We start from the raw sequence: 448,868 nt of genomic DNA on the forward strand, positions 1-448,868 counted from the left end.
CTTCGCCGCGGGGGACCTCTCCCGACCGACCGGTGCGGCGCCCACCACGGACCGGCCGCCGACGCACCAGGGGTTCGCGACGGTCGGCGACCGGTTCTTCTTCTACACGGGCGCGTCCAGCGACACGGTCGGCGGGGACCCCGCGCTGATCACGGAGTGGAGCTGGACCACCGGCGCCGTGGTCGGTGCGCCGATCGACGCCTCGGCCCTCCTGCGGCAGGCGGACGGCGGCTACCCGGGCGGCCGCATGGAGCCCGAGGGCGCCACGGTCGTCGTCGACCCGAGCGGCGCCGCCTTCCTGGTCGTCGGCTTCACCACCGGCGGCGGCCCGGACGCGACGGCGCCGCGGACCTACCCGACCTTCCGGTACCCGGTCCCCGCCGCCTGATCGCGGGGCGGAGCCGCGCCGGGGCACGACTCGCCGGAATACTGCTGGACACCGCGAGTTGTATGCGATTGCATGGATTCGGGCACGCTGCCCACCAGGAGGAGTTGGTTCGGATGCAGTTCGGAGTGTTCTCGGTCGGCGACGTGACGCGGAACCCGGTGACGGGGGAGACGCCGAGCGAGGCCGAGCGGATCAAGGCCGTCATGGCCATCGCGCGCAAGACGGAGGAGGTCGGTCTCGACGTCTTCGCGTTCGGCGAGCACCACAACCCGCCCTTCATGTCCTCGTCGCCCACGACGCTGCTCGCGGCCGTCGCGGCGCAGACCGAGCGCCTCCTCGTCTCGACCTCGACGACGCTGATCACCACGAACGACCCGGTGCGCCTCGCCGAGGAGTACGCGATGCTGCAGCACGTCTCCGGCGGCCGCATGGACCTGATGCTCGGCCGCGGCAACACGGCACCGGTCTACCCGTGGTTCGGGCAGGACATCCGCCAGGGCCTGCCCCTCGCGCTCGAGCACTACAACCTGCTCCACCGCCTGTGGCGGGAGGACGTCGTGGACTGGCAGGGCCGCTACCGCACCCCGCTGCAGGGCTTCACCTCCACCCCGCGCCCGCTCGACGACGTGCCCCCGTTCGTCTGGCACGGCTCGATCCGCACGCCCGAGATCGCAGAGCAGGCCGCGTACTACGGCGACGGCTTCTTCGCGAACCACATCTTCTGGCCGTCGGAGCACAGCAAGCGCCTCATCGACTTCTACCGGACGCGCTTCGAGCACCACGGCCACGGCACCCGCGACCAGGCGATCGTCGGCCTCGGCGGCCAGGCCTTCATCGCGAAGACGTCCCAGCAGGCCCACGACCGGTTCCGCCCGTACTTCGACGAGGCGCCCGTGTACGGCAACGGCCCGCGCATGGAGGACTTCGCGCGGCAGACGCCGCTGTCGGTCGGCAGCCCGCAGGAGGTCATCGACAAGACGCTGACCTTCCGCGAGACGTTCGGCGACTACCAGCGCCAGCTGTTCCTCATCGACCACGCCGGCCTGCCGCTCGAGATCGTGCTGGAGCAGCTCGAGCTGCTCGGCGGCGAGGTCGTGCCGGTGCTGCGCCGCGAGCTCGACGCCCTGCGCCCGGCCCACGTGCCCGACGCACCCACCCACGCCTCCCTCGTGCGGGCGAAGTACGGCGACGCCGAGCCCCGGCAGCCGCGGCCGAACGCCAACCGCGGCGACAACGTGACCGGCGGCTCGCCCTACCAGGACACCGAGACGACCGAGGCCGCCTGAGCATGGCGCCCGCCGCCGACGGCCGCGACATCCGGCTCGCCAACGAGTCCTGGGAGGCGCTGCTCTCCGCCCAGGTCTCGGTGATGCGGGGCTTCGCGGCCGAGCGGATGTGGGACGAGCTGACGCTCAACGAGTACGACGTGCTCTACGCGCTGAAGAAGGCGGGCTGCGCCCTGCGGCAGAGCGAGCTGACGAAGCAGGTCCTGCTGAGCCAGCCCGCCCTGTCCCGCCTCGTCGAGCGCCTGGAGCAGCGCGGCCTCGTGCGGCGCAGCAGCGACGAGCGCGACCGGCGCGGCGTGCTCGTCGAGCTCACGGATGCGGGCGCCTCCGCCCAGCAGCGGATCGGCGCCCGGCACGCCCGCAGCGTCGAGGAGCGCATGCGCTCCCTCACCCCCGAGCAGCAGCGTCAGCTGCGCGACCTCTGCGCCCTCCTGCTCACCGACTGACCACCGCGTCTTCACGGAGTTCTGGCCGGCCGGAGGCTCGCCAGAACTCCGGAAGAACGAAAGAAGAAGGAACCCCATGAAGCTCGTCGTCGTCTCCGGCGGCACCAGCGACCCGTCGTCGACGCGGATGCTGGCCGACCGCATCACCGCCCGCGTGCTCGAGCGCGCCACCGGGGCCGGGGTCGAGGTGACCGCCTCGGTGATCGAGCTGCGGCCCCTCGCCGCCGAGCTCGCGTCCGCGCAGGTCACCGGCTTCGCCCCGCCCGCCGTCGCCGCAGCGATCGCGACGCTGGCGGAGGCGGACGGCCTGATCGTCGCCACCCCCGTCTACAAGGCCGGCGTCAGCGGGCTCGTGAAGTCGTTCTTCGACGTCGTCGACCAGGACCTGCTGATCGCGGTGCCGACCGTGCTCGCCGCGACCGCGGGCACCTCGCGGCACGCGCTCGTCGCCGACGAGCAGCTGCGCTCCCTGTTCGCCTACCTGCGCGCGCTGACGACGCCGACGAGCGTGTTCGCCGCGCAGGAGGACTGGGGCGGCACGGGCCTCGCCGACCGCGTCGACCGCGCCGCGCACGAGCTGGTCGTGCTGCTCGAGGCGGGCGTGAGGTCCGCCATGCGCGACGCCGGCACGCACTACAACCGCGTGTTCGGCAGCGCCGCGCAGGGGGAGGAGGCGATCGAGTTCGACAGCGACCTCATGCGCCTCGCCACCGGCGGCTCGGCCGAGGGCGCGGTCCGCCCGATCCGCCCGGTCTGAGCGCGCGCCGAGCGGGCGCATCCCCCTCCGGGCGCCCCGTGCTCCTCTAGGTTCGAGGCATGCCCGAAGCCCTGCTGCGTCAGCGCGACACCGCGTCCGACCCCGATCGGGCGACGGCGGCGCTGCGGGCGGTGCTCGGCAACGGCACCGTGGCGGTCGAGTCCGGCGCGCTCGACTACGACCAGGTGTCCGCCGTCGACGACGGCGTCAGCGTCACCCGGATCCGCAGCGCCGGCACCGCGGTGCGCCTGAGCACGGGCGCCTCGCCCGAGCTCGTGGTCGTGGCGGTCCGCGAGGGCCGGGCCGAGCTGCGGCACGACGCCGAGCGGGTCCTGCTCGAGGCGGGCGACCTGGGGCTCATCCCGAACGGCCGGTCCCTCGAGCTGCGCTGGGACCGGGTCGTGCTCGACCTGTTCTCCATCGGCTCGAGCTCGATCCAGCGGCTGCTCGGCGTCGACGGCCGGCCCGTGCACCTCGCGGCGCCGCGCCTCACCCCGCGCTCCAAGGACCTCGCGGTGCTCTGGGACCGCGTCGCCCGGGTGCTGGCCGGCACGGTGCTGGAGGCGCCGGACCTGTACCAGCGGGACCTCGTCCGCGACCAGATGATCGACACCCTCGCCGCGACGACGATCGAGGCGTTCGAGCTCTCGGAGGCGGAGGAGGCGGACGTCGACCACGACGACGAGGCGCTGCGCCGCGCCGAGTCCCTCATGCGCCGGCGGCTCGGCGAGCCGCTCAGCATCCCCGACGTCGCGCACGCGTCGGGCGTCTCCCTGCGCGGGCTGCAGCTGCTCTACCAGCGCCGCCTCGGCACGACCCCGCTGCTGCACCTCCGCAGCATCCGGCTGGCCGCCGCGCGTGCGGCGCTGGCGCAGGGGCAGTCGGGCGAGACGGTCAGCGCGGTCGCCCGGCGCTTCGGCTACACGAACGTCGGCCGGTTCGGCGCGCACTACCGCGCGGCCTACGACGAGGCGCCCTCCGCGACGCTGCAGCGCGCCCGGTCCTGATCGGGCCGCGTCCGTCCTGCGCAGCGCCGCAGACGATTCGCGCAGTCCTCTCCCGCTCCGCCGCACGGCTCGGGAGGATGACCGCGTCCGCCGACCGAAGGAGCGCCTCGCCGCGATGCCCGCCGAGCACCGAGCCGCATCGCCCGAGCCGCGGCTGCCGCCCGCCATCACGCAGCGGTACCGGCTCGGCGAGGTGATCGGGCGCGGCGGCACGTCGACCGTGTACGCCGCCACGGACACGCTGCTCGGCCGCGAGGTCGCGGTGAAGGTGTTCGCGGCGAAGGCGGTGTCGGAGGCCGAGCTGCGGGTGCAGCAGGCGGAGGCGCGGCTGGTCGCACGCCTGAACCACCACGCGCTCGTGACCCTGCTCGACGCGGGCGTCGACACGAGCCGGCCGGAGGCGCCGCAGATCTACCTCGTGATGGAGCGCACGCCGGGCGTCGACCTGAAGCGGCGGCTGCTGCAGGGCCCGCTGCCCGCGAAGCAGGTCGCGTACCTCGGCTTCGACCTCGCCGAGGGGCTGCACCACGTGCACGAGCACGGGTACCTGCACCGCGACGTCAAGCCGGCGAACGTCCTGCTCGACGACCGCGGCGCCGACACCCGCCTGCGCGGCAAGCTCACCGACTTCGGCATCTCCAGCATCATCGGCTCGGAGCAGGGCGAGTTCACGACCGGCACCGCCGCCTACCTCGGCCCCGAGCAGGTGGAGGGGGACGACGCGGTGCCCGCCACCGACGTCTACTCGCTCGGCCTCGTGCTGCTCGAGGCGGTCACCGGCCGGGTCGAGTACACCGGCTCGGTGATCGAGGCGGCCACCGCCCGCCTCGAGCGCGACCCGGTCGTGCCGCCGACCGTGCCCGAGGCGATCGCCGTGGTGCTGCGCGGCATGCTCGCGCGGCGTCCGGACGACCGGCTGACGCTGCCGGAGGTGTCGGTCGGGCTGCAGAACGCGCTGATCGCCGAGCTGATCCGCGAGCGCTCGCTCGACCCCGCGCTGCTCGCGCCCGACGAGGCGGTCCGCGCGACGGCGGTGCACCGCTTCGACGTGCTGGGCGACGCCCCCGACGAGGCGTTCCACCGAGTGACCTACCTCGCGGCCCGCCTGCTGCGGGTACCGGTCGCCTTCGTCTCCATGGTCGACGCCGATCGCAAGGTCATCCGCTCCGCCCGCGGGCTCGACGGGGCGCTGCAGGAGGTCGCGCGCAACGAGGCGCTCTGCGCGATCCCGGTCGCCACGGGCCGCGCCGTGTCGGTGCCGGACGTGCGGGCGGACGCGCGCATCGCGGGCAACCCGATCCTGCTGCACGACGAGGCGCTGACCTCCTACGCCGCCGCGCCCCTCGTCACCTACGACGGCCTCGCCATCGGCGCGCTCGGCGTCTTCGACCGCGTGCGCCGCGACTTCGACGCGGACGAGCTGCGCGACCTCGCCGAGCTGGCCGCCGTGATCATGCGGGAGCTCGAGCTGCGCCTCGCCGCGCGCCGGGCCCTCATCGCGCGCTGACCGCGGAAGTCCGCGGCGCCGCCGGCGGTTGCACCGAGGAGGAGGCGGCGATGGCGCAGGGACGGGCAGCACGCATGGTCGCCGCACGGGAGCGGGACGGCGATACCTGCGTCTGGTGCGGCACCGCGTTCGACGAGCGCACCCGAGCGACGCGGGAGCACGTGATCCCGCGGGTCAAGGGCGGCCCGTCGTGGCTCGAGAACGAGGTCGCGGCCTGCCGGCGGTGCAACGGCGAACGCGGGCACCGGGCGCTCGTGGAGTGGCTCGACGAGTGCGAGCGGCGGGGCTGGCAGCCCGACGTGCCGCGGCTCGAGCGCGTGCTCGTCGCCCTGCAGCGGGCCATCGCCGAGCGCGGCGGGCAGCGCCGGGCGCGGCCCCAGCTCGACGCGCAGCTGCGTCGCCTGCGCAAGCGCACGCCCCAGCACGTCTGACGCGGCGGGGTGAGCGCGCACCCTCCGACACCGCCCCCGACTTCCTGGGGAGCACCTCCCGAACACCTGTTCCCGGGGCGCGCCGAGGTCGATACTGGCGCTGCGGCGGTCGCGGGGACCGCGGCACGAGTGGGGCCGACCGGGACCCACCGGACGAAGGCGGACACCGTGGGGATCGACGTCGGGGAGCGGCGGGCGGCGGGCCCGACCGAGGTCGCCTCCGGGCGCTACGTCCTCGGCCGCGAGATCGGCCGCGGCGGCACGGCCCGCGTCTTCCTCGCCCGCGACCGCCTGCTCCGCCGCGAGGTCGCGGTCAAGGTGTTCCGCGCCCGGGCGGAGGACCCGGAGGAGCTGCGGGTCCAGGAGGCGGAGACGAAGCTCATCGCCTCGCTGAACCACGCGGCGCTGACGACGCTGCACGACGCCGGCATCGACGTCACCGACCCCGAGCGGCCGCAGGTCTACCTGGTGATGGAGCACGTGCGCGGCGGCGACCTGCGCGAGCGGCTGCGGCGCGGGCCCCTCTGCCCGCTGCAGGTGGCGTGGCTCGGGACCGACCTCGGCGGCGGGCTGGCGTACCTGCACCAGGCGGGCTTCGCCCACCGCGACATCAAGCCGGCCAACGTGCTGCTCGACGCGGCCGACGCCGGGGAGGAGCGCATCCGCGGCAAGCTCGCCGACTTCGGGATCTCCTCCCTCATCGGCAGCGTCCGGGCCGGCGACGCCCTCACCGGCACGGCCGCCTACCTCAGCCCGGAGCAGGCGGAGGGGGAGGACGCGGGTCCCGAGTCGGACGTGTACTCGCTGGGGCTCGTGCTGCTGGAGGCGCTGACGGGCGCCGTCGCCTTCCCGGGCGACGTGACCGCCTCCGCCATGGCCAGGCTCGACCGCGACCCCGTGGTCCCGGCGTCCGTGCCCGAGGGGCTCGCGACGATCCTGCGCGGCATGACCGCGCGCGACCGCCGGGCGCGGATGCCGCTGGACGAGGCCGTGCCGGCGTTCCTCGACTGGATCGTCGACGACCGGGTGCGCCGGCGGGAGGACCAGGGGCAGGGGTCCGAGTCGGCGCGCATCGCCGCCGCCCGCCGCTACGACGTGCTCGACACCGCGCCCGAGGACGCGTTCGACGAGGTCACCGAGCTCGTGCGCCGCACCCTGCACGTGCCCGTCGCGATCGTCGCCGTGGTCGACGAGGAGCGCGCCTACTTCAAGTCGCGGCGGGGCGTGGGCCTTCCCCAGCTGCCGCGCGCGGTGACGAGCGAGTTCGCGGAGTCGGAGGGGCTCGGCACCTGGAACATCCCCGACGTGCTCGCCGTGCCGAGCCTCCGCAGCCATCCGTTCGTCGCGGGGGAGCCGCACGTGCGGTCGGCGCTCGCCGCGCCGCTGCTCACGCACGACGGGCACTCCATCGGCCGGATCCTGGCGTGCGACACGGCGCCGCGCACCTTCGACGCGGAGGACGTCGCGACCCTGGAGGGGTTCTCGCGGATCGTCATGCGGGAGCTGGAGCTGCGGCTCGCGAGCCGACGGGCCCTGTTCCGGAGCTGAGCAGCGCGACGGCGACGAGCTCGTCGACGAGGCCCGGCAGGTCGAGTCCGCCGGCGGCGCACATCCGCGGGAAGCCGGACTGCGGAGTCATGCCCGGCATGGTGTTCACCTCGTTCAGCACGAAGCCGTCGTCCGTCACGAAGAAGTCGAACCGCGCCAGACCGCCGCAGCCGAGCGCGCGGAACAGGCGCACCGCCGCCTCCCGCAGCGCGGCCAGCACCGGCTCGTCGACCGCGGCGGGGAAGCGCACGACCGCGGTGCCGTCGTACTTGCGGGAGGTGTCGAACACCTCGCCCTCCGCGACGCCGTACTCGACGGGCGGCGGCACGGTCAGGGAGCCGTCGCGCCGCTCGACCACCGCGAGCTGCACCTCCCGGCCGCGCACGTAGGACTCGACGAGCACCGTGCCGCCGGCGGTGCGGGCGAGCGCGACCGCGGGCGCCAGGTCGGCCGGGTCGCGCACCACGGAGACGCCGAAGCTCGACCCGGCGGTCGTCGGCTTCACGACGACCGGCGTCGGCACCTGCGGCACCGGGTCGCCCGGCAGCAGGAGCACGCCGTCGGCGACCCCGATGCCGAGTGCGGCGGCGACCGCCTTCGTCGCGTGCTTGTCCATGGCGATCGCGCCGCCGAGGGCGGGGCACCCGACGACGGGCAGCGCTGCCAGGTCGGCGAGCGATGCGATCGCGCCGTCCTCGCCCGGGGCGCCGTGCAGCACGGGGAAGACGACGTCGCAGCCCGCGAGCAGGCCGACGCCCGCGGCGAGGGAGGCGGCGGGCGTGCGCCCGAGCGGGCCGCCGCCGTCCGCCCAGACGCCGTCCCGGCCGATCGTCATCGCGACCGGGTCGTGCCCGGCGGCGGTGAGGGCGTCCGCGACCGCGGCGGCGCTGCGCAGCGAGACGTCGTGCTCGGGGCTGGTGCCGCCGCCGAGCACCGCGACGCGGCTCATCGCACGCCGTCCAGCACGCGGGCCACGCGGGCGCCGATGCCGGTGACGACGTCGTGCTCGATCGTGCCGGCCCAGCGCGCCCAGTCGGCGGCGGTCGGCTCGCCGCCGGCGCCGGTGCCGAACACCACCGCGGTCGTGCCGAGGCGGACCCCCTCCGGTCCCGCATCGACGACGGTCTGATCCATGGAGACCCGGCCGAGCACGCGGCAGCGGCGGCCGTCGAGCTGCACCCCGGCCTCGGGCTCGATGCGACGGGGCAGGCCGTCGGCGTAGCCGAGCGGCAGCAGCGCGAGCACGGTGTCGCGCTCGGTGCGGGCGGTGTGGCCGTACCCGACGGGCGTGCCGGCCGGCACGACCCGCGTCAGCACCACGGGAGCGGTGAGCGTCAGCGCGGGCCGCAGCCCGGGGCCGATGCCGACCAGTCCGGCGCCGATGCGGACCAGGTCGAAGGCGGCGTCCGGCAGCCGCAGGGCCGCCTCCGTCGCGGCGAGGTGGCGGACGGCGGGTCGCAGCCCGGCCGCCTCGACCGCCGCGACGGCGCTGCGGAACGCGACGACGCCCGCCGCGTTGCTCGCGTCCGCGGGCTCGTCCGCCCGGGCCAGGTGCCCCATCACCCCGACCACCTCGACGAGACCGAGCCGCTCGGCGTCCGCGGCGGCGGTGATCAGCGCGCTGCGGTCCGGGGCGCCGTCGCGGGCCATTCCGGTGTCGACGTGCAGGTGCACGCGGGCGCGCGCGCCGCAGCGCCCCGCCGCCTCGGCGACGGCCTGCAGGTGGGCGACGGACGCGATCGCGACGTCGATGCGCAGCCGCAGCGCCGCCTCCCACGCCGCGTCGACCGGCAGCAGCCAGCAGAGCAGCGGTGCCGCGATGCCTGCCCGGCGCAGGGCGACGGCCTCGTCGAGCGTCGCGGTGCCGATCCAGGTCGCGCCGGCGGCGAGGGCGGCGCGCGCGGCGGCTTCAGCGCCGGCGCCGAAGCCGTCCGCCTTCACGACCGCCATCACGGCCGCGCCGCTCACCGCGGCGGCGCGGCGCACGTTCGCGGCGATCGCGGTCGAGTCCACGTGCAGCGCGGGCCCCGCGACGGTCGCGGGTGCGGCGGCGGCCCTCGGCAGCGCGCTCATCGGCCGGCCTGCGCGAGCACCGGCGCCTCGATCGGGCCGTAGACCGCCGATCCCGCGCGCACGGACCACGCCCAGTACCGGTCGCCGTGGCTCCAGTGCCACCACTCTGTCGGGTAGTTCACGAAGCCGGCGCCCGTCATCGCGAGCGTGAGCAGCCGGCGCTCCTCCCGCGCCTCGACGCCGATCGCCGCGTCCATGAAGCAGGCGCCGCGGCTCGCCTCCGGCGTCGCGTCGATCGGGGTGCCGAGGTCGACGGGGCGGCCGAGCCGGTCGACGAGCGTCACGTCCACCGCGGCGCCCGCGACGTGCGGCGCGACCTCGATGGGGGAGACGAAGCGGCTGGTCAGCCGGCGCTGCTCCTCGGGCAGCGCGAACGGGTGGGCGGCCTCGACCTCGGCGGCGTAGCGCCGCCAGATCGCCAGCTGGTCCTCGGGGCGCCGGTGCCCCTCCACGACCCGCAGCCTGCGGCCGGGCGGCAGCAGCAGCTGCGCGACCGCGAGCCGCGCGGCGACGCCGGAGCGCACGAGGGGGCGGTCGCCGTCGGGGCCGGCGGTGTCGGCGGGCACGGGGACGAGGGCCTCCCCCGAGTCGACGACGGGGAGGGCGGCGATCACGGGATCGGCGAGCAGCACGGTCATGGTGCGAGCCTGGCGCGCACCGCCCTGCCGCCGGATCGGTCGCGGGAGCCGTCGCGCTCCTCCCCGCGGTGGATCCGGTCCTCCTCCGACCGGCTGACCCGGTTCCGGGGAATGCCGCTCGCAGCGGCCCGGTTGCGGCTCGACGACATCCTGAGCGGAAGGCGGAGGACATGGCGCGCATCGCGGTGCTGGGCGGCACGGGGTACACCGGAGGACACGTCGTGCGGGAGGCCGCGTCGCGCGGTCACCACGTCACGGCCTACAGCCGGAACGCGCCCGAGGCGCCGATCGAGGGCGTGCACTACCTGCAGGGCTCGATGACCGAGGAGGGCGCGATCGCGGGCGCCGTCGCCGGTCAGGACGTCGTCGTGGAGGCGCTCGCGCCGCGCGGCGAGCTCGCCGGCCGCCTCGAGGGCCTCGTGCTCGACGCCGCGCGCCTCGCCGCCGAGCAGGGCGCACGACTCGTCGTCGTCGGCGGGTGGAGCGGGCTGCGCCCCGCCGAGGGCGAGCCCCGCTTCAGCGAGGGCGACGTGCCGGAGGCGTTCAAGGCCGAGGTCGAGGAGATGGTCCGCGTGCTCGAGGCGCTCGAGCAGCACGCGCCCGAGGGCCTGGACTGGCTGTTCGTCAGCCCCGCGCAGGTCTTCGGCTCCTACGCGCCCGGCGAGGCGCTCGGCCGCTACCGCATCAGCGGCCCGGTCGCCCTCTTCGACGAGCAGGGCGCGTCCGCGGTCTCGGGCGCCGACTTCGCGCTCGCGATCGTTGACGAGATCGAGCGCCACGAGCGCACGGGGCACATCGGCGTCGCCTACTGAGGCGCTGGCGGGGCGCTCCGCTGCTGCTTCGACGGTGCGCACCGTCGGATCAGCAGCGGACGGCCCCGCCAGCGTCCTGCGGCGTCAGCGCAGGGTGCGGCGGGAGGTGATCTGCCCGGTGTCGAAGCCGAGCAGGTGCAGCCCGCCGTGGAAGCGCGCGTGCTCGATCTTGATGCAGCGGTCCATCACGACCGTGAGGCCCTTCGACTCGCCGTAGTAGGCGGCCTCCTCGTTCCAGATGCCGAGCTGCACCCAGACCGTCTTCGCGCCGACGGCGAGTGCGTCGTCCATCACCTCGGGCACGTCGCTGCCGCGCCGGAACACGTCGACGACGTCCGGCACCTCCGGCAGCGAGGCGAGGTCCGGGTAGACGGGGTGGCCCAGGATCTCCGTCGCCCGCGGGTTCACGAAGTACACGCGGTACGGGCTCGAGGACAGCAGGTAGGTCGACACGAAGTAGCTCGACCGCGCCGGGTTGGGGCTCGCGCCGACGATCGCGACGCTCTTCGCGTTCCGCAGGATGCGCAGCCGCGCCTTCGCGTCCGGCCCCTGCCACGTGCGGTTCCTCCGCAGCAGCTTCGCGAGCGGGCTGGAGGCGGGCAGGTCGCAGGTCATGCCGTTCGCGAGCGTCGCCGTCACGGTGTCCCGCGTCGGCGGCGCGCTCGGCGTCTCGACGTGGGCCAGCACGGCCCCGTCCTCGGCGGCCGCTGCGGTCAGAGTGGAATCGGCCATGGCGCCAGTCTGCTCCTCCTACCCTGGCGGGATGGACCGTCCCGTCGCCCTCGTCACCGGCGCCTCCCGCGGCATCGGCCGCGCCGTCGCCCTCGAGCTGGGCCGCACGCACCACGTGCTCGTCGGCGGCCGCACCGCGGAGGCGGTGGCGCCGGTGGTCGCCGCGCTGCCGTCCGCGGAGCCGTTCGTCGCCGACCTCGCGGCCGACCCGGTGCCCGCGCTGCCGGCGCGCCTCGACGTGCTCGTGCACTCCGCGGGCGTCGAGGACGGCGGCCGCGTCGCCGACACGGAGCGGGCGGTGTGGGAGCGGGTGTTCGCGGTCAACCTGTTCGCGGTCGCGGAGCTGACCCGGGCCGCGCTGCCCGCCCTCCGTGCCGCCGAGGGCCTCGTCGTGCCGATCAACAGCGGCGCGGGCTTCACGAGCGCGCCCGGCGGGGGCGTGTACGCCGCGTCGAAGTTCGCGCTGCGCGCCTTCGCGGACGCGCTGCGGGAGGAGGAGCGGGGCAGCGGGGTGCGGGTCAGCACGATCCACCCGGGCCGCACCGACTCCGACATGCAGCGCGAGAAGGTGCGGCGCGAGGGCCTCGAGTACGACGAGCGCTACGTGCTCGACCCCGACTCGGTCGCCGCGGCCGTGCGGCTCGCGGTCGACCTGCCGAAGGGCGGCACCGTCGAGTCGCTCTCGATCCGCCCCACCCGCATCCGCTGATCGCTGATCTCGCGGATCCGCGAGACCGCCGGGCGCTCGTCCAGCAGCCGGACGGTCGATGCCCAGCGAGCGGGGTCAGGCTCGGTTCATGAGCGACGCCAAGGACCAGCAGGACACCGCCCCCGACCCGGAGCAGCTGCCCGACGGCAGCGGCCCGCGCGACGACACCGCCAGCGGCGGCGACGACGACCAGTTCGAGGGCTGACCCCGCGCGTCAGCCGCTGAAGCGAGCCCGCGCCTCGGCGAGCCGGGGCAGGCGGGCGTCCGAGCCCTCGGGGTCGAACGGCTCGCCGGCCGGTTCGCCGTCGGGCGTCGCCGCGTCGTCCTCGCCCTCCGGGTCCGGCAGGCCGCGCTCGTCGACCGCCTCGACGGCCGCCGAGGCCAGGGCCCCGTTCTCGAGCGGCTCGTCCGCGGTGAGCAGGTCCGCCAGGTCCTCGGGATCCGCCAGCACGGCGTCGACGGCCGCGGAGCCCTTCCCGATCAACCAGGCGCGGAAGGCCCGGAAGCCGTCGTCGCTCATCCCTCCCGAGACGACGTAGCCCGCCTCCCGCACCGACCAGCGGTCGAGCAGCGCCAGCTCCGCCGTGAAGCGCCTCGCGAAGCCGAGCAGCTCGTCGTCGTCGAGGCCCTCCAGCGCGGTGCGCAGGTCGTCGGCGTCGGCGCTCGGGGCGTCGTCCTCCACGCCCTCGCGGGCCGTGTCGAGGATCTCGTAGAAGCGGGTGCGGTCCATCGTCAGCTCCCTCCGGGTTCGCGGCGCATGGGCACGTGGGGGATGCCGTCCTCGTGGAAGCGCTCGCCGTCGATCGTGAAGCCGAACCGGGCGTACCAGTCGGCCAGGTGCTCCTGGGCGTCGAGGACCATCGGCGCCCCGGGCGCGAGCTGCGCGCAGCGCTCGACGGCGAGGCGCATCAGCGCGGAGGCGACACCGCGGCCGCGCGCCGACGCCGCGGTCGCGACCCGGCCGATCCGCATCGCGTCCGGGTCGCGCAGCACCCGAGCGGTGGCGAGCACGGTGCCGTCCTCCTCCGCCCACAGCAGCTCGGCGCCCGGCTCGACGTCCCGGCCGTCGACGTCGGGGTAGGCCGCCTCCTGCTCCACGACGAACACGGCCACGCGCAGCTCGAGCAGCCGGTAGAGCACGACCGGGTCGAGGTCCGCGGCGGCGGACCGGTGGTAGCCGATCGTCACGGGCGCAGCGCTCCCACCACGTCGAGCACGGCCGTCGGGCCGCTCTCGTCCGCCGCGTGCGCGGCGGCGCGCAGCAGCACCGCGTCGCAGCCGGGTACCCAGCCCTCCGGGGTCCAGCGCTGCAGCGGCCGGAGGGAGACCGGCACGGCCACCTCGCGCTGCTCGCCGGCCGCGAGCGCGACGCTCGCCCAGCCGAGCAGGCAGCGGGCGGGCAGCGCGCCGTCGCCACCCTGCGGGTCGCCGTAGACCTGCACCACCGTGCGGCCGTCGCGGTCGCCCGTGTTCGCGACCTGCACGGTCACCTCCGCGGTCTCGCCGTCGACGCGCCCGATCGCGAGGTCACGGAAGACGGAGGAGGAGTAGGAGAGGCCGAAGCCGAGCGGGAACGCCGCCGGCACGCCCAGTCGGTCGAGCAGGCGCTGCCCGAACCAGCGGTCGTACGTGACGGCGGTCGCCGTCGCGTCGAAGGCGGGCAGGTGCTCCTCGCTCGTCGGCACGGAGAAGGGGAGGCGACCGGACGCGTCGACGGCGCCGAGCAGCACGTCGGCGAGGGCGTGCCCGCCCTCGCTGCCCGCGTACCAGGCGAGCAGCACGGCGGGCACGTCGTGGCGCCACTCCTCGGTGATCACGGCGCCGGCGGCCACGATCACCACGACGGTGCGCGGGTTCGCGGCGACCACGGCGCGGATCAGCTCGACCTGCGCGGCGGGCAGGCGCAGGCGCGTGCGGTCGCCGCCGGCGCTGCCGCCGCTGATGCCGCCCTCGGTGGAGCCGCCGGCGAGGAAGTCCTCGGCCCACGCGTCGCCGTCCGTCGGCGGGTAGGTGGCGACCAGGTCGGGCGCGAGGAAGGCGCCGGCGTCGATGAACTCGCCCTCGTCGGCCGCCGTGTAGCCGACGACGACGACCGCCGCGTCCGCCTCCGCGGCCACCCGCGCGGCCTCCTGCGGATCGTCGCCCGCGCTGACGACGCGGTCCGCGCCGAGCGTGTCGCGCAGCCCCTCGAGCGGCGTCACCACCGCCGGCGTGCGGACGTCGGAGGAGCCGTTGTCGCCCGTGTTCGGCTGCGCGGCGAGCGCGCCGACCACCGCGAGGCGGGTGAGCCCGCGGTCGAGCGGCAGCACCGGCCGCCCCTCGACGGGCTCGTTCGCGAGCAGGACCATCGAGCGGGCGGCGGCCTCGCGGGCGAGCGCGCGGTGCGCGTCGGAGAACACGACGCCGGCGCCGGGCTCGTCCGCGACCTGCCGCGCGGCGAAGCGCAGCTGCACCGCGAGGATGCGCACCGCCGCCGCCTCCACGTCCTGCCGCAGCTCGGGCCGCTCCTCGAGCGCGGCGGGCAGGGCGAGCGCGCGCTGCTCCGCGAACGGCTCCTCGACGTCGAGGCCCGCGACGAGCGAGGCGACCGCGTCGCGGAGGCCCCAGATGAAGTCGGACACCGCGATGCCGCGGAAGCCCCACTCCTCCCGCAGGATCCCGGTGATCAGGCGCCGGTTCTGGCCCGCCCACTCGCCGTTGACCGAGTTGTAGGCGGTCATCACGGCGTCCGCGCCCTCGCCGACGACGCGGCGGAAGTGCGGCAGGTAGACCTCGTGCAGCACGTCCTCGTCCACGGTGACGTCGACGGTGAAGCGGGCGTTCTCCATCGAGTTCAACGCGTAGTGCTTCACCGTGGTCATCGCGTTCGGGGCGACGCCGCGGTGCAGCGCGGCGCCGAAGTCGCCGAGCAGCAGCGGGTCCTCGCCGTAGGTCTCCTGGATGCGGCCCCACGCGGGGTGCCGCGGCAGGTTGATGCAGATGCCGCCGAAGAAGTTGCCGCCGAGCGCGCGCAGCTCGAGCCCGATCGCGGTGCCGACCTGCTCCTCCAGGGCCGGGTCCCAGGTCGCGCCGCGGGCCATCGCGACGGGGAACGCGGTGGCGTTGCCGAGCACCACGCCGCGGGGGCCGTCGCCGAAGCGCAGCCCCGGGACGCCGAGGCGCGGCACCGCGCCGTGCACGTAGGGCGTGTGGTTGTAGCCCTCGGTGACCATCGTGCGCATGCCGCGCCAGAAGGGCTCGTCGCCGTCGAGCAGGCTGAGCCGCTCCTCGGCGGTCAGCAGCTCGACCAGGGCCCGCGCCTCCTGCGCGGCGTCGCCGCCGTCGCGCACCCGGGCGACGGCCTCGTCGAACGCGCTCATCGGAGGGTCTCGCGGAGGTGACAGCGGCGGCACATGGGTTGAAGTGTGCCCGAGCCCTGCTCCATCTTCACGGAGTTCCGGCACGGCTCCGCCGCGGCCGGAAATCCGTGAAGATGAAGCATGAGCACCGGCACGTCGTTCGAGGGGGCCGTCGCGGTCGTGACCGGGGCCGCGCGCGGCATCGGGCGCGCGATCGCCCTGGAGCTCGCCGCGGCGGGTGCCGACATCGGCGTCGGGCTCCGCGACGTCGAGCGCGACAGCGGCGTCGTCGCCGAGATCGAGGCGCTCGGCCGCCGTGCCGTCGCGCTGCCGATGGACGTGACGGACCTGGCGCGGTCGCGCGCCGCGATCGACCGCGCGGTCGACGAGCTGGGGCGCCTCGACGTGCTCGTGAACAACGCGGGCGGCAGCATCGTCGCCGACGCGCTCGACGTGACGGAGGAGGACTTCGAGGCCGTCTGGGGCCTGAACACCCGCAGCACGTTCTTCCTGTCGCAGCACGCCGCGAAGCACTGGCGCGACTCGGGCAGCGGCGGCGCGATCGTGAACGTCGCCTCGCAGGCCGGTCTCGTCGCGCTGCCGGGGGAGTCCTCCTACTGCACCGCCAAAGCGGCCGTGATCCACCTCACGAAGTGCCTGGCGGTCGAGTGGGGCGGGCTCGGCATCCGCGTCAACGCGGTCGCGCCCACTTTCGTCGAGACCGACGGCACCGAGCCCGCGCTGAGCGACCCGGCGTTCCGCGCCGACACCGTCGAACGCATCGCCGCACTGCACCGCATCGGCACGCCGTCGGAGGTCTCCGGCGCGGTCGCGTTCCTCGCCTCCCCGGCCGCCTCGCTGATCACCGGGCACACGATGGTGATCGACGGGGGCTGGACGGTCCGCTGACCGCCCGGCCCCCGTCGGCCGTCAACCGAGGTGCGGCGTCAGCAGCGCCTTGGTGGACTCGCCGAGGCGGTCGGCGGCGTTCAGCTGGTGCCAGTGCGGGTAGCGCAGCGGCTCGAGCGACACCGCGTCGAGCCGGGCGAGCTCGTCCGCGCTCAGCTCGAGGTCCGCGGCCGCGAGGTTGTCCGCGAGCTGCTCCTCCGTGCGCGCACCGACGATCAGCGAGGTGACCGCGGGCTTCGCCAACGTGTACGCGAGGGCGACGCGGGCGGCGGAGACGCCGTGGCCCTCGCCGATCTCGACCAGCGCGTCGATCGTGTCGTACAGCCGGTCCTCGTCGTGGACGGGCGGCTCGGTCCAGCCCTCGAAGCGGCGGGTGCCCTCGGGCGCATCCTGTCCGCGGCGGTACTTGCCGGACAGCAGGCCGCCCGCGATCGGGCTCCAGACGAGGATGCCGAGGCCCTGGTCGATGGAGACGGGCACGAGCTCGTTCTCCGCGTCGCGCGCCTGCAGCGAGTAGTAGATCTGCTGGCTGACGAACTTCTCGGTGTGGTGCTTGTCGGCGGTCCAGAGCGCCTTCATCAGCTGCCAGCCGGTGTAGTTGGAGGCGCCGATGTAGCGGACCTTGCCCGAGCGCACGAGGTCGTCGAGCGCCTTCATCGTCTCCTCGAGCGGCGTCTGCCCGTCCCACTCGTGCACCTGGTACAGATCGATGTGGTCCGTCTTCAGGCGGCGGAGGCTCGCCTCGGCGCCCTCGATGATGTGGTGCCGCGAGAGGCCGGCGTCGTTCGGGCCGTCGCCCATGCCGCCGCGCACCTTCGTCGCGATCAGCACGTCGTCGCGGTTCTTCCCGAGGGCCTCGCCGAGGATCTCCTCCGACAGGCCGTTCGAGTAGACGTCGGCGGTGTCGATCAGGTTCACGCCCGCCTCGCGGGCCAGGTCGATCTGGCGGCGGGCGCCGTCGACGTCGAGGTTCCCGATGGGGCTGGCCCATCCGGTGCCGCCGAATCCCATGGTGCCGAGGGTGATGGTGGAGACGCGGAGACCGGAGCTCCCGAGCTGGCGATACTGCATGGGCCGAGCGTAGGCAGGGCCGCTCCGCGCCTCCTGCGACAACCTTGCTCACGCTTCGTGCCGCCGCCGCGCCTCCGCGGCGGCACGAAGCGTGAGCAGAGACCGCCGTCAAGCGGCGACGGGCGCCTCGATCACCACGAGGTCGGGGCGCGGCACGGAGGGGCCGAGCACCCGGTCCACGGGCCCGGTCATCACGGTGCGGGCGGCGGAGGCGAACCCGCGCAGACCGTGCGCCCAGACCTGCGCGGGCCGGCGGCCGCACAGCCGCAGCGCCTCCCGGTGCCCGACCGCCAGCACGGAGGCGGCGCCGACCGCGACCGGCGCCCACGCGAGCGCGATGCCGATGCGTGCGGCGAGCGGGCGCGGGCGCAGGTCGCGGTGCAGCCGGTCGATCTGGAACCGGACGTGCTCGCGCTCGTCCGCCACGATCCTCCGGCCCACCCCGGCGAGCACGGGGTCCGGCCCGTTCGCGGCGAGGGCCTCGAACCAGTCGAGCGCGACGGTCTCCGCGACGAGGAAGAGGGCGATCTCGGTGTCGAGCCCGAGCGACCGGCGCAGCAGCGTGAACACCCGGTCGGACCAGTGATCGGCGAGGGAGGGGGCGCCCAGGTGGCGCAGGCCGCGGCCGAACAGCGCGGAGTGCGCCTGCTCCTCCTCGACGAGCAGGCGCACCGCCTCCACGTAGTCGGGGTCGCCGGTGCGCTCGGCGAGGCCGAGCAGGTGGGTGCCGTCGCCGCTCTCGCCGAGCTCGAAGCGCTGGAAGGAGTGCGCCATCGCCCGGCGCACCGGTTCGGGCAGCCCGCACGGGGCGTCCCAGTCGACGGTGGCCTCGATGCGCTCGCGGCGCAGGCGGTTGCGGGCGAAGTAGTCGGCCCAGGCGGCGAAGGGGGAGGGGGAAGCGGTCATCCTTCGACGCTAGGAAGCGCCCGCACCGCCGTCCTCGGCCGCAGGGAGCGGTGCCCTCCGCCGGAGGTCGGAGATTCAGCGCGCAGCGCCGAGGACGAGCGCGATCACCTGCGCGCGGCTCGTCACCTCCAGCTTCGCGAGGATCGCGGTCACGTACGACTTCACGGTCGCCGGGCTGAGGAAGAGCGCCGCGGCGATCTCGGGGTTCGACGACCCCGCGGCGACGCGGGCGAGCACGTCCGCCTCCCGCGCGGTGAGCGCCGGGAAGCGGGACCGCAGGTCGTCGGCCGGCGGCGGGGGAGGCGCGAAGCCCGCGACGAGGCGGGCGCCCACCTCCGGGTCGAAGACGGCCTGACCGGCGGCGGCCGCGCGGATCGCGGCGAGCAGCTCCTGCCGCCCGGCGTCCTTCGTCAGGTAGCCGATGGCGCCGGCGCGCAGGGCCGCGGCGATGGAGGCGTCGTCCGCGAACGTCGTGAGGACGAGCACGCGCGTCGCCGGGCGCTCGGCGAGGATCCGCACCGTCGCACCGGCGCCGTCGAGCACCGGCATCCGGAGGTCCATCAGCACCACGTCGGGCGCGAGGTCCGCGGCGAGGCGGACCGCCTCCGCGCCGTCGGCGGCCTGGCCGACCACCGCCACGTCGTCGCTGAGGTCGAGCACGGTGACGAGCCCGTCGCGCACGATCGCCTGGTCGTCGGCGACGAGCACGCGGATCACGGCAGCACCGCCGTCGCCTCGACGACGAACGAGTCGCCGCGGACGCCGGCGCTCGCCGCCGAGCCGTCGCCGAGCGCCGCGAAGCGCTCCTGCATCCCGAGCAGACCGTGACCGCCGCCCGTCGACGGCGCGGGGACCGCGGGCAGCGCGGTCGCCAGCCGCAGGGTCAGCGCGCCCTCGGAGCGCTCCACCCGCACCCGCACGGGCGCCCCGGGCGCGTGTCGACGCGCGTTGGTCAGCGCCTCCTGCAGCGACCGGGCGAGCGCCTGCCGGTGCGGCCCGTCGACCCCGGCGAGGGTCGGCTCGCCCATCAGGTCGACCGCGCCGCCGAGCGCTCGGTGCGCGGCGAGCAGGTCCGCGAGGGCGCTGTCCGGCACGTCCGCGGGCGAGTCCTCCGCGTCGCGCAGCGCGGCGACCGCGCGGCGCGCCTCCGCGAGCCCGTCCGCGGCCAGCCCCCGGGCCGCTCCGACGCGCACCGCGGCCTCCTCCGCCCGGCCGCGTTCGAGCAGCGCCTCGATCGCGTCGAGCTGCAGCACGAGCCCGCCGAGCGAGTGCGCGAGGACGTCGTGGATGTCGCGGGCGACCGCCGCCCGGTCCTCCAGCAACCGGTTCCGGGCCGCGTCCTGCTCGGCGGCACGCGCCGCGTCCCGCAGCGCATCCTGCTGCTGCGCCGCGCGCACCCGGTAGCGGCGGCTGACGCCCAGCGCGACGCCGAACGCGAGGCCGCCGAGGTCGATGAGGATCGCCGTCGGGCTCAGCCGTGCGACGACCGCGACGAGCAGCAGCACCGCGGCGCTGCCGGCGCAGAGCGCGACGATGCGGTCGAGCCGCTGCCGGGGGTCCGAGAGCAGCACCGTCGCGGGCGCGATCATCCCCGCCACCAGCACGGTGACGCCGAGCCCGGTGCCGACGGAGGCCGCGGCGGCGCACACCGCGATCAGCGCCCCGCGCAGACGCCCCGCCCGCAGCACCGTGTAGCCCGCCCAGGCGAGCAGGGCCACGACGGTGAGCGTCAGCGTGCCCGGGTTCCGCGTCGCCTGCGGCGTCTGCAGCGCCCCGAACCCGATCACCGCGATGATCAGGAGCACGACCCAGTTCCGGCTGCCCGTCGGATCGGCCGCGGCGAACGGCACGCCCCAGGAGGGACGTGACGTTCCCGTGCGCGCGTTCACAGGGTCGATCATGCCGACAGCAGCGCCGCCTGCGGCGCGCGGGACCGGGCGATCAGCGCGGCGGTGCCGCGGGTCGCGGCGAGCAGCAGGAGGAGGACCCCCGAGGTCGTGGCGACGTGCGCGCCCAGCGCCGGGCCCGTCGTGGAGATCACGACGCGCACGGCGATGAGCGCCAGCCAGAGCCCGGCGCCGAGCCAGCCCGTGCGCGTCTGCCAGGCGCCGATCCTGGCGGGCGAGGGCCGGAAGACGGTGAGCCGGCCCATCCCGGCGCCGACCGCGAGCGCCACGGCCAGCTCCGCCGCGAGCAGCACGAGGTCCGCCGGGGCGGGCGGCCCGGTCTGCACGGCGGTCGCCACCTCCACGAGCCCGAGCACCCCGAGCGCGACGGGCAGCCGCAGCGCGCGGGCGGCCTCGAAGCGCGTCCAGCGCAGCTGCCGCCGGATCAGCAGGGCGACGACCGCGAGTGCGAGCGCGGCGATCCCGAGCATCGGCATGGTCATGGGGTTCCCTCCTCCGCCCCGCCGCATCCGTGGCGGGGTGCTCCCAGCCTCCTCAGCGGGCGGGCCGGCGCCCACCACCCGTGGGTGGGGACGCGGGTGGTGATCGGTCGCACCCGGTGGGTACCGTCGGGCCGTGGCCGACGACGACACCCGACCCGCGATGGCGCCGGACTACCCGGTCGAGACGGAGCGGCTGCTGCTGCGCCCGATCGATCCCGTCGGCGACATCGATGCGATGCACGCGTACCGGTCGCGGGAGGACGTCTGCCGGTACATCCCGCCGGTCCCGGTCACCCGCGAGCAGCTCGCGGCCACGTACGCGGACCCCGAGCGCTCCCGCTCGGTGCTCACCGAGGCTGGCCAGATCCTGGCGCTCGCGATCGTGCTGCGGGAGACGGGCCGGTTCGTCGGCGACATCATCCTGATCTGGTCGAAGGACCACCCCTCGAACGGCGAGGTGGGCTACATCGTGGATCCCGAGCACCAGGGCCGCGGCTATGCGACGGAGGCGGTCCGCGCGGTCCTGGCGCTCGCCTTCGACGGCTTCGGCCTGCACCGCGTCGTCGGCCGGATCGACGCCCGCAACCCGGCGTCCGGCCGCGTGCTGACGAAGGCGGGCATGCGCCAGGAGGCGGTCCTCGTCGAGAACGAGTGGTTCAAGGGCGAGTGGGGCACCGAGGTCGACTTCGCGATCCTCGAGCGGGAGTGGCGGGCGCAGCGCGCCTGAGTGTCAAGCATGCTTGACATGGCGGGCGGTGTCCGCCAGGCTCGAGTCATGACAAGCAACCTTGACACGCGTGCCGCCAGCGCCGGTGACCGCCGCCGGACCAGGGCGTACCTGGCCGAGTTCGTCCCCGGCATCGTCGCCTACGTCCTGCTGCTGTCCGCAGCCCTCCTCTGGGGCGGCTTCGACGGCACGAGCCCGACGCGCTTCGCCTGGGCGCTGCTCCCGGTGCTGCCGATGATCTGGATCGCGATCGCCGTCCTCCGGCACCTCCACCGACTCGACGAGTACCAGCGCACCAGGACGCTCACCGGGCTCGGTGCGGGCTTCGCGGTCGCGATGCTCGCCTCGATCGCGCTCGGCATCCTGCAGAGCGCGGGCTTCGAGCTCGAGGGGTCGGGCTTCTGGATCTACGGGATCGGCATGGCGACGTGGGGCGTCAGCGCCGCCGTCGCGGGTCGTCGGTGAGGAACGACCTCCGGCGGCGCCGCGAGGAGCGGTCGTGGACGCAGGCGCACCTCGCCGACCTGCTCGACGTCTCCCGGCAGACGGTGAACGCGCTCGAGACGGGGCGGTACGACCCCAGCCTGCCGCTCGCGTTCCGCATCGCCGCGCTGTTCGAGGCGCCGATCGAGGCGATCTTCGAGCCGGACGGCGCGGACGTCGACGCTCGCCGCTGAACGCCGAAGGGCCCGCGCCTCGACGAGGTGCGGGCCCTTCGTTCCTTCGCCTAGTGCGTGACGACCGGCGCCGCCTCGTCCTGACCCTGCGCGGGACGGCCCTGCGGCGCGAGCCGACCCCACCGGAGCAGGAGGAACGCGATGACCGCGATGGCGACAAAGACGCCCGAGGAGGTCAGGAACGCCGTGTGGTAGCTGTCGAGCTGCGCGAGCGCCTGCGCCGAGCGGGAGTTCCCGTTCGTGCTCAGGTAGCGCGTGACGGTGTCGGCCGCGAGCGTCGAGAGCACCGCGGTGCCGATCGAGCCGCCGATCTGCTGCGACGTGTTCACCATCGCCGAGCCGACGCCGGCGTCGCGCGGGTCGATGCCCGCGGTCGCCGTGTTGAACGAGGCGGCGAACACGTTGCCCATGCCCAGGCCGAGCACGATCAGGCCCGGCGCGATCGTGGTCCAGTAGTTGCTGTCCAGTCCGATGCGGCTGAGCAGCAGCAGGCCGGCTGCGCCGAACAGGGCGCCCACGACGATCAGCGGCTTCGGGCCGAAGCGGGGCAGCAGGTTCGGCGCGATCAGCGTCGAGGTCAGCGCGATCGTGACGGGCATCGGCAGGAAGCCGATGCCGGTCTGCAGCGGTGTGTAGCCGCGCAGGGTCTGCAGGTAGTAGGCGAGGAACAGGAAGACGCCGAACAGCGCCGCGCCCGTCAGCGCGACCGTCAGGTACGCGCCGCCGCGCTGGCGGTCGAGCACGACGCGGAGCGGGAGGAGGGGGTGCGCGACGCGGGACTCGAGGATCACGAACGCGATCAGCAGCACGACGCCGAGCGCGAGCGACACGATGGTCTGCGCCTCGCCCCAGCCGTTCGTCTCGGCGGAGGAGAAGCCGTAGACGATGCCCACGAGGCCGAGCGACACGATGACGGTGCCCGGCAGGTCGAGCTTCGGGCGGGTGCCGGTCGGGCCCTGCTTGCCGAAGAACGTGAACGCGCCGATGATCGCGACGATCGCGAAGAACAGGTTCACGTAGAGGCACCAGCGCCACGACGCGTATTCGGTGAGCACGCCGCCCAGCAGCAGGCCGACCGCGCCGCCCGATCCGGCGACCGCGCCGAAGACGCCGAACGCCTTGCCGCGCTCCTTGCCGTCCGTGAACGTGGTGCTGAGCAGCGACAGGGCGGCGGGGGCGAGCAGGGCGCCGAACGCGCCCTGGATGGCGCGGGCGGCGACGAGCTCGCCGAAGTTCTGCGCCGCGCCGCCGAACGCGGAGGCGGCGGCGAAGCCGACCAGACCGGCGATGTAGGTGACCTTGCGGCCGAACAGGTCGGAGAGCCGGCCGCCGAGCAGCAGCAGCCCGCCGAAGGCGAGCGAGTAGGCCGTCACGACCCACTGGCGCTGGTCGGAGTCGAAGTCGAGCGCCTTCTGCGCGGTCGGCAGCGCGATGTTCACGATCGTCGCGTCGAGCACGACCATCAGCTGCGAGAGCGCCAGCACGGCGAGCACCCACCAGCGGTGCTCGTGCTTCGCGCCCTGGCGCTTCGCGGCCGTGGCGGCCGGAGGTGAGTCGAGAGTCGTGTCCGCCATGCGGAGCTCCTTCGATCGGTCGGAGGGGTTCGCGCGGCGCTGCACAGAACGAGGAGGACGCTTCCGCGTCCCACAGCAGAAGCGTGGCAGGCGTTCAGCTATTCCGCCGCGATTCGGAGGCGATCGGATGTCGGAGGGGGGTCGTACTGTCGTAGACGTGTTCGAAGGTCTGATCGACGAGGCGCGGGTCGACGCGGATTCCGCGCTGCCGCCGGTCCCCGCGGACCTGCTCGTCGAACCCGACCTGACCGACGAGGACGACCGCGACCACCAGACGTGGCTGTGGCGCATGAGCCCCGCCGAGCGGTTCGAGGCGCAGTTCGGCTCGCCCGCCGAGCCGGATGCGATCGAGGTCGTCGGGAACCCGACCGAGGAGACGGCCGCGTTCGCCCAGGAGGTCGCGGTGCAGGCCGACCGGATGCGGACGATCGCGGAGGCGCACCGCGTGGCCGCGCTGCTGACCGCGTACGAGGTGTCGATGGTCGACCTCGCGCAGCGGTTCGGCTCGGGCTTCGGTGTGCGGACCGGGCTCGGTGCGCAGGCCTTCTTCCGCTCCTTCGGGCTCCAGACCCGTCAGCACCCGAACCGTGTCGCGCACGAGGTCGACACCGGCCTGCTGCTGCGCGACGAGCTGCCGGCGACGTGGTCGGCGTTCCAGCACGGGCAGGCGTCGTGGACGCGGGTGCAGACGGCGGCACGCGAGGCGGACGGCCTCGATCGCGAGCAGCGGGCGGCGTACGACGAGCGGGCAGCAGTCCTCGTGGTCTCGTCGACCCGGCTGAAGGACGACCTCCGGAAGGTGCGGGAGCGCCTGCAGGACGGGACCGCCGCCCGTCGCGCCCGCACCACGCACGAGCGGCGCCGCACCTCGCTGGAGCCGACGAGCGACAGCGGCGCCGCGTTCGTCGCGGACGGCCTCGCCGCCGACTGGGTCCCGGTGCACGACGCCCTGCAGTGCGCCGCGATCGCCGCGCACGTGTCGAGGGCGAGACCCGCGGCGTCGCGCAGCTGCGGCACGACATCGCGCTCGACCTCCTGCGGGTGGGCCTCCGCCTCCCTGCCGAGCAGCACGAGGGCGTGCTCGTGCCGTGTCGCAGGGCCGTCGACGTCACGCTCGTCCTGACCGTGCCCGCACTCGCGTGGCTCGGCCGGACGAGCGAGCAGGCGAAGCTCGGCGGCTACGGCCCGATCGATCTCGAGACCGCGAAGGCCCTCGCGGCTGAGGCGACGTCGTTCAACCGGGTCCTGACCGATCCCTGCTCCGGCGTCCGGGTCGCGATGGACCGCGCGGTGTACTCGCCGCCCGCCGATCTGGCGCGCTGGGTGCGGATCCGCGACGGCCGGTCCCGATTCCCGGGCTCCAGGACGCCGGCGCATCTGGCTGACATCGACCACGCGCGGGAGTGGCAGCAAGGCGGCCCGACGGACGCGGACAACCTCGTCACCCTCGACCGGCCGAGTCACAACCTGAAGTCGGCCGGCCTGTTCGAGGAGGCCCTGCTCGACTCGGGCGCCGTCGGCTGGCTCGACGCGTGGCGGCACCGGTTCGAGGACCCGCCGAACGACCCCCTCGACCCGGTACCACCCGGGCTGCTCGCCGGGAGGGCGCCCGACGAGCCCTGCCCCTTCTAGCGGGCCGCTTCCTTCGCCGCCTTGCGCGCCTTCGGACCGAAGGCGAGGCCGCCCATGTCCTCGAGGCTGACGCCCTTCGTCTCCGGCACGAGGAAGAAGACGAACAGCAGCGAGATCAGCGCGAACGCGGCGTAGAGGCCGTAGGTGAAGACCAGCGACAGCTCCGCGAGCGGCGGGAAGGTCAGCGTGACCGCGAAGTTTGCGATCCACTGGGCCGCAGCCGCGACGCCGAGCGCCTTCGCGCGGATGCGGTTCGGGAACATCTCGCCGAGCAGGACCCAGACGAGCGGCCCCCACGTGGCGCCGAACGAGATCACGAACAGGTTGGCGCCGACCAGGGCGACGATGCCCCACGGGTTCGGCAGGCTGACCGCGCCGCCCGAGCCGGTCTGCGCCTGGCTGAACGAGATCGCCACCGCGGCGAGGGCGATGACCATGCCGGCGGAACCCGCGAGCAGCATCGGGCGGCGGCCGACCTTGTCGACGATCGCGATCGCGACGAAGGTGACGGCCACGTTGATGACCGCGGAGATCACGGAGATCGCGAACGAGTCCTTGAAGCCGACCGCGTTCCAGAGCGTCGTCGAGTAGTAGAAGATCACGTTGATCCCGACGAACTGCTGCAGCACCGACAGCACGATGCCCGCCCACACGACGGGCTGCAGGCCGAGGACCGGGCCGCGCAGGTCCGCCTTCTTCGCGTTCTCCGCGTCCTCCTTGATGGTGTCCTGGATGCTGCGGACCTCGTCGTCGATGTCCTCGGGCGACGTCGTCTGCTGCAGCACCGCGCGGGCGCCGCGCTCGTCGCGCTTCGCGAGCAGATGACGGGGCGACTCGGGCAGGCGCAGCGCGATGACGCCGTAGAGCACGGACGGCACGACGCCGACGAGGAACATCCAGCGCCACGCCTCGAAGCCGAAGAGCAGCTTCTGCGAGGCGCCGTCGGTGCCGTTGAAGCCGGCGAAGAGCGCGTCGGAGAGCAGCGCCGCGAAGATGCCGAGCGTGATCGCGAGCTGCTGCAGCGAGCCGAGGCGGCCGCGCACGTTCGCCGGCACGACCTCCGCGATGTAGGTGGGGGAGACGACGGAGGCGACGCCGATGCCGAGGCCGCCGATCACGCGCCAGAACATGAAGTCGCCGACGCCGAAGGCGAGGCCGGCGCCGATGGAGCTGACGAGGAAGAGGACGGCGCCGATCAGCATCGTGCGCGTGCGGCCGACGCGGTCGGCCACGCGGCCCGCGAGGTAGGCGCCGAGCGCGCAGCCGAGCAGCGCGATCGCGACGGCGAAGCCCTGCAGCGTCGGGTTGAGCTTGAACTGCTTGCCGATCGCGTCGACCGCACCGTTCACGACGGAGGAGTCGAAACCGAAGAGGAAGCCGCCGAGTGCTCCGGCCACCGCCAGGCCGGTCACCTTGCGCTTCAGCTGCTTCAGGCCCGGCGCTTCCCGCCGGTTCTCGCGCTGCTGGGTCCCACTCATCGACTCGTCCTGACCGCGCGGCGTCAGCGGATGAACTCGGTCGTGCCGCGGCCGTGCGACTGGGTTCCGCCCGCGATCTTCTCGGATTCCGACCGAAAACCGGCTGAGTGACCGCGTCGCGGAATGGTCCGCCTACGCGATGGTCGTCCTGCCGGTGGCCGCGTCGAGGGCCTGGTCGAGGTCCGCGATGATGTCCTCCACGTCCTCGATGCCGACGCTGATGCGCACGAGCCCGGCGCGCACGCCGGCGTCCTCGAGCTGCTGGTCCGACAGCTGCGCGTGGGTCGTCGACGCGGGGTGGATCACCAGCGTCTTCGCGTCGCCGATGTTCGCGACGTGGCTGGCGAGGTCGACCGACTCGATGAACGTGCGGCCGGCGTCGCGCCCGCCCTTCACGCCGAAGCCGAAGACGCTGCCCGGGCCCTTGGGCAGGTACTTCTTCGCGCGCTCGTGGTGCGGGTGGTCCGGCAGCCCGGCCCAGGTCACGAACTCGACGCGGTCGTCGCCCTGCAGCCACTCGGCGACCGTGCGGGCGTTCGCGACGTGCGCCTCCATGCGGAACGGCAGCGTCTCCACGCCGAGCGAGAGCAGGAAGGCGGAGTGGGGCGAGAGCACCGGGCCCATGTCGCGCAGCTGCTCGGCGCGGAGGCGGGTGAGGAATGCGTACTCGCCGAAGTTGCCGTGCCACTGCAGGCCGCCGTAGGAGGGGATCGACTCCTCGAAGAGCGGGAAGCGGTCGCCGGACCAGTCGAACCGGCCCGACTCGCTGACGACGCCGCCGAGCGTGGTGCCGTGGCCGCCGAGGAACTTCGTCGCGGAGTGGGTGACGATGTCGGCGCCCCACTCCATCGGGCGCGACAGGTACGGCGTCGCCACGGTGGCGTCGATCATCAGCGGCACGCCCTGCGCGTGGGCGACCTCCGCCAGGCCCTCGATGTCGGCGACCGTGCCGGAGGGGTTCGCGACGCTCTCCGCGAAGACGACCTTGGTGCGGTCCGTGATCGCCGCGGCGTAGGCCTCCGGGTCGCTCGACTGCACGAACGTCGTCTCGACGCCGAAGCGCCGCAGGGTGATGTCGAGCTGGGTCAGCGAGCCGCCGTAGAGGTTCGCGGAGGCGACGACGTGATCGCCCTGCCCGACCAGGCTCGCGAAGGCGATGTACTGCGCACCGAGCCCGGAGGCCGCGGCGACCGAGCCGAGGGCGCCCTCGAGGCTCGCGATGCGCTCCTCGAACGCGGCGACCGTCGGGTTCGCGAGGCGGCTGTAGATGTTGCCGTACTTCTGCAGCGCGAAGCGGGCGGCGGCGTCGTCGGTGTCGTCGAAGACGAACGCGCTGGTCTGGTAGATCGGCATGGCGCGGGCGCCGGTCGCCTCGTCGGGGATGTTCCCGGCGTGGATCGCCCTGGTGCGGAACCCGTACTCGCGGTCAGCCATGCGGGGAACGCTAGTCGGGCTCGCCGGGGTGCCCGTCACCGGAGCACCCCGGCGGAGGCGTCAGCTGCCGATCTTGCCGTCGGCCGCCTGCTGCGCCTTGTCGATCTGGTCCGAGTGGCCGCCGCCGGTCGCGCTGTCGACCTTGTCGGCGGCCTTGTCGAGCACGCCGTCGCTCGCCTTCTCGCCCTTGTCCGAGTGCAGGAAGTCGTTGGCCTTGTCTCCGATGCCGCTCATGCGGTGCTCCGATCCTCCGCGCCCGACGGCGCGGTCGGCGGCAGTCTGTCGGGCGCGGGTGGACGAGTTCTGGCCGTCGCCCGACGATGTGCTCCGAACGGCGCGGCGCCGCGCTTGACCCCGCCGTGCCGCTGCCCCTTGGATCGGACGACACCGCACGGATCGACCGGAGGCACGACATGGCGACGACCGACGAGCTGCTCGCAGCCAACCTGCACGGGGTGTTCGGCGAGCGGGACGCGGTCGAGCGGCGCGCCGCCGCAGCCGCGATCTACACCGACGACGTCCGCTTCGTCGACCCGGAGGAGACGGTGGTGGGCCCGGACGCGGTGGTGGCGAAGGCGGCGGCGCTGCTCGACGGCGCGCCCGGCTTCGTCTTCGCCGACGAGGGGCCGACCTACCTCGCGGGGGACCGCGCGGCGCTGGCGTGGACCTTCGGCCCGGAGGGCGCCGCCCCCGTCGCGCGCGGCGTCGACGTGCTCACCTTCCGCGACGGCCGCATCAGCGAGGTGCTGACGCTGCTCGCCTGAGCGCGCAGCGGCGGGCGCCGGTCAGGCGCTCCGCGCCGCCCGCGCGGGCTCGGTGCTCGCCCAGAGGTTCGGCGCCTCCAGCGGCGCGCCGGTGGACGCCGCTGCGATCCACGCCTCCGTGCTCGTGACGGACGCGAAGCCGGAGGCGAGCACGAGCAGGGTGCGCTCGTGCAGGTCGCGGGCGCTGATCGTGCCGCTCGGCGTCGTCAGCGGCAGCGTGCCGGTCGCATCGGCGAGCAGCTCGACGCCGAGCCCGAGGTCCGCCGCGTCGCGCGCCGTCGACTCGTCGCAGTGCTGCGTCATGAAGCCGGCGATGGTCACGGTGTCGACGCCGTGCGCCTCCAGCCAGGCGGCGAGGTGCGTGCCGGCGAAGCACGACACCGCCTCCTTGACGAGCAGCAGGTCGTGCGCCGCGGTGGCGACCGTGTCGTGCAGCTCGGCGCCGCGCGACCCCGCGGCGAAGACGGGGGAGTCGGCGGCGTCGACGTGGCGCACGAGCACCACCGGCACGTCCGCGGCGTGCGCCGCCTCCACCGCCGCGACGATGTTCGGCAGGCTCTCCTGCAGTGGCGGGTGCGCGATCGGCAGGGCGCCGTCGACGTACTCGCGCTGCACGTCGATCATTAGCAGGGCGCGCTTCGGTGCGTCGGTCATGGGGCGACGGTAGCCGTCAGTCGATGCTCAGCAGCACCCGGCCGTGCACCGCTCCGCCGTCGACCGCGTCCTGCGCCTCCGCGATCCGCTCGAGGGGGAGCACGGCGCCGACGTGCGACGACAGCGCACCGGCCGCCGCGGCGGTCGTGAGGTCGGCCGCCGCCTGCGCCTTCGCCTCGGGCGGGAAGTCGTCGCTGCCGAGCAGGCGGATGGTCGTGTTCGAGAAGAGCATCGGCCAGAACGGGAAGGTCGGCCGGTCGCTGTGCGTCGCGAACGCGGCGATGGTGCCGAGGTTGCGGAGCACGGCCGCGTCGAGGTCCGCGTTGGCGTCGAACGCCACCTCGACGATGCGGTCGACGCCGTCCGGGGCGAGGCGGCCGATGGCGGCGGCCGGGTCGTCGTCGAGCGCGACGAGATGGGCGACGCCGGGCAGCGGCGCGGCGGTGGCGGGCGCGGTGCGGAGGGTGCCGATCACGGTCGCGCCGCCCCAGGTCGCGAGCTGCGCGGCGAGGGAGGAGACGCCGCCGCGCACGCCGTGCACGAGCACCGTCGAGCCCGCGACCGGGCCGTCGCCGAAGACGGCGCGGTGCGCGGTGACGCCCGGGATGCCGAGCGAGGCGCCGAGGTCGTCGGAGACCGCGTCGGGCAGGTCCACGGCCAGCGCCTCCGGCACGACCGTGTACTCCGCGGCGGTGCCGAACTGCCGGTACGACTGCGCGCCGTGCACCCACACCCGCCGCCCGACGCGTGCGCCGTCGGCGCCCGGACCGACGGCGTCGATGACGCCCGCCCCGTCGCTGTGCGGCACCACGCGCGGGTAGGGCATGCCGGTGAAGGCGGCCGCGCGCTTCTTGGTGTCGCCCGGGTTGATGCCCGAGCGGGTGAGCCGCACCCGGACCTCGCCGGCGCCCGGCTCCGGCGTCGGCAGCTCGCCGACCTGGAGCACGGAGGAGGGGCCCTGCCGGTCGTACCAGGCTGCGCGCACGAGGGCTCCGATCCGCGGCGCGGCGCCGCTCCCATCCACCCTGCCACGGCGGCCCGACGGCGGGATCGCCGCCCCAGAAGGGGGCGCCGACCAGGGCCGGCGTCCACTGCTGGTAGCCTCGTCACCGCGTCCGACATGGACGTGGGCGTCGAAGCGCACCCGACCTCCCGCAGCCCCTGCGGTCGAGACGGTGTCGCACGCGGCGCGTTCAGGTGCAGAGTCCGCACCGCCGCCGCGGCCAGAACGCCGCATCGAATCAGAGAGATCCCCTGTGTCCGCACATACTTTCGCCGATCTCGGCGTGCCCTCCTCCCTGCTGCCCGCGCTCACGAGCGCCGGGATCACGGAGCCGTTCCCGATCCAGACCGCCACGCTGCCCGACAGCCTCGCCGGGCGCGACGTGCTCGGCCGCGGTCGCACCGGCAGCGGCAAGACGCTCGCCTTCGCGCTGCCGCTGGTCTCGCGCCTCCAGGGCGGCCAGCGCCGCTCCGGCCGCCCGCGCGGCCTGGTGCTCGCACCGACCCGCGAGCTCGCCACGCAGATCGCGGCCGTCGTCTCGCCGCTCGCCGCGGCCGCCGGCATGACCGTCACCACCGTCTTCGGCGGCGTCTCGCAGAACCCGCAGGTCACCGCGCTGAAGAACGGCGTCGACATCCTGGTCGCCTGCCCCGGCCGCCTCGAGGACCTGCTGAAGCAGGGCGCCCTGTCGCTCGGGCAGGTCGAGATCACGGTGCTCGACGAGGCGGACCACATGGCCGACATGGGCTTCCTGCCCGGTGTCACGCGGCTGCTCGCCGCGACGCCCGCCGGCGGTCAGCGCCTGCTGTTCTCCGCGACGCTCGACAACGGCGTGGACAAGCTGGTCAAGCGCTTCCTCTCGAACCCGGTCACGCACTCGGTCGACGACGGCAGCTCCGCCGTCGAGACGATGTCCCACGCGGTGCTCGAGGTGAAAGACGCCGACGGCAAGCGCGAGGTCATGGAGGCGCTCGCCTCCGGCATGGACCGCCGCATCCTGTTCGTGCGGACCAAGCACGTCGCCAAGCGCCTGGCCAAGCAGCTGACCGCGGCGGGCATCCCCGCGGCGGACCTGCAGGGCAACCTGTCGCAGAACGCCCGCGAGCGGAACCTCGCGATGTTCTCCTCCGGTGAGATCCGCGTGCTCGTCGCGACCGACGTCGCGGCCCGCGGCGTGCACGTCGACGACATCGCGCTCGTCATCCACGTCGACCCGCCGACCGAGCACAAGGCGTACCTGCACCGCTCCGGCCGCACGGCCCGCGCGGGCGCCGTCGGCACGGTCGTCACGCTCGTGCTGCCGGAGCAGCGCCGCGACGTCGCCCAGCTGCTGCGCGCCGCGGGCATCAGCGCCGCGCCGGAGCAGGTCACGGCGGAGTCGCCGAAGGTCAAGGAGCTGATCGGCGAGGTCGCCCCGCACGTGACGCCCGCGCCGGTCGCGCCGCCCCAGGTGCAGCGCCCCCGTGCGGACCGTCCGGCCGGCGGCGACCGCCGCGGCGACGCCGCACCGGGACGTCGCATCCCGCGCGGGGGCGAGTCCGGCGGTGCGGCCGCCGGCGGTCGTCGCAGCGGCGGCGGGCAGGGCGGCGAGGCCCGCCGCTCCGCTCCGGCGGCGGAGGGCCGCGGCGCCGGCGGGCGTCGTGGCGGCGCCTCCGGCGGCGGTGCCGGCGCGCGTCGCGGCGGTGGTGCGGGCGGCGGCAGCGCCCCCGTGCGCTTCTCCACGTCCAGCGGCTCGACCGCGGGATCCGCGTGGACCCAGTTCAGCTCGGCGCAGGACAAGGCGCCCGCCGAGCGCCGCGGCAGCCGCCGTGCCGGTCGCGAGGGCGGCCGGCCCGACGGTCACCGCTGATGCGACGGGTCGCCGCCGCTCAGGCGGTGGCGACCCAGTAGCGGCGCTTGCCGGCGCGGGTGTCCTCGTACGCTCCGCCGGCCCGCTCGATGACGGTGCGGGAGCCGACGTTGTCCTCGTCGCAGGTGACGAGCACCCGGTCGATCCCGAGGTCCCGCGCGATCGGCAGCGCGGCGCGCAGGGCCGCGCTCGCGTGCCCGCGTCGTCGGGCGGAGGGTCGCACGCTGTAGCCGATGTGCCCGCCCTCCTCGAGCAGCCACGGCGTGAGCCGGTGCCGGATCTGCAGGAAGCCGACGAACTCGCCCTCGTGGATCATCCACAGCGCGGTCGCCGGCACGCGGTCCTCGGCCCGCGGCGTCTCCTCCAGGGCGTCGGCTCGCAGCCGCTCGACCATCGCCGCGAAGGCGTCGGCGTGCGTGAGGGACGCCGCGTCGTCGAGCAGGTCCGAGCCGCCGTCCTTGTGCTGGTCGCCGAACTCGGCGAGCCCGACGATGAAGGACGCGTGGTAGCGGATGTCCGGTCGGACGAGGTCGGTCATGGTCCCCAGTGTGGTCGTCGGGGTGCGCCAGGAATAGCGAGCCCGTCGCCGGGTTGCTGGTGACATGGCAACCATCTACACGGCGGAGGCGCTCTCCACGGGCGCCGGCCGCAACGGGCACGTCCGCACCTCCGAGGGCATCCTCGACCTCGACATGGCCGCACCGAAGGAGATGGGCGGGTCCGGCCTCGGCGCGAACCCCGAGCTGCTGTTCGCCGCCGGCTACGCCGCGTGCTTCCACTCCGCGCTGCAGGGCGTCGCCCGCGCCGAGAAGATCGCGCTCGGCGACTCCTCCGTCGGCTCCCGCGTCGGCATCGGCCAGAACGACGACGGCTCCTTCGGCCTCACGGTGCACCTGGAGGTCGTGATCCCCGACCTGTCGCACGACGAGGCGCAGCGCCTCGCCGACGAGGCGCACCGCGTCTGCCCCTACTCCAACGCCACCCGCGGCAACATCGAGGTCACGGTCTCCGTCAGCGACGACTGACCCGCGCCCCCAAGCGCATCAGCAGGAGTTCCCGAGCACGTCAGCAGGAACATCGCGCATCAGCAGGAGGAGACGGGCCGAATCCTCCTGCTGATGTCGTTCCTTCCTGCTGACGTACTCGCGGCCGCCTCCGTCGTCAGCGGCCGGCGAGGTAGGCGTCCGCCGCCCGCCTGCCGCTGACGAGGGCGCCCTCGCTCGACGGGGTGTCCCGGTGGTCGCCGGCGACGTAGAGCCCCTCGGCGAGCCGGACCGGCTTGCGGAGGGGACTGCCGCCCGGCAGCGCGGGCAGCGCCTCCGGCACCCGGGTGACCGCGACCTCCTGCCAGCCGGCGGTGCCGACGCCCCAGATCCGTGCGAGCGTCGAGCGCAGCAGCCGGTCCGGGATCGGCTCCGGGGCGAGCACCGAGGACGCGATCAGCGCGCGGCCGTCGGCGGAGTAGTCGGGCGACGCGTTCGACATGACGACGCTGTTCGCGACCGGGCCGCCCTCCGTGTCGAGCGCGATGACCGGCAGCCGGGTCGGCGGCGCGGGCACCGCGTGCCACACGGTCGTGACGCTGTGCATCACCGGGGTCGGCAGGCCGAGCAGCCGCGACGCGGTGACCGGGTCGGCCGCGACGACGACCGCCTCCGCGGCACGCGTGCCGCTGCCGGCCACGTCGACCTCGCCCGGACGCACCGCCTCGACGCGGGCGCCGTACTCGATCGTGCCCACCGGCAGCCGGTCCGCGAGCAGCGCCGGCAGCGCGCCGACGCCGGTCGCGGGCACGCCGGTGCGGCCGAGCGCGAAGCTGCGCAGCACGAACTCGGCGAAGCGGCTCGAGGTGGTCAGGTCCCGCTCGAGCAGCACGCCCTGCAGGAACGGCCGCAGGAAGTGGTCTACCGGGGCGCCGCGGACGCCCCACCGGGCCAGCGCCTCCCGCAGCTCGCGGTCGCGGGCGCGGGGGAGGCGCGACGTCGGCACCGCGGTCGCCCCGGCGAGGAAGGCGCCGAGTAGCGCCCGCTGCACGGCCGTGCCGAGGGGCGCGGACACGACGCCGAGGGCGCCGCGCGGCACCTGCCGCGGGTCCGCGACCAGGTGCAGGCCCGACGCGTCGCGCAGCAGGGCGCCGCGCACGAGCTCGCGCAGGTCGAGCTGCGCGCGCACGCCCAGCCGCCGCAGCTCGGGGTACGCGGTGTTCACCACCTGGAAGCCGCGGTCCACCGTGAAGCCGTCGACGCGGTCCGAGCGCACCCGGCCGCCCGGTGCGTCGGACGCCTCCAGCACCCGCACGCCGCGTCCCGCCGCGGTGAGCCGCAGCGCCGCCGCCAGGCCCGCGAGGCCGGCGCCGACGATCAGGACGTCCGCCTCCTGCGCCCTCACGGGGTGATGACGAGGCGCGAGACCCGGTCGCCGCGCAGCGTGAACTCGAGGTCGCTCGTGCCGTTGAAGCCCTCGCCGGACACCATCACGGTCACGACGAACTGCTGGTCGCCGAGGCCCGGCTTCACGCCGAGCAGGTCGAAGTGCGACCGCCGCCCGATGTTGTCCGACTCGTTCCATGCGGCGACGCCCTCGCGGCCCGCGAACTCCTTGCCCCAGTCGGAGAGGAGGGCGTCCTCGGTGAAGACGGCGACGAAGGCGTCCGAGTCGCCCGCGTTCGTGGTGTCGACGAACGCCTGCACGGCGATCGGCACGTCGCTGGAGAGGCTCATGCTCATGCCGCCATGGTCCCGGCCCCAGGTGGACGTCCGCTCCGTCCCGGGTCACTCGACGCCGAGGGCCTCCACCGGCGCCACGCGGGTGGCGCGTCGGGAGGGCAGCACGGAGGCGAGCAGCGTGAGCAGCACGCCGCCCGCGACCACGACGGCGACCAGCGGCCAGGGCACGCCGAGGAACAGCAGGCCTGGCACGCCGCGGGCGGCGCCGACCAGCGAGTGGGCGCCGGCCCAGCCGTACACCGTGCCGAGCAGCAGCCCGAGCGCCACGGCGGTGAGCACGAGCTGCCCGCTCTCGGCGAGCACCATGCGCCGCAGCTGCCGGGTGGTGAAGCCCAGCGCCCGCAGCAGCCCGAGCTCGCGGGTGCGCTGCAGCACGCCGAGCGACAGCGAGTTCACGAGGCCGACGCCGGCGATCACGGCGCTGAAGCCGATGAGCACGGAGAACACCGCGGTGACGGTCGTCAGCATCGTCTCGATGCCCGCGTAGTACACGGGGTCGGCGCCGGCGGCGACCTCGATCATGTCGCCGAAGGTGCGCGTCGCGACGCCGAACGTCGTGATCAGGGTCACCGAGACGAGCAGCCCGAGCGTGGAGCGGGTGCTGCGCTGCGGGTACCGCACCGCGTTCTCCGCGGCGAGGCGGGAGGTGGGCGCCGCGCCCATCAGCAGCCCCGCGAGGCGCAGGGCGCGCGGGATCACGAGGTGGGCGCCGAGCACGACGCCGGTGAAGGACACGACGCCGCCCGTGAAGGCGACGAAGAGCCCGGAGAAGCTCGACGAGCCGAGCGCGACGCCGCCGGCGAGCAGGGCGCCGCCCGCGACCACGAGGGCCGCGGCCGCGCCGTTCCGCACCCGGTTCGACCGGGACTCCTCCTCGCTCTCCTCCTCGGCGCCGCCGAGGGCCTGCATCGGCGTGACCGACAGCACCCGGCGCGAGCCGATCACGGCGGCCAGCCAGGTCGTGAGGGCGACGGCGACGGCCGGCAGCAGCGCCTGCGGATTCGCGTAGGAGTACGGAACCGCGTCGAGCAGGCCGACCTCGCGCGCCGTCGCGGCGATGCCGGCGACGGCGGCGCTGCCGACGACGAGGCCGACGCCGCTGCCGACCGCGCCGACCAGCAGGCCCTCGCGGGCGACGGCGCCGCGCTCGGCCCGCGCGGTCGAGCCGAGCAGCCGGCGCAGGGCGATCGCCCGCACCCGGCCCGCGACGATGACCGAGAAGGTGTTCACGGTGACGATCGCGCCGGAGTAGACCGCGACCGCGATGAGGACGACGGACGTGATCCGCAGCAGCTCGGCGACGGTGTCGCTGTCGCCGGTGACCGCGTCGGCGCGCAGCGCCGCGTCGAGCAGGCCGGTGCCCTGCACCAGGGCGACGCCGAACGCGGAGGAGAGCGCGGCGACCAGGACGCCGGGCGCGTGCTCCCGCGCTCGGCTCTCGTGCTGCGGCGCGCTCACGCGGCGACCTCGAGCTCCAGCATGAAGCGGGCGATGCGGGCGGCGTCCATGCGCCCCTCCTCGGCGACCAGGCGGCCGTCCGCGAGGAACACGACGCGGTCCGCGTAGCTCGCGGCGACGGGGTCGTGCGTCACCATCGCGATCGCCTGCCCGTGGCCCGACGCGGCCGCGGCGAGCAGCGCCAGCACCTCTCGGCCCGTGCGGGAGTCGAGGTTGCCGGTCGGTTCGTCGGCGACGATCAGCTGCGGGCGGGATGCGAGGGCGCGCGCGATGGCGACGCGCTGCTGCTGGCCGCCCGACAGCTCGCGCGGTCGGTGGCCGAGGCGGTCGGCGAGCCCCAGCTCCTCCAGCAGCGCGCCGATGGCGGCCCGCTCCTCCCGGTCCGGCTTCGCCCCGCGCAGCTCGAACGGCAGCAGCACGTTGCCGATCACGTCGAGCGTCGGCACCAGGTTGAACGCCTGGAACACGAAGCCGATGCGCTCGCGGCGCAGCAGGGTCAGCGCGGTGTCGTCGAGCGAGCCGATCTCGCGCTCGCCGAGCCAGACCTCGCCCGCGGTGGGGGTGTCGAGGCCGGCGAGCAGGTGCATCAGCGTCGACTTGCCGCTGCCGGACGGCCCCATGATCGCGACGAACTCGCCGCGGCCGATCGACAGGTCGACGCCGCGCAGCGCGTGCACGGCCGCGTCGCCGGTGCCGTAGCGCTTGGCGACCCGGTGCACCCGCGCCACCGGCGCGAAGGCGGTCCTGGGCTGGACGGAGGGGGTTGTGCTCATGCCTCCGACGGTATGGAGCAGGGGGCGCCGCGCGGATCGGGCCGTCGGGGGAGCGCGGTCATCCCGGAGGGGGAACCCGGCTTCGTCCTCCCGGCGGGGTGTCGCCGCGGGTCAGCGGTCGACGAGGCCGTTCTCGTAGGCGAAGACGACGAGCTGCACCCGGTCGCGGAGGCCGAGCTTCGTGAGCACGTTGCTGATGTGGGTCTTCACCGTCGCCTCCGAGACGAACTCGGTGCGCGCGATCTCGGAGTTCGACAGGCCCTTCGCCGCGTGCGCGAACACGTCCCGCTCGCGGCCGGTCAGCGACGTGAACTCGGGCGGCACCGGGCGGCGCTCCGCGGGCTCGAACCGCTCGAGCAGGGCCCGGGTGGCGGAGGCGGCGACCACCGCGGTGCCCGCGTGCACCGTGCGGATCGCGGCGATGAGGAAGTCGGGGTCGGCGTCCTTCAGCACGAAGCCGCTCGCGCCCGCGCGGATCGCGGAGGCGGCGTCCGCGTCGAGGTCGAAGGTGGTCAGCACGATGATCCGCGGTCCGGTCTCGCCGCGCGCCGTCGCGGTCTCGAGGATCCGCTTCGTCGCCGCGACGCCGTCGAGCACCGGCATGCGCACGTCCATCAGCACGACGTCCGGGCGCTCGCGCTCGACGAGGGCGATCGCCTCCTCGCCGTTCCCCGCCTCGCCGACGACCTCGAGGTCCGGCTGCGACCGGACGATCATCGAGACGCCGCGGCGGAACATCGCCTGATCGTCGACCAGGGCCACCCGGATCGTGCTCATCGTGCTCCCGACGGGGTCTGCGCCGACGCCACGACGGGGATCGCGGCGGTGGCGGCGGTGGGCAGGAACGCCCGGACCCGGAAGCGGTCGCCGTCGGGTCCGGCGCGCAGGTCGCCCTGCACGGCTCCGGCGCGCTCGCGCATCCCGATGAGGCCGTGGCCGGCGGGGGAGGGGCGCGGCGGCCGGCCCGGGTCGAGCGCGTTCACCACCTCCACGTCGAGGCCGTGCGGCGTGCGGGTGAGCACGACGGAGGCGGGACGGGCGAGGTCGCCGTGCCGCAGCGCGTTCGTCAACGACTCCTGCACGATCCGGTACGCGGCGAGCTGCGCCGAGGTGCCGAGCAGGTCGAGGCCGTCGTCCCGCGTCAGCTCGACCCGCAGGCCCGAGCCGCGGAACTGGCCGACGAGCACGTCGAGGTCCGCGAGCCCCGGCTGCACGCTCGTGGTGCCCTCGTAGCGCAGCTGCTGCAGCAGCACCCGCACGTCGGCGAGCGCCGCGCGCGACACCGCGCCGATGGTCTCGAGGGCCTCGTCGACCGACTCGGGGTCGGTGCGCCGCAGCAGCCGGGCGCCGTCCGACTGGGCGATCACGACGGCGAGGGAGTGGGCGACGACGTCGTGCATGTCCCGCGCGATGCGGGTGCGCTCCTGCTCGGCGGCGACCTGCTGGCCGGCCTCGTCCGCCTCCTCGCGGTTGCGGCGGGAGCGCCGCGCGGTCGCGACGAGCAGCCCGAGGGTCCAGGCGAGCAGCAGCGTCGCGGCGGTGAGCGCCCCGGCCTGGGCGAAGTCGGTCGCTGCGGCGGGCAGCGAACCGAGGTCGCCCTGCACCGCGTCCGTGAACCGGTACCGGGCGAGGTAGACGCCGGCGATCGCCGCACCGACCAGGGACGACGTGAAGGCGGACCAGCGGACCGCGCGCGTGCCGTACGCGGCGCAGGCGTAGACGATCGCCGGGATCGCGGCCTCCTGCAGGCCGGGGTCGCCGAGGGTGAGCATCTGCACGACCGCGCCCGCCCACGCGCCGAGCAGCGCGAGCCCCGGAGCCCAGCGGCGGACCACGAGCGCGGCGGCGAGCAGGGCGATGACCGCCCAGGAGCCGGGGATCGTCGTGTAGCCGCGCAGCGCCAGCAGCCCGAAGACGAGCGCGTAGACGAGCGCGATCGCGACGTCGGCGATCTTCTGCGTCTGGGTGAGCGGACGGAACACGCGGAAAGGCTAGGGGCGCCGGGTGCGCCGGGCCGGGCGGCGGGCGCGATCTCCTCCTTGCGGATGAGCGGGCTCCCGCGCACGGAGGGGGTTCGAGGGCGGGGATGCCAGGATCCCCGTCGTGACCCTCCGCATGCTGCCCCTGCCCGACGGGCGCCTCCTCGAGACCTGGATCAGCGGACCCGAGGACGGGCTGCCCCTGGTGTTCCACCACGGCACCCCCGGCTCCGCCCGCCCCGCTCGCGCGCTCGAGCGGGCCGTGCACGCCCGCGGCCTCCGCTTCGTGGGCCTGTCCCGCCCCGGCTACGCCGCGTCGACCCGGCAGCCGGGCCGCACGGTCGTCGACGTGGTGGCCGACACGGCCGAGGTGCTCGAGGCGCTGCGCGTCGACGAGTGCCTCGTCGCCGGCTGGTCCGGCGGCGGTCCGCACGCGCTCGCCTGCGCCGCCCGCCTCCCGCAGGCCCGTGCCGCGCTCGTCATCGCCGGCGTCGGCCCGTTCGACTCGCTCGACCTCGACTTCCTCGCCGGCATGGGCCAGGACAACGTCGACGAGTTCGGCCGCGCCGCGGTCGGCGAGCACGACCTGCGCGTGTGGCTCGAGCGGCAGCGGCCCGAGCTGCTGCAGACCACGGCCGCCGGGGTCATCGAGTCGATGGCGACGCTGCTGCCGCCGGTCGACCGTGCGGTCCTCACCGACGAGTTCGGCGAGGACATGGCGGCGTCGTTCGGCGAGGCGCTGCGCGTCTCCGTCGACGGCTGGCTCGACGACGACCTCGCGTTCGTCCTCAACTGGGGCTTCGGCCTGCAGGAGATCGCGAAGCCGGTGCTCCTCTGGCAGGGGGAGGAGGACCTGATGGTGCCGTTCGCGCACGGGCAGTTCCTCGCCCGCCACATCCCCGGCGTCGTGCCGCACCTGCTGCCCGGCGAGGGCCACCTGTCCATCACGCTCGGCGCGATCGACACGATGCTCGACGAGCTGGTCGCCGCCCGCTGACGAGACAGGGGCGCGCCCGGGTCGCCCCGGACGCGCCCCTGATCGGTCAGCGCCTGATCGATCAGCGCGAGGCGGGCGCCTCGACGCTGCCGTAGGTCACGGTGTCGACGTAGATCGTCTCGACGTCGGTGCCCTCGATGACCTCGGCGACGCGGTCGCGCCAGTCGGGCCGCACCAGGGCGGCGAGCGCGTCGAGCACGTGCTCCGGGTCGCCCTCGAACTCGAAGACCGTGACGGTCTGTCGCTCCTCGACCGTGGAGTGCGAGATCGAGACGCGCGCCGGGTAGTCCTCGCGGGACACGCCCTCGGGCATCCAGGCGTCGATGTACTGGTCGTCGCTCACGCCGTCCTTCAGCGTTCGGACGTACACGGCTCGCAGCATTCGCAGTTCCTCCTCGTAGCGGGACCCCGATCGTCCCGGGTCCGCCTGGACGCCCGCCCGGCGGGCGGGGGCGCAGCGGTGGGCGTCAGGCGTGGCGGATGCAGCGGTCGGTGGTCGGGCGGGCCTCGAGCCGGGCGGGCGCGATCGGCTCGCCGCAGATCGCGCAGGACCCGTAGGTGCCGGCGGCGACCCGGACGAGCGCCGCGTCGATCTCGGGCAGGCGCGCACGCAGCGCGGCACGGAGCGCGTCGGCCTGCGCGCGCTCGAACCCGATCGTCGCGCCCTCCGGGTCGTGCTCGTCGTCGGTGTTCGCGTCCGCCCGCGCCGCGGTGATCGCGTCGATCCGCTCGCCCGCGGCGGCGAGCTCCGCCTCCGTCTCCCGCCGCAGCGCGAGCAGGCGGGCCTCAGCGGGCGCGGCGGACATGCCCCACCGCCCAGTCGGGCGCGTCCGACTCCCGGACCCGGCCGTCCTCGTCGAACACCAGGAAGCGGTCGAAGCCGCGCGCGAACCAGCGGTCGTGGGTCACGGCGACGACCGCGCCCTCGAAGCGCCGCAGCGCCTGCTCCAGCGCCTCCGCGGACTCGAAGTCGAGGTTGTCGGTCGGCTCGTCGAGCAGCAGCATCGTCGCCCCCTCCAGCTCGAGCAGCAGGATCTGGAACCGCGCCTGCTGGCCGCCGGACAGGCTCTCGAACCGCTGCTCGGCGCTCTTCACCAGGCCGTAGCGGCCGAGCACCGAGGAGGCGCCGCCGCGGTCGAGGCCCGTGCGGTCCTCCGACCCGGCGTCGAGTATCTCGAGCAGGGTGCGGCCCGTGAACTCCGGGTGCTGGTGCGTCTGGTTGAAGTAGCCCGTGCGCACGCGGTTGCCGAGCCGCACGTCGCCCGTGTGCGCGACCGGGTCGCCGACCCCCTCCCCGCCCACCCTGTTCTCGTCGGTCTGCCGCAGCAGGCGGAGGAAATGGCTCTTGCCCGAGCCGTTGCTGCCGAGCACCGCGACGCGGTCGCCGAACCACACCTCGGTGGAGAACGGGCGCATCAGCCCGGTCAGCTCGAGGCGCTCGCAGACGATCGCCCGCTTCGCGGTGCGGCCGCCGAGCAGGCGCATCGACACCTGCTCCGGCACCGGCGCGGCCTCCGGCAGCCCCTCCGCCTGGAACCGCGCGAGGCGGGTGCGCGCCGCTTGGAGGCGCGACGCCATGTCGGAGTTGTAGGCGGCCTTCGTCTTGTACAGCTGGACGAGGTCCTTGAGCTTCTGCTCCTCCTCGAGCCAGCGGCGGCGCACCTCGTCGAGCCGGTCGTTGCGGTCGATGCGCGCCTGCCGGTACGTGTCGAGCGTCCCGCCGTGCAGCCACAGCGTCGCGCCGGCCGCGCCGCGCTCGAGCGTCGCGATGGCGGAGGCGCAGCGCGCGATCACCTCGCGGTCGTGCGTGACGAGCAGCACGGTCTTCGGCGACTCGCGGACGATGCGCTCGAGCCACTGCTTGCCGGGCACGTCGAGGTAGTTGTCGGGTTCGTCGAGCAGCAGCACGTCGTCCGGGCCGCTGAACAGGCTCTCGAGCACGAGCCGCTTCTGCTCGCCGCCGGAGAGGGTGCCGGCGCGGCGGTACCGCACCTGGTCGAACGGCACGTGCAGCGCCTCGAGCGTCGCGGAGTCCCAGCGGACCTCCTCGTCGTAGCCGCCCGCGTCGCCCCAGTCGGCCAGCGCCCGGGCGTACGCCATCTGCGCGCGCTCGCTGTCGTCGAGCATGGCGCGCTCCTCCGCCGCGTCCAGCGCCGCGGCCGCCGCCCGGATCGCGGGAGGGCTCGTCGTGAGCAGCAGGTCGCGGATCGTCGTCCCGTCGCGCACGCTGCCGACGAACTGGCGCATCACGCCCAGGCGGCCGGAGAGGCCGCGTGAGCCCGACTGCACGGGGATGCGACCGTCGAGCAGGCCGAGCAGCGTCGTCTTGCCGATGCCGTTCGGCCCGACCAGCGCCACCTTCGCGCCGTCGCCGATGCGCAGCGAGACGTCGTTCAGCAGCGGCCGGCCGTCGTCGAGGGCGTGGTCGACGTGTGCGAGCTCGAGGTGCGCCACGGGGAGCCTCCGGGGGAGCGGCGCGGTGGCCGGCTGCGCGAGCAGCCGACCAGGGTGCCGCACCCGGACGCGTCCTGCAAGCCGGGGCTACCAGGCGTAGTCCTCCGGCGCAGGCCTGTGGCCCGGGAAGATGGCGTCGAGGCGGGCGAGGGCGTCGGCGTCGAGCCGCACGTCGAGGGCGCGCAGCCCCGCGTCGAGCTGCTCGCGGGTGCGCGGGCCGATGATCGGCGCGGTCACGGCCGGCTGGTGCAGCAGCCAGGCGAGCGCGACGTCGCCCGGCTCCTGGCCGAGCTCGTCGGCGAAGTCCTCGTACTGCTCGATCTGCTCGCGGTGCGCCTCCAGCGTCTCCTTCGCGCGGCCGGAGGTGCGGCGGCTCGAGTCGCGCTCCTTCTTCAGCACCCCGCCGAGCAGGCCGCCCTGCAGCGGCGACCAGGGGATGATCCCGATGCCGTTGTGCTGCGCGGCCGGGATCACCTCGAGCTCGATGGTGCGGGCGATGAGGTTGTACAGCGACTGCTCGCTGACGAGGCCCGTGTAGCCGCGCTTCCGCGCCTCCTCCTGCGCCGTCGCGAGGTGCCACCCGGCGAAGTTGCTGCTGCCCGCGTACAGGATCTTGCCCTGGGCGACGGCGACCTCCATGGCCTGCCAGATCTCGTCCCAGGGCGTGCCCCGGTCGACGTGGTGGAACTGGTACAGGTCGATGTAGTCGGTCTGCAGCCGCTGCAGGCTGGCGTCGAGCGCCCGCCGGATGTTCAGCGCGGACAGCTTGCCCTCGTTCGGCCAGTCGCCCATGTCACCGTAGAGCTTGGTGGCGAGCACGGTCTTCTCGCGGCGCCCGCCGCCCTGCGCGAACCAGCGGCCGAGGATCTTCTCGGTGCCGCCGGGACCGGTCTTCCCGCCGTAGCGGTTGGCGGTGTCGAAGAAGTTGATGCCGGCGTCGTGGGCGGCGTCCATGATCCCGAAGCTGTCGGACTCCTCGGCCTCCATCCCGAAGTTCATGGTGCCGAGGCAGAGGCGGGAGACGGACAGGCCGGAGCGGCCGAGGTGCGTGTACTGCATGGGTGCGGTCTGCATGCCGCCAGCGTGCGCCCGTGCGCGTGCACGACCGCTGAGACCCTCGTTCTGGGGGTCGTGCGCCTCCCGAGTGCACGCTCCGTCGCACCATAACTTCACGGAAGAGCGCGTCCCCCGACTCGCGCGCTCGGTCGAGGAGACCCGTGTTCCACAGCTCTGCTCAGGCGACCTGCCGCCTGAACGCCCGCCGCCGCCTCGCGCTCGGAGGGCTCGTCATGACCGGCGCACTCGCCGCAGGCATGCTCGGCTCCGCTCCCGCCTTCGCCGATGGTGCGACGGTCGAGGTGCACAACGTCGTCGATCTCAAAGCCGCGCTCGCCGGATCCGCCACCTCGATCACGCTCGAGGACGGCTTCGACACCGACCCCGACCCCTCGGGCTCCGCCGCTTCGACGACCGTCGACGTCTCGAAGACGCTGGACCTGAACGGCGCAAGCCAGGTGAACCTCGACCAGCTCACTGTGAACGCTGGGATCGAGCTCGACATCGTCGACTCGACCTCCGTCGACGGCTCGGTCGGCGACGGCTCGGTGCACTTCAACGCGGACTCCTCCGCGACCACCCCGACGTCCGGTGTGCAGCTCGGCCACGGGGCCTCCTTCCACGTCTCAGGCGCGACGGTCTTCTCGACGGGTGCGGACGGCGGCGCCGGAATCGGGTCGGACGGAGGCGACGCGTCGTTCGCCGCGGACGGCGGGGCCGTCGTCTGGGCCTACGGCAGCGATCTGGACAGCGACAACGACCACCAGCCCGACGGCGGCGGTGCCGGCATCGGCGGATCGCACGGCGACGCGGGCATCGACGTGACCATCGGGAAGGCCTCGGTGCACGCGTCCGGCGGCGCCGGTGCAGCAGGGATCGGCGGTGGCGACCACGGGAACGGCGGCCGGGTCCACCTCGCATCGGGTGCCGGAGTGACCGCCGAGCAGGGTCCGACCATCCAGCCGGCGTTTATCGGCGCGAGCTCGATCGGTGGCGGCCAGAGCGCTGCGCAGTCCGGTGCGCTGCAGATCGACTCGGACGTGTTCTTCCAGGTGTCCAACGGGAGCCCGCTGCTGCTGCTCCCCGGCGCCGACTTCGTGAACGACGGATCCATCTACCTCGACGGCTCCAACGGCTCGGGCAACGCGATCGACGGCTCGGGCACGATCGAGAACCACGGCAGCATCACCGCCGACGGGGACCCGACGGCCCTGATCGGGCACCGCGTCGCCGTCAAGGGCTACAACTACGACCTCACCGTCGTCCCGAATGGCGGCACCATCGCCGGAGCGACGCACGCGAACCTGCTCTCCGGGTCGGTGTCCGGCCTCGTGCCGTTCTACGGCGGCGTCACCGCGCCGTCCGACGACACCCTCTTCTGGAAGTGGACCACGCAGGCGGACGGCTCGGGCACGATCGTTCCGCAGACCTACTCGTCCACCGACGACCTCACGGCGGTCGGCACCAGCATCGACGGCACGGCGGTCCCGGTGACGCTCTACGCGCAGTACGGGCACGTCCCGGCCGGGACGCAGGACACCCTGCCGGACGCGGTCGTCGGCCGGCCGTACGACCAGCAGCTTCCCGTGTCGGGCGAGGGCATCACCTCCTACACGGTCGCCGGTCCGCAGAGCTCGTCCGACCAGGGCTCCGTGCTCCCTGCCGGGCTGAGCATCGACAGCACCACGGGGCGCATCACGGGTACGCCCACCGCGGCGTTCGACGGCGACGTCACCTTCGACGTGATCGGTGTGGGCGAGAACCTCATCACGTTCCACCTCACCGTCGGCGGCGCTCCCGTCTTCGCGACCGCCGGTCTGCCCGGTGGCACCGCGGGCGAGTACTACGGCACGCAGGTGGCCGTGGGCGGGAACGACGACACCTCCTACTCGATCGTCTCCGGCGCCCTGCCCTCCGGGCTGAGCCTCGGCAGCACCGGGTACATCTCGGGCACGCCGACCGCCGCCGCCTCCGCCTCCTTCACGGTGCGGGCGACGAGCCGCTTCGGCTCCACCGACCGCGCCTTCACGATCGCGATCGGCGCGGCCGCGCCCGTCGCCTCCCGCCCGGTCCTCGGTGCCGCGCCGCGCGCGTCCGTCAAGTTCGGCCACCAGCTGACGCTGGCGGTCGCGGCGGAGAGCGCGTCTCCGCTCACCTTCAAGCTCATCGGCGGCGGCCTGCCCAAGGGCGTCGCGCTGAACGCGAGGACCGGCGTCATCACCGGCGCTCCGACCGAGTCGGGCACCTTCACCGTCCGCGTCCGGGTCGCGAACAAGGACGGCTACGAGGACGCCTTCGTGGTGATCACGGTCTCCAAGCAGGTCGACCTGATCAAGGCGAAGCCGGTCGCTCCCGTCACGGTCGGCGCCGCCGTCGTGCCGGTCAAGGTGTCGGGCTTCCAGAAGGGCGAGCACTGGACGGTCAAGGTCGACGGCAAGGTCGTCAAGCGGGGCACCGTGAAGAAGGCCGGCGCCCTGTCCGTCTCCGTGAAGCTCAAGAAGGCGAGCAAGGACAAGGTCCACACGATCGTCGTCAGCGGCTCCCGCAAGGTGACGGACCCCGCCAAGCGCGCGGCCACCGTGCTGACCGTCACGTCCCTCTCGGCCAAGAAGGCGCTGAAGCTGCACAGCGTGTCCGGCCAGGACGGTCGGAAGTACGTCGCCGTCGAGAAGCTCGCCGCCGGTGAGCACGTCGTCGTCAAGGACGGCGCGAAGACGATCGCCTCCGGTCGCGCGAGCGAGTACGGGATCTTCGTCTTCCCGCAGGCCAAGGCCGGCAAGGGCACCAGCAAGCTGACCGTGCACGGCGCCACCGCCAAGCGCGCGGGCAAGCTGACGGTGAAGAACCCCAAGCACTGACCTCGCATCACCAATGGGCCCGTGGTCCGGCATCCGCCGGGCCGCGGGCCCTCGTCGTCCGCTCGAAACATCGGGCCGGGAGGATGGAGGGGTGACCCGCGATCTCGCACTGCTGCCCAAAGGCCATCTCCACCTGCACTTCGAGGCCTCCATGCGCCCCGCGACGCTGCGCGACATCGCCGCGGAGGCGGACGAGCCGGTGCCGTCGTGGGCGGACTTCGCCGACTTCTCCGACTTCGAGGCCGCGTACGGCGACGTGCTGCACCTGATCCGCCGTCCCGACCAGCTCGAGCGGATCATGGCCGAGCTCGCCGATGACGCGAAGGCCGACGGCGTCGTCTACGTCGAGACCACCCTCGCGCCCGTGCTGCACGCCCACCTGTTCGGCGGTGACACGCAGGCGTCGCTCGACTTCCTCCTCGCCGCCGCGGCGAAGGAGGAGGCGCGCACCGGCGTCGTGATCCGGGCGATGATCGCCTCCGCGCGCACGGGCGCGGTCGAGCAGGCCGTCGCGGACGCGCGGCTCGCCGCGGCCTACGCCGACCGCGGCGTCGTCTCCTTCGGCCTGCACGCCGACGAGCGCGGCTTCCCGGCGGCGCCGTTCGCCGAGGCGTTCGACATCGCCCGGGCCGCGGGGCTGCTGATCACCCCGCACGCCGGCGAGCTGGTCGGCCCCGAGTCGGTGCGGGAGGCCGTCGAGGTGCTGCACGCCGACCGCATCCTGCACGGGGTCCGCGTGATCGAGGACGCGGAGCTGACCGCCGAGGTCGCGCGGCTCGGCGTCTGCCTCGACGTCTGCCCGAGCTCGAACGTCGTGCTGCACGTCGTGCCGGACCTCGAGCACCACCCGCTGCCCGCGCTGCTCGCGGCCGGCGTCACGTGCTCCATCAACGCGGACGACCCGGTGCAGTTCGGCCCGAACGTGCTCGAGGAGTACGAGCTGAGCCGGGAGCGACTCGGCCTCACCGACGAGCAGCTCGCCGGCTGCGCCCGCGCCTCCCTGTCCGCCTCCGGCGCGCCTGACGACGTCAAGGCCCGCGGGCTGGTCGGCATCGACGCCTGGCTCGCCGGCTGATCCTCGTCCCGCAGGCGCAGAACGCCTACGAGACGGAAGATCGAGGCAGGAGGCCGGCGACGGCGGGCACCGCGAAGCAGCGGACGCGGAGCCTGCCGTCGTCGGTCGCCAGCACCAGCGTCGACCTCGGCAGGCGCACGACGCGCACCGACGACACCGAGGCCACGAGCACCTCGACGGTCGTGCCGTCGTGCGCGGTGAGGCGGAGGCGGCGGTCCGTCAGGTGCAGCCGCCCCGCCTCCCAGCCGCGCCCGTCCGTCCGCCAGCGGGCGCGGCGGGAGGTGAGCACGACCTCGTCGGCGCTCATCAGCCGAAGGCGCGGGCCAGGCGGTCGACGATCTCCTCGAGCACCGGCAGCGGCGTCGCGAGGATGAGCCGCACGAAGCCGCGGCCAGCCTCGCCGCACGCGGCGCCGTCGGTCAGCGCGACGCCGGCCCGCTCCCGGATCGCCTCGGCCGGGGCGTCGCCCAGGTCGAGCGCGCGCACGTCGAGCCAGGCGATGTAGCTGCCCTCCGGTGCGCGGTAGCCGACCTGCGGCAGGCGCTCCGCGAGCAGCTCGCCGACCCGGGTGCGGGAGGCGTCGAGGTACTCGAGCACCCCGTCGAGCCAGGGTCCGCCCTCGGTGTACGCCGCGGTGTTCGCAGCCACCCCGAAGCCCGCGGCGCCGTGCGCGACGAGCCCCGCCACCTCCGCGTACCGCTCGGCGTCCGCGTCGTTCGACAGCACCAGCTGCGCGCACTTCAGCCCGGGCAGGTTGAACGCCTTGGAGGCGCTGATCGCCGTGATCGTGTGGGCGGCCGCCGCGTCGCTCACGCTCGCGTACGGCACGTGCCGCTGCCCGGGGAAGACGACGGGCGCGTGGATCTCGTCGGCGAAGACGCGGCCGCCGACCCGGTCGACGACCTCGCTGACCGCGACGAGCTCGTCCCGCGTCAGCACGCGGCCGACCGGGTTCCAGGGGTTGCAGAGCACCAGCACGTCCGCGCCCGCCTCGAACGCCGCCGCGATGCCGGCCAGGTCGAGCTCGTACCGGCCGTCGACCTCCGGCGACGGCACCTCGATGATCTCCCGGCCGTGCCGCTGCGGGATCTGCAGGAACGGCATGTAGGCCGGCGTCGGCACGATCACCGGCTTCGACGGGTCGGAGTAGCGCCGCAGCACCAGGTCGAGACCGGTCAGCACGTCCGCCACCGGCCGCACCTGATCCGGCCGGATCGGCCAGTCGTACCGCTCGGCGCTCCACGCCGCGGTCGCCTCGGCGAGCGCGGTCGACGCCGCGAGCGGGAGGTAGCCGGTGCGTGCCGCGTCGAGCTCCGCGTCGATCGCGGCGCGGACGACGGGCGCGATCCCGAAGTCCATCTCCGCGACGAACGCGCCGATCGCGTCGGGGAAGGCCGTCCACTTGGCGCTGCCCCGCTCGCGCAGCACCGACTCGGCAGGGACTTCGAACGGGAGCGTCATGCGGTCAATCGTGCCGTGCCCGCCGGCTCCCTAGATCCAGGTCGGCGACCACATGTGCAGGTGCCAGAACCAGTACGGCACCGGCAGCCCCGCGCTGATGGGGAAGAAGAAGGCGCTGAGCACCACGGCGGCGACCACGAACACCGCGACCAGGGTGCGGCGCACGCGCAGGCCGTAGGACGCCTCCGCGGCGACGAGCTCGTCCGGCGAGTCGATGCCCTGCGGCTTGACGACCATCAGCCCGATCGTCGCCGCGAGGGCGAGCAGCATGTAGGGCTCGAACGCGATCGAGTAGAAGAAGAACATCGTGCGGTTCGGGTACTGCAGCCAGGGCAGGTAGCCGCCGACGAAGCCCATCAGGATCAGGGCCGCCTGCCACTCCCGCTTCCGCACGAACCGCACCAGCAGGTAGACGGAGGCGGCGATCGCGGCGTACCAGATCAGCGGGTTCGGCAGGTCGGTGATCGCCGACACGCAGCTGCCGTCGCCGCACCGCCCGGCGTTCGCGTCCCACCACATCGAGGTCGGCCGGGCGATCAGCGGCCAGCCCAGCGCGGGCGCCTTGTAGGGGTGCCCGGAGTCGAGGCCGATGTGGAACAGGTAGATCTGGCTCGTCCAGGCCCACAGGTCCTGGATCGGGTCGGGCACCCACGCGAGCAGGCCGGTGAACCGCTGCCCGCCGTCCGCGAGGTAGCGCCGGTCGTACCCGCTGCCGGTCACGAACCAGCCGGTCCAGCCGAGCAGGTAGGCGGCGAGCGCAGGCGGCAGCATGCTGACGGCGATCATCGGCGCCTGCTTCAGCAGCCCCGCCGACCACCAGAACTTCACCCCGGCCCGCCGTCGCAGCAGCAGGTCGGTGCCGACGGCGTAGAGGGCGAAGGCCGCGAGGAAGTACAGGCCCGACCACTTCACAGCGGTGCAGAGGCCGAAGGCGACGCCCGCGCCGATCAGCCACGGTCGCCAGAGGAGCGTCGGGCCCCACTCGCCGATGCCGCGCCTCCGGCGCATCAGCCAGGCGCCGAGCCGCCGCTCGGCGAAGAAGCGGTCCTCGAGCACGCAGGCGAAGCCCGCGAGCGCCAGGAACATCACGATGTTGTCGAGCAGACCGATCCGCGACATCACGATCGCCTGGTTGTCGATCGCGAACAGGCCGCCGGCGAGGGTCGTGACGAGCGGCGTGCGGAACATCCGGTGCGCGACGAGCATCAGCAGGGCCACCGCCAGGATCCCCACGACCGCGACGGACAGCCGCCAGCCGTAGGGGTTCTGCGCGCCGCCGGCGGCGACCTCACCGAGGGCGATGATCCACTTGCCGAGCGGGGGATGCGCGACGTACTGGGCCGTCGAGGAGTAGAAGTCGACGTGCCCCGCCTCGAACGCCCTGTTCACGTCGCCGAAGCCGGCGGGCGCCTGCGCGGCGTCCCAGGAGCCCTCGTACCCGAGGTGCAGGAGGGTCCACGCGTCCTTGACGTAATAGGTCTCGTCGAACACGAGGTGCGGCGGGTAGCCCAGCCCGACGAGGCGTGCGACGGCCGCGATCAGCAGCACCGCGGGCGGCCCGTACCGCAGCCAGGAGGAGATCCGGTCGAAGAGCGGAAGGCGCGCCGCCGTCTCGGCGACGGGAGCGACGGCCTGCGACACGGAGGAAGGATACGGTCGCGCCCGGCTCCCGCAGCGGCGCCGCGACCGGCAGCGGCAGACTCTGGGGGTGCTCGTGCTCGCCGCCACCCCGATCGGCAACCTCGGCGACGCGTCGCGCCGCCTGATGGACGCGCTCGCCGGGGCCGACGTGATCGCCGCGGAGGACACCCGGGTCGCGCAGCGGCTGCTCGCGGGCCTGCACGTGGAGACGCACGCCCGGCTCGTCACGGTGAACGAGCACACCGAGCGGGCGCGCATCGCCGAGCTGCTCGACGCCGCACGGGCGGGGGAGGTGGTCCTCGTCTCGGACGCGGGCATGCCGACCGTGTCCGACCCGGGCTTCGCGCTGGTCCGCGCGGCGATCGACGCGGACGTGCCGGTCACCGCGATCCCCGGCGCCTCCGCGGTGCTCACCGCGCTGGCGCTCGCCGGGCTGCCGACGGACCGGTTCGTGTTCGAGGGGTTCCCGCCGCGGAAGCCGGGGGAGCGGCGGCGCTTCCTCGAGACGCTCGCCGCGGAGCCCCGCACGACCGTCCTGTTCGAGTCCCCGAACCGCACCGCGTCGCTGCTGCAGGCGATGGTGGAGGTGTTCGGTCCGGACCGCCAGGTCGTCGTCGCCCGGGAGCTCACGAAGCTGTTCGAGGAGGTCGTGCGCGGCACCGTCGCCGAGGTCGCGGCGTGGGCCGAGCAGGGCGTGCGGGGCGAGGTGGTGGTCGTGCTCGCGGGCGTGGCGGCGGTGCCCGTCGACGCGGACGACGCGCTCGCCGAGGTGCTCGCCCTGGTGGACGGCGGCGCGCGGTTGAAGGACGCCTCGGCGGAGGTCGCGGGGCGCACCGGGCTGTCCCGGAAGGCGCTCTACGACGCCGCGCTGGCCGCCCGCGCAGGGCGCTGAACGACGGGAAGTCCTCCGACGCCGGTCGGGTTGGTCCCAGCATGCGAGCGGTGCGATTCGACGGGTACGGCGACGAGACGGTCCTCGAGGTCCGGGAGGTGCCGGACCCGGTGCCCGCGAGGTCGTCGTGCGGGTCGTCGCCGCGGGCACGAACCCGGGCGAGGTCGGCATCCGGTCCGGCGCGCTGGCGTCGATGTTCCCGGCCGTGTTCCCGGAGGGGCAGGGCAGCGACCTCGCCGGCGTGGTCGCCGCGGCGGGTCCCGGCGTCAGCGGGGTCGCGGTCGGCGAGCCCGTGATCGGCCTGTCCGACGGCCGGAACGCGCAGGCGGAGCTCGTGCTGCTGCCCGCCTCCCGCGTCGTGCCGAAGCCCGAGGCGCTCGACTGGGACGTCGCCGCCACGCTGTACGTGGCCGGCACCACCGCGCTCGCGCTGCTGCAGACCGTGCCGGTCGCGGCCGGCGACACGGTCGTCGTGGCCGGGGCCGCCGGCGGCGTCGGGGTGTTCCTCACGCAGCTCGCGGTCGGCACCGGCGCACGCGTGCTCGCGGTCGCCGGGGAGGCGAACCACGACTGGCTGCGGCAGCACGGCGCCGAGTCCGTCGCCTACGGGGACGGGCTCGAGGACCGCCTCCGCGCAGCCGCGCCCGACGGCGTCGCCGCCTTCTTCGACCTGTTCGGGAACGGGTACACCGACCTCGCCGTGGCGCTCGGCGCGGCGCCGGAGCGCGTCGCGACGGTCGCCGACTTCGCCGCCGGCGACCGCCTCGGGGTGCAGGTGACGGGCATGGCCGCGCTCGAGGACCCGGCGCAGGGCGTCCGCACGCTCGCGGCGATCGCGTCGGAGGGCGGCTTCGAGGTGCCGATCAAGGGCCGCTTCCCGCTCGAGCAGGTGCAGGACGCGTACCGCGAGGTTTCGCGCCGCAGCGGCCTCGGCAAGGTCGTCCTGCAGGTCTCCGCGCCCTGACGCCCTGCTGTCCGCGGATCAGAGGAGCCGGTCCGCTGCATTCCCTCGTCCGCGAACAGGTCTGGTCGTCACGTGCATCGGCGCGCCCGGTAAAATCCCGTGGTGCCCGCAGACCGGTCGTTCTACATCACCACGCCGATCTTCTACCCCTCCGACGTGCCCCACATCGGTCACGGCTACACCGAGGTCGCCGCGGACGTGCTGTCCCGCTGGCACCGGCAGGCCGGCGACGACACCTGGTCCCTGACCGGCACGGACGAGCACGGGCAGAAGATGCTCCGCACCGCGACGGCGAACGACATGGGGCCGCGCGAGTGGGCGGACAAGCTCGTGCAGGAGTCCTGGATCCCGCTGCTCGAGACGCTCGACATCGCGAACGACGACTTCATCCGCACGACGCAGCCCCGCCACGAGCAGGGCGTGGCCGCCTTCATCCAGAAGCTCTACGACACCGGCTTCATCGAGGCGGGCGACTACGAGGGCTTCTACTGCGTGGGCTGCGAGGAGTACAAGCAGACCTCCGAGCTCGTCACGGGCACCGGGAAGTACGACGGCGAGCTCGTCTGCGCGATCCACTCGATCCCGGTCGAGCTGCTGAAGGAGCGCAACTACTTCTTCCGCATGAGCCGCTTCACCGACCGGCTGCTCGCCCTCTACGAGGAGCGGCCCGACTTCGTGCAGCCCGACAGCGCCCGCAACGAGGTCGTGCAGTTCGTGAAGCAGGGCCTCGACGACCTGTCGATCTCGCGCTCCACGTTCGACTGGGGCGTGCCCGTGCCGTGGGACACCAAGCACGTCGTCTACGTGTGGTTCGACGCGCTGCTGAACTACGTGACCGCCGTCGGGTTCGACGGCGACGAGGCGACCCTGAACCGTCGCTGGCCGGCCACGCACCTGGTCGGCAAGGACATCCTGCGGTTCCACGCGGTGATCTGGCCCGCGATGCTGATGGCCGCGGGGCTGGAGGTGCCCAAGCAGGTCTTCGCGCACGGCTGGCTGCTCGTCGGCGGCGAGAAGATGTCGAAGTCGAAGCTGACCGGCATCGCGCCGAACCAGATCACCGACGTCTTCGGCTCCGACGCCTTCCGCTACTACTTCCTCCGCGCCATCCCCTTCGGGCAGGACGGCTCGTTCTCGTGGGAGGACCTCGCCGCCCGCTACCAGGCCGAGCTCGCGAACGGCTTCGGCAACCTCGCCTCCCGCGTGATCGCGATGCTCACCCGCTACCGCGGCGGCGTCCTGCCGGCGCCGGGCGAGGCGAGCGAGCGCGACCTCGGCATCCGCGAGACCGTGCGGCGCGCGGCGGTGGAGGCGGACCTCGCGATCGAGCGGATGGCGCCGCACGAGGCGGTCGCGGCGATCTGGACGATCGTCGAGGAGCTGAACGGCTACATCACCCTCGAGGAGCCGTGGGCGCTGGCGAAGGACCCGGAGCAGGCGGGGCGCCTCGACTCGGTGCTCGCGACCGCGGCGGAGGGGCTCCGCGCGCTCGCCGTGCTGCTGTCCCCGGTGCTGCCGAAGGCGACGGCGAAGCTCTGGACCGCGCTCGGCGCGGAGCCCGCGCTCGGCCTGCTGCTCGACCAGCGCCTCCGCGCCGCCGGCGACTGGGGGAAGCTGCCCGCCGGCACGACGGTGCAGGCGCTCGAGCCGCTCTTCCCGCGCATCGACCCCGAGGTCCTGAATGCCTGAGGCGCCGGCCCGTGGCTGACCGCAGCTACCCGGCGCTGCCGGAGGCGCTGAAGGTCCCCGTCTACGACGACCACACCCACATCGACCCCTTCTCCGGGCCGGGCTGGTTCGGCGACGACGGAGGCGAACCCCTCGACTGGCGGGAGCAGCTCGACCGCGCCTCCGTCGCCGGGGTGAAGGGCGTCGTGCAGGTCGGCACCGACGTCGAGTCCAGCCGCTGGTCCGCCGGGCACGCGGCGATCGACCCCCGCATGCTCGCCGCCGTCGCGATCCACCCGAACGACGCCGCGGTGCTGGAGGCGGAGGGCGGCCTCGACGACGCGCTCGCCGTGATCGACGAGCTCGCCGCGCAGCCGCGCGTGCGGGCCGTGGGGGAGACCGGCCTCGACTTCTACCGGACGGGGGAGGAGGGGCGCGCCGCTCAGTTCCGATCCTTCGAGGCGCACATCGACATCGCGAAGCGGCACGGCGCCGCGCTGCAGATCCACGACCGCGACGCGCACGTCGAGGTCGTCGACACCCTGCTGCGCGTCGGCGCCCCCGCCCGCACGGTGTTCCACTGCTTCTCCGGCGACGCGGGCCTCGCGCGGCTCGCCTCCGCGAACGGCTGGTACCTCTCCTTCGCCGGCACCGTCACGTTCAAGAACGCGGAGGGCCTGCGCGAGGCCCTGCGCGTCACGCCGCGCGACCGGCTCCTCGTGGAGACGGACGCGCCCTGGCTCGCGCCCGCGCCGGTCCGCGGCCGCCCGAACGCCCCCTACCTCGTGCCCCACACCCTCCGCTTCATGGCGCAGGTGCTGGAGACGGACCCGTCGATGCTCGCCGCGCAGATCGCGAGCAACGCGGAGGCGGTCTACGGCAGCTGGACCGACGACGCCCCCGACCGGCAGGGGCGCTGACCGTGCCGCGCAGGATCGTGATCTCGGCCGTGCTGGCCGTGGTGCTGCTCGCGCTGCAGCTGCTCGCGGGCAACGGCATCGGCGCGGCGCTCGCCAGCGCGGTGATCGGCTTCGTCGTCGCCTTCGTCGTGCTGCTGCTCTCCGACCGCTGGTTCACCCGCCGCGGCCGCTGATCCGCACTTCGCTCACGCTTCTTGCCGCGTGAGTGCCCGTTGCGCGGCACGAAGCGTGAGCGAAGAGGGGCGTGCTCAGGCGGTGATGCGCTCCGGGTGGGCGTAGATCGTGAAGGAGCGGCCCCGGCTGAAGCCCACCAGGGTGATGCCGGCCTCCTCCGCGAGCTCGACCGCGAGGGAGGAGGGCGCGCTCACGGCCGCGAGCACCGGGATGCCCGCCATGCGCGCCTTCTGCACGAGCTCGAACGAGGCGCGGCCCGACACCTGCAGCACGGTGCGGGACAGGGGCAGCCGCCCGTCGGTGAGCGCGCGCCCGACGATCTTGTCGACGGCGTTGTGGCGGCCGACGTCCTCCCGCACGACCTCGGCGACGCCGTCGGCGTCGAACAGGCCCGCCGCGTGCACGCCGCCGGTCGCGTCGAAGAGCCGCTGCTCCGCGCGCAGCCGGTCGGGCAGCCCCGCGATCAGCGCCTCCGGCACCGTGAACCCGACGGGCAGGATCGGGAAGGCGGAGGCGGTGCGCACCGCGTCGATGGAGGCGAGGCCGCACACCCCGCAGGCGCTCGTCGTGTACATCGTGCGGGCGCGCTCCGCGGCCTGGGCCACCCCGCGCCCGGTCACCGTCGCGTCGACGATGTTGAAGGTGGGCTCGCCGTCCATGCCGATGCCGGACACGGTGCGCATGTCGGGCAGGTCGTCGCGCGCAGCCACGACCCCCTCCGACACGAGGAAGCCCGCCACGAGGTCGAAGTCGTCGCCGGGCGTGCGCATCGTCACGCTGAAGCGGGAGCCGTTCACCCGGATCTCGAGCGGCTCCTCGAGCGCCAGCACGTCCTCCCGCACCCGGCGGTGCTCCGCCACGCGCACGTTCTGCACCCGCCGCCGTGCGATCAGCCTCATGCGGCGATGATCGCACCGCCCGTCCGGGAGGCGGGACGTAGCATCGCGACCGGGAGGCGGACATGGGCGACGACACCACCGCGCGAGCGGAGCAGAACATCGGCGACTCGGGGCTTCGCGTGACGAAGCCCCGGACGCATGCGACCGGCTGGCCGGCCATCGGGCACTCGCTGCAGATGGGCGAGGAGCAGATGGGGCCCGTCCGCACGGCGCGCACCCTGATGGCGATCAACCAGGTGAAGGGCTTCGACTGCCCGAGCTGCGCGTGGCCCGACCCGGAGCCGGGGCGCCGCTCGCCCGCCGAGTTCTGCGAGAGCGGCGCGAAGGCGACGGCCGAGGAGGCGACGACGCGGCGCGTGACCCCGGAGTTCTTCGCCGCGCACCCCGTGTCCGAGCTCGAGGACTGGGACGACTACTCCCTCGGCATGCAGGGCCGCCTGACCACGCCCATGCTGCTCGACGCGGGGGACACCCACTACCGGCCCGTGTCCTGGGACCGCGCGTTCGACGTCGTGCAGGAGGAGATCGACCGGCTCTCCTCGCCCGACGAGGCGGTCTTCTACACCTCCGGCCGCACGAGCAACGAGGCCGCGTTCGTCTACCAGCTGCTCGTCCGCTCGCTCGGCACGAACAACCTGCCGGACTGCTCGAACATGTGCCACGAGTCGACGACCCGCGCGCTGACGCAGACAATCGGCATCGGCAAGGCGACCGTCAACATCGACGACATCGAGCACGCCGACCTGATCATCGTCGCCGGGCAGAACCCGGGCACGAACGCGCCCCGCATGCTGACCCGCCTCGAGAACGCGAAGAAGAACGGCGGCCGCATCGTCGCCGTCAACCCGCTGCGGGAGGCGGGGCTGCTGCACTTCGACAACCCGCAGTCGGTGCGCGGCCTCGTGTTCAAGGGCCGGCAGATCGCGGACGAGTTCCTGCAGATCCGGCTCGGCGGCGACCAGGCGCTGTTCCAGGCGCTCGGCAAGGTGCTGATCGAGCTCGACGCGCAGCGCGGCGGCACCGTGCTCGACCACGACTTCATCGACCACTACACCGACGGCTTCGAGGGCTGGAAGGCGCAGGTGCTGTCCGTCGACTGGGCGGAGGTCGAGCGCGCGAGCGGGCTGACGGAGCGGCAGATCCGCACGGTCGGCACGATGATGGCCGACGCGAGGAGCGTGATCATCGCCTGGGCGATGGGGCTCACGCAGCACGCGAACGCGGTCGCGACGATCCGCGACCTCACGAGCCTCCTGCTCGCGACGGGCAACATCGGCCGGCCGGGCGCCGGCCTGCTGCCGGTGCGCGGGCACTCGAACGTGCAGGGCGACCGGACGATGGGGATCTGGGAGCAGATGCCCGCCCCGTTCCACGACCGCCTCGACGCGGAGTTCGGCTTCGCCTCCCCGCGGGAGAAGGGCTTCGACACGGTCGAGGCGCTGAAGGCGATGCACGAGGGCCGCGTGAAGGTGTTCATGGGGATGGGCGGCAACTTCGCGAAGGCGACGCCCGACACCGCGTCGACGGAGGCGGTGATGCGCACGCTGTCGCTGAACGTGCAGGTGTCGACGAAGCTGAACCGGTCGCACGTGGTGCACGCCCGCCGGTCGCTGATCCTGCCGACGATCGCCCGCACCGAGATCGACCTGCAGGCCTCCGGGCCGCAGCGGGTCAGCGTCGAGGACACGGTGAGCGCGGTGCACGGCTCGCACGGCCACCTGCAGCCGGCGTCGCCCGAGCTGCGCAGCGAGGTCGCCATCGTCACCGGCATCGCCGAGCGCGTGCTGGCCGGCCGGCCGAACACCGCGTACGCCGACTGGAAGGCGATGCGCGACGACTACCGGGTGATCCGGAAGCACATCTCGCACGTCGTGCCCGGCTTCGAGGCGTACGAGGAGAAGCTGGACCGGCCGGGCGGCTTCGTGCTGCCGCACGCGGCGCGCGACACCCGCCACTTCACGACGAACACCGAGGGCGGCAAGGACGCGCGGGCGCAGTTCACCGTGAACGCGCTCGAGTACCCGTGCGTGCCGGAGGGGCGCCTGCTGCTGCAGACCATCCGCTCGCACGACCAGTTCAACACCACCGTCTACGGCAAGGACGACCGCTACCGCGGCGTGCACGGCGCCCGCGAGGTCGTGCTGGTGCACCCCGACGACCTCGCCGCGCGGGGCCTCGCGGAGGGCGACCGGGTCGACCTGATCAGCGAGTGGACCGACGGCACCGAGCGCCGCGCCGAGGGCTGGCGGGTCGTCTCCTACAACACGCCCCGCGGCAACGCGGCGGCCTACTACCCCGAGGCGAACGTGCTCATCCCGCTCGGCTCCTCCGCGAAGGAGAGCAACACCCCGGTCGCGAAGGCGATCGTCGTCCGCCTCGAGCCCTCCCGGGTCCCCGTCCCCGCGTAGCGCGCTTTCATCGTCACGGAGTTCGGGCTCTGCCAGAACTCCGTGACGATGAAGACAGGGGTCTCACCAGGGGAGGGGGAGCACCTGCGCGTCGACGCCGGCGGGCACGCCGCCCTGCGGCACGACCGCGAGCACGTCGGAGGCGGCGAGCCCGCGCAGCATGTTCGGGCGGGTGCCCGTGGCGGGCTCCAGCCCCTCCTCGGACCAGCGGCACGGCACGAGCGAGACGCCGCCGTCCCACCCGGGCAGCTCCACCGCGACCGGCGCGGCGACCTCCTCCAGCCGGTTCGCGCCCGTCGCGGCGTCGACGAGCGGAGGCAGGAAGGACACCAGCACGGAGACCGCGGCGAGCGGGTTGCCCGGCAGCCCGAGCAGCGCCCGGCCGTCCGGCAGGCGCACGAGCAGCGCCGGGTGGCCCGGCCGCATCGCGACGCCGTCGAACACCGGCTCGGCGTCGCCGAGGGCCTCCCGCAGCCGGTCGACTCCGCTGCGGCCCGTGCCGCCGACGGTCACGACCACGTCCGCCTCCGCGACCGACGCGATGGCTTCGCGGATCGCCCGCGGGTCGTCGCCGACGCGGACGGGCGGCAGCGCCTCCGCGCCCACGCCGACCGCGGCGAGGGGGAGGAGCGGGTCGAACGCGTCCCGCACGCGACCGGCGGCCGGCAGCCCGGTCGTCACGACCTCGTCGCCGGTGAGCACGAAGGCGACCCTTGGCCGCCGGTGCGCCAGGACGGTGTCGAGGCCTGCGATCGCGAGCACCGCGACGAGCGCCGGGCTCAGGCGCGTCCCCGCTGCGGCGAGCACGGCGCCCTGCGGCGCCTCCTCGCCCGCGCGTCGCACGTGCGCGTGCGGCTGCGGCGGGTGCGCGTCGAGCAGCCCGTCGATCACGGCACCCCGCTCGATCGGCACCACCGCCGCGGCGCCCATGGGCAGCGCGCTGCCGGTCACGACCGCGTGCGCCTGGCCGGGCACGAGCACGTCCTCCTCCGTGATCCGCCACGGCGGCGGTCCGGACACCGCCCAGCCGTCCATGGCGGAGCTGTCGTAGTGCGGCACCGCGCGCGGTGCGACCGCGTCGTCCACGAGCACCGCGCCGACCGCGTCCCGCAGCGGCAGCTCGACCGGTTCGGAGGCGGGCCAGGCGGCGGCGAGGTCGCGCGCCTGGACCCAGGGCAGACCGGCGGCGCTCATCCCCGGATGGCCGTGTCGGCGCGCGCGATCGCGGCGGCCACATCGGCCGCGGAGCCGCCCGCGCGGCCCGCGGCGTAGCCGGCGAGGAACGTCGTCAGCGGTGCGGCCGGTCGCACGACCGAGTGCGCGGCCCTGCCCGCGAGCCCCAGGATCGCGTCGCGGTCCGCGGGCACGTCCTCGAGCCCGAGCGCCTGCGTCAGCGTCGCCCACCACGTCTCGAGCGCGGCTCCCACGTCGTCGGTCATCCCCGCCTCCTCACCCGGCAGGGTCACCCCGGCCCGCCGCGCATCGGCCACGGTATCCACGTCCGCTTCGAGGCCCGGTGGGAGGTGCACGGACGCGACGTCGAGCGCGCCCACGAGCGCGCGCAGCGGCCGGTCGGTCGGGTCGCGGAGCGCCTGGGCGGCCGCCTCGAGCGCGGCGGCTCGGTATCGCGCGAGCAGCCACTGCTTGCGGCCGTCGGCGTCCACCACGACCGCGCCGTCGGTGTCGATCGGGGCGGCGAGCAGCAGCGGCACCGCCTCCGGCAGCCGGGGCAGGTCGACCGCGAGCAGCAGCACCTCGTCGACCGCCGGCAGCGCCCGCAGCCCCGCGACCACCGCGGCGGCGGGCCCGGAGCGCGGCGGGTCCTCCCGCACGATCCGCAGGCCGGGCCGGTCGCGGGGCGGCCCGACGACGACGACCTCCATCCCGGCGAGCGCATCGAGCGCCCGGTCGAGCAGGGTCGCGCCGTCGAGCCGCAGCGCGGCCTTGTCGACGCCGCCGAGCCGGGAGCCGGCGCCGCCGGCCAGCAGCACCGCCCCCGTCGTCATCGGCGGACCGCTACCAGCGCTCGTGGATCGCGGCGCCGAAGAACTCGTCGTAGATCGCGTGCACGCCCGCGTCGAACGCCGGGCTCAGCTGCGGCAGGCGTCCGCTCGCCGCGTTCGACTCGGCCTGCTGCACGTTGCGCGCGCCCGGGATGACCGTCGTGACGCCCGGCTGCTGCGCGGCCCAGGCGAGCGCGGCCTGCGCGGGCGTCGTGCCCTCGGGCGCCTCGTCGGCCACGAGCTCCGAGAAGCGGCGGGCCGCCGCCACGCCCTCGGTGAAGTCGACGCCGGAGAAGGTCTCGCCCTGGTCGAAGGCCTCGCCGTTGCGGTTGTAGCTGCGGTGGTCGTTCGCGGCGAACTCGGTGTGCTCGTCGTACTTGCCGGAGAGCAGGCCGGAGGCGAGGGGCACGCGGGCGAGGATCCCGACGCCCGCGGCCTGCGCGGCGGGCAGCACCTCGTCGAGCGGCTTGAGCCGGAAGGCGTTGAAGATGATCTGCACGCTCGCGACGTGCGGGCGGGCGATCGCGGTGAGTGCCTGCGCGGTCTCCTCGACCGAGACGCCGTAGGCCGCGATGGCGCCCTCCTCGACGAGGGTGTCGAGCGCGTCGTACACCGCGTCGTCCTCGTAGACGGCGGTCGGCGGGCAGTGCAGCTGCACCAGGTCGAGGGTGTCCTGGCCCAGGTTCCTCCGCGACCGGTCCGTCCACTCGCGGAAGTTCGCCAGCACGTAGTTGGACGCGACCTGGTCGACGCGGCGCCCCATCTTCGTCGCGACCGTCACGCCCGAGCCGGGGTTCGCGGCGAGCCAGCCGCCGATGAACGACTCGCTGCGGCCGTCGCCGTAGACGTCGGCGGTGTCGAACAGGGTGACGCCGGCCGCGGCGGAGGCGTCGAGCACCGCGCGCGCGTCCTCCTCCGACACGTCGCCCCAGTCGGCGCCGAGCTGCCAGGTGCCGAGGCCGATGGCGGAGACCGAGCGGCCGGTGCGGCCGAGCGTGCGGGTGGGCATCAGTTCGTCGTCGAGCATGCCTCCATCCTCCCCGCCCCCGGCTGCACGCGGACCTCGGCGCCGCCCGCCTGAACGCCCGTCGAACAGCGCGGGAACGCCCTGGCGGGTCGCCCCGGAGGAGGGGGAGCGTGGTCCGCATGCGACCCCGCGCCCTCCTCGTCCCGCTCGTCGCCCTGCTCGCCTGCGCCGTCGCGGTACCCGCCGCCGCGAGCCAGGAGCGCGCGCATCCGAAGCCGGAGCCGGTCTCGTTCTCCTACCTCGGCGAGACCGAGCTGCCGAACGCGCTGCAGTTCGAGGGCACCACGGTGGGCGGCCTGTCCAGCATCAGCTGGGACGCCCGCACCGGGAAGTACCTGATCATCAGCGACGACCGGTCGCAGATCGACCCGGCCCGCTTCTACACGGCGGCGATCAGCGCCCGCCGCGGCGCGGTGACCCTGCGGCTCGAGGCCACCGCGCCGCTGCGGCAGGCGGACGGCAGCCCCTTCCCGCCCACCTCCGCCGACGGCGCCGTGATCGCGCCCGACCCCGAGGGCATCGCGGTCGACCCGCGGCACCGCCGCTTCGCCTGGTCGAGCGAGGGGGAGCGGGTGCTGTCGCCGCTCACGCTCGGCGACCCGGCGGTCCGCCTCGCCGACGCCTCCGGCCGCACGACGGCGACGCTGCCGATCGCGCCGCAGCTGCACATGAACGCGCAGGAGGTGGGGCCGCGGCGCAACCAGACGCTCGAGGGCCTGTCGTACACGCCGAACGGCGCGCAGCTGTGGGCCGCGATGGAGGACCCGCTGTACCAGGACGGGGAGGACCCGGCCGCGGACCACGGCGCCCGCGTGCGGTTCACCGAGTACGACGCCGCGCATCGCCTGCCCGTCGCCCAGTACGCGTACCCGCTGTCGCCGCTCTTCGAGGCGGGTCCCGCGGGCTCGACGAACGGGGTCAGCGACATCGCGGCGCTCGGCGGCGGCCGCTTCCTCGTGCTCGAGCGCGCCTTCACGACCCGCAACAAGATCCGCGTGTTCGAGGCCGACGCCTCCCGCGCCACCGACGTGCTCGGCCGCGACGCGCTCGCCGCAGCGCCCATGACCGCGATGCGCAAGCGGCTCGTCGTCGACCTCGCCGCCGTGCACGGACTGCCGCGCATCGACAACGTCGAGGGCATCACCGTCGGTCCGCGGCTGCACGACGGGCGCCGCCTGGTCGTGCTCGTGTCCGACGACAACTTCAGCACCGGGCAGGTGACGCAGGTCATCGCGTTCGCCGCGTCGGGACTCTGATCCGGGGAGAGGCCTACCCTGCTCCCCGTGAGCAAGGACGCCTCCCTCCGCGACGCGCTGCGCGTGCCGCACGGTCCCATCAGCCCCGCGGGCTTCGACGCCGCCGCCCGGCCGCTCGCGCCGAAGTCGGCCGTCATGGAGCACGACCTCGCCGCGACGGCCGACCTGCAGGAGCGCCTGTGGCGGAGTCGACCGGCGGCGGTCAGCGCCGGGTGCTGCTCGTGCTGCAGGGCATGGACACCGCGGGCAAGGGCGGTGTCGTCACGCACGCGGTCGGCGTCTTCGGCCCGATCGGCGTCGAGTACACGGCGTTCAAGAAGCCGACGGAGGAGGAGCTCGCGCACGACTTCCTCTGGCGCATCCGCAAGCGCCTGCCCCGCCCGGGCATGATCGGCGTCTTCGACCGCAGCCACTACGAGGACGTGCTCGTGGCGCGCGTGCACGCGCTCGCGCCGAAGGAGGAGATCGACGCCCGGTACGACGTCATCAACGCCTTCGAGCAGGAGCTCGTCGACGGCGGCACCACCGTGCTGAAGGTGTTCCTGCACGTGTCGTACGACAAGCAGCGGGAGCGCCTGCTGCGGCGCCTGGCCCGACCCGACAAGCACTGGAAGTTCAACGCGGGCGACATCGACGAGCGGGCGCGGTGGGACGAGTACCAGGCCGCCTACGCCGCCGTGCTCGAGCGCTGCAGCACCGAGGCCGCCCCCTGGTACGTCGTGCCGGCGGACCACAAGACGTACCGCAACTGGGCCGTCGCGGAGCTGCTGCGGGAGACGCTCGCGGAGCTCGATCCGCAGTACCCGCAGCCCGACCTCGACGTCGAGCAGCTGCGCGCCCGCCTCGCGCCGCCGCACTGACCAGCCGCACCCGTCCGCCGGCCGGGCGTCGGCTCCCGCAGTGCTCGGTCGGTTCCGGCGGTCGTTCCGGGCCTGATCCGCTGCCGGAGCCGACGGAGGCTGCCGGAACCGCCGCGGCGCCGCCCGCCCCCCTCCCGGATCGCGCACCCAGGAGCCCCGACGGGTCGCGACGTAGTTTGTGCGCGACGCCAACGAAGTCGGAAGGACGTGTGTCATGGAGTACCGGTACCTCGGCAACAGCGGGTTCAAGATCTCGGAGATCACCTACGGCAACTGGGTGACGGCCGCGAGCCAGGTGGAGAACGACCGCGCGATCGCGAGCGTGCACGCGGCGCTCGACGCCGGCATCTCGACGTTCGACACCGCGGACGTGTACGCCAACACCGGCGCGGAGACCGTGCTCGGCGAGGCGCTGAAGGGCACCCGCCGCCAGTCGATCGAGATCTTCACCAAGGTCTTCGGCCCGACCGGCCCCAAGGGCCACAACGACGTCGGGCTGTCGCGCAAGCACATCCTCGAGTCGATCGACGGCTCGCTCACGCGGCTCGGCACCGACTACGTCGACCTCTACCAGGCGCACCGCTTCGACCACTTCACGCCGCTCGAGGAGACGTTCCAGGCCTTCGCCGACATCGTCCGCCAGGGCAAGGTGCTGTACATCGGCGTCTCCGAGTGGACCGCCGAGCAGCTCCGCGCGGGTTCCGCGCTCGCGAAGGAGCTCGGCGTGCAGCTGATCTCGAACCAGCCCGAGTACTCGGCGCTGTGGCGGGTCATCGAGGGCGAGGTCGTGCCGACCTCGAAGGAGCTCGGCATCTCGCAGGTCGTCTGGTCGCCGATCGCGCAGGGCGTGCTCACCGGCAAGTACGTGCCCGGTCAGGCGCACCCGGAGGGGAGCCGCGCGACCGACGAGAAGGGCGGCGCGAACTTCATCAAGCGCTGGCTGACCGACGACGTGCTGCAGCGCGTGCAGGACCTGAAGCCGATCGCGCAGGAGCTCGACCTGTCGCTCGCGCAGCTCGCCGTCGCGTGGGTGCTGCAGAACGAGAACGTCGCGACCGCGATCATCGGCGCCTCCCGCCCGGAGCAGGTCACCGAGAACGCGAAGGCCGCCGGCGTGAAGATCCCCGCCGAGCTGCTGGGCCGCATCGACGAGGTGCTGGGCGACGCGATCGAGCGCGACACCTCGATCACGGCCACCCGCTCGCCCGAGCAGCGCGAGGCGTAGGCCGGAGGCGTTTCATCGTCACGGAGTCCTGGCGCCGCCAGGACTCCGTGACGATGAAACGGTCTACTGCAGTGCGGCGAAGACGTTGACGAGGACGCGGTCGGGGTCGCGGAGCAGCAGCGAGCGGTTGCCCCACGGCATGTCCGTCGGAGGCTGCACCACCTCGACGGCGTCGCGCATCCGCTCGTGCACGGCGTCGACCGCCTCCGGCGTCTCCGCCTGGAGCTCGACGAGCACGCCGTCGTGCGACGCGGCGAAGCCCGGCACGGGCACCGTGGCCCGGTGCCCGATCGCCAGGGTGCCGGACGAGCCGCGGAACGCCGCGAAGACGGGCGCCGGCCGCTCCGCCTGCTGCCCCAGCAGGCGTTCGTAGAACGCGACGGACCGGTCGACGTCGTCGGTGATGATGCGGGCGGATGCGAACTGCACGAGGTGCTCCTTCGGGTCGGTGCGGCCGACGGTAGGAGGGATGCCGGGCAGGAGCCGCCCGGTATCGGTGGAACACTGCTCGCATGGCGCGCCCCACCGCTCGCGTGCTCGCGCTGCTCGAGCTGCTGCAAGCGGGCGGTGTCCGCACCGCGGCCGAGCTCGCCGCGCGGCTGGACGTCGACGAGCGCACGGTGCGCCGCGACGTCGAGCACCTGCTCGAGCTCGAGGTGCCGGTCGAGGCCGTGCGCGGGCGGTACGGCGGCTACAGGATCGGCGCGGGCTCCCGGCTGCCGCCGCTGATGCTGACCGACGACGAGGCGGTCGCCGTCGTGCTCGGCCTCGCCGGCGCCGCGCGCACCGGACCCTCCGCCGCGACCCGCACCGCCGCGGAGACCGCCTCCGCGAAGGTCCGCCGCAGCCTGCCCGCGCGGCTCGCGGACCGGGTGCCGGGTCTGCTCGTCGTCCGCACCACCGCGGCCGTGCCGGCACCGCCCGCCTCGGCGTCGACGGAGGCGCTGCTCACGGCGGGCACCGCGGTCCGCGAGGGGCGCCCGCTGCGCATCCGACACCGACGGCGCGACGGGTCCGCCTCCGATCGCACCGTGCTGCCATGGGGCGTCGTCGAGCACGAGGGCCGCTGGTACCTCGTCGGCCTCGACTCCGCGTCCGACGCCGTGCGCACCTTCCGCATGGACCGGCTCGAGCGGGTCGCGGTCGGCGGGGGCCGGTTCACCGCGCCGCCGGACGCCGACCCGGTGCGGGAGGTGCTCGCAGCCCTCGCGAGCACGCCGCGCGACTTCTCGGTGCGGGTGCTGATCCGCGCGCCGGAGGAGCGCATCCGACGGCGCCTGCCCGGGTCGATCGCGATCCTCGAACCCCTGCCTGCAGACGAGGCGGGGGAGGAGGGGTGGATCCGGGTCGTGCTCGAGGCCGCCCGCCTCGACTGGGTCGCGGGGGTGCTGGCGCTGCTCGACGCGCCGTTCCGGATCGAGCAGCCGGAGGCGCTGCGCACCGAGGTGCTCGCGCTCGCCGCGAGGCTGTCGGACCGGGCCTCGGGTCGCGCCTGAGCCCTACACTCGCGCCCGTGCCGAACATCTTCGACGTCGCGAAGGCGGCGGGGGTGTCGCACCAGACGGTCTCCCGCGTCCTGAACGGCGACGCGACGGTGCGGCCCGCGGTGCGGGAGCGGGTCGACGAGGCGATCAAGGCCCTCGACTACCGTCCGAGCGCCGCGGCGCGGGCGCTCGCCCGGCGCCGCACGCGCACGATCGGGCTCGTCGTCGTCGGCATGCCCTTCTACGGCCCGGCCAGCATCGCCAACGGGTTCAACGCCGCCGCGCGCGCGAGCGGCTGGGACGTCGCGATCGCGGCGACCGACGACGGCGCGGATGCGGCGGACCTGCGGAAGGCCGGGCAGACGCTGCTCGCGCAGGACCCGCGTGCCGTGGTCGTCGTCGCGCCCGGGCCCGCGGTCGGCGCGGCGCTCGCCGACATCGCGGGCCGGGTGCCCGTGGTGACGAGCGTCGACGTGGTGCCCGGCGCCTCCGCCGTGACGGTCGACGACGAGCGGGGCGCGGCGCTCGCGGTCGAGCACCTCGCCGCCCTCGGCCATCGCGAGGTGGTGCACGTCGGCGGCCCGGAGGGGTGGACGGAGGCGGACCAGCGCATCGAGGGCTGGCGGTCGACGTCGGAGCGCCTCGGCCTGGTGCTGCCGGAGGTACTGCGCGGCGACTGGGGCTCGGCGTCCGGCTACCGGCTGGGCCGGGCGCTCGCGGAGCAGGGCGCGCCGACGGCGGTGTTCTCGGCCAACGACCAGATGGCGCTGGGCCTGCTGGCGGCGTTCCGCGACGCGGGCGTCCGCGTGCCCGAGGACGTGAGCGTCGTCGGCTTCGACGACATCCCCGAGGCGGCGTTCTTCCCGCCGCCGCTCACCACCCTGCGGCAGGACTTCGGCGCGCTCGGCCGCGGGCTGATGGCGCGGGTCGACGACCTGCTCGCGCAGCGCGAGCCCGCCGACGCGGCGCCGCAGCTGCCCGAGCTCGTCGTCCGCGCCTCCACCGCAGCACCGCGCTCCTGACGTCGCGCGGTCGCTGCGGCGACGCGCGGTCCGCATGCCGACCGCGCGTCGCCGGGAGTACCGCGCGCGGAGCGCTGCTGGTAGGGTGAGCGCTCACTCGTCGATGGAGATGCGATGGCTTTTTCCCCCGAGGTCGAGCACGCGATCGCGACCGTCCGGCAGGACGTCGCCGCGCTGCACGCCGAGCTCGTCCGCTACGAGCTCATCGTCTGGACCGGCGGCAACGTCTCGGGCCGCGTGCCCGGCGCCGACCTGTTCGTGATCAAGCCGTCGGGCGTCGGCTACGACGACCTGGCCCCCGAGAACATGATCCTGTGCGACCTCGACGGGAACGTCGTCGAGGGCACCCCGGGCAGCGAGCGCAGCCCCTCCTCCGACACGGCCGCGCACGCCTACGTGTACCGGCACATGCCGCACATCGGCGGCGTCGTGCACACGCACTCGACCTACGCCTGCGCCTGGGCGGCGCGCGGCGAGGAGATCCCGTGCGTGCTCACCGCCATGGCGGACGAGTTCGGCGGCCCGATCCCGGTCGGCCCGTTCGCGATCATCGGCGACGACTCCATCGGCCGCGGCATCGTCGAGACGCTGTCCGGCCACCGCTCGCGCGCCGTGCTGATGCGCAACCACGGCCCCTTCACGATCGGCAAGGACGCGAAGGACGCCGTGAAGGCGGCCGTCATGGTCGAGGACGTTGCCCGCTCGGTGCACGTCTCCCGCCAGCTGGGCGAGCCCGTGCCGATCCCGCAGGAGGCGATCGACCGCCTCTTCGACCGCTACCAGAACGTCTACGGGCAGTCCACGGACACCCGTCTCGACAGCGACACCGCCCGGAACGCAGGACAGGACTAGGACCATGCCTCAGCTCGACACCACCCTCGACTCGTACCGGGTCCTGTTCCTCACCGGCAGCCAGCACCTGTACGGGCCCGAGACGCTCGCGCAGGTCGCCGACCAGTCGCGCGTGATCGCGGACGAGCTCGCGGGCGGCGTGCCCGTGCGCATCGACTGGCAGCCCGTGCTCACCGACGCGGAGGCGATCCGCCGCGCGATGCTTGACGCGAACAGCGACGACTCGGTGATCGGCGTCATCACCTGGATGCACACCTTCAGCCCCGCGAAGATGTGGATCGGCGGCCTGACCGCGCTGCAGAAGCCGCTGCTCCACCTCCACACGCAGGCGAACGTCGCGCTGCCGTGGTCCGAGATCGACTTCGACTTCATGAACCTGAACCAGGCCGCGCACGGCGACCGCGAGTTCGGCTACATCGAGTCGCGCATGGGCGTGCCCCGCACGACCGTCGTCGGCCACGTGTCCGACCCCGCCGTGCGCGCCCGCGTCGAGGTCTGGCAGCGCGCCGCCGCCGGCCGCACCGCCGCGCGCGCCCTGAAGCTCGCGCGCTTCGGCGACAACATGCGCTTCGTCGCCGTCACCGAGGGCGACAAGACGGAGGCGGAGATCCGCTTCGGCATGCAGGTCAACACCTGGGGCGTCAACGAGCTCGCCGACCGCGTCGCGCAGGTCGCCGACGCGGACGTCGACGCGCTGGTCGCCGAGTACGACCGCCTCTACCAGGTCGTGCCCGAGCTGCAGGAGGGCGGCGAGCGCCGGCAGTCCCTCCGCGACGGCGCCGCGATCGAGCTGGGGCTGCGCTCCTTCCTCGAGGAGGGCGGCTTCGGCGCCTTCACCACGAACTTCGAGGACCTCGGCGCGCTCAAGCAGCTGCCCGGCCTCGCGGTGCAGCGCCTGATGGCCGAGGGCTACGGCTTCGGCGCCGAGGGCGACTGGAAGACCGCGGCGCTCGTCCGCATCGCGAACGTCATGGGCGCGGGCCTGCCGGGCGGCGCGAGCCTGATGGAGGACTACACCTACGACCTCACGCCGGGCAGCGAGCTGATCCTCGGCGCGCACATGCTCGAGGTCAGCCCCTCCCTCACCACCGCGAAGCCCAGCCTCGAGGTGCACCCGCTCGGCATCGGCGGCAAGGAGGACCCGGTGCGCCTGGTCTTCAACGCCGACGCCGGCCCCGCCGTCGTCGTCGCCATGTCGGACATCCGCGACCGGTTCCGCCTCGTCGCGAACGTGGTCGAGGTCGTCACGCCGCCGGAGGCGCTGCCGAAGCTGCCCGTCGGGCGCGCGGTCTGGAAGCCGGAGCCCGACTTCCGCACCTCCGCCACCGCCTGGCTGACCGCCGGCGCCGCGCACCACACGGTGATGACGACCGCGGTCGGCGTCGACGTGTGGGAGGACTTCGCGGCCATGACGGAGACCGAGCTGCTGATCATCGACGCCGACACCACCGTGCGCTCCTTCCAGCGCGAGGTGCAGTGGAACGCGGCGTACCACCGGCTCGCCCGCGGCTTGTGAGCCACTTCGACGAGCTCGTGGAGCGCGTCGCGCAGCACCTCCCGGACGTGCCGCGCCTCGCGATCCTCGACGCCGTCGAGACGGAGTGGGAGCGGCTGCGCGCGAGCGCGGAGCCGTGCCTCGCCCCGTTCGTGCTGCCCGCAGCCGTCTGGCGGCTGCGGGTCGGCGCGGACCTCGCGCTCTGAAGCGGGCGACGACACGATGATCGGATGATCCCCGCGCGGACGCGGGGTGCAGGAAGGAGCGGCGCATGAGCGACGCAGCGCAGGACACCGCGCGGGACTCGATCGTGGGCGGCCGCGCCTCCCTCGGCATCGAGCTCGGGTCGACCCGCATCAAGGCGTGCCTCATCGGCGACGACCCCGCCGTCGTGATCGCCGCGGGCGGCCACGAGTGGGAGAACCGCTTCGTCGATCGCGTGTGGACCTACTCGATGGAGGACGTCGAGACCGGTCTGCAGGCCGCGTTCCGCGAGCTCGCCGAGGACGTGCGGCGCCGCTACGGCGTCGGCATCGAGCGGCTCGGCGCGGTCGGGGTCTCCGCGATGATGCACGGCTACCTGCCGTTCGACGCCGACGGCGGCCTGCTCGTCCCGTTCCGGACCTGGCGCAACACGTCCACCGGTCCCGCGGCGGCGGAGCTGAGCGAGCTGTTCGGCGTGAACATCCCGATGCGCTGGTCCGTCGCACACTTGTACCAGGCGGTCCTCGACGCGGAGCCGCACGTGGCGTCGATCGCCTCCTTCACCACGCTCGCCGGGTACGTGCACCGCCGGCTGACCGGGAAGCACGTGCTCGGGGTCGGCGACGCCTCCGGCATGTTCCCGATCGACAGCGCCACGCACGACTACAACGAGGACCTGCTGCAGCGCTTCGACTCGCTCGTCGCCGACCGGGTGCCCGGGATGCGGCTGCGGGACCTGCTGCCCGAGGCGCTCGACGCCGGCCGCGATGCGGGGCACCTGACGCCCGAGGGCGCCGCGTTCCTCGACCCGACCGGCGCGCTGCAGCACGGCGCGGTGCTCTGCCCGCCCGAGGGCGACGCGGGCACCGGCATGGTCGCGACGAACTCCGTCGCGCCGCGCGAGGGCAACGTCAGCGTCGGCACCTCCGTGTTCGCGATGGTGGTGCTGGAGGGGCCGCTCGGGCAGCAGCACCACGAACTCGACCTCGTCACCACCCCCTCCGGCGACCCCGTCGCGATGGTGCACTGCAACAACGGCGCCAGCGAGCTCGGCGCCTGGGCCGGCCTGTTCAGCCGCTTCGCGGCCGCCTCCGGCTCGTCCGTCGACACGGACGGCGTCTTCGAGGTGCTGTTCCGGGAGGCGCTCGAGGGCGACGGCGACGCGGGCGGCCTGCTCGCCTACAACCTGCTGTCGGGGGAGCCCGTCGTCGGGCTCGACGAGGGGCGCCCGCTCGTCGTCCGCACCCCGGACAGCCGCTTCACGCTCGCGAACTTCATGCGCGCGCAGATCTACGGCGTCTTCGGCACCCTCGCGCTCGGCATGCGGGTGCTCGCCTCCGAGGGCGTGCGGCTCGACCGCATGCTCGCGCACGGCGGCCTGTTCCGGACGCCGGGCGTGGCCGAGCGCTTCCTCGCGGGCGCGCTCGCGGCGCCCGTCGCCGTCGGCGAGACCGCGGCCGAGGGCGGCGCGTGGGGCATCGCGGTGCTCGCGGCCTACACGGCCTCCGGCGCGCCGACGGACCTCAGCACCTACCTCCGCGACGAGGTGTTCGCGGCCGCCGAGTTCCGCGAGGTGCAGCCGGCGGAGGAGGACGTGCGCGCGTTCGCGGCGTACCTCGAGCGCTACTCCGCGGGCCTCGCGGTCGAGCGCGCGGCGGTCGCCTCCCTCTAGCCCCGCCTCCTGCAGAAGTTGCCGCTTCGGACACGTTCTCCCGCCGAAAGCGTGTCTGAAGCGGCAACTTCCGGCCTCAACGGGCGCGGAGGAGGGCACGGCGGACGCGCTCGACCGTCTCGGCGGGCCGGAGGCGCAGGTCGTCGGCCGTGATGCGGACGACGCGCCAGCCCAAGTCGGTCAGCCGCTCGTACCGGACGACGTCCTTGCGCCACTGCGCCCGGTCGGTGCGGTGCTGGTCGCCCTCGACCTCGATCCACACCCGCTGCTCCGGGTAGACGAGGTCGCCCTCCGTCGTGCCCCCGTCGGGCCCGGTCCACAGCTGGTTGATCCGCGGCTCCGGCAGTCCCGCTGCCACGAGCAGGAGGCGGACGCGGGTCTCCTGCGCCGAGCGCGAGCCGACCCGGATCCGGGGCGCGACCCGTGCGAGCCGCCGCGACGAGCGACGGTCCGGGTCCGAGAACGCGGCCTGGATGCGATCGAGCTCGACGGCGCTCGACGTCCGCCGCGGCGGGAGCAGGCTCTCGGCCGCGACCACGAGGTCGTCGTCATCGAGCACGGTCGCGAGCTGGCAGAGGGTCTCGACGGCGTTCGCCGTGCGCATGCCGCGCCGCTCGACGACGAGCCACGGTCGCTCGATCAGGTGGTGGCCGTGCACCCGCGCGTCGCGCGGCGCCCGGTGCGGCTTGATCACGGCGACGTCCAGCTCGAGCCGCTGCTCGAGGGGGAGCGGCAGCCACATCCCGTGGATCAGCGCGGAGGTGGCGTGGCTGAAGAACTCATGCGGCGCCATCCTGGGCAGGTAGCTCGCGCACAGCTCGAGCACCGTCCTGGGCTCGACGACGGTCCGCACCCCTCGGAACGGGCGCTGCAACCGGCTGCTGTGGACGCGCCGACGCCCGACTCCTCCGGCCCGCGCCTCGGCCGTGGTGAACGGGCGATCGAGGAGGGGTTCGAGCGGATCGGCCGACATGACGAGGAGGGTGCCCGCGCACGCGAACCCTCGTGCGCGCGAGCCGTGCCTCCGGGCGAGACGCCCTCGATCGCGCCTTGGGGAGGAGGGAATCGCCTCCTCCGCGTGGACGAGTTGCCGGTTCGGACACGTTCTGCGACGAGAAACGTGTCCGAACCGGCAACTTCGAAGGGGGTCAGTCGCGGAGGATCGCGGCGCCCCTCGGCGGGAGGGTCTCGTCGCCCACCCGCGTCTCCGTCGCGTTCCAGTTCAGGAGGAAGAGGCGGTCGCCGCGGCGCACCGCCTCCACGCCCTCGGGCAGGTCGGGCACCTCGGGCGCGACGCCCGCGGAGTCGAGCACCTCGTCCACCACGGCCGCCAGGTCCTCCGGCGCCGTCGCGACGTACCAGGCGGTGCCGTCTCCGGACGCCTTCCGCGTGATCGCGGGGAGGCCGTCGAGCATCCCGCCGACGAACGTCGAGCGCACCTCCGCGTCGTCGACGCGCACGACCTCGCCCCACTCCTCCGCGGTGCCGGCTGCGAGGCCCGCGATCTCGAGCGTCGGCAGCGCGCCGCCGGAGATCGACGGCTCGGCGGGCGGCGCGAACTCCTCGATGCGGATCCCGAGCACGTCGCGCAGCGCGCCGAGGTACCCGCCGAGGTGCACGTGCAGCTGCTCGTCGAGGATCCCCGTCTGGTACCCGACGACGAGCCGCCCGCCCGATCGGGTGTACGCGGCGAGGCCCTCGAGCGCATCGGTGGACAGCACGTGCGTCGCCGGCGCCACGACGACCGCGTAGCCCGACAGGTCGGTGCCGGGCCGCGCGAAGTCGACCAGGACCCCGCGCCGCCAGAACTCGCGGTACCAGCGCAGCACGACCATCGGGTAGGCGAGGTCGGAGGGGGTCGCCTCCTGCTCGAGCGCCCACCAGCTGTCCCAGTCGAACAGGACCGCGATGTGCGCCTGCTGACGGCTGCCGACGACGTCGGCGAGGCCGCCGAGCTCCTCGCCGAGCGCGACGGTCTCCCGGAAGATCCGGGAGTCCTCGCCGGCGTGCGGGACCATCCCGGAGTGGAACTTCTCCGCACCCGCCTTCGACTGGCGCCACTGGAACTGCATGACCCCGTCGGCGCCGCGCGCGACGGCCTGCAGCGACAGCAGCCGATGCATCCCGTCCGGCTTCGCCGCGTTCCGGCTCCGCCAGTTCACCGCGGACGTCGCCTGCTCCATGAGGATCCACGGCCCGCCCGCCAGTGAGCGGATCAGGTCGCGCGTCGCCGCGGCGATCACCGGTGCCGCCGGGTCCGCGGGGTCCGGGTAGTGGTCGTCGCTGATGAAGTCGAGCGCCTCCGCGTGCCGCCAGTAGTCGAGGCCCTTGAAGAAGCCCATGAAGTTGGTCGTGATCGGCACGCCGGGGGAGACCTCGCGGAGGATCGCCGCCTCCGCCTCGTACACGCCGAGCCAGGCGTCCGAGGAGAACCGATCGAAGTCGAGCAGCTGCGTCGGGTTCCGGAACGTCGGTGCCGCCCGTGGCGGCATGACCTCCTCGAAGGAGGAGTACCCCTGCGACCAGAACTGCGTGCCCCACGCCTCGTTCAGCGTCTCGACCGTGCCGTACTTCGCGGTCAGCCAGGTGCGGAACGCGGCCGCGGACTCGTCGGAGAAGTCGCGCGGCACGTGGCAGGCGAGCTCGTTGTTCACGTGCCACGCCTCGAGCGCCGGGTGGCCGGCGTACCGCTCCGCGAGCGCCCGGACGAGCCGGTCCGCGTACCGCCGGTAGACGGCGGAGGAGGGGGAGTAGTGCTGGCGGGACCCGACGGAGAGCCGCACGCCCTCCTCCGTGACGGGCAGCATCTCGGGGTGCGCGAGCGCCAGCCAGGGCGGCGGCGAGGCGGTCGCCGTCGCGAGGTCGACGCGCACCCCGCCGGCGTGCAGCCGGCCGAGCACGTCGTCGAGCCACTCGAAGTCGAACTCGCCGTCGCGCGGCTCGAGCCGCGCCCACGAGAACACGCCGACCGTGGCGACGGTCACGCCGGCGCGCTGCATCAGGCGCACGTCGTCGTCCCAGACGTCGCGCGGCCACTGCTCGGGGTTGTAGTCCCCGCCGTACCAGATGCGGTCCATGGTCATCCCTTCACGCCGCCGGTCGCGAGACCCGACTGCCAGTACCGCTGGAGGAACAGGAACGCGACGATCAGCGGGAGGATCGACACGAACGAGCCGGTCAGCACGGTGGAGAACAGCACCTGCGCACCGCCGCCCGCGGAGGCCGTTGCCTGCCACTGCGCCAGCCCGACCGTCACGGGGAAGAGCGACGGGGAGTTCAGCATGATGAGCGGCAGGAAGTAGTTGTTCCACGTCGCGACGAGCTGGAAGAGCACCACGGTGACGATGCCGGGTGCCATCAGGCGCACGCCGATCGTCGTGAGGATGCGGAACTCGCCCGCGCCGTCGATCCGAGCGGCCTCGAGGATGCTGTCGTCGACCGAGTCGGCCGCGTAGACGCGCATCAGGTAGACGCCGAAGGGGCTGACCAGCGAGGGCAGGATGATCGCCCACATCGTGTCCGTCAGGTTCGCCGCGGCGAACAGGAGGTAGGTCGGCAGCGCGAGCGCGGTGAGCGGCACCATGATCGAGCCGAGTATCACGCTGAACACCGCGGTCGAGCCGCGGAACCGGTACTTCGCCAGCGCGTAGCCGGTGGCGGTTGCGGTCGCCGCCGCGCCGACCGCGCTGATGACGGCGTAGATCACCGTGTTCAGCATCCACTGCCAGAAGACGCCGCCCTGGAACGTGAAGAGCGAGCCGACGTTGGCGAAGAACTGGAAGCTGTTGCCGAACCACAGGCCGAAGGTCGAGAACAGGTCGCCGTTCTCCTTGGTGGTCGAGATCGCCAGCCACACCAGCGGGGTGAGGAAGTAGACGATCGTGACCCAGACGATGACCGTCAGCAAGTTGCTGCGGCGCTTGCTGCGCTCGACCACCCGCCGCCTGGTCCTCGCGGCGGGCACGGTCCGAGCGGCCTCGGTGACGACAGGCGCGGCGGTCATCGCTCGCGCTCCTTCCGGTTGGTGAGGGTCTGCACGACGAAGGAGACGACCATGATCACGATGCCGAGCAGGAACGCGATGGCGGCCGCGTAGTTGATCTCCTGGCTCTTGAACGCGAGGTTGTAGGCGTAGAGGTTCGGCGTGAAGGAGTTGCCGATCGAGCTCGGCGCGATGGCCCCGAGCAGGTTGGGCTCGTTGAACAGCTGGAACGACCCGATGATCGAGAAGATCACCGTGAGTAGGATCGCCTGCCGGATCGCGGGCAGCTTGACGCTCCAGGCGAGGCGGAACTGGCCGGCGCCGTCGATCTCCGCGGCCTCGTAGAGCTCCGTCGGGACCGACCGCAGGGCGGCGTACAGGATGATCATGTTGTAGCCGATGAACTCCCAGCAGACGATGTTCATCGTGGAGCCGAGCACGTTCTGGGCCGACAGCAGGTTCGGCGCGCTCAGGCCGAGCGCCTCGAAGACCTGGGTGATCAGGCCGAAGTCGGTGCCGTACAGGTAGCCCCACATCAGCGTGGCGACGACACCGGGCACCGCGTACGGCACGAACACGAGCAGCCGCACGATCTTGCTGCCGCGCACCCGGCCGGAGTCGAACGCGAGGGCCAGGAAGATCGAGGCCACGAGCATGATCGGCACCTGGATCAGCAGGAACTGGGCGACGCGGCCGAGGCCGCCCCAGAAGGCCGGGTCCTGGAGCGCCCGCGCGTAGTTGCCGAAGCCGGTGAAGACCTCGCCGCCCACGAGCTGCGAGCTGTAGAGGCTGATGTAGAGCGAGTAGACGAGCGGCACGATGAAGAACGCCGCGAAGATCACCAGGAACGGGATCACGAGGATCCAGGCGGCTCTCGTCTGCGCGGCGCGGATGCGCGCCGGGCGCCGGCGCGCGGCGGCGCGGGCGGGTACTGCGGTCACGGGGATCCTCCGACGGATCGAGGCGCCGGACCGGACCGCTGCAGGTGCGGTCCGGCCCGGCGCCGAGGGGACTACTTGACGGTGAAGCCCTGCTGCTTCGCGTAGGTGACGACCTGGCTCTGCCAGAGCTTGAGTCCGGCGCGCAGGTCGCCGTGGGCGGCCACGGCCTTGCCGAGGGTGTCGGTGAAGCTGGAGTTCACGTAGTCCATGAACGGCAGCCACTGGAAGTCCTTGTCGACGGTGTCGGAGACCCCGGCGAAGAACTTGTTGACCTGCTGGCCGCCGTAGAACTCCGACTTCTGGTCCGTGAACGCCGAGTCCGCGAGCGTGGCCTTCGTCGGCGGGAACAGGAACTGCTCGTTCGCCAGCTTGAGCGCGGACTCCTTGTTCGTGTTGAGGAACTTCGCGAACTCGTACGCGACGAGCTTGTTCTGCGAGGCCTCCATCACGGCGTCGGTGGAACCGCCCCAGTTGCCCGAGACGTTCGCGCCCGCGGACCACTGCGGGATGTTCCCCGCGCGCCACTTGCCGCTCGTGTTCTTCGCGGTGCCCTGCAGGAAGATCGGGCCCCAGGCCGCGACGATCCAGCTCGCGTACTTGCCGCGGGAGAGGCCCTGGTAGAACTCGTCCGTGAAGTCGGCGTCGGTGGAGACGTAGCCCTTCTGGATGAGCGGCTGCCACAGGTCGACGACCTTCTGGGTGTCGGCGGAGTCGAGGTCGATCGACACGGTCTTCTTGCCGTCGAACGAGAAGGGCTTCGCGCCCGCCTGCCAGAAGAAGCCGTACCAGTGGGCGGCGTCGGAGGTCGGCACGTTCGTGATGAACGAGCCGGTCTTCGACTTGATCGTCGCGGCGGCCTTCGAGAAGTCGTCCCAGGTCTCCGGGACGGCGGAGATGCCGGCCTTGTCGAAGATGTCCTTGCGGTAGAGGGTGCCGAGGGGGCCGGTGTCCTGCGGGACGCCCCAGACGCCGCCGTTGTACGCGACCTGCTTCCACACCCAGTCGACGTACTTGCTCTCCTCGGCCGCTGCGCCGTAGGGCGCGAGGTCGGCGAGGCTCTTCGTCTGCGTGAACGACGAGATGTTCTGGTACTCCATCTGCGCCACGTCGGGGATGCCCTTGCCGGCCTTCAGCGCGCTGCGGAGCTTCGGGTAGTGCTGGGCGCCGCCCGTGGTGTTGACGAGCTTGACCGTGATCTTCGGGTACTTCGCGGTGAAGAGGTCGATCTCCTTCTGGATGTCCGGCACCCAGGTCCAGAAGGTGAGGGTCGTGGCCGTGTTCAGGGCCTTGTCGATGTCGGCCTGCGAGGCCTTCTTCGTGCCGCCGCCCGACGTGCTGCCGCCGACGGAGGGGGCGCAGCCGGTGAGGGCGAGCGCGGTCGTGGCGGCGATGCCGCCGAACGTGAGCACTGCTTGGCGTCTCGAGAGCATGGGGTTCTTTCCTCGTCGAAAGGGGTCGGACTACTCGGCCGAGTCGTCCGGGACCTCGAGCACGACGACGTCGCGTCGGCCGAGGGGCATCTCGTCGCCCGCCGCGTGGACCGCGCCGGACACGAGGTCCGTGGCGGCCGCCGGCGCGACGACGGTGGTCGGGGTGGCGGACCAGTTCGCGATGAACACGATCCGGGAGGCGCCGGCGCGGCCGGTGCTGACGGTGACGGCGTCGCCGCCGCGCCAGGCCGCGCGCTGCGGAGCGGGCACGAGCCAGCGGCCGAGGCTGCGGCCGAGCGCGGGGTTCGGCACGGTCGCCACGTAGGTGATCCGCCCGGCGCCGAAGGCCCGGGTGGTGACGGCCGCGTCGGCTCCGAGCTCGGTGGGCGCGAACCGGGCCAGCACCTCGGCGTCGTCGACCTCGAGCAGATCGACCCAGCCGGTGCCGGCGGCGCCCGCCTCCAGCTCGATCCCGGCCTGATCGGGCAGGGCCTCGACGCCCAGCGGCGACTCGAGGTTGCTGTACTCGTCGTAGTGGACCCCGGCGGCGTCGGCGAGCAGCGCCGGCGCGACCGCGAGCCGGGCGCGGGCCAGCTCGTCCCCGTAGCCGGTGCGCACGCCGACGACCAGGTGACCGCCCGCCTCCGCGTAGTCCCGCAGGTGCGTCAGCACCGCGTCGTCCGCGACGTAGACGGCCGGCGCGACGAGCACGGGGTACCGGCGCACGAGCTCCGCGACGTCCGTGGCGACGAACTGCTTCAGGTGCTGCACCCGTACCTGCGCGCCGGACTCGAACAGCCCGCGGTAGAAGGCGTCGAAGATGCGCAGGTACGCGTGCGGGTCCGGCGCGCCGCTCGGCAGCGCGAGCGGACCGTAGGTCTCGAACGACCACTTCGTGTCGGCGGAGTACAGGACGAGCACGTCGGCGTCGGGCTCGTAGGCGTCGAGCGCGGACCCGAGCGCCTTGAGCGTCGCGCCGAGGTCCGCGACCTCGCGGTAGATCCGGCCCGGCCGCTGGCTGTGAGGGAGCACCCCGCCCCAGTAGGTCTCGACGCCGAAGTGCAGCGTGTGCCAGTGCCAGTACTCGACCATGCGGCCGCCGCGGGCGAGCAGCGCGAGGGCGGCCTGCTTGATCTGGCCCGGGTAGGGCGGGTGGTTCTGCCAGGGGCCGCCGATCGACTGCGCGTTCGTCTCGGTCACGAGGTACTGCGTCTGCGCGGACGAGAACGCGCGGTCGCCCCACTGGAACAGCGCCCACACGCCGGTGCTCCACCAGGGCTCCTCGCGCGGCACCTCGAGCCTCGCGTCGAGGCCGTCCTGCATCTTGTAGTACGGGTTGCCGGCGACCACGTCGAGCGAGGCGACGAGCTCGTCGTCCGCGATCTGCGGGCGGCTGTACGAGATGCACGTCGTCACGAACTGGTCGTCGCGGGCGTACTCGCGCACCAGGTCCGCCTGCCACGCGATCAGGTCGGTGGCAAGGGTGGACTGGAAGCGGCGCCACTCGAGCTGGTACTGCGGCATCAGGTTGCCGTCCGGCCGCCACAGGTCGGCCCAGTCGGACAACCGGTGGGACCAGTAGACGAGGCCCCACTCCCGGTTCAGCTCCTCCACGGTGCCGTACCGGACGCGCAGCCAGTCGACGAAGCGCTGGAACGTGTGCTCGTTGTGCGGCAGCAGGTTGCCGGGCTCGTTGTCGACCTGGTAGCCGATCACGGCGGGGTGGTCGGCGTAGCGCTGCACGACCGCGCGCGCGACCCGCTCCGCGTAGAAGCGGTAGGCGGGGTGGCTCTGGTCCATCTCCTGCCGGGCGCCCCAGCCGACCCGCACCCCGGTCGAGGTCTCCGCCGCGATCTCGGGGTGGAGCCGCTGCAGCCACGGCGGGACCGCGTAGGTCGGGGTGCCGAGGATCACGCCGATGCCGCGCGCCCGGGCGCCGTCGAGCACCGGCTGCAGCCAGTCGAGGTCGAACTCGCCCTCGCGCGGCTCCCACGTGGACCACACGCTCTCGCCGACCCGGATGACGGTGAAACCGGCTTCGGCCATGAGGTCGAGGTCCCGGTCCAGGGTGCCCTGTCGCTGGTACTCGGCGTAGTACGCGGCACCGAACAGGACACCGGAGAACCGGGGAGCAGCAGTCATCGTCGACCAATCATCCGTGGATGTTGTCGATAACATCCGGGCGTTGCGAGGACGGTAGCCGGGAAGCGACCCTCGTGCAAGGACCGCTGGAGGCGCTCGGCGAGTCGTTATCCGCTCGTCATCCGGCGCACCGCCGACGCGTCAGAGCGGGCGGGTGGAGCCCCGGGCGACGAAGTACGGCAGCCGACCGCGCCGCGGCGCCTCGATTTCGGGGTCGATCTGGGCGAGGAGCTGCTCGATCAGCACACGACCCTCGCCCTCGAAGTCGACCGACACGGTGGACAGCGGCGGCAGGAGGTAGCGCGACTCGTGGATGTCGTCGTTGCCCGTGACGCTCAGGTCGTCCGGCACCCGGACGCCGTCGGCGATCGCCGAGCTGATCAGGCCGATCGCCATGCTGTCGTTGCCCGAGGCGATGGCCGTCACCGCGCGCTCGGACGGGGTCAGGCCGCGCCACGCCTCCGCGCCGGAGTCGGCCGACCAGTCGCCCTCCCGGGTCCAGACGACCTCGCCGCCGCCCTCCCGCATCCGCTCCGCGAAGCCGCTCATGCGGCCCGACGCGGCGAGCCACGCCCGGGGGCCGCTGACGTAGCCGACCCGGCGGTGACCGAGCTCGAGGAGGTGGTCCGCGGCGATCCCGCCCGCGTACTCGTTCATGGAAGGACCATCCAGCTCGACCGTGAGCCGGGCGTCGACGACCATCGGCGCGGCCGGTGCGTGCTCCCGCAGGTACTCGACCATCCGGTCGGTCTGCGCGGTCGCGAGCAGGCCGGCGACGCGGTGCTCGTTCACGAGGGCGAGCGCGGCCTCGACCGCCTCCACCTCGATGCCGTTGGTGAGGACCACGTCGAGCAGGTAGCCGCGCTCGCGGGCCGCGGCGGTCGCGCCCGCGATGATGCGGGCCGGCCCGGTCTGGTCCACCCGGTCGGCGATCACGCCGATGCGGTTCACGCGGCGCGTCCGCAGCTGGCGCGCGGCGGCGTTCGGCCGGTAGTCGAGCTCGACGAGGGCGGACTCGACCCGCGCCTTCGTCTCGGGCCGGATGCCCTCGAAGCCGGACAGGAACCGGCTCACCGTCTGGTGCGAGACGCCCGCGAGGCGTGCGACGTCGTAGATCGTCGCCGCCTTCACGCGACCATTCCTACCGCGGCGGCCCGAACGCCGGCTCCGGCGCGGCGGCCTGTGCCCCGCACCGGGGTCTGGGACGCGCCGGCGCCCGCCCCTACGCTGCGCGCACCGACGATCTTGGGGGAGATCTTGCGCATCACCCGTTCCATCGCGGTCGCCGTGGCGACCACCGCCGCCATCGGCGCCTTCGCCGTCCTGCCGATGTCCGCGGCCTCCGCGTCCGGCCACGACGACGACGCACCCGTCACGACGACGATCACCGCTCCGGCCGACGACCAGGACGGGGTGGAGGCGGGCGACCAGGACGAGCAGCAGGACCAGGCCGAGCAGGAGGACCAGGACGAGCAGGAGCACCAGGACGAGCAGGAGGCGGACGACGACGGCGTCTCGGACGACGCCGCGGACGCCTCCGTCGCCGAGCTGCACGCCGTGAAGGTCCGCGCCCTCGGACACGACGGGGTCCGCGTGACGTGGGAGCTCGAGCGCGGCGCGGTCGCCCCGACGGGCTTCACCGTCGAGCTGCGCACCGGGCCGAAGGGACGATCAGCGCTCGCGGCCGCGGCCGACGAGCCCGCAGGCGCCCTGCGGCACGACTTCGCGTCGCTCGACCCGGACACGCTGTACTCCGCCGCCGTCACGGCGACGTACCCGGACGGCACCGACTCGACGCGGTCGGGCAACGCGGTCCGCACCGACCGCACCGCCGAGCGGACCGTCGCGGATCGAGCCGCCGGCAGCGCGGAGCAGGCGCAGCACGCCGCGAAGAAGGCGGCCAAGGCGGCTGCCAAGGCGGAGAAGAAGGCCGCGAAGCTCACCGCGCACGCGCAGCGGCACGCCGACAAGGCGGCGCGGAAGGCGGCCGCGCGCGCGGCTCGCGCAGCACGGCACGCCGCGAGGACGGCCGAGCACGCCAGGCACCGCGCGGACAGCGCCGCGAAGCGCGCCGCGAAGGCGGACCGCATCGCCGACGCCGCGGACGCCGCCGAGACCGAGTCGGCCTCCGACGACGACTGATCCGCTGACGACGTCGTCCGGTCCCGGGTCGAGCGACCCGGGACCGGACGGGCGTCAGCGCTCGCGGGCGGCAGCGGCGCGGTAGGCCTCGAGGATCTCCGGCCGGTGGTCCGGCGCGGGAGAGGCCACGTCCGGCACGGGCCACTGCGGCCGCGTGCCGGTGAGCGCCCAGCCGGCCTGCACGGCGGCGCCGAGCGCCACGTACTCGCCGGGCTGCGGCACGACCACGGGCTCGGCGAACACCTGCGCGGCGACGTGCTGCACGGCCGGGTTCTGCGCCGCGCCGCCCACGAAGAGCAGGCGCTCGGCGTGCACGCCCTGGCCCTGCACCGCGGCGAGGCCGTCGGCGAGCGCGCAGAGCAGGCCCTCGACGGCTGCGCGGGCGAGGTTCTCCCGCGTCGTGGATCCCAGCGTCATGCCGCTGAGCGACGCGGTCGCGTCGGGCAGGTTCGGCGTGCGCTCGCCCGCGAAGTACGGCACGAGCACGAGGCCGTCCGCACCGGGAGCGGCGGCCAGCGCGAGCCGGCCCAGCTCGTCGTGGTCGACCCCGAGCAGGCGGGCGGTCACGTCGAGGATGCGCGCCGCGTTCAGCGTCGCGATCAGCGGCAGGAACTCGCCGGACGCGGAGGCGAAGCCCGCGACGGTGCCGGAGGCGTCGTGCGCCGGTGTCGGGCTGACCGCGAACACGGTGCCCGAGGTGCCGATCGAGACGACGACGTCGCCCGCGACGGCGCCGAGGCCGAGCGCGGCGCCGGCGTTGTCGCCCGCGCCGGCGCCGACGAGCACGCCGGCCGGCACGCCCTCGACGCCCTCGATCGTGCGGCCGGCGGCCTCGGACGGGCCGAGGACCCGCGGCAGGACCACGTCGTGCCCGAGCGCGAGCTCGAGCATCCCGCGGTCGTAGCGGTTGCGGACCGGGTCGAAGTAGCCGGTGCCGGACGCGTCGGAGCGGTCCGTCGTCAGCGCCTCGAGCACGGGCCCGGAGGGGGAGACCTCCTCCGGGCCGTACCCGAGCAGACGCCACGTCAGCCAGTCGTGCGGCAGCGCGACGGCCGCCACGAGGGCGGCGTTGTCCGGCTCGGCGTCGCGGAGCCAGCGGAGCTTCGTCGACGTGATCGAGGCGACGGGCACCGTGCCGGTGCCGTTCGCGTGTCGCTCCGCGCCGACCTCCTCGATCAGATCGCGCGCCGCCTGCGCGGAACGGGTGTCGTTCCACAGCAGGGCGTCCCGGACCACGTGGCCCTCGGCGTCGAGCGCGACCATGCCGTGCTGCTGCCCGCCGACCGAGACCGCCTCCACGTCGGCCAGGCCGCCCGCGTCCTCGATCGCGACCAGCAGCGCGCGCCACCAGGCCTCGGGGTCCACCTCCGTGCCGTCCGGGTGCGACGCCCGACCCGAGCGCACGACGGCGCCCGAGTCGAGGTCGCGGACGACCACCTTGCAGCTCTGGGTCGACGAGTCGACCCCGGCGACGAGCGTCATGCCGGCGTTGCCCTCAGGAGCCGTCGATCAGCGGGCGCCGAGCAGGTGCTCGAGCGCGAGCTGCTGCAGGCGCACGAAGCCGAAGCCGCGGCCGTTGAAGTAGGCGTCGGTGTCGAAGTCCTCGAACGCGCCGCGGTCCGCGAGGAGCGCGTCGTACGTCTCGCCCTCGCCGAGCGTCGGGGTGCGCAGCTCGGTGACCTTCGACGCCTGCAGCGCCTCCTGCACCTCGGGGTCGGCGCGGAAGGCCGCGGCGCGCTCCTTGAGCAGCAGGTAGGTGCGCATGTTCGCGGCGGCGGAGTCCCACACGCCGGTCTCGTCCTCGGTGCGGCTCGGCTTGTAGTCGAAGTGGCGCGGGCCGTCGTAGGTCGGGCCGCCGTCGGGGCCGCCGTTCTCCAGCAGGTCGACGAGGGCGAAGGCGTTCTGCAGGTCGCCGTGACCGAAGACGAGGTCCTGGTCGTACTTGATGCCGCGCTGGCCGTTGAGGTCGATGTGGTACAGCTTCCCGGCGTACAGGGCCTGGGCGACGCCGGCGGCGAAGTTCAGTCCGGCCATCTGCTCGTGGCCGACCTCGGGGTTGATGCCGACCAGCTCGGGGCGCTCGAGCGTCTCGATGAAGGCGAGGGCGTGGCCGAGCGTCGGCAGCAGGATGTCGCCGCGGGGCTCGTTCGGCTTCGGCTCGATGGCGAAGCGGATGTCGTAGCCCTTGTCGGTGACGTAGTCGCCGAGCAGGTTGACGGCCTCGCGGTAGCGCTCGAGCGCGGCGCGGATGTCCTTGGCGGAGTCGTACTCGGCGCCCTCGCGGCCGCCCCACATGACGAACGTCTTCGCGCCGAGCTCGGCGGCGAGGTCGATGTTGCGCAGCACCTTGCGGAGCGCGTAGCGGCGGACGGCGCGGTCGTTGGAGGTGAAGCCGCCGTCCTTGAAGACGGGCGCGCTGAAGAGGTTGGTCGTGACCATCGGCACCTCGATGCCGGTGTCGCTCATCGCCTGCTTGAGGCGGTCGATCTCCGTCTGGCGCTCGGCGTCGGTGGAGCCGAAGGCGAACAGGTCGTCGTCGTGGAAGGTCAGGCCGTAGGCGCCCAGCTCGGCGAGCTTCTCGACCACGTGCACCGTGTCGAGGTGCGCGCGGGTCGGGCCGCCGAACGGGTCCGAGCCGTTGTAGTTGACGGTCCAGAGACCGAAGGAGAACTTGTCGTCGCGGGTCGGCTTCTCGGCCATGAGAGGCTCCGTTTCCTCGTTGAAGCGAAAATGTTGCGTCGGACAACATAGTCCGTCGCCGGCGGCTCGGCAAGGTCGGCGCGCTGCTGATCACCTGAGCATGCGCCGACCTCGCCGAGCGGTCAGGCGCGGGCGCCGGAGCGTTCCACGCGGGCGGTGGCGACGCGGCCGTCGGCTGCCGTGACGTCGTGCCGGGGCCCCGTGATCGTCGTCGTGGCGACCGTCTCCTCGCTCGCGCAGGAGGGCCCGACCCACAGCCGGACCTCGCCGGGCTCGACCGAGCGCACCATGCGGCGGTCGCTGAAGGCGAGCAGCGCGGTGGGCACGGCGAAGCGGACGACCGCCTCCTCGCCCGGCTGCAGCGCGACCCGCTCGTACGCGAGCAGCTGCGCGACCGGGCGGGTCACCGTGGCGACGACGTCGTTCGCGTAGAGCTGCACGACGTCCGTGCCGGCGCGGTCGCCGGTGTTGCGCACCCGCACCGACGCCGTGAGCACGTCGCCCGCGGCGACCGCGCCGTCGACCTGCAGGTCGGCGTGCTCGAACGTCGTGTACGCGAGGCCGTGGCCGAACGGCAGCACCGGCGTCGGGTCGACGGCGGTCACCTCCGACGGCCCGCCCAGCACGGGGTGCAGGTACGAGTACGGCTGCGCGCCCGCGGCGCGGGGGAGGGAGACCGGCAGCCGCCCCGAGGGCGCCGTGCGGCCCGAGAGGATGCGGGCGATCGCGGTGCCGCCCTCCTCGCCCGGGAAGAAGGCCTGCACGACCGCGGCCGGTGCGCTCGCACCGGTGATCGCCCAGTCGAGCGCGTAGGGCCGGCCCGTGAGCAGCACGAGCACCGTGGGCGTGCCGGTGGCGACGACGGCCTCCACCAGCTCCCGCTGCACGCCCGGCAGGTCCAGCGACTCCGCGTCGTTGCCCTCGCCGACCGTGCCGCGGCCGAAGAGCCCGGCCTGGTCGCCCGCGACGACGATCGCGACGTCGGAGGCCGCCGCGGCCGCGACGGCCTCGTCGAAGCCCGACCGGTCGTCGCCCTCGACCGCGCAGCCGGCGGCCGCGGCGATGGTCGCGTCGGGCAGCTCGGTGCGCAGCGCCTCGAGGACGGGCGCGATCTCGAAGCCGAGCGGCACGCCCGGATGGTGGGCGAGCACGTGGTTGGCGAAGGAGTAGCAGCCCATCAGCGCCTCGGAGCGGTCGGCGTTGGGGCCGACCACCGCGATGCGGCTGCGCGCGGCGCCGGCGAGCGGCAGCACGCCGGTGTTGCGGAGCAGCACGACGGACTCCTCGGCCAGCTGCAGCGCGACCTCGCGGTGCGCGGGGGAGTCGAGGTCGACCGCCTCCGGCTCCGCGTCGAACGTCTCGTCGAGCAGGCCGAGCGCCTCCTTCTGCGCGAGCACGCGCAGCACCGCGAGGTCCACGACGGCCTCGTCGGCGTCGCCGGCGGCGATGCGCTCGGCGAGCGGCGCGAGGAACGCGTCGCCCGTCGGCAGCTCGACGTCGATGCCCGCGGTCAGCGCGAGCTCCGCGGCCTCGCCGCGATCGGCCGCGACCCGGTGCATCACGGCCAGGAAGGCGACGGCGAAGTAGTCGGAGACGACGACGCCGTCGAAGCCCCACGTCTCGCGCAGCAGCTCGGTGAACAGGCGCCGCGACGCCGCGATCGGCTCGCCGTCGAGCTCCGTGTAGGAGTTCATGACGGAGCGGGCGCCGCCGTCGCGCACCGCCATCTCGAACGGCGGCAGGAACACGTCCTGCAGCTCGCGCCGGCCGAGCGACACGGGCGCGTGGTTGCGCCCTGCGCGGGAGGCGGAGTACCCGACGAAGTGCTTCAGCGTCGCGTGGATGCCGGCCGACTGCAGGCCGCGCACGTAGGCGGTGCCGATCGTGCCGACGACGTACGGGTCCTCGGCGATGCATTCGTCGACCCGGCCCCAGCGCGGGTCGCGGATCACGTCCAGCACCGGCGCGAGGCCCTGGTGGATCCCGAGCTGCCGCATCGAGTCGCCGATCAGGGCGCCCATCCGCTCGACGAGCGCCGGGTCGAACGCGGCGCCCCAGGCGAGGGGCGTCGGGAAGGTCGCCGCCTGCCAGGCGGCGAGCCCGGTCAGGCACTCCTCGTGCACCAGCGCCGGGATCCCGAGGCGGGTCTCCGCCATCAGCCGGCGCTGCTCGTCGCGCAGCCAGCGGGCGCGCTCGAGCGGGTCGACCGGGCGGGTGCCGTAGACGCGCGTCAGCTGCCCGAGCCCGTGCCGGGTCGCCTCGTCGTAGGCGGGGGAGGGCGCCATCTCGCCCTGCATGGGCGCGACCGCCTCCCCGCCCTGGTCCACCCAGAAGCCCACGAGCTGCGCGAGCTTCTCCTCCAGCGTCATCCGCGCGTGCAGCGCGAGCACCCGCTCCGAGAACACGCCCGCGTCCGCGGTCGCCGTGGCGGCGTCGATGGTCATGTCGGTCATCCCTTCACGGCTCCGGTCAGCCCGCCGACGATGCGTCGCTCGAACACGGAGAAGAACACGAGCGCGGGCAGCATCGACAGCGATGTGAACGCGAGCACCCGAGCAGTGTCCACCGAATACTGCGACGAGAACTGCTGCACGCCGAGCGGCAGGGTGAACGTGGCCGGGTTGTTCAGGATGAAGAGGGGCAGCAGGTAGCTGTTCCAGCTGCCGATGAACGCGAGGATCCCGACGGTCACGACGCCGGGGATCGACAGCGGCACGATCATCCGCCAGAAGAACCCGAGTCGGCTGGCGCCGTCGATCTCCGCCGCCTCCTGGATCTCGGCCGGGATGGCGCGGAGGAAGGGCACGAGGATGATCACCGTCGTCGGCAGGCCGAACGCGATCTGCGGCAGGATCACGCCCGCGAGGGTGTTCGCCAGGCCGAGGTTCTTCACCACGATGTAGAGCGGCGTGATCGCGACGGTCACCGGGAACATCAGGCCCGCCGCGAACAGCGCGTACATCGCGCCGCGGAGGCGGAACTCGTAGCGCGCGATCACGAAGCTCACCATCAGCCCGAGCACGACGACGCCGACCGTCGTCACCAGCCCGACGATCAGCGAGTTGCCGACGAGGCGCCAGAACAGCGACCCGGTCAGCACGTCGACGTAGTTGCGCAGCACCCAGGGCGCCGGGAAGCCGGCGGGCGACTCCGTGATCTGCGAGTTCGTGCGGAACCCGCCGATCACGATATACGCGACGGGCGCAAGCATGAGGCCGATCACGACGACCGCGACGACCCAGACGCCGGCGGTCGACCTGGCGCTGAAGCCGGTGGGGCGCCGCTTCCTCGGGCTCCGCAGCGTCGAGGACGGCAGGGCGGTGGTGACGGCCATCAGCGGCCCTTTCCGGTCAGCGCGCCCTCGGTGTCCCGGCGCAGCACGAAGCGCTGGTAGACGAGGGCGACGATCAGGGAGATCAGGAACAGGACGACGGCGACCGCGTTGCCGTAGCCGTAGCTGCCGGCGTTGCGGCCGTTGACCACGAGGTAGGTCGCCATGGTGGAGGTGCCCGCCGTGGACGCGACGTACTGGCCCCAGATGATGTAGACGAGGTCGAACAGCTGCAGCGCGCCGATGACCGACAGGAACGCCCAGATCCGGATCGTCGGACCGAGCAGCGGCAGCGTGATGCGCCGTTGGATCTGCCAGAACGTCGCCCCGTCGATGGACGCGGCTTCGGTCAGCTCCTCCGGGATCCCCTGCAGGCCGGCGAGGAACAGGATCACCGCGAAGCCGATGTACTTCCAGGTGATGATCCCCATCAGCGTCCAGATCGCGATGTCGGGGTTCGACAGCCAGTCGGTGGCGAGCCCGCCGAGGCCGATGCCGCGCAGGGCGTCGTTCAGCGCGCCGCTGGTCTGCAGGATCAGCGACCAGCCGGTGCCGACGACGACCTCGGAGATCACGTACGGCACGAAGATCAGCACGCGGATGACGCTCTGCCCGCGCATGCGCCGGTTGAGCAGCAGCGCGAGCAGGATCGCGATGGGGCCCTGCAGCACGAGCGACAGCACGACGATGATCGCGTTGTGCTTGAGCGCGTCGAGGAAGGTCGGGTCCTGGAGGATCGTCAGGTAGTTCTGCAGCCCGACGAACTGCGTGGGGACGCCGTACCCGGCCCAGCGGAAGAAGCCGTAGTAGGCCGCCGCCACCACGGGCAGGATCACGAAGGCGATGAAGACGAGGAGTGCGGGGCCCGTCAGGACCGCGATCTCGAGCCGGTTGCGCCAGGAGGAGCCCCTGGGGCGACGGCGCGCCGCAGGGGGCGGCGTGACGTGCACGCCGCCCCCTGCGGTCGATCGCGGTCCGGACGAGCGCTGACCCTGGGGGAGCTGCTCGCGGACGGTCATGATCGGTGCGTCAGCCCTTCTTCGCCGCGTCGTTGGTCGTCTTGACGATGCCCGCGGCGTCGCCCTTGCCGGCCAGCAGGTTCACGACGCTGACGTTCAGCGCGTTGCCGACGTTCTGGCCGTAGACCGTGTCGAGCCACTGCGACACGAACGGCGCCGCGTTGTAGGCCTTCACGACGTCCTTCAGGTAGGGCTCGCTGACCGCGGCCTGCGCCTCGGTGTTGACGGGCGGCGAGTTGTAGGCCTTGTAGTAGGCCGTCTGCTGCTCGGTCTTCGCGATGTAGTTCAGGAAGTCGACGCACTGGGGCGGGGCCGCCTGCGAGCAGGAGTACCCGTCGACGCCGCCGAGGATCGAGCCCGGCTTGCCGGAGCCGCCGGAGATCTCCGGGAACGGGAACCAGCCGAGGTCGGGCAGCGGCTTCTCGTCCTTCGTGAGGGAGGCGATCACGCCCGGGTCCCAGGCGCCCATGAGCTCCATCGCGGCCTTGTGGTTCGCGACGAGGCCGGCCGAGCTGCCCGCGCCCTGCTGCGCGGCGGTGGTGAGGAAGCCGTCGTTGAAGGGCTTCGTGTCCTTGAACTGCTGCAGGTCCTGGCCGGCCTTCAGCCAGCAGGGGTCCGAGAAGCTCTTCGACTTCGCCGCGGACTCGAGGGCGCTGGGCGCGCACTCGCGCAGCGCGAAGTTGTAGTACCAGTGCGCGGCGGGCCACGCGTCCTTCGCGCCGAGGGCGACCGGGGCGATGTCCTTCGCCTTCAGCTTCGCGATGTCGGCGTTCAGCTCGTCGAGCGTGCTCGGGGTGCCGTCGATGCCGGCCTCCTTGAACAGGTCCTTCGAGTACCAGATGCCGCTCGGCAGGACCGAGAGGGGCATCGCGTAGACCTTGCCGTCGAGCGACTCGGCGCCGAGCGACGCGGCCGGGATGACCTTCTTCGTCGCTGCGCTGATGCCGTCGGTGATGTCCTTGACCTGGCCGGCCTCGACCATCGCCTGCAGCTTCCCGCCGCCGCGCTGCAGGAAGATGTCCGGCGCGCTGCCGGAGTTCATGGCGGTCTGGAGCTTGCCGTCGAAGTCCTCGTTCTGCACGGTCTGGACGTCGATCTTGACGCCCGGGTTGGCCTTCTCGAAGCCCTTGGCCGCGTCCTTCCAGAACTGCAGACCCGGACCCGTGGTCGAGTTCTGCCAGAGGGTCATCGAGGCGGATCCGTCCGAGGATCCGCCGCCGGAGCCGCTGCAGCCCGTGAGCGCGGCGGCTCCTGCGAGCAGGACCGCCGAGGCGGCGATGAGGCGATGTGGTCTCACTGGTGCACCTGTTCTTCTCTTCATCGAGGGGAGTGCCCGCGCCGATCTGCTGCGATCCGCGTGCGAACGGCATGAACGATCCGTGAACCGCGGAAGGGTGTCAAACGGTTTCGAAAACGGTTGCCATTCGTTACCGTCATCCCGTGCAGGGGCGCGCGACGATCAGTGACGTGGCCGCGGCCGCCGGGGTGTCGGTGGCGACGGTGTCGAAGGCGGTGAACGGCCGCTACGGCGTGGGCAGCGAGACGGCCGCCCGGGTGCTGCGCATCGCGTCCGAGCTCGGCTACGCCTCGAGCCTCGGCGCGAGCAGCATGCGGTCCAGCCGCACGGGTGTCGTCGGGGTGTTCATCGCCGCGTTCGAGCCCTTCTCCTCCGAGGTCCTGAAGGGCATCGGAGTGGCTCTCGGTGACAGCGGGAACGACGTGCTCGCCTACAGCAGCCTGACCGGCAACGAGCACGACGGGTGGGAGCGCCGGTCGCTCTCGCGCCTCGGCGGCACGCTCGACGGCGCGATCCTCGTCGCGCCGACGGTGGTCGACCTGCCCGGCACGATCCCGCTCGTCGCGATCGACCCGCACACCGGCCCCGCCGGGCTGGCGACCGTCGACTCGGACGGCTACGGCGGCGCGCGCCTCGCCATGGAGCGCCTGATCGGGCTCGGCCACCGGCGGATCGGCTTCGTCTCCGGTCGGCACGACCTGCGGTCGGCCCTGCTGCGGGAGGCGGGCTACCGCAGCGCGCTCGAGGAGGCGGGGATCCCGTTCGACGCCGACCTCGTGCGCGCCGGCAACTACGAGCTGAAGCTGAGCCGGGAGGCGGCGAACCAGCTGCTCGACCTCCCCGTCCGGCCCACCGCGATCTTCGCGGCGAACGACCTGTCGGCGCTCGCCGTCGTGCAGGTCGCGCAGTCGCGCGGGCTCGCGGTGCCGCGCGACCTCTCCGTGGTCGGGTTCGACGACGTGCCGGAGGCGGCGCGCGCCGATCCGCCGCTCACGACGGTGCGCCAGCCCATGCAGCAGCTGGGCAACGAGGCCGTCGCCATGCTCACCGCGCTCATGGGGCAGCAGGAGCTGCGCCGCCCGCACGTCACGCTCGCCACCCGGCTGGTCGAGCGGCACACGACGGCCGCGCCCGCGCCGCGCCGGGGCTGACCCTCGCGCGCGCGAATGTTGTGGCTCGCAACATTGGGGCGTGATTGGATGGAGCCATCGGCGGCCGCAGCACGGCCGCGCATCGAAGTGCGAAGGAGCACGCATGCCTCGAGGACCCGTGTCCGTCCAGCTGTACTCGGTCCGTGAGCAGATCGCCGAGGACCTCGAGGGGACGCTCGCGCGCCTCGCCTCCCTCGGCTTCCAGAACGTCGAGCCCTACGGCGCGTTCGTCACGGGATCCGACCAGTACGCCGCGGCGCTCGCCGCCACCGGCCTCGTCGCGCCGTCCGCGCACGCGGGCGTGCTCGGCCTGAGCGACCCGTCGCCGGCCTTCGAGGCCGCTGCGGCGATCGGCGTGCGGACGGTCATCGACCCCGCCCACCGCACGGACGACTGGGAGTCGATCGACGGGATCGCCCGCATCGCCGAGCGCATGAACCGCGCGTCCGAGCAGGCCCTCGAGCACGGCCTGACCTTCGGCTACCACAACCACTGGTGGGAGCTGGAGGCGCGGCCGGGCGGCACCCCCGCGCTGGAGCTGCTCGCGCCCCGCCTCGACGAGCGCATCGTGCTCGAGGTCGACACCTACTGGGTCGAGGTCGGCGGCGTCGACGTGCTCGGCCTGCTCGATCGGCTCGGCGACCGCGTGCGCTTCCTGCACGTGAAGGACGGCCCGAAGACCCGCGACACGAAGGCGCAGCTGCCCGCCGGCGAGGGCGCCATGGACGTCCCCGCCGTGCTCGCCGCGGCTCCCTCCGCGATGCGCGTGCTCGAGTTCGACGACTACGAGGGCGACACGGTCGACGGCCTCGCCGCCTCCCTCGCCTACGTGAACACCGTGGACGCGGAGGCGGGCGAGTGACCGTCGGGGTCGGACTGATCGGCGCGGGCGTCATCAGCGCGCAGTACCTCGCGAACCTCACCACCTTCCCGGACCTCGAGGTCCGGTTCGTGGCGGACATCGACCTCGACCGCGCGAAGGCGCGCGCCGAGGAGTTCGGCGTGCCCGCCTCCGGCACCACGGAGCAGCTGCTCGCGGACGACGGCATCGCGATCGTCGTCAACCTGACGCTGCCCTCCGTGCACGCGGAGGTGGACCTGCAGATCCTCGCCGCCGGCAAGCACGTCTGGAGCGAGAAGCCGATCGCGACGAACGCGGAGGACGCCCGCCGGGTGCTCGACGCCGCGGAGGCCGCCGGCCTGCGCGTCGCCGTCGCGCCCGACACCGTGCTCGGCGCCGGGCTGCAGACCGCGTTCCGCGCGATCGCCGACGGCCGCATCGGCGCGCCGCAGACCGCGACGACGATGGTGCTGAACCCGGGCCCCGAGCGCTGGCACCCGGCGCCGGAGTTCCTGTTCCAGGCCGGTGGCGGCCCGCTGCTCGACCTCGGGCCCTACTACCTGACGACGCTCGTGACCCTGTTCGGCCCGGTCGTCCGCGTCTCCGCGGTCGGCTCGATCGGGCGCCCCGAGCGCGTCATCGAGTCCGGCCCGCGCGCGGGCACGAGCTTCGAGGTCACCGTGCCGACGCACTCCGCGCTGCTGCTCGAGTTCGGGGGCGGCGCATCCGCGCAGGCGACCTTCTCGTTCGAGTCCGCGCTGCCGCGCTCGGGCTTCTTCGAGGTGACCGGCACGACCGGCGCCATCGTGCTGCCCGACCCGAACATGTTCGACGGCGAGTCCGCGCTGTGGACGCTCGAGTCCTGGAAGGGCTACACCGGGCAGGACCGCCCGACTCCCGAGCAGATCGAGCCGGTCGGGCCGACCTCGGGCCGCGGGCTCGGCGTGCTCGACCTCGCCCGCGCGATCGCCGCGGGCGTGCCCGAGCGCGCCTCCGGCGCCCTCGCCGCCCACGTGCTCGACGTGATGCTCGCCGCCGCCGAGGCGTCCGAGCAGGGGGCCGCGGTCGCGGTGACCAGCCGCGTCGCCGCGCCCGAGCCCCTGCCCGCCGACTGGAACCCCTACGAGAGGACCCTCGAATGACCGAGCCCCTGCGAATCGGCGTCGTCGGAGTCGGGGTCATCAGCGCCCAGTACTTCGCGAGCTTCCCGTCCCTGCCGAACCTGCGCCTCGTCGCGGTCGCCGACCTCGACGAGGCCCGCGCCGCGGAGGTGGCGAAGGAGCAGGGCGTCGAGTCCCGCTCCGTCGACGCGCTGCTCGCCTCCGACGACATCGACGCGGTGCTGAACCTCACCATCCCGGCGGTGCACGTCGAGGTGGGCACCCGCATCCTCGAGGCCGGCAAGCACGTGTACGCGGAGAAGCCGCTCGCGCTGAAGCCCGAGGACGCCGCGCCGATGCTCGAGCTCGCCGAGCAGCGCGGGCTCCGCGTCGGCAGCGCGCCGGACACGGTGCTCGGCACCGGGATCCAGACCGCGCGCCGCCTCATCGACGACGGCGCGATCGGGCAGGTGCTGACCGCGGACGCCCACTGGAGCGCGCCGGGTCACGAGCGCTGGCACCCGAACCCGTTCTTCTACTACACGCCGGGCGGCGGCCCGCTGCTCGACATGGGCCCGTACTACCTGACCGCGCTCGTCACGATGCTCGGTCCGGTCGTCCGCGTCTCGGGCGTGAGCATCCGCTCGCCGCGCGAGCGCAGCGTCGCCACCGGCCCGCGCGCGGGGGAGGCCGTGCCCGTCTCGGTCGACACCGGCGTCAGCGGCATCCTCGAGCACGCGAGCGGCGCGGTCTCCCGCGTCTCCTTCTCGTTCGACACGTGGGCGACGCGCATCCCGCTGTTCGAGGTGCACGGCACCGAGGGCTCCATCGCGGTGCCGGACCCCAACCGGTTCGACGACCCGGTGGAGGCGTGGACGACCGCGGACCAGGAGTGGCGCACCGTCGAGCCGAACGCGGGCTACGTCGGCGCCGGACGCGGCTACGGCCTCGCCGACATGGCGCAGGCGATCGCGACGGACCGGCCGCACCGCGCCTCCGGTGCCCTCGCGCAGCACGTGCTCGAGATCATGGACGCGATCCCGCGCAGCTCGACCGAGCACACGGTGATCACGCTCACGACGACGGTCGACCGTCCCGAGGCGGTCCCGGAGGGCGCGACCCCCGACACCTGGTAGGCGCGTCGCATCGTGACGGAGTTCCGGCCGGCCGAAGGCCCGCCAGAACTCCGTGAAGACGAAGACAGAACAGGAGGGCCCGGCCGCTTCGGCGGCCGGGCCCTCCTGCTGTCCCCGGGATCTACAGGGAGACCCAGTTCCCCTTCGAGTCCTCGATCGCGGTGAGCACCTTCTGCACGGCGAGGCCGTCGGCGAACGACGGCTCGGGGTCGCGGCCCTCGACGATCGCGTCCGTGAAGGCCTTCACCTCGTGCGTGAACGTGTGCTCGTAGCCGAGCCCGTGACCCGCCGGCCACCAGGCGCCGACGTACGGGTGCTCCGGCTCGGTGACCTGGATGCGGCGGAAGCCGTTCTCGGCGGCGGGCTGCGTGAAGTCGAAGAACTCCAGCTCGTTCATCCGCTCGAAGTCGAACGCGAGCGAGCCCTTCGACCCGTTCAGCTCGATCCGCATCGCGTTCTTGCGGCCCACCGCGAAGCGGGTCGCCTCGAACGTCGCCAGGGCGCCCTTGTCGGTCCGCGCGACCCAGACGGCCGCGTCGTCGACGGTCACGTCGCCGTGCTCCGTCGACCCCTTGGCGGTCAGGCCGCCGGTCTGCTCGGCGAGCTTCGGCCGCGTCTTCACGAACGTCTCGGTGAGGCCCGAGACGCCGGTCAGCCGGTGGCCCGTCAGGAAGGCCGCGAGGTCGATGATGTGCGCGCCCACGTCGCCGAGCGCGCCCGATCCGGCCGCGTCCTTGTCGAGGCGCCACACGAGCGGGAACTCGGGGTCCGCGATCCAGTCCTGCAGGTAGACCGCGCGGATGTGGCGGATGTCGCCGATCCGCCCCTCCTGCACGAGCTGCCGCGCGTACGCGAGGGCCGGGGTGCGACGGTAGGAGAAGCCGACCATCGACCGGATGCCGCGGCCCCTGGCGGCTTCCGCGGCGGCGACCATGCGCTCGGCGCCCTCGACGGAATTCGCCAGAGGCTTCTCGCAGAGCACGTGCTTGCCGGCCTCCAGCGCGCCGATCGCGATGTCGACGTGGCTGTCGCCCGGCGTGCACACGTCGACGACGTGGATGTCCGGGTCGGCGACCGCGTCGCGCCAGTCGGTCAGCACGTTCGGGATGCCGAACGCGTCGGCGAAGGCCTGCGTGTTCTCGCGGTTCCGCCCGATCACCGTGGTGACCCGGGCCGGTGTGCCGAAGAACTTCGCGGCCTGCGCCCACCCGGCGGTGTGGATGCGCCCCATGAAGGCGTAGCCGGCGACGGCGACGTTCAGCGTCTCGGGCATCACGCACCCGCCTTCGTGCTGAAGGCCGCGTCGAACGCCGCGGCGGGCGGCTGGATCGCGTTGAGCTTCCGGACGATCTCGAGCGCCTCGGGTGCGCCGGCGAGGCGGTCCATGCCCGCGTCCTCCCACTCGACCGAGGTCGGGCCGTCGTAGCCGATCGCGTTGAGCGTGCGGAAGATGCGCTCCCACGGCACCTCGCCGTGCCCGACCGAGACGAAGTCCCAGCCGCGGCGCGGGTCGGCCCAGGGCAGGTGGCTGCCGAGACGGCCGTTGCGGCCGTCGAGGTGCGTCACCGACTCCTTGCAGTGGACGTGGAAGATCTTGTCCGCGAAGTCCTGCAGGAACATCGACGGGTCCAGCTGCTGCCACACGAAGTGCGACGGGTCGAAGTTGAACCCGAACGCCGGGTGGTCGATCGCCTCCATCGCCCGCTTCGCGGTCCAGTAGTCGTACGCGATCTCGGTCGGGTGGATCTCCAGCGCGAACCGGACGCCCTGCTCCTGGAACGCGTCGAGGATCGGGGTCCACCGCGTGACGAAGTCGTCGAAGCCCTTCTTGACGAACGCGTCGGAGGCGGGCGGGAACATCGCCACCGCGTGCCAGATCGACGAGCCGGTGAAGCCGGTGACGGTGTCGACGCCCATCGCCTTCGCGGCCTTCGCGGTCGTGATCATCTCGGCCGCGGCCCGCTGGCGCACGCCCTCGGGGTCGCCGTCGCCCCAGACGCGGTCGGACAGGATGTCGCGGTGCCGCTCGTCGATGGGCGAGTCGCACACTGCCTGCCCGAGCAGGTGGTTCGAGATCGTCCAGGTCTTCAGGCCGTTGCGCTCCAGGATCGCCTTCCGGTCCGCGACGTAGTCGGGGTCCTCGGCGGCTCGCACCACGTCGAGGTGGTCGCCCCAGCTGGCGATCTCGAGGCCGTCGTAGCCCCACTCGCCCGCGAGCCGCGCCACCTCCTCGAACGGCAGGTCGGCCCACTGGCCGGTGAACAGGGTGACGGGTCGCGTCATCGCGCTCCTCCTTCTCGTCTGTCTACAGGGGACGTCGCGGCTCAGGCCTTCGCCGGGCGCGCTGCCCAGAGCAGGCCCTGCTCGATGATCTTCCGGACCGACGGGTCCTGCACGATCTCGAGGCGGTGCCCGGCGGTCGAGACCACGATGTGCCCCTCGCCCCAGTGCCGGGTCCAGACGGCGGGGAACGTGACCGGGCGGTCCCAGGCGTCCCAGTCGCGCTTCGCCTGGGTCGTGGTCGCCAGCACCTCGTTGTACTCGTCGGACAGCACCCAGTACTGCTCGGAGGTGAGGGTGAAGTCGTCGACGCCGGCCGTGACCGGGTGGGTGCGGCCGAGCTCGGTGATCTCGGTCGTGTACTCCTGGTAGTTGTCGGACTGCTCGCCGGACAGCTGCTCGGGCGGGGCGATGTTCGCGTGGTGGGCGAACTGGCCGCCGATCAGCTGCAGGTAGTCGGCGCTGTTCCGGTACGAGTCGGCGATGCCGCCGTGCCAGCCGACCATGCCGGTGCCGGCGCGGACCGCCGCGATGAGACCCGCGAGGGCCTCCTTCGAGATCTCCGACATCGTGACGACCTGCACGATCAGGTCGACGCCCGCCATGCGCTCGGCGTCGGCGTAGACCTCGTTCGACTCCTCGACGACGACGGAGAAGCCGTTGTCCTCGAGGAACCCGACGAAGGAGTCGGTGGTCTCGACGGGCATGTGCCCGTCCCAGCCACCTCGGACGATGAGAGCGGAGCGGGTGCTCATGCGGTCCTTCCTGCGGTGCTCGCCGGCCACGACGACACCAGGTGCTCGGCGACGCGGAGCGCGTTCGCCACGATCGTCAGCGTCGGGTTGACGCTGCCGTTGGTCGGGTGCAGCGACGAGTCGCACACCACGATCCGGGAGGTGCCCCACGGGCGGCCGAACACGTCGGTCGCGCTGGAGGCGGGATCCGTGCCCATCCTCGCCGTGCCGCATGAGTGCTCGCCCGCGGCCGACGCGGTCGCCGTGCCGCGCTGGCGGAACACGTCGCCGGCGCCGGCGGCCAGCAGCCACTCCTCGCCGCGGGCGGCCATGCCGTCCTCGACCTCGACGGAGGCGCGGTGCACGAGCTTGCGGAGCGCGGCGCCCGGACGGCCCCAGCGGTCCTGGACGTCCGCGAGGGTGACGCGGGAGGTGGGCATCGGCACCTCCTGGCCCATGCCGAAGACGCCGAACACGTTCGCGCGGTCGCCGGCCATCCAGTCCTTGTGGCCCTTGCCCCAGGTCGGGACGCCGGGCAGCGGGTTCGACGCCCAGGTCAGGGGCAGCAGCCCCATCAGGTCGACGAGCACGCCGCCGCCCCACGGGATGGAGGCGCCGTGCACGTGGTCGAGCGTCGCGACGGAGTGCCCGGGGCCGATGTACGGCTTCACCGGCTCCGACACGGTGCCGAGCATCGTGACGAAGCGGTGGTCGTGCAGGTGTCGGCCGACGTGGTCGTTGCCGAGCCCGCTGGCGAGCAGGAGGCGCGGGGTCTCGACGGCGCCGGCCGCCACGACGACGACCTCGGCGCGCACGTCGACGCGCACCGGCTCGCCGGACGCGTTCGCCATCAGGGTGACGCCCGCCTCGCCGCGCCCGTCGCGCACCTCGACGACCTCCGCGTCGTAGAGCACGTCGCAGTTGCCGGTCGCCGCGGCGCGGGGGAGGAAGGTGTTGTGGCTGCCGTTCTTCGCGTTCACCGGGCAGGCGTGGCCGACGCACTGCGGGCAGCGCACGCAGGCGGGCCGGTCGTCGTGGGGCACGCTGTTCAGCGCGAGCGGTATGGGGCCCCAGCCCCAGCCGAGCCGGTCCGCCGCGCCGGCGAGCAGCTCGCGGGCGGGCTCCGTGCCGAACGGGGGCATCGGGTACCCCGCGGACCGCGGCGTGCGGGAGGTGAGCGCTCCCTCCTCGCCGGCGACGCCGAGCTCCTGCTCCGCCCGGGAGTAGTACGGCTCCATCGCGTCGTAGTCGACCGGCCAGTCGACGAGGCTCGCGCCGTCGGGGTTGCCGTAGACGGACGCCATGCGGAAGTCGTCGGGCATGAAGCGCCAGGCCATGCCCTGCCAGATGCGGGTGCCGCCGCCCATGCTGTCGGCGTTCAGGCCGTAGAGCCAGGCGTCGTCGGTGCCGTCGAGCACGCGGTCGCCCTCGGGCAGCTGCGCCACCCGGGGGTGGCCGGCGCCCGGGCCGGCGGTCGGGCGGTACACCGCGTTGCGCTTGCCGCGCAGGTGGTCGCCGCGCAGCGCCCGGTCCGGCACGCGCTCCGCGCGCTCGATCACGAGCACGCTGCGGCCCGCCTGCGCGAGCAGCTGGGCGGCGACGCCGCCGCCGGGCCCGCTGCCGACGACGATCGCGTCGTAGTCGCGGCGCAGCCCGCCGACGCCGACGTCGGGCACGAGGTCGGGCTCGACCGGCTCGACCCCCTCCGGCACCGCGCGGAAGCCGACGAGCGCGAGCCCGGCGGGGGAGGCGCCCTCGCGGGCGGCGTAGTAGCCCTCGAACACGATCCGGCGCAGCGCCGCGAACTCGTGGGCGCCCTCCGGGTCGGCGGCGACGGCGGCGAGCAGCTCGTCCTGCCGCTCGGGCGGGAGCTCCGCGAACGCGGTGCCGCCCGCGAGGTCCGCGAGGCGGGCGTCGAGGCGCGCGAGCGCGTCGTCCGCCCAGCCGAGGTCGGGGGAGTCGGCGAAGTAGGCGGCGACGCCGCCGTCCCAGCCGCCGGGACGGGAGTCGGGCGGGATGATGCGGTCGACCGCGGCGCGGATGGTGGGTGACGGCACGGGCATGGCTCCTCCTCGAGCGGGCGTCCATGGAGACGGGGACCCGGGCGCGAACGCCCGGATCCCCGTGTCGGTGCGGCGGGTGCTGCTAGCGGCCCGCCAGCGATCCGCCGATGCCGCCCACGCTGAAGTACTTGTTCAGGAAGACGAACAGCAGGACGGGCGGCAGCATCATGATGACCGCGACGGCCATCACCGCTCCCCAGTCGGCCGCGTTCTGCTGGAAGAACGTGTTGAGGCCGATGGGCAGCGTGTACTTCGTGGAGTCCTGCAGGAACAGCAGGGCGATCAGGTAGTCGTTCCACGCGAGGAGGAACGAGAAGATCGCGGTGGACAGGATGCCCGGCAGGGAGTTGCGGAGCACGATCCGGCGGAACCCGCCGAACACGCTCGCGCCGTCCATCCACGCCGCCTCCTCGAGGGAGATCGGGATGGAGTCGAAGTACGCCGCCATCATCCAGATCGCGACCGACATGGTCGAACCGATGTAGATGATCGCGACGCCCTGCAGGGTGTTGACGAGGCCGAGCGCGGAGAAGGTGATGAACAGCGGGATGACCGCGGTCACGACCGGCAGCGCCTGCACGACGAACAGCACCAGGGAGTAGCCGGACACCAGGCGGTTCCGCAGCCGGGACAGCACGTAGCCGGCCGGGGCCGCGATCGCCACGGAGACGACGACGGTCACGAGCGCGACGAGCAGGCTGTCACCGAGCCAGAGGACGACGTCGGTGGTCTGGAAGACCCGCGTGAAGTTCTCGAACGTGAACCCGGTCTGCGTGCTGCCCTGACCCGGCTGGGTCGAGAGGTAGAACACGGTGATGATCGGGATGATCACGATGAGCGTGACCACGGCGATCAGCAGGAAGCGCCACCACTGGCCCTTCTGCTCCCGCGACTTCGCGGTGGTGCGCTGGACCTGCCCGAGCGTCGCCGAGGTGGCGCCCGGAGCGGCGAGGGTCTGGCTCATTCGACGTCCGCCTTCTGGATCTGCCGGTACAGCACGGTCGAGATGATCACGAGGACCGCGGTCATCATGAACGCCACCGCCGTGGCGGGACCGGTCTGCAGGTTCTGGAACGCGTACTGGTACGCGAGCACGATCAGCGACGTCGTCGCGTTCACGGGACCGCCCTGCGTGAGCAGGAAGATCGTCGGGAAGTCGTTGACGCAGAAGATCGTCATCAGCACCCAGCTGATGTAGGTGGTCCTCGAGATGATCGGCAGCGTGACGCCGCGGAAGGCCTGCCAGCTCGTGGCGCCGTCCATCTTCGCCGCCTCGTAGACGTTGGTGTCCACCGACGCGAGGGCCGACGACATCATCATCATCATGAAGGGGAAGCTGATCCACACCTTGAAGATGCAGACCACGATCTGCGCCAGCACCGGGTCGCCGAGGAAGTTCACGTCGCCGAGCCCGAGCGCCGCGAGGAGCATCGGCGCGGGGCTCTGCGGCGTCGCGACCAGGAAGTTCCAGGACGTCGCGGACACCACCACCGGCACGATCCAGGGCAGCAGGAGCAGCACCTTGAACACGCCGCCGCCGGGGATGCGCGTGCGCAGCAGCAGCGCCAGCAGCAGCCCGATGATCCACGAGCCGAACACGCCGACGACCGTGAAGATCAGCGTGAAGATCGCCGACTGCACGAACTGGTCCGACGTGAGGACGTCGATGTAGTTCTGGAAGCCGACGAACGGCGTCTCCCAGGGCAGCGTCGACGGCGTGCCCTGCTGCAGCGACTGCAGGAAGGAGTAGATGACCGGGAAGAGGTTCAGCAGGATCAGCAGGACCAGCGACGGCAGCGCGAAGAGCACCAGCGTCATGCCCGCGCGGCTGAGCGGCGATCCCCGCTTGCCGGTCCGTGGTCGTGGCCCCTGACCGCCGGGGGCGACCCCGCGGCGGGCCCGATCGATGCGATCGGGAAGGGTGTCTGTCGTCATTAACAGCTCATCTCGCTCGGCGAGCGGCGGGGGCCGTGCTGGCGCACGACCCCCGCCGCCCGATCCGGTTCAGGACAGGGACGCGGCTCAGGCCTCGAGGGCCTTCTGCAGGGTCTCCAGGGCGGCCTTCGCCGTCACCTTGCCGCCGAGGACCGACTGCGCGAAGTTGATCGTCGGCTGCGTGCCGTCGACCTTCGTGACGTTCAGGAACACCGTGTTCTGACCCGGCGCACCCCACGTCTTCGAGATCGGCTGCCACACGTCGAGGATCTTCTTGTTGTCGACGTCGTTCTTGTACGCCTCGTCGGCGATCGACTTGAGCACCGGCAGGCCGATGCCGGTGTTCTTCGTCCAGAGCGTCTTCATGTTCTGGTAGTAGTACGTCAGGAACGCCTCGGAGGCCGCCTGGCTGGGGGTGTTCTTGTACATCATGATGTTGTTCGGGAAGTAGAGCGCGCCCTTCTCGCCGCCGGGACCCGTCAGCGGGTCGCCCACGACCAGGTCCTTCGCGACGTCGGCCTTGACGTTCGGCTTGGCGCCGGCGCCGTCCCAGATGCCGCCGAACTTCTTCGCGCTGACCTGCGCGTAGAAGTTGTCGCTCGTGTACGTCGCCGCACGCGGGTCGGAGTAGCCGTTCTTCACGAGGCCGAGCACCCAGTCGACCGCCTCGATGTTCTTGTCGGTCACGACGTCGGGCTTCTGGTCGCTGTTGAAGAGGCCGCCGCCGTTGTTGATCATGTGCGCCACGATCTGGTGGAAGCCGGTGAAGGCGCCCGCGCCGGAGCGCGTGCCGTAGCCGTAGACGCCGATCTTCTTCAGCTTCTTGCACATCTCCTCGTAGGAGTCCCAGTCGGTCGGCATGTCCGCGCCGGCCTGCTCCAGGAGCGCCTTGTTGTACCAGACGAGGCGCATGTCGAGGTTGTAGGGGACGGCCGCGTAGCCCTTGTCGGACTTCAGCGTGTCGACGACGCCCGGGAGGAAGTCGTCGTAGATGCCGTTCTTCTTCCAGCTGTCGAGCAGGTCGTCCGCGTACGCGATCTTGCCCTGGCTCTCGAACAGGAAGGCCTGCGTGCCGCCGCCGGAGGAGACGGCAGGGCCGTTGTTCGCCGCGACCGCGGTGGAGAACGACTGGATGAAGTTCGCCCACTGGATCTGCTGGTACTGGACGGACCCGAAACCGCTCTTCGGCTTGTACGCCGCGGCGATCCGCTTGTCCTCGGTGAGGAACGCCGGGGGACCCCACGGCATGTTCCAGAACTTCAGGGGCTTGCTCGCGTTGCCGCTGCCGCCGCTGCCGCTCGTCGATCCGCCGGTGCTGCAGGCCGCGAGTGCGCCGACCGCGAGCGCGCTGACGCCTGCGCCGAGCAGCGTGCGCCGCGTGAAGCCGGATCCGGTGGGTAGAGATGCCATCTTCGGTGTCCTCTCCGACGCCGGCTTCTTCGTCCGGTGCGTCGACTGTTCTTCGTTGAACTGCTGTGCTTCGCCTCGAGGTGTGCGGGCACGGCCCTCGTCGGCGGGGTCAGTTTTGTTGCGGTTCCCGACGATGTCAACGAAAACTTCCGCGAGTCCACGTCTCGATCAGGTCACGACGACGCGCGGGAGGACCGTTCAGGCAGGGCGCGCGGTGCTGTCCCGGGGCACGAGGTGCGTGGCGAGCTCCAGGCGCTGCTGCTCCACCGGCTCGCCCGCGGCGAGGCGCAGGACGATGCGCGTCGCCTCCTCCGCCATCCGCCGGATCGGCTGGTGCACGGTGGTGAGGCGGGGCCGCGCCCACATCGCAACCTGGGTGTCGTCGTAGCCGACGACCGACACGTCCTCGGGCACGCGCAGCCCCCGCTCCGCCGCCACCTCGATGATCCCGAGCGCCTGCAGGTCGTTGCCGGCGAACACCGCCGTGGGCCGGTCGTCCGAGGACAGCAGCCGCTCGGCCGCGGCGCGGCCGCCGGTGACCAGGAAGTCGCCCATGTGCACCCAGTCCTCGCGGACGGGGAGCCCGGCGGAGGCCATCGCGGAGCGGTAGCCGTCGAGCCGGGCCCAGGAGCAGAGCATGTGGGCGTGGCCGCCCAGGGCCGCGATCCGCGTGTGGCCGAGCTCGATCAGGTGCCGGGTGGCCGCCAGCCCGCCCGCCCAGTTGGTGGATCCGACCGACGGCGTGCCCGGCGGCAGCTCGCCGGCCGGGTCGATCACCGCGAACGGGATGCTGCGCGAGCTGAGCCGTTCGCGCAGCAGCGGGGCGGGGTCCGTCGACACGAGGAGGACGCCGGCCGGGCGCCGCTGCAGGACCCCGGGCAGCCACCCCGGACCGGGCTCGTGCCGCGCACCGCTGGGGGAGAGGACGACGCTCATCCCCTCCTGGTGCGCGATCTCCTGCACCCCCGCCATGATCTCGGACCCCCACGGGTTCGACAGGTCGGAGAACACGAGCTCGAGCAGCGTCGACCCGCGGGCGACCGTGCCTCGCCGCTGGTACGCGTGCTGGTCGAGCAGGCGCTCCACCCGCTGCCGCGTCGCCGGGGCCACGTCGGTGTGCCCGTTCAGCACCTTCGAGATGGTCGACATCGAGACGCCGGCCTCGGTCGCGAGCATGGCGAGGGTGGTGCGGCCGGGGCGGGCTGCGTCGGTGCGGCTCATGGCTCTCCTCGCCGTGGGCCGGTCGGCTTGACGTCCCGTTCCGGCGCTTCCTAGGGTGAAACACCCCGCGGCTTTCGGTCATTGTGTCGAAACTTTCGGGACGAGTTCAAGGGGGAACGCCCGATCGACACCGGATCGCCGCCCGCGGCGATCCGGGACGCAGCAGGTCGACGAGCCGACCGGGTGCGGATCGGGTGCGGTGCCGCCCGAACGCCGCTCGCTCTCGAGGAGGACAGCATGCGCATCACCGGGTTCGACACGGTCGTGGTCGACTTCTACCGGACCAACCTCGTCTTCGTCGTGCTGCGCACGGACGAGGGCCTCACGGGCGTCGCGGAGGCGACCCTCGAGGGCCAGGAGCACGCGGTGCGGGGCGCCGTCCGGCTGCTCGCCGAGAAGGTCGTCGGGCTCGACCCGACCCGGATCGCGGAGACGGTGTACACGCTGAACCGCGACGCCTACTGGCGCGGCGGGCCGGTGACCACGACGGCGCTGAGCGCCCTCGAGACCGCGATGTGGGACGTGTCGGCCCGTGCGCTCGGCGTGCCGGTCTCGCGGATGCTCGGCGGCCCCGTGCGCGACCGGGTGCGCGCCTACGCGAACGGCTGGTACTCCGGCGCGCGCGAGCCCGAGGACTTCGCGAAGGCGGCCGTCGAGACCGTCGCCCAGGGCTTCCGCGGGCTGAAGTGGGACCCGTTCGAGGCCGCCGACCTCACCGTCGGCACCGCGGACCTGCGCCGCATGCTCGAGCCCGTCGAGGCCGTGCGGGCCGCCGTCGGCGACGACGTCGACCTGTTCATCGAGGGCCACGGCCGCTTCGACGTGCCGACCGCGATCCGCGTCGGGCGCGAGCTGGAGCGGTTCCACCCCGTGTTCTTCGAGGAGCCGACGCCGCCCGACGGCATCGACGCGCTCGTCGAGGTGCGCTCCAAGATCCCGGTGCCCGTCGCCGCGGGGGAGCGCTGGTTCGGCCGGAACGCCTTCGTGCCGGTGCTCGAGCGCCACGCGGTCGACTACGTGCAGCCCGACGTGACGCACGCGGGGGGCATGCTCGAGCTCGCGTTCATCTCGACGCTCGCGGCCGCGCACTACGTCCCGATGGCGCCGCACAACCCGAGCGGCCCGCTCAGCACCGCGGCGACCCTGCAGCTCGCGGCCGCCCTGCCGAACTTCCGGTACCTCGAGATCATGGCGGTCGACGTGCCGTGGCGCGGCGACATCTCGGACGAGGCGCTCGTGCTCACCGACGAGGGCGACGTGATGATCCCCGACCGCCCGGGCCTCGGCGTCGAGCTCGACCTCGACGCGATCGCCGAGCACCCCTACGCCCGGCACCCGATGCGGATCTTCGACGACGCCGTGGCGGACATCCGGCCGGCCGACGCGCGCTCGTACTTCGGGCGCCCCGACGGCGGCGCCCGCGCCTGAACCTCTCATAGGGTCGGCGTCGTGACCACGACGTCCGACCCGGCGTCGCCGCCCGCCACCGGCCGGCGACGCCTGCTCGAGCTCGTCGCCGACCACCTGCTCGCCCACGGCGCGTCCGATCTCAGTCTCAGCGAGCTCGCCCGGGCGGTCGGCTCGAACAACCGGATGCTCCTCTACTACTTCGGCTCGAAGGAGGAGGTGCTGCAGCAGGCGACGCTCGTCGCGTTCGAGCGCTTCCCGATCCTCGAGGGGGCGCTGCGCCGGCTGCGCACGGACGACGGCGCCCTGCGCGACCGCCTCCTGCGGGTCTGGGCCGACATCGCCCACCCCGACAACCGGCCGTTCCTCGCCCTGTTCTTCCAGGCCTTCGGCGTCGCGCTGTACCACCCGGAGCGCAACGCGGAGCTGTTCCAGCGGCTCGGCGGCGAGTGGGTCGCGGAGGTGCAGCAGGCGCTCGAGGCCGAGGCGGTGCCGGCCGATCGCGCGCGGGTCCTCGCGACCCAGCTCGTCACCGCGTGGCGCGGGCTGCAGGTCTCCCTGCTCGCCGGGGCGCCGCGGGACCTGCTGGACGCCTCGTACGCCGATCTGGTCGACCGCCTCCTGCCCGTCGAGAAGTAACCCGGACGAAACACCCGGCCCCTACCGTTGAACCGTTCGGTTCAGCTCTCGCAGGAGGAGGCCCCGTGTCGCCGCTCACCGCTCTCGGCAGGGACGACGGCGCGCTGCGCCGCACGTTCGCGCTGTTCCCGTCCGGCGTCGCCGCCATCGCCGCGGAGGTGGACGGGGCGCCGCGCGTGCTCGTCGCCTCCTCCTTCCAGGTCGGCATCTCGGCCGACCCGCCGCTCGTGCTCTTCGCGGTGCAGCGCACCAGCGAGACCTGGCCGGTGCTCCGCCGCGGCGCGCGCCTCGGCGTCTCCGTGCTCGGCGAGGCGCACGAGGCCGCCTGCCGCCAGCTCGCCTCGAAGGTGGTCGACCGCTTCTCGGGCATCGCCACCGGGCGCACGGACACCGGCGCGATCCTGATCGAGGGCGCGCCCGTGCACCTCGAGTGCAGCATCGAGGGGGAGACGCCCGCGGGCGACCACGAGGTCGTGCTGCTGCGCGTCCACGCGCTCGCGACCGATCCCGCCGCGGAGCCGCTCGTGTTCCACGGCTCGACCTTCCGCCGCCTCAGCCCCGCGCCGGTCGCCGCATGAGCGGGCAGCGGCCGATCCGGATCGGCATGTTCCAGGCCGTCACGACGATGGGGCAGTGGCGGCTGCCCGGCAACACCTCCACCGACTTCCTCGACCTGCAGCACTGGGTGACGATGGCGAAGCGGCTGGATGCGGCAGGCGTCGACTTCCTGTTCCTCGCCGACGACTACGCCTACCCGGTGGTGGACGAGCACGTCGTGCCGCGCGCGATCGAGCGGGCGATCCAGTTCCCCAAGGCGGACCCGGTCGTGCTGCTGTCCGCCCTCGCGCTCGCCACCGAACGCCTCGGGCTCGTCGCGACCGTCTCGACGACGGTCGAGAAGCCGCAGATCGTGGCCCGGCGGTTCGCCACGCTCGACCACCTGACGGGCGGCCGCCTGGGCTGGAACGTCGTCACGGGCGCCGGCCAGAACGCCTCCGCGCTGCTGTTCGACGAGCCGCTGATCCCGCACGACGAGCGCTACGCCCGCGCGGAGGAGCACCTGCGCCTCGCGATGGAGCTGTGGGAGGGCTGCTGGGAGGACGACGCCCTCGTCGAGGACCGCGAGTCGGGCACGTACGCCGACGCGTCGAAGGTGCACGAGATCGACCGGCACGGCCGCTGGCACGGCGCCCGCGGCGTGCTCACGGTGCCGCCGTCCCCGCAGCGGACCCCGCTGCTGTTCCAGGCCGGCGCCTCCTCGAGCGGCCGGGGCTTCGCCGCGGACTACGCGGAGGCCGTCTTCCTCGCGAGCGAGCCCGCAGCGACCGCCGCGCAGATCGCCTCCGTGCGCGACCTGCTGGAGACGAACGGCCGCGGCCGCGACGCCGTCGTGTTCCTCTCCGCGGGCACCTTCGTGGTGGCGCCGACGGAGGAGGAGGCGCTCGCGAAGCGGGCGGCGCAGTCCGGCTTCTGGACGCTCGAGGACGCGGCCGCCGCCTACGCCTTCTTCACCGGCCTCGACCTCATGTCGATGGACCTCGACGGCCCGCTGACGACGACGCGCACGGAGACGGGCCGGACCAACGTCGAGCGGTTCTCCGGCGCGAACGGGGCGCCCGCGCTGACGGTGCGGCAGATCCTCGAGGAGTTCCGCCGAAACTCCGTCATGGGCGCCCCCTTCGTGGGCGACCCGGTGCAGGTCGTGGACCAGGCGGAGGCGTTCCTCGCGGAGACCGGGGCGGACGGGTTCCTCGTGCAGCCCGACCCGACCGGCACGTTCGACGACTTCCTCGACCTGGTGCTGCCCGAGATGCGGCGACGCGGCCTCGTGGCCGAGCCGGAGGCCGCACCGGCCGGGCCCACGCTGCGGGAGCGGATGTTCGGGCACGCGCACCTGCCCGCCTCCCACCCCGGCGCGTCGTTCCGGAGGGCGTCCGTCGAGGCGTGACGTCGGCTCGCCGTCCGGCCCCTCCCGCGACGGCCCGATCCGCCGTCCGTATGCTGACGAGGTGCTGACGACGGACCCGGGCGGGCGCGCCGGCGGGGCCGAGCGGCGACGCAACCTCGCGCTGATGCTGCAGCGCGTGCACCTGTCGCCCGCGACGCGCAGCGAGCTGACCCGGGAGAGCGGGCTCAACCGGTCCACGGTGGGCGCGCTCGTCGCGGACCTCGCGGCGCGCGGGCTCGTGGTCGAGGACGAGCCGGCCGCCGGCGGGCAGGTCGGGCGGCCGAGCCCCGTGGTGCGCGCGGGGGAGCGCCCGGTCGCGATCGCGATCAACCCCGAGATCGACGCGATCACGGTCGCGCTCGTCCGCCTCGGCGGGGAGGTCCTCGCCGTCGAGCGGACGCCGTTCGACGCGGCGCCGTCGGTGGACGAGGCCGTCGCGGCGGGCGCAGCGGCCGCGCGCCGCCTGCTCGCGCGGCAGCCGGACCGGCAGCCGGTCGGCGCCGGCCTCGCGGTGCCGGGCGTCGTCCGCGCCGCCGACGGCGTGGTCCGCCTCGCGCCGCACCTCGGCTGGCGCGACGTGCCGCTCGCGGCGCGCTTCGCCGAGGCGCTCGGCGTGCCCGCCGCCGCCGCGAACGACGCGGCCCTCGGCGCCCGGGCGGAAGGGCTGTTCGGCGCGGGCCGCGGGGTCGCGGATCTCATCTACCTGAACGGCGGCGCGAGCGGCATCGGCGGCGGCATCGTCGCCGGCGGGGTGCCGCTGACGGGCGCGACCGGGCACGCGGGCGAGTTCGGGCACACGATCCTCGCCCCCACCGGCGCGAAGGACACCCTCGGGGTGCCGGGCACGCTGGAGGCCGCGGTGTCGCGCCAGGCCCTGCTGCGCGTCCTGCACCTGGACAGCGCGACGCCGGAGCGCCTCGAGGCCGCGCTCACCGCCTCCGACGACCCGGCCGTCGCCCACGAGGTCGAGCGGCAGGTGAACGCGCTCGCGACCGCCATCGCGAACGCCGTCACCGTGCTCAACCCCGCGCGGGTGATCCTCGGCGGGTCGCTGTCGGCGCTCGCCGCGGTCGCCGGTCCGCGGCTCGAGGCGCTCGTCGCCGACCGGGCGCTGCCCGGCATCGACGAGCGCGTCGAGATCCGGCGCAGCGAGCTCGGCTCCCGCATCCTGCTGATCGGCGCCGCCGAGCTCGCCTTCGGGCCGCTGCTCGCGGACCCGTCCGGCCACCTCCCGCGCTAGCCCCGGAAGGCGGCCGCGAGGGCCGCGGGCAGCAGCCACGGCGCACGACCGCCGGCGAAGCCCGTGAGCAGGCGCCCCGTCGTGGCGGCGGTGCGGGCGGTGACGAACCACGGCGGCCGCGGCGACAGCGCGGGCTCCCCGGCCAGCACGGAGGCGGGGAACGGGCGGAACGGCCCGTGGACCACCGCGCGCTCCGCGCCGTCGATCAGCAGCGCGTTGTGCACGACGCCGATCCCGCTGCCGACGTCCTCCCGCGTGCCGCCCGGGAACGCGCCCCAGGGGGTGGCGGCGAGCAGGAACCCGAGGCCGGTCCACGCGTTGATCGCGATCGTGCCGTACCGCAGCGCGGCGATCGCGCGGCCGAACCCGGCCCCGAGCGATCGGCGCACGTCCGGCCGGATCAGCACGTTCGCGCCGAGCGTGCCGGTCAGCTCGTCGTTCGCCACGCGGACCGCCTCGTCGAGGAACGCCTTGCCGGTGCCCGGCACGTCGACCACGCCGAGCACGGGCGCGAACCACTCGGTCGTGCCCATCGCACCGGCGTCCTCGCCCCCGACGTCGATCAGCAGCCGGCCGCCGTCGGCTCCGAGCCGCTCGGCGGCGGGGTAGGCGGCGAGGGCGGCGGCGCTGCGGTCCGCGCTGCCCGGGTACCAGGCCGGCCGCTGCGGCGCGGCGGCGAGGGCGCGCCGCACCTGCTCGAGGAACGCCTCCCGCTGCGGCCAGTCCGTCGACAGCAGCAGCACCTGCCCGGCGATGCAGTTGTAGCCGCCGTTGTGCAGGCGCATCGTCGCGACGTGCTCGGCCTGGAACGCGAGCTCCGCCGCGGTCCACTCGCCGGGCACCACGATGATCGGCGACGCGCCGCCGAGCTCGCTCGTCACCGGCGTCTCGAGCGCCGGCGTGCCCGCGGCCCGGCGCGCGGCCGCCTCCTCGCCGGTGCCCCACACGAGCGCGTCGTGGCTCACGACGCTGCCGGTGATGTGCACGTGGCGGACGCCGGGCGCGTGCGCGAGGAAGCCGCCGACGTCGGCGCCGCCCTGCACGATGCGCAGCAGGCCGGCCTCGACCAGCGGAGCGAACGCCGCCTCGAAGGGCGCCGCCATGTCGGCGAGCACCGGGTTGAGCTTGAGGATCGCGGCGCGGTTGTGGGCGACGAGGCCGTAGAGCACGTCGAGCGGCGGGATCGCGGTGATGTTGCCGGCGCCGAGCACCAGGCCGACCCCGCCGGACTCGCCGACCCGCAGGGCGCCGAGCCCCGCGGTGAGCATCGCGCGCTGGTCCGTCGTGCCGGGCGGGAACCAGACCTCCGCCCGGAAGCCGTGCAGCAGCAGGCCCTCAGTGGCGTCGAGCGGCAGCACGTCGACCGCCCGCCGTCCGCCGGGCGCCGCGTGGAAGCGGAGGCCCCGCAGCGGGCTGTGCCCGGCCGCGAGGTCGTCGAGCGTGCTCGCCAGGCGCGCGAGGGAGGTCAGCGCCGCGTACGGTCCGGCCAGCCACTCCTCGCCGACCAGCGGGGAGGAGGAATCCAGCCCCTTGATGCGCGCGGCCGTGAGCGCCCAGTCGGCGGCGGCCCGCGAGACGGCGGCGTGCGTGCGGCGCAGCAGGCCCGCGCGGTCCTCGAGGGAGGTGACGGCCCAGCGCTCCGCGCCGGCGTCGAGCTCCGCGATCAGCGCGCCGAGGCGATCCGCGTCGACCTCGTCCCCGACCCGTGCGATCCCGACCGCCATCAGGCTCCCTCCGCCGCGCCGCCGCTCCGTGGCGCTGCCGCAACCGTAACCCCGCGGCGCCTCCGCGGGCCGGGGATCCGCCGCGCGGCCGGCGTCCGGTGCACCTGGGAGCGGGCGGTCACCGGCGTCCGCCAGGATGGGACGCAGAGGAAGAAGAACGAGGAGGTTCGCGTGCGGAACTGGTCTGGCACCTACGAGTACCGGGCGTCGTCGGTGGAGGCGCCGACGAGCGTGGCCGAGGTGCAGCAGCTGGTCGCGCGCTCGCCGCGCATCCGCGCACTCGGCACGCGGCACTCGTTCAACGACGTCGCGGACACCGAGGGCGTGCTCGTCACGACGACGGAGATCCCCGCGGACTTCGCGATCGACGAGGAGCGCCGCGTGCTCACCGTCGGCGCGGGCACGCGCTACGCCGCGGTCGCGACGCACCTCACCGAGCAGGGCTGGGCCCTGCACAACATGGGGTCGCTGCCGCACATCTCCGTCGCCGGCGCCATCTCGACCGGCACCCACGGCTCCGGCGACCTGAACGGCAACCTGTCGACTGCGGTCCGCGGGCTGCAGCTCGTCGGCCCGGACGGCGAGCTGCGCTGGGTCCGCCACGGCGACCCCGACTTCGCCGGCTCCGTCGTCGCGCTCGGCCTGCTCGGCGTCGTCGTGCGGGTCGAGCTCGCGATCGAGCCGACGTACCTGATCCGCCAGGACGTGTACCGCGGCCTCGCCTGGTCGACGCTGCTGTCCAACGTGCCGGCCGTGACCGGCGCGGGCTACAGCGTGAGCATCTTCACGGACTGGGTGACCGACCCGATCCAGCAGGTGTGGGTGAAGCGGCGGCTCGCCTCCGCGGACGAGCCGGTCGCGGACGAGCTGTCCGGGGCCGTGCGCGACGGCAGCAACTCGGCGCTGATCGTCGAGGGCGTCGGCGACAACACCACGCAGCTCGGCGTCGCCGGCGCGTGGTCCGCCACGCTCCCGCACTTCCGCATCGACTCGACCCCGAGCAACGGCGACGAGATCCAGACGGAGTACTTCATCGACCGCGCGGACGCGCCCGCCGCGCTCGCCGCGGTGCGCGAGCTGGGCGCGGACATCGCCCCGCACCTGCTCGTCACCGAGCTGCGGACCATGGCCGCGGACGACCTGTGGATCAGCCCGGCCACCGGCCGCGAGTCGCTCGCGATCCACTTCACGTTCAAGAACGACCAGGCCGCGGTGGAGGCGCTCTGCCCCCGCATCGAGGCCGCGCTCGAGCCGTTCGCCCCGCGCCCGCACTGGGGCAAGGTGAACACGATGCCGAAGGCGGTCGTCGCGTCGCGCTACCCGCGCTTCGCCGACTTCCGCGCGCTCGTCGAGCGCACGGACCCCGACCGCAAGTTCGTCGGCCCCGCGACCGCGGCGCTGCTCGACGCGGCGGTGACGGCGTGACCGGCCGCCCGGTCAGCGGCACGCAGGTCGCGCTGCGCCACGGCGGCTACGCGGCCGAGATCGCCTCCGTCGGCGCCTCCCTGCGCGCGCTGCGCTTCGAGGGCCGCGACCTCGTCGTGCCGTTCCACGAGGACGAGGTGCGCCCGCTGTTCCGGGGCGCCGTGCTCGTGCCCTGGCCGAACCGCGTCGTCGACGGCCACTACGTCTTCGAGGGGCGGGAGCAGCAGCTCGCGCTCACCGAGCCGGACCGCGGGCACGCGCTGCACGGGCTGCTCGGCTGGGCCGACTTCCGCGTGGTGACGCGCACGAGCGAGGCCGTGACGCTGGAGACGGAGGTCGTCGCGCAGTCCGGCTACCCCCACCGGCTCCGGGTCGAGGTCGAGTACCGCCTCACCGACGACGGCCTCGTCACCCGCATCGCGGCGACCAACACCGGAGGGACGCGCGCCCCCTACGGCACCTCGGGCCACCCGTACCTGGTCGGCGGGCCCGGCCGCGTGGACGACTGGACGCTCGAGCTCGCCGCCGGGAAGGTGCTCGAGGTGGACCCCGAGCGGCTGATCCCGCAGGGCCTCGCCGACGTCGCCGGCGGGCCGTTCGACTTCGCCGAGCCCCGCGGCATCGGCGACCTGTTCATCGACCACGCGTTCACCGGCCTCCGCGCCCGCCGCGCGCGGGTGCTCGCCGCCGACGGCTCGGGCGCCGAGCTGCGCTGGGACGAGGGCGCCCCGTGGGTGCAGGTGCACACCGCCGACCGCCCGGAGCCCGAGTACGACCGGGCCGGCCTCGCCGTCGAGCCGATGACGTGCCCGCCCGACGCCTTCAACTCGGGCACCGACCTCGTCGTGCTCGAGCCGGGCGCGTCGCACGCCGTCGCCTGGACCATCGCCGCCGTCTGATCCTCCGCGGAGCCCTCCGCACCGCCCTCCTCCCGAAGGAACCCCTGTGCCCTCCGTCGCGCGCATCCCGACCGCCCTCCCCGCCAAGACCGCGGGGGCCGACGTCGTCGTGCTCGGCGCGGACGGCGCGCCGCTCGCCGATGCGGAGGTGGTCGTCGAGCAGACCTCGCACGCGTTCGGCTTCGGCAACATCGGCTTCGACTTCCTGCCGCTCGTCGGCGGCCCGGCGCCCGAGGGCGTCGAGGACGTGGAGGCGTTCGGCACCGCGTCGTCGCTCGACCTCGAGACGCTGTCCGACGCGTGGCTGGGCCTGTTCAACCAGGTGACGCTGCCGTTCTACTGGGGCCGGTACGAGCCCCGGCGCGGGGAGCCCGACCGGGAGCGGCTGCGCCGCACCGCGCAGTGGTTCGCCGACCGCGGCGTGACGGTGAAGGGGCACCCGCTGCTCTGGCACACGATCACCCCCTCCTGGCTCGCGGGACTGCCCCTCGACGAGGTCGAGCAGCTGCAGCGGGAGCGCAGCCGTGGCCTGACCGCCGAGTTCGCGGGCCTCATCGACGTGTGGGACGCGATCAACGAGGCCGTGATCATGCCGGTCTTCGACAACGGCGCGAACCGCATCACCGACCTCGCCCGCGACCGCGGCCGCATCGCGACCGTGAAGCTCGCGTTCGAGGAGGCGCGGGCCGGCAACCCGTCCGCGACGCTCCTCATCAACGACTTCGACCTCGGCTCCGCGTACGAGTGCCTGATCGAGGGGCTGCTCGAGGCGGGCGTCGCGATCGACGCGATCGGCCTGCAGACCCACATGCACCAGGGCTACCGCGGCGAGGAGTGGACCACCGCGATGCTCGACCGGTTCGCGCGCTACGGCCTGCCGCTGCACATGACCGAGACGACGATCGTGTCGGGGCACCTCATGCCGCCCGAGATCGACGACCTGAACGACTACCGCATCCCCGACTGGCCCTCCACGCCGGAGGGGGAGGCGCGGCAGGCGGACGAGCTGGTGCGCCACTACCGCACGCTGGTCGGCCACCCCTCGGTCCGCGTCATCAACGCCTGGGGCATCACGGACGAGGGCGCCTGGCTCGGCGCGCCCGTCGGCGTGCTGCGCAAGGACGGCAGCCGCAAGCCCTCCTACGACGCGCTGCACGGCCTGATCAAGGGGGAGTGGTGGCTCGCGCCGACGACGGTGCGCACCGACGCCGAGGGCCGGATCCGCGTCGAGGGCTTCGAGGGCGGCTACCGCGCGACCGCGGGCGGCGCCTCCGCCGACTTCGGGCTGACCGGCGGCGACGGCGCGATCACGCTGCGACTGCCGGCCTGAGCCCGGCGCGGGGCGTCGCTACGCTCGGGAACCATGTCGATGAAGGTCCCCGACGGCGAGGCCGCGGGCGCCACCCTGTCCGAGATCGGCGCGCTCGCCGACGTCTCCATCTCGACGGTGTCGAAGGTGCTGAACGGGCGCCCCGGGGTGTCGGACGAGACGCGGGCGCGGATCGAGGCGCTGCTGCAGGAGCAGGGCTACAACCGGCGGCAGACGGCGCAGGGGCCCGCGTCCCTCGTCGAGGTGCTCGTGTGGGAGATCGACAGCACCTGGGCCGTGGAGCTGATCGCCGGCGTCGAGCGCATCGCCCGCGAGCACGGCCTCGGCATGGTCGTGTCGAACACGCAGGACCGGAAGGTGTCCGACTCCCGATGGATGGAGGGGGTCATCGCCCGCCGTCCCGTCGGCGTGCTGCTGGTGGGGGCCGAGCTGCCGGAGGCGCAGCAGCGCCAGCTGCAGTCGCGCCAGGTGCCCGTCGTGGCCATCGACCAGGGCGGCCGCACCGGGCTCGCCGAGCACTCCGTCGGCTCGGCGGACTGGAGCGGCGCCTTCGCGGCCACCCGGCACCTGCTCGACCTCGGCCACCGGCGCATCGCGATCATCACCGGTCCGGACGACATGATCGCGTCGGTCGCGCGGGTGTCCGGCTTCCGGGCCGCGCTCGACGCCGCCGGCGTCGGCCTGCCGGACGAGTACGTGCGGCACGGCGAGTTCCACCGGCAGGACGGCCTCGAGCAGGGCCGGGCCCTGCTCGAGCTGCGCGATCCGCCCACCGCGGTGTTCGCGTCGAACGACCTGCAGGCCCTCGGCGTGTACGAGGCGGCGCGGGCGCTCGACGTGCGCATCCCGGAGCAGCTCTCCGTGGTGGGCTACGACGACCTGAAGGCCGCGGCGTGGGTGGTGCCGGCGCTGACCACGATCCGCGTGCCGCTCGCGGAGATGGCGGAGCAGGCGACCCGCCTCCTCGTGCGGCTCCGCGACGAGCCGGGCTTCGCCGTGTCGCACATCGACCTGGCGACGTCGCTGGTCGTCCGCCACTCCACGGCGCCGGCGCCGACCCCCGCCGACTGAGCCGACCGCTCAGCGGCGCCCGGCGCCGTGCGGCAGGCGCAGCCCCAGGACCGCGAGGTCGTGGTCGCCGCCGGTCTCGAGGCCCGAGATCGCGAGCACGCCGACCTGCGCGCCGTGCACCCGGAGGGGGACCGCTCCCTCGCCGACGGCGAACCGGGTGCGCGCCAGCGCGAACGTCTCGTAGAACTCCGGCCAGGAGTCGACGCGGTAGTGCTCGGCGACCGCCTTCGACGAGCGGTCGAACCGCCGCACGACGTTCGCCTTCCGCTCGGCCCACGCGTCGTTGTCGGCGGTGGCGCCGGGCAGCGCGACGTGGAAGACCCGCTGCTCGCCGAGCGTGATGCTGACGACGACCGGCAGGCGCTCGGCCCGGCAGTGCTCGACCAGCGCGCTGCCGACGCGCCACGCGTCGTCGATGTCGAACCGGTCGAAATCGGGCAGGTCCTCGTCGCTCATGCTGCTCCTCCGTGCTCGTCCGCATAGGCGCGGGACGGGTAGTCGACGTAGGCGAAGGCGCTGCCGTCCGGCGCCCAGCCGTTGACGTTCAACGTGCCCTGGCCGCCGAACAGGGCGACCGCGGTGACCGGCTCGCCGCCCGCGGCGGGGATCAGGCGCAGCTCGACCCACGTGTCGGCCGGATGCGTCACCGTGCCGGGGTCGTAGCTGATGTAGACCGCCCTGGTGCCGCCGGGGTCGAGGTGCGGGAACCAGTTCACCCGGTCGTCGGCGGTCAGCCGCTCGGGCGCGGCACCGGTCGGTCGGCCGCCGTCGAGCGCGATCCGGAAGAGCTGCGCGTGGCCCGGCCGCTCCGCGGCCTCCTCCGAGTTGTAGTGCAGCCAGCGCCCGTCGGGCGAGTACTCCGGCCCGTCGTAGCCGGTGCCGTCGGTGAGGAGGCGGTCGGGTCCTCCGGCGAAGGGGATCGTCGCCAGGTTGCGCCGCCCGCGCGGGTCGCCGCCCTCCGGCTCGACGGCGACGTACGCCAGCGTCCCGCCGTCCGGCGAGATGCCGTGCAGCCAGCAGCCGTACTCGGTGTCCGGGTCGTTCGAGATCCGCGTCGCGGCGCCGCCGTCGATCGGCACGCGGTACAGGTGGCCGGCCGCGCTGAAGACGACCGTCCGCCCGTCGGGCGTCAGCACGTGATCGTTGTTGACGTGCCCGACGCCGTCGGTGTCGATCCGCTGCGGTTCGCCGCCCCCGACCGGCAGCCGGTACAGGTCCCCGCCGCCGTTGACGACGAGCGTGCCGCCGTCGGGCGTCCAGTTCGGCGACTCGAGCAGCCGGTCGGACACGTGCACGATCCGGCCCTCGCCGGTCGCGACGTCGTGGACGACGACCCGGGAGACCTGCCCGGGCTGCAGGTCCTGCCGCCCCGGCGACCGGGACGTTGCGAGTCCCTCGTCCGCTCGTGCCATCGCGCGCTCCTCCGTGGTCGATCAGTCCGCAGCGGCGTCGAGCCACACGGAGGGGGCGGGCAGGAGGGCGGCCGCCCGCTCCCAGAACTCGTCCGGGATCGGTGCGGCGAGCGCCTCGAGCAGCTTCGGCACCCGCTCGGGCCTGGAGAAGCCGACCACGGTCGTGTCGATGCGCGGGTCGCGCACGGACTGCTGCACGGCGGCGTCGGCGAGCACGACGCCGAGCCCGTCCGCCAGGTCGTGGAGCGCCGCGGCCGCCTGCAGCACCGCGGGGCCGGCGGGCCGGAAGCCGTAGAGCGGCCTCGCGGCCCGGGAGGCGAGCAGCCCGCCGCCCAGCACGGCGGCGTTGATCACGCCGAGCCCCTCGGCGCGGGCGCGGTCGATCAGCGGGTCCGCGCCGCGGTCGAGCAGCGTCGCCCTGGAGTGGGTGAGGACGACGTCGAACGCGCCGGTGTCGAGCAGCCGCTCCATCGTCGGCACGTGTCCGGCGGCGAGGCCGATGCGGCCGATCACCCCCTCCTCCTTCAGTGCGAGCAGGACCTCGATCGCACCGCCCGGCCGGTCGAACCCGGCCCCGGGGTGGAACTCCGGGTCGTGCAGGTGCACGAGCGGGAGGTGGTCCATGCCGAGGCGCGCCCGGCTCTCGTCGACGGAGGCGCGGACGCGGGCGCCCGAGTAGTCGCCGTCCTCCGCGTCGACCTTCGTCGCGATCAGCAGCCCGCTGTCGGGCAGGTCCCGCAGCGCCGCTCCGATGCGCTGCTCGCTGCGCCCGTCGGAGTACCCGTTGGCGGTGTCGATCATGCGGATCGGGCTGGTCGCGAGGTCCCGCACCAGCGCGATCGCCCGGTCCTCCGGGGTGTCGTAGCCGAACAGCTCGGGCATCCCGCCGAGCGGTCCGCCGCCCGCCGCGATCGCGGACACGGTCAGGCCCGTCGAGCCGAGGGGGCGGAGCCAGCCCGGGGAGCCGGGCGTGATCGCGGTGGTCGTCATCGGGCCTCGTCTGCGCGTGCCGGTGCGGCGTCGTCGACGCGACCGGGCTCGGGGTCCCGAGCGTACGGGCGCGGTTCCGGACGAAGCAACAGCAGGGTATGAAAGCTTTCGCGCATCGAGCGCCTCACCGGGCGCCGGATCCGCCGCGGACGTGCGGCAGGGAGGCGGGCGCATGGACGTCGACGGCGACGACGAGACGGGGTTCCGGCCGCTGTTCGACGGCCGCACGCTCGACGGCTGGCTTCCCGCGCCGCGCGTGTACGGCTCGGTGCGCCCCGGTGGCCCCATGCTCGCCGCCGTGTCCGACCACCCCCTCCCGGACCCGGCCGAGGCGGCTGCGCACGCCGCGGTCTGGCGCGTGGAGGACGGTGCGATCGTCGGTGAGCAGGACGCGCCCGGCAGCGGGTTCGGCGGCTACCTCGTCAGCGAGGAGGCGTTCGGCGACTTCGAGCTGCGGCTGCAGATGAAGCCGGACTGGCCGGCCGACACGGGGGTGATGGTCCGCCGCCTCCGCGACTCGTGGGAGGGGCTGCAGGTGCTCGTCGACCACCGCCGGTCGGGCTCCATCGGGGGCTTCTACGGGAACGGGCTGGCCGGATTCCACGCCGTGCCGTTCGCGATCGACGCCGGTCTCGACGGCGACGGCCGCCCGGACCGGCTCGTGCAGCAGGACCCGGCCACGAGCGTCGAGCCGATCACGCCGGAGAAGCGGGCGCTGCTCGCGCGCGCCGGCGACGCCGACGCCTTCCTCGCGGCCTGGCGCTTCGGGGACTGGAACGACCTGCGGGTGCGCTGCGTCGGAGCACTGCCGGTGCTGACGACCTGGGTGAACGACGTCCTCGTCGCGGAGCTCGACGTCGCGGCGATCACCTGGCCCGGCTTCGACGCGGAGGCCGTGCTCGACGTCCTGGGGCCGCGCGGCCACATCGCGTTCGAGGTGCACGACAACGACCCGCTGCTCGGGGAGGAGCGGTGGGGCGTCGGCGCGGCGTGCCGGTGGCGGGACGTCCGCCTCCGCGACCTGAGCGGCTGACGCGGCCCGCCGCCGGGCGGGGGGCCGCGTCGGCGTCAGCCGGCCGTCCAGGGCTCCTCGCCGGTGCGGACGACCTCGCCGGTCTCGGCCGCCTGCTCGATGGCGATGCCGACGTGGTGGTCGTGCATCCCGTCGGCGAGCGGGTAGGGCGCCGGGCCCTCCTGCCGCGCCCACGCTCCCGTCCGCGCCAGCAGCTCGGCGGTGCCGATGTCGTCGTCCGAGAGCGCGGCGCCCGCGAACCGGTTGCGGAACACGGGCCGGCCCTCGAACGACAGGTGGGTCAGGTCCAGGCCCTCGTAGTTCATCCCGATCCCGGTGGCGGCGCGCTCGATGCGCGACGTCACCGGCGTGGTCGCGTCGAGCATGCGCACGACCGTCTCGTCGTGGATCTCGCCCGTGGCGCCCCGCACCGTGAGGTGGTCCGGCCGCACCGGGTTCCACCACTGGCCGTCGGTGAAGTCGTAGAGCCCCATCCGGTCGCCGCCGAAGTCGATCGTGGAGAGGATCGTCCGCGCCCGCTTCTGCTCGAGGTCGTGCGTCCAGCCCTGCGGCGTGATCGGGTCCACGAGCGGTGCGGTGAAGGTCCGCGACGCGACCGCCGTCGGCTCCCGTCCGACGTCGAGGAACGCGCGCATCATCGCGACCACGTGGTACAGGTGCGTCGAGCTGATCTGCACGGACCCCGGGGTGCCGATCAGGCCCTCCCGGGTGAGCGCCAGTCGCGCGGCGTGCAGGGGCATGAACGCGTACTGCTCGGCGACCTGCACCAGGCCCGACGCCCCCACGTCCGCCCAGAGCGACCGCATCCCGTCGAGGTCCGGCGCCGGCGGCGTCTCCGCGAGCACCGGGACCCCCGCGGCCACGAGCGTCCGCGTGAGCTCGGGCGTGACGGGCCACGGCACGCTGAGCACCACGAAGTCGGGGCGGTCCGCCGCCAGCAGCGCCTCCACCGTGCCGTGCGTCCTCACCCCGAAGTCCCGGTCGATCCGCTCGGTCGACTCGGATCGCCGGGTGAGCACGCCGGTCGCCTCGAACACCTCGGGCAGGAGGTGGGCGAGGCGGAGGTAGACCGTGGACCGCCATCCCGACCCGATCACCGCGTATCGGCTGCGCGGGGGCCGCTCGAGGCCTCTCGTCCGCACCGACGCCGTCGTCTGCGCGGGGCTGACGACGCGTCGTCCCGCTCCCTGCTGCTCGGTCATGAATCCGCCTCCTGTCGGCCGGGGACCGTCGGCGACCATCGCCGGCGGTCCGGATCGCTGCGCTTCGAGCGCGCTCGCCGCTCGCGGCCGAGTCGTGCCGGCCCGGTGTAGATTCCGTCGACCTCCCGGGCGTGTCGTCCCGGGCGACCAGGGCGGAGCGGACCATGAGCGGGAGCACCGAGGCACCGGCGACGCTGCGCGGACGCTCGTCGGCCGAGACGCGGAGCGCGGTGCTCGACCTCATCCGCTCGAGCGGCGCCATCAGCCGCGTCGACCTCGCGCGGCGTTCCGCGCTGACGGAGGCGACGATCTCGAAGATCGTGAAGGAGCTGCTGTCCGCCGGGCTGATCGTCCAGTCCGGGTACGCGCAGTCCACCGGCGGGAAGCGCCCCGCGCTCCTCCGGCTGAACGGCGGCGGCGCCCACGCCGTCGGGCTGACGCTGGACTTCCACCGCTGCGTGATCGTGCTCTGCGGGGCCGACGGCACCGAGCTCGCGCGCAAGGAGGTGCAGGGCACCGGGGACGACGAGCTCGTCGTGACGGTGGACCGGCTGGCGGCCGAGGTCGACGGCCTGCTCCAGCAGGAGCGCGTCGATCGCGCGTCCATCACCGGGATCGGCGTCGCGACGGCCGGCCGTCGCGGCTCGCCCGTCGGCGGCATCGAGCCGTCGTCCTTCGACGGATGGGAGTCGTACCCCGTCGAGGCCGAGCTCGAGCGCCGGACCGGGTTCCCGGTCGTGCGGGAGAACGACGCCAACTGCGCGGCGCTGGGGGAGTACTGGGCAAGCCAGGAGCCCGGGCGGGACTTCGTCGCGATCTACATGTCCCAGGGCATCGGCTGCGGGATCGTCATCAACGGTGCGATCTACCGGGGCGCCTCCGGCAACGCGGGCGAGATCGGCCACACCACGGTCGACCCCGACGGCCTGCCCTGCTGGTGCGGCTCCCGCGGGTGCCTCGAGACCGTCGCGAGCCCCCGGTCGATCGTCCGGGCGGCGCTCGCGGAGCGCGGGCTGCGGGCCCGGCTCGGCGTCGACGACGGCACGCCGCCCGACCGCGTCTACGGCCGGTTCCTCGGCCTCGTCGCCGACGGCGACGAGCAGGCGGGAGCGATCCTCGGCCGCGCGGCCGAGCACTTCGCGGCAGCGGTCGTGGCGCTCGTCAACACCTTCGACCTCGACCTCGTCGTGCTCGCCGGCGCGGGGTTCGCCGGAGCGGGGGAGGCGTTCCTGACCGCGGCCCGGACCCGCGTCGAGCAGACGGCGTTCATGCGGGAGCTGCACCCGATCACCGTGCGACTGGCCGCGGTGGGCTCGGAGACGGCGGCCCTGGGCGCGGCCTCGGTCGTGCTGCATCGCCACCTGACACCTCATCGGACGGGCTGAGCGAACGACCTCGCGGCACGTTCGACAACGGAACGAAAACACGCGAGAGCTTTCGTTCGCAAGTATTGCTTTGTCGTCGATCGTCCTCGTAGGCTGCCGCCACACAGCCCCGTGGACGTGGCGTGCGTCGCCATCCGTCCACACCTCGACGGACGGAAGACGATGCGGTTTTCTCCCCATTCCAAGTTCAGGACGGTGCTCGCCGCGGCCGGCGTCGCGGTCCTCGCGGCCGGCCTCGTCGGCTGCAGCGGCAGCAGCGGCGGCGGTGACGGCGGGTCCGCCACCAAGGGCACGGTGACGTGGTGGAGCTGGACGCCGGACAACAACGTGGCCGACGCCGAGATCGCGGCGTTCAACGAGAAGTACCCGGACATCAAGGTCAACTACCGCAAGGTCCCGATCGACAACTACGCCGCGCTGCTGCGCCCGGCGCTCGCCTCGAACGACGGCCCGGACGTCTTCTCGGTCAACGCCACCGGCTCCTTCTCGGCCAAGACGTTCGCCGCCTACGCGGTCGACCTGACGCCGGACATCAAGAAGCTGCTCGGCGACGACTGGAAGTCCAAGGTCTTCGACGGCGGCACCCAGGCGTTCACGATCGACGGTCGGCTCGTCGGGGCGCAGTTCGCCAAGGTCGGCGCGGGCCTGATGTGGATCAACAAGTCCACGTTCGACAAGTACAAGCTGCAGCCGCCGAAGACGTACGACGAGTGGGTGTCGGTCTGCAAGACCTTCCGGTCGAAGGGGCTCGGCTGCTTCCGCGAGGGCATGGCCGGCAGCGCCGGCTTCGTCGTCGACACGATGCACTCGATCGTCGACAGCGTCGAGCCCGGCCTCTGGGCCAAGGCGCTCGTCGGCAAGGCGAAGTGGAACTCGCCCGGCTTCGTGAAGTCGTTCGAGATCCTCCGGAAGATGCAGGACGACGGCATCCTCGACAAGGGCTCGACCGGGATCATGCAGTACCCGGACGTCAACAACGCCTTCCTGACCGGCAAGGTCCCGATGGTGCAGATGGGCACCTGGTACGCGCAGTACTCCGTCAAGAAGAACCTCGCCGCCGCCGTGGAGGGCGCGGGCGGGTCCTCGAGCGGCGACTCGGTCGTCGAGCTCCCGATCCCGTTCCCGGACGTGGCCGGCGCGGGCAACCCCTCGACCGTGTTCTCCGACGTCGACGCCGGGCACGCGGTGAACGCGAAGAGCAAGAACCGCAACGCGGCGATCACCTTCGCGCTCTGGATGGGGCACACGACGGAGGGCCAGCAGGCGGTCGTGAACGGCCTCGACTCCGTCGCGACCCTGAAGGGCGTGCAGCCGGACTTCGACAAGATCGAGCTGGTCGCCCCCGACGTGCAGCGGCCCGAGCTGGAGAAGCTCGCGACGTCGCTCGACGGCAAGCTCGACCCGCGGTACGGCACGACGCTCGCGGCGGAGACCAGCCAGGCGATCATCGACGCCAGCCAGGCGATGGTGAGCTCGGACAAGTCCGCGCAGGACGTCGCCGACGGCCTGCAGTCCGTCGCCGACTCGCAGGGCTGACCGGTGTCGGCGACGGCGGGACGCCCCATGCGGGGACGGGCATGACGACGTCGGCGACGACGAACGCCGCCGGCGTGGCGACCGAGAGGTCGTCACGCCGGCGGGGCGGCCTCGCCCGGCCGACGGGGATCCCCTGGATCCTGCCGGCCCTGGTGGTCTCGGTCGGCGTCCTCTACTACTGCATCGGCTACACGGGCTACCTCTCGACCCTCAAGTGGGACGGCGCCTCGCCGCTCCAGCTGCAGGTCGGGCTCGAGAACTACGCGCGCATGTTCCGCGACCCGATCTTCTGGCGGGCGCTCGGGAACACGGCGCTGTTCTACGTCGTGACCTTCGCGGTGCAGGTCGCGCTCGGGATCGTGCTGGCGTGCCTGCTGCACTCGCGGCTGTACCTGAAGACGCTCTACAAGGTCCTGATCTTCGTCCCGGTCGTCCTGGCCCCCGCGACCACGGCGCCGGTGTTCCGGCAGATCTACGCGCCGACCGGCACGCTGAACACCGTCCTCGAGGGCATCGGGCTCGGCGGGCTCGCCCAGCCGTGGTTCTCGAACGGCACCTTCGCGCTGTTCATCATCATCTCGGTGCAGATCTGGCAGTCCACGGGCGTCGTGTTCATCCTGTACTTCGCGGCGATCGGTCAGATCTCGCCGGAGGTCATCGAGGCGGCGCGCATCGACGGCGCAGGCGACATCCGGATCATCACGTCGATCATCTGGCCCTCGGTCCGCGGCACGACGATCGCGATCGCGATCCTGTCCGCGATCGGATCGCTGAAGACCTTCGACATCCCGTTCCTCATCACGAGCGGCGGCCCCACCTACGCGACCGAGTTCCTCGGCACGCGGATCTACCGGATCAGCGTGCAGTACTCCGACGTCGGCCTCGGAGCGGCGTTCTCGATCGTGCTGCTGCTGCTCGCGATCGGCACCGCGGTGCTCATCCAGGTCGGATCGCGCACCCGAGAGGAGAAGGCCGGTGTTTGAGACGCGACGCCTGCGGTCCCGGATCGGGCTGCAGATCCTGCTCACGGTGCTCGTGGTGCCGTTCGTGTTCCCCCTGTACGCCATGGTGCAGGGCTCCCTCGAGGGGCTCGGCTGGGGGAACTACGCGACGGTGCTCTCGCTGCCGGTGCTGCCGAAGTTCTTCATCAACAGCGCGCTCATCTCGGCCGCGGTGATCGTCATCGTGATGTTCTGCACGATGACGGCGGCGTTCGGCTTCTCGAAGCTGCACATCCGGTTCAAGGAGGTGTACTTCTGGCTGCTGCTCATCTGCCTGACGCTGCCGGGCGTCGTGCTGATCGCGCCGCTGTTCGCGACGGTGACCCGGGTCGGCGCCTACAACACGCTCTGGGCGGTGATCATCCCGGTCGCGGCGCTGCAGATCCCGTTCACGACGCTGCTCGCGAGGAACTTCGTCGACGGCATCCCGAGCGAGCTGATCGAGGCGGCGCGCGTCGACGGCGCGAGCATCGTCCGGGTGTTCTGGGACATCCTCCTGCCGCTCAGCCGACCGATCATGGCGGCGGTGCTGGTCCTCGTCTTCATCAACTCGTGGAACGAGTTCCTGCTCGCCCTCCTGTTCCTGCAGACCCCCGACCAGCAGACGATCACCCTGGTGCCGTCGTTCTTCGTCGGCCAGTACAACAACGACCAGACGAAGGTGCTCGCCGCCGCCGTGCTCACGGGCCTGCCGGTCGTCATCGCCTACGTCTTCCTCCAGCGGTTCTTCGAGCGCGGCCTCGCGGCCGGCGCCCTGAAGTAGCGCCGGATCCACCCTCACGGCGGCCGGCGATCCTGCCGGCCGCCCACCTAGATAAGGAACCATCCATGCCGCACGCCCGCGTCGACCTCCACGAGTCGCACCGCCCCCGTCTGGCCGAGTACAGCGAGGCCATCCTGAAGGGGATGGTCCGCGGCCTGCCGATGCCGGCGTTCGACCTCTTCCAGTCGTTCCGCCTCCACCAGCCCGGCGAGCTGTTCTTCAACCGCACGTTCCCCGGCGTGCAGCGCGACGACATCATCTTCATCGAGCTGCTCGCGCAGGTCGGCTTCACCGACGAGCAGAAGCAGTCGGGCATGAGCGCCATCGCCGACGAGATGGAGGCGATCGGCGTGCCCCGCGGCGTGATGATGTTCGACTTCCTCGAGGTCCACGGGGCGTCCTGGTACCCGCTGGCCACCGAGGCCGACGTCGCGGCCGAGGGCTGACGGCGTCCCGCATGGCCGAGTTCCGCACCCTCGCTCCGGGGCAGGTCGCCCGGATCCACGTGCACGACGTCGTCACGGGGGAGGACCAGGTGGTGCACGAGAGCACCGCGGTCCTCTTCGAGGCGCCCAACTGGACGGCGGACGGCGCCTCCCTCCTGATCAACGGGGAGGGCGTGCTCTGGTCGCTCGCTCCCGCGCAGGGCGCGGAGCCCGTCCGCATCGAGCACGAGGCGCTGCCCGAGATCAACAACGACCACGTGCTCGACCCGGACGGCCGGCACGTCTTCCTCTCGGCGATGGACGGCCACATCCACCGCGCGCCGGTCGCGGGCGGTCCGGCCGAGCGGATCACGGAGGACGAGGGCGTCTGGCACTTCCTGCACGGCGTCTCGCCCGACGGCCGCCGGCTGGCCTACGTGCGGATGGCGTCGTTCGAGGAGCCGGGCCGGCTCGCCGTGATCGCGAGCGGGGGCGGGCCCTCGACGCTCGTGGACACGGGGGAGGGACACATCGACGGCCCCGAGTGGTCGCCGGACGGCGCCTGGATCTACTTCAACTCCGAGCGCTGGGCGACCGAGCCCGGCCACGCGCAGCTCGCGCGGGTGCCGGACGGCGGCGGCGAGGTCGAGCGGCTCGTGACGAGCGGGACCGTCGACTGGTTCCCGCACCTCGCGCCCGACGGGCGCACCGCGGTCTACATCGAGTTCCCGGCGGGCACCCTCGGACACCCCGCCGACAAGGCGGTGTCGCTCGTCGTCGTCGACACCGCCGACTGGAGCGCCCCGCGCGAGCGGATCGCGCTCCCGGGCGGTCAGGGGACCGTCAACGTCAACAGCTGGGCCCCGGACTCGCGCCGGTTCGCCTACGTGTCGTACCCGACCGCGGGCTGACGCACCACGAGCGGGACCCGATCGGACGGGTTCCGCTCCCACGATCGACGCCGGGCGCACGCCCGGCCGGAAGGAAACCATGCTGGAACGCGATAGGGCGGCGCTCTCCGTCCTCTACATCGGCGGCACGGGCACCATCAGCGCCTCGTGCGTGCGGCTCTCCGTCGAGAGCGGGATGCACGTCGCGGTGCTGAACCGCGGCAACAACGCCAAGCAGCGCGAGCTGCCCGAGGGCGTCGAGTCCCTGGTCGGCGACGTCACCGACGACGCCTCCCTCACCGCGGCCCTCGAGGGGCGGACGTTCGACGCGATCGTGAACTTCCTGTCCTACGACGCGGACGACGCCGAGCGCGCGGTGCGCCTGATCGGCCCGCACACGCGCCAGTACGTGTACATCTCGTCGGCGTCCGTGTACGGCAAGCCCGTGCTGCAGACGCCGGTGACGGAGTCGACGCCGACGCACAACCGCTTCCTCTCCTACGCGCGTGCCAAGCTGCGCGCGGAGCGGGTGCTGCAGGACGCGTACGCCGAGCAGGGCTTCCCGATGACGATCGTGCGCCCGTCGCACACGTACGACGACGCGAACCCGCCCCTGCCCGGCGACTGGACCGTCGTCGACCGCATCGCGCGCGGCGAGGAGATCCCCGTGCACGGCGACGGCACGTCGCTCTGGACGCTCACGCACGCGGAGGACTTCGCGGTCGGGCTCGTCGGGCTGCTCGGCAACCCGCGCGCGATCGGCGAGACGTTCCACATCACCGGCGACGACGTGCACACCTGGGATCAGATCTACACCGTCATCGCCGACGCGCTGGGCGTGCCGGCGAAGCTCGTGCACGTGCCGAGCGAGCTGTACCCGGTCGTCGCGCCGGACTGGTTCTGGTCGGACCTGCTCGTCGGCGACCTCGCGCACAGCGCCGTGTTCGACAACACGAAGATCAAGCGGTTCGTGCCGTCGTTCGGCCAGCGCCTCACCTTCCACCGCGCGGTGCGGCGGATGCTCGAGTGGCGCGAGGCGCACCCCGGGCAGACGGCGGCCGACCCGACGACGGACGCGGTGCTCTCCCGCATCGTCGCGGCGTACCACGCGGGCCGTGCGGCGTTCGCCGAGCACGCGCCTGCGACCGTGGACGCGTGACCGGCACGCCCTCGCTCGCCCCGCGGCCGCTCGGCGCCACCGGCATCTCGGTGACGCCGATCTGCGTGGGCACGAGCCCGCTCGCCTCCATGGCCCGCCTCTACGGGTACGACGTCGACGAGGACCGGGCGGTCGCGACCGTCGAGGCCGCGTTCGCCGGGCCGCTCGACTTCATCGACACCTCGAACGGGTACGGCGAGCACGGCGAGGCGGAGGTGCGCATCGGCGCCGCCGTCCGTCGTGCGGGCGGGCTGCCGCCCGGGATCGTGCTCGCGACGAAGGTCGATCCCGCTCCGGGCTCGGACGACTTCTCGGGCGACCGCGTGCGCGCGTCGTTCGCGGAGAGCCTGGAGCGCCTCGGCGTCGACCGCGTGCCGCTGCTGCACCTCCACGACCCGGAGCGCATCCCCTTCGAGGAGGGCGTCGCGCCCGGCGGCCCGGTGGAGGCGCTCGTCGCGCTGCGGGAGCAGGGCCTCGTCGACCGGATCGGCGTCGCGGGCGGCCCGGTGCCGCTGCTGCAGCGCTACCTCGACACCGGCGCGTTCGACGTGGTGCTGAGCCACAACCGGTACACGCTGCTCGACCGCTCCGCCGCGGGGCTCTTCGCGCGCGCGGCCGCGGCGGGGCTCGGCGTGATCAACGCGGCGCCCTACGGCGGCGGCATGCTCGCGAAGGGACCGGAGGTGCAGACGAAGTACGCGTACGGGGAGCGCGACGACCGCGTCGCGCGGGCCGCGACGGCGATGGGGGAGGCGTGCGCGCGGCACGGCGTGCCCCTGGCGGCCGCAGCGCTGCAGTTCTCGATGCGCTCGGCGGACGTGCACTCGACCGTCGTCGGCGTCTCGTCGCCCGAGCGGATCGCGCAGACGGTCGAGCTGGCCTCCGTCGCGATCCCGGAGGCGCTGTGGGCGGAGCTCGAGACGCTCGTGCCGCCCGCCGACGGCTGGCTCGACCCGCCCGCCTGATCGCTCCTCCCGCACCATCGGACGAAGGGGTTCGAGTGACCGACACCACGCAGTACGCCGTCTATCCGAGCCTGCGGGGGCGCACCGCGTTCGTCAGCGGCGGCGCCTCCGGGCTCGGCGCGGAGTTCGTCGAGCAGCTCGCCGGCCAGGGGATGGCCGTCGGCTTCGTCGACGTCGACGTCGAGCGCGGGCGGTCGCTCGAGCGGCGCCTCGCCGACGCCGGCGCGGCCGTGCGCTTCCTCCCGTGCGACGTGCGGGACGTGCCGGCGCTGCAGGCCGCGATCGCCGAGGTCGCCGAGGAGCTCGGCACGGTCCGGGTGCTCGTGAACAACGCCGCGAACGACCACCGCGACAAGGTCGCCGACATGGACGAGGCGCTGTGGGACGACCGCATCGCGGTCAACGTGCGGCACCACTTCTTCGCGACGCAGGCGGTGGCGCCCGGCATGCGCGAGGCGGGCGGCGGCTCGGTGATCAACCTCGGCTCCATCAGCGCGCACATCGATCTGATGGACCTGCCCGGCTACATCACCGCGAAGGCCGGGGTGGAGGGCCTGACCCGCACGCTCGCCCGCGAGTACGGGCCGTGGGCCGTGCGGGTGAACTGCATCATCCCGGGCTGGATCATGACGGAGAAGCAGCTCACCGAGTGGGTGACGCCGGAGGCGGAGGCGTCGATCGCGCGCAACCAGTGCCTGCCGCAGAAGCTGTACCCCGACGACGTGGCTCGCATGCTGCTGTGGTTGGCTGCCGACGACTCGCGCTCGTGCACCGCGCAGCGCTGGATCGTGGACGGAGGCTGGATGTGACGAAGGCGACGCAGGTGACCGACGTGGTGACGAACCACGGCGAGGGCCCGTACTGGGACGCGGCGGCCGGGCGGCTGCTGCTCGTCGACATGCTGGCGGGCGCGGTGGTCGAGTTCGAGCCGGGCTCCCGAGCGGTCCGCCACGGCTTCGGCGGCGTCGCCGCGGTGGTCCGTCGCCGCACCGCGGGCGGCTTCGTGCTCGCGGTCGAGCACGGGTTCCGCCTGCTCGACGACGACCTGCAGCCCGTCGGGGACGTGCAGGAGGTCTTCTCCGACCCCTCGATCCGGATGAACGAGGGCGGCTGCGACCCGCAGGGCCGGCTGTACCTCGGCACCATGGCCTACGAGGCGACCGAGGGCGCCGGCACCCTGTACCGGATCGACGCGGACCGCTCGGTGCACGAGGTGCTGCCGGGCGTGACCATCTCGAACGGCCTGCAGTGGCGCGCGGATGGGCAGGCCGTCTTCTACAACGACACCCCGACGCACCGCATCTCGCGGTTCGCGTTCGACGCGGCCTCCGGCACCTTCGGCGACCGCGAGACGGTCGTCGAGATCCCGGAGGAGCAGGGCAACCCGGACGGGCTCGCGATCGATGCCGAGGGCGGGTTGTGGTGCGCGCTCTACGGCGGGCACGCCGTGCACCGCTACGACCAGGACGGCGCGCTGACCGAGGTCGTCGAGCTGCCGGCCCGCGACGTCACCTCCTGCACCTTCGGCGGCCCCGACGGCACCACGCTGTTCATCACCACCTCCCGCGACGGGTGGGGCGACGCCGACGCGGAGCCGCAGGCGGGCGCCGTCTTCGCCCATGAGGCGGGCGTCCGCGGCGCCGAGCAGTACTCCTTCGCCGGCTGACCGGTTCGCCGATCCGCATTTCCTTCGCGGATCCGCAGTTCTCGCCCGACACGCCGGTTGCAGGACGCTACTGCGCGGCGTGTCGCCGAGTTCCTGCGGATCCGCGGAGCCACACCCGGCGGATGGTCTCCACGACCCAGGCGGTCTCCCGCACGGCTTGCGTCTGTGTGAAGCGGAGGGGGTGGGTGCCGAACTGCGCGATGATCGCGTCCTTCTCCCGGTCGCGTTCGACCGCCTCCGGTCCGGAATGCGTGGCCATGCCGTCGACCTCGACCGGCAGCCAGCCCGCGACCAGGCCGTCCGGCCGGTAGGCGCTCGTCACCCGCGCGTTCGGCACGAAGGGGATGCCGGCGTCCTCGCACGCGAGTCGGACCATCGTCTCGCCCGACGTCTCCGAGCGCGGGTCGCTGCGATCCACCGCTGATCGGAGGTGCTCGGGGAGCAGCTCGCGCAGCCGCCGGACGTCCACCTCCGGAAGCAGCGGCGGATGCTGCGCGGTGCAGCGGGCGGAATCGATCGCGGCGACGAGCCAGCGCCACTCCACGCAGGCGGCCATCTGCAGGAGCGCGTCGAGCGGTGAGACGCGCCAACCGACGACGGGGTCCGTGCGCTGCTCCCAGTGCCACCGGACCGCCGGTTCCGACGACGCTCGCGCCCGCCGGGAGGCGTCGGTGGACCGCCGCAGCCGCGTCGTGCCGGGCGCGATGCTGACCTCGAGGTGCTGCTCCGCGTGCTCCGGCACGACGATGCCCCACGACGCGGCGGCCGCCGTGCAACCGAGCGCACCGCCGACCCGGACGGCCCGGATGCCGGGCTCGGGTACCGCGGGGTCGGCGTACCAGCCGATCCGCGGCCGCGCGAGGGCGCCCAGGTGACGCAGGTGGGCGACCTGCATCGGGGTCATCCCCGCCTCGACGAAGCGCTGCAGATGCGCGACGCCCCTGTGCTGGGCGAGAACCCCGCGGGCCGTGCGGACGAGGAGGGTGCGGTCGGTCGTCATGGCCGAGCAGCCTGACGCCGAGGGCACCGCTCCGGCCAGTCCGGTCCTCCTCCTGCGGCCGGGATCGGACTGGGGAGGAGGCGACCTCCGCGGGTCGGGTTCGCCGATCCGCAGAAATCGGTCGACACGCCGCGCGCTGGAGGTCAGAGCGCGGCGTGTCGACCAGGAACTGCGGATCCGCGGACGAAATGCGGATCCGCGAAGCCTCAGGAGGGGTGGACGCCGTCGATGCGCTGGGGGACCGACCAGGGGTTGGCGTCCTGGAGGGGCTCGGGGAGGAGCGCCTCGGGGAGGTCCTGGTAGGCCACCGGGCGCAGGAAGCGCTCGATCGCGGCGGTGCCCACGCTGGTCGTGCCCACCGCGGTGGTCGCCGGGTACGGGCCGCCGTGCTGCTGCGCGTACGTCACCGAGACGCCGGTGGGCCAGCCGCCCCAGAGCACGCGGCCCGCGCGCTCGGAGAGCACCTCGAGCAGCGCCGGCGCGATCTGGTCGCCCTCCTCGCCCTGGATCGTCGCCGTGAGCTGGCCCTCGAGGGTGCGCGCGGCCGCGAGCAGCTCCTCGTCGTCGGTGTACTCGACGACGAGCGCGGCGGGCCCGAACAGCTCGGCGGTCAGCGGGCGCGGGTCCGCGAGGATCTCCGCGGCGCTCGTGCGCAGGAGCGTCGGGGCGGGGTCGCCGGAGGGGTCGGCGGTGCCGGCGAGCACCTCCACGACCTCGTGCGACGCCAGCGCGCTCAGCGCCTCGCCGTAGCCCTCGCGGATGCGGTCGTTCAGCATTGGCGCGCCCGCGACCTCCTTGAGCCGCTCGGCGACGAGGCCGGGGATGGGGGAGTCGGCGGGCACGAACAGCAGCCCCGGCTTGGTGCAGAACTGCCCGACGCCGAGCGCCATCGAGCCCGCGAAACCGGCGGCGACCTCCTCCGCCCGCGCGGCGGCCGCGGCCGTCGTGACGAACGCCGGGTTGACGCTGCCGAGCTCGCCGTAGAACGGGATCGGCGTCTCGCGGCCGCTGGCGAGGTCGAACAGCGCGCGGCCGCCGCGCAGGGAGCCGGTGAACGCGCCCGCCGCGACGCGGGGATCGGTGATGAGCGCGCGGCCCGTCTCCTGCCCCTCGACGAGCGCGAACACGCCCTGCGGCGCGCCCGCGCCCTCGAGCGCCGCGATCAGCACCTCGGCGGTCGCTCGCGACAGCCCGGGGTGCCCGGGGTGCGCGACGAGCACGACCGGGCAGCCGGCCGCGAGCGCGGACGCGGTGTCGCCGCCGGCCACCGAGAACGCGAACGGGAAGTTGCTCGCGGCCCACACCGCGACGGGGCCGAGCGGCAGCTGCATGCGGCGCAGGTCGGGCCGCGGGCCCATGCCCCAGGCCGGGTCCGCGTGGTCGACCGTCGCGTGCAGGTACGCGCCCGCCGCGATCTCGTCCGCGAACAGCCGCAGCTGGAAGGTGGTCCGCTTCAGCTCGCCCGTGAGGCGCGGCCGGGGCAGCCGGCTCTCCTCCTGCGCGAGCGGGATGAGGCGCTCGGCCGCGCCGTCCAGGGCGTCCGCGGCCGCGCGCAGCCAGTCGGCGCGCTCGGCGGGCGAGCGCCCGCGCAGCACCGCGGCGGCGGCGACCGCGTCGTCGAGCACCTGGTCGAGCTCGTCGGGGGTGGTGTCCGTCATCGGGTGCCCTCCTTCGTGCGGCCGCGCAGGTCGGTCCCGACCTCGCGCACCGGGTTCTCCAGCACGCCGACCCCGCCGAGGGAGACGCGCACGACGTCCCCGGCGGCCAGCGTGAACGACTCCGGGGGCACGATGCCCGTGCCGGTCAGCAGCACCGCGCCGGACGGGAACGGCATCGCGGCGAACAGCCACGCGCCGAGGTCCTCAGCCGTGCGGGTGATCGAGGCGGAGGAGGCGGTGCCCGAGAACGCGATCGCGCCGTCGCGCTCGATCTCGAGCCCGATGTCGAACGGTCCCTCGACCGCCCACACGGGCACGATCGCCGGGCCGAGGGCGCACGCGGCCTCGTAGACCTTCGCCTGCGGCAGGTACAGCGGGTTGTCGCCCTCGATCGAGCGGCTGGACATGTCGTTGCCCGGCACGTAGCCGAACAGCTCGCCGCGGCTGGTGAAGACGAGGCCGAGCTCCGGCTCCGGCACGTCCCAGTCGGAGTCGACGCGGATGCCGACCGGCTCGCCCGGACCGACCACGCGGCTCGCGGGCGCCTTGAAGAACAGCTCCGGGCGCTCGGCGACGTACACGCGGTCGTAGATCGACGCCTCGGTCGACTCGGCCATCCGCTCGTCGCGGCTCCGCTCGTAGGTGACGCCGGCGGCCCAGACCTCCTGCACGTCGACCGGAGCGGCCACGTCGAAGGGGTGGTCGACGGGTGTCGCCGCGTCGATGCGGGCGCGGGCCTCGTCGAGCGGCAGTGCGAGCAGGTCGGCCAGACCGCCCTCGATCAGCCGGTCGGCTCCGTCGGTGCGGACCACCCAGCGCCGGCCGCCGCGGGTGACCGCGTGGCGGATGGCGCCCTCCGGGACATCAGTGGGACTCAACTGCGCACTCCGATCCGCTCGTGCCGCACCGCTCGAGCGGCTCCAGCCTGACGCATGGTTCCCGAGCGCGCACTCCGCGCACCGGCTGCCCGGCGCGTCGTGCGAAACCCTGTCGAAACCGTTGACAGTCCATGTGGAAAACGTTTCTCCTTCATGGCAACCGCCGCCGAAGTCGGCCCGGTCACGATGAAGTCGACCACTGCAAGGAGCACGTCATGTCCGTTCCTCCGTCCATCCCACGGCGCCGCGCAGGCGCCGTGGCCGTCACAGCGGCCCTCGCCGTCGCGCTCACCGCCGGTTCCGTGCTGAGCGCCTCCGCCGCCACCGAGGGCACGGGGCGCAGCAGCCTCCGCGCGCTCGCCGCCTCCTCGTCCGGCGTCCGCATCGGCACCGCGATCAACACCGACGAGCTCGGGTCGAACGCGGCCTACGACCGCATCGCGGCGCAGCAGTTCAGCTCGGTCACCCCCGAGAACGTCATGAAGTGGGACGCGATCGAGCCGAAGCGCGGACAGTTCGACTTCACGGCCGCCGACGAGCTCGTGCGCTTCGCGAAGCAGCACCACCAGCTCGTCCGCGGCCACACGCTCGTCTGGTACAACCAGCTGCCCCAGTGGCTGAACGACATCGGCCCGTCGCTGACGAAGAAGCAGACGGAGTCGATCCTCAAGCAGCACATCTTCACGGAGATGCGGCACTTCAAGGGGAAGATCTGGCAGTGGGACGTCGTGAACGAGGCGTTCAACGAGGACGGCACGCTGCGCGACAACCTGTGGCTGCAGAAGATCGGGCCGAGCTACATCGCGAAGGCGTTCACCTGGGCGCACCAGGCGGACCCGAAGGCGCTGCTGTTCTACAACGACTACAACATCGAGTACGACGGGCCGAAGCAGCAGGGCGCGTACGACCTCGTCGAGGGCCTCGTTCGCAAGGGCGTCCCGATCGACGGCGTCGGCTTCCAGACGCACCTCGACACGCAGTACGGCATCCCGGACCTCGAGACGACCATGCGGCGCTTCGCGAAGCTCGGCCTGAAGACGGCCGAGACCGAGGTCGACGTCCGCACGACCCTCCCCGTCACCGCGGTGGAGCAGTCGGCGCAGAACGCGGGCTACGCCCAGACGCTGCAGGCCTGCCTGCTCGTCAAGGCGTGCATCTCGTACACGGTCTGGGGCTTCGGGGACGAGTACTCCTGGATCCCCGGGGTCTTCCCCGGTGAGGGCGCCGCCGACATCTACGACGAGAACCTCGTCGCGAAGCCCGAGTACACGGCGCTGCAGAGCGTCCTCCGGACCGCGAAGGGCGTCCCGCACCGGAGCTGATCCGACGACCGTTCGGAGGGGCTCCCGGTGCCGCACCGGGAGCCCCTCCTCGCGCCGGTCGTCGCGCACGTCAGTGCGACTCGCGGGTGACCTCGGACCCCGAGGCCCCGACCAGGAAGTCGAGGTCCGCGCCCGTGTCCGCGCCCTGCACGTGCTCGATGTAGAGCCGCTCCCAGCCGCGCTTCGCGCTCGCCAGACCGGCGACGAGGGCGGGGGAGGGCGTGCGGCGCGCGAGCTCCTCCTCCGGCACGTCGAGCACGATCGAGCGGTTCGCGACGTCGAGGACGATCTCGTCGCCGTCCTGCACGAGCGCGAGCGTGCCGCCCGCCGCGGCCTCCGGCGCCACGTGCAGCACGACGGTGCCGTACGCGGTGCCGGACATGCGGCCGTCGCTGATCCGCACCATGTCCCGGATCCCCTGCTTCAGGATCTTCTGCGGCAGCGGCAGGTTGGCGACCTCGGGCATGCCCGGGTAGCCCATGGGGCCGCAGCCGCGCAGGATCAGCACCGAGTCCGGCGTCACGTCGAGGTCCGGGTCGTCCACGCGGGCGTGGAAGTCCTCGATCGAGTCGAAGACGATCGCCTTCCCGCGGTGCTGCAGCAGGTGGGCGGACGCGGCCGAGGGCTTGATGATCGCGCCGTTCGGCGCCAGGTTGCCGCGCAGCACCGCGATCCCCGCGCCGGAGGTCTCCTCGCTCGCAGCCGGGATCAGCGGCGCGTCGCGGGGCGCGATGACCTCCGTGTTCCAGATCGCCCTGTCGTCGAGGTAGTCGACGAGCGGCCGGCCCGTGACGGTGATCGGCGCCGGGTCGAGCAGGTCCTTCACCTCGGCGAGCACGGCCAGCAGGCCGCCCGCGTTGTAGAGGTCCTCCATGAGGAACGCGCCGGAGGGCTGCAGGTTCACGAGCAGCGGCACGCGTGCCCCGACCGAGTCGAAGTCGTCGAGCGTCAGCTCGATGCCGAGGCGCCCCGCGATCGCCATCAGGTGGATGACGGCGTTCGTCGATCCGCCGCAGGCGGCGATCGCCGTGATCGCGTTCAGCAGGGAGCCGCGGGTGATCACGTCGCCGATGGTCCGGCCCTGGTGCACCATGTCGACGATCAGCCGGCCGGTCGCCTGCGAGCCCTCGAGGAGGCGGGCGTCGGGCGCCGGCGTGCCCGCGAGCCCGGGGATGGTCATGCCGAGCGCCTCGGCCATGACCGCCATCGTCGATGCCGTGCCCATCGTGTTGCAGTGGCCCTTGCTGCGGATCATGGAGCGGTCGGAGGCGAGGAACGCCTCCTTCGAGAGCGTGCCGGCCCGCACCTCCTCGCTCAGCTGCCAGGTGCCCGTGCCGCAGCCCATCCGCTGGCCGCGGAACATCCCGTTCATCATGGGACCGCCCGGCACGACCACGGCGGGGATGCCCACCGACGCGGCGGCCATGAGCAGCGCGGGGATCGTCTTGTCGCAGCCGCCGAGCAGGACCAGGCCGTCGATCGGGTTGGCGCGGAACATCTCCTCCATCGCCATCGCGGCCATGTTGCGCCACAGCATCGCCGTCGGCTTGACGAGCGTCTCGCCGAGGGAGACCACGGGGAGGTCGAGGCCGATGCCGCCGGCCTCGGCCACGCCGAGCTTCACCGACTGCATGATCTCGTCGAGGTGCATGTTGCAGGGCGTCAGGTCGCTCGCGGTGTTCGCGATGGCGATCTGCGGCCGCTTCCCGTCGAACGCGTCCGCGGGGTAGCCGCGCTGCATCCAGGCGCGGTGGATGTACCCGTCCCGGCCGTCCCCGTCGCCGTACCCGTACCACTCGTCGCTGCGCAGCCGCTGCTCCGAGCCGCCGCCGATGTTCTCCGCCACCATGTGCTCTCCTCCTACGGGATCAGGATGCCGCGGCCCGCGGCGCCCTGCCGCAGCTCCGCGTACGCCTCGTTGACCTCGGCCAGCGGCCGCCTCGTGCCGATCAGCTCGTCGAGCGGCAGCCGCCCGGCGAGGTAGAGCGCGAAGATCCGCGGCAGGTCGATCCGCGGGTTGCTCGAGCCGTACAGCGAGCCGACGATGCGCTTCTGCCGCTGCACGAGCTCGTTGATCGGCACCGGGAACGTCGCGTCGGCGCGGGACAGCCCGATCGCGACCAGCACGCCCTCGGGCGCGAGGCAGGCGACCGCCTGCTGCATGGTCGCCGGGGCGCCGACCGCGTCGATCATCCACGGCACCCCCTCGCCCGTGAGCTCCTGCACCCGGGCGAGGACGTCCTCGTTCCCCGCGTCGATCGCGTGGGTGGCGCCGAAGCGGCGGGCGAGCTCGAGCTTCGCCGGGTCGAGGTCGATCGCGATGATCGGCTCGGCGCCCGCGAGGTGGGCGCCCATCACGGCGGCCAGGCCGACGCCGCCGGCGCCCAGGATCCCGAGCGGCCGGCCGCCGGGGGACTCCACCGCGTTCAGCACGGCCCCGACGCCGGTGATGACGGCGCACGCCGCGATGGCGGCGACCTCGGGCGGCACGCCGTCCGGCACGAGCGCGACGCTCGTCTCCGACACGACGACGCGCTCCGCGAAGCACGAGACGCCCATCAGGTGGTGGATGCGCTCCGACCCGTCGGAGGAGGAGAGGCGGGTGGTGCCGTCGAAGAGGCCGTTCGTCTGCGCGAAGACGCGGCCGTAGCGGCAGAGCACCGGGTTGCCGCGCACGCAGGCGTCGCACTCGCCGCAGCGGGGACGCCAGAGCAGCGCGACTCGGTCGCCCACCGCCACGCGCTCGCCGGCGCCCGGACCGAGCGCCTCCACGATCCCCGCGCCCTCGTGGCCGACGACGATCGGCAGCTTCGCGGGCAGGTCACCCGTCATGTAGTGCAGGTCGCTGTGGCAGACGCCCGCCGCCTCGATGCGCACGAGCACCTCGCCGGGCCCCGGCGCGTCGAGCGCGACGTCCTCGATAGCCAGGGGCTCGCCCGGCGCGCGCAGCACCGCCGCCCTCACGCCCGCACCCCCGCCAGGTGCGCGACGAGGCGGTCGCGGAGCGGCTGCCGGACCTCGCACGCGGCGAGCGCGAAGGAGTCGGCGAGCGCGTCGAGCGCGGCGTCGTCGAGGCCGCGGAACAGGTCGGCGTACTCGTGCGCCATCGGCTGCGCGAGCGTGATGTTGTTCAGCAGCGTCCGCACGAAGTCGACCCTGCCCCACGGGTACGGGTCGAAGTCCGGGAACTCGCGGGCGACCAGGTCCTGCACGGGCTTCGTCACCTCGATCGGGTCGATGCCGTCGCTGCCCCACTGGTCGACGCCGAGACGCCGCTTCTTCGCCACGAACGCGTCGAACCGGCGGCGGTACGGGGTGTCCTCGCGCACCGAGACGAGGCCCTGCCGCCCGATGTCCTTGTACATCCACACGGTCCAGCTCGCCCCGAACTCGTCGTAGAGCGCGAGCTGGTCGTCGAGGATCCGGCGGCGCAGCGCGTCCTCGTCGGCGTCGCCCGTGTAGATCGGGCCGAACTCGCCGACGAGGATCGGGGTGCCGGTGCGGCGGGCGTACTCGGAGCGCTGCAGGAACTTCGCCCGGGCCTCCTCCGTGCTGTAGCTGCTGCTGCGGCCGAGCCCCGCCGGCACGTAGTCGTGCAGCGTGAAGACCGCGTTCTCGAACGGGTCCTCGTCGAAGAAGCCGAACTCGGTCGCGTAGGTGTTGCCGTCGAGGAACACCGTGTGGTCCGGGTCGACGGCGCGGATCGCGGCGACGAGCCGGCGGTAGAAGGGACCGACGACCGCGCGGGACTCGTCGGCGGGCTCGTTCAGCAGGTTGTACCCGGCGACGGCGGCGTTCCCGCGGTAGTGCTCGGCGATCGCCTCCCAGATCCGGACCACGCGGTCCTGGAAGTGCGGGTGCTCCCAGAACAGCGCCCGGTGCGTCTCGTTGTCCGAGTGCCAGTGCTGGTTCTGCGACCCGGGCAGCGCGTGCAGGTCCACGATCGAGTAGACGCCGTGGGCCGCGAGCGCCTCGATCGCGCGGTCGAGGTGGGCGAACGCGTCGGGGCGCAGCTCGAACGGCCGCGAGTCGTCCTCGAAGTGCTTGTAGCCGACCGCGATCCGCACGACCGTGAAGCCCTCGTCCGCGAGGAGGGCCGCGTCCTCCTCCGCGAAGAAGCGGGTGAGGAGGCGGTCGAAGAAGCGGTCCGCGCGGTCGGCGCCGATGCGCTCCGCCACGGTGCGCCGCATCAGCGACTCGTTGCCGGAGTACCCCGTGATGAAGTTCTCCATGTTGAGCCAGCCGCCGAGGCAGACGCCGCGGAGGAGCACTTCGCGGCCGTCGGGGTCGACGAACCGGGACCCGTCCGTGCGGAGCGGCGGCAGTGCGGCGTTCGGCATGTGACTCCTTCGTCACGAAACTTTCCTGGCGGTGACACCCGGTTTCGTCCTCATCAGGCTACCCCGTCGAGCAGGACGCGCCAGGGCGGTGCCCGCCGACCGACCGGGGGAGGATCGGAGGATGCGGCGACGGCGGGACCAGGAGTCGCTGCGGCGGGCCGTCTACCGGCGCGACGCCGCGGGGGAGGACCTCGCCCGGTACGCGGCCGCCGTCGGCCGTCGCCCTCGCCGCCTCCGCCGCGCGCTGGTGCCGGTGCTCGTCGCGGCGCTGGGAGGCGCCGCGCTCGGGATCGGCGTGCTCGTCCGGCCAGCGCCGCCGCCCTACCCCGTCGTCGCCTCGACCCCGGTGCCCGTGCTCGGCGACGACGAGGACCGCCTCGACGCCGCCCGCGACCTGGCCGCGCTGTTCGGGCAGCGGAAGCCGTTCCTCGGCCTGTACCTCGCGCAGCACCGCACCGCGCTCTCCGCCTCCATCCGCAGCGACAGCATCGCCGTCGACGGCACGGGCACCGGACCACTCGTGCTCTCCCTGCGGGGCATCGCGACGCCGGGGCAGGCGACCGGACTGCTGACCGTGCTGCTCACCTGCGACCGGTCGACGCGCTACTCGTGGGTGCTCGGCGGGGCCGGCGCGGCGTCGCGCACGGGCGCCTCGGGCGACGACTGCGGCGGCTCGATCGTCACCGCCACGTTCGTGCCGCGGCCGCACCACGTGCCGACGACGATCCGGGTCGACGTGCCGAAGGGCGTGCGCACGATCGTCGAGGTCGACCTCAGCCGGTACTAGGCCGGATCGTCGCCGGGAACGACGGAAGGGGCCGCCACCGGATGTCCGGCGACGGCCCCTTCACGAGCGGGATCCCTGGGGGATCAGCCCTTCTTGGCGAGCGCCTCGAGGGTCGGGTTGTTGGCGTAGGCCTTGACCGCGTTGTCCTTGGTCACGAGGACCGGGGTCAGCTCGACGGCCGGGACGACCTTCTTGCCGTTGTTGTTCTGCTTCGGGTCGTTCACGACGCCCGTCGGCTTGCTGCCGGCGGCGAGCTCCTTGACGAGCTTCACCGCGGCGTTGGCCTCGAGGTTCGTGTCCTTGTAGATGGTCGAGTACTGCGTGCCGTTCATGATGAGCGGGATCGACGCGGTCTCCGAGTCCTGACCGGTGATGACCGGGTTGGACTTGCCGGCCGCCTTCACCGCGGTGAGGATGCCGCGCGCGAGGGTGTCGTTGGGGGAGAGGACGCCGTCGAGGTCCGTCTTCGAGTAGTACTTCGTCAGCAGGTTCGTCGCGCGGGCCTGCGCGTTGGCGGGCAGCCAGCCCTGCGTGTCGACCTCGGTGAAGCTCTTCTGGCCGGAGACGACCTTCAGGGTGCCGTCGTCGATCTTCGGCTGCAGGACGCTCATGGCGCCGTTGAAGAAGATCTTCGCGTTCGAGTCGTCGGGCGAACCGGCGAACAGCTCGACGTTGTAGGGCGCCTTGCCCTTCGCCTTGAGGCCGTCGAGCAGCGCCTGACCCTGCAGCTCGCCCACGTGGTAGTTGTTGAACGCGACGTAGTAGTCCACGTTCGGCGTGTTCGTGATGAGCCGGTCCCAGGCGATGACCGTGATGCCGGCCTTCTTCGCCGCGGAGACCTGCGAGCCGAGCTGGCTGCCGTCGGCCGCGCCGATGACGATGACCTTGTCGCCCTTGGTCGTCATCGCGGTGATCTGCTGCTGCTGACCGGGCACGGTGTTCGAGGCCGGCGCGTACTGCACGTCCGCCTTGTAGCCGGCCTTGGCGATCGCTTGGGTGAAGTCCTGGCCCGCGAGCACCCAGTTCTGGCTCGTCTTGGCCGGCAGCGCGACGCCGATGGTCGAGCCCTTCGGGATCGTGGCGCCCGCGGCGGAGCCGGAGGCGGCGGGCGCGGTGCTGCGCGCAGAGCAGCCCGTGAGGGCCATGGCTGCAAGCGTCACGGCGGTGGCCCCGACGATGAGCTTCTTCTTCATTGAGTCTGCCTTCTTCATTCTGATCGATGGGACGCTTGGGTCCCGGTCCCGCCCCCGGGGATGCCCGGGGTGCGGAAGCGCTAGGGGAGGGTGACCTTCGGCTGGTCCTGGATGCTCTCGGGCTGCACGGCCGGAGCGCCCGTCTTCGACGGCTCCTTCGGGATGCGCAGGCCGTTTAGCAGGCGGCCGGTCAGCGACGGGCGGCCCTGCGTCTTGGAGTAGACGTCGAAGCCGACCGCGATCAGCAGCACGAGGCCGCGGATGATCTGCTGCTGGCTCGAGCCGGCGCCGATCAGCAGCAGGCCGTTCTGCAGGAAGGCCATGACGAGGCCGCCGATGATCGAGGCGTTCACCGTGCCGATGCCGCCCGCGACCGCCGCGCCGCCGACGAACACGGCGGCGATCGCGTCGAGCTCCCAGCCGGTGCCGTCCTGGGGGCCGGAGGCGTTCGAGTAGGCGACGAAGACCATGCCGGCGATCGCGGCGAGGACCGACATGTTGAACATCACGAAGAAGTTCACGCGGCGGGCCGAGACGCCGGACAGCACGGCCGCGGCGGAGTTGCCGCCGACCGCGTAGATCTGGCGGCCGAGGATGGTGTTGCGGGTCACGAAGCCGTAGACGAGGACCAGCACGCCGAGGATCAGCGCGACGATCGGCACGGACGTGCCGACGGGGCCGGCCGCGAACTCGTAGGTCACGACGGCCGCGACGGCGCCGAAGACGACGATCCGGACGACGCTCGCCCACACGGGCAGGATGTCGGCCTGCATGCGGGCGCGGCGCCGGCGGGCCCGCAGCTCGGTGACGATGATCGCGATGATCGCGAGGAGGCCGATGAGCAGGGTGCCGTTGCTGAAGCCGGTGTTGGGGCCGAAGTCGGGGATGAAGCCGGCGCCGATCTGCTGGTAGCTCTCGCCGACGGGCACGCTGTCCGAGTTGCCGATCAGCTGGTTCAGGCCGCGGAAGATCAGCTGGCCGGCCAGCGTCACGATGAACGCGGGGACCCGGACGAAGGCGACCCAGAAGCCCTGCCAGGCGCCGGCGGCCGCGCCGACGACGAGGCCGAGGACGATCGCGAGCGCGGTCGGGAAGTGCCAGGCGGCCATCGACTGGGCCACGACGATGCCGGTGAAGGCGGCGACCGAGCCGACGGACAGGTCGATGTGGCCGGCGACGATGACCTGCACCATCCCGATCGCGAGGATCAGGATGTAGGAGTACTGCAGGAAGACGTTGATCACGTTGGTCGGCAGGACCGTCGTGCCGCCGTCGAGCGCGGAGAAGATGATCAGGATCGCGGCGAGCGCGATGATCATGCCGAACTGTCCGGCGCCGGACATGTTCGCGTTGCCGAAGAGGCGCTGCAGGGTCTTCATGAGGGGTCAGGCCTTCTTGCTGGTGTTGGCGGTCATGCTGCGCATGAGCGTTTCGGGGTCCGCGTCCTGCACGGCGAGCTCGTTCGTGATCGAGCCCTCGAAGATCGTGTAGATGCGGTCGGAGAGGCCGAGGAGCTCGGGCAGCTCGGAGGAGATGAGGATGATCCCCTTGCCCTGCGCGGCGAGGGCCTGGATGATCCCGTAGATCTCGAACTTCGCCCCGACGTCGATGCCGCGGGTGGGCTCGTCGAGGATCAGCAGGTCGGGGTCGGTGAACATCCACTTCGCCAGCACGACCTTCTGCTGGTTGCCGCCGGAGAGCTTGCCGACCCCCTCCTCGACGCTCGAGGCCTTGGTGCGGAGCTGCTTGCGGTAGCGCTCGGCGACCTCGAACTCCTCCACGCCGTCGACGACGCCCGCCCGCGAGATCTTCGGCAGGTCGGCGGCGACCGTGGAGCGCTTGATCGTGTCGAGCAGGTTCAGGCCGAGCGCCTTGCGGTCCTCGCTGACGTAGCCGAGCCCGTGCTGGATGGCCCGCTTGACCGTGTTGGTCCGGATCTCCTTGCCGTCCTTCAGGACCTGTCCGCCGAGGACCGTGCCGTAGGAGTGGCCGAAGATGCTCATGGCGAGCTCGGTGCGGCCGGCGCCCATGAGGCCCGCGAACCCGACGATCTCGCCGCGGCGCACGAAGAAGTTCTCCGCCTTGCAGACCAGGCGGTCGGGGTCGAGCGGGTGCTGCACCGTCCAGTCGCGGACCTCGAAGAAGGGCTCGCCGATGTGGGGCGTGCGGTCCGGGAACCGGCTCTCGAGGGAGCGGCCGACCATGCCGCGGATGATGCGGTCCTCGTCGACGCCGCCGCCCTTGACGTCGAGCGTCTCGATGGTGCGGCCGTCGCGGATGATCGTGATGGTGTCGGCGACGGCCTCGATCTCGTTCAGCTTGTGGCTGATCATGATCGAGGTCACGCCGCGGGCCTTGAGGCCGACGATCAGGTCGAGCAGGTGCTGCGACTCGGCCTCGTTCAGCGCCGCGGTGGGCTCGTCGAGGATCAGCAGCTTGACGTTCTTGTTCAGCGCCTTGGCGATCTCGACGAGCTGCTGCTTGCCGACGCCCATGGTCTTGATCTGGGTGTCCGGGTCCTCGGTGAGGCCGACGCGGGCGAGGAGGTCCTGCGCCTTCAGCTGCGCGGCCGTCCAGTCGATGACGCCGAACCGCGAGGGCTCGTTGCCGAGGAAGATGTTCTCGGTGATCGACAGCTCGGGGATCAGCGCGAGCTCCTGGTGGATGATCACGATGCCCGCGGCCTCGGACTGCTTGATGTTCGAGAAGCGCACGACCTCGTTCTGGTAGACGATGTCGCCGCTGTAGGTGCCGTACGGGTAGACCCCGGAGAGCACCTTCATCAGCGTCGACTTGCCGGCGCCGTTCTCGCCGCAGATCGCGTGGATCTCGCCCGCGCGCACGGTGAGCGTCACGTCGGAGAGGGCCTTCACGCCCGGGAACTCCTTGGTGATGTCCCGCATCTCGAGGATCGCCGAACCGTTCCGTTCCGCCACGTCGCTTCCCTTCGGCCGCCGAGCCGTGCACTGCCGAACCGGTGGCGGTCGTCGACTCCGGTGTCGGCGATGGCGGGGTCTCCCTCGGCCATCGACGAGTGCGGCGGTGCATCGGTGTGACCGGTCACATCGCCTGGAGGAATGTAGACCCCTCCTGGCCGGGTAGGACGCGTGAGGGGCGATCGGTGTTCCAGTGATACCCGATCGTTACCATCTGCTAATTACCTGATCGCACTGGCGCGCCGGAGCCCCGCTGCGGCTCGACGGTCGCAGCGGGGCTCGGGTGCTCAGAGCGGGGAGGGCGCCTCCGCGCGGCCGTCCCGGGTGATCGAGGCGGTCCCGTCCGCGGCGGCGACGAGCGCTTCGCCCACGGCGAGGCTCCAGCGGCCGGCGGGACCCGACGCCGTCACGCGGTCCCCGGTCGTGACCACGTCGAACGCTGCGCCCGCGACGTGGACGGTGCGACGGGCGGGGCTGCCGGGGAACACGCGGAGCACGAGCCCGTCGAGGTGGTCGGTGTCGGGCCGGTCGTCGCGCTCGCCGAGCGGCAGCACGGCGCCCTCGCGCACGTAGACGGGCAGGGAGTCGAAGCCGTGCCGCTCCCGCCGCCAGGCCGGGCCGGTGACGCGCTCGCCCGTGAGCAGCTGCGTCCAGGTGCCGGCCGGGAGGTACAGCTCAACGTGGCCCTGCTCGGAGAACACGGGCGCGACCAGGACGTCCGGGCCCAGCAGGTACTGCCGGTCGAGCGGGCGCGCGGTCGGGTCCTCCGGGAACGCCAGCACCATCGGCCGCATCACCGGCATGCCGGTCTCCGCCGCCTCCCGGCCCGCGGCGAGGAGGTAGGGGGAGAGCCGGTTCTTCAGCTTCGCGAAGCGCCGGGTGATGCTGACGGCCGAGTCGGGCGCGGACTCGTCGTCGTCGAAGATCCACGGCACGCGGTACGAGTCGGACCCGTGGAACCGGCTGTGGCTCGACAGCAGCCCGAACGGCACCCACCGCTTGAACACGGCGGCGTCGGGCGTGCCCTCGAACCCGCCGATGTCGTGGCTCCAGAACCCGAAGCCGGACAGCGACAGGGAGAGCCCGCCGCGCAGCGTCTCGGCCATCGACGCGAACGTGGAGGTGGAGTCTCCGCCCCAGTGCACCGGGTGCTGCTGCCCGCCGGCGGTCGCCGAGCGGGCGAAGAGCACCGCCTCGCCCGGCCGCTCCTGCTCGAGCACCTCGTGGACGGCCGCGTTGTACCGCTCCGCGTAGAGGTTGTGCATGCGCTTCGGGTCGGAGCCGTCGGCGTAGACCACGTCGAGCGGGATCCGCTCGCCGAAGTCGGTCTTCAGCGAGTCGACGCCCTGGCGCAGCAGCGGGCGCAGGCGGTCCTGGAACCAGGCGACGGCGGCGTCGCTCGTGAAGTCGACGACGCCCATGCCGGCCTGCCAGAGGTCCCACTGCCACACGGAGCCGTCGGGTCGGCGCAGCAGGTGACCGGCCGCGGCGGCCTCGGCGAACAGCGGGGAGCGCTGCGCGATGTACGGGTTGATCCAGAGGGAGACCTTGAGTCCCCGCTCGTGCAGCCGCGCGAGCATCTCGTCCGGGTCGGGGAACACGCGGGCGTCCCAGGCGAAGTCGGACCACTGGAACTCGCGCATCCAGAAGCAGTCGAAGTGGAACACCGACAGCGGCAGGTCGCGGTCGCGCATGCCGTCGAGGAAGGACGTGACGGTCGCCTCGTCGTAGGGGGTGGTGAAGCTCGTCGTGAGCCAGGTGCCGTAGCTCCAGGCCGGCACCTCGACGGGGCGGCCGGTCAGCGCCGTGTAGCGCTCGAGGATCTCGGCGGGCGTCGCGCCCGCGACCACGAAGTACTCGAGGGACTCGCCCTCGACGGAGAACTGGACGCGCTGCACCGCCTCCGATCCGACCTCGAAGGAGACGTGGCCCGGCTCGTTCACGAAGACGCCGTAGCCCGCGTCCGTCAGGTAGAAGGGGACGTTCTTGTAGGCCTGCTCGCTCGAGGTGCCGCCGTCGGCGTTCCAGATCTCGACCGTCTGCCCGTTCTTGACGAGCGGGCCGAAGCGCTCGCCGAGGCCGTAGACGTGCGTGCCGACGCCCAGGTCGAGCTGCTCGTGCACGTAGGCGCCGCCGCGGGGGAGCCCGACCGGCGGCGCGTCCACCTCCGCGTCCGGTGCGAGCCGCAGCCAGGCCTGCGAGCGGTGGCCGCTGCCGGTGAGGACGCGGCCGCCGGAGGAGAAGCGCAGGCTCCAGGGCGCGCCGGGCGTCACGCGGGCCTCGAGGTCGCCGCTCGTCACGACGCCCGCGCCGTCGTCCGCGATGCGCACGGTGCCGCCCTCGGCGGGCGCGGTCGTGAAGCGCAGCGGCTCGCCGCCGCCGGTGTGGTGCTCGATCCGCACCCGGATGACCCCGGGCAGGTGCGGCGCGACCGTCACCGTGAGCACGGGCAGGTTCAGGGTGTCGCCGCGGGTGGTGATCGCCTTCGTCGGCGCCGTCACGACGAGGGCCTCGGGAGTGGCGTCGAGGTCGTACGCCTCCCGGGCGTAGTGCGCCTCCACGCCGGGTCGCATCAGCCAGAAGCCGTTCGTGAAGCGCACGTGCCGCCGCCTTCCGGGCGTCCTCGCCCTGATCCGTCCCTTGCGGGAAGTCAGCATCGCAGAGGCGCGACCCCCATTTGTTGTTACGGCATCGTTATGTGACTGGTCACATGCGGAGCACCCCAACCTGGATACAGTCTGCGAGTTCCTCGACGTCGAGGACGCGGTGGCCCTCGCCCCGCTTGACGAAAGGTAATGAAGCCTTGAAGAGCACGATCATGGGGATGGCGGCCGTCGTCGCCCTCTCGACCCTCGCCCTCGCAGGGTGTTCCGCCGCCGGCCCGGGGAGCTCCGGTGACTCGAGCGGCTCCGGCAAGGCGACCAGCGCCGCCGGCAAGCGCGCCTGCGTCATCCTGCCCGACACCGAGTCGTCGCCCCGCTGGGAGTCCGGCGACCGTCCCGCGCTGAGCAAGGCGCTCGCCAGCGCCGGCTTCTCCGCGGACATCCAGAACGCCCAGAACGACACCGAGAAGTACGCGACCATCGCCGACCAGCAGCTCAGCAAGGGCTGCGGCGTCATGCTGCTCGTCGACCTCAACGGCGCAGGCGCACAGGTCCTGACCAAGGCGAAGAGCCAGGGCATCCCGGTCATCGCCTACGACCGTCCCATCAAGGGCGCGGACTACTACGTCTCCTTCGACAACACCAAGGTCGGCGAGCTCGAGGGCCAGCTGATCGTCGACGGCCTCAAGGCCGAGAAGAAGGACCCGAAGTCGGCGAAGGTCGTCTTCATGGGCGGCGACCCGACCGACGGCAACGCGAAGTTCTTCCACGACGGCGCCGCCGACGTGATGGGCAAGGCGGGCATCAAGCCGGCGTTCGAGCCCAAGGGCACGTGGGACGCCGACAAGTCCGGCACCAACTTCGAGCAGGCCTACACCGCCCTCAAGGGGAACGTGGACGCCGTGTGGGTCGCGAACGACGCGAACGCCGCCAGCGTGATCGCCATCCTCGACAAGAACGGCAAGAAGGTCCCGGTCAGCGGCCAGGACGCCTCCATCGCCGGCCTGCAGAACATCCTCCTCGGCAAGCAGACCGGCACGGTCTACAAGCCCTTCCAGAAGGAGGCCGACCAGGCGGGCAAGCTCGCCGTCGACCTGCTGAACGGCAAGAAGCCCACGGCCCCGACCGAGAGCGACGGCGTGCCGTTCTTCAACGAGACCCCGATCCTCGTCACCGACGCCGACGGCATCAAGCAGGTCATCGCCGACGGCAACGCGAAGGTCGCCGACATCTGCAAGGGCGACGTCCAGGCCGCCTGCGACAAGGCCGGCATCAAGTAGTCCCTGATCGGACCGCGGTCCCCGCATCCTCCTCGAGGGTGCGGGGACCTCGGTCCGTTCGTCATCGCCGGATCGATCCGCCGCCGTGCGCGGCGGACGCGGAAGGAGGGGGCATGGTCGCCCCGATCATCGAGCTCAAGGACATCCGGAAGGGCTTCGGCCCGGTCGAGGTGCTGAAGGGCGTCAACCTCAAGATCTACCCGGGCCAGGTCAGCGCCCTCGTCGGCGACAACGGCGCCGGCAAGTCGACCCTGATCAAGGGCCTCGCCGGCGTGCAGCCCTACGACTCCGGCGAGGTGCTCGTCGACGGCGCCCCGGTCGCCCTGCACTCCCCGAAGGACGCGTCGGGGCACGGCATCGAGGTCGTGTACCAGGACCTCGCGCTGTGCGAGAACCTCGACATCGTCCAGAACATGTTCCTCGGGCGCGAGGATCGCGAGCACGGCATGCTCAGCAACGGCGAGATGGAGAAGAAGGCCTCCGCGACGCTCGGCTCCCTCTCCGTGCGCACGATGAAGTCGGTGCGGCAGAAGGTGTCGTCCCTGTCCGGCGGTCAGCGCCAGACGGTGGCCATCGCCCGCGCCGTGCTCCAGGACGCGCGGGTTGTCATCCTCGACGAGCCGACGGCGGCACTGGGCGTCGCACAGACCGAGCAGGTCCTCAACCTCGTCCGCCGACTGGCGGACGCCGGCGTGGGCGTGCTGATCATCAGCCACAACCTCGTCGACGTGTTCCAGGTCGCCGACCACATCAACGTGCTCTACCTGGGGACGATGGTCGCCCAGGTCGAGACCGCGAAGACGAACAACAACGACGTCATCGGCTACATCACCGGCCTGAAGACGTACGAGCCCGACCTCGAAGGAGCGGCCCGATGACCACGACGAAGGGCGCCGACACGTCGATGGCCGCGGCCGTCGACACCGCCGGGGGAGCGACTCCTCCGGGGATCGCGACGGGCTACGAGGGCGGCATCGGCGACCAGCTGCGCGCCTACGTGTCCCGCGTGCGCAGCGGTGAGATGGGCATGCTGCCGGCCATCGCCGGGCTCATCGTGCTGACCGCCCTGTTCGCGGGGCTGAGCCCCTACTTCCTCACGCGGCTGAACATCGCCAACCTGTTCACCCAGTCGGCCTCCCTCGCGGTGCTCGCGATCGCGCTCGTCTTCGTGATCCTGCTCGGCGAGATCGACCTGTCCGCGGGCGTCACGGCCGGCGTCGGCATGGCGGCGTTCGTGCTGCTGAACAGCCTGGCGAACTGGGACTGGATCCCCGCGCTGCTGGTCGGGCTGCTCGTGGGCCTCGCGATCGGCACGTTCATCGGGTACTTCGTGGCGAAGGTCGGCATCCCGTCCTTCGTCGTGACCCTGGGGCTGTTCCTCGGCCTGCCCGGCCTGCTGCTGGTCATGCTCGGCGACGGGAACACGTACCGCATCCAGGCGCCCGAGGTCCTCGCGATCATGAACAACAACCTGCCCATCTGGGGCGGCTGGGTCATGTGGGTCGTCATCGTGGCGGTCTCGATCGCCACCGCGTTCTACGACCGCAGCCGCCGCCGCAAGGCGCAGGTGCCCGTGCGGCCGATGAGCATGCTCTGGATCCGCGTCGGCCTCGTCGCGCTCGGCGCGCTCGTGTTCGTGCTGCTGCTGAACCAGAACCGCTCCGTGTCGGTCATCCCCGTGGAGGGGGTGCCGATCGTGGTCCCGATCACGCTCGCGATCATCTGGATCGGCACGCAGGTGCTCGACCGCACCCGGTTCGGCCTGCACATCTACGCGGTGGGCGGCAACCCGGAGGCGGCCCGTCGCGCGGGCATCAACGTCGCGGCCATCCGCATCTCGGCGTTCATGATCTGCTCCACGCTCGCCATCGTGTCCGGCCTGTTCACGGCCAGCCGCGTCGGCACCGTCGGCTCGAGCTTCGGCTCGACCATCGTGCTGAACGGCGTCGCCGCGGCGGTCGTCGGCGGCGTCAGCCTCTTCGGCGGCCGCGGCCGGCTGGTGCAGGCGGCGGTCGGCGCGATCCTGATCTCGATGATCACGAACGGCCTCGGCCTGCTCGCCCTGCCGGGCGGCGTGAACCTGCTGATCACCGGCGGCGTGCTGGTGCTCGCGGCCACCGTCGACGCCCTCTCCCGCAAGCGCTCCGGCGCGTCGCTGGCGAGGGTCTGACCCCGCTGCGGCCGTCGGCCGCACGAGGAGGCGTCCGGTCCGCCGGGCGCCTCCTCCTGCGTCCGGAAAGTGAGCGCTCATAACGAGCGGATCACGATCAGGGGACACCTTCCGCATGCACTTGACCTGACCGGCGTCTCCCGGCACGATCCTCCATTGGATGTGACCGTTCACACGGCGCGCGTACGACGACGAAGGAGTCGGCTCATGGCTGATCGGCTCCTCTCGGCGCCCGTACGGGACGCCCGCGACGGCCTTCCCGCCGTATCCGCGGTCGAACGTCGCACCTCTCGAAGTGCACCCGTCGTTCGCGCCCGGGTTCCTCGCACCACAGCGACACGATGACGTCCTCGCAGGACAGAAAAGGAACCACAGTGAAGTTCAAGAAGCTGGCCGTCGGCGTCGCCGCCGTCGGTCTCGCGTTCTCGCTCGCGGCCTGCTCCGGTGGCCGAGGCGCCACCGACGCCGGCGCGTCCGCCACCCCGGGCAGCAACAAGGGCGCCCTCGTCGGCGTGCTCATGCCGAACAAGACCTCGACCCGTTGGATCAAGGACGGCGACGCCGTCAAGTCCGGCCTCGAGAAGCTCGGCTACAAGGTCCAGCTCGACTACGCGAACGACGACATCCCCACCCAGGTCAAGCAGGTGTCGAACGACATCACCAAGGGTGCCAAGGTCCTGATCATCGCGTCGATCGACGGCACCGCGCTGTCCGACCAGCTCGACACGGCCGGCAAGAAGGGCGTCAAGGTCATCGCCTACGACCGCCTGATCAACGGCAACAAGAACGTCGACTACTACACGACCTTCGACAACTACAAGGTCGGCGTGGACCAGGCGACGAGCCTGCTCACGGGCCTCGGCCTCGTCGACGCCGACGGCAAGAAGACCGACGAGAAGGGCCCCTTCAACGTCGAGCTCTTCGCCGGCTCCGCCGACGACAACAACGCGACGTTCTTCTTCAACGGCGCGATGGACACGCTGAAGCCGTACATCGACGACAAGACGATCGACATCAAGAGCGGTCAGACGGCGTTCCAGCAGGTCGCGACCCAGCAGTGGGACGCGAACCGCGCCAAGCAGCGCATGCAGAACATCATCGCGAAGTCCTACTCGAGCGGCACCAAGGTGCAGGGCGTCCTGTCCCCGTACGACGGCATCTCGATCGGCATCATCTCGGCGCTGACGGGCGCCGGCTACGGCGGCTCGGGCACCAAGCTCCCGGTCATCACCGGTCAGGACGCCGAGATCCCCAGCGTCAAGTCGATCATCGCCGGCCAGCAGTACTCGACCATCTACAAGGACACCCGGCAGCTCGCCGACGAGTCCGTGAAGATGGCGGACGACCTGCTGAACGGCAAGAAGCCCGAGGTCAACGACACCAAGAGCTACAACAACAAGGTCAAGGTCGTCCCGTCCTACCTGTTCCAGCCCGTCGTGGTCACCAAGGACAACTACAAGAAGGTCCTGGTCGACAGCGGCTACTACTCGGACGGCGACCTCAAGTAGGTCCGTCCCCCTCTCGACCGACGGAGGACCGCGCCGTGGACACGGCGCGGTCCTTCGTCGGGCAGGACAACGCAAGAGACAGGAGCGGCATGGCCGACACGATCCTCGAGATGCGCGGCATCACGAAGACCTTCCCCGGTGTCAAGGCGCTGCAGGACGTCACCCTGCAGGTCGAGCGCGGCACCGTGCACGCGATCTGCGGCGAGAACGGCGCCGGCAAGTCGACCCTCATGAAGGTGCTGTCCGGGGTCTACCCCGCGGGGACCTTCGACGGGCAGATCCTGCTCGAGGGCTCGCCCGTGGAGTTCCGCTCCATCAACGACTCCGAGGCCGCGGGCGTGGTGATCATCCACCAGGAGCTCGCGCTCAGCCCGTACCTCTCCATCGCGGAGAACATCTACCTCGGCAACGAGCAGGCCCGCGGCGGCTTCATCGACTGGAACCGCACGAACCTCGAGGCCGGCAAGCTGCTGCGCCGCGTGGGGCTCAAGGACAACCCGATCACGAAGATCGTCGACATCGGCGTCGGCAAGCAGCAGCTCGTCGAGATCGCGAAGGCGCTGTCGAAGGAGGTCAAGCTCCTCATCCTCGACGAGCCGACCGCCGCGCTGAACGACGACGACAGCGCCCACCTGCTCGAGTTGATCGCCAACCTCAAGGATGAGGGCATCACCTCGATCATCATCAGCCACAAGCTGAACGAGATCGAGGCGATCGCCGACAAGGTGACGATCATCCGCGACGGCCGCACCATCGAGACGCTCGACCTGCGCGCCGGCGAGGTGACCGAGGAGCGGATCATCAAGGGCATGGTCGGCCGCGACCTCGAGAGCCGCTACCCCGACCACGAGTCGCACGTCGGCGAGGAGCTGCTGCGCATCGAGGGCTGGAACGTGTTCCACCCCATCGACCGCACGCGGCAGATCGTGTTCGACGCGAACCTCAACGTGAAGGCCGGCGAGATCGTCGGCATCGCGGGGCTGATGGGCGCCGGTCGCACCGAGCTCGCCATGAGCGTCTTCGGCCGCTCCTACGGCAGCAACATCTCCGGCCACGTGTACAAGCGCGGCCAGGAGATCAAGGTCGGCACCGTCGCGCAGGCCGTGAAGAACGGCATCGCCTACGCGACCGAGGACCGGAAGCGCTACGGCTTGAACCTGATCGACGACATCAAGCGGAACATCTCCGGCTCCGCGCTCGGCAAGCTCGCGAGCTTCGGCCTGGTGAACGCCAACCAGGAGACCACCGTCGCGAACGGCTACCGGAAGAGCATGAACATCAAGGCGCCCACGGTCGCCGCGATCACCGGCAAGCTCTCCGGCGGCAACCAGCAGAAGGTCGTGCTGTCCAAGTGGATGTACGCCGACCCCGACGTGCTGATCCTGGACGAGCCCACCCGCGGCATCGACGTCGGCGCCAAGTACGAGATCTACACGATCATCAACAAGCTCGCGGACGAGGGGAAGGGCGTCATCGTCATCTCCTCCGAGCTGCCCGAGCTGCTCGGCATCTGCGACCGGATCTACACGCTCAGCGAGGGCCACATCACCGCGGACGTGCCGCGGGCCGAGGCCACGCCCGAGCGACTGATGCAGCACATGACCACCTACCGGGAGACCACGGACGCATGACCAGCACACTCACCCCCGAGCAGCGCGGCGCCGCGCCCGCCCCGGCCAAGCGCAACAACCCGGTCGGGAACGTCCTCGGCTACCTCCGCAGCCAGCTGAGCCAGACCGGCCTCTTCATCGCCCTGATCGTGATCGTGATCTTCTTCCAGATCACCACGGACGGCGTGACGCTGCAGCCGGACAACGTCTCCAACCTGATCAACCAGAACAGCTACATCCTGATCCTCGCGGTCGGCATGGTGATGGTGATCATCGCGGGCCACATCGACCTGTCGGTCGGGTCCGTGGTCGCGTTCACGGGCGCCGTCGCCGGTGTGCTCATCACCCGCATGGGCGTGCCGTGGCCGCTGGCCATCGTGCTCTGCCTGGTGCTCGGCGCGCTCGTCGGCGCCTGGCAGGGCTTCTGGATCGCCTACTTCGGCATCCCCGCCTTCATCGTCACCCTGGCCGGCATGCTCCTGTTCCGCGGTGCGGCGCAGGTCGTGCTCGGCGGCACGCAGATCTCGCCGTTCCCGGACGGCTTCCGCGCGCTCGGCTCCGGCTTCCTGCCGGCGTTCGGCACGACGGGGTACGAACCGCTCACGCTGATCCTCGGCGCGATCGCGGCCGTCGCGATCATCGTCACCGGCCTCCGCGGGCGGAGCGTCCGCAGCAAGTACGACCTCGAGGACGAGCCGCTGTGGTGGTTCATCGTCAAGCTGGCGTTCACGGTCGGGCTCGTGCTGCTCGTCGCGTTCCTGCTCGCGAGCTACAACGGCACCCCGATCGTGCTGCTCATCCTGGGCGCGCTCGTCGTGATCTACACGCTCGTCATGGGCCGCAGCGTCTTCGGCCGCCACATCTACGCGATCGGCGGCAACCTCGCCGCGGCGCAGCTGTCCGGCGTGAAGACGCAGCGCACCACGTTCCTGCTGTTCGTGAACATGGGCGTCATCGCGGCGCTCGGCGGGCTCGTCTTCACGGCCCAGCTGAACCTCGCGAGCCCGGTGAACGGCAACGGGTTCGAGCTCGACGCGATCTCCGCGGTGTTCATCGGCGGCGCCGCGGTCACCGGCGGCATCGGCACCGTGCCCGGCGCCATCGTCGGCGGTCTGATCATCGGCATCCTGAACAACGGCATGTCGATCCTGAACATCGGCATCGACGTGCAGCAGGTCATCAAGGGCCTCGTGCTGCTCGGCGCGGTCGCGTTCGACATCTACAACAAGCGCAGGAGCGGCGGCCGCTAGGTCCGCACCTCCCGCGAACACGAAGGGCCCCGTCCTCGGACGGGGCCCTTCGTCGTGCCCGTGCCGTCCGGCCGGAGGCGGAGCGGGACGGGAGGCTTCAGCGGCGGCGCGGTGGCGCCGTGGTGGCGCGGACCAGCAGCTCGGGGACGAGCGGCGCCGGCGCCTCGCCGTCGCCGAGCAGCGTCGTGATGCAGCGCCGGCCCATCTCGGCGAAGTCCTGGCGCACGGTCGTCAGCGGCGGCCACAGGTGCGCGGCCTCGGGCACGTCGTCGTAGCCCACGATCGACACGTCGCCCGGCACGTCGAGGCCGAGGTCGCGCGCGGCGTGCATCAGGCCGATGGCCATCGCGTCGTTGCTGCAGAAGTAGGCGGTGGTGTCGCGCCAGTGCAGCAGCTCCATGCCGGCGCGGTAGCCGAAGTCCGCGGTCCAGTCGCCCAGCACGGGCACCGCGACGGGCAGGTCCTGGGCGGTGAGCTCCTGCAGGAATCCCTGCATGCGCGCCTCCGCCTCGATCCAGTCGCGGGGTCCCGCGAGGTGCCGGATCGACTCGTGGCCGAGCTCGATCAGGTGCCGGGTCGCCATGCGCGCCCCGGCCATCTCGTCGACGCGGAGGGCCGTCGGGTCGCCCGTCGCGAGCGCCCGCATGGTGATGTACGGCACGCGCGGGGCCAGGTCCGCGATCGTCTCGAAGACGTGCTGCTGCGGCGCGATGACGACCAGGGCCTCGATGTCCTGGTCGATCAGGTTCGCGAGCGCGGCCCGCAGCGACGCCTCGTCGGCCTCGGTGACGGAGGAGGACGTGACGAAGTAGCCGCGCTCGCGCGCCGCCTCCTCGATCGCCTGGATGCTGCGCGAGGGCCCGTAGGTGGCCCTCCGGGACGCGAGCACGCCGATCGTCTTCGACCGGCTGGTGCTGAGCGCGCGCGCGGCGGCGCTCGGCCGGTACTGCAGCTCCGCCATCGCGGCGAGGACCCGGCTGCGCGTCTCGTCGCGGATGCTGACGTGGTTGTTCAGCACGCGCGACACGGTCTGGTGCGAGACCCCGGCGACGCGGGCGACATCGCGGATGGAGGCCGGCCGCGCCGAAGGCGTGAGGGTCGACATCCTGCGCCTCCATCGGTCGCGACGAACGGCTCCCAGGCTATCGCCCGGGCGGCGCTCGATGGTCGTGCGGGCCAATAGCCTGGTCGTCACGGAGGTGCGGATGGAATCGGGACCCGGACTGCTCGGTGCCGCCGACGTCCGCCGGCTGGCGGAGGCGCTCGGCGTCGCGCCGACGAAGTCGCTCGGGCAGAACTTCGTGCACGACGCGAACACGGTGCGGCGCATCGTGCGCATCGCGGGCGTCGCGGCGGGGGAGCAGGTGCTCGAGGTGGGGCCCGGGCTCGGGTCGCTGACGCTCGGGCTGCTCGAGACCGGCGCCGGCGTGACCGCCGTCGAGATCGACGAGCGCCTCGCCGCCGCCCTGCCGGACACCGCCGCGGACCGGCTGCCCGGCGCGGCGGCGCGGCTGACCGTGGTCACCGGCGACGCCGTCCGCGTGGGCGTGCCGGGGGAGCCGCTGCGCCTCGTCGCGAACCTGCCGTACAACGTGGCGGTGCCGATCCTGCTGCGGCTGCTGGCCGACGTGCCGTCGCTCGTCTCCGGCGTCGTGATGGTGCAGGCGGAGGTGGGGGAGCGGCTCGCCGCGGCGCCCGGTTCGAAGATCTACGGCTCGCCGAGCGTGAAGGCGGCCTGGTACGGCGCGTTCTCCCTCGCGGGCACGGTGCCGCGCGGGGTGTTCTGGCCAGTGCCGAACGTCGACTCGGTGCTCGTGCGCTTCGAGCGGGCGGCGCCGCCGGGCGACGAGGCGCTGCGCCGGTCCGTCTTCCGGCTCGTCGACGCCGCGTTCGTGCAGCGCCGCAAGACGCTGCGTCAGTCGCTGGCGCCCGTGCTGGGCGGCGCGCCGTCCGCCTCCGAGGTGCTCGAGCGGGCGGGCGTGGACCCGGCCCTGCGCGGCGAGCGCCTCGACGTCGACCGCTTCGTCGAGATCGCGCGGGCGATCGAGGGCTGACGCGCGGGCTCGGCCCGCTGCTCCGGCTGCTCGGCCCGGGGCTCGTCGTCGGCGTCCACGAGCTCGATGCGCTCGCGGCGGACCTCGCCGGAGACCTGGCGGGTGCCGACGACCTCCTCCTTCACGAGGCGGATGCGCTCGACGGGCACGACCTCGGTGCTGACGACGACGCGCTCCTCGTAGAGCACGACCTCCTGCTCCTCGGTCCCGAGCGTCGCGCCGGCGACCGCAGCGGCGTCGACGATGGGCTCGCGGACGAGGCGGTACTCCTCGCGGCGCACGGGCACGGTCACCGTGCGCTGCTCGGTGACGACCACCTTGCGCAGGCGCACGCGGCTGCGGGGCACCCGCTCGGTCTCGATGCGGAGGCGCTCGGCCGACGCGGTCATCACGCCCGCCTCGTCCTCGTCGGGCTCCTCCGCCTGTGCCTCGGGCTCCTCCGGCTCGGTCGCCGCCGGTTCGAGCACCTCCGTCTCAGCGCTGCCGGACCAGAAGACGCGCAGGCGGGCGCGCTCGGCGTCGGCCAGCACCGCGTCAGGCCGGCGCCGCGGGGCGGACGCGAAGCGGCTGCGATCGACCGCCGCCGCGATCACGTCGTCGTCGAGCACCGCGCCGTCGAGCGGGACCAGCGCCTCCTCCGTGCCGAACAGGTTGCCGCGCACCCCGACCCAGCCGAGCGCGCCGCCGTCCGGGTAGACCTGCCGCACGCGCCCGATGCGCTCGCCGCGGCGGTCGACCACCTCGAGCCCCGCGAGATCGGACGGATCGGCATCGGCTGCGAGCACGGGTGGAACTCCTGATCAGCGCTGGGTCGGCGGGCAGTGCGGAGCGTAGGCCATCGCGGTCGTCGACACCCTGTCGGGAAGTGCAGGGGCGAAGGGTGGATAGGTTGCTCTGCATGGGCGCTGCGGTCCGCTCGGTGCAGGTGCGGGCACCCGGGAAGATCAACGTCTCCATGCGCGTGGGGGCGCCGATGGCGGACGGCTACCACGACGTGGCCACGGCCTACCAGGCGGTGACGCTCTACGAGGAGCTGCACGCCGAGCGCGACACCGAGCTGTCGCTCGAGTTCTCCGGGCCGATCGCGACCGCCGGGCTGCCGGTGGACCGGACCAATCTCGTGCTGCGCGCCGCGCACCTGCTGCAGGCGCGGTCCGGGTACCGCGGCGGCGCGCGCATCCAGGTCGTGAAGCGCGTGCCGATCGCCGGCGGGATGGGCGGCGGCTCCGCGGACGCGGCGGCCGCACTCGTCGGGCTCGACGCCCTGTGGGGCCTCGGCCTCGGTCGGGAGGAGCTGCTCGAGCTGGGCGCGGAGCTCGGCGCCGACGTGCCCTTCGCGCTGACGGGCGGCACCGCGATCGGCACCGGCCGCGGCGACCGGCTCAGCCCGGCGCTCGCGAAGGGGCCGTTCCACTGGGTGATCGCGCTCAGCGAGCCGGGGCTCAGCACCCCGCTCGTCTACGGGGCGCTCGACGAGCACCGCGAGCGGCACGCGGCCGACCTGCCGCCCGTCGGCACCCCGCAGGTCGACGCGGCGGTGCTGCAGGCCCTGCGCTCCGGGGATCCCACGGCCCTGGCGGAGGCGCTCCACAACGACCTGCAGGTCGCGGCCCTGCACCTGCGCCCCGAGCTCGCGGACCTGCTCGAGCTGGGCGAGCGCAACGGCGCGCTCGCCGGCGTGGTGTCCGGCTCCGGCCCCTCCATCGCCTTCCTCGCAGCGGACCTCGACGCGGCGCTGAGCCTGCAGATCGCGCTCTCGGCCGCGCGGCACACGGTGCTGCGCGCGACGGGCCCGGCACCCGGCGCCCGCCTCATCGGCTGACCCGCCGTCGGCGGGCGGTCCCCGGTCTCGCGGGCGTCCGTGCGCGCCCGGGACGTCCGGTGGCCCCCGTCCTGCGGCGGAGACAGCGGAAGGCCCCCCACCTGGCGGTGAGGGGCCTTCCGTGCTGCGTGCCGTGCTGTGAACGGCGGTGCGACTACTTGCCGGTGACGGTGAGCTTCGCGACGCCGACCTTGAGGTCGCCGGTCACCGCGTCGGTGCCGAACGTCTTGTTCAGCAGCGCGGCCGCGTCCTCGGACACGTAGACCGTGGTGCCCTCGAGCACGTAGGCGTCGCCGTCCATCGTGACCGGGTTCAGGGTGCTGCCGTCGAGGCGGAACAGGTTCGCGCCCTTCACGACGGACTTGCCGTTCAGGTAGACGTCACCCGACACGTGGCTGTTGTTGCCCGGGTCGATGACGAAGTCCTTCAGCTCGACCTTCTTGCCGCCCGCGCTGAGCGAGAGGCCGGAGCCGTCGTGGTCGATCTCGCCCTGGACGTACGGGCGCACCTTCGTGGCGGGGTCGTAGTACGTGACGTTGCCGCCCGTGATCGGGAAGGTGAGGACGCCGGCCTTGGAGAGCGTGGCGCTGCCGATGGTGCCGGGCGTGAGCTTCAGCGTGGTGAGCGCCTTCAGGAAGCCGGCGTCGAGCGTGATCGCGGTGGTCTTGCCGCCGATCTCGGTCTTCAGCGCGGGGGTCGGCGCGGCCGACGGGGCCGCGGAGGACGCGGCGGGCGCGGACGAGCCGGCGCCGGACTGGCTGGAGTCGCCGGTGCCGGACTGCGAGCAGCCGGCCAGTGCCGCGACGACGATGCCGGCGCTGAGCAGAGCGGTCAGGGACTTGGTCGGGGTACGCATGATGCGGTGTTTCCTCTCGGGGAGCGCACGGCGTGCGGACGGTCCGCATCCGGTTCGCTCCCGGCTCCTGTGGTGCAGGTGACGAGGGTTCGGGGGAGACGCCGGAAGGGTTTGGTGCTCTCAGCCAGCTTTCAGGCGGGGGGTCGCGAGCCGCCGTCGCGCCCAGGACGCGACGAGCACCAGGGCGAGGGCGACGAGCAGCACGCTGCGGAACGCCCAGAGGTCCCGCTGCAGCGCGAGCACGGACAGGGTGAGCACGACGCCGAACCACTCCCACCGCCCGCTCATCACGATGAAGGGCACGAGCAGGAGGGAGTACCAGCTGTAGCGCGGGCTGAGCAGCACGAGGGCCGCGCCGATCATCGCCGTCTGCGCCGCCCACGGGTCGCGCGGGTCCGTCCGCAGCAGGAGGAGGACGGCGAGTGCGGCGAGCAGCGCGACCGCGACGAGGGTCGACGCCCCGTCGGGCAGCAGCACGGCGAGCAGGGCGGAGCGGCTGCCGTCGTCGTAGCCCTCCTCGTTGAGGTAGCCCGGCAGGTACCCGATGACGGACGGGCCCACGGCGAGCACGTGCGGCACGTACACGAGCGCGACCGTGCCGAGCGCGGTCGCCGCGAGCAGCACCGGGCGCCGGCGGGCGAGCGGCGGCACGACGAGCAGGGGCAGGAACTTCGTGGCGATCGCGAGTCCCAGCACGATCCCGCCGCGCACCGACCGCCCGGACACCAGCAGCACGGTGGCCGCGAGGGCGAGGAACGCGGCGGCCGCGTCGACGTGCGCGTTCGTCACGGCGTCCATCGTCACGAACGGGCACCAGCCGAACGCGGCCGCCCAGCGCGGGTCCCGGCCGACGCGGGGCAGCGTCCGCAGCAGCAGCGCGGTCGTCGCGAGCACGGCGAGCAGGCCCAGCAGCTGCACGGGCAGGTACCCGACCTCCGGCGGCACGGCGATGCGGGCCAGTGCGAAGAGCGCCTCCGCCACCGGCGGGTAGATCGTCGGCACGCGCGGCCGGTTGATGCTCGTGCAGATCTCGCCCGGGGCGCCGACCTGCTCGGTCGGCTCCGCGCGTGGGCCGGGGCAGACGGTGGTGCCGTCGGGGGCGGTGCCCGCGGCGGGGAAGAGCCAGGAGGGGCGGAGGGGGGCGAGCGCCGCGTCGGCGGGCACGTGCGCGTACGGGGAGATCCCGGCGTCCTGCACGATGCCGTCCCAGCTGTAGCGGGCGGAGTCGGTGCTGATCGTCGGCTGCCCGGTCGCGCCCGCGGCGCCGACGAGCAGCGCGCCGGCCAGCACGAGCGCGGGCGCGGCCCGCCGCGGCACCCGCTGCAGCAGGAGCACCGCCGCGGTGAACAGCGTCCAGCAGACGCCCTCCGCCGCCAGGTGGATCGGGATCTGCTTCCCGGTGAGCACCCCGACCCCTGCGACGAGCCAGGTCGTGACCCCAGCGATGGCGAGCAGCAGCACCGCGACGGGGGCGATTCGAGGGATCGCGGCGCGCATCCCGTCATCCTGGCGCTCTGCTCCGAACATCCGGGTATGCAGACGGAGCGCCGCGGAGGAGTCGGGTCCACCCTCCTCCTGGTCCGGTCCGCGCTCGCGTCGCCGGCGCGCCACCCGCGCACCGCGGTCGTGATCGGCCGGCTGCTCGGCCTGGGCTTCCTCGTCTGCTTCGGCACCGGCCTCTTCAGCCACTTCGTGCAGGACCCGCTGCCGGGCATGGCGTTCCCGACCCGCCCGGTCGCGCTGTACCGGATCACGCAGGGCGTCCACGTCGTGGTCGGCACCGCGCTGATCCCGCTGCTGCTCGCGAAGCTCTGGACGGTCTACCCGCTGCTGTTCCAATGGCCGCCGGTGAAGAGCCTCGGCGGGGTGCTCGAGCGCGCGATGATCGCGCTGCTCGTGGCCGCGTCCCTGGTCGAGCTGGCCACCGGCCTCGCGAACACCTACCAGTGGTACCCGTGGCCGTTCCGCTTCCGCGAGACGCACTTCGCGCTCGCCTGGGCGATCGTCGGCGCGCTCGCGATCCACATCGCGGTGAAGCTGCCGGTGATCGTGCGCTGGTGGCGCCGGGGCCGCAGCGTCGACGCCGCCGGCGCGCTGCTGCCCGTGCGGGAGGGGGAGGGGGACCTCCGGCCCGAGCCCACCGCCTCCGGCGTCACCGGCTTCCTCCAGCGCCGCCTCGACGGGGCGCCCGTGCCGCCGCCCGCGCTCAGCCGCCGGTCCGTGCTCGCGGCGACCGGGCTCGCCACCGCCGCGGTCGTCGTGACGACCGCGGGCGAGACGCTGCCCGCGCTCGCGCCGCTGAACGTGCTCGCGCCCCGGCGCCTCCGGTACGGGCCGCAGGGGCTCCCGATCAACCGCACGGCCGCGGAGGCGAAGGTGCAGCGCTCCGCGCTCGACCCCGCCTGGCGCCTGACCGTCCGCGGCCCGGAGCGCAGCGTCGACCTGTCGCTCGCGGACCTGCGCGCGATGGCGCAGACGGACGCCGGCCTGCCCATCGCCTGCGTCGAGGGCTGGAGCACCCAGGCGGCCTGGCGCGGCGTGCCCGTGCGGGACCTCGCGGCCCTGGTGGGCGCGACCGGCCGCGAGCTGCTCGTCCGCAGCTTCGCCCGCGGCGCCTACAGCAGCACGATCCTGCAGCGCGAGTTCGCCGACGACCCGCTGACGCTCGTCGCCCTCGAGCTGAACGGCGAGGTGCTGCACGTCGACCACGGCTACCCCGCGCGACTCATCTCGCCGGCGCGGCCGGGCGTGCTGCAGACGAAGTGGCTGCGCTCGCTGGAGGTCCGGTGACCGCCGTGCGCGTCGCCCGCGTCGCGCTGGTCGCGGTCGGCGTCGTGCTGCTCGGCGTCGCGGCGTTCGCGCTCGCCGCGGGCGTGCCCGTGCGGCAGTGGAGCGGCATCCTGCTCTGGCTCGCCGGGGCCGTGGTCCTGCACGACGCGGTGTTCGCACCGCTCGTGCTGCTCGGCACGCGCCTGCTGCGGCGGATCGGCCGGCGCACGTCGTGGGCCGCGGTCGCCGTGGTGCAGGTCGCGCTCGTCATCGGCGGGGCCCTGACCGCGATCGCCTTCCCCGGCATCCGGTCGCAGCAGCTCGGCGCCCGGAACCCGTCCGTGCTCGTCTTCGACTACGGCCTGCAGCTCGCCCTGGCGTGGATCGCCCTGGGCGTCGTCACCGCGGTCGTCGTGCTCGTCCTCAGCCGTCGCCGCGCCTGACCCCGTTTCGGAGGACCTCCTCTCCTAGAGCGCGGAGCGGGAGGGGCGGCGGAGGCGGACGAACGAGCGGCCGTCGACGGTCCACCGGCGGTCGAGGTCGAACGCGGTCGCGGCGCGCAGCAGCGCGGGCTCGCCGACCTGGGACCACGGGAACGCCTCGCTGACCCCGCCGGCCGCGTCGCGCACGCGGCGCAGGGCCGCCGCGTCGCGGGTCCGGTCCGGGTGGGCCTCGACGACGAGCGCCCCGCCCGGCCGCAGCAGCGCGCGGCAGCGGGCGAGCATCGCGGGCACGTCGCCGCCGATGCCCACGTTGCCGTCGAGCAGCAGCAGCGCCGACCAGGCGCCCTCGAGCGGGAGGCGGTCGAAGACGCTGCGGCGCAGCACGGGCAGGCCGATCGCGCGGCAGGTCGCCACCGCGACGGGGTCGGCGTCGACGCCCCAGGCCTGCAGGCCCGCGTCGAGCGCGGCGCGGACCATGCGGCCCGGGCCGCAGCCGACGTCGAGCAGCGGCCCGGCGAGGTCGTCGAGCGCAGACCGGTCCGCCTCGTCGGCGGGCGCCGTCCAGCGGGCGACGTCGAGGTGCTCGACGGGCACCGCCGGGTCCTCCGACACGAGCGCGAGCGCGGTCGAGGCGCCGCGGAGGGCGGCGGCCCACGGCTCCGCGCCGCCGGCCCCGAACCGGGACGGCGGCGGTGCGAGCAGGCTCACGCCGCGGCCGCGACGTTCGCGGTCAGGCGTGCGAGCAGCGTCGCGAAGCGTGAGGCGGGTGCCGCGGCGGCGGCGACCCGGGCGTCCTCGACGTGGTCGACGTCGGTCAGCTCCGGCAGCGTCCGCACCCGCAGGCCGGCGCCGTGCAGGCGCACCAGCTGCTCGGCGCCGGTCTGCGCGGTCGACATCGGCACGCCGCGGACCAGGTCGCCGCGGTGCGCCATCGGATCGAGGCCGAGCGCCCAGAAGCCGCCGTCGGTCGCGCGCCCGAACCAGGCGTCCGCGCCGTCGTCGTCGAGGACCGACTGCAGCACGGCCGCGTCGAGCTGCGGGGTGTCCATGCCGACGAGCACGGCGCGGTCGTCGACCGCCTCGAAGGCCGTCGCGATGCGCTCGTCGAGCCCGCCCGCGGGCTGGGCGCCGACCTCGAAGCCGGTGCTATCCGGGGCCGTGCCGTCGAACCAGAGCAGGTAGCGGTCCGCACGGACCCGGCGCACCGCCGCCAGCGTGTCCTCGAGGCTCGCGGCGGCCAGGGCGGCCGCCTCCTCGGCGGAGAACGGCGGGGTCAGACGGGTCTTCACCCGGCCGGGGAGGCACTCCTTGGCCAGGACGATCACGGTGCTCATGTCAGGCGTTCGGAGCGTCGTCGCGGTTCGCAGGGTGCTCCGCGTGCTCTTTCAGGATCCGCCGCATGTCGCCGATCGCCGTGAGCGTGCCGCGCACCGTGCCGGTCACCTTGGACCGGCCGACCCGCGGCCGGTAGGGCACGTCGAGCTCGCGGATGCGGAGGCCGGCGCGGGAGGCGTTCAGCAGCATCTCGAGCGGGTAGCCGCTGCGCCGGTCGCGCAGGTCGAGTGCGAGCAGGTCGGCGCGGCGCGCGACCCGCATCGGCCCGAGGTCGTGCAGGCGCACGCCCGTCGCGCGGCGGATGGCGCCCGCGAGCGCCCGGTTCGCGGTGCGCGCGTGCAGCGGCCACGCGGACCGCGGCACCGGGCGCCGCCGCCCGAGCACGAGGTCCGCCTCGCCCGCGAGCACGGGCGCCGCGAGGCGGGGCAGGTCGCCCGGGTCGAGGGAGCCGTCCGCGTCGAGGATCGCGACGAGGTCGGCCTCCGCCGCCTCCACCCCCGCGTGCACCGCGGCGCCGAAGCCGCGGCGCGCCTCGTGCACCACGACCGCGCCGTGCGCCCGCGCGACGTCGGCCGACCCGTCGGTGGAGCCGTTGTCGACGACGATCGCCCGGTAGCCGGCCGGCAGCGCGCCGAGCACGCCGGGCAGCGCCGCGGCCTCGTCGAGGCAGGGCAGGACGACGTCGACGCTCACGGCCTGCCCCGCAGCGGCGCCGCCGCGAAGGCGCGCACGCCCGCCTCGAACGGCACGGGCGCCGGCACGTCGAGCTCGGCGCGGAGGCGCTCGGAGGAGGCGGTGATGTGGCGCACGTCGCCCAGCCGGTAGCCGCCGGTGACGACGGGCTCGGGGCCGCCGCGGGCGGCGGAGAGCGCCGCAGCCAGGTCGCCGATCGTGTGCACGACGCCGCTGCCGACGTTGAAGGCGCGCACCGCGCCCGCGGGTCGCTCGGCGGTCCAGCCGATCGCGGCGAGGTTCGCGGCCGCGACGTCGTCGACGTGCACGAAGTCGCGCCGCTGCCGGCCGTCCTCGAGCACCGTCGGCGCCTCGCCCCGCTCGAGCTGGGAGCGGAACAGCGCGGCGACGCCGGCGTACGGGGTGTCCCGCGGCATGCCCGGCCCGTACACGTTGTGGTACCGCAGCGCGGCGACGCGGCCGCCGGTCTCACGCGCCCAGACCGCCGCGAGCGCCTCCTGCTGCGCCTTCGTCGCGGCGTACACGTTGCGCGGGTCGATCGCCGCGTCCTCCGTGACCAGCCGGGGCTCGAGCGCCTCCCCGGTCTCCGGGTCGATCGGCTCGAATCGGCCGGCCGCGAGGTCCTCGGCGCGGCGCGGCGGCACGGCGACGGGGCCGCGGGAGGAGGCGTAGGCGCCCTCGCCGTAGACCACCATCGACGACGCGAGCACCAGCCGGTCGACGCCCGCGGCGGACATGCCGGCGAGCAGCACGGCCGTGCCGAGGTCGTTCGAGCGCACGTAGTCGGGCGCGTCGGCGAAGTCGACCCCGAGCCCGACCTTCGCGGCCTGATGGCACACGACGTCGACGCCCTCGAGCGCCGCGGCGACCGCCTCCCGGTCCGCGACGTCGCCGACGACGGTCTCGACGCCGTCGGGCGGAGCGGCGTCGGCCGGGTGGACGTCGCCGCGCAGCGAGTCGAGCACCCGTACGGCGACGCCCCGCGCGAGCGCCGCGCGCACGACCGCGCCGCCGATGAAGCCTGCGCCGCCCGTGACGAGCAGCATCTAGCGGGGGTCCCGCGCGAGCACGCCCGCGATCGCGTCCGACGGCACCGCGGTGCTCGGCCGGAACCCGGCCGGGATGCGGTGCGCGATCTCGGTGACGGTGCGGACGAGCACCGGCCGGGCCTGCGCGACGCGGCGGCGCACCAGGTCCTGGCTGACCGCCTCCGCCGGATGGCCGCTCGCGCCCGCGTCGCTGTCGGTGACGAACGAGACGTTCACGACGCCCATGCCGAGCTCGAGCGCGAGCACCGTCTCGGGCATCAGCGTCGTGACCACGAGGTCGCCGCCCTGCGCCGCGTGCCAGCGCGACTCCGCGCGGGTGGAGAAGCGCGGGCCGTCGATCACGACGGCCGTGCCGAAGTCGCGGTAGCGCACGGCCTGCTGGCCGAGCGCCTCGGCCGCCAGCCCGCGCAGCGTCGGGTCGAACGGATCGGCGGGCGCGAGCTCGAAGACGACGTCCTCGTCGTAGAAGGTCAGCGCGCGGCCGGAGGTCGTGTCGATCACCTGGTCGGGCACGACGAACATCCCGGGCGGGAACGAGTCGCGCAGGCCGCCCGCCGCGGTCGTCGTGATCAGCGAGGTGACCCCGAGGGAGGCGAGCGCCCACACGTTCGCGCGGAACGGCACGAGGTGCGGCTGCAGCGCGTCGCCGACGCCGCGGCGGATGACGTAGGCGACCCGCTTGCTGCCGAGGGTGCCGACCCGGACCGCCGTCGAGGTGGGCCCGTAGGGCGTCGGGACGTCGAGCTCCTCCACGTCCTGCAGCTCGAGCTGCTGGCCCACGCCGCCGATGATGCCGATGTCGAGCGGACGCGGAGCTGCCATGGCGCCGATCCTCTCAGCCCGGTGAGGATTTCCCACGGAACCGGCGCGGGGCCCGCCGTCCCTAGGCTTGACCGTCGTGGCACATCTGGTCGGCGCCGAGCGCATCCGTCTCGAGACCCCGACCCGGGTGATCCTCGACGAGCTGTCCCTCGGGCTCGAGTCCGGGGACCGCATCGGCGTCGTCGGTCGCAACGGGGAGGGGAAGTCGACGCTGCTCGGCATCCTCGCCGGCACCCGTGTGCCCGACGACGGGCGCGTGACCCGGCGGGGCGGCGTCACGATGGGCGTGCTCGACCAGGAGGACCGGCTCGGTCCCGGCACGGTGCTCGACGCCGTCGTCGGCCACCGCGAGGAGCACGAGTGGGCGGGCGACCGCCGCGTCCGCGAGGTGCTGTCCGGCCTGCTGCACGGGCTCGACCCGATGGCGGACCTCGAGTCCCTGTCCGGCGGGCAGCGGCGCCGCGTCGCGCTCGCCGCGCTGCTCACCACCGACCACGACGTGCTGCTGCTCGACGAGCCGACCAACCACCTCGACATCGAGGGGGTGCGCTGGCTCGCCGCGCACCTGAACGCGCGGTGGGCGGCCGGTCAGGGCGCGCTCATCACCGTGAGCCACGACCGCTGGTTCCTCGACGCCGTCTGCACGCGGATGTGGGAGGTGCACGACCGCACCGTCGACCAGTTCGAGGGCGGGTACGCGGCCTACGTCCTGCAGCGCGTCGAGCGCGACCGGCAGGCCCGGTCGATGGAGGAGCGGCGGCAGAACCTGCTGCGCAAGGAGCTGGCCTGGCTGCGCCGGGGCGCCCCCGCGCGCACCTCGAAGCCGAAGTTCCGCATCGAGGCCGCGAACGAGCTGATCGAGGACGTGCCGCCGCCCCGGAACAGCGTCGAGCTGCACGGCATGGCCGCCGCGCGTCTCGGCAAGGACGTCGTCGACCTGATCGACGCCTCCGCCGGCTACGACGGCACGCCGATCCTGGAGCACGTCGAGTGGCGCATCGCGCCGGGGGAGCGCACCGGCATCCTCGGGCGCAACGGCGCCGGCAAGTCGACGCTGCTCGCGCTCGTGGACGGCACCCTCGCCCCGTCGGGCGGGAAGGTCAAGACCGGCAAGACCGTGCGGGTGCGGCGGCTGACGCAGCAGCTCGACGAGCTCGCCGACGTGCAGGGCGACCGCGTGCTCGACGTGATCGGCCGGCTGCGCACGAGCTACTCGGTGGGCGACGCCGAGCTCGCGCCGGGCCAGCTGCTCGAGCGCCTCGGCTTCCCCTCCCAGCAGCTGTCCACGCGCGTCGGGGAGCTGTCGGGCGGCTGGAAGCGGCGCCTCCAGCTGCTGCTCGTGCTGCTGGACGCCCCGAACGTGCTGATCCTCGACGAGCCCACGAACGACCTCGACACCGACATGCTCACCGCGATGGAGGACGTGCTCGACACCTTCCCGGGCACGCTCATCGTCGTCAGCCACGACCGGTACCTGATCGAGCGCGTCACCGATCAGCAGTACGCCGTCGCGGGCGGCCGCCTGCGGCACCTGCCGGGCGGCGTCGACGAGTACCTGCGGCTCGAGGACGCGGAGATCGCGGTCGTGCCGGACGCGCCCGTGCGCTCGGCCGGCCTCTCGGGCGCCGAGCGGCGCGACCTCGAGAAGCAGCTGTCCGCGCTGGACCGACGGATGCAGCGGCTGGCCAGTCAGACGCAGGCCGATCACGACGCGCTCGCGACGCACGACCAGAGCGACTACGTGGGCCTCGAGGCGATCGCGGGCCGGATCCGGCAGCGGGAGGCCGAGCGCGAGGACCTCGAGCTCGAGTGGCTCGACGCCGCGGAGCGCCTCGAGCAGTCCTGACCTGTTCGCGGATCCGCACTTCCTCCGCGGATCCGCAGGAACCGGGCGACACGCCGGGTCCGGCTCGACGCTGAACGGCGTGTCGGGCCGGAAATGCGGATCCGCGAACCCGCTGAACCTGCAAAGAACCTGCACAAACGGCTGCGGGCGGGCCGCCTCCGGGACGCTGGGCGTCCCAGCAGAGGAGGCCCCGTGACGAGCACCGAGACCGCACCCCGCTCCGCCGAGGAGCACACCGAGCTGAAGCGGGCCATCGGCCCCAAGCTGCTGCTGCTCTTCATCATCGGCGACATCCTCGGCACCGGCGTCTACGCCCTCACCGGCCAGGTCGCGGGGGAGGTGGGCGGTGCGGCGTGGCTGCCGTTCCTCGTCGCGTTCGTGGTCGCGACGATCACCGCGTTCTCCTACCTGGAGCTCGTGACGAAGTACCCGCAGGCGGCCGGCGCCGCCCTGTACGTGCACAAGGCGTTCGGGATCCACATCGTCACGTTCCTCGTGATGTTCGTGGTGATGTCCTCCGGGATCACGTCCGCCTCCGCCGCCTCCGTCGCGTTCGCGTCGAACTTCGCGGCCGCGTTCGGCATCGAGCCCGGCGTGGGCGTCTCGCTCGGCGTCGCGCTCGTGTTCATGCTGCTGATCCTCGCGGTGAACCTGCGCGGCGTCGCGGAGGGGGTCGGGCTCAACGTCGTGTTCACGCTGATCGAGCTGTCCGGCCTGCTGCTCGTGCTGCTGCTCGGCTCCGTCGCGATCTTCGCCGGGAACGCGGACTTCTCCCGCGTCGTGCTGTTCGAAGGGCCCGAGGACAAGTCGTTCCTGCTCGCGGTGACGACCGCGACGTCGCTCGCCTTCTTCGCGATGGTCGGCTTCGAGGACAGCGTGAACATGGCCGAGGAGACGCACCAGCCGTCGAAGGTCTTCCCGCGCACCCTGCTCACCGGCCTGACGCTCGCGGCGATCATCTACGTGCTCGTGTCCATCGTCGCGGTGGCCGTCGTGCCCGTGGGCGAGCTCGCGAAGAGCGCCACCCCCCTGACGACCGTCGTCGAGCAGGCCGTGCCCGGGTTCCCGATCGCCGCGCTGCTGCCCTTCATCTCGATGTTCGCGGTCGCCAACAGCGCGCTGATCAACATGATGATGGCGAGCCGCCTCATCTACGGCATGGCCCGGCAGGCCGTGCTGCCGCCCGTGCTCGGCCGGGTGCTGCCGCGCCGCCGCACGCCGTACGCGGCGATCGCGTTCACCACGGCGCTCGCCGTCGTGCTGATCACGGTGCTGTCGCTCGGCGCGGACGACCCGATCGTCGGCCTGCTCGGCGGCACCACCTCCCTCCTGCTGCTCAGCGTCTTCGCGGTCGTCAACGTCGTGGTGCTCGTGCTGCGGCGCGACGCCGTCGACCACGAGCACTTCCGCACGCCGACCGCGCTGCCGCTCGTGGGCGTCGTCTCGTGCGTGCTGCTCGTGCTGCCGTGGACGTCGGGCCGCGACGTCGAGCAGTACGGGATCGCCGGCGCGCTGCTCGCCCTCGGGCTGGTGCTCTGGGCGCTCACGGTCGTGCTGAACCGCGCGACGCGCGGGACGCCCCGCCGGGAGCCCGCCGACGTCCGCTGACGGGCGGCGTGGGGCAGACTGTGGGCGCCCGATCCGCCTTGGTGTAACGGCAGCACGACAGCCTTTGGAGCTGTGAGGACTAGGTTCGAATCCTGGAGGCGGAGCAGCGATCCGTCGGCGAGGACTCGAAGGAGTCGTGTGACCCCCAGCCCCCTTTCCAGTCCCGAGCCGTCCGGCGGCAGCGCCTCCGAGGGGGCCGATCGGCCCCTCGCGGTGGTGGTGCTCGCAGCCGGTCAGGGCACCCGGATGCGCTCCAGCCGCCCGAAGGTGCTGCACGAGATCGCCGGGCTGCCGATGCTCGCGCACGTGCTGCTCGCCTCCCGCGCGCTGCAGCCCGCCCGCCTCGCGGTCGTCGTGCGGCACGAGCGCGACGCGGTGGCCTCGGCCGCGCTCGAGACGGCGCCCGAGGCGCTGATCGTCGACCAGGACGAGGTGCCCGGCACCGGCCGCGCGCTCGAGGTCGCGGTGCAGGCGCTCGACGGCTTCGACGGCGACGTGCTCGTCGTGAACGGCGACCTGCCGCACGTCGACGCGGACACGATGCGGGCGCTGCGCCTCGAGCACGCCCTCCGCGGCTCGGCGGCGACCGTGCTCTCCGCGTTCTTCGCGGACCCGAGCGGCGCGGGCCGCATCGTCCGCGACCCGGACGGCGCCTTCCTCCGGATCGTGGAGGAGAAGGACGCGAGCCCCGAGGAGCGGGCGATCCCGGAGGGGAACGGCGGCGTCTACCTGTTCCGCACCGACGGGCTCGCCGAGCGGCTCGCGGGCCTCGGCACCGCGAACGCGCAGGGGGAGCAGTACCTGACCGACCTCGTCGCGGTGACGCGGACGGTCGGCGCCACGGTGCTCGCGGTGCCGGCGGCGGACGAGTCCGTCGTCGCCGGGGTGAACGACCGCGTGCAGCTCGCCGCGGCCGCGCGCCGGATGAACGACGCGATCGTGCGCCGCCACCAGCTCGCCGGCGTCACCGTGATCGACCCGCTGACGACCTGGATCGACGCGACCGTGACGATCGGGGAGGACGCGGAGATCCGCCCGAACACGCAGCTGCTGCGCGCGACCGCGATCGAGGGCGGCGCGGTCGTCGGTCCCGACACGACGCTCGTCGACTGCGAGGTGGGAGCGGGCGCGCGCGTGAACCGCACCGACGGCACCCTCGCCGTGGTGGGCGCGGGCGCCGACGTCGGCCCGTTCGCCTACCTCCGGCCCGGTACGCGCCTCGGCGCGAAGGGCAAGATCGGCACCTTCGTCGAGACGAAGAACGCCGTGATCGGCGACGGCTCGAAGGTGCCGCACCTCTCCTACATCGGCGACACCGAGGTGGGGGAGCGCTCGAACATCGGCGCCAACACGATCACCGCCAACTACGACGGCGTCCACAAGCACCGCACGACCGTGGGGTCCGCCGTGCGCACCGGCTCGCACAACGTGTTCGTCGCCCCGGTTACCATCGGTGACGGCGTCTACACGGGTGCCGGCACGGTCGTCCGCAAGGACGTGCCCGCCGGCGCGCTGGCCGTGAACGTGGCGCCGCAGCGCAACATCGAGGGCTGGGTGGCCTCCCACCGTCCCGGCACCGATGCCGCCACGACCGCGGCCCGTGCGACGGGCGCGCCCGAGGAGACACCGAAGTGACCGGCATCAAGTCCCAGGGCGAGAAGCGCCTCGTCGTCATCAGCGGCCGCTCGCACCCCGAGCTCGCGTCGAAGGTGGCGGACGAGCTGAACACGGGGCTGCTGCCCGTCGACCTCCGCACCTTCGCCTCCGGCGAGATCTACACGCGCATGGAGGAGAGCGTCCGCGGCTCCGACGCGTTCGTGATCCAGTCGTACGGCGGCCCGGTGAACGAGTGGCTCGTCGAGCAGCTCATCATGATCGACACCCTGAAGCGGGCGTCGGCGAAGCGCATCACCGCCGTCGTGCCGTACTACCCGTACTCGCGCCAGGACAAGAAGAGCCGCGGCCGCGACCCGATCTCCGCCCGCCTCGTCGCGGACCTGTTCAAGACCGCGGGCGCCGACCGGATCATCTCCGTCGACCTGCACGCCGCGCAGATCCAGGGCTTCTTCGACGGTCCGCTCGACCAGCTGTTCGCGATGCCCGTGCTGATCGAGCACATCCAGAACACTGTCGACCGCTCGAACCTGATCGTCGTCTCGCCCGACATGGGCCGCGTGCGCGTCGCCGACATCTGGAGCGACACCCTCGACGTGCCGCTCGCGATCATCCACAAGCGCCGCGACCCCGCGGTGCCGAACCAGGTGACCGTGCACGAGATCGTCGGCGACGTGAAGGGCAAGATGTGCCTGCTCGTCGACGACATGATCGACACCGGCGGCACGATCGTGAAGGGCGCGGAGGCGCTGAAGGCGAACGGCGCCACCGGCGTCATCGTCGCGGCGACGCACGCGATCTTCTCCGACCCGGCCGTCGAGCGCCTCGCCTCGCCCGCGATCGACCGCGTGATCGTCACCGACACGCTGCCGCTGCCGCCCGAGAAGCGGTTCGACAAGCTCGAGGTGCTGTCGATGGCGCCGACGATCGCGCAGGCGATCCACGAGGTGTTCGAGGACGGCTCGGTGACCTCGATGTTCAACGGCGCCGCCTGACCCGTGGCCGACCGGCGTCGCGAGCGCACCGTGCTCGTGATGTGGGAGTACACGTGCGCCCACTCGCCGATCTGGTCGCGCAGCGACGACCTCGACGTCGGGCCGATCGACGCCAGGGAGCTCGGCCTGGCCGAGGCGCTGCGCGACGACCTGGCCGACTGGAACGACCGCTGCGAGACCGCTGCGGATCCGGATGACGAGCTGCCGGTCCCGGTGACGGCGCGGGAGTGGCGCGACCTCGGCGCGGAGGCGTTCGCGCTGGCCGCGCGGGTGCAGCGCGGCCTCGGGGACGCCTGGACCGTGTGGTGCCTGGCCGGCGGCGGGGACGGCGGGCTGCGCGACCGCGGGGCGTTCGGGCTCGAGGCGCGGACGTCCGGCGTGCCCGTGCTGCTGCGGACCGGTGGTCCGGTCGCGTGGACGCCGGCCGCCGTCGAGCCCGCGCTCGACCGCTTCGACGCCGCGCTCGTGCGCCGCGAGCGGGCCTGGCGCGGCTCGGGCGACCACCTGCCTCCCGCGGCGCACCGGGCCGACGCGCTCGAGCTGGCGGGCGCGCTGCACGCCGCGCTGACCGCGGGGCGCGTGCTCTGGTTCGGCGGGGAGGACGTGCCCGCCTGACGCGGTCCCTGCGGCGTCGCGCGGTCGGCATGCGGACCGCGCGACGTGTGCGGAGACTCTCGGAAGGTTCCCGGTCGCCGCGCGGAAGACTCCGGACGCATGGTGAACCCGGTGCAGCTCGAGTCGGCCCGCCTCCTCGACACCGCTGCGGAGACCGGCGTGCACGGCACCACCGGGCTCGTCGCCGCGTGGGACGTCGACGCGCTCGCCACGGGTGCGGTCGCGGCCTTCGCGGACGCCGTCGTCGCGCTGCTGCGGGAGGCGGGCGGTGCGCCGAGCGCCGCGGTCGACGCCCCGCTCGTCGGCGCGTGGTTCCGGCAGGCGCTGACGCCGATCGACTGGTCGCCGCCCTCGCCGTGGGACCCGATCGCCGGCGACTATCGCGCGGCGGACGGCTGGATCCGCCTGCACACGAACGCGCCGCATCACCGGGCGGCCGCGCTGCAGGTGCTCGAGGCGGCGCCGGACCGGGAGGCGATCGCCGCCCGCGTCGCGGGGTGGGGAGCGGACGACCTCGAGTCCGCGGTGGTCGCGGCGGGCGGCGCGGCGGCGACGATGCGCTCGCCCGAGGCGTGGCTCGCGCACCCGCAGGGCGCCGCGGCGCAGCGGGAGCCGCTCATCGACCGGCTGCACACGGTGCCGGCCCCGGTCGACCGGCGACCGGATCCCTCCCGCCCGCTCGCCGGGGTGCGCGTGCTGGACCTCACCCGGGTCATCGCGGGCCCGGTCGCGACGCGGGCGCTCGCGGCGCTCGGCGCGACGGTGCTGCGCGTCGACCCGCCCGGCTGGGACGAGCCCGCCGTGGCGCCCGACATGACGCTGGGCAAGCGTCCCGCCCGCCTCGATGCGCGGACCCCGGAGGGGCGTGAGCGGCTCGCCGAGCTGCTGGCGGGCGCCGACGTGCTCGTGCACGGCTACCGCCGGGGCGCGCTCGAGCCCATCGGGCTGGGCGACGCCGAGCGGCAGCGGATCCGACCGGGGCTCGTCGAGGTGGCGCTCACGGCCTACGGCTGGTCCGGCCCGTGGACCGGCCGTCGCGGCTTCGACTCGCTCGTGCAGATGTCCGCGGGGATCGCCGAGCGCGGGATGCGCGTCACCGGCGCCGACCGCCCGGTGCCGCTGCCCGTGCAGGCGCTCGACCACGCGACCGGCTGGCTGATGGCGGCGGCCGCCGTCGCCGGGCTGCGCGACCGGCTGCGCGGCGGCAGCGGATCGACCGCGTTCCTGTCCCTCGCCCGCACCGCGGCGGAGCTGCTCCCGGCGGAGCCCGCGCCGGAGCCCGCGCCGGAGACGGCGCCGGCGGTGCCGCAGGGCGGCGCGATCGACACGCCCTGGGGCGCCGCGGCCCTCCTGCCGTTCCCGCTGCGCGTCGACGGCGTCCACCTGCGCTTCGACGCGGGCCCCGCGCCCCTCGGCAGCGCGGCCCCCTCCTGGCCCGCCTGAGGCTCAGGCGGCGCTCGGCGCCTCGAGGGTCACGTGCTCGCCGACCTCGTAGACGACCGAGGGCGGGCCCACGATGCGGCCGTCGGGCTCCCCGACGACCTCGTCGTCGCGGTCCGCGTAGGGGAAGCGGGCGAGCACCCAGCGCATCGCCTCGAGGCGCGCGCGCTTCTTGTCGTTGCTCTTCACGATCGTCCACGGCGCCTCCGGCGTGCTCGTCGTCGCGAGCATCGCCTCCTTCGCCGCCGTGTACGCGTCCCACTTGTCGAGCGACGCGATGTCCATCGGCGACAGCTTCCACTGCCGCACCGGGTCGACCTGACGGATCGCGAAGCGCGTCAGCTGCTCGCTGCGCGACACCGAGAACCAGAACTTGACGAGATCGATGCCTGAGGCGGTGATCATCCGCTCGAAGCGGGGCGCGTCCTGCAGGAACCGGTCGTACTGCTCGTCCGAGCAGAAGCCCATCACGCGCTCCACATCCGCGCGGTTGTACCAGGACCGGTCGAACAGCACCATCTCGCCCGCGGCCGGCAGGTGCTGCACGTAGCGCTGGAAGTACCACTGGGTGCTCTCGCGCTCGCTCGGCTTCTCGAGCGCGACCACGGACGCGCCGCGCGGGTTGAGGTGCTCGGTGAACCGCTTGATCGTGCCGCCCTTGCCCGCGGCGTCGCGGCCCTCGAACACGATCACCAGGCGGCGGCCCTCGGCCTTCACCCACTTCTGCAGCTTCAGCAGCTCGATCTGCAGCAGCCGCTTCTGCGCCTCGTAGTCGTCCCGGTCCATCCGCTCGTCGTACGGGTAGCCCTCCCGCCACGTGTCGATGGCGCCGCCGTCGCGGTCGACCAGCACGGGGTCGTCGTCGTCCTCGTCGAGGACGCGGAAGCCCAGGAGGTCGGACAGGTCGACGGTGCTGATCACTCCCGGACCGTAGGGAGCGGGGATGAACGTCCGGTGACCCCGGCCGGAGGATCGGCCCGGCACGCGGCCTGGCGCGCCGTCCGAGCCGCCGCATAGCGTGAACGCGCCACCCGCCCGATCGGAAGGACCGCCATGTCCCTGCTCCGCAGCGCCCGTCATCGACCCCGCCGCACCGTCGCGATCGCCCTCGCGACCGCGGCCCTGCTCGCCGGAGGCGGCGCAGCCGTCGGCGCGACCGTCCAACCCGCGATCCGCACCACGACGCCGAAGCACGCCGCCGACGTCACCAACATCGACGTGCTGCGCCAGCAGATCGCGAACTACTACGGCGACCCGCTGAAGACCGGCGTCATCGGCGCGCACTCCAACTACGTGAAGGAGGTGCACCGGGTCGAGCAGCGCGCGACGCAGTACCTGCTGCACGCCCGCCACGCGAAGGGGAAGCAGAAGGCCGTGCTGCTCGACGTCGACGACACCGCGCTGGCCACCTGGAACTACGAGGTCGCGAGCAACTGGGCCTACAACCCCGCCACCAACGGCGAGTACGTGACGGACCAGAGGTTCCCGGCGGTGCCCGGCATGGTGGAGCTCGTCAAGGCCGCGAAGGCGCACGGCTACGCCGTGTTCTTCCTCACCGGCCGCGGTGCCGCGCAGGAGGCCGCGACGCTCGGCAACCTCACCGACGACAACGTGGGCGTCGACGCCGGCTACCCGGAGCCGACGGACCCGAAGGGCGCCGACGACGGGCTCTACACGAAGCCCGCGCTGGCCGACTACCCGTCGTACCTGACGACCGCGTGCGGCGGCGACGCGTGCACGACGATCGAGTACAAGTCCGCGACCCGGAAGCACATCGAGTCGCTCGGGTACGACATCGTCGCCAACTTCGGCGACCAGTACTCCGACCTCAAGGGTGGCTTCGCCGACAAGCGCTTCAAGCTGCCGAACCCGAACTACTACCTGCCCTGAGGATCCTCGCTCACGCTTCGTGCCGCGCGACCGGAGGCGGCGCGGCACGAAGCGTGAGCGAAGTCGCCTGATGTGCCCGGAACCGGGGCTGCCGGAGGCGCCGCCCCAGCAGCAGGATCGTGCGCATGACCGCCGGTCTGCTCGTCCCGCACCGCCGCCGACCCACGATCGGCGCGCTCTACGTCGGTGCCGTCGCGGCGTTCGCCGTGCTGATGCTCGTGCTCGTCGCGGCGGGACTTGTGCAGCCGCTCGCCGTCGCCGTCGTCGCGGTGCCGCTCGGCCCGATCGGGGTCCTGGCCGCGGCGTTCGCGCTGCCCGCGCTGCAGGGGCCGCCGTCGCTCGCGCTCGGCGCGATCGTGCTGGCGGCCGTGCTCGCGGTCGCCGCGGTGAACGTGCTGCTCGCCGCGGCCCTCGCCCGGGTCAGCGCGCGGCGCACCGCCGCGGACCTCGTCCGCTAGCGGGGCACGGACTCCGCTCCGTGCCGACCGCGGTGCGGCCGGCACGGAGCAGCGTCGTCAGGCCGCGGCGGGGGAGCGCAGCAGGGTGAAGGAGGCGTCGCGCACGATCAGCGTCGTGACCTCGCCCGCCACCTGCTGGTCGGGGTCGCTCGACGCCGCCAGCTCCCACTCGCCGTGCGGCGCCTTCGGCACCTGGAACTCGACGCCGTTCTCCGCGGAGTTCAGCAGCAGCGCGAACGCGTCGGCGCCCTCGTGCTCGAACACGAACGCGATGGTGCGGGCGTCGGGGTTGTCCCAGTCCTCGTCCGCGAACGGCGCGCCGTCGGAGCGCGCCAGCACGACCGCGTCGACGACCCCCTCCGCCGGGGCGTAGCGGTACCACTTCGGCCGCAGCGCGGGCTGCTCGCGGCGGAGGCGGATCAGCAGCTGCGTGAACTCGAGCAGGTCGACGTCCACGTTCTTCCAGTCGAACCAGGAGATCTCGTTGTCCTGGCAGTAGGCGTTGTTGTTGCCGCCCTGGGTGCGCCCGATCTCGTCGCCGCCGAGCAGCATCGGCACGCCGGTCGACAGCAGCAGCGTGGCCAGCAGGTTCTTGCGCTGCCGCAGACGCCGCTGGTTCACCGCCTCGTCCTCCGTGGGGCCCTCCGCGCCGCCGTTGAACGACTTGTTGTCGCTCTCGCCGTCGTTGTTGTCCTCGCCGTTGGCATCGTTGTGCTTCGAGTTGTAGGCCGTGAGGTCCGCGAGCGTGAAGCCGTCGTGCGCCGTGACGAAGTTCACGCTGCAGAGCGGAGAGCGGCGGTCCGGCTGGTACACGTCGGGGCTGCCGAGGATGCGCTGGCTCGTGGTGCTGAGCTGGCTGTCGACGCCGCCCCAGAACTCGCGCACGTCGTCGCGGAACTTGCCGTTCCACTCCGACCACTCGGCCGGGAACTCGCCGACCTGGTAGCCCGCGGTGTCCCACGGCTCCGCGATCAGCTTCACCGGCGCGAGCACCGGGTCCTGCAGCGTCAGGTCGAGGAACGCGCTGCGCAGCCCGACCTCCGCGCCCTGACGGGTCAGCGTCGTCGCGAGGTCGAAGCGGAACCCGTCGACGTGCATCTCCTCCACCCAGTAGCGGAGGGAGTCCATGATCAGCCCGAGCGCGGCCGGGTGGGCCGTGTTCAGGCTGTTGCCGGTGCCCGTGGTGTCGAAGTAGGCGTCCTTCTGCTCGTCGACGAGGCGGTAGTACGCCGGGTTGTCGAGCCCCTTGAAGGACAGCGTCGGGCCCATGTGGTTGCCCTCCGCCGTGTGGTTGTAGACGACGTCGAGGATCACCTCGAGGCCGGCCGCGTGCAGCGCCTTCACGAGCGTCTTGAACTCGGCGACCTGCGCGCCCGAGTCGCCCGCGGAGCTGTAGGCGCCGTGCGGGGCGAAGAAGCCGACCGTGTTGTAGCCCCAGTAGTTCGAGAGGCCCTTGTCGAGCAGGGTGTTGTCCTGCACGAACTGGTGGATCGGCAGCAGCTCGACCGAGGTGATGCCCAGGTCGACGAGGTGCTGGATCGCCCGGGGGTGGGCGAGGCCCGCGTACGTGCCCTGCAGCTCCTCCGGCACGCCCGGCAGGCGCTTGGTGAAGCCCTTCACGTGGGTCTCGTAGACGATCGTCTCCTCGAGCGGCACGCGCGGCGCGACGTCGTCGCCCCAGTCGAACGCCCGGTCCACGACGACGCAGCGGGGCATCGCGGAGGCGGAGTCGGTGTCGTCCCGCTCCGTCGGCTCGGTCATGTCGTGGCCGAAGAGCCGCTGGTCCCAGGAGTAGTCGCCGGAGATCGCGAGGGCGTGGGGGTCGAGCAGCAGCTTGTGCACGTTGTGGCGCAGGCCCGCGGCCGGGTCCCACGGACCGTCGACGCGCAGCCCGTAGCGGGTGCCGACGACGACGTCCGGCACGAAGCCGTGCGACACGTAGCCGGTGCGGTCGGGCAGCGCGGTGCGGGTCTCGGTCTCCCCGTCGAACGCGCAGAAGAAGACCTCGGTCGCGCTCTCGGAGTAGACGGCGACGTTCGCGCCGCCCTCCACGAGCGTGACGCCGAGGGGGTAGGGCAGGGACCGGGTGGTCGGCATCCGACACCTTTCGTTGGAAGCGGCGCATCACGGTACTGAGCGGTGCACCGGCATCGGCTGGGCGTCGGTCCGTGCTTCGCCGGGAATCGCCTGTCGGGCGGCCGAGATAGGTTGCAGCCCGGCACGGAGGAGGACGCGATGGAGTTCCGGCATCTGGGCGCTTCGGGGATGAAGGTCTCGGAGATCACCTACGGCAACTGGATCACCCACGGCGGGCAGGTCGAGGACGACGCGGCGACGGCCTGCGTGCGCGCGGCGCTCGACGCGGGGATCACGACCTTCGACACCGCGGACGCCTACGCGAACGGTGCGGCGGAGGAGGTGCTCGGCCGGGCGCTCTCCGGCGTGCGGCGCGCCTCCCTCGAGGTGTTCACGAAGGTGTACTTCCCGACGGGACCCGCGGGGCACAACGACACCGGGCTGTCGCGGAAGCACGTCCTCGAGTCGATCGACGGCTCGCTGACCCGCCTCGGCATGGACTACGTCGATCTGTACCAGGCGCACCGCTACGACCGCTCCACCCCGCTCGAGGAGACCATGCAGGCGTTCGCCGACGTGGTGCGCTCGGGCAAGGCGCTCTACATCGGCGTCTCGGAGTGGACGGCCGAGCAGCTGCGGGAGGGCCAGGCGCTCGCCGCGCAGCTCGGGTTCCGCCTCGTGTCGAACCAGCCGCAGTACTCCGCGCTCTGGCGCGTGATCGAGGGCGAGGTCGTGCCCGCGTCGGCCGAGCTCGGCATCTCGCAGGTCGTCTTCTCGCCGATCGCGCAGGGCGTGCTGACCGGCAAGTACAAGCCGGGGCAGCAGCCGCCCGAGGGCAGCCGCGCCACCGACCAGAAGGGCGGCGGCGCGCAGTTCGTGCAGCGCTTCCTCCGCGACGACCTGCTCGCCCGGGTGCAGCGGCTGCAGCCGATCGCGGCCGAGCTCGACCTGTCGCTCGCGCAGCTCGCGGTCGCCTGGGTGCTGCAGAACGAGAACGTCGCCTCGGCGATCATTGGCGCCTCGCGGCCCGAGCAGGTCGCGGAGAACGTGAAGGCCGCGGGCGTCACGATCCCGCTGCCGCTGATGGAGCGCATCGACGAGGTGCTCGGCGACTCCGTCGAGCGCGACGCGGGCCGCACGGCGGCCAACGCCCCCGCCTCCCGCCTCGCCTGATCGGCGGCGCGGATCCGGATCGCCCGAGCGACGGGTCCGGATCCGCGCCGACCCGACGGATGATGGGGAGGATGCGCCGCCTGCTGCTTCCCCTGACGCTGGTCTCGGCGCTGCTGCTCGCGGGCTGCACCGCCTCCCGACCCGAGCCGCCGAGGCCCACCGAGCCCGCGCTGCGGCTGGCGAGCGGCCGCACCACCGCGGTCGTCGACGCCGCGTCGCCGGCGCAGCGCGCGGTGCAGACGAGCCGCGCGCTCTTCGCCGCGTCACCGGGCGTGGTGCTGGCGCCGGAGGGGGACCCGGACACCCAGCGCGCGGCGGGAAGGACGGCGGAGCGCCTCCACGTGCCGCTGCTGCTCGTCCCCGCCTCCACCGGCAGCCCGGCGCCGAGCACCGGACCCGCCGCCGCCGAGGCGCACCGGCTCGGCGCGCGCTGGAGCGTGGGGCCGGGCCTCCGCATCCCGGGCCTGCGCCCGCGGTCCGCCGCGAGGACCGAGCCGGAGCCCGCACCCCGACCGGACTCGGCGGTGGTCGTCGCGACCGGGGACGACGACGTCGCGGCGCTCGCGACCGCGACGGCCGCCAGGGCGCGCGTCGTGCGGCTGCCGGAGGGGACCGACCTGAACGGCGACGCGAGCGCCGTGCGCGCGCTCTCCGGCGCGAAGGACGCCCGGGCCGTGCTCGTCGGCCGCGCGTTCGCGGGCGGGACGGACCTCGCCTGGTCGGTCGCTGCCGCACGCACGGGCTGGACCTACGCGGGCGGTTCGCAGCGCGCGTTCGACGGCCGCAGCCTGCACGTCGCGCTCTACGGCACCCCGGGAGACCGGGCCCTCGGCGTGCTCGGGCACCAGGGCGAGGCCGCCACCCTCACCCGGGTCCGTGCCCTCGGCGCGCAGTACGCGGCGCTGACCGACCGCACCGTCTCGCCGATGCTGGAGGTCATCGCGACGGTCGCCGCGGGCGGCCCGACCGACGACGGCGACTACTCGGGGGAGGTCGACGCGGCGCGCCTCGAGCCCTACGTCGACGCGGCGCTCGCGGCACACGTGCCGGTGATCCTCGACCTGCAGCCCGGTCGCCAGGACTTCCTGAGCCAGGCGAAGCAGTACGCGTCGCTGCTCGAGAAGCCCGGGGTGGGGCTCGCCCTCGATCCGGAGTGGCGGCTGGGGCCGAAGCAGAAGCCGCTGGTGCAGATCGGCCGGGTGTCGGCCGCCGAGGTGAACCGCACCTCCGCGTGGCTCGCGGGCCTGGTGCGCGCGAAGGGGCTGCCGCCGAAGCCGTTCGTGCTGCACGAGTTCCGGCTGACGATGCTGCAGGACCGGTCGTCGATCGTCGTCGACCGGCCCGAGCTCGACACCCTGATCCACGTCGACGGCCAGGGCGGGCAGCCGGACAAGCAGGCCACCTGGCGCGCGGTCCGGAACGGTGCCCCCCACGTCGCCTGGGGCTGGAAGAACTTCCTCGAGACGGACCACCCGGTGCTGACGCCGAAGCAGACCCTGCAGCAGGTGCACCCGACGCCGGACCTGATCACCTACCAGTAGGCGCCCGGGTCAGAGCGCGCCGGCCGCCGCCCGCAACTCGGTGAGCGCGGCGACCGAGTAGTCGGCCATCGCCTCGGTCGGCGCGTCCGGCTCCGCGGCCCAGCGCACGAAGGCGTCGTGGTGCGCCAGCACGCCCAGCTCGGCGGCGAGGCGGGCGACCACCGGCGGAGTGCCGCGGCGGACGAGGGCCGCCTCCATCGCCGCCGCGAGCCCGACGGACTTCTGCGCGCTCCGCTCGCGCAGCTCGGCGTTGGCGCTGACCACGGCCTCGATGCGGGGCGCGATCTCGCGGCTCATCGGGCCGTAGGCGCCGGCGGCGCGGCGCAGGCCCTCCGCGACCGCGTCGAGCGGGGCCGACCCCTGGGGCGCGGCCTCGATGCCCTCGGCGAGCAGGGCGCTCATCACGGCCTGGCCGGCGACGAGCAGCTCGCGCTTGTCCGGGAAGTGCCGGAAGAACGTGCTGCGGGTGACGCCCGCGCGGTCCGCGATCTGGGCCACCGTCGTCTCGTCGTAGCCCTGCTCGTGGAACAGGTCGACGGCCGCGAGCACCAGGCGCTCGCGCGCGTTCGACTCCCAACGGCTCACCCGCTCATCGTACGGAGCGACCTCGCAGCAGGATCTCCCCAGTGATGGGACTGGCGTCCCGTCACGGTGCTACGGTGATGGGACTTCAGTCCCATCACTTCGCGGAGGTCCCCATGCAGGTCTTTCTCACCGGCGGCACCGGCCTGATCGGTTCGGCGGTCGTCGCCGAGCTGCAGGGCGCCGGGCACACCGCCCTCGTGCTCGCCCGCTCCGACGCCGCGGAGGCGGCCGTCCGCCGGGTCGGCGCGACGCCCCTGCGCGGCTCGCTCGCCGACCTCGACGTCATCCGCTCCGGGGTCGAGGAGGCCGACGGCGCGATCCACCTCGCCTTCGGCAACGACTTCTCGAGCGAGGAGGCCGTCGCGAGGTCGATCGCGGAGGAGACCGCGGCCATCGACGCCATCGGCGAGGTGCTCGACGGCAGCGACCGACCCTTCGCCGTGGTGTCCGGCACCCCGTGGATCCCGGGCCGCGCCTCCACCGAGCAGGACCCGCTGCCGACCGAGGGCATCGTCGGCGGACGCGGCCGCACGGTGACCGCGACGCTGGCGCTCGCCGAGCGCGGCGTGCGCACCTCCGCGATCCGCATGCCTCGGACGGTGCACGCCGACGGCGCCGGCGGGTTCGCCGGACTGCTGACCCAGCTCGCGCGGCAGACGGGCGTCTCGGGCTACCCGGGCGACGGCGCGCAGCGCTGGCCGGCGGTGCACGCGCTCGACGCGGCCTCGCTCTTCCGGCTCGCGCTCGAGCAGGCGCCCGCCGGCACCGCCTGGCACGCGGTCGACGACGAGGGCGACGCGGTGCGCGACATCGCGGCGGTCATCGGACGCAAGCTGGGGCTGCCCGTGCGGTCGCTGCCGGAGGAGGCGTTCGGCCCGCTCGGGCCGGTGTTCGCGATGGACCAGCCCGCCTCCAGCGCCCGCACCCGCGAGGCGCTCGGCTGGCGGCCGACGCACCTGAGCCTGCTCGCGGACCTCGAGGCCAACCTGCAGGCCTGAGCCCCTGCGGTCGCCGCCTGGCGCTCGCAGGGTGCGGCACGTGCTGCGCCGGCTGGTGGACGTCGAGGGCGACCGGCCCGCGTCCTCCGTCCCGCAGGGAGGACCTCCCTGCGGGACGGAGCGCGCGTCAGCCCAGGCCGCCGCCGAAGAAGCCGGCGTTGACGGCGTTGCTCGCGACGCCCTTCGCGAGCAGGTCGCCCTCGCGGTCGGTCGCGTCGTGCGCGTCCTCCACGTCGAAGTCGACGGCGCCGTTCGTCTGGTCGAACGGCTTCTCGTCGCTCGTCAGGTGCACCCACGGCTTCGCCGCGGGTCGGTTCCTCCTGCGCATCGTGCGCTCCTCCGACCCGCGGACGGCACGGGCCTCCCCGGAGTATCCGCCCGTCCGCCCGCCGGAGCCAGCCCCGTGCAGCCGCTCGGCCGCGACCTGCAACGGGTCTGGATGCGCCGCGGCCGGGCGATCGCCCGCGGCGGGTCGCGGTTGTAGCTTCGGCAGATGCGCCGACGGACCCTGCTGCTCGGCGGCGGGCTGGCCGTCGCGCTCGTCGGTGCGGGGGTGCTCGGCTGGCGCGCGATCCCGTACGTGCCGCCCGCAGACGCCGCACCGCGCTCCGCCTCCGTCGTCCGCGAGACCGCGTACGTCGAGCGGTGGTGGCGGCACGCGAACCCCGCCTACGGCACCCTCGGCGGCACCGACTGCGTCGACTTCACCAGCCAGGCCCTGCACGCCCGCGGGTGGGCGATGAGCGCGGACTGGGGCACCTCGACCGTGCTCGGCCGGCGCTCGTCGACGCCCGCCTGGGTCGGCTCGACCGCGATGATGCGCTGGCTCGGCACCCGCCCCGACCTCGCGACCCCGCTCGACGACCGGCACCGCGCGCAGGTGGCCGTCGGCGACGTCGCGCAGTTCGACTGGGACGCGAGCGGCGACCGCGACCACACGGCCGTCGTCACCCGGGTGCAGCATGAGGGCGGACGCGTCGTCGTCGAGGTCGCCGAGCACTCCCCGGCGGGGCTGCACGACTCCGTCGACCGGCTCATCGCCGAGCACGGCGGCCGCGGCGTGATCCACTACTGGCACCTGCGCGCATGACACGAGGAGGCACCATGGTCGCGGTCGGTCTGTGCGAGGACGATCCCCAGGTCCGCAGCGTCGTCGTCGAGGCGCTCGCCGCCGTCGACCTCGACGTGGTCGTCGCCCACCGCGCGGCGGAGGCGGTGCGGGAGTTCACGCCCGACTCCGGGCTGCGCGCCCTCGTGCTCGACATCGGGCTGCCCGACGGCGACGGGCGCGACCTCTGCCAGGCGCTCCGCGCGAGCGGCGTGACGGCGCCCGTGCTCTTCCTCACCGCCCGCGGCGGCGTGCACGAGGTCGTGGCGGGCTTCGGCGCCGGCGGCGACGACTACCTGGTGAAGCCGTTCGCGGTGGCGGAGCTGCAGGCCCGCGTCTCCGCGCTGGTGCGCCGCGCGCCGGTGCAGCCGGCCGAGCCCCGCACCCTGCACCTCGACCCCGAGCGCTACTCGGTGCGGCACGGGGAGGCGGAGGAGCGGCTGACCCCCACCGAGTTCCGGCTGCTCGCGACGCTGCTCGCCCGCCCGGGCGAGGTCGTGCGCCGCCGCGAGCTGATCGGCGCCGCGTGGCCCGTCGGGGCGGTGGTCCAGGCGAACACGCTCGACTCCTACATGCGCCGGCTGCGGCGGCTGCTCGAGCAGGTCGGCGCGGCCGAGCGCCTGCACACGGCGCGCGGCGTCGGCTTCCGGCTGGAATGACGGCGCGACCGCTGCGCTCGAGCGCCTCCGTCCGCCGCCGCCTCACCGCGACGACGGCCCTGATCAGCACCGTCGGCATGCTCGTGCTGATCGTCGTGGTCCTTCTCGTCGCCTGGCGCACCACGGACCACGAGATGGACCAGGTGCTCGCGACGCGCCTCGCGGCGGCGCGCGACGCGGTCGAGGTCGTGTCCGGCCGGCCGCAGGTGGTCGACCCGGACGACCCGACGTTCGAGACCGCCAGCTGGATCGCCGATCCGTCGGGGCGCCTCGTCGCCGGCCCCACCGTGGCGGAGCCGCTGCGGTCCACCGTCCGGCAGCTCGCCGCGCACGGCGGCGGCGTGATGGAGGTGGGCTCCTGGCGCGTCCGCGCGACCTCGCTGGTGCCCGGCTCCCGCGACGGCCGCGCGATCGTCGCGATCGACACCGGCCCCTACCGGTCCGGGCTCGGGCGCCTGATCGCCGCGTCCGTCATCACGGGCGTCGTCGTCGTGACCGGCGTGACGCTGCTCGCCGGCCTGATCGTGCGCCGCGCGCTCGCACCCGTCGCGACGATGACCGCGACGGCGGACGCCTGGTCGCACGAGCGCCCCGACCGCCGGTTCGGGCTCGGGGTGCCGCGGGACGAGATCACCGCGCTCGCCGCGGTGCTCGACGGCCTGCTCGACCGCGTCGACCGGGCGATCCGCGCCGAGCAGCGCCTGACTGCGGAGGTCGCCCACGAGCTGCGGACGCCGCTCACCGTGATGCGCGGGGAGGCGGAGCTCGGCGCCGCGACGCCCCGGCTGCGCAAGGCGGAGCACGACCGCTTCGAGCGCATCGTCGCGGCCGCCGACGACATGGGCGCCGCGATGACGACGCTGCTCGACGCCGCGCGCGGGTCCGGCTCCGCCGCGACGAGCACGGTGGCCGAGGTGCTCGCGCAGCAGGCGGCGCGCGGCGGGCTCGCGGTGCCGGTGCAGGTGGACCGGGTGCCCGAGGGCCTGGTCGCCGCAGCGCCTGCGGAGGTGCTCGGCCGGGCGGTCGCACCCCTGGTCGACAACGCGGCCCGCTACGGCCGCACCGCGGTGCGGCTCTCCGCCGAGCGGCGCGGCGAGCGGGTGCTCGTGACCGTCGAGGACGACGGCGACGGCGTGCCGGTGGAGGTCGGCGACGTGTTCGAGCCGGGGGTGCGCGATCAGCGCAGCGAGGGCGCCGGCCTCGGGCTCGCGCTCGCGCGCCGCCTGGCCCGCTCGGTCGGCGGCGACGCCGTGCTCGTGAGCCGCTCGCCGGCGGTGTTCGGCATCGAGGTGCCGACCGCGCCGGGCACGGGGGCCGCGTGACCGACGCGCGCCGCCCGGCCGCCGGGTGGCACGATCGGCGGATGCCCGGCCGCACCCGACCCGTGACCGTCGACGACGCACGGGCGATCGCCCGGCTGCAGTCCGCGAACCGCGACTTCCTCGCGCCCTGGGACGCGATCCGCCCCGACGCCTTCTACACGGAGGCGGGTCAGCGGGTCGAGCTGCAGCGGGCCGTCGACCGGCGGGCGGAGGGCACCGCCGCCGCGTCGGCGGTGCTCGACGACGAGGGCCGCATCGTGGGCGTGATCCGGCTGAACGGGATCGTGCGCGGCGCCTTCGAGTCCTGCTCGATGGGCTACTGGGTCGACCAGGCGGCGAACGGACGCGGCTACGCGACGGAGGCGGTGGCCGAGATGCTCGCGCTCGCGTTCGGCGAGCTCGGGCTGCACCGCGTGCAGGCGGAGACCCTGCGCCACAACGTCCGGTCGCAGCGGGTGCTCGCCCGCAACGGCTTCGAGCACATCGGCATGGCGCCGCAGTTCCTCCGCATCGCGGGGGAGTGGCAGGACCACGAGCTGTTCCAGGTCCTCGCGGGCTGAGCCTCGAGCCGGCGTCAGGCGGTGCGGACGACCGCGTCGGCCCGCCGCCGCGTGGAGAGGACGAGCGCCGCGTTCGGCAGGTCGACCGCGTCGACCCACGCCTCCGCCTCCTCCGGCGTCCTTCCGAACAGCACGTGCCGCGCGATCAGGCGCTCCCGGCGGACGCGGTGGGGCGCGTCGCAGAACCACACCTCGTCGAGGTGCGCGGCCGCCTCGGTCCACGGGCTCGCGTCGACGAGCAGGTAGTTCCCCTCCGAGACCACCAGGTCGACGCCCGGGTCGACCGCGATGGCGGCGGCGATCGGCTGCTCGAGGTCGCGCTCGAAGCCGGGGGCGTAGACGGGCTCGAGCTCCCGGTCGCGGAGGCGGCCGAGCAGCGTGCGGTAGCCCCAGCCGTCGAACGTGTCGATCGCGCCCTTGCGGTCCTGCCGGCCCAGCCGCTCGAGCGCCGCGTCGGCCAGGTGGAACCCGTCCATCGGCACGTGCGCGGCGCGGAAGCGGCCGTCCGCCTCGACCGCGGCGACGAGCCGTTCCGCCACCGTCGTCTTGCCGGCGCCGGGCGCGCCCGCGATGCCGAGCAGCACGCGGTCGCCGCGGCGCAGCAGCGTCAGGACGCGGTCGAGCGCCTGGTCGAAGTCGAGCACGGCCCCACTCTTCCGGACCTTTCCGGGAGCGGCTCGCAGCCCGGCGTGCCGCGCGCTTCACGGCGGGGTGTCGTGCCGAGTGCCTAGCGTTAGGTGCATGTCGCTTCGCGAGGGCTCGTCCCGCTCGTTCTCCGTCCCCCAGGAGCGCCGTGTCGCCACGGCCCTGCCCGGCCCGAACTCCCTCGCGCTGCAGGCCCGCCGCGTCGCCAGCGTCAGCCGCGGCGCGGGCACGCTCGCCAACATCTACATGGACCACGCGGCCGGCGCGGTGCTCGTCGACGTCGACGGCAACCGGCTGATCGACCTGGGCTCCGGCATCGGCGTCAACACGATCGGCCACGCCCACCCCGACGTCGCCGCCGCGGTCGCGGAGCAGGCGACGAAGCTGATGCACACGCTGTTCACGGTCACGCCGTACGAGAACTACGTGCGGGTGGCGGAGAAGCTGGCGCAGATCACGCCCGGCACGCACGAGAAGCACTCGATCCTCGTGAACTCCGGGGCGGAGGCGGTCGAGAACGCCGCGAAGATCGCCCGCCGCTTCACCGGCCGCCGCGCGATCGTCGTGCTCGACCACGCCTTCCACGGCCGCACGAACATGACGATGGCGATGACCTACCGCCCCTGGCCGGAGCGGGAGGGGATGGGCCCGTTCCCGGGCGAGATCTACTCCGTGCCCGTCAGCTACCCCTTCCGCGACGGCCTGACCGGCGAGGAGGCCGCCGAGCGCACGATCGACTACATCGAGACGCACGTCGGCCCCCGCGACGTCGCGGCGTTCTTCGCCGAGCCGATCCAGGGCGACGGCGGCATCGTCATCCCCGCCCCCGGCTACTTCACCCGCATCGCCGAGTACTGCCGCGACAACGGCATCGTGTTCGTGGCGGACGAGATCCAGGCGGGGATCGCCCGCACCGGCGCGTGGTACTCGATCGAGCACCACGGCGACGTCGTGCCCGACCTGGTCTGCACCGCGAAGGGCATCGCGGGCGGGATGCCGCTCGCCGCGGTCACCGGCCGCGCCGAGATCATGGACGCGGTGCAGCCCGGCGGCATCGGTGGCACCTTCGGCGGCAACCCGGTCTCGACCGCGGCCGCGCTCGCGGTGTTCGACGTGATCGAGCGCGAGGACCTGATCGGCGAGGCGCAGCGGGTCGAGCGCACGCTCGTCTCCCGCATCGGCGGCTGGACCGACAAGTACGACGTGGTCGGCGAGGTGCGCGGCAAGGGTGCGATGTTCGGCGTCGAGCTCGTCGAGCCGGGCACGCGCAAGCCGAACCCGGCGCTGCTGAAGCACGTGCTGAAGCACGCGACCGAGCACGGGGTCGTCCCGCTCGACGCCGGCAGCTGGGACAGCGTGCTGCGCCTCCTGCCGCCCGTCGTGATCTCCGACGCGCTGATCGACGACGCCGCGGGCGTGCTCGAGGAGGCCATCGAGTCGTTCCAGGGCGTCGGCGAGCCGGGCATCACCCCCGCCTCCTGATCCGTCCTCGCGGATCCGGAGATCGTGCGCGGATCCGGATCGATCTGGCGACACGCCGCAGCGGAGGGGCTGCGTGCAGCGTGTCGCCGAGGATCTCCGGATCCGCGCTCAGCCGCGGACGAGCGCGCCCAGGCCCGTGCCGGTGCGGTCGAACAGCTGCAGGGTGTCGCCACGGACGCGGAAGGAAGCGGCGCGGGCGATCGCGGTGATCGCGTTCGGCCGCAGCCGCGGCACGCCCTGGACGATCGGGCAGCCGCGGATCGGCGTGGCCGTGCGCACGACGAGCAGGCGCCCGCCCGGCAGCACGCGGTAGACGCCGCGGCCGCCGAGCGCGCCCGTGGCGCAGGAGGAGGTCGCCTGCCACTGCCCCGCCTCGAAGACGATCGCGCTCGTCGGTGCGCCCGCCACGGTCCACCGGCCCTCAAGGGCCTTCGCCGTCGTGGCGCCGACGCCGGGACCGGGCGTGCCGGACTGCAGCAGCGAGACGGGCGTCGTGGGCGCGGGGGAGGCGGACCCGCCGGCCGCGGTGAGCCGCGCGGTCCGCGACCCGTCCGCGGCGAGCAGCACCCAGCCGTCGCCGTCCCGCTGCACGCGGGCGGTGCGGGTCAGCCACTCGGCGGGCGCCGCGCCGGCGAGCCCCGAGGTGCCGCCGCCGACCAGCACCTGGTCGCCCTGCGCGCTCCACGCGTAGCTCGACGACCCTCCGCCTGCCGTCACGGTGACCGCGGACCCGTCGAAGTGCGCGGTCGTGCCGCTGGTCGCGTCGTCCGCGTCGGACACGCGCCACGTGGTGCCCGCCAGGTCCACGGCCGACGCGGCCGCGGCGGAGGAGGCGGACGGGGCGCCGCCGCCCCCGGTCGAGCCGCCGGAGCAGCCGGTCAGGGCGAGCGCGAGGCAGGCCGCGGTCGCAGGCAGGAGGAGGACGGACGGGATCCGCATGCCCGGCAGTGTCCCGCGGCGCCCCGGTCCTCTCACGGCACGCCGCGCGGTGTCGATCGATACCCCAGGGGGGTACCATCGCCTGCATGCAGGAGGCGCACGTCGGCTACGTCGCGAACAAGGACGAGCTGCTGAAGCGGCTGCGCCGGGCCGAGGGCCAGGTGCGGGGCATCCAGCGGATGGTCGAGGACGACACCTACTGCATCGACGTGCTCACGCAGGTCTCCGCCGCGACGAAGGCGCTGGAGACCGTGGCGCTGGCCCTGCTCGACGACCACCTCGCGCACTGCGTGGCCGAGGCGAGCGCCGAGGGCGGGCCCGTCGCCGAGGAGAAGCTGCGCGAGGCCTCCGCGGCCATCGCGCGGCTCGTGCGCTGAGCACGGCACCGGATCGACCACCACCCCCGATGACACAGGAGCGACGCATGGACGACGTGAACGAGCAGACCATCACCGGCCGCCGCCTCAGCGGGTTCGGCCTCGGCATCACCGACGTCAGCGCGCCGGCCGCGGGCGGCTGCGGCTGCGGCGGCGCGTGCGGCGGGCACGGCGGAGCCCACGGGCACGCGCACGGCGACCAGCACGCGGCGGCGCCGAGCGACGGCGGCCAGGCGTTCGAGGTCGCCGGCATGACCTGCAGCCACTGCGTCTCCAGCGTCACGGAGGAGCTCACGGCGCTCGACGGCGTCGAGGGCGTCGCCGTCGACCTGCGCCCCGGCGCCCTCTCGACGGTCGTCGTCACCGCCTCCCGCCCGCTCGGCGGCGACGAGGTCCGCGCCGCCGTCGAGGAGGCGGGCTACACGCTCGCCTCCTGATGCCGACCGCCTCCGAGGTCCGCCTCGACATCTCCGGGATGACCTGCGCCGCCTGCGCGACGCGGGTGGAGCGCAAGCTCAACCGGGTGCCGGGCGCGACCGCCACCGTGAACTTCGCGACCGAGACGGCGACCGTGCACGGCGCCGTGCGGCTGCCGGAGCTCGTGGCGGCCGTGGAGGCGGCGGGGTACGGCGCGCGCCCGGCGGGCTCCGGTCCCGAGCAGCGCGACGGTCGCCGGCTGCGCCTGCGGCTGATCGTCGCGGTGGTGCTCGCGGTGCCCGTCGTCCTGCTGTCGATGGTGCCGGCGCTGCACGTGCCGGGCTGGCAGTGGATCGCCGCGGTGCTCGCGCTGCCGGTCGTCACCTGGGCCGCGTGGCCGTTCCACCGCGCCGCGCTCGTGAACCTCCGGCACGGCGCGACCACCATGGACACCCTGATCAGCCTCGGGGTGCTGGCGGCGACCGCCTGGTCGGCGGCCGCGCTGCTGACCGCGGGCGGGGACACCTACCTCGAGGTCGGGGTCGTCGTCACGGTATTCGTGCTCGCCGGGCGGCTCGCGGAGGCGGCCGCCCGCCGCCGGGCGGGCGCCGCGCTGCGGGCGCTCATCGCGCTCGGGGCGAAGGACGCGCTGCGCGTCGTCGACGGCCGGGAGGAGCGCGTGCCGGTGGCGGCCCTCGCGGTCGGCGACCGGGTCGTGGTGCGGCCGGGCGACACCGTGCCGAGCGACGGCCGGGTGCTCGACGGCCGATCCGCCCTCGACGCCTCCCTGCTGACGGGCGAGTCGGTGCCGGTGGAGGTGGCGCCGGGCGACCGGGTCACCGGCGGCACCGTCGCGGTCGGCGGCGGCCGGCTGCTCGTGCAGCTGGAGCGGGTCGGCGCCGACACCGAGCTCGCCCGCATCGGGCGGCTCGTCGCCCGGGCGCAGGACGGCAAGGCGGCGGTGCAGCGGCTGGCCGACCGGGTCTCCGCCGTCTTCGTGCCCGTGGTGCTGGGCCTCGCCGTCGTCGCCTTCGCCGGCTGGACCCTCGCCGGCGACCTCGACCGCGGCGTCGCCGCCGCGGTGACGACGCTGATCATCGCGTGCCCCTGCGCGCTCGGCCTGGCGACGCCGACGGCGCTGCTCGTCGGCTCGGGCCGCGGCGCGCAGCTCGGCGTCCTCATCCGCGGTCCCGAGGTGCTGGAGCGCACGCGCCGCGTCGACACGGTCGTGCTCGACAAGACCGGCACGCTCACGACCGGCCGCATGACCGTGCAGGGCGTCGTGCCGCTCGGCGGTGCCGACGCCGACGAGGTGCGCGCCCTGGCCGCCGCGGCGGAGCACGACTCGGAGCACCCGGTCGGCCGGGCGCTCGCCACCGCGGGCGTCGCCCGGGCGGTCGCCGACTTCACCGCCGTCGCCGGCGGCGGCGTGCGGGCGCGCGTGGACGGCGAGACCGTGCGCGTCGGCCGCATCGGCTGGCTCGCGTCGGAGGGCGTCGCCGTGGAGGCGGCCGGGCCCGCGGTCGAGGCGGCGGAGGCGCGCGGCGCGACCGCGGTCGTCGTCGCGCGCGGGGACGCGGCGCTCGGGGTGCTCGAGGTCGCGGACGGACTCCGGGCCGGGTCCGCGGACGCCGTGCGGCGCCTCCGCGCCCTCGGCCTCGAGCCGGTGCTGCTCACCGGCGACAACGCGGGCGCGGCGCACACGATCGCGGAGCAGGCCGGGATCACGACGGTCTTCGCGGGGGAGACGCCCGAGGGCAAGCTCGCCCGCATCCGCGCGCTGCAGCAGGAGGGCCGCGTCGTCGCGATGGTCGGCGACGGGGTGAACGACGCGGCGGCGCTCGCGGCGGCGGACCTCGGCATCGCGATGGGCGGCGGCACCGACGCGGCCGGCGCGGCGGCGGACCTCGTGCTCGTGCGCGACGACCCGGCGCTCGTCGCCACCGCCGTGCGGCTCGCCCGCGGCACGCTGCGGACCATCCGCGGCAACCTGTTCTGGGCCTTCGCGTACAACGCGGCCGCGCTGCCGGTCGCGATGCTGGGCCTGCTGAACCCGATGATCGCGGGCGGCGCGATGGCGGCGTCGTCGGTGCTCGTGGTCGGCAACAGCCTGCGACTCACCCGCTTCCGGGCAGACTGACCACGTGCCCGCCCGCCCCAGGATCCGCCGGTGGGGCTGAGCGCGTCGCTGGCCCTGCTCCGCGTCCACGTGCTCGTGGTCGAGCTGCCCGGCCGGCCCCTGCTGCGCCTGCGCGCCGAGGCCGCGCTCCGCGCCCGCGGCTGGGTCGTCGTGACGGACCCGGAGGACGCGGACCTCGTGCTCGTGTGCGGCGCCCCGCATCCGGAGGTCGCCGCAGCGGTCGACGCGCTCTGGGCCCGCGTGCCGCTGCCGCGCGCCCGGCGCACGGTCCGGGCGGAGGCGGACCTCGCCGACGTGCTCGACAGCGCGGCGCGGGTCATCGGGGACGACGCCCTGCAGCGGGAGGCCGCGGCGGCCGCGGTGGCGGGCGTCCGACCCGTACCCGACGGCCGCTACGGTCCGGTGCGGGCGCACTGGCCCGCAGGGCTGATCATCGACTGCGCGCTCGACGACGGCGGCCGGATCGCGGCGGCGGGGGTGCGGCGCCTGTCCGCCGAGCAGGAGGAGGACCCGGACGGGCTGCGCCCGTTCGTGCTGCCCGTGGCCGACGCCGCACGGCTGCTGCGCCTCGTCGGCTGGCCCGCCCTCGCGCTGCGGCTGGACCGGGTGCTCGACCTCGCGGTCGGCGGCACCGCGCCAGAGCGGCTGCGCGGGCGCCTCCGCTCGGTCGAGCGCACCGTCCGGCGCTCCGAGACGCTGCGCTGGCTGCTGCGGCGCGAGGGGCACGGCGTCGCGGTCGCCCCGCGCCTGCTCGCGCTGCTGCGGGCCGCCGCCGTCGGTGAGGAGCCGCCCCGGCCCGCCGCGCGCCGCCTGCTCGGCCGCGACGCCGCCGCGGTGCCGATCCTGGTCGCCGTCACGGAGGAGGTGCTGCCGCGTGCCTGAGGTCGTCGCAGCGGCGGCGCTCGTCGTGCTCCTGGTGCTCGGCGCGGGCGCGGCGGCCCTGCGGGCGGTGCTCGACGGGCTGCGGGTCGGCGTGCCCGCCTCCGTCTCGGTCGTCGCCCCGCTCGCCGAGTCGGCTCGGCTGCTGCGCGCTCGCCCGGTCGCGGGCCCGGCGCCCCGGCGGCCGGCCGTCGCCGGCACCGCGGTGCTCGCGGCCGCGGCGCTCCGGCTGCTCTCGCTGCCGATCGCCGGCGCGCCGCTGCTCGGCGGCACCCTCGGTCTGCTCTGGCTCGTGGTCGCCGACGGCCTCTGGTGGGCAGGANCTGCTCGCGGCCGCGGCGCTCCGGCTGCTCGCGCTGCCGCTCGCCGGCGCGCCGCTGCTCGGCGGCACCCTCGGTCTGCTCTGGCTCGTGGTCGCCGACGGCCTCTGGTGGGCAGGAGCGGTGCTCCTGGCCGAGCGCGACGACCGCGGCCGCGCCCTGCTGCGCGCCGCCGTGGTCGAGGCGCCGCTGCTGGTGGCGCTCGCGACGGCGGCGGTCGCGGCCGGCAGCCTTCGCGCGGCCGACCTCCTCGCGGCGCAGCAGGCGCTGCCGTTCGCGGTCGAGGCGCCCGTCGCGCTCCTGGTCGCGCTCGTCGTCGGCGGGCTCCTGCTGCCCGCGGCCGTGCCCGTCCGCGGCACGGGTGCCGCGCGCCTCCTGATCGTCTCGGCGCGGGCGGTGCAACCGGTGTCGGCGGCCGCGGTCGCCTCGGTGCTGCTGCTCGGCGTCGGCGGATCGCCCTCGGGCGCGGCACCGGCGGCGCTCGCCTCCGGGGTGCTCGCGGCCGTCGTGGTCGTCGCCGGGCAGCGGCTCCCGGTGCTCCGCCCGCAGCGCCTCCTGGAGCCGGCGGCGGTCGTGCTGCTGCCCCTCGCGCTCCTGCAGCTCGGCGTCGTCGTGGTGCTGACCCTGCTGGGCGGCAGCGCGTGACCGCGGCGACGCCGGCTCGGTAGCGTGCCGGGATGTCCGCCGCCGCGCACCTGACCGGCCTGTTCTCGCTGGAGGGCCGCACCGCGGTGGTCACCGGCGGCAGCTCCGGCATCGGCCGGGCGATCGCCGCGGCGCTGGCGGGGGCGGGCGCCCGCACGGTGCTCGTGGCCCGCGACGCGGACCGCCTCGAGCAGGCCGCGGCGGCGATGCGGGCGGACGGCGGCGACGTCGCCGTGGTGCCGGCCGACCTGGGCGACCGGGAGGCCGTGCGCGCGGCGGCGGAGGCGGTCGTCGCCGTCGCGGGGGAGCCGGACGTCGTGGTCAGCGCGGCCGGGGTGAACCTGCGGCCGCCGATGGCCGAGATCGACGAGGCCGTGTGGGACGCGACGATGCGGCTGAACCTCGACGCGCCGTTCCTCCTCGGGCAGCGGTTCGGGCCGGGCATGGCCGAGCGCGGCTACGGGCGCCTGATCGCCATCAGCTCGCAGCAGGCGCACCGCGCCTTCGTCTCCAGCGGCGCGTACGGCGTCTCGAAGGCCGCCCTCGAGGGGCTCGCCCGCTCGCAGGCGGAGGCGTGGTCGTCCTCGGGCGTGACGAGCAACGTGCTCGTGCCGGGCTTCGTGCTCACGCCGCTGAACGCGCGGCTGCAGCAGGACCCCGAGCGCGTCGCCGCGCTCGCGGCCCGTACGATGGTCGGCCGCAACGGGGTGCCCGACGACTTCGCGACGGCCGCCCTCTTCCTGGCGAGCCCCGCCTCCGGCTACGTCACCGGCCAGTCGATCCACGTGGACGGCGGCTTCTCCGTCCACTGACTTCTTTGCTCACGCTTCGTGCCGCCCGGCGGAGGCCGAGGCGGCACGGAGCGTGAGCAACGCGCTAGGCGGTGGCGGAGCGGGCGAGCACGAAGGGCAGCTCGTCCGCCAGCTCGCGGGCCAGGAAGCCCAGGGGGCCGACCGTCTCCGCGAGCCGGTCGCCGGCGCGCGCGTGCAGGTACGTCGCCCAGCACGTGCCGTCCGCGATGTCCGCCCCGCGCGCGAGCAGCCCGCCGATCGCGCCGGCGAGCACGTCGCCGCTGCCGGAGGTGCCGAGGCCGGGGCCGCCGGCCTGCACCACGCGGATCCGGCCGGACGGCTCGATCACCATGCCGCCGCCGCTCACCACGGCGCCGAAGCGCTCGGCGACCCGCGGGCCGGCCTCGGCGAGGTCGTCGACGTCCTCGCCGAGCAGGAAGGACGCCTCCGTCGCGTTCGGCGTGAGGATCAGGCGGCCCTTGAGCGACTCGCCCAGCTCGGGCGCGTTGCCGAGCGCGCCGAGCGCGTAGGCGTCGAGCAGCACGAGCGTGTGCTCCGGCACGGCGGGCAGCACGCGCTCGAGCAGCGCGCCGGCCTCGTCCGGGTCGTCGAGCCCGGGGCCGATGACCAGGCAGTCGACGTCGAGGTCGTCGGCGACGGCGTCCGCCGCGGCACGCCCCGCGACCGCGCCGCCCGTCGTCTCGGGCAGCCCGATCACGCCCGCCTCCGGAAAGGAGACGGCGAAGGCGCCCGCGACCGACTCGGCGACCGCGACGGTCAGCCGGCCCGCGCCGACGCGCAGCGCCGCGATGCCGGTCAGCGCCGCGGCGCCGGGCGTCTTGCGGGCACCGCCGATGACGAGCACGTCGCCGCGGTCCCGCTTGCCGGAGCCCGGCGCGGGCAGGGGCGCGAGGTCGCCGGGCCCGAACGGTTCAGGGTCGCGTGCCATGGTGCTCGCCTCCGTGGTGCGTGGTCGGGACGTCGCCCCGCAGGTGGCTGACGTCGTTGACCGGCTCGGCGCGCCAGCCGTCCTCGCGCCGCACCATCCGGGTGACGGAGGCGTTCGGCACCGGCTGGGTGCGCGACAGCTCCAGCAGCTCCGCCTCCTGGATGCCCATGAGGATGCCGCGGATGATCAGCGTCGTCGCGTCGTGGGACACGACGAGCACCCGTTCCGCGCCCGAGTCGGCGAGGTCGCGCAGCGCCGAGCGGAGGCGCTGGGAGACGTCCGCCCACGACTCCCCGCCGGGTGGGCGGTGGTAGTACTTGCCGAGGAACCGCCGCCGCGCGGCCTCCTCCGGGTGCAGCTCCTCGACACCGCGCCAGGTGAGCGTGTCGAGGACGCCCAGCTCGCGGTCGCGCAGGCGCTCGTCGACCGTGGTCGGCAGGGTCAGCTGCGCGACCCGCAACGCGTGCTCCGCGGTCGACCGCGCCCGCCGGTACGTCGACACCCAGAGCGCCTGCGGGGCCTCGTCGGCCGTCAGGTCGCCGAGCCGGCGGCCGAGCGCCTCCGCCTGCTCCACGCCGGTCGGCGAGAGCTCGACGTCGGGGTCGCGCGCCGGCACGGCGATCCGCGCGGCGCCCGTGCGCTCGGCCTCGGCGGCCGCGACGTTCGCCTCGCTCTCGCCGTGCCGGACGAGCAGCAGCTCCCTGAGGGCGCTCAGTGGGACGACCCGGCGGACTCGACCTCGCTGCGGTCACCGCTCCAGAGGGTGTGGAAGGTGCCCGGCTTGTCGATGCGCCCGTAGGTGTGCGCGCCGAAGAAGTCGCGCTGCGCCTGGATGAGCGCGGCGGGCAGGCGGTCGGAGGAGAGCGAGTCGTAGTACGACAGCGCGGAGGAGAAGCCCGGCGCGGGCACCCCGGACAGCGCCGCGGTCGACACGACGCGGCGCCAGGCGGCCTCGCCGTCGGCGACGACCTTCGCGAAGTACTCGTCGGCGAGCAGCGTCGGCAGCTCGGGGTTCCGCTCGTACGCCTCCACGATCCGGTTCAGGAACCGCGCGCGGATGATGCAGCCCGCGCGCCAGATCTTCGCGACCGCGCCCTTGTCGATGGTCCAGCCGTACTGCTCGGCCCCGGCGATGATGATGTCGAAGCCCTGCGCGTACGCGACGACCTTGGAGGCGTAGAGCGCTGCGCGCACGTCGTCCTCGAACCCGTCGGCTTCGCCACCGGCTCGGGGCGGCCCTTCTCGAGCGCCTGCACGGCCTCGCGCTGCTTCGGCTTGCTCGAGACGGCGCGGGCGAAGACGGCCTCGCCGATGCCGGACACCGGGATGCCGAGGCCGACCGCGTTCTGCACGGTCCAGACGCCGGTGCCCTTGCTGCCCGCCTGGTCGAGGATCAGGTCGACCAGCGGCTTCCCCGTCTCGGCGTCCTGCTGGCGCAGCACCTCGGCGGTGATCTCGATCAGGTACGACTCGAGGTCGCCCTGGTTCCACTCGTCGAACACGTCGGCCAGCCCGGCGGTGTCATGACCGCCGACGCGGCGGAGCAGGTCGTACGCCTCCGCGATCAGCTGCATGTCGGCGTACTCGATGCCGTTGTGCACCATCTTCACGAAGTGGCCGGCGCCGTCGGTGCCGATGTGGGTGACGCAGGGCTCGCCCTCCGCCTCCGCGGCGATGGACTCCAGGATCGGCTTCAGCCGGTCCCACGCCTCGTCCGAGCCGCCCGGCATGATCGACGGGCCGTTCAGCGCGCCCTCCTCGCCGCCGGAGATGCCGGTGCCGGCGAAGTTGAGGTTCCGCTCGCGGAGGTCGTGCTCGCGGCGGATGGTGTCGTGGAAGTTCGCGTTGCCGCCGTCGACGATGATGTCGCCCGGCTCGAAGCGGTCCGCGAGCTGCTCGATGACGGCGTCGGTGCCCTTGCCCGCCTGGACCATGATGATCGCGACGCGCGGCTTCTTCAGGCTCGCGACGAAGTCGTCGATGTCGTGGCTCGGCACGAACTCGCCCTCGGACCCGTGATCGCGGATCAGCTCGTCCGTCTTCGCGTCCGTGCGGTTGTAGACCGCGGTCGTGTTGCCGTGGTGGGCGAGGTTCCTCGCCAGGTTCGATCCCATGACCGCCATCCCGACGACCCCGATGTCGGCGACCCCGACCGGCTTCTCGCTCACGTGCGTCTCCTTCGCCTCGAACTCTGCGGGAGCGTATCGCCGGGCGGTCCGGTCAGCCTGGGCCCGCCGGTCCCTCCTACCCTCGGCGCATGAGCGAACGACGCCTCCGCGCGGTGGCCGCGGGACCCCTCTCCGACGAGCTCGCGCAGCGGATCCGCGACGCCGAGCCGCGGCTCGACCTGATCGTCGAGCAGGACCTGCTGCCGCCGCAGCAGCACCCCGGCGACCACGCCGGGGACCCCGGGTTCCGCCGGTCGGAGGCGGACGAGCACCGGTACCGCGAGCTGGTCGACTCCGCGCAGGTGCTCTACGGCATCCCGGGGGAGCGGCCGTCGCAGCTCGCGCGCACCCTTCGCGCGAACCCGGCGCTCGAGTGGGTGCAGCTGATGCCCGCGGGCGGCGGCGGGCAGGTGAAGGCCGCGCGGCTCGAGCAGGACGAGCTCGACCGCGTCCGGTTCACCACGACCGCCGGCGTGCACGCGGTGCCGCTGGCGGAGTGGTGCGAGTTCGGGCTGCTCGCCGGCTTCAAGACCCTGCCCCGCCTGCAGGAGCACCAGCGGGCGCACGACTGGGCGGAGTCGCGGTGGATGATGCGCCGTCTCGAGGACAGCCGCGTGCTGATCGTGGGGCTCGGCTCGATCGGGCGCGAGCTCGCGCAGCGCCTCGCGCGGCAGGGCGTGCACGTCGCCGGCACGAGCCGCCGCGACGTGCAGGTGGAGGGGGTGGAGGAGGTGATCCGCCCCGCGGACCTCGTGTCGCGGATCGGCGACTTCGACGGCGTCGTGGTCACGCTGCCGGGGACGGACGAGACGCAGCACCTGGTGAGCGCCGAGGTGCTCGCCGCCGTGAAGCCCGGCGTCAGCGTCGCGAACGTCGGCCGCGGCACCGTCATCGACCAGGACGCGCTCATCGAGCAGCTGCGCTCCGGCCGCATCGGCTTCGCGGCCCTCGACGTCGCCGACCCCGAGCCGCTGCCCGCCGACTCGCCGCTGTGGGACCTGCCGAACGTGCTGATCAGCCCCCACACCGCGGCGCTGAGCGACAAGGAGGACGCCCTGATCGCCGACCTCTTCGCCCGAAACGCGACCCGCTACCTCGACGGCGACGACCTGATCAACCCGGTGAACACCCGCGAGTTCTACTGATCCCGAAGGGTCCGTCGATCCGCAGATCCTCCGTGGATCCGCAGTTCCGGCCCGACGCGCCGCGCGGACCGGTGCGTGCCCCGGCGCGTCGAGGAGGAACTGCGGATCCGCGCACGGCTCCCCGGCGCCTGCCCCGGCCGGACGGCGAGGAGGCCGACCGGCTAGCGTTCGGCGCATGAGCGTGCCTCCGCTGGTGATCATGGGCGTCTCCGGATGCGGGAAGACGACGGTCGGGCAGGGGCTCGCGGAGCGCGTGCCCGACAGCGTGTTCATCGACGCCGACGACCTGCACCCCGCCGCCAACGTCGAGAAGATGCGCTCCGGCGTCCCGCTCACCGACGTCGACCGGGCCCCGTGGCTCGACGCCGTCGGCCGTGCGATGCGGGAAGCGAGCGCGGCCGGCCGCACGCCGATCGTCGCCTGCTCCGCGCTGAAGCGGGCGTACCGCCTCCGGATCCTCGCGGAGGAGCCGGACGCGTTCTTCGTGCTGCTCGACGTCGACCGCGCGGAGCTCGAGCGCCGCATGCGGGAGCGCAAGCACCACTACATGCCGGCGTCGCTGCTCGACTCGCAGCTCGCGACGCTCGAGCGCCTCGCCCCCGACGAGCCCGGCACGACCGTGCCGATCGTCGGGCCCGGCGGCGAGGTCGTCGAGACCGTGCTCGCCCGCGTGGTCGACGCGCGCTGATCGGCGGAGCGGACGTGGCGGGCGCGACCCTCGAGAGCATCGCGTGGACCGGCGACGCGCTGCGGGTCGTCGACCAGCGCCGGGTGCCGGACGAGACCGTGGTGCTCGAGCTGCGCACGATCGAGGGCGTCGTGCAGGCGATCGGCGCGCTCGCGGTGCGGGGCGCGAACGTGCTCGGCACGGCGGGGGCGTTCGGATTCGTGCTCGGCGTCCGCGGCGGGCTGACGCCCGACGATGCGGCGGCGCGGCTCATCGCCGCACGGCCGACCGCGGTGAACCTGCGGGTGGCGGTCGAGCTGGTGCACGCCGCGCTCGTGGGCGGCGAGGACCCGCTCGAGGTGGCGCTCGGGCTGCTGGCGGCGGACCGCGCGGCGTGCCTCGCGATCGGGGAGCACGGCCGGCGGGAGCTCGCGGGCGCCTCCCGTCTGCTCACCCACTGCAACACCGGCGTGCTCGCGACGACGGGTCGCGGCACGGCGCTCGGCATCGTCTACGCGAAGGCGGAGGCGGGGGAGCGCGTCGAGGTGCTCGCGACCGAGACCCGGCCGCTGCGGCAGGGCGCCCGGTTGACGGTCTGGGAGCTGCAGCAGGCCGGCGTGCCGGTCACGCTGCTCGTCGACGCGGCGGCCGCCGCGGCACTGACGACCGGGCGCGTCGACGCCGTCGTGGTCGGCGCGGACCGCATCGCGGCGAACGGCGACACCGCGAACAAGATCGGCACCCTCGCCCTGGCGATCGCCGCATCGCATGCCGGCGTCCCCTTCTACGTCGCCGCGACGTGGAACGCGATCGACCCGGGCGCACCGGACGGCGCGGCGATCCCGATCGAGGAGCGCGGGGCGGAGGAGGTGCTCGGCGGCGGGCCCGGCGCCCCCGCCGCCGACACGACGGTCTGGAACCCCGCCTTCGACGTCACGCCCGCCGCGCTGATCCCCGGCATCGTCACCGAGCGCGGCGTGCTGCACCCGCCGTTCGGCGCCGCGATCGCGGAGCTCGGGCGATGACCGTCCGCGCCGTCTACGCGCTCACGGGCGACGTCGCCGAGGCGCCGGCGCGCGCGGAGGCGCTCGCGGTCGAGCAGAGCCACGAGTTCCCGCCCGATCTCGCCCCCGCGAAGGCCGCCTCCTCCCGCGCCTCCGTGCTCGCGGTGGAGGAGGCGGGGCCGGACCTCGCGCTCGCGACGATCGAGTTCCCCGACGAGCTCGCGGGAGACGAGCTGACCCAGCTGCTGGTCATGGTGTTCGGCAACTGCGCGCTGCTGCCGGGCGTGCGCCTCGTCGACCTCGAGGTGCCGGAGGCGCTCGCGGCGGCGATGGGCGCCGGGCCGGCGCTCGGCGCGGCGGGCGTCCGCCGCGTGCTCGGCGTGCCCGAGCGGCCGATCCTGGCGACGGCGCTGAAGCCGGTCGGCCTGCCGACGGAGGACCTCGCCGCCCTCGGCCGCGCCTTCGCCGAGGGCGGCATCGACCTGATCAAGGACGATCAGGGCCTCGGGAACCAGCGCTGGTCGTCGTACGCGGAGCGCGTGCCGCGCGTCGCCGAGGCGATCGCGGAGGGCAACGCTGCCTCCGGGCGTGCCGCGCGCTACCTGCCGTGCTTCGACGCCCCGCCCGAGCACGTCGAGGAGCGCCTCCGCATCGCCGTCGAATCCGGGGCCGGCGGGCTGCTCGTCGTGCCCGGGGTCGGCGGCCTGCCACTGCTGCGCTGGCTCGCGCGGAACACCCCGGACGACTTCGTGCTGCTCGCGCACCCCGCGCTGCTCGGCGGGCTGACCGTCGCGCCCACCGCGGGCATCGACCCCGACGTGCTCTACGGGCTGCTGCTGCGCCTCGCCGGCGCGGACGCCGCGGTGTTCCCCTCCTACGGCGGGCGCTTCAGCTACACGCCGGAGGAGTGCCGCTCGATCGCGGACGGCTGCGCGCGGCCGTTCGCCGGGCTGCCCGCCTCCCTGCCCGCCCCCGGCGGCGGCATGCGCCTCGACCGCGTGCCCGAGCTGATCGAGTTCTACGGCCGCGACGTCGTGCTGCTCATCGGCGGCGAGCTGCACCGCGACGGCGACCCGCGCGGCACCGCCGAGCGCTTCCGGGCCCTCGTCGAGCCCTGAGCAACTTTGCTCACGCTTCTTGCCGCTCCATCGCCGATCGGGCGGCAAGAAGCGTGAGCAAGGTCCTAGTGCCGGACGAAGGCGGCCACGTCGGGGTCCGCGGTCATCGCCGCGAGCTCGTCGTCGGTCGGCAGGACCGGGCGGTCGCGGTCGAGCGGCACGATGCACTGGAAGCCGAGCGGTTCGTCGCCGGTCGCGCGGAACTGGTGCCAGGCCCAGGCGGGCACGAACACGAGGTCGTGCTGCCGGAGGGGGAGCACGCGGTCCCCGACCAGGCACGCGCCCGAGCCCCGCAGCACCACCACCTGGTGCGTGTGCGCGTGGTGCTCGAGGGTGCTCCAGCCGCCCGGCGCGACCTCGAAGTAGCGCACCTCGACGGCCTGGTCGTCGTCGGCGCCGAACAGCACCCGCCGCGTCACCCCGCGGAACGTCGTGTCGTGCTCCTTGTACGCGAGCTCGGCCACGCCCTCCCAGCGGTAGGGCTCGGGCTGCCCGCGGAGGGCCTCGGTCGCCGTGCGCGCGTCGGTCACCGCAGCATCGTGCCCCTCCCGGCGTCCGCCGTCGACCCGCCTCCGCGGAGCACGACAGCAGGACAGGACGCGTCCTGCAGGACGGATCGTCCCGTTCCGTCCTGCAGACGTCGTCCTGTCCTGCTGCAGTGCTGACGGGGAACGCGTCCGGGCCTTACCCGCGGGGAACGCGTCCCCGCCGCGTCCGGTATGCTCTCCCGCTGGACTTCGGCGAGGGCCGCGACGCGTCTGTCGCGGCCGTGATCGACGCAGGGCGCCCGGCTCGGGCCACTGCGGCACCGCCGACCGTAATCGAGCGGGTCGCCTTGCGGCCCCGTGTGGAGGGACCAGCATGGCTGAGAAGATCGCCGCCGAGGCGCGTACGTCGTTCGGGAAGGGCGCGGCCCGCAAGCTGCGCACCGCCGGCCGCATCCCCGCCGTCATCTACGGGCACGGCACCGACCCGGTGCACATCTCGCTGCCCGCGCACGAGACCGGCCTGATCATCCGCCGCGCCAACGCGGTGTTCGACCTCGACCTGCCGACCGGCCCGCTGATGGCGCTGGTCAAGGACGTGCAGCGCGACCCGGTGCGCCAGATCATCGAGCACCTCGACCTGATCATCGTCCGCACGGGCGAGCAGGTCGAGGTCGACGTGCCCGTGGTCCTCGAGGGCGAGTCCGCCTCCGGCACCATCGCGACGCTCGACTCGCAGACCGTGCTGCTGAAGGTGCTCGCCACGGCGATCCCGCAGCACGTCGTCGTGAGCGTCGAGGGCGCCGAGGAGGGCACCCAGATCACCGCCGCCGACCTGAAGCTGCCCGAGGGCGCCGAGCTGGCCTCCGACCCCGAGCTGCTGATCGTCGGCGTCTCGGTGCCGGCCGCCGAGGGCCTCGAGGACGCCACCGCCGGTGAGGACGCGCCCGCCGAGGGCGACGTCGTCCCCGACGAGTCCTGACCCGCAGGAACACGGACGCCGATGCCTGACGACGCCTGGCTCGTCGTCGGGCTCGGCAACCCCGGCACGCAGTACGCCGGGAACCGCCACAACGTCGGCCGCATGGTGGTCGACGAGCTCGCCTCCCGCTTCGGCGCCCGCTTCTCCCGGCACAAGACGGGGGCGGGCGTCGCGGAGGGGCGGGACCGGCCCGGTGGCACGCGCTTCGTGCTCGCCGCGCCGCAGACGTACATGAACGAGTCCGGCCGCCCCGTGGGCGCGCTCGCGAAGTTCTACTCGCTGCCGCCGGAGCGGCTGATCGTCGTGCACGACGAGCTCGACATCCCGTTCGGCGACCTGCGCCTGAAGACCGGCGGCGGGCACGGCGGCCACAACGGCGTCCGCGACATCGCGGCGGTGCTGGGCACCCCGGAGTTCCCGCGCGTCCGCGTCGGCATCGGCCGCCCGCCGGGCCGGCAGCCCGCCGCTGATTTCGTGCTGAAGGACTTCACGCCGACCGAGCGCAAGGAGCTGCCGCTTCTCGTCGGCGACGCGGCGGATGCGGTGGTCGACCTCGCCGGGCTCGGCCTCGAGCCCGCGCAGCAGCGCTGGAACGCGCCGCGCGACGCCCGCTGAGCCGCGCATCGGCGGCGGCGGCTGATCTCGGCCCCGTCCGGGTCGGTGCGCACGCCTGAGGCGGGTGCTCGACCGAGCCGCGGTTCGGATGCGCAGGGACGTGCTGCTACGCCTGACGCATGACGGAGCAGCGCATCGCGATCGTGACCGGCGGCGGCACCGGGGTCGGTGCGGCGTGCGCCACCGCGCTCGCGGCGGCGGGCTGGACGGTCGCGGTCCTCGGGCGGCGGCGCGAGCCGCTCGACGACGTCGCGGGGCGGGCGGAGGGGATCCACGCGTTCCCGTGCGACGTGACCGACCCCGCCGACGTCGAGCGGGTGTTCGGGCAGGTCGTCGACCGCTTCGGCCGCCTCGACCTGCTGTTCAACAACGCGGGGCGCGGCGGCAGCGCCGTGCCCGTCGACGAGGTCGAGATGGACGAGTGGCGCCGGGTGGTCGACCTCAACGTCACGGGCACCTTCCTCTGCACCCGCGCCGCGTTCGGGATCATGCGGCGCCAGGCCCCTCAGGGCGGCCGGATCGTGAACAACGGGTCGATCTCCGCGCAGGTACCGCGGCCCCGCTCCATCGCCTACACCGCGACGAAGCACGCGGTCACGGGGATCACGCGCTCGACCTCGCTCGACGGCCGGCCGTTCTCGATCGCCGCGGGGCAGATCGACATCGGCAACGCGGCGACGGACATGACGGCCCGCATGGCCGACGGCGTGCTGCAGGCGGACGGCGCGACGAGGCCCGAGCCGACCTTCGACGCGGCGGAGGTGGGCGCCGCGCTCGTCTACATGGCGTCGCTGCCGCTGACCGCGAACGTGCAGTGGCTGACGGTGACCGCGACGACGATGCCCTACATCGGGCGCGGCTGACCGGCGGGGCTCAGCCGAGCGAGATGTGCTTGGCGGCGAAGAACGGCACCGGGTTCACCGCGACCCCGCTCAGGTGCACCTCGAGGTGCAGGTGGCAGCCGGTGGCCGCGCCGGTCTGGCCGACGAGCCCGATCAGCTGCCCCTCCGACACGTGCTGCCCGACGGAGACGAGCATGCGCGACTCGTGGGCGTAGCCGACCGCGACGCCGTCGCCGTGGTCGACGAGGATCCAGTTGCCGTAGGTGCCCCAGTAGGTCGCCGCCTCGACCGTGCCGGACGCGGCGGCGCGGATCGGCGCGCCGCAGGCGGCGACGACGTCCTGGCCGCGGTGGAACAGGTTCACGCCGGGCACGGGCTGCTCGGGGCGAGGGCCGAACGGGTCGCCGAGGTGGCCCTGCACGGGCTTCATCCAGCCGGCGCCGACGGCCTCGACGGGGGAGGCGATGGAGGGGGCCGCGGCGCGGAGCGAACCGGAGACGGAGTCGGCCGAGGCGCTGCCGGTGCCGGCGTCCGCGTCGACCTGCAGGCTCTGCACGCCGTCCGCGGCGACGCCCGCGACGGGCGGCGCGTCGAGCGCCTCGCTCGCGAAGGCGGGCAGGCCCCAGAGCACGCCGAGGCCCAGCACGGCGGCCGCGGCGAACAGTCCGCGGACCGGGCGACGGCGGCGCGGCGGCTCGGGCGGCGGGGCGAGGGGCGCCGGCGTCCGCAGGGTCGGCGCGACGACCGGCGCGAGCTGTGAGAACGGCTGCACCGGCGCGGGACGCGGCGCGCGCTGCGGCGGGGTCGGCGGCGTCACCGGGCGGAGGGCGCCGGGCTGCTGCTGGGGCGCGGCGGGCGGAGCCGTCCGCAGGCGGGACCGCACGGGCGGCTGCCCGGTGGGGCGCTGCGACTCGGGCTGCCGCACGCCGGGGCGGGGGGCGGCGGGGCCGGCGGGCGTCTGGCGGACGACGGGGACGGGCGCGGTGCCGCTCGGGCCCGCCGAGGTCTCGCGGGTCCGGGCGACGGGGTGCTGCCCGGTGGCGGCGGTGCCGCCGGGGCGGGGGCGGCCGGTGCCCTGGCGCGGGTCCTGCTCCGGCACCGCGGGGCGCGGCGCGCGCTGCGGCGTGCGCTCGGGGGCGGACTGCTCCGGTCGGGCCGTGCGCGGGTCCTGGGGGATGCGGGGGCCGCGGAGCCCCTGCAGCGGCTCACGAAGGGTGCGTCGGCGGGGGTCCGGCGCCTGGCCGTCCCTCGTCGGTTCCTCGTCCCAGCGCAGCGCGAGCCCCTCTCCCGGTCGCCGGGCGGCGGCCCGACCGGTCGAAGCTAGGCACCCCCTGAAGTGGGGGCGAGCAGCGACACGCGTGTCGCGAGAACTGCTCGGCGTGTCGTCGGCGTGTCCGGAGCGCCGCGTGATCCGGGCCCACCAACGCGGGCGTCTTCGGACGGGACGGGCGGCCGTTCCCGCCCGTCCCGTCCGGTCGCGCCCGTCAGCCGCGACTACGCAGCGGTGGCCTGCAGCTCGGCGAGGGCGGCGCGGGCCTCGTCGTGGAAGGAGTAGGGGAGCTTCGTCCCGCCGATGTCCCGGTAGTCCGTGCGGCCGGTGCCCGCCCAGAGCACGGCGTCGCCCGGGCCGGTCATCGCGACGGCGGCGCGGATGCCGGCGCCCGGGTCCGGCACCTCGAGCACCTCCGCCCGCCCCGTCGAGCGCGCGCCCTGCAGGAGGGTCCGCCGGATCGCCTCGGGGTCCTCGAACCGCGAGTGGTGGTCGGTGATCACCACGACGTCGGCGGTGCTGCTCGCGACGCGGCCCATGTCGAACCGCTTGGAGGGGTCCCGGTCGCCGTCGGCCCCGAACACCATCACGATCCGCCCGGGCGTCACCGCGCGCAGCGCGGCGAGCGACTTCTCGAACGCGTCCGGGGTGTGCGCGACGTCCAGGTGCACGGCGGGTCCGCAGGCGGAGGAGGGGAGGCGTTCGAGCCGCCCGGGGACCGCCACGTCGAAGCCGTCGTCGCCGAGCGCCTCCTGGATCGCGTCGAGTGCGACGCCGCCCTCGACGAGCATCACCGCGGCCAGTGCGGCGTCCGCCGCGGCGTGGTCGCCGAGCATCCGCACGCGCGTCTCGAGGACCCGGCCGTCCGGCGCCGTCGCCCGGAAGCGGGTGCCGTCGAGCGAGCGCTCGGTGATGGCCACCCGCCAGTCGGCGTCCCCGTGCAGGGCGACCGTCGTCACGGGGATCCGCGCCTCGGCCGCGAGCCGGGCGCCCCAGGGCGAGTCGAGCGACACGACGCCGCGGCGGGCCCGGTCGGGCTCGAACAGCGCGGCCTTCGCGGCGAAGTACGTCGCCATGTCGCCGAAGTCGTCGAGGTGGTCGTGCGAGAGGTTCGTGAAGCCCGCGACGTCGAACCGCACGCCCGCGACCCGCGCCCGCACGAGCGCCTGCGCGCTCACCTCGATCGCGGCCGCGTCGACGCGGCGTTCGCGCATCGCCGCGAGCAGGCCGTGCAGCTCGTCCGCCTCGGGCGTCGTCAGGCGGCTCGGGATGCGCACGCCGTCGACGACCCGCTCGGCGGTCGTGCTGATGCCGGTCCGCCGGCCGAGCCGGCGCAGGAGGTGGTCGAGCAGGGTCACCGTCGTGGTCTTGCCGTTCGTGCCGGTCATGCCGAGCAGCAGGGGCACCGCGTCCTCGGTGCGCAGCAGCCATGCGGCGGCGTCGCCGAGCACGCGGCGCGGGTCGTCCACGACGAGCGTCGGCAGGCCGGCGTCCACCGCGAGCGCGGCGCCGGCCGCATCGGTGAGCAGGGCGACCGCGCCGGCCGCCCGTGCCGCCGCCGCGAAGGCCGCTCCGTGCGTCGCGGCCCCGGGCAGCGCAGCGAACACGTCGCCGGGGCGCACGTCCTGGCTGCGGAGGGTGATGCCCGTCGCCACGGCCGCATCGAGGTCGGCGGCCACCGAGGCGGACAGGTGCTGCGCGAGCCCGCGGAGGTCGCGCGGCGCCGTCCGCTGCGGGCGGAGCGGGCCGTTGTCAGGTGTCATCGATCGCCGACGGTACGACCGGGGACGCTGTCATTCCGGAGTGTCCGCTGAAGAGAGGCTCGGATGACGCTGGGAAGCGGCTGCCCCTCGGCCGACCTTCCCGATTCGGGGGCGCCGCCGTGCAGGCGCTGTCACCGGCGCCCGTAAAATGAGGGGAGTGAGTCTCGCGGGTCTGCCACGTCTGCTGAGCCATGCCGACTCGATGAGCGATGCGCTGGTCGCCGCCTCGCGAGCCGCCGACTTCTCCGCGACCCCCGGGCTGCACGCGCCGCTGATCGCCGCGCTGCTGCAGCGCCGGCGGGAGCACGGCGCCGCCGACGCGCTGCTGGTCGTCACCGCGACCGAGCGCGAGGCGGACGCCCTGCGCGCCTCGTTCGACTGCCTGCTGCCCGACGCCGAGCTGCTCGAGTTCCCCGCGTGGGAGACGCTGCCGCACGAGCGCCTCAGCCCGGGCGTCGAGACGGTCGGGCGGCGTCTGCACGCCATCCGCCGCATGCACCAGTGGCGGCCGGGCGACGCACCGCTGGTGGTCGTCGCGCCGGTCCGGTCCGCGCTGCAGCCGATCGTCGCTGGCCTCGTCTCGGTCGAGCCCGTCGAGCTGCGGCTGCGGCAGCGCGGCGTCGACCTGAACGCGGTCGTCGAGCGCCTGGTCGCCCTCGCGTACAGCCGCGTCGACCTCGTGACCCGCCGCGGCGAGTTCGCCGTGCGCGGCGGCATCCTCGACGTGTTCTCGCCGATCGGCGAGCACCCGGTGCGGGTCGACTTCTTCGGCGACGAGGTCGACGGGCTGCGCGGCTTCTCGGTCGCCGACCAGCGCACGCTCGACGTCGAGATCGACCGCGTCGAGCTCGTGCCGGCGCGGGAGCTGCTGCTCACCGAGTCGGTGCAGCAGCGGGCGCGCGAGCTGCGCCACGAGTTCCCGAACCTCGCGCAGATGCTCGCGAAGATCGCCGAGGGCATCCCGGTGGAGGGGATGGAGTCGCTCGCGCCGGTGCTCGCCGACGGCCTCATCCCCGTGACCGACTACCTGCCGGAGGGCGCCGCCGTCTGCGTGCTGTCCCCGGAGCGGGTCGCGAGCCGCGCGGTCAGCCTCTCCGAGACGAACCGCGAGTTCCTGCACGCCGCGTGGGCCGCGGCGACGGCGGGCGCTCAGGCGCCCATCGACCTCGAGTCCGGCGACTTCCTGACGGTGAACCGGCTGCGCGAGGCGGTGCCGGAGGGCACCTGGTGGACGATCAGCTCGTTCGAGTCGCAGCCCGACGGCGCCGAGTCGGTCGCCGACCTCGACCCCGCCAAGGCGGCGGCGCTGCTCGCCGACTCCGCGGAGTACCTGCGCGTGAAGGGCGGGGCGACGCCGGTCACGCCGGGGCGCCCGGCCGAGCTGCTCGACCACGTCGCCTCCCGGCTCCGCCACGGCTGGTCGACGGTGGTCACCGCGGCGGGCAAGGGGCTCGTCGAGCGCGCCCGCGACGTGCTCGCCGAGCGCGGCGCCGCGGCCCGCATCGTGGAGGAGCTGCCGGCCGAGCTGGAGCCGGGCGTCGCCTACGTGATGATCGGCGACCTCGAGACCGGGTTCGAGCAGCCCGAGGTGTCGCTCGCCGTCGTCAGCGAGCGCGAGTTCTACGGCCGCACCGCGAGCATGGACAACCGCGGGCCGAAGAAGCTCGCCTCCCGCCGCAAGAACGTCGTCGACCCGCTGCAGCTGAAGGCCGGCGACTTCGTCGTGCACCAGACGCACGGCATCGGGAAGTTCGTGGAGCTGACCCGGCGCGAGGTCGCGCCGGTGCAGAAGTCCGGCCCGCGCCGGGCCGGGGAGAAGCCGGCCGAGAAGGTCGTGCGGGAGTTCCTGCTGATCGAGTACGCGCCGAGCAAGCGCGGCTACCCGGGCGACAAGCTCTACGTGCCGACCGACCAGCTCGACCTGCTGACCCGCTACGTCGGCGGCGAGGCACCGCAGCTGTCGAAGATGGGCGGCTCGGACTGGGCCGCGGCGAAGGGCAAGGCGCGCAAGGCCGTCCGCGACATCGCGGTCGAGCTGGTGAAGCTCTACTCCGCCCGCATGGCCTCCCGCGGCCACGCCTTCGGCCCGGACAGCCCGTGGCAGCACGAGCTGGAGGAGGCGTTCCCGTTCGCCGAGACGCCGGACCAGCTCGAGACCATCGACCAGGTCAAGGCCGACATGGAGAAGCCGATCCCGATGGACCGGCTCATCTCCGGCGACGTCGGCTTCGGCAAGACCGAGGTCGCCGTGCGCGCCGCGTTCAAGGCGATCCAGGACGGCAAGCAGGTCGCCATGCTCGTGCCGACGACGCTGCTCGTGCGCCAGCACCTCGAGACCTTCACCGAGCGGTTCGCGGGCTTCCCCGTGAACGTGCGACCCCTCTCCCGCTTCCAGACCGACCGCGAGGTGAAGGAGACGCTGAAGGGTCTCGCCGACGGGACCGTCGACATGGTGATCGGCACCCACGCGATCCTCGCGAAGCAGGTCGAGTACAAGGACGTGGGCCTCGTGATCATCGACGAGGAGCAGCGGTTCGGCGTCGAGCACAAGGACCAGCTGAAGAAGCTCAAGACGAACGTCGACGTGCTCGCGATGAGCGCGACGCCGATCCCGCGCACGCTCGAGATGGCGGTCACCGGCATCCGCGAGATGTCGACGCTCGCGACGCCGCCGGAGGACCGCCACCCGATCCTCACGTTCGTGGGCGCGCGCTCGCAGGGGCAGATCACCGCCGCGATCCGGCGCGAGCTGCTGCGCGAGGGCCAGGTCTTCTACGTGCACAACCGCGTGTCCTCCATCGGCCGCATCGCCGCCGAGATCGCGGAGCTGGTGCCGGAGGCGCGCGTCGCCGTCGCGCACGGCCAGATGGGCGAGCACCAGCTGGAGCAGGTGATGGTCGACTTCTGGGAGCGGAAGTTCGACGTGCTCGTCTCCACCACGATCATCGAGACCGGCCTCGACATCGCGAACGCGAACACCCTGATCGTCGACCGCGCCGACAAGTACGGCCTGTCGCAGCTGCACCAGCTGCGCGGCCGCGTCGGACGCGGCCGGGAGCGCGCCTACGCCTACTTCCTCTACGACTCCGAGAAGCCGCTGTCGGAGACCGCGGTCGACCGGCTCGAGACCATCGCCGCGAACAACGACCTCGGCTCGGGCATGCAGGTCGCGCTGAAGGACCTCGAGATCCGCGGCGCGGGCAACCTGCTCGGCGGCGAGCAGTCCGGGCACATCGCGGGCGTCGGGTTCGACCTGTACCTGCGGATGATCGGGGAGGCGGTCAGCGACTTCCGCGGCGAGGTCGCCGACGGGCAGACCGAGCTGCGGCTCGAGATCCCGGTCGACGCCCGCATCCCCGAGCACTACATCGACAGCGAGCGGCTGCGCCTCGAGGCCTACCAGAAGCTGTCCGCCGCGGCCGGGCCCGCCTCCGCCGAGGGGCGCATCGACCTCGTGCTCGAGGAGCTCGTCGACCGGTACGGCCAGGCGCCGGAGGAGGTGCAGAGCCTCGTGCGCATCTCGAAGCTGCGCCGTCTCGCGCAGCAGGCCGGGCTCTCCGACGTCGTCTCGCTGCCGAAGTTCCTCCGCATCGCCCCGGCCGACCTGCCGGACTCGATGCAGGTGCGCCTGCAGCGCATGTACCCGGGCGCCCGCATCGTGCAGGGCGCGGTGAACGTGCCGTGGCCGCAGACCGCGGGCGAGCCGCTCGCGGACACCGCGCTCATCGAGTGGGTGCAGCAGCTGCTCGGCGCCATCTGGGGCAAGGTCCCGCAGGCCGCCGCCTGACCGGCGCCGATCCGACCCACTCGAAGGAGCACCTCCCATGACCGGACCGGCGATCGACGTCGTCTTCCAGGCCGTGCCGTCCGCCCGCATCGCCTGCATCACCGGCAGAGCGACCGGGTTCGGCTCGGCGCGGATCGGGCCCGTCGTCTCGCCGATGTTCTCGGAGGCCGCCGCGCTGCTCGCGGCCGCCGACGTCGAGTCCGGCCCCGCGATCGCGACCTACGCCGCGGAGGGGTCGGGCGTGCTCGTCACGGTCGGGTTCGAGGTGGAGGCCGCCGTGACGGCGGTGCAGGGCCTCGAGGTGCAGGTGCTGCCCGCCGCCGAGCACGCGGCGGTCGCGACCCATCGCGGTCCCGTGGCCGCCATCGACCGGTCGTGGGCGGCGCTCGCGGACCGGGTCCGGGAGGACGGCTGGGAGATCGCGGGCCCCGCCCGCGAGATCTACCTGACCCCGGACGGCCACCCGCAGGAGGAGTGGGTGACGGAGCTCGTGCAGCCGGTGGTCCCGCGCGCCTGAGCCCGGCTTCCCCGGCGTCGCCGGCCCGCGCTACGGTCCCGGCATGGCTCGACTCCGCGCGCACAACATCGCCGTCTCGCTCGACGGGTTCGGCACGGGGGAGGGGCAGTCGCTCGAGGCGCCCTTCGGTCACGCGGGCCAGCGGCTGATGGGCTGGTTCTTCCCGACGGCCACCTTCCAGGGCATGATCGGCAACGGGTCGGCGGCGGGCGGTGCCGGTACCGGAGGCGTCGACGACGCCTTCGCCTCCGCGTGGTCCCGCGGCATCGGCGCCGAGATCATGGGGCGCAACAAGTTCGCGCCGCTCGACCGGCCGTGGCCCGACCTCGACTGGCAGGGCTGGTGGGGCGACGAGCCGCCGTTCCGCACGCCCGTGATCGTGCTGACGCACACGCCTCGGCCGGACCTCGTCGTCGGCGGGACGACCTTCCTGTTCCGCGACGCGAGCCCGCAGGAGGCGCTCGCGGAGGCGACGGAGCTCGCCGGCGGCCTCGACGTGCGCCTCGGCGGCGGCCCGACGACGGTGCGGGAGTTCCTCGCCGCCGACCTGGTCGACCACCTCCACGTCGTGGTGTCGCCGATCGTGCTCGGCCGCGGCGTCCGCCTGTGGGACGGGCTCGAGGGCCTCGAGGAGCGCTTCGACCTCGAGACGACCGCGTCCCCCTCCGGCGTCGTGCACCACGTCTTCACCCGCCGCACCTGACCTTGCTCACGCTTCGTGCCGCCCATGCGGTCGTCGGGCGGCATGAAGCGTGAGCGAAGTCCGTCCTAACCGGGAGGATGGGCGCGTGGCGCGGCAGGACGACGAACGCATCGGCTTCGGCTCGGCCGTCGGGCTGGGGGCGCTCGTGCTGTCCACCTTCGTCGCCATCACGACCGAGGTGGTGCCGGTCGGCCTGCTGCCGCAGCTGAGCCGCGCGTTCTCGGTGTCGGAGGCGGTGACCGGGCTGCTCGTCACCGTGTACGCGGCGCTCGTGGCGGTGCTCGCGATCCCGCTGACCCGGCTGACCGCCCGGTTGCCGCGCAAGCCGCTGCTGCTCGGCACGATCGTGCTCTACAGCATCGGCAACGCGATGATCGCGCTCGCGCCGGGCTTCGCCGTCGTCTGCCTGGGGCGCGCCGTCGGCGGCGTCGCGCACGCGCTGTTCTTCTCCGTGCTGTCCGCCTACGCGGCGTCGCTCGTGCCGCCCAGGGTGCAGGGCCGCGCGCTCGCGATCGCCGCGTCCGGCGCCTCCCTCGGCTACGTGCTCGGGGTGCCGCTGATCACCTCCATCGGCGCGGCCTTCGACTGGCGGGTCGCGTTCGGCGCGCTGTCCGTCGGCGGGCTGCTCGCGGGCGCCGCGACCGCGATGGCGCTGCCCGCGGTCGGCATCGCCGGCGCGCCGAGCGAGCAGGCGCGCGGTCCGCGCAGCGCGCTCGTGTCGGCGGCGGGGGTGAACGCGCTCGCGTTCTTCGGCCACTACGCGCTCTACACGTACGTGTCGTCCGTGCTGCTGACCGCAGGCGTCGCGGAGGGGGCGATCGGCGCGGCCCTGTTCCTCTTCGGGGCGACCGGCGTGATCGGGCTGTGGCTCGCCGGGCTGGTCATCGACCGGCACCCGCGCGCCGGCTTCATCGGCGCGCTCGTGCTCGCCGCGGTCTGCACGGGCGCCCTCCTGCTGCTGCAGGCGAGCACGGCGGGCACGGTCACCGCCGTGAGCGCGTGGATCGTCGGCTTCGGTGCGATCCCGGTGTTCTGCACGGCCGCGTGCCTCCGGGCCCGCGCGCTGTCGCCCGACCTCTCCTCCGCGGTGAACAACGCCGCGTCGAACGTCGGCATCGGACTGGGCGCGGCCGTCGGCGGCGCGGTCTTCGCGGCGTCCGGGGTGCCGGCCGTCGTCGTGCTCGCGGCGGCCTCGTTCGCGCTGTCCGCGCTGCTGGTGCTCGTGCTGCGCCGGGGCTTCCCGTCGCACGCCGAAGCGGTGGTCTGACCGGGGTCAGTCCGTCAGCACCGAGAAGACGTTGCCCGAGGGATCCGTGAACCAGGCGATGTCGGGGCCGCGGCCGCGCATCGCGCCGTCGTCGTCCTGCGGCATCCCCGGGTAGCGCTGCGGCTGCAGGCCCGCCGCCGCGAGCTCCTGGACCGCCCGTCCGACATCGGCGACGACGAGGTTCAGCACGGTGAAGCCGGCGGGCTCGTGGTCCGCCTTCGGGTACAGGATCACGGTGCCGCCGCCCGGCAGGTGCACGCGGGCGATGTCGCCGTCGTCGACCTGCAGCCCGATCGTCTCCCGCCAGAACCGCACCGCCTCCGGCACGTCCCGCACCGACATCCCGCCGAACGCCCGCTCGATCGCGACCATCGCTCCGCCTCCTGCACCTCGATGTGCGCACCGTACACATGGAGGCGGTGGGCCGGAAGGCGCCGCAGGTGGGAGGCTGAGCCGCATCCGACGGGCCCGCGCTCCGGGCCGCTGCTCCCCGACGAGGAACGACATGACGATCACCGCCGCCGCGTCCGCCACCGACACCGGCGGTGACCCGCCCCTCGTGCCGCACTGGATCGGCGGCGCCGCCGTGGCCGGGTCGAGCACGCGGACCGCGGAGGTGTTCGATCCGGCGCTCGGCGTCGCGACGAAGCGCGTGCCGCTGGCGGATGCGGCCGACGCCGACGCCGCGGTCGCCGCGGCGAAGGCCGCCTACTCGGCCTGGCGCGACCTGTCCCTCGCCCGCCGCCAGGCGATCATGTTCCGCTTCCGCGAGCTGCTGGAGGCGCGCAAGGGCGAGCTCGCGGAGATCATCACCAGCGAGCACGGCAAGGTGCTGTCCGACGCGCTCGGCGAGATCAGCCGCGGCCAGGAGGTCGTGGAGTTCGCGACGGGCCTCGCCCACCACCTCAAGGGCGAGTACTCGGAGCAGGTCTCGAGCGGGGTCGACGTGTACTCGCTGCGCCAGCCGCTCGGCGTCGTCGGGATCATCAGCCCCTTCAACTTCCCGGCGATGGTGCCGATGTGGTTCTTCCCGATCGCCATCGCCGCCGGCAACGCCGTCGTGCTGAAGCCGAGCGAGAAGGACCCGTCGGCCGCCGTCTGGATCGCCCGGCTGCTCCAGGAGGCGGGCCTGCCCGACGGCGTCTTCACCGTGCTGCACGGTGACAAGGCGGCCGTCGACGCGCTGCTGACGCACCCGGACGTGCGCTCGATCTCCTTCGTCGGGTCGACACCGATCGCGCAGTACATCTACGAGACCGCGGCGCAGCACGGCAAGCGGGTGCAGGCGCTCGGCGGCGCGAAGAACCACATGCTCGTGCTGCCCGACGCGGACCTCGACCTCGTCGCCGACTCCGCCGTGAACGCCGGCTTCGGCAGCGCGGGGGAGCGCTGCATGGCGATCTCCGTGGTCGTCGCGGTGGATGGGCCCCTGCCGGCCGGTTCCGGGGCGGCGCGGAGCGACGGCACGGCCGAGCCGGGAGGGACCGTCGCTGACGCACTCATCGCGAAGGTGCGGGAGCGGATGGCCGGCCTGACCGTCGGCGACGGCCGCCGCAGCTGCGACATGGGCCCGCTGGTCACCGAGGCGCATCGGGACGAGGTGGCGTCGTACATCGCGATCGCGGAGGAGGACGGCGCAGAGGTCGTCGTCGACGGGCGCGGCGTCGAGGTCGACGGCGACCCGAACGGGTTCTGGCTCGGACCGACCCTGATCGACCGGGTGCCCACCTCCTCCCGCGTCTACACCGAGGAGATCTTCGGCCCCGTGCTCGCCGTCGTCCGGGTGGCGTCGTACGAGGAGGGCGTGGCCCTCATCAACACGGGCGCGTTCGGCAACGGCACCGCGATCTTCACCAACGACGGCGGCGCCGCACGCCGCTTCCAGCACGAGGTGGAGGTGGGCATGATCGGGATCAACGTGCCGATCCCGGTGCCCGTCGCCACGTTCTCCTTCGGCGGCTGGCGCCAGAGCCTCTTCGGTGACACGAAGGCGCACGGCGCCGAGGGCGTCAGGTTCTTCACGCAGCAGAAGGCCGTCACCGCGCGCTGGCTCGACCCGAGCCACGGGGGCGTCGACCTCGGCTTCCCCCGCACCTGACCGCCGGCCTCGCCTGCGCCCGGCGCCGGGTCAGGCGAGGCGGAGGTGCAGGATCTGGAGGCGGGGCTCGCGCACCGGGGTCATCCGGATCTCGCAGCGGACCCGGCCGCGCTCGCCGGCGACGGTCCAGGCGAGGTGCGCGGGGGAGTCGCTGCGGGCGGCGGCCGCGGTCAGCGGCGGCACGGGCGCGTCCGCCGCGAGCCCGACGCGCTCCCGCAGACGCTCCGCGTGCGCCCGGCGGAGCGCGAACGACTCGTCGAGCGCGACGTTGTCCGCCGCGATCGCGCCCAGCGCCGCATCGTCCCAACCCCGCAGCAGGCCCTCGACGACGTCCCGCGCAGCGGCCGTCTCGGGCCAGAGCGCCGGCTCGGCCTCGGGCTCGACCGCGCTGTCGAGCAGCATCGTGAGCGCCTGCGTCGCGGGCAGGGTCGCGCCGCTGTAGCGCGCGTTCTCGAGCACGACGACGCCGATGCCGCTCGCGGCGTGCCAGCGCATGTGGGCGCCGTACCCGGGGTAGCCGCCCGAGTGGCTGATGATCCGGCCGTGCCGCGGGGCCTCCTCCACGACGAGCCCCAGGCCGTAGTGCACGCGGCCCGCGGGGTCCTCCGGGGTGCGCGGCTCCTGCATCGCCCGGCGCAGCGCGGCGGGCAGGACGTCGTCGGCGGCGCCGTCGCGCAGGGCGCTCGCCAGCCACCCGGCCCACGTCGCCAGCGCGGTGGGCGTCGCGACCACGCCGCCGAGCGCGGAGAACGCGCCCGGCTCCGCCCACGGCTGCCGGGCCCACTCGCCATCGACGCGTGCGAACCCCTCCGCGACCGTCGCGTCGACGGAGCGGTCGAACGCCAGCCCGGTCAGGCCGAGCGGGTCGATGATCCGCTCGCGCACGAGCTGCGGATACGGGCGGCCGCCGACGCGCTCCAGCACGCGCCCGAGGATCGCGTAGGCGAAGCTCGAGTACTCGTAGCGGGTGCCGGGCTCGGACACGAGGCGCACGCCCTCGCCGACCAGCCGGTCGAAGTCGTCGGTCGTCATCGACTCCTGGCGGTCCGCCCACGGGTCGTCGATGGGGATGCCGCCCGACATCGACGCCAGCTCGCCCAGCGTCGGCGCTCGCGAGGCGCCGAGCACCCGCGCGTCGAGCACCTCCGTCAGCGGGGTGTCGAGCGTCAGCGCCCCCTCCGCCACGAAGGTCAGCAGCGTCGCGGCGGTGAAGCTCTTCGTGCAGGAGGCGACGCGGAACGCCGTGCGGGCGTCGGGCAGCGGACCGACCGCCTCGTCCCCGGCGGCGCCGGTCGCGACGACCCCCTCCGGGCCGAACACGGCCCAGGAGGACGCGGGCGCCTTCCCGTCGCGCACCCGGGCGGCGACGAGGTCGTCCAGGGCGGGGGCGGCGAGCTGGAGGCGGTCTGCGCGGTGGGGCACGGCCCGATCCTTCCATCCGTGCGCCCGGTGCTCCGATCGCGCTAGGGCGTCCCGTTGCGCACGACCGCCCAGCCGGAGACGACCCCGGAGGCGGGCAGCAGCCGCACCCGGACGCGGTCCGGCCGCTGCTCGGCGGTGATCCCGAGCCACTGCGTGGAGGGCGGCCCCGAGCAGTCGGCGTCGCCGGACAGGCCCAGTGCGGCGCCGTCGCCCGAGACGAGGCTCCAGCGCATGCGGCTGCCGTCCGTGCCGGCGCACGCGACGTCGACCGCGAGCTGCCCGGCGGTCGGGGTCCTGCCGCTCGGGGTGCGGGAGGCGCCGCCGCCGAAGGTCGAGCGGGTCACCTCCCCGGCCTGCGGGCTCGGCGTCGTCAGCGGGGCGACCGTCGCGGTGCGGCTGATCGTGGGGGAGGCGGTCGCCTCGGGCTGCGCCGCCGCGCAGCCGGCGGTCGACAGCGCCGCCGCGGCGAGCACCGCGGTCAGGGCGAGGGCGCGGAGGATCACCCCGGCATTCTCGGTCGTCGGGCTGGCTGGATATCGTGACCGGTCGTGCCCCTCGTCGTCCGTCCCCTCGAGTCCTTCGACCTGACCGCCGTCCTCGCGCTGAACAACGCCGCCGTGCCGGCCGTGCCGCCGGCGACGAAGGAGGAGCTGGCGCAGCTCGTGGTCGTCGCGGGCCTCGCCGTAGTGGCCGAGGTCGACCCCGGCCGCCCCGTCGGCTTCCTGCTCGCGATGGATCCGGGCGTGGGCTACGAGAGCGAGAACTACCGCTGGTTCAGCGCCCGGAGCGACTCGTTCGTGTACGTCGACCGGATCGTGGTGGCGGAGGGGGAGCGCGGCACCGGCATCGGTCGCGCGCTCCACGCCGCCGCCTTCGACCGCGCCGCGGAGCACGGGAGGGCCGAGGTGACGTGCGAGGTGAACGTGCGACCCGCGAACCCCGAGTCGCTCGCGTTCCACGGGCGGCTCGGCTTCACGAAGCTGGGGGAGCAGGAGACGAAGGGCGGCGCCTATCGCGTCGCCCTGCTCGCCGCGCCCGTGCGGCGGCCCTGAGGAGCGCACCGACGCCGCGCGGTCGGTGCCGCGCCGTGCGGTCTGCTCCACCCCGCGTCGACGCCTCCCGAGCGGGATCCCGGTCCGTGCATCGGGAATGCGGAGGCGGTGCAAAGGCTTGGGACCTCGAGTGAGTGAATCCGCTGCGCCCGCGATCAGCCGTCGAGACGTGGGGCTCCGGAGCGAGCGCGGGCCGATCCTGCTCGCCCTGATGCTGTCCACGGGCCTCATCGCGATCGACTCCACGATCCTGGCGACCGCGGTGCCGTCGATCGTGCACGACCTCGGCGGCTTCGCCAGCTTCCCGTGGCTGTTCTCGGTCTACCTGCTCGCGCAGGCGGTGTCCGTGCCGATCTACGCGAAGCTCATCGACACGGTCGGCCGCAAGCCGCTGCTGCTGTTCGGCATCGCGATGTTCCTGCTGGGCTCGATCCTCTGCGGGTTCGCGCCGTCGATGCTGCTGCTGATCCTCTTCCGCGCGGTGCAGGGCCTCGGCGCCGGCGCGATCATGCCGACCTCGATCACGGTCGCGGGCGACATCTACACCGTCGCCGAGCGGGCGAAGGCGCAGGGGTACCTGGCGAGCGTCTGGGCGATCTCCTCCGTCGTCGGCCCGACCCTCGGCGGCGTGTTCTCGCAGTTCGTCTCGTGGCGCTGGATCTTCTTCGTGAACGTGCCCCTGTGCATCGTGGCCGCGGTGCTGGTGCGCCGCTACGAGGAGTCCGCGCAGCGCACCCGCCGCCGCGTCGACGTGCCCGGCGCGCTGCTGCTCACGGGCGGGCTGACGGCCCTGCTGCTCGGCCTGCTGCAGGGCGGCCAGGCGTGGGCGTGGAACTCCGTGCCCGGCGTCGGGCTGCTCGTGCTCGCCGGCGTGCTGCTCGTCGCGTTCGTGCTCGTCGAGCGCCGCGCGGCCGAGCCGGTCCTGCCGCTATGGGTGTTCTCCCGCCGGCTGCTGCTCACGACGGGTCTGATCAGCGCCGGTGTCGGCGCGCTGATCCTCGGGCTCACCTCCTACGTGCCGAACTTCCTCGAGTCCGCCGCGGGCGCGACGCCGCTCGAGTCCGGCCTGGCGCTCGCGCTGCTGACGATCGGCTGGCCGATCGCCGCCTCGAACGCCGGCCGCCTCTACCTGCGGCTCGGCTTCCGCCCGACCGCGCTGATCGGCTCGACCGTCGCCCTCGTCGGCGCGATCGGCGTGCTGCTCGTCACGCCGCTCGCCTCCATCTGGCTCACCGGCGTCGCCTGCCTCGTGGTCGGCCTGGGGCTCGGCACCGTCGCGACTCCGACGCTGATCGCGGGCCAGTCGAGCGTCGGCTTCGCCGAGCGCGGCGTGGTCACCGGCTCGAACACCTTCCTGCGCTCGGTCGGCTCCGCCGTCGGCGTGGCGGTGTTCGGCGCGGTCGCGAACGGCGTGCTCGGCGGCCGGACGGACGCCGCCTCGGTGAGCAGCGCCTCCACGGGCGTGTTCATCGGCGTCGTCGTGGCGGGCGTGCTGACCCTCGTCGCCGCGGCCTTCATGCCCTCGTTCCGCGCGGAGCACGCGGCCGCACCGGAGGCGCGGGTCGAGCCGGTCGCGCCCGAGGCGGCGTGACCGAGGATGGGGCAGTGACCGACGCCTCCGAGCTGGACCGCCTCGTGGCCGTGATGGCCCGCCTCCGGAGACCGGACGGCTGCCCCTGGGACGCGGAGCAGACGCACGGCTCGCTCGTGCGGTACCTGCTCGAGGAGACCGCCGAGCTCGTCGAGGCGATCGAGACGCACGACGTGCCCGCGATGCGGGAGGAGCTCGGCGACGTGCTCTACCAGGTGCTGTTCCACGCCGACCTCGCCGCCGCGACGCCGGGCGAGGGCTTCGACATCGAGGACGTGGCCCGCGACACCGCGGCGAAGATGGTCGGCCGCCACCCGCACGTGTTCGGCGACGCCGAGGCGGCGGACGCCGACGCGGTCGTCGAGGTGTGGGAGGCGCAGAAGCGGCGCGAGAAGGCCGACCGCACGAGCGTGCTCGACGGCGTGCCGATGGCCATGCCGTCCCTGCTGCTCGCGGAGAAGCTCGTCGGCAGGGCCGAGCGCGCGGGCCTCGAGGTGCGTGCCGGCGTCCCGGTGCCGGACGACGAGGACGCGCTCGGCGACGCCCTGCTCGACACCGTGATCGCCTCGGCGGCGAAGGGACTCGACGCGGAGCGCGCCCTCCGGTCCGCCCTGCGCCGCTTCACGGCGCGCATCCGCGAGGTCGAGGCCCAGCCGGACCCGGAGGCCTAGCCCTCCCGGTCGGCAGCCGCCGCCCGGAGACGTGTCCGAAGCGGCGACCGCCGATCAGGCGATGCGGGTGCCCCGGGCGAGCCGGCGCGCCGGGGTGCGGACCGCGCGCACCGCGGCCAGCAGCGCCAGCACGGCCAGCACCAGGTGGATCGCGAGCCCCACGGTCCACGTGGGCACGGTGCTCGCCAGCACCGACTCCGGGCGGCGCTGGTCGTCGGTGTCGCGGCTCGGGTCGCAGTCGCTGTGGTAGCTGGTGCGCGCGATCGGCACCTGCACGCCGCGCTCCGCGACCTTCAGCGCGGCGAACGCGTCGACCGGGGAGCCCGTGCGGTCGAAGCGGCCGGGCACCGCGTCCGCGAGCACGACGTAGGGGTTCGCGGCGAGGATCGGCCAGAGCCGGTCGTAGCTCGGCACGTCGTACGTCTGGACCACGGGCGGGTCGCAGACGGGGCGCACGAGCTTCCCGTCCGCGTCGAAGGCCCCCTCCGAGTAGAAGACGGAGGTGTTCGTCACCTTGACCGGTGCGACGAGGCCGCCGAGCCCGAACGCCACGAGCGTGCCCAGCGAGAGCGCCGCGACGACGAGGTAGGTGGTCACCACCGAGAAGATCGGTCGCGAGATCACGGCGGAGAAGCCGACGCCGAGCGCGGCGATCACCCCGAGCTCGAGCACGGTGACGGCGAGGGCGGTGAGCAGCACCGCCGGGTCCGCCCCGCCGAACGCGGCGGCGATCAGGAGGAACGGCAGCGCGACGACGAGGAAGGCGAGCGCGGCGGTCCACGCCGCGAGGAACTTGCCGAGCACGAGCTGCCAGCCGCGGATCAGCGTCACCTGCGTCGTGGCGAGGGTGCCCGCGTCCCGGTCGCCGTTGATCGCGCCGCCCGACAGCGCCGGGGTGACGAGGGTGCCGAGCAGCAGCACGAAGAAGACGACGGCCGACACGGTCTGCGGTCCGCCGTCGCGGCCGAAGATGCCCGCGGTCGCGAGCAGCAGCAGCGTGACCGACAGCAGCAGCACCGCGGCGACGCCGAGCAGCACGTACCAGGCGGTGCTGCGGACGCGCTGCCGCAGCTCGAGGTCGACGACCGTGCCGACGGCGAGGACGGAGGACCTCATGCGCGGGACTCCTTGCTGAGCTCGAGGAAGGTGCGTTCCAGCTCGCCCGACGCGGGCGCGAAGGCGACGACGCGCACGCCGGCACCGATGAGCCGCGCGAGCAGGTCCGCCGCCTCCGCCTCGTCGCGCACGGGCACGAGGCGGCCGAGGTGGTCCTCGTCGAGGTCGGCGCGCCCCGCGAGCGCGGCGTCGAGGGCCGCCGGGTCCTCCGCCCGCACCCGCCACGTCCGCGGGCCCTCCCGCAGCGCCTCCAGCCGGTCCGGGTCGACGGTCGCGCCCTGCTGCACGTAGACGGCGTCGTCCGCCATCTCCTCCAGCTCGGCCAGCACGTGGCTCGAGACCAGCACGGTGCGCCCCTCGGCGGCGAGGGAGCGCACCAGCAGCCGCAGGTCGACCCGCGCCTCCGGGTCGAGGCCGCTCGCCGGCTCGTCGAGCAGCAGCACCGACGGGTCGTGCACGAGGGCGCGGGCGAGGCTCATCCGCTGCTTCTGGCCGCGCGAGAGCACGCGGGTCGGCCGGTCGGCGAGGTCGCCCAGGCCGACGAGCGCGATCAGCTCGTCCGCCCGGGCGGCGGCGCGCGGCTTCGGGAGTCCGTACAGGCGGCCCGTCAGCTCGAGCGTGGTCCGCGTGGTCAGCGACGCCCACGACCCGAGCACGTCCGGCATCCAGCCGATGATCGCGCGCGCGGCGACGGGGTCGCGGACGGGGTCGATCCCGCCGATGCGGATCGTGCCGGCGTCGGGCGCCAGCAGCGTCGCGAGCATCAGCAGCAGCGTCGTCTTGCCCGAGCCGTTGGGGCCGATCAGCCCGGTGACGCGGCCGGGGGAGGCGGAGAAGCGCATGTCCCGCACGGCGTGCGTCGATCCGAAGGACCGCCGCACCCCCTCGACGACGATGCCTGCAGGGTCCATGGGGGGACGGTAGCGACGGCGCGCGATCCGCCGCTTCCGTCTGCAGGGGGAACCCCGGGTCCCACTTCGGGGCGGGCGTCCCGTCGCGCGGTCCCCGTGGCGTCACGCGGTCCGCATGCCCACCGCGCGACGCCGCAGCGACCGCGCGACGTCGGGGGATGTGGGCGGAGCGAGGCGGGGCTGCGGCGCCTGGGAGGATTGCTGCCGTGGCAGCACCCGTGAACCCGCCGCGCGGCATGCGTGATCTCCTCCCGGCCGAGAAGGCGAAGCGCGAGCACGCGCTGTCGGTGATCCGCGCCGTGTACCGCAGCCACGGCTTCGACGAGATCGAGGCGCCCGCGCTCGAGGACTACGACCGCCTGCACGCCGGCCTCGGCGGCGACAACGAGAAGCTGTCGTTCAGCGTGCTGAAGCGCGGGCTCGGCCCGGAGCAGTGGCGGGAGGCGCAGGACGCGGCGGCGCTCGCCGACCTCGGCCTCCGCTACGACCTGACCGTGCCGCTCGCGCGCTTCTACGCGTCGAACCAGGCGGCGCTGCCCGCGGTGTTCCGGTCCGTGCAGATCGGGCCGGTCTGGCGCGCGGAGCGCCCGCAGAAGGGGCGGTACCGCCAGTTCATCCAGTGCGACATCGACGTGCTGGGGGAGCCGGGCGCGATCGCGGAGCTCGAACTGATCGGTGCGACCGCCGCCGCGCTCGACGCGCTCGGGATCGAGGGCACCTCGGTCCGCATCAACGACCGCCGGGTGCTGACCCGCCTGCTGACCACCTGGGGCGTCGCCGACGGTGCCGGCTCGCAGGCGCTCATCACGATCGACAAGCTCGACAAGATCGGCGTCGCGGGCGTCGTCACCGAGCTCGGCGAGCAGGGCGTCGACACCGCCGGTCTGCCCGAGGCGTTCGCGGAGCTCGCGACCGCCGGCTGGGACCTCGCGGTCGACCCGCCCGCCTGGCTCGACGTCGAGGCGTACGCGGACCTGCTCGCGCTGAAGGACGCGCTGCCCGGGGTCGAGCTCGTCTTCGACCCGACGCTCGTGCGCGGCATGGGCTACTACACGGGCACGATCTTCGAGATCGCGCACCCCTCCTCCACCTCGTCGCTCGGCGGCGGCGGGCGCTACGACGGGATGATCGGCCGCTTCCTCGGCCGCGACGTGCCCGCGGTGGGCTTCTCGATCGGGTTCGAGCGCATCGTCGACCTGCTACCGGACCGGCGGGCGGGCGCCTCCGCGACCGCGCTGCTGCACGACGCCGACGTGCCCGTCGCGGCGCTGCTGGCGGCGAAGCGGCAGGTGCAGGAGGACGGCGGTCGCGTCCGCCTCGAGCGCGCCCGCAAGAACCGCAAGGCGCAGCTCGACGCGCTGACCGCCGACGGCTTCACCCGCTTCGCGCTCGTGACCGCCGACGGCCTCGGCGACCTCCGCCCCCTCGGCTGACCCCTTTTCGTCTTTACGGAGATCTGGCGCAGCCAGATCTCCGTAAAGACGAAAGAACCGGATCAGCGGAGGAGGCGGGCCGGGGCGGAGCGCCGCCAGGAGGCGTCGAGCAGCTCCGCGATCTCGGCCCAGTCGGTGTCGGGGCCGTCGACGTCGAGGCCGAGCCAGCCGCGCGGGCCGAGGTAGGCGGGCACGAAGAAGCGCGGGTCCTGCAGCCGCGCGGGCCGCTCGTCGTCGTCGACGTGCACCACGACGGCGTGCGGGTGCATCACCTTGTCCGGGCCGCGCGTGCCGCTGCCGTAGACCGCGAACGCCGTCCGGCCGGGGATGGAGAACCACGGGCGGCCGTGGCTGATCCGCTCCTCCGCCTCCGCCTCCGGCAGCGCGAGCGCGAGGCCGCGGACCCGCTCGAGCAGCGGGTCGTCGGCGTCGAACATGATCGGGTGCGCCATGCGAGCGAGTGTGGCCGCCCGCGGCGCCCCTGACCAGACGCCTCCTGTTCGCACCGGGCGTCGAAAGGAGTGCTGCACGGCCTGAGTAGTCTTTCCGCATGGCTGCTATCGACACCATCGACGCCCGCGAGATCCTCGATTCCCGGGGCAACCCGACCGTCGAGGTCGAGGTCCTGCTCGAGGACGGCGTGGTCGCCCGCGCCGCCGTCCCCTCCGGCGCCTCCACCGGTGCCTTCGAGGCGTACGAGCTGCGCGACGGCGACAAGAAGCGCTACGGCGGCAAGGGCGTCGAGAAGGCCGTCGCGGCCGTCATCGACGAGCTCGGCCCGGCCGTGGAGGGCATCGACGCCGCCGATCAGCGCATCGTCGACGCGACCCTGATCGCGACCGACGGCTCCGACAACAAGTCGAACCTCGGCGCGAACGCGATCCTCGGCGTCAGCCTCGCCGTCGCGAAGGCCGCCGCCGCCTCCGCCGAGCTGCCGCTCTTCCGCTACATCGGCGGCCCCAACGCCCACGTGCTGCCCGTGCCGATGATGAACGTCATCAACGGCGGCTCGCACGCCGAGTCGAACGTCGACATCCAGGAGTTCATGATCCTGCCGGTCGGCGCGGAGTCGTTCCGGGACGCCCTCCGCTGGGGCACCGAGACGTACCACGTGCTCAAGGGCCTCATGAGCAAGCAGGGCCTCTCGACCGGCCTCGGCGACGAGGGCGGCTTCGCCCCGAACCTCCCGAGCAACCGCGCCGCGCTGGACCTGCTGATGGAGGCCATCCAGGCCGCCGGCTTCACGCCGGGCAAGGACATCGCGCTCGCGCTCGACGTCGCCTCCACCGAGTTCTTCGAGGGCGGCTCGTACACGTTCGAGGGCAGGAAGACGTCGGCCGCCGAGATGTCGGCCTACTACGCGGACCTCGTCGCGAACTACCCGCTGGTCTCCATCGAGGACCCGCTGGCGGAGGACGACTGGGAGGGCTGGGCGACGCTGACCGAGGAGATCGGCGGCAAGGTCCAGATCGTCGGCGACGACCTCTTCGTCACCAACCCGGAGCGGCTCGCGAAGGGCCTCTCGCTGAAGGCCGCGAACTCGATCCTGGTGAAGGTGAACCAGATCGGCACGCTCACCGAGACGCTCGACGCCGTCGCGCTCGCGCAGCGCAACGGCTACACGGCGATCCTGTCGCACCGCTCCGGCGAGACCGAGGACACGACCATCGCGGACCTCGCCGTCGCCACCGACGCCGGCCTGATCAAGACCGGCGCCCCGGCCCGCAGCGAGCGCGTCGCGAAGTACAACCAGCTGCTCCGCATCGAGGAGGAGCTGGGCGAGGCCGCCGTGTACCCGGGTCTCGCGGCCTTCCCGCGCTTCAGCGCCTGACCCGCGGATCGCATCACCCCGGCACGCCGGGCCGAGACCACCTCGGCCCGGCGTGCCGCTGCGTTCCCGCGGTGACCAGGATCAGGCGGGCTCGACCGCGAAGTCCGACTCCTGGAACGCCGTGACCGTCGGCAGCCAGCGCCGCGCCACGAACTCGCGGTGCAGCGGGTGGTCGTCGTACGCCTCGTACGCGGCGCGGTCGGCGAACTCCATCGACAGCGCGAGGGGCAGCTCGGCGCCCTCGTCGAGCACGCGGAGCACCTGGAACCCCTGCACCTCCGGGATCGCGGTGAGCGCCCGCGCTTCGGCCAGGAACGCCTGCTCGCCGCTCGACCCCGCCTCGAAGGGCAGGGTGAACGCGACGGTGTGACGGATGGCGGTCATGCGCACCACCTTCGCGGATCCGCAGTTCTTCCGCGACACGCGGGGCACAGGGCTCCCGGATCCGGCGTGTCGGCCCTTTTCTGCGGATCGGCGGACGATATGCGGATCCGCGCGCATGAGGCGCGCCCGCGGGGCCCGCTTCCCGGGCCGAATACACTCGCTGCTTCGGCGAGGGGTGGGCCCCGCCGGATGGACGCAGAGGGACGGACGATGAGCGGAGCCGCGGAGGACCTGCGACCGCCCGCGACGCGGGTGCGCATCCCCGGCGCGGCCATCGCAGCGCTGGTACTCCTCGTGCTCGGGGTGCTCTCGCTCGCGCCCGCGGTGAGCACCTACCTCGGGCAGCAGCGCGAGATCGCCGACGTCCAGGCGCGCATCGCGACCCAGAAGGCCGACCTGCAGCGCCTCGACGAGCAGCGCGCCCGCTGGGACGACCCCGCCTACGTGCGGGCGCAGGCGGGCAGCCGCCTCTTCTACGTGACGCCGGGCACCACGGCCTACCGCGTGATCCACGCGAAGGCCGGTACGTCCGGCGTCCCGACGCCCGCGACCACCGCGCAGCCCGACCGCACCCCCTGGACCGCGGCGCTGCTGCAGTCGCTCGTCGCCGCGGGCACGACCACCGAGCCCGCCCGATGACGCCCGCGACCGAGGCCGACCTCGCCGTCGTCTCCGCGCAGCTGGGCCGCCCCGTCCGCGACGTCCTCGGCATCGCGGCGCGCACGCTCGACGGCACCCCGGCCGTGGTCTCGACCGCGCCGCGGCTCGCGGACGGCACCCCGTTCCCGACCTTCTACTACCTGACCCACCCGGCGCTCGTCGCAGCGGTGTCCCGCCTCGAGGCGGACGGCCGCATGCGGGAGTGGTCCGCGCTCGTCGAGCAGCCGGACGGCGTGTGGGCCGAGCAGTACGCGGCGGCGCACACGGCCTACCTGGCGGACCGGGAGGCGGCGGGCGAGGTGCCCGAGATCGCGGGCTTCAGCGCGGGCGGCATGCCCTTGCGCGTGAAGTGCCTCCACGCCCTCGCCGGCCACGCGCTCGCCGCGGGCCCGGGCGTGAACCCGATCGGCGACCTCGCGCTCAGCGAGGCCGCTGAGGCGGAGGCGCCTGTGCGCGCGGCCATCGGTCGCTGGCCCGCCCCGGCAGCCCGGTAGCATCGCTCCCTGGCAATCCGACCACCTCGAAGGCCGACCGCCTCGATGGCCGGCCCTCTCGAAAGGAACTGACCGACTCGTGCCTCGCATCCTCATCGTCGGCGGCGGCTACGCCGGCTTCTACACCGCGTGGAAGCTGGAGAAGTGGCTCTCCGCCAAGGACGCCGAGATCGTCGTCGTCGACCCGCTGTCGTACCTGACGTACCAGCCGTTCCTGCCCGAGGTCGTGGGCGGCGCCGTCGAGGCCCGCCACGCGGTCGTCGACCAGCGCAAGCACCTCAAGCGCGCCCGCGTCATCACGGCGAAGGTCACGGGCATCGACCACGCCTCGAAGACCGTCGACATCACGCCCGAGGTCGGCGAGCCCTGGAAGATGACGTACGACCAGATCGTCGTCACCGCCGGCTCCGTCTCCCGCACCTTCCCGATCCCGGGGGTCGCCGACGAGGCGATCGGCCTGAAGACGATCGAGGAGGCCGTCGCGATCCGCGACCGCATCGTCCGCAACTTCGAGCTCGCGGCGAACCTGCCCGCCGGCCCGGCGCGCGACCGCCTGCTCACCTTCGTGGTGGTCGGCGGCGGCTTCGCCGGCATCGAGGTCTTCGGCGAGATGCGCTCGCTCGCGTCGGCGCTGCTGGCCCGCTACCCGCAGCTGACCTTCGAGGACACGCACTTCCACCTGATCGAGGCCATGGGCCGGATCATGCCCGAGGTGTCGCTGCCCACCTCCCAGTGGGTGCTGAAGAACTACGCCGAGCGCGGCGCGAACGTGCACCTCGACACCCAGCTGAAGGACGCGACGGGCGGCGTGATCCAGCTGTCGACCGGCGAGAGCTTCGAGTCGGACGTCATCGTGTGGACGGCGGGCGTCATGGCGTCCCCGATGCTGCGCAACACTGACCTGCCGACGGAGGAGCGCGGTCGCCTCCGCGTGAAGGCGGACCTGCGGGTCGTCACCGCCGAGGGCGAGATCGTGCCCGACGCCTGGGGCGCCGGCGACGTCTCCGCCGTGCCCGACCTCACGGGCAAGGGCGTCGGCGGCATGTGCGTGCCGAACGCGCAGCACGCGGTGCGCCAGGGCAAGCTGCTCGCGAAGAACATCGCCGCCAGCCTGCGCGGCGAGGGCGTCAAGGAGTACCGCCACGACAGCCTCGGCGCCGTCGCGGGCCTCGGCCTCTACGAGGGCGCGTTCCAGTCCGGCAGGATCGCGGTCAAGGGCTTCCCGGCGTGGGTCATGCACCGCGGCTACCACGGCCTCGCGATCCCGACGTGGGAGCGCAAGATCCGCGTCGTCGGCAACTGGGTCCTCAACTTCGTGCTCGGCCGCGACATGGTCCAGCTGATCGCCCGCGAGCAGCCGCGGGTCGCGTTCGAGACGTTCGCGTCCCGGCCCAAGCCGCCGGCCGCGGTCGTCCCGGACGCCGACCCGGCCGCGCCGAAGCGCGCGCCCCGGGCCCGGAAGAAGCCGGACGTCGAGCCGGAGCTGCCGGGCGCGAAGGGCGTCGAGGCGCCGGTGTACGCGAACCCGGCACCCGAGCCGGAACCGGCGAAGAACTAGCCCAGCCACATCCACGAGCGGCGTCGCTCTCCTCCACGGGGGGAGCGGCGCCGTTCGGCGTTCGGAGAGGACGACCCGAGGGCTCGGACCTGCGCGAACCACGCGCGCACGGGATCCGGGACCCGCACGGCCCCACCATGCAGACCGTCACCATCGACCACACCTCGCTGCTCATCGGCGACCGCATCGCGGGGGAGGTGCTGCGCTACGCCGCCCACCTGGACGCGACCCGCAGCGTCGACGACGTGACGATCCGCGCCATCGACCCCGACGGTCGGGAGGTGTCCTTCCTGCTGCCGCTCGGCGGCTGGGTGCCGCTCGTCGCGGAGCACTCCGATTCGACGCTGCCCGAGCCGCTGAACGAGGACGCGCTCGAGTACATCGAGGACCGCATGGCCGATTTCGCGCAGTACGCCGAGGTGCGGCCCGCCGAGCCGCAGCCCGCGGAGTAGCCGGCCGTCACCGAGCCGGTGGGCGCAGCACCGCCCCCCACACGACGTGGGAGTCGTTCCCGACGTCCTGGGTCGACGACCCCACCAGCGGCCGGGGGCGCAGCGCGATGCGGCTGACGCCGACCCGTGCCGACCCGATTCCGGTTCGACGGCTCGCGCGCGCCCGCGCTCGACCGGGCGTGGATCGAGGTGCTCGTCCGGTCCGCGGAGCGCCCGCGCGGCCTCGTCGTCATCGACGTCGGGGAGCCCCTGCCCTCAGGGACGGACGATCTCCGCCTCCGAGTCGTCCGGCAGCGGCTGCTCGGGCCTGCTGCGCACCCGCTGCAGGCTCTCCGCCGGCGACTCCCCGAACGCGTTGCGGTAGTGGGTCGAGAAGCGGCCGCCGTTCGAGTAGCCGAAGCGCCGGGCGATGTCCGCGACGGTGGTGCCGGCGTTCGCCTCGTCGATCAGCGCCTGCCGCGCCGCCTCCAGCCGCAGCATGCGCAGGTGCAGCAGCGGTGAGACGCCGAGCTGCCGCTGGAAGATCAGCTGGAGCCCGCGGACGGAGACGCCCGCCGCCTCCGCGACCTCCGGGATCGACACGGGGTCGGCGAGGTGCGCGCGGAGCTCCGCGAGCGCGCGACGCACCACCGCGCCGTCGCGGTCCGTGGCGTCCTCCGAGCGGTTCGTCAGCTCGAACGCCTCCACGATGACCGCTGTCAGGGTGTCGATCGTCTGCACGCGCACCAGGTCGCGGGCGTAGACCTCGGGCACGCCGAACACGGCGGAGGTGAGCAGGTGCCCGACCCGACGCAGATACTCCGCGAGCTCCGGGGACCGGGGTGTGATCCGCGGCGCATGCAGCTGGACGGCGTGCTTCGACACCCCGAGCAGGCGGGCGAGCGGCGCCGGCGGCAGGCTGAACAGCTCGAGATCGGCGCCGGACGTCTGCAGCTGCGCTCTCGCGTCGATCGGGACGAGCCCCAGGCCGCCTGCGGTCAGCGTCGTCTCGTGCTCGCCGTTCTGCAGCACCGCGGATCCGGTGCGGACGTGGACCACCACGAGCTCCGTCGACCTCCCGATGACGAGCCGCACGGCGTCGCCCCGCACCTCCACCCGCGACACGGAGATGCCGTCGTCGACGAGCGAGGTCTGCTTCCACGACAGGGCGTCACCGCGCATCGAGACCTCGGCCGAGCCGAGGACCGCACGGGCGGCCAGGGTCGCCGCGCTCGCGTCGGCGGCGGCGTAGGTGAAGCGGAGCAGGGCATCGACCACCCCCGGACCCTAGGGGGTGCTGCGCGAGAGTGCGCGGAAGGGGGAGGACGCCGGTCGGCGTCCTCCCCCTCACTGCGATCCGCGGGTCAGCGCCGCTCGGTGCCCGGCGTGGTGTCGCCGTCGGTCTCGATCTCCTCGTGGCGCACGTCCTCCGAGACCCGGCGGTTCTCGGTGACCTGCTCCGTGTCGAGGCGCACGCGCTCGACCGGCACGGTCTCCTTCTCGACGACGGGGCGCTCCTCGGTCAGGACGACCTCGTGCTCCTCGTCCGACAGGTCCGGGCCGCTCAGCGCGTCGCCGCGGTTCGCGTCGGTGATCGGCTCGCGCTGGAGGCGGACCTCCTCGTGCGAGACGGGGACGTCCACGGTCTGGCGCTCGGTGACGACGTGCTTGCGGAGGCGGACGCGGCCCGCCTCCTGGCGCTGGGTGCCGACGTTGAGGCGCTCCTCCGAGCGGGTCATCGCGTCGTCGGTCGTGGGACCGGAGGTGTCGTGACCGACCGTGGAGCGGTCCGTGTCGGTGCGGTCCGTGTCGGTGCGCTCGGTGCCGGTGAAGCCCGCGCCGCGGGTGCCGTCCGTGTCCGAGTAGCCGTCGCGGCGGTCCGTGTCGACGTCCGTGCCGAGGCCGGCGGTCGTGGTGCCGACGCCGGAGGCGGTGCCGCCGGAGCGGCCGTCGTAGTAGTCGAACAGGCTCTCCTGCTCGTCGTCGGACAGTGCGCCGTCGTCGTCGATGTTCGGCGCGCCCTTGATGGTGTCCTTGTCGTACTGCAGCGTGACGGTGTCACCGCGCAGGTCCGCGCCCTGCAGCGGGACGAAGGACTGCTTCGTGCCGAAGAGGCCGGTGTGCACGGTCACGAACAGCGGCTGGCGGCCGTCGTCGGAGACGTAGACCTGTCCGACCTTGCCGAGCTTGTCGCCGTCGCGGTCCACCGCGGTGGCGCTGTACAGGGTGTCGATGTCGTTGATGTCGACCATGCGAGATCTCCTCTTGTCGTACTGCTTCGGGCGACCGCACGGGGCGTCCGCCCGGCCTCGCCTGCACGCCGGGACGGCGGCAGGAGGGCTGGTCTGCTCGTCGACCGCTGTCCTGCGGCCGACGTCTGCATTCGTCCAGCGCCGCCGGAGCGCCCGCTAAACGCTCAATGAGTACGCGCTGGAGGTGCGCAAACGGTCCACGTCGTCTGGGCGTCACCCGCGCGCTCGCCGTCAGTAGGGAGGACGCGCACGGATCCGACACCCGCTCCTCAGTACGGTCACGGCCATGACAGATACGCACGACTCCGCAACGCCGGAGCGCCCCACGGCGGTCGCCGCCGGCGGCGACGCCCGGCTCTCCTCCCCGAGGACGGACCCGGGCGTCGAGCACGACCGCATGCTCCAGCGCGAGAAGGAGCAGTTCTCGGGCATGAAGCTCGGGGTCGGCTTCTTCGGCTGGCTCACCGCGACCGGGCTCACCGTGCTGCTGACCGCCCTCATCACCGGCATCACCGCGCTCACGGGCGTGCAGAACCAGGCCACCGGCGCCACCCTGAACGCGCTCGGCATCGGCGGCGGGATCGCGCTGCTCGTCGTGCTGCTCGTCTCCTACTTCGCCGGCGGCTACGTCGCCGGACGCATGGCCCGGTTCAGCGGCGTGAAGCAGGGCGTCGCCGTGTGGCTGTGGGCGATCATCATCGCCGTCGTGCTCGGCATCGTCGGTGCGATCGCGGGCTCGGCCAGCGGGGTCGCGAACCAGCTCGGCAGCGTCGCGCAGCTGCCGTTCTCAGGCTCGCAGATGACGCTCGCCGGCATCCTCAGCGCCCTCGCAGTGCTCGTGATCACCCTCATCGGCGCGATCCTCGGCGGCCTCGCCGGCATGCGCTACCACCGCAAGGTCGACCGTGCGGGGCTCGCCGCCGCCTAGTCCGCACCGAGCGTCAGCGCGGCGTCCGACCCCTCTCGGGCCGGGCGCCGCTGCACGTGGTCAGCGCGTCGCGGTCGCCTCCGCCACCCACCGCCGCCAGCGGTCCCAGGGGTCGGCACCGCCGGCCAGGACGTCGATGTGCCGCCGCAGGCGATCGCTCAGGTCGAACCACTCGCTCGTGCCCCCGCGCTCCTCCGCGAACTCCGCGTGCCGCCGCTGCTCGAGCCGGCGGTCGCCGCGCTCGAAGGCGAGCACCTCCTCGTGCCGGATCGCCGTGAACCGCTGCCGGGGGTTCCCGCTGGTGCCGATCTTCACGCGGTCGCGGAAGCGCACGTAGTAGACGACGTCGACGCGGGGCCGGGCGAGCTCGCCGTCGGGGTGCTCGCCGAGCGGCCACTCGCAGATCGCGCAGACCCAGCCGGCGGGCAGGCGGACGCCGAGCCGGGCGCCACAGAGCACACAGGGGGAGGGGAGCAGATCGGTGACGCCCTGCCCGGCGGCGTGCACCTCCGCCGCCAGCGCCAGGTGCGCGGCGCAGAGCGGCAGCACGTCCGGGCGCTCCGCGAGGGCGGTGCAGCCCGGGACGACGCAGGCGACGGGATCGGCGGAGGCGGGCATGAGCGGTCCGATGGTCGCTGGGGCCACCGACGCCGACGCCGCGGGTACGCAGACGCCCTCCGGTCGTCCGACCGTGCTGTCAGGATCCTGCGGTGCTGCTGCCCGCCGGTATCGCCCTGCTCGCCGCCGTCGCCGCGACGATCGCGGCCCTCGCCGAGGTGCTCGCGGCATCCCGTGCCCGCCGCCCGCTGCGCGGGCCGCACCTCGCCGCAGCGGCGACCGTCGCCGTCTTCGCGCTCGCGACGACCGCGCTGCTCGGCGTCTCCGCCACCGCATCGCCGGGCCGCCCCGCCCGGTACACGACGGCACCGCAGCCGGCCCTGCAGCCCGAGGCGCTGCTCGTGGTCGCCGGCGCGGTCGCGCTCGTCGGCGGGCTGATCCGAGCCGACCGCACCGCGCGGACCGCCGAGCGCGCCGGCGGCGAGGTCGCCCAGGCCGTGCGGGCGACGAACGTGGTCCTCGTGCTCGCGGGCGTCGGGCTCGTCGTGCTCGGCGTCGTCGCGCTCGCCGTCTGAGGTTCAGCGGGCGGGGCGGATCGTGAGGCGGGGGAGCAGCAGGCCGACCACCGGTCCGATGGCGAGCGCGAACACGATCGTGCCGATGCCGACGGAGCCGCCGAGCAGCCACCCCACCAGCAGCGCGGACAGCTCGATCGCGGCGCGGGCGAGGAACAGGGGGACGCCCCGGGCGGCGAGCCCGGTCATGATCCCGTCCCGCGCGCCGGGACCCCAGCCGGCGCCGATGTAGAGGCCGCTGCCGACGCCGGAGCCGACCACCGCGACGACGAGGTAGGCGACCTGCCAGCCGGGACCCGGAGGATCCGGCAGCACGACCAGCGCGGTGTCGATGACGACGCCGACGAGCAGCGCGTTGGCGAGGGTGCCGATGCCGAGCCGCTGCCGCAGCGGGATCCAGGCGAGCAGCAGCAGCAGGGAGGTGACGATGGTGACCGTGCCGATGCTCGCGCCCGTGCGGCGCGACCAGCCCTGCGCGAAGACGTCCCACGGGTCGAGCCCGAGGCCCGCCTTGATCAGCAGCGCGAGCGACGCGCCGAAGACCAGCAGCCCGGCCAGGAGGCGGACCGTGCGCTCCACGGGCCGGTCGCGCAGCGGACCCGTGCGCACCGCCCGTCCGCCCACGGCCTCATCCTGCCTCCGGACGCCCTGGAACTCCTCGAGAACCTTCTCCGCCTCGGCGTGTGACATCCGGCCCCGGTCCGGACATTCCGAGGTGTGACGGTGCTCCAGAGCGACGAGGACGACTGGTCGCGCGCCCGTGCGGCCGACGATCGCGCGTTCGGGAACCTCTTCGAGCGGCATCACCCGCGGGTGTTCCGCCACGCGCTGCGGCTCGTCGTGCTGCCGGCCGAGGCCGACGAGGTGATGGCCTCCGCGTTCCTCGAGCTGTGGCGGCGCCGGAACGACGTCCGCCTCGTCGACGGGTCCGTGCTGCCGTGGCTGCTCGTCACGGCCACGCACCTCAGTCGCAACCGCGTCCGCGGGATGGTCCGCTACCAGCGGGTGCTGTCGCGGCTGCCGCGGGAGGAGGCGGAGGACGCCGCGGACACCGCGACCGACTCCCTCGAACGCCTCGAGCTGCGGCGGCAGATCAGCGCCGCGCTGCGGCAGGTGTCCGCGATCGACGCGGCCCTCGTCACCCTCACCGTCCTCGACGGGCTCTCCACCGCCGAAGCGGGCGCCGCCGTCGGCCTCGCGCCCGGCGCCGCCCGGATGCGCCTCTCCCGGGCGCGCGGCCGGCTGCGCGCCCTGCTCGACGACGCCCACGAACCCGCCAGCCAGCCCCGACTCGTCAAGGGACCCGCCTCATGAGCCGCACCACCCCCGACCCCGTCTTCGCGGCGGCCGCCCGAGCCGAGCTGGAGCGGCGGGTGCGCGCGGCCCGTCCCGACGCGGGCGCGGTCGCCCTCTCGCTGCCGTTCCGCCCGCGGAAGACGTGGCGCACGGAGTTCGCCGCGATCGCCGGGGTGCTCGTCCTCGTCGCCGGTGCGGCCGCCGGGGTGCAGGCCCTGCGTCCCGCGCTCACGGGCGATCAGGCGCCCGCCGTCGTCGACACGCAGACCGCGGCCCCGCGCCCGTCCCTCGTGCCGACCGGCACCCCGACGCCTCCGCCCACCACCTCGGCGCCGCCGACCTCCGCACCTCCCGCGCCGACGACGAGGACGACCACGGCCCCGCCGACCGCGCCCCCGCCGACGAGCGCGCCTCCGGTCGCCCCCACCGAGTCCGCGACCACGCCTCCGACGCCTGCTTCGAGCAGCGGCCTGATCGGCGCGACCGGCGCACGGCAGCGGTCGGACGCCGAGCTGCGCGCGTGGGGCGCCTCCCTCGGCAACGGTGACATCTGGATCGAGCAGCTCGTGCTCGACACCCACTGCATGGCGGAGCACGGCTTCATCTACGACGCGCAGTTCGAGTACTCGGCGAGCCTCGCCGCCCAGCGCGCAGGGATGACGGACGCCCAGTACGCCGCGTACCAGGTGGCGATGGACGGTCCGCCGAGGAGCGGCCCGTACGACTGGCGCACCGCGGGCTGCCACGGGCTCTCCGTCCACGTGACCGGTCAGGACCACGCCAACTAGGACAGGCGCTTGACCTCAAGCGCTTGAACCCTGCTGTCATGGCCGCATGACGATGACCATCCAGGACGTGTCGCAGCGGAGCGGGCTCAGCGGCCCGACGCTGCGGTACTACGAGGAGGTCGGGCTGATCGGCCCGATCTCCCGCGACGAGCAGAGCGGGCACCGCCGCTACGGCGAGCAGGACCTCGATGCGCTGCAGGCGCTCGCGTGCCTCCGCGCCATGGGCGTCGGGATCGAGGACATGCGCACCTACCAGGCGAACCGGGCGCTCGGCAGGGCGGCGGCGGGCGAGCAGCGGGACCTGCTGCAGCGGCACGCCGTCCGCGTGCAGGAGGAGATCGAGACGCTCGCGGTGCACCTCGACTACCTGCGCGCGAAGGCCGCGCTGTGGGACGCGCGCGACCGGCAGGACGCCGCCGCCGAGGCGGCGGCGCAGCGGGGCGTGGACGCGGTCGTGCCGAAGCTCTGGGCGTCGATCCGATGAGCGCCGTGCTGGTCACGGGCGCGTCCGGCTACCTCGCCACGCATCTGATCGCGGACCTGCTGCGGTCGGGCAGCGAGGTGCGCGGCACCGTCCGGTCGCTCGACAGCGAGGCGGAGGTGCGCGCGGCCGTGCGCCGCGGCGGGGCCGACGACGCCGGGCTGGAGCTGGTGGTCGCGAGCCTCACCGAGGACGACGGGTGGGCGCGCGCCGCCGTCGGCGTCGAGGAGGTCCACCACGTGGCGTCGCCGATGATCCAGACGACGGACCCCGACGAGGTCGTGGTGCCCGCGCGCGACGGCACGCTGCGGGTGCTCCGCGCCGCGCGCGACGCCGGTGCGCGGCGGGTGGTCCTCACCTCCTCCTTCGCCGCGGTCGGCTACTCGCCGAAGCCGGTGCGCGACTACGACGAGCGGGACTGGACCGACCCGTCGACGCCCGGGCTGCCCGCCTACCCGCTGTCGAAGGCGGTCGCCGAGCGCGCCGCGTGGGACTTCATCGAGCAGGAGGGCGGCGGCACCGAGCTCGTCGCGCTCAACCCGACCTGGATCGCCGGGCCGACCCTGACGACCGCCGCCCGGTCGTCGTTGCAGCTGTTCATCGCGATGCTCGACGGCACCATGACCGCCGTGCCCCGGCAGCGCTTCGGCATCGCCGACGTGCGGGACGTCGCCGCGCTGCACGTCGCGGCGATGGCCGTGCCGGAGGCGGCCGGCAAGCGCTACCTGGCGCTCGCCGACGGGCCCACGACGACGTTCCTCGGCGTCGCGCAGGTGCTCCGGGAGCGCCTGGGCGCGCTCGCGGCGCGGGTGCCCGTGCAGGAGGCGCCCGGCGACGAGCCGGCGCCGCTCGTGATCCACAACGACCGGGCGAAGCGCGAGCTCGGCTTCCGCCCGCGGCCCGCGGCGGAGACGATCGTCGAGACGGCGGAGCGCCTCCGCGACCTCGGCATGCTCGCCCCGCAGGGCTGACCCTCCAGCGGCGACTCCACCTGCTGCGGACGGCTCCACCCGCTGCAGCAGGTGGAGCCGTCCGCTGGAAGTGGAGGAGCGGGGACGCGGTCAGCGCGACGCGCGGTCGCGATGGAGTCGGATCAGGAGCCGCGCCGCGATCAGGGCTGCAGCGGTGACGCCGAGCCAGACGGCCACGCCGGCGCTGCCGGGCGTGAGCGGCCACCCGAGCACGTTCCAGGCCCGGGTCCCGCCGGTCGAGGAGATCGCGCCGGTCCACGGCGCGAGGAGCACCGAGGTCAGCAGCGCCGTGCCCAGGAGCACGACCGCGTCGGCACGTCCGCGGTGCTCAGTGCTGCGGGCCACCGGACCCGAAGCCCCCGGTCCCGCTGCGCACGGCCTGCTGGTGCGCCTGCAGCGCCGGGTCCTCCCGCGGCGACGACGAGCGGAGGCCCCAGCGCCGGTGGACCAGCACCTCGATCAGCACGCCGACGGCGAAGACGACGACGACCATGGCGCCGCCGCCGATGGCGAGGCTCAGGAGATCCATCCGCACTGACTACTCCTGACGCGGAGGGGCGGCAAGACCCCGTCCGTGATCGAAGGGGAAGCGGTCAGTCCCAGCCGCCGTCGTCGCCCGAGCCGCCGTCATCGTTCCGGTACACCGCGTCGTGCGCGCTGACGCTCGCGGGGCGGCGCCGGAGGCCGGCGACGAATGCGGCGAGACGGCCGCGGACGGGCGTCACGACGGGCGCCGCGATCGGCGACGGTGCCGGAGCGGTGCTCGTGAAGGGGAGGCGGAGGGGCGCGCCGTGTCCCGCTGCGACAGGCGACTGCCTGCGGGGCGCGAAGGTCGTCATGGCGCGAGCATAGATTTCTGTGCGGGCACTGAGCCGCGCCTCGCCGGGCCGCGGCGAATTGGTTCGACCTGTGATCGAGGGTCCAGGATCCGCAGCGGATCCGGGTCCGTCGTGCGCGATCGGAATCCGCTCCGGCATGCGACGCAGGAGGCCGTGCGCGCATCGCCGACCTGCATCCCGCGGGATCAGAGGGATCGCCCCGGGTTCCCGGGGCATGTACCTGCAACGAGGGTCAACGCGATGTGCCACGCCGAGACATTGGCGCGTCTTCGGTCCCGATGGCGTGCAGCATGTCCCGACCACACGCCGGCGGCGGGCGCTCGAACACCGGCCCGCCGCGCATGAACAGGAGGTAGGTGGCCCATGAAGGTCTCCGTCGTCGTCCCCGTGTACAACACGGGACAAGCGGTCGAGGGGTTGATCGACTCCCTGCGCGCGCAGACCCTGTCCACCGACGAGTGGGAGGCGGTCTTCGTCGACGACGGCTCCTCCGACGACACCGCGGACGTCGTCGAGGGCCTCATCGCCGACGACGCCAACATGCGGCTGCTGCGCGAGGCCCCCTCCGGCTGGCCCGGCAGACCCCGCAACGTCGGGATGGACGCCGCCTCCGGCGAGTACGTCTTCTTCAGCGACGACGACGACACGCTCGGCCCGGAGGCGCTGGAGCGCCTGACCTCCTTCGCGATCGAGCACGGCTCCGACGTCGTCGTGCCGCGGACCGTCGGCAAGAACCGCGGCGTCCCGTCGATCACGCACACGGTGGTCGACGCGCAGGCCGACCCGGGCCTGATCATGTCGTCGCTCGCGCCGCAGAAGCTGTTCCGCCGCGCATTCCTGCAGGAGCACGGCATCCGCTTCGTCGAGGGCCACTTCCGCCTCGAGGACCACCTCTTCGTCACCACGGCCTACCTGCGGGCGGAGCGCGTGAGCGTCTACGCCGACTACCCCTGCTACTACCTCACCTTCCAGCCGGGCCGTCCGCACATCTCGCAGCAGCAGCCCGACTGGCACGGCTACTTCGGCAGCGTCCGCGCCTGCCTCGACCGCGTCGACGAGGAGGCGCGCGATCCGCACCTCCGCCGCCTGATGCGCGGCCGCTGGCTGCGCGCCGAGGCGCTGTCCCGGCTGCGCGGCGACGGCTACAAGAAGCTCGGCACCCCGGAGCTCGTGCACGAGGTGCGGCAGCTGCTGCTCGACCGGTACGACGACGCGGACCTCGCCGACCTCAAGCCCGTCGACCGCATGCTCGCCTGCCTCCTGCTCGACGGCAGGGACGAGGACGTCGCGGCGCTCGCCGCGTGGGAGTCGTCGGTCCTCGTGACGAGCGAGGCGACCGCGGCCTCGATCGACGCCGACGGCACGATCCGCATCGACCTCCGGTCCGCCCTGACCATCGACGGCGAGCTGCCCGAGGCCGCCGCCGGCAGCCGTCCCTACCCGACGGCGGAGGAGCTGCTCGAGCAGGTCTCCGCGTACGCGCACGTGGGCGTCGAGCTGCAGCACGGCGGCTCCCGGGTCCGCCGGCCGATGCACGTCACGCACGAGGACGGCGGCGTCGCGCACGCCGTGCTGAAGCCGGGCGACGAGCGGCTCGCGAACGGCAAGTGGACGCTGATCGCCCTCGCCGGCGAGCACCGCACCCGCCGCCGCCGTCCCGCCGACGCGGCGCCGGACCTGCACGTCGAGCCGGGCGCGCGCCGGATCGAGGAGACCACGTTCGGCTTCCTCGACACCGGCCGCCTCGTGCTGCGGGTCGCGAAGTACAAGGCGCCGGTGCCGGTGCCGGTGCCCCTGCGCACACGCCTCAAGCGACGCGTGCGGCGGCTGCTGCCGGCCGACTTCCACGTGCCGCACCTGCTCCGCTCCGCGAGCTGACGCGCCCGACGGCTCCCGTCCGCAGGAACGGGAGCCGTCGTCATGTGCGGGCGGGGTGCTTGGTCCGCGGGCGTCGCGGCGGGATGCTGAGCGGGTGCAGCACGTCGTGCCCGACGGCCGGTGGAACCACAACATCCACTACCACCGGCTGATCCTGGCTGCGGTGCCGCCGGGGGCGCGCACGGCGCTCGACGTCGGCACCGGCGACGGGCTGCTCGCCCGCGATCTGCGGCGGGTCGTGCCGCGCGTGACGGGCATCGACGTGGACGGCGCGGTGCTCGAGCGGGCGCGGCAGGAGGACGACGGCGTCGACTGGATCGAGGGCGACGTGCGCACGCACCCGTTCCCTCTCGACTCCTTCGACGTGGTGGCGTCGGTCGCGACGCTGCACCACCTGCCCGATCTCGAGGCGACGTTCCAGCGGCTCGCGGACCTGACGGCGCCGGGCGGCGTGCTGGCGGTCGTGGGGCTGGCGCGCAGCTCGACGCCGCTCGACCGCGTCGCGGACCTGGCCGGCGCGGTCGAGCACCGGGTGCTGGCCCGGCGTCGGCAGGTGTGGAAGCACACGGCGCCGACCGTCTGGCCGCCGCCGCACACGTACGCGCAGGTGCGGCGCGCGGCTGCCCGGGTCCTGCCCGCGATGCGCTGGCGGCGCCTGCCGCTGTGGCGCTACGCGATCGTGTGGACGAAGCCGCGGCCGGTGCGGGTGGAGTCCCCGGCCGAGGCGCTGCTGCGCCTCGCGAAGCTCGTGCCGCGGGTCGTCCCGGACGCCTGAGGCCGGCTGCGATCGGGGGCACCCGCTGCCGCACGGCAGGTCGGGTGCCCCGAGGAGGAGCCGGAGCGCCTACTTCTTCTTGCTCTTCTTCTTCTTCTTGTCCTTCTTCTTCTTCTTGTCCTTCTTCTTGTCCTTCGCCATCGAGTCCTCCCTCCATCGGCGGTCAGGGCTCCGAACGGGAGCGCGCCGTCGACCATAGTCAACGTCTCCTTGACGAGCAAGGCAACCGGCCGTTGACGGGATCGCTCGCGCGGGTAGCCTGTTGCCGTGGCCGAGGGTCCCGAGCTCAAGCGCTTCGAGCGCGCCGTCGACGTGCTCGCGGCCGTGCCCGATCCGCTGCGGCGGCTGGACGCGATGCGGACCGCGCGCGAGCGGATGGAGGCGCTGGAGGCCGCCGCCGTGCGTGAGGCGCGCGCGGCGGGCGCCACCTGGAAGGCGATCGGCGCGCTCTACGGGCTCAGCAAGCAGGGCGCGCAGCAGCGCTTCCGCGGCGCCGTGCCGGCGGATGCCGAGGCGGACGGGCGAGCGGGCTGACCGGTCCGCTCATCGACGTCGACGGACCGCGGTGCAGGATCGACGCATGATCACCGCGGAGTACACGATCCCCGGGCTGCACCTGGTCGACCACGAGGTGGCGGTGCCCCTCGACTGGTCGGCGCCGGACGCGAGCCCGACCATCACGGTCTTCGCCCGCGAGATGGTCGCCGCCCACCGGCAGCGCGAGGACCTGCCGCTCGTGGTGTTCCTGCAGGGCGGCCCGGGCGGGAGGTCGCCGCGCCCGCTCGACGCCTCCGGCTGGCTCGGCGTGCTGCTGCAGCGCCACCGGGTCGTGCTGCTCGACCAGCGCGGCACCGGCCGCAGCACGCCGGTCGACGCGAGGCGCATGGCGTCGTTCGGGTCCGCGGAGGAGGGCGCGTCCTACCTCGCCTGCTTCCGCGCGGACTCGATCGTGCGCGACGCCGAGCACCTGCGGAAGACGGTCTTCGGCGGGCGGCGGTGGACGACGTTCGGGCAGAGCTACGGCGGGTGGATCACGCTCGAGTACCTGTCCGCGGCGCCGGAGGGCCTGGCCGCCTCGATGATCACGGGCGGGCTGCCGTCGCTGCGACCCGACGCCGCCGACCTGTACCGCCGCACCTACCCGCGGGCGCTGTCGAAGAACCGGCGGTACGAGCAGCGGTACCCGGGCGACACCGCGGTGATCGCGCGCATCGCGGACCTGCTGGCGGCCGAGGACGTGCGCCTGCCCGACGGCGACCGGCTGACCGTGCGCCGCCTGCAGTTCCTCGGCGGCGCCCGCTTCGGCATGCAGCACGGCTTCGAGGAGCTGCACTGGCTGCTCGACACCGCCTTCGGCAGCGACGGCCGGCTCTCCGACGCCTTCCTCGGCTCCGCGCTCGCCGCCACCTCGTTCGAGGAGAACCCGCTCTGGGCGGCGCTGCAGGAGGCCGCGGAGTACACCGACGACACCTCCGGCGCGACGCGGTGGGCAGTGCAGACGGAGCACGAGCGGCACCCGGAGTTCGCCGAGGACGCCCGTCCGCTGCGCTTCACGGGCGAGATGTTCTACCCGTGGATGTTCGAGGAGATCCGCCTGCTGCGGCCGTTCGGCCCGGCCGTGGACGTGCTGCAGCAGCGCACCGACTGGCCGGCGCGGTACGACCGCGCCCGCCTCGCGGCGAACGAGGTCCCGGTCGTCGCCGCGGTCTACTTCGACGACCTCTACGTCGACGCGGACCTGCAGCTGCAGACCGCGCGCGAGATCGCGAACCTCACCACCTGGGTGACCGACGAGTGGGAGCACGACGGCATTGGCGCGAGCGGCGGCGAGGTCGTGCGCCACCTCCAGCGGATGCTGGACGACCGGGGCGGCCCGCTGGTCTGAGCGGCTCAGGAGCCGGAGGGCGTCTCCGGCTCCTCCGGCTCGGTGACGAAGCCGATCAGCTTGTGCGTGCCGTCGCAGTACGGCTTGATGGTCGACTTGCCGCAGCGGCACAGCGCCACGGTCTTCCGACGCCGGGGGAGCGGCGCGCCCTCGGGCGTCAGGATCTCGACGTTCCCGCGGACGAGCAGGGGCCCGTTCGGGTACGCGACGATCAGCGGCGGCTCCTCGCGCTCAGGCACGGGGCGCCTCGTCGTCCGCCGGCGCGGGCGTGCGCAGGGAGGACTCGCCGGCCTCCCAGCGCTCGAGCATGTGCAGGCCCGGCAGGCCGTCGATGACCAGGCACGCGCCCGCGCCGAAGAGCAGGTCGTCGAGCAGCTGCGGCTCGGCCTCGATCAGCCCGCCAGCGAGGTCGCGCGCGGCGATCTGCTCGTGCACGGCGTCCGCCTCGACGTGCTCGTCGAAGTAGTAGGTCGTCGTCTCGTCGAAGCCGAGCCGGCGGAACCCGTTGCCGTACTGGCGGCTCGGGATCGCCGAGGTCATCTCGAACGCGGCGAGGTGACCGACGAGCGCGCCGCGCAGCCGCCGGTTCAGCCCGAACAGGGAGCTCATGTTGAGCGCCGTGAGCGTCACCGCAGGCACCGCGTCGATGTAGGTGCCGTACGCGTCGTCCAGCCCGAGCGAGCGCATGGTGCCCGCGTAGATCGCCGAGTGGATCCGGCCGGCGCGGCCCCCGCCGTACTCGTCGGACTGGATCTCGACGAGCGCGGCCTTCGCCCGGCCGCTGAGCCGCGGGATGCCCCAGGAGTGCGGGTCCGCCTCCTTCAGCGTGTAGATCGAGCGCTGGATCAGGAACTCGCGGGCCTGCTCGAGCGTGGCCCTGCGCGCGAGGTAGCGGGAGAGGCTCGGGCCGGAGTCGGCCGCGGTGAGGGCGAAGAGCGCGTCCGCGACGCCGGTCATCGTCGGCTCCGGGCGCTCGGTCGGCGGCACCGCGGCGCGGAGGGCGGCCTCGAACGGCCCCTCGATGCGGATGCGCGCCGCGTTCAGCTCCGGCGCCCACTCGAGGTCCTCGCGGGCCTCCGCGAAGCCGCCGTAGTGCAGCTCGTTCAGGCAGAACAGCGCGAGCTGCAGGTCCTCGTCGACGAGCAGGTCCGCGGAGGCGTCGACCGCTGCGGCGATCGCGTCCTGCAGGCCGGAGGTGTCGTCCGGGTCGCGGAGGACCTTCAGGACTGCGGCGCTCGCCGGGCCGCGGCTGACGGGGAACTGCATCGGACGCTGCTGCACGGCGGCGTCGTCGAGCACGATGGCTGGCACCGCAGCACTGTAGATCTCGTGTTCGACAGCGGAACGACCGCTCAGGCGACGGGGGTGCGCAGCCCGGCGAGCAGCAGGCGCACCATGCGCTCCGCGTGCGCCGCGCCCCGGGCGGTCGGGCCACCGCCGTGGCAGAGGTTCGCGACGGCGCCGAGGAACTCCTCCGCCTCCACGTCCTGCGCGATCGCCCCGTCCGCACGGGCGGTGTCGAGCAGGCGCTCGAGGGTCGGAGCGAGCCGCGTCGAGAAGTACACCGCGAGGGGCTCGTACGCCGGGTCGCCCGAGTGCAGCGCCGCGGCCAGGCCGCGCTTCGTCGCCACGAACTCCGTGTACCGGAGGATCCAGCGGTCGAGCGCCTCGCCGGGCGGGAACGCGGCCTCGAGCTCCTCCGCAGCCGCGACGCAGGCGTCCATCTCCCGGCGGAACACCGCGGAGATGAGGTCGGAGCGGAGGGGGAAGTGCCGGTAGAGCGTGCCCACCCCCACGCCGGCGCGCTCGGCGATCGCTCGCACGGGCGCATCGACGCCGGCGACCGCGAACTCCGCCTTCGCGGCCTCGAGCAGGGCGTCGAGGTTCTGCCGCGCATCGGCCCGCCGCGGGCGGGGCGCGACCTGCTCGGGCGCGTCCGGAGTCGAAGGCATGGATTCCTCGCTTGCAGTCGGAACAGTGTTCCGCTTAGAGTGGTGAGTACGGAACGATGTTCCGCATCAGTCATGATAGGTCACCTCCGCCGCTGCGGCGCAGGTGGCGAGCGAGGAGTTCTCACATGCAGCACCGCACCCTCGGCCGCACCGGCATCAAGGTCACCCCCTACGCGCTCGGCGCGATGATGCTCGGCGCGATGGGCAACCCCGACCGCGAGCAGGGCGTCGCGATCGTGCACCGCGCGCTCGACGCCGGCATCAACTTCATCGACACCGCCGACCGCTACGGCGACTCCGAGGAGGTCGTCGGAGAGGCGCTCAAGGGGCGCCGCGACCAGGTCGTGCTGGCGACGAAGTTCTGGGGTCCCGTCGACGACGACCTGAACCACCGCGGCGCCTCACGCCGCTGGATCGTGCAGGCGGTGGAGCGCTCCCTCCGCGCGCTGCAGACCGACTGGATCGACCTGTACCAGCTGCACCGGCCGGACCCGGACACGGACGTCGACGAGACGCTCTCCGCGCTGACCGACCTGGTCCGCCAGGGCAAGGTCCGCGCGATCGGCACCTCGTCCATGCGCGGGTCGGAGATCGTCGAGGCGCAGTGGGTGTCCGAACGCCGCGGCTTCGAGCGGTTCCGCACCGAGCAGCCGAACTACTCGATCCTCGACCGGGAGATCGAGCGCGAGATCCTGCCCGTCGCGCAGCGCTACGGGATGGGGACGCTCGTCTACAGCCCGCTCGCCGGCGGCACCCTCACCGGGCGGTACCGGGCGGGGCAGGAGAACGGCGAGTTCCGTTCCGTGCGCACGGGCATGCGGCACTTCCGGGACGAGCGCCGGCTGGCCGCGGTCGAGCAGCTGGTCGCGCTGAGCGAGGAGGCGGGCATCCCGCTCACCCATCTCGCGATGGCGTTCGTGATCGCCCACCCGGGCGTGACCTCCGCGATCGCGGGGCCGCGCACGATGGAGCAGCTCGAGGACACGCTCGCCGGGATGGACGTGACCCTGTCGGACGAGGTGCTCGACCGCATCGACGCGATCGTGCCGCCGGGGGAGAGCATCGGCGCGATGGACATGGTCTACCGCGGCCCCGAGGTCGGCGACCCGGGCCTGCGGCGTCGTCCGGCCGCGCAGCGCTCCGCGGCCTGACCGCGTCGGCGGTCGCGCCGTTCGAGCGGTGCGGCCGCCTCAGCTCACGGCGCCCTCGTGGACCCCGCCGGCGAACACGAGGACGCCGGCGTCCTGCGCCTCCGCGACCGCCGCCGGCGCCGAAGCGCCGACCGCCGCGAGCTCCGCCTCCGCTACCTGCATCGCCGCGCCGGGGAACGGGATCAGGTACGTCGTCACGCGTCGATGGTGCCCCTCGATCCCTCCGGCGGTCGAGGGCCCTCGGTCGGGTGCCGCGGCGATCGGGGGGTCGTGCGCGCCGCCGCCTCCCGCCGCCACTACCCTCCGCCGGTGAGCGAACGCGGCCTGCCCTCGACCCGGGCACCGCTGTGGGGGCGCTTCGCACCGCTGTCGCCGAGGCGCTGGCAGGTCCTGCTCGTCGTGGTGCTCGTCGGGGCGCTCGGCTCGATCGTGCGGCTGCACATGCTGTTCGACCCCGATCCGCTCTTCTACGGGGTCTACGACGACGGGGTGCACTTCAGCGCCGCGGTGAACCTGGTGCACGGCAACCTGCCCTACCGCGACGTGCTGTTCCTGCAGCCGCCGGGGCTCCTGCTCGCCGTCGCCCCCTTCGCGCTGCTCGCGAACTGGATCGGCGACGCGAACGCCTTCATCGACGCCCGCGTCGTGTTCGCCCTGATCGGCGGCCTGAACGGCGCGCTCATCGCACTCGTGCTGCGGCGCTTCGGACTCTCCGCGATGGTCGTCGGCGGATTCCTCTACGCGGTGTCGTTCGCGGCCGCGTACGACGAGCGGACGGTCACGCTGGAGGTGATCGGCGCCACCGGGGTGCTCTCCTCCCTCCTGCTGCTCGACGTCGCGGACCGGCACCCGGCGCGGCGGTGGATCGTGCTCGCGGGCGTCGCCGCGGGCGTCTCGATCGACTTCAAGATCTGGTACCTGGTGCCCGCCGTGGTGCTGGCCGTCGTCGCCCGGCGCCGCGTCGGCTGGTTCGTGCTCGGTGCCGCGGCGGCGGTCGTCGCGGTCTACCTGCCGTTCTTCGCCGCGGCGCCCGCCAAGATGTGGCGCGACGTGGTGCGGGCGCAGCTCGGCCGGCCGCTGTCGACCGGCAACCCGACGAACGTCCGGCTGAGCTCGATGCTCGGCATCGCGCCCGACGACTCGACGGGCGACGTCTTCGCGCTGCTCGGGCCGACGGTGCTCACGGTCGTGCTGGTGCTCGTCGGGGTGCTCGCGCTCGCCGCGCTGACCGTGCGGGGCGGTCGCCGCTACGTGGTGCTGATGCTCGCCTGCGGGCTGCTGCTCGTGTACTCGCCGTCGTACTTCCAGCACTACGCCCAGTACGCGGCGGGGCCGCTCGCGCTCGTCGGCGGCGTGGGCGCGGTGCAGCTCGGGGAGCGCGTCCGCCGCTACCGGCGCCCGATCCTCGTGCTGTCGGTCGCCGCCGCGCTGCTGCTGCAGCTGTCGGTGAGTCTCCGCGAGGTCGTGGACATCGCGAACCAGAAGGTCGTCTCGGTCGCGGCGATGCGCGCCGCCTCCGCCCGCATCCCCGGCTGCATCGTCACCGACGACCCGACCTTCCTGATCCTGATGGACCGCCTGACGCCCGAGATCCGGAACGGCTGCGTCGTGCGGTCGGACCCGAGCGGCTACGGGTACGTGCTCGTGCCGGCCGGGGGGAAGCAGGTGTTCCGGCCGGACAACCCGAGGTGGCAGCGCAGCGCAATGGCGTACCTGCGCCGGGCGGACGCCTACGTGCTGACGCGCGGGAAGGTGTTCGGGCTCACCCCGTCCAACGAGGCGGAGGTGCGGCGCGACCGCGTGCTCGAGGAGGTCGGCCGCTTCAGCTTCCGCACCGGTCGATGAGCCCGGAGGACGTGCGGCCGTCTCCGGTCCGCTCGCGGCGTGCGTGCAGGGTCTCCTCAGCGGTCTTCGAGACGATGCCGGGATGACTGCCCCGGCCGATCTCGCCCGCGGTCAGGTCAGGACCGAGCGCCGCGTCCGCGACCCGTTCCTGGACAACGCGAAGTTCCTGCTGATCGTGCTGGTCGTCGTCGGGCACAACTGGGTGCCCGCGCTCGACGACTCCCGCGCCGTGAAGGCCGCGTACATGGTCGTGTACTCCTTCCACGTGCCGGCGTTCGTGCTGCTGTGCGGCTACTTCTCCCGCGGGTTCGAGGGGCGGCGCGACCAGTGGCGCAAGCTCGTGACCACGGTCCTCGTGCCGTACCTGGTCTTCCAGACCGCCTACGCGGCGGTCACCTCGTGGGTCGCCGACGAGCCCTTCTCGCTGCACCTCTCCGGGCCGATCTACGTCTGCTGGTTCCTGCTCGCGCTGTTCTTCTGGCGCGCGAGCGCGCCGCTGCTGAAGAGCCTCCCGCACCCGATCCTGATCTCGATCGCCGTGTCCCTCGTCACCGGCGTCACCATCACGGACACGGGGTTCGCGCTGTCACGGACGCTGCAGCTGCTGCCGTGGTTCGCGATCGGCCTGTTCCTGGAGCAGCGCCACTTCGCGCTGCTGCGGCAGGGCTGGGTGCGCGTCGCCGCCGTGCCCGTCGTGGTGGCCGCTGCACTGACGGCCTACGCCCTCGCGCCGTCCTTCGACGTGCGGTGGTTCGACCGGGAGTGGAGCGCCGACGCGCTCGGCGTGAGCCCCGTCGTCGACGTCGTCTTCGCGCTCGGCCTCCACGTCGTCACCGCGGTGATGATCGTGGCGGCGCTCGCCCTCGTGCCCCGCAGCCGGAGCCTGCTGACGGCGCTCGGCGCCTTCACGATGTACCCGTTCCTGCTGCACGGCCTCGTGGTCCGCACCCTGCAGCACTTCGGGGTGCACTCGTTCCTCATCGACCAGGGCGCGCTCGGCATCGCCGCCATCACGGCGGGCGCGATCGTGCTGCCGTTCCTGCTCGCCACCCCGTGGGTGCGGACGGCGACGCGGTGGGCCGTCGAGCCGGCGTCGATCCGCCTCCGCCGGCGATCGCAGGCGGTCTCGCAGGAGGCGGCTCGGGACGGCGCCGCGCAGCCCGCCGAGCAGGACCGCGAGCGGGTCGCGGTCGGTGCGTCCGGACGGCGCTGAGGCCTCTCCGCCGCTACTTCGCCGGGAGGCGGAGGACCTGACCCGGGAAGATCTGGCCGGGGTGCGCGATGTGCGCCGCGTTGGCGTCCGCGAGCGCCCGCCAGCCGCCGGCGACGTGGTGCCGCGCGGCGATGCCCTGCAGGGTGTCCCCGCTGCGCACCGTGTACTTCGCACCGTGCGCAGCCGGCGCCGCAGCGTGCCGGCCGACCTTGTGCGCCGCGTGTCGCGGTGCGGAGCGGTGCTCGGCCTTCTCGGCCGACTTCTTCGGCGAGTCCTCCTCGTGCGAACGGTGCTTGGCCGCGGGCTTCGCCTCGTGGTGCGACTCGTGCTCCGCGTCGTGGTGCGCCTTCGGCTTCGGGTCGTGCTTCGCCTCGTGGTGCGCCTTCGGCTTCGCGTCGTGCTTCGACGCGTGGTGCACGGCGGGCGCCTTCGGCACGTGATGCCCGTGCAGGCCGAGGCGCGCGGAGCAGCCCGCCCATGCGGCCCAGCCCTGGCTCTTCACCACGCGCTCGCCGATCGTGATCTGCTGGGCCCGGGTGGCGGAGGCGGCGGACCCGCGGCCGCCGTGCGCGCGCCAGGTGGAGGCGCTGAACTGCAGCCCGCCGTAGTAGCCGTTGCCGGTGTTGATCGACCAGTTGCCGCCGCTCTCGCAGCGGGCGATCGCGTCCCAGGGGCTCTGCGGCGCGGCGTCCGCCGGGGCGGCCGACAGGCCCAGCCCGGTCAGCGTCAGGGCCGCGACGGCGAGCCCTCCGGACACCGCGCGCGGCAGTGCGATGCGCTTCGTCATCGTGACCTCCCCAGGATCCGATCCGGCCGCGGTGCGGCATCGGCACGCGCGGTCGTCGACCACGAACCGGTACGGATCGTCGTCAGCGGGCGAGCATAGGAATCCGCCGCCCGCCGGCGCGGCGCCACGCGGGCGTCGGCGACGGCGTCCCCCGCACTGGGGGTGCTCGGCTCGACGCGGAGGCGGGCGCGCTTAGGCTCGATGCCCTTGGAGTCGGGCCCCCGTCGACCTCGCGGGCCCGGATCTCCGCCGCGGCTCAGCGACGAACCGTCCGAACGTCATGAAGAGGCGGTGGTGCCCGTGGTCCGCATGCTGCGCGTCCCCGAGGACGACGAGGCGCCCGTCGGCCGCATCCGCGACGCGCTGGCACGAGCGGGTCGGGGCGAGCGGCTCGACGCGTCGACCGCGACCGCCCTGCTGGCCGCGCGCGGCGAGGAGCTCGAGGCGCTGCTGGTCCTGGCGTCCGCGGCGCGGGACGCGGGCGCCGCGGCGCGGGGCGGCGACACCGGCCGTGTCATCACCTACTCGCGCAAGGTCTTCATCCCGCTGACGACGCTCTGCCGCGACCGCTGCCACTACTGCACCTTCGTCGACACCCCGCACGGGCTCGCCCGCCGGGGGGAGTCGCTGTACCTGGAGCCCGAGCAGGTGCTCGCGATCGCGCGGGAGGGCGCGGCCGCCGGGTGCAAGGAGGCGCTGTTCACGCTCGGCGACCGGCCGGAGGCGCGCTGGTCCGCCGCGGCCGACTGGCTCGCCGAGCGCGGCTTCGCCTCCACCCTCGAGTACCTCGGCGCGATGGCGCGCCTCGTGCTCGAGGAGACCGGGCTGCTGCCCCATCTGAACCCGGGCGTGCTCACCTGGGCCGAGTTCCAGCGCCTCCGGCCGCTCGCGCCGTCGATGGGGATGATGCTCGAGACGACGTCGGTGCCGCTCTGGTCCGAGCGGGGCGGTGCGCACTTCGGCTCGCCCGACAAGGACCCGGCGCTGCGGCTGCAGGTGCTGGAGGACGCGGGGCGCAGCCGCGTGCCCTTCACCACCGGGGTGCTGCTCGGCATCGGCGAGACCCTGCGCGACCGCGCGGAGTCGCTCGTCGCGATCCGCGCCAGCCACGAGCGGTGGGGGCAGGTGCAGGAGACGATCGTCCAGAACTTCCGGGCGAAGTCGCGCACCGCGATGCAGGGCGAGCCCGACCTGGCCGCCGACCGCTACTTCGCCGCCGTCGCCACCGCCCGTCTCGTGCTCGGACCGGAGGCGCACCTGCAGGCCCCGCCGAACCTCACGGACCCGGAGGAGCTGGGCACCCTGCTCCGCGCCGGCATCGACGACTGGGGCGGCGTCAGCCCGGTCACGCCCGACCACGTGAACCCCGAGCGGCCCTGGCCGCACCTCGACGACCTGGCGCGCCTGACCGCCGAGCACGGGTTCCTCCTGCGCGAGCGGCTGACCGCGCACCCGCGCTGGCTCGGGGAGGAGTGGATCGACCCGTCCCTGCGCGATGCGGTCGACCGCTTCGACGACGGCTCCGGGCTCGCCCTCGTCGGCGCGGAGCGTTCCGTGCCCGCGGCTCCGCGCGCGCCCGCCGGGCTGAGCGCGCTCGTCGGCAGGGCGGCGGACGATCCCGACCGCCTGTCGGACGCGGACTGGGCGGTGCTGCTGGAGGCGGACGGCGCCGACCTCGACGAGCTCGCCGCGGCCGCCGACGCCCAGCGGGCGGCCGTGCTCGGCGACGTGATGACGTTCGTCGCGAACCGGAACCTCGACGGCGCGCAGTGGGATCCGCGCCGTGAGCGCGGCGGGCTCGACGCGGACGACGTGGCGCTGCTGGCCGCCGAGGCCTGGGCCGCCGGTGCGACGGAGGTGTGCGTGCAGGGCCCGCTGCACCCCGACCTCGACGGCGACGACCACGTCGCCCTGCTCGCGGCGCTGCGGAGCGGCGCCCCGGGCGTGCACGTCCACGGCTTCCGGCCCGCCGAGATCCTCGACGGCGCGCGCCGCTCCGGGCTCGCCCCGGAGGCGTTCCTCGCGCGGCTGCGCGACGCCGGCCTCGGCAGCGTGCCCGGCACCGCCGCCCGCATCCTCGACGACCGGATCCGCGCCGCGCTCTCCGGCGGCACCGACGTGCCCGCGGCCGAGTGGGTGCGGCTCGTCGGCGCCGCGCACCGGGCGGGCCTCACCTCGACGGCGACGATGGTCCACGGCCACCTCGAGACGTCGCGCGACGTCGTCGCGCACCTGCGCGCGCTCGCCGCGATCCAGGACGACACCGGCGGCTTCACGGAGCTGATCGCGATGCCCTTCGTGCTCGCCGACTCGCCCGTCGGGCTGCCCGCCGGCGCTCGACCGGGCCCGACCCTCCGCGAGACCCGCGCGGTCCACGCCGTGAGCCGGCTGCTGCTCGCCGGCCGCATCGACCACGTGCAGGCGGCCTGGCCCAAGCTCGGCCTCGGGGGAGCGGCGACCGTGCTCGCCGGCGGGGCGGACGACCTGGGCGGCCTGCTGCTGCCCGGCGCCGCGCACCCCGACGCGGGCGCGGAGGCGGGGCGGTCGATCACCGTCGCCGACGTGGACGCGCTCGCCGCCCGGCTGGGGCGCCGCGTCGTGCAGCGCACCACCGCCTACGGCCTCGCCGACCCGGAGCGGGTCGCCGCGGTCCGCCGACCGCGGCCGGCTCCGCTGCCCGCCGCCGACGCCGCGGCGCGGGCGCTGCTGCCGATGCGCGTGGCATGACCGAGCACGTCGGCGTCGCGATCGTCGGAGCCGGCATCGCGGGCCTCGGGCTGCTGCTGCGCCTGGCCGAGGCCGGCCGGCGCGACGCGGTGGTGCTCGAGCGCGGCGACGGCGTCGGCGGCACCTGGCGCGACAACACCTACCCCGGCGTCGCGTGCGACATCCCGGCGCACCTGTACTCCTTCTCGTTCGCGCCCCGTGCCGGGTGGAGCCGCCGCTACGCGCCCGGCGCCGAGATCCGCGCCTACCTGGAGCGGTGCGCCCGCCCGGTGCAGGACCGCATCCGCCTCCGCACCGCGGTGGTCGGGGCGGCGTGGGAGGCGGACGCCGGCGTCTGGCGCATCACGACGGACCGCGGGGTGCTGACCGCGGACGCGCTCGTGCTCGCCGTCGGGCGCCTCGTCGAGCCCGCGATGCCCGACCTGCCCGGCCTCGAGGCGTTCCCCGGTCCCGTGCGGCACACCGCGCGGTGGGAGCCGGGCCTCGACGTCGCAGGCGAGGCCGTCGGGATCGTCGGCACCGGCGCCTCCGCGGTGCAGCTCGCGCCCCGGCTCGTCGAGGCCGGAGCCCGGGTCACCGTGTTCCAGCGCACCGCGCCGTGGATCGTGCCGCGGGAGGACGTCGCCTACGACGAGGCGACCCGGACCCGCTTCGCCGCGGACGACGCGGCCCGCGCCGCGCACCGGGCCGCGCTCTTCGCCGAGCAGGAGGCCGGCTTCGACGCCCGACGCCTCGGCACGCCCGCGCTCGATGCCGCCCGCGCCCGCGCCCGCGCGCACCTGGAGGAGCAGGTGCCCGATCCCGCGCTGCGGGCCGTGCTGACGCCGGACACCGAGATGGGCTGCAAGCGGATCCTGCTGAGCGACGAGTACTACCCGGCCGTCGCCGCGGGCGGGATCCGCGTCGTCCCCTCCGCGCTCGCCGCGCTCGACGGTGGGACCGCCGTGGCGGCCTCCGGCGAGCGCGTCGACCTGGACGCCCTCGTGCTCGCGACCGGCTTCGTCACCGACCGCCCGCCGATCGCCTCGACGATCACCGGCACGGACGGTGCGCTCGCGGCGGCCTGGGCCGAGGGCATGCGCGCCTTCGCCTCCGTCGCCGTGCCCGGCTTCCCGAACCTCTTCGTGCTCGACGGCCCGAACGCGGCGCTCGGCCACAACTCCGCGGTGCACATGATCGAGACGCAGATCGCCTACGTGCTCGGGGCGCTCGACCACGTGGCGGGCGGCGCGGTGCTCGACGTGGACCCGGCTGCGGAGCAGGCGTACGCGGACGAGGTCCAGGCGCGCGCCGCGGACACCGTGTGGCTGACCTGCGACAGCTGGTACCGCCACGGCGCCTCCGGCCGCCTCGCCCTCCTGTGGCCCGGCACCGCCACCGCGTTCCGCGAGCGCAACGGACGCTTCGATCCCGAGCCGTACCGGGTGCTCGCCCGCCGCTGAGCGCTACCGCGTGAGCGCCGCGAGCTCGCTGCGGGTCGCCGTGCCCGTCTTGCGCAGCAGGTTCGAGACGTGGAACTTCACCGTGTTGTCGCTCACGCCGAGCTGCGCCGCGATGTCGCGGTTCCGCGCGCCCGACGCGACGAGGTGCAGCACCTCCCGCTCCCGCGTCGACAGGGTCACGTGGTCCTCGAGCTGGTCGGGCGCGGGAGGCGGGTCGAGCGGCAGGCGGATGTCGAGGGAGGAGCCCCAGCCCGGCGTCGACGCGACCGCGAGCGTGCCGTCGAGCGCCGTCACCTGCTCGGCGATCGGGCGCAGGGAGTCGTCGTGCTGGTTCAGCTCGCCCGGCCCGTCGTCGCGGATGCCGACGAGCAGGTTGAGCCCGTCGCAGTCCCACTGCACCCGCACCCGCCGGCTCGTGCCCGTCTCGACCAGCGCGAGCACCGCGGTCCGCACGATGGCCCGCGCCGCGTGCGCGACCTCGCCGGGCAGGGCGCGGCCGGTCGCCGGCGGCTCCACGAACTGCACGTCCAGCCCGCCGAAGCGGGCGAGCGGGTTGAGGTCCGACCGCAGGCGCGCGAACGCGCCGACGACCGGTTCGAGCATCGTGCTGCGCTCGTCGTCGGTGACCGTGCGCAGCCGGATCAGCGCGGTGGTCGCCGCGTCGATCGCCATGCGGCGGGCGGCCGCGTCGTCCAGGTGCGTGCTGCGCAGGATGGCGAGCACCGACTCGAGGGTCACCGCGTGCCGGTCCGCCTGCTCCGCCATGGTCCGCGCGTGCTCCAGCACGAGACGGCGCGAGGCCGCGGAGGGGAGTGCTGCAGCGGTCTCCATGGAGGCGGACCCTACCCGCCTATGTCCGCCTACCCGTCCGGGTAGGGAGAACCGGCCGTCGGGGGAGGAGACGCGGCCCGGGCGGGGCGCGCAGGCTGGAGGCATGCCTGCCGAGAACCACGACGTCGCCGACGCGCTCGCCGCGATCGGCACGGAGGTCGCGACCGTCGTCGCCGCGCTCGTGCGCTCGGACGCCGACGGCTTCGCCCGCGTCGCGGAGCTGGTCGCCGCAGCCCCGCGCGTGTTCGTGCTGGGCGCCGGCCGGTCCGGGCTCGCGCTGCGGATGACGGCGATGCGCCTGATGCACCTCGGACTCGACGTGCACGTGGTCGGCGAGGTGACGACGCCCGCGATCGAGCGCGGCGACCTCCTGGTGACCGCGAGCGGATCCGGCACGACGGGCGTCATCGTCCGCGCCGCCGAGACCGCCGCGAGCGTCGGGGCGGACGTCGTGCTCGTCACGACCGCGGCCGACTCCGACCTCGCCTCCACCGCGACCGTCGCGCTCGTCGTGCCGGCCGCGGCGAAGCTCGACCGCTCCGGCACCGCCTCGGCGCAGTACGCCGGGAGCCTCTTCGAGCAGTCCGTCGTCCTCATCGGCGACGCGCTGTTCCACGCCCTCTGGCAGCGCTCCGGGCAGAGCGCCGACGACCTGTGGCCCCGTCACGCGAACCTCGAGTGACGAGCCACGACCTCCACACCACCGAAGAAGAAGGAACTCGAATGCAGCTGCAGTTCGCCATGGACACCCTGACCACCGAGAAGGCGCTGGAGCTCGCCGCGGCGGCCGCCCCGCACGTCGACATCCTCGAGCTGGGCACCCCGCTGATCAAGGCCGAGGGCCTGTCCGCCGTGACCGCGATCAAGCAGGCGCACCCCGACAAGATCGTGTTCGCCGACCTGAAGACGATGGACGCGGGCGAGCTGGAGGCGGACACCGCCTTCTCCGCCGGCGCCGACCTGGTGACCGTGCTCGGCCTCGCCGGCGACAGCACCATCGCCGGTGCGGTCAAGGCCGCGAAGAAGCACGGCAAGGGCATCGTCGCCGACCTGATCGGCGTGCCGGACAAGGCCGAGCGGGCCAAGGAGGTCACGGCCCTCGGCGTCGAGTTCGTCGAGATGCACGCGGGCCTCGACGAGCAGGCGGAGGAGGGCTTCACCTTCGGCACGCTGCTGCAGGACGGCGAGTCCGCAGGCGTGCCGTTCTCGGTCGCGGGCGGCGTCAGCACCGCCACCATCAAGTCCGTCCAGGACGCGGGCGCCCGCGTCGCCGTCGCCGGCGGCGCGATCTACGGCGCGCCCGACGTGGGCGCGGCCGCTGCTGCGCTGCGGGCCGCCATCGTCTGATCCGGGGAGCGCCGGACTCCGCCCTGGTGAGGACGGAGTCCGGCGTCCGGTCTCGGCGACGGGAAGTACGCCCTTGGGATCGTCGCCCCGAGCCGGTCGGGTTCCTCGCACGGTCGCGTGACCAGGGCCCTCGCTCAATTCAGCGCGTCGCGCTGTCGTCGGAAGCGGTCGATCAGACTCCGACGGCGCTGTGCTCCGCCGTGCCACCGGCTGCGACCGCAGCGATGATCTCGCCGAGCAGCTGCTCGGCGTCGGTCTTGAGCCGGGTGAAGGTCTGCTTCTGCTCCGCCTTCGACTGCTGCTCGCCCAATCGGAGGGCGTGCTCGATGCCGTTCGCGCGAGCGATCCAAGCCTGCGTGTCCTCGACCAGGAAGTCGGCGTCCTCCGCGTGCAGGTCGTGCGCCTCGCTCCGAATGATGACGAGCTTCTCGCGGATCTGAGCCGCCTCGCTCCGATCCTTCTTCACCGCATCGGCCCGCTGCGAGATCTTGGCGATCCGCTCCTGCACCTGCGCCGGCAGGTCCGGGTTCTTCTGCAGGAAACCAGCGAACGCCATGCCTGCGGAGACGGCTTGAGGGCCGTGCTTGGCGATCAGCTTGGCGACCTGCGGGCCGTGCTTGGCGGCGAGCTTCACTGCGTGAACGGCGGCGTGCGACATGGTTCTCCCTCTTCTTCTCCGGCCCGGATGAGCCGGTCTGCGACGAGTGCGCGCGCGTCGAGAGAACCGGGTCCCCGCTTGCGGCGGGCTAAGCTTCCGGGTTCGTTGAGGTGGACCCCGTGCGCCACGCCCGAGCTGCGCGATCCACCGAGCAGCGGGTACTCGCGTGCTGCCGGAATCGTGGCGACCCGATCGGGCGGGGGCCACACGCCCACACCTGAGCCTGCGGAACCTTCTTCAGCCTCGGCCGGTGCACTCCGCGCCGGAGCGCACTGCACGCATTTGACCCCTCTTCTGGGGGACAGGCGACCGGCTCGGCCTCCGCTGCGGCGGAGCGTCGGCATGAGACCTTCGGCGAGCGTGCCCACCCCTCCCCGTTCGGGTCCGCCGAAGGATCCCCGTGCCCGGAACCCCCAGAGCCGCCCGCCGACGCCGTTCGGCGTCGCTCGCCGCAGCCGCCGTCGGCGTCGTCGCGCTGCTCTGCGGCGCGCTCGTCCTGCCCGCGAGCGCGGCGAACATGCGCTCGGATCTGCTCGACGAGACCTTCACCGGCGCGACGACCGCGAAGCCGCAGTGGGCGCTGCCGTCCACGGGCGGCAGGAACGACGCCTGCCTGACCGCGGGCACCAGCACCGCGACCGCGCCCATCAAGGGATGCGCGCTCAGTACGGCCGACGCCGCCGGGCAGGGCGTGCTGCGGCTCACCGGCTCGGGCACCTACCTCGCGGGCAGCGTCTTCAGCACCGCCGGGGTGCCGCTCGCGCAGGGGCTCGACATCACGTTCGACAGCTACCAGTACAACGGGTCGGGGGCGGACGGCATCTCCTTCGTGCTCGCGGCGACCGACCCGACCGCGCCCGCCGCACCGGCGACGGGCGGCGCGGTCGGGGAAGGCCTCGGCTACGCGACCGCGAACGGCGTGCGCGGGGTCGCCAACGGCTACCTCGGGCTCGGCGTCGACGTGTACGGCAACTTCGCGCAGACCGGCTCGAACACGGCGAACGGCTGCGGACAGAACTCGACGCCCCCGCGCACGCCCAACGCGATCACGGTCCGCGGGCCGGGCGACGGCACCTCCGGCTACTGCGTGCTCGGCTCGCCGCTCGTCGTGTCCGGGAAGCTCGACAAGCAGGGCGCGACCGCCCGACCGGCGCCGGTGCCCGTGGAGGTCGCGATCAACCCCTCCTCGAGCCCCGCGACCACCCGCGGCGGGCAGCAGGTGCCGGCGCGCAGCTGGTTCATCTCCGTGACCCCGTACAGCAACGGGACCACCGGGGACACCGCGCTCGCGGCCGTGCAGACCAGGACGGGACCGCTGCCGTCCGCGGCGGGCAGCGCTCCGGCGGCCTGGCTCGACTCGACGGGGGTGCCGTACGTCGCGACCTTCGGCTGGGCCGGCTCGACCGGCGGCTCGACCGAGACGCACGAGATCGCCGGCTACCGTGCCACCTCGCTCACCGGGCCGGTCCCGGTCTACTCGCTGACGGCGACGGACGACCAGCAGGGCCAGCTCGCGCTCGGGGCGTCCGGGAGCGTCGTGGTCACCCCGCACCTCGGGGCGGACGACGGTCAGGAGCCGGCGGGCGTGCCCGTCACGGTCCGCACCGCCTTCTCCTCCGGCATCACCCCGCCGACGGGCTCGTTCACCGCGAACGGCTACGCCTGCACCACCTCCGGTGCGACCGCGACGTGCACGATCACGCCCGCCGCAGCGGTTCCGCCGGGCGGGGACCTGCCCGCCGTGGTGATCCCCGTCACCGGTGCGACCGCGGGACCGGCCACGGTGACCGCGACCGTCTCCAGCCGGGACGGCAGGCCGGCGAGCGCCACCACTGCGCTGACGGTCACGCGGATGACCGCGCAGTCGTACGACATCGGCTACGGCACCGACGAGACGCTGTCCGTCGCCGGGATCTCCGGTGCGGCCACCGGCACCGTCGCCTTCACGGACGCGGCCGGCCCGCTGTGCACGGCGACGCTGCCCGCTCGGTCCTGCGTCGCCGCACGCCCATCGGCGGGCGCGCACGCGGTGACGGCGACGTGGCAGCCCGCCTCGGGTCCTGCGATCACGGCGACCACCTCGTTCCAGGTCGCCCGCGCGACCGCCACGGGCCTCGCGATGACCGCGGCGCCGGGCTCGACGCCGTGGGGGACCGGCGCGCTGCTGACCGGCACGGGCTTCGACCCGACCGCGACCGGCACGATCGCCTTCCAGACCTCGGCTGGTGCAGCGCTCTGCACCGCGACCCTGCCCGCGACCTCGTGCACCGCCTCCTCGACCGTCGACGTCGGCGCGGTGGCCGTGGAGGGGCGGTACTCCGGCGACGCGAACCACGACGCCGCGCTCCTGCGCGCCTCCTACACGGTGGTGCAGCGGACCGCGGCGATCACCGCGTCCGCCAGCAGCGCGAGCACGGCTTTCGGCACGCCGGTCGTGCTGTCGGTCGGCGGGCTCCCGCTGCGCGGCGCGACTGCCGCCACCGGCACCGTGACCTACCGCTCGGGCGACGGGGCGCTGCTCTGCACCGCGACCCTGCCCGCCACCGACTGCACCACGCCCGCGTCGCTGACGATCGGCGCCCGAACGGTCGTCGCGACGTACTCCGGCGACGCGCACGACACCGCCGCGCAGTCCGCACCGATTCCGCTGGCCGTCACTCGGCTGCCCGTGACCCTCGCCGCCGGCCCGGACGGCGCGTCCGTCGCGCACGGCGCCCGCATCGCCCTCACCGCGACCGGGCTGCCCGTCGGCGCCACCGGCACGGTCTCGTTCACCGACCAGCGCGGCCGCGCGCTCTGCGGCTTCGACGTGGCCCAGGCCTCCTCGTGCGCCGCGCCCGCCGACCTCGAGGTCGGCACCGAGACGATCGTCGCGGCCTACTCGGGCGGCGGCCTCCTCGCGCCCGCGACCTCCGCGTCGTTCGCGGTACGGGTCGTGCAGGGCGCGGCGCCGGCGCTCGCCGCGCACGTCGCGGCTGCTCGCATCCCCTCCGGCACCGCGCAGGTGCTGTCGGTCAGCGGCCTGCCCGCGGACGCGACCGGAGGCGTCGCCTTCGCCGACGCGCGCGGACCGCTGTGCTCGGTGCCCGACGTCACCGCGGCCGCCTCCTGCACCACGGCCCGCGACCTGACGGTCGGGCAGCGCGCGGTGACCGCGACCTACTCCGGTGACGCCTCCTACCCCTCCGCGACGGCCACGACGGCCTTCCAGGTCGTCAAGGCGCCCACCGCGGTCACCGCCTCCGCGCCGGGCGGCACCAGCGCCTTCGGCACCGCGCGACAGCTCGTCGCCGGCGGGCTGCCCGCGGACGCGACCGGCACCGTGCGCTTCGTCGACCAGCACGGCGACCTGCTCTGCACGGTGCGGCTCGAGGACGGGCGCGCCTGCATGACCGCGCGCGCCCTGCCCGCCGACGCGTACCGCCTCGCCGCGACCTACTCCGGCGACGACCGCTACCTCGACTCGTCGGACTCGGCGGCGTTCACGATCGCTGCCGCCGACACGGCGATCACGGCGGGCGCGCTCGCCACCACGGTCTCGACGGGCGTCAAGCCGGTCCTCACCGTCGCCGGGCTCGACCTGCGCGGCGACGACGCGGCCACCGGCACGGTCGCGTTCCGTCTGCGGTCCGGCGCCCTGCTCTGCACCGTCGTGCTGCCCGACACCGCCTGCACCTCGACCGCCGCGCTGCCGGCGGGCTCGGCGGACGTCGTGGCGCGCTACTCCGGCGACGCGAACCACGGCGCCTCGACCGGCGCGGTGCGGCTGACGGTGCTGCGGGACGCCGTGACGCTGTCCGTGCGCGCGGCCGTCGCCGCCGTCGAGCCCGGCGCGACCGTGGTGCTCACGGTCGCCGGGCTGCCGGACGCGGCCACCGGCACCGTGCGGATCCGACGCGAGGACGACGCCGTCTGCACGATCACGCTGCCCGGCGACCGGTGCGCCGTCGCGCACGTGCGCTGGCCGCTGGGCACCGCGAAGCTCACGGCGCAGTACTCCGGCGACGACGCGCACCTGACCGCCTCGGCCCGCACGACCGTCCGGGTGCAGCAGCCCGCACGGGAGGCGCAGACCGTCACGGCCACCACGGGCGCGGACGGCCGGCTCACCGTGTCGGTGCAGGCCCCGGTCGGCGCCGCCGGTTCGATCCAGGTGCTGGAGCGCCCCGCGCACGGCAGCGTGACGCTCCAGCAGGGCGCGTTCCGGTACCGGGCGGACGGCTCCGCGACGCAGGCCGACCGCTTCACCTATCGCCTGGTCCGGCCGGACGGCTCGTCGAAGATCGTCACCGTCACGATCCGCGGCGGCCGGCTCGCCGAGACCGGCAGCGCCGTCGTCGGTCCTCTGGGCGTGGGCGGTGCGCTGCTCGGCGCCGGGGTGCTGCTGCTCGTGCTGCTGGCGGCGACGCGCAGGAGGCGGGGCGCGCGGTCGTGAGCGCCGCGCCGCTGCCTCAGGAGGCGCCGACGAGGCAGCGCCCGGCGACCGCGTCCGCGACCGCGCTGCGGTACGCGGTGCCCGGACCGTACTGGCCGACGACGCATCGCGCTCCCTCGCGGACCGCGAACTGCACCGACGGCACGTCGAGGTCGACCGCGGTCCGGTCCGGCGTCGTCTCGACCCCCTCGAAGCCCGCCTGGCGCAGCGCGGCGGCGAAGGCGCGACCCGTCGGGTGCGCGTCCGCCGCCATCACGGCGCGCGCGACCTCGTCGAACCGCGTCTGCGCGCTCGGCGGACGGGAGGCGATCGGCGGGGTCGCGGTCGGGGTCGCCCTCGGCGCCGGTTCGGCGCTGCAGCCGGTCAGCAGCACGGCGAGTGCGGCGACGGCGCAGCCGACCAGGACTCCACGGTGCATCGACGACGATCCTGCGGCTGCATCGCGCCTGCACGCCCGTGGCGCGCGGAGACCCGGCCGGTGAGGCGCCTGGTGCGGGCCGTCGCTGCGCTGCTCGTCCTCAGCGGCGCCGTCGTGCTCGGGGTGCAGGGCTGGCAGCTGCTCGTGGTGACGCCCAGGGCGGCGGACGCGCAGGCCGAGGCCGCCCGTGCGGTGTCGGCCGACTGGTCGCGGCGCGCGCCGACCCCCTCCGCCGCGCCCACCATCCCCGTGCGCGCCGAACCGACCACCGACGGCGCGACGATCGCGGTCATCCGGGTGCCCCGCTTCGGGCGGGACTGGAGCCGCGTGGTCCGGCAGGGCGTCGACGAGGCCGAGGTGCTGAACAGCGTCACCGCCGGGGTCGGGCACTACGTGCACACCGCCATGCCGGGCGCCGTCGGCAACTTCGCGATCGCCGGCCACGACACGGGGTGGGGGAACGCCTTCCTCCACGTCGCGGACCTGCGAGTCGGGGACCGCATCGTCGTGCAGACCGCCGACGGCTGGTACACCTACCGCTTCCGCAACCTGCAGTGGGTGCTGCCCACCGCCACGCAGGTGCTCGAGCCCGTGCCCGGCCGACCCGGCGTCCGGGCCGCCCAGCGGCTGATCACGCTCACGACGTGCGATCCGCCGTACGACGCGAAGGAGCGGCTGATCGCCTACGGGCTGCTGCAGGCGTTCCGGCCGACCGCGGACGGGCCGCCGCCCGGGCTGTGACGCGGTACCCCCGCAGGGACTCGAACTCGCATTCTGGGCCCGCATTGCTGGTGTCGCCACTCGGAATCCGCATAAGTACGGGGTTCTTCGATCACCGGACCCGGTTCAGGATCACCTAATTACGGGCGATGTGTGCAGTTTTTGTGCAGTTCTCCGCACCGACTCCGACCATCAGCGGGCCCGCCTGCGATAGGCCACTGCCTCGCGGTGGCGCAGGCGACCGCCGCGCTCGACGCTTCCTGCCTGACCGGTACTGACAGGCGCCTTAGCTGCCAGTGCGCTCGAGCGGCGGCAGCCCTCGCAACCCTGCTGGACGTCGAGTGTCATACGCGCCAGGCCCGCCTATTGGAATGTTCGAGCTATGGCTGGATAGAAATACGCAAGCGCCCCAGCCTCAGCAAGTGTTCTTTCAGCGGCAACTCGGAAGCTTCTAGCGATGGAGTCGGGAAATCCATCAGTAAGGCGGAGCACTTCTCTACAGAGTTCAATCCTCAAATCTTGCGACACAACTTCTGGCAACGCCGCAGATTCATCGGTGTATGGGAATTCCTCCCCTGAGAGCAAGATGCACTCAAGTCCATCGCGGTACATTGCTACAGCCTCCTGCGCGGAAACCGCCTGACGATCCACTTCGCGAACACGACGATTTGTTGACCATATCACGGCCGAGATGCACAAAATCAGGCCAGACCGTCCCAGACGTCGCTCCGCCTCGATATCTTGGCGGGCCTCAGCAACGAGAAGTTTCCAGTCGTGCCCGTTCATTACCGCCGTGAATGCTGCAGCATCAATCCACGCGAACTCAACGTCTTGAAGGAAGGCTGGCTGCTCGGCTGACAGGCGAAGCCGAAGCAACTTGTCGAATGTCTTCGCGGAAGGCGTAACCGCAAGCACGCACAAAGCCCACAGAACCGTTTCCACGCGGCTCGCGGTATCTATGCTATCCGTGCCAAGGCCGTCGATAATAGCTTCCGCAAGCGGAAGCGAGTACTCGGTCAAAGTCAGTTCTGGTTCGAACTGAAAGTCGCCGTTCAAAGAGTCAAAGTAGGCCGCCGCTCGGGCAACCGGAATCAAACTCGAATGCTCCGGATTGGCGGGCTTCCAGCCCAGTTGCTCCTCTAAAACGGGCCCGAATGCTAAGATATCTCGGAGATGTTGAGGCCCACTCCGCATCTTGGCTGCAATGGATCTCCACATCGGCGCCGGGTCGCCACCGCTGCTAAACATACGAAATTCGACGGCGATCCCGACTCGGGGCGGCAAATCCTCCAGATCCCGCGCAGCCAACTCGTCTAGAACTTCGTCGTTCAACCGGAGCAACTCGTCGGCACTTACTAGGCTTGGCGCCTCTCGAAAATGATTGACGACCGCATCCGCGAGCTCTCTGGCAATCTTTGGGTCCTTCTTGCGGAGCCATGGGTGCGCGATGATGTGGCCCGTCTCTCGAGCGTCTTCCAGCGCTAACGGCCACCACTTGAGAGGATCAGTTCGCAGCCGCGCAACCCACGCCACCTCCGCGCAACGCCTGTCACTCAGGGTCAGGATATTCGCGTCTACCAACGCGTCAATCTGATGTTCACTGAATGACATGCGCCACGGGTTGCGGGAGACAGCTTCGGTAATTCGAGCTCTGTCGGAGGCGCTAGACGGACATTCGAGGGCAAGGCGAAGGGCGATGGCGCTGTCGAATGCGAATGCGTTGTGCCAATCCCCCCGAGCGACCAAGAGGTCCACTAAACGCTGACGTCGGCCGATGCACGCGCAGTGCCGTGAGACCCACATGAGGGTACTTAAAATTGCCTCGTCTGGCGTATCCCGCATAGCGACTTCACGGTGCAGAGCATCAATTAACTGATGAAGAGGCGGGGAGTCGCTTAGTAACTGCAACGTCTGATTGATGGCATTTCCCCAGGCGGCGGGGTGAAGTACTGCTTCCAGGAAGGCTTGCCACCAATCACCGTCGTGTGCTGAGAGCTTTTGTGCCAGTCTTCGCGCCACGAAGTGCTCGTGAATCACGCGGTGTATCCAGCGAACCCGTTGGAATCTGGGGGATATAGGCGAACTCGTCAGTCCGTATGGAACCAGGAGGCCACTCTGGTATGTGCGGTACGGAGCCTCCGCTGAGGAATTGGCCTCCTCCAAGTCGCTCAGAACTGCGGTGTCGCTCCACAGGAGTTGCGCTCCGCCGCGCGGAACCCTTGCCATCGTCCACGCCACGTCAGTCGCCATTCGCACGGATGTCGCGACCGCGGCGTCGTCGTTCACCCATTGCTCAGGGGGGTGCCACTTGCGACGGAGGAAGTGGTCAACGAAGCGCTCGAAGATGCCAGCCTCGCCCGAGGGTATGTCTCCGTGGTGGGAGACGAAACAAACGAAGCCGAGCGTAAGCGGGTTGCTAATGACGTCGGAGAGCGCATCGTTGCTAGTGGCGCCCTCGTATCGGGCTTGCGCTTTTGCATTGTTAGTCAGGTCGAACCAATTGTTCGCGACCCGGCCCGTCGCCTCTGTGGTCAAGGGCAGAAGGATGGCGTGCGTCGCTTCGTCCCAGGGAGTGCTATACCCTGAGATTCTTGATGTCAGTAAAACGCGATACTGGCAGTCAACCAGGATTCGCACGAGGCTTTTGACAGCAGACAACCCAGCCGCGCTTGGGATCTCGTCAAGGCCGTCAAGCACAATTAGAGCCGCTTCTTTGGTGATTGTTCGGTCGAGCCGGTCTGGCGAACTTTTGAAGAGCGGCTTTGGCGGAACTTCTATTTGTACGGTGCGAGTCATGGCCACCGACACCGCAGCAATAGCTTCGAACTCGTCAGCGGGTGCGACAGTTGACTCAAGCACGGAAGCGAGGTCATCCAGTCGGGCGAATGCGGCGAGTCTTCCCGATTTGAGAACTTCGGCAGCCAGATCTCTCGCGAGGGTGCTCTTCCCGGACCCAGGATTCCCGAGAAGAACCGTGAATGGTGAGTCGTTGACAATCTCGGTGAGTTTGATGGCACGACCGTAGGGCCGAGCGGTAGAGTAGAGGCGCGTAGTGTCGAAAGCGTCGGGTTCGCGTTCTATTATGGTCGTAATATCCCGCTCGTCTATTCGGGTCACCCGCAGGTCCTCGGCCAGGAGGCGGTTGGAAAAGCCGGCCGGATAGTACTCCGGAGGTACGTTAAGCATGACTGTTGCTCGCTTTACCACGTCCGACCATTTCCGGTCCAAGTGCTGGTGATCGCTGAAAGTTGCAGAGTTAAGTGCGTCTAGTGCGCTTACGGCTTCTTCGGCCAACGCCTCCGCCCGGTCCGCGAACTGAAGTTGTCGAACGGCAGCGCTCTCAAGGAACCATCGCGCCCGGGGAACCAAGTTCTCGACGACCGAAACTGAGCACTGCAAGAGCGCCTTCACCCTGGCAACTGCCTGCTCCTCCTCGCGGAACGAGTCAATCAAAGCCTGGCCTCCGGAGTCGAGGCATCTCCTCATGCCTTCTCCGGGGTGGGCAACTGATTGTAAGAGCGCGTCTCGGGTATCAAAGGCGCGGCGGAGGACCCCCCCAACCTCTTCGCCAGCAATCGTCCACTCTGCTCTACTTCCGCCGAGTTCGCGTTTGACGTCTTGGTCCTCGCCCATGGCTTCAGCCACGTTTACGGCGACCAGCATCAGTCCGTCGCGGCCCTTCAGGAGTCGCCTCGCCCAACCTTGTTCCTCGGTTAATGCGTTCGCGAACTCCTCCGCGCCGAACGCTCGCCGCAGAGCTGAGGCAGCCCCAGGAGCAAGCTTCAGGCTGAGGGAGACTAGGTCCAGCATGCGGAAACTCTGTCAGACGGCCTGGGGCAAAGTTCGTAGATCTGGAGGCTCGAGGTTGCGCCCGGGGAGTGTGCGATGCCGGTGCCGGGCCTACTCGTTGTAGATGCCCATATTGTTCCTTCGCCTCGACTGAGCTACAGCCTTGATCGAGGCCTCACGGCCACCAGTGGCTCGCAGAGCGGGTGGAGCGCCGCATCCAGGACGGCCAGAGGCCATCGACGAGCGAGATGTACCTGCGCTGTGTCGAACGGGGCCGGCAGCCTGCTCGCGGGCACCTCCGCCTGAGCGAGCTGCGCCATCCCACGTCGATCGGTTCCTGCATGAGCAGGTACCTGCTGGACGCGGTGTGGTGCCTGTCCGGTCCGCGCCCGCCGCGCTCGCCAGTGCGCTCAGTTCCGCGCATCGCCTCGACCTCGTCGATGTGAACCCGCATCGAACATCGCGCTTCCGCCGGAGCGACCGCAGCGCCGCCAGGTGTGGGAACCGGCCTAGGCAGGTCACTTCCTCGACATCGCCAGCGCTGACCGGCTCGGGCCGCTATTCGAGACCGCCGTCTTCACTGATGTGCGACGGGGGAGCTCCTCGGGCTCCAGTGGGGGGATCTCCATCTCGATCTCGATCTCGATCTCGATCTCGATCTCGATCTCGATCTCGACGGCGGCGAGCTCGTCGTCCGCCGGCACCGGGTCGACGCCAGCGGGCATGCAGCCGAGGGCGAAGCGAAGACGGCCGCTGGGCAGAACCGGCGCGTCGGACTCGGGGCGGTAGCCGTCGCTGCCTTCCAGAGCTGGCGCGAGACTCGGGAGCGCGACCGGCAAGCGTGACAGAACCAATGGCGTGGCAGCGATTGGGTCTTCACCCGCAAGGACGGCACGCCGGTCCTACCGCAGTTCGTGACGAGGCGCTTCGAGCGGCTGGTCCAGCGAGCGGTGCTGCCGGTGATGACCTTCCAGGGACTCCGGCAGCAGCACGCATCGCTCCTGATCGCGCAGGGCATCGACCTGGCAGTGGTGTCCGAGCGGCTGGGCCACCCATCGATCGCGACCACGAACCTGTACACGCTGGTGTGGTCTCGGCGTGTGCGAGCGTTCAAGGGGACAGCTGGAGGGGTTCGGCCTCTCCGAGAGCCGTCTAACGGCCTGAACTGCCAGGCTCTTCTCGTGTCGCACGAGCTTCGCCTCCGCCTCATGTCCGACGACGATTGGGACGAGCGTCGCCCCATCGCGCCCATCCCACTGGTCGTGGTTGCGACCGACGAAAGCACCACGCTCGGCGGGGCCATTGATGCGGTTCTCGGGAAGCACGACCCGGACGCTCGTACGTTCCTGTACTGGAAGGACCGGCAGGCCGGTGGACCGACGTGCCTGATGCGCTTCGCGCCACTGGAAGGTGCCCGCGACGAGCTGGGCCAGTTCCACAACCGCCTCGAGCTTTGGGCGGTACGCATCGATGGCTCGCTCTACCGCGCGAGCGTTCGCTACCCAGGTCAGACCCGCATAGCAGACCTTGGACGGGCTGCCGGCGCGGGATATATCGATCGCGATCCATACGAAATTGTGCTCTCGTATCACCCTGGCGGGTACGGCGGCGGCGAGATCGTGCCGGACTTTGTCGCGTTCCTCGAGTCTGTCGGCATAAACGTGGTCTACAACGCAATTTCCACGGCGCTTCTCGCTGCGGCAAGCGTAGGTGGCCGGCGGCTGCTTCGGTGGCGGCGGCGGCGTCAGAGTGATGCGGCCGCAATCGTCAATATGAAGGCATGGGAGGAGTCAGATATCGCGCAGCCGGAAGTGCTGCGCTCATGGCTCGAGGTGAAGCCGACCTGGTCAGTCGAAGAAGTTGCTACGCGCCTGCAGTGCACGGGACCGGCTTCCGAACGGCTGCTCCTCGCCGTCGGTTACGAACGTATAGCAGGATCGGCCGACTGGGCTCGCTCCACTTCTTCCGCGGCTACACGTCGGCGGAAGCGATGGTTGAGGATGGAGCGCACACCAGGGCACCGTCAGCCGTAAGTGAAAGGAGAGACCTTGGCTCGGCCACGATCCGGGCGGGCCCTACAAGGATGCTCTGGCGGGACAGAGGAGTGGTTGGCATAACGGGTCCACGGAATTGGTGCGGACAGCGGTCCCTGGTCAGGCACCCATCGCTGCGCCGAGGAGCAGGATGCGCGGCGGAGCACTTCCCGTCGCATCCGCGCTAGTTCGTAGGACTACCCCGCGATCAATGTTTTCTCGTCTGGAGCGAGCGCCTCGAGAGTGCCCGACTCGAGGGCGGCGAGCTGGCGCTTAAGGGAGGCTTCAATAGCGCTCAACACCTCGACCCAATGTTCCTCCCAATCTTGTGGGGGAGTAGCGTCCGCACGCCCTCGAAGCCATCCTTGGGCGTTCGTCTTGTAGTTGTCCTTCAGACGGAACGGTTCCAGCTTATTTCCTGCATCTACGGAGTAGTCCTCAAACCAAGACGGATGCTCAGCGTAAAGATCGATGATCCACTGATCAGGGAAGAGTCCTTCAATGGCGAAGCCTGAGCGGATCGAGACGAACTCTCGATTGGGCTGGAACTGAATCGCTTTCTGCGAGAGGTATTGCTGCAATGCCTTTCTTGATTTATGGCCCGCGGCGTCTCCGTCGAACACGGCCACCGCGGCGCGCTCCACGTGGATGAATTCATACACCGCCTTCAAGAAGCCCTCGAGCTGGGATACGCCGCCATAGTCCTGAATGAGCGCGGCCCGCACTAGCGGGTAGTTTGCTCCGCCCGAATCGATGGCGTCCATCACCCAGCGAATCATCGCGACGTCGGACGGTCCCTCCATAAACACGTTCGTGGCGCCGAGGTTGTAATAGTCTGAGAACTCGATCCCCAGCGACTGCCGAATGCGGTGAGTGGCTGCGCGATGATTGGGGAAGGTGTTCACTACAGTCCGACCACCGTCGAGATCAATCCCCTGAACGATTTGCACGTCTGGCGGAACAAACCCGAGTGAATGGGTTGTCAGGAGGACGGTCGACTTGCTCGCAAGGTTGGCTAGGAGCCGTTGGCAGGCTTTAGTGAGTTCTGGATGCAGGTACGACTCGGGCTCTTCGATCAACCAGATGGCGCTGATTCCTTGGGCTCGCTCCTGTTCGGCGATCCAAACGAACGAGGCGAAGAGCGCGGTTGACTGAATGCCCTGACCTTTTTCTGTTAGCGGTGTGAGTTCAGGGTCGGCCACCATCAAGTCAAAGCCGGTCAGCATGCTGGAAGGGCTGTCATTTCCCAGCCCAAACGTTGCCTGTATGGACTGAAGTCCGACTTCTGTGAGCTCCTTATTGAGGCTGTCGGACACGGCCTTGAGTTCCGTCCGAACTGCATCGAGATGTGGCTCGATCGCCCGATAGGCCGCTTCCGTGAGAAATGGCTGGAGCAGGTCGTTGTACAGGTTGCCGATACTTTTGGCGGAGGGAACGTAGTGACACCGAAAGCGGTGCAGGACGATTTCGACCAGTTGCTTCTGCTTACGACTGAAGTTGGGGGCGTTCTCGGCGGGTATCTTCTGATTGCCGAAGACGCGGTATACCGGCGTGTCGTTGACGCCAGTGAAGTAGAGATTGATGGTCATTCGGTCGGCGTCGCGTTCAATTCCAACAATGGCGTGGAGTTCGTCGAGCAGACCTAGTGCTTCAACGTCTGCGTCATCGCCCCGATCAAGCGTGACGGTTGCGGTGAGGCTCGTCCGCTGGCTGCCTGCGCTGAACGTCAAGTCGACTGCCCGGCGGTAGCCCGCAAGGTTGTCGTAGCCCGTGAAAAAGAGCAGAACCGACCGAAGCAGATTTGTCTTCCCGCTGTTGTTAGGTCCAACAAGTGTGGTACCTGAGGTCAGTTTTAGTGTCTGTTCCGCGCCGATCGTGCGGTAGTTCCTTACGCGAAGCTCTGTCAGTTCCACTTGTGCTGGGACTCCTTCGTTGCCGAGCCGATACTGCCGCAGATGCGCCTCGTGCTGAGGAAGCGCGCCTGAGGGTGAGTCGTCACCTGCAGTAGCAAGGTCTCGGTACCACTGTCGGTGGCAGTGTTTGCAGAGCGGACGCGGCTTGCTGGACCCCTCGCCGGGCCCCTCGTTGAACGCGAGGGGTGCGACGAGGGGTTTCGGGCGTCTTGCCCTGTCCTGGCCTGCCACCTCCGCTGACGCGGCTCCTGAACCACCCTCACTCAGCAGAAAAGCGTTGCTGACTGAGGATGGTTCAGGAGTACAGGTGGCAGGCCAGGACAGGGCAAGACGAAGAGCGGGGATTTTGGGGTAAGGAGATCTGGAGGAGGCGGGAAGTGAGGTGGGTGCGAGGAGATGGTGCGGGAAGCAGAAGGCATGGAGGGTAGGCGGATGCGACTGCGAGAGGGGCAACCGGATATGGATGGTGGCAGCGAGGTCGGTGCGTTGAAGGCGTGGTGCGGGAGCAGTTCGGGTAGGGCGGTGTGCGTGTGAGCGGTCCGGAGTGCTAGCTGACTGGAGCCGGGTTCGCGCGACAACCGCCGTCTGCGATGTTCTCCACAGGCCGAGTCCGACGCGCTTGTGACTCCTGATCACAGACGACTCGCGTCGTCGCTTCTCTCCCGCAACAGTCGGATGGATGGGCAGCATCGAGCGGTACTCGAGCGATGGCGGTCGCCGGTATCGGGTGCGCTACCGCGATCCAGAGCGGCGCTCGAAGGCGAAGGCCGGATTCCTGACGCGACGTGAGGCGGAGGCGTTCCTCAACGCTGTCAGCACCTCGGTCGCGCACGGGGCCTACATCGATCCCACCGATGCCAGGGCGGCCGTCGGTGACCTCGGACCCGAGTGGCTGGCCGCGCAGACCCACCTCAAGCCGAGTTCGTACGCCACGCTCGAGACCGCGTGGCGCGTCTACGTCGCGCCTCGATGGGGAGGGACCGAGGTTGGCCGGATCCGGCATAGCGACGTGCAGGCGTGGGTCGCGCAGCTGATCAAGGGAACGGCGCCGAGCATCCACCCGCAGCACCCGCTCGGTGCAACCAGCGTCATCCGCGCCTACGGCGTCCTTGCCTCGATCCTCGACACGGCGGTCCGGGACCGACGGCTGAGCGCCAACCCGGCCCGGGGAGTGCATCTCCCGCGCAAGCACGGCAAGCGACACGCGTACCTGAGTCACCAGCAGGTCGAGATGCTTGCCCGATACGCGAACGACAAGGGGACGCTCGTCCGGTTCCTCGCCTACACCGGTCTGCGCTGGGGCGAAGCCGTCGCCCTGCACGTCCGCGACGTCGACTTCGGTCGGCGTCGGGTCTCGGTCGTCGAGAACGCGGTGCGGGTGGGCGGTCGCATCATCGTCGGCACGCCGAAGTCACATCACGCCCGTCGTGTTCCGATTCCGCCCTTCCTTGCCGCTGAGCTCGCCGAGCGGTGCCGAGGCAAGTCGTCGAGTGCGCTCGTCTTCGGCGATGGCATCCACCACCTGAATCAGCCCACCGTCAAAGGCGGCTGGTGGGTGCAGGCGATCGCTCGGGCGCAGGCGGCGGATCCGGGGTTCCCGACGCCGACGATCCACGACCTCCGGCATACCGCCGCGAGCCTTGCGGTCAGCGCCGGCGCCAATGTGAAGGCGGTGCAGCGGATGCTCGGTCACGCCTCCGCGTCGATGACCCTGGACGTCTACGCGGACCTCTTCGATGAGGACATAGAGGCCGTTTCGGTGGCCCTCGATCGCGCTCGTTCTGCTGAAGTTGTGCAGTTTTCGTGCAGTTCTCGCCCGCAGGCGACGGCCGGAGAGACCCGAGATCCGCGTCGTTCCGAGGAAGTAGGGCCCTGAGGACGGGTGCCCCCGCAGGGACTCGAACCCTGACTGAAGCGATTTTAAGTCGCCTGCCTCTGCCGATTGGGCTACGGGGGCGTGCGCGTGGACTCTACCGATGTGTCGGTTCCCGGGGCGGTCGTCGACGCGGTCGCCACGCCATGATCCTGAAACGATTCCGCTGATCAGCTGTTTGTTGAGCGTGAGGCGCTGTCGGTGCCCCGTGATGTGATCAAGGTATGGGAGCCGCAGCAGACCTGGTCGCTTCGATCGCCGCCGCCCGAGCGGTCACGCCTCGGTTCGCGTCCGGTTCCGATGACGAGGTGCTCGCCGACACCGCCGGTGTCGAGGAGCTCGGCCGGCTCGTGGACGCGATGCGGATCGATGCGGCGGCGCAGCTCGAGCGGCGGTCGCGGAAGCGCCTCGGGGAGGACTCGCTCGCGTTCCGCAGCGGCGCCCGCGACGGCGACGAGCTCGTGCAGCAGGTGTGCCGCATCGACTCGCGGGAGGCGAAGCGCCGCGTCGCGCTCGGGACCGCGCTCGCCCCCTCCGTCGCGCTGAACGGGGATCTGCTGCCCGGGCGCCACCCGGTGCTCGCCGACGCGGTGCGGAGCGGCGCCGTCGGAGTCGAGGCCGCCCGGGTCGTCGTGAACGCCGCGAAGGCCATCGGCAGGCGGGTGGCTGCGGAGGACCTCGATGTGATGGTCGAGGCGCTCACCGACACCGCGACGGTGAGCGACGTCGAGACCCTGCACGACGTCGCCGCGGCCTGGGCGCTCGCGCTCGACCCCGACGGGGCCGACCCGGACCGGCCCGAGCAGCACCTGCAGCGCGCGCTCCGCATCGGACGCACGACCGCGGACGGGATGACCCGGGCGACCGTCGTCCTGACGCCGGAGCACCTCGCGATGCTCAAGGAGCTGCTGCAGTCGCGTCGCCGCGGCCTCCAGCTCGTCCGCACGGAACCGGCATCGGACGACGACCCTGAGACGACCGGAGCGGAGTGGCGGGAGGAGGAGGGCCCGGGCGGCGGCCGGCCTCGGTCGCGCGCCCAGCAGGACTACGACACGCTCCTCGAGGCGCTGGAGGCGGGCGTCAAGGCCGACCAGGCCGACGTCGCGTCCGAGGTGATCCACGAGACCGTCGTCACCATCACGGCGGCCGAGCTCGAGGCCCGTCGCGGGCAGGCGTTCCCCGTCGGCGTCCTCGCCGGCATCCCGATCCCGGTCGTCGAGCGGCGGGTCTGCACCGGCGGCATCCGCCTCCTGGTGACCGACGAGGGAGGGGAGCCCCTCCACCTCGGTCGCAGCCGCCGGCTGTTCAGCCCCGCGCAGCGCAAGGCGCTCGCCGTCGGTGCGGGCGGCCGGTGCCAGCACCCCGGGTGCCGCACGCCCTCGCCCTACCTCGAGGCCCACCACGCGGCGTGGTTCGCCCGCGACGACGGCCCGACCGACGTGCGCAACGGCATCATGCTCTGCTCGTACCACCACCATCTCGTCCACGCCGTGCGCAGCCCGGTGCGGATCGTGCGGCACGAGGGCGACCTCTTCGTCGTTCCGGTGCACTGGACCGGTCCGCCCGCGGAACGGCATCGGCGGCAGCGCGGGGTGCTGCACGACGCGCGGATCACCCGCCTGCGCCGGTGGGCGGTCGTGCGCCCGACGCCGTGGCGCGCGACCGGGACCTGACCCGGCGCTCGACGCGGATCCTCATCGGTGTCGATCCGCAGCGCAGTCCTGCCGACCGCCGAAGCGCCTGCCCCCGCCGCATCCACGGAACCCGTGCTGCCGCCCGGGCACAGGCGGCCCCGCCTAGCCTGCCCAGGTGGCTCCCAGACCGCTCTCCGCGCCGCCGACCGTCCGCCTCGCCGATGTCGATCCAGCCCTGCTGGCCGACGTGGCGGAGGAGGCGCGGACCGCGATCGAGGACCTGCCCGAGGCGCTCCGCGTCGCCCGCGCGCTCGGCGGGCGAGCCCCGCTGCCCGGCGGCGGGAGCACCGCCGGGTACCTGTCGGTGCTCGCCACCGTCGCAGCCGTCGACCTGACGGTCGCGAGGGTGGTGGAGCCGCACCTCGACGCGCTCGCCATCCTGGACCAGGCCGGTCTGCAGCCCGGCCACGGCGCGTACGGCGTGTACGCCGCCGAGCGGCCGGGGCTCGACCCGGTCTCGGTGGAGCAGGACGGCGACCGCGTCCGCCTCACCGGCACGAAGCCCTGGTGCTCGCTCGCCGGCGCGCTGGACCGGGCGCTCCTCACCGCCGGGGAGGGGGAGGCGCGACGCCTCTACGACCTCGACCTGCACGACCCGGGCGCCGCCGCGCTCCGCGGCACCTGGGTGTCGCGAGGGCTCGCGGCGGTCGACAGCGGCGACCTGCGACTCGACGGCGTCAGCGCGTCACCGGTCGGCGGGCCCGGCTGGTACCTGCGCCGCCCGGGCTTCGCCTGGGGCGGCATCGGCGTTGCGGCCTGCTGGTTCGGCGGCGCGGTCGCCCTCGCCGCGGCGCTGAGCCGGGCGAGCGAGCGGCGGCCTCCCGACCAGCTCGCCCTCGCGGCCATCGGGGAGGCGGACCGCCTGCTGTGGTCCGCGAGGAGCGTGCTCGAGGGCGCGGCCGACCGGATCGACCAGGGACGGGCTGTCGGCGCGGACGGTGCGCTGCTCGCCGCGCGGGTCCGCGGCGTCGTGGCCGACGCCGCGGAGCGCGTGCTCGTGCTGGTCGGCCATGCGCTCGGCCCCGCGCCGCTGGCCTTCGACGAGGACCACGCGCGGCGCGTCGCCGACCTGACCGTCTACCTCCGCCAGCACCACGCCGCTCGCGACGACGCCGCCGCAGGGCGCGCGGTGCTCGCGGAAGGGGGAGCCGCGTGAGCTTCGACGCCGCGGAGCCCGGCACCTCCGAGCAGGCCTGGCGGGCGTACCGGAGCGCGCTGCCGCCGCTCGACACCGGCCCGCTGCGGCGGCTCGTCGTCGTCGCGGCGCACCCGGACGACGAGACCCTGATGGCCGGCGGGCTCATCGCGATGACGGCCGCCCGGCGTGTGCCCGTCGCGGTCGTCGTCGCGTCGAACGGGGAGGCGTCGCATCCCGGCTCCACGTCCTGGACGCCGGAACGGCTCGCCCGCGCCCGCGAGGAGGAGGTCGTCGCAGCCGTCCGGCGGCTCGCCCCCGAGGCTCGAACGGTGCTGCTGCGCCTGCCCGACGGCGCGCTCGCCGCCCACGCCGAGCAGCTGGCGGCGGCGCTCGAAGCCGAGGTGCGGCCGGGCGACACGGTCGTCAGCACGTGGGAGGGAGACGGCCATCCCGACCACGCGGCCGTGGCGCGCGCGGCCGCGGACGTCGCGGCGATCCGGCGCTCCGCTCACCTGCAGGCGCCGATCTGGGCGTGGCACTGGGGCGAGCCGTCCGGTGCCGAGCTGCCGACGGCCGTGCGCCTCGACCTCGACGCCGCTGCGCTCGCCGCGAAGCGGGAGGCGATCGACCTCCACGCCACCCAGATCGCCGCGCTCTCGGCCGCGCCCGGCGACGCCGCGCTGCTGCAGCCCGGTGTCCTCGCCCACTTCCGCAGCGGCAGCGAGGTGTACCTCCCGACGCCCGTCTCCGCGCAGCCCGTCGACTTCGACGCGATGTACGCGGTGTCGGACGACCCGTGGGGCTTCACGGACCGCTGGTACGAGCAGCGGAAGCGCGCGCTGCTGCTCGCGACGCTGCCGCGGCCGCGGTTCGGCCGCGTGCTCGAGATCGGCTGCTCCTCCGGCGTCCTGACCGCCGAGCTCGCGGACCGCGCCGACGAGGTGGTGGCGACCGACGTCGCCGACCGCGCGATCGCGCAGGCGCGCGACCGCCTCCGCGAGCGGCCCCACGCGGTGGTCGAGCAGCGGCGGCTGCCTGAGGAGTGGGACGACGGCTGGGACGCGGCGCCCTTCGACCTGGTCGTGCTGTCCGAGGTCGGCTTCTACCTCGCCGGCGACGCGCTCGACCGCCTCGTCGACCGGTGCCGGGCCGCGCTGGCGCCCGGCGGCGTCTTCGTCGCGTGCCACTGGCGCCCGCACGTGCTCGGCCTCGATCGGGGAGGGGACGAGGTGCACCGCGTGATCCGCGAGCGGCTCGGTGCGCGCCGCCTCGTCGAGCACGTGGAGGACGACTTCCTGCTCGACGTGCTCCAGGTCGAGCCGGCCGCGAGCGTGGCCACCGCGACCGGTCTGCGATGACGCGGATCGACCGCGTGGTCGTGGCGATCCCGGCTCGCGACGAGGAGCAGCGCCTGCCGGCGGCGCTCGCCGCCGTGCGGGCGGCGGTGGGACGATGCGCGGTGCCGGTCGTGGTCGTCGTCGCGGCGGATGCCTGCACCGACCGGACGGCCGAGCTCGCCGCCGGCGAGGGAGCGCTCGTGGTGCGCTCCTCCGCCGGCCGGGTCGGCGGGGCGCGCGCCGCCGCGGTCCGCGCGGCCCTCACGACGGACGGCCCCGCCGCGGCGCGCACCTGGATCGCGAGCACGGACGCCGACTCGGTGGTGCCGGCGGACTGGCTCGCCGTCCACCTGGAGCACGCCGAGCGCGGCACGGACCTGCTCCGCGGCGCCGTGCGGCCGGACCCGGCGGGGCTGACGCCCGCCCAGCTGCGGCGCTGGCTCGCGCTGCACCCGCCGACCGAGCGCCACGCGCACGTGCACGGCGCGAACCTGGGGGTGACCGCGGAGGCGTATCTCGCCGCGGGCGGGTTCCCGGACGTCGCCGTGCAGGAGGACGTGCTGCTCGTGCGCGCGGTGCTCGCGCGGGGCGGGCGCGTGGACAGCACCGCGAGCGCGCCGGTCGTCACGTCGGCCCGCCCGCGCTCGCGGACCGAGGGCGGGTTCGCCACCTACCTGCGCACCCGCGTCCTCCCGGCTCCGGCGGCGACCTGACCGCGACCCGGCATCGACCGTGAAGGTCCCAGGAGGGGGAGGGCGGCCCCGCGGGTCGCCCTAGGCTTCCGCCCATGGGAACCGCGGTGTGGATCTCGATCGCCGTCGTCGTGCTGCTGATCGTCCTGCTCGCCCTCTACCTGTGGGTGACGTACAACTCGCTCGTCACCCTGCGCGTGCGGGTGGACGAGGCGTGGAGCGACATCACCGTGCAGCTGCGGCGGCGGGCCGACCTGATCCCGAACCTCATCGAGACGGTGCGGGGCTACGCCACGCACGAGAAGACCGTGTTCGAGTCGGTCACGAGCGCGCGCGCCGAGTCGCTGTCCGCCTCCACCCCGGCGGAGGCGACCGCCGCCGAGAACCACATGCAGCAGGCGCTGAAGTCGGTCTTCGCGGTGGCGGAGGCGTATCCGCAGCTGCAGGCGAGCCCGAACTTCCTGCAGCTGCAGGGCGACCTCGTCGACACCGAGGACAAGATCCAGGCGTCGCGCCGCTTCTACAACGGCGGCGTCCGCGAGTTCAACACGAAGATCCAGGTCTTCCCGAACACCGTCTTCGCCCGCCGGCTCGGCTTCGACGGCCGGGAGTTCTTCGAGGCGGCGGACATCGCCGCGATCGCGCAGCCGCCCCGCATCCAGTTCTGAGCAACGAGAGAGGGCCGCTTCCCCGACGGGGAAGCGGCCCTCTCCGCTGCGACGGGGGTGTCAGCCGTTGTTGGCGGACAGCTCGTGGCTGATCGCGTTCGGGCCGTCGTACTCGCGGTCCGGGATGTTGCCCAGCGCGTCGAGGATCGCCTGGTCGGCGCCCGAGTCCTTGGCGGTCGAGAGGATCGTGTCCTTCGAGACGGGGTAGTCCATCCCCTTCAGGTGCTTCTGGACCTCGATGGGGTTCGGCATGTCGGCCATGGTGGTTCCTTCCTCCTGCACCGCGGTCTCGCGGCGTCTCGTGCGGTCGGCGGTCAGCCGACCGGGTCGTGCTCGAACACGGCGTGCACGGCGTCCACGCTGCGGTCGGGGATCGTGGTGGGCGACTCGAGGTGCACCGCACCGGAGGGGAGCACGCCGGCGCCGCCGAACCGCTCCATCACCCGCCACTGCGCCACGACGTCCTCGCCGCCCACGTTCGGGCCGAGGTCGCGCCAGAAGTCGAAGCCGCCGGTGGCGAGCAGCGCGGAGCGGCGGTAGAGCACGCAGCCCGCCGTCCACGCGACGCGGTACGGCAGCCACCCGGCGTCGGGCAGGTCCGTGCGGGCGGCGATGTGCGTGAGGTTCGCGGCGTTGTGCAGCGTCCAGCGCTCGGTGCCGGGGGAGTCGGGGCGCAGCCGCTCGGGCTCCACCTCCTCCTCCCACGCGGCGAACGGCGCCTCCTCGTGCGGGCGCTCGTCGCCGATGTACGACAGGCCCTGCTGGGCCGCGCCGACCACGCCGCAGCCCAGGTCCTCGATCGCCCGGTGCAGCGTCGCCAACAGGCCGGGCTCGGGCCAGACGTCGTCGTCGAGGAAGAGCACGTACGGCGCCGTCGCCTGCTCGAGCAGGAACGCGCGGTGCTCGGCGATGCCGAGGCGGGGGAGGTGCCGCAGCACCCGCACCTCGCGCTCCTGCGCCTCGAGCACCCGGATCATGGCCTGCACGGCCGGCGCGTCCGCCATCGCGTGGTCGTCCGACTGGTCGCTGATCGTGACGCGGAAGGCCGGATCGTCCTGCGCGGCGAGGCCGGCGAGCACGACCGCGAGCTCCGCGATGCGCCCGGAGGTGGGCAGCAGCACGTCGACCGCGGGCGCGGGGAACGCGGGCGGCTTCGCCCAGTCGCGGGCGGTGCGGCGGCTAGGCATCCGCGACCCCGGCGGCCTTCGCGCGGGCGATGAGCCCGCTCGTGGAGTGGGGGCTGACGTAGTCGAGGATGCGGACCTCGCCGCCGTGCGCCTCCACGACCGGCGTCTCCACCAGCATCTCGGGCAGGTAGTCGCCGCCCTTCGCGTAGACGTGCGGCTCGATCGTCTCGATCAGGGAGACGGGGGTGTCCGTCGAGAAGACGGTGACGTAGTCGACGCAGGACAGCTCGGCGAGCAGCCCGGCGCGGTCGGCGGCCGGGTTGAGCGGGCGGCCCGGCCCCTTGAGGCGCGTGGTCGACTCGTCGTCGTTCACCGCGACGACGAGCACGTCCCCGAGGGCGCGCGCCTGCTTCAGGTAGGCGGTGTGGCCGCGGTGCAGCACGTCGAAGCAGCCGTTCGTGAACACGATCCGCTTGCCCGCGGCCCGCTCGGTGGCGAGCACGGCGACCAGCGCCGGCTCGTCGAGCATGCGGGCGCCCTCGCTGAGGGAGGCGGTCAGGTCCGCGATCGTGCAGACGCCGGTGCCCGGGGTGCGGACGACGACGTCGGCGGCGAGCTGCCCGAAGCGGGCGGCGCCGTGCAGGTCGACGCCCGCGGCGAGGGCGAGCGTCAGGCCCGCGGCGAAGGTGTCGCCCGCCCCGTTCGCGTTGGCGTCGGGCGCCGGCTTCGCGAGCGTCCGGGTCGGGGCGCCCGGGCCGTGCACCACGGTGCCGTCGCGGTCCAGGGTGACGATGACGCCGGTCGCGCCGGTGCGGCGGCGCAGCTCGTCGCCCGCCTCCTGCGCGGCGCGGATGCGGTCGGACCCGAGCGCGCGGCCGAGCAGCAGCTCGGTCTCCGCGGCGTTCGGGGTGATCGCGTCGGGACGCAGCGGCGCCCACGCGAGGATGTCGTGCGCGTCGACGACGAGCGGTGCGGTGCGCTCGACGGTGCCGAGCGCGTCGCGCACCGCGGCGCCGGCCGCGCCCATGCCGTAGTCGCAGACCAGGATCGCGGCGCAGCCGTCGACCGCCCAGGGCAGCCGGGCCGCGACGGCGGCGGCCGCCTCCGCGTCGAGCTCCTGGCCGTCGTCGAAGCGCAGCAGCACCTGGCCGGCGGCGGACACGCGCGTCTTCACGGTGGTGGGCACGTCGCCGAGCCGCACGACCCCGGCGGTGTCGATGCCGGCCGCATCGAGCAGCGCGAGCAGCGTCGTGCCCGCCTCGTCCGCGCCGACCGCACCGATCAGGCGCACCTCGGCGCCGAGCGCCGCGAGGTTCATCGCCGTGTTCGCGGCGCCGCCCGGCACGTCCTCGCGGGCGCTCACCTGCACGACCGGCGCGGGCGCCTCCCGGCTGATCCGCTCCGCGCGACCGGCGATCCACGAGTCGAGCAGCAGGTCGCCCACGACGAGCACGGGCCCGCCGCGGAAGGCGAGCACACGGTCGACGAGCGCGTCGTGCGAGGCGGTCACGCGCGGCCGCCCGGCAGACCGAAGTGCACGACCGTGGTGGTGGTCATCTCGTCGAGCAGCTCGGGCCCGTAGCCGAATCCCGCGCCGCTCGCGCCGCGGGGCTGCGCGCTGCCGCCCGGGGCGCCGCCGAACACCGCGTTCACCTTGACGGTGCCGACGGGCAGCAGGGCCGCCGCGCGGTGCGCGTGCGTCATGTCCGGGGTCAGCACGGTCGCGGCGAGGCCGTAGCGGTCCGCGGCGGCGAGCCGCAGCCCCTCCTCGAAGTCGTCGACGATCACGACGGGTGCGACCGGGCCGAACGTCTCCTCCGTCAGCACCTCGGCGCCCTCGGGCACGCCGCTGAGCACGGTGCAGGGGTAGTGGCTGCCCGGGCCCTCCGGCACGGCGCCGCCGGTCAGCAGCTCGGCGCCCGCGGCGACCGCGCCGTCGACCTGCGCGGCGACGGCGGCGCGCATGCGCTCGTCGACGAGGGGCTGGCCCGACCGCTGCGTCCAGGCGTCCGCCTCCGCGACGAGGGCGGAGAGGAACGGCTGCGCGACGTCGCGGTGCACGTAGATGCGCTCGACCGAGGTGCAGATCTGGCCCGCGTTGGCGAAGGCGCCCAGCGCGGCCTGGCCCGCGGCCCACACGGGGTCGACGCCCGCGTCGACGACGAGGGGGTCGTTGCCGCCGTTCTCGCGGATCACGTGCACGTCGTTCTGCGCGCCGACCAGGGCGAGCTTGCGGCCCGTCGCGGTCGAGCCGACGTGGGCGATGACGGCGAGGTCGGGGGAGGCGGCGAGCGCGGCCCCCGTGACGCCGTCGCCCGTGACGTGCACGAGCACGCCCTCGGGCAGCGCGCCGGCGAGGATCTCGTCGAGCAGCGCACCGGTGTGCGGGCAGCGCTCGCTCGGCTTGTGCACGACGGTGTCGCCGGAGACGATCGCGGCGCCGAGCAGGCCCGCGGCCACGGCCACCGGGTCGTTCCACGGGGTGAGTGCGAGGACCACGCCGCGCGGCTGCGGGGTCGCGACGTCGACCGCGTCCCAGGCGCCGTTGAGCCGACGGCCGCGGTGCACGGGCCCGAGCTCCGCGTACTGCAGCAGCGTGTTCACGGCCGCCTCGACCCCGCCCGCGGCGTCGCCGGCGGACTTGCCGGTCTCGCGGGTGTTCATCGCGGCGACCTCGTCGGCGCGGGCGGCGAGCGCCTGCGCGGCGGCGCGGAGGCGCAGCCCCCGCTCGGCGGGCGGCGTCGCGGCCCAGGCCGGGAAGGCCGCGAGCGCGCGGGCCACGGCCTCGGCCGCCTCCGCGTCGGTCGCGACCGCCACCGTGCCGACGGCTTCGCCGCTCGACGGGTCGGTGATCTCGAGGGTGCGGGCGTCGACGGCGGAGAGCATGCGGAGTGGGAATCCCTTCGAGGCGATGTCGCCGTGGGTACCCGACGCCCGATCAAAGTACCCGGCGCGCCCCCGGGGGCTCCTGAGTGTCAGCCGAGAGCCAGGCGAACGCCGTCGGGCAGGATCGCCGGGTGCCCGCGCCCGCCGTCGCCCCGCTCGCGCCCCGCTTCGACGGCGTGGAGCGCATCGCGGTGCTGCGCGGCGGAGCCCTCGGCGACCTCGTGTTCGCGCTGCCGGCCCTCGCCGCGCTGCGGGCGGCCTACCCGGGCGCGGAGACGGTGCTGCTCGGCACCCGCACCGCATCGACGCTGCTCGCGGGCCGCGGCCTCGTGGACGAGGTCGTGCAGCTGCCCGGCTGGCCCGGCGTCCACGGCGACGCGCGCGACGAGGCGGGGGTCGCGGCCTTCACCGCGGCGATGCGCGACCGCCGGCTCGACCTCGCCGTGCAGGCGCACGGCGGCGGTCGCAACGCGAACCCGTTCGTGCTCGGGCTCGGCGCCCGGCACACGGTCGGCACCGCGACCCCGGACGCGGCGCGGCTCGAGCGATGGATCCACTACGACTTCTTCCAGCACGAGGTGCTCCGCTGGCTCGAGGTCGCCGGGCTGGCGGGCGCCGCGCCCGCGACGCTCGAGCCGGAGCTGCCCGTGCTCGACGCGGAGCGGGAGGCCGCGGACCGGCTGCTCGGCACCGGACCGACCCTCGTGATCCACCCGGGCGCCACCGATCCCCGCCGGCACTGGCCGGTCGAGCGGTTCGGCGAGGTCGCGGCCGCCGCGGTGCGGGAGGGGATCCGCGTCGCGGTGATCGGCGACGCGAGCGAGGCGGGCATCGTCGACCGCGTGGTCGCGTCCGCGCAGGAGCGGCTCACCCTGGCCGAGCGCGGGGCGGTCGTGTCGCTCGCCGGAGGGCTGGACCTGTCCGGACTCGTCGGCGTGCTCGCGCAGGCCGCCGTCGTGCTGGCCAACGACAGCGGCCCGCGTCACCTCGCGCAGGCCGTGGGCGCGAAGACCGTCGGGATCTTCATCTTCGGCAACACGATCAACGCGATGCCGTTCGGTCGCGGGCGGCACCGCATCCGGCTCGGCCGCATCACGCGGTGCCCGGTGTGCGGCGTCGACGCCACCCAGATCGGCTGGAACGCGGAACGCTGCCAGCACGACCCGTCCTACGTCGCCGACGTGCCGGTCGCCGACGTCCTCGAGGACGTGCGGGCGCTGCTCGCCGGCTGATCGGCGGGGCCTCCGCGCCCTGTGCCTCCTCCGCGCGCCGGGTGCGAGCGGGCTGGGAGACGGCGCGGATCGCGGGCGCTCGGCCCGATCGTGCGGGACGCTGAGGCGTGCCGTCCTTCGTGCTGCCGATCGTCCTGCTGCTCATGATCCTGCTGATCGGCATCGCGATCGGCTACTTCGCCGTCCGGCAGCGCAACCGCCAGCAGCGCACGGGCGAGGAGTCGCGGGTCCGCCGCGAGCGGCGGGGCGACCAGCGGCCCTGACCCGCTAGCGCCGGGTCGCGAGGAGCTCGTGCGCCGCCGCCACGAGCGCCGCGTTGTCCGGCGCCCGTGAGCCGTCGGGCAGCACGAGCACGTCCTCCAGGCCGATGCGGACGTCGCAGCCGCGCCGCGCGGCGTCCTCGAGCGCGATCCAGGCGGTGTCGTCCTCGCCGTGCTGCAGGCGCGGTGCGAGCACGCCCGCGCGGTCGAGCACGGCGTGGATCTCCGCTGCCGCCGCCTCGACGTCGCCGACGGCCACGTCCTGCAGCTCGACGAGCACCCGCTCGACGCGGTCCGCGATGCCGCTGCGCAGCAGCAGCTCCGCATCATCGACCGTCCAGACGCCGGCCTCCACGCGGATCCCGAGGCCCATCAGCGCCCGCATGGTGTCGATCGCCGACGGCTCCGACAGGTTCACGCTCGCCGCGTCGGGGCCCGTCCAGCGCGACAGCAGCGCGACCCGGCGCCGCTGCTCGCCCTCGATCCAGGCGCCCGTGGTCACGCTGACCGGCCAGCGGCTGACGTCGTGGACGGCGTTCGCGGCCGCGTCTACCCATTCGGCGTCGAGCCGTTCGACTCCGGAGGGATCGCGCGGGTGGACGTGGAAGCCGTGGGCGCCGGCCGCACCGCAGGCGATCGCGTCGGCCTGCAGCTCCGACGGGGTCAGCGGCACCGCCTCGTGCTCGTCCCGGTTCCGACGTCCGTTCAGCGCAGCCTGCAGAAGCACCGTCGCAGGGTACGTACGGGGACTCCGATCCGGGTGGGCGCGACCCGGGGAAGCCACCATGGAATTCCCTGAGCGTCCCGTGCGCTGCACGTCCCGGAAGAAGGAGATGCCCACGTGGACCTCGTGCACTGGCTGTTCGACGCGCAGATCGTCATCGGCGCGCAGCACCTGCTGTGGCGGGAGGTGCTCGGCAACGTGTTCGGGCTGCTGAGCGCCCTGGGCGGCATGCGGCGCAAGGTGTGGGCGTGGCCGGTCGGCATCGCGGGCAACGCGCTGCTCTTCACCGTGTTCCTCGGCGCCGTCTTCGGCACGCCGAACCCGGTGAACCTGCTCGGTCAGGCCGGGCGGCAGGTGATGTTCATCCTCGTCAGCGTCTACGGCTGGTACCGCTGGACCCGCAGGGACGGCGCGGCGGCGACCACCATCACGCCGCACTGGGCGAGCGGGCGGGAGCGGCTGCTGCTCGTCGTCGCGCTGGTCGGCGGCACCGCGGCCCTGACGCCGCTGTTCACCGCGCTCGGCTCCTACGCCCCGCAGTGGAGCGACGCGTGGATCTTCATGGGCTCGCTGCTCGCCACCTACGGGATGGCGAAGGGCTGGGTCGAGTTCTGGCTCATCTGGGTCGCCGTCGACGTCGTCGGCGTGCCCCTGCTCTTCTCGGCCGGGTACTACGCCTCCGGCCTCATGTACGTCGTCTACGGCGCCTTCACGCTCTGGGGCTTCTTCGTCTGGCGCGGCCAGCGCGTGCGCCCCTCCTCGGCGGTCGTCGTCGAGGGCTGACGCGGAGGGCCCGGTGCGACCGCACCGGGCCCGCCGTCATCGGACGAGGCGGCTCACGGCCAGCTCGGCTCCTCCTCGTGCATGACCGAGATCTCGCGCACCTCGGAGCCGCGGGGGCTCGAGAGCGCGAAGACGACCGCGGCGGCGACGTTGGCCGGGTCGTTCAGGTTGGCGTCCTCGCCCGGCGCGTACTGCGCGGTGCGGCCGTCGAAGAAGCGCGTCTTCATGCCGGCGGGGATCAGCGTCGTGACGCCGATCTGGCCGCGCGTCTCGGCGGCCAGCGCCCGGGCGAAGCCGATGACGCCGAACTTGGAGGCGGAGTAGGCGGTCGCGTCGGAGACGGCGCGCACGCCGAGGGACGACGAGACGGTGACGACGCGGCCGTGCGTCTCGTAGAGCGCCGGCAGAGCGGCGCGCACGACGGCGGCGGTGCCGAGCAGGTTCACCGCGATGACCCGCTCCCAGACGTCGCCGGGGATCTCGTCGAGGCGGCCGGGCTTGTCGATGCCGGCGGCGGTGACGACGGCGTCGAGGCCGCCCTGCTCCTCGACGATGCGGGCCACGAGGGCCTCCACGCCGCGGGTGTCGGTGACGTCGCCCTGGTAGGCGGTGTGGGCGCTGCCCTCGACCGCGAGGTCGAGCACGATCGGCGTGCCGCCCGCGGCGGCCACGGCGTCGGCGACGGCCAGCCCGAGTCCGGACGCGCCTCCCGTGATCAGGGTGCGGCCGAGCGGGGTCGGCGAGGTGGTGGCGGTGGGCATGGTGATCCTTTTCGTCGGTCGGGACCCGATGTGCGGACGCTGCCGGCCACCGGGATCCCGAGCGGTGGACGGCGGAGGATCAGGAGACGCGCTGGATCGCGGCGGCGAGCTTCGTCGTCGAGCGGCCGGGGAAGAACGGCACGGTGACCGCGCGCCCGCCCCACTCGGTGATGACGGAGGCCTCGGGCAGGCTCCCGGCGTTGTAGTCGCCGCCCTTCACCCAGATGTCCGGCCGGATGCGGCGGATCGCGTCGACCGGGGTGTCCTCGCCGAACACGACGACGCCGTCGACGACCTGCAGCGCGCTGAGCAGGTCGACGCGGTCCTCCGCGGTCATCAGGGGCCGCTCGGGCCCCTTCAGGCGGCGCACGGAGTCGTCGGAGTTCAGCAGCACGATCAGGCAGTCGCCGAGCGCGCGGGCCGCGGCGAGCGTCTTCGCGTGACCGGCGTGGATCAGGTCGAAGCAGCCGGCGGTGGCGACGACCGTGCCGCCGGCCGCGCGCACCCGCTCGACGACCGCGAGGGCATCGTGGTCGGGGCCGGGCAGGGCGGCGACGGGCGCGGAGACGAGCGTCGCGACGCCGCCGTCGGCGAGGAAGCCGGCCGTGGTGGCGACCGCCGTCTGCACGGCCTCGCTGTGCGTGGAGCCCGAGCCGAGCGCGACCGCGAGCGCGGACGCGAACCGGTCGCCGGCGCCGTTCACGTCGGGGTCGGTGACGACGGAGGCGGCGGCGACGAGCGGCAGACCGCGGGCGGAGGTTCGCAGCAGCGCGCCGTGCGAGCCCATCGTGATCACGACCGCGGCGGAGCCCCAGGCCTCGAGCAGGCGCAGCGCGGCCTCGTCGGCGAACGGCACGCCGGAGCCCTCGACGCCGGAGAACCCGCGGGCCTCGCCGAGGTTCGGGGTCACGACGGCGCCGGGCACGGGCCGGGCGCCGCGGGGGTGCGGATCCCAGACGACGGGCACGTCGGCGGCGGCGGCCTCGATCGCCGCGCGCAGGGCGGCGTCCTCGAGCAGGCCGCGGCCGTAGTCGGCGACGACGATCAGGTCGGCGCCGCGGACGGCGTCGAGCATCGCCGCCGTCACCTCGGGCGCCTCCGCGGGCGCGGACCCCTCGTCGATGCGCACGATCGGCTGCTCGCGGCTGCGGATGCGCGTCTTCACGACCGTGGGGGAGGGGGACCGGCCGGCGACGAGCGTCACGCCGTCGAGCAGGCCCGGCAGGTCGCCCGCCCGGGCGTCGTCCGACAGCGCCGTGACGAGCGTCACGTCGTGGCCGTCGCGGTGCAGCAGCGTCGCGACGAGGCCGGCGCCGCCGGCGCGCTTCGTCTCGGAGACGACGTCGAGCACGGGCACGGGGGCGTACGGGGTGAGTCGCTCGACCTCGCCCTCCACGTCGACGTCGAGCAGCAGGTCGCCGACGACGACCGCGCGAAGGCGCGCGCCGCTCATCGGGTGGCCCCGAGCCGCTCGAGCACGATCGCGTCGAACACGCGGCACAGCGCGTGGACGGCGACGAGCTGCGCCTCCTGCACGTTCGCGCCGGTGCCGGGCAGCGTGATCGCGTCGTCCGCCGCCTCGGTCAGCGGGTTCGGGCCGGGGCCCGTCATCGCCCACACCGTGGCGCCGGCCGCGCGGCCCGCCTCCGCGGCGCGGACCACGTTGCCGCTCGTGCCGCTGATGGACAGCAGCACGAGCACGTCGCCGGGCCGCGCGTGCGCGGTGACCTGGCGGGCGAAGACCTCGTCGAAGCCGTAGTCGTTGCCGATGGCGGTGAGCGCGGAGGTGTCCCCGTGCAGGCAGATCGCGCTGAACGCGCGGCGGTCCCCGTCGAAGCGGCCCACGAACTCGGCCGTCAGGTGCTGCGCCTCCGCGGCCGAGCCGCCGTTGCCGGCGGCGAGCAGGCGCCCGCCGTCGAGCAGCCGGTCGGCGAGGGTCCCGCCCCAGGCCGCGAGGCGGCCCGACTCGGCGCGCAGCGCCTCGATCGACGCCTCCAGGGCCGCGATGTGGCGATCGGCGACGCGCTCGGCGTCGACCTTCTCGTCGATGGCGGTCATCGTTCTCCCGTTCTCAGGGCGGCGGTGCTCCGCGCCGCCAGGCGTCCGTAGACGCGTGCGGTCTCGGTGGCGATTCTGCGCCACGTGTAGCGGGTGGTCGCGCGGCGTCGGCCGGCGTCCCCGTAGCGCTGCCGGCGTTCCGGGTCCTGCAGCAGGTCGGCGAGCACCTCGGCGAGGGTCTCGGGGTCGCGCGGCGGCACGTGCATGCCGGTGCCGTCGTCCACGACGGTGTCGATGAGCCCGCCGACGCGCGTCGCGACGACGGGACGGCCGCAGGCCATCGCCTCGAGCGGCACGATGCCGAAGGGCTCGTACCAGGGCGCGCAGATCACGACGTCGGCGCTGCGGTACCAGGCGGGCAGGTCGTCGTGGCCGATCGCGCCGGCGAGCACGACCCGGTCCTGCAGGCCCTCGGCCTCGATGACACGGCGCAGGCGCTCGGTCTCGGGCTCGGCCTCGAGGTGGCCCGCGTCGCCGGCGCCGCCGACGATCACGAGCTCCGCGTCGACGCCGGCGCGCACGAGCAGGCCCAGCGCCTCGATCGCGTTGCCGACGCCCTTGCGCGGCACGAGGCGGCTGACGGTCAGCAGGCGGTAGCGCTCGCCCCGCGGCACGGCGGGGCCGTTCGGCGTGAAGTGCGCGGTGTCGACGCCGCAGGGCACGACGGAGATGCGGGAGGAGGGCACGCCGAGCGCCTTCAGCTCGAACGCCTCGTCCGAGCAGGTCGCGACGACGACGTCCGCCCGGCGGGCGACGCCCGGCTCGAGGAAGGAGCGCTCGGCGGGGGAGGTGTCGCGGGCGCCCTGCTGGCGCCGCTTGACGACGCCGAGGGCGTGGAAGGTCTGGAGCACGGGCAGGTGGCCGCCGAGCTCGAGGTCGACCCGCTCGGCCGCATCGAGCGCGGCGAGGCCGGACATCCAGAAGTGGCCGTGCACCACGTCGGGGCGCTCCGCGGTCCAGGTGGCGGCGAGCGTGTCGGCGAACTCGCCCATCAGCGGCAGCAGCTCGTCCTTCGGCACGTGCGCCGCGGGACCCGCGGTCACCGGCACGACGACGACGCCCGGGGCGAACGGCACCTGCTCGGGCAGGTCGGGGTCGTCGCGTCGCGTGTAGACGACGACGTCGTGCCCCTGCGCTCCGAGCGCGGTCGCCAGCGCCGCGACGTGGACGTTCTGCCCCCCCGCGTCGACACCCCCGAGGGTGGCCAGCGGACTGGCGTGTTCGGATACCAGTGCGATTCTCATCAGGGACCTTCTCCCAGATTCCGTTGGTCGGCTGCAATCCCCATTTCGGTCCCTCTCAGGATCCGGGGGTTCTGCCGACGGCCTCGCCGAGGGTCTCGTCCCAGTCGTCGAGGAAGCGACGGAGACCGTACCGCTCCAGTGCGACCTCCCGAGCGATCAGGCCACGGCGCCGCGCCTCGTCGGGGTCGGCGAGCAGGCGCGCGGCCTCCCGGACCAGCTCGCCGACGTCGGCGGAGATCGCACCGGCCTCGGCCGGCACCGCGCGCGGCGCCTCCGTCGCGGCGAGGGCCAGCACGGGCATCCCGAGCTGCATCGCCTCGATCAGGGACAGCCCGAGCGAGGTCCAGCGGTGCGGATGGAGGTAGGCGCGGCGCTCGGCGAGCGCGGCGTGCATGCCGGGCGGCCGGACGTCGCCCGCGCCGACGATGACCGGCGAGCCCTCGAACGCGCCGTCGAGCAGGTCGGTGCCCATGCCGAACACGTCGACCGGCGCGACCGCGGCGAAGCGGGGCAGCAGGTCGGTGCCGGTCACGCGCCAGCGGCGCACCGGCTCGTTGATCACGGCGCCGAAGCGCTCGAGCGCGCCGGAGTAGTGCAGGCCGGGATCGCGCACGCCGTGCTCGATCACGCGGGCGCGGGTGCGGCCGACGTCCCAGAGCAGCGCGTTGGTGTGCGTGACGTGCACGAGGTCGAGGTCCGAGCGGTCCGCCATCGGGTGCACCGAGGTCGGCACGTCGCCCTTGGGGGTGTTGTGCTCGAGGTAGACGGCCGCCAGGTCGTGCCCGATGCGGCGGCCGGTCAGCCGCTCCGCCTCGGCCAGCTCGTCGGGCCGCTGCAGGACGACGACGTCGACCTCCTCCGCGCGGACGTCCTCGGGCGCGACCTCGCGGGCGGGCCAGTCCCGGCCGCCGAGGCCGAGGCCCCAGCCGTCGCGCGCGGGCGTCGTGGGGAAGAGGTAGTCGTGGCCGCCCTGGACGAACGCGTCCGTCCAGCCGCCGTGCACGTGCCACAGCAGCACCTTCATGCGAGCGCTCCTGTCAGTCGGTCGGCGATGAGCCGCTCGGCGGCGTCCGCGACGGTCTCCGGGATCACGGAGGCGAGGCACGGGTGCCCGGCGACGGGGCAGACGCGGGCGCGCGAGCCGCGGCAGGGCGCCTCCTGGTCGCCGAGCAGCGCGACGGGCACGCCCCACGGCGCCCAGCGCACGGGCGGCACGACCGGGGCGAACAGGCTGACGATCGCGGTGCCGGCGGCCGCGGCGAGGTGCGCGGGGCCGGTGTTGCCGACGACCACGACGTCCGCGTCGCGCAGCACCGCGCCGAGCTCGGCGAGGCCGAGCGCGCCGCCGAGGTCCGTGCCCGCGGTGCCGGCGACGGCGGCCGTGAGCGCGCGCTCGTCGGGTCCGCCGGTGACGAGCACCCGGTGGCCGCGCTCGGCCAGCAGCTCGACGACGCGGGCGCAGTGCGCCGCCGGGTAGGCGCGGGCGGGCACCGCGGCGCCGGGATGCACCACGACGTACGGGCCGTCGCCCGCCGCGTCCGGTCGCGCTGCAGGCAGTGTCACCGCGAGCCGGTCGTCGCCGTCGGGCAGCGCGAAGCCGGCCGCGGCCGCGATGCGCAGGGCCCGGAGGGGTTCGGGAAGGTCCTCGGGGAAGTCCTCGCCGGGGATGAGGCGCGCATCGAGCAGGCCGCCGCCCGCGTCCACCGAGGCACCGGTGATGCGCTGCACGCCCGCGAGCCGCAGCAGCAGCGCGAGGGGCAGGGGGGACTGGTGGAAGGACGTGAGGACGACCGCCTCCTCGATGCCGGTCGTCTCGACCAGGTCCGCCACCTCGGCGACGAGCGCCGCGTCTACCGGGCGGTCGGTGGGGGCGATCCAGGGGGCCGCGAGCACGTGCACCTCCGCGACGCCGGGCAGGAGGCGGGCGGCACCGGCGCCCTGCGGTCCGGCGAGCAGCACGACCTCGGCGCTCGCCGCGACGGCGCGCACGGCCGGTCCGCTGACGAGCACGTCGCCCATGCTGTCGAGGCGGGCGACGAGCACCCGCTTCATCCCGCGTCCCCGGCGAGCGCGATGCGGACGGCCTCCGCGAGGTCGGCGGCGACGGCCGGGGCGTCGGCGACCTCCTCCTGGCGCGTGATCGGCGTCGGCACCAGGACGGCCCGGCCGCCGGCGGCGTGCGCGGCGCCCACGTCCGCGGCGATGTCGCCGATCACGACGGTGCGCGCCGGGTCGACGCCGAGCGCGGCGGCGGCGCGCAGCACCATGCCGGGCGCGGGCTTGCGGCAGTCGCAGCCGTCCTCGGGTCCGTGCGGGCAGATCTGCCAGGTGTCGAACCCGCCGAACAGCTCGTCGACCCGCGCGTTCACGGCGTCGACCTGCTCGCGGGTGACGATGCCCCGGGCGATGCCCGACTGGTTCGAGACCACGCCGATCGGCAGCCCCGCGGCGCGCACCGCGGCGACCGCCTCGAGGGCGCCCGGCATGGGCTGCACGAGGGCGGGATCGCCGTTGTAGGGCACGTCGATCACGAGGGTGCCGTCGCGGTCGAAGAGCACCGCGAGCGGCTGGGCGGGTTCGGGCATCTCGGCATGACTACCGTTCCGCCACCTTCTTCTCCTGCGAAACGGCTGAGTACGCGCCCGAGTGCGACTGGGAGAATCATGCGATGGAGCAGCGATTCGAGGCCGACGGACGGCGCGTCGCGGTCGCGTTCCGGGCGCTCCAGCTCGGCGACCTGCTCGTCGCGGTCCCCGCGCTGAAGGCCCTCCGGCGGGCGCTGCCCGAGCACCGCCTGCTGCTCACGACCTCCGCGTGGCTGGAGCCGGTCGTGCGGCTCGTCGACGCGGTCGACGGCCTCGTGCCGGTCGCGGCCCTGGGCGAGCCGCTGCCCTTCTCGCCGGGGGAGGTCGACGTGGTCGCCAACCTCCACGGCGGCGGTCCGGAGTCCGCGGGCGTGGTCGACGCGGTCGGCGCGCGGCTGGTCGTGCGGCACGCGCTCGCGCCGGGCGAGCCCGGACCGCGCTGGGTGGAGGAGCAGCACGAGCGGGCGCGCTGGGTGCGGCTCACCGGCGCCTTCGGCATGCCCGGCGATCCCGACGACGTCGGCGTCGCGCGACCCGGCGTCGCGTCCCCGGCCCCGGGCGCGGCCGTGGTGCACGTCGGCGCCGCCTTCCCCTCCCGCGAGTGGCCCGCCGACCGCTTCGCGGCGGTCGCCCGCGCGCTCGAGACGGCCGGGCAGCGCGTCGTGTTCAGCGGCAGCGCGGGGGAGCGCGACCGGGCGCTCGAGGTCGCGCAGGGCGCCGGGCTGCCCGAGGACCGCGTGCTCGCCGGCCGGACCGACCTCGCCGGGTTCGCGGCGCTCGTCGCGGAGGCGGCGGTGGTCGTCACGGCCGACACGGGAGCCGGCCACCTCGCCTCCGCGTTCCGCACCCCCTCCGTCGTGCTCTTCGGCCCCGTCGGCCCGGAGCGCTGGGGACCGCCGCCTGGACCGCACATCGCGCTGACGCACGCCGAGGTGCGGGACGGCGACGCGTTCGCGCCCGGTCCGGACCCGGCCATCGCGGCCGTCACGGTCGACGAGGTGCTCGCCGCGGTCGACGCGCTGTTCGCGGATCCGCAGCTCCTGCCCGGCACGCCGCCTCCGGGACGCCGCTGACCGGAGCGTCGGCCGGGATCCGCGGAGCTCAGGCGAGCGCGGCGCCGAGGGCGGGCGCGAGGTCGCCGGCGCCGACCACCTCGATCGCCTCGAGGCCCTGCCAGCGCGCCGCGTCGCGGAGCACGGGCGCGAGGCGGTCCGCGACGTCGGGCGACGACCCGGGCTCGAGCCACGCCGCCTGCACGAGCAGCCGGCCGCCCTGCCGGTCGGACTTGAGGTCCACCCGGCCGACGAGCCGGTCGTCGACGAGGACGGGCAGCACGTAGTAGCCGTGCACCCGCTCCGCCGCGGGCGTGTAGATGGAGATCCGGTAGTGGAACCCGAACATCCGCAACAGCCGGTCGCGCTGCCACACCACCGGGTCGAATGGCGACAGCACCGCCGCGGCGCGCAGCCGGCTCGGCGGCGCCGCGTCGACGTGCCGCCAGGTCCTGAGCGGCTTCCCGTCGGCCCGCTCCCACCCGGGCACGACGACGGGCACGAGCTCGCCCGCGTCCTCCAGCTCCTGCGCGGCGACCGCCGTGTCGTCCGAGCGGAGTCGGTGGTAGTCGGCGAGGTCGGGCAGGGCGGCGACCCCGTGCGCGACGGCGGCGCGGCGCACCAGCTCGCGGATCGCCTCCGCCTTCGGCACCGGCTGCAGCGGGCCGCCGAGCACCTGCTCGGGCAGGCCGTAGCGCCGCTCGAAGCCGCGGCGCCCCGCGCTGACGAGGTCACCGGTCCGGAACAGCACCTCGAGCGTGCGCTTCGTGTCCGACCAGCCCCACCACGGGCCCTGCCGCACGCTCGGCCGCTGCTCGAACTCACTGGCGGCCAGCGGTCCGCGGTCCGCGATCTCCGCCTTCAGGGCGCCGATCAGGTCGCGGCGCTCCACCAGCTCCTCCGCGTGCCGGGCGCGGTGGTGCTCCATGCGGAAGGCGAACAGCCCGAGGTCCGCCTTCGGGAGGAACGTCGCCTCGTGCGCCCAGTACTCGAGGAACGCTCCCGCGGGGTCCAGCACCATCCGGTCGAGCCGCGTGCGGTCGTACGGCCCGAGGCGGGCGAGCAGAGGCAGGTAGTGGCTGCGCTCGAACACGTTGACCGAGTCGATCTGCAGCACTCGGAGGCGGTGCAGCACGGCCTCGATGCGGGCGGCTCCCGCGGTCGGCGGGTGGGAGCGGCCGAAGCCCTGCGCGGCCAGCGCCGTGCGGCGCGCCTCCCGGAGCGACAGCTGCTCGACCACCCCTCGGACGCTACCGCCGTCGACCCCGGAGACGGGCTGCGGCCGGGCGCCCGCCGCTCCCTAGACTCACCGGATGCCCGAGAGCCCATCCGCCGCGCCGGAGGCCGCCGTCGCGGCCGAGTCCGGCGTCGTGGCCCGCACCGTCCCGGACGGCCTGAAGATCGCCGGTGCCTGGTCCTGGCGCCTCATCGGCGTCATCGTGCTCGGGGCGGTGCTGCTCTACCTCGTCGGCCTGCTGCACATCGTCGTCATCCCCGTCGCCATCGCGCTGCTGCTGTCGGGGCTGCTCACGCCGCTGAAGAAGCGACTGATGCGCCTCGGCTGGCCGCGGTGGGCGGCCGTGACCGTGGCGTTCGTCGGCCTGCTCGTCGTCATCGCCGGTCTCGTCACCCTGGTGGTGATCACCTTCCAGGCGGGCCTCCCCGGGTTCGAGGCCCAGCTGGCGAAGTCCTACGCCAAGTTCCTGCAGTTCCTGAAGACGAGCCCCTTCGGCTTCAACGAGCAGGACCTGCAGAACCTCATCAGCAGCGGCACCGCCACGGTGCAGAAGAACTCCGGGAAGATCGCCGCGGGTGCCGTCGCGGGCGCGTCCACCGCGGGCGACATCGGCATCGGCCTCCTGCTCACCCTGTTCAGCACGCTGTTCTTCGTGCTGGACGGACCGGGCATCTGGCGCTGGTGCCTCCGGCTCGCCCCGACGCGGGCCCGGGCCGCGATCGACGGCGCCGCCCACTCGGTGTGGCTGTCCATCGGCGAGTACGTGCGGATCCAGCTCGTCGTCGCGCTGATCGACGCGGTCGGGATCGGGCTCGTCGCGTTCATCCTGCAGCTGAAGTTCGTCGTGCCGATCGCCGTGCTCGTGTTCCTCGGCGCGTTCATCCCCATCGTGGGCGCGGTGTCCGCCGGCGCCCTCGCCGTCGTGGTCGCGCTCGTCTACCCCGGCCTGATCCCGCAGAGCACCCCGACCCAGGCGCTGATCATGCTGGCGGGCCTCATCGCCGTGAACCAGCTCGAGGCGCACGTGCTGCAACCGCTGCTGATGGGCAACGCCGTGCGGCTGCATCCGCTCGCGGTCGTGCTCTCGGTCGCACTGGGCTCGCTGCTCGGCGGCATCGCGGGCGCAGTCTTCGCGGTGCCGTTCGCGGCCGCGCTGAACTCCGCGGTGAAGTTCATCGCCGGCGGCACCTGGAAGGGGCAGCCGCCTCCCGACCTGTCGAAGGTGCCGGAGGACGACGACGCGAAGCCCAGCCGGCGGCGGAACCGCCAGCCGCGGCCGCAGGACGTGAAGACCGTTGCCTGAGCAGCAGGAGGCGACCACGGCCGCGACCCCCGAGGCCCTCGCGACCAGCCCCGAGGCGGCCGCGCTCGTCGACGCGCCCGCCGCGGCGCCCGTGCCGACGCTCGAGCGCATCCGCGACGCGGCCCGCGTGCTGGCGCCGCTCGCGGCCCGCACGCCCATGGAGACGTCGCGCTTCCTCGCCTCCGTCACGGGCGCGCCCGTCCACCTGAAGTGCGAGAACCTGCAGCGCACCGGCTCCTACAAGATCCGCGGCGCCTCGTACCGGCTCTCCCGGCTGTCGCCGGAGGAGCGGGCGCGGGGCGTCGTCGCGGCGTCCGCCGGCAACCACGCGCAGGGCGTCGCGTTCGCCGCGCGGGAGCTGGGCATCGAGGCGACCATCTTCATGCCGATCGGCGTCGCCCTGCCGAAGCTCGAGGCGACGCGCGACTACGGCGCGACCGTCGAGCTCGTCGGCGACGTGGTCGACGAGTCGCTCGCCGCGGCGAAGCGCTGGGCGGAGCAGACCGGCGCGGTCTTCATCCCGCCGTTCGACCACCCCGACGTGATCGCGGGCCAGGCCACCGTCGGGCTCGAGATCCTCGAGGACGTGCCCGACGTGCAGACGATCGTCGTGCCCGTCGGCGGCGGCGGCCTGATCGCCGGGGTCGTCTCGGCCGTGAAGCAGCTCGCGCCGCACGTGCGCGTGATCGGGGTCCAGGCGGAGAACGCGGCGGCGTTCCCCTCCTCCCTCGCCGCGGGGGAGGTGCGCACCGTGCGCACGACGCCGACCATCGCGGACGGCATCGCCGTCGGCACGCCCGGCCGCATCACCTTCGAGATCGTGCGCGACCTGGTCGACGAGGTCGTCACCGTCACCGACGACGAGACCGCGAGCGCGCTGCTCGTGCTGCTCGAGCGGGCGAAGCTCGTCGTCGAGCCGGCGGGCGCCGTCGGCGTCGCGGCCCTGCTGTCGGGCCTCGTGCCCGATCCCGGCCGCACGGTCGCGGTGCTGTCCGGCGGCAACATCGACCCGCTGATGATGGAGCGCGTGATCAGCCGCGGCCTCGTCACCTCCGACCGCTACATGACCCTGCGGATCGGCCTGCCCGACCGCCCGGGTCAGCTCGCGGTGATCTCGGCGATCATCGCGGAGGCGAACGCGAACGTCGTCGAGGTGCTGCACACCCGCCACGGCTCGGACACCCAGATCAGCGAGGTGCAGATCGACATCAGCGTCGAGACCCGCGGCAAGCCTCACCAGGCGGCCGTGCTCGAGCGCCTGGAGCAGGCCGGCTACCAGCCGCGGGTCGTCGCGAGCTGACGTCGCGCCCCCCGGCGGTTCGCCGCGGGCGGTCGCTGCGAGCTATGCCGGGGTCGAAAGGCTCCGGGACGGCGGGGTGCGCCGTGCGTCTCGAGGCCGTCACGTCGGGCCTGCAGGCAGGTGTGGCATCTGCAGGCAGGATCCGCCGGATCCTGCATGCGTCCGCGACGTCGTCCTTCGTCCGCCACGGCCTGGCGCGGCTGCCCCGTCGCGCCCCTGCTCGCGCGACGTGAGGGGCCCGACGTCCGAATCGTCCGCCTCCCGTCCCGGCCTCCCGCGCGGCGCGAAGACGAGCCGCGCTCAACCACCGGCCGCCCGGTCAGCCGCGCAGCACCTGGAGGAGTGGGAGGAGGGCCTCAGCCCTCGTACTCCTCCACCTTGACGATCTTCACCTCGATGGCGCGGCCGTTCGGGGCCGTGTAGCTGACCGTGTCGCCGACCTTCGCGCCGAGGATCGCGGCGCCGAGGGGGCTGCTGTCGCTGTAGACGTCGAGGCCGGAGTCACCGGCCATCTCGCGGCTGCCGAGCAGGAAGCGCATCTCGTTGCCCGCGACGGACGCGGTGACCACGGTGCCCGCGGCGACGACGTCGCTCGCGCCGGTCGGGTGGCCGACCTCGGCGGTGCGCAGCAGCAGCGTGAGCTGGCGGATGCGGGCCTCGATCTTGCCCTGCTCCTCCTTGGCGGCGTGGTAGCCGCCGTTCTCCTTGAGGTCGCCCTCCTCGCGGGCCTGCGCGATGCGTGCGACGACCTCGTCGCGGCGGGGGCCGGACAGCTCCTCGAGCTCGGCGGTCAGGCGGTCGAACGACGCCTGGGTCAGCCAGGTGGTGGCGGTGCTGTCGGACATGGCGGTGTTCCTCGTCTCGTTCGCGGATTCCGCGCGGTGCCCGGGCGACGCTGCAGCCGCTGCCGTCGGCGCCGGGAGGCGGCGACGCGCTCGCGGCAGGGGCACCGGGCGGATCGGATGGGGGAGTCTAGGCATCCCGGCAGGAGTCGATCAAGCCGTTCGACGCCCGTCGGACCGTGCGGATGACGGTCGAGCCGCTGCGGTTCATGCGCCCCTGGGGCTCGACGACGACCTCGACGAGGCCGAGCACGGCGTCGTCCTTGTCGGTCGCCTCGATCGCGCAGACGAGCTTCGTGCCCGGCCTGCCGGTGACGAGCCACTGCACCTCGGTCGTCTGGTCGTCGACCACGGTGATGCCGAGCGTCTGCACGTCGAGCGCGGTGGCGGTGCCCCCGACGCCCGTCCAGACGCCCCAGACGATCGCGGCGACGAGCACGACCCCGGCGACCACGACCGCGCGCACGCGGCCCCGGCGGCGGCGGGAGGGGGTGCGGCCGTAGCGCTCGTCGAGCGTCGTGGTGCGGGTGCTCACGCCTCCTCCTCCCCGGGAGTGAAGTAGATTCGTGCCGTCCACGAGGCTAGTCGAGGAGGCGTCGGTGCTCGGTCTGCTGCTCGCGGTGACCCCGACGCCCTCGCCGACGAGCCCGGTCGACGAGAACGCGGTGACGCCGGGCGTCGTCGGGTTCCTGGCGATCCTGTTCGTGACGCTCGTGACGGTGCTGCTGATCGTCGACATGGTGCGCCGGATCCGCCGCATCCGCTACCGCAACGAGCTCGCGGAGCGCCGTCTGCAGGAGCAGCCGCCGAACTCCTGAGCGCCGCCGTCACGCGACGGGGTGCAGCGCGATCAGCAGCGTCGCCGTCCAGTGGCAGAGGAACGCGAGCACCGTGCAGGTGTGGAAGATCTCGTGGAAGCCGAACCGGCCCGGGAACGGGTTCGGGCGCTTCATCCCGTAGACGATCGCGCCGAGCGTGTAGAGCAGCCCGCCGATCGCGACGAGCACCATCATCGCCGCGTTCGCGGTGAACAGCGGCACGAAGAAGGCGACGGCCGCCCAGCCCAGGCCGAGGTAGATCAGCACGTAGAGCCAGCGCGGCGCGCCGATCCAGAACACGCGGAACGCGATGCCGAGCAGCGCGCCCGCCCACACGACGGCGAGCAGCACCGTGCCCTGCGCACTCGGCAGCGCCAGCAGCGACAGCGGCGTGTAGGTGCCCGCGATCAGCAGGAAGATGTTCGCGTGGTCGACGCGCTTCAGCGCGAGCTTCACGCGCGGCGACCAGTCGACGCGGTGGTACAGCGCGGAGTTGCCGAACAGCAGGATCGACGTCAGCGCGAACACGACGCTCGCCCAGCGCGCCTCCGGCCCGTCCGCCAGCGCCACGAGCACGAGCCCGGCGACCGCCGCGATCGGGGCGGTGACGGCGTGGATCCAGCCGCGCCAGGTGGGCTTCGGCTCGAGGTGCGCGGTGTCCTCCGCCTCCTCCACGAGGGGGAGGTGCGGCGGCTCGGCCTCGGTCGAGCGCGACTGGTCCTCGGTCGCGTCCCGCATGGGGCCGAGGGTAGTCGGGCCGCACAGGCGTACCGTGTCCGCGTGCGGGGAAGAGGGGTTCGGCTGCGGGCTCCGTTCTACTCCGTGTACCAGCGGCGCCTCCGGCACAACCTCGAGCACGCGCCGCTGCCGCAGCACGTCGCGATGATCCTCGACGGCAACCGCCGCTGGGCGCGCCTCGCCGGGCTCGAGTCCGCGGAGCACGGCCACCGCGCCGGGGCCGACAAGCTGCTCGAGTTCGCCGGCTGGGTCGACGGGCTGCACATCCCGCACGTCACCTTCTACCTGCTGTCGACCGACAACCTGCAGGGCCGGCAGGACGAGGAGCTCACCGCGCTCTTCGAGATCATCGGCACCCTCGCGCTCGACCTCTCCACGCGCTGGCGGGTCAAGCACGTCGGCACCACCGAGGGGCTGCCGGAGTCGCTGCTCACCGCCCTGCGGACGGCGGAGGAGCAGGGCGCGGGCCGGTCGGGCCTCCACATCAACCTCGCCGTCGGCTACGGCGGCCGCACCGAGATCGCGCACGCGATGCGCAGCATCGTGGCCGCGCACGCGGCGGCGGGCGGCACGCTCGACGACCTGTCGACGCACCTCGACCCCGCCCTCATCGGCGAGCACCTGTACACGGGCGGGCAGCCCGACCCGGACCTCGTGATCCGCACGTCGGGGGAGCAGCGGCTCTCCGACTTCATGGTGTGGCAGAGCGCGCACAGCGAGTTCTACTTCGTGGAGGCGCTCGGGCCCGACCTGCGCGAGGTCGACTTCCTCCGCGCCCTGCGCTCCTACGCGCAGCGGCAGCGGCGCTACGGGGCCTGAGCGGGCACGTCGGCCTCTCGAGCGCCGCTACGCTCGGTGTTCGCCATGGACGACCTCACCGAGTACCTCGCCGGCTTCGGGGAGGAGCCCGGGTACCTGGACTTCGCCGCGTTCGGGCCGCTGTCGGCGGCCGTGGTCGCCGAGTCCGCCGCGCAGGAGGACCTCGTGCGCCGCGCCCGCTTCGGCGCCCGCGACCGGCTCGCGACGAACGCCGACCGGATGCGCGACGCGGCCGCGGTGCTCACGGGCTTCCGCGCCGACCAGATCGCGTTCCAGCCGAGCACCGGCCAGGGCGTCACCCAGGCCGTCTACGCGCTCGCGGGCGGCGTGCTGTTCTCGCCCGCGGACTACCCCGCCCTGCCGATAGCGGTGGCCCGCGCCTCCGAGGCGCTGCAGGTCGTCACCCCGATCCCCTTCGAGGCCGACGGCGGGCGCATCACGCCCGGCGGCGTGCGCGAGGCGCTCACCGGCACGACCATGGCGGTGCTCGTGAGCGCCGTCGACGCCCGCACGGGCGCGGTCGCCGATCTCGACGGCATCCGGCAGGTGATCGGCGACCGGCTGCTCATCGTCGACGCGGTGCAGGCGCTCGGCGCCGTGGACCTGCCGTGGGACGCGGCCGACGTCGTCGCCTGCGGCGGCCAGAAGTGGCTGCGCGCGGGCTGGGGCACCGGCTTCCTCGCCGTCTCCGACCGCGCGGCGAGCCGCCTCACCCCGGTGCTGTCCGGCGAGGGCGGCACCGGTGCCGGGCCGACGTGGGACGCCGTGCTGCCGGCCGCGGACGGCGCGACGGGCATGCAGATCTCGAACCCCGACCAGGTCGCCGCCGCCCGGCTCGCCGCCGCGATGGAGGACCTCGCGCACGCCGGTCCCGCCGCCGTGGCCGCGGCGATCGCGGCGCGCGTCGCCCAGGTGCTCGCCCTCGCGGACGAGTTCGGCCTGCCGGTCGTCTCGCCGCGCGCGGAGGCGGAACGTGCGGGCATCGTCGTCGTGGAGCCGCTGCCCGAGCGGCTCACGGCGCTGACCGCGGCCCTGTTCAACCACGGCGTCTCGGTGACCATCCGAGACGGGCGCGTGCGGCTGTCCCCGCACGCCGGAACCACGGAGGAGACGATCGGCATGCTCCGCACCGCCCTGTCCGCGTACGCCACCGCAGTGCGACCGGTCCGATGACGATCACCGGTCCGGGCCGCACGCTCTACGTCAGCGACCTCGACGACACGCTCCTCGGTGCCGACGGCACCCTGTCGGACACCGGCCGCGCGACCCTCGCCCGCGTCATCGGCGACGGCGCCGCGTTCACCGTCGCGACCGCGCGCTCGCCGCTGACGACGTTCTCCGCGCTGCAGGGCGTCCCGCTCGCGCTGCCGCTCGTCACCTACGGCGGCGCGACCGCGGTCGACCCCGCCGACCGCAGCCACCTGTGGTGGGAGCACTTCGACGGGCGCGCGCTGCACCCGCTCGTCGGCGCGGCGCTCGCCGCCGGGGCGACCCCGCTCGTGTTCTGGCTCGACGGCGGTGCCGACCGCATCAGCTGGGTGCGCGGCGCGGAGACCAGCGGCGTCGACACCTTCCTCGAGACCCGGCCCGACGACCCGCGGCTCGCCCCGGTCGACGCGTGGGACGAGATCGACCACGACCGCGGCTTCTTCGTCAGCATCCGCGGCGAGTACCCCGTCGTGCGCCGCCTGTCGCGCATGATCCGCGCCATCTCGTGGGGCACGGGCTGCGCGCTCGCGCTCACCGGCTCGCGCGAGAGCGGCGTCGGCGTGCTCGACGTCACCGCGGCCGGCGCCACCAAGGGCACCGGCGTGCGGCGCCTGGCCGACGACCTCGGCTTCACGCGGATCGTCGCGTTCGGCGACGGGGCGAACGACCTGCCGCTCTTCGCGGAGGCCGACGAGGCCTACGCGGTCGCCCACGCGTCCGACGAGGCGAAGGAGGCCGCCACGGCGGTGCTCGACGACCGCGAGGACGCGGTCGTCGCCTTCCTCGCCGAGCACGCGGCGGCCCGCGCGGAGGTCTGACCGGTCCCCTCCGGCGCTCCGGAGGGTCTCCGCGAGCCGCGTCATCGCGACGTCGCACCGGTGTCGTACGGTGTGCGCCATCGGGTACCTCACCCGGTCCGGGACGCGCCGCGGCCCTGACGACAGGAGGCGCGGCGTTCCGGTGGGAACGAGTTCCGCGGGTCCCCTCGGGCCCGCGGGGAGATGAGCACGCGTGTCCACGCTGTCCGCCCGACCGTTCGATCCCCAGAACCAGGCCGAGTCCGCCGCAGCCGTGCCGTCCAGCACGGGCACCCGCACCTTCGTGCTCGACACGTCGGTGCTGCTGTCCGATCCGAAGGCCCCGTTCCGCTTCGCCGAGCACGCCGTCGTGCTCCCGGTCGTCGTCATCTCCGAGCTCGAGCACAAGCGCGACGACCCGGAGATCGGGTACTTCGCCCGCCAGGCCCTGCGCAACCTCGACGAGCTGCGCGTGCAGCACGAGCGCCTCGACTTCCCCGTGCCGGTCGGCGACGGCGGCTCCCTCCGCGTCGAGCTGAACCACTCGAACATGAGCGTGCTGCCGAACGGGCTGCAGCTCGGCGACAACGACTCGCGCATCCTCGCCGTCGCGCAGAACCTCGCGAACGACGGCCTGGCCGTGACGGTGGTGTCGAAGGACCTGCCGATGCGCGTGAAGGCCGCCTCCATCGGCCTGACCGCGGAGGAGTACCGGGCCGAGCTCGCGGTCGACGCGGGGTACACCGGCGTCGCGGAGGTCGCGCTCGACCCCGAGGTGCTCGACGCGCTCTACGACGAGCACACGGTGCGGGCGCCGGAGGTCGAGAACCTGCCCGTCAACACCGGGGTGGTGCTCACCTCCGGTCGCGGCAGCGCCCTCGCCCGCGTCTCCCGGAAGGGCGAGCTGCGGCTCGTGCGCGGCGACCGCGACGTGTTCGGCCTGCACGGCCGCAGCGCCGAGCAGCGGCTGGCCATCGACCTGCTGCTCGACAGCGAGGTGGGCATCGTGTCGCTCGGCGGCCGGGCCGGCACCGGCAAGAGCGCGCTCGCGCTCTGCGCCGCGCTGGAGGCGGTGCTCGAGCGGCAGCAGCACCGCAAGATCATGGTGTTCCGGCCGCTGTACGCGGTCGGCGGGCAGGAGCTCGGCTACCTGCCGGGCGACGCCGCCGAGAAGATGAGCCCCTGGGGCCAGGCGGTGTTCGACACGCTCGGCGCGGTCGTCTCGCAGAACGTCGTCGACGAGGTCGTCGAGCGCGGCGTGCTCGAGGTGCTGCCGCTCACGCACATCCGCGGCCGCAGCCTGCACGACGCCTTCGTGATCGTCGACGAGGCGCAGTCGCTCGAACGCAACGTGCTGCTCACCGTGCTGTCCCGCGTCGGGCAGAACTCGCGGGTGGTGCTCACGCACGACGTCGCGCAGCGGGACAACCTGCGGGTCGGCCGGCACGACGGCGTCGCGAGCGTCATCGAGACGCTGAAGGGCCACCCGCTCTTCGGCCACGTCACCCTGACCCGCTCCGAGCGCAGCGCGATCGCCGCCCTCGTCACCGAGATGCTGGAGTCCAACGAGCTCGCCTGATCCCGCGGATCCGCAGTTCCTCCGCGGATCCGCAGTTCCTGGCCGACACGCCGCGTCCGGAGCCCCCCCGGCGCGGCGTGTCGCCCGGTTTCTGCGGATCCGCCAAGCGGCCCGGCTGTGGAGTACTGCCGACGCCCGATCGGCCGCGTCCGTAGGGTGCCGCCGTGCTCACCGCAGTCCGTCGCATCCCGGCCGCCGAGGTGCTGCCGGTGCTCGGCCTCCTGCTCGTCGGCGCGGCCGCACTCGGTCCGCAGCCGGTCCTGCTCGGGGTCGGGTGGCTCGCGGTCGTGACGCCGCGGCTGGTGGCGGTGGACCTCGCGGAGCACCGCCTGCCCGACGCGATCGTGCTGCCCGGGTACCCGGTGGTGCTCGCCGCGGTCCTGCTGCAGGCCTGGGCGACGGGAGCGCCGCCGGCTGCGCCGGTGCTGGCCGGACTCGGCTGCGGCCTGGTGCTCCTCCTGCTCCACCTCGCGGGAAGAATGGGCTTCGGCGACGTGAAGCTCGCGCCGCTGCTCGGCGCCCTCGCGGCGGCGGTGCTGCCGGGCGGCGCGGTGCTCTGGCTGGTGCTCGCGTTCCTGCTCGGCGGCGTCGGCGCCGCGGTCGTCCTGATCCGGAGGGGAGCGGGCGCGCGCATGGCCTTCGGCCCGCCCCTGCTGCTCGCCGCCTGGGCGGTCCTGCTGCTCGGGTGATCCGCCGTCACGAGAACGGGGCCCTCCGCTGCTGATCCGGCGGTGCGCACCGGTGGATCAGCAGCGGAGGGCCCCGCCAGCAGGAGGTGTCAGCCCGGACGCGTCATCGACAGGACGTCGAGGGCGGTGTCGAGCTGCTCCTCGGTGACCTCGCCGCGCTCGACGAAGCCGAGGTCGATCACGGCCTGCCGCACGGTCATGCCCTGCGCCACCGAGTGCTTGGCGACCTTCGCCGCCGCCTCGTAGCCGATCGCCCGGTTCAGCTTCGTCACGATCGACGGCGACGACTCCGCGAGCGCCCGCGCCCGCTCCTCGTTCACCGTCAGACCGGCGAGCACCTTGTCCGCGAGGAGGCGCGACACGTTGGCGAGCAGCCGCACCGACTCGAGCAGCGCGGTGCCCATGACCGGGATCGCGACGTTCAGCTCGAAGACGCCGGAGGCGCCCGCCCAGGTGATCGTCGCGTCGTTGCCGATCACGCGCGCGCCGACCATCAGCGTCGCCTCGGGGATGACCGGGTTGACCTTGCCGGGCATGATCGACGAGCCCGGCTGCAGGTCGGGGATGTGCAGCTCGCCGAGACCGGCGTTCGGCCCGGAGCCCATCCAGCGCAGGTCGTTCGAGATCTTCGTGAGGCTGACCGCGAGCACCTTCAGCGCGCCGGACGCCTCGACGAGCGCGTCGCGCGCGCCCTGCGCCTCGAAGTGGTCCTCGGCCTCGACGATCGGCAGACCGGTCGTCTCGGCGAGGATCGCGATCACCTTGGGGGAGAAGCCGGCGGGGGTGTTGATGCCCGTGCCGGTCGCGGTGCCGCCGAGCGGGACCTCCGCGAGGCGGGGGACCATCGCGGCGACGCGGTCGAGCGCGAGGCGGATCTGGCGGGCGTAGCCGCCGAACTCCTGCCCGAACGTCACCGGGGTCGCATCCATCAGGTGGGTGCGGCCGGCCTTGACCAGCTGCGACCAGGCCTGCGCCTTCTCCTCGAGCGCCGCCGCGAGGTGCTCGAGCGACGGCACGAGCAGCGTCTGCACGGCCTCGGTCGCCGCGACGTGCACGGACGTGGGGAACACGTCGTTCGACGACTGGGAGGCGTTCACCTCGTCGTTCGGGTGCACGGTCCGGCCGAGGCGCTGCGAGGCGAGGGAGCCGAGCACCTCGTTCATGTTCATGTTCGAGGACGTGCCGCTGCCCGTCTGGTACACGTCGATCGGGAACTGGTCGAGGTGCTGCCCGGCGATCACGTCGTCCGCGGCGCCCGTGATCGCGTCGACGACGTCGGCCGGCAGCACGCCCAGCTCGCCGTTCACGATCGCGGCGGCGCGCTTGATGCGCGCGAGCGCGACGATCTGCGCGTCCTCGAGACGCGACCCCGAGATCGGGAAGTTCTCGACCGCGCGCTGCGTCTGCGCGGCCCAGAGCGCGTCGCGCGGCACCCGCACCTCGCCCATCGTGTCGTGCTCGATGCGCCACTGCGCGTCGTTGGGCTGCTCGTCGGGACGGGCGTCGTCGGACGTCATCTGGCTCCTTCGCCGGGTGGTGTGGTCGTGCAGCGGGTCGATCAGGCGGCGTCGGCGCCGGCCGTGGCGCCGACGGCGAAGCGCCGTTCGACGCGGCCCTCCGCGAGGCGGTACTGGGCGCCGATCACGTCGACGCTACCGTCCGCGACCGCTGCGGAGAGCAGGTCGGAGGCGCCCAGCAGCGACGCGACGGTCGACTGCAGGTGCGCCTCGCCGACGGCGGGCGCGCCGCCCTCGGCCGCCGCGCGGACCGCGGGGCGGATGGCCTGGATGTGCGCGGCGATCAGCGGAGGCAGCGGCGGCGCGTCGGGCGCGGCGGCGTCGATCGCGGCCTGCACGGCGCCGCAGCTGTCGTGCGCGAGCACGACCACCAGCGGCACGCCGAGCACCGAGACGGCGTACTCGACGGACGCGATCGCGGAGGCGGAGGCGACCTGTCCGGCGTTCCGGATCACGAAGAGGTCGCCGAGCCCCTGGTCGAACAGCACCTCGGCGGCGACGCGGGAGTCGCTGCAGCCGAGCACGGCCGCGACGGGGCGCTGCCCCTCCGCGAGCTCGCTGCGCCGGTGCGCGTCCTGCCGCGGGTGCTGCGGCGCGTCGGCGAGGAAGCGGTCGTTGCCCTGGGCGAGACGGTCCCAGGCCTCGTCGGCGGGTCGTTCGGTGCTCACGGCAGGGTCCCCTTCCCCTTCAGGCCGCTGGGCGGCGTCGGTCGCGACGGCGGCGGCGAGCCCCCGGATCTGCTCCGGCGACGCGGTGCCGTACACGGCGACCACCGCCTTCCCGATCCTGGTCGAGAGGCCGTAGGCGACGTTGCCGGCGTCGGAGCCGAGGTCGCGCCGGTCGTACACGCGCCACGGCAGCGAGCCGATGGTCGTGGTGCCGGTCGGCTGCGCGCCCTCGAGCACGGTCTCGAGCAGCCCGGTCGTGCCCGGCACCCCCTCGGTCAGCCCGGCGTACTCGGTGCCGCCGATGACGTAGCCGACGTACCAGGAGGCCGTGTCGCCGGAGCCGCGCAGCTGGGCCGCGTTCGCCTTCCAGCTCGACGGCACCTTCGGCGCGAGGAGGGGCTGGCCGGCGGTGTCGCCGAACTGCTGCACCGCGGAGGCGACGTCGACGTCCCGGGTGGTGGGCGCGACGCCCCGCGGCACGAGCGCCACGATGACGATCACGAGCCCGACGCACGCGGCGAGGGAGGCGATCAGGTTGCGGAAGTTCTGGCGCGACCGGCGGAGCGCGCGGTCGCGGGCCTTGCGGTCGGCGGTCTCCTGCGGGGTCTCAGGACGCCCGAGCTCGGCGACGACGCGCCCCGAGCCGCCGCCCGGTGCCCTGCTCACGACTCGGCGCGGGCGGCGTCGAGCCGTGCCCGCGCGCCGGTGAGCCAGGTCTCGCAGCGGGTGGCGAGCGCTTCACCGCGCTCCCAGAGCGCGAGCGACTGCTCGAGCGTGGCCCCGCCGCGCTCGAGCTCGTCGACGACCGCGACGAGCGCGTCGCGCGCGGCCTCGTAGGAGAGGCCGTCGACGTCGGCGTCGACGGCGGTGGATTCCCCGGCCTCGGTCATGCCAGCGATTCTACGAGCGGGCCCCGACGGGTTCGGCCCGCCCGGCGTCCTCCGCCCGCACCGCCCCGTCGCTGGTCGCGGCGACCGCGCCGTCGACCACCCGCACGGTCAGCGCGGTGCCCGCGGGGGCGTCCTCGACGTGCCGCAGCGCGGTGCCGTCGCCGCCGAGCACGATCGCGTAGCCGCGCTCGAGGGTGCGGAGGGGTGAGAGGGCGCGCAGGTGCCCGCGCGCCTCCGCGAGCCGGCGCTGCTCGTGCTCGACGACCCGGTCGACGAGCTCCGCCGACCGCGCCGCCCAGCGGGTCAGCTCGTCGGCGCGCGACTCGACGATCCACGCGCCGTCGGCGAGCACGCGCCGGGTCCGCAGCGAGGCGACGCGATCCGCCTCCAGCCGCACGGCCTGCGTCACGCGGTTCCGCAGCCGGGCGCGCGCCTGGCTGACCCGGTTCAGCTCCTCCGTCACGTCGGGCACGATGCGCTTCGCGGCGTCCGTCGGCGTGGAGGCGCGGAGGTCGGCGACCTCGTCGAGCAGCGGCCGGTCGTTCTCGTGCCCGATGGCGCTCACGACCGGGGTCGTCGCGGCAGCGACGGCGCGCAGCAGCCGCTCGTCGCTGAACCCGAGCAGGTTCTGGAAGTCGCCGCCGCCGCGCGCGATGACGATCACGTCGACCTCGGGGTCCTCGTCGAGCGCCTTCAGCGCCCCGATCACCTCGGGCACGGTCCGGTCGCCCTGCACGGCCGCGTGCACGACGCGGAAGTCGACGCTCGGCCAGCGCAGCTGCGCGTTGCGCAGCACGTCCTTCTCCGCGTCGGAGTCCTTGCCGGTGATCAGCCCGATGCGGTGGGGGAGGAAGGGCAGGCGCCGCTTGCGCGCGCGGTCGAACAGCCCCTCCGCGGCGAGGGTGCGCCGCAGCAGCTCGAGGCGCTCGAGCAGGTCGCCGAGCCCGACGTGCTTCATCTGGAAGACCTGCATCGACAGCGAGCCGGCCTTCAGCCAGTACTCCGGCTTCACGAGCGCGATCACGCGGTCGCCCTGCTTCAGGTCCGCGGGCAGCCGCGACTTCACGCTCGACCAGATCTGGAACGAGATCGTGACGTCCCGCTCCAGGTCCTTGAGCTTCCCGTAGACGTTGGCGCCGCGGACGCCCCACTGGGTGATCTCGCCCTCGACCCACACCTGGCCGAGCCGGTCGATCCAGCCCTTGAGCTTGTCCCCGAGCACGCCGACCGGCCACGGGGTCTCCGCCGTCCCCACGCCGTCGCTCATGCGCACGCTCCTACAATCGATGCCGTGGTACCCGCGGTCGACATCGGACTTCCCCTGCGTCCGCCGACGCCCGCCACGGTAGCCGACGGCTCCGTCATCGGCTCGGGCCGCGTGCTCCTCGCCGCTCCGCGCGGCTACTGCGCCGGCGTGGACCGCGCCGTGATCGCGGTGGAGAAGGCGCTCGAGCGCTACGGATCGCCCGTCTACGTGCGCAAGCAGATCGTGCACAACGTGCACGTCGTCAAGCGTCTGGAGGAGCAGGGCGCGGTGTTCGTCGACGAGGTCGACGAGGTGCCGCCCGGCGCGCACATCGTCTTCAGCGCGCACGGCGTCTCGCCCGCGGTCGTCCGCGCCGCGGCCGAGCGCGGCCTGCAGGCGATCGACGCGACCTGCCCGCTCGTGACGAAGGTGCACCGCGAGGCCGTGCGCTTCGCCCGCGACGACAAGCAGATCCTCCTGATCGGCCACCACGGCCACGAGGAGGTCGAGGGCACGATGGGGGAGGCGCCCGAGCGCACCATCCTGGTCGGCTCGCCCGAGGAGGCCGACACCGTCGAGGTGTCCGATCCCGAGAACCTCGTCTGGCTCTCCCAGACCACGCTCTCCGTCGACGAGACGATGGAGACCGTCCGCCGCCTGCGCGCGCGGTTCCCGAACCTCGCCGACCCGCCGTCGGACGACATCTGCTACGCCACGCAGAACCGCCAGGTGGCGGTGAAGAAGGTGGCGCCCGACGCGGACGTCGTGCTCGTCGTCGGCAGCGCGAACTCCTCGAACTCCGTCCGTCTCGTCGAGGTGGCGCTCGAGAACGGCGCCGAGCGCGCCTACCGGATCGACGACGCGAGCGAGCTCGATCCGGCCTGGCTGGCGGGTGCCGGCTCCGTCGGCGTCTCGAGCGGCGCGAGCGTGCCCGAGCGGCTCGTGGAGGAGCTGCTGGCGACGCTCGCCGGCCACGGCTTCGGCTCGGTGGAGGAGGTCCGCACCGCGGAGGAGGACCTCGTGTTCTCCCTGCCCCGCGAGCTGCGCCGCACCGCCTCCGGCGCGCAGGACCCCCGGGCCCTCGGCGGCCGCAGCTGAACCGCCCGCGCCGACCGACGCCCGCGTGGGACCCGGTCGCCACGGTCGGCCTGCTGGTGATCGGCCTGCTCGACGTCACCCGCACGGTCGCGACCGCCCGCGACCTGGGCGCGGTGCTCGACGCCGTCTACGCGCAGGCGGGCATGGGCGACTACACGAACGACGCCGCGGCGAGCGCGATCGGCGTCGCGGTGATCGCGGTGAACGTCGTCGGCCTCGTGCTCGCCATCGCGCTCGCCGTCCCGCGGCTGCGCGCCCACCGCACGGCCTTCTGGGTGCCGCTCACCGTGGGCCTCGGCTGCGTCGTGCTGACGACCGCGCTGGTGCTGGGCGCCGCCGTGTCCGACCCGGCCTTCGCGGCGCACCTCGCGGAGGGCTGACCTCCGCGGTTCCGGAGATCCTCCGTGGATCCGGACCACACCGGCGACACGCCGTTCCCGAGGGGGTGAGCGCCGCGTGTCGCGTGATCGATCCGGATCCGCGAGGGGTCGTCAGCTCTGCGACCTGCCCGCGCTGCCCAGCTGCCGCGTCGCCTCCGCGACGCGGGCCGCCATCGCGGTCTCGGCGGTCTTGCCCCAGGCGCGCGGGTCGTAGATCTTCTTGTTGCCGACCTCGCCGTCGACCTTCAGCACGCCGTCGTAGTTCGAGAACATCGTGCCCGCGATCGAGCGCGTGAACGCGTACTGGGTGTCGGTGTCGAGGTTCATCTTCACGACGCCGTTGCCGACCGCTTCCGCGATCTCGGCGTCCGTGGAGCCGGAGCCGCCGTGGAAGACGAGCTCGAGCGGCTTCGGGCCGTGGCCGTACCTCTCGGCGAGGCCCGCCTGGATCTCGCCGAGCAGCTCGGGGCGCAGCTTCACGTTGCCCGGCTTGTAGACGCCGTGCACGTTGCCGAAGGTCAGCGCCGCGATGTAGCGGCCGTTCTCGCCGAGACCGAGCGCCTCGACGACCTTCTCGACGTCGCCGAGGGTCGTGTAGAGCGCGTCGTTGGTGCCCTCGTGCTGGACGCCGTCCTCCTCGCCGCCGACGACGCCGATCTCGACCTCGAGGATCGCGTTGATCGCCTTCATGCGGGGCAGCAGGTCCGCGGCGATCTCGATGTTCTCGTCGAGCGGCACGGCCGAGCCGTCCCACATGTGCGACTGGAAGATCGGCTCGCCGCCGGCCTTGATCTGCTCCTCGCTCGCGGCGATGAGCGGCAGCACGAATCCCTCGAGCGCCGGCTTCGGGCAGTGGTCGGTGTGCAGGGCGACGGTGATCGGGTAGTTCTTCGCGACCTCGGTCGCGAAGCGCGCCATCGCGAGCGCGCCGGCCGCGCGGTTCTTCACGGTGTGACCGGCGAAGTAGTCCGCGCCGCCCGTCGTGACCTGGATGATGCCGTCGCTGCCGGCCTCCGTGAGGCCCTGCAGCACGGCGTTGATCGTCTGCGACGAGGAGACGTTCACGGCCGGGTAGGCGAAGCCGCCGGTCTTCGCGCGGTCGAGCATCTCGGCGTACTGGTCCGGGGTTGCGACGGGCATCGGCTGCTCCTTCTCGATGGGGCGGCGGGACGCCGCGGCGAGCCGGCGCTCACTCTACTGACGGTGCCCGTTCGGCCTTCCCGAGTAGGTTCCCAGGGTCCTGTGACCCGCGGAAGGAGCCTGCGAATGGCCGAGACGAACCTGGTGGCCCGACCGGATCGCAACCTGGCGATGGAGCTCGTGCGCGCGACGGAGGCGGCCGCGATCCGCGCGGTGCCGTTCATCGGCAAGGGCGACAAGCTCGCCGCCGACGGCGCCGCGGTCGACGCCATGCGCGCGTTCCTCGGCACCGTCGAGTTCGACGGCGTCGTCGTGATCGGCGAGGGCGAGAAGGACCGCGCGCCGATGCTCTTCAACGGCGAGCACGTCGGCACCGGCCGCGGACCGCAGGCGGACATCGCGGTCGACCCGATCGACGGCACCTCGATGACCGCGCAGGGGCGGCAGAACGCGCTGTCGATGATCGCGGTGTCCGACCGCGGCACGATGCTCGACGCCTCCAGCGTCTTCTACATGGACAAGCTCGTCGCGGACCACCACGGCATCGGCGTGATCTCGATGGAGCAGACGGTCGCGGAGAACATCCGCGAGCTCGCGAAGGCGAAGGGCAAGCCGGTCGGCGACATGGTCGTCGCGGTGCTCGACCGCCCGCGGCACGAGCCCCTGATCGAGGAGATCCGCGCGGCGGGCGCCGGCACCCGGATCCTGCTCGACGGCGACGTGGCCGGCGGCATCAACGCCGCCCGGTACGAGACCCGCATCGACCTCTGCATCGGCGTCGGCGGCAGCCCGGAGGCGGTCGTCACGGCCTGCGCGATCAAGGCGCTGGGCGGCTTCATCGAGGCGAAGCTCGCGCCGCACGACGACGCCGAGCGGCAACGCGGCATCGCGGCGGGCCTCGACATGGACCGGATCTACGACGCCGAGGGGCTCGTCAGGGGCGGCAACACCATGTTCATCGCGACCGGCGTCACCGACGGCGGCCTCGTCGAGGGCGTGCGCCGCAAGGGTCCGATCATCCGGACCGAGTCGATCCTGCTGCGCAGCCGCTCCGGCACCCTGCGCCGCATCACCTCCGACCACCTCGCCGAGCGCTGGCTCTAGCGGGTCGAGCCGCTCCCGTCCTCCGACCCGGAGGGGATCAGGCGGCGTCCTCGGCGGCGGTCAGCTCCGGGGCGGTGAAGGGTCGGGGGACCGCGTCGACCGGTGCGGCCTCGCCGAGGATCTTCGACTCGTCCATGCGGTTGATCTGCCGGCCCGTGACGAGCACGCGCGTCTCGAGCGTCGCCGCGAACTCGTTGTAGGTCGTCACCGTGCGCTCGAGCGCGCCGCGGAGCTTCTCCGCCCGCTGCGCGAGCAGCGACAGCCGGTCGTACAGCGTCCGGCTCAAGGTGAACAGCCGATGGGCGTCCTCGGTCAGCTCCTGCTGCGTCCACGTGTAGGCGACCGTCTTCAGGACCGCCCACAGGTTGACCGGCGACGCCAGCGCCACCCGCTTCGAGAAGGAGTAGTCGAGCAGCGACGGGTCCGCGGCCAGGGCGGCGGACAGCAGCGACTCGCTGGGCAGGAACGCGACGACGAACTCGGGGGAGTGGAAGTCGGTCCAGTAGCCCTTCGCGGCGAGGGCGTCGATGTGCCCCCGCACCGCCTTCACATGCTCCTTCAGCAGCGCGTCGCGGCGCGCGCCCTCCGCACCGACGGAGGTCGCCGGGATCTCGTTCGCCTCGATGAACGCGGCGAGGGGCACCTTCGCGTCCACGGCGATGCACTTGCCCTCGGGCAGGCGGACGACCAGGTCGGGGCGGCGCACGCCGTCCTCCGTGCGCGTGCTGACCTGCAGGTCGAAGTCGACGCGGTTCGTCAGGCCGGCGCTCTCGACGAGGCGGCGCAGCTGCGTCTCGCCCCACGCGCCCCGCATGCCGTTGTGGCGCAGGGCGGCCGCCAGCGACTCCGCCGTGGAGCGCACCTGCTCGCTCGACGCCCGGGTCGCGAGCAGCTGCTGCTCGATGGCGCCGTACTGCGCCGCGCGCTGGTGCTCGAGGTCGAGCACCTTGCCCTGGACGGTGCGCAGCGTCTCCTGCACGGGCGCCAGCGCGGCGAGCACCCGCGACTCCTCCTGCTCGCGCCGTCGGCGCTCCTCCGCCTCGGCCGTGCGGCTCGTGCGCTCCTGCTGCGCGCGGCGCTCGGTCGCGGCGAGCTCGCGCTGCAGCCCGTCGATCGTGGCCTCGTAGGCGGCGAGCTCGGTGCGGAGGTCCGCGGCGACCGCGTCCCCGTCGGCGCGGGCCCGGAGCAGCTCCGCCTCGTGCCGGCCCGCGGTGATCGCGGGGTGCTCGGCGCCGACCGCGGCGCGTCGGCCGGCGAGCACGGCCATCAGCAGCGCGCCGAGCAGGACGCCGACGACGAGCGCGGCGAGCGGCAGCAGCAGGTCCATGCGGGGATGGTGGCAGGGGGCTCGGACAGCGTCCGGGGCTACGCGAACGCCATCGGCACGCGGGTCGCGGGCGCCTGCGGCTCGAGCCGGGACAGCCGGTCCCCGACCGCGTCGAGCAGGCCGGGCACGTCCTCGACCTCGTGGCGGCGGGCGGCGTGCACCACGATCGCGGCGCACGCCTCCGCGTCGGCGAGGGCGTCGTGGTGCCGGAAGTCCTCGAACCCGGCCGCCATCGCCGCGACGGGCAGGCGGTAGGAGGTGAGGGCGTAGGTGCGCCGCGCGACGCGGAGGCTGCAGAAGTAGTCGAGCGGCGGCGTCGCGACGCCGGAGGCGAAGCAGGCGGCGCGGACCACGCCCATGTCGAAGCGGGCGTTGTGCGCGACCACGGGGCGGTCGCCGATCGCGGCGAGCAGGTCGGTCATCTGCTCCGCCCAGCCGGCGGCGTCGACGACGTGGTCGGGGGTGATGCCGTGGATGCGGATGTTCCACTCGCTGAACGCGTCGTGCCCGGCGGGCGGCCGGATCAGCCAGCCCATCCGGTCGACCACGCGGCCGTCCTCCACCGTGACGACCCCCACGGAGCAGGCGGACGCGGCGGAGGGGCCCGCCGTCTCGAAGTCGATCGCGGCGAAGTCCAGTGGCACGGACGGGATGCTGGCAGCGCCCTCCGACACCGCCCGCCTCAGTCGCCGACGCGCGCCCAGCGGCCGGTGCGGACGCGGAGGAGGAGGGTCGTGGCGCGCGCCGCCGAGTAGGCGAGCACGAACACCGCCTGCACCGCGGCGACGGCGGCCGGCACCGGGAGGTCGGCGGCGGTGACGAGCGCCAGCAGCGGCAGGACGACCACCAGGTTCGCGAGGCCCGCGAGGGCGAGGTACCTGCCGTCGCCGGCGCCGATGAGCACGCCGTCGAGGGCGAACACGACCGCGCTGAGCGGCAGCGACAGGGCGAGCACGAGCACGGCGCCGGGCACCGCGGCGAGCACGGCGGGATCCGCGGTGAAGACGCGCCCGAGCACGGGTGCGAGCGCTGCGGTGGCGACGCCGAGCACCAGCCCCGCCGCCGCCGCGAGCTCGAGCAGCCGCCGGAGGACCGCCCGAGCCTCCCGGACGTCGGCGGCGCCGAGCGCGTGCCCGATCAGCGCCTGACCGGCGATCGCCAGGGCGTCGAGCCCGAGCCAGAGCACCGCGGCGAGCGACGACACCACCTGGGTCGCCGCGAGGGCGGTCGTCCCGTGCGCGGTCGCGGCGATCACCGTGCCCACGAGCGCGATCCGCAGGCTCAGCGTGCGCAGCAGCAGCCAGCCGCCGGCGCGGGCCGCGCCGAGCACGCCGCCGCGCCCCGGCAGCACGCCGACGCCCTCGCGGCGCGCGTGACGCAGGCAGACCGCGCCGAGCACGGCGGCCATCCCGGTCTGCGCGGCGACCGTGCCCGCGGCGGAGCCGGCGACGCCCAGCGCGGCGCCGTAGATCAGCGCGGCGTTGAGCGCGGCGTTCGCCGCGAAGCCGGCGCCCGCGACGACGAGCGGGGTCCGGACGTCGCGCAGGCCGCGCAGGAAGCCGGTCGCCGCGATGACGACGAGCATGCCCGGCAGGCCCCACACCGCGATGCGCAGGTACTGCAGGGCCGCGCGCTCGACCGCCTCCGTCGCACCGAACAGGTCGACCAGGCCCGGCCCCGCGGCGGCGCCGACCACGGCGAGCAGCACGCCGACGCCGAGCGCGAGCCAGAGCCCGTCGACGCCCGCGCGCATCGCGCCCGCGCGGTCGTCCGCGCCGAGGCGCCGGGCCACCGCGGGCGTCGTCGCGTAGGCGAGCAGCACGAGCAGCCCGACCGCGGTCTGCACGACGGTGCCGGCGACCCCGAGGCCGCCGAGCGCGACCGGCCCGAGGTGCCCCACGAGCGCCGTGTCCGTCGCGACGAACACCGGCTCGGCGAGGAGCGCGCCGAGGCTCGGCAGGGCCAGCCCGGCGATCGCGCGGTCGTGCACGGAGCGGAGCGCGACCACCCTGGAGACCGTAGACGCACCGCCGAGGGCGGACCCGGCGGCGGCTCGGGGCGGGAAGGTCGGCCGGGCGGAACTACGGTTGTCGGCCGTGGCTCTCACCATCGGCATCGTCGGCCTGCCCAACGTCGGCAAGTCGACGCTCTTCAACGCGCTGACCAAGAACACCGTGCTCGCGGCGAACTACCCGTTCGCGACGATCGAGCCGAACGTCGGCGTCGTCGACCTGCCCGACCCCCGGCTGCAGGTGCTCGCGCGGCTCTTCGACTCGAAGAAGGTCGTGCCCGCCGCCGTCTCCTTCGTCGACATCGCCGGCATCGTGAAGGGCGCGTCGGAGGGGGAGGGGCTCGGCAACCAGTTCCTCGCGAACATCCGCGAGGCGGACGCCATCGCCGAGGTCGTGCGGGGCTTCGCCGACCCCGACGTCGTGCACGTCGCCGGCGGTGTGAACCCGGCGAGCGACCTCGAGACGATCGCGACCGAGCTGATCCTCGCCGACCTGCAGACGCTCGAGCGCGCGGAGACGCGGGTGGAGAAGGAGGTCCGCGGGCGGAAGACGCCGCAGGAGGTCCTCGACACGATCCGCGCGGCCCGCGCGGCGCTCGACGGCGGCACGCGCCTCGCCGCCTCCGGCATCGACCTCGCGCCGATCCGGGACCTCGGCCTGCTCACCGCGAAGCCCGTGCTCTACGTCTTCAACGTCGACGAGTCGGTGCTCACCGACGACGCGCGCAAGGCCGAGCTCGCCGCCCTCGTCGCCCCCGCCCCGGCCGTGTTCCTCGACGCGAAGATCGAGAGCGAGCTCATCGACCTCGACCCCGAGGACGCGGCCGAGCTGCTCGCGTCCACGGGCCAGGAGGAGAGCGGGCTCGACCAGCTCGCCCGCATCGGCTTCGACACGCTCGGCCTGCAGACCTACCTGACGGCCGGGCCGGACGAGTCGCGCGCCTGGACCATCCGCCGCGGCGCCCTCGCCCCCGAGGCCGCCGGCGTGATCCACACCGACTTCGAGAAGAAGTTCATCAAGGCGGAGGTGATCGGCTTCGAGGACCTCGTCGACGCCGGGTCGATCGCGGAGGCCCGCAACCGCGGCCGCGCCCGCATCGAGGGCAAGGAGTACGCGATGCAGGACGGCGACGTCGTGGAGTGGCGCCACGGCTGATCCCGCGCGTCGTCCGCCGCGCTGAGCCGGGGCGCCTCGATCGGCGTCAGCAGAGCGGGTCTCGGTGCGGGCCGGCCGAGACCAGGCGCTCACGCGGCCGCGCGCCGGGCGCCGTCGCGCGCCGCCTCCCGGTCCTCCGCGAGCAGCCCGTAGACGGCGAGGTCGTGGCGCTCGTCGCCGACGAGGTGCGCGCTGCGCAGCACCCCCTCGAGGGCGAAGCCGAGCTGCTCCGCCAGCCGGCGGCTGCGCACGTTCGCGGCGGCGATCCGCGCCTCCACCCGGCCCAGCCGGGCGGAGCCGAAGGCGTGGTCGAGCACCGCCTCGCACGCGGCCCGCGCGATCCCGCGGCCCTCCGCGGCGGTCGACACCCAGACCCCGAGGTCGCCGGTGGAGGAGGCCGGGTCGATGGCCAGCTCGACGGCGCCCACCAGCTCGCCGCCGACGCGGATCGCGCAGGGCAGCGACCGGCCCTGCGTGAACTCGTCGAGGCGCCGCCTCGTGTGCTCGAACGTGCGGGGCAGCGTCGGCTCCGCCCGGGCCCACTGCTCCCACCGGCGCAGGTGCGCGAGGTTGTCCACCACGAGCTCGTGCATCTCGACCGTCGTCGACAGCTCCCGCAGCACCAGGTCGACGCCCGGTGCGCAGGGGCGGGCGAAGAACGCGGCCGGGAGCGTCGACGTCATCACCGCGCCAGTGTGCCCAGCACCTCGGCGATCCGTGCACGTCGCGGCCGTGTCGTCCCCGCGCGTGCACTCCCTGCGTATGTCGGGTCGCTCCGCACCGCGAGGTCGGCCGCAGGACGGCCGATCGGCGGCGGGCGCCCAGGCTCGGCCGGAACCTCGGCCCGCAGCGCCGGCCCGCGTTCCCGTGCACAAGGAACCGTGGTTGCCTGATCGCGTGACCGAGATCGCGATGTTCCCGCTCGGCTCGGTGCTGCTGCCGCACATGCCGCTGCCGCTCCGGGTGTTCGAGCCGCGCTACCTGGCGATGCTGGGCGACATCCTCGGCGACGAGCCGAGCGAGTTCGGCGTCACCCTCATCGAGCGGGGCCAGGAGGTGGGCGGCGGCGACGTGCGCACCGACATCGGCACCGTCGCGCAGATCGGCAGCCTCGACACCTCCGGCGAGTCCATCCTGCTCATCGCCCAGGGCGTGCGGACCATCCGCGTCGACCGCTGGCTGGACGACGCGCCCTACCCCCGTGCCGAGGTGACCGACCTGCCCGACCCGGAGTGGTCCGACGACCTCGCGCCCCTGCTCGAGCGCGCCGACCGGCTCGTCCGGCGGCTGCTGAAGCTCGCGGAGGAGGCGGGGGAGGAGCTGCCGTGGCCGCCCGACATCGGCCTCGACGACGACCCGGCCGCCGCGGCGTGGCAGCTCGCCGCGATCGCGCCCTTCGGCCCCCTCGACCAGCTCGACCTGCTGCGCTCGACGTCCATCGAGCGGCTGCTGTCGCGCACGATCGACCTCGCCGGCGAGGCGGAGCCCCTGTACGGATCCTGACGCCGCATCGACGGGATCGCGCGGAGCCGGTGACGGCCGTCGGGGGGCCCATTAGCATGAGGGGCACAACCGAACACACCGGCCGAACGGCCGATGCGGGAGAGCCGGCGGCGCCGGCACCGTAGGAGCAACCGCCCCGGAATCTCTCAGGTCCACGCACCGCATCGGACAGGCCGCTCTGGAGAGCGGAGCCGTGCCCATCGGGCACCGGGCTCCCGCCGACGGGGAAAGGCGCGGCGGCAGCCGCACCGAATCTCTCAGGCCCCATGACAGAGGGGGAGTTCCGCCCGGGCCGACGCCGTCGGTCCGGCGCTCGACCGTCGAGGAGTCCGTGTGTCCGAACCCGCCAGGCCGCCCGCCGACCTCCGCCGCTCGAGCCTGCACGAGGTGCACGAGGCCGCCGGCGCCTCCTTCACCGAGTTCGCCGGCTGGAGCATGCCGCTGCGCTACGCGGGCGACCTCGCCGAGCACCACGCGGTGCGCCGGGCCGCGGGCCTCTTCGACCTGTCGCACATGGCCGAGATCCTCGTGCTCGGCCCCGACGCGGCGGCCGCGCTCGACGCGGCCCTGCTCGGCGAGCTGTCGAGGACGCCCGTCGGCCGCGCGAAGTACACGCTGCTGCTGAACGGCGAGGGCGGCGTCGACGACGACCTCGTCGTCTACCGCACCGGCGAGGACCGCTACCTCGTGGTCGCGAACGCGGCCAACCGCGAGGTCGTCGTGGACCACCTCCGCGACCGCGTCGTCGGCTTCGACGCCGAGGTCCAGGACGAGACCGACGACATCGGGCTCATCGCGATCCAGGGGCCGCGCTCGCAGGAGATCCTGCTCGAGGTGCCCGCCTTCGCCGCGGACGACGACGACCCGACCGAGGCCCGCTTCCGCGAGCTGCTCGGGGCGCTCGGCAACTACCGCTTCCTCCGCGCGAACTGGGACGGCCACCCGGTGCTCGTCGCGCGCACCGGCTACACGGGCGAGGACGGCTTCGAGCTGTACGCCGCCCCCGCGCTGCTGCCGCGGCTGTGGGCCGCGCTGATGGACACCGGCCGCGGCTCGGGCCTCGTGCCGGCCGGCCTCGCCGCGCGGGACACCCTGCGGCTGGAGGCGGGCATGCCGCTCTACGGGCACGAGCTGAGCTCGCTCACCACGCCGCAGCAGGCCGGTCTCGGCCGTCTCGTGCAGCGCGGCAAGGCCGCGGACTACGTCGGCCGCGACGCCGTCGAGTCGTCGGAGGCGGACCGCGCCCGCGTGCTCGTCGGCCTGCGGGCCGAGGGCCGCCGGGCGGCCCGCGAGGGCTACCCGGTGCTCGCGGGCGACCGCGAGGTCGGCGTCGTCACCAGCGGCGCGCTCAGCCCCACGCTCGGCCACCCCGTCGCGATGGCCTACGTCGACCGCGACGCCGTCGACGAGCCCCTCGCCGTCGACGTGCGCGGCACCCGCCTCCCCGTCACCAGCGTCCCGCTGCCCTTCTACTCCCGAAAGGCCTGATCATGGCGAGCGAACAGGAACTGCGGTACACGGCCGACCACGAGTGGGTGGACGCGCAGGGCGACGTCGCGACCGTCGGGATCACCGGCTACGCGGCCGCCCAGCTCGGAGACATCGTCTACGTCGACCTGCCGAAGGTCGGCGACTCGGTCGAGGCCGGCCAGGTCATCGGCGAGCTCGAGTCGACGAAGTCGGTCGGCGAGCTGTTCTGCCCGGTCACGGGCACCGTCACCGAGGTGAACGACGACGTCGCCGCCTCGCCCGAGATCGTCAACAGCGACCCGCTCGGCGCGGGCTGGCTGCTCAAGGTGCAGGTGGCCGAGCTGCCCGACCTGCTGGACAAGGCCGCCTACGACGCGCTGACGGGAGCCGCATGACCGACCTCGCCGTCCGGACAGACACCCGACCTCGGCGCGTTCCGCCGCCGCCACATCGGCACCACCGCCTCCGCCCGCGAGCGGATGCTCGCCGCCGTCGGCGTGGACTCCGCCGACGAGCTGATGGCCCGCGCGGTGCCCGCGTCGATCCGGCAGGAGGAGGACCTTCCGACCTCCCTGCCGCCCGCCGCCACCGAGCGCGAGGCGATCGCCGAGCTGCGGCGCCTCGCGCGCCGCAACACGGTGCGCACCTCGCTGATCGGCCTGGGCTACTCGGGCACGATCACGCCGGCCGTGATCCAGCGCAACGTGCTCGAGAACCCCTCCTGGTACACCGCCTACACGCCGTACCAGCCGGAGATCTCGCAGGGCCGCCTGGAGGCCCTGCTGAACTTCCAGACGATGGTCGCCGACCTCACCGGGCTCACCACGGCGAACGCCTCGATGCTCGACGAGGCGACCGCGGTCGTCGAGGCGATGCTGCTCGCGCGCCGGGCGTCGAAGGCCCGCACCGCCCGATTCGTGGTCGACGCCGACGCCCTCCCGCAGACGAAGGCCGTGCTGGCCGGGCGCGCGGAGGCGGTCGGCATCGAGCTGGTGGAGGCGGACCTCGCCGGCGCCGGGCTGCCCGACGGCGACCTGTTCGGCGTGCTCGTGCAGCACCCGGGCGCCTCCGGCCGCGTCTGGGACCCGACCGACGTGATCGCCGCGGCCAAGGAGCGGGGCGGCCTCGCGGTCGCCGCCGCCGACCTGCTCGCCACCACCCTGCTCGCCGCCCCCGGCGACCTCGGCGCCGACGTCGCCGTGGGCAGCAGCCAGCGCTTCGGCGTGCCGATGGCGATGGGCGGGCCGCACGCCGGCTTCATGGCCGTGCGCGCGGGGCTCGAGCGCCAGCTGCCCGGGCGCCTCGTCGGCGTCTCGAAGGACGCGGACGGCGCCCCGGCCTACCGGCTCAGCCTGCAGGCCCGGGAGCAGCACATCCGCCGCGAGAAGGCGACGAGCAACATCTGCACGGCGCAGGTGCTGCTGGCCGTCATGGCGTCGATGTACGCCGTCTACCACGGGCCCGCCGGGCTGAAGCGGATCGCGGAGCACGTGCACGCGACCGCCTCGCGCGCCGCGAGCCGGCTCCGCGCGGCCGGCGTCGTCGTGCGCGAGCAGCCGTTCTTCGACACCGTGCTCGTCGACGTGCCGGACGCCGCGCAGGCGGTGGAGGCGGCGCGGCACCGGGGCCTCTGGCTGCGCCTGGTGGACGCGGGCACGATCGGGCTGGCGTTCGACGAGACCACCGACGAGGCGGTCGTCGACGTCCTCGTCGACCTGCTCGCGGACGGCTCGGGGGAGCGCCCGACGTTCGTGGCCGGCGGCGCGGCGACGCTGCCGGTGCAGCTGCTCCGCACCTCCGCGTACCTCGAGCACCCCGTGTTCAACACGTTCCATTCCGAGACCGGCATGATGCGGTACCTCAAGTACCTCGCCGACCTCGACTACGCGCTCGACCGCGGGATGATCCCCCTCGGCTCCTGCACGATGAAGCTGAACGCGGCGACCGAGATGGCCGCCGTCACCTGGCCGGAGTTCGCCGACCTGCACCCCTTCGCCCCCGCGGAGGACGTCGCCGGCTCGCTCGAGCTGATCGGGCAGCTGGAGGCGTGGCTCGCCGACCTCACCGGGTACGACGCGGTCAGCCTGCAGCCGAACGCGGGCAGCCAGGGCGAGCTCGCCGGCCTGCTCGCCATCCGCGGCTACCACCGCGCGAACGGCGACGACGCCCGCACCGTCTGCCTCATCCCCTCCTCCGCGCACGGCACCAACGCCGCGTCCGCGGTCCTCGCGGGGCTGAAGGTCGTCGTGGTGGCCTGCGACGAGCTCGGGAACGTCGACCTCGCCGACCTGCGGGCGAAGGTCGCGGCGCACGCCGACGAGCTCGCCGCGCTGATGATCACGTACCCGTCGACGCACGGCGTCTACGAGCACGAGGTGCGGGCGGTCACCGACGCGGTGCACGCCGCGGGCGGCCAGGTGTACATCGACGGCGCGAACCTCAACGCCCTCGTCGGCCGGGCGCGCTTCGGCGACTTCGGCGGCGACGTCAGCCACCTGAACCTGCACAAGACGTTCTGCATCCCGCACGGCGGCGGCGGGCCCGGCGTGGGTCCGGTCGCGGCGAAGGCGCACCTCGCGGCGCACCTGCCGTCGCACCCGTTCGCGCAGGAGGCGCCGGAGGGCGTCCGCGGGCCGGGCCGCTTCGGCGGCACGCCCGTCTCGGCGGCGCCGTTCGGCTCGCCCGGCATCCTGCCGATCTCGTGGGCGTACGTGCGGATGATGGGCGCCGACGGGCTGCGGGAGGCGACCGACGCCGCGGTGCTCGCTGCGAACTACGTCGCCGTGCGGCTGTCCGAGGCGTACCCGGTCCTGTACCGGGGCGACGGCGGCCTCGTCGCGCACGAGTGCATCCTCGACCTGCGGCCGATGACGGAGGAGACCGGCGTGACCGTCGACGACGTGGCGAAGCGCCTCGTCGACTACGGCTTCCACGCCCCGACGATGTCGTTCCCGGTGCCGGGCACGCTCATGGTCGAGCCCACGGAGAGCGAGGACCTCGCGGAGATCGACCGCTTCGTCGACGCGATGCTCGCCATCCGGGCCGAGGCGTCCCGGGTCGGTGCGGGGGAGTGGCCGGCGGACGACAACCCGCTCCGCAACGCGCCGCACACGGCGCGCGCGGTCACGGACACCGTCTGGCCGCACGCGTACTCGCGCGAGACCGCGGCGTACCCGTTCGAGCAGGCGACGTCGGGCGAGGCGCGGCTGCGCGCCGTGCGGGGCAAGTACTGGCCGCCGGTGCGCCGCATCGACCAGGCGTACGGCGACCGCAACCTGGTCTGCGCCTGCCCGCCCCCCGGCGCCTTCGAGTAGCCGCCGCAGCGCCCGATCCGGGCCCTTCCGGCCGTGCCGGGCGTCCACGGGCGCCCGGCACGGCCGTTCCCGCCCGGACACCCGTCAGCTCAGCGCGGTGAGCGTCTTCTCGACGGAGTCCAGAGGCGGGCGGCGCGGAAGCGGCAGGGGAGCGGCTCGAGGTCGACGGCCGCCAGCGCCTCGCCGAGGCGGTCGTCGGGCATCCGCCGCGCGAGCGTCGCGTGCGGCGTCCAGGAGTCGGGCGCCGTCTGCGGGTCGACGACCGCGTCGGGCGCGTGCTGCTGCAGCGCGCGGTGCACGGCGGAGTGCATCGTGAGTAGGGGACGGCTCGGCACGATCTGCCGGGCCAGCACGAAGCGGTGCTTGTGACCGCCGAACAGCACCGGCGAGCCCACGGCGGCGGCGAGGCCCCCGCTCGCCAGCGACCAGCCCTCGAAGACGGCGCGCAGCGCGGTCTCGGCTGCCTCGAAGCCCTGCTCCTCGGCGACCGCGACGGTCACGTGCGGGCGGTTCGACTCGCTCGTGTGGGAGGCGAGGCTCGGCAGCCCGGCATCGGCGAGCGCCGACCACGCGGATCGCAGCGCCGCCTCCGTGTCGTCGTCGAACAGCAGCTCGATGCTCTGGACCACGGGCGTCGACGCTACGCGGCCGGCCCGACAGCGCCTCCGAGCCGCGTGAGCTGCAGCTGCGTCTCCGTCTCGCGGAAGCCGAGCCGCCGGTAGAGGCCGATCGCGGGGCCCTCCCGCTCGGCGACGATCACGAACCGCGCGCTGCCGAAGCGCACGGCCGCGGTGCGCACCCCCTCGGCGATCAGGGCGCTCGCGCAGCCCCGGCGCCGGTGCCCCGCGTCGGTCTGCACGTCCTGGAACCGCGCGGTGCCGTCCCCGGCGTCGGCGACGCCCGCGGTCGCGACGACGACGCCGTCCACCTCCGCGCCGAGCCACACCGCGCGGCCCGCCTCGGTCAGCCGGCGCTTCTCGGCCGTGCGGCGACGGCTGAAGTCCGCCTGCACCGGGTCGACCGCGCCGTCCGGGTCCTCGTCGAGCGAGACGGCGATCGCCGTCTCGGCGGTCCAGTCCGCATCGCCCGCCAGCGGCCGCACGACCGGGCCAGCGACCGCGGGCGCGCGGTCGGCGACCAGGACGGCGTGGCGCTCGACCGTGAAGCCCGACGTGAGCCACGCGCCCTCGTCGACCACGGCGTGCGGGTCGTCGACGCCGATCGTGGTGAAGCCCGCGCCGGGGAACGCGGCCGCGTGCTGCTGGATCCGCGCCCCGGGGTCGCCTGCCTCGGGCACGAGCAGGAAGTTGCCCCAGCGGAACGCCGGGTTGCCGGGCATCCGCACCGCGGTCGCGCCGGGCTCGACGGTCACGACGGCGCCCTGCGCGGCGAGCAGCGCGAGGTCGGTGCGGAAGGCGAGGGACGCGACGGCGCCCGTCACGGCAGCAGACCGGGCGCCAGCTGCTTCAGCAGGTCGTAGCCGACGAAGCTCACGAGGTCGAGCAGGAAGTGGGCGACCACGAGCGGCCCGAGACGGCCCCACCGCCGGTACACGAGCACGAAGACGACGCCCATCACCGCGTTCCCGACGAAGCCGCCGAAGCCCTGGTAGAGGTGGTACGACCCGCGCAGCAGGGCGCTCGTGAGCAGCACGGCCCACGGCCGCCAGCCCTTCGCGTCGAGGCGGTCGACGAGGAACGCCACGACGAGCACCTCCTCCTGCACCGCCGCCCGCAGGGCGGACAGCACGAGCACGGGCACGGCGTACCACTGCGGCCCGATGCCGGAGGTGGCCACGTTGAGGTTGAGGTTCAGCGCGACCGCGCCGAAGTAGAGGGCGAGGCCCGGCACGCCGATGCACACCGCGAGCAGGACCCCGGCGCCCGCGTCGAACCCGGGACGGCGCAGGTCGAGCCCGATGCGGCGGAGCACCGAAGGGCCCATCAGGTAGAGGGCGAGCAGGACGGGGACGAGCGGGAAGGCGATCGCGAGCAGCTGCTCGACCAGGTCGAAGAAGGCGCGATCGCTCTGCTGCGGGTTCAGCGTCTGCGTCTGCCGGTTCAGCGGGCCGCGGGTGAGCGAGTCGGCGAGCGACAGGACGGAGTAGACCGCCGACTGCCCGAGGCTCACGCCGAGCACGAGCAGCAGCTCCGCGCCCGGCCTGCGGACCGGCGTCGGCGCCTGCGACGTCGCGCCGGTCATGCTGGGTTCGGGCTGTGGCGGACCGATGAAGCGGCGTCCAGCGCAACGATCGTGCGTCCCGCCGCGCCGAGGGGCAACGGATGTGGCCGGATGTGCACTGGAACGACTCCGACCATTTCCGACATGTAACGAATTCTTCACCGGTTTTGTAGGGCGACCCTGCGTACGTACGCTACCTCCGTCCCCATCCGGGGGCGCGGCGACGGATGCCGCGGATTCCCTCGGGAGGGTCAAGGCGTGTCACTGAGCGGGCCCACCGAGTTCGAAGCGGTCGCGGCGGACGACGGGCTCGCAGGAGCCGGGCTCCAGGGCGACGGGAACAAGGCGCCCGACGCGACCTCCTCCGACATCGCCGGCCGCTCGCTCTGGGCGATCGCCTGGCGGCGGCTGCGCCGGGACCGGATCGCCCTCGCCGGCGGCGTCGTGATCGTGCTGTTCATCCTGCTCGCGGTGTTCGCGGACCCGATCGCGGCGGTCTACCAGAACATCACCGGTCGGCCGGGCGACACCTTCGCCACCGGCCACAACACCCCGCCGAACCAGGCCACGGACCCGTTGACGGGGCTGCCGGTCGGCCCCTTCAGCGGTGCGAACGGCCAGTTCTGGCTCGGCATCACCCCGCTGTCCGGCCAGGACATCCTGACCAACCTGCTCTACGGCGCGCGGACCTCGCTCGTGATCGCCGGCCTCGCCACCGTGCTGTCGCTGGTGCTCGGCGTCGTCGCCGGCGTGGTGTCCGGCTTCTACCGGGGCTGGATCGACACCGTCCTCTCCCGCGTCATGGACGTGCTGCTGTCCTTCCCGACGCTGCTCTTCTCGCTCGCGCTGGTCTCGGTGTCGAGCATCATCAGCGGCGCGCCGGTCGTCCGGTACACGGTGATCGTGTTCGTCCTCGGGTTCTTCGCGTTCCCCTACATCGGCCGCATCGTCCGCGGCCAGGTGCTCTCGCTGCGCGAGAAGGAGTTCGTGGAGGCGGCGCGGAGCCTCGGCGCCGGCAACGCCCGGATCATGTTCCGCGAGATCGCCCCGAACCTCGTCGGCCCGATCCTCGTCTACACGACGCTCGCCATCCCGAACAACATCCTCGGCGAGGCCGGGCTGTCGTTCCTCGGCGTCGGCGTCATCCCGCCCACGCCGTCGTGGGGGCAGATGCTCTCCGACGCGGGCGGCTACATCCAGGTCGACCCCTTCTACATCTTCCTGCCGGGTCTCGCCATCTTCATCACGGTCCTCGCCTTCAACCTGTTCGGCGACGGCCTCCGCGACGCGCTCGACCCCAAAGCGAGCCGATGACCCACCCCCTCCCCGGCGCCTCCGGCGCCCCTCGATCGTGCGGCCGCAGCGGACCCCGTTCCGCAGCGCACCGCCGGGCCGTCCTGGCCGAACCCACGGGCGGCTGCACCGCCGTCCGACACAGCACACAGAGCGAGAGGACATCTCGATGAGGTTCAAGAGGAAGACGCTGGCGTTCGCCAGCGTCGCCGTCGTGGGAGCCATGCTCCTCGCCGGCTGTTCGTCGAACGCCAAGAGCGGCGGCGGCAGCTCGTCGGCGGCGACGACCGGCTTCAACGCGGCGGTCGACAAGGTCATCAACCCGTCCAGCAAGACGGGCGGCACACTGAAGCTGCTCTCCAGCAGCGACTGCGACAGCTGGGACCCGGCCCGCACCTACTACGGCTGGTGCCTGAACATGCAGCGCGTGTTCAGCCGCACGCTCGTGAACTACTCGAAGGTGAACGGCACCAAGTTCACCCTCGCGCCCGACCTCGCGACGGACCTCGGCTCGCACAACGCCGACTACACCGAGTGGAAGTACACGCTCAAGGACGGCCTGAAGTACGCCGACGGCACGGACATCAAGGCGCAGGACATCAAGTACGCGATCGAGCGCAGCTACGCGACCGACGTGATCACGGGCGGCCCCGGCTTCTACTTCACCGCGATCATCGACGCGCCCTCGTCCTACAAGGGCCCGTACAAGAGCGGCGACCTGCCCAGCTCGGCGATCGAGGTGTCCGGCAACACGATCACCTTCCACCTGAAGAAGGCGTTCGCCGACTTCAACTACCTCCTGGGCCTGCCGACCTCGGCGCCGGTCCCGAAGGCGAAGGACACCGGCGCGAACTACACGAAGGCGCCCGCCGCCTCCGGCCCGTTCCAGATCTCGAGCTACACGCCGACCAAGTCGGTGACCTTCACGCGGAACAAGTACTGGTCCCAGTCGACCGACTCGATCCGCAAGCCGAAGGTGAACGAGATCACGCTGACGATCAACTCGAACAGCGACGACATCGACAACCAGCTCCGCACCGGCGCCGCTGACGCGCGCATGGAGCAGGCGGTCAACCCGACGTTCCAGTCGCAGATCCTCACGCAGCCGAAGCTGAAGGCGAACTCCGACAACCCGGCTGGTCCGACGACGCGCTACACGGCGATCGCCGCCAGCGTCGCGCCGTTCGACAACATCCACTGCCGCAAGGCCGTGTTCTACGCGTGGAACAAGGCCGCGGGCCTCGCGATCGCGGGTGGCGCAGCCGCCGGCAAGATCGCGTACTCCGCGACCCCTCCGGGCATCCTCGGCTACGACCCGTCGTACAACCCCTACCCGAGCGGCAAGGACAACACCGGCGACCTGACCAAGGCCAAGGCCGAGCTGAAGGCGTGCGGCAAGCCGAACGGCTTCGCGACCAAGTACGCCTACTCCACGCCCGACGCCACCAACGGCAAGGCCTTCGCAGCCGTCAAGGCCGCGCTCGGCCGCGTCGGCATCACGGTCTCGGCCGCGACGTCCAGCGCCAGCGACTACTACTCCACGTTCGTCGGCTCGCCGAACAACGTGAAGAACCAGGGTCTCGGCCTGATCGCCGCCGGTTGGGGTGCGGACTTCCCGACGCCGTACGGCATGTTCCAGAACATCGTCAACGGCAACGCGATCCTGCCCCAGGGCAACAGCAACTACGCCTCGATCAACATCCCCGAGGTGAACAAGGTGCTCGACGACACCGGGACGCCCAGCACGCAGCAGTCCGGTGAGGCCCTGAACCACGCGCTCATGGAGGGCGCGCAGTTCCTGCCGACGCGCTACGCCGCGGACCTCTGGTACCGCAACCCCCGCATGACCAACGTGACCTCGAACAACGCGCTCGGCTTCGGCGCGTACGACGTGGTCAACGTCGGCGTCAGCGACGGCAAGTAGCGCTCACGAGCGCTGCCCCGTCCCTCCTCTGAGGAAGGACAAGGAAAGGGTGCCCGGCCGGTCCTCGGACCGGCCGGGCACCCGGCCCGAAACCACATGATCCGCTTCATCGTGAGCCGCCTCGTCGGCATGGTGCTCGTGCTGATCGTCGTCAGCCTGATCACGTTCCTGATCTTCCAGGCCGTGCCCCTGCTGGCGAAGTCGTCGCCGGTGTACTACTACATCGGCAAGGCGCCTGCGACGCCCGAGCTGCTGAAGTCCCTGACCCACCGCTTCGGGTTCGACCAGCCGCTCCCCGTGCAGTACTGGTCCTACCTCGCCGGCTTCTTCGGCAAGAACATCACCGACGGCACGAGCGCCGCCGTCGCGTGCCCGTTCCCGTGCTTCGGCTACTCGTTCCGCCGCAACGAGCTGGTCAGCACGCTGATCGGCCAGGCCGTGCCCGTCACCATCAGCCTCGCCGTCGGCGCCGCGCTGCTGTGGCTCGTCGGCGGCCTGCTCGTCGGCACGCTGTCCGGCCTGAAGCCCGGCTCGTTCATCGACCGCGCCGGCATGACCGGCGCCCTCGCGGCGGTCTCGCTGCCCATCTTCTTCACCGGCCCCGTCGCCCTGCTGCTGTTCGTCTACACGCTGGGGTGGCTGCCGGACAACGACGGCTACGTCAGCATCTTCACGGACCCGGTCGGCTGGTTCACGAGCCTGCTGCTGCCCTGGCTGTGCCTCGCGCTGCTGTTCGCGGCCCTCTACGCGCGGCTCACCCGCTCGAACGTGCTCGAGACGATGAACGAGGACTACATCCGCACCGCACGGGCCAAGGGGCTCGACCGGCGTACGATCGTCGTCAAGCACGGCCTGCGCGCCGCGCTCACACCCATCGTGACCATCTTCGGCATCGACATCGGCGGCCTCATCGGCACGACGATCATCACCGAGTCGGTCTTCAACCTCCGCGGCCTCGGCGCGCTGTCCATCCAGTCGATCCGCGACATGGACCTGCCGGTCATGCTCGGCGTCACCGTCGTGGCTGCCTTCGCGCTCGTCCTGGCCAACTTCATCGTCGACCTCCTCTACGCGGTCATCGACCCGCGTGTGACGGTCTGACCCCCTCGTACCAGGAGATCCCAGTGGTCGACACCTCCACCGCGTACGCCCCGCGCGACGTCCGCGACGAGCAGCCGTTCCTCGTCGTCGACGACCTGCACGTGCACTTCCCGACCGACGACGGACTCGTGAAGAGCGTCGACGGCCTGTCCTTCGCGCTGCGGCGCGGAGAGATCCTCGGCATCGTCGGGGAGTCGGGCTCGGGCAAGAGCGTCACCGCCCAGGCGATCCTCGGGCTGCACAAGGGCTCGAAGGCTCAGGTGACCGGGCGCATCCTGCTCGACGACCAGGACCTGGTCCCGCTGTCCGAGAACGACATGCGGGCGGTCCGGGGCGACGAGGTCTCGATGATCTTCCAGGACCCGCTGTCGAGCCTGCACCCCTTCTACTCGATCGGGAACCAGATCTCCGAGGCCTACCTCGTGCACCACAAGGTGTCGAAGAAGGAGGCGAAGCAGCGCACGATCGCGATGCTGCAGAAGGTCGGGATCCCGAACGCGGCGGGCCGCTACGACGACTACCCGCACCAGTTCTCCGGCGGCATGCGGCAGCGCGCGATGATCGCGATGGCGCTCATCTGCGAGCCGAAGCTGCTGATCGCCGACGAGCCGACCACCGCCCTCGACGTGACCGTGCAGGCGCAGATCCTCGAGCTGATCAAGGAGCTGCGCGACGAGCTGAACTCCGCGGTCATCATCATCACGCACGACCTCGGCGTCGTGGCGGAGACGTGCGACCAGGTCGTCGTGATGTACGGCGGCCAGTGCGTCGAGAAGGGCGCGGTCGACGAGCTCTTCGACCAGCCCGAGATGCCGTACACCTGGGGCCTGCTCGGGTCCATGCCCCGCATGGACCGCGTGCGCCAGGAGCGGCTCACCCCGATCCCCGGCTCGCCGCCGTCGCTGATCAACGTGCCGAAGGGCTGCGTGTTCAACCCGCGCTGCCGGTTCTCCGACCGCGTCGAGGGGGACCGGTGCTTCACCGAGCACCCCGACCTCCTCCCGACCCACGGGACGAAGGAGGGGATCACGCGGCACGAGGTGCGCTGCCACATCGCCCCCGAGGAGCGGCAGCAGATCCTGCTGACCGAGATCCGCCCGTCCCTCTGATCGACGAAGGCCTGCCACGATGACCACCACCGCTCCCCAGCCGGCCGCCTCCGGCACCGCCCGCACCGCCGAGCCGCTGCTCGAGGTCCAGGGCGTCGAGAAGTACTTCCCCGGCCGCAGCGTCGGGCTGCTCGGGCAGAAGGGCAACCCCGTCAAGGCCGTCGACGGCGTCTCGTTCTCGCTGGCGCAGGGCGAGACCCTCGGCCTCGTCGGTGAGTCCGGCTGCGGCAAGTCGACCACCGGCCGCGCGATCTCCAAGCTCATCGAGCCCACCGGCGGCACGGTCCGCTTCGAGGGCCAGGACGTCACGAAGTTCTCGGGGCGGCAGATGCGCCCCCTGCGTCGGCAGATGCAGATGATCTTCCAGGACCCGTACTCGTCGCTGAACCCCCGGCACACGATCGGCACGATCGTCGGTTCGCCGTTCCGCATCCAGGGAGAGAAGCCGAGCGGCGGCGTGAAGCGCACCGTCCAGGGCCTCATGGAGCGCGTGGGCCTGAACCCCGAGCACTACAACCGGTACCCGCACGAGTTCTCCGGCGGCCAGCGGCAGCGCATCGGCATCGCCCGCGCGCTGGCCCTGCAGCCGAAGCTCATCGTCTGCGACGAGCCGGTCTCCGCGCTCGACGTGTCCGTGCAGGCGCAGGTCGTGAACCTGCTCGAGGACCTGCAGAACGAGTTCGGCCTCGCCTACGTCTTCATCGCGCACGACCTCTCCGTCGTGCGCCACATCTCCGACCGGGTCGCGGTGATGTACCTCGGCAAGATCATGGAGATCACCGACCGCGACACGCTGTACGAGGCGCCGATGCACCCGTACACGCACGCGCTGCTGTCCGCCGTGCCGATCCCGGACCCCGCCGTCGAGGCGCGCCGCGAGAAGATCCTGCTGACGGGCGACCTGCCCAGCCCGTCGAGCCCGCCGAGCGGCTGCGTGTTCCACACCCGCTGCCCGAAGTACAAGAACGAGCTCTCCGACTCCGAGCGCGAGCACTGCCGCACCGTCGAGCCGGTGCTCGAGGAGAAGCGGCCGGGCCAGAGCGTCTACTGCCACTTCCCGCAGGTGCGCGCCGACCTGATCGACGGCGAGCCCGGCCCGATCCGCACGACCGGTCCGAAGGCCGCGTGACCACCCACGAGGTCCCGGGGCCCGTCCACCGCATGTGGACGACCCGGCACGAGCCGGTGCTCGAGGTGGCCGACGGCGACGTCGTCACCTTCGACGCCGAGGAGTGCAGCGCCGGCCAGCTCGCCGCGCACGTCAACGGCGCCGAGCCGCCGGCGCTCGACTACGACCTGCTCTACCCGCTCGCCGGGCCGATCACGGTCGCGGGCGCCGAGCCAGGCGACGCCGTCGAGCTCGAGGTCCTCGACTACCGCCCGGGCACCTGGGGGTGGACGAGCGTCCTGCCGCAGTTCGGGCTGCTCGAGGACGACTTCCCCGAGTACCACGTGCACCGCTGGGAGCTGCAGGACGGGTACGCCGACTTCCTCGGCGCCGCCCGCGTGCCCCTCCGCCCGTTCCTCGGCGTGATGGGCGCCACGCCCGACAGCGACGAGCCGCTGTCGCCGTTCCCGCCCGGGCACTTCGGCGGCAACATCGACACGCGCGACCTGGTCGCCGGCACCAGCGTGTTCCTGCCCGTCTCGACGCCGGGCGCCCGGGTGCTGCTCGGCGACCCGCACGCCGCGCAGGGCGACGGGGAGGTGTGCGGCGCGGCCATCGAGGCGAGCCTGTCCGGCGCGATCCGCATCCGCCTCCACAAGGGCCGCACCATCCCCGCGCCGCAGTTCCGCACCCCGGGCCCGCTGCGCACGGGCATCGAGGACCGCGGCTACTTCGCCACGACGGGCGTCGCGCCCGACCTCATGCGGGCGTCGCAGGACGCGGTCCGCGCGATGATCGACCACCTCGTGCGCGAGACCGGGCTGGCTCCGCTCGACGCGTACGTCCTGTGCTCGGTCGCCGTCGATCTGAAGATCACGGAGGTCGTGGACCGGCCGAACTGGGTCGTGGCCGCCTACCTGCCGCAGTCGATCCTCGTCTGAGCCCCTGCCCGGCAGGACCCGAGGTCCTGCGGAACGCCGCGGGACCGGCCGGAACACGGACGGGCCGTACACTGTTGTGTTGATCAGTGCGCCGATGACGGCGCCGCCCGCGTAGCGCGCCCCCTCCTGGCGTGGCGCCCCGCGTCCGGCCGTGTCCGCGGCCACCGACCGAAAGGCCCTGTCACATGGCGCAAGCCACCCGCAACGACCTCCGCAACGTCGCCATCGTCGCGCACGTCGACCACGGCAAGACGACCCTGGTGGACGCGATGCTGAAGCAGACGCACTCCTTCGCCGACCACGCCCACGTGGACGAGCGCGCGATGGACAGCAACGAGCTCGAGCGCGAGAAGGGAATCACGATCCTCGCCAAGAACACGGCGATCTCCTACAGCGGCACCCACGCCACCGAGGGCCCCGTGACGATCAACGTCATCGACACCCCCGGCCACGCCGACTTCGGCGGCGAGGTCGAGCGCGGCCTGTCAATGGTCGACGGCGTCGTGCTGCTCGTCGACGCGTCCGAGGGCCCGCTGCCCCAGACCCGCTTCGTGCTGCGCAAGGCGCTCGAGGCGAAGCTGCCCGTCATCCTGCTCGTCAACAAGACGGACCGCCCCGACGCGCGCATCGACGAGGTCGTCGCGGAGTCGCAGGACCTGCTGCTCGGCCTGGCCAGCGACATGGCCGACGACGTGCCCGACCTCGACCTCGACGCGATCCTCGACGTGCCCGTCGTCTACGCGTCCGGCCGCAACGGCGCCGCGAGCTGGAACAAGCCGGAGAACGGCGAGCTGCCCGACAACGGCGACCTCGAGCCGCTGTTCGACGCGATCCTCAAGCACATCCCGGCGCCGACCTACGACGACGCCCACCCGCTGCAGGCGCACGTGACGAACCTCGACGCCTCTCCGTTCCTCGGCCGCCTCGCGCTGCTCCGCATCTTCAACGGCAGGATGCGCAAGGGCCAGACCGTGGCCTGGGTCAAGAGCGACGGCTCGGTCTCGAACGTGAAGATCACCGAGCTGCTCGCGACGCGCGCGCTCGAGCGCTTCCCGACCGAGTCCGCCTCCGCCGGCGAGATCGTCGCCGTCGCCGGGTTCCCGGACATCACCATCGGCGACACGCTCGCGGACCCGGAGGACGTGCGGCCGCTGCCGGCCATCCACGTCGACGACCCCGCGATCTCGATGCTCATCGGCACGAACACCTCGCCGCTCGCCGGCAAGGGCGGCAAGGGCCACAAGGTCACCGGCCGCCTGGTGAAGGACCGCCTCGACCGCGAGCTCATCGGCAACGTGTCCGTCAAGGTGGTCGACGTCGGCCGCCCCGACGCGTGGGAGGTGCAGGGCCGCGGCGAGCTCGCCCTGGCGATCCTCGTCGAGCAGATGCGCCGCGAGGGCTACGAGCTCACCGTCGGCAAGCCCCAGGTGGTCACGCGGGAGATCGACGGCAAGACGCACGAGCCGTTCGAGCACCTGACGATCGACGCACCGGAGGAGCACCTCGGCTCGATCACGCAGCTGCTCGCCGCGCGCAAGGGCGTCATGACCACGATGTCGAACCACGGCACCGGCTGGGTCCGCCTCGAGTTCCGGGTGCCGTCGCGAGGGCTGATCGGCTTCCGCACCGAGTTCCTCACCATCACCCGCGGCACCGGCATCGCGAACGCGATCTCCGACGGCTACGACCGCTGGGCCGGCACGATCACCACGCGCGTCAACGGCTCGATGGTCGCCGACCGCATGGGCGTCGTCACGCCGTTCGCCCTGCAGAACCTCCAGCAGCGCGGCATCTTCTTCGTGAAGCCGTCGGAGGAGGTCTACGAGGGCATGGTCGTCGGCGAGAACAGCCGCCAGGACGACATGGACGTGAACGTCACCAAGGAGAAGCAGCTCAACAACATCCGCTCCTCCACGGCGGACGAGCTGGAGCGCCTCACCCCCTCGCGCGAGCTGTCGCTCGAGGAGAGCCTCGAGTTCGCCCGCGAGGACGAGTGCGTCGAGGTCACCCCGAACGCGGTCCGCATCCGCAAGGTGCACCTGGACCAGCACTCGCGCGCCCGCGCGGCCACGAAGCTCAAGCGCCAGACCATCGACGCGTAGCCCGCGTCGGACGACAGGAGGGGATCCGGCTGCGGCCGGGTCCCCTCCTGTCGTGTTCACGGATACGGGGATCCGGCACACCGGATCCCCGTATCCGTGAACGGTGTCAGGCGAACAGCTCCTGGCCGATGAACCGGCCGGGCCGGGGCGCCGCGGGCGTGAAGAAGATCCCGGAGCCGATGTGCTGGATGTACTCGTTCAGCCGGTCCGAGCCGCCGAGCCGCGTCTGCAGCGTGATGAAGTGCTGCGGATCGTTCACGTACGCGAGGAAGAGCAGGCCCGCGTCGAGCAGCCCGTACTGGTTGAGCCCGTCCGTGTAGTTGTAGCCGCGGCGGAGGATCTTCACGCCGCCGTTGTTCTCGTGCGCGGCCAGCGCGACGTGGGAGGTCGGCGGGATCACCGCGCTGCCGCCGCGGTGCGCGGCGAAGTCGGGGACGTCGGACTCCCGCTTCCCGGTCAGCGGCGCGCCGACGGCCTTCGTGCGGCCGAACACGTCCTGCTGGTCGCCGATCGGGTCCGCGTCCCAGGTCTCGATGTTCATCTGGATCTTGCGCACGATCTGGTAGCTGCCGCCGCGGGTCCAGGCCTGGTCGTCGCCGACCCACACGAACTCGGAGAACTCCGACTGCTCCTTGATGTTGCGGGTGCCGTCCTTGAAGCCCATCAGGTTGCGCGGCGTCGTCTGGCCCTTGCCGGCGGAGGCGCGGCCGAAGCCGAGCACGGTCCAGCGCGTCTGCGCGACGCCCCGGGCCATCCGGGTGAGGTCGCGGATCGCGTGGTACGCCACCTGCGGGTCGTCCGAGCAGGCCTGCAGGCTGAGGTCGCCGCCCGTGAGGGCCTTCTGCAGCTGGTCGCTCGGCAGGTCGGGCAGCGGCGCGAGGTGCTTCGGCCGCTTGGCCGCGAGCCCGAAGCGGTCGTCGAAGACGCCGGGCCCGAGGCCGACCGTCACGGTGAGGGAGGCGGGGGAGAGGCCGTAGGCCTCCCCGGTGTCCTGGGCGACCGCGCTCGTGCCGTCCGGCTCGACGCTGCCGATCGGCAGCCCCTTCATCAGCTGCGCGATCGCGCCCGACCAGCGGGCGAGCAGCACCTGGAGGTCGGAGGCGAGCGGCGACGTGAGGTCGAACGTCATGTAGACCGTGTGCCGCTGCTGCTCGGTCTCGATCCCGGCCTGGTGGGCCTGACCGTAGAACGGGTGGCTGCGGGTGAGGTCGACGACCTCCGTCTCGTCGCCGGTCGTCCGCGCCGCGGCGCTCGCGTGCCCGCCGGAGACGCCCGTCGCGACGCCGGCGCCCGCGGCGGCACCCGCCGCGAGACCACCGGCGATGCCCACGATGAGGCCGCGCCGGGAGACCGGGGGCCGCGTCCCGTCAGCGGCCTGCTGCTCGTCCGTCATTCAGGCGGTCGCCACCTTCTCGGCGATGCGGGACAACGGCTCCTGCAGGCTCTGCACGACCCGGCTCAGCGACGCGGCGTCCTTGGCCTTCACGGCCGACGTGTACGCCTCGTAGCCGCCCGGCCGCTCCGGGTCCTGGTAGGCCTTCAGCGCCGCGGTGACGTCCTCGAAGCGGGCCGAGACCTGCTTCGTCAGCGCCGGGTCGATGCGCTCCAGACCCGGCTGCAGGTTCGCGAACGCCTGCTGCGCGCCCTCGACGTTCGCGGCGAAGTCGACGAGGTCGAGGTGGCTGTACAGCTCCTCCTCGCCCTTGATCTTCCCGGACTGCACCTCCTCCAGCAGACCCGCGGCGCCGTTCGCGAGGTCCTCCGGCTTGTAGGTCAGCGTCTTCGCGAGCGACTGCAGCTTCTCGACGTTCTTCACGAGCTCCGCGGCGAGCGACTTCGTGCTCGCGGTGATGCGGCCGCGCTGCCACAGGTCGCGCTCGACGGCGTGGAAGCCGTGCCAGCCGACCGCGGGGTCGAGGTTCGAGGCGCGCATGTCGACGAGGTAGTCGAGGTTGCCCCGGTTGTCGGTGGGGTCGGTGCCGGGCAGCACGAAGCCCGCCACGTCCGACTCGACCTTCTCGTAGAAGGGCCGCGCCAGCGCGTACCTCGCCTTCGCCGCCGCGACGTCGCCCGCGTCGACCGCCGTCCGCAGGCCCTTGACGGCGGTGACCATGTCGGCGAGCGTCCCGGCCACGTAGGCGCCGTAGGTCTTCGTGCCGGCGGTGAGCAGCGAGCGGGTGTCGCTGCCGGTCTGCGCGGCGGCCGTGCCGGTCACCGTGAACGGCACGGAGTCCGTGACGGCGCCCGGGCAGACGACCGCGTAGCTTCCCCCGGTCAGCGTGCTGGTAAAGGTCACCGGGGCGAGGCCCGGCGCGAGGTTCTCCTTCTCGCCGACGATGCGCTGGCCCTGGACCAGCTCGACCTCGGTGATGCCGGTCGCGCTGGTGTTCGCCACGCTGAACGTGATCGGGCCGGCCTTCGCGCTCGCGTGCGAGACGCGGCACTCGTCGCCGTCGGCGCCCGAGACGAGCTCGACGGAGACGCGGGAGACGCCCTTCGAGACCGGGGCGACCGTGGAGGCCGCGGTCGCGCTCGACGTGCTCCGCGTGCTCGACGCGGGACCGGTGCCGGCGCACGCGGCGAGCAGGGCCACCACGGTCGGGACGAGCACGACGGCGCCCGCGAGGCGGACGCGGCGGTCACTTGACGGCATAGGGGGTGCTCCTGGGTCGGGGGAGGAGGGCGGCGGCCGGCGACGCGGGCGCCTGCGCGGCGCGCTCGCGGCGGCGGGCCCGCACGAGGGCGAGGAGGACGATCGCGGCGGCGAGCAGCAGGGCGGCGGGCAGCTCGACCGCCCAGAGCAGGTGCTCGGGGCCGGTGGTCGTCGCGGCCGTGACCGCGCGGGCCGTGTCGGCGACCGCCGCGGGGGCCATGCGCCAGGAGGCCGCGCGCGGGGCGCCCGCGCCGGTCACGGTCAGCGTGCGGTCGGTGGTGAGGCCGCCGCCGGTGATCGTCAGCAGCGTCGTGGCCGTGCGCTCGGCGTCGACCAGCGCGCCGCCCGCGGTCCAGGCGGTGGTGGTGGTCGCCGCGCGCCAGGTGGCGCGGAAGGGCCCCGGGTCCTGCGCCGGGTTCAGGCCGGCGGGCAGGCGCCCGCCGCCGGCCGCCGCGACCTCGGCCAGCGTGACCGTCGCGGGGCCGTCGACCGCGGCGGCGCCGGTCGCGACGTGCTGCTGCGCGGCGAGCCCCGCGTGCGACGCGGCCGTGCCGGCGGGGAGGTCCACGCGCTCGAGCTCGCCGTCGCGCTGCACGACGAGGGTCGAGCCGCGGAGGTCGGCGGTCCCGCCGCCGGCGAGCGGGCGGGCACCCGTGGCGACCGCGGGTGCGGCGGGCACGGCCAGCGCGAGCACCGCTGCGGCGGCGACCAGTCCGCCGGCGACGGCGAGCCGCAGGCGGGCCGCGGCCGCCGCGCCCGGGCGGCGCTTCGCGGGCCAGTAGACGAAGAGCGCGACCGGCACGACGTAGGCGAGCCACGCCACGACCTCGATCAGGCGCGGGTCCGAGGGGATGCCGAGCATCCCGGTGATCAGGGCGCCCTGCACCGAGCCGGTCGGGGCGAGCCACGTCAGGTCGACGGTGCGCTGCTGGCCGGCGACGATCCAGCCCGCCTCGTGCGCGGTGCGCACGGCCGTGAGCACGAGCCCAGCGGCGACGAGCACGAGGAAGGCCCCGGTGACGCGGAAGAAGCGGCCGAGGTCGATGCGGACGCCACCGGCGTAGACGCCCCAGCCGATGCCGGCCGCGATGGCGATGCCCAGCACGGCGCCGCCCGCCGCCAGCCCGGCGCTCTGCGCGGCACGGAAGGTCGCGAGCAGGAAGACGCTGGTCTCGAAGCCCTCCTTCAGCACGGCGAGGAACGCCATCGCCGCCAGGGCCCAGGCGCCGCCGTCGTGCAGGGCGGCGACCGCGGAGGACTCGAGCTCGCGCTTCATGCTCCGCGCGTGGCGGTTCATCCAGAGCAGCATCCCGGTCACGAAGACCACGGCGACGGCGCCGATGACCGTCTCCAGCGCCTCCTGCTGGGCCTGCGGCAGCGCGGACTCGAGCAGCCACAGCGCGACGCCGACGGCGACGCTGGCGCCGATCGCGAGCCCCACCCCGAGCCACATCGGGCCGAGGCCGCGGCCGTTGCGGCGGAGGAACGCCGCCACGATGCCCACGATCAGCGCGGCCTCGAGGCCCTCTCGCAGGCCGATCACCAGGGTGGCGAGCACGGGTTCCTTCCGCGGTCGAGAACGGGTGGGCACGCGCCCGCCGAGGAGGAAGGTTAGCCTGCCCTTAGTGACATTGCGAGGGGCGGGCGACGACGATCGGACGGTGCCCGCCGGGAGAAGTCGCCGCGACCTGCTGCTCGGGCTGCTCGGGAGCCTCCTCGCCGGCCTGGTGGTCGGCACCATCGGCACCTTCAAGCACCAGGTCGGCATCTCCGCCGCGACGGGCACCGGGCTGCCGATCGGGCTGGTGCTGTCGCTCGCGATGGTCGTGGTGTTCCTCGTCGCGCTGCGGGTCTCGTTCGCCACGCGCTGGTACGCGGCCGCCGCAGCGGCGGGCGTCGTGGCCGCGGTCGCCCTCCTGTCCCTGCCGGGCGCGAGCGGCGGATCGACCGTGGTGCTGCTGAACATCGCGGGCGTCGTGTGGACGGTGGCGCCCGCCGTGCTGGCGGCCGCGGTCGTCGGATGGCCGCGGATCGCGCGGCGCCCACGAAGCGCACCGGCGCCCGATGGGATACTTGCCGACGACGGAACCCGTCGGGTCGACGCCGAGCAGGACCGGCGACCGGGGTCGAGCGAGCAGAGGACGACCGAGTGACCTATGTGATCGCGCTGCCGTGCGTGGACGTCAAGGACCGCGCGTGCATCGACGAGTGCCCCGTGGACTGCATCTACGAGGGCGACCGGATGCTGTACATCCAGCCCGACGAGTGCGTCGACTGCGGCGCCTGCGAACCGGCGTGCCCGGTCGAGGCGATCTACTACGAGGACGACCTGCCGTCGCAGTGGTCGGACTACTACAAGGCGAACGTCGAGTTCTTCGACGAGGTCGGCTCGCCCGGCGGCGCCGCGAAGGTCGGCGTGATCCACAAGGACCACCCGGTCGTCAGCGCCCTCCCTCCCCAGGGCTGATCGAGGGTCGGCCTCCAGCGGGCCAGTAGGCTGCTGAAGTGACCGACGCCGATCGCGAGACCGCGGCCCAGCAGACAGCGTCTCTGGCCTACCCGGGCGGAACCGTCGAGTTCCCGATCCTGCCTGCGACCGAGGGCGCCTCGAGTCTGGACATCGCCGGGCTGACCCGGAGGACCGGGCTCACGACCCTCGACAACGGGTTCGTGAACACGGCGTCGACGCGGTCGGCGATCACGTTCATCGACGGCGACCAGGGGATCCTGCGGTACCGCGGCTACCCGATCGAGGAGCTCGCGCAGGGGTCGACGTACCTCGAGACGGCCTGGCTGCTGATCCACGGCGAGCTGCCGTCGGCCTCCGAGCTCGAGGAGTTCGACGCGCGCATCCGCCGCCACACCCTCCTCCACGAGGACATGCGGCGCTTCTTCGCGGCGCTGCCGCACACCGCGCACCCGATGACGGTGCTGTCGTCCGGCATCAGCGCGCTGTCCACCTACTACGAGGACAGCCTGTCGGTGCACGACCCCGCCCAGGTCGAGGCGGCGACGATCCGGCTGCTCGCCAAGCTGCCCGTCATCGCGGCGTACGCGCACAAGAAGACGCTCGGCCAGGCGTTCCTCTACCCGGACAACTCGCTGTCGTTCGTCGACAACTTCCTCAAGCTGAACTTCGGCACGAACGCGGAGCCGTACGAGGTGGACCCGGTCCTGTCGAAGGCCCTCGAGCGGCTGCTGATCCTGCACGAGGACCACGAGCAGAACGCCTCCGCCTCCACGGTCCGCCTGGTCGGCTCGACCGAGGCGAACATGTTCGTCTCCGTCGCGGCGGGCATCGCTGCGCTCTCCGGGCCGCTGCACGGCGGCGCCAACGAGGCCGTGCTGACGATGCTCGCGAAGATCCGCGACTCCGGCGAGGGCGTCGAGAAGTTCGTGGAGCGGGTGAAGAAGAAGGAGGAGGGCGTGCGCCTGATGGGCTTCGGCCACCGGGTGTACAAGTCCTACGACCCGCGCGCGAAGCTGGTGAAGGAGAGCGCCGACGAGGTGCTCGACTCCCTGGGCGTCACCGATCCGCTGCTCGACCTCGCCCGCGAGCTGGAGCAGATCGCGCTCGAGGACGACTACTTCATCGAGCGCCGGCTGTACCCGAACGTCGACTTCTACACGGGCGTGCTCTACAAGGCCATGGGCTTCCCGCCGCGCATGTTCACGGTGCTGTTCGCGATCGGCCGCCTCCCCGGCTGGATCGCCCACTGGCGCGAGGCGAACGGCGACCCGACGACGAAGATCGGCCGCCCGCAGCAGCTGTACACGGGCCCGCACGAGCGCCACCTGACCCGCTGACCCGGACGCGACCGCCGACGCGCGGCAGCCGTGCCGTCCCGCGGCACGCATGGGGACCGCGGGACGCCACGGGTACCGCGCCCGGGATCCGGGGCGAGCGGCGGCTAGGAGTGGAGGGCCGGGTTCAGGGCGATGCCCGGGCCCGTGCGGGGCACCGCCTCCACCTCGCCGGTGCGGCTGTTCCGGCGGAAGAGCCAGGCGTCCTGGCCCGACAGGTCGACGGCCTTCACCTCGCGCGGCTCCTGGTCCGGCACGCGCAGCAGCAGCTTCGTGCCGGCGGTGACGTACAGGCCCGCCTCCACGACGCAGTCGTCGCCGATCGCGATGCCGAGCCCGGAGTTCGCGCCGAGCAGGCTGCGCCGGCCGATCGAGACGCGCTGCGTGCCGCCCCCGGACAGGGTGCCCATGATCGAGGCGCCGCCGCCGATGTCCGAGCCGTCGCCGACGACGACGCCCTGGCTGATGCGCCCCTCCACCATCGAGGCGCCGAGCGTGCCCGCGTTGAAGTTCACGAAGCCCGCGTGCATCACGACGGTGCCGGGCGCGAGGTGCGCCCCCAGGCGCACGCGGGCGGCGTCCGCGATGCGCACGCGATCCGGCAGCACGTAGTCGGTGAGGCGGGGGAAGCGGTCGAGCCCGCGCACGTCGAGCCCCGATCGCTTCAGCAGCGGCATCCGCCTCGCGGCGTCGGCGGGCAGCATCGGTCCACGCGCGGTCCACGCGTTGATCGGCAGGTGCGCCATCAGCCCGTCGAGGGAGATCGTGTTCGGTGCGGCGAGCAGGTGCGACAGCAGGTGGAGGCGCAGGTAGGCGTCGAGGGTCGAGGCGACCGGCTCGTCCAGCGCGGACTCCACGGTGACGGCCTCGAGTCGCACGCGCCGCGCCTCGTCGATGTGCTCCTGGTCCTCGAGCGTGCGCGGCGGGTCCGACTCCGGGGCAGCGCCGAGGGCGGGGGAGGGGAACCACGCGTCGAGCACGGTGCCGTCCTTCGCCCGGGTCGCCAGGCCGTGGCCCCATGCCGTGCGCTGCGGATCGCTCATCCGACCAGGCTATCCAGGGCCCCGGCGGCGCTCCGACCCGCTGCCTCGCTACGCTTGCCACCGTGCCCGGCCTGGACCTGACCGCCGATGCAGCGCTGCTCACGCAGGCGATCTGCGACGTCGAGAGCGTCTCCGGGGACGAGCGCCGCATCGCGGACCTCGTCGAGGAGGCCGTGCGCGCGGTGCCGCACCTCGTCGTCCGCCGCTACGGCGACACGGTCGTCGCGCGCACCGAGCTCGGCCGCCCGACCCGCGTCGCGATCGCCGGCCACATCGACACCGTGCCCGTCAACGCGAACCTGCCCACGCGGTTCGTGGAGGAGGACGGCGTCCGGACCCTGGTGGGCCGCGGCACCGTGGACATGAAGGCCGGCGTCGCCGTGCAGCTGAAGCTCGCGGCCGAGATCGCCGAGCCCGTGCCCGACGTGACCTGGATCTGGTACGACCACGAGGAGGTCGGCGAGGACCTGAACGGACTCAACCGGCTGCTGCGCGAGCACCCCGAGGAGCTGCGGGCCGACTTCGCGATCCTCGGCGAGCCCACCGCGGCCGGCATCGAGGGCGGCTGCAACGGCAACCTCCGCGCCGAGATCCGCACCTTCGGCAAGCGGGCGCACTCCGCCCGCGGCTGGGTCGGCGTGAACGCGATCCACCTCGCCGCCCCGATCCTCGACCGCCTCGCCGCCTACGAGCCGCGCACCGTCGAGGTCGACGGCCTCGTGTACCGCGAGGGGCTCAACGCGGTCGGCATCTCCGGCGGCATCGCCGGCAACGTGATCCCCGACGAGTGCATGGTGCACGTCAACCACCGGTTCGCGCCCTCGCGCAGCGCGGAGGAGGCGGTGCAGCACGTCCGCGAGGTGTTCGACGGCTTCGACGTGCGCATCGTCGACCTCGCCGCCGGCGCCCGCCCCGGGCTGGACGTGCCGATCGCCCGCGCCTTCGTCGACGCGGTCGGCGCCGAGCCGCGCGCGAAGTACGGCTGGACCGACGTCGCCCGGTTCTCCGGCCTCGGCGTGCCCGCCGTCAACTACGGGCCCGGCGACCCCCTGCTCGCGCACGCCGACGACGAGCGCGTCCCCGTCGACCAGATCCACGCCGTCGAGGCGGGGCTGCGGGCGTGGCTGACCGGCGCATGACGGTCACGGCGTCCGCACCGACCGAGGCCGCGGCGCCCCTCCGCGCCTCCCGCCTGCCGTGGTGGGCGGTCGCGCTGGCGGTCTTCGCCGCCTCCCGCGTCGTCACGACGCTGCTGTTCCTCTGGGTGCAGGGCCAGGCGACGACGAGCTCGCGCGCCGGCGCCCACCCGAGCCTGCTCGAGCTCGCCAGCGCCTGGGACGGCCAGTGGTACTGGTACATCGCCGAGCGCGGGTATCCGGCCGTGCTGCCGCTGACGAGCAGCGGCTCCGTGGACACGAACCAGTGGGCCTTCCTACCGGTCTACCCGTACCTCGCGAAGGCGCTCGGCCTCGGCCTCGTCGACTGGCGCGTCGCGGCGCTCGCGGTGAGCGTCGCCGCCGGCTTCGGCTCGGCCGTGGTGCTCGGCGCCCTGCTGCTGCCGCGCCTCGGCCGGTCCCGCGCCCTGTTCGCGGTCGCCCTGTACTCGGTCTCGCCCCTCGCGTTCGTCTTCCAGACGACGTACGCGGAGTCGCTCGGGCTGCTCCTGCTGCTCGCCGCGCTGCTGCTGGTCGACCGGCGCCGGTACCTCGCCGCCGTGCCGGTCGCGCTCGTGCTCGCGTTCACCCGGCCGGGCGTGCTCGCCCTGGCGCTCGCCGTCGGGCTGCAGGTGGTCATCCGCTTCGTCCGCGCCCGCCGAGGCGGCCTGCCGCTGCCGGGGCGCGAGCTCGCCTCCAGGCTCGTGCTCGCGGTCGCGGCGGCCGCGGCGGGCTTCGCGTGGAGCGCCGTCGCGGCGATCGCCACGGGTCGGCCCGACGCCTACTTCGCGACGGAGGGGGCCTGGCGTGCGCTCTGGATGCCCGACGCCACCATCACGCTCTTCGAGCCCTGGGCGTTCGCGGCCGAGTTCTGGACGGCGCGATTCGCGGGGGAGGGCGCGGCGACCTGGCTCGCGCCGGTGGTGCTGGTCGTGCTCGTGGGCGGGTTCGCCGCCGCGCTGCTGAGCCCCTGGGCGCGCCGCCTGGGCTCGACGGTGCGCCTCTGGGCGGCCTCCTACGCGCTGTACCTGCTGGCCGTGTTCTTCCCCCAGTCGAGCGTGTTCCGGCTGCTGATGCCGCTCGCGCCGCTCGTGGGAATGGTCGCGCCGCGCTCGGTGCCGGCCCGCGCGGCGGTACTCGCGGGGTCGATCGCGCTGCAGGCGCTCTGGCTGTGGGTCTGCTACGGACCGGTTCAGCAGTTCTGGACCGTGCCCTGATCAGGCACTCGGAGGACCGCGGTTTGGGAGTGGCGGTCCTGGGTGGGATAATGGTGCACGACTTCACCAAAGGAAGGTGTCTCGCATGGCGGCGATGAAACCCCGCACGGGCGACGGGCCCATGGAAGCCGTCAAGGAGGGGCGCCTCATCATCGTGCGCGTCCCGCTCGAGGGCGGTGGCCGGCTCGTGGTCTCCGTGAACGACGCGGAGGCGACCGAGCTGCGCGACGCGCTCTCGGCAGCGATCGGCTGATCGGCCCTCGACGGACGGGCGTCGCCGCGGCGGCGCCCGTCGGTTCTGCCGCGTCCCGGCCTCCGGGCCGGGTGCGCGGTGCCGTCACCCAGAGGTGGCGGCATTCGCCGCGCCCGCGGAGCGGTCAGCGGCGCACGACGTGCAGCAGGCCGTCCCCGACGAGGGAGAGGCCGGCGAGCACCGACGGCTGCTCCCGCACCGACTTCAGCAGCTCCCGATAGGCGACCGTCCCGCGGTCGCGCTTCGCCGGGTTGGGCACGCGGCCCTGCTGCAGCACGTGGGCGACGAGCACCGAGCCGCCGGGGCGCACGAGCGTGAGCGCCATGTCGAACTGCTCCTGCACCGACTGCCAGTCGGTGTCGAGGAACACGAGGTCGTAGGCCTGCTCGTTCATCCGCGGCAGCACGTCCGCTGCGCGGCCGGTGATCAGGCGGGTCCGCCGCGGCGCGTGGCCGGCCGCCTGGAACATCGCACGGGCGACCTGGTGGTGGTCGAGGTCCGGGTCGATCGTCGTGAGCTGCGCCTCCGGCGCGCCCCGCAGCAGCCACAGGCCCGACACGCCGGTGCCCGTGCCGACCTCGATCATCGAGCCGCTCGGTGCGGCGGACGCGGCCAGCGCGAGCGCGGCGCCGATCGCGGGCGAGACGGGCTCGATCCCGAACTGCAGGGCCGCGTCGCGCGCAGCGGCGATCGATTCGTCCTCGGGCACGAATGCGTCGGCGAAGGCCGAGCCGGCGGCGATCTCAGCCATCCCCGCAAGCCTATGGTCACCGGCCGGGCGTTCCCGATCTACTCTGGGCCGATGGACCCCACGAAGCTGTTGTTCATCGCGGTCCTCGCGCTGTTCCTCGTGGGGCCGGAGAAGCTGCCCGACTACGCCCAGCGGCTCGCCCGCTTCGTCCGCGCCGCCCGGCGGATGCTCGACGACGCGAAGGACCGCGTCCGCGAGGAGCTGGGGCCGGACTTCGACGAGGAGGAGTGGCGCAAGCTCGACCCCCGTCAGTACGATCCGCGCCGCATCATCCGCGACGCGCTGCTCGAGCCGCCGGAGCCGCGTCGCTCCGAGCCCGTCGACGACGCGGTGGACGAGCCCGAGCCGCAGCCGGTCGCGCAGCCCGCACGCAAGCGCCCCGAGCTCGCGACCTTCGACGACGAGGCGACCTGATCCGACCCCGCTCGACCGCCGCGGCGCTCAGCTGAGCCCGGCCGCGATGGTGCGGAGGGCGTCGAGCACCGCGCGCACGCTCGGCCGCTCGGCGGACTCCCGCCGCAGCAGGGCCGCGATGCGGCGCGTCGGCGCGAGCTGCGCGAGCGGCCGCAGCACGACGCCCGAACCCGGTCCTGCGGAGGTGAAGCGCGGCAGCACCGCGAGCCCCTCGCCCGCGGCCACCAGCGACTCCGTGACGCGGGTGTCCGAGAACCGCTGCACGATCGTGAGCGGCGCCCCGGCGACCCGCTCGATCTCCTGGAGCAGCCGCTGGTACGGGAAGTCGACGGGCACCCCGATGAACGGCTCGGACACGACGTCGGCGGGTGCGACCTCGGCCCGCTCGGCGAGCGGGTGGCCCTCCGGCAGGGCGACGTCGAGCGGCTCGTCCACGAGGGGGACCGCGATCAGGTGGCGGTCCTTCCACGCCGGCGCCGGGCCGACGGAGTGGGCCAGCACCACGTCGAAGTCGGGCACGATGCCCGCGAAGTCCGCGTGCTGCGGGTCGACGTCCGTGGCGACGACCTCGAGCCCCGGCACGCCGCGGACCGCCCGCAGCAGGCCGGGCAGGAACATCCGGCCCGCGGTCGGGAAGACCGCCAGGTCGACGAGCCCCTCCGGGCTCGCCAGGTAGGTGCGCCAGGTCTCCTCGGCCCGGGCGATCGCGACGACCACGTCGGCCGCGGCCCGCGCGAGCGCGTCGCCGGCCGGCGTGAGCGCCAGCCCGCGGCCGGACCGCTCGGTCAGCGGCGCCCCGACCTCCCGCTCGAGCGTCTTCAGCTGCTGCGAGACGGCGGAGGGGGTGCGGTGCGTGGCCTGCGCCACCGCGGTCACGCTGCCCCGGAGCTTCAGCTCGCGCAGCACCTCGAGGCGGCGGACGTCCATGCGCCGACGGTAGCAGTCCGTGAAGAAGAACTGTAAGCGTCCTGCAGAAGCATTCGATTGATCTACACCGTCACCCGGAGGTTGAATGCTGTCAGGGCGCCGACCGGCGCCTCTCGAACACCTCCGGGAACCCTGTCACCATGTCGCACGACCTGCTCGAATCCGCCGCGCTGTCGCTCCACCTCGAGGTCTCCACGACCTCGGTGCCCGACTCGCCGTTCGACGTCCGCTTCTGACGACCGCGCTCCTCGCCGCACCTCAAGGAACACCTCATGACCGTCCTGCTCGTCGTCCTCGCAGCCCTCGGCGTCTTCGGCGTCGGCGCCACCGCGCACGCGGTGCGCACCGACGGCTACCGCGCCGTCCCCACGCGCCGCTTCTAGAGCGCGACCGGCAGACGCCTCCCGCTCAGACCTCTGCCGAGCCCCGCGATCGCCGCCGCCAGCGCCTCGAGCGCGACGGCGGCGTCGTCGTCTCCGGCGGCGATGACGACGGGCTCACCGGCGTCGCCCGCCCGCCGCAGCGCCGTCGACAGCGGCACGGTCGCGAGCAGCGGCACGTCCAGCCGCGCCGCGACCGAGGCGCCGCCGCCCGAGCCGAACAGGTCGAGCACCGAGCCGTCCGGCATGCGCGCGGGCGACATCGTCTCGACCACGCCGATCAGGCGCTGCCCGAGCTTGCGGGCGACGAGGCCCGAGCGCACGGCGACGTCGGAGGCGGCCGGCTGCGGCGTGGTGACGACCAGCACCTCGGCGTTCGGCAGCAGCTGCCCGAGGGAGATCGCGACGTCGCCGGTGCCCGGCGGGGTGTCGACGAGCAGCACGTCGAGCGCGCCGAAGTGCACGTCGGTGAGGAACTGGTTCAGCGTGCGGTGCAGCATCGGCCCGCGCCAGGCGACGGCGCCGTCGCGCTCGCCCGGCGGCAGGAACATGCCGATCGAGACGGCCTTCACGCCGAGCGCGACCGGCGGCACGATGAGGCCGTCGAGGTCGACCGGGCTCGTCTCCGGCGGGATGCCGAGCAGCCCGGGGATCGAGAAACCGTGCACGTCGGCGTCGAGCACGCCGACCGAGAGGCCGCGGCGGGCGAGGGCGACGGCGAGGTTCGCGGTGACCGTGGACTTGCCGACCCCGCCCTTGCCGCTCGTGACCGCGATCACGCGGGTGAGGGAGTCGGGACCGAACGGGTTCCGGCGCTCGCCGCGCAGGCGGTCCGCGAGCGCGGCGCGGCGCTCGGGCGCCATGACGCCGAGCGAGACCCGCACCTCCTCCACGCCGTCGACGGACTGGGCGGCCGCGCGCACCTCGCGCTCGATGCGGTCGGCCGCGGGGCAGCCGACGACCGTGAGGCTCAGCCGGACGTCGGCGAGGCCGCCGGCCACCTCCACCGAGTCGAGCATGTCGAGCTCGGCGAGCGGGCGGCGGATCTCCGGGTCGCGGACGGCGCCGACCGCCGCCAGCACCGCTTCCGAGGCGGCCGTCACGGGCGCGCGGTCCGGCGGTCGGGCTCGCGGCGCGCCTCGTCCTCGGCGGCCGCCGCCTCGGCCTCGCGCGCGACCTCGCGGCGGTCGAGCTCCTCGAGCAGCGTCTTCAGCTCGGAGCGCACGAAGTCCTGCGACGCCATGTCGCGCACCAGCAGGCGCAGGGCGACGATCTCCCGCGCGAGGTACTCGGTGTCGTCGAGGTTCCGCTCCGCACGCTGACGGTCCTGCTCGACCTGCACGCGGTCGCGGTCGTCCTGCCGGTTCTGCGCGAGCAGGATCAGGGGCGCGGCGTAGGAGGCCTGCAGCGACAGGATCAGCGTCAGCAGGGTGAAGTTCGTCGCCCGCGGATCGAACTGCAGCCCGGTCGGCGTGGCACTGTTCCAGACGAGCCACGCGACCACGAACACGGTCATGCCGATCAGGAACGCGGATGTCCCCATCGCGCGGGCGAACGACTCGGAGAAGCGTCCGAACACGTCGCGGCTCGTGCGGCGCCGGCCGCGGGGGAGACCCTTCGGGGCCTCCAGCGGGTCGACGTCCCGCCGAGCGCGCCTACCGGGCGCGGCCACGGGGGCTCCTCCTCGAGGGCACGCGCTGCGGCACGGTCGTGACCGCGGAGGTGTCGGTGCTCACGCGGGCCGGGGCCGGCTCCGCGTCGTCCTCCGCGTCGCTCGACCGCCAGTCGTCGGGCAGCAGTCGGTCGAGCACGTCGTCGACCGTGACCACGCCGACCAGGCGGTGGTTCTCGTCGACGACCGGCACCTGCACCAGGTTGTAGGAGGCGAGGATGCGGGACACCTCGGCCGCGGACGTGTTCGCCCGCACCGGCTCCGTCTGCGTGTCCAGGATGCTGCCGAGCCGCTCGTGGGGCGGGTAGCGGAGCATGCGCTGGAAGTGCACGATGCCGAGGAAGCGGCCGGTCGGCGGCTCGTACGGCGGCTGCGTGACGCACACGGCGGCGCCCAGCGCCGGCGCGAGCTCGTGGCGGCGGATCAGCGCCAGCCCCTCCGCGACCGTGGCGTCCGCGGACACGATGATCGGGTCGGGCGTCATCATGCCGCCCGCGGTGTCGGGGTCGTAGGCGAGGAGCATGCGGACGTCGTCCGCCTCCTCCGACTCCATCAGGTCGAGCAGCGCCTCGCTGCGCTCGTCGGAGAGCTTGGCGATGAGGTCCGCGGCGTCGTCCGGCTGCATCGTCTCGAGCACGTCGGCGGCGCGGTCGTCGCTGAGCCGGGCGAGGATGCGCACGCCGGAGTCCTCCGGCATCTCCTCGAGCACGTCCGCGAGGCGCTCGTCCGTGAGCTCGTCGGCGACCTCGAGCATGCGCTGCTCGGGCAGGTCGAGCAGCGTGGAGGCGAGGTCGGCCGCGGGCAGGTCCGCGGTCGACTGGATCAGCTGCGCGGCGGACTGGCTGCCGCCGCCCTGCTGCTGCTCGCGGATGTCGGCCCACTTCACGAAGGCGGTCGCGCCGCGGCCGAAGGGCGCGGGCGCGGTGCGGGGGCGGCGCACGAAGACCTGGCCGACCTCCCACTCCGCGGGACCGACCTCCTCGATCGCGACGTCCTCGACGGTCGCCTCGCCGGAGCCGTCCGTCAGCGAGACGCGGCGGCCGAGGATCTCGGCGACGACGCGGACCTCGCTGGCGCGCTGCTCGAAGCGCCGCACGCTGATGAGCCCGGTGGTGATGACCTGGCCGGCGCCGATCGAGACGACGCGGCCGATGGAGAGGAAGACGCGGCGGCGGCCGGGGATCTCGATCACCATGCCGACCACCCGCGGCCGCGCGGCGCGCCGGTACACCACGACGACGTCGCGGACGCGCCCGATGCGGTCGCCCTGGCGATCGAACACCGCGCAGCCGGCCAGCCTGGCCACGAAGATGCGCGTCGTACTCACGGGTCAAGGGTAGGCCGCGGAACCCGGAACCCGGTCGGCGCGCGTGGAACCGGCTCTTGGTGTTCACCAAGCGCACGGAATGGAAGCGTGCACCGGGTGATGGGATGCTCTCAGCATGACCAACACACAGGGTCTGTTCGGCGGGGGGCGCCCGGTCGCCTTCCCGACCCTCCCGACCGGCGACGTGATCGCGACCTACGGCACGTACCAGGAGGCGCAGGCCGCCGTCGACAAGCTGGCGGAGACCGACGGCTTCCCCGTCCAGACCACTGCGATCGTGGGCAACGACATGAAGAGCGTCGAGCGGGTGACCGGGCGGCTGTCCTGGGGCCGCGCGGCCGGTGCGGGCGCCGCGTCCGGCCTCTGGCTCGGTCTGCTCTTCGGGCTCGTGACCACGATCTTCACGCCCGCGAACGCGAACCCGGGCGCCGGGTACCTGATCGGCGCCGTGCTGCTCGGCGCCGCGTTCGGCATGGTGTTCGGGCTCATCTCCTACGCCCTCTCGCGCAACCGCCGCGACTTCAGCAGCGTGATGCAGGTCGTCGCCAGCACCTACTCGCTGGTGGTCGCCCCCGAGGTCGCGAACCGCGCCCGGAACGTGCTCGGCGTCACGCAGGGCACCACCGAGGTCACCACCATCCAGGACGCCGGCCTCGACGAGGGACCGCTGCCGCCCACCGCGGTCTGAACCGCTCCACCACGACGGAAGGGACCCGGCGCCGACGCGCCGGGTCCCTTCCGCCCTGCGAGGGGGTCAGCCCTGGAGGGACGCGATCCACGCCTCGACGGCGTCCGGGGTGCGCGGGATGCCCGCGGACAGGTTCTCGTAGCCGTCGGCCGTGACCACGACGTCGTCCTCGATCCGCACGCCGATGCCGCGGAACTCCTCCGGCACCGTCAGGTCGTCCGGCTGGAAGTACAGGCCCGGCTCGATCGTGAAGACCATGCCCGGCTCCAGCACGCCGTCCATGTACAGCTCGCGGCGGGCGGCCGCGCAGTCGTGCACGTCGAGGCCGAGGTGGTGGCTCGTGCCGTGGACCATGTACCGGCGGTCGGCCCGCTCGACGCCCTCGAGCTGCTCCGCGGGCAGCATCGGCAGGCCCCACTCGCCGACCTTGCGGGCGATGACCTCCATCGCCGCGGCGTGCAGGTCGCGGAACCGGACGCCCGGCTTCACGATCGCGAACGCGGCGTCCGCGGCCTCGAGGACGGCCTCGTAGATCCGGCGCTGCACGGGGGAGAAGGTGCCGGTGACCGGCAGGGTGCGGGTGATGTCCGCGGTGTAGAGGCTCGGCAGCTCCACGCCCGCGTCGATCAGCACCAGGTCGCCCGGCGCGACGGGGCCGTCGTTGCGGGTCCAGTGCAGGATGCAGGCGTGCGGGCCGGAGGCCGCGATCGTGCCGTAGCCGAGGTCGCTGCCCTCCGAGCGGGCGCGGGTGAAGAAAACGCCCTCGATGACGCGCTCGCCGCGCGGGTGCTCGGTGATGCGGGGGAGCGCGGCGATGACGTCGTCGAAGCCCTGCTTCGTGGCCGCGACGGCGGCGCGCATCTCGTCGAGCTCCGCCTCGTCCTTCACGAGCCGCAGCTCGGCCAGCGCGCGGGCGAGGTCCTCGTCGTCGAGCGTCAGGTCGCCGTCGCGGCGCTCGAGGCCCGCGACGTCGGCGGCCGCGAGGCCGAGGGAGGCGCCGACCTCGCCGATCGAGGGGCGGCGGCCGACCCAGAACTCGCCGATCGCCGCGTTCGCGTAGAACTCGTCGGTGTCCCGGCCCGCGGCGGGCTGGAAGTGCAGCGTGGCGTCGTGGCCGTCGTCGGTCGGGTCGAGCACGAGCACCGACCCGGCGACCGCCTCGTCGCCCCAGCCCGTGAGCCAGGCGAACGCGGTGTGGGCGCGGTACGGGTAGTCGGTGTCGTTCGAGCGCACCTTCGGCTCGCCCGCCTCGATCACGAGGCGCTTGCCCGCGAACAGCTCGGACAGGCGCTGCCGGCGGCCCGCGGCGGCCGCGGCGAGCGGCGCGACCGGCGCCGCCTGCTCCGTGCGGTCGGCCCATCCGCTCGCGATGTAGCGCTTGAACGCGTCGCTCTTCGGGATCTCGGTCCGGCCGGAGCCGGTCTCGAGCTCGACGTCCCGCTGCTCGGCGGGCTGCACCTCGGTCTGCTGGTCGGTTGCCATGCCTCCATCCTCCTCCCTGTGCCGACGGGGCGGCGGGGCCGGTGCGCCGCCGCCCGGCCACCTACTGTTCACCTGTGGTTCCTGGACTCACCGCCGACCCGGAGTTCGACTCCGACTCGCTCCGCGTGATCGCGCGCGACGGGTCCGCGGTGGTGCGGCGCACCGACTGGTGGTCGCCGGCGGTGCAGGGCCTGCTGCGGCACCTCGAACGGGTCGGCTTCGCGGAGTCGGTCCGCTTCCTCGGGCTGGACGCCGACGGCAACGAGCGCCTGGGCTACATCGCCGGGGTCAGCGGCATGGAGGCGTGGCGGAACGTGATCCCGGAGGCGGGGCTGCAGGCGTACGCGCGCCTGCTGCGCCGCTACCACGACGCGGTGCGCGACTACGTGCCCGAGCCCGGTGCCGCCTGGATGACCACGGACCGGCCACTGCGACCGGGCGAGGTCGTGTCCCACGGCGACGTCGGCCCCTGGAACACCGTGTGGCGCGGCGACGAGGTCGTCGGCCTGCTCGACTGGGACCAGGCGGCGCCGCGGCCCGCCCTGCACGACGTCGCCTACGCCCTCGAGTACGCCGTGCCGTTCCGCAGCGACGAGGACGCGATGGCGGACATCGGCTTCCCCGCCCCGCCCGACCGCCCGCGGCGGATCCGGGTGTTCGCGGAGGCGTACGGCCTGCCGACCGCGGACGGGCTGGTCGACGCGGTGCTCGCCGAGCAGGAGGAGACGCTGCGCGCGACGGTCGCGGTCGCGGCCCGCGGGCTGCAGCCCCACGCGGACTGGGTCGCGGCCGGCTTCGCGGCCGACCAGCAGCGGCGCATCGACTGGACCCGCCGGAACCGGTCCCTGCTCGAGTAGCGGCCGGCTACTCGCCGAGGTGCGACGCGAGCGCCTCGAACACGCCCGACTGCGCCTCCAGCGACGCGCGCCAGTCGGGCAGCTCGAGCGCGTGATCGGCGCCCTCCACCTCCAGCACGGCGATCTCGCTCTCCTCGAGCGAGCCCGCGCGCCAGTGGGAGTCGCGCGTGCCGCCGACCGCGATCGAGCGGTCGTCCATGCCCTGCAGCGCTGCCAGCACGGCGGGGTCGCCCAGCAGCGGGGTGAGCCAGACGCCGGGCACGTCGTGCTCGGCCGCCCAGGGCGCGGCGAGCGAGCCCAGCGACTTCGTCAGCAGCAGGTCGGGCACGTCGTCGCCCGCGGCGCGCTGCAGCACCCCCTCCACGAACGCCCTCGGGTCCGAGCCGCCCTCCGTCTCCGGGGTCCACGACACGACCGCGAGGCGCCAGCCCGCCGCGGCCAGCAGCCGCGCCGGCCAGTGCAGCATCGGCGCCAGGGCGGGGTACCCGCTGCCGGGCAGCACCACCGCGAACAGGGAGTCCGGCTCGGACGAACCGCGCTGCACGACCTTCACCCCCGAATCCCACCAGGGGGCGGCGCGATGCGCAAAGCGGGCGCTCGGCGAGCGTTCAGCCCGCGGGGCGCAGGCGGGCGAGGACCGGGCGGTGGTCGCTGCCGGCGGCGTCCTCGTCGGACAGCACGCGGAAGCCGGTGAAGCGCCAGTTCGGCGTCGCGAGCACGTGATCGATCGGCGTGCCGATCAGGCCCGGCATGCTCGTCGGCCACGTGCCGACCGCGGCGTTGCCCGTGGCGAGCGCGCCGTCGCGGCAGGCGCGCAGCTGCCCGCCCGAGCGGCCCGGCCCGCTGCTGCGCTGATCCTCCGGCGTCCCCAGCCCGGCGAAGTGGTCGAGGGTCGCGTTGAAGTCGCCCGCCATCAGCACGTTGCGCTCGGAGCAGCGCGCGGCCGCCCAGGCGAGGTCGGCCCGCCAGCCCACGGGATCGAGCGCGTAGGGCGCCAGGGTGTGCACGGCGACGATGCGCGGCGCGTTCTGGCCGGCGGCGGCGTCCACCACCAGGCTCGGCACGTCGTGCGTGTCGCCGATCCCGGTGACGCGGCGGTACTCGCCGAGCGAGGTCGAGACGAGCAGGGAGGTGGACCGGGCGGGGATGCCCTCCTGCTGGGAGGACGAGAAGACCCGGTAGTCGGCGCCGTCGTCGCCGAGCAGCCGCGCGACCTGCCGGGCCCGGTCCTCCGTGGTCTCGGGCAGCGCGACGACGGTCGCGCGGTTCTCCCGCGCGGCCCGGGCGATGACCTGCGCGGGCACGGAGTCGCCGAGCGTGTTCCAGCTGAGCACCGTCACGTCGTAGCGCTGCGCCACCGGCACGTCGGGCGCGCCGACGCCGCGGGTCAGCTGCACGCCGCTCACCGCGACCGCGAACGCGAGCAGGACGAGCGCGAGCGCGCCGAGCAGCCGCTGCGGGCCGTGCAGCACGAGGCCGACCGCGGTGAGCAGGACGGCGAGCACGACGGCCGCGACGACGGCGCCGCCGCGGAACGAGACGGCGAGGGCGAGGAACGGCGCCCGCTGCAGGCCCAGCAGCTCGGGCCAGGCGACGAGCGCGAGCACGGCCGCCACCGCGACGACCAGGAGGGTCGCGAGGATCCGGCGGAACACGGTCGGCAACGCTACGTGCCCGGCGCGCGCGGCCCCGCGCGGCTCGCGGGTCCTTCGGACGCTCCTACGATTGGGTGCGTGGCGGTGCGCGGACGGTTCGACCTGCACACCCACTCGACCGTCTCCGACGGCACGCAGCCGCCGGGCGGCGTCGTCGCGGAGGCCGCGCTCGCCGGACTGGCCGGGCTCGCGCTGACCGATCACGACTCGACCGCCGGCTGGGCGGACGCGATCGCGACGGCGCGGGAGACCGGCGTCGGCCTGGTCCCCGGCATCGAGCTGTCGACCCGCACGGGGTGGCGCAGCGTGCACGTGCTCGGCTACCTGGTCGATCCGCAGGACTCGGGCCTGCTCGCCGAGACGGAGCGCATCCGGATCGCCCGCCGCGATCGCGCCCGGCGCATCGTCGACGCCATCGCGGCGGACTACCCGGTCACGTGGGACGACGTGCTGGCGCAGACCGCGCAGGGCGCCACCGTCGGCCGGCCCCACATCGCGGACGCGCTCGTCGCGCTCGGCATCGAGCCCGACCGCTCCGCCGCCTTCGCCGGCGTGCTGCACCCGCGCCGCGGGTACGTGGAGCCCCACTACGCGCCGACGCCCGCCGCGGGCGTCGCGCTGATCCGGTCCGCGGGCGGCGTGCCGGTGCTCGCGCACCCGGGCGCGACCCGGGCGGACTGGGTGATCCCGGCCGAGGACGTCGCCGAGCTGGTCGAGGCCGGCCTGTTCGGCATCGAGGCCGACCATCCGGAGAACACGCCCGACGGCGGGCGGGTCGCCGCGCGGCTCGCGGCGCGCTTCTCCCTGCCCGTCACGGGCTCGAGCGACTACCACGGCTCGGGCAAGCCGAACCGGATCGGTCAGCGCACCACCGCGCCCGAGGTCGTCGACGCGATCCTCGAGCAGGGCACCGGCACGGTCCCCGTCCTGCCCTGAGCCCGCGAGCCCTGCCGGATCAGTCGATCCCGAGCCACTCCCGCAGGGCGTCGACGCCCTCGAGCTGCACGTGCGGGCGCAGGTCGGTGCCCCGCGCCTCCCACATCTCGCGGGACATGCGGAAGCGCTTCTGCACCGTGACCCTGCCCTCGCGGTCGAGGCGCTCCTCGCCGTTCGGCTCGTAGCCGAGCTTGCGGGTGACGGCGTTCGAGGCGACGTTGTCGGCCCACGCGGAGGTGGTCACCTCCGCCGCGCCGAGGCCCTCGAAGGCGAGCGTGAGGATCGCGATGCGGTTCAGCGTGCCGATGCCCTTGCCCTGCCACGCCTGCCCGAGCCAGGAGCCGCTCTCCGCGGACCGGGTGGTCGGGAAGCGCTCGGCCTCGAGGCTCTGCACGCCGATCAGCGTGTGGTCGAGGCGGGCGGCGAACTCGAGCGACCAGTGCTCCGGCGACATGTCGTGGCGGAGGCGGGACTGGTAGCGGAACACGTTCCGCGCGACCTCCGTCTCGCTGCCGCGCGTCCACGGCGTCGTGAACGGCAGGAAGTTGCCGTGGATGCCGCTCGCGGCGAGCCGGCCGAGGTCGAGCGCGGTGCGGTCGTCGACCGGGGCGAGCTCGATGTCGGACACGATGATGCGGACACCGAGCAGCGGCCAGATGTCGACGTCGGACGGGGTCGGCATGCGGCGATCGTATCGGCCTGACGACACCGGTCCTCCCGCGCCGCGGCGCGCGCCGACGCGGGATCTGGCCCTGCAGCGGGACGACGCCCGCTGCAGGGCCGGGGATCAGGCGGAGGGGGTCGCCGGGCGGGGGCCGCGACGGCGGCGGCGACGCCGCGGGTTGCCCGAGCCGTCGTGCGTGCCGGAGCCCGGGACATGCTCCTCGTGGGCAGAGCCCTCGTGGGCAGAGCCCTCGTTCGCGGTGACCTCGTGCGCGGCGCCGTCCTGACCCTGGTCGCCGGTGCCGTCGGCGGCCGGGCGCTCGCGCGGGGCGCGCTCCGCCTCGCCGCCCTGCACCGGGGCGGACTGCTCGCCCGCGGAGCCGCCGGAGCGGCGGCGCGTGCGGGAGCGGGACCGGCCGGAGCGGGCCTCGCCGTCCTGGGCCGGCTGCGCGGACTCCTTGGGCGCCGCCTCCTGGGCGGGCTTCGACGCGCCGGCGGTGCGAGGCAGCCGGCCCTTCGTGCCGGCGGGGATGCGCAGCTCCTCGTACAGGTGCGGGGAGGAGGAGTAGGTCTCGACCGGCTCCGGCTTGTTGAACTCGAGCGCCTTGTCGATGAGCGCCCACTTGTGCAGGTCGTCCCAGTCGACGAACGTCACGGCGATGCCGGTGCGCCCGGCGCGGCCGGTGCGGCCCGCGCGGTGCAGGTACGCGTCCGCGTCCTCCGGGATCGTGTGGTTGATCACGTGCGTCACGTCGTCGACGTCGATGCCGCGCGCGGCGACGTCGGTGGCGATGAGCACGTCCTTCTTGCCGGCGCGGAACGACTGCATCGCCCGCTCGCGCTGGTCCTGGCCGAGGTCGCCGTGCACGGCGGCGGCGTCGAAGCCGCGGTCCGTGAGCTCCTCCTGCAGGCGCGCGGCGGCGCGCTTCGTGCGCGTGAAGATCACGGTCTTGCCGCGGCCCTCGGCCTGCAGGATGCGGGCGATGACCTCGTCCTTGTCCAGCGAGTGGGCGCGGTAGACGAGGTGCTCGATGTTGGCCTGCGTGAGGCCCTCGTCGGGGTCCGTCGCGCGGATGTGCACCGGGCGGTTCATGAAGCGGCGCGCCAGCGCGACGATCGCGCCGGGCATCGTCGCGGAGAACAGCATCGTGTGGCGGGCCGGCGGGGTCTGCGCGAACAGCTTCTCGATGTCGGGCAGGAACCCGAGGTCGAGCATCTTGTCGGCCTCGTCGAGCACCATCTCGCGCACGTCGGCGAAGGAGATGAGGCGCTGCCCGGCGAGGTCGAGCAGGCGGCCGGGCGTGCCGACGATGATCTGGGCGCCGGCCTTCAGGGCCTCGATCTGGCCCTCGTACGCCTTGCCGCCGTAGATCGCGGCGACGGTGGTGGGCCGGTTGGCGGTCGCCATCACGAGGTCCTCGGCGACCTGCACGCACAGCTCGCGGGTGGGGACGACGACGAGCACCTTCACGCCCGGCTCCGGGTCGTGCCCGAGGCGCTGGATGATCGGGAGGCCGAAGCCGAGGGTCTTGCCGGTGCCGGTCTTGGCCTGGCCGATGATGTCCTGGCCGGAGAGGCCGAGCGGGATGGTCTGGGCCTGGATGGGGAACGGCTCGAGGATGCCGTGACCGGCGAGCGCGTCGACCAGGTCCTGCTCGATGCCGAGTTCTGCGAATGTCAAAAGAGGGATGTGCCTGTCGGTTCGGCGCGCGACTGCGCGGACGTCGGCGCGGATCTCGGAACGGATCGCGCGGGTGCGCCGACATCATTCGTTCCTGACCGGCGCGGTCGGAGCCGCACCACGGCGGACTCCGAGGGGCATCCTACCCCGCTGCCAATATGCTTGGCGGGTGATCCGACTGGGACGACGGCGCCCTGCTGTGCCCCGTCCGCGCCGCGGGGCCGCCCGCAGGGTCGACCGGGTCGCGCTGCCGGACCTTCGGCCCGACACCGACGCGCTGCTCGGCCGGGTCGCCTACCTGAAGCTCGCGCTGTTCGAGTCCGCCTCCGCCGTCGCCGGCCGCGCGACGGACCTGGGCGACCGGGAGGCGATCACCCGGGTGGCCGCGGCCGTGCTCGAGCAGCACACCGAGCTCTCCTCCATGCTGGAGGACCGCGGCATCGCCTCCGCGGCCGCGATGCACCCCTTCACGGCCGACATCGACCGCTACCGGCGCCGCCTCGCGGAGTCCGGCTGGCACGAGTCGGTGCTGACGCTGCACCTCTCCGCGGGGCTGCTCGACGACTTCTTCGCGGGTCTCGCCGCCGGGCTGCCGGGCCCTGCGGGCGGCCGCGTCGCCGAGGTGCTCGAGCGCGACATCGGGCACGACGTGCTCGTGGGCGTGCTGCAGCAGGGGCTCGCCGCGGATAAGCGCCTCGGGTCGCGCCTCGCGCTGTGGGGCAGGCGCATCGTCGGAGACACCCTGCTCGTGGCCCGCTCCGCGCTCGACGACGTGCGCGACGACGCCGGTCTGCCGGCCACCACGGAGGAGCGCCGCATCGAGCCGGTGCTGAACGACCTCATCGCCGCGCACACCCGGCGCATGGACCGCCTCGGCCTCACGGCCTGAACCGATGGTCCGCGATCCGGCGAGCGGATCGCAGCCTGTGCTCCTTCGGAGCGCTGCACGCGCTCCGGCACGGAGCGGGCGCGCGGTCCGCCCGGACCACGAGGAAGGGCCGACCTCCCGTCAGGAGATCGGCCCTTCTCGGGCGGAGCGGTGGTCAGGCCCTCGCGAGCCGCTCGTCGTCGCGGCGCTGCCGCGCGCCGCGGACCAGCACGCCGACGGCGACCGACGAGAGGACCGCGGCGAGCAGCGACGCGAGCCACATGGCCGCACCGCCCTGCTCCACGCGCGCCCAGGTCAGCCCCGTCCAGACGATCGCGCACGCCGCGCCCGCGACCGCCGGCAGCAGCAGCACGCCGGTCAGCGCGCGACGCGGCAGCACCGCGTGCGCGGCGAGGCCGAGCACGAGCGCCACCGTCTCGGCGTAGATCAGCTGCACGTCAGGCGACGAAGCCGACGCGCCGCGTGCGCTCGCTGCCGACCTCGACGTAGGCGAGCGACGCCGTCGGCACGAGGTACAGGCGGCCGTTCTCGTCCGTCAGGGTGAAGTGCGTCGACTGCTTCTCGATCGCGTCGCCGATGGTCTTCTGCACGGCGGCGGGCGACTCCGCGCTCTCGAACGCGAGCTCCCGGCCGGAGTTCTGGATCCCGATGCGCACCTCCACGAGGCCGCCCCCTTTCTCGTGCTCCGCGCGTGGCGGAGTCCTGCGTCGCGGCCGGTCACCGACCGGCCTGCGCCCAGTATCCCAAGACGCCCGCCGTGGACCATGCGCGTCCGCGCTGAGCGGACACGCCCCCTCCGCTGCGGTGTCGGTCCCTCGCCCTACCGTCTGCGCTGTGCCCGGTCTCCCTCCCCTCGACGCCGACCAGCAGGCGGTGCTGGCGCTGCCCGACGGCGCCTCCGCGGTCGTGCTCGGGGCACCGGGCACCGGCCGGACCACGACGGCGGTCGCGCTCGTCGCCGACCGCGTGCGCAGCGGGCGGCTCGAGGCGGACCAGGTGCTGGTGCTCGCACCCCGGCGCACGCAGGCCTCGCGCCTCCGCGACCGCCTGCTGCTCGAGGTCGGCCGGCCCGTGTCCGCCCCGCTGGCCCGCACGGCCGCGTCGCTGGCCTTCGACATCGCCCGCCGGGACGCGGCGGCGGACGGCCGGGACGCCCCGGTGCTGCTCTCGGGCGGCGAGCAGGACCGCGTCATCGGCCAGCTGCTCGCGGAGGGCGGGACCGCGTGGCCGGACCGGCTCGGGGAGGAGGCCCGCGGCACCCGCGCCTTCCGCGGCGAGCTGCGCGAGCTCTTCGCCCGGTGCACCGAGCGCGACGTCGAGTGGCCGGAGCTCGCGGCGCTGGGGGAGCAGCGGGGCCGCGACGAGTGGCGCGCCGCCGCCGACTTCTGGCGGGAGTACCTCGAGGTGCTGCCCGCCCTGCAGCCCGACGCCTTCGACTCCGCCGAGCTCGTGGCCCTCGCCACGGCCGCCGTGCTGCAGGGCCGCCCCGGCGAGACGGCCGGTCGCCTCCGGCTGGTGGTGGTCGACGACATGCAGGACCTCGGCGAGTCCGCGGTGGGGCTGCTCGCCGCGCTCGCCGCCCGCGGCTGCGCGATCGTCGCGTTCGGCGACCCGGACGTCGCCGCGGACACCTTCCGCGGCGGCGAGCCCGACCTGCTCGGCCGGTTCGAGCAGCGGTTCGGCATCGAGGCGCCCGCGCGGATCGTGCTGCGCACGGTGCACCGCCACCCCGAGACGGTCCGGCGGTTCGTCACGAAGGTGACGGAGCGCATCGGCACGGCGCTCGCCGGCCCGCAGCGTCTCGCGACCGCGCGGCCGGGCGGGCTGCCCGTGCTGTCCGTGGAGGCCGACGGCCCCGGCGCCCTCGCCGCGCGCGTCGCGCACCTCCTGCGCGACCGGCACCTGGAGCACGACGTGCCGTTCCGCGAGCAGGCGGTCGTCGTGCGGTCCGGCGCGCTGGTGGAGCCGCTCGCGCGCGCCCTCGAGATCGCCGGGGTCCCCGCGATCACGGCGGGCACCGCCGGCGACGCGGGGGAGCGGGCGCCCCGCGCCCTGCTCGGGGTCGTCGCGGTCGCGCTCGGCCTGCAGCCCCTCACGCCCGAGACGGCGGCCGAGCTGGTCACCGGGCCGTTCTGCGGGCTCGACCGGCTCGCGCTCCGGCGCCTCCGGCTCGCGCTCCGCGTCGAGGAGCTCGGCGGCGGCGGCGCCCGCAGCGCCGGCGAGCTGGTGGTCGACGCGCTCACCGCGCCCGCCCGCCTCGCGACCATCGACAGCCCGCACGTGCGCCGCGCCGCCCGGCTCGCGCAGACGATGCAGGAGGTCCGAGAGCTCGACGCCGCCGGCGCGTCGGCCGAGGACCTGCTCTGGCACGTCTGGGACGCGAGCGGCCTCGCGAGCGTCTGGCGCGAGCGGGCGCTCGGTGCCGGTCTCGTCGCCGCCGAGGCGAACCGGGACCTCGACGACGTCGTGGCCCTGTTCGCCGCCGCGGCGCGCGCCGCCGAACGCGGACCGACCGACCCCGCCGCCGGCTTCCTCGCCGCGCAGCTCGAGGCCGACGTCGCGGACGACTCGCTCGCGCCGCGGGGCCTGCGCGACGGCGTGCTCGTCACCACCCCGGTGGGCGTCGCCGGGCAGGAGTTCGACACCGTCGTGCTCGCCGGCCTGCAGGAGGGCGTCTGGCCGAACCTCCGCCCGCGGGGATCGCTGCTCGCCCTCGGCGAGCTCGTCGCCGAGCTCGACGGGCGGGCCGTGCCGGCGACCGCGGTCGACGAGCGGCGCGGCGTGCTGTCCGACGAGCTGCGGCTGTTCGCGCTCGCCGCCTCCCGCGCGCGGTCGGCGCTGCTGCTCGCCGCGGTCGCGAACGACGACGAGGCGCCGAGCGTGCTGTTCGGGCTCGCGGACGGCCCCGCGCCCGACGCCGCGGCCACCGCCCCCAACGCGCTGCGGCCGCTCGTCGGGCTGCTGCGCCGGACGGCCGTCACCGGCGGGGACCGGGAGCGCGCGGACGCCGCCGCCGCCCTCGCCCGGCTCGCCCGCGCCGACGTGCCCGGCGCGGCGCCCGCCTCCTGGTGGGGGCTCGCGACCGTGACGACCGACCAGCCGCTCGTGCCCGACCCCGAGCAGCCCGTGCGCGTCTCGCCGTCGAAGCTCGAGCGGTTCGAGGAGTCGCCGCTCGACTGGTTCCTCGAGCGGGTCGCGGGCGGGGAGCCGATGCTGGCGGGCGCGATCGGCACGATGCTGCACTGGGTGCTCGAGACGGCGCAGACGCCGGACGAGGCCTCGCTGCTCGCCGCGCTCGAGGGCCGCTGGCGCGAGCTCGACTTCGAGGCGGACTGGATCGAGGGGCGCGAGCGCCGCCTGGCCGACCGGATGATCGTGTCGATCTCCCGCTACCTGCGCGACGCGCAGTCGGCGGGCACCGTGCTGCTCGGCGGGGAGACGAAGTTCGAGTTCCCGGTCGGCCGGGCGCTCGCGACCGGCACCATCGACCGCGTCGAGCGCGATCCCGACGGGCGCGTCCGCGTGGTCGACCTGAAGACCGGGTCGACCCGTCCATCGGGCCCCGAGACGGCCCGCCACGCGCAGCTGGGCGTCTACCAGCTCGCCGTCCAGGCCGGGGTCGTCGAGGGCATCGACACCGAGGCGCAGAGCGGCGGCGCGGCCCTGCTGTTCGTGCGGCAGAAGGGCAAGGAGCCCTACGCGCTGCTCGCTCAGCAGGCGCTCGACGACGAGGCGGCGGCGACCTTCCGCTCCCGGCTGGCCGTCGCGGCCGAGGGCATGGCGGCCGCCGAGTTCCCTGGGCCGGTCGAGCCGCAGGTGCGGTTCGGCTCGAGCCCCTACCGCCCGATGCTGCTGCGGGTGCCGGAGGTGTGCGGTGGTTGACGTGCAGGAGGACCGGACGGCCGATGCGGCGCGGACGGCGGACCCGTCGAGGACCGTCTCCGCGCTGGAGATCGCGGAGCGGCTGCGCAAGCCCGCTCCGACCCCGCAGCAACGCGCCATCATCGAGGCGCCGCTCGGCCCTGCGCTCGTGGTCGCGGGCGCCGGCAGCGGCAAGACCGAGACGATGGCGATGCGGGTGCTCTGGCTGCTCGCGAACCGCCGGGTGCACGCCGCGGAGATCCTCGGGCTCACGTTCACGCGCAAGGCCGCGTCCGAGCTGGCCGAGCGCATCCGGGAACGGCTCGCGATGCTCGCCGCCGCGGGGCTCGCGGAGGACTACGACCCCTTCGACCCGCCCGTCGTCTCCACCTACAACGCGTTCGCGAACGGGCTGTACCGCGACCACGCCGTGCGGATCGGCCGCGACTCCGAGGGCGTCGTGCTCGGTGAGGCGTCCGCCTGGCAGCTCGCCCGGCGCATCGTCGTCGAGTCCGACGACCCCGGCCTGGCCGCGCTCGACCTCGGGGTCGACCGCATCACGCAGCTCGTCCTCGACACCGCCAACGGGCTGGGCGAGCACGCGGCCGACCCGGTCGCGGTCGACGCGATGGCTGCGGCGTACGGCGCGGCGATCGAGGCGCTGCCCTGGGGCGGCCGCAGCGCGTACCAGGGCGACGTCGACGAGGCGCTCGTGCCCGCGCGGACGCTCCCGGTCCTGCTGCGGCTCGCGGAGGCGTTCCGTGCCGCCAAGCGCACGATCGGCGCCGTCCAGTACAGCGACCAGGTGTCGCTGGCCCTCGACATCACGGCCGCCGCGCCCGACGTCGTGCAGCTGCTCCGCAGTCGCCACCGCGTCGTGCTGCTCGACGAGTACCAGGACACCTCCGTCGTGCAGACGCGGCTGCTCGCCCGCCTGTTCGCCGGCGGCGCGGTGATGGCGGTCGGCGATCCGCACCAGTCGATCTACGGCTGGCGCGGGGCCTCCGCGGCGAACCTCGACGGCTTCGCGCGCGACTTCGGCGGCGACGCGGAGGTCGCCGTGCACGCGCTGAGCACCAGCTGGCGCAACGGCACCCGCATCCTGGCCGCGGCGAACGCGATCGCGCGGCCGCTGACCGCCGCGTCCCGGGTGCCCGTCGGCACCCTGGACCCGTCGCCGACCGCCTCCGAGCACGAGGTCGACTCGGTGTTCCCCGAGACCCTCGCGGAGGAGGCGGACGCGGTCGCGGCCTGGTTCGCCCGCGCGCTCGAGGCGGCGTCCCGACCGCCGTCGGCGGCGCTCCTCGTACGCGCCCGCCGCACGCTGCCCGAGTTCCTGGCCGCGTTCCGCCGCGCGGGCGTGCCGTACCACGTGCTCGGCGTCGGCGGGCTGCTGCTCGAGCCCGAGGTGATGGACCTCGTCGCCGCGCTCCGCGTCGTGCACGACGCCCAGGCGGGCCCCGAGCTCGTCCGGCTGCTCGCCGGCGGGCGGTGGCGCATCGGCCCCGCGGACCTCGCGGCGCTGCAGCACCTCGCGCGCTGGCTCGAGCGCCACGACCCGGCGGAGCAGCGGCTCGAGCCAGCCGTCGCGGCCGCCTTCGACCGCTCGCTGGCGGAGGGGGAGAGCGCCTCGATCGTCGACGCCCTCGACTTCCTCGCGCGGCGGGGCGGGCACAGCGCGATCGCCGGGTTCAGCGAGGAGGGCCTCGTCCGGCTGCGCGAGGCGGGCGCGCTGTTCCGCGGCCTGCGCACGCGGTCGGGCGGCGACCTGCCCGGCTTCGTGCGGCTCGTGCTCGAGACGCTCGGCCTCGACATCGAGGTGGCCGCGAACGAGCGCCGGCTCGGGCCCGCGCCGCTCGAGGCGTTCGACGAGGCGCTCGCCGGCTACCTCGCGGTGTCCGAGTCCGCGACGCTCGGCGGCTTCCTCGGCTGGCTGCAGACCGCCGAGCAGAAGGAGGACCTGTCGCCACGCAGCGAGCCGCCCGAGGCCGGCACGGTGCAGGTGCTCACGGTCCACGGCTCCAAGGGCCTCGAGTGGGACCTCGTCGCCGTGCCGCGGCTCGTGGCCGACGAGCTGCCGTCGAAGCCGCAGAGCAGCAAGGGCTGGCTGACCGCGGGCGTGCTCCCGTACGCCTTCCGCGGCGACGCCGACGAGCTGCCGGTGCTCGACTGGCGCGCGCTCGAGGACCGGAAGGCGCTGAAGGTCGCGCTGAAGGACTTCAAGGAGGAGGTCAAGGCGATGCTGCTCGCCGAGGAGCGGCGGCTCGCCTACGTCGCCGTGACCCGCGCCCGGCACCGCCTGCTGCTGTCCGGATCGTTCTGGGGCGGCCAGCGCAGCGCCCGGGCCGCGTCGCCGTTCCTGCTCGACGTCGCCGAGGCGGGCGTGGTGCCGCCGCCCCCCGAGGCGTCGGTGCACGAGGAACGGCCGGAGGGCGCCCCGCCGGAGCAGCTGATCTGGCCCGCCGACCCGTTGTCGAACCGCCGTGCCGCCGTGCAGGCGGCGGCGGAGGCGGTGGCGGGCGCCGAGGGCGACGGCGGACGCTGGGCGCGCTCGGTCGAGGTGCTGCTCGCGGAGCGGGCCCGCCGCGCCGCCGGCGGCCGGACGGTCCTGCCCGACCGCATCCCCGCCTCCCGGTTCAAGGACTTCGTCGACGACCTCGACGCGGTCGTCGACGCGGTCCGGCGGCCGATGCCCGAGCGCCCCTTCCGCGCGACGCGGCTCGGCACCGTGTTCCACGCGTGGGTCGAGCGGCGGGCGGGCGTGCCCGCGACCGCGGAGCTGGTCGACGCGGGCCGGTCCGAGCGGGACGACGCGGTGGAGGCGGACGACGACGTGCCCGGGCTCGACGTGCTGCAGCGGACCTTCGAGGCGAGCGAGTGGGGCGGCCTGGAGCCGCTCGAGGTCGAGACCGAGATCCAGGTGCCGTTCGAGGGCCGGATCCTCGTCTGCAAGATCGACGCGGTCTACCGGCGGAACGGCCGCATCGAGATCGTCGACTGGAAGACGGGCCGGCCGCCGTCGTCGAAGGCCGACGCCGACCTGCGGCAGTTCCAGCTCGCGCTCTACCGCTACGCCTACGCGACGCGCGAGGGCATCGACCCCGAGACGATCGACGCGGCGTTCTACTACGTGGCGCACGACCTGGTCGTGCGCCCGCAGCGGGTCTACTCGCCCGAGGAGCTGCGGGAGGCCTGGGCCGCGAGCGGCGCCCGCGACGCGCTCGCCGCGCGCTGACGGCGGGCGTCGAGCATCCGCTCGACCTCGGTGACCGTCAGGGTCGGACCGCGTTCGCCGGCGAGGGTGCCGGCGGTGCCCTCGAGCACCGACGCGAGCAGCGCCTCCAGCATCTGCGCCGCGTCGGCGGCGATGCCCGCGTCGTCCCGGTCGACGCCGTGCAGCAGCCAGCGGGCGATCTCGAGCTCCGCGTAGAGCAGCGCTCGGCGGGCGATGTCGGGATCCGCGTCCCGGCCGCGCACCATCGCGTAGGTGTCGAGCACGGTGCCGGCCGCACCGGTCGCGGGCAGGCCGAGCACCCAGGCGAGGTCGCGGGCGGGGTCCGCGACCTGCAGCCCGGACCAGCCGAGCACGCCGGTCACGCGGTGGTCCGGGTCCTCCTTGGGGCTCACGAGGAGGCTCTCCGCGGCGAGCCCGCCGTGCACCACGCTCGGGCGGAACCGCCAGAGGGCCGGATCGGCCGCGGCGGCCGACCACCGGTTCACGAGCTCGAGCGGCACCTCGCCGGTCGAGTCCGCGCGGCCGATCAGCTCCTCCACCCCGCGCACGCAGTCGGCGGCGGTCGCGACGGGCAGCCCGGCCTCGGCCACGACGCCGGTCGGCAGCTCGTGGATCGCGGCGATCGCGCGGCCGATGGAGGCGGCGAGCGCGCCGTCGGCGGCGACGAGGGCGGGCTGCAGCCGCACGCCCGGCAGGTAGGTGGTGACGACGGCGTGCGGCGAGGGCAGCACGCCGCGCCCGGCCGGCACGGCGAACGGCAGGCGGGCGCGGACGCCGGGGGTCAGGACGCCCAGGACGGCCACCTCGGCGGTGAGCCGGGCGGCCGACGCGGCGTCGACCGGCGCGCGGACCACCAGGTGGTCGCCGTCGCGGTCGGTGAGCAGCGCCGCGTCGTGCTGGCCCTCGCCGCCGCCCGTGAACGTCCGCGTCACGGCGACGTCCAGGCCGGGAACGGCCAGCGTCGCCAGCGCGGCTAGGGTGAAGCGGTGCCTGGCCATGCCGACCAGGCTAGGTCGGGGGGCCTGCTCCGGCTCCGGCGGCATCGGCGTGTCCGCGCCGGAGGAGAGGTGGCGCCGTCATGCCCGAAGGTTTCAGCGACTCCCTGCCGCTGTCCCGCAGCACGCTCGACCGGGACGCGGTCTCGCGCGACAAGCCCGGCATGCTCGAGGACGCCTGGGCCGATCCGGCGTCCCGCGTCGCCGTGCTCTCGGCCGGTCGGGCGCTGCTGACCGCGGACGGCTCGGGCCTCGCGCTCGTGCAGCCCGGCACGCTCCCGCAGCCCGGCCTGCTCCTCTACCTGGGACGCACCACCGAGGCGGGGGACCCGCCCGCCGGCACCGCCGTGCTCGGCGCGGTCTACGACGAGCCGCCGGTCGAGGGCGAGTGGGCGGACCTGCGGCTCGACGGCGCCCGGTTGACGGCGCGGGACGCGGGCCTCTTCGCCGAGCTGCTCGGCCTCGCCAACTGGCACCGCGTCGCCGGCTTCTCGCCGCGCACGGGGGTGCCGACGAAGCCGGGCCGCGGCGGCTGGGTGCGCCACCCCGAGGGCTTCGACCAGGAGTCGAGCGGCGAGCACGTCTTCCCGCGCACCGACTCGGCCGTGATCATGGGCGTCGTCGACGGCCGGGACCGCCTGCTGCTCGCGCGCAACCAGGCGTGGCCCGAGCGGCGCGTGTCCGTGCTCGCCGGGTTCGTGGAGCCGGGGGAGTCGTTCGAGATGGCCGTGCGCCGCGAGGTGCAGGAGGAGGTCGGCGTGGTGGTCGGCGCCTGCGAGTACCTCGGCTCGCAGCCCTGGCCGTTCCCCGCGAGCGTGATGGTCGGCTTCCTCGCCCGGACGGTGGACGACGGCGACGTCGTGCTGCAGCCCGACGGCGAGGAGATCCGCGAGGCCCGCTGGTGGAGCCGCGAGGACCTGCGGCGGGCGGCGGGCACCGAGCTGCTGCTGCCGGGCCGCACCTCCATCGCCCGCGCGATCATCGAGCACTGGTACGGCGGTCGCCTGGAGGGCGACTGGTGATCGACGCCGGACCGACGGGCCTCGCGGTGCCCGATCCGGAGGCGCTGCTCGACGCGCTCGACGAGCAGCAGCGGGCGGCGGCGGAGGCGCTCACCGGCTCGGTCTGCGTGCTCGCGGGCGCCGGCACGGGCAAGACCCGCACGATCACGCACCGCATCGCCTACGGCGTCGCGTCCGGCGTGTACCCGCCGAAGCGCGTCATGGCGCTGACCTTCACCACCCGAGCGGCCGCCGAGCTGCGCGCGCGGCTCGCGTCGCTCGGCGCGCCCGGCATCGCCGCGCGGACCTTCCACTCGGCCGCGCTGGCGCAGCTCAACCACTTCTGGCCGCAGCTCATGGGCTCGCCGGCCCCCTCCCTGCTGGACAGCAAGGCGCGGCTCGTCGCCCGCGCCGCGGAGGGCCTCCGGATGCGGCTCGGCACGGCCGCGCTGAAGGACGCCGCGGCGGAGATCGAGTACCGCAAGACGGCCGCGATGGGCTACGAGCGCTACGCCGCCGTGGCGCTCGACCGGCCGATGCCCGAGGGCCTCGACGTCGACGCGATGGTGACGCTGCAGGAGCGGTACGAGACGATCAAGGACGAGCAGCGGATGCTCGACTTCGAGGACGTGCTGCTCGCCACGACCGGGATGATCGAGTCCGAGCCCGAGGTCGCGAACGAGGTGCGGGAGCAGTACCGCTTCTTCACCGTCGACGAGTACCAGGACGTCTCGCCCGCCCAGCAGCACCTGCTGGAGGCGTGGCTCGGCGACCACACCGACGTGTGCGTCGTCGGCGACGCGAGCCAGACGATCTACTCCTTCGCGGGTGCGCAGAACGAGTACCTGCTGCGCTTCGGCGAGCGGCCGGGCGCCTCCGTGGTGCGCCTCGAGCACAACTACCGGTCGGTCGACGGCGTCGTGAAGGCGGCGAACGCGCTGATGACCGGGCGCCGCGGCGCGCTCACGCTGACCGCGGTGCGCCGCGCCGCCGATCCCCGCGAGCCGGCGCTCGCCGTGCGCGACTACGCGGACGACGCCGACGAGGCCGCGGGCGTCGCGCAGGCGGTCGCCGCCCAGATCGCGGGCGGCACGCCGCCCGCCGACATCGCCGTGCTGGTGCGGATCAACGCGCAGGCGGCCGTGCTCGAGCAGGCGTTCGCGGCCGCCGGCGTCCCGGTCACGACGGGCCGGGCGACCCGCTACTTCGAGCAGCCGATCGTGCGGAAGGCCGTCGAGCTGCTGCGCGCGGCCGTGCTCGCCCGGCTCGAGGAGCCGCTGGTCAAGTCGGTGAGCGACGCCCTCCGCCAGCTCGGCCACACGCACCACGCGCCGCAGGGGCCGGGGGAGCAGCGCACGCGGTGGGAGCTGCTCGACGCGCTCGGCACCCTCGCCGAGCAGGCGCCCGCGGGCACGACGCTGCCCGCCTTCGTCGCCGAGCTCGCGGAGCGCGCAGCGGCGCAGCACGAGCCGCCGGTCGGTGCGGTCTCGGTGCTCACCCTCCACGCCGCGAAGGGCCTCGAGTGGCCCGTCGTGTTCATGGTCGGCGTCTCGGAGGGGCTGCTGCCGATCTCCTACGCGACGACGCAGGCGGAGGTGGAGGAGGAGCGGCGGCTGCTCTACGTCGGGGTCACGCGGGCGAAGGACCGGCTGCGGCTGTCGTGGGCGCGGTCGGCGGCGCCGAGGCCGGGGGAGCGGCGGCCGTCGCGGTTCCTCGCGGAGCTGGGGCCGTCGGTGCAGGTCCGTCCGCCCGTCGGCACGAGCACCGCTCGTGCCAGGGTCGCGGCTCGCGGCTGACCGTCCCGTCGGGAGCGATGCGCAGGGCGGCGCCCTCGAGTCCGGTCGCGCCGGTGTCCCGCAGCGCGTCGAGCGCGTCGGCGATCGAGGCGCACGCGGTCAGGCGGGTCCGGAGGGACGTCGCGGTCCGCGACGGGCCGCGGCGCAGCAGCTGCGCGGCGATCGCCCGACGGGCCGGGTCCTCGAGCCGGTGCTCCTCCGCGCAGCGGAGGCACGGCGTCCGCCCGGGCACGACGTAGGGGCCGACGACCGCGGCCTGGTCGTCGAACACGACGGCGAGGTGCGGCACGTCCTCGGCGAGGTGCCGCACGGTCGCCGCGGGCGGCACGAGGTGGTGCGCGGCGACGAGCACGACGGTCCGGCCGTCGCCCGAGGGCGGCGCGAACCACGGCGTGAGCAGGGCGGCGAGGTCCTGCGGGCCCTCCACGGCCACCGCGAGCGGCCGCGGCTCGGGCGCCCCGTGCAGCAGCACCGGGTCGAGCCGGGCGAGCAGGGCGTCCAGGTCCTCGATGCCCGCCCGGGAGGCCGTCGTCTCGAGCGCACGCCGGTCGGTCCCGAGCGCGAGGGCGTGGATCACGTGCTCCGCACCGGGCGGCACGTCGTCGAGGCGGGCGAGCGCCGGATCATGGCCGAACTGCAGGCTGTCGGGCGTCCGCCAGAGCGGCGGCGCGGCGGGGTCGATGCGGAGCACGCCGGGATGTTGCCGAACCGCCCGCCCTCGTGCGTCGCGCTCTCCACAAGCCGGCGGCAGGCCGGCGACCGCCGCTTCGCGAGCCCGTTCAGGGCTCGCGAAGCGGCACGGCCTCGGAAGCGCTCGCGCTTCCGAGGCCATCAGACGACGGGCGGGTCGTCCTCGTCGGGCGTGCTCGGGGCGTCGCCGCGGAGCATCGCCTCGATCTCGCGGTCGACGTCGTCCTGCGGCGCCTCGGGCGCGGTGAGCCGGGCGACCAGCGCGGCCGGGTCGTCGATGTCGGCCGCGCTCGGCAGCAGGTCCGGGTGCGACCAGAGCGCGTCGCGGCCGGCGGCGCCGAGCGCGTCGGTGACGGTCCGCCACATGGCGGTGGCCTCGCGCAGCCGGCGCGGCCGCAGCTCCAGGCCGACCAGCGTCGCGAAGGCCTGCTCGCCCGGGCCGCCCGTGGCGCGGCGGCGCCGCACGGTCTCGGCGATCGCGCCCGACTTCGGCAGCCGCGCGGTCGCGTCCGCGGTGACGACGTCGACCCAGCCCTCGACGAGGGCGAGCATCGTCTCGAGCCGCGCGAGCGCCGCCTCCTGCGCCGCGCTCTTCGGCGGGATCAGCTCGCCGGAGGAGAACGCCTCCCGCAGCCGCTCGGTGTCGGTGGGGTCGAAGCCCTCCGCGAACCGCTGCACCTGGTCGATGTCGACGCCGAGGTCGCGGGAGAAGTCGCCGATCGTGCTCGTGAGGCCGAGCCGCAGCCAGCGCGCGTGGCGGAACAGGCGCGCGTGCGCCAGCTCGCGCACCGCGAGGTACAGCGCGATCTGCTGCTGGTCGATGTCGAGGCCCTCGCCGAAGGCGGCGAGGTTCTGCGGCAGCAGCGCGGCCTTGCCGTCGGGCAGGAGGGGGACGCCGACGTCGCCGCCGGACACCACGTCCGCCGCGAGACCGCCGACGACCGCGCCGAGCTGCGCGGCGAAGATCGTGCCGCAGACCTGCTTGAGCATGCGGCCCGCGTCGGGCACCCGCGCCGCGAGCTCACCCGCGATCTCGGGCGGGATCTGGTCGGTGAAGACGCTGGTGAGCGACTCCGCGATGCGCTGGGCGACCGGCTCGGCGAGCTGCACCCAGAACGGCATGGTCGCCCGGATCCACTGCGTGCGGGTCAGGGCGCCGGGCGCCTCCGCGAGCGTGTCGAACACCGTCGACTCGTCGAGCCACAGCCCGGCTACGGAGAACGCCTGCTGCACCTCCGTCAGCTGCTGGTCGGTGGCGGACAGCGAGCCCGCGCCCGCCGCGGCGATCGCCTGGTCCGTGGCGATCGACCAGTCGATGCGCCCGTCCGGGTTCTGCATCGCCTGGCGCAGCTGCGCCATCAGCTGCTCGAGGCCCGCGGCGCCGCCGGGCAGCCCCATCGCCTTCGCGAGCGCCGCGGTGTCGGGGGCGCCGCCGCCCGCCATCATCCGGCGCAGCATCTCCTGCAGGTCCGGTTCGGCCGCGTCGTCGGGCTCATCCGCCATGCGTTTACGCTAGGCGCTCCATGCAGGCTCCACGGTCCCGTTCGCTGGGCGCGCACATCCGACCCGCGATCGGCACGATCCTCGGAGCCGCGGCGGTCGCGCTGGTCCTCGTCGTCGCCCTGCTCCCGTCGCCCTACGCGGTCGAGCAGCCCGGCCCGGTGTTCGACACCCTCGGTTCGAGCGGCAGCGGCAAGGACGAGGCGCCGCTGATCTCGATCGCCGACAAGCGGACGTATCCGACGTCCGGGCGGCTCGACCTGCTGACCGTGTCCGTGCTCGGCTCGGTGACCGGCGGACCGTCCTGGCTCGACCTCGCGGAGGCGTGGCTCGACCCGCACAAGGCGGTCATCCCGCTGGAGGCGGTCTTCCCCAGCGGGCAGACGCAGCAGCAGGCGGAGCGCGAGAGCGCGGACGAGATGACGGGATCGCAGAGCAGCGCGGTCGCCGCCGCGCTCACGCAGCTCGGCTACGACGTGAACGGGCGCGTCACCATCGGCACCGTGCAGCCCGGCTCCGCGGCCGCGGGGTCCCTGCGCAGGGGCGACGTCGTCACCTCCTACGACGGGGAGGCGATCGGCGACTCGTGCTCGCTGCAGAACGCGGTGCTGCAGCACGGCGTCTCCGCCGCGTCCGTCGTGGTGACCCGCGACGGCGCCTCCCGCACCGTCCGCGTGGTGCCGAAGCGCGTGGCCGACGGATCGGGCGGCACCCGGCCGCTGCTCGGCGTCTCCACCTCCGCGAAGATCACGCCCCCCTTCCCGGTGCGGCTGCGCATCGAGGACGTGGGCGGGCCGTCCGCCGGGATGATGTTCGCGCTCGGCATCGTCGACAAGCTCACCCCCGGCGCGATCACCGGCGGCCGCCACGTGGCGGGCACCGGCACGATCTGCGGCGACGGCCAGGTGGGCGCGATCGGCGGCATCGTGCAGAAGATGGCCGCGGCGCGCGCCGCCGGGGCGACGCTGTTCCTCGCGCCGAAGGCGAACTGCGACGAGGTCGTCGGCCACATCCCGAGCGGCCTCGATGTGGTTCCTGTGACCACCCTCTCCGGCGCCATTGAGACGCTCGAACACGTGCGTGATCAGGGGTCCGCGGCGGGCCTGCCGACGTGCGCGGCGACGGTAGGCTCGCCCGGGTGACGACGCCTCCAGCAGCGCCGGCACGACGTCGACGCGCGGCACTCGCGATCACCTTGGGCGTTGTGGTGGTCCTCCTCATCGGGTTCTTCCTGTTCGCAGGGCTCTACACCGACGCCCTCTGGTTCGGCCAGCTCGGCTTCTCGAGCGTGCTGTACACGGAGTGGTTGACGATCGCGAGCCTGTTCGCGGTCGGGTTCCTCGCGATGGCCGTGCCCGTGATCCTGACCATCCAGCTCGCCTATCGGCTGCGGCCGGTGTACGCGAAGCTGACCGCGCAGCTCGACCGCTACCAGCAAGTCATCGAGCCGCTCCGCCGCGTCGTGATGATCGGCGCCCCGATCGTGATCGGCCTGTTCGCCGGCGTCTCCGCCGCCGCGCGCTGGCAGCCGATCCTCCTGCTGCTGCACGGCACCACGGTCGGCAGGAAGGATCCGGTCTTCGGGCTCGACGTCGGCTTCTACCTCTTCACCCTCCCCGCGCTGCACGGCATCGTCGGCTTCGCCTCCGCGGTGCTCGTCGTGTGCACGCTCGCGGCGCTCGCCACGAACTACCTCTACGGCGGCATCCGCATCGTCGGCCGCGACGTGCGGGTCTCCCGCTCCGCGCGCATCCAGGTCGCGGTCACGGTCGCGGTCTTCCTCGTGCTGCAGGCGATCAGCCTCTACCTCGACCAGTTCACGACCCTCTACGAGGGCAGCACGGGCGGCCTCTTCACCGGCGCCGGCTACGCCGACGCGAACGCGGTCATCCCGGGCCGGCTGATCCTCGCGGTCTGCGCGCTGCTCGTCGCCGCGCTCTTCGTGGTCACCGCGATCATCGGCCGCTGGCGGCTGCCGCTCGTCGGCACGGGGCTGCTCGTCGTCGCCTCGATCATCGTGGGCTCCGTCTTCCCCTGGGGGATGTGGAACCTGCAGGTCAAGCCGAACGAGGGCGCGCTCGAGCGGAACTACATCACGAACGCCATCTCGGCCACGCAGGACGCCTACGACGTCAAGGGCGTGCAGCAGATCCCCTACAACGCCAAGACGACGGCGCAGGAGGGGGCGTTGCGCTCCGACGCGCAGACGACCGCGAACATCCGGATCATCGACCCGAGCGTGGTCTCGCCGACCTTCGGGCAGTTCCAGCAGTTCAAGCAGTACTACAAGTTCCCGGCGTACCTCGACGTCGACCGGTACTCGATCGACGGCACCTCGCAGGACGCGGTCGTCGCCGTGCGCGAGCTCAACCAGTCCGGTCTCACCAACCCGTCGGCCTTCAACAACACGTTCGTCTACACGCACGGCTACGGGCTCGTCGCCGCCTACGGCAACCAGCGCACGAGCGACGGCGCCCCGTCCTTCTTCGAGTCGAACATCCCCTCCAAGGGGCCGCTCGACATCCAGACGCCGGGCATCTACTTCGGCGAGAACTCGCCGCCCTTCTCCGTCGTGGGCGCCCCGAAGGGCACCAGGCCGATCGAGCTCGACTACGTCAGCGGCAACGACGCGGACGGCACGCAGCACAACACGACGTACAGCGCGGACGGCGGGCCGAGCATCGGCAACCTGTTCAACCGGGTCGTCTACGCGCTGAAGTTCTCCTCCGACCAGATCCTGCTGTCGAACGCCGTGAACGAGAAGTCGCAGATCCTCTACGACCGCAACCCGCTCACCCGCGTGCAGAAGGTCGCCCCGTACCTGACCCTCGACTCCGACCCGTACCCGTCCGTCGTGAACGGGCGGATCGTCTGGGTCGTCGACGGCTACACGACCTCGACGACGTACCCGTACTCGAGCAGCGAGAGCCTCTCGCAGGCGCTGTCCAACACGGGCTCGAACTCGGCCGCCACGTACGCGACGGACCAGATCAACTACATCCGCAACTCCGTCAAGGCGACGGTCGACGCGTACAGCGGCAAGGTCGTGCTCTACGCGTGGGACGACACCGACCCGGTGCTGAAGGCCTGGCGCAGCGTCTTCCCCTCCACGGTGCGGCCGCTGGCGGAGATCAGCAGCGAGCTGATGAGCCACGTGCGGTACCCGGAGGACATGTTCCGGGTGCAGCGCGCGATCCTCGGCCGCTACCACGTGACCGACCCGACCTCCTGGTACCGCGGGGACGACTCGTGGCGCACGCCGCCGGACCCGTCCTCCGCGACGGACACGGACAACTCGTCGCAGCAGCCGCCGTACTACCTGACGATGCAGCTGCCGGGGCAGGACGATCCGACGTTCTCCCTCTACTCCACCTACATCCCGGGGTCGAACACCTCGGAGTCGCGGGGCGTGCTCACGGGCTACCTCGCGGTCGACGCCGACGCCGGCGGGACGCAGGGGCAGAAGCGCGCGGACTACGGCAAGCTGCGGCTGCTCGTGCTGCCGCGCGACACGGTGGTGTCCGGGCCGACGCAGGTGCAGAACCAGTTCCAGTCCGACCCGACGATCAAGTCGCAGCTCAACCTGCTGAACATCGGCGGCACGGGCGGCTCGAGCGTGGTGCCGGGCAACCTGCTGACGATCCCCGTCGGCGGCGGCCTGCTCTACGTCGAGCCCGTGTACGTGCGCTCGGCGACCGGCTCCACCTACCCGCTGCTGCGGAAGGTGCTCACCTCCTTCGGCACGAAGGTGGCGTTCGAGGACACCCTCGACCAGTCGCTGAACACGCTGTTCGGCGGCGACTCCGGCGCCGACACCCCGGACTCGAGCAACGACGGGGGCAGCTCCGCTGGGTCGGGGACCGACAGCGGCTCCGGGTCGAACGGCGGCTCCACGGGCGGCTCGAGCAGCGGCTCGGCGGACAACGCCGCGCTGCAGAAGGCGCTCGCGGACGCCAAGCAGGCGCTCGCGGACCGGGAGAAGGCCTACTCGAGCAACGACCTCGTCGCCGCGGCGCAGGCCGACCGGAAGCTGCAGTCCGCCATCGAGGCGGCACTCGCGGCGGAGGGCTGATCCACCCGGGCGTCCGACGGCCGCTCTCCGAGGTGCTAGGCTTGCTCATGCATCGCGGGGTGGAGCAGTTCGGTAGCTCGCTGGGCTCATAACCCAGAGGTCGTAGGTTCAAATCCTGCCCCCGCAACCAGCGCTCGCGAGAGCATGAAGGGCCCCGCCGTCAGGCGGGGCCCTTCGTCGTTCCCGGCCTCCTACGATCGGGGCATGGTCCGGATCGCGGTCGCGCAGTTCGCCCCCGGCGCCGACGGGGAGGCGAACCTCGCCGCGGTGCGGCGGCTCGTCGTCGAGGCGGGCCGGCAGGGCGCCGCGCTCGTGGTGCTCCCGGAGTACAGCTCCTTCTTCGAGCACCGGATGGGCCCGCGGTTCGTCGAGCACGCGCAGCCGCTCGACGGGCCGTTCACCGCGGCGGTGTGGGCGGCCGCGGCGGAGGCGGGCCTCGTCGCCGTGTTCGGGCTGGTCGAGACCGGCGACGGCGAGCGGTTCCGCAACGCCGCCGTGGCCGTGTCCGGCGACGGCGTGCTGGCGGTGTACCGCAAGACGCACCTCTACGACGCCTTCGGGGCGCACGAGAGCGAGTGGGTGGAGCCCGGCGCGCTCGAGCCGCCGCAGACCTTCCTCGTCGACGGGCTGCGGGTCGGGCTGCAGACCTGCTACGACCTGCGCTTCCCCGAGGTCACCCGCGTGCTGGCGGACGCGGACGTCGACCTCGTCGCCGTCCCCGCCGACTGGGTGCCGGGCGAGGGCAAGGTGCACCACTGGCGCACGCTGCTCACCGCCCGGGCGATCGAGAACACCGCCTTCGTCGCCGCCGCGGGGCAGGTCCCGCCGGAGGGCGTCGGCACCAGCCTGGTCCTCGACCCGGCGGGCGCCGTGCTCGCCGAACTGGGGGAGGAGCCGGGCCTCGCGCTCGCGGACCTCGACCCGGAGCGCCTCCGCGCGGTGCGCGCCGCGAACCCCTCGCTGGCCCTCCGCCGCTACACGGTCCTCCCGCGCTGAGCCGTCGCGCGTCTGCGCGACGGCAGGACGTGTGCACGAGCCGCGGCGCGTGCACACGTCCAGGCGTCGTGCACCACCGGGGACGCGGCTAGCGGGCGGAGAGGGTCGCGAGGCGGGTCGACGCCTCGGCGAGGACCGCGGGGGACTTGCAGAAGGCGAAGCGGACGAGGGAGCGCATGCGCTCCGCCTGCTCGTCGCGGCAGAACGCGGAGACCGGCACGCCCACGACGCCGGCGAGCTCGGGGAGGCGCCGGCACAGCTCCGCGCCGTCCGGGAAGCCGAGCGCGGCGCCGTCCGCGATGACGAAGTAGCCCGCCTGCGGCACCGAGACGGGCAGCCCGGCGGCGCCGAGTCCCGCCACGAGGGCGTCGCGCCCCGCCTGCAGCCCGCTCGCGATCCGGCCGAACACCTCGTCCGGCAGGTCCAGGCCCGCCGCGATCGCGGGCTGGAACGGCGCCCCGTTGACGTACGTGAGGTACTGCTTCACCGCGAGCGCGGCGGTGACGAGCTCGGCGGGGCCCGTCAGCCAGCCGATCTTCCAGCCGGTGGTGCTGAACGTCTTGCCGCCCGAGGAGATCGTGATCGTGCGGTCCCACGCGCCCGGCAGCGTCGCCACCGGGACGTGGCGGACGCCGTCGAAGAGCAGGTGCTCGTAGACCTCGTCGGCGACGATCAGCGCGTCGTGCTGCTCCGCCGCCTCCACGACCACCCGCAGCAGCGCCTCGTCGAGCACGGTGCCGGTCGGGTTGTGCGGCGTGTTCAGCAGGATCACGCGGGTGCGGTCGGTGATCGCCTCGCGGAGGCGGTCCGCGTCGGGGCGGAAGTCCGGCCAGTCGACGGGCACGGTGCGGTGCGCGCCGCCGGCCAGGGCGATGATCGCCCCGTAGGCGTCGTACGCCGGCTCGAGCGTCACCACCTCGTCGCCCTCGTCCACGAAGGCGAGCAGCACGGCGGCCAGCGCCTCCGTGGCGCCGGCGGTGACGAGCACCTCGGTGTCCGGATCGACCTCGAGCCCGTACCAGCGGCGCTGGTGGCGCGCGATCGCCTCGCGCAGCACCGCGGTGCCGCGGCCCGGCGGGTACTGGTTGATCCCGGCGGCGATCGCGTCCTGCGCGGCGCGCAGCACCTCGGCGGGCCCGTCCGTGTCCGGGAAGCCCTGACCCAGGTTGATCGCGCCCGTCGACGCGGCCAGCGCGCTCATCTCGGCGAAGATGGTGGTGCCCGGCACCCCGTCGGCGGTCAGCAGTCCTGCTCCCGCTGCAGCGCGGCGCCACGGTCCCGGCCTCATCACCGAAGCCAACCTAGAGGTCCTCACGTCGTAGGAGCGCCTCCGAGATTTCATAAGAATCCCTCAGGAGCGCCGCGCACGCTGAGGAGGCTTTGGAAGGAGCACCATGAGCGACAGCACGTCCCGGCCCTTCGAGGACCGACCGGAGCCCGCCGACGACGGCGGACACCTGCGGGAGGAGGCGGCGACCACGCCCGTCGCGCATCAGGCGGCGCCCGAGGAGGGCGCGTCGTTCCGCAAGCGGGACCGCCGCGGCCTGCTCGTCCCGGTCGTCGCGACCGCGGTCGTCGCGGCGCTGATCGGCGGCGGCGTCGGCGCCGGCATCGCCATCGCCACGAACCCCCGCACCAGCGTGACCTCGACGTCCAGCAGCGGGCAGGGCGTGGTCATCAACAACCCGACGTCGGCGACCGCGGTGTCGGCCGTCGCCGCGAAGGCGTCGCCCTCGGTCGTGACGATCTCGGTGTCGGCCTCGAGCGAGTCGGGCACCGGCTCCGGCATCGTGCTCTCGTCGGACGGCTACGTCCTCACGAACAACCACGTCGTCACCCTCGACGGCGACACCTCCGGCGGCACGATCTCGGTGACCACCTCCGACGGGCACATCTACCCGGCGAAGATCGTCGGCACCGACCCGCTGAACGACCTCGCCGTGATCCGGCTGACCGGCGCCTCCGGCCTGCGCGCGGCGACGTTCGCGGACTCGAGCCGGCTGAACGTCGGCGATCAGGTGGTCGCGATCGGCGCCCCGCTCGACCTGCCCAACACCGTCACCACCGGCATCGTCAGCGCGCTGAACCGCAGCATCGCGGTCGCGTCCTCCGCCGTGCCGAAGTCCTCCGACAGCGGCAGCGACCAGAACGGCGGCGGCAGCGGCGGCGGCAGCGACAGCCCGTTCAACTTCTGGAACTTCGGGGACCAGTCCCAGAGCCAGCAGCCGACGCAGACGAACAACATCTACCTGTCGGTGCTGCAGACCGACGCCGCGATCAACCCGGGCAACTCGGGCGGCGCGCTGCTCGACGCCCAGGGGCGCGTCATCGGCGTGAACGTGGCGATCGCGGGCACGAGCTCCAGCTCGAGCACCGGCGAGCAGTCGGGCAACATCGGCGTCGGGTTCTCCATCCCGTCGAACGTCGCCAAGCGCATCGCGGACGAGATCATCGACGGGAAGACGCCCACGCACGGCCAGCTCGGCGTCACCTCGGTCGCCAACGAGAGCGCCACCACCGGCACGGTCGCCGGCGTCAAGGTGTCCGAGGCCACCTCGGGGAGCCCGGCCGCCGCGGCCGGCATCAAGCAGGGCGACATCATCACGAAGGTCGGCGACGTCGCGGTCACGAGCTACACCGACCTGGCCGGCCAGGTGCGGGCGTACGCGGCGGGCAGCAAGGTCGCCGTCACGTACTACCGCGGCGGCGCGGAGCAGCAGACGACGGTCACGCTCGGCCGGGCGAAGGTCTGATCGGCATGGGCGCGGCCTGGGGCATCGCCGTCGTCGGCATGACGGCGGTGCTCCTGGTCGTGTTCATCCGCAGGGTGCGGCTGCTCGGCGAGGGCTCCGGCCGCATGGTCGCCACGGGCGTCGTGATCGGGCTGGCGCTCGTCGGCGTGGGGCTGGTCGCCAACCTGTCCTGAGCGCCGGCCCCTCCGGAGCGCTCGGCGGGGGCTCCCTAGACTTCGTGCTCGGCGACGGTGCCGGGAACGGAAGGCGCACATGCTCTCGCTCGCGCAGCAGGCCGTGGCGGCCAGGAGCCACATCGACCGACGGCTCGCGGAGGCGGGCGCGGGCGTCGACGAGGCGTTCCGCGCGCGGCTCGACGCGCACTTCGAGCGCCTCTTCACCGCCTTCACCGACGTCTACGGCGACCGCGCCGACTGCCTCGAGCAGCTCGCCGCCCTGCTGGTCGTCGCGGCCGGCGCCGCCGCCGAGCGGCCCGGAGATCTGCGGGCCCTCGACGCGACGCGCGAGGCCGACCCCGACTGGTTCCTCAGCAACCGCATGCTGGGCGGCGTCTGCTACGTCGACCGGTACGCGGAGGACCTGGAGGGGGTGCGCGCCCGCATCCCGTACTTCCGCGAGCTCGGCCTCACCTACCTCCACCTCATGCCGCTCTTCCGCGCGCCGGAGGGCGACTCCGACGGCGGCTACGCGGTGTCGAGCTACCGTGAGGTGAGCCCGGCGCTCGGCGACATGGCGCAGCTGCGCGCGCTCGCCGCCGATCTGCGCGAGGCGGGGATCTCGCTGGTGCTCGACTTCGTCTTCAACCACACGAGCGACGAGCACGAGTGGGCCGTCGGCGCGGTGTCGGGCGACGAGCACTTCGCCGACTTCTACCGGATCTTCCCGGACCGCACGATGCCCGACCTCTACGAGGCGTCGACGCGGGAGGTGTTCCCCGACGACCACCCCGGCTCGTTCGTGCCGCTGCCCGACGGACGGTGGATCTGGGCGACCTTCCGCCGGTTCCAGTGGGACCTGAACTACGCGAACCCCGCGGTGTTCACGGCGATGGCGGGGGAGATGCTGTTCCTGGCGAACGTCGGCGTCGAGGTGCTGCGGCTCGACGCCGTCGCGTTCATCTGGAAGCGGCTCGGCACCGACTGCGAGAACCTGCCCGAGGCGCACACCCTGATCCGCGCGTTCAACGCGGTCTGCCGCATCGCGGCGCCCGCGGTGCTCTTCAAGTCCGAGGCGATCGTGCACCCGGACCAGGTCGCGGAGTACATCTCGGAGGAGGAGGCCCGGCTCTCCTACAACCCGCTGCAGATGGCGCTGATCTGGGAGTCCCTCGCGACCCGCGACGCGCAGCTGCTGTCGCAGGCGCTCGAGCGGCGCCACGCGGTGCCCGCGGGGTGCGCGTGGGTCAACTACGTCCGCAGCCACGACGACATCGGGTGGACCTTCGCGGACGAGGACGCGGCGGAGCTCGGCATCGACGGCTTCGACCACCGCCGGTTCCTGAACGCCTTCTACGTCGGCCGCTTCCCGGGCTCATTCGCGCGGGGCGTGCCGTTCCAGGAGAACCCGCGCACGGGCGACGCGCGCGTCAACGGCACGACCGCCTCCCTCGCGGGCGTGGAGGCGGGCGAACCGTACGGCGTGCAGCGGGTGCTGCTCGCGCACTCGATCGCGCTGTCGACCGGCGGCGTGCCCCTGCTCTACCTCGGCGACGAGGTCGGGCAGCTGAACGACTACGCCGCGCTCGCCGACCCCGAGCACGCCGCGGACAGCCGCTGGGTGCACCGGCCGGCCTACCCGGCCGAGCGGTACGCGCAGCGCTCGGACCCCGACACCGACGCCGGGGCGATCTACCGCGGGCTGCGTCGGCTGCTGCAGGTGCGGCGCGAGACGCCCGAGCTCGCCGGCGGCGCGCTCGTCGGCTTCCGCACGCACGACCCGCACGTGCTCGGCTACCAGCGGCCGGGGCCCGACGGCACCGTCCTGGTGCTCGTGAACCTGTCGGAGGAGGAGCGCACGGTGCCCGCGGAGGCGCTCGCGGCGATGACCGGCACCGCGCACGACCTCGTGACCGACGTCGACGTGGAGCTGTGGGCGGACGTGCCGCTCGCGCCGCTGCAGTTCCGCTGGCTGCAGGTCTGACAGTCTCCGTTCCGGAGGACGACACGTCCTCCGGAACGAAGGCCGGGTCAGCCGGCGACGGGCTTCGGCTGGTCGGGCAGGCGGATCTCGTCGGGGAACGTGGAGGGGGCGGGACCGAACGCCTCCCGCGTCGCCTTCACCACGCGCTGGCCCGCGATGCGGTTGCCCGCGCCGCCGATGACCGCGCCGATGCCGAACGGCACCGCGCGGAACACGACGTTGGCGCCCTGCCGGGCCACGAAGCGCCGGATGAAGCTCTTCCGGAGTCGGTCGCCGAGGCCCTTCATCACGGTCGACGGCAGGCGCTTCGTGACCAGCTCGCCCCAGTAGGCGCTGCGCGGCTTGCCGGTGCCGGTGACCTCGCCCGCGAACTGCTGCACGAGGTTCGCGCCCGCCGGGCCGAGCATCAGCGCCATCACCATGGTGCTCGAGCGCTGCGGGTCCGTGGTCGCGACGCCGTGCACCTCCGCGACCGACTGCGCGAACAGCGCGCTCGCCTCGAGGAACCCGACCGTCTCCGCGCCGCTGATGCCGAGCGAGGCGATCGTGCCGACGCCCGGCACGACGGCCGCCGCACCCGTCGCCGCGCCGCCGGCCGTGACCGCGGTCACGTAGCGCTTCTCGAGGGCCTGGATCACCTCGTCGGGCGACGCGGTCGGGTGGTGCCTGCGGATCGACCGGAGGTGGGCGAGCACCGCCGGCCGGTGCACCGAGAGCAGCCGATCGAAGCCCTGCTTCGTCCAGCCGCTGGGGAGGTCGTCCTGCTCGTGCTCGCTCATGGTGGACAGGATCTTAGGAAGCCGCGCCGAACGGCGGCCGGGCGTCCGCCCGGTGCTAGCGTCGCTCGGTCCCGCCGCCGCTGCTCCCGCGGTGCTCCGGGGACCGCGACACCCTGGAAGACGCCGTGACCCTCAACGCAGTGACCATCCCGTACTTCGCGGGGAACCAGAACCTCGTGTTCGTGCCCGCGCTGCTCGCGCTGCTCGCCGCGACCGTGCTGATCTGCCTCCCGATCGTGTTCGCGCCCTCGCTGCGCCGCTCGAAGCGGCGCGCGCCGCTGCTCGTGGTCGCCGGCGTGCTGACCGCGGTCGCGCTCGCGGGCGCCGTGGTGCTCACGGCCTCCGGCGTCCGCACGCTCGCGGACGAGCGGGTGCGGCTGCAGGCCGACCTGCGGGCGGCCTACGACCTCTCCGTCACGAGCGCGGACGCGAACGAGCTGCTCAACGGCGGGAAGCCGCTGAAGCACCTGCCCGAGCAGGCCGCCGCGGCGAAGCTGCCGAACCCGCAGAAGGACAAGACGCTGCGCCTCAAGCCGACCGCGCCGGGCGCGGACACCTACGACCTGTTCATCGGCGGGCAGCCCTGGCCGAGCTGAGCCGCCGGGCGGCCTCGCTCGTCAGGCGTAGTCGGTGGTGTACCGCTCGAACGCCTCGTCGATCGGGCCGTCGTACTGCATCCGGCCCTTGTCGAGGTAGAGCCCGCGGTTGCAGAACCGCTTGAGGTCGCCGTCGCTGTGCGACACGAAGAACATCGTGCGGCCCTCCGCCAGCATCTCCTCGATGCGGGCGTAGCACTTGCGGCGGAAGCCGCGGTCGCCGACCGCCAGCACCTCGTCGACGAGGAGGATCGGCTCGTCGAGCCGGGACACGACGGAGAAGGCGACGCGCACCTTCATCCCGCTCGAGAGGTGCTTGTAGGGCGTGTGGACGAAGTCCTTGATCTCCGCGAACTCGATGATCTCGGCGAACTCGTCGTCGATCTCGTCCTTCGACTTCCCGTGCAGGCCGGCGGCCAGGTACACGTTGTCGTGGACGGAGAGGTCGTCGACGAACCCGCCGGTGATCTCGATGAGCGGTGCGACGCCCTGGCGCACGGTCACGGAGCCCTCGTCGGGGATCAGCACCTCGGCCACCATCTTCAGCAGCGTCGACTTGCCCTGCCCGTTGCGGCCGACGACGCCGATCGACTCGCCCGCGTGCACGTCGAAGCTGACGTCGCGGAAGGCCCAGAACTCGTCGGGCGCCTGCCGCAGCTCCTTGCGGCCCAGCATGTCCTTCAGGGTGCGCTTGCGCTGGCGGTCGCGCTGGAACTGGATGCCGACGCCGTCGACGGAGATCACGGGGGCGGCCATCACAGCTCCTTGAGCACGCGCGGGATGGAGCGACGGAAGACCACCGCGCCGATGGTGAAGATGACGAGCGAGACGATGGTGCCCTCGACGACGTAGACCCAGTCGACGATCTGCGGGAAGAAGCAGCCGCGGTAGAGGTCGAGCAGGCCCGCGACGGGGTTGAGCCCGTAGAGGAAGTGCAGCACCGGGTTGCCGATGTCGAGGTGGTACAGCACGGGCGCCGCGTAGAACAGCACGGGGAGGCCCAGCTTCACGACGCGCTCGAGGTCGCGGTAGAAGACGGAGAGCGGCGCGATGATGAAGTTGCAGCCGACCGTCAGCAGCACCTGCAGCGCGATCGCGACCGGCAGGTAGACGAGGGTCCAGGGGCTCGGCGCCTTCAGGGTGATCAGCGCGAAGAACACGATGATCGACAGGCTGATCAGGAACTCGATGCCCTTGCTCGCGATCTGGCGCAGGATCCAGATGCTGCGGGGGATCTTCACCGACCGGATCAGCTTCGCCTCCTGCCGGAAGGCGCGCGTCGCGTCCGACAGGTTGCCGTTCAGCCAGGTCCAGGGCAGGACCGCGCTGAGCAGGAACAGGATGTAGGGGTCCTCGGAGACCCCGCCCCGGTGGAAGATGAAGCCGAAGACGACCCAGTAGATGAGGCCCATCAGCAGCGGGTCGATGATCGACCAGAGGTAGCCGAGCCGGCTCGTCGTGTACCGGACCTTGAGGTCGCGGGTCGTCAGCAGCCAGAGGGCCTGGCGGTAGCGCGACCAGTACGTCGTGCGCTTCGCCGGGGCGAGAGCGCGAGGCGCGGAGACGGCAGCGGTCACAGGTGGTCCTCGTGGCGGCGGATCGGGTGGGGGAGGGCGGCCGCGGCGCCGATCGTTCATGGTAGATGACGCGCGCCGCACCGCCCGGTGCCACGCGGGGCCGGTCGTGCGGCGATCCGCAGGCGCCCGCGCTGCTCCTGGCGCCCGGACGGCGCATGGCTAGTGTCGAAGGCGTGACGGTGCCGGAGCTCCCCCAGACCGACCCGGGGGCGGAGGCGGCGCCGACCGGGCCGGAGGCCGTGCTCGACATCCGGGGCCTGACCAAGCGCTTCGGCGAGACCGTCGCGGTCGACGCGATCGACCTGGCCGTCGCCGCCGGCTCCTTCTACGGCATCGTCGGCCCGAACGGCGCCGGCAAGACCACGACGCTGTCGATGGTGACCGGGCTGCTGCGGCCCGACGGCGGGCGGGTGCTCGTGCACGGCATCGACGTGTGGGCGGAGCCGGACCGGGCGAAGCGCGCGATCGGCGTGCTGCCCGACGCGCTGCGGCTCTTCGACCGGCTGTCCGGGGCGCAGCTGCTGCACTACTCCGGTGTCCTCCGCGGCCTGGACGCCGCGACCGTCCGACAGCGCACGGCCGACCTCGTCGCCGCGTTCGGGCTGGAGGACGCGACGGGTCGCCTCGTCGCCGACTACTCGGCGGGGATGACGAAGAAGATCGCGCTCGCCGCGGCGATGATCCACTCGCCGCGGCTGCTCGTGCTCGACGAGCCGTTCGAGTCCGTCGACCCGGTGTCCGCCGCCAACATCGTCGACATCCTGCAGCGCTACGTCGCGGCGGGCGGCACCGTCGTGCTGTCCAGCCACGGCATGGACCTCATCCAGCGCGTGTGCGACCACGTCGCCGTCATCGTCGGCGGCAGGGTGCTCGCCGCGGGCACGACCGACGAGGTGCGCGGGGGCGGGACGCTCGAGGAGCGCTTCGTGGCGCTCGCCGGAGGCCGGCGCGCCGCCGCGGGCATGGAGTGGCTGCACTCCTTCACCGAGTGATCGCGGAAGGGACGCGCTCGTGACCGGGTTGCTCGTGCGGCTGAAGCTGCGCCTCCTGCTCAACCAGTTCCGGCGCAGCCCGTGGCAGGTCGTCGGCCTGGTGCTCGCGCTGCTCTACGGCGCCGGCATCACGGTGATGCTGGTCGCGACGCTGGTGGCGCTGCGGTACGCGCCGCTGCAGCTCGCGACCGCCGTGACGGTCGGCGCCGGGTCCCTCGCGGTGCTCGCGTTCCTGGTCGTGCCCGTGTTCGTCGGCGTCGACGACACGCTCGACCCGCGCCGGTTCGCGCTGTTCGGCGTCGAGCGCACCCGCCTGGCGGTCGGCCTCGCCGTCGCGGGCGTCGTCGGCGTGCCCGGCGCCGCCCTGCTGCTCGTCGCCCTCGCCACCGTCGCCACGTGGTCGCGGAACCCGGCCTCGGCGCTCGTCGCCCTGGTGTGCGTCCCGCTGGTGGTGCTCACCTGCGTGCTGCTGTCCCGCATCGGCGCCGCGGCCGCGGGCCTGCTGCTGTCCACGCGGCGGTCGCGGGAGGCGGTCGCCGCCGTCCTCGTGATCGCCGTCTCCCTGCTCGCGCCGCTCGTGGTGCTGGCCACGAACCTGGACCTGGGCAGGCGGGCGCTCGCCGGCATCGGGCGCATCGTCGCCGTGCTCGGCTGGACGCCCCTCGGCGCCGCGTGGGCCGCCCCTGCGAGCATCGCCGCGGGCCGCGCCTCCGGGCTCGCGCAGCTGCTCGTCGCCGTGCTGACCGTCGTCGTGCTCGGCCTGGTCTGGCGCGCCCTGGTGGGCACCGCGCTCGTGTCGACCGGCCGGCAGGCCAAGCCGCAGACGGTCGCGGGCATCGGCTGGTTCGCGCGCCTGCCCGCGACGCCGCGCGGCGCGATCGCCGCGCGCGCGACCACCTACTGGGCCCGCGACGTGCGCTACCGCGTCAGCGCCATCAGCATCCCGGTCACCCCGATCGTGCTCGTCCTGGTGCTCGGCCTCGCCGGCGTGCCGGGCTCGCTGCTCGCGCTGCTGCCCGTGCCGGTGATCGCGCTGTTCCTCGGCTGGGCGACGCACAACGACCTCGCCTACGACCACACCGCCGTCTGGCTGCACGTCGCCGCGGGGGTGCGGGGCGTGGACGACCGGCTCGGCCGCCTCGCGCCCGTGCTCGCGGTCGGGCTGCCCCTGCTCGCCGGCGGCTCCGTCGTCAGCGCCGTGCTCGCAGGGCGCCCGCTGCTCGCGGCGCCGCTGATCGGCGCGTCGTGGTGCCTCCTGCTCGCCGGCGCGGGCCTCGGCGGCGTCAGCTCCGCGCTGATGCCCTACCCGGTGCCGCGGCCGGGCTCCTCCCCGTTCCAGCACCCGAACTCCGCCGGGGGTCTGGCGGCCGTCGTGCAGTCCGTGCTCTTCCTGCTGCAGCTGCTCGCCGCGGCGCCCGCGATCGTGCTCGGGGTGCTGGCGTACTCCGGCGGCGGCAGCGGCACCGCGTGGGCCGCGCTCGCCGTCGGGCTCGTGGTCGGCGTGCTCGTGCTGTGGTGGGGGACCGTGCTCGGCGGGCGGGTGTTCGAGCGCCGCGGACCCGAGCTGCTGGCGGCGGCGCTGCGGGCCTGATCGGCCGATCCGCGCCGTCGACCGGCGCGGCGCGTCCTACCCTTGGAGCATGCTGCGCGCCTCCGTGACCGACCCCGCTGGCGGGACGTCCACCCTCGACCGCGAGCTCGAGGAGCTGCTGAACAACGAGGTCACCGAGGACGGCGACCACGACCGCTTCTCGCACTACGTGCAGAAGGAGAAGATCGTCGAGTCGGCCGTGACCGGCAAGCCGGTGCGCGCGCTCTGCGGCAAGGTCTGGGTGCCCGGGCGCGACCCGGAGAAGTTCCCGATCTGCCCGGACTGCAAGAAGCTCTACGACAAGATGAAGTAGCCCGATCCGCCGATCCGCATTTTCTTCGCGGATCCGCAGAACCTGCGCGACACGCCGGGCCCGGGAGCCCGCAGCACGGCGTGTCGGCCGAGAAGTGCGGATCCGCGAACGGCTACCGGAGGACGGTGGGGATCGCGGTGTCGCCGCCGGACAGGCGCATCGCATCCGGCGGCAGCTCGGCCAGCACGCGGGCGTGGTGCTCGCGCGCGTTCCGCACGCCCTCGACGCCGACGTGCGCGGGGTCCGGGGTGCCCGCCGTGACGAGCGGCACGACGAGCGCCCGCGCGTCGGCGAGTGTCGGCTCGTCGTCCGCGACGACCACGCGCTCCTCCACGGCCACGCCGTCCTCGAGGCGGCGGAAGGCCCACTTGCGGCCGCCGCTGCCGGCCTTCTCGACGGACTTCTTCGCGACCGGCCGCATGGCGCCGTCGTCGTCGGCGCGCTCCACGAGCTTGAAGACGAAGCCCGCGGTCGGGTGGCCGGAGCCGCCGACGAGCCGCGTGCCCGCGCCGTAGGAGTCGACGGAGGAGGCGGCCAGCCCCGCGATCGCGTACTCGTCCAGGTCGTTCGTCACGGTGATCCTCGTGCCGGTCGCCCCGAGCTCGTCGAGCCGCGCCCGCACCGCCTGCACAACGACCGGCAGGTCGCCGGAGTCGATGCGGACGGCGCCGAGCTCGGGGCCGGCGAGGCGCACCGCGGTCTCGACGGCGCTCATCACGTCGTAGGTGTCGACGAGCAGGGTGGTGTCGGCGCCCATCGCCTCGATCTGGGCGCGGAACGCCTCCTCCTCGCTGTCGTGCAGCAGCGTGAAGGCGTGCGCGGCGGTGCCCATCGTCGGCACGCCCCAGCGCCGCCCGGCCTCGAGGTTCGACGTCGCAGCGAAGCCGGCGATCCAGGCGGCGCGGGCGGCGGAGACGGCGGCGCGCTCCTGCGTGCGGCGCGAGCCCATCTCGGCGAGCGGCCGCCCGTGCGCCGCGGAGACCATGCGCGCGGCGGCGGTCGCGATCGCGCTGTCGGCGTTCAGCACGCTGAGGATCAGCGTCTCGAGGATCACCGCCTCCGCGAACGACCCCTCGACGGTGAGCACGGGGGAGTTGGGGAAGTAGAGCTCGCCCTCGCGGTAGCCGCTGATCGAGCCGCTGAAGCGGTAGTCGGCGAGCCAGTCGATCGTGGCGGGGGAGACGACGTGCTCGGCGGCGAGCCACTCGAGCTCCGGCCCGCCGAAGCGGAACCGCGTCACGGCGTCGAGCACGCGACCGGTGCCGGCGAGCACGCCGTAGCGGCGGCCGCCGGAGAGCCGGCGGGAGAAGACCTCGAACACGCTCCGGCGGTGCCCCGTGCCGTCGCGCAGCGCGGCGTCCAGCATCGTGAGCTCGTAGCGGTCCGTCAGCAGTGCGGTGCTCGTCACACCCCGAGCGTAGAGAACCCGTGCGCGCGGGGGCCGAGGGCCCGTGAAGTGGGGACTCGAACCCCGCAGCGCCCGTCCCTAGCCTGGTCCGAAGCCCGGTCACCCACCCGGGTCGCTGCGCGGTCCCCCACCGCGCCGACCGTCTCTCCCCGGAAGGTCCCCCTCCGATGGTCCCCACCCAGGACGTCGTGCTCCTCCACGCCCAGGCGCAGTCCCTGCTGCCGTTCGATCTCCTGCCCGCCGGCGTCGTCGGCGTGGTCCTCGTCTCCTTCGCCGTCGCGCTCGTGACGGTCTCGGTGCGCCGCCGCGACGCCGACTGAGCCCCGCGCCCGGTCCGCGCCGCCCGTCGGCGCGGACGGGCCGCGGAGGCGGAGGTCCTAGGCTGTCCGGCCGTGACGGACGCGCCGATCGGGGTCTTCGACTCGGGTGTGGGCGGTCTGACCGTCGCCCGGGCGATCATCGACCAGCTGCCGAACGAGTCGGTGCTGTACGTCGGCGACACGGCGCACTCGCCGTACGGGCCGAAGCCCCTCGCCGAGGTGCGCGAGTACGCGCTCGCGGTCATGGACGACCTCGTCGCGCAGGGCGTCAAGCTGCTCGTGATCGCCTGCAACACCGCCTCCGCGGCGATGTTCCGCGACGCCCGCGAGCGCTTCACGCACGGGGCCGGCATCCCGGTCGTCGAGGTCGTGCTGCCCGCGGTGCGCACAGCGGCCCGCCGCACCCGCACCAAGCGCATCGGCGTCATCGGCACCGAGGGCACCGTGCGGTCGAACGCCTACGTCGACGCGTTCGTCGCCGATCCCGAGGTGACCGTCGTGCAGGCGGCGTGCCCGCGCTTCGTCGACTTCGTCGAGGCCGGCGTCACGACAGGACCCGAGCTGTTCGCGGTCGCGGAGGAGTACCTCGCGCCGCTGAAAGCCGCCGACGTCGACACCGTGCTGCTCGGCTGCACCCACTACCCCCTGCTGTCCGGCGCGATCCGCTGGGTGATGGGGCCCGACGTCGCGCTCGTGTCCTGCGCCGACGAGACCGCGGCCGACGTGTACCGGCAGCTCGTCGAGCACGACCTGCTGCGCACCGCGGACGCGGCCCCGACCTACCGCTTCGAGGCGACGGGGGAGAGCGAGGCCGCGTTCCTGCGGCTCGCCCGCCGCTTCCTCGGCCCCGAGGTCGCGGCCGTCGACCTCGTGCAGACCGGCGCGATCCCGCTGCCGACCAGCCTTCCGACGACAGGAGACCGCACATGACCGAGCGACGCGACGGACGGACCGCGGAGGACCTGCGGCCGGTGACCATCGAGCGCGGCTGGAGCACCCAGGCGGAGGGCAGCGCCCTCATCTCCTTCGGCAACACGCGCGTGCTCTGCACCGCCTCCTTCACCAACGGCGTGCCGCGCTGGCTGCAGGGCAAGGGCCGCGGCTGGGTCACCGCCGAGTACGCCATGCTGCCGCGCTCCACCAACGACCGCATGGACCGCGAGAGCGTCAAGGGCAAGGTCGGCGGGCGCACCCACGAGATCTCCCGCCTCATCGGCCGCTCGCTGCGCGCGGTCGTCGACACGAAGGCGCTCGGCGAGAACACGCTGGTGCTCGACTGCGACGTGCTGCAGGCCGACGGCGGCACCCGCACCGCCGCGATCACCGGCGCCTACGTCGCGATGCACGACGCGATCGAGTGGGGGAGGGAGAAGCGCTTCATCGGCCAGAAGGCCGTGCCGCTGCTCGACTCCGTCGCCGCCGTGTCCGTCGGCATCATCGACGGCGAGCCCATGCTGGACCTGGCCTACACCGAGGACGTGCGGGCGGAGACGGACATGAACGTCGTCGCGACCGGCCGCGGGCTGTTCGTCGAGGTGCAGGGCACTGCCGAGGGCGCGCCGTTCGACCGCCGCGAGCTCGACCGCCTCCTCGACCTCGCGCTCGCCGGCACGGAGCGGCTCACCGCCCTGCAGCGCTCCGCCCTGGGGCTGGAGGCGTGACCCGCCGGCCGCCGAGGATCGTGCTCGGCACCGGCAACGCGCACAAGGTCGTCGAGCTCTCCGCGATCCTCGGCCCGCTGCTGCCGGGCGTCGAGCTCCTGCGGTCCGAGGGGCCGTCGCCCGTCGAGGACGGCGACACCTTCGAGGCGAACGCCCTGATCAAGGCACGCGCGGCGCACGCGAGCAGCGGGCTGCCGGCGATCGCAGACGACTCCGGGGTCGTCGTCGACGCCCTCGGCGGCGAACCGGGCGTCTTCTCCGCGCGCTACGCCGGCACGGGCAGCGACGCGGACAACCGCGACCTGGTGCTCGAGCGCCTCGGCGACGCCGCGGACCGGTCCGCCCGCTTCGTCTGCGCCGCCGTGTACGTCGACGACGAGATCGAGGTGGTGCGCACCGCGGCGTGGGAGGGCGTGATCCTCGACGCCGCTCGCGGAGCCGGCGGCTTCGGCTACGACCCGGTCTTCGCGCCGCTCGACGCCGACGGTCGCAGCGCCGCGGAGCTGTCGGCCGACGAGAAGAACGCGACCAGCCACCGCGGGCTGGCGTTCCGCGCCCTGGTGGCGGCGCTGCCCGAGGGCTGACGCCTCAGTCGGTGGAGACCGACGACCGGTCCGACGCGGCGTCCCGCTTGGCCGCGCGGTGGTTCTTCCACACGTGGTAGATCGTCGGGATCAGCGTGAGCACGACGGCGCCGAGCAGGATGAACTCGATGTTGTGCTGCACGAACTCCGACACCGGCGGGATGAAGCCGATCAGGTAGCCGAGGAACGTGACGCCGAAGCCCCACGCGAGCGCGCCGATCGCGTTGTACAGGCTGTAGCGCCGGTAGTCCATGCGGCCGACACCGGCGGCGATGGGCGCGAGGGTGCGCACGATCGGCACGAAGCGGGCGAGGATCACCGCGAGGGCGCCGTACTTGTCGAAGAAGCGGTAGGTGCGGGTCACCTGCTCCTTGCTGAAGAAGCCGGAGTCCCGCCGCTCGAAGATCCGGGGACCGGTCTTTTTGCCGATGTAGTAGCCGAGCTCACCGCCGAGGAACGCGGCGACCGCGATGGCCGGGGCGGCGATCCAGATGCTGATGCCGAGGCCCTGCTCGGCGCTGATGCCCGTGATCAGCAGCAGCGTGTCGCCCGGGAACACGAACCCGACGAGCAGGCCGGTCTCCGCGAAGATCACGGCGCAGACGATCACCAGTCCGAGTGGACCGGCCGAGGCGAGGCTCTCGGGGTCCAGGAACGGGAACAGGCCGTTCACCGTCGGCATCCCGACCTCCTTCGATCACCGGAACCAGCGGGTGCGGAAGGAGGGACTCGAACCCTCACGCCGAAGCACAGGAACCTAAATCCTGCGTGTCTGCCAGTTCCACCACTCCCGCCGGAAGCGCCGCTCAGTGTACCCACGGGGTGCGACGCGCAGGCGACCTCCTCGGCTCGGCGGCACGAGGGGCGGAAGCGCTCGGGCCCTGTGGACAACCGCCGACGCCCGGTCCGCGGCCTCGCCACACTGGCGCGCATGACCGATCCGGTGCGGGTGATCGCGGACTCGGTGCGCACGCGCGCCCGCCGGGGCACGCTCGGCGGGCCGCCCGAGCAGGCGGTGCGGGAGGAGCTGCGCAGCTACGCCGAGCACGCCTTCGCCGCGGACGTGCCGCTGATCGGCGACGAGCGGCGCGCGGAGCGGGAGGTCGTCGCGGACCTCGTCGGCTTCGGGCCGCTGCAGCCGCTGCTCGACGACCCGACCGTCGAGGAGGTGTGGATCAACGGCCCGACCAGGGTGTTCGTCGCCAGGAGCGGGGTGAGCGAGCTCACGGCCATCGTACTCGGCGAGCAGGAGGTGAAGGACCTCGTCGAGCGGATGCTCGTCTCGAGCGGCAGGCGGGTGGACCTCGCCTCGCCGTTCGTGGACGCCTCCCTGCCGGACGGGTCCCGCCTCCACGTCGTCGTCCCGGAAGTGACCCGCCGCCACTGGGCGGTGAACATCCGCAAGTTCTCCGACCGGGTCACGACGCTCGACGCGCTCGTCGGGCTCGGGTCGCTGCCGAGCGCGGCGGCCGACTTCCTGGGCGCGGCCATGCTCGCGGGACTGAACGTGCTCGTGTCCGGTGCGACGCAGGCCGGGAAGACGACGATGCTGAACGCCCTGCTGGCGGCCGGTCGTCCCACGGACCGCGTCGTCACCGTGGAGGAGACGTTCGAGCTGCAGAGCCCCGGCCGGGACGCGGTGGCGATGCAGTGCCGGCAGCCGAGCCTCGAGGGCACCGGCGAGGTGACGCTGCGACGGCTCATCAAGGAGGCGCTGCGCATGCGGCCCGACCGCCTGGTGGTCGGCGAGGTGCGGGAGGCGGAGGCGCTCGACCTGCTGATCGCGCTGAACAGCGGCGTGCCCGGCGCCTGCAGCATCCACGCGAACTCCGCGCGGGACGCGCTCGTGAAGCTCTGCACGCTGCCGCTGCTCGCCGGCCGGAACATCGATGCGGGCTTCGTGGTGCCGACGGTCGCCTCCGCGGTCGACCTCGTCGTGCACTGCGAGCTGCAGCGCAGCGGGCGCCGGCGGGTGAAGGAGGTCCTCGCGCCGACCGGTGCGCTCAGCGCGCCTGCTGCGGAGGGCGGCGTGATCGAGGCGACCCGGCTGTTCGCGCTCGACGGCGACGTCCTGCGGGCGACCGGTGGCCTGCCGCCGAAGCAGGAGAAGCTCCTCGCCGCGGGCCTGGACCCGGCTGCGCTGGTGCGGGGCGCCGCGTGATCCCGCTGCTCGGGGCCGCGGGCGGCGCCGGCATCGTCCTGCTCGCCTCGCCCTGGCTCTGGCCGCGGCGGCCGCGGGCCCGCGCCGGCTCGCGGGGCTGGGCGGCGGCCGTCGAGGACCGCCTCGGTCGCGCCGGCCTGCCGCGCACCGCGCCGGGCGTGTTCGTGACGACGTCGCTCGTGCTGGGCGCGGCGGCGGGGGCGGTGGTGCTGGCGGTCACCGGCCTGTCCGCGGTCGCCGCCCTTGCGCTCGCGGTCGGCGCGCTGACGCCGTGGACCGTCGCGGGCTGGCGGGCCCGCGCCCGGCTGCGCGCCGCTCGGGGCCTGTGGCCGGAGGTCGTGGACCACCTGGTCGCGGCCATCCGCGCCGGCATGCCCCTGCCGGACGCGCTCGCCGCCCTGGCCGCGACCGGCCCGCCGCCGCTGCGGCCGGGCTTCCGCCGCTTCGAAGACAGGTGGCGGCGCACCGGCACGGTCGGTCCGGCCCTCGACGACCTGAAGCAGCACTTCGCGGACCCGACGGCCGACCGGCTGATCGAGGTGCTGCGGATGGCGCGCGAGGTCGGCGGCACCGAGCTGCCGTCGGTGCTGCGCGACCTCGCCGCGCACCTGCGGCAGGACCTCGCGCTGCGGGCGGAGGTGGAGGCGCGGCAGAGCTGGGTGACGAACGCGGGCAAGCTCGGGCTCGCCGCGCCCTGGATCGTGCTCGGCCTGCTGACGACGCGACCGGAGGCGGCCCGCGCCTACGCGACGCCGCAGGGGACGCTCCTGCTGCTCGTCGCCGCCGCGGTGACGCTCATCGCCTACCGCGTCATGCTCGCGATCGGCCGGCTGCCCGAGGACCGGCGGTGGTTCCGGTGAGCCCCGAGCTCTGGGCCGCGCTCGCGCTCGGCCTCACCGCGGGCGTCGGGCTCTGGAGCGTCACGACGCGCCTCCCGGCCGTCGGCAGGCCGCGGCTCGCCACCCGGCTCGCGCCGTACCTGCTCGACGTGTCGGCGGAGGCGCGGCGGCTGCAGCGGCCCGCCGTCGTGGACCCGGTGCCGGTGCTCGGCCTGCTGGTCGCGCCCGGGCTCGACCTGTTCCAGCGCGCATTCGGCGGCCTGCTCGGCGGCTCCGGCGGCGCCGCGGTCCGGCTCGCCCGGGCCGGACGCGCCTGGTCCGTCGAGGGGTACCGGCTGCGGCAGCTGCTGTGGGCCGTCGGCGGCGGCGTCCTCGCTGCAGGGCTCGGCGCCCTGGCCGCCGCCAACGGCAGCCCGGCCGCGCTCGCGGCGGCGCCCGTCGTCGGCGTCGTGCTCGGCCCGCTCGTGCGCGACCGCCTCCTGTCGGTCGAGGGCGACCGGCGTGCAGCGCGCATCGAGAGCGAGCTGCCGACGGTGCTCGAGTTCCTGGCGCTGAGCCTCAGCGCGGGGGAGGGGGTGCGCGACGCCCTCCGCCGCGTGGCGCGGGTCGGCTCCGGCACCCTCGCGGACCTGGTCCAGCGCGTCGTCGACGAGTCGGCGGTCGGCGTGCCCCTGCCGACCGCGCTGACGGTGCTCGGGGACGAGCTGCGCATCCCGGCGCTGACGCGGGCGCTGACGCACGTGGTGGGCGCGCTGGAGCGGGGCTCGCCGCTCGCGGAGGTGCTGCGCGTGCAGGCGGCCGACGCGCGGGAGCACGCCCGGCGGCAGCTGCTCGAGGCGGCGGGACGCAAGGAGATCGCGATGATGGTGCCGCTCGTCTTCCTGATCCTCCCGGTCACCGTCGCCTTCGCCGTGTTCCCGGGGCTCCTGGTGCTGCAGACTCAGCTCTGACGCGGGGGACCGGCGACCTGCCGCGAGCCGTCCAGTGCGCACCCGCGGGGCAGGAGCGGATCCGTCGGCCGTGCGGACGAGTCCGACGCCGGCAGGAGGGGCGTCGGCGGCGCAGCCGGGCGTCATCGGACGCCCGGGACGTCCGAAGACGCCCGCGGAGAGGCGCGCAGCCGGCACCCCCGGCGCCTGGGCGCGCTCCGGGTGCGGACCGGGAGTCCGCTCGCCCGCACCCGGGACGGAGGAGGCGCGCCTACGTTCGAAGGATGCCTCTCACCGCGACCGCACTCGTCCCGCTGCTCAGCGCCGCCGGGGTGCAGTCCCAGACGTTCATGCCCTTCGTGCTGATCCTCGCGCCGATCGCGCTGATCCTGCTGCTCCTCTTCGTCGTCGGGCGTCAGCGCCGCCACCGCAAGCCCGGCGACCACGACTGATCCGCACCCCGCTCAGTCGAGCGGCTTGGCCATCGTCGTCGCGGCCACCTCGTAGCCCAGGGAGTCGTACAGCCCGCGCGCCCGCGGGTTGTGGCCGAACACGTTGAGCCCGAGCGCCGACCAGCCGGCCTCCCGCGCGACCTGCTCGGCCGCGAGCATGGCGGCCCGCCCCAGTCCCTCACCGCGCCGGGCCTCTTCGCTCCGCACCTCGTAGACCCACCCGGCGCCGCGGCGCTGCGGGTGCCGTCCGAGCCAGAGCACCCCGACCGGCTCGCCGGCGCCGTCGAGCACCCGCAGCAGGTGCACGCCGTCGCTCGCCGGCCCGTCGGGCAGCAGGTCCTTCGTCTGCTGCTCCGCGCGCAGGTGCGCCTCCTCGAGGGTGGAGCCCGAGGCCTGCGCGAGATCGCCGGCATAGGCCGCGATCTCGTCGACGATCCAGTCGTCGTACTCCTCCGGCGTCATCGGCCGGACTGCAGCGGCATCCGTCATGCCGCCGACCCTAGGGCGGCCGCGGGGCCTGTGGACAACTCGCGACGCCGCAGCCGCGACCGGTCCACACTGACGCGACGCCGCTACCCCGGAGGCCCGCATGACGCTGCACGCTCCCCGCTCCGCCGCTCCGCTGACGGAGGACGACGCCGAACGCGGCGACGTGCCCGGCTGGGTCCTCGTCACGATGATGACGGCGGGGCTCGTCGTCCTGCTCTGGGGCGTCGCCGGGCCCGCGCTCACGGGCCTGTTCAATCAGGCGATCTCGAGCGTCTCCGGCCTGTGAGGCCGTCGGCGGAGCACGGCAGCGCGCCCGCCGAGTTCGTGCTCACCGCCGTGGTGCTGCTCGCGCTCGTGCTCGGCGTGCTGCAGGTCGGCGCCGTGCTCCTCGTCCGCAACACCGCGCTGGCCGCGGTCGCAGAGGGGGCGCGCTGGTCGGCGATCGTCGGGAACTCCGACGCGGACGGCGTCGCCCGGGCGCGGCAGGTGCTCACCGACAGCCTCGGCCCCGCGTACGCCGCAGACGTGCGCGCAGGCCGGACGATGTGGCAGCGGCAGCCCGCCACTGTCGTCACGGCGAGCATCCCGCTGCCGGTCATCGGCCTGTTCGGGCCGCCCGCCGCGATCGAGGTGTCCGGCCATGCCGCGCTCGAACCCGAGCCCTGACGCCGAGCGGGGCAGCGCCGCCGTCGAGGTGCTCGTGCTCGGCGTGCTGCTGCTCGTGCCGCTCGTCTACCTGGTCCTCACCGTCGCGGCGCTGCAGGGCGCCGCCTTCGCCGCAGAGGGCGCCGCGCGGCAGGCGGCCCGCAGCATCGCGATCGCCGCGACGGACGGGGAGGGGCGGCGCGCGGCCGACGCCGCGGCGGAGGTGGCGCTCGCCGACTGGCACGTGGCGCCCGGAGCGACCCGCAGCGAGGTGCGCTGCGCGCCCGACCCCGGCGACTGCGAGACGCCGCGGGGCAGCGTCGACGTGCGGGTCCGGGTGGCGACCGCGCTGCCGCTGCTGCCGCCCGCGCTCGACGTGGACGCTCCCGCTGCGGTGCCGATCGAGGCCCATGCGGTGCAGCGCGTGTCGATGTTCGCAGCGGTGCGATGACGCGGGGGAGCGGGGAGGAGGGCGCGGCCGTCCCCCTGATCGTCGGCCTGTTCGCGATCGCCGCGGGCTTCGTCGTGGTCGCCGCGGGGGCCACGAGCCTCCACCTCGAGCGGCTGCGGCTGCTCACCGTCGCGGACGGGGCGGCGCTCGCCGGCGCCGAGTCGTTCCGCGTCGCGGACGCGTCGGTGCGGGGCGACGAGGTGGTTCCCCGGCTGTCGTCGGACCGGGTGCGCGCGGTCGTCGACGCCTTCGTGAGCGAAGCGGCCGCGGAACAGCTGGAGGGGCTGACCGTGACCGAGGCGGGCACCGCGGACGGGCGCCGCGCGACGGTGGTGCTCCGGGCGACGTGGCGGCCGCCGCTGGTGAGCCCGCTGCTGCCGGACGGCCTGCCGGTGACCGTGACGTCCACGGCGGCAGCCCGCTTCCGCTGACGCGCCTTCGTTTCGGAGGACCGAACGTCCTGCGGAACGCAGGGGGTCAGGTGCGGGGGCGGGGCGTGCGGGGGATGAAGCGGGGGACCCAGCGGGCGAGCAGGCCCGCGCCGAGCAGGCCGACGACACCGATCGCGGCCGACGCGAAGGAGAGGGAGACCGCGGCGGTCAGCGCCGACAGGGCGAGCGGCGCGGCCGCGTTGCCCGCGTCGCCGGTGAAGCGGTAGGCGCCGAGGAACGGGGCGGGGTCGTGCCGCGGCGCGAGGTCGGCGCCGAAGGTCATCAGGATGCCGCTGCCGACGCCGTTCGCGAGCGACATGCCGATCGCGACCGCCACGAACCAGAGGATGCGGCCCGACGACCCGTCGGCCACCGCGTTCCAGACGACGAGCGCCAGCGCGAGGTGCCCGAGCCCGAGCCCGATCATCGACGGCAGCGCGCTCCACAGCCGCCCGAACCGGTCCATGATCTGCCCGCTCGTGAAGAACAGGGCGAGGTCGACCGCCCCCGCGACGCCGACCACCAGTGCGATGCTGCTCTCCTGCATCCCGAGGCTCACGCCCGCCAGCGGCAGGATCACCATCCGGCTCGACCGCAGCCCGCCGATCAGCGCGGCCGCGAACCCCATGCGCGCGAGCACCTGCCGATGCCGTGCGATCGTGCGGAAGAGGCCCTCCCGGTGCACGGCGACCGACTCGCCCTCGGTGGTCTGCGCGGCGGGCGCGGTGCGCATCGCCGAGCGCCGCTCCGCGAGCACGGCGGACGGGTCGGGCAGCACGAGCAGCACGATCGCGACCAGCACGCAGGCGATCGCGTGCACGACGAAGACGGCGCGGGTGCTGCCGGTCAGCCCGATGACGAGCGCCGCGAGGAACGGGCCGACGAAGTACCCGGCGCGGAACATGCCGCCGAGCAGCGAGAGCGCCCGGGCGCGGTGGGAGGCGGGCACGAACGTGGTCATGAACGCCTGCCGCGCCAGGGCGAAGGAGGCGGTCGCGATGCCGATGAGCAGCACGCCGATCCCGAGCACCGCGGGCGCGGTCGCGAGGATGCAGAGCAGCAGGCCGGCGAGCGCCGCGACGGCGGACCCGATCATCGCCGTGCGCTCGCCGACCTTCGCGACGATCCAGCCGCTCGGGATGTCGCCGATCAGCGTGCCGACCATGATCAGCGCCGAGATGAAGCCCGCCAGTGCGAGCGAGCCGCCGAGGCGGGCGGCGTCGACGGGGATCACCGGGATCACAGCGCCCTCACCGATGGAGAAGAGCAGGCCGGGGAGGTAGACCGGCAGGGCGACCGAGCCCAGGCGGAAGCTCGGTGCGGTCGTCATAGGACGTCCACGGTACGCCCGCGGCCGGGCCGCCTCCTGCGGGGAGGCCCGGCCGCACGGGCTCGCCGACTACCATTGGCGGGCCATGCAACTCGACCTCGCCCCGCGCATCGCGGCGCTCCGCTCCACCCTCGGTGACGTCGTCGCGGTCGTCGGCGTCGACTCCCTCCGCGCCAAGATCGTCGACCTGGAGGCCCGCGCGTCGGCGCCCGACCTGTGGGACGACCCGGACGCCGCGCAGAAGGTGACCAGCGAGCTGAGCCACGCCCAGTCGCAGCTCGCCCGCATCACCGCGGTCGAGTCGCGCCTCGACGACCTCGAGGTGCTGATCGAGCTCGTGAACATGGAGGACGACGAGGCGCAGGCCGCCGAGTCCGCCGCCGAGGTCGAGTCGGAGCTGAAGGGCCTGCAGAAGACCGTCGACGAGCTCGAGGTCCAGACCCTGCTGAACGGGGAGTACGACCCGCGCCCCGCGGTCGTCACGATCCGCGCGGGCGCCGGCGGCGTCGACGCGTCCGACTTCGCCGAGATGCTGCTGCGCATGTACCTGCGCTGGGCCGAGCAGCACAAGTACCCGGCGACCGTCATGGACGCCTCCTACGCGGAGGAGGCGGGCATCAAGTCCGCGACGTTCGAGATCGACGCCCCCTACGCGTTCGGCAACCTCTCCGTCGAGGCCGGCACGCACCGCCTCGTGCGGATGAGCCCCTTCAACTCCGCGGGCAAGCGCCAGACGAGCTTCGCCGCGGTCGAGGTCATCCCGCTGCTCGAGGAGAGCGGCGAGATCGAGGTGCCCGAGAACGACATCCGCGTCGACGTCTTCCGCTCGTCGGGACCCGGCGGCCAGAGCGTCAACACCACCGACTCCGCGGTCCGCATCACGCACCTCCCGACCGGGATCGTCGTGTCGATGCAGAACGAGAAGAGCCAGATCCAGAACCGCGCCGCCGCCATGCGGGTGCTCCAGTCCCGGCTGCTGATCCAGCGCCGGGAGGAGGAGGCGGCGAAGAAGAAGGAGCTCGCGGGCAACATCACCGCGAGCTGGGGCGACCAGATCCGCTCCTACGTGCTCGCGCCGTACCAGATGGTCAAGGACCTGCGCACGGAGTACGAGGTCAACAACCCGTCGAGCGTCTTCGACGGCGACCTCGACGGCTTCCTCTCGGCCGGCATCCGCTGGCGGAAGAAGGACCCGACCGACTGAGCGGCGCCCCGCCGGGAAGGCGGGCGGAACATGAACGACAGTGATGGAGTTCGCCTGTCGGACCCGCCGCGAGCGGGATCGGCACCTATCGTGGCTGCGACATGATCCGCTTCGACTCCGTGACCAAGCGCTATCGGGGGGCTCCCCGGCCTGCGCTCGACGACGTGACGCTCGAGATCGGCGCCGGGGAGTTCATCTTCCTCGTGGGCGCCTCCGGCAGCGGCAAATCCAGCCTCCTCCGCCTGATGCTGCGGGAGGAGAAGCCGACGAGCGGCGAGATCCACGTGCTGGGCCAGCGCCTCACGTCGATCTCCACGCGCAAGGTGCCGTACTTCCGCCGCAGCCTCGGCGTCGTCTTCCAGGACTTCCGCCTGCTGCCGAACAAGACGGTCTACGACAACGTCGCCTTCACCCTGCAGGTGATCGGGAAGTCCCGCGGCTTCATCCAGACCACCGTGCCCGACGTGCTCGAGACGGTCGGCCTCGCGGAGAAGTCGTCGAACTTCCCGAACGAGCTGTCCGGCGGTGAGCAGCAGCGCGTCGCCATCGCCCGCGCCGTGGTCAACAAGCCGTCGATCGTGCTCGCGGACGAGCCCACCGGCAACCTCGACCCCCGCACCAGCGAGGGGATCATGCAGGTGCTGGACCGCATCAACCAGCAGGGCACCACGGTCGTGATGGCCACCCACGACGTCACCATCGTCGACCGCGCGCAGAAGCGCGTCGTCGAGCTGGTGCAGGGCAAGATCATCCGCGACGAGCACGAGGCGACGTACGTCACGAGCTCCATCAAGCTGCCGAAGCCGCCGGTCGCCGAGCCGCCCGTGCAGCGGGACGGCCCGGTGCCGCTCTGGGCGCGCCGCGGCCAGCCCGCGTCCGGCACGGGTGCGACGCCGGTCGTGCGCCCTGCGACGGGCGCGCAGCCCGTCGTGCGCCCCGCGACGGGCGCACAGCCGGTCGTCCGGCCCGAGACCGGCGCCGTGCCCGTCGCGCCGGCCGCCGCCGCTGCGCCCACGACCAGCTCGACGCCGATCTGGGTGCGGGCCGAGACGGGCCCCGTCCTGCTGCCCGGCGAGCACGCGCCCTGGCGCGCGGCGCCCGTCGCGCCGCCCGCGGAGGAGGAGCACCCCGACGGGCGCTCCCTGTTCTTCGCCGCCCCCGTGCCGGCGCCCCGCACCGACACCGGCGCGGTCCCGACGGCGCAGACCGATCCCGGTCTCGGCGCCATGCCCGACCTCGACGACTCGGGCGACGGCGATCTGCGCGGTGTCGCCCGGCACCGCGACCAGCTGCCCGACCACCTCGACTTCATCACGGGGCTCGGCCTGCGGGCGCGGAAGGGCGACGACGACGAGGTGGGTCCGTCCTCATGAGACTCGGTCTGGTCCTGGGCGAGGCCGCGAGCGGCCTCCGGCGCAACTTCTCGATGGTCGTCTCCATCGTGCTCGTCACCTTCGTGTCCCTGACCTTCGTCGGCACCGCGGCGCTCATGCAGCTGCAGATCGGCCAGATGAAGAACTTCTGGTACGACAAGGCGCAGGTCGCCGTGTACCTCTGCAACGGCGCCGTGCCGAGCACCAACTGCCAGGACGGCGGCGCGACGAAGGCGCAGATCGAGGCCGTGCGCACGGCGCTCGAGACGGCGCCCGTGAAGAGCTTCGTCAACAACTTCTACTTCGAGAACCACCAGAAGGCGTACGACAACTTCCAGAAGCAGTTCAAGGGCAACCCGGTCGCCGACTACGTGACGCCGGACCTGCTGAACGAGGCCTTCTGGGTGAACCTGAAGAACCCGAACCAGTCCGCCGTCATCGGCGAGGCGATCAGCGGCATGCCGGGCGTCGACGCGGTCACCGACCAGCGGCGCCTGCTCGACCAGATCTTCGCGGTGCTGAACACCGCCTCCATCACCGCCGCCGGCATCGCCGCGCTGATGCTCGTCGCGGCGGCGCTGCTGATCTCGACCACCATCCGCCTCTCCGCCTTCTCGCGCCGGCGGGAGCTCGGCATCATGCGACTGGTGGGCGCCTCGAACCGCTTCATCCAGACGCCCTTCATCCTCGAGGGCGTGCTCGCGTCCCTGATCGGCTCGGTGCTGGCCGCCGCGACGACGGTGGGCATCGTGCAGTTCTTCGTGCAGGGCTACCTGGCGCAGGCGCAGCGCGACATCGCGTTCGTGACCGTGCCGGACGCGCTGATCGTGGTGCCGATCCTGATCGGGGCGGGCGTCGTGCTGGCCGCGGTGTCGGCGAACATCGCGATCTCCCGGTACCTCCGGGTCTAGCGCTCGGTAGACTGATCGGCCGCCCGGATCCGGGCGAGCAGTCGATCGGAGGTGTCTCATGCCCAGAGAGCAGGGGCGCAAGGTCGTGGCCACGAACCGCAAGGCCCGGCACGACTACACGATCGAGGACACCTACGAGGCCGGCATCGTGCTGACCGGCACCGAGGTGAAGTCGCTGCGGCAGGGCCGCGCCTCCCTGGTCGACGGCTACGCCTACATCGACAACGGGCAGGCGTACCTCGACGCGGTGCACATCCCCGAGTACAACCAGGGGACCTGGACCAACCACCCGCCGCGGCGCACCCGCAAGCTGCTGCTGCACAAGCAGCAGATCCTCAAGCTGCACTCGGAGGTGCGCGAGGGCGGGTACACGCTCGTGCCGCTCTCCCTGTACTTCTCGGACGGCAAGGCGAAGGTCGAGCTCGCGCTGGCGAAGGGCAAGCGCGAGTACGACAAGCGGCACGCGCTGCGCGAGCGGCAGGACACCCGCGAGGCGCAGCGCGCCATGCGCACGCGCAACAACCTCGGCGAGTGAGGATCGCGCCGGACGACCCGCTCGCTGCGGACGTCCGCGCCCTGCTCGAGGAGCACCTGGCCGACATGCGGCGCATCTCGCCGCCCGAGAGCGTGCACGCGCTCGACCCCGAGCTGCTCGCGGCCCCGGCGGTGCGGTTCCTCGCGGCCCGCGACGACGACGGGACGCTGCTCGGCTGCGGGGCGCTCACGTCGCTCGGCGGCGGTGACGCGGAGCTGAAGTCGATGCGCACCGCGCCCGCCGCCCGCGGCCGGGGCGTCGCCGCCGCGGTGCTCGTGGAGCTCATCCGGCACGCGCGCGAGCGGGGCGACCGGCGCGTGCTGCTCGAGACCGGCACCGAGCCGTTCTTCGAGGCGGCCGCCCGGCTGTACCTCCGGCACGGCTTCACGCCCTGCGAGCCGTTCGGCGACTACGCGCTCGACCCGCACAGCCGGTACTTCGCCCTCGCGCTCTGAGCCGCGGCGGGAACAACCTGTCGGCGGGGGTCGTTACACTCGACGAGCCCAGGAGCGATCCCGGGCGCACAACTCCACAGCGCGACAGTGGCTCGGTTTCCGCCAGGGGATGATCGGTTTCGACATTGCCTGTTCAACGACGGGAAGCGGGTCGAGGATGCGTGCTTATCTCGTTAACGATGCACGCAAACAATAGGTGCCAGTAAGTCTCGCACCGCGTTCGCTCTCGCTGCTTAAGCCAGAGTGACGCCGTCGGCCCGGGTGTCGTCCTCGACCCGGTAGCCGGCGTCAGCTAGAGGACTTGCTACGGACGTTCCGCCTCGGGGCGCCGTGGGACTTCAACCGGGGCTGGGCCCGTCGATCGCAATCCGTCTGCGGTAAGGATCGGGGCCGAGCAGAACGACACACGCAGACTGCGCCCGGAGAAGACGTGGTTCCTCAGCAGTGGACGGGGGTTCGATTCCCCCCATCTCCACTCCTCCCCGACAGGGGAGCAGGAGCCCGGGCCGCTGTCGCGCTGGTGGAGGAGGATCGGGCCGTGGTCCGCCTGATCGTGCTCTCCGGCCCTCCCGGCATCGGGAAGTCGACGGTCGCGGACGCCGTCGCGGCTCTGCACCCGGCCGTGCGCCTCTCCATCGACGACGTCGAGGAGGCGATGCGCGCCTGCGGGCTCGCCGCCCGGCAGACGGGGGTCGCCGCGTACGAGGTCGTCCGCGCTGCGGCCGAGCAGAACCTGGCGCAGGGGCTCGACGTCGTCGTGGACGCGGTGAACGACTCGGAGCCCGCGCGCGGGACCTGGCGTCGTGCTGCCGCGGCGACCGGCGCCGCGCTGCTCCAGATCGTGCTCGTCATCGACGACGCAGCGACGCACCGCACGCGCCTCGAGGGGCGGACCCGGCCCTTCGTGCACCTCGCCGAACCGGCGTGGGACGCGGTCGTGGTCGCCCGCCCGGACCGCTGGGGCCCGGGCGTCCTCCGCCTGGACGCCGCACATCCCGTGGAGGAGCTGGCGCGGTCGGTGCTGGCTGCGGTGCCGTCCAGCCCGCCTTCACATCCCGCGGCGTAGCGTCACGGCCGTGACCGCCGCGACAGGGCAGCGGGCGGCGGGTCTCGACGAACGCGCCAAGGGGCGAGCGTTCGCGGTGAGCATCGCCGTCGCGGTGCTGACGATCCTCGACCTCTCCAAGGTGAACGTCGGGCTGCCGTCGATCCAGAAGGCCCTGCACACCGGGCCGACGGAGCTGCAGATCATCGTCGCCGGCTACGCGCTCGCGTTCGGCCTCGCGCTCGTGCCCGGCGGCCGCCTCGGCGACGTGCTGTCGCGGAAGACGATGTTCCTGATCGGCCTCGCCGTGTTCACGCTGTTCAGCCTGCTCTGCGCGCTCGCGCCGACGGCCGGCATCCTGCTGGCGGCCCGCTTCCTGCAGGGCGTCGGCGCGGGCCTGCAGATGCCGCAGGTGCTCGGCCTGGCGCAGGAGCTGTACCAGGGGGAGCGCCGGGCGCGGGCCCTCGGCGTCTACGGCGCGAGCGTCGGGCTCGGCACGGCGCTCGGTCCCACGATCGGCGGCGCCCTGATCCTGCTCGGCGGCCCGGTCGACGGCTGGCGGTTCATCTTCTGGATGAACGTGCCGCTCGGTCTGGTCCTGCTCGTGCTCGCCGCCCGGGTGCTCCCCGGGAAGCACGCGACGTCGGAGGGGAAGTCGCTCGACCCCATCGGCGTCGGGCTGCTCGGCCTCACCGTCGTCGCCTTCATGCTGCCGTTCGTGCTCACGACCGGGCAGGGGCACGACGCCCCGGCGCGCTGGTTCTCGCTCGTCGCCGCTGCCGGGCTGCTCGCCGGCTTCCTGGCGTGGGAGCGGCGATACGCCGCGCGCGGCCGCACGCCCGCCGTCGACGTGGGGCTGTTCGGGCGCGCGTCCTACCGCAACGGGCTCATCGTCGCGACGTTCTGGTTCGCCGCGGGTCCGGCGACCTTCCTCCTGAACACCCTGCTGCTGCAGGAGGGGCTCGGGCTCGAGCCGGTCTTCGCCGGCATGGTGACGATCCCGTTCGCCCTCGCCTCCGCGGCCTCCTCCTACGCCGCGGGGCGCCTCGTGAACCGGTACGGCCGCGCGCTCGTCGTGGTCGGCCTGGTCGTGGCAGCGGTCGGCTTCGGGCTGTCGCTGACCGCCGCCGTGCTCGCGCCGCCGGCGCTCGTGCCGTGGCTGATGGCCGCCGGGCTGCTCGTCGCGGGAGCGGGCGGCGGCTCCGTCGTCTCGCCGAACCAGACGCTCACGCTGTCGGAGGTGCCGGTCGCCGAGGGCGGCGTCGCGGGCTCCGTGGCGCAGGTCGGGCAGCGCGTCGGCACCGCGATCGGCGTCGCGGGCGCCTCCGCGGTGTTCTTCACCGTGCTGAACGCGGACGCCGCGGGATCGAAGCTCGGCGACTACCACCTCGCGACGCTGGGCGGCGGCGGGCTCGCGATCCTGATCCTGCTCGTCGCGCTGGGCTTCGCGCTCGCCGACCTCGGCCGCCGCCGCAAGCAGGGCACCTCCTGACCTTTGCTTTGCTCACGCTTCGTGCCGCTCGACGCGTCGTCGGGCGGCACGAAGCGTGAGCGAAGTGAGCTAGGGGTGGAGGACCACCTTGATGCAGCCGTCCTCCTTGTCGCGGAAGATCCGGTACATGTCCGGGGCCTCGTCGAGGCCGACCTCGTGCGTCGTGAGGTCCATCGTGCCGAGCGGATCGGCCGGGTCCTCGACGAGGGGCAGCAGGTCGTCGCGCCAGCGCTGCACGTTGCACTGACCCATGCGGATCGTGACCTGCTTGTCGAACAGGGTCATCAGCGGCGTCGGGTCGGCCGTGCCGACGTAGACGCCGGAGAGGGAGACGGTGCCGCCGCGGCGCACCGCGTCGAAGGCGGTGTGCAGGGCGACGAGCTTGTCCACGCCGACGGTCGTCATCGCCTTCTGCGCGAGCGCGTCCGGCAGCAGGCCGACCGCCTTCTGCGCGAGGCCGACGGCGCCCTGGCCGTGGGACTCCATGCCGACCGCGTCGACGATGCCGTCCGGCCCGCGGCCGTCGGTCGCGTCCTTCAGGCGCGCGACCACGTCGCCGTCGATGTCGAACGCCTCCACGCCCCACTTCTCGGCGAGCGCACGGCGCTCGGGCACCGGGTCGGTGGCGACGACGCGGTAGCCGAGGTGCTTGCCGATGCGGGCCGCGAACTGGCCGACGGGGCCGAGGCCCAGCACGCCGAGCGTGCCGCCCTCCGGCACCTGGGCGTACTGCACGCCCTGCCACGCGGTGGGCAGGATGTCGGACAGGAACAGGTAGCGCAGGTCCGGCAGGTCCGTGCCGATCACGGTCGCGTTGAAGTCGGCGAGCGGCACCCGCATGCGCTCCGCCTGGCCGCCCGGCACCTCGCCGTACAGCTCGGTGTAGCCGTAGAGCGCGGCGCCCGTGCCGTGCTCGTGCTGCTGCGTCGTCTCGCACTGGGTGTGCAGGCCGCGGCGGCACATGAAGCACTCGCCGCACGCGATCACGAACGGGATCACGACGCGGTCGCCCACCTTGACGCGGGTGACGCCGGCGCCGACCTCCTCGACGACGCCCATCGTCTCGTGGCCGAGCACGTCCCCCTTGTTCAGGAACGGGCCGAACAGGTCGTACAGGTGGATGTCGGAGCCGCAGATGGCCGCCGAGGTCACGCGGATCACCGCGTCGGTCGGTCGTTCGATCCGCGGGTCCGGCACCTCCTCGACCGAGACCTTCTCCATGCCCTGCCAAGTCAATGCGCGCATGCCGCCATCCCATCGGTCCGGGCTGGGCGCTTCCCGCGTCGCTCAGGAAGGGAGGGCGCCCGTCGTCTCGAGCGCGAGCAGGCGCACCTTCGTCTCCGGCCCGCCCAGGTAGGCGCCGACCGACCCGTCGGAGCGCGTGACCCGGTGGCAGGGGATCACGAGCGGCAGCGGGTTCGTGGCGCACGCGGTGCCGACGGCGCGCACGGCCTTCGGGGACGACGTCCGTGCGGCCAGCGCCGCGTAGCTCACCCGCTCGCCGTAGGGCACCTGCCGGAGGCGGTCCAGCACCTCCAGTCGGAAGCCGCGGGCGAGCCGGGTGTCGAGCGGCAGCCCGAACGGGTCGTGGGCGCCGGCGAAGTAGGCGTCGAACCAGCGCGCGGCGTCGTCGAGCCGCTTCGGCGTCCGCAGGATCCGCGGCCCGATGCGGTCCGCGAGCGACTGCAGCACCGCCTCCTCGCCCTCCCGCTCGAACGCGACCCGGGCGACGCCCGCCTCCGTCGCGGCGACGAGCAGGCGGCCGACGGGGGAGTCGACGGTCCGGTAGTGGACGTCGGGCGCCGCGTCGCCGACGGCGCGGGCCTCGAGGCGCTCGTGGAGGCGGTCGAGCAGCGCGGGCGGGGTCGGCGGGAGGTCGGGGATCGGGGCTGCGGTGGTCATGCGTCCTCCAGGACGAGCAGGGTGCGGAGCCGGCGGACGCCGTCGGAGGCGGCCTTGCGCGCGGCGGCAGGGGTGGTGCCGGTGACCGCCGCGACCTCGTCGTAGGGCAGCCCGGCGAGGTGGTGGTGCACGACGGCGGCGCGCTGGCCGTCGGGGAGGCGGGCGAGCGCGGCCCAGAGGTCCAGGTCGCGGCCCGCGGGCGGCACGGGGGAGTCGGGCACGCCCTCCTCCGGGATCACGGTGCGCGCCGAGGCCCGCAGCACGTCGAGCGCCTTGCGGTGCGCGATGGTGACGAGCCAGCCGCGGACCCGGTCGCCCTCGAAGCGGTCCCAGGCGCCGAGCGCGGCGACGAACGTCTCGCTCCAGGCGTCCTCCGCGTCGTGCTGCGGCAGCAGGCCGCGGCACACGCGCCAGACGGTCTCGCCGTGCGCGGTGACGACGTGCTCGAAGGGCTCCCTCACATCACGTCAACGCGCGGGCGGGGCGAGATGTGAGGCCAGCACCTCAAGCACCTCGTCGTGCAGCGGCCCGTTCGTGGCGAGCGCGGTGCCGTGCCACGGGCCCGGCCGCCCGTCGAGCGCGGAGAAGCGGCCGCCCGCCTCCGCCACGATCGGTGCCAGCGCGGCGATGTCGTAGACCTTGAGGTCGTGCTCGCCGGCGACGTCGAGCTGGCCCTCGGCCACGAGGACGTAGGACCAGAAGTCGCCGAGGGCGCGGGACCGCCACGACCGCCGGGTGAGGGCGAGCAGCGGCTCGAGCCAGCCCGCCGCGTCCCACCCCTGGATCGCGTTGTAGCTGACGAAGGCGTCGTCGAGGCTGCGGACCCCGGAGGTGGCCAGGCGCTCCGGCTCGCCGTCCGGCAGCGCCGCGGCCCAGGCGCCGTGGTCGATCGCGGCCCACCAGCGGCGGCCGAGCGCGGGCGCGGAGGCGACGCCGACCACCGGCTCGCCGTCCACCGCGAGCGCGATCAGGGTCGCCCAGATCGGCAGGCCGCGCAGGAAGTTCGTCGTGCCGTCGATCGGGTCGACGATCCACTGGCGGCCGGGGGCGCGTTCGCCCCCGTACTCCTCGCCGAGGATCGCGTCGTCCGGGCGCTGATCCGCGAGCACCTCCCGGATCGCGCGCTCGACCGCGGTGTCCCCGTCGGTGACCGGCGTGCGGTCGGGCTTCGTGTCGATGCGCAGGTCGGCGGCGCGGAAGCGGGCGATGCTCTGCGCGTCGGCGGCGTCCGCGAGGCGCAGGGCGAGGGCGAGGTCGTCGGCGAGGTCCGGCACGGCTCCACCGTAGGGCTGCGGCGCCCCCTCCGGCCGACGCTCGGCGCGGCAGGATCGGGGCGTGACCTCGACGAGCGACCTGCTGCGCACCCCCGGCCTGACCGAGTTCCTCGACCCGCCCGTGCCGGAGGGGGAGTCGCCGTACGTCCCGGGCGCCGGCCCGGGGCGCGAGATCCGGATCGTCGAGCCCGACCCGGCCTGGCCCGGGCAGGCGTCGGCGGTCGTCGAGCGCATCCGCACGGTGCTCGGACCGGTCGCCGTCGGCGTCGAGCACGTCGGGTCCACCTCCGTGCCGGGCCTGCCGGCGAAGCCGATCCTCGACATCGACCTGCGGGTGCCGGACCCGGACGACGAGGCGTCGTACGTGCCGCCGCTCGAGGCCGCGGGGTTCGAGCTCGCCGTCCGCGAGCCCTGGTGGTACGGGCACCGCCTCCTGCGCGGCACGGACCCGGCCGTGAACCTGCACGTCTACGGCCCCGACAGCCCGGAGTCGGCCCGGCAGCGCCTGTTCCGCGACTGGCTGCGCACCCACCCGGACGATCGCGACCGCTACGCCGTGGCGAAGCGCGACGCGGCCGCGGCGGCGCTCGCCGCGGGCGAGCACGTGCAGCAGTACAACGCGCGCAAGCAGGCGGTGCTCCGCGACGTCTACGCCCGCCTGTTCGCCGACGCGGGCCTCGCCTGACCGGCCTCCGACATGAAGACGGGCTACTCGCCGTCGGCGCCGGTGACGCGGCCGCCCTGCGCGTCGAGGAGGCGCTGGAGCGACTCGAGGCGGCGGCGGCCGGCGTCGCCGAGCTCGCCGGCGCTGACCCGGTCGACGATCTCCCAGTCGTGCGCGTCGGCGAGCGCGATGCCGTCCGGCGGGTCCTCGACCGGGCGGGATCGGGCCGCGAACGACCGCAGGATGTTGGCCGGGTCGACGTGGCCCAGGCCGAACGAGCGGATGCCCGGGGTGTCGATGACCCAGCCCGCCGCGGGCAGCCCGGCCGCGCGCTCCTCCTCCGTCGCGTAGAGGCGCAGGGCGATGGAGGAGGACGACGTGTGCCGTCCGCGGCCCGTGACCGCGTTCACGACGCCGGTCGCGCGCTGCGCCTCCGGCACGAGCGCGTTCACGAGCGTCGACTTGCCGACGCCGGAGTGGCCCACCGCGACGGTCGTGTGCCCGAGCAGCGCCGCGCGCACCGCGGCGAGGTCGCCGCCGGCCCGGGTCGTGAGGATCGGCAGCTCGATCGGCACGAACTCCGCGATCAGGTCGGCGGGGTCCGCGAGATCCGTCTTCGTGATGAGCAGCACCGGGTCGATCCCGGCGTCGAACGCCGCGACGAGGTAGCGGTCGATCAGGGCGGGCCGGGGCTCCGGGTTCGCGGCCGCGACCACCGTGAGCAGCTGGTCCGCGTTCGCGACGATGACCCGCTCGACCTCGTCGGTGTCGTCAGCGCTGCGGCGCAGCACCGTCTCCCGCTGCACGATCCGCACGATCCGGGCGAGCGAACCCGCCTCGCCGGTCAGGTCGCCGACGACGTCGACGCGGTCGCCGACGACGACCCCCTCCTTGCCGAGCTCGCGTGCCCGGGTCGTGAGCACGACGCGCTCGTCCTCGCCGTCCTCGTCGACGAGCACGTGCATGCGGCCGCGGTCGACGGACACGACCCGGCCGGGCACGGCGGTCTCGTGGGCGGGCCGCTGCTTCGTGCGCGGCCGCGTGCCCTTCCGGTTGGGGCGGACCTTCGCGTCGGACTCGTCGTAGTCCTCGTACGGCTCGTCCTCGTCGGTCATCCAGCTCATGCGAGCATCCGCTGCCACAGGTCGACGAAGCCGGGCAGGGTCTTCGCGGTGGTCGCGACGTCCTCGACCGCGAGCCCCGGCGTGGCGAGCCCGAGCAGCGCACCGGTCGTGGCGATGCGGTGGTCCGCGTAGCTCCGCCACGGCCGGTCGCCGGCGACCGGGCGCCCGCCCTCGACGACGAGGCCGTCCTCGGTCTCGGAGGCGGTGATCCCGACCGCGCCGAGCTCGGCGACCAGGGCGGCGAGCCGGTCGGTCTCGTGCCCGCGCAGGTGGCCGATGCCGGTGAAGGTGGAAGTGCCGTCGGCGAGCGCCGCCAGCCCGACGAGCGTCGGCGCGAGCTCGCCGCCCTCGCCGAGGTCCAGGTCGACCGGGCGCAGCGACGCGGCGGCGACGCCGTCGCCGGACACGGTCAGGCCGCCGTCCCGGCGCTCGACCCGCCCGCCGAAGGCGGCGAGCCACTCGCGGAGGCGGTCGCCCACCTGCGTCGTCGACTCCGGCCAGTCGGGCACGTGCACGGCGCCGCCCGCGACCAGCGCGGCGGCGAGGAAGGGCGCCGCGTTCGACAGGTCGGGCTCGATGACGAGGTCGCGCCCGGCGATCGCGTGCGGCGGCACGGTCCAGCGGGCTGCGCCGTCGCCCACCGCCGCGTCGACGGGGACGCCGCGACGGGCGAGCGCGTCGACGGTCATGTCGATGTGGGGGAGGGAGGGCAGTCGGGCGCCCCGGTGCTCCACCTCGATCCCGTGCTCGAACCGCGCGCCGGACAGCAGCAGGCCCGACACGAACTGGCTCGACCCGGAGGCGTCGATCGCGACGGGTCCGCCGCCGACCCGTCCGGTGCCGCGCACGGTGAAGGGCATCGTGCCGCGGCCCTCGTCGTCCACGTCGACGCCGAGGGCGCGCAGCGACCCGACGGTCGTCGCCATCGGCCGCTGCCGGGCCCGCTCGTCGCCGTCGAACCGCACGTCTCCGTCGGCGAGCGCGGCGACCGGCGGCAGGAAGCGCATGAGGGTGCCCGCGAGCCCGACGTCGATCGCGACGCCGCCGCGCAGCGGTGCGGGCGAGACGCGGACCGCCTCCCCGTCCCGCTCGACGCCCACGCCGAGCGCCCCCAGCGCGGCGAGCATCAGCTCGGTGTCGCGGGCGATCAGCGCCGCGCGCAGCACGGACGGGCCGTCGGCGAGCGCCGACAGCACGAGCTCGCGGTTCGTCAGGCTCTTCGAGCCAGGGAGGCGCACGGTCGCGGCCAGCGGGCCGGGCGCGACGGGAGCCGGCCAGACCGCCTCGGAATAGGTCGCGTGCACCATCGGTTCCAGCCTAGGTCCGCGTCGCGATCCGGGAAGGGGCTGCCGCATGACCTCCGCCGTGCTCACCGCTCCTCCGATCCGCCTCCGGCCTGCCCAACTACACTCCGCAGGCATGTCCCACCCGTCCCAGCCCGCCCGCGCCGATGCCGATGAGGTCGTCGATCTCGACGCCCCCGCGCACGACGAGGCCGACGAGGCCGCTGTCGACCAGGATGCCGATCGCGAGGACGACGCCGACGAGTCGATCGACGACGAGGCCGACCTCGCGGCGGCGCCCGACGCGGCCGAGGAGGAGACCCTCGAGGACACGGTCGAGGAGGCGCTCGACGACGTGATCCGCGAGGAGCCCGCCGAGCTGCCCGCGGACCCCGCGGCGCTGCGCGCCCTGTTCGAGCAGCAGGCGCTGCCCTTCATCGACCAGCTGTACGGCGCCGCGATGCGGATGACCCGGAACCCGGCCGATGCGCAGGACCTCGTGCAGGAGACCTTCGTGAAGGCGTTCGGCGCCTTCCGCTCGTTCCAGCAGGGGACGAACCTCAAGGCGTGGCTGTACCGGATCCTCACGAACACGTACATCAACACGTACCGGAAGAAGCAGCGCGACCCTTACAAGTCGAGCACGGACGACCTCGAGGAGTGGCAGCTGGGCGAGGCCCAGTCCACGACCTCGGCGTCCCGCACCTCCCGCTCCGCCGAGGCGGAGGCCATCGACCACCTCCCCGACTCGACGGTGAAGGACGCGCTGCAGTCCATCTCCGAGGACTTCCGCCTCGCCGTCTACCTCGCCGACGTGGAGGGGTTCTCCTACCAGGAGATCGCCGACATCATGCACACGCCCGTGGGCACCGTGATGAGCCGCCTCCACCGCGGCCGCCGCCTGCTCCGCGAGCGGCTGACCGACTACGCGCAGGAGCGCGGGATCGCGATGGGCGCGGTGTCGCGCCGCACCGCACCAGCCAGGAAGGGAGCCTGAGACCGATGACGGACTGCGGCTGCGAGAAGGCCAAGCAGGATCTCGAGGAGTACCTGCACCACGAGCTCGAGCGTTCCGAGTACGCCGACATCTCCGAGCACCTCGCGCACTGCGTCGACTGCTCCGACGAGGTGCACGTCGGCCGGGTGCTGACGGAGGCCGTGAAGCGCGCCTGCCGTGACACGGCCCCGGAGGAGCTCCGCTCCCAGGTGATCACGAGCCTCCGGCTCACCATCACCCACTGATCACTTCGTCTTCACGGAGATCCGGCGAGGCCGGATCTCCGTGAAGACGAGAGCTCGACCTAGCGCTGGAAGACCCGCTGGACGAGGTCCGCCTGCTCGGCCTGGTGGCGCTTCGCCGAACCGGCCGCCGGTGAGGCGGACGCCGGGCGGGACACGACGCGGACGTCGCGGTCGCCGGCGATCCGGCCGCGCAGCATCTCCAGCTGCACGAAGGGCGCCGCTCCCTGGTTCGCGGGTTCGTCCTGCGCCCAGACGATCTCGGCGCCGGGATAGCGCTGCAGCACCTCGGTCAGCTCCGCCCGCGGCACCGGGTAGTACTGCTCGACCCGCACCAGCGCGGTCGCGGTGTCGTCCCGCTTCTCCGCCTCCGCCACGAGGTCGTAGTGGACCTTGCCGGCGTGCAGCACGACCCGCGTCACCGCCGACGGGTCCTGGATGCGCGCGTCGTCGATGACCGGGCGGAACGCGCCCTCGGTCAGCTCCTCCACCCCGCTCGTCGCGCTGCGGAGGCGCAGCATCGACTTCGGCGTGAAGACGATCAGCGGGCGGCGCGGGCGCGCGACGGCCTGGCGGCGCAGCAGGTGGAAGTACGACGCGGGCGTCGACGGCTGCGCGATCGTCATGTTGTCCTGCGCCGCGAGCTGCAGGAACCGCTCGATGCGCGCCGACGAGTGGTCCGGGCCCTGGCCCTCGTAGCCGTGGGGGAGCAGCAGCACGACGCTCGAGCGCTGGCCCCACTTCTGCTCGGAGGCGGACACGTACTCGTCGATGACGATCTGCGCGCCGTTGACGAAGTCGCCGAACTGCGCCTCCCAGCACACGAGCGCGTCGGGGCGCTCGACGGAGTAGCCGTACTCGAAGCCGAGCGCGGCGTACTCGCTGAGCAGCGAGTCGTAGATCCAGAACTTGCCCTGCTCCTCCGACAGGTGCGACAGCGGCGTCCACTCGGCGCCGGTCTCCCGGTCGTGGAGGACCGCGTGGCGCTGCACGAAGGTGCCGCGGCCGGAGTCCTGCCCGGCGAACCGCACGGGCGTGCCGTCGAGCAGCAGCGTGCCGAGCGCGAGCAGCTCGGCCCACGCCCAGTCGATGCCGCCGGCGCGGGTCATCTCCGCGCGCTTGGCCATCAGGCCCTGCAGCTTCGGGTGCACGGTGAAGCCCTCGGGCGGCGACACGAAGGCGTCGCCAATCCGCTGGAGCACGGCCGCGTCCACGCCGGCGGGCGCCGGGCGCCCCTCGTCCCGCTGCGCCGTCGGCATCTCGAGGTCGGCGACCGCGTCCGAGTCCGCGTCGGGCTCCGGCGCGATCGTCGGGGCGCTGGAGGCCTGCGCGTCGTGCGTCTCGGCGAACGCCTGCTCGAGCCGCGACTGGAAGTCGCGGTGGGCGTCGTCGTACAGCTCCTGCGTGATGTCGCCGCGGCCGACGAGGGCCTCGGTGTACAGCTTGCGGACGCTGCGCTTCGCCTCGACCAGGTTGTACATGACCGGCTGGGTCATCGAGGGGTCGTCGCCCTCGTTGTGCCCGCGGCGGCGGTAGGTGACGAGGTCGACCACGACGTCGCGGTGGAACTGCTGCCGGTACGCGAACGCGAGCTCCGCGACGCGGGCCACCGCCTCCGGGTCGTCGCCGTTCACGTGGAGGATCGGCGCCTGCACGGTCTTCGCGACGTCGGTCGCGTAGATCGAGCTGCGGGCGTCGGTCGGCGAGGTCGTGAAGCCGACCTGGTTGTTCACGACGATGTGCACCGTGCCACCCGTGCGGTACGCGCGCAGCTGCGACATCTGCAGCGTCTCGACCACGATGCCCTGGCCCGCCATCGCGGCGTCACCGTGGATGAGGATCGGCAGCACGCGGTAGGTCGCGACCGGGTCGCGATCCTGCTTCGCGCGCACGATGCCCTCGAGCACGCCGTCGACGGTCTCGAGGTGCGACGGGTTCGCGGCGAGGGTGACGGGCAGCGCCTCCCCGGTCGCGGAGACGTACTGCCCCTCGGTGCCGAGGTGGTACTTCACGTCGCCGGAGCCCTGCACGGTCCTCGGGTCCTGCGTGCCCTCGAACTCGCGGAAGATCTGGCCGTAGGTCTTGCCGCAGATGTTCGTGAGCACGTTGAGCCGGCCGCGGTGGGCCATGCCGATCGCGGCGGAGTCGAGAGCGTCCTCCTCCGTCGCGCGCTGCAGCACGGTGTCGAGCAGGGAGATGAGGCTCTCGGAGCCCTCGAGGCTGAAGCGCTTCTGGCCGACGTACTTCGTCTGCAGGAACGTCTCGAACGCCTCCGCCTGGTTCAGCTTGCCCAGGATGCGCATCTGCTCGGAGTGCGTCGGCTTCGCGTACGGCCGCTCGAGCGACTCCTGGAACCACGCGCGCTGCGCGGGGTCCTGGATGTGCATGTACTCGAGGCCGACCGTGCGGCAGTAGCTGTCGCGCAGCTGGCCGAGCACGTCCCGCAGCTTCATCGCCCGCTTGCCGGCGAAGCCGCCGACGACGAACTCGCGGTCCAGGTCCCAGAAGGTGAGGCCGTGGCTGCGGATGTCGAGGTCGGGGTGCCGCCGCTGCTGGTAGACGAGCGGGTCCGTGTCGGCGAGCAGGTGCCCGCGGACGCGGTAGGCGTTGATCAGCTCCTGCACCCGCGCCGTCTTCGACACGTGGTCGGCGAGGTCGACGTTGATGTCCTGCGCCCAGTGGATCGGGTCGGACGGCACGCGGAGCGCGGCGAAGATCTCCTCGTAGAAGTGCTCCTCGCCGATCAGCAGCTGGTGCACGATCCGGAGGAACTCGCCGGAGCCCGCGCCCTGGATCACGCGGTGGTCGTAGGTCGACGTGAGCGTGATCGTCTTCGAGATGCCGAGGTCGATCAGCGTCTTCTCGCTCGAGCCCTGGAACTGGGCCGGGTACTCGAGCGCGCCGGCGCCGATGATCGCGCCCTGGCCGACCGTGAGGCGCGGCACGGAGTGGACCGTGCCGATGCCGCCCGGGTTCGTCAGCGAGATCGTGGTCCCGCCGAAGTCCTCCACGGTCAGCTTGTTCGCGCGCGCCTTGCGGACGAGGTCGTCGTAGGCGGCGACGAACTCCGCGAAGTGCATCGTCTCGGCCCGCTTGATCGAGGGGACGAGGAGCGCGCGGCTGCCGTCGGGCTTCGGGATGTCGATCGCGAGGCCGAGGTTGATGTGGCCGGGCTGCACGACCGAGGCCTTGCCGTCGATCTCGGCGTAGTGCACGTTCTGGCTCGGGAACTCCATGAGCGCCTTGACGAGCGCCCACCCGATCATGTGGGTGAAGCTCACCTTGCCGCCGCGGGCGCGGCGCAGGTGGTTGTTGATGACGATGCGGTTGTCGATCATCAGCTTCGCCGGGATCGTCCGCACGCTGGTCGCCGTCGGGATCGACAGCGACTGGTCCATGTTCGTGGCCAGTGCCTTCGCCATCCCGCGCAGCGGGGTGACGACGTCGTCGCTCGCCGCCCCGGACTGGACGCGCTGGGCGGGGGCGTCTGCAGGGATGGGCTTCTTGGCGGGCGCCTTCGGCGCCTCGGCCTTCACCGGCGCTGCGGCGGGAGCCGGCGCTGCGGCGGGCTTCGGCGCCTGCGCGGTGGGCGCGGGCTCCGGAGCCGCGGCGACCGCGGCGGCGTCCGTGCCGTCGGTGCCGGGAGGCGTGGAGGCGGCGGGCAGGTCCTTCGGCGTGGCGGCGGGGCCGGGCAGCGGCGGGGCGTCGCTGCTGACCGGGCGCTCGACGGGCACGCCCGCCTGCGGGGCTCCGCCGGCCGCGGGCGCGGGCGCGGGCTCGGGCGCCGGGGCGGGCTCGGGCGCCGGGGCGCCGTCGTGGGGCTGCAGCACCGCGTCCGTCTCGACCGGGTGGTAGTCCTCGAGGACCGGCCACCACGACCTGTCCACCGAGTCGCGGTCGGCCTGGAAGCGCTCGTAGAGCTCGTCCACCAGCCACTCGTTGGCGCCGAACTCCGTCGCAGCGCCCTCCTCGGTTCCGGTGGTCAGCTGGTTCGGCACTGAATCTTCGCCCACGTCATCCGCTCCCTGCAGTCGCAGCAGTAGAGGCTACGCCCGCCGCCTCGGGATCGGGGGCCGCACGGATACCGTTTCCGACATGCGTTTCCTCAGCGCGCCGCCGCCGTACGACCTCACCTACTCCGACGTCTTCCTCGCCCCGGCGAGGTCGGGCGTGACGAGCCGCCTGGACGTGTCCCTCGCGCCCGACGACGGCACGGGCGCGACCCTGCCGATCGTCGCCGCGAACATGAACTCCGTCACCGGCCCCCGGCTCGCCGCGACGCTCGCGCGCCGGGGCGGCATCGCCGTGCTGCCGCAGGACCTGCCGCATCCCGAGCTCGTGGAGGCGGTCGCGTGGGTGAAGGCCCAGTCGCCGCGCTGGGACTCGCCGTTCGAGCTGGGGCCCGACGCGCTCGCCGGTGACGCCCAGCGGGTCGTGACGGGCGGCCGCGACCACGGCGTCGTGCTCGTCGACGACCTGGGTGCGGTCGTGGGCGCGGTCGACGCGGCGAGCATCACCGCGGCGGCGCCGGAGACCGCGCTGCGCGACCTGGCGCTCGACGGCGACGTCCTGCTCGACGCCGCCACGGGCGATCCGCACGCCGTCTTCCAGGCGCTGACGGACGCTGGCCGGTCCTTCGCGGCGGTCGTCGAGGACGGGCGGCTCGTCGGCACGACCAGCCCGCGCAGCGCGGTGCGGCAGGCCGTGTACTCGCCCGCGCTCGACGCGGCCGGCCGCCTCCGGGTCGCCGCCGCCATCGGGATCAACGGCGACGTCGCCGGCCGGGCGCGCGAGCTCGCCGAGCTCGGCGTCGACGTGCTGGTGCTCGACACCGCGCACGGCCACCAGGAGGGGATGCTGCGCGCGCTCGAAGCGGTCGCCGCGCTGGACCTCGGGCTGCCGCTCGTCGCCGGCAACGTCGTGACCGCGGAGGCGACTCGCGACCTGGTGCGCGCCGGCGCCTCCATCGTCAAGGTCGGCGTCGGCCCGGGCGCGATGTGCACGACGCGCATGATGACCGCGGTCGGCCGCCCGCAGTTCTCCGCGGTGCTCGAGACCGCCGACGCCGCCCACCAGCTCGGCGCGCACGTCTGGGCCGACGGCGGCGTGCGCTACCCGCGCGACGTCGCGCTCGCGCTCGCCGCGGGCGCCAGCTCGGTGATGATCGGCTCCTGGTTCGCGGGCACGATCGAGGCGCCCGGGGTGCTCGAGCGGGGCGAGGACGGCGCGCTGTTCAAGCAGAGCTGGGGCATGGCCTCCACGAAGGCGGTCAGCGCCCGGTTCGGCGACCGCGACCCGTGGGACCTCGCGCGCAAGCAGCTGTTCGCGGAGGGGATCTCCACCTCGCGGATCCTGCTCGACCCGCTGCGGCCGGGGCTCGAGGACCTGCTCGACACCATCACGACCGGCGTGCGCTCCTCCTTCACGTACGCGGGCGCCGCGGACCCGGTCGCGTTCCGCGAGCGCGCGGTCGTCGGCGTGCAGTCCGCCGCCGGCTACGAGGAGGGCAAGCCCCTGCCCGTCGGCTGGTAGCCCGACGCCCCCTCCCTCGTCCGACCGAGCGCTCGGTCGGATCAGGGACGGGAGGTCGGACTAGGGGAGCGCCGCGAGGAGGTCGGCGGCGCGGCGCGAGCCGGGCTCCCCGCCCTCCTGGAGCAGGCGCCACATCTCGCGCTGCAGCAGGACGTTGGCCGGGGTCGGGACGCCGTGGAGGCGGCCGAGCCGCGCGATCTCGCCGTTGAGCCAGTCCGTCTCGACCCTGCCTTGACCGCGGGCGAGGCTCTGCCACGTGGAGCCGCCGGCCCGCCCGCGGCCGCCGACCGCCTGCGCCGAGTAGCCGGCGATGTCCGCGGCGTACCGCTCGTCGTCGACGACGGCGAGGCCCGCCGCCGCGAAGCACGCCTCCGCCTCCGCCCGCACGAGCGCGTCGAGCCGTGCCGCGCCGTCCTCGTCGCCGTGGCCGCAGAGCGCCTCGACGGCGTTGCCGACGTTGCGCAGCAGCTTCGCCCGCTTCCACGCCATCACGTCCTCGTCGGCACGACCCCGGAACCCCGCCGCGGTGAGGTCGTCCGCGACCCGGCGGTCGACGTCGTCCACGCCGCCGGCGGCGCGGCCGACCGTGAGCACGCCCGCGACCGGCGCGCCCTCGCCGACCACGACGCCGGGCTCGAGGTGGGTCGCGGGCAGATTCACGCAGACGCCGTGGACGTCGCCCGCGATGCGGAGCGCCGCGTCCTCGTTGGCGACGCCGTTCTGCGCGAGCAGCAGCGGCAGCGCGTCGGTCGCGCGGCGCCCGCCGATCGCCAGGGCGCCGAGCTGCTCGAGCACGCCCGCGGTCTGCTGCGACTTCACCGCCACCAGCACCGCGTCGCCCTCCCGCAGCCCGAGCGCCTGCAGCGTCGGCGCGACGGGCAGCCGCAGGCGCAGCTCGCGGTCCGGGCGCCGCACCACCAGCCCGTCCCGCTCGATCGCCTCGCCGTGCGCGCCGCGGGCGACGAGCGCGACCTCCCGCCCGGCGTCGGCGAGCAGCCCGCCGATCACGCCGCCGACCGCTCCCGCACCCACGACCACGTACCGCATGCCCGCAGTCTCCAGCCCGCTCGCCGGACGTCCGCCGACCGGGCCGCCTGCGGATCCTGCACCGGACGTGGTCGCCACAGCACCGGCCGCTACACTCGGCGCCCTCATGGACGACCGTTCGCCCAGATCCCGGGTCGGCTAGATGCTCTGGTTCGACCTCCTCCTGCTCGGCTTCGGCGTGGTCCTCACGTTCGGCACCGGCCTCTTCGTCGCGGCCGAGTTCGCGCTCGTGAACCTCGACCGGTCCGACCTCGAAGCGCGTCGGCGCGAGGGCGAGAAGGGCCTCGATCTCACGATCAACGCCCTGAAGATCACGTCGACGCACCTCTCCAGCGCGCAGCTCGGCATCACGCTGACCACGCTGCTCGCGGGCTACACGTTCGAGCCGGCGCTCTCCGCCTTCATCGAGGCCCCGCTCACCGGGCTCGGGCTGCCGGAGGAGGCGGTCGCGCCGGTCGGCGTCGTCCTCGGGCTGCTGATCGCGACGGTGATCAGCATGATCCTGGGCGAGCTGCTGCCGAAGAACCTCGCGCTCGCCGGCCCCGTGCGGGTCGCCCGCGTCGTCATGCCGTTCCAGACGGGCTTCACGACGGTGTTCCGCCCGGCGGTCCGCGTGCTGAACGGCGCCGCCAACCGCATCATGCGGCTGCTCGGCATCGAACCGAAGGAGGAGCTGTCCGGCGCCCGCACGGCGCAGGAGCTCTCCTCCCTCGTCCGCCGCAGCGCGCTCGAGGGCGTGCTCGACAGCGACACCGCGACCCTGCTCGAGCGGACGCTGACCTTCTCCGGCCACACCGCCGCCGACGTCATGACGCCGCGCCCGCGGCTCAGCGTCATCGCGCGCTCCGCCTCCGCCGCCGACGTGCTGGCGCTCGCGCGCCGCACCGGCTTCTCGCGGTTCCCGGTGACGGGGGACGACGGCGTCGACGACGTCGTCGCGCTCGTGCACGTGAAGCAGGCGATGGCCGTGCCGCGGGCGCGCCGCGCCGACGTCCCGGTCGGCGCGATCGAGACGGAGGCCCTGCGGGTGCCGGAGACCATGACCCTCGACGCGCTGCTCGGCGAGCTGCGCGGCCGGGGCTACCAGATGGCCGTCGTGCTCGACGAGTACGGCGGGACCGCCGGGGTCGCGACGCTCGAGGACTGCGTGGAGGAGCTGGTCGGCGACCTCGTCGACGAGCACGACCGCACCCGCGCCGGCGTCGTGCGCGGCACGGACTCCCTGACCTTCCCCGGCATGCTGCGGCCCGATGAGCTGCGCGACCAGGCCGGCGTGCGGGTGCCCGAGTCGGGGCTCTACGAGACCGTGGCCGGCTTCGTGGTCGCGGAGCTCGGCCGGCTGCCGAGGACGGGGGACACGGTGCGCACCGAGCAGGGCACGCTGGAGGTGCTGCGGCTCGAGGGGCGCCGCATCGACCGCCTCCGGTTCCGCGCCGACCCGGACGCGCCGGCGAACCGCCTCGAGACCGCGGCGGTGGCGCCGTGAGCGACTGGGCCGGCATCGGCTGGCTGTTCGTGCTGCTCGCCGTCAACGCGTTCTTCGTGGCGAGCGAGTTCGCCGTCATCTCCGCCCGGCGCTCGCAGATCGAGCCGCTCGCGGAGGAGGGGAAGCGCTCCGCCCGCGTCGCGCTCGGCGCCATGGAGCACGCCACGCTCATGCTGTCGACGACGCAGCTGGGCATCACGGTCGCGTCCCTGCTGATCCTGAACGTCAGCGAGCCGGCGATCCACCACCTGCTCGAGATCCCCCTCCACCTGCTGCACCTGCCGGAGGAGGCGACCGGCGTCGTCGCGTTCGTGATCACCCTGCTGATCGTCACGTTCCTGCACGTCGTGTTCGGCGAGATGGTGCCGAAGAACGTCGCGTTCTCGGTGCCGGACCGCGCGGTGCTGCTGCTCGCGACGCCCCTGGTCTTCGTGGAGCGGGTCTTCCGCCCGCTGATCGCCGCCCTGAACGGGACGACGAACGCGCTCGTGCGCCTGGTCGGCGTCGAGCCGAAGGACGAGGCGAACAGCTCGTTCACCCTCGACGAGGTCGAGACGATCGTGGAGACCTCCCGCCGGGAGGGCACCCTCGACGACGCGTCCGGCACCCTCACCGCGGCGTTCGAGTTCACGGAGAAGCAGGTCGCGGACGTGACCGTGCCGCTCGCCGAGATCGTCGCGCTGCAGGAGGGCGCCACCCCGGCGGACCTCGAGCGCGCGGTCTCCCAGAGCGGCTTCTCCCGGTACCTGCTCGTCGACGGCGAGGGGCAGCCGACCGGCTACCTCCACCTGAAGGACGTGCTGGAGCTCGACGACGACGAGTTCGACCGGCCGATCCCGGCGAAGTTCATCCGCCGCCTCACCACGGTGTTCGCCGGCACCGAGCTGGAGGACGCGCTCGCGATCCTGCGGCGCAGCCGCGCGCACCTCGCCCGCGTCGTGGAGCAGGACGGCACCGTGCGCGGCGTCCTCTTCCTCGAGGACGTCATCGAGGAGCTGGTCGGCGAGGTCCAGGACGCCACCCGGCGCTGACGGCTCCGCCGCCGCCGATGTGCACGACCGGCGGACACCTGCACCCGCCCCGGCGGATGCAGGTGTCCGCGGCTCGTGCACGTGCTCGTCGGCTCGGAAGACAGCCTGTCCTCGATCGGCTCCTCCCCAGGGGCTGAGCGCCGCATCGGCGCTGCGGAGGAGCAGGGTCCTCAGCCGTGGACGCGTGGGACATCGAGCTGGTCGTCGTGATGCAGACCGTGCTGGGCGGCGGCGAGCTGCGTTCGCTGAGCCGAGACGTCGAGCGCGGCATCCGCCGGCGCCTCCTGCCCGGCGTGTACGTCGACCGCGCGAGGTTCGACGCACTGCCGCCGCGGCAGCAGCACCTGGCGCGGATGCTCGCGTTCGCCGCGACGTGCGACGAGCCGCCGACGTTCTCCCACTGGTCCGCAGCGGTCGCCCACGACCTGCCGTTCCTCGGCGATCGGCTCGCCGCGGTGCACACCATCACGCAGCGCCGCTCCGGCCGTTCCCGGGTCGGGCTCTCCGCTCATCTGCTCGCCCTGCCCGAGGCGGACGTCGTCGAGCTGCACGGCCTGCGGGTGACCGCGCCGGCGCGGACCGCGGTGGACATCGCGTGCGCCGCGCCGTTCGACGACGGCCTCGTCGTCGCCGATGCCGCGCTGCACGCGGGGCTCGTCGGGTCGAGGTCAGAGCTCCGGGAGGTCCTCGAGGCGGGCGTGCCGCGGAAGGGCTCCGTGCGCGCGCAGGAGGTGATCGACTTCGCCGACGGGGACGCGGAGTCGCCCGGCGAGTCCATCGGGCGGCACACGATGCTGCGGCTGGGCGTCGAGCGGCCGGTGCTGCAGTGGGAGGTCCGCACGATCAACGGGGTGCTGGTCGCGCGGCTCGACTTCCACTTCCCCTCCGTGAACGTCGGCGCCGAGTTCGACGGCCGGGTCAAGTACTTCGACCCGCGCTTCACCGGCGGTGCGGCGAACGAGGTGCTCTACCGCGAGAAGCGCCGCGAGGACGAGGCCCGGAGCCGCCTCGCCGGGCTGGCCCGCTTCGGGTGGCGGGAGGCGGGCAGCGTCCAGCTGCTCGGGCCGGTTCTCGCGCGCGCCGGGGTGCGGCCGCGCAGCTTCGTGCTCCTCTGAGGTCCACGCCGTCGTGCACTGCGCCCGGACGTCTGCACCCGCCGTGGCGCGTGCAGGTGTCCGACGGTCGTGCACACGCGCCCGAGACGTCAGGCGGCGAGGGACTCCACGAAGGCGCGGAGGGACGCGGAGTCCGTGTAGACGTGGCCCGTGATGCCGATGGACTCGGCGCCGCGCACGTTGACCTCGCGGTTGTCGACGAACACCAGGTCCGCCGGGTCCAGCCCGAGCTCCGCCGCCGCGTGGCGGTAGATCGCCGGGTCGGGCTTCAGCAGCAGCAGCTCGCCCGACACGAAGACCTGCTCGAACAGGGCGCCGATCGGGGAGAACCGGAACGGCGAGCCGTAGTCGGGCGCCGCGTTCGACAGCAGCGCGACGCGGGTGCCGCCCTCGACCAGGTCCGCGACGACGCGCACCACCTCCGGGTCCGCGGAGGTCCAGCCGCGGAAGTCGAGCGCCCACATCCGCTGCGCCTGCGCCACGTCCCACCGCACGCCGCAGGCGGCGCCGATGCCGAGCCAGTAGTCGGTCGTCGAGATCAGGCCCTGGTCCAGCCGGTCGCGGTCGGCGTCGTACGCCCGCCACAGGTCCGCCGCGTCCACGCCCGCCGCCTCGACCATGCGCTGCCGGTCCTCGGGGGAGGGGGTGAAGGAGATCACCTCGCCGTAGTCGAAGACGACCGCGCGGCCCGGGAGGGAGATGCTCACGGGCCCACGGTACCCAGCGCTGACGCTGGGCCGGGTGGCACGCTGGCGGCGTGACGACCCTCTTCTCGGCGGTGGAGGCGGCAGGCGCGATCGCCGTGCCGTCGGCGGACAGCGACAAGTACTCCCGTGGCGTGCTCGGGGTGGTGACGGGCTCCGAGCGGTACCCGGGCGCGGCCGTGCTCGGTGTGGAGGCGGCGTCGCGCACGGGCGTCGGCATGATCCGGTACCTCGGTCCCGAGCGTCCGGCGGCGATGGTCCTCGCCCGGCGGCCCGAGGCGGTCACCGCCGACGGGCGCGTGCAGGCGTGGCTGCTCGGCTCGGGCACGGACCCCGAGCGCGACGACGACGAGCGCGCCCGCCTGGTCGGCCTGCTCGACCAGGCGCTGCCGACCGTGCTCGACGCGGGCTCGCTCGACCTGTTCGCGCAGGCGAAGGGCCCGACCGTGCTCACCCCGCACTTCGGCGAGCTCGTGCCGGTGCTGTCCGCGGTCGGCGTCGAGACCTCGAAGCAGGCGGTCGCCGCGGACCCGGCGACCTGGGCCGCCCGCGCCGCCGCCGAGACCGGCGCGACCGTGCTGCTGAAGGGCGCGACGACGGTGATCGCCGACGCCTCCGGGGTCCGCTTCCTGGTGCGCGCCGGGCAGCCGTGGCTCGCGACCGCCGGATCGGGCGACGTCCTCGGCGGCGTGCTCGGCGCGCTGCTCGCCACGCACCAGCCGGCGCTCGCGGAGCGGCCCGAGCTGCTCGCGGAGCTCGCGGCGGCGGCCGCCTGGCTGCACGGCGAGGCGGGCCGCACGGCTTCGGGCGGCGGCCCGATCCAGGCGCTCGACGTGGCCGAGGCGCTGCCCGCCGTCATCAGACGGCTCCTCGTCGGCGCATAGGCGATTCCTAGCCCGACCGGTGCGGTCCGCGTCGGACCGGCCGCTAGCGTCGGACGACGTCGCCGACCCGGCCGACCGATCGGAGCCCTCGTGACCAGCCGTGCCCCTCAGCTCGCGCGCGCCGCCTCCGCCGCTGCGCTCGCCGCGGCGGCCGTCGGCGCCCTCGCCTCGTGCTCCGGCGGCGCGGCCGCCGAGCAGCCCGCCTCGTCCGCCGCCGCCGCCGCAGCGGACGCGACCGGCACCTGGACGGCCACGGGCGAATACCAGACCCCCGGCGGGCAGGAGTCGGTCACCGTCACGCTCACCGCGAAGTCGGGCACGGTCACCGCGGTGAAGGTGACGGGGTCGGGCGACTCGCCGAACTCCCGCCAGTACCAGGCGGCTTTCATCTCGGGCATCTCCGCGGAGGTGGTCGGCAAGCCGCTCGCGACCCTCGACGTCGGGGCGGTCAGCGGCTCGTCCCTCACCGGCCAGGGGTTCGACGCGGCGGTCGACACGATCCGCGCGGACGCCGCCTGACGTGACGGCGCTCAGTCCGGGCGGCGTGCGCACGAGCACCACGTTCGAGGCCATCGGCACCCGGTGGACGATCACGGCGGGCGATCCGCTGGATCCTGCGCTGCTCGCCCGCGTGGACGAGGTCATCGCGGAGTACGACGCGACCTGGTCGCGCTTCCGCGCGGACTCCGCGGTCGCGCGCCTCGCCCGCGGCGAGCAGCTCGACCTCGGCCCGACCGCGCCGCCCCTGCTCGCCCTGCTCGAGGACCTGCGGCAGCGCACCGGGGGCGCGCTCGACCCGCTCGTCGCCGCGTCGCTCGAGCACATCGGCTACAACGCGGCCGTCGACCTCCTGGCGGCGCCCGGCTACCGGCCCGCGCCCCGTGCGGCCCTGCACCGGGACGGCGGCGTCGTGCGCGTCGAGCCGCCCGCGCTGCTCGACGTGGGCAGCGCCGGCAAGGGGCAGCTCGTCGACCTGGTGACCGAGGTGCTCGCGGCGGGCGGCCACGGGGAGGCGCTCGTGGACGCGAGCGGCGATCTCCGCGTCTCCGGGGTGCCCGTCCGCGTCGCGCTCGAGCACCCCTTCGACCCGACCGCCGCGATCGGCGTGGTCGAGGTCGCCGACGCCGCGATCGCGGGCTCCGCGATCAACCGCCGCTCCTGGAGCGCCGAGGGCGGCCGCCGGCTGCACCACGTGCTCGACGCCCGCACCGGTCGCCCCGTCGAGACCGTCGCCGCGACGTGGGTGCTCGCGGACACGGCGATGCTCGCCGACGCGCTCGCGACCGCGCTGTTCCTGGTGCCGCCCGAGGCGCTGACCGACGCCTACGACTTCCGCTGGGTCCGCATGCGCACCGACGGCGTCGCCTCCTGGTCGCCCGACCTGCCCGGCGAGGTGTTCCGGTGAGGCGCCTGATCGGCCGCGTCGACGGGGCGATCGGCCGCGTGCCGATGCTGCGGCTCGTGCTCGTGTGGCTCGCGGTGCTCGCCGTCGCGGCGCTCGTGCTGTCGCTCGCGGGCGTGCTGCGGCTGCCGTTCCCGGCCCTGCTCGCGACGCTCGTCGTCGCGGTCGGCGCGTCCGTGCTCACCGACCGCGTGCTCGCCGCGCTCGTGCGGGCCCGGCCGGTGGGGGAGTCCGCCCTGGTCACGGGCCTGATCCTCTTCCTCGTCGTCTTCCCCTCCACGGCGCCGACGGCGCTGCTGCTCACGGCCGCGACGGCGCTGGTGGCGAACGCGTCCAAGTACCTGCTGCGGGTCGGCGGGCGCCACGTGCTGAACCCGGCCGCGACCGGCCTGGTCGTCCTCGGCCTGACGGGGCTGACCGGGTCGGCCTGGTGGGTCGCGACGCCCGTGCTGCTGCCGGTGCTCGTGGTCGCCGTGGTGCTCGTCGTCGCCCGGATGCGGCTCGCGGGGCCGGTCCTGCTGCTCGTCGTGCTCGGCGCGGCGCTGCAGGTCGGCGCCGTCGTGGCGACCGGCGGGTCGGCCGCGTCGGCGCTCGCGCTGCTGCCGTCGACCCCGCTGCTGTTCCTCGCCGGGTTCATGTTCACCGAGCCGATCACGCTGCCGCCGCGCGCCGGGCAGCGGTACGCGGAGGCGGCCCTCGTGGCCGTGCTGCTCGCGGTGCCCTACGCGGCGCCGGTCTCGGTGCTGACGCTCCGGCCGACGCCGGAGCTGGCGCTGCTGCTCGGCAACGCGCTCGCCGTGCTCGTCGTTCGGCCGATGGGCGCCGGCCTGCGCCTCGTCGGGAGCCGCGCGCTCACCCCGACCGCCGTCGAGTACGCGTTCCGGCCGGACCGCCCCCTGCGGCACCGGGCGGGCCAGTACGTCGAGCTGCACCTCCCGCACCGCGCCGCCGACCGTCGCGGCAGCCGGCGCAGCCTGACGATCGCGTCGGCGCCGGAGGAGGCGGACGGCACCGTCCGCGTGGCCGTGCGGCTGCGCGACCCGGCGAGCAGCTTCAAGCGCGCCCTCGACGCGCTGCCGGTCGGCGCTCCCGCCCGCGCGGTGACCGTCACCGGCGGCTTCACCCTGCCGGCGGACCGCACCGCGCCCCTCCTGCTCGTGGCGAGCGGGATCGGCATCACGCCCTTCGTGAGCCAGCTGCGGCAGGACGCGGCCGAGGCGGCGGCGGGGGCGACGCCGCGCGACGTCGTGCTCGTCGACCGGGTGCCGTCCGCCGACGAGGTGCCGTACCGCGACGAGCTGGCGGGAACCGGGGTGCGGGTGCTGCTCGTCTGCCCGGACCCGTCGGGTCTGCCGCCGCTGCCCGAGCACTGGCACGTCGCCACGGCCTTCGACGAGGCCGCGCTCGCGGCCGTCGTGCCGGACGCGCGGCGGCGGACCGCCTACCTCTCGGGGTCGCCGGCCTTCATCGCGTCCGCCCGGGCGCTGCTCGCGGGCGCGGGCGTGCGCCGCGTCCGCACCGACGCGTTCGCCGGCTACTGAGCGTGGCGCCCGGCGGCGCCGGAGTCGGTACGGTCGGTGCTGTGACGGACGCCCGCCGACCCGCGTCGACGCGGCGCGACGCGGTGCTGCTCGCCGCCGGCTTCGTCCTCGTCCACCTCGCCGTGTCGGCGCTCTGCTACGGCGGCGCCCCGAACCAGCCGGCGGGCGACGTCACCGGGGTCTACCGGTTCTGGATCGACTACTGGCACTCGACGGGGAAGCTCGTCGGCATCGACACCGACTGGGTCTACCCGATCGCGGCGCTGCCGCCGATGCTGCTCGCGGGCGTGCTCGGCGACGGGCCGTACCTGCTGCTCTGGCTGCTGCTCGTCGCCGTGCTCGACGGCGTCGCGCTCGTCCTCGTCGCGCGGCGCAGCCGGGCCCTCGCCTGGTGGTGGCTCGCCTTCACCCTGCTGCTCGGACCGGTCGCGGTCTCCCGGATCGACGGCGTCGCGCTGCCGATCGCGATCGTCGGCGTCCTGCTGCTCGCCGAGCGGCCCGCCGTCGCGGCGGTGCTGCTCACGATCGCGACCTGGATCAAGGTGTGGCCGGCCGCGGTGCTCGCGGCCGTGCTGCTCACCGGCCGCCGCACCGCCGCGACCGTCTCGGCCGCCGCGCTCACCTCCGCCGTCGTCATCGGGCTGGCGCTGATCGCCGGCGCGCGCGGCACGGTGTTCTCGTTCGTGTCCGCGCAGGCGACCCGCGGCATCCAGGTGGAGGCGCCGGTCGCCCTGCCGTGGCTGTGGTCGGCGGCGCTCGGCGACCCGGGCGTCGGCGTCTACTACGACACGAGCATCCTCACCTTCCAGCTGCGCGGGGAGGGCGTCGCCGCGGTCGCCGCCGTGATGACGCCGGTGCTCGCGATCGGGGTGCTCGTCATCACGCTGCTGGCGCTGCTCGCCCGCATGCGCGGGGCGGATCCCGCCGAGGTGCTCGCCGTCGCGGCGCTCGGCTACGTCGGCGCGGTGATCGCGCTGAACAAGGTCGGGTCGCCGCAGTACCTCACCTGGTACGTGGCGCCCGTGCTGCTCGGCCTGCTCGTGGCGCCCGTCCGGTTCCGGCTGCCCGCCGTGCTCGTGCTCGTCGCGGCGGGGCTGACCCAGGCGATCTACCCGTGGTTCTACGGCGGGGTGACGACCCCGACGCCGTGGGTGATCGCCGTGCTCACCGTCCGCAACCTGATCCAGGTCGCGCTGCTGGCGTGGTGCCTCGTCGAGCTGCGGATCGTGCCGCCGCAGCAGCGCCTGCGCAGCACCGCGCCCCGGGCGTCGGAGGCGGTCCGGGAGCACGCGTAGGCTCGTCGCCGTGGGTCCCGACGTCCGCGGCCGGGCGGACGCGCACCCGGCGACGCACTCGCGAGCCGTCGTCGTGCTCGCCCTCCTCGCCCTCGCGCTCGGCGGCTTCGCCATCGGCTCGACGGAGTTCGTCGCGCTGGGGCTGCTGCCCGACATCGCGCGGGAGCTGCTGCCGCAGGCGTGGGCGCGGTCCCACGCGGACGCGGTGGCGAACGCCGGCGTCATGGTCTCCGCCTATGCTGCGGGCGTCGTGGTCGGGGCGCCGACCATCGCCGCCTTCGGCGCGCGGCTGCCCCGCAAGACCCTGCTGCTCGGCCTGCTGGTCGCCTTCGTGGTCGCGACCGTCGCCACCTCCGTCCTGCCCGGCTTCGGCCTGGTCGTCGCGGCGCGCTTCATCGCCGGGCTGCCGCACGGCGCCTACTTCGGCGTCGCCACGCTCGCCGCGTCCGAGCTGCTCGGCCCGGGCGCCCGCGGCCGCGCGGCGGCGTTCGTGCTGGCCGGGCTGACCACCGCGAACGTGGTCGGGGTGCCGCTGATCACCGCGATCGGCCAGGCGGCCGGCTGGCGCACCGCCTACCTCGTGGTCGCCGCGGCCTTCGCCCTCACCTTCGTCGCCGTCGCGATCGCGCTGCCCCGCGGGCACGGGGATCCGGGCGCCACCGTCGGGCGCGAGCTGCGCGCCTTCGCCCGCCCGCAGGTCTGGTTCGCCGTCGCCCTCGGCGCCATCGGCTTCGGCGGCCTGTTCTCCGCCTACACGTACATCGCGCCGATCACGACGGACGTCACCGGCCTCGCGGCGGGCGTCGTGCCGTTCGTGCTCGTCGTCTTCGGCATCGGCATGACGATCGGCAACCTCGCGGGCGGCTGGTTCGTCGACCGGGGCGTGCGGCGGGCGGTGCTCGTCTGCTTCGTCGGCGTGCTGCTGTCGCTCGTCGTGCTGCTGGTCGGCGCCGCGAGCCCGGTCGGCCTCTTCGTCGGGGTGCTGCTGATCGGCGTGTTCTCCGCGGCCCTCAGCCCGGCGATCCAGGTGCGGCTGATGGACGTGGCGCACGGCTCCACGACCATCGCGGCGGCGTCGACGCACTCCGCGCTGAACATCGGCAACTCGCTCGGCGCCGCGCTCGGCGCCGTCGTCATCGCGGCCGGGCTCGGGTTCCTGTCGCCCATCGCCGTGGGCATCGGCATGACCGCGCTGGGTCTCGTGATCGCCGCGATCGCGTTCTCCCTCGAGACCCGCACCTCCCGCGCCGCGATCGCCCGCGCGGAGCTCGCCGGCCCCGAGGCGTGATCTCCGTCTGAGCCCGTGGGCTTCGATCCCCATGCGGATCGAAGCCTGTGCTGCGTCCGCGGCCGCGGTCCGGCCTCGGGTGCGCAGCGCCCGGCAGGTCCGGTGCAGGAGGAACGGCCGGTCGCCGCGTCGGTGTTCTCCTCGAGCACGAAGAACGGCCGGCCTCCCGAAGGAGACCGGCCGTTCGTCGTTCCGGAGGACTAGTCCGTCTGGAGCAGGATCCCGTCCTGGATCGCGCGCTTGCGCAGGGCGACCTTGGTGCCCACGTCGAAGCCCGCGACGCGGTACTTCTCGCGGATGCGCTTGAGGTACGACTTCGCGGTCTCCTCGGAGATCCCGAGCTCGTAGGCGACCGTCTTCACGGGCTCGCCGCCGCCGTAGAGCGCCATGACGCGGCGCTCCTGCGCGGACAGCTTCGGGGAGCCGCCGACGTCGCCGGAGTTGATCGCGAGGTCGAGCTCGGCCGAGATGTAGGACTCGCCGCGGCTGGCCGCGCGGATCGCCTTGACGATCATCGAGACGTCCTCGGACTTCGGCACGTAGCCGAGGGCGCCGGAGGCGAGCGCCTCGCGGACGATCTGCGGCTCCGAGTAGCTCGACATGAGCACGGTCGCGACGCCGGTCTGCTTCAGCTGCGCGAGGCGCAGCGAGACCGGGGAGTTGTCCTTGAGGTCGACGTCCATCAGGACGACGTCGACCGGGAACTTCGGGTGCGTCAGCAGCTCGGTGAAGGTGGTGACGGCAGCGACGAGCTCGATGTCCTCGTAGCCGCGGATCCACTCCGCGAGGCCGCCGAGCAGCATCCGGTGGTCGTCGACCATCGCGAGGCGGATGGTGCGGGGATCAGTGCTCACTCGTGTGCTCCGGTTCTGGGGGAAGGGGAAAGCGGTGTTCAAGACGTGTGGCTCAGCGCTCGGCCGGGCGGTCGACGACGCAGTCGATCTCCACGCAGAGGCTGCCGCCGCGCTGCGAATCGGTGTGCCGGCCGACCTTGCGCATAGCGTCCCATGTGGCCGGGTCGACCCGGCCGCGCGCCACGCCGGTGGTCTGGACGACGATCGGGACGTGCATCGTGCGGGCCTTGCCCTCGATCGGGCGGGCCGGTCCGACGGTGATCTCGATGGTCACGCGGGCGGAGGACCGGCGCGAGCGCTCGGGCGAGTCGCCGAGCATCAGCCACACCGCCTGCAGCAGCCCGTCGCGCTGCTTCGGGTCGAGCAGACCCGCCAGCGACTCGGGGTCGGAGAGCGTGACGGCGCGGCCGAGCAGCTCCGACTCGCTGATCGCGTGGTACAGCCAGGTCTGCCGGCGGCCCTCGATGAGGTGCAGGCGCAGCTCGGTCGCGAGCTCCGCCGCGGCCTGCGCCGTCGCCGGGTTCAGCGGCAGACGGGTGCGGCCGGAGGCGATGCCGTCCATCAGCTGCTCGGCGGCGAGGTCGAGCCGCGCCAGCTCCTCCGACGCGAGCATGCCGACCGAGAAGCGGGGCGCGGTCGTCGTCGAGGCGACGAGCACGCGCTCGAGCTCGGTGGACACGATGCGGCGGAAGACGTGCACGATCCAGGCGGCGACGATCGGCGGCGCGACGGCCTTCGCGACCATCGCGATGCCCGCGACGACACCGGCAGCCGGCAGCGGGTTCTGCACGGCCGAGACCACGAGCAGCACGATCAGCGCGAGGCCGAGCACGCCGGCCGCGGCGGTGATGCTGCGGCTGGAGCGCACGCCGACCATGGCGAGCAGCACCATGCCGGCGGCGGGCGCCGCGGTGAGGTTGTTGCCGAGGTCGCCGCTCTGCCACACGGCTGCGGCGTCGAGCGCGACGACGACGGCCAGGCCGCCGACGATGCCGAGGCTGACGATCGAGTCGAGCACGTCGCCCGCGGTCCGCGACGCGACCGCGAGCACGACCAGCAGGCCGGCGAGCAGCAGCCAGGCCAGTGCGGCGAGGCCGCCCTGCGGCCCGTACGAGTTCCACTCGCCGGCGAACCGGGCGATGTCGAAGACGAGGAACAGGACGGCGACGAGCGTCGCGGCGATCCCGAGGAACCCGGTGCCGAGGCTGGTGCGGGAGGAGCGGAGGCGCTCGGAGGGCAGGTGCGGGAAGCGCAGGTTCGCGAGACGGCGGTGGGGCTCGTCGATCGCCGGGCGCACGCGCAGGTCCTTCCGGTGCGGCAGATCGATCGCAGCGGTGTCCCGCTCGGGTGCGACGGTCATCGGGGCATCTCCAGGACGACGGTGGTGCCGGAGCCCTGCGCCGAGAAGACGCGGGCGGTGCCGCCGGCCTCCTCGATGCGGCCGACGATGGACTCCCGGTAGCCGAGCTTGCCCGCGGGCACGGCGGCGGGCTCGAAGCCCACGCCGTTGTCGGTGACGAGGGCGCGCACGCTCGCCTCGTCGTCCGTGATCGTGACGTGCGCCTCGCCGACACCGGAGTGGCGGCGCACGTTCTCGAGGCACTCGGAGAGGGCCAGCAGGAACGCGTCGAGGCGGTCGGCCCGCAGCGAGACGGTGCCGGCGCCGTGCCAGCTGACGTCGAGCCCGAGGCGCTCGAAGCGGGCGCGCACGGCCTGCAGGCTGTCGCTCTTGAGCCCGTCGCCGCCGTCCGCCTCGGAGTTCCCGGCGCTCATCGTGATGGGGCTGGGGGAGAGGCGCAGCTGGCGCAGGAGGCGCGCGTCGTCGCCGGCCTGGCGCCGCAGGGCGTCGCGGCTGACGCCGACGCCGGAGTGCGCGAGCAGGGTCAGGGTGGCGAGCACGGTGTCGTGCAGCAGGCGCGCGCCCTGGCGGCGCTGCGCCTCCGTCTCGCTCGCCTGCCGCTCGCTGCGGTGGGCGCGGCCGATCGAGGAGACGCGGCGGGCGGCGCGGAGCAGCCCGGCGGAGAGCACGGCGCCGGAGAGCGTGAGGCCGGTCCAGGCGGCGAGCACCGAGAACCCGACGACGCCGATCGCGGCGTCGCCCGCGAACAGGATCGCGGAGGTGATGAGGGTCACGCCGAAGGCGCCGACGAGCACGATCATGTTGCCGAGGCTGACGGTGAGCACGATGGCGACGGCCGCGATGCCGCCGGCGACGAGGAGGCGGACCGCGTCGACCGCGCCCGAGCTGACGGGGAAGGGCGCCGGGACGCCTACGAGGGCGTCGAACGCGCCGATGGTGCCGAGGCGCACGAGCACGGCGGTCACGAGCCCGGCCACGACGGCGACGAGCGGCCACACCATGGCCCTGGTGGCGCCGATGCGCACCAGGGCGAAGGCGAGCACCGCGTAGCCGGGGAGCACGATCAGCAGCAGGATCGGCCGCGGGTCGCTGAGCAGGAGCAGCACGAGCGACGCGCCGGTGCAGACGAGGCCGACCAGTCGCGCGCTGATGCCGAGCAGGCGATCGCGCTGTTTGAGGATCCGTTCCATGACTTCCTGCGGCCTGCGTCCTTGGACGCGCGTCCCGAGGCCGTGGGGCGCGCCGGGTCATGGAATCACGGGGGGTTCGGCGCGCAAGGTTGCCACACCGGTTGAAGGTTTGTCGTCGCCGATGAACCTCGCGAAGTGGTATCAGTGCGAGGCGCGGCAGGAGTGTTCACGGATCAGGGGAACCGCGCGAGGCGCGGTTCCCCTGATCCGTGAACGCGGATCTACTCCGGGGCGATCCAGCCCTCGCGGAGGGCGTGGCGGCGGAGCAGCACCTTCGTGCCGAGGTCGACGCCGGCCAGGCGGTACTTGCGGCGCCCGCGCTTGATGTAGCTCTTCGCCGTCTGATCGGTGGTGGCCATGTGCTGGGCGACCTCGTGGACGCTGCGGCCCTGCGCGTACAGCTGCAGGGCGAGCAGCTCCTGCCGCCCCAGGTTCGGGTCCGCACGGTTCGCCCAGGCGTCGAGCGCCTCCTGCACGGCGGGGGAGTGGTGCGCGCGGCCGTCGGCGGCGGCGTGCACGGCGGCCACGAGCTCGTCGGCCGGCTCGCTCTTCGGCACGAGCGTCAGCGCGCCCGCGGTCAGCGCGGCGTGCACGGTCGCGGCGTCCCGGTTGCGGGCGAGCGCGATGGCGGCGACGCCGAGCTCGCCCAGGTGCTGCACCTTCGCCTCGAAGGGCACCTCGTCCTCGAGCGCGAACTCCACGATCACCACGTCGACGGGAAACGCGGGGTGCCCGAGGAGGCCGTCCCAGTCGGTGAGCGCGGCGACGACCTCGATGTGCGCCCGAGGGGCCGACAGGCGTGCCGCCAGGCCCTCGACGAGCAGGCGGTGGTCGTCCACCAGGGCGACGCGGATCCGACGACGGCGCACGTCCGCACCCGTTGCCGTCATCCGGACCTCCTGCCCACGATGCTAGGGGGCCGAACGACCCCGGGGGCGCGCCTCAGGCGCCGAGGAGCCTGCGCAGGGCCGATCCGACCGCTTCCCGCTCGATCAGGAAGCCGTCGTGGCCGAAGTCGGACTCCAGGAGGGTCGGCTCCGGGCCGTCGAGGGCGCCGCTGAGCCCGCGGGCCAGCACCTGCTGGTCGGCGACGGGGTAGAGCCGGTCGCTGTCGATCGCGAGCACGAGCGCCGGGCCCGTGTAGCGGGCGAGGGCGGCGTCGACGCCGCCACGGCCGCGGCCGACGTCGTGCGAGCTCATCGCGTCGACGAGGCGGATGTAGCTGTTCGCATCGAAGCGCCGGGTGAAGCGGTTGCCGTGGAAGTCGAGGTAGGACTCGACCGCGAAGCGGCCGTGGTGGCCGAGCGGCGAGACGCCGGACTGCCAGGAGCGTCCGAACCGCCCGTTCAGCTCACCGGAGCTGCGGTAGCTGAGCAGGGCCATCCGGCGGGCGAGGGCGAGCCCGCGGTGGGGTCCGTCGCCGTCGACCGCGCCGTAGTAGTCGCCGCCGCGGAACCGCGGGTCGGCGCGCACCGCCTCCGTCTGCACCGAGTTGAGCGCGACCTGGTCGGCGCTGCTCGCAGCGGGCGCCGCGAGCACGGCGAGGCGCTCGACGCGGTCGGGTGCCGTGACGGCCCATTCCAGCGCGTGCATGCCGCCCATCGACCCGCCGACGACGGCCGCCCAGCGCTCGATGCCGAGCGCGTCGGCGAAGGCGAGCTGCGCGGCGACCTGGTCGCGGACGGTGAGGTACGGGAAGCGCCCGCCCCACTCCGCGGAGTCGGGGGCGAGGGAGGCGGGGCCCGTCGTGCCGGCGCACCCGCCGAGCACGTTGGGGGCGACGACGAACCAGCGGTCGGTGTCGATCGCGAGGCCGGGCCCGACGATGCCCTCCCACCAGCCCTCGGTCGCCTGGCCGGGGCCGGCCGGTCCGACCAGGTGCGGGTCGCCGGTGAGGGCGTGGCAGACGAGCACGGCGTTGCCGCGGTCGGCGTCGAGGTCGCCCCAGGTCTCGTAGGCGATGCGCACGCCGGGCAGCGGCACGCCCGCCTCGGTGGTCAGGGTGCCGATGCCGACGAACGCCCGGTCGCCGACCGGGTCGCCCTCCCGCCACGCGCCGCTCGCGGGCGGCTTGCCGACGAGGGAGCGCGCGTCGGCGTCCGTCACGGGTCGTGCCGCGACGGTGTCCTCCGAGGTCTGCCAGTCCATGCCGCCTCAAGTATGGGAGGGCCTCCCCGCGGGAGTCCTCCTGTTACGCCTTCGCCTGCGGCGGGCCGGAGGAGTGACGTTCACGGATGCGGGGATCCGGGCGCTCCGCGCGCAGATCCCCGCATCCATGAACCTCAGACGGTGGCGCGCACCGAGCGGGCGGCGCGGAGCCCGGCCTCGAGGTCGGCCTTCAGGTCGTCGATGTGCTCGAGGCCGACGGAGAGGCGCACCAGGCCGGGCGTGACGCCGGCCGTGATCTGCTGCTCGGGCGTGAGCTGCGAGTGGGTCGTCGAGGCCGGATGGATGACGAGCGAGCGCACGTCGCCGATGTTCGCGAGGTGGCTGAACAGCGTCAGGCTCTCCACGAACCTCCGGCCGGCGTCGACGCCGCCCTTCAGCTCGAACGACACGACCGCGCCGACGCCCTTCGGCGCGTAGCGGTTCGCCGCGGCGTACCAGGGGCTGGAGGGCAGCCCGGCGTAGTTGACGGTCGCGATGTCCTCGTGGTCGTCGAGCCACTCCGCGATGGCCTGCGCGTTCTGCACGTGGCGCTCGATGCGCAGCGACAGCGTCTCGATGCCCTGGATCAGGCTGAAGGCGGTGTCGGGCGAGACGGCGGCGCCGATGTCGCGCAGCAGCTGCACGCGCGCCTTGATGATGTACGCGAGGCCGTCGCCGACCGCGGTCGTGTACGAGGCGCCGTGGTACGAGGGGTCCGGCTCCGTCAGACCCGGGAACCTCTCGACGTGCTGCGTCCACGGGAAGCGCCCGCCGTCGACGATCGCGCCGGCGACGACCGTGCCGTGCCCGCCGAGGAACTTCGTCGCCGAGTGCACGACGATGTCGGCGCCGTGCTCGAACGGCTTGATCAGGTACGGCGTCGCAATGGTGTTGTCGACGATCAGCGGCACGTCGTGGGCGTGGGCGACGTCGGCGACCGAGCGGATGTCGAGGATGTTGATCTTCGGGTTGCCGATCGTCTCGGCGAAGAACAGCTTCGTGTTCGGGCGGACGGCCGCGGCCCACGCCTCCGGGTCGTCCTGGTCCGTGACGAACGTGGTCTCGATGCCGAGCTTGGCGAGCGTGTACTTGAACAGGTTGTAGGTGCCGCCGTAGATCGAGCTCGACGAGACGATGTGGTCGCCGGCCTGCGCGATGTTCAGCACGGCGAACGTCTCCGCGGCCTGACCGGAGGCGAGCAGCAGCGCCGCCGTCCCGCCCTCGAGCGCGGCGATGCGCTCCTCGACGACCGCCTGGGTCGGGTTCTGGATGCGGTTGTAGATGTTGCCGAACTCCGCGAGGGCGAACAGGTTCCTCGCGTGGTCCGCGGAGTTGAAGACGTAGGACGTCGTCTTGTAGATCGGCGTGGCGCGGGCGTTGGTGACGGGGTCGGGGGCGGCCCCGGCATGGATCTGCTCGGTCTCGAAGTGCCAGGTGTGCTCAGCCATGACGGGAACGGTAGGAGGCGCCCCTCGCGCGGACAACGGCGGATGCAATGCGGCGTAACGGTTGAATGGGCGCATGGCGAAGCGCGCGGTGGTCACGGGAGCGAGTACGGGGATCGGGTGGGCCACGGTGGCCCTGCTCCGGCGGCACGGCTGGGACGTGGTCGCGGTCGCGCGCCGGGCGGACCGGCTCGAGGCGCTGGCGGCGGAGACCGGCGCGACCGTGTTCGCGGCCGACCTGACGGACGCGGCGCAGGTGGCGGCGCTCGCCGAGCACGTCCGCGCGGGCGGCCCGCTGCACGCGCTCGTGAACAACGCCGGCGGCGCCCGCGGGCTCGACTCGGTCGAGGCGGGCAGCGTCGACGACTGGCGCTGGATGTTCGAGGCGAACGTGATCGCGACGAAGCAGGTCACGTCGGCGCTGCTGCCGGTGCTGCGCGACGGGGCGGAGGACGCCGGCAGCGGCGACGTCGTGACGGTGACCTCGATCGCCGGGCACACGCCGTACGCCGGCGGCGGCGGGTACAACGCGGCGAAGTTCGCCGAGCACGCGCTGGTCGCCGTGCTGCGGATGGAGCTGGCGGGCGAGCCGCTGCGCGTGATCGAGATCGCGCCGGGCATGGTCGCGACCGAGGAGTTCTCGCTCAACCGCTTCGGCGGGGACCGGGCGCGGGCGGACGCGGTGTACGCCGACGTGGAGTCCCCGCTCACCGCGGACGACGTCGCCGAGACGATCGTGCACTCCATCGAGCTGCCGCCGCACGTGAACCTCGACCTGGTCACGGTGAAGCCCGTGGCGCAGGGCCTCGGCTCCGGGACCGTCAAGGGGCCGATCCGCGTCCGCCGCTGACCCGCACCGATCAGCGGGGTCACCGCGCGACGACGGCGGCGAACGCGGGGTCGACCAGGTGGACGCCGTCGTCGGAGGCGACCAGCTGGGCGCGGATCGGGGCGTCGCTGGCCGCGAGGCCCGCGATCCAGTCCGCCTCCTGCATCCGCACGTCGGCGGCGCCGGGCCGCTCCCACACGAGCACCACCGATGCGGCGCCCGGCACCCCCGCGACCAGCTCGCCGAGGCGCGCGGCGAGGATCGCGACGTGCGCGGGGTCGGCGTCCGCGGGCACGCCGTCCATCGGGATCACGATCGGCGAGAGGCGCTGCTCGTCGTCGAGGACGAACAGCCACGTCCGGCGGCGGATCGCGACGCCGACGAGCTCGGTCGCCATCGCGACGAGGTCGGCGTCGGTGGTCAGGGGCAGCAGGGGCTCGAACATGCGCCGGAGCCTGCCGCGGCCCGTCCGCTCGCGCACGGGCGCGGCCTGGGGAGGAGCGGATGCGCCCCCAGTGCGGGGGAGGAGCGGCGTGTCCTCCGGCGGGACCCCCCGCGGGACCCCGAGCCTCCGTGCACGAACCGGAGGGGGAGTGCCATGCGCTTCGAGGTACCGGCGGGCAGCGCGCTCGTGTTCAGCGGATCCGACGGCGAGCTCCTCGCCGAGCCGACCACCGTGCCCGTCGTCCGGACGGTGCAGACGCTGCCCGAGGGCTGAGCCGCCCGGTCGGACCCGCCGGTCAGATCTGGCGGAGGCGGACGCCGAGCCCGATCCGGACCGCGACGAGCGCGGTCAGCACGACCGCCCACACCACCTGGCCCAGCACGGCCAGCGCGGCGACGGCGAGGGCGAACAGCACCGTCTCGACGAGCAGCCGCGGCGCGGGCGCCAGCCGGCGCCGGGCCCGCGGCGCCATCGCGAGCGCCCAGACCACGATCACGAGCGCGGGCAGCAGGATCGCGACGGCGATCCGCACCGCGAGCGGGGCGGGCAGCAGCAGGCCGATCGCCGCGCCCGCCACGAGCAGGGCGAGCTCGAGCAGGAAGGCGAGCACCGCGTTCGCACCGAGCAGGAATCGCACCGCGACATCCTGCCGGATCGCGGCCCCCTCCGAGGTCCGGACACCGAGGGGGCCGCTCGCCCGACCCCTTCGGCCGCGGACGCTCAGGCGCGGGGCCAGGTCCAGTTCGCGATCGCCGGGTCGTCCTCGCCGTGCACCCGCGTGTACCGCCGGGCGGCGAGGCGGGCGTCCATGAGCCGCTGCCGCAGCACGGCCTGCGAGGAGCCCAGGGAGGGCACCCGGTCGATCACGTGCATGGCGAGGGAGAACCGGTCGAGGCGGTTCATCATCACCATGTCGAACGGGGTCGTCGTGGTCCCCTCCTCGATGTAGCCGTGGACGTGGAACTGGCTGTGGTTCTGCCGCTTGTACGTCAGGCGGTGGATCAGGGTCGGGTAGCCGTGGAAGGCGAACACGACGGGCTTGTCGCTCGTGAACACCGCGTCGAAGTCGCGGTCGTCCATGCCGTGCGGGTGCTCGTCCGGCGACTGCAGCCGCATCAGGTCGACGACGTTCACGAACCGCACCTTCAGGTCCGGCAGGTGCTGCCGCAGCAGGTCGGCCGCGGCCAGCGCCTCCATGGTCGGGACCTCGCCCGCGGAGCCGAGCACCACGTCCGGCTCGCCGTCCGTCGTCGACGCCCAGTCCCAGATCCCGACGCCGCGGGTGCAGTGCGCGATCGCCTCGTCCATCGTCAGGTAGTCGAGCTGCGGCTGCTTGCCCGCGACGATCACGTTGATGTACTGCCGGCTGCGCAGCACGTGGTCGGCGACGGACAGCAGGCAGTTCGCGTCCGGCGGCAGGTAGACCCGCGCCAGCTCCGCCTTCTTGTTGATCACGTGGTCGATGAAGCCCGGGTCCTGGTGGCTCGAGCCGTTGTGGTCCTGCCGCCACACGTGGCTCGACAGCAGGTAGTTCAGGCTCGCCAGGTCGCGGCGCCACGGGATCCCGTTGATGTCGTGCAGCCACTTCGCGTGCTGGTTCACCATCGAGTCCACGATGTGCGCGAACGCCTCGTAGGTGTTGAGCAGCCCGTGCCGCCCGGTCAGCAGGTAGCCCTCGAGCCAGCCCTGCAGGAGGTGCTCGGACAGCACCTCCATCACCCGGCCGTCGGTCGCCAGGTGGTCGTCCGTGTCCACGATCGGCTCCTGCCACGCCCGGTCCGTCACCCCGAACACGGCCTGCAGGCGGTTGGAGGCGGTCTCGTCGGGACCGAAGAGGCGGAAGCGCGTGGGGTTCAGCCGCATCACGTCGCGCAGCCACTCGCCGAGCACGGTCGTCGCCGGCGTCATGCCGGCACCGGGCGCGTCGACCCGCACGGCGTAGTCGCGGAACTCGGGCAGCTCCAGGTCCTTCAGCAGCAGCCCGCCGTTGCTGTGCGGGTTCGCGCCCATGCGGCGGTCGCCCTCGGGCGCCAGCGCGGCGAGCTCGGGCAGCAGCCTGCCCTGGTCGTCGAACAGCTCCTCCGCGCGGTAGCTGCGCAGCCAGTCCTCCAGCTGCCGCAGGTGCTCGGGGTTCGTCCGCACCTCCGACAGCGGCACCTGGTGGGCGCGGAAGGTGCCCTCGACCTGCTGGCCGTCGACGACCTTCGGGCCGGTCCAGCCCTTGGGGGAGCGGAACACGATCATCGGCCAGCGCGCCGGCTCGCCCGCCGGGCGCTCGCCGCTGCGCGCCTGCTGCTGGATCGCCGCGATCCGGTCGAGGACCGTGTCGAGCACGTCCGCGAAGGCGCGGTGCATCAGGGCGGGGTCGTCGCCCGAGACCACGAACGGCTCCCAGCCCCAGCCCGTGATCAGCGAGAGCAGCTGCTCCTCGGGCAGCCGCGCCAGCACGGTCGGGTTCGCGATCTTGTAGCCGTTCAGGTGGAGGATCGGCAGGACGGCGCCGTCGCGCGCGGGGTCGAGGAACGCCGGTGCGTGCCAGCTCGTCGCGAGCGGCCCGGTCTCCGCCTCCCCGTCGCCGATGGTGCAGACCGCGAGCAGGTCGGGGTCGTCGAACACCGCGCCGGTGGCGTGCATCAGCGAGTAGCCGAGCTCGCCGCCCTCGTTGATCGAGCCGGGCGTCTGCGGGGCCGCGTGGCTCGGGATGCCGCCCGGGAACGAGAACTGGCGGAACAGCCGCCGCAGGCCCTCGGTGTTCTCCCCGATGTGCGGGTAGGTCTCGCTGTACACGCCCTCGAGGTAGGTGTTCGCGACGACGGCGGGGCCGCCGTGGCCGGGGCCCGCGAGGAAGATCGCGTCGAGGTCGCGCGCCCGGATCGCCCGGTTGCAGTGGGCGTACATGAAGTTGAGGCCCGGCGTCGTGCCCCAGTGCCCGAGCAGGCGGGGCTTGATGTGCTCCGGCGCGAGCGGCTCGGCGAGCAGCGGGTTGTCGAGGAGGTAGATCTGGCCCACCGACAGGTAGTTGGCGGCGCGCCAGTACCGGTCGAGCAGCGCGAGCTCCTCATCGGTCGCAGGGGCTGCAGCGGTGTCGGTGACGGTCACGGCGCAACGATCGCGCCTGCGCCTGAGCGGCTCCTTCCTGCGGTCGATCGTTCACTGGACGGAAACGCAACGGAATGGCATTCGGCAAACCATTCGAGGACCTCTAGCATGTTCCGATGACGCTCGCGCGTCACTGCGTAGGAGGAGGGCGAGTGCCGAACGAATCGACGCCGCTGGTCGCCCAGATCTCCGATCGGCTGATCACGGCGATCGCGACCGGCGAGTTCCTGCCGGGCTCGAGGCTGCCGGCGGAACGGGATCTGGCCGGGCTGCTGCACGTCGGCCGCACGAGCGTGCGGGCGGCGCTGGCCGTGCTGCACGAGCGCGGTCTGATCGAGACCCAGCGCGGACGCGGCGGCGGCTCGTTCGTGCGGGTGCAGTGGACGCCGGACTCGCACGCCGCGGTCGTGCGCACGCTGCAGAGCCGCTGGAGCGAGATCCAGGACCGGCTCGACGCGATGCGCCGCCTGCACGGCGCCATCGCGCGCGCCGCGGCGGAGCAGCGGGACGACCGCGACGTCGAGGTGCTCCGCGCCCGCAACGACGCCTACCGCGCCGCACCGAGCGGCCGGCAGAAGCAGCTGGCGGACGCCGCGCTGCACGCAGCCGTCTCGGATGCGGCGAAGAACGGCACACTGAAGACCATGCTGCTCGCGCTGGAACAGGAGATCTCGATCGGTGCGCCCCTGCACGTGTGGGGCGAGCCGGAGACCATGGTCGCGAACGAGGTGCGCGCGCTCGGGGAGCACGACCTCCTCGTCGCGGCGATCGTCGAGGGACGCTCGGACGACGCGGACGACGTCGCCCGGGAGCACGCCCGCATCGACCTCGAGCTGCTCGAGGCCGCACGGGAGCGCGCCGAGGCGGCCGCGAGCGCCGAGTCGCGGTCGTGAGCGTCCCCGACGACGCCGAGGTCCTGCCCTGGGGCGAGGTCGGCACCGCCGCGCGCGAGCTCGCCCAGCGCATCGCGGACGACGGCTTCGAGCCCGAGGTCGTGGTGGCGATCGCCCGCGGCGGCCTGCTCGTCGGCGGTGCGCTGGCCTACGCGCTCGGCGTCAAGTCCTGCGGGTCGATCAACGTCGAGCTGTACACCGGCGTCGACGAGACCCTGCCCGAGCCCCTGCTGCTGCCGCCCCACCTCGACGGCGAGTCCCTCCACGGCAAGCGGGTGCTGCTCGCCGACGACGTCTCCCAGTCGGGCCTCACCCTGCAGCTGGCCGTCGAGATCCTCACGCGGATGGGCGCGCAGGTCCGCAGCGCCTGCTTCTACACGAAGCCGCAGACCGTCTTCGCGCCCGACTGGTCGTGGCGCGACACCGACCGCTGGATCGTGTTCCCGTGGTCGGCCGAGGCGCCCGTCACGGCGGCAGCCGCGCGGTGAGCGGCGGCGTCCACCTCGTCGGGGGCGGCTGGGGCGGCGACGCCCGCGTCTGGCGCGCGTTCGTCGCCGAGGCGGGGGCCCGCGCCTCCGGCACGCCGCGGATCGCGGTCGTCGCGGTGCGCGACGGAGACGAGCAGGACCACGGGGCGAAGCTGATCACCGCGGTGACCGGCGCAGGCGCGGTCGAGCCCGTCGTCCTCGCGCTGCGGGAGGGGGAGCGGCTCGCGCCGGACGCGCTGCCCGACGACCTGCACGGCGTGCTCGTGGGCGGCGGCCTCACCCCGGCCTACCGCGAGGCGGTGCTGCCCGCCGCCGACCGGCTCCGCGCGCTCGTCGCCGACGGCGCGCCCTACGCGGGGTTCTCCGCCGGCTCGGCGATCGCCGCCTCCCGCGCGCTGCTCGGCGGCTGGCGCGCGCCCGACGGCCGGCCGGTCCTCGACGAGGACTTCGCCGAGGACCACGAGGGCCTCGCCGTGGAGGAGGGGCTCGGCCTGGTGCCGTTCGCGGTCGACGTGCACGCGGCGCAGTGGGGCACCACGACCCGCCTCGCGACGGCGGTCGAGGCGGGGCTGGTGCAGGGCGGCGTCGCGATCGACGAGGACACCGCCGTGCTCGTGCGCGACGGCCGGACCGAGGTCGTCGGCGCCGGGAACGCGTGGTGGGTGCGTCCGGCGGACGGCGGCGTGCTGCTGCGGCGCGAGGCGGGCTCCGCATGACCGAGCCGCTCGCCGACCTCGTCGCCGCCGGCCGCATGCACCCGACGTGGGCGGAGGCGCTCGCGCCGGTCGAGCCGGACGTGCTGCGGATGGGGGAGTTCCTCCGCGCGGAGGTCGCCGCGGGCCGCGACTGGCTGCCCGCGGAGCGCGACGTGCTGCGCGCGTTCCGCACCCCGCTGCCCGACGTGCGGGTGCTGATCCTCGGGCAGGACCCGTACCCGACGCCGGGCCACCCGATCGGCCTGGCGTTCGCCGTCGATCCGCACGTGCGCCCGATCCCGCGCAGCCTGGTGAACGTCTACAAGGAGCTGCAGGCCGACCTCGGCGTCGCGCCCGTGGCGCACGGCGACCTGAGCGCGTGGACCGAGCGGGGCGTGCTGCTGCTCAACCGCAGCCTGACCGTGCGGCCCGGCCTGCCCGCCTCCCACCGCGGCAAGGGGTGGGAGGCGGTGACAGAGCAGGCCATCCGCGCGCTCGCCGCCCGGGGCGGCCCGCTCGTCGCGATCCTGTGGGGCAACGACGCCCGCAAGCTGGCGCCGCTGCTCGGCGGTGCGCGCCTCGTGGAGTCCGCGCACCCCAGTCCGCTGTCCGCCTCCCGCGGCTTCTTCGGGTCGCGCCCGTTCAGCCGCACGAACGCGCTGCTCGAGGAGCAGGGCGCTGCGGCGATCGACTGGTCGCTCCCGGCGCTCGAAGGGATCGGCGGCTAGCCTCGCGCCGTGCTGGAAGAGGAGTACGAGCCGCGCCGGCTGAGCAAGCCGTTCCACCTCCGGCGCCTCGATCCGCCCGAGCCCGCGTTCGCGTACGAGATCCGGCCCGCCCGGCCGGAGGACCTGCCCGACGTGCGGCAGATCTACGACCACTACGTCACCAACACCATGGTCACGCTCGACACCGAGCGGCGGACGCTGCGCGCGTGGCGGTCGAAGTACGCCTACCTGACGCGGCTGAAGCTGCCGTTCCTCGTCGCCGTGTCGCCGTCCGGGCAGGTGCTCGGCTACGCGCTGTGCGAGCCCTGGATCCAGAAGCGCGCCTACCGGTTCACGGCCGAGGAGTCGATCTACCTCCGCCCCGCCTCCACCGGCAAGGGGCTCGGGAAGGCGCTGCTGAGCGCGCTGCTCACCGCGTCGAAGCAGGCGGGGCTCAAGCAGGTGCTCGCGGTCATCGCGGACGGCGGGGCGGAGTCGTCGATCGGGCTGCACCGCTCGCTCGGCTTCAAGGAGACGGGCCGGATGGGCCGGGTCGCGTTCAAGTTCGAGCGGTGGATCGGGACCGTGATGATGCAGAAGGACCTGAAGTAGCGATGGCGTTCGAGCCCCACCAGCTGACGGCCCAGGAGCAGTGGGACTGGATCCGGCGCGGGGACACGACGTCCACGGAGCTCGCGGAGCACCACCTGGCGCGCATCGAGCGCCTGGACCCGCGGCTCGGGGCCTTCGCCCGCGTGGACGGCGACCGCGCCCTCGCCCGAGCCGCCGGGATCGACGCGGCCGGGCAGGGGCCGGCGCCGCTGTCCGGCGTGCCGATCGCGGAGAAGGAGCTCGTGCGCCGCGCCGGCGCCCCCTCCGGCGCGTCGGCGCTGTTCGGCGGGGCGCACGCGGAGACGAGCGACGACGTCGCCCGGGCGACCGACGAGACCGGTGCCGTGGTGCTCGGCGCGACCACCGCGCCGGAGTTCGGGCTGACGGGCTTCACCGAGCCCGCCGGGCGCCCGCCCGCGCGCAACCCCTGGGACCCGAGCACCGGCGCCGGCGGGTCGAGCGGCGGCGCCGCGGCGGCCGTCGCGGCCGGCCTGGTGCCGTTCGCGGTCGGCTCCGACGGCGGCGGCTCCATCCGCATCCCCGCCGCGTGGTGCGGGGTCGTCGGCGTGAAGCCGTCGCGCGGGCGCGTGCCGGCGCAGGGCGGGCAGGGGTCCCTCGCGGGCCTCGTGACCGCGGGGCCGATCGCCCGCACGGTCGCCGACGCCGCGATGCTGCTCGACGCGCTCGTGCGCCCGCAGGGCCGGGCTCGCTCCGCGGGCTACGCCACCGGGCCGGGGGACGACGACGAGCCGTTCCTCGGCAACGCCGTCCGCGGCGAGGGACGCTTCACGGTCGGGGTGCTCGAGGGCTCCGTCTGGGACGACGCCGTCGACGTGCGGGTCGACCCCGAGAACGCCGCCGCCGTCGCGCGCACCGCGGCGATGCTCGACCTGCTCGGGCACGGCACGGAGGCGGTGCGGCTGCCGGGGGAGGACTACCCCGAGTTCTTCCGCGTGCTGTGGCAGGCCGGTGCGGCGCCGATCCCGGCCCGCACGGCGCCGGAGCTGGCGCTGCTCGAGCCCTACACGCGGGAGATCGTCGAGCGGGGGCGCGCCTTGCCCGCCGAGCGGGTGGTCACCGCGGTGCTC

Annotated in this window: 422 protein-coding genes, 4 tRNA genes, 1 other RNA gene, 5 pseudogenes and 2 riboswitches (2 of these 434 cut by a window edge); of the genes and pseudogenes, 239 read left to right on the forward strand and 193 right to left on the reverse strand. The window is 73.7% G+C overall.

The window, feature by feature from the left end; genetic code table 11:
* The 8 genes from ABEA53_RS00280 to ABEA53_RS00315 form a co-directional block, all read left to right on the forward strand.
* Positions 1 to 388, forward strand: the 3' end of a protein-coding gene (locus ABEA53_RS00280) for a hypothetical protein (RefSeq protein WP_345478886.1). It extends 710 nt beyond the left edge of the window; 388 of the gene's 1,098 nt are visible here — the last part of the coding sequence; its start codon lies off the left edge, out of view; it ends in the stop codon at positions 386 to 388.
* Between the two features lie 113 nt (positions 389 to 501).
* Positions 502 to 1,674 (forward strand): LLM class flavin-dependent oxidoreductase, encoded by a 1,173-nt coding sequence (locus ABEA53_RS00285; protein ID WP_345478887.1) that lies wholly within the window; start codon positions 502 to 504, stop codon positions 1,672 to 1,674.
* A gap of 2 nt (positions 1,675 to 1,676) precedes the next feature.
* Complete coding sequence (locus tag ABEA53_RS00290; protein WP_345478888.1) at positions 1,677 to 2,120, forward strand: MarR family winged helix-turn-helix transcriptional regulator; 444 nt, start codon at positions 1,677 to 1,679, stop codon at positions 2,118 to 2,120.
* A gap of 76 nt (positions 2,121 to 2,196) precedes the next feature.
* Entirely contained in the window at positions 2,197 to 2,877 is a 681-nt protein-coding gene (locus tag ABEA53_RS00295) for a CE1759 family FMN reductase (RefSeq protein WP_345478889.1), read from the forward strand.
* 59 nt (positions 2,878 to 2,936) lie between these two features.
* Entirely contained in the window at positions 2,937 to 3,884 is a 948-nt protein-coding gene (locus ABEA53_RS00300; RefSeq protein WP_345478891.1) for a helix-turn-helix domain-containing protein, read from the forward strand.
* A 115-nt stretch (positions 3,885 to 3,999) separates the two neighbouring features.
* Positions 4,000 to 5,391 (forward strand): protein kinase domain-containing protein, encoded by a 1,392-nt coding sequence (locus ABEA53_RS00305; protein ID WP_345478893.1) that lies wholly within the window; start codon positions 4,000 to 4,002, stop codon positions 5,389 to 5,391.
* Between the two features lie 50 nt (positions 5,392 to 5,441).
* On the forward strand, positions 5,442 to 5,822 hold the full coding sequence (locus ABEA53_RS00310) for an HNH endonuclease (protein ID WP_345478894.1): 381 nt from the start codon (positions 5,442 to 5,444) through the stop codon (positions 5,820 to 5,822).
* Positions 5,823 to 5,990: 168 nt separating this feature from the next.
* The gene (locus ABEA53_RS00315; RefSeq protein ID WP_345478895.1) at positions 5,991 to 7,370 is read left to right on the forward strand and encodes a protein kinase domain-containing protein; all 1,380 of its coding nucleotides are present in this window, start codon (positions 5,991 to 5,993) and stop codon (positions 7,368 to 7,370) included.
* Here the strand turns inward: ABEA53_RS00315 and ABEA53_RS00320 are convergent.
* From ABEA53_RS00320 to ABEA53_RS00330, 3 genes are read right to left on the reverse strand one after another with little or no spacing between them, the layout of a single operon-like run.
* Entirely contained in the window at positions 7,315 to 8,319 is a 1,005-nt protein-coding gene (locus tag ABEA53_RS00320; protein WP_345478896.1) for a D-alanine--D-alanine ligase family protein, read from the reverse strand. The genes ABEA53_RS00315 and ABEA53_RS00320 overlap by 56 nt on opposite strands.
* Entirely contained in the window at positions 8,316 to 9,443 is a 1,128-nt protein-coding gene (alr, locus tag ABEA53_RS00325; RefSeq protein WP_345478897.1) for an alanine racemase, read from the reverse strand. Before alr ends, ABEA53_RS00320 begins: the two co-directional genes overlap by 4 nt.
* A complete protein-coding gene (locus ABEA53_RS00330) occupies positions 9,440 to 10,081 on the reverse strand; it encodes a M15 family metallopeptidase (RefSeq protein WP_345478898.1) in 642 nt (213 codons plus the stop codon). Before ABEA53_RS00330 ends, alr begins: the two co-directional genes overlap by 4 nt.
* 170 nt (positions 10,082 to 10,251) lie before the next feature.
* Here ABEA53_RS00330 and ABEA53_RS00335 point away from each other — a divergent pair, with 170 nt between their 5' ends.
* Positions 10,252 to 10,893: an NAD(P)-dependent oxidoreductase gene (locus ABEA53_RS00335; protein WP_345478899.1), complete on the forward strand. Its 642-nt coding sequence runs from the start codon at positions 10,252 to 10,254 to the stop codon at positions 10,891 to 10,893.
* An 84-nt stretch (positions 10,894 to 10,977) separates the two neighbouring features.
* Here ABEA53_RS00335 and ABEA53_RS00340 read toward each other — a convergent pair whose 3' ends face one another.
* A complete protein-coding gene (locus ABEA53_RS00340; protein WP_345479649.1) occupies positions 10,978 to 11,508 on the reverse strand; it encodes a CoA-binding protein in 531 nt (176 codons plus the stop codon).
* 148 nt (positions 11,509 to 11,656) lie between these two features.
* Here ABEA53_RS00340 and ABEA53_RS00345 point away from each other — a divergent pair, with 148 nt between their 5' ends.
* Positions 11,657 to 12,334 carry an SDR family oxidoreductase gene (locus ABEA53_RS00345; RefSeq protein WP_345478900.1) on the forward strand — a complete coding sequence of 226 codons (678 nt, stop codon included), beginning with the start codon at positions 11,657 to 11,659 and terminating at the stop codon, positions 12,332 to 12,334.
* A 214-nt stretch (positions 12,335 to 12,548) separates the two neighbouring features.
* On the opposite strand, the gene ABEA53_RS00350 is transcribed toward ABEA53_RS00345, so the two are convergent.
* The 3 genes from ABEA53_RS00350 to ABEA53_RS00360 are packed head-to-tail and all read right to left on the reverse strand — an operon-like array spanning position 12,549 to position 15,693.
* Positions 12,549 to 13,064 (reverse strand): DUF4240 domain-containing protein, encoded by a 516-nt coding sequence (locus ABEA53_RS00350; RefSeq protein WP_345478901.1) that lies wholly within the window; start codon positions 13,062 to 13,064, stop codon positions 12,549 to 12,551.
* Positions 13,065 to 13,066: 2 nt separating this feature from the next.
* Entirely contained in the window at positions 13,067 to 13,522 is a 456-nt protein-coding gene (locus ABEA53_RS00355; protein WP_345478902.1) for a GNAT family N-acetyltransferase, read from the reverse strand.
* Positions 13,519 to 15,693 carry a glycoside hydrolase family 3 protein gene (locus ABEA53_RS00360; RefSeq protein WP_345478903.1) on the reverse strand — a complete coding sequence of 725 codons (2,175 nt, stop codon included), beginning with the start codon at positions 15,691 to 15,693 and terminating at the stop codon, positions 13,519 to 13,521. The genes ABEA53_RS00355 and ABEA53_RS00360 overlap by 4 nt, the downstream gene beginning before the upstream one ends.
* A 120-nt stretch (positions 15,694 to 15,813) precedes the next feature.
* On the opposite strand from ABEA53_RS00360, the gene ABEA53_RS00365 reads away from it, so the two are divergent.
* Positions 15,814 to 16,581, forward strand: coding sequence for an SDR family NAD(P)-dependent oxidoreductase (locus tag ABEA53_RS00365; RefSeq protein WP_345478904.1), 768 nt, complete (start codon positions 15,814 to 15,816; stop codon positions 16,579 to 16,581).
* 21 nt (positions 16,582 to 16,602) lie between these two features.
* Here ABEA53_RS00365 and ABEA53_RS00370 read toward each other — a convergent pair whose 3' ends face one another.
* From ABEA53_RS00370 to ABEA53_RS00390, 5 genes are all read right to left on the reverse strand, one after another.
* On the reverse strand, positions 16,603 to 17,652 hold the full coding sequence (locus ABEA53_RS00370; RefSeq protein ID WP_345478905.1) for an aldo/keto reductase: 1,050 nt from the start codon (positions 17,650 to 17,652) through the stop codon (positions 16,603 to 16,605).
* A gap of 108 nt (positions 17,653 to 17,760) precedes the next feature.
* The gene (locus ABEA53_RS00375) at positions 17,761 to 18,558 is read right to left on the reverse strand and encodes a ferritin-like domain-containing protein (RefSeq protein ID WP_345478906.1); all 798 of its coding nucleotides are present in this window, start codon (positions 18,556 to 18,558) and stop codon (positions 17,761 to 17,763) included.
* A gap of 75 nt (positions 18,559 to 18,633) precedes the next feature.
* The gene (locus ABEA53_RS00380; RefSeq protein ID WP_345478907.1) at positions 18,634 to 19,275 is read right to left on the reverse strand and encodes a response regulator transcription factor; all 642 of its coding nucleotides are present in this window, start codon (positions 19,273 to 19,275) and stop codon (positions 18,634 to 18,636) included.
* Positions 19,272 to 20,459 carry a sensor histidine kinase gene (locus ABEA53_RS00385; protein WP_345478908.1) on the reverse strand — a complete coding sequence of 396 codons (1,188 nt, stop codon included), beginning with the start codon at positions 20,457 to 20,459 and terminating at the stop codon, positions 19,272 to 19,274. Before ABEA53_RS00385 ends, ABEA53_RS00380 begins: the two co-directional genes overlap by 4 nt.
* Positions 20,456 to 20,947: a hypothetical protein gene (locus tag ABEA53_RS00390; protein WP_345478909.1), complete on the reverse strand. Its 492-nt coding sequence runs from the start codon at positions 20,945 to 20,947 to the stop codon at positions 20,456 to 20,458. The genes ABEA53_RS00385 and ABEA53_RS00390 overlap by 4 nt, the downstream gene beginning before the upstream one ends.
* A 133-nt stretch (positions 20,948 to 21,080) precedes the next feature.
* Here ABEA53_RS00390 and ABEA53_RS00395 point away from each other — a divergent pair, with 133 nt between their 5' ends.
* The 3 genes from ABEA53_RS00395 to ABEA53_RS00405 are packed head-to-tail and all read left to right on the forward strand — an operon-like array spanning position 21,081 to position 22,351.
* Positions 21,081 to 21,674, forward strand: coding sequence for a GNAT family N-acetyltransferase (locus ABEA53_RS00395; protein WP_345478910.1), 594 nt, complete (start codon positions 21,081 to 21,083; stop codon positions 21,672 to 21,674).
* A 48-nt stretch (positions 21,675 to 21,722) separates the two neighbouring features.
* On the forward strand, positions 21,723 to 22,139 hold the full coding sequence (locus ABEA53_RS00400) for a hypothetical protein (RefSeq protein WP_345478911.1): 417 nt from the start codon (positions 21,723 to 21,725) through the stop codon (positions 22,137 to 22,139).
* Positions 22,136 to 22,351 carry a helix-turn-helix transcriptional regulator gene (locus ABEA53_RS00405; protein ID WP_345478912.1) on the forward strand — a complete coding sequence of 72 codons (216 nt, stop codon included), beginning with the start codon at positions 22,136 to 22,138 and terminating at the stop codon, positions 22,349 to 22,351. Before ABEA53_RS00400 ends, ABEA53_RS00405 begins: the two co-directional genes overlap by 4 nt.
* A 50-nt stretch (positions 22,352 to 22,401) precedes the next feature.
* Here the strand turns inward: ABEA53_RS00405 and ABEA53_RS00410 are convergent, their stop codons facing one another.
* Positions 22,402 to 23,925 carry an MFS transporter gene (locus tag ABEA53_RS00410; RefSeq protein WP_345478914.1) on the reverse strand — a complete coding sequence of 508 codons (1,524 nt, stop codon included), beginning with the start codon at positions 23,923 to 23,925 and terminating at the stop codon, positions 22,402 to 22,404.
* 157 nt (positions 23,926 to 24,082) lie between these two features.
* Here ABEA53_RS00410 and ABEA53_RS00415 point away from each other — a divergent pair, with 157 nt between their 5' ends.
* Together ABEA53_RS00415 and ABEA53_RS00420 are read left to right on the forward strand one after the other, a co-directional pair.
* Positions 24,083 to 25,048, forward strand: coding sequence for a hypothetical protein (locus tag ABEA53_RS00415; RefSeq protein ID WP_345478915.1), 966 nt, complete (start codon positions 24,083 to 24,085; stop codon positions 25,046 to 25,048).
* Positions 25,049 to 25,050: 2 nt separating this feature from the next.
* Entirely contained in the window at positions 25,051 to 25,557 is a 507-nt protein-coding gene (locus tag ABEA53_RS00420; RefSeq protein ID WP_345478917.1) for an HNH endonuclease signature motif containing protein, read from the forward strand.
* Here ABEA53_RS00420 and ABEA53_RS00425 read toward each other — a convergent pair.
* The 3 genes from ABEA53_RS00425 to ABEA53_RS00435 form a co-directional block, all read right to left on the reverse strand.
* Entirely contained in the window at positions 25,554 to 27,035 is a 1,482-nt protein-coding gene (locus ABEA53_RS00425; RefSeq protein ID WP_345478918.1) for a sugar porter family MFS transporter, read from the reverse strand. The two genes, ABEA53_RS00420 and ABEA53_RS00425, sit on opposite strands and share 4 nt — an antisense overlap.
* Positions 27,036 to 27,167: 132 nt before the next feature.
* The gene (locus ABEA53_RS00430) at positions 27,168 to 28,469 is read right to left on the reverse strand and encodes an O-acetylhomoserine aminocarboxypropyltransferase/cysteine synthase family protein (RefSeq protein ID WP_345478919.1); all 1,302 of its coding nucleotides are present in this window, start codon (positions 28,467 to 28,469) and stop codon (positions 27,168 to 27,170) included.
* 60 nt (positions 28,470 to 28,529) lie between these two features.
* The gene (locus ABEA53_RS00435) at positions 28,530 to 28,703 is read right to left on the reverse strand and encodes an antitoxin (RefSeq protein ID WP_345478921.1); all 174 of its coding nucleotides are present in this window, start codon (positions 28,701 to 28,703) and stop codon (positions 28,530 to 28,532) included.
* 179 nt (positions 28,704 to 28,882) lie between these two features.
* Here ABEA53_RS00435 and ABEA53_RS00440 point away from each other — a divergent pair, with 179 nt between their 5' ends.
* Positions 28,883 to 29,233, forward strand: coding sequence for a nuclear transport factor 2 family protein (locus tag ABEA53_RS00440; RefSeq protein WP_345478923.1), 351 nt, complete (start codon positions 28,883 to 28,885; stop codon positions 29,231 to 29,233).
* A 21-nt stretch (positions 29,234 to 29,254) separates the two neighbouring features.
* On the opposite strand, the gene ABEA53_RS00445 is transcribed toward ABEA53_RS00440, so the two are convergent.
* Together ABEA53_RS00445 and ABEA53_RS00450 are read right to left on the reverse strand one after the other, a co-directional pair.
* Positions 29,255 to 29,887 carry an isochorismatase family protein gene (locus tag ABEA53_RS00445; RefSeq protein WP_345478925.1) on the reverse strand — a complete coding sequence of 211 codons (633 nt, stop codon included), beginning with the start codon at positions 29,885 to 29,887 and terminating at the stop codon, positions 29,255 to 29,257.
* A gap of 16 nt (positions 29,888 to 29,903) precedes the next feature.
* Positions 29,904 to 30,872, reverse strand: coding sequence for an NADPH:quinone reductase (locus ABEA53_RS00450; RefSeq protein WP_345478926.1), 969 nt, complete (start codon positions 30,870 to 30,872; stop codon positions 29,904 to 29,906).
* Positions 30,873 to 31,143: 271 nt separating this feature from the next.
* On the opposite strand from ABEA53_RS00450, the gene ABEA53_RS00455 reads away from it, so the two are divergent.
* Complete coding sequence (locus tag ABEA53_RS00455) at positions 31,144 to 32,739, forward strand: DEAD/DEAH box helicase (protein WP_345478927.1); 1,596 nt, start codon at positions 31,144 to 31,146, stop codon at positions 32,737 to 32,739.
* 19 nt (positions 32,740 to 32,758) lie between these two features.
* Here the strand turns inward: ABEA53_RS00455 and ABEA53_RS00460 are convergent, their stop codons facing one another.
* Positions 32,759 to 33,277 (reverse strand): GNAT family N-acetyltransferase, encoded by a 519-nt coding sequence (locus ABEA53_RS00460; protein WP_345478928.1) that lies wholly within the window; start codon positions 33,275 to 33,277, stop codon positions 32,759 to 32,761.
* Between the two features lie 64 nt (positions 33,278 to 33,341).
* On the opposite strand from ABEA53_RS00460, the gene ABEA53_RS00465 reads away from it, so the two are divergent.
* Positions 33,342 to 33,764, forward strand: a complete 423-nt coding sequence (locus tag ABEA53_RS00465; RefSeq protein ID WP_345478929.1) for an organic hydroperoxide resistance protein — start codon at positions 33,342 to 33,344, stop codon at positions 33,762 to 33,764.
* A gap of 136 nt (positions 33,765 to 33,900) precedes the next feature.
* Here ABEA53_RS00465 and ABEA53_RS00470 read toward each other — a convergent pair whose 3' ends face one another.
* The 6 genes from ABEA53_RS00470 to ABEA53_RS00495 all read right to left on the reverse strand — a co-directional run bounded on the left by ABEA53_RS00470 (position 33,901) and on the right by ABEA53_RS00495 (position 39,678).
* Positions 33,901 to 35,127 (reverse strand): FAD-dependent oxidoreductase, encoded by a 1,227-nt coding sequence (locus ABEA53_RS00470; RefSeq protein WP_345478930.1) that lies wholly within the window; start codon positions 35,125 to 35,127, stop codon positions 33,901 to 33,903.
* Positions 35,124 to 35,465 carry a nuclear transport factor 2 family protein gene (locus ABEA53_RS00475; protein ID WP_345478931.1) on the reverse strand — a complete coding sequence of 114 codons (342 nt, stop codon included), beginning with the start codon at positions 35,463 to 35,465 and terminating at the stop codon, positions 35,124 to 35,126. Before ABEA53_RS00475 ends, ABEA53_RS00470 begins: the two co-directional genes overlap by 4 nt.
* Positions 35,466 to 35,510: 45 nt before the next feature.
* A complete protein-coding gene (locus tag ABEA53_RS00480; protein WP_345478933.1) occupies positions 35,511 to 36,923 on the reverse strand; it encodes an ABC transporter permease in 1,413 nt (470 codons plus the stop codon).
* Positions 36,920 to 37,696: an ABC transporter ATP-binding protein gene (locus ABEA53_RS00485; protein ID WP_345478934.1), complete on the reverse strand. Its 777-nt coding sequence runs from the start codon at positions 37,694 to 37,696 to the stop codon at positions 36,920 to 36,922. Before ABEA53_RS00485 ends, ABEA53_RS00480 begins: the two co-directional genes overlap by 4 nt.
* Positions 37,697 to 37,807: 111 nt before the next feature.
* Positions 37,808 to 38,473 carry a response regulator gene (locus ABEA53_RS00490; RefSeq protein ID WP_345478935.1) on the reverse strand — a complete coding sequence of 222 codons (666 nt, stop codon included), beginning with the start codon at positions 38,471 to 38,473 and terminating at the stop codon, positions 37,808 to 37,810.
* On the reverse strand, positions 38,470 to 39,678 hold the full coding sequence (locus ABEA53_RS00495; protein ID WP_345478936.1) for a sensor histidine kinase: 1,209 nt from the start codon (positions 39,676 to 39,678) through the stop codon (positions 38,470 to 38,472). The genes ABEA53_RS00490 and ABEA53_RS00495 overlap by 4 nt, the downstream gene beginning before the upstream one ends.
* Positions 39,679 to 39,799: 121 nt before the next feature.
* Between ABEA53_RS00495 and ABEA53_RS00500 the strand changes: the two genes are divergently transcribed.
* A complete protein-coding gene (locus tag ABEA53_RS00500; protein ID WP_345478937.1) occupies positions 39,800 to 40,672 on the forward strand; it encodes an alpha/beta fold hydrolase in 873 nt (290 codons plus the stop codon).
* Between the two features lie 61 nt (positions 40,673 to 40,733).
* Here ABEA53_RS00500 and ABEA53_RS00505 read toward each other — a convergent pair whose 3' ends face one another.
* The 4 genes from ABEA53_RS00505 to ABEA53_RS00520 all read right to left on the reverse strand — a co-directional run bounded on the left by ABEA53_RS00505 (position 40,734) and on the right by ABEA53_RS00520 (position 44,185).
* Positions 40,734 to 41,054 carry a hypothetical protein gene (locus ABEA53_RS00505; protein ID WP_345478938.1) on the reverse strand — a complete coding sequence of 107 codons (321 nt, stop codon included), beginning with the start codon at positions 41,052 to 41,054 and terminating at the stop codon, positions 40,734 to 40,736.
* Positions 41,055 to 41,139: 85 nt separating this feature from the next.
* Complete coding sequence (locus tag ABEA53_RS00510; protein ID WP_345478939.1) at positions 41,140 to 41,478, reverse strand: TraR/DksA family transcriptional regulator; 339 nt, start codon at positions 41,476 to 41,478, stop codon at positions 41,140 to 41,142.
* Complete coding sequence (locus ABEA53_RS00515) at positions 41,459 to 43,126, reverse strand: ATP-binding cassette domain-containing protein (RefSeq protein WP_345478940.1); 1,668 nt, start codon at positions 43,124 to 43,126, stop codon at positions 41,459 to 41,461. The genes ABEA53_RS00510 and ABEA53_RS00515 overlap by 20 nt, the downstream gene beginning before the upstream one ends.
* 87 nt (positions 43,127 to 43,213) lie before the next feature.
* The gene (locus ABEA53_RS00520; protein ID WP_345479650.1) at positions 43,214 to 44,185 is read right to left on the reverse strand and encodes an aldo/keto reductase; all 972 of its coding nucleotides are present in this window, start codon (positions 44,183 to 44,185) and stop codon (positions 43,214 to 43,216) included.
* 230 nt (positions 44,186 to 44,415) lie between these two features.
* On the opposite strand from ABEA53_RS00520, the gene ABEA53_RS00525 reads away from it, so the two are divergent.
* Both ABEA53_RS00525 and add read left to right on the forward strand, forming a co-directional pair.
* Complete coding sequence (locus ABEA53_RS00525; RefSeq protein WP_345478941.1) at positions 44,416 to 47,040, forward strand: putative Ig domain-containing protein; 2,625 nt, start codon at positions 44,416 to 44,418, stop codon at positions 47,038 to 47,040.
* Positions 47,041 to 47,131: 91 nt separating this feature from the next.
* The gene (gene add, locus ABEA53_RS00530) at positions 47,132 to 48,115 is read left to right on the forward strand and encodes an adenosine deaminase (RefSeq protein WP_345478942.1); all 984 of its coding nucleotides are present in this window, start codon (positions 47,132 to 47,134) and stop codon (positions 48,113 to 48,115) included.
* A gap of 25 nt (positions 48,116 to 48,140) precedes the next feature.
* On the opposite strand, the gene ABEA53_RS00535 is transcribed toward add, so the two are convergent.
* Genes ABEA53_RS00535 through ABEA53_RS00545 form a run of 3 tightly spaced genes read right to left on the reverse strand, consistent with a single transcriptional unit; the run spans position 48,141 to position 51,217 of the window.
* The gene (locus ABEA53_RS00535; protein ID WP_345478944.1) at positions 48,141 to 48,422 is read right to left on the reverse strand and encodes a hypothetical protein; all 282 of its coding nucleotides are present in this window, start codon (positions 48,420 to 48,422) and stop codon (positions 48,141 to 48,143) included.
* Positions 48,422 to 49,576 carry a MalY/PatB family protein gene (locus ABEA53_RS00540; protein ID WP_345478945.1) on the reverse strand — a complete coding sequence of 385 codons (1,155 nt, stop codon included), beginning with the start codon at positions 49,574 to 49,576 and terminating at the stop codon, positions 48,422 to 48,424. Before ABEA53_RS00540 ends, ABEA53_RS00535 begins: the two co-directional genes overlap by 1 nt.
* 30 nt (positions 49,577 to 49,606) lie before the next feature.
* Positions 49,607 to 51,217, reverse strand: coding sequence for a dolichyl-phosphate-mannose--protein mannosyltransferase (locus ABEA53_RS00545; RefSeq protein WP_345478946.1), 1,611 nt, complete (start codon positions 51,215 to 51,217; stop codon positions 49,607 to 49,609).
* A gap of 67 nt (positions 51,218 to 51,284) precedes the next feature.
* Here ABEA53_RS00545 and rsmI point away from each other — a divergent pair, with 67 nt between their 5' ends.
* From rsmI to ABEA53_RS00570, 5 genes are all read left to right on the forward strand, one after another.
* Positions 51,285 to 52,109, forward strand: coding sequence for a 16S rRNA (cytidine(1402)-2'-O)-methyltransferase (rsmI, locus tag ABEA53_RS00550; RefSeq protein ID WP_345478947.1), 825 nt, complete (start codon positions 51,285 to 51,287; stop codon positions 52,107 to 52,109).
* 55 nt (positions 52,110 to 52,164) lie between these two features.
* Positions 52,165 to 53,073: an alcohol dehydrogenase catalytic domain-containing protein gene (locus tag ABEA53_RS00555; RefSeq protein ID WP_425550589.1), complete on the forward strand. Its 909-nt coding sequence runs from the start codon at positions 52,165 to 52,167 to the stop codon at positions 53,071 to 53,073.
* Positions 53,074 to 53,175: 102 nt separating this feature from the next.
* On the forward strand, positions 53,176 to 54,762 hold the full coding sequence (gene metG / locus ABEA53_RS00560) for a methionine--tRNA ligase (protein ID WP_345478949.1): 1,587 nt from the start codon (positions 53,176 to 53,178) through the stop codon (positions 54,760 to 54,762).
* A gap of 11 nt (positions 54,763 to 54,773) precedes the next feature.
* On the forward strand, positions 54,774 to 55,661 hold the full coding sequence (locus ABEA53_RS00565) for a TatD family hydrolase (protein WP_345478950.1): 888 nt from the start codon (positions 54,774 to 54,776) through the stop codon (positions 55,659 to 55,661).
* Between the two features lie 2 nt (positions 55,662 to 55,663).
* Positions 55,664 to 55,834: a hypothetical protein gene (locus ABEA53_RS00570; RefSeq protein ID WP_345478951.1), complete on the forward strand. Its 171-nt coding sequence runs from the start codon at positions 55,664 to 55,666 to the stop codon at positions 55,832 to 55,834.
* Positions 55,835 to 55,909: 75 nt separating this feature from the next.
* Here ABEA53_RS00570 and fdhD read toward each other — a convergent pair whose 3' ends face one another.
* The gene (gene fdhD / locus ABEA53_RS00575) at positions 55,910 to 56,734 is read right to left on the reverse strand and encodes a formate dehydrogenase accessory sulfurtransferase FdhD (RefSeq protein ID WP_345478952.1); all 825 of its coding nucleotides are present in this window, start codon (positions 56,732 to 56,734) and stop codon (positions 55,910 to 55,912) included.
* 62 nt (positions 56,735 to 56,796) lie between these two features.
* On the opposite strand from fdhD, the gene ABEA53_RS00580 reads away from it, so the two are divergent.
* Positions 56,797 to 59,142, forward strand: coding sequence for an FdhF/YdeP family oxidoreductase (locus ABEA53_RS00580; RefSeq protein WP_345478953.1), 2,346 nt, complete (start codon positions 56,797 to 56,799; stop codon positions 59,140 to 59,142).
* 63 nt (positions 59,143 to 59,205) lie between these two features.
* Here ABEA53_RS00580 and ABEA53_RS00585 read toward each other — a convergent pair whose 3' ends face one another.
* Genes ABEA53_RS00585 through ABEA53_RS00595 form a run of 3 tightly spaced genes read right to left on the reverse strand, consistent with a single transcriptional unit; the run spans position 59,206 to position 62,154 of the window.
* On the reverse strand, positions 59,206 to 60,336 hold the full coding sequence (locus tag ABEA53_RS00585; protein ID WP_345478954.1) for a molybdopterin molybdotransferase MoeA: 1,131 nt from the start codon (positions 60,334 to 60,336) through the stop codon (positions 59,206 to 59,208).
* A complete protein-coding gene (locus tag ABEA53_RS00590) occupies positions 60,333 to 61,148 on the reverse strand; it encodes an NTP transferase domain-containing protein (protein WP_345478955.1) in 816 nt (271 codons plus the stop codon). Before ABEA53_RS00590 ends, ABEA53_RS00585 begins: the two co-directional genes overlap by 4 nt.
* Positions 61,149 to 61,158: 10 nt before the next feature.
* The gene (locus ABEA53_RS00595; RefSeq protein ID WP_345479651.1) at positions 61,159 to 62,154 is read right to left on the reverse strand and encodes an aldo/keto reductase; all 996 of its coding nucleotides are present in this window, start codon (positions 62,152 to 62,154) and stop codon (positions 61,159 to 61,161) included.
* A 137-nt stretch (positions 62,155 to 62,291) separates the two neighbouring features.
* Between ABEA53_RS00595 and ABEA53_RS00600 the strand changes: the two genes are divergently transcribed.
* The 3 genes from ABEA53_RS00600 (at position 62,292) to ABEA53_RS00610 (ending at position 65,513) form a co-directional block, all read left to right on the forward strand.
* Positions 62,292 to 63,428 carry an esterase-like activity of phytase family protein gene (locus ABEA53_RS00600; RefSeq protein WP_345479652.1) on the forward strand — a complete coding sequence of 379 codons (1,137 nt, stop codon included), beginning with the start codon at positions 62,292 to 62,294 and terminating at the stop codon, positions 63,426 to 63,428.
* A gap of 179 nt (positions 63,429 to 63,607) precedes the next feature.
* Complete coding sequence (locus ABEA53_RS00605; RefSeq protein ID WP_345478956.1) at positions 63,608 to 64,288, forward strand: PPK2 family polyphosphate kinase; 681 nt, start codon at positions 63,608 to 63,610, stop codon at positions 64,286 to 64,288.
* 214 nt (positions 64,289 to 64,502) lie between these two features.
* Complete coding sequence (locus tag ABEA53_RS00610) at positions 64,503 to 65,513, forward strand: aldo/keto reductase family protein (protein WP_345478957.1); 1,011 nt, start codon at positions 64,503 to 64,505, stop codon at positions 65,511 to 65,513.
* Between the two features lie 63 nt (positions 65,514 to 65,576).
* Here the strand turns inward: ABEA53_RS00610 and ABEA53_RS00615 are convergent, their stop codons facing one another.
* Positions 65,577 to 65,942: a VOC family protein gene (locus ABEA53_RS00615; RefSeq protein ID WP_345478958.1), complete on the reverse strand. Its 366-nt coding sequence runs from the start codon at positions 65,940 to 65,942 to the stop codon at positions 65,577 to 65,579.
* Positions 65,943 to 66,025: 83 nt separating this feature from the next.
* On the opposite strand from ABEA53_RS00615, the gene ABEA53_RS00620 reads away from it, so the two are divergent.
* The 6 genes from ABEA53_RS00620 (at position 66,026) to ABEA53_RS00645 (ending at position 72,242) form a co-directional block, all read left to right on the forward strand.
* On the forward strand, positions 66,026 to 67,009 hold the full coding sequence (locus tag ABEA53_RS00620; RefSeq protein WP_345478959.1) for a helix-turn-helix transcriptional regulator: 984 nt from the start codon (positions 66,026 to 66,028) through the stop codon (positions 67,007 to 67,009).
* Positions 67,010 to 67,026: 17 nt separating this feature from the next.
* Positions 67,027 to 68,019, forward strand: a complete 993-nt coding sequence (locus tag ABEA53_RS00625) for a LacI family DNA-binding transcriptional regulator (RefSeq protein WP_345478960.1) — start codon at positions 67,027 to 67,029, stop codon at positions 68,017 to 68,019.
* 114 nt (positions 68,020 to 68,133) lie between these two features.
* Complete coding sequence (locus ABEA53_RS00630) at positions 68,134 to 68,871, forward strand: L-ribulose-5-phosphate 4-epimerase (protein ID WP_345478961.1); 738 nt, start codon at positions 68,134 to 68,136, stop codon at positions 68,869 to 68,871.
* Positions 68,872 to 68,875: 4 nt separating this feature from the next.
* Positions 68,876 to 70,387, forward strand: coding sequence for an L-arabinose isomerase (araA, locus tag ABEA53_RS00635; protein ID WP_345478962.1), 1,512 nt, complete (start codon positions 68,876 to 68,878; stop codon positions 70,385 to 70,387).
* Positions 70,384 to 70,572, forward strand: a complete 189-nt coding sequence (locus tag ABEA53_RS00640) for a hypothetical protein (protein WP_345478963.1) — start codon at positions 70,384 to 70,386, stop codon at positions 70,570 to 70,572. Before araA ends, ABEA53_RS00640 begins: the two co-directional genes overlap by 4 nt.
* Before the next feature lie 65 nt (positions 70,573 to 70,637).
* Positions 70,638 to 72,242 carry a xylulokinase gene (locus ABEA53_RS00645; RefSeq protein WP_345478964.1) on the forward strand — a complete coding sequence of 535 codons (1,605 nt, stop codon included), beginning with the start codon at positions 70,638 to 70,640 and terminating at the stop codon, positions 72,240 to 72,242.
* A 76-nt stretch (positions 72,243 to 72,318) separates the two neighbouring features.
* Here ABEA53_RS00645 and ABEA53_RS00650 read toward each other — a convergent pair whose 3' ends face one another.
* From ABEA53_RS00650 to ABEA53_RS00680, 7 genes are all read right to left on the reverse strand, one after another.
* Positions 72,319 to 73,215, reverse strand: coding sequence for a DUF559 domain-containing protein (locus ABEA53_RS00650; protein WP_345478965.1), 897 nt, complete (start codon positions 73,213 to 73,215; stop codon positions 72,319 to 72,321).
* Between the two features lie 175 nt (positions 73,216 to 73,390).
* Positions 73,391 to 75,319: a beta-galactosidase gene (locus tag ABEA53_RS00655; protein ID WP_345478966.1), complete on the reverse strand. Its 1,929-nt coding sequence runs from the start codon at positions 75,317 to 75,319 to the stop codon at positions 73,391 to 73,393.
* A 2-nt stretch (positions 75,320 to 75,321) separates the two neighbouring features.
* The gene (locus ABEA53_RS00660) at positions 75,322 to 76,245 is read right to left on the reverse strand and encodes a carbohydrate ABC transporter permease (RefSeq protein WP_345478968.1); all 924 of its coding nucleotides are present in this window, start codon (positions 76,243 to 76,245) and stop codon (positions 75,322 to 75,324) included.
* On the reverse strand, positions 76,242 to 77,165 hold the full coding sequence (locus ABEA53_RS00665) for a carbohydrate ABC transporter permease (RefSeq protein ID WP_345478969.1): 924 nt from the start codon (positions 77,163 to 77,165) through the stop codon (positions 76,242 to 76,244). The genes ABEA53_RS00660 and ABEA53_RS00665 overlap by 4 nt, the downstream gene beginning before the upstream one ends.
* Before the next feature lie 71 nt (positions 77,166 to 77,236).
* Positions 77,237 to 78,595, reverse strand: coding sequence for an ABC transporter substrate-binding protein (locus ABEA53_RS00670; protein ID WP_345478970.1), 1,359 nt, complete (start codon positions 78,593 to 78,595; stop codon positions 77,237 to 77,239).
* Between the two features lie 30 nt (positions 78,596 to 78,625).
* Positions 78,626 to 80,737, reverse strand: coding sequence for a beta-galactosidase (locus ABEA53_RS00675; RefSeq protein ID WP_345478971.1), 2,112 nt, complete (start codon positions 80,735 to 80,737; stop codon positions 78,626 to 78,628).
* 141 nt (positions 80,738 to 80,878) lie between these two features.
* Complete coding sequence (locus tag ABEA53_RS00680; protein WP_345478972.1) at positions 80,879 to 81,868, reverse strand: LacI family DNA-binding transcriptional regulator; 990 nt, start codon at positions 81,866 to 81,868, stop codon at positions 80,879 to 80,881.
* Between the two features lie 126 nt (positions 81,869 to 81,994).
* On the opposite strand from ABEA53_RS00680, the gene ABEA53_RS00685 reads away from it, so the two are divergent.
* Entirely contained in the window at positions 81,995 to 82,879 is an 885-nt protein-coding gene (locus tag ABEA53_RS00685) for a fibronectin type III domain-containing protein (protein ID WP_345478973.1), read from the forward strand.
* A gap of 54 nt (positions 82,880 to 82,933) precedes the next feature.
* On the opposite strand, the gene xylB is transcribed toward ABEA53_RS00685, so the two are convergent.
* The 6 genes from xylB to ABEA53_RS00715 all read right to left on the reverse strand — a co-directional run bounded on the left by xylB (position 82,934) and on the right by ABEA53_RS00715 (position 91,226).
* Positions 82,934 to 84,361 (reverse strand): xylulokinase, encoded by a 1,428-nt coding sequence (xylB, locus tag ABEA53_RS00690; RefSeq protein WP_345478974.1) that lies wholly within the window; start codon positions 84,359 to 84,361, stop codon positions 82,934 to 82,936.
* A gap of 27 nt (positions 84,362 to 84,388) precedes the next feature.
* Entirely contained in the window at positions 84,389 to 85,579 is a 1,191-nt protein-coding gene (gene xylA, locus ABEA53_RS00695; protein ID WP_345478975.1) for a xylose isomerase, read from the reverse strand.
* A gap of 122 nt (positions 85,580 to 85,701) precedes the next feature.
* Positions 85,702 to 88,032 carry a beta-xylosidase/alpha-l-arabinosidase gene (locus tag ABEA53_RS00700; protein WP_425550575.1) on the reverse strand — a complete coding sequence of 777 codons (2,331 nt, stop codon included), beginning with the start codon at positions 88,030 to 88,032 and terminating at the stop codon, positions 85,702 to 85,704.
* Positions 88,029 to 88,913: a carbohydrate ABC transporter permease gene (locus ABEA53_RS00705; RefSeq protein ID WP_345478976.1), complete on the reverse strand. Its 885-nt coding sequence runs from the start codon at positions 88,911 to 88,913 to the stop codon at positions 88,029 to 88,031. Before ABEA53_RS00705 ends, ABEA53_RS00700 begins: the two co-directional genes overlap by 4 nt.
* Entirely contained in the window at positions 88,913 to 89,929 is a 1,017-nt protein-coding gene (locus ABEA53_RS00710; RefSeq protein WP_345478978.1) for a carbohydrate ABC transporter permease, read from the reverse strand. The genes ABEA53_RS00705 and ABEA53_RS00710 overlap by 1 nt, the downstream gene beginning before the upstream one ends.
* A 10-nt stretch (positions 89,930 to 89,939) precedes the next feature.
* Positions 89,940 to 91,226 (reverse strand): extracellular solute-binding protein, encoded by a 1,287-nt coding sequence (locus ABEA53_RS00715; RefSeq protein WP_345478979.1) that lies wholly within the window; start codon positions 91,224 to 91,226, stop codon positions 89,940 to 89,942.
* Between the two features lie 143 nt (positions 91,227 to 91,369).
* On the opposite strand from ABEA53_RS00715, the gene ABEA53_RS00720 reads away from it, so the two are divergent.
* From ABEA53_RS00720 to ABEA53_RS00735, 4 genes are all read left to right on the forward strand, one after another.
* A complete protein-coding gene (locus tag ABEA53_RS00720; RefSeq protein WP_345478980.1) occupies positions 91,370 to 92,377 on the forward strand; it encodes a LacI family DNA-binding transcriptional regulator in 1,008 nt (335 codons plus the stop codon).
* A 103-nt stretch (positions 92,378 to 92,480) separates the two neighbouring features.
* On the forward strand, positions 92,481 to 93,239 hold the full coding sequence (locus tag ABEA53_RS00725; protein WP_345478981.1) for a sugar phosphate isomerase/epimerase family protein: 759 nt from the start codon (positions 92,481 to 92,483) through the stop codon (positions 93,237 to 93,239).
* Positions 93,236 to 94,360, forward strand: a complete 1,125-nt coding sequence (locus tag ABEA53_RS00730; RefSeq protein WP_345478982.1) for a Gfo/Idh/MocA family protein — start codon at positions 93,236 to 93,238, stop codon at positions 94,358 to 94,360. The genes ABEA53_RS00725 and ABEA53_RS00730 overlap by 4 nt, the downstream gene beginning before the upstream one ends.
* Positions 94,357 to 95,454, forward strand: a complete 1,098-nt coding sequence (locus ABEA53_RS00735; RefSeq protein ID WP_345478983.1) for a Gfo/Idh/MocA family protein — start codon at positions 94,357 to 94,359, stop codon at positions 95,452 to 95,454. The genes ABEA53_RS00730 and ABEA53_RS00735 overlap by 4 nt, the downstream gene beginning before the upstream one ends.
* A gap of 121 nt (positions 95,455 to 95,575) precedes the next feature.
* On the opposite strand, the gene ABEA53_RS00740 is transcribed toward ABEA53_RS00735, so the two are convergent.
* The 8 genes from ABEA53_RS00740 to ABEA53_RS00775 form a co-directional block, all read right to left on the reverse strand.
* Positions 95,576 to 96,727: a Gfo/Idh/MocA family protein gene (locus ABEA53_RS00740; RefSeq protein ID WP_345478984.1), complete on the reverse strand. Its 1,152-nt coding sequence runs from the start codon at positions 96,725 to 96,727 to the stop codon at positions 95,576 to 95,578.
* Positions 96,727 to 97,737: a sugar phosphate isomerase/epimerase family protein gene (locus tag ABEA53_RS00745; protein ID WP_345478985.1), complete on the reverse strand. Its 1,011-nt coding sequence runs from the start codon at positions 97,735 to 97,737 to the stop codon at positions 96,727 to 96,729. Before ABEA53_RS00745 ends, ABEA53_RS00740 begins: the two co-directional genes overlap by 1 nt.
* 41 nt (positions 97,738 to 97,778) lie before the next feature.
* The gene (locus ABEA53_RS00750; protein ID WP_345478986.1) at positions 97,779 to 98,489 is read right to left on the reverse strand and encodes a ThuA domain-containing protein; all 711 of its coding nucleotides are present in this window, start codon (positions 98,487 to 98,489) and stop codon (positions 97,779 to 97,781) included.
* Positions 98,486 to 100,525 carry a GMC family oxidoreductase N-terminal domain-containing protein gene (locus tag ABEA53_RS00755; protein WP_345478987.1) on the reverse strand — a complete coding sequence of 680 codons (2,040 nt, stop codon included), beginning with the start codon at positions 100,523 to 100,525 and terminating at the stop codon, positions 98,486 to 98,488. The genes ABEA53_RS00750 and ABEA53_RS00755 overlap by 4 nt, the downstream gene beginning before the upstream one ends.
* An 88-nt stretch (positions 100,526 to 100,613) precedes the next feature.
* Positions 100,614 to 101,495: a carbohydrate ABC transporter permease gene (locus ABEA53_RS00760; RefSeq protein ID WP_345478988.1), complete on the reverse strand. Its 882-nt coding sequence runs from the start codon at positions 101,493 to 101,495 to the stop codon at positions 100,614 to 100,616.
* Positions 101,492 to 102,466, reverse strand: coding sequence for a carbohydrate ABC transporter permease (locus ABEA53_RS00765; RefSeq protein WP_425550576.1), 975 nt, complete (start codon positions 102,464 to 102,466; stop codon positions 101,492 to 101,494). Before ABEA53_RS00765 ends, ABEA53_RS00760 begins: the two co-directional genes overlap by 4 nt.
* An 87-nt stretch (positions 102,467 to 102,553) precedes the next feature.
* Positions 102,554 to 103,876 (reverse strand): ABC transporter substrate-binding protein, encoded by a 1,323-nt coding sequence (locus ABEA53_RS00770; protein ID WP_345478990.1) that lies wholly within the window; start codon positions 103,874 to 103,876, stop codon positions 102,554 to 102,556.
* Positions 103,877 to 104,074: 198 nt separating this feature from the next.
* Entirely contained in the window at positions 104,075 to 105,097 is a 1,023-nt protein-coding gene (locus ABEA53_RS00775; protein WP_345478991.1) for a LacI family DNA-binding transcriptional regulator, read from the reverse strand.
* Positions 105,098 to 105,334: 237 nt separating this feature from the next.
* On the opposite strand from ABEA53_RS00775, the gene ABEA53_RS00780 reads away from it, so the two are divergent.
* The 5 genes from ABEA53_RS00780 (at position 105,335) to ABEA53_RS00800 (ending at position 110,331) form a co-directional block, all read left to right on the forward strand.
* A complete protein-coding gene (locus ABEA53_RS00780; RefSeq protein WP_345478992.1) occupies positions 105,335 to 106,525 on the forward strand; it encodes a mandelate racemase/muconate lactonizing enzyme family protein in 1,191 nt (396 codons plus the stop codon).
* A 21-nt stretch (positions 106,526 to 106,546) separates the two neighbouring features.
* Entirely contained in the window at positions 106,547 to 107,143 is a 597-nt protein-coding gene (locus tag ABEA53_RS00785) for a TetR/AcrR family transcriptional regulator (protein WP_345478994.1), read from the forward strand.
* A 65-nt stretch (positions 107,144 to 107,208) separates the two neighbouring features.
* Positions 107,209 to 107,721: a flavin reductase family protein gene (locus ABEA53_RS00790; RefSeq protein WP_345478995.1), complete on the forward strand. Its 513-nt coding sequence runs from the start codon at positions 107,209 to 107,211 to the stop codon at positions 107,719 to 107,721.
* Complete coding sequence (locus ABEA53_RS00795; RefSeq protein ID WP_345478996.1) at positions 107,718 to 109,091, forward strand: NtaA/DmoA family FMN-dependent monooxygenase; 1,374 nt, start codon at positions 107,718 to 107,720, stop codon at positions 109,089 to 109,091. The genes ABEA53_RS00790 and ABEA53_RS00795 overlap by 4 nt, the downstream gene beginning before the upstream one ends.
* A 61-nt stretch (positions 109,092 to 109,152) precedes the next feature.
* A complete protein-coding gene (locus ABEA53_RS00800) occupies positions 109,153 to 110,331 on the forward strand; it encodes an ROK family protein (RefSeq protein WP_345478997.1) in 1,179 nt (392 codons plus the stop codon).
* On the opposite strand, the gene ABEA53_RS00805 is transcribed toward ABEA53_RS00800, so the two are convergent.
* Entirely contained in the window at positions 110,328 to 112,055 is a 1,728-nt protein-coding gene (locus ABEA53_RS00805; protein WP_345478998.1) for an aldehyde dehydrogenase family protein, read from the reverse strand. The two genes, ABEA53_RS00800 and ABEA53_RS00805, sit on opposite strands and share 4 nt — an antisense overlap.
* Positions 112,056 to 112,226: 171 nt before the next feature.
* On the opposite strand from ABEA53_RS00805, the gene ABEA53_RS00810 reads away from it, so the two are divergent.
* From ABEA53_RS00810 to ABEA53_RS00825, 4 genes are read left to right on the forward strand one after another with little or no spacing between them, the layout of a single operon-like run.
* Complete coding sequence (locus ABEA53_RS00810) at positions 112,227 to 113,480, forward strand: FAD-binding protein (protein ID WP_345479000.1); 1,254 nt, start codon at positions 112,227 to 112,229, stop codon at positions 113,478 to 113,480.
* Entirely contained in the window at positions 113,477 to 114,379 is a 903-nt protein-coding gene (locus ABEA53_RS00815) for an aldose 1-epimerase family protein (protein WP_345479001.1), read from the forward strand. The genes ABEA53_RS00810 and ABEA53_RS00815 overlap by 4 nt, the downstream gene beginning before the upstream one ends.
* A gap of 46 nt (positions 114,380 to 114,425) precedes the next feature.
* The gene (locus ABEA53_RS00820; protein ID WP_345479002.1) at positions 114,426 to 115,709 is read left to right on the forward strand and encodes an endo-1,4-beta-xylanase; all 1,284 of its coding nucleotides are present in this window, start codon (positions 114,426 to 114,428) and stop codon (positions 115,707 to 115,709) included.
* A 33-nt stretch (positions 115,710 to 115,742) separates the two neighbouring features.
* The gene (locus ABEA53_RS00825; RefSeq protein ID WP_345479003.1) at positions 115,743 to 116,780 is read left to right on the forward strand and encodes a LacI family DNA-binding transcriptional regulator; all 1,038 of its coding nucleotides are present in this window, start codon (positions 115,743 to 115,745) and stop codon (positions 116,778 to 116,780) included.
* Between the two features lie 9 nt (positions 116,781 to 116,789).
* On the opposite strand, the gene ABEA53_RS00830 is transcribed toward ABEA53_RS00825, so the two are convergent.
* Genes ABEA53_RS00830 through ABEA53_RS00840 form a run of 3 tightly spaced genes read right to left on the reverse strand, consistent with a single transcriptional unit; the run spans position 116,790 to position 119,182 of the window.
* Positions 116,790 to 117,236 carry a heme-binding protein gene (locus tag ABEA53_RS00830; protein WP_345479004.1) on the reverse strand — a complete coding sequence of 149 codons (447 nt, stop codon included), beginning with the start codon at positions 117,234 to 117,236 and terminating at the stop codon, positions 116,790 to 116,792.
* Positions 117,233 to 118,192 carry a TolB family protein gene (locus ABEA53_RS00835; protein WP_345479005.1) on the reverse strand — a complete coding sequence of 320 codons (960 nt, stop codon included), beginning with the start codon at positions 118,190 to 118,192 and terminating at the stop codon, positions 117,233 to 117,235. Before ABEA53_RS00835 ends, ABEA53_RS00830 begins: the two co-directional genes overlap by 4 nt.
* Before the next feature lie 21 nt (positions 118,193 to 118,213).
* Positions 118,214 to 119,182 carry an aldo/keto reductase gene (locus ABEA53_RS00840; RefSeq protein ID WP_345479006.1) on the reverse strand — a complete coding sequence of 323 codons (969 nt, stop codon included), beginning with the start codon at positions 119,180 to 119,182 and terminating at the stop codon, positions 118,214 to 118,216.
* A 172-nt stretch (positions 119,183 to 119,354) separates the two neighbouring features.
* Here ABEA53_RS00840 and ABEA53_RS00845 point away from each other — a divergent pair, with 172 nt between their 5' ends.
* The gene (locus ABEA53_RS00845; protein ID WP_345479007.1) at positions 119,355 to 120,215 is read left to right on the forward strand and encodes a 3-keto-disaccharide hydrolase; all 861 of its coding nucleotides are present in this window, start codon (positions 119,355 to 119,357) and stop codon (positions 120,213 to 120,215) included.
* A gap of 35 nt (positions 120,216 to 120,250) precedes the next feature.
* Here ABEA53_RS00845 and ABEA53_RS00850 read toward each other — a convergent pair whose 3' ends face one another.
* Positions 120,251 to 121,417 carry a Gfo/Idh/MocA family protein gene (locus tag ABEA53_RS00850; protein WP_345479008.1) on the reverse strand — a complete coding sequence of 389 codons (1,167 nt, stop codon included), beginning with the start codon at positions 121,415 to 121,417 and terminating at the stop codon, positions 120,251 to 120,253.
* Positions 121,418 to 121,581: 164 nt separating this feature from the next.
* On the opposite strand from ABEA53_RS00850, the gene ABEA53_RS00855 reads away from it, so the two are divergent.
* The 10 genes from ABEA53_RS00855 to ABEA53_RS00900 all read left to right on the forward strand — a co-directional run bounded on the left by ABEA53_RS00855 (position 121,582) and on the right by ABEA53_RS00900 (position 131,207).
* A complete protein-coding gene (locus ABEA53_RS00855) occupies positions 121,582 to 122,802 on the forward strand; it encodes an ROK family transcriptional regulator (protein ID WP_345479009.1) in 1,221 nt (406 codons plus the stop codon).
* Positions 122,803 to 122,964: 162 nt separating this feature from the next.
* Entirely contained in the window at positions 122,965 to 124,338 is a 1,374-nt protein-coding gene (locus ABEA53_RS00860; protein WP_345479010.1) for an ABC transporter substrate-binding protein, read from the forward strand.
* 41 nt (positions 124,339 to 124,379) lie between these two features.
* Positions 124,380 to 125,321 (forward strand): carbohydrate ABC transporter permease, encoded by a 942-nt coding sequence (locus ABEA53_RS00865; RefSeq protein ID WP_345479011.1) that lies wholly within the window; start codon positions 124,380 to 124,382, stop codon positions 125,319 to 125,321.
* Complete coding sequence (locus tag ABEA53_RS00870; RefSeq protein ID WP_345479012.1) at positions 125,314 to 126,102, forward strand: carbohydrate ABC transporter permease; 789 nt, start codon at positions 125,314 to 125,316, stop codon at positions 126,100 to 126,102. The genes ABEA53_RS00865 and ABEA53_RS00870 overlap by 8 nt, the downstream gene beginning before the upstream one ends.
* Before the next feature lie 65 nt (positions 126,103 to 126,167).
* A complete protein-coding gene (locus tag ABEA53_RS00875) occupies positions 126,168 to 126,548 on the forward strand; it encodes a tautomerase family protein (protein WP_345479013.1) in 381 nt (126 codons plus the stop codon).
* Positions 126,549 to 126,559: 11 nt separating this feature from the next.
* Positions 126,560 to 127,438, forward strand: coding sequence for a TolB family protein (locus tag ABEA53_RS00880; protein WP_345479014.1), 879 nt, complete (start codon positions 126,560 to 126,562; stop codon positions 127,436 to 127,438).
* 79 nt (positions 127,439 to 127,517) lie between these two features.
* Entirely contained in the window at positions 127,518 to 128,576 is a 1,059-nt protein-coding gene (locus ABEA53_RS00885) for an NAD-dependent epimerase/dehydratase family protein (protein ID WP_345479015.1), read from the forward strand.
* Entirely contained in the window at positions 128,573 to 129,541 is a 969-nt protein-coding gene (locus ABEA53_RS00890; RefSeq protein WP_345479016.1) for an aldo/keto reductase, read from the forward strand. Before ABEA53_RS00885 ends, ABEA53_RS00890 begins: the two co-directional genes overlap by 4 nt.
* 35 nt (positions 129,542 to 129,576) lie before the next feature.
* Entirely contained in the window at positions 129,577 to 130,350 is a 774-nt protein-coding gene (locus ABEA53_RS00895; RefSeq protein ID WP_345479017.1) for an SDR family NAD(P)-dependent oxidoreductase, read from the forward strand.
* Positions 130,351 to 130,364: 14 nt separating this feature from the next.
* Positions 130,365 to 131,207 (forward strand): SMP-30/gluconolactonase/LRE family protein, encoded by an 843-nt coding sequence (locus ABEA53_RS00900; protein ID WP_345479018.1) that lies wholly within the window; start codon positions 130,365 to 130,367, stop codon positions 131,205 to 131,207.
* 67 nt (positions 131,208 to 131,274) lie between these two features.
* Here ABEA53_RS00900 and ABEA53_RS00905 read toward each other — a convergent pair whose 3' ends face one another.
* The 3 genes from ABEA53_RS00905 to ABEA53_RS00915 all read right to left on the reverse strand — a co-directional run bounded on the left by ABEA53_RS00905 (position 131,275) and on the right by ABEA53_RS00915 (position 134,743).
* The gene (locus tag ABEA53_RS00905) at positions 131,275 to 132,207 is read right to left on the reverse strand and encodes a hypothetical protein (RefSeq protein WP_345479020.1); all 933 of its coding nucleotides are present in this window, start codon (positions 132,205 to 132,207) and stop codon (positions 131,275 to 131,277) included.
* A gap of 206 nt (positions 132,208 to 132,413) precedes the next feature.
* The gene (locus ABEA53_RS00910; protein WP_345479022.1) at positions 132,414 to 133,865 is read right to left on the reverse strand and encodes an aldehyde dehydrogenase (NADP(+)); all 1,452 of its coding nucleotides are present in this window, start codon (positions 133,863 to 133,865) and stop codon (positions 132,414 to 132,416) included.
* Complete coding sequence (locus tag ABEA53_RS00915; protein WP_345479023.1) at positions 133,862 to 134,743, reverse strand: fumarylacetoacetate hydrolase family protein; 882 nt, start codon at positions 134,741 to 134,743, stop codon at positions 133,862 to 133,864. The genes ABEA53_RS00910 and ABEA53_RS00915 overlap by 4 nt, the downstream gene beginning before the upstream one ends.
* A 215-nt stretch (positions 134,744 to 134,958) precedes the next feature.
* Here ABEA53_RS00915 and ABEA53_RS00920 point away from each other — a divergent pair, with 215 nt between their 5' ends.
* The gene (locus ABEA53_RS00920) at positions 134,959 to 136,065 is read left to right on the forward strand and encodes an endo-1,4-beta-xylanase (protein ID WP_345479024.1); all 1,107 of its coding nucleotides are present in this window, start codon (positions 134,959 to 134,961) and stop codon (positions 136,063 to 136,065) included.
* Positions 136,066 to 136,135: 70 nt separating this feature from the next.
* Here the strand turns inward: ABEA53_RS00920 and ABEA53_RS00925 are convergent, their stop codons facing one another.
* The 3 genes from ABEA53_RS00925 to ABEA53_RS00935 are packed head-to-tail and all read right to left on the reverse strand — an operon-like array spanning position 136,136 to position 140,405.
* Positions 136,136 to 137,914 (reverse strand): dihydroxy-acid dehydratase, encoded by a 1,779-nt coding sequence (locus ABEA53_RS00925; RefSeq protein WP_345479025.1) that lies wholly within the window; start codon positions 137,912 to 137,914, stop codon positions 136,136 to 136,138.
* Between the two features lie 11 nt (positions 137,915 to 137,925).
* Entirely contained in the window at positions 137,926 to 139,029 is a 1,104-nt protein-coding gene (locus ABEA53_RS00930; protein ID WP_345479026.1) for a zinc-binding dehydrogenase, read from the reverse strand.
* Entirely contained in the window at positions 139,026 to 140,405 is a 1,380-nt protein-coding gene (locus ABEA53_RS00935) for a glycoside hydrolase family 5 protein (RefSeq protein ID WP_345479027.1), read from the reverse strand. Before ABEA53_RS00935 ends, ABEA53_RS00930 begins: the two co-directional genes overlap by 4 nt.
* A 121-nt stretch (positions 140,406 to 140,526) precedes the next feature.
* Between ABEA53_RS00935 and ABEA53_RS00940 the strand changes: the two genes are divergently transcribed.
* Positions 140,527 to 141,192: a hypothetical protein gene (locus tag ABEA53_RS00940; protein ID WP_345479029.1), complete on the forward strand. Its 666-nt coding sequence runs from the start codon at positions 140,527 to 140,529 to the stop codon at positions 141,190 to 141,192.
* Between the two features lie 83 nt (positions 141,193 to 141,275).
* On the opposite strand, the gene ABEA53_RS00945 is transcribed toward ABEA53_RS00940, so the two are convergent.
* From ABEA53_RS00945 to yicI, 4 genes are all read right to left on the reverse strand, one after another.
* The gene (locus tag ABEA53_RS00945) at positions 141,276 to 142,385 is read right to left on the reverse strand and encodes a substrate-binding domain-containing protein (protein WP_345479030.1); all 1,110 of its coding nucleotides are present in this window, start codon (positions 142,383 to 142,385) and stop codon (positions 141,276 to 141,278) included.
* An 80-nt stretch (positions 142,386 to 142,465) separates the two neighbouring features.
* A complete protein-coding gene (locus ABEA53_RS00950) occupies positions 142,466 to 143,764 on the reverse strand; it encodes an ABC transporter permease subunit (RefSeq protein ID WP_345479031.1) in 1,299 nt (432 codons plus the stop codon).
* A gap of 6 nt (positions 143,765 to 143,770) precedes the next feature.
* The gene (mmsA, locus tag ABEA53_RS00955; RefSeq protein ID WP_345479654.1) at positions 143,771 to 145,288 is read right to left on the reverse strand and encodes a multiple monosaccharide ABC transporter ATP-binding protein; all 1,518 of its coding nucleotides are present in this window, start codon (positions 145,286 to 145,288) and stop codon (positions 143,771 to 143,773) included.
* Positions 145,289 to 145,608: 320 nt separating this feature from the next.
* On the reverse strand, positions 145,609 to 147,921 hold the full coding sequence (yicI, locus tag ABEA53_RS00960; RefSeq protein WP_345479032.1) for an alpha-xylosidase: 2,313 nt from the start codon (positions 147,919 to 147,921) through the stop codon (positions 145,609 to 145,611).
* A gap of 203 nt (positions 147,922 to 148,124) precedes the next feature.
* On the opposite strand from yicI, the gene ABEA53_RS00965 reads away from it, so the two are divergent.
* The 6 genes from ABEA53_RS00965 (at position 148,125) to mmsB (ending at position 155,742) form a co-directional block, all read left to right on the forward strand.
* Positions 148,125 to 149,204 (forward strand): sugar ABC transporter substrate-binding protein, encoded by a 1,080-nt coding sequence (locus tag ABEA53_RS00965; protein WP_345479033.1) that lies wholly within the window; start codon positions 148,125 to 148,127, stop codon positions 149,202 to 149,204.
* A gap of 113 nt (positions 149,205 to 149,317) precedes the next feature.
* Entirely contained in the window at positions 149,318 to 150,082 is a 765-nt protein-coding gene (locus ABEA53_RS00970; protein WP_345479034.1) for an ATP-binding cassette domain-containing protein, read from the forward strand.
* Positions 150,079 to 151,374 carry a sugar ABC transporter permease gene (locus ABEA53_RS00975; RefSeq protein ID WP_345479035.1) on the forward strand — a complete coding sequence of 432 codons (1,296 nt, stop codon included), beginning with the start codon at positions 150,079 to 150,081 and terminating at the stop codon, positions 151,372 to 151,374. The genes ABEA53_RS00970 and ABEA53_RS00975 overlap by 4 nt, the downstream gene beginning before the upstream one ends.
* 374 nt (positions 151,375 to 151,748) lie before the next feature.
* Positions 151,749 to 152,882: a multiple monosaccharide ABC transporter substrate-binding protein gene (gene chvE, locus ABEA53_RS00980; RefSeq protein WP_425550577.1), complete on the forward strand. Its 1,134-nt coding sequence runs from the start codon at positions 151,749 to 151,751 to the stop codon at positions 152,880 to 152,882.
* An 89-nt stretch (positions 152,883 to 152,971) separates the two neighbouring features.
* On the forward strand, positions 152,972 to 154,513 hold the full coding sequence (mmsA, locus tag ABEA53_RS00985; RefSeq protein ID WP_345479037.1) for a multiple monosaccharide ABC transporter ATP-binding protein: 1,542 nt from the start codon (positions 152,972 to 152,974) through the stop codon (positions 154,511 to 154,513).
* The gene (mmsB, locus tag ABEA53_RS00990; protein ID WP_345479039.1) at positions 154,510 to 155,742 is read left to right on the forward strand and encodes a multiple monosaccharide ABC transporter permease; all 1,233 of its coding nucleotides are present in this window, start codon (positions 154,510 to 154,512) and stop codon (positions 155,740 to 155,742) included. Before mmsA (ABEA53_RS00985) ends, mmsB begins: the two co-directional genes overlap by 4 nt.
* A gap of 97 nt (positions 155,743 to 155,839) precedes the next feature.
* On the opposite strand, the gene ABEA53_RS00995 is transcribed toward mmsB, so the two are convergent.
* A complete protein-coding gene (locus ABEA53_RS00995) occupies positions 155,840 to 156,847 on the reverse strand; it encodes a LacI family DNA-binding transcriptional regulator (protein WP_345479040.1) in 1,008 nt (335 codons plus the stop codon).
* A gap of 100 nt (positions 156,848 to 156,947) precedes the next feature.
* On the opposite strand from ABEA53_RS00995, the gene rsmA reads away from it, so the two are divergent.
* Entirely contained in the window at positions 156,948 to 157,796 is an 849-nt protein-coding gene (gene rsmA, locus ABEA53_RS01000; RefSeq protein WP_345479041.1) for a 16S rRNA (adenine(1518)-N(6)/adenine(1519)-N(6))-dimethyltransferase RsmA, read from the forward strand.
* Positions 157,797 to 157,870: 74 nt separating this feature from the next.
* On the opposite strand, the pseudogene ABEA53_RS01005 reads toward rsmA, so the two are convergent.
* Positions 157,871 to 158,581 (reverse strand): annotated as a pseudogene (locus tag ABEA53_RS01005) (DUF2382 domain-containing protein); the annotation flags it as partial.
* Positions 158,582 to 158,694: 113 nt separating this feature from the next.
* Here ABEA53_RS01005 and ABEA53_RS01010 point away from each other — a divergent pair.
* Entirely contained in the window at positions 158,695 to 159,618 is a 924-nt protein-coding gene (locus tag ABEA53_RS01010; protein WP_345479042.1) for a 4-(cytidine 5'-diphospho)-2-C-methyl-D-erythritol kinase, read from the forward strand.
* A 154-nt stretch (positions 159,619 to 159,772) separates the two neighbouring features.
* On the opposite strand, the gene ABEA53_RS01015 is transcribed toward ABEA53_RS01010, so the two are convergent.
* Together ABEA53_RS01015 and ABEA53_RS01020 are read right to left on the reverse strand one after the other, a co-directional pair.
* Positions 159,773 to 160,474, reverse strand: coding sequence for a hypothetical protein (locus ABEA53_RS01015; protein WP_345479043.1), 702 nt, complete (start codon positions 160,472 to 160,474; stop codon positions 159,773 to 159,775).
* A gap of 120 nt (positions 160,475 to 160,594) precedes the next feature.
* On the reverse strand, positions 160,595 to 161,971 hold the full coding sequence (locus tag ABEA53_RS01020; protein WP_345479044.1) for a glycosyltransferase family 87 protein: 1,377 nt from the start codon (positions 161,969 to 161,971) through the stop codon (positions 160,595 to 160,597).
* Between the two features lie 36 nt (positions 161,972 to 162,007).
* Between ABEA53_RS01020 and ABEA53_RS01025 the strand changes: the two genes are divergently transcribed.
* Both ABEA53_RS01025 and ABEA53_RS01030 read left to right on the forward strand, forming a co-directional pair.
* Positions 162,008 to 163,264, forward strand: a complete 1,257-nt coding sequence (locus tag ABEA53_RS01025) for a molybdopterin-dependent oxidoreductase (RefSeq protein WP_345479045.1) — start codon at positions 162,008 to 162,010, stop codon at positions 163,262 to 163,264.
* Positions 163,261 to 163,686 (forward strand): hypothetical protein, encoded by a 426-nt coding sequence (locus ABEA53_RS01030; protein ID WP_345479046.1) that lies wholly within the window; start codon positions 163,261 to 163,263, stop codon positions 163,684 to 163,686. The genes ABEA53_RS01025 and ABEA53_RS01030 overlap by 4 nt, the downstream gene beginning before the upstream one ends.
* Before the next feature lie 24 nt (positions 163,687 to 163,710).
* Here the strand turns inward: ABEA53_RS01030 and ABEA53_RS01035 are convergent, their stop codons facing one another.
* Genes ABEA53_RS01035 through ABEA53_RS01055 form a run of 5 tightly spaced genes read right to left on the reverse strand, consistent with a single transcriptional unit; the run spans position 163,711 to position 167,585 of the window.
* Positions 163,711 to 164,394, reverse strand: coding sequence for a class I SAM-dependent methyltransferase (locus ABEA53_RS01035; RefSeq protein WP_345479047.1), 684 nt, complete (start codon positions 164,392 to 164,394; stop codon positions 163,711 to 163,713).
* A complete protein-coding gene (locus tag ABEA53_RS01040) occupies positions 164,391 to 165,020 on the reverse strand; it encodes a TIGR04282 family arsenosugar biosynthesis glycosyltransferase (protein WP_345479048.1) in 630 nt (209 codons plus the stop codon). The genes ABEA53_RS01035 and ABEA53_RS01040 overlap by 4 nt, the downstream gene beginning before the upstream one ends.
* A gap of 1 nt (position 165,021) precedes the next feature.
* Complete coding sequence (locus ABEA53_RS01045) at positions 165,022 to 165,714, reverse strand: glycosyltransferase family 2 protein (protein WP_345479049.1); 693 nt, start codon at positions 165,712 to 165,714, stop codon at positions 165,022 to 165,024.
* Positions 165,711 to 166,760 carry an NAD-dependent epimerase/dehydratase family protein gene (locus tag ABEA53_RS01050; RefSeq protein ID WP_345479050.1) on the reverse strand — a complete coding sequence of 350 codons (1,050 nt, stop codon included), beginning with the start codon at positions 166,758 to 166,760 and terminating at the stop codon, positions 165,711 to 165,713. The genes ABEA53_RS01045 and ABEA53_RS01050 overlap by 4 nt, the downstream gene beginning before the upstream one ends.
* Complete coding sequence (locus ABEA53_RS01055) at positions 166,761 to 167,585, reverse strand: MTAP family purine nucleoside phosphorylase (protein ID WP_345479051.1); 825 nt, start codon at positions 167,583 to 167,585, stop codon at positions 166,761 to 166,763.
* 76 nt (positions 167,586 to 167,661) lie between these two features.
* Between ABEA53_RS01055 and ABEA53_RS01060 the strand changes: the two genes are divergently transcribed.
* The 7 genes from ABEA53_RS01060 (at position 167,662) to ABEA53_RS01090 (ending at position 175,706) form a co-directional block, all read left to right on the forward strand.
* Positions 167,662 to 169,431, forward strand: a complete 1,770-nt coding sequence (locus tag ABEA53_RS01060; RefSeq protein ID WP_345479052.1) for an ABC-F family ATP-binding cassette domain-containing protein — start codon at positions 167,662 to 167,664, stop codon at positions 169,429 to 169,431.
* A gap of 93 nt (positions 169,432 to 169,524) precedes the next feature.
* Positions 169,525 to 171,039 (forward strand): APC family permease, encoded by a 1,515-nt coding sequence (locus ABEA53_RS01065; RefSeq protein ID WP_425550578.1) that lies wholly within the window; start codon positions 169,525 to 169,527, stop codon positions 171,037 to 171,039.
* Positions 171,040 to 171,071: 32 nt separating this feature from the next.
* Positions 171,072 to 171,143: transfer RNA gene (locus ABEA53_RS01070), tRNA-Gln, on the forward strand.
* 34 nt (positions 171,144 to 171,177) lie between these two features.
* Positions 171,178 to 172,674 carry a bifunctional UDP-N-acetylglucosamine diphosphorylase/glucosamine-1-phosphate N-acetyltransferase GlmU gene (gene glmU / locus ABEA53_RS01075; protein ID WP_345479054.1) on the forward strand — a complete coding sequence of 499 codons (1,497 nt, stop codon included), beginning with the start codon at positions 171,178 to 171,180 and terminating at the stop codon, positions 172,672 to 172,674.
* Positions 172,671 to 173,648 (forward strand): ribose-phosphate diphosphokinase, encoded by a 978-nt coding sequence (locus ABEA53_RS01080; protein WP_345479055.1) that lies wholly within the window; start codon positions 172,671 to 172,673, stop codon positions 173,646 to 173,648. The genes glmU and ABEA53_RS01080 overlap by 4 nt, the downstream gene beginning before the upstream one ends.
* Before the next feature lie 3 nt (positions 173,649 to 173,651).
* A complete protein-coding gene (locus ABEA53_RS01085; RefSeq protein ID WP_345479056.1) occupies positions 173,652 to 174,263 on the forward strand; it encodes a hypothetical protein in 612 nt (203 codons plus the stop codon).
* A 99-nt stretch (positions 174,264 to 174,362) separates the two neighbouring features.
* The gene (locus ABEA53_RS01090; RefSeq protein WP_345479057.1) at positions 174,363 to 175,706 is read left to right on the forward strand and encodes a CoA transferase; all 1,344 of its coding nucleotides are present in this window, start codon (positions 174,363 to 174,365) and stop codon (positions 175,704 to 175,706) included.
* Positions 175,707 to 175,709: 3 nt separating this feature from the next.
* Here ABEA53_RS01090 and ppk2 read toward each other — a convergent pair whose 3' ends face one another.
* Positions 175,710 to 176,624: a polyphosphate kinase 2 gene (ppk2, locus tag ABEA53_RS01095; RefSeq protein ID WP_425550579.1), complete on the reverse strand. Its 915-nt coding sequence runs from the start codon at positions 176,622 to 176,624 to the stop codon at positions 175,710 to 175,712.
* Between the two features lie 132 nt (positions 176,625 to 176,756).
* On the opposite strand from ppk2, the gene ABEA53_RS01100 reads away from it, so the two are divergent.
* Both ABEA53_RS01100 and ABEA53_RS01105 read left to right on the forward strand, forming a co-directional pair.
* A complete protein-coding gene (locus ABEA53_RS01100; RefSeq protein WP_345479058.1) occupies positions 176,757 to 177,593 on the forward strand; it encodes an HAD family acid phosphatase in 837 nt (278 codons plus the stop codon).
* Positions 177,594 to 177,718: 125 nt separating this feature from the next.
* Positions 177,719 to 178,051, forward strand: a complete 333-nt coding sequence (locus ABEA53_RS01105; RefSeq protein WP_345479059.1) for a hypothetical protein — start codon at positions 177,719 to 177,721, stop codon at positions 178,049 to 178,051.
* A 57-nt stretch (positions 178,052 to 178,108) separates the two neighbouring features.
* Here the strand turns inward: ABEA53_RS01105 and glgX are convergent, their stop codons facing one another.
* Positions 178,109 to 180,148: a glycogen debranching protein GlgX gene (glgX, locus tag ABEA53_RS01110; protein WP_345479060.1), complete on the reverse strand. Its 2,040-nt coding sequence runs from the start codon at positions 180,146 to 180,148 to the stop codon at positions 178,109 to 178,111.
* A 138-nt stretch (positions 180,149 to 180,286) separates the two neighbouring features.
* Here glgX and ABEA53_RS01115 point away from each other — a divergent pair, with 138 nt between their 5' ends.
* Together ABEA53_RS01115 and ABEA53_RS01120 are read left to right on the forward strand one after the other, a co-directional pair.
* Positions 180,287 to 181,300: an aldo/keto reductase family protein gene (locus ABEA53_RS01115; protein ID WP_345479061.1), complete on the forward strand. Its 1,014-nt coding sequence runs from the start codon at positions 180,287 to 180,289 to the stop codon at positions 181,298 to 181,300.
* A gap of 71 nt (positions 181,301 to 181,371) precedes the next feature.
* Positions 181,372 to 182,841 carry a hypothetical protein gene (locus tag ABEA53_RS01120; RefSeq protein ID WP_345479062.1) on the forward strand — a complete coding sequence of 490 codons (1,470 nt, stop codon included), beginning with the start codon at positions 181,372 to 181,374 and terminating at the stop codon, positions 182,839 to 182,841.
* 9 nt (positions 182,842 to 182,850) lie between these two features.
* Here the strand turns inward: ABEA53_RS01120 and ABEA53_RS01125 are convergent, their stop codons facing one another.
* Positions 182,851 to 183,426 carry a TetR/AcrR family transcriptional regulator gene (locus ABEA53_RS01125; protein WP_345479064.1) on the reverse strand — a complete coding sequence of 192 codons (576 nt, stop codon included), beginning with the start codon at positions 183,424 to 183,426 and terminating at the stop codon, positions 182,851 to 182,853.
* A 113-nt stretch (positions 183,427 to 183,539) separates the two neighbouring features.
* Here ABEA53_RS01125 and ABEA53_RS01130 point away from each other — a divergent pair, with 113 nt between their 5' ends.
* Positions 183,540 to 184,424: an SDR family oxidoreductase gene (locus tag ABEA53_RS01130; protein WP_345479065.1), complete on the forward strand. Its 885-nt coding sequence runs from the start codon at positions 183,540 to 183,542 to the stop codon at positions 184,422 to 184,424.
* 127 nt (positions 184,425 to 184,551) lie between these two features.
* Here ABEA53_RS01130 and ABEA53_RS01135 read toward each other — a convergent pair whose 3' ends face one another.
* Positions 184,552 to 184,752 (reverse strand): hypothetical protein, encoded by a 201-nt coding sequence (locus ABEA53_RS01135; protein WP_345479066.1) that lies wholly within the window; start codon positions 184,750 to 184,752, stop codon positions 184,552 to 184,554.
* A gap of 165 nt (positions 184,753 to 184,917) precedes the next feature.
* Between ABEA53_RS01135 and ABEA53_RS01140 the strand changes: the two genes are divergently transcribed.
* Genes ABEA53_RS01140 through ABEA53_RS01155 form a run of 4 tightly spaced genes read left to right on the forward strand, consistent with a single transcriptional unit; the run spans position 184,918 to position 188,073 of the window.
* On the forward strand, positions 184,918 to 185,514 hold the full coding sequence (locus ABEA53_RS01140) for an amidase domain-containing protein (protein WP_345479067.1): 597 nt from the start codon (positions 184,918 to 184,920) through the stop codon (positions 185,512 to 185,514).
* A 14-nt stretch (positions 185,515 to 185,528) separates the two neighbouring features.
* Positions 185,529 to 186,191, forward strand: coding sequence for a response regulator transcription factor (locus ABEA53_RS01145; RefSeq protein WP_345479068.1), 663 nt, complete (start codon positions 185,529 to 185,531; stop codon positions 186,189 to 186,191).
* Positions 186,188 to 187,513, forward strand: a complete 1,326-nt coding sequence (locus ABEA53_RS01150; RefSeq protein ID WP_345479069.1) for a sensor histidine kinase — start codon at positions 186,188 to 186,190, stop codon at positions 187,511 to 187,513. Before ABEA53_RS01145 ends, ABEA53_RS01150 begins: the two co-directional genes overlap by 4 nt.
* 41 nt (positions 187,514 to 187,554) lie before the next feature.
* On the forward strand, positions 187,555 to 188,073 hold the full coding sequence (locus tag ABEA53_RS01155) for a GNAT family N-acetyltransferase (RefSeq protein WP_345479070.1): 519 nt from the start codon (positions 187,555 to 187,557) through the stop codon (positions 188,071 to 188,073).
* Positions 188,074 to 188,087: 14 nt separating this feature from the next.
* On the opposite strand, the gene ABEA53_RS01160 is transcribed toward ABEA53_RS01155, so the two are convergent.
* On the reverse strand, positions 188,088 to 188,717 hold the full coding sequence (locus ABEA53_RS01160; RefSeq protein ID WP_345479071.1) for a nucleoside/nucleotide kinase family protein: 630 nt from the start codon (positions 188,715 to 188,717) through the stop codon (positions 188,088 to 188,090).
* 97 nt (positions 188,718 to 188,814) lie between these two features.
* Here ABEA53_RS01160 and gabT point away from each other — a divergent pair, with 97 nt between their 5' ends.
* Positions 188,815 to 190,200 (forward strand): 4-aminobutyrate--2-oxoglutarate transaminase, encoded by a 1,386-nt coding sequence (gene gabT / locus ABEA53_RS01165; RefSeq protein WP_345479072.1) that lies wholly within the window; start codon positions 188,815 to 188,817, stop codon positions 190,198 to 190,200.
* A gap of 108 nt (positions 190,201 to 190,308) precedes the next feature.
* Here the strand turns inward: gabT and ABEA53_RS01170 are convergent, their stop codons facing one another.
* Positions 190,309 to 191,139, reverse strand: coding sequence for a hypothetical protein (locus ABEA53_RS01170; RefSeq protein ID WP_345479073.1), 831 nt, complete (start codon positions 191,137 to 191,139; stop codon positions 190,309 to 190,311).
* A gap of 86 nt (positions 191,140 to 191,225) precedes the next feature.
* On the opposite strand from ABEA53_RS01170, the gene ABEA53_RS01175 reads away from it, so the two are divergent.
* The 6 genes from ABEA53_RS01175 to ABEA53_RS01200 all read left to right on the forward strand — a co-directional run bounded on the left by ABEA53_RS01175 (position 191,226) and on the right by ABEA53_RS01200 (position 196,729).
* Positions 191,226 to 191,516, forward strand: a complete 291-nt coding sequence (locus tag ABEA53_RS01175; RefSeq protein ID WP_345479074.1) for a metal-sensitive transcriptional regulator — start codon at positions 191,226 to 191,228, stop codon at positions 191,514 to 191,516.
* 47 nt (positions 191,517 to 191,563) lie between these two features.
* Positions 191,564 to 191,953 (forward strand): heavy-metal-associated domain-containing protein, encoded by a 390-nt coding sequence (locus ABEA53_RS01180; RefSeq protein WP_345479075.1) that lies wholly within the window; start codon positions 191,564 to 191,566, stop codon positions 191,951 to 191,953.
* Entirely contained in the window at positions 191,953 to 194,073 is a 2,121-nt protein-coding gene (locus tag ABEA53_RS01185) for a heavy metal translocating P-type ATPase (protein ID WP_345479076.1), read from the forward strand. Before ABEA53_RS01180 ends, ABEA53_RS01185 begins: the two co-directional genes overlap by 1 nt.
* A gap of 30 nt (positions 194,074 to 194,103) precedes the next feature.
* Positions 194,104 to 194,955: a hypothetical protein gene (locus tag ABEA53_RS01190; protein ID WP_345479077.1), complete on the forward strand. Its 852-nt coding sequence runs from the start codon at positions 194,104 to 194,106 to the stop codon at positions 194,953 to 194,955.
* 407 nt (positions 194,956 to 195,362) lie between these two features.
* On the forward strand, positions 195,363 to 195,917 hold the full coding sequence (locus ABEA53_RS01195) for a hypothetical protein (protein WP_345479078.1): 555 nt from the start codon (positions 195,363 to 195,365) through the stop codon (positions 195,915 to 195,917).
* A gap of 32 nt (positions 195,918 to 195,949) precedes the next feature.
* Complete coding sequence (locus ABEA53_RS01200) at positions 195,950 to 196,729, forward strand: SDR family NAD(P)-dependent oxidoreductase (RefSeq protein WP_345479079.1); 780 nt, start codon at positions 195,950 to 195,952, stop codon at positions 196,727 to 196,729.
* A 64-nt stretch (positions 196,730 to 196,793) separates the two neighbouring features.
* On the opposite strand, the gene ABEA53_RS01205 is transcribed toward ABEA53_RS01200, so the two are convergent.
* From ABEA53_RS01205 to gndA, 3 genes and pseudogenes are all read right to left on the reverse strand, one after another.
* Positions 196,794 to 197,657, reverse strand: a complete 864-nt coding sequence (locus tag ABEA53_RS01205) for an NAD(P)H-hydrate dehydratase (RefSeq protein ID WP_345479080.1) — start codon at positions 197,655 to 197,657, stop codon at positions 196,794 to 196,796.
* Positions 197,641 to 198,372 (reverse strand): histidine phosphatase family protein, encoded by a 732-nt coding sequence (locus ABEA53_RS01210; RefSeq protein ID WP_345479657.1) that lies wholly within the window; start codon positions 198,370 to 198,372, stop codon positions 197,641 to 197,643. Before ABEA53_RS01210 ends, ABEA53_RS01205 begins: the two co-directional genes overlap by 17 nt.
* A pseudogene (gene gndA / locus ABEA53_RS01215) lies at positions 198,369 to 199,780 on the reverse strand (NADP-dependent phosphogluconate dehydrogenase). The gene ABEA53_RS01210 and the pseudogene gndA overlap by 4 nt, the downstream one beginning before the upstream one ends.
* A 134-nt stretch (positions 199,781 to 199,914) precedes the next feature.
* Here gndA and ABEA53_RS01220 point away from each other — a divergent pair.
* The 4 genes from ABEA53_RS01220 (at position 199,915) to ABEA53_RS01235 (ending at position 203,759) form a co-directional block, all read left to right on the forward strand.
* Positions 199,915 to 200,970 carry a D-2-hydroxyacid dehydrogenase gene (locus tag ABEA53_RS01220; protein WP_345479081.1) on the forward strand — a complete coding sequence of 352 codons (1,056 nt, stop codon included), beginning with the start codon at positions 199,915 to 199,917 and terminating at the stop codon, positions 200,968 to 200,970.
* Between the two features lie 175 nt (positions 200,971 to 201,145).
* Complete coding sequence (locus ABEA53_RS01225) at positions 201,146 to 201,658, forward strand: gluconokinase (RefSeq protein ID WP_345479082.1); 513 nt, start codon at positions 201,146 to 201,148, stop codon at positions 201,656 to 201,658.
* Positions 201,659 to 201,672: 14 nt separating this feature from the next.
* A complete protein-coding gene (gene mtnA / locus ABEA53_RS01230) occupies positions 201,673 to 202,662 on the forward strand; it encodes an S-methyl-5-thioribose-1-phosphate isomerase (protein ID WP_345479084.1) in 990 nt (329 codons plus the stop codon).
* On the forward strand, positions 202,659 to 203,759 hold the full coding sequence (locus ABEA53_RS01235) for a RuBisCO large subunit C-terminal-like domain-containing protein (RefSeq protein ID WP_345479086.1): 1,101 nt from the start codon (positions 202,659 to 202,661) through the stop codon (positions 203,757 to 203,759). Before mtnA ends, ABEA53_RS01235 begins: the two co-directional genes overlap by 4 nt.
* A gap of 65 nt (positions 203,760 to 203,824) precedes the next feature.
* Here ABEA53_RS01235 and ABEA53_RS01240 read toward each other — a convergent pair whose 3' ends face one another.
* Complete coding sequence (locus tag ABEA53_RS01240) at positions 203,825 to 204,289, reverse strand: cupin domain-containing protein (protein ID WP_345479087.1); 465 nt, start codon at positions 204,287 to 204,289, stop codon at positions 203,825 to 203,827.
* 331 nt (positions 204,290 to 204,620) lie between these two features.
* Here ABEA53_RS01240 and ABEA53_RS01245 point away from each other — a divergent pair, with 331 nt between their 5' ends.
* The 3 genes from ABEA53_RS01245 to ABEA53_RS01255 all read left to right on the forward strand — a co-directional run bounded on the left by ABEA53_RS01245 (position 204,621) and on the right by ABEA53_RS01255 (position 206,704).
* The gene (locus ABEA53_RS01245; RefSeq protein ID WP_345479088.1) at positions 204,621 to 205,226 is read left to right on the forward strand and encodes a 50S ribosomal protein L25/general stress protein Ctc; all 606 of its coding nucleotides are present in this window, start codon (positions 204,621 to 204,623) and stop codon (positions 205,224 to 205,226) included.
* Between the two features lie 21 nt (positions 205,227 to 205,247).
* Entirely contained in the window at positions 205,248 to 205,841 is a 594-nt protein-coding gene (pth, locus tag ABEA53_RS01250; protein WP_345479089.1) for an aminoacyl-tRNA hydrolase, read from the forward strand.
* Between the two features lie 119 nt (positions 205,842 to 205,960).
* Positions 205,961 to 206,704, forward strand: a complete 744-nt coding sequence (locus ABEA53_RS01255; RefSeq protein WP_345479090.1) for an SDR family oxidoreductase — start codon at positions 205,961 to 205,963, stop codon at positions 206,702 to 206,704.
* Positions 206,705 to 206,714: 10 nt separating this feature from the next.
* Here ABEA53_RS01255 and ABEA53_RS01260 read toward each other — a convergent pair whose 3' ends face one another.
* Entirely contained in the window at positions 206,715 to 207,782 is a 1,068-nt protein-coding gene (locus tag ABEA53_RS01260; RefSeq protein WP_345479091.1) for a peptidoglycan DD-metalloendopeptidase family protein, read from the reverse strand.
* 395 nt (positions 207,783 to 208,177) lie between these two features.
* A complete protein-coding gene (locus tag ABEA53_RS01265) occupies positions 208,178 to 209,716 on the reverse strand; it encodes a Mur ligase family protein (RefSeq protein ID WP_345479092.1) in 1,539 nt (512 codons plus the stop codon).
* 157 nt (positions 209,717 to 209,873) lie between these two features.
* Between ABEA53_RS01265 and mfd the strand changes: the two genes are divergently transcribed.
* The 4 genes from mfd to ABEA53_RS01285 all read left to right on the forward strand — a co-directional run bounded on the left by mfd (position 209,874) and on the right by ABEA53_RS01285 (position 215,990).
* Positions 209,874 to 213,503: a transcription-repair coupling factor gene (gene mfd / locus ABEA53_RS01270; protein WP_425550580.1), complete on the forward strand. Its 3,630-nt coding sequence runs from the start codon at positions 209,874 to 209,876 to the stop codon at positions 213,501 to 213,503.
* Positions 213,504 to 213,540: 37 nt separating this feature from the next.
* Positions 213,541 to 214,020: a GyrI-like domain-containing protein gene (locus ABEA53_RS01275; RefSeq protein WP_345479096.1), complete on the forward strand. Its 480-nt coding sequence runs from the start codon at positions 213,541 to 213,543 to the stop codon at positions 214,018 to 214,020.
* A gap of 43 nt (positions 214,021 to 214,063) precedes the next feature.
* Positions 214,064 to 214,723: a dihydrofolate reductase family protein gene (locus ABEA53_RS01280; RefSeq protein WP_345479097.1), complete on the forward strand. Its 660-nt coding sequence runs from the start codon at positions 214,064 to 214,066 to the stop codon at positions 214,721 to 214,723.
* 85 nt (positions 214,724 to 214,808) lie between these two features.
* Entirely contained in the window at positions 214,809 to 215,990 is a 1,182-nt protein-coding gene (locus ABEA53_RS01285; RefSeq protein WP_345479099.1) for an MFS transporter, read from the forward strand.
* Between the two features lie 6 nt (positions 215,991 to 215,996).
* On the opposite strand, the gene ABEA53_RS01290 is transcribed toward ABEA53_RS01285, so the two are convergent.
* Positions 215,997 to 216,362 carry a VOC family protein gene (locus ABEA53_RS01290; protein ID WP_345479101.1) on the reverse strand — a complete coding sequence of 122 codons (366 nt, stop codon included), beginning with the start codon at positions 216,360 to 216,362 and terminating at the stop codon, positions 215,997 to 215,999.
* A gap of 133 nt (positions 216,363 to 216,495) precedes the next feature.
* On the opposite strand from ABEA53_RS01290, the gene ABEA53_RS01295 reads away from it, so the two are divergent.
* Positions 216,496 to 218,088, forward strand: a complete 1,593-nt coding sequence (locus ABEA53_RS01295; protein WP_345479102.1) for a CoA-acylating methylmalonate-semialdehyde dehydrogenase — start codon at positions 216,496 to 216,498, stop codon at positions 218,086 to 218,088.
* Positions 218,089 to 218,118: 30 nt separating this feature from the next.
* Here the strand turns inward: ABEA53_RS01295 and ABEA53_RS01300 are convergent, their stop codons facing one another.
* Together ABEA53_RS01300 and ABEA53_RS01305 are read right to left on the reverse strand one after the other, a co-directional pair.
* On the reverse strand, positions 218,119 to 219,510 hold the full coding sequence (locus tag ABEA53_RS01300) for a serine hydrolase domain-containing protein (protein ID WP_345479103.1): 1,392 nt from the start codon (positions 219,508 to 219,510) through the stop codon (positions 218,119 to 218,121).
* Between the two features lie 41 nt (positions 219,511 to 219,551).
* On the reverse strand, positions 219,552 to 220,013 hold the full coding sequence (locus tag ABEA53_RS01305; RefSeq protein ID WP_345479104.1) for a hypothetical protein: 462 nt from the start codon (positions 220,011 to 220,013) through the stop codon (positions 219,552 to 219,554).
* 45 nt (positions 220,014 to 220,058) lie between these two features.
* Between ABEA53_RS01305 and ABEA53_RS01310 the strand changes: the two genes are divergently transcribed.
* The 3 genes from ABEA53_RS01310 to ABEA53_RS01320 all read left to right on the forward strand — a co-directional run bounded on the left by ABEA53_RS01310 (position 220,059) and on the right by ABEA53_RS01320 (position 222,824).
* Positions 220,059 to 220,562, forward strand: a complete 504-nt coding sequence (locus ABEA53_RS01310) for a GNAT family N-acetyltransferase (protein ID WP_345479105.1) — start codon at positions 220,059 to 220,061, stop codon at positions 220,560 to 220,562.
* A gap of 211 nt (positions 220,563 to 220,773) precedes the next feature.
* Positions 220,774 to 222,153 (forward strand): MFS transporter, encoded by a 1,380-nt coding sequence (locus ABEA53_RS01315; protein WP_345479658.1) that lies wholly within the window; start codon positions 220,774 to 220,776, stop codon positions 222,151 to 222,153.
* A 14-nt stretch (positions 222,154 to 222,167) separates the two neighbouring features.
* The gene (locus ABEA53_RS01320) at positions 222,168 to 222,824 is read left to right on the forward strand and encodes a nucleoside triphosphate pyrophosphohydrolase (RefSeq protein ID WP_345479106.1); all 657 of its coding nucleotides are present in this window, start codon (positions 222,168 to 222,170) and stop codon (positions 222,822 to 222,824) included.
* A gap of 54 nt (positions 222,825 to 222,878) precedes the next feature.
* Here ABEA53_RS01320 and ABEA53_RS01325 read toward each other — a convergent pair whose 3' ends face one another.
* Together ABEA53_RS01325 and ABEA53_RS01330 are read right to left on the reverse strand one after the other, a co-directional pair.
* Positions 222,879 to 223,940 carry an ABC transporter permease gene (locus tag ABEA53_RS01325; RefSeq protein WP_345479107.1) on the reverse strand — a complete coding sequence of 354 codons (1,062 nt, stop codon included), beginning with the start codon at positions 223,938 to 223,940 and terminating at the stop codon, positions 222,879 to 222,881.
* On the reverse strand, positions 223,937 to 224,851 hold the full coding sequence (locus tag ABEA53_RS01330) for an ABC transporter ATP-binding protein (protein WP_345479108.1): 915 nt from the start codon (positions 224,849 to 224,851) through the stop codon (positions 223,937 to 223,939). The genes ABEA53_RS01325 and ABEA53_RS01330 overlap by 4 nt, the downstream gene beginning before the upstream one ends.
* Before the next feature lie 206 nt (positions 224,852 to 225,057).
* Between ABEA53_RS01330 and hisS the strand changes: the two genes are divergently transcribed.
* Entirely contained in the window at positions 225,058 to 226,284 is a 1,227-nt protein-coding gene (gene hisS, locus ABEA53_RS01335) for a histidine--tRNA ligase (protein ID WP_345479109.1), read from the forward strand.
* 62 nt (positions 226,285 to 226,346) lie between these two features.
* Here the strand turns inward: hisS and ABEA53_RS01340 are convergent, their stop codons facing one another.
* Positions 226,347 to 226,736, reverse strand: a complete 390-nt coding sequence (locus ABEA53_RS01340; protein WP_345479110.1) for an MmcQ/YjbR family DNA-binding protein — start codon at positions 226,734 to 226,736, stop codon at positions 226,347 to 226,349.
* A 98-nt stretch (positions 226,737 to 226,834) separates the two neighbouring features.
* On the opposite strand from ABEA53_RS01340, the gene eno reads away from it, so the two are divergent.
* A complete protein-coding gene (eno, locus tag ABEA53_RS01345) occupies positions 226,835 to 228,115 on the forward strand; it encodes a phosphopyruvate hydratase (protein ID WP_345479111.1) in 1,281 nt (426 codons plus the stop codon).
* A gap of 81 nt (positions 228,116 to 228,196) precedes the next feature.
* On the opposite strand, the gene ABEA53_RS01350 is transcribed toward eno, so the two are convergent.
* Positions 228,197 to 228,499 (reverse strand): Dabb family protein, encoded by a 303-nt coding sequence (locus ABEA53_RS01350; RefSeq protein WP_345479113.1) that lies wholly within the window; start codon positions 228,497 to 228,499, stop codon positions 228,197 to 228,199.
* Positions 228,500 to 228,709: 210 nt separating this feature from the next.
* On the opposite strand from ABEA53_RS01350, the gene ABEA53_RS01355 reads away from it, so the two are divergent.
* From ABEA53_RS01355 to ABEA53_RS16970, 5 genes and pseudogenes are all read left to right on the forward strand, one after another.
* Positions 228,710 to 229,138, forward strand: a complete 429-nt coding sequence (locus ABEA53_RS01355) for a septum formation initiator family protein (protein WP_345479114.1) — start codon at positions 228,710 to 228,712, stop codon at positions 229,136 to 229,138.
* Entirely contained in the window at positions 229,135 to 229,653 is a 519-nt protein-coding gene (locus ABEA53_RS01360; protein WP_345479115.1) for a DUF501 domain-containing protein, read from the forward strand. The genes ABEA53_RS01355 and ABEA53_RS01360 overlap by 4 nt, the downstream gene beginning before the upstream one ends.
* A 79-nt stretch (positions 229,654 to 229,732) precedes the next feature.
* Positions 229,733 to 231,211, forward strand: coding sequence for an NAD(P)/FAD-dependent oxidoreductase (locus ABEA53_RS01365; protein ID WP_345479117.1), 1,479 nt, complete (start codon positions 229,733 to 229,735; stop codon positions 231,209 to 231,211).
* Positions 231,212 to 231,348: 137 nt separating this feature from the next.
* Positions 231,349 to 231,663: a hypothetical protein gene (locus tag ABEA53_RS01370; protein ID WP_345479118.1), complete on the forward strand. Its 315-nt coding sequence runs from the start codon at positions 231,349 to 231,351 to the stop codon at positions 231,661 to 231,663.
* A 126-nt stretch (positions 231,664 to 231,789) separates the two neighbouring features.
* Positions 231,790 to 231,885 (forward strand): annotated as a pseudogene (locus ABEA53_RS16970) (DUF7882 family protein); the annotation flags it as partial.
* A gap of 33 nt (positions 231,886 to 231,918) precedes the next feature.
* On the opposite strand, the gene ABEA53_RS01375 reads toward ABEA53_RS16970, so the two are convergent.
* On the reverse strand, positions 231,919 to 232,920 hold the full coding sequence (locus ABEA53_RS01375) for a helix-turn-helix domain-containing protein (protein WP_345479120.1): 1,002 nt from the start codon (positions 232,918 to 232,920) through the stop codon (positions 231,919 to 231,921).
* An 86-nt stretch (positions 232,921 to 233,006) separates the two neighbouring features.
* A complete protein-coding gene (locus ABEA53_RS01380) occupies positions 233,007 to 233,894 on the reverse strand; it encodes a DUF2382 domain-containing protein (protein ID WP_345479121.1) in 888 nt (295 codons plus the stop codon).
* A gap of 286 nt (positions 233,895 to 234,180) precedes the next feature.
* Between ABEA53_RS01380 and ABEA53_RS01385 the strand changes: the two genes are divergently transcribed.
* A complete protein-coding gene (locus tag ABEA53_RS01385; protein ID WP_345479122.1) occupies positions 234,181 to 234,822 on the forward strand; it encodes a hypothetical protein in 642 nt (213 codons plus the stop codon).
* Between the two features lie 60 nt (positions 234,823 to 234,882).
* Here ABEA53_RS01385 and ABEA53_RS01390 read toward each other — a convergent pair whose 3' ends face one another.
* Positions 234,883 to 235,440 carry a GIY-YIG nuclease family protein gene (locus ABEA53_RS01390; RefSeq protein WP_345479124.1) on the reverse strand — a complete coding sequence of 186 codons (558 nt, stop codon included), beginning with the start codon at positions 235,438 to 235,440 and terminating at the stop codon, positions 234,883 to 234,885.
* A gap of 92 nt (positions 235,441 to 235,532) precedes the next feature.
* Here ABEA53_RS01390 and ABEA53_RS01395 point away from each other — a divergent pair, with 92 nt between their 5' ends.
* Positions 235,533 to 235,955: a hypothetical protein gene (locus ABEA53_RS01395; RefSeq protein ID WP_345479125.1), complete on the forward strand. Its 423-nt coding sequence runs from the start codon at positions 235,533 to 235,535 to the stop codon at positions 235,953 to 235,955.
* Positions 235,956 to 235,958: 3 nt separating this feature from the next.
* On the opposite strand, the gene yczE is transcribed toward ABEA53_RS01395, so the two are convergent.
* Positions 235,959 to 236,579, reverse strand: a complete 621-nt coding sequence (yczE, locus tag ABEA53_RS01400; RefSeq protein ID WP_345479126.1) for a membrane protein YczE — start codon at positions 236,577 to 236,579, stop codon at positions 235,959 to 235,961.
* A gap of 93 nt (positions 236,580 to 236,672) precedes the next feature.
* Here yczE and ABEA53_RS01405 point away from each other — a divergent pair, with 93 nt between their 5' ends.
* The 4 genes from ABEA53_RS01405 to ABEA53_RS01420 are packed head-to-tail and all read left to right on the forward strand — an operon-like array spanning position 236,673 to position 239,491.
* Positions 236,673 to 237,269: an RNA polymerase sigma factor gene (locus ABEA53_RS01405; protein ID WP_345479127.1), complete on the forward strand. Its 597-nt coding sequence runs from the start codon at positions 236,673 to 236,675 to the stop codon at positions 237,267 to 237,269.
* Positions 237,266 to 238,039, forward strand: coding sequence for a hypothetical protein (locus ABEA53_RS01410; protein WP_345479128.1), 774 nt, complete (start codon positions 237,266 to 237,268; stop codon positions 238,037 to 238,039). Before ABEA53_RS01405 ends, ABEA53_RS01410 begins: the two co-directional genes overlap by 4 nt.
* 46 nt (positions 238,040 to 238,085) lie before the next feature.
* Complete coding sequence (locus tag ABEA53_RS01415) at positions 238,086 to 238,523, forward strand: MerR family transcriptional regulator (protein WP_345479129.1); 438 nt, start codon at positions 238,086 to 238,088, stop codon at positions 238,521 to 238,523.
* Complete coding sequence (locus ABEA53_RS01420) at positions 238,520 to 239,491, forward strand: NAD-dependent epimerase/dehydratase family protein (RefSeq protein ID WP_345479130.1); 972 nt, start codon at positions 238,520 to 238,522, stop codon at positions 239,489 to 239,491. Before ABEA53_RS01415 ends, ABEA53_RS01420 begins: the two co-directional genes overlap by 4 nt.
* 90 nt (positions 239,492 to 239,581) lie before the next feature.
* Here ABEA53_RS01420 and ABEA53_RS01425 read toward each other — a convergent pair whose 3' ends face one another.
* The 3 genes from ABEA53_RS01425 to ABEA53_RS01435 are packed head-to-tail and all read right to left on the reverse strand — an operon-like array spanning position 239,582 to position 240,330.
* Entirely contained in the window at positions 239,582 to 239,836 is a 255-nt protein-coding gene (locus ABEA53_RS01425; RefSeq protein ID WP_345479131.1) for a hypothetical protein, read from the reverse strand.
* Positions 239,820 to 240,026 (reverse strand): hypothetical protein, encoded by a 207-nt coding sequence (locus ABEA53_RS01430; protein ID WP_345479132.1) that lies wholly within the window; start codon positions 240,024 to 240,026, stop codon positions 239,820 to 239,822. The genes ABEA53_RS01425 and ABEA53_RS01430 overlap by 17 nt, the downstream gene beginning before the upstream one ends.
* Positions 240,027 to 240,084: 58 nt before the next feature.
* Positions 240,085 to 240,330: a hypothetical protein gene (locus ABEA53_RS01435; RefSeq protein WP_345479133.1), complete on the reverse strand. Its 246-nt coding sequence runs from the start codon at positions 240,328 to 240,330 to the stop codon at positions 240,085 to 240,087.
* 363 nt (positions 240,331 to 240,693) lie between these two features.
* On the opposite strand from ABEA53_RS01435, the gene ABEA53_RS01440 reads away from it, so the two are divergent.
* The 4 genes from ABEA53_RS01440 to ABEA53_RS01455 all read left to right on the forward strand — a co-directional run bounded on the left by ABEA53_RS01440 (position 240,694) and on the right by ABEA53_RS01455 (position 244,868).
* Positions 240,694 to 242,208 (forward strand): glycosyltransferase family 2 protein, encoded by a 1,515-nt coding sequence (locus ABEA53_RS01440; RefSeq protein WP_345479134.1) that lies wholly within the window; start codon positions 240,694 to 240,696, stop codon positions 242,206 to 242,208.
* 94 nt (positions 242,209 to 242,302) lie between these two features.
* On the forward strand, positions 242,303 to 242,983 hold the full coding sequence (locus tag ABEA53_RS01445; protein WP_345479135.1) for a class I SAM-dependent methyltransferase: 681 nt from the start codon (positions 242,303 to 242,305) through the stop codon (positions 242,981 to 242,983).
* Positions 242,984 to 243,250: 267 nt separating this feature from the next.
* Positions 243,251 to 243,517: a hypothetical protein gene (locus tag ABEA53_RS01450; protein WP_345479136.1), complete on the forward strand. Its 267-nt coding sequence runs from the start codon at positions 243,251 to 243,253 to the stop codon at positions 243,515 to 243,517.
* Between the two features lie 46 nt (positions 243,518 to 243,563).
* Entirely contained in the window at positions 243,564 to 244,868 is a 1,305-nt protein-coding gene (locus ABEA53_RS01455; RefSeq protein WP_345479137.1) for an alpha/beta fold hydrolase, read from the forward strand.
* Positions 244,869 to 244,873: 5 nt separating this feature from the next.
* Here the strand turns inward: ABEA53_RS01455 and ABEA53_RS01460 are convergent, their stop codons facing one another.
* The 3 genes from ABEA53_RS01460 to ABEA53_RS01470 all read right to left on the reverse strand — a co-directional run bounded on the left by ABEA53_RS01460 (position 244,874) and on the right by ABEA53_RS01470 (position 246,820).
* A complete protein-coding gene (locus ABEA53_RS01460) occupies positions 244,874 to 245,107 on the reverse strand; it encodes a CDGSH iron-sulfur domain-containing protein (protein WP_345479138.1) in 234 nt (77 codons plus the stop codon).
* Positions 245,100 to 246,134: an iron-containing redox enzyme family protein gene (locus tag ABEA53_RS01465; RefSeq protein ID WP_345479659.1), complete on the reverse strand. Its 1,035-nt coding sequence runs from the start codon at positions 246,132 to 246,134 to the stop codon at positions 245,100 to 245,102. Before ABEA53_RS01465 ends, ABEA53_RS01460 begins: the two co-directional genes overlap by 8 nt.
* A gap of 86 nt (positions 246,135 to 246,220) precedes the next feature.
* Positions 246,221 to 246,820 carry a TetR/AcrR family transcriptional regulator gene (locus tag ABEA53_RS01470; RefSeq protein ID WP_345479139.1) on the reverse strand — a complete coding sequence of 200 codons (600 nt, stop codon included), beginning with the start codon at positions 246,818 to 246,820 and terminating at the stop codon, positions 246,221 to 246,223.
* A 125-nt stretch (positions 246,821 to 246,945) separates the two neighbouring features.
* Here ABEA53_RS01470 and ABEA53_RS01475 point away from each other — a divergent pair, with 125 nt between their 5' ends.
* Entirely contained in the window at positions 246,946 to 247,971 is a 1,026-nt protein-coding gene (locus ABEA53_RS01475; protein ID WP_345479140.1) for an aldo/keto reductase, read from the forward strand.
* A gap of 39 nt (positions 247,972 to 248,010) precedes the next feature.
* Here the strand turns inward: ABEA53_RS01475 and ABEA53_RS01480 are convergent, their stop codons facing one another.
* Complete coding sequence (locus tag ABEA53_RS01480; protein WP_345479141.1) at positions 248,011 to 248,169, reverse strand: hypothetical protein; 159 nt, start codon at positions 248,167 to 248,169, stop codon at positions 248,011 to 248,013.
* 111 nt (positions 248,170 to 248,280) lie between these two features.
* On the opposite strand from ABEA53_RS01480, the gene ABEA53_RS01485 reads away from it, so the two are divergent.
* The gene (locus tag ABEA53_RS01485; RefSeq protein ID WP_345479142.1) at positions 248,281 to 249,816 is read left to right on the forward strand and encodes a hypothetical protein; all 1,536 of its coding nucleotides are present in this window, start codon (positions 248,281 to 248,283) and stop codon (positions 249,814 to 249,816) included.
* Between the two features lie 82 nt (positions 249,817 to 249,898).
* Positions 249,899 to 251,029: an acyltransferase family protein gene (locus tag ABEA53_RS01490; protein WP_345479143.1), complete on the forward strand. Its 1,131-nt coding sequence runs from the start codon at positions 249,899 to 249,901 to the stop codon at positions 251,027 to 251,029.
* A 13-nt stretch (positions 251,030 to 251,042) separates the two neighbouring features.
* Here ABEA53_RS01490 and ABEA53_RS01495 read toward each other — a convergent pair whose 3' ends face one another.
* Positions 251,043 to 251,816 carry a transglycosylase family protein gene (locus ABEA53_RS01495; RefSeq protein ID WP_345479144.1) on the reverse strand — a complete coding sequence of 258 codons (774 nt, stop codon included), beginning with the start codon at positions 251,814 to 251,816 and terminating at the stop codon, positions 251,043 to 251,045.
* A 291-nt stretch (positions 251,817 to 252,107) separates the two neighbouring features.
* Between ABEA53_RS01495 and cofG the strand changes: the two genes are divergently transcribed.
* Entirely contained in the window at positions 252,108 to 254,543 is a 2,436-nt protein-coding gene (gene cofG, locus ABEA53_RS01500; RefSeq protein WP_345479145.1) for a 7,8-didemethyl-8-hydroxy-5-deazariboflavin synthase CofG, read from the forward strand.
* Positions 254,540 to 255,985 (forward strand): flavin-containing monooxygenase, encoded by a 1,446-nt coding sequence (locus tag ABEA53_RS01505; protein ID WP_345479147.1) that lies wholly within the window; start codon positions 254,540 to 254,542, stop codon positions 255,983 to 255,985. Before cofG ends, ABEA53_RS01505 begins: the two co-directional genes overlap by 4 nt.
* Positions 255,986 to 255,988: 3 nt before the next feature.
* Here the strand turns inward: ABEA53_RS01505 and ABEA53_RS01510 are convergent, their stop codons facing one another.
* Entirely contained in the window at positions 255,989 to 256,816 is an 828-nt protein-coding gene (locus ABEA53_RS01510) for a helix-turn-helix transcriptional regulator (RefSeq protein ID WP_345479148.1), read from the reverse strand.
* Between the two features lie 103 nt (positions 256,817 to 256,919).
* Between ABEA53_RS01510 and hxlB the strand changes: the two genes are divergently transcribed.
* The gene (gene hxlB / locus ABEA53_RS01515) at positions 256,920 to 257,498 is read left to right on the forward strand and encodes a 6-phospho-3-hexuloisomerase (protein WP_345479149.1); all 579 of its coding nucleotides are present in this window, start codon (positions 256,920 to 256,922) and stop codon (positions 257,496 to 257,498) included.
* Positions 257,499 to 257,539: 41 nt separating this feature from the next.
* Positions 257,540 to 258,163: a 3-hexulose-6-phosphate synthase gene (gene hxlA / locus ABEA53_RS01520; protein ID WP_345479150.1), complete on the forward strand. Its 624-nt coding sequence runs from the start codon at positions 257,540 to 257,542 to the stop codon at positions 258,161 to 258,163.
* Positions 258,164 to 258,335: 172 nt separating this feature from the next.
* Here the strand turns inward: hxlA and ABEA53_RS01525 are convergent, their stop codons facing one another.
* Positions 258,336 to 258,821, reverse strand: coding sequence for a hypothetical protein (locus ABEA53_RS01525; protein WP_345479151.1), 486 nt, complete (start codon positions 258,819 to 258,821; stop codon positions 258,336 to 258,338).
* A 400-nt stretch (positions 258,822 to 259,221) separates the two neighbouring features.
* Here ABEA53_RS01525 and ABEA53_RS01530 point away from each other — a divergent pair, with 400 nt between their 5' ends.
* Positions 259,222 to 263,256: an Ig-like domain repeat protein gene (locus ABEA53_RS01530; protein WP_345479152.1), complete on the forward strand. Its 4,035-nt coding sequence runs from the start codon at positions 259,222 to 259,224 to the stop codon at positions 263,254 to 263,256.
* A gap of 16 nt (positions 263,257 to 263,272) precedes the next feature.
* On the opposite strand, the gene ABEA53_RS01535 is transcribed toward ABEA53_RS01530, so the two are convergent.
* The gene (locus tag ABEA53_RS01535; RefSeq protein WP_345479153.1) at positions 263,273 to 263,674 is read right to left on the reverse strand and encodes a DUF6993 domain-containing protein; all 402 of its coding nucleotides are present in this window, start codon (positions 263,672 to 263,674) and stop codon (positions 263,273 to 263,275) included.
* Between the two features lie 60 nt (positions 263,675 to 263,734).
* Here ABEA53_RS01535 and ABEA53_RS01540 point away from each other — a divergent pair, with 60 nt between their 5' ends.
* Positions 263,735 to 264,415 (forward strand): class E sortase, encoded by a 681-nt coding sequence (locus ABEA53_RS01540; protein ID WP_345479154.1) that lies wholly within the window; start codon positions 263,735 to 263,737, stop codon positions 264,413 to 264,415.
* Between the two features lie 342 nt (positions 264,416 to 264,757).
* Here the strand turns inward: ABEA53_RS01540 and ABEA53_RS01545 are convergent, their stop codons facing one another.
* Positions 264,758 to 268,204: an NACHT domain-containing protein gene (locus tag ABEA53_RS01545; RefSeq protein WP_345479156.1), complete on the reverse strand. Its 3,447-nt coding sequence runs from the start codon at positions 268,202 to 268,204 to the stop codon at positions 264,758 to 264,760.
* Positions 268,205 to 268,701: 497 nt separating this feature from the next.
* Positions 268,702 to 269,022: a hypothetical protein gene (locus tag ABEA53_RS01550; RefSeq protein WP_345479157.1), complete on the reverse strand. Its 321-nt coding sequence runs from the start codon at positions 269,020 to 269,022 to the stop codon at positions 268,702 to 268,704.
* Positions 269,023 to 269,055: 33 nt separating this feature from the next.
* Here ABEA53_RS01550 and ABEA53_RS16905 point away from each other — a divergent pair.
* Positions 269,056 to 269,253 (forward strand): annotated as a pseudogene (locus tag ABEA53_RS16905) (tyrosine-type recombinase/integrase); the annotation flags it as partial.
* A gap of 138 nt (positions 269,254 to 269,391) precedes the next feature.
* Positions 269,392 to 270,216, forward strand: coding sequence for a hypothetical protein (locus tag ABEA53_RS01555; protein WP_345479158.1), 825 nt, complete (start codon positions 269,392 to 269,394; stop codon positions 270,214 to 270,216).
* Positions 270,217 to 270,413: 197 nt separating this feature from the next.
* On the opposite strand, the gene ABEA53_RS01560 is transcribed toward ABEA53_RS01555, so the two are convergent.
* On the reverse strand, positions 270,414 to 272,129 hold the full coding sequence (locus ABEA53_RS01560; protein ID WP_345479159.1) for an ATP-dependent nuclease: 1,716 nt from the start codon (positions 272,127 to 272,129) through the stop codon (positions 270,414 to 270,416).
* A gap of 679 nt (positions 272,130 to 272,808) precedes the next feature.
* Here ABEA53_RS01560 and ABEA53_RS01565 point away from each other — a divergent pair.
* Positions 272,809 to 274,005, forward strand: coding sequence for a tyrosine-type recombinase/integrase (locus ABEA53_RS01565; RefSeq protein WP_345479160.1), 1,197 nt, complete (start codon positions 272,809 to 272,811; stop codon positions 274,003 to 274,005).
* A gap of 7 nt (positions 274,006 to 274,012) precedes the next feature.
* Here the strand turns inward: ABEA53_RS01565 and ABEA53_RS01570 are convergent.
* Positions 274,013 to 274,086, reverse strand: a tRNA-Leu gene (locus ABEA53_RS01570).
* Positions 274,087 to 274,226: 140 nt separating this feature from the next.
* Here ABEA53_RS01570 and ABEA53_RS01575 point away from each other — a divergent pair.
* The 5 genes from ABEA53_RS01575 to ABEA53_RS01595 all read left to right on the forward strand — a co-directional run bounded on the left by ABEA53_RS01575 (position 274,227) and on the right by ABEA53_RS01595 (position 279,531).
* Positions 274,227 to 275,675, forward strand: a complete 1,449-nt coding sequence (locus tag ABEA53_RS01575) for a DUF222 domain-containing protein (protein WP_345479161.1) — start codon at positions 274,227 to 274,229, stop codon at positions 275,673 to 275,675.
* Between the two features lie 136 nt (positions 275,676 to 275,811).
* Positions 275,812 to 276,852: an acyl-CoA dehydrogenase gene (locus tag ABEA53_RS01580; RefSeq protein ID WP_345479163.1), complete on the forward strand. Its 1,041-nt coding sequence runs from the start codon at positions 275,812 to 275,814 to the stop codon at positions 276,850 to 276,852.
* Positions 276,849 to 278,192, forward strand: coding sequence for a PIG-L family deacetylase (locus tag ABEA53_RS01585; RefSeq protein ID WP_345479164.1), 1,344 nt, complete (start codon positions 276,849 to 276,851; stop codon positions 278,190 to 278,192). Before ABEA53_RS01580 ends, ABEA53_RS01585 begins: the two co-directional genes overlap by 4 nt.
* The gene (locus tag ABEA53_RS01590) at positions 278,189 to 278,884 is read left to right on the forward strand and encodes a glycosyltransferase family 2 protein (RefSeq protein WP_345479165.1); all 696 of its coding nucleotides are present in this window, start codon (positions 278,189 to 278,191) and stop codon (positions 278,882 to 278,884) included. Before ABEA53_RS01585 ends, ABEA53_RS01590 begins: the two co-directional genes overlap by 4 nt.
* 74 nt (positions 278,885 to 278,958) lie before the next feature.
* Positions 278,959 to 279,531, forward strand: a complete 573-nt coding sequence (locus tag ABEA53_RS01595; RefSeq protein ID WP_345479167.1) for a LemA family protein — start codon at positions 278,959 to 278,961, stop codon at positions 279,529 to 279,531.
* 60 nt (positions 279,532 to 279,591) lie between these two features.
* On the opposite strand, the gene ABEA53_RS01600 is transcribed toward ABEA53_RS01595, so the two are convergent.
* The 4 genes from ABEA53_RS01600 to ABEA53_RS01615 are packed head-to-tail and all read right to left on the reverse strand — an operon-like array spanning position 279,592 to position 283,544.
* Positions 279,592 to 279,792, reverse strand: a complete 201-nt coding sequence (locus ABEA53_RS01600) for a DUF2795 domain-containing protein (protein WP_345479168.1) — start codon at positions 279,790 to 279,792, stop codon at positions 279,592 to 279,594.
* Positions 279,793 to 279,845: 53 nt separating this feature from the next.
* On the reverse strand, positions 279,846 to 280,718 hold the full coding sequence (locus ABEA53_RS01605) for a glycosyltransferase family 2 protein (RefSeq protein ID WP_345479169.1): 873 nt from the start codon (positions 280,716 to 280,718) through the stop codon (positions 279,846 to 279,848).
* Positions 280,711 to 282,168, reverse strand: coding sequence for a D-glycero-beta-D-manno-heptose 1-phosphate adenylyltransferase (gene rfaE2, locus ABEA53_RS01610; RefSeq protein WP_345479170.1), 1,458 nt, complete (start codon positions 282,166 to 282,168; stop codon positions 280,711 to 280,713). Before rfaE2 ends, ABEA53_RS01605 begins: the two co-directional genes overlap by 8 nt.
* Positions 282,165 to 283,544, reverse strand: a complete 1,380-nt coding sequence (locus tag ABEA53_RS01615; protein ID WP_345479171.1) for an aldehyde dehydrogenase family protein — start codon at positions 283,542 to 283,544, stop codon at positions 282,165 to 282,167. The genes rfaE2 and ABEA53_RS01615 overlap by 4 nt, the downstream gene beginning before the upstream one ends.
* A gap of 131 nt (positions 283,545 to 283,675) precedes the next feature.
* Here ABEA53_RS01615 and ABEA53_RS01620 point away from each other — a divergent pair, with 131 nt between their 5' ends.
* Both ABEA53_RS01620 and ABEA53_RS01625 read left to right on the forward strand, forming a co-directional pair.
* On the forward strand, positions 283,676 to 284,776 hold the full coding sequence (locus ABEA53_RS01620; RefSeq protein WP_345479173.1) for a glycosyltransferase family 9 protein: 1,101 nt from the start codon (positions 283,676 to 283,678) through the stop codon (positions 284,774 to 284,776).
* Positions 284,777 to 284,883: 107 nt separating this feature from the next.
* Positions 284,884 to 285,039, forward strand: a complete 156-nt coding sequence (locus ABEA53_RS01625; RefSeq protein WP_345479174.1) for a hypothetical protein — start codon at positions 284,884 to 284,886, stop codon at positions 285,037 to 285,039.
* 4 nt (positions 285,040 to 285,043) lie between these two features.
* Here the strand turns inward: ABEA53_RS01625 and ABEA53_RS01630 are convergent, their stop codons facing one another.
* The gene (locus ABEA53_RS01630; protein ID WP_345479175.1) at positions 285,044 to 285,763 is read right to left on the reverse strand and encodes a 3-keto-5-aminohexanoate cleavage protein; all 720 of its coding nucleotides are present in this window, start codon (positions 285,761 to 285,763) and stop codon (positions 285,044 to 285,046) included.
* 114 nt (positions 285,764 to 285,877) lie between these two features.
* Between ABEA53_RS01630 and pnuC the strand changes: the two genes are divergently transcribed.
* Entirely contained in the window at positions 285,878 to 286,543 is a 666-nt protein-coding gene (gene pnuC, locus ABEA53_RS01635) for a nicotinamide riboside transporter PnuC (protein ID WP_345479176.1), read from the forward strand.
* 53 nt (positions 286,544 to 286,596) lie between these two features.
* On the opposite strand, the gene ABEA53_RS01640 is transcribed toward pnuC, so the two are convergent.
* From ABEA53_RS01640 to ABEA53_RS01670, 7 genes are all read right to left on the reverse strand, one after another.
* Positions 286,597 to 287,304, reverse strand: a complete 708-nt coding sequence (locus ABEA53_RS01640) for an SDR family NAD(P)-dependent oxidoreductase (RefSeq protein ID WP_345479177.1) — start codon at positions 287,302 to 287,304, stop codon at positions 286,597 to 286,599.
* Between the two features lie 79 nt (positions 287,305 to 287,383).
* The gene (locus tag ABEA53_RS01645) at positions 287,384 to 288,757 is read right to left on the reverse strand and encodes a PfkB family carbohydrate kinase (protein WP_345479178.1); all 1,374 of its coding nucleotides are present in this window, start codon (positions 288,755 to 288,757) and stop codon (positions 287,384 to 287,386) included.
* The gene (locus tag ABEA53_RS01650; RefSeq protein WP_345479179.1) at positions 288,754 to 289,362 is read right to left on the reverse strand and encodes a D-sedoheptulose-7-phosphate isomerase; all 609 of its coding nucleotides are present in this window, start codon (positions 289,360 to 289,362) and stop codon (positions 288,754 to 288,756) included. The genes ABEA53_RS01645 and ABEA53_RS01650 overlap by 4 nt, the downstream gene beginning before the upstream one ends.
* Positions 289,359 to 290,606 (reverse strand): glycosyltransferase, encoded by a 1,248-nt coding sequence (locus ABEA53_RS01655; RefSeq protein ID WP_345479180.1) that lies wholly within the window; start codon positions 290,604 to 290,606, stop codon positions 289,359 to 289,361. Before ABEA53_RS01655 ends, ABEA53_RS01650 begins: the two co-directional genes overlap by 4 nt.
* 55 nt (positions 290,607 to 290,661) lie before the next feature.
* Entirely contained in the window at positions 290,662 to 291,630 is a 969-nt protein-coding gene (locus ABEA53_RS01660; protein WP_345479181.1) for a glycosyltransferase, read from the reverse strand.
* On the reverse strand, positions 291,627 to 292,658 hold the full coding sequence (locus tag ABEA53_RS01665; RefSeq protein ID WP_345479182.1) for a glycosyltransferase family 9 protein: 1,032 nt from the start codon (positions 292,656 to 292,658) through the stop codon (positions 291,627 to 291,629). The genes ABEA53_RS01660 and ABEA53_RS01665 overlap by 4 nt, the downstream gene beginning before the upstream one ends.
* A complete protein-coding gene (locus ABEA53_RS01670; protein WP_345479183.1) occupies positions 292,655 to 293,191 on the reverse strand; it encodes a D-glycero-alpha-D-manno-heptose-1,7-bisphosphate 7-phosphatase in 537 nt (178 codons plus the stop codon). The genes ABEA53_RS01665 and ABEA53_RS01670 overlap by 4 nt, the downstream gene beginning before the upstream one ends.
* A gap of 83 nt (positions 293,192 to 293,274) precedes the next feature.
* On the opposite strand from ABEA53_RS01670, the gene ABEA53_RS01675 reads away from it, so the two are divergent.
* Positions 293,275 to 294,264, forward strand: coding sequence for a glycosyltransferase family 9 protein (locus ABEA53_RS01675; RefSeq protein ID WP_345479184.1), 990 nt, complete (start codon positions 293,275 to 293,277; stop codon positions 294,262 to 294,264).
* A gap of 28 nt (positions 294,265 to 294,292) precedes the next feature.
* On the opposite strand, the gene ABEA53_RS01680 is transcribed toward ABEA53_RS01675, so the two are convergent.
* Positions 294,293 to 295,483, reverse strand: coding sequence for a winged helix-turn-helix domain-containing protein (locus tag ABEA53_RS01680; protein WP_345479185.1), 1,191 nt, complete (start codon positions 295,481 to 295,483; stop codon positions 294,293 to 294,295).
* A 73-nt stretch (positions 295,484 to 295,556) separates the two neighbouring features.
* On the opposite strand from ABEA53_RS01680, the gene ABEA53_RS01685 reads away from it, so the two are divergent.
* On the forward strand, positions 295,557 to 296,783 hold the full coding sequence (locus tag ABEA53_RS01685; RefSeq protein WP_345479186.1) for an AI-2E family transporter: 1,227 nt from the start codon (positions 295,557 to 295,559) through the stop codon (positions 296,781 to 296,783).
* Positions 296,776 to 298,083: a threonine ammonia-lyase gene (gene ilvA, locus ABEA53_RS01690; protein WP_425550581.1), complete on the forward strand. Its 1,308-nt coding sequence runs from the start codon at positions 296,776 to 296,778 to the stop codon at positions 298,081 to 298,083. Before ABEA53_RS01685 ends, ilvA begins: the two co-directional genes overlap by 8 nt.
* 356 nt (positions 298,084 to 298,439) lie before the next feature.
* On the opposite strand, the gene greA is transcribed toward ilvA, so the two are convergent.
* Both greA and ABEA53_RS01700 read right to left on the reverse strand, forming a co-directional pair.
* Positions 298,440 to 298,928, reverse strand: coding sequence for a transcription elongation factor GreA (gene greA, locus ABEA53_RS01695; protein WP_345479187.1), 489 nt, complete (start codon positions 298,926 to 298,928; stop codon positions 298,440 to 298,442).
* Positions 298,929 to 299,055: 127 nt separating this feature from the next.
* Positions 299,056 to 299,460 (reverse strand): DUF4307 domain-containing protein, encoded by a 405-nt coding sequence (locus tag ABEA53_RS01700; RefSeq protein WP_345479189.1) that lies wholly within the window; start codon positions 299,458 to 299,460, stop codon positions 299,056 to 299,058.
* Positions 299,461 to 299,524: 64 nt separating this feature from the next.
* Here ABEA53_RS01700 and ABEA53_RS01705 point away from each other — a divergent pair, with 64 nt between their 5' ends.
* On the forward strand, positions 299,525 to 299,743 hold the full coding sequence (locus ABEA53_RS01705) for a hypothetical protein (RefSeq protein WP_345479191.1): 219 nt from the start codon (positions 299,525 to 299,527) through the stop codon (positions 299,741 to 299,743).
* Between the two features lie 9 nt (positions 299,744 to 299,752).
* Here ABEA53_RS01705 and trhA read toward each other — a convergent pair whose 3' ends face one another.
* Positions 299,753 to 300,481, reverse strand: a complete 729-nt coding sequence (gene trhA, locus ABEA53_RS01710) for a PAQR family membrane homeostasis protein TrhA (RefSeq protein ID WP_345479192.1) — start codon at positions 300,479 to 300,481, stop codon at positions 299,753 to 299,755.
* Positions 300,482 to 300,523: 42 nt separating this feature from the next.
* Between trhA and uppS the strand changes: the two genes are divergently transcribed.
* The 5 genes from uppS to ABEA53_RS01735 all read left to right on the forward strand — a co-directional run bounded on the left by uppS (position 300,524) and on the right by ABEA53_RS01735 (position 305,574).
* Positions 300,524 to 301,300: a polyprenyl diphosphate synthase gene (gene uppS, locus ABEA53_RS01715; protein WP_345479193.1), complete on the forward strand. Its 777-nt coding sequence runs from the start codon at positions 300,524 to 300,526 to the stop codon at positions 301,298 to 301,300.
* A 45-nt stretch (positions 301,301 to 301,345) separates the two neighbouring features.
* On the forward strand, positions 301,346 to 302,473 hold the full coding sequence (locus ABEA53_RS01720) for an aminotransferase class V-fold PLP-dependent enzyme (RefSeq protein ID WP_345479194.1): 1,128 nt from the start codon (positions 301,346 to 301,348) through the stop codon (positions 302,471 to 302,473).
* On the forward strand, positions 302,470 to 303,327 hold the full coding sequence (locus tag ABEA53_RS01725) for an HAD family hydrolase (protein ID WP_345479196.1): 858 nt from the start codon (positions 302,470 to 302,472) through the stop codon (positions 303,325 to 303,327). Before ABEA53_RS01720 ends, ABEA53_RS01725 begins: the two co-directional genes overlap by 4 nt.
* A 253-nt stretch (positions 303,328 to 303,580) precedes the next feature.
* On the forward strand, positions 303,581 to 304,885 hold the full coding sequence (gene phoH2 / locus ABEA53_RS01730) for an RNA 5'-3' helicase PhoH2 (RefSeq protein WP_345479661.1): 1,305 nt from the start codon (positions 303,581 to 303,583) through the stop codon (positions 304,883 to 304,885).
* A gap of 164 nt (positions 304,886 to 305,049) precedes the next feature.
* Positions 305,050 to 305,574 carry a prepilin peptidase gene (locus ABEA53_RS01735; RefSeq protein WP_345479197.1) on the forward strand — a complete coding sequence of 175 codons (525 nt, stop codon included), beginning with the start codon at positions 305,050 to 305,052 and terminating at the stop codon, positions 305,572 to 305,574.
* Between the two features lie 89 nt (positions 305,575 to 305,663).
* Here the strand turns inward: ABEA53_RS01735 and ABEA53_RS01740 are convergent, their stop codons facing one another.
* From ABEA53_RS01740 to xseA, 4 genes are read right to left on the reverse strand one after another with little or no spacing between them, the layout of a single operon-like run.
* On the reverse strand, positions 305,664 to 307,091 hold the full coding sequence (locus ABEA53_RS01740) for a class II fumarate hydratase (protein ID WP_345479198.1): 1,428 nt from the start codon (positions 307,089 to 307,091) through the stop codon (positions 305,664 to 305,666).
* A gap of 41 nt (positions 307,092 to 307,132) precedes the next feature.
* The gene (locus ABEA53_RS01745) at positions 307,133 to 308,425 is read right to left on the reverse strand and encodes a DUF4245 family protein (RefSeq protein WP_345479199.1); all 1,293 of its coding nucleotides are present in this window, start codon (positions 308,423 to 308,425) and stop codon (positions 307,133 to 307,135) included.
* On the reverse strand, positions 308,422 to 308,649 hold the full coding sequence (locus ABEA53_RS01750) for an exodeoxyribonuclease VII small subunit (protein WP_345479200.1): 228 nt from the start codon (positions 308,647 to 308,649) through the stop codon (positions 308,422 to 308,424). Before ABEA53_RS01750 ends, ABEA53_RS01745 begins: the two co-directional genes overlap by 4 nt.
* A 10-nt stretch (positions 308,650 to 308,659) precedes the next feature.
* On the reverse strand, positions 308,660 to 309,916 hold the full coding sequence (xseA, locus tag ABEA53_RS01755; RefSeq protein WP_345479201.1) for an exodeoxyribonuclease VII large subunit: 1,257 nt from the start codon (positions 309,914 to 309,916) through the stop codon (positions 308,660 to 308,662).
* A gap of 54 nt (positions 309,917 to 309,970) precedes the next feature.
* Here xseA and ABEA53_RS01760 point away from each other — a divergent pair, with 54 nt between their 5' ends.
* Positions 309,971 to 310,993: a 4-hydroxy-3-methylbut-2-enyl diphosphate reductase gene (locus ABEA53_RS01760; protein ID WP_345479662.1), complete on the forward strand. Its 1,023-nt coding sequence runs from the start codon at positions 309,971 to 309,973 to the stop codon at positions 310,991 to 310,993.
* Positions 310,984 to 311,373, forward strand: a pseudogene (locus ABEA53_RS01765) (DUF6264 family protein); the annotation flags it as partial. The gene ABEA53_RS01760 and the pseudogene ABEA53_RS01765, both read left to right, overlap by 10 nt.
* 111 nt (positions 311,374 to 311,484) lie before the next feature.
* Here ABEA53_RS01765 and fbaA read toward each other — a convergent pair.
* The gene (fbaA, locus tag ABEA53_RS01770) at positions 311,485 to 312,513 is read right to left on the reverse strand and encodes a class II fructose-bisphosphate aldolase (protein ID WP_345479202.1); all 1,029 of its coding nucleotides are present in this window, start codon (positions 312,511 to 312,513) and stop codon (positions 311,485 to 311,487) included.
* A gap of 126 nt (positions 312,514 to 312,639) precedes the next feature.
* Here fbaA and glpX point away from each other — a divergent pair, with 126 nt between their 5' ends.
* Complete coding sequence (gene glpX / locus ABEA53_RS01775) at positions 312,640 to 313,617, forward strand: class II fructose-bisphosphatase (protein WP_345479203.1); 978 nt, start codon at positions 312,640 to 312,642, stop codon at positions 313,615 to 313,617.
* Between the two features lie 37 nt (positions 313,618 to 313,654).
* Here glpX and ABEA53_RS01780 read toward each other — a convergent pair whose 3' ends face one another.
* The 3 genes from ABEA53_RS01780 to ABEA53_RS01790 are packed head-to-tail and all read right to left on the reverse strand — an operon-like array spanning position 313,655 to position 316,952.
* On the reverse strand, positions 313,655 to 314,944 hold the full coding sequence (locus ABEA53_RS01780) for a DNA recombination protein RmuC (protein WP_345479205.1): 1,290 nt from the start codon (positions 314,942 to 314,944) through the stop codon (positions 313,655 to 313,657).
* 38 nt (positions 314,945 to 314,982) lie between these two features.
* The gene (locus ABEA53_RS01785; RefSeq protein ID WP_345479206.1) at positions 314,983 to 315,588 is read right to left on the reverse strand and encodes an exonuclease domain-containing protein; all 606 of its coding nucleotides are present in this window, start codon (positions 315,586 to 315,588) and stop codon (positions 314,983 to 314,985) included.
* Between the two features lie 38 nt (positions 315,589 to 315,626).
* A complete protein-coding gene (locus ABEA53_RS01790; protein WP_345479207.1) occupies positions 315,627 to 316,952 on the reverse strand; it encodes an MATE family efflux transporter in 1,326 nt (441 codons plus the stop codon).
* Positions 316,953 to 317,040: 88 nt separating this feature from the next.
* Between ABEA53_RS01790 and ychF the strand changes: the two genes are divergently transcribed.
* Positions 317,041 to 318,111 carry a redox-regulated ATPase YchF gene (ychF, locus tag ABEA53_RS01795; protein WP_345479208.1) on the forward strand — a complete coding sequence of 357 codons (1,071 nt, stop codon included), beginning with the start codon at positions 317,041 to 317,043 and terminating at the stop codon, positions 318,109 to 318,111.
* An 89-nt stretch (positions 318,112 to 318,200) separates the two neighbouring features.
* On the opposite strand, the gene ABEA53_RS01800 is transcribed toward ychF, so the two are convergent.
* A complete protein-coding gene (locus ABEA53_RS01800; RefSeq protein ID WP_345479209.1) occupies positions 318,201 to 318,794 on the reverse strand; it encodes a GNAT family N-acetyltransferase in 594 nt (197 codons plus the stop codon).
* Positions 318,795 to 319,008: 214 nt separating this feature from the next.
* Between ABEA53_RS01800 and ABEA53_RS01805 the strand changes: the two genes are divergently transcribed.
* The 4 genes from ABEA53_RS01805 to gcvP all read left to right on the forward strand — a co-directional run bounded on the left by ABEA53_RS01805 (position 319,009) and on the right by gcvP (position 324,398).
* On the forward strand, positions 319,009 to 319,614 hold the full coding sequence (locus ABEA53_RS01805) for an LON peptidase substrate-binding domain-containing protein (RefSeq protein WP_345479210.1): 606 nt from the start codon (positions 319,009 to 319,011) through the stop codon (positions 319,612 to 319,614).
* 86 nt (positions 319,615 to 319,700) lie between these two features.
* A riboswitch (glycine riboswitch) is annotated at positions 319,701 to 319,786 on the forward strand.
* Position 319,787: 1 nt separating this feature from the next.
* Positions 319,788 to 319,897: riboswitch (glycine riboswitch) on the forward strand.
* 50 nt (positions 319,898 to 319,947) lie between these two features.
* Entirely contained in the window at positions 319,948 to 321,102 is a 1,155-nt protein-coding gene (gcvT, locus tag ABEA53_RS01810) for a glycine cleavage system aminomethyltransferase GcvT (RefSeq protein ID WP_345479211.1), read from the forward strand.
* Positions 321,103 to 321,104: 2 nt separating this feature from the next.
* Positions 321,105 to 321,479 (forward strand): glycine cleavage system protein GcvH, encoded by a 375-nt coding sequence (gene gcvH, locus ABEA53_RS01815; protein WP_345479212.1) that lies wholly within the window; start codon positions 321,105 to 321,107, stop codon positions 321,477 to 321,479.
* A 54-nt stretch (positions 321,480 to 321,533) separates the two neighbouring features.
* Positions 321,534 to 324,398, forward strand: a complete 2,865-nt coding sequence (gene gcvP, locus ABEA53_RS01820; protein WP_345479663.1) for an aminomethyl-transferring glycine dehydrogenase — start codon at positions 321,534 to 321,536, stop codon at positions 324,396 to 324,398.
* Positions 324,399 to 324,487: 89 nt separating this feature from the next.
* Here gcvP and ABEA53_RS01825 read toward each other — a convergent pair whose 3' ends face one another.
* Genes ABEA53_RS01825 through ABEA53_RS01835 form a run of 3 tightly spaced genes read right to left on the reverse strand, consistent with a single transcriptional unit; the run spans position 324,488 to position 326,600 of the window.
* The gene (locus ABEA53_RS01825; protein WP_345479213.1) at positions 324,488 to 325,027 is read right to left on the reverse strand and encodes a 2'-5' RNA ligase family protein; all 540 of its coding nucleotides are present in this window, start codon (positions 325,025 to 325,027) and stop codon (positions 324,488 to 324,490) included.
* 11 nt (positions 325,028 to 325,038) lie between these two features.
* On the reverse strand, positions 325,039 to 325,839 hold the full coding sequence (locus ABEA53_RS01830; protein WP_345479214.1) for a GNAT family N-acetyltransferase: 801 nt from the start codon (positions 325,837 to 325,839) through the stop codon (positions 325,039 to 325,041).
* Complete coding sequence (locus ABEA53_RS01835) at positions 325,836 to 326,600, reverse strand: CPBP family intramembrane glutamic endopeptidase (protein WP_345479215.1); 765 nt, start codon at positions 326,598 to 326,600, stop codon at positions 325,836 to 325,838. The genes ABEA53_RS01830 and ABEA53_RS01835 overlap by 4 nt, the downstream gene beginning before the upstream one ends.
* 237 nt (positions 326,601 to 326,837) lie before the next feature.
* Here ABEA53_RS01835 and ABEA53_RS01840 point away from each other — a divergent pair, with 237 nt between their 5' ends.
* The 7 genes from ABEA53_RS01840 (at position 326,838) to typA (ending at position 336,157) form a co-directional block, all read left to right on the forward strand.
* The gene (locus ABEA53_RS01840; protein WP_345479216.1) at positions 326,838 to 327,893 is read left to right on the forward strand and encodes an ABC transporter permease; all 1,056 of its coding nucleotides are present in this window, start codon (positions 326,838 to 326,840) and stop codon (positions 327,891 to 327,893) included.
* A gap of 148 nt (positions 327,894 to 328,041) precedes the next feature.
* Positions 328,042 to 329,796 carry an ABC transporter substrate-binding protein gene (locus ABEA53_RS01845; protein WP_345479217.1) on the forward strand — a complete coding sequence of 585 codons (1,755 nt, stop codon included), beginning with the start codon at positions 328,042 to 328,044 and terminating at the stop codon, positions 329,794 to 329,796.
* 96 nt (positions 329,797 to 329,892) lie between these two features.
* A complete protein-coding gene (locus tag ABEA53_RS01850; protein WP_345479218.1) occupies positions 329,893 to 330,897 on the forward strand; it encodes an ABC transporter permease in 1,005 nt (334 codons plus the stop codon).
* A gap of 23 nt (positions 330,898 to 330,920) precedes the next feature.
* Entirely contained in the window at positions 330,921 to 332,006 is a 1,086-nt protein-coding gene (locus tag ABEA53_RS01855; protein ID WP_345479219.1) for an ABC transporter ATP-binding protein, read from the forward strand.
* A 19-nt stretch (positions 332,007 to 332,025) separates the two neighbouring features.
* Positions 332,026 to 333,135 carry an ABC transporter ATP-binding protein gene (locus ABEA53_RS01860; RefSeq protein WP_345479220.1) on the forward strand — a complete coding sequence of 370 codons (1,110 nt, stop codon included), beginning with the start codon at positions 332,026 to 332,028 and terminating at the stop codon, positions 333,133 to 333,135.
* Entirely contained in the window at positions 333,132 to 334,055 is a 924-nt protein-coding gene (locus tag ABEA53_RS01865) for an acetamidase/formamidase family protein (protein WP_345479221.1), read from the forward strand. The genes ABEA53_RS01860 and ABEA53_RS01865 overlap by 4 nt, the downstream gene beginning before the upstream one ends.
* A 185-nt stretch (positions 334,056 to 334,240) precedes the next feature.
* The gene (gene typA, locus ABEA53_RS01870) at positions 334,241 to 336,157 is read left to right on the forward strand and encodes a translational GTPase TypA (protein ID WP_345479222.1); all 1,917 of its coding nucleotides are present in this window, start codon (positions 334,241 to 334,243) and stop codon (positions 336,155 to 336,157) included.
* Positions 336,158 to 336,263: 106 nt separating this feature from the next.
* Here typA and efeB read toward each other — a convergent pair whose 3' ends face one another.
* Genes efeB through efeU form a run of 3 tightly spaced genes read right to left on the reverse strand, consistent with a single transcriptional unit; the run spans position 336,264 to position 340,368 of the window.
* Positions 336,264 to 337,550 carry an iron uptake transporter deferrochelatase/peroxidase subunit gene (gene efeB / locus ABEA53_RS01875; protein ID WP_345479223.1) on the reverse strand — a complete coding sequence of 429 codons (1,287 nt, stop codon included), beginning with the start codon at positions 337,548 to 337,550 and terminating at the stop codon, positions 336,264 to 336,266.
* Positions 337,551 to 338,810: an iron uptake system protein EfeO gene (efeO, locus tag ABEA53_RS01880; protein ID WP_345479224.1), complete on the reverse strand. Its 1,260-nt coding sequence runs from the start codon at positions 338,808 to 338,810 to the stop codon at positions 337,551 to 337,553. It lies immediately after the preceding gene.
* Positions 338,797 to 340,368 carry an iron uptake transporter permease EfeU gene (gene efeU, locus ABEA53_RS01885; RefSeq protein ID WP_345479225.1) on the reverse strand — a complete coding sequence of 524 codons (1,572 nt, stop codon included), beginning with the start codon at positions 340,366 to 340,368 and terminating at the stop codon, positions 338,797 to 338,799. The genes efeO and efeU overlap by 14 nt, the downstream gene beginning before the upstream one ends.
* Before the next feature lie 67 nt (positions 340,369 to 340,435).
* Here efeU and ABEA53_RS01890 point away from each other — a divergent pair, with 67 nt between their 5' ends.
* The 3 genes from ABEA53_RS01890 to ABEA53_RS01900 are packed head-to-tail and all read left to right on the forward strand — an operon-like array spanning position 340,436 to position 342,617.
* Positions 340,436 to 340,963 (forward strand): hypothetical protein, encoded by a 528-nt coding sequence (locus ABEA53_RS01890; RefSeq protein WP_345479226.1) that lies wholly within the window; start codon positions 340,436 to 340,438, stop codon positions 340,961 to 340,963.
* A complete protein-coding gene (fdxA, locus tag ABEA53_RS01895; RefSeq protein WP_345479227.1) occupies positions 340,960 to 341,277 on the forward strand; it encodes a ferredoxin in 318 nt (105 codons plus the stop codon). The genes ABEA53_RS01890 and fdxA overlap by 4 nt, the downstream gene beginning before the upstream one ends.
* 38 nt (positions 341,278 to 341,315) lie before the next feature.
* Entirely contained in the window at positions 341,316 to 342,617 is a 1,302-nt protein-coding gene (locus tag ABEA53_RS01900; protein ID WP_345479229.1) for a citrate synthase, read from the forward strand.
* 104 nt (positions 342,618 to 342,721) lie between these two features.
* On the opposite strand, the gene ABEA53_RS01905 is transcribed toward ABEA53_RS01900, so the two are convergent.
* A complete protein-coding gene (locus ABEA53_RS01905) occupies positions 342,722 to 343,657 on the reverse strand; it encodes a DapH/DapD/GlmU-related protein (RefSeq protein WP_345479230.1) in 936 nt (311 codons plus the stop codon).
* A 62-nt stretch (positions 343,658 to 343,719) separates the two neighbouring features.
* Here ABEA53_RS01905 and dapE point away from each other — a divergent pair, with 62 nt between their 5' ends.
* The 3 genes from dapE to ABEA53_RS01920 all read left to right on the forward strand — a co-directional run bounded on the left by dapE (position 343,720) and on the right by ABEA53_RS01920 (position 346,281).
* Positions 343,720 to 344,796 (forward strand): succinyl-diaminopimelate desuccinylase, encoded by a 1,077-nt coding sequence (gene dapE / locus ABEA53_RS01910; RefSeq protein WP_345479231.1) that lies wholly within the window; start codon positions 343,720 to 343,722, stop codon positions 344,794 to 344,796.
* The gene (locus tag ABEA53_RS01915) at positions 344,778 to 346,028 is read left to right on the forward strand and encodes a hypothetical protein (RefSeq protein WP_345479232.1); all 1,251 of its coding nucleotides are present in this window, start codon (positions 344,778 to 344,780) and stop codon (positions 346,026 to 346,028) included. The genes dapE and ABEA53_RS01915 overlap by 19 nt, the downstream gene beginning before the upstream one ends.
* Before the next feature lie 85 nt (positions 346,029 to 346,113).
* Positions 346,114 to 346,281 (forward strand): DUF3117 domain-containing protein, encoded by a 168-nt coding sequence (locus tag ABEA53_RS01920; protein ID WP_119481303.1) that lies wholly within the window; start codon positions 346,114 to 346,116, stop codon positions 346,279 to 346,281.
* 124 nt (positions 346,282 to 346,405) lie between these two features.
* Here the strand turns inward: ABEA53_RS01920 and ABEA53_RS01925 are convergent, their stop codons facing one another.
* Positions 346,406 to 347,032 carry an O-methyltransferase gene (locus tag ABEA53_RS01925; RefSeq protein WP_345479233.1) on the reverse strand — a complete coding sequence of 209 codons (627 nt, stop codon included), beginning with the start codon at positions 347,030 to 347,032 and terminating at the stop codon, positions 346,406 to 346,408.
* Positions 347,033 to 347,083: 51 nt separating this feature from the next.
* Here ABEA53_RS01925 and ABEA53_RS01930 point away from each other — a divergent pair, with 51 nt between their 5' ends.
* Positions 347,084 to 347,446, forward strand: a complete 363-nt coding sequence (locus tag ABEA53_RS01930; protein WP_345479234.1) for a twin-arginine translocase TatA/TatE family subunit — start codon at positions 347,084 to 347,086, stop codon at positions 347,444 to 347,446.
* A 27-nt stretch (positions 347,447 to 347,473) separates the two neighbouring features.
* Here ABEA53_RS01930 and ABEA53_RS01935 read toward each other — a convergent pair whose 3' ends face one another.
* The 4 genes from ABEA53_RS01935 to ABEA53_RS01950 form a co-directional block, all read right to left on the reverse strand.
* Entirely contained in the window at positions 347,474 to 348,373 is a 900-nt protein-coding gene (locus tag ABEA53_RS01935) for a LysR family transcriptional regulator (RefSeq protein ID WP_345479235.1), read from the reverse strand.
* A gap of 379 nt (positions 348,374 to 348,752) precedes the next feature.
* A complete protein-coding gene (locus ABEA53_RS01940; protein WP_345479236.1) occupies positions 348,753 to 349,856 on the reverse strand; it encodes an Mrp/NBP35 family ATP-binding protein in 1,104 nt (367 codons plus the stop codon).
* The gene (locus ABEA53_RS01945) at positions 349,853 to 350,425 is read right to left on the reverse strand and encodes a DUF1003 domain-containing protein (protein ID WP_345479237.1); all 573 of its coding nucleotides are present in this window, start codon (positions 350,423 to 350,425) and stop codon (positions 349,853 to 349,855) included. The genes ABEA53_RS01940 and ABEA53_RS01945 overlap by 4 nt, the downstream gene beginning before the upstream one ends.
* Positions 350,409 to 351,752: a magnesium transporter MgtE N-terminal domain-containing protein gene (locus ABEA53_RS01950; RefSeq protein WP_345479239.1), complete on the reverse strand. Its 1,344-nt coding sequence runs from the start codon at positions 351,750 to 351,752 to the stop codon at positions 350,409 to 350,411. The genes ABEA53_RS01945 and ABEA53_RS01950 overlap by 17 nt, the downstream gene beginning before the upstream one ends.
* Positions 351,753 to 351,867: 115 nt before the next feature.
* Between ABEA53_RS01950 and ABEA53_RS01955 the strand changes: the two genes are divergently transcribed.
* On the forward strand, positions 351,868 to 352,440 hold the full coding sequence (locus tag ABEA53_RS01955; RefSeq protein ID WP_345479240.1) for a YflT domain-containing protein: 573 nt from the start codon (positions 351,868 to 351,870) through the stop codon (positions 352,438 to 352,440).
* Between the two features lie 66 nt (positions 352,441 to 352,506).
* Here ABEA53_RS01955 and ABEA53_RS01960 read toward each other — a convergent pair whose 3' ends face one another.
* Positions 352,507 to 353,922 carry an aminopeptidase P family protein gene (locus tag ABEA53_RS01960; protein WP_345479241.1) on the reverse strand — a complete coding sequence of 472 codons (1,416 nt, stop codon included), beginning with the start codon at positions 353,920 to 353,922 and terminating at the stop codon, positions 352,507 to 352,509.
* Positions 353,923 to 353,996: 74 nt separating this feature from the next.
* Between ABEA53_RS01960 and ABEA53_RS01965 the strand changes: the two genes are divergently transcribed.
* Positions 353,997 to 354,779: a phosphotransferase gene (locus tag ABEA53_RS01965; protein WP_345479242.1), complete on the forward strand. Its 783-nt coding sequence runs from the start codon at positions 353,997 to 353,999 to the stop codon at positions 354,777 to 354,779.
* Positions 354,780 to 354,786: 7 nt separating this feature from the next.
* Here the strand turns inward: ABEA53_RS01965 and ABEA53_RS01970 are convergent, their stop codons facing one another.
* Together ABEA53_RS01970 and ABEA53_RS01975 are read right to left on the reverse strand one after the other, a co-directional pair.
* On the reverse strand, positions 354,787 to 355,332 hold the full coding sequence (locus ABEA53_RS01970) for a hypothetical protein (protein WP_345479243.1): 546 nt from the start codon (positions 355,330 to 355,332) through the stop codon (positions 354,787 to 354,789).
* A 55-nt stretch (positions 355,333 to 355,387) separates the two neighbouring features.
* The gene (locus ABEA53_RS01975; protein WP_345479244.1) at positions 355,388 to 356,434 is read right to left on the reverse strand and encodes an endonuclease/exonuclease/phosphatase family protein; all 1,047 of its coding nucleotides are present in this window, start codon (positions 356,432 to 356,434) and stop codon (positions 355,388 to 355,390) included.
* A 78-nt stretch (positions 356,435 to 356,512) separates the two neighbouring features.
* Here ABEA53_RS01975 and ABEA53_RS01980 point away from each other — a divergent pair, with 78 nt between their 5' ends.
* On the forward strand, positions 356,513 to 357,370 hold the full coding sequence (locus ABEA53_RS01980) for a PHP domain-containing protein (RefSeq protein ID WP_425550582.1): 858 nt from the start codon (positions 356,513 to 356,515) through the stop codon (positions 357,368 to 357,370).
* Between the two features lie 19 nt (positions 357,371 to 357,389).
* Here the strand turns inward: ABEA53_RS01980 and ABEA53_RS01985 are convergent, their stop codons facing one another.
* Entirely contained in the window at positions 357,390 to 358,052 is a 663-nt protein-coding gene (locus ABEA53_RS01985; protein WP_345479245.1) for a GNAT family N-acetyltransferase, read from the reverse strand.
* A 105-nt stretch (positions 358,053 to 358,157) separates the two neighbouring features.
* Positions 358,158 to 359,714: a DEAD/DEAH box helicase gene (locus ABEA53_RS01990; protein WP_345479246.1), complete on the reverse strand. Its 1,557-nt coding sequence runs from the start codon at positions 359,712 to 359,714 to the stop codon at positions 358,158 to 358,160.
* Positions 359,715 to 359,883: 169 nt separating this feature from the next.
* Between ABEA53_RS01990 and ABEA53_RS01995 the strand changes: the two genes are divergently transcribed.
* The gene (locus ABEA53_RS01995; protein WP_345479247.1) at positions 359,884 to 360,603 is read left to right on the forward strand and encodes a ferritin-like fold-containing protein; all 720 of its coding nucleotides are present in this window, start codon (positions 359,884 to 359,886) and stop codon (positions 360,601 to 360,603) included.
* A 154-nt stretch (positions 360,604 to 360,757) separates the two neighbouring features.
* Here ABEA53_RS01995 and ABEA53_RS02000 read toward each other — a convergent pair whose 3' ends face one another.
* Together ABEA53_RS02000 and ABEA53_RS02005 are read right to left on the reverse strand one after the other, a co-directional pair.
* Entirely contained in the window at positions 360,758 to 361,039 is a 282-nt protein-coding gene (locus ABEA53_RS02000) for a hypothetical protein (RefSeq protein WP_345479248.1), read from the reverse strand.
* A gap of 1 nt (position 361,040) precedes the next feature.
* Positions 361,041 to 361,265, reverse strand: coding sequence for a DUF3107 domain-containing protein (locus tag ABEA53_RS02005; RefSeq protein ID WP_345479249.1), 225 nt, complete (start codon positions 361,263 to 361,265; stop codon positions 361,041 to 361,043).
* A 172-nt stretch (positions 361,266 to 361,437) separates the two neighbouring features.
* On the opposite strand from ABEA53_RS02005, the gene ABEA53_RS02010 reads away from it, so the two are divergent.
* Positions 361,438 to 364,485 (forward strand): PD-(D/E)XK nuclease family protein, encoded by a 3,048-nt coding sequence (locus tag ABEA53_RS02010; RefSeq protein ID WP_345479250.1) that lies wholly within the window; start codon positions 361,438 to 361,440, stop codon positions 364,483 to 364,485.
* On the forward strand, positions 364,478 to 367,699 hold the full coding sequence (locus ABEA53_RS02015; protein WP_345479251.1) for an ATP-dependent helicase: 3,222 nt from the start codon (positions 364,478 to 364,480) through the stop codon (positions 367,697 to 367,699). The genes ABEA53_RS02010 and ABEA53_RS02015 overlap by 8 nt, the downstream gene beginning before the upstream one ends.
* Here ABEA53_RS02015 and ABEA53_RS02020 read toward each other — a convergent pair.
* Entirely contained in the window at positions 367,630 to 368,697 is a 1,068-nt protein-coding gene (locus ABEA53_RS02020) for a phosphotransferase (protein WP_345479252.1), read from the reverse strand. The two genes, ABEA53_RS02015 and ABEA53_RS02020, sit on opposite strands and share 70 nt — an antisense overlap.
* An 80-nt stretch (positions 368,698 to 368,777) precedes the next feature.
* Between ABEA53_RS02020 and nudC the strand changes: the two genes are divergently transcribed.
* Complete coding sequence (gene nudC / locus ABEA53_RS02025) at positions 368,778 to 369,716, forward strand: NAD(+) diphosphatase (RefSeq protein ID WP_345479253.1); 939 nt, start codon at positions 368,778 to 368,780, stop codon at positions 369,714 to 369,716.
* Complete coding sequence (locus ABEA53_RS02030; protein ID WP_345479254.1) at positions 369,713 to 371,491, forward strand: ATP-dependent helicase; 1,779 nt, start codon at positions 369,713 to 369,715, stop codon at positions 371,489 to 371,491. The genes nudC and ABEA53_RS02030 overlap by 4 nt, the downstream gene beginning before the upstream one ends.
* Positions 371,492 to 372,322: 831 nt before the next feature.
* Here ABEA53_RS02030 and ABEA53_RS02035 read toward each other — a convergent pair.
* Positions 372,323 to 373,684, reverse strand: a complete 1,362-nt coding sequence (locus ABEA53_RS02035; RefSeq protein ID WP_345479255.1) for a zinc-dependent metalloprotease — start codon at positions 373,682 to 373,684, stop codon at positions 372,323 to 372,325.
* 20 nt (positions 373,685 to 373,704) lie between these two features.
* Between ABEA53_RS02035 and ABEA53_RS02040 the strand changes: the two genes are divergently transcribed.
* The 4 genes from ABEA53_RS02040 (at position 373,705) to ABEA53_RS02055 (ending at position 378,749) form a co-directional block, all read left to right on the forward strand.
* Positions 373,705 to 374,823, forward strand: a complete 1,119-nt coding sequence (locus tag ABEA53_RS02040) for a YlbL family protein (RefSeq protein WP_345479257.1) — start codon at positions 373,705 to 373,707, stop codon at positions 374,821 to 374,823.
* On the forward strand, positions 374,820 to 377,753 hold the full coding sequence (locus ABEA53_RS02045; RefSeq protein ID WP_345479258.1) for a UPF0182 family membrane protein: 2,934 nt from the start codon (positions 374,820 to 374,822) through the stop codon (positions 377,751 to 377,753). The genes ABEA53_RS02040 and ABEA53_RS02045 overlap by 4 nt, the downstream gene beginning before the upstream one ends.
* A gap of 53 nt (positions 377,754 to 377,806) precedes the next feature.
* Positions 377,807 to 377,883: transfer RNA gene (locus ABEA53_RS02050), tRNA-Met, on the forward strand.
* A gap of 74 nt (positions 377,884 to 377,957) precedes the next feature.
* Positions 377,958 to 378,749, forward strand: a complete 792-nt coding sequence (locus tag ABEA53_RS02055; RefSeq protein WP_345479259.1) for a carbon-nitrogen hydrolase family protein — start codon at positions 377,958 to 377,960, stop codon at positions 378,747 to 378,749.
* An 88-nt stretch (positions 378,750 to 378,837) separates the two neighbouring features.
* Here ABEA53_RS02055 and ABEA53_RS02060 read toward each other — a convergent pair whose 3' ends face one another.
* On the reverse strand, positions 378,838 to 380,037 hold the full coding sequence (locus ABEA53_RS02060) for an aminotransferase class I/II-fold pyridoxal phosphate-dependent enzyme (protein ID WP_425550583.1): 1,200 nt from the start codon (positions 380,035 to 380,037) through the stop codon (positions 378,838 to 378,840).
* 106 nt (positions 380,038 to 380,143) lie between these two features.
* Here ABEA53_RS02060 and ABEA53_RS02065 point away from each other — a divergent pair, with 106 nt between their 5' ends.
* From ABEA53_RS02065 to ABEA53_RS02075, 3 genes are all read left to right on the forward strand, one after another.
* Positions 380,144 to 381,502 carry a S1C family serine protease gene (locus ABEA53_RS02065; protein ID WP_345479261.1) on the forward strand — a complete coding sequence of 453 codons (1,359 nt, stop codon included), beginning with the start codon at positions 380,144 to 380,146 and terminating at the stop codon, positions 381,500 to 381,502.
* Positions 381,503 to 381,507: 5 nt separating this feature from the next.
* Entirely contained in the window at positions 381,508 to 381,675 is a 168-nt protein-coding gene (locus ABEA53_RS02070; RefSeq protein ID WP_345479262.1) for a hypothetical protein, read from the forward strand.
* A 79-nt stretch (positions 381,676 to 381,754) separates the two neighbouring features.
* The gene (locus ABEA53_RS02075; protein WP_345479263.1) at positions 381,755 to 383,641 is read left to right on the forward strand and encodes an amylosucrase; all 1,887 of its coding nucleotides are present in this window, start codon (positions 381,755 to 381,757) and stop codon (positions 383,639 to 383,641) included.
* Between the two features lie 47 nt (positions 383,642 to 383,688).
* On the opposite strand, the gene ABEA53_RS02080 is transcribed toward ABEA53_RS02075, so the two are convergent.
* The gene (locus tag ABEA53_RS02080; RefSeq protein ID WP_345479265.1) at positions 383,689 to 384,420 is read right to left on the reverse strand and encodes a hypothetical protein; all 732 of its coding nucleotides are present in this window, start codon (positions 384,418 to 384,420) and stop codon (positions 383,689 to 383,691) included.
* A gap of 125 nt (positions 384,421 to 384,545) precedes the next feature.
* On the opposite strand from ABEA53_RS02080, the gene ABEA53_RS02085 reads away from it, so the two are divergent.
* Entirely contained in the window at positions 384,546 to 385,016 is a 471-nt protein-coding gene (locus ABEA53_RS02085) for a hypothetical protein (RefSeq protein ID WP_345479266.1), read from the forward strand.
* Positions 385,017 to 385,037: 21 nt separating this feature from the next.
* Here the strand turns inward: ABEA53_RS02085 and ABEA53_RS02090 are convergent, their stop codons facing one another.
* Positions 385,038 to 385,772, reverse strand: coding sequence for an ABC transporter ATP-binding protein (locus ABEA53_RS02090; RefSeq protein WP_345479267.1), 735 nt, complete (start codon positions 385,770 to 385,772; stop codon positions 385,038 to 385,040).
* Positions 385,772 to 386,593 (reverse strand): ABC transporter permease, encoded by an 822-nt coding sequence (locus ABEA53_RS02095; RefSeq protein WP_345479268.1) that lies wholly within the window; start codon positions 386,591 to 386,593, stop codon positions 385,772 to 385,774. The genes ABEA53_RS02090 and ABEA53_RS02095 overlap by 1 nt, the downstream gene beginning before the upstream one ends.
* Positions 386,594 to 386,748: 155 nt before the next feature.
* Between ABEA53_RS02095 and ABEA53_RS02100 the strand changes: the two genes are divergently transcribed.
* From ABEA53_RS02100 to ABEA53_RS02110, 3 genes are read left to right on the forward strand one after another with little or no spacing between them, the layout of a single operon-like run.
* Entirely contained in the window at positions 386,749 to 387,585 is an 837-nt protein-coding gene (locus tag ABEA53_RS02100; RefSeq protein ID WP_345479269.1) for an ABC transporter ATP-binding protein, read from the forward strand.
* Positions 387,586 to 387,604: 19 nt separating this feature from the next.
* Entirely contained in the window at positions 387,605 to 389,176 is a 1,572-nt protein-coding gene (locus ABEA53_RS02105) for an ABC transporter permease (RefSeq protein ID WP_345479271.1), read from the forward strand.
* A gap of 49 nt (positions 389,177 to 389,225) precedes the next feature.
* Entirely contained in the window at positions 389,226 to 389,489 is a 264-nt protein-coding gene (locus tag ABEA53_RS02110; RefSeq protein ID WP_345479272.1) for a DUF3039 domain-containing protein, read from the forward strand.
* A gap of 112 nt (positions 389,490 to 389,601) precedes the next feature.
* Here the strand turns inward: ABEA53_RS02110 and ABEA53_RS02115 are convergent, their stop codons facing one another.
* Entirely contained in the window at positions 389,602 to 390,897 is a 1,296-nt protein-coding gene (locus ABEA53_RS02115; protein WP_345479273.1) for a nicotinate phosphoribosyltransferase, read from the reverse strand.
* A 167-nt stretch (positions 390,898 to 391,064) separates the two neighbouring features.
* On the opposite strand from ABEA53_RS02115, the gene ABEA53_RS02120 reads away from it, so the two are divergent.
* The 4 genes from ABEA53_RS02120 to rdgB all read left to right on the forward strand — a co-directional run bounded on the left by ABEA53_RS02120 (position 391,065) and on the right by rdgB (position 393,462).
* Positions 391,065 to 391,217 carry a hypothetical protein gene (locus tag ABEA53_RS02120; RefSeq protein WP_345479274.1) on the forward strand — a complete coding sequence of 51 codons (153 nt, stop codon included), beginning with the start codon at positions 391,065 to 391,067 and terminating at the stop codon, positions 391,215 to 391,217.
* A gap of 72 nt (positions 391,218 to 391,289) precedes the next feature.
* The gene (gene murI, locus ABEA53_RS02125) at positions 391,290 to 392,147 is read left to right on the forward strand and encodes a glutamate racemase (RefSeq protein ID WP_345479275.1); all 858 of its coding nucleotides are present in this window, start codon (positions 391,290 to 391,292) and stop codon (positions 392,145 to 392,147) included.
* Positions 392,144 to 392,878: a ribonuclease PH gene (gene rph / locus ABEA53_RS02130; protein ID WP_345479276.1), complete on the forward strand. Its 735-nt coding sequence runs from the start codon at positions 392,144 to 392,146 to the stop codon at positions 392,876 to 392,878. The genes murI and rph overlap by 4 nt, the downstream gene beginning before the upstream one ends.
* Positions 392,875 to 393,462 carry an RdgB/HAM1 family non-canonical purine NTP pyrophosphatase gene (rdgB, locus tag ABEA53_RS02135; protein WP_345479277.1) on the forward strand — a complete coding sequence of 196 codons (588 nt, stop codon included), beginning with the start codon at positions 392,875 to 392,877 and terminating at the stop codon, positions 393,460 to 393,462. The genes rph and rdgB overlap by 4 nt, the downstream gene beginning before the upstream one ends.
* A 4-nt stretch (positions 393,463 to 393,466) precedes the next feature.
* On the opposite strand, the gene ABEA53_RS02140 is transcribed toward rdgB, so the two are convergent.
* The gene (locus ABEA53_RS02140) at positions 393,467 to 394,144 is read right to left on the reverse strand and encodes a DedA family protein (RefSeq protein ID WP_345479278.1); all 678 of its coding nucleotides are present in this window, start codon (positions 394,142 to 394,144) and stop codon (positions 393,467 to 393,469) included.
* Positions 394,145 to 394,176: 32 nt separating this feature from the next.
* Positions 394,177 to 394,256, reverse strand: a tRNA-Leu gene (locus ABEA53_RS02145).
* 137 nt (positions 394,257 to 394,393) lie between these two features.
* Here ABEA53_RS02145 and ABEA53_RS02150 point away from each other — a divergent pair.
* From ABEA53_RS02150 to ABEA53_RS02165, 4 genes are all read left to right on the forward strand, one after another.
* On the forward strand, positions 394,394 to 395,623 hold the full coding sequence (locus ABEA53_RS02150; RefSeq protein ID WP_345479279.1) for a TadA family conjugal transfer-associated ATPase: 1,230 nt from the start codon (positions 394,394 to 394,396) through the stop codon (positions 395,621 to 395,623).
* Positions 395,620 to 396,483 carry a type II secretion system F family protein gene (locus tag ABEA53_RS02155; protein WP_345479280.1) on the forward strand — a complete coding sequence of 288 codons (864 nt, stop codon included), beginning with the start codon at positions 395,620 to 395,622 and terminating at the stop codon, positions 396,481 to 396,483. The genes ABEA53_RS02150 and ABEA53_RS02155 overlap by 4 nt, the downstream gene beginning before the upstream one ends.
* Complete coding sequence (locus ABEA53_RS02160) at positions 396,471 to 397,412, forward strand: type II secretion system F family protein (RefSeq protein ID WP_345479281.1); 942 nt, start codon at positions 396,471 to 396,473, stop codon at positions 397,410 to 397,412. The genes ABEA53_RS02155 and ABEA53_RS02160 overlap by 13 nt, the downstream gene beginning before the upstream one ends.
* Positions 397,413 to 397,675: 263 nt before the next feature.
* Positions 397,676 to 397,843 (forward strand): hypothetical protein, encoded by a 168-nt coding sequence (locus ABEA53_RS02165; RefSeq protein ID WP_345479282.1) that lies wholly within the window; start codon positions 397,676 to 397,678, stop codon positions 397,841 to 397,843.
* 12 nt (positions 397,844 to 397,855) lie between these two features.
* Here the strand turns inward: ABEA53_RS02165 and ABEA53_RS02170 are convergent, their stop codons facing one another.
* Entirely contained in the window at positions 397,856 to 398,332 is a 477-nt protein-coding gene (locus ABEA53_RS02170; RefSeq protein WP_345479283.1) for a GNAT family N-acetyltransferase, read from the reverse strand.
* A 100-nt stretch (positions 398,333 to 398,432) separates the two neighbouring features.
* On the opposite strand from ABEA53_RS02170, the gene ABEA53_RS02175 reads away from it, so the two are divergent.
* Genes ABEA53_RS02175 through ABEA53_RS02190 form a run of 4 tightly spaced genes read left to right on the forward strand, consistent with a single transcriptional unit; the run spans position 398,433 to position 399,859 of the window.
* Complete coding sequence (locus ABEA53_RS02175; RefSeq protein WP_345479284.1) at positions 398,433 to 398,618, forward strand: hypothetical protein; 186 nt, start codon at positions 398,433 to 398,435, stop codon at positions 398,616 to 398,618.
* Positions 398,615 to 398,998 carry a TadE/TadG family type IV pilus assembly protein gene (locus ABEA53_RS02180; RefSeq protein ID WP_345479285.1) on the forward strand — a complete coding sequence of 128 codons (384 nt, stop codon included), beginning with the start codon at positions 398,615 to 398,617 and terminating at the stop codon, positions 398,996 to 398,998. Before ABEA53_RS02175 ends, ABEA53_RS02180 begins: the two co-directional genes overlap by 4 nt.
* Positions 398,973 to 399,428, forward strand: a complete 456-nt coding sequence (locus ABEA53_RS02185) for a hypothetical protein (RefSeq protein WP_345479286.1) — start codon at positions 398,973 to 398,975, stop codon at positions 399,426 to 399,428. The genes ABEA53_RS02180 and ABEA53_RS02185 overlap by 26 nt, the downstream gene beginning before the upstream one ends.
* Positions 399,425 to 399,859 carry a hypothetical protein gene (locus tag ABEA53_RS02190; protein WP_345479287.1) on the forward strand — a complete coding sequence of 145 codons (435 nt, stop codon included), beginning with the start codon at positions 399,425 to 399,427 and terminating at the stop codon, positions 399,857 to 399,859. The genes ABEA53_RS02185 and ABEA53_RS02190 overlap by 4 nt, the downstream gene beginning before the upstream one ends.
* Positions 399,860 to 399,905: 46 nt before the next feature.
* On the opposite strand, the gene ABEA53_RS02195 is transcribed toward ABEA53_RS02190, so the two are convergent.
* Entirely contained in the window at positions 399,906 to 401,189 is a 1,284-nt protein-coding gene (locus ABEA53_RS02195) for an MFS transporter (protein ID WP_345479288.1), read from the reverse strand.
* A gap of 85 nt (positions 401,190 to 401,274) precedes the next feature.
* Here ABEA53_RS02195 and prfB point away from each other — a divergent pair, with 85 nt between their 5' ends.
* From prfB to ABEA53_RS02235, 8 genes are all read left to right on the forward strand, one after another.
* Positions 401,275 to 402,393 (forward strand): peptide chain release factor 2, encoded by a 1,119-nt coding sequence (gene prfB / locus ABEA53_RS02200; protein ID WP_345479289.1) that lies wholly within the window; start codon positions 401,275 to 401,277, stop codon positions 402,391 to 402,393.
* A gap of 101 nt (positions 402,394 to 402,494) precedes the next feature.
* Positions 402,495 to 403,766 carry a cell division ATP-binding protein FtsE gene (ftsE, locus tag ABEA53_RS02205; RefSeq protein ID WP_345479290.1) on the forward strand — a complete coding sequence of 424 codons (1,272 nt, stop codon included), beginning with the start codon at positions 402,495 to 402,497 and terminating at the stop codon, positions 403,764 to 403,766.
* The gene (gene ftsX, locus ABEA53_RS02210; protein ID WP_345479291.1) at positions 403,763 to 404,677 is read left to right on the forward strand and encodes a permease-like cell division protein FtsX; all 915 of its coding nucleotides are present in this window, start codon (positions 403,763 to 403,765) and stop codon (positions 404,675 to 404,677) included. Before ftsE ends, ftsX begins: the two co-directional genes overlap by 4 nt.
* A 58-nt stretch (positions 404,678 to 404,735) precedes the next feature.
* Entirely contained in the window at positions 404,736 to 405,212 is a 477-nt protein-coding gene (gene smpB, locus ABEA53_RS02215) for an SsrA-binding protein SmpB (protein WP_345479292.1), read from the forward strand.
* Complete coding sequence (locus ABEA53_RS02220; RefSeq protein WP_345479293.1) at positions 405,209 to 405,667, forward strand: GNAT family N-acetyltransferase; 459 nt, start codon at positions 405,209 to 405,211, stop codon at positions 405,665 to 405,667. The genes smpB and ABEA53_RS02220 overlap by 4 nt, the downstream gene beginning before the upstream one ends.
* Positions 405,668 to 405,772: 105 nt before the next feature.
* Positions 405,773 to 406,145, forward strand: a transfer-messenger RNA (tmRNA) gene (ssrA, locus tag ABEA53_RS02225).
* 60 nt (positions 406,146 to 406,205) lie between these two features.
* Positions 406,206 to 406,733, forward strand: a complete 528-nt coding sequence (locus ABEA53_RS02230; RefSeq protein ID WP_345479294.1) for a P-loop nucleotide/nucleoside kinase family protein — start codon at positions 406,206 to 406,208, stop codon at positions 406,731 to 406,733.
* A gap of 10 nt (positions 406,734 to 406,743) precedes the next feature.
* The gene (locus ABEA53_RS02235) at positions 406,744 to 408,204 is read left to right on the forward strand and encodes an MFS transporter (RefSeq protein WP_345479295.1); all 1,461 of its coding nucleotides are present in this window, start codon (positions 406,744 to 406,746) and stop codon (positions 408,202 to 408,204) included.
* A 69-nt stretch (positions 408,205 to 408,273) separates the two neighbouring features.
* On the opposite strand, the gene ABEA53_RS02240 is transcribed toward ABEA53_RS02235, so the two are convergent.
* The 4 genes from ABEA53_RS02240 to ABEA53_RS02255 are packed head-to-tail and all read right to left on the reverse strand — an operon-like array spanning position 408,274 to position 411,380.
* On the reverse strand, positions 408,274 to 409,449 hold the full coding sequence (locus ABEA53_RS02240) for an alcohol dehydrogenase catalytic domain-containing protein (protein ID WP_345479296.1): 1,176 nt from the start codon (positions 409,447 to 409,449) through the stop codon (positions 408,274 to 408,276).
* Positions 409,450 to 409,491: 42 nt separating this feature from the next.
* The gene (locus tag ABEA53_RS02245; RefSeq protein WP_345479297.1) at positions 409,492 to 410,106 is read right to left on the reverse strand and encodes a methylated-DNA--[protein]-cysteine S-methyltransferase; all 615 of its coding nucleotides are present in this window, start codon (positions 410,104 to 410,106) and stop codon (positions 409,492 to 409,494) included.
* Positions 410,103 to 410,567, reverse strand: a complete 465-nt coding sequence (locus ABEA53_RS02250; RefSeq protein WP_345479299.1) for an RNA polymerase sigma factor — start codon at positions 410,565 to 410,567, stop codon at positions 410,103 to 410,105. The genes ABEA53_RS02245 and ABEA53_RS02250 overlap by 4 nt, the downstream gene beginning before the upstream one ends.
* 6 nt (positions 410,568 to 410,573) lie before the next feature.
* On the reverse strand, positions 410,574 to 411,380 hold the full coding sequence (locus ABEA53_RS02255; protein ID WP_345479300.1) for an inositol monophosphatase family protein: 807 nt from the start codon (positions 411,378 to 411,380) through the stop codon (positions 410,574 to 410,576).
* A gap of 61 nt (positions 411,381 to 411,441) precedes the next feature.
* Here ABEA53_RS02255 and ABEA53_RS02260 point away from each other — a divergent pair, with 61 nt between their 5' ends.
* Positions 411,442 to 412,065: a GrpB family protein gene (locus tag ABEA53_RS02260; protein WP_345479301.1), complete on the forward strand. Its 624-nt coding sequence runs from the start codon at positions 411,442 to 411,444 to the stop codon at positions 412,063 to 412,065.
* Between the two features lie 23 nt (positions 412,066 to 412,088).
* Here the strand turns inward: ABEA53_RS02260 and rsgA are convergent, their stop codons facing one another.
* Complete coding sequence (gene rsgA / locus ABEA53_RS02265) at positions 412,089 to 413,168, reverse strand: ribosome small subunit-dependent GTPase A (protein ID WP_345479302.1); 1,080 nt, start codon at positions 413,166 to 413,168, stop codon at positions 412,089 to 412,091.
* Positions 413,165 to 414,475 carry a 3-phosphoshikimate 1-carboxyvinyltransferase gene (gene aroA / locus ABEA53_RS02270; protein WP_345479303.1) on the reverse strand — a complete coding sequence of 437 codons (1,311 nt, stop codon included), beginning with the start codon at positions 414,473 to 414,475 and terminating at the stop codon, positions 413,165 to 413,167. The genes rsgA and aroA overlap by 4 nt, the downstream gene beginning before the upstream one ends.
* A gap of 112 nt (positions 414,476 to 414,587) precedes the next feature.
* On the opposite strand from aroA, the gene ABEA53_RS02275 reads away from it, so the two are divergent.
* Complete coding sequence (locus ABEA53_RS02275) at positions 414,588 to 415,448, forward strand: sigma-70 family RNA polymerase sigma factor (protein WP_425550584.1); 861 nt, start codon at positions 414,588 to 414,590, stop codon at positions 415,446 to 415,448.
* Positions 415,449 to 415,453: 5 nt separating this feature from the next.
* Positions 415,454 to 415,693 (forward strand): zf-HC2 domain-containing protein, encoded by a 240-nt coding sequence (locus ABEA53_RS02280; RefSeq protein WP_345479304.1) that lies wholly within the window; start codon positions 415,454 to 415,456, stop codon positions 415,691 to 415,693.
* Positions 415,694 to 415,752: 59 nt separating this feature from the next.
* Here ABEA53_RS02280 and ABEA53_RS02285 read toward each other — a convergent pair whose 3' ends face one another.
* A complete protein-coding gene (locus ABEA53_RS02285) occupies positions 415,753 to 419,619 on the reverse strand; it encodes a multifunctional oxoglutarate decarboxylase/oxoglutarate dehydrogenase thiamine pyrophosphate-binding subunit/dihydrolipoyllysine-residue succinyltransferase subunit (RefSeq protein ID WP_425550590.1) in 3,867 nt (1,288 codons plus the stop codon).
* A gap of 166 nt (positions 419,620 to 419,785) precedes the next feature.
* On the opposite strand from ABEA53_RS02285, the gene guaB1 reads away from it, so the two are divergent.
* Positions 419,786 to 421,222 carry a GMP reductase gene (gene guaB1, locus ABEA53_RS02290; RefSeq protein ID WP_345479305.1) on the forward strand — a complete coding sequence of 479 codons (1,437 nt, stop codon included), beginning with the start codon at positions 419,786 to 419,788 and terminating at the stop codon, positions 421,220 to 421,222.
* Between the two features lie 60 nt (positions 421,223 to 421,282).
* Here the strand turns inward: guaB1 and ABEA53_RS02295 are convergent, their stop codons facing one another.
* Positions 421,283 to 422,269 (reverse strand): ketopantoate reductase family protein, encoded by a 987-nt coding sequence (locus ABEA53_RS02295; RefSeq protein WP_345479306.1) that lies wholly within the window; start codon positions 422,267 to 422,269, stop codon positions 421,283 to 421,285.
* A 142-nt stretch (positions 422,270 to 422,411) separates the two neighbouring features.
* Between ABEA53_RS02295 and ABEA53_RS02300 the strand changes: the two genes are divergently transcribed.
* The 3 genes from ABEA53_RS02300 to ABEA53_RS02310 all read left to right on the forward strand — a co-directional run bounded on the left by ABEA53_RS02300 (position 422,412) and on the right by ABEA53_RS02310 (position 425,901).
* Positions 422,412 to 423,755 (forward strand): hemolysin family protein, encoded by a 1,344-nt coding sequence (locus ABEA53_RS02300; protein ID WP_345479307.1) that lies wholly within the window; start codon positions 422,412 to 422,414, stop codon positions 423,753 to 423,755.
* Positions 423,752 to 424,786 (forward strand): hemolysin family protein, encoded by a 1,035-nt coding sequence (locus ABEA53_RS02305; protein ID WP_345479308.1) that lies wholly within the window; start codon positions 423,752 to 423,754, stop codon positions 424,784 to 424,786. The genes ABEA53_RS02300 and ABEA53_RS02305 overlap by 4 nt, the downstream gene beginning before the upstream one ends.
* A 176-nt stretch (positions 424,787 to 424,962) precedes the next feature.
* Entirely contained in the window at positions 424,963 to 425,901 is a 939-nt protein-coding gene (locus ABEA53_RS02310) for a hypothetical protein (RefSeq protein WP_345479309.1), read from the forward strand.
* Between the two features lie 89 nt (positions 425,902 to 425,990).
* On the opposite strand, the gene ABEA53_RS02315 is transcribed toward ABEA53_RS02310, so the two are convergent.
* On the reverse strand, positions 425,991 to 426,608 hold the full coding sequence (locus tag ABEA53_RS02315; RefSeq protein ID WP_345479310.1) for an HAD family hydrolase: 618 nt from the start codon (positions 426,606 to 426,608) through the stop codon (positions 425,991 to 425,993).
* Between the two features lie 50 nt (positions 426,609 to 426,658).
* Here ABEA53_RS02315 and ABEA53_RS02320 point away from each other — a divergent pair, with 50 nt between their 5' ends.
* From ABEA53_RS02320 to ABEA53_RS02345, 6 genes are all read left to right on the forward strand, one after another.
* On the forward strand, positions 426,659 to 427,489 hold the full coding sequence (locus tag ABEA53_RS02320; protein WP_345479311.1) for an ADP-dependent NAD(P)H-hydrate dehydratase: 831 nt from the start codon (positions 426,659 to 426,661) through the stop codon (positions 427,487 to 427,489).
* A gap of 90 nt (positions 427,490 to 427,579) precedes the next feature.
* Positions 427,580 to 428,008 carry an FMN-binding protein gene (locus tag ABEA53_RS02325; protein ID WP_345479312.1) on the forward strand — a complete coding sequence of 143 codons (429 nt, stop codon included), beginning with the start codon at positions 427,580 to 427,582 and terminating at the stop codon, positions 428,006 to 428,008.
* 1 nt (position 428,009) lies between these two features.
* Complete coding sequence (locus ABEA53_RS02330) at positions 428,010 to 428,894, forward strand: FAD:protein FMN transferase (RefSeq protein WP_345479313.1); 885 nt, start codon at positions 428,010 to 428,012, stop codon at positions 428,892 to 428,894.
* A complete protein-coding gene (locus tag ABEA53_RS02335; protein ID WP_345479314.1) occupies positions 428,891 to 430,432 on the forward strand; it encodes an FAD-dependent oxidoreductase in 1,542 nt (513 codons plus the stop codon). Before ABEA53_RS02330 ends, ABEA53_RS02335 begins: the two co-directional genes overlap by 4 nt.
* 41 nt (positions 430,433 to 430,473) lie before the next feature.
* Complete coding sequence (locus ABEA53_RS02340; protein ID WP_345479316.1) at positions 430,474 to 431,727, forward strand: glycosyltransferase 87 family protein; 1,254 nt, start codon at positions 430,474 to 430,476, stop codon at positions 431,725 to 431,727.
* Positions 431,728 to 431,737: 10 nt separating this feature from the next.
* Positions 431,738 to 433,015, forward strand: coding sequence for an MFS transporter (locus ABEA53_RS02345; protein ID WP_345479317.1), 1,278 nt, complete (start codon positions 431,738 to 431,740; stop codon positions 433,013 to 433,015).
* A 200-nt stretch (positions 433,016 to 433,215) separates the two neighbouring features.
* Here ABEA53_RS02345 and ABEA53_RS02350 read toward each other — a convergent pair whose 3' ends face one another.
* From ABEA53_RS02350 to ABEA53_RS02375, 6 genes are all read right to left on the reverse strand, one after another.
* A complete protein-coding gene (locus ABEA53_RS02350; protein WP_425550591.1) occupies positions 433,216 to 433,836 on the reverse strand; it encodes a response regulator in 621 nt (206 codons plus the stop codon).
* Between the two features lie 85 nt (positions 433,837 to 433,921).
* Positions 433,922 to 435,229, reverse strand: coding sequence for a hypothetical protein (locus ABEA53_RS02355; protein ID WP_345479320.1), 1,308 nt, complete (start codon positions 435,227 to 435,229; stop codon positions 433,922 to 433,924).
* Complete coding sequence (locus tag ABEA53_RS02360) at positions 435,226 to 436,419, reverse strand: sensor histidine kinase (protein WP_345479321.1); 1,194 nt, start codon at positions 436,417 to 436,419, stop codon at positions 435,226 to 435,228. The genes ABEA53_RS02355 and ABEA53_RS02360 overlap by 4 nt, the downstream gene beginning before the upstream one ends.
* Before the next feature lie 221 nt (positions 436,420 to 436,640).
* Positions 436,641 to 437,309: a response regulator transcription factor gene (locus ABEA53_RS02365; protein WP_345479322.1), complete on the reverse strand. Its 669-nt coding sequence runs from the start codon at positions 437,307 to 437,309 to the stop codon at positions 436,641 to 436,643.
* 52 nt (positions 437,310 to 437,361) lie between these two features.
* A complete protein-coding gene (gene metX, locus ABEA53_RS02370; protein ID WP_345479323.1) occupies positions 437,362 to 438,567 on the reverse strand; it encodes a homoserine O-acetyltransferase MetX in 1,206 nt (401 codons plus the stop codon).
* A 134-nt stretch (positions 438,568 to 438,701) separates the two neighbouring features.
* Positions 438,702 to 440,015: a bifunctional o-acetylhomoserine/o-acetylserine sulfhydrylase gene (locus ABEA53_RS02375; RefSeq protein ID WP_345479324.1), complete on the reverse strand. Its 1,314-nt coding sequence runs from the start codon at positions 440,013 to 440,015 to the stop codon at positions 438,702 to 438,704.
* Positions 440,016 to 440,088: 73 nt separating this feature from the next.
* Between ABEA53_RS02375 and ABEA53_RS02380 the strand changes: the two genes are divergently transcribed.
* Positions 440,089 to 440,862, forward strand: a complete 774-nt coding sequence (locus tag ABEA53_RS02380; RefSeq protein ID WP_345479325.1) for an SDR family oxidoreductase — start codon at positions 440,089 to 440,091, stop codon at positions 440,860 to 440,862.
* A gap of 19 nt (positions 440,863 to 440,881) precedes the next feature.
* Here the strand turns inward: ABEA53_RS02380 and ABEA53_RS02385 are convergent, their stop codons facing one another.
* The 3 genes from ABEA53_RS02385 to ABEA53_RS02395 form a co-directional block, all read right to left on the reverse strand.
* A complete protein-coding gene (locus tag ABEA53_RS02385) occupies positions 440,882 to 441,286 on the reverse strand; it encodes a hypothetical protein (RefSeq protein WP_345479326.1) in 405 nt (134 codons plus the stop codon).
* A gap of 295 nt (positions 441,287 to 441,581) precedes the next feature.
* Positions 441,582 to 441,923, reverse strand: coding sequence for a DUF2568 domain-containing protein (locus ABEA53_RS02390; protein ID WP_345479327.1), 342 nt, complete (start codon positions 441,921 to 441,923; stop codon positions 441,582 to 441,584).
* Between the two features lie 83 nt (positions 441,924 to 442,006).
* Positions 442,007 to 444,385 carry a phosphoketolase family protein gene (locus tag ABEA53_RS02395; protein ID WP_345479328.1) on the reverse strand — a complete coding sequence of 793 codons (2,379 nt, stop codon included), beginning with the start codon at positions 444,383 to 444,385 and terminating at the stop codon, positions 442,007 to 442,009.
* Positions 444,386 to 444,537: 152 nt separating this feature from the next.
* On the opposite strand from ABEA53_RS02395, the gene ABEA53_RS02400 reads away from it, so the two are divergent.
* The 6 genes in view from ABEA53_RS02400 to ABEA53_RS02425 are tightly spaced (at most 9 nt apart) and all read left to right on the forward strand, a layout consistent with a single transcriptional unit that may run on beyond the window.
* Positions 444,538 to 445,278, forward strand: coding sequence for a FadR/GntR family transcriptional regulator (locus tag ABEA53_RS02400; RefSeq protein WP_345479329.1), 741 nt, complete (start codon positions 444,538 to 444,540; stop codon positions 445,276 to 445,278).
* Positions 445,275 to 445,766, forward strand: a complete 492-nt coding sequence (locus ABEA53_RS02405) for a phosphoribosyltransferase (protein WP_345479330.1) — start codon at positions 445,275 to 445,277, stop codon at positions 445,764 to 445,766. Before ABEA53_RS02400 ends, ABEA53_RS02405 begins: the two co-directional genes overlap by 4 nt.
* Positions 445,724 to 446,482, forward strand: coding sequence for a Type 1 glutamine amidotransferase-like domain-containing protein (locus tag ABEA53_RS02410; protein WP_345479331.1), 759 nt, complete (start codon positions 445,724 to 445,726; stop codon positions 446,480 to 446,482). Before ABEA53_RS02405 ends, ABEA53_RS02410 begins: the two co-directional genes overlap by 43 nt.
* Positions 446,479 to 447,189 carry a uracil-DNA glycosylase gene (locus ABEA53_RS02415; RefSeq protein WP_345479332.1) on the forward strand — a complete coding sequence of 237 codons (711 nt, stop codon included), beginning with the start codon at positions 446,479 to 446,481 and terminating at the stop codon, positions 447,187 to 447,189. Before ABEA53_RS02410 ends, ABEA53_RS02415 begins: the two co-directional genes overlap by 4 nt.
* 9 nt (positions 447,190 to 447,198) lie before the next feature.
* Positions 447,199 to 447,780, forward strand: a complete 582-nt coding sequence (locus tag ABEA53_RS02420) for a GNAT family N-acetyltransferase (RefSeq protein WP_345479333.1) — start codon at positions 447,199 to 447,201, stop codon at positions 447,778 to 447,780.
* 2 nt (positions 447,781 to 447,782) lie between these two features.
* A protein-coding gene (locus tag ABEA53_RS02425) for an amidase (RefSeq protein ID WP_345479334.1) crosses the window boundary here: on the forward strand, positions 447,783 to 448,868 show its 5' portion. 348 nt of this gene lie beyond the right edge of the window; only the first 1,086 of its 1,434 coding nucleotides appear in the window; it begins with the start codon at positions 447,783 to 447,785; the stop codon falls past the right edge of the window.

It is taken from the genome of Amnibacterium soli (assembly GCF_039544415.1).
In the GTDB taxonomy this organism is placed as follows: domain Bacteria; phylum Actinomycetota; class Actinomycetes; order Actinomycetales; family Microbacteriaceae; genus Amnibacterium; species Amnibacterium soli.

Coding starts and splice junctions, on each gene's coding strand:
- ABEA53_RS02185 (WP_345479286.1), top strand. CDS start 398,973: ATGCCGCGCTCGAACCCGAGCCCTGACGCCGAGCGGGGCAGCGCCGCC.
- ABEA53_RS02280 (WP_345479304.1), top strand. CDS start 415,454: ATGACGGACTGCGGCTGCGAGAAGGCCAAGCAGGATCTCGAGGAGTAC.
- ABEA53_RS01015 (WP_345479043.1), bottom strand. CDS start 160,474: ATGCGTACCCCGACCAAGTCCCTGACCGCTCTGCTCAGCGCCGGCATC.
- ABEA53_RS02360 (WP_345479321.1), bottom strand. CDS start 436,419: ATGGAACGGATCCTCAAACAGCGCGATCGCCTGCTCGGCATCAGCGCG.
- ABEA53_RS01575 (WP_345479161.1), top strand. CDS start 274,227: ATGGGAGCCGCAGCAGACCTGGTCGCTTCGATCGCCGCCGCCCGAGCG.
- ABEA53_RS01605 (WP_345479169.1), bottom strand. CDS start 280,718: ATGCCTAGCCGCCGCACCGCCCGCGACTGGGCGAAGCCGCCCGCGTTC.
- ABEA53_RS00860 (WP_345479010.1), top strand. CDS start 122,965: ATGCGGTTTTCTCCCCATTCCAAGTTCAGGACGGTGCTCGCCGCGGCC.
- ABEA53_RS00670 (WP_345478970.1), bottom strand. CDS start 78,595: ATGCTCTCGAGACGCCAAGCAGTGCTCACGTTCGGCGGCATCGCCGCC.
- ABEA53_RS00320 (WP_345478896.1), bottom strand. CDS start 8,319: ATGAGCCGCGTCGCGGTGCTCGGCGGCGGCACCAGCCCCGAGCACGAC.
- ABEA53_RS00535 (WP_345478944.1), bottom strand. CDS start 48,422: ATGAGCGCCGACGAGGTCGTGCTCACCTCCCGCCGCGCCCGCTGGCGG.
- ABEA53_RS01155 (WP_345479070.1), top strand. CDS start 187,555: ATGCCCGGCCGCACCCGACCCGTGACCGTCGACGACGCACGGGCGATC.
- ABEA53_RS01905 (WP_345479230.1), bottom strand. CDS start 343,657: ATGAGCGATCCGCAGCGCACGGCATGGGGCCACGGCCTGGCGACCCGG.
- ABEA53_RS01390 (WP_345479124.1), bottom strand. CDS start 235,440: ATGCCCGCCTCCGCCGATCCCGTCGCCTGCGTCGTCCCGGGCTGCACC.
- ABEA53_RS00950 (WP_345479031.1), bottom strand. CDS start 143,764: ATGAAGACCCTGCAGCGCCTCTTCGGCAACGCGAACATGTCCGGCGCC.
- eno (WP_345479111.1), top strand. CDS start 226,835: ATGGCTGCTATCGACACCATCGACGCCCGCGAGATCCTCGATTCCCGG.
- ABEA53_RS01140 (WP_345479067.1), top strand. CDS start 184,918: ATGCGCCGACGGACCCTGCTGCTCGGCGGCGGGCTGGCCGTCGCGCTC.
- ABEA53_RS00580 (WP_345478953.1), top strand. CDS start 56,797: ATGGGCGACGACACCACCGCGCGAGCGGAGCAGAACATCGGCGACTCG.
- ABEA53_RS00935 (WP_345479027.1), bottom strand. CDS start 140,405: ATGCCGAACGCCGCACTGCCGCCGCTCCGCACGGACGGGTCCCGGTTC.
- ABEA53_RS01180 (WP_345479075.1), top strand. CDS start 191,564: ATGGACGACGTGAACGAGCAGACCATCACCGGCCGCCGCCTCAGCGGG.
- aroA (WP_345479303.1), bottom strand. CDS start 414,475: ATGGTGCACGCGACCTATTCCGAGGCGGTCTGGCCGGCTCCCGTCGCG.
- ABEA53_RS00385 (WP_345478908.1), bottom strand. CDS start 20,459: ATGATCGACCCTGTGAACGCGCGCACGGGAACGTCACGTCCCTCCTGG.
- ABEA53_RS00725 (WP_345478981.1), top strand. CDS start 92,481: ATGCCTCGAGGACCCGTGTCCGTCCAGCTGTACTCGGTCCGTGAGCAG.
- ABEA53_RS01800 (WP_345479209.1), bottom strand. CDS start 318,794: ATGACGTCGACGCTCCCGGCCGCGTTCTTCGCCCGCCCCTGCGCACCG.
- gcvH (WP_345479212.1), top strand. CDS start 321,105: ATGGCGAGCGAACAGGAACTGCGGTACACGGCCGACCACGAGTGGGTG.
- alr (WP_345478897.1), bottom strand. CDS start 9,443: ATGAGCGCGCTGCCGAGGGCCGCCGCCGCACCCGCGACCGTCGCGGGG.
- ABEA53_RS01660 (WP_345479181.1), bottom strand. CDS start 291,630: ATGAAGGTGCTGCTGTGGCACGTGCACGGCGGCTGGACGGACGCGTTC.
- ABEA53_RS02385 (WP_345479326.1), bottom strand. CDS start 441,286: ATGTTCGAGCCCCTGCTGCCCCTGACCACCGACGCCGACCTCGTCGCG.
- ABEA53_RS00360 (WP_345478903.1), bottom strand. CDS start 15,693: ATGAGCGCGTTCGACGAGGCCGTCGCCCGGGTGCGCGACGGCGGCGAC.
- ABEA53_RS00585 (WP_345478954.1), bottom strand. CDS start 60,336: ATGAGCGCCGCCGGTCTGCCCTGGGTCCAGGCGCGCGACCTCGCCGCC.
- mmsB (WP_345479039.1), top strand. CDS start 154,510: ATGACCAGCACACTCACCCCCGAGCAGCGCGGCGCCGCGCCCGCCCCG.
- fbaA (WP_345479202.1), bottom strand. CDS start 312,513: ATGCCCGTCGCAACCCCGGACCAGTACGCCGAGATGCTCGACCGCGCG.
- ABEA53_RS00410 (WP_345478914.1), bottom strand. CDS start 23,925: ATGGCGGACACGACTCTCGACTCACCTCCGGCCGCCACGGCCGCGAAG.
- mmsA (WP_345479037.1), top strand. CDS start 152,972: ATGGCCGACACGATCCTCGAGATGCGCGGCATCACGAAGACCTTCCCC.
- ABEA53_RS01985 (WP_345479245.1), bottom strand. CDS start 358,052: ATGCCGACCCCGTCCGACGTCGACATCTGGCCGCTGCTCGGTGTCCGC.
- ABEA53_RS00750 (WP_345478986.1), bottom strand. CDS start 98,489: ATGAGCACCCGCTCCGCTCTCATCGTCCGAGGTGGCTGGGACGGGCAC.
- ABEA53_RS00825 (WP_345479003.1), top strand. CDS start 115,743: ATGTCGATGAAGGTCCCCGACGGCGAGGCCGCGGGCGCCACCCTGTCC.
- ABEA53_RS02110 (WP_345479272.1), top strand. CDS start 389,226: ATGCTGCGCGCCTCCGTGACCGACCCCGCTGGCGGGACGTCCACCCTC.
- ABEA53_RS00775 (WP_345478991.1), bottom strand. CDS start 105,097: ATGAGCCGCACCGACGCAGCCCGCCCCGGCCGCACCACCCTCGCCATG.
- ABEA53_RS00335 (WP_345478899.1), top strand. CDS start 10,252: ATGGCGCGCATCGCGGTGCTGGGCGGCACGGGGTACACCGGAGGACAC.
- ABEA53_RS00345 (WP_345478900.1), top strand. CDS start 11,657: ATGGACCGTCCCGTCGCCCTCGTCACCGGCGCCTCCCGCGGCATCGGC.
- ABEA53_RS00370 (WP_345478905.1), bottom strand. CDS start 17,652: ATGCAGTATCGCCAGCTCGGGAGCTCCGGTCTCCGCGTCTCCACCATC.
- ABEA53_RS01025 (WP_345479045.1), top strand. CDS start 162,008: ATGCAGACGGAGCGCCGCGGAGGAGTCGGGTCCACCCTCCTCCTGGTC.
- ABEA53_RS00840 (WP_345479006.1), bottom strand. CDS start 119,182: ATGACGACCACCGCGATCACGCCCGGCTCCCCGGGCTGGCTCCGCCCC.
- ftsE (WP_345479290.1), top strand. CDS start 402,495: ATGATCCGCTTCGACTCCGTGACCAAGCGCTATCGGGGGGCTCCCCGG.
- ABEA53_RS01150 (WP_345479069.1), top strand. CDS start 186,188: ATGACGGCGCGACCGCTGCGCTCGAGCGCCTCCGTCCGCCGCCGCCTC.
- ABEA53_RS01920 (WP_119481303.1), top strand. CDS start 346,114: ATGGCGGCGATGAAACCCCGCACGGGCGACGGGCCCATGGAAGCCGTC.
- ftsX (WP_345479291.1), top strand. CDS start 403,763: ATGAGACTCGGTCTGGTCCTGGGCGAGGCCGCGAGCGGCCTCCGGCGC.
- ABEA53_RS01050 (WP_345479050.1), bottom strand. CDS start 166,760: ATGCTGCTCGTCACGGGCGGCGCAGGCTTCATCGGCGGCGCGGTCGTG.
- ABEA53_RS01470 (WP_345479139.1), bottom strand. CDS start 246,820: ATGCCTTCGACTCCGGACGCGCCCGAGCAGGTCGCGCCCCGCCCGCGG.
- pth (WP_345479089.1), top strand. CDS start 205,248: ATGCCTGACGACGCCTGGCTCGTCGTCGGGCTCGGCAACCCCGGCACG.
- gabT (WP_345479072.1), top strand. CDS start 188,815: ATGTCGCTTCGCGAGGGCTCGTCCCGCTCGTTCTCCGTCCCCCAGGAG.
- ABEA53_RS02170 (WP_345479283.1), bottom strand. CDS start 398,332: ATGACGGATGCCGCTGCAGTCCGGCCGATGACGCCGGAGGAGTACGAC.
- ABEA53_RS01490 (WP_345479143.1), top strand. CDS start 249,899: ATGACTGCCCCGGCCGATCTCGCCCGCGGTCAGGTCAGGACCGAGCGC.
- ABEA53_RS01355 (WP_345479114.1), top strand. CDS start 228,710: ATGAGCGGAGCCGCGGAGGACCTGCGACCGCCCGCGACGCGGGTGCGC.
- xylA (WP_345478975.1), bottom strand. CDS start 85,579: ATGGCCGAGAAGCCGACCCGCGACGACAAGTTCTCCTTCGGTCTCTGG.
- fdhD (WP_345478952.1), bottom strand. CDS start 56,734: ATGAGGCTGATCGCACGGCGGCGGGTGCAGAACGTGCGCGTGGCGGAG.
- ABEA53_RS00910 (WP_345479022.1), bottom strand. CDS start 133,865: ATGACGGACACCACCCCCGACGAGCTCGACCAGGTGCTCGACGACGCG.
- ABEA53_RS01645 (WP_345479178.1), bottom strand. CDS start 288,757: ATGAGCGGCGCGCGCCTTCGCGCGGTCGTCGTCGGCGACCTGCTGCTC.
- ABEA53_RS01170 (WP_345479073.1), bottom strand. CDS start 191,139: ATGCGGATCCCGTCCGTCCTCCTCCTGCCTGCGACCGCGGCCTGCCTC.
- ABEA53_RS00745 (WP_345478985.1), bottom strand. CDS start 97,737: ATGACGCGACCCGTCACCCTGTTCACCGGCCAGTGGGCCGACCTGCCG.
- ABEA53_RS01065 (WP_425550578.1), top strand. CDS start 169,525: ATGCGGATCCGCGAACCCGCTGAACCTGCAAAGAACCTGCACAAACGG.
- ABEA53_RS00460 (WP_345478928.1), bottom strand. CDS start 33,277: ATGACCGACCTCGTCCGACCGGACATCCGCTACCACGCGTCCTTCATC.
- ABEA53_RS00760 (WP_345478988.1), bottom strand. CDS start 101,495: ATGAGCCAGACCCTCGCCGCTCCGGGCGCCACCTCGGCGACGCTCGGG.
- ABEA53_RS00875 (WP_345479013.1), top strand. CDS start 126,168: ATGCCGCACGCCCGCGTCGACCTCCACGAGTCGCACCGCCCCCGTCTG.
- ABEA53_RS00490 (WP_345478935.1), bottom strand. CDS start 38,473: ATGAGCACGATCCGGGTGGCCCTGGTCGACGATCAGGCGATGTTCCGC.
- typA (WP_345479222.1), top strand. CDS start 334,241: ATGGCGCAAGCCACCCGCAACGACCTCCGCAACGTCGCCATCGTCGCG.
- smpB (WP_345479292.1), top strand. CDS start 404,736: ATGCCCAGAGAGCAGGGGCGCAAGGTCGTGGCCACGAACCGCAAGGCC.
- ABEA53_RS01350 (WP_345479113.1), bottom strand. CDS start 228,499: ATGACCGCCATCCGTCACACCGTCGCGTTCACCCTGCCCTTCGAGGCG.
- rsmA (WP_345479041.1), top strand. CDS start 156,948: ATGGAATCGGGACCCGGACTGCTCGGTGCCGCCGACGTCCGCCGGCTG.
- ABEA53_RS00645 (WP_345478964.1), top strand. CDS start 70,638: ATGAGCGACGCAGCGCAGGACACCGCGCGGGACTCGATCGTGGGCGGC.
- ABEA53_RS01685 (WP_345479186.1), top strand. CDS start 295,557: ATGCCCGAGAGCCCATCCGCCGCGCCGGAGGCCGCCGTCGCGGCCGAG.
- ABEA53_RS00510 (WP_345478939.1), bottom strand. CDS start 41,478: ATGTCCGCCGCGCCCGCTGAGGCCCGCCTGCTCGCGCTGCGGCGGGAG.
- ABEA53_RS00920 (WP_345479024.1), top strand. CDS start 134,959: ATGTCCGTTCCTCCGTCCATCCCACGGCGCCGCGCAGGCGCCGTGGCC.
- ABEA53_RS02060 (WP_425550583.1), bottom strand. CDS start 380,037: ATGAGGCCGGGACCGTGGCGCCGCGCTGCAGCGGGAGCAGGACTGCTG.
- glpX (WP_345479203.1), top strand. CDS start 312,640: ATGGCCGAGACGAACCTGGTGGCCCGACCGGATCGCAACCTGGCGATG.
- ABEA53_RS00835 (WP_345479005.1), bottom strand. CDS start 118,192: ATGGCACGAGCGGACGAGGGACTCGCAACGTCCCGGTCGCCGGGGCGG.
- ABEA53_RS00865 (WP_345479011.1), top strand. CDS start 124,380: ATGACGACGTCGGCGACGACGAACGCCGCCGGCGTGGCGACCGAGAGG.
- ABEA53_RS01175 (WP_345479074.1), top strand. CDS start 191,226: ATGCAGGAGGCGCACGTCGGCTACGTCGCGAACAAGGACGAGCTGCTG.
- xylB (WP_345478974.1), bottom strand. CDS start 84,361: ATGACGCTCGTCGCCGGGGTCGACTCGTCGACCCAGAGCTGCAAGGTG.
- ABEA53_RS00330 (WP_345478898.1), bottom strand. CDS start 10,081: ATGACCGTGCTGCTCGCCGATCCCGTGATCGCCGCCCTCCCCGTCGTC.
- ABEA53_RS02365 (WP_345479322.1), bottom strand. CDS start 437,309: ATGACGGCAACGGGTGCGGACGTGCGCCGTCGTCGGATCCGCGTCGCC.
- prfB (WP_345479289.1), top strand. CDS start 401,275: ATGCAACTCGACCTCGCCCCGCGCATCGCGGCGCTCCGCTCCACCCTC.
- ABEA53_RS00285 (WP_345478887.1), top strand. CDS start 502: ATGCAGTTCGGAGTGTTCTCGGTCGGCGACGTGACGCGGAACCCGGTG.
- ABEA53_RS01600 (WP_345479168.1), bottom strand. CDS start 279,792: ATGGCCGACATGCCGAACCCCATCGAGGTCCAGAAGCACCTGAAGGGG.
- ABEA53_RS00375 (WP_345478906.1), bottom strand. CDS start 18,558: ATGACCGCTTCCCCCTCCCCCTTCGCCGCCTGGGCCGACTACTTCGCC.
- ABEA53_RS02165 (WP_345479282.1), top strand. CDS start 397,676: ATGCCTCTCACCGCGACCGCACTCGTCCCGCTGCTCAGCGCCGCCGGG.
- ABEA53_RS00435 (WP_345478921.1), bottom strand. CDS start 28,703: ATGAGCGGCATCGGAGACAAGGCCAACGACTTCCTGCACTCGGACAAG.
- ABEA53_RS00660 (WP_345478968.1), bottom strand. CDS start 76,245: ATGACCGCCGCGCCTGTCGTCACCGAGGCCGCTCGGACCGTGCCCGCC.
- ABEA53_RS00610 (WP_345478957.1), top strand. CDS start 64,503: ATGGAGTACCGGTACCTCGGCAACAGCGGGTTCAAGATCTCGGAGATC.
- hxlB (WP_345479149.1), top strand. CDS start 256,920: ATGCCTGCCGAGAACCACGACGTCGCCGACGCGCTCGCCGCGATCGGC.
- ABEA53_RS00885 (WP_345479015.1), top strand. CDS start 127,518: ATGCTGGAACGCGATAGGGCGGCGCTCTCCGTCCTCTACATCGGCGGC.
- nudC (WP_345479253.1), top strand. CDS start 368,778: ATGCCCGAAGGTTTCAGCGACTCCCTGCCGCTGTCCCGCAGCACGCTC.
- ABEA53_RS00700 (WP_425550575.1), bottom strand. CDS start 88,032: ATGACCGACATGACCATCGACGCCGCCACGGCGACCGCGGACGCGGGC.
- ABEA53_RS01115 (WP_345479061.1), top strand. CDS start 180,287: ATGGAGTTCCGGCATCTGGGCGCTTCGGGGATGAAGGTCTCGGAGATC.
- ABEA53_RS00305 (WP_345478893.1), top strand. CDS start 4,000: ATGCCCGCCGAGCACCGAGCCGCATCGCCCGAGCCGCGGCTGCCGCCC.
- ABEA53_RS01465 (WP_345479659.1), bottom strand. CDS start 246,134: ATGCAGTTCCCCGTCAGCCGCGGCCCGGCGAGCGCCGCAGTCCTGAAG.
- xseA (WP_345479201.1), bottom strand. CDS start 309,916: ATGAGCGACGGCGTGGGGACGGCGGAGACCCCGTGGCCGGTCGGCGTG.
- ABEA53_RS00425 (WP_345478918.1), bottom strand. CDS start 27,035: ATGAGTGGGACCCAGCAGCGCGAGAACCGGCGGGAAGCGCCGGGCCTG.
- ABEA53_RS01935 (WP_345479235.1), bottom strand. CDS start 348,373: ATGGACGTCCGCCGCCTCGAGGTGCTGCGCGAGCTGAAGCTCCGGGGC.
- efeB (WP_345479223.1), bottom strand. CDS start 337,550: ATGACGGACGAGCAGCAGGCCGCTGACGGGACGCGGCCCCCGGTCTCC.
- ABEA53_RS02055 (WP_345479259.1), top strand. CDS start 377,958: ATGGTCCGGATCGCGGTCGCGCAGTTCGCCCCCGGCGCCGACGGGGAG.
- ABEA53_RS00735 (WP_345478983.1), top strand. CDS start 94,357: ATGACCGAGCCCCTGCGAATCGGCGTCGTCGGAGTCGGGGTCATCAGC.
- ABEA53_RS01415 (WP_345479129.1), top strand. CDS start 238,086: ATGACGATGACCATCCAGGACGTGTCGCAGCGGAGCGGGCTCAGCGGC.
- ABEA53_RS01555 (WP_345479158.1), top strand. CDS start 269,392: ATGTCCGACGACGATTGGGACGAGCGTCGCCCCATCGCGCCCATCCCA.
- ABEA53_RS02300 (WP_345479307.1), top strand. CDS start 422,412: ATGCTCTGGTTCGACCTCCTCCTGCTCGGCTTCGGCGTGGTCCTCACG.
- ABEA53_RS01225 (WP_345479082.1), top strand. CDS start 201,146: ATGAGCGTGCCTCCGCTGGTGATCATGGGCGTCTCCGGATGCGGGAAG.
- ABEA53_RS00765 (WP_425550576.1), bottom strand. CDS start 102,466: ATGACGACAGACACCCTTCCCGATCGCATCGATCGGGCCCGCCGCGGG.
- glgX (WP_345479060.1), bottom strand. CDS start 180,148: ATGCCGACCACCCGGTCCCTGCCCTACCCCCTCGGCGTCACGCTCGTG.
- ABEA53_RS00340 (WP_345479649.1), bottom strand. CDS start 11,508: ATGACCTGCGACCTGCCCGCCTCCAGCCCGCTCGCGAAGCTGCTGCGG.
- ABEA53_RS02355 (WP_345479320.1), bottom strand. CDS start 435,229: ATGACCGTCGCACCCGAGCGGGACACCGCTGCGATCGATCTGCCGCAC.
- ABEA53_RS01090 (WP_345479057.1), top strand. CDS start 174,363: ATGGTGAACCCGGTGCAGCTCGAGTCGGCCCGCCTCCTCGACACCGCT.
- ABEA53_RS00350 (WP_345478901.1), bottom strand. CDS start 13,064: ATGGACCGCACCCGCTTCTACGAGATCCTCGACACGGCCCGCGAGGGC.
- ABEA53_RS01275 (WP_345479096.1), top strand. CDS start 213,541: ATGACCGGACCGGCGATCGACGTCGTCTTCCAGGCCGTGCCGTCCGCC.
- ABEA53_RS01545 (WP_345479156.1), bottom strand. CDS start 268,204: ATGCTGGACCTAGTCTCCCTCAGCCTGAAGCTTGCTCCTGGGGCTGCC.
- ABEA53_RS00975 (WP_345479035.1), top strand. CDS start 150,079: ATGACCACGACGAAGGGCGCCGACACGTCGATGGCCGCGGCCGTCGAC.
- ABEA53_RS01675 (WP_345479184.1), top strand. CDS start 293,275: ATGGAGCAGCGATTCGAGGCCGACGGACGGCGCGTCGCGGTCGCGTTC.
- ABEA53_RS00485 (WP_345478934.1), bottom strand. CDS start 37,696: ATGAGCACAACCCCCTCCGTCCAGCCCAGGACCGCCTTCGCGCCGGTG.
- ABEA53_RS00880 (WP_345479014.1), top strand. CDS start 126,560: ATGGCCGAGTTCCGCACCCTCGCTCCGGGGCAGGTCGCCCGGATCCAC.
- ABEA53_RS01325 (WP_345479107.1), bottom strand. CDS start 223,940: ATGAGGTCCTCCGTCCTCGCCGTCGGCACGGTCGTCGACCTCGAGCTG.
- ABEA53_RS00430 (WP_345478919.1), bottom strand. CDS start 28,469: ATGGCTGACCGCGAGTACGGGTTCCGCACCAGGGCGATCCACGCCGGG.
- ABEA53_RS01665 (WP_345479182.1), bottom strand. CDS start 292,658: ATGAAGCGGGTGCTCGTCGCCCGCCTCGACAGCATGGGCGACGTGCTC.
- ABEA53_RS00505 (WP_345478938.1), bottom strand. CDS start 41,054: ATGCTGCGAGCCGTGTACGTCCGAACGCTGAAGGACGGCGTGAGCGAC.
- ABEA53_RS02175 (WP_345479284.1), top strand. CDS start 398,433: ATGACGCTGCACGCTCCCCGCTCCGCCGCTCCGCTGACGGAGGACGAC.
- guaB1 (WP_345479305.1), top strand. CDS start 419,786: ATGCGTTTCCTCAGCGCGCCGCCGCCGTACGACCTCACCTACTCCGAC.
- ABEA53_RS01360 (WP_345479115.1), top strand. CDS start 229,135: ATGACGCCCGCGACCGAGGCCGACCTCGCCGTCGTCTCCGCGCAGCTG.
- ABEA53_RS00400 (WP_345478911.1), top strand. CDS start 21,723: ATGACAAGCAACCTTGACACGCGTGCCGCCAGCGCCGGTGACCGCCGC.
- ABEA53_RS00590 (WP_345478955.1), bottom strand. CDS start 61,148: ATGACGACGGGGGCGGTGCTGCTGGCCGGCGGCGCCGGCTCCCGGCTC.
- ABEA53_RS01845 (WP_345479217.1), top strand. CDS start 328,042: ATGAGGTTCAAGAGGAAGACGCTGGCGTTCGCCAGCGTCGCCGTCGTG.
- ABEA53_RS01185 (WP_345479076.1), top strand. CDS start 191,953: ATGCCGACCGCCTCCGAGGTCCGCCTCGACATCTCCGGGATGACCTGC.
- ABEA53_RS01290 (WP_345479101.1), bottom strand. CDS start 216,362: ATGGTCGCGATCGAGCGGGCGTTCGGCGGGATGTCGGTGCGGGACGTG.
- ABEA53_RS00540 (WP_345478945.1), bottom strand. CDS start 49,576: ATGACGCTCCCGTTCGAAGTCCCTGCCGAGTCGGTGCTGCGCGAGCGG.
- ABEA53_RS01135 (WP_345479066.1), bottom strand. CDS start 184,752: ATGCGCAGGAGGAACCGACCCGCGGCGAAGCCGTGGGTGCACCTGACG.
- ABEA53_RS00995 (WP_345479040.1), bottom strand. CDS start 156,847: ATGTCGACCCTCACGCCTTCGGCGCGGCCGGCCTCCATCCGCGATGTC.
- ABEA53_RS00710 (WP_345478978.1), bottom strand. CDS start 89,929: ATGACCGTCCGCGAGCAGCTCCCCCAGGGTCAGCGCTCGTCCGGACCG.
- ABEA53_RS00300 (WP_345478891.1), top strand. CDS start 2,937: ATGCCCGAAGCCCTGCTGCGTCAGCGCGACACCGCGTCCGACCCCGAT.
- ABEA53_RS01475 (WP_345479140.1), top strand. CDS start 246,946: ATGCAGCACCGCACCCTCGGCCGCACCGGCATCAAGGTCACCCCCTAC.
- hxlA (WP_345479150.1), top strand. CDS start 257,540: ATGCAGCTGCAGTTCGCCATGGACACCCTGACCACCGAGAAGGCGCTG.
- ABEA53_RS01420 (WP_345479130.1), top strand. CDS start 238,520: ATGAGCGCCGTGCTGGTCACGGGCGCGTCCGGCTACCTCGCCACGCAT.
- ABEA53_RS01145 (WP_345479068.1), top strand. CDS start 185,529: ATGGTCGCGGTCGGTCTGTGCGAGGACGATCCCCAGGTCCGCAGCGTC.
- ABEA53_RS01455 (WP_345479137.1), top strand. CDS start 243,564: ATGATCACCGCGGAGTACACGATCCCCGGGCTGCACCTGGTCGACCAC.
- ABEA53_RS01265 (WP_345479092.1), bottom strand. CDS start 209,716: ATGACACCTGACAACGGCCCGCTCCGCCCGCAGCGGACGGCGCCGCGC.
- ABEA53_RS01655 (WP_345479180.1), bottom strand. CDS start 290,606: ATGAGAATCGCACTGGTATCCGAACACGCCAGTCCGCTGGCCACCCTC.
- ABEA53_RS01410 (WP_345479128.1), top strand. CDS start 237,266: ATGAGCCGCACCACCCCCGACCCCGTCTTCGCGGCGGCCGCCCGAGCC.
- ABEA53_RS00475 (WP_345478931.1), bottom strand. CDS start 35,465: ATGAGCATGAGCCTCTCCAGCGACGTGCCGATCGCCGTGCAGGCGTTC.
- ABEA53_RS02150 (WP_345479279.1), top strand. CDS start 394,394: ATGACCGATCCGGTGCGGGTGATCGCGGACTCGGTGCGCACGCGCGCC.
- ABEA53_RS02140 (WP_345479278.1), bottom strand. CDS start 394,144: ATGCCGACGGTGAACGGCCTGTTCCCGTTCCTGGACCCCGAGAGCCTC.
- ABEA53_RS00855 (WP_345479009.1), top strand. CDS start 121,582: ATGAGCGGGAGCACCGAGGCACCGGCGACGCTGCGCGGACGCTCGTCG.
- ABEA53_RS02375 (WP_345479324.1), bottom strand. CDS start 440,015: ATGGCTGAGCACACCTGGCACTTCGAGACCGAGCAGATCCATGCCGGG.
- ABEA53_RS02120 (WP_345479274.1), top strand. CDS start 391,065: ATGGTCCCCACCCAGGACGTCGTGCTCCTCCACGCCCAGGCGCAGTCC.
- ABEA53_RS01245 (WP_345479088.1), top strand. CDS start 204,621: ATGGCTGAGAAGATCGCCGCCGAGGCGCGTACGTCGTTCGGGAAGGGC.
- ABEA53_RS01040 (WP_345479048.1), bottom strand. CDS start 165,020: ATGAGCACCGTGATCGTCCTGGCCAAGGAGTGCCTCCCCGGCCGGGTG.
- ABEA53_RS01105 (WP_345479059.1), top strand. CDS start 177,719: ATGACCGCCGGTCTGCTCGTCCCGCACCGCCGCCGACCCACGATCGGC.
- ABEA53_RS01750 (WP_345479200.1), bottom strand. CDS start 308,649: ATGACCGAGGCCGGGGAATCCACCGCCGTCGACGCCGACGTCGACGGC.
- ABEA53_RS00850 (WP_345479008.1), bottom strand. CDS start 121,417: ATGACCGAGCAGCAGGGAGCGGGACGACGCGTCGTCAGCCCCGCGCAG.
- mmsA (WP_345479654.1), bottom strand. CDS start 145,288: ATGCGGGACATCACCAAGGAGTTCCCGGGCGTGAAGGCCCTCTCCGAC.
- ABEA53_RS01725 (WP_345479196.1), top strand. CDS start 302,470: ATGACGATCACCGGTCCGGGCCGCACGCTCTACGTCAGCGACCTCGAC.
- ABEA53_RS01615 (WP_345479171.1), bottom strand. CDS start 283,544: ATGCTCTCCGCCGTCGACGCCCGCACCCTCGAGATCACCGACCCGTCG.
- ABEA53_RS02415 (WP_345479332.1), top strand. CDS start 446,479: ATGACCGAGCCGCTCGCCGACCTCGTCGCCGCCGGCCGCATGCACCCG.
- ABEA53_RS00795 (WP_345478996.1), top strand. CDS start 107,718: ATGAGCGGGCAGCGGCCGATCCGGATCGGCATGTTCCAGGCCGTCACG.
- ABEA53_RS01220 (WP_345479081.1), top strand. CDS start 199,915: ATGAGCGAACGACGCCTCCGCGCGGTGGCCGCGGGACCCCTCTCCGAC.
- ABEA53_RS02040 (WP_345479257.1), top strand. CDS start 373,705: ATGCAGGCTCCACGGTCCCGTTCGCTGGGCGCGCACATCCGACCCGCG.
- ABEA53_RS00290 (WP_345478888.1), top strand. CDS start 1,677: ATGGCGCCCGCCGCCGACGGCCGCGACATCCGGCTCGCCAACGAGTCC.
- ABEA53_RS01385 (WP_345479122.1), top strand. CDS start 234,181: ATGACAGATACGCACGACTCCGCAACGCCGGAGCGCCCCACGGCGGTC.
- ABEA53_RS01525 (WP_345479151.1), bottom strand. CDS start 258,821: ATGTCGCACGCCGCCGTTCACGCAGTGAAGCTCGCCGCCAAGCACGGC.
- ABEA53_RS00845 (WP_345479007.1), top strand. CDS start 119,355: ATGGACGTCGACGGCGACGACGAGACGGGGTTCCGGCCGCTGTTCGAC.
- ABEA53_RS02245 (WP_345479297.1), bottom strand. CDS start 410,106: ATGACCACCGCAGCCCCGATCCCCGACCTCCCGCCGACCCCGCCCGCG.
- ABEA53_RS00945 (WP_345479030.1), bottom strand. CDS start 142,385: ATGAAGAAGAAGCTCATCGTCGGGGCCACCGCCGTGACGCTTGCAGCC.
- ABEA53_RS01740 (WP_345479198.1), bottom strand. CDS start 307,091: ATGACGTCCGACGACGCCCGTCCCGACGAGCAGCCCAACGACGCGCAG.
- ABEA53_RS00830 (WP_345479004.1), bottom strand. CDS start 117,236: ATGAGCGACGAGGACCTGCCCGATTTCGACCGGTTCGACATCGACGAC.
- rph (WP_345479276.1), top strand. CDS start 392,144: ATGACCGAGCGACGCGACGGACGGACCGCGGAGGACCTGCGGCCGGTG.
- ABEA53_RS01510 (WP_345479148.1), bottom strand. CDS start 256,816: ATGGAGACCGCTGCAGCACTCCCCTCCGCGGCCTCGCGCCGTCTCGTG.
- ABEA53_RS01315 (WP_345479658.1), top strand. CDS start 220,774: ATGCTGTCCACGGGCCTCATCGCGATCGACTCCACGATCCTGGCGACC.
- ABEA53_RS00525 (WP_345478941.1), top strand. CDS start 44,416: ATGACCGGCGCACTCGCCGCAGGCATGCTCGGCTCCGCTCCCGCCTTC.
- ABEA53_RS01280 (WP_345479097.1), top strand. CDS start 214,064: ATGGCTCGACTCCGCGCGCACAACATCGCCGTCTCGCTCGACGGGTTC.
- ABEA53_RS00595 (WP_345479651.1), bottom strand. CDS start 62,154: ATGCCCACCCGCACGCTCGGCCGCACCGGCCGCTCGGTCTCCGCCATC.
- ABEA53_RS01640 (WP_345479177.1), bottom strand. CDS start 287,304: ATGCCCACCGCCACCACCTCGCCGACCCCGCTCGGCCGCACCCTGATC.
- ABEA53_RS01330 (WP_345479108.1), bottom strand. CDS start 224,851: ATGGACCCTGCAGGCATCGTCGTCGAGGGGGTGCGGCGGTCCTTCGGA.
- ABEA53_RS01930 (WP_345479234.1), top strand. CDS start 347,084: ATGGACCCCACGAAGCTGTTGTTCATCGCGGTCCTCGCGCTGTTCCTC.
- ABEA53_RS01565 (WP_345479160.1), top strand. CDS start 272,809: ATGGGCAGCATCGAGCGGTACTCGAGCGATGGCGGTCGCCGGTATCGG.
- ABEA53_RS01720 (WP_345479194.1), top strand. CDS start 301,346: ATGGACGACCTCACCGAGTACCTCGCCGGCTTCGGGGAGGAGCCCGGG.
- ABEA53_RS01235 (WP_345479086.1), top strand. CDS start 202,659: ATGACCGTCCGCGCCGTCTACGCGCTCACGGGCGACGTCGCCGAGGCG.
- ABEA53_RS01780 (WP_345479205.1), bottom strand. CDS start 314,944: ATGGACCTGCTGCTGCCGCTCGCCGCGCTCGTCGTCGGCGTCCTGCTC.
- ABEA53_RS01955 (WP_345479240.1), top strand. CDS start 351,868: ATGACCAACACACAGGGTCTGTTCGGCGGGGGGCGCCCGGTCGCCTTC.
- ABEA53_RS00780 (WP_345478992.1), top strand. CDS start 105,335: ATGCGCATCACCGGGTTCGACACGGTCGTGGTCGACTTCTACCGGACC.
- ABEA53_RS02020 (WP_345479252.1), bottom strand. CDS start 368,697: ATGGCCAGGCACCGCTTCACCCTAGCCGCGCTGGCGACGCTGGCCGTT.
- ABEA53_RS02190 (WP_345479287.1), top strand. CDS start 399,425: ATGACGCGGGGGAGCGGGGAGGAGGGCGCGGCCGTCCCCCTGATCGTC.
- ABEA53_RS00705 (WP_345478976.1), bottom strand. CDS start 88,913: ATGGCCGTCACCACCGCCCTGCCGTCCTCGACGCTGCGGAGCCCGAGG.
- ABEA53_RS00390 (WP_345478909.1), bottom strand. CDS start 20,947: ATGACCATGCCGATGCTCGGGATCGCCGCGCTCGCACTCGCGGTCGTC.
- ABEA53_RS00365 (WP_345478904.1), top strand. CDS start 15,814: ATGAGCACCGGCACGTCGTTCGAGGGGGCCGTCGCGGTCGTGACCGGG.
- ABEA53_RS02035 (WP_345479255.1), bottom strand. CDS start 373,684: ATGGCGGATGAGCCCGACGACGCGGCCGAACCGGACCTGCAGGAGATG.
- ABEA53_RS01340 (WP_345479110.1), bottom strand. CDS start 226,736: ATGGCGCACCCGATCATGTTCGACGCCGACGACCCGCTGCTCGAGCGG.
- ABEA53_RS02065 (WP_345479261.1), top strand. CDS start 380,144: ATGAGCGACAGCACGTCCCGGCCCTTCGAGGACCGACCGGAGCCCGCC.
- ABEA53_RS00740 (WP_345478984.1), bottom strand. CDS start 96,727: ATGCCCGAGACGCTGAACGTCGCCGTCGCCGGCTACGCCTTCATGGGG.
- ABEA53_RS01535 (WP_345479153.1), bottom strand. CDS start 263,674: ATGCACCGTGGAGTCCTGGTCGGCTGCGCCGTCGCCGCACTCGCCGTG.
- ABEA53_RS00905 (WP_345479020.1), bottom strand. CDS start 132,207: ATGACGACCGACCGCACCCTCCTCGTCCGCACGGCCCGCGGGGTTCTC.
- ABEA53_RS02275 (WP_425550584.1), top strand. CDS start 414,588: ATGTCCCACCCGTCCCAGCCCGCCCGCGCCGATGCCGATGAGGTCGTC.
- ABEA53_RS01960 (WP_345479241.1), bottom strand. CDS start 353,922: ATGGCAACCGACCAGCAGACCGAGGTGCAGCCCGCCGAGCAGCGGGAC.
- ABEA53_RS00805 (WP_345478998.1), bottom strand. CDS start 112,055: ATGGCGGTCGGGATCGCACGGGTCGGGGACGAGGTCGACGCGGATCGC.
- ABEA53_RS00675 (WP_345478971.1), bottom strand. CDS start 80,737: ATGACTGCTGCTCCCCGGTTCTCCGGTGTCCTGTTCGGTGCCGCGTAC.
- ABEA53_RS02350 (WP_425550591.1), bottom strand. CDS start 433,836: ATGGTCGACGACCACCGGATGCTGCTCGGCGGCCTCGCGGAGTGGATC.
- ABEA53_RS01835 (WP_345479215.1), bottom strand. CDS start 326,600: ATGACCGGCGCGACGTCGCAGGCGCCGACGCCGGTCCGCAGGCCGGGC.
- ABEA53_RS02295 (WP_345479306.1), bottom strand. CDS start 422,269: ATGCGGTACGTGGTCGTGGGTGCGGGAGCGGTCGGCGGCGTGATCGGC.
- ABEA53_RS00445 (WP_345478925.1), bottom strand. CDS start 29,887: ATGACCGACGCACCGAAGCGCGCCCTGCTAATGATCGACGTGCAGCGC.
- ABEA53_RS01670 (WP_345479183.1), bottom strand. CDS start 293,191: ATGCCCGAACCCGCCCAGCCGCTCGCGGTGCTCTTCGACCGCGACGGC.
- ABEA53_RS02080 (WP_345479265.1), bottom strand. CDS start 384,420: ATGAGCGAGCACGAGCAGGACGACCTCCCCAGCGGCTGGACGAAGCAG.
- araA (WP_345478962.1), top strand. CDS start 68,876: ATGCCTCAGCTCGACACCACCCTCGACTCGTACCGGGTCCTGTTCCTC.
- ABEA53_RS01130 (WP_345479065.1), top strand. CDS start 183,540: ATGCAGGTCTTTCTCACCGGCGGCACCGGCCTGATCGGTTCGGCGGTC.
- ABEA53_RS01495 (WP_345479144.1), bottom strand. CDS start 251,816: ATGACGAAGCGCATCGCACTGCCGCGCGCGGTGTCCGGAGGGCTCGCC.
- ABEA53_RS01860 (WP_345479220.1), top strand. CDS start 332,026: ATGACCACCACCGCTCCCCAGCCGGCCGCCTCCGGCACCGCCCGCACC.
- ABEA53_RS00295 (WP_345478889.1), top strand. CDS start 2,197: ATGAAGCTCGTCGTCGTCTCCGGCGGCACCAGCGACCCGTCGTCGACG.
- ABEA53_RS01010 (WP_345479042.1), top strand. CDS start 158,695: ATGGGCGCTGCGGTCCGCTCGGTGCAGGTGCGGGCACCCGGGAAGATC.
- ABEA53_RS00465 (WP_345478929.1), top strand. CDS start 33,342: ATGGCAACCATCTACACGGCGGAGGCGCTCTCCACGGGCGCCGGCCGC.
- ABEA53_RS00655 (WP_345478966.1), bottom strand. CDS start 75,319: ATGGACCGCATCTGGTACGGCGGGGACTACAACCCCGAGCAGTGGCCG.
- ABEA53_RS02100 (WP_345479269.1), top strand. CDS start 386,749: ATGGCTAGTGTCGAAGGCGTGACGGTGCCGGAGCTCCCCCAGACCGAC.
- ABEA53_RS02075 (WP_345479263.1), top strand. CDS start 381,755: ATGCTCTCGCTCGCGCAGCAGGCCGTGGCGGCCAGGAGCCACATCGAC.
- ABEA53_RS01205 (WP_345479080.1), bottom strand. CDS start 197,657: ATGGCACGCGACCCTGAACCGTTCGGGCCCGGCGACCTCGCGCCCCTG.
- ABEA53_RS00520 (WP_345479650.1), bottom strand. CDS start 44,185: ATGCAGTACACGCACCTCGGCCGCTCCGGCCTGTCCGTCTCCCGCCTC.
- ABEA53_RS01120 (WP_345479062.1), top strand. CDS start 181,372: ATGCGCCGCCTGCTGCTTCCCCTGACGCTGGTCTCGGCGCTGCTGCTC.
- ABEA53_RS01435 (WP_345479133.1), bottom strand. CDS start 240,330: ATGACGACCTTCGCGCCCCGCAGGCAGTCGCCTGTCGCAGCGGGACAC.
- ABEA53_RS01255 (WP_345479090.1), top strand. CDS start 205,961: ATGACGGAGCAGCGCATCGCGATCGTGACCGGCGGCGGCACCGGGGTC.
- efeO (WP_345479224.1), bottom strand. CDS start 338,810: ATGCCGTCAAGTGACCGCCGCGTCCGCCTCGCGGGCGCCGTCGTGCTC.
- ABEA53_RS01380 (WP_345479121.1), bottom strand. CDS start 233,894: ATGGTCGACATCAACGACATCGACACCCTGTACAGCGCCACCGCGGTG.
- ABEA53_RS01200 (WP_345479079.1), top strand. CDS start 195,950: ATGTCCGCCGCCGCGCACCTGACCGGCCTGTTCTCGCTGGAGGGCCGC.
- ABEA53_RS01925 (WP_345479233.1), bottom strand. CDS start 347,032: ATGGCTGAGATCGCCGCCGGCTCGGCCTTCGCCGACGCATTCGTGCCC.
- ABEA53_RS02090 (WP_345479267.1), bottom strand. CDS start 385,772: ATGGCCGCCCCCGTGATCTCCGTCGACGGCGTCGGCATCCAGTTCCAG.
- ABEA53_RS00630 (WP_345478961.1), top strand. CDS start 68,134: ATGGCTTTTTCCCCCGAGGTCGAGCACGCGATCGCGACCGTCCGGCAG.
- ABEA53_RS02240 (WP_345479296.1), bottom strand. CDS start 409,449: ATGCGCGCATTGACTTGGCAGGGCATGGAGAAGGTCTCGGTCGAGGAG.
- ABEA53_RS01020 (WP_345479044.1), bottom strand. CDS start 161,971: ATGCGCGCCGCGATCCCTCGAATCGCCCCCGTCGCGGTGCTGCTGCTC.
- ABEA53_RS01100 (WP_345479058.1), top strand. CDS start 176,757: ATGTCCCTGCTCCGCAGCGCCCGTCATCGACCCCGCCGCACCGTCGCG.
- ABEA53_RS01295 (WP_345479102.1), top strand. CDS start 216,496: ATGACGATCACCGCCGCCGCGTCCGCCACCGACACCGGCGGTGACCCG.
- ABEA53_RS01370 (WP_345479118.1), top strand. CDS start 231,349: ATGCAGACCGTCACCATCGACCACACCTCGCTGCTCATCGGCGACCGC.
- ABEA53_RS00970 (WP_345479034.1), top strand. CDS start 149,318: ATGGTCGCCCCGATCATCGAGCTCAAGGACATCCGGAAGGGCTTCGGC.
- ABEA53_RS02380 (WP_345479325.1), top strand. CDS start 440,089: ATGGCGAAGCGCGCGGTGGTCACGGGAGCGAGTACGGGGATCGGGTGG.
- ABEA53_RS01650 (WP_345479179.1), bottom strand. CDS start 289,362: ATGACCGCCATCGACGAGAAGGTCGACGCCGAGCGCGTCGCCGATCGC.
- rsgA (WP_345479302.1), bottom strand. CDS start 413,168: ATGAGCTGGATGACCGACGAGGACGAGCCGTACGAGGACTACGACGAG.
- ABEA53_RS01505 (WP_345479147.1), top strand. CDS start 254,540: ATGACCGAGCACGTCGGCGTCGCGATCGTCGGAGCCGGCATCGCGGGC.
- ABEA53_RS00310 (WP_345478894.1), top strand. CDS start 5,442: ATGGCGCAGGGACGGGCAGCACGCATGGTCGCCGCACGGGAGCGGGAC.
- ABEA53_RS00440 (WP_345478923.1), top strand. CDS start 28,883: ATGGCGACGACCGACGAGCTGCTCGCAGCCAACCTGCACGGGGTGTTC.
- ABEA53_RS00650 (WP_345478965.1), bottom strand. CDS start 73,215: ATGTCGGCCGATCCGCTCGAACCCCTCCTCGATCGCCCGTTCACCACG.
- trhA (WP_345479192.1), bottom strand. CDS start 300,481: ATGCGGGACGCGACCGAGGACCAGTCGCGCTCGACCGAGGCCGAGCCG.
- ABEA53_RS01055 (WP_345479051.1), bottom strand. CDS start 167,585: ATGGCAGCTCCGCGTCCGCTCGACATCGGCATCATCGGCGGCGTGGGC.
- ABEA53_RS00620 (WP_345478959.1), top strand. CDS start 66,026: ATGGCGCGCCCCACCGCTCGCGTGCTCGCGCTGCTCGAGCTGCTGCAA.
- ABEA53_RS00770 (WP_345478990.1), bottom strand. CDS start 103,876: ATGGCATCTCTACCCACCGGATCCGGCTTCACGCGGCGCACGCTGCTC.
- greA (WP_345479187.1), bottom strand. CDS start 298,928: ATGTCCGACAGCACCGCCACCACCTGGCTGACCCAGGCGTCGTTCGAC.
- ABEA53_RS01440 (WP_345479134.1), top strand. CDS start 240,694: ATGAAGGTCTCCGTCGTCGTCCCCGTGTACAACACGGGACAAGCGGTC.
- metX (WP_345479323.1), bottom strand. CDS start 438,567: ATGGACTGGCAGACCTCGGAGGACACCGTCGCGGCACGACCCGTGACG.
- ABEA53_RS00600 (WP_345479652.1), top strand. CDS start 62,292: ATGCGACCCCGCGCCCTCCTCGTCCCGCTCGTCGCCCTGCTCGCCTGC.
- ABEA53_RS02195 (WP_345479288.1), bottom strand. CDS start 401,189: ATGACGACCGCACCGAGCTTCCGCCTGGGCTCGGTCGCCCTGCCGGTC.
- ABEA53_RS01595 (WP_345479167.1), top strand. CDS start 278,959: ATGGGAACCGCGGTGTGGATCTCGATCGCCGTCGTCGTGCTGCTGATC.
- ABEA53_RS00925 (WP_345479025.1), bottom strand. CDS start 137,914: ATGGTGGCGGAGAACATCGGCGGCGGCTCGGAGCAGCGGCTGCGCAGC.
- ABEA53_RS01850 (WP_345479218.1), top strand. CDS start 329,893: ATGATCCGCTTCATCGTGAGCCGCCTCGTCGGCATGGTGCTCGTGCTG.
- ABEA53_RS00940 (WP_345479029.1), top strand. CDS start 140,527: ATGCGGCGACGGCGGGACCAGGAGTCGCTGCGGCGGGCCGTCTACCGG.
- ABEA53_RS02070 (WP_345479262.1), top strand. CDS start 381,508: ATGGGCGCGGCCTGGGGCATCGCCGTCGTCGGCATGACGGCGGTGCTC.
- ABEA53_RS01590 (WP_345479165.1), top strand. CDS start 278,189: ATGACGCGGATCGACCGCGTGGTCGTGGCGATCCCGGCTCGCGACGAG.